Origin of the sequence: Stutzerimonas stutzeri (genome assembly GCF_000590475.1) — a bacterium.
Taxonomy (GTDB): domain Bacteria; phylum Pseudomonadota; class Gammaproteobacteria; order Pseudomonadales; family Pseudomonadaceae; genus Stutzerimonas; species Stutzerimonas stutzeri_D.
This window is the reverse complement of the sequence record NZ_CP007441.1, coordinates 399,843-861,215: the sequence shown is the minus strand read 5'-3', so window position 1 is coordinate 861,215 and position 461,373 is coordinate 399,843. Positions and strand designations below refer to the sequence as shown.

General features: G+C 60.5%; 410 protein-coding genes, 9 tRNA genes, 6 rRNA genes and 7 pseudogenes (2 of these 432 running past the window's edge). 209 read left to right on the top strand and 223 right to left on the bottom strand.

Features of this window, described 5'->3' with window-relative positions; translation table 11 throughout:
- The 3 genes from CH92_RS04015 to CH92_RS04005 form a co-directional block, all read left to right on the top strand.
- Positions 1–461: the 3' portion of an NAD(P)/FAD-dependent oxidoreductase gene (locus CH92_RS04015; RefSeq protein WP_200869639.1), read on the top strand. Its footprint begins 490 nt before the window's first position; only the last 461 of its 951 coding nucleotides appear in the window; the start codon falls outside the window, past its left edge; its stop codon occupies positions 459–461.
- Positions 462–560: 99 nt separating this feature from the next.
- Entirely contained in the window at positions 561–1,937 is a 1,377-nt protein-coding gene (locus CH92_RS04010) for an L-serine ammonia-lyase (RefSeq protein WP_025240488.1), read from the top strand.
- Positions 1,938–2,100: 163 nt separating this feature from the next.
- On the top strand, positions 2,101–6,273 hold the full coding sequence (locus tag CH92_RS04005) for a CheR family methyltransferase (RefSeq protein WP_025240487.1): 4,173 nt from the start codon (positions 2,101–2,103) through the stop codon (positions 6,271–6,273).
- Between the two features lie 316 nt (positions 6,274–6,589).
- Here the strand turns inward: CH92_RS04005 and CH92_RS04000 are convergent, their stop codons facing one another.
- Entirely contained in the window at positions 6,590–8,146 is a 1,557-nt protein-coding gene (locus CH92_RS04000; protein ID WP_025240486.1) for a sigma-54-dependent phenylalanine hydroxylase transcriptional regulator PhhR, read from the bottom strand.
- A gap of 261 nt (positions 8,147–8,407) precedes the next feature.
- Between CH92_RS04000 and phhA the strand changes: the two genes are divergently transcribed.
- From phhA to CH92_RS03985, 3 genes are all read left to right on the top strand, one after another.
- Positions 8,408–9,193: a phenylalanine 4-monooxygenase gene (gene phhA / locus CH92_RS03995; protein ID WP_025240485.1), complete on the top strand. Its 786-nt coding sequence runs from the start codon at positions 8,408–8,410 to the stop codon at positions 9,191–9,193.
- A gap of 196 nt (positions 9,194–9,389) precedes the next feature.
- Positions 9,390–9,746, top strand: a complete 357-nt coding sequence (locus CH92_RS03990; protein WP_025240484.1) for a 4a-hydroxytetrahydrobiopterin dehydratase — start codon at positions 9,390–9,392, stop codon at positions 9,744–9,746.
- On the top strand, positions 9,743–10,939 hold the full coding sequence (locus tag CH92_RS03985; protein ID WP_025240483.1) for an amino acid aminotransferase: 1,197 nt from the start codon (positions 9,743–9,745) through the stop codon (positions 10,937–10,939). Before CH92_RS03990 ends, CH92_RS03985 begins: the two co-directional genes overlap by 4 nt.
- A 99-nt stretch (positions 10,940–11,038) precedes the next feature.
- Here the strand turns inward: CH92_RS03985 and CH92_RS03980 are convergent, their stop codons facing one another.
- Entirely contained in the window at positions 11,039–11,779 is a 741-nt protein-coding gene (locus CH92_RS03980; protein ID WP_025240482.1) for an SDR family oxidoreductase, read from the bottom strand.
- A 390-nt stretch (positions 11,780–12,169) separates the two neighbouring features.
- Here CH92_RS03980 and CH92_RS03975 point away from each other — a divergent pair, with 390 nt between their 5' ends.
- On the top strand, positions 12,170–12,994 hold the full coding sequence (locus tag CH92_RS03975) for an EAL domain-containing protein (RefSeq protein ID WP_025240481.1): 825 nt from the start codon (positions 12,170–12,172) through the stop codon (positions 12,992–12,994).
- A 6-nt stretch (positions 12,995–13,000) separates the two neighbouring features.
- On the opposite strand, the gene CH92_RS03970 is transcribed toward CH92_RS03975, so the two are convergent.
- The 8 genes from CH92_RS03970 to CH92_RS03935 form a co-directional block, all read right to left on the bottom strand.
- A complete protein-coding gene (locus tag CH92_RS03970) occupies positions 13,001–13,684 on the bottom strand; it encodes a type 1 glutamine amidotransferase domain-containing protein (RefSeq protein ID WP_025240480.1) in 684 nt (227 codons plus the stop codon).
- 1,056 nt (positions 13,685–14,740) lie between these two features.
- Positions 14,741–16,630 carry a methyl-accepting chemotaxis protein gene (locus tag CH92_RS03965; RefSeq protein WP_025240479.1) on the bottom strand — a complete coding sequence of 630 codons (1,890 nt, stop codon included), beginning with the start codon at positions 16,628–16,630 and terminating at the stop codon, positions 14,741–14,743.
- 273 nt (positions 16,631–16,903) lie between these two features.
- Positions 16,904–18,364 (bottom strand): sodium-dependent transporter, encoded by a 1,461-nt coding sequence (locus tag CH92_RS03960; RefSeq protein ID WP_025240478.1) that lies wholly within the window; start codon positions 18,362–18,364, stop codon positions 16,904–16,906.
- Positions 18,365–18,451: 87 nt separating this feature from the next.
- Entirely contained in the window at positions 18,452–19,132 is a 681-nt protein-coding gene (gene maiA, locus CH92_RS03955) for a maleylacetoacetate isomerase (RefSeq protein WP_051517545.1), read from the bottom strand.
- A 133-nt stretch (positions 19,133–19,265) separates the two neighbouring features.
- Positions 19,266–20,363, bottom strand: a complete 1,098-nt coding sequence (gene hppD, locus CH92_RS03950) for a 4-hydroxyphenylpyruvate dioxygenase (RefSeq protein ID WP_025240476.1) — start codon at positions 20,361–20,363, stop codon at positions 19,266–19,268.
- A 335-nt stretch (positions 20,364–20,698) separates the two neighbouring features.
- Positions 20,699–22,108, bottom strand: a complete 1,410-nt coding sequence (locus CH92_RS03945) for a sodium-dependent transporter (protein WP_025240475.1) — start codon at positions 22,106–22,108, stop codon at positions 20,699–20,701.
- Between the two features lie 221 nt (positions 22,109–22,329).
- Entirely contained in the window at positions 22,330–23,424 is a 1,095-nt protein-coding gene (locus CH92_RS03940) for a Glu/Leu/Phe/Val dehydrogenase dimerization domain-containing protein (RefSeq protein ID WP_025240474.1), read from the bottom strand.
- A gap of 250 nt (positions 23,425–23,674) precedes the next feature.
- Complete coding sequence (locus CH92_RS03935; protein WP_025240473.1) at positions 23,675–27,145, bottom strand: indolepyruvate ferredoxin oxidoreductase family protein; 3,471 nt, start codon at positions 27,143–27,145, stop codon at positions 23,675–23,677.
- A gap of 239 nt (positions 27,146–27,384) precedes the next feature.
- Here CH92_RS03935 and CH92_RS03930 point away from each other — a divergent pair, with 239 nt between their 5' ends.
- A complete protein-coding gene (locus tag CH92_RS03930; protein WP_025240472.1) occupies positions 27,385–27,852 on the top strand; it encodes an Lrp/AsnC family transcriptional regulator in 468 nt (155 codons plus the stop codon).
- A gap of 178 nt (positions 27,853–28,030) precedes the next feature.
- Here the strand turns inward: CH92_RS03930 and phnN are convergent, their stop codons facing one another.
- The 6 genes from phnN to thiO all read right to left on the bottom strand — a co-directional run bounded on the left by phnN (position 28,031) and on the right by thiO (position 34,155).
- The gene (gene phnN / locus CH92_RS03925; protein ID WP_025240471.1) at positions 28,031–28,591 is read right to left on the bottom strand and encodes a phosphonate metabolism protein/1,5-bisphosphokinase (PRPP-forming) PhnN; all 561 of its coding nucleotides are present in this window, start codon (positions 28,589–28,591) and stop codon (positions 28,031–28,033) included.
- Between the two features lie 55 nt (positions 28,592–28,646).
- On the bottom strand, positions 28,647–29,078 hold the full coding sequence (locus CH92_RS03920; protein WP_025240470.1) for a DUF192 domain-containing protein: 432 nt from the start codon (positions 29,076–29,078) through the stop codon (positions 28,647–28,649).
- 83 nt (positions 29,079–29,161) lie between these two features.
- On the bottom strand, positions 29,162–29,938 hold the full coding sequence (locus tag CH92_RS03915; protein ID WP_025240469.1) for a DNA-formamidopyrimidine glycosylase family protein: 777 nt from the start codon (positions 29,936–29,938) through the stop codon (positions 29,162–29,164).
- 267 nt (positions 29,939–30,205) lie between these two features.
- Positions 30,206–32,119, bottom strand: coding sequence for an arginine decarboxylase (gene speA / locus CH92_RS03910; RefSeq protein WP_025240468.1), 1,914 nt, complete (start codon positions 32,117–32,119; stop codon positions 30,206–30,208).
- 118 nt (positions 32,120–32,237) lie between these two features.
- Positions 32,238–32,609, bottom strand: coding sequence for a translation initiation factor Sui1 (locus CH92_RS03905; RefSeq protein ID WP_025240467.1), 372 nt, complete (start codon positions 32,607–32,609; stop codon positions 32,238–32,240).
- Positions 32,610–33,060: 451 nt separating this feature from the next.
- Positions 33,061–34,155 (bottom strand): glycine oxidase ThiO, encoded by a 1,095-nt coding sequence (gene thiO, locus CH92_RS03900; RefSeq protein WP_025240466.1) that lies wholly within the window; start codon positions 34,153–34,155, stop codon positions 33,061–33,063.
- 154 nt (positions 34,156–34,309) lie between these two features.
- On the opposite strand from thiO, the gene CH92_RS03895 reads away from it, so the two are divergent.
- The 7 genes from CH92_RS03895 to CH92_RS03865 all read left to right on the top strand — a co-directional run bounded on the left by CH92_RS03895 (position 34,310) and on the right by CH92_RS03865 (position 41,700).
- Positions 34,310–34,810, top strand: a complete 501-nt coding sequence (locus CH92_RS03895; RefSeq protein ID WP_025240465.1) for a GspH/FimT family pseudopilin — start codon at positions 34,310–34,312, stop codon at positions 34,808–34,810.
- 169 nt (positions 34,811–34,979) lie between these two features.
- Positions 34,980–35,477, top strand: coding sequence for a GspH/FimT family pseudopilin (locus tag CH92_RS03890; protein ID WP_025240464.1), 498 nt, complete (start codon positions 34,980–34,982; stop codon positions 35,475–35,477).
- An 8-nt stretch (positions 35,478–35,485) separates the two neighbouring features.
- Positions 35,486–36,043 (top strand): type IV pilus modification protein PilV, encoded by a 558-nt coding sequence (gene pilV / locus CH92_RS03885; protein WP_025240463.1) that lies wholly within the window; start codon positions 35,486–35,488, stop codon positions 36,041–36,043.
- The gene (locus CH92_RS03880) at positions 36,040–36,903 is read left to right on the top strand and encodes a prepilin-type N-terminal cleavage/methylation domain-containing protein (protein WP_025240462.1); all 864 of its coding nucleotides are present in this window, start codon (positions 36,040–36,042) and stop codon (positions 36,901–36,903) included. The genes pilV and CH92_RS03880 overlap by 4 nt, the downstream gene beginning before the upstream one ends.
- Positions 36,900–37,517, top strand: coding sequence for a PilX N-terminal domain-containing pilus assembly protein (locus CH92_RS03875; RefSeq protein ID WP_025240461.1), 618 nt, complete (start codon positions 36,900–36,902; stop codon positions 37,515–37,517). The genes CH92_RS03880 and CH92_RS03875 overlap by 4 nt, the downstream gene beginning before the upstream one ends.
- A gap of 11 nt (positions 37,518–37,528) precedes the next feature.
- A complete protein-coding gene (locus CH92_RS03870) occupies positions 37,529–41,233 on the top strand; it encodes a pilus assembly protein (protein WP_025240460.1) in 3,705 nt (1,234 codons plus the stop codon).
- Positions 41,234–41,274: 41 nt separating this feature from the next.
- A complete protein-coding gene (locus CH92_RS03865; RefSeq protein WP_025240459.1) occupies positions 41,275–41,700 on the top strand; it encodes a type IV pilin protein in 426 nt (141 codons plus the stop codon).
- 161 nt (positions 41,701–41,861) lie between these two features.
- On the opposite strand, the gene ispH is transcribed toward CH92_RS03865, so the two are convergent.
- The 6 genes from ispH to murJ all read right to left on the bottom strand — a co-directional run bounded on the left by ispH (position 41,862) and on the right by murJ (position 49,515).
- Positions 41,862–42,806 carry a 4-hydroxy-3-methylbut-2-enyl diphosphate reductase gene (ispH, locus tag CH92_RS03860; protein WP_025240458.1) on the bottom strand — a complete coding sequence of 315 codons (945 nt, stop codon included), beginning with the start codon at positions 42,804–42,806 and terminating at the stop codon, positions 41,862–41,864.
- A gap of 170 nt (positions 42,807–42,976) precedes the next feature.
- Positions 42,977–43,414 (bottom strand): FKBP-type peptidyl-prolyl cis-trans isomerase, encoded by a 438-nt coding sequence (gene fkpB, locus CH92_RS03855; protein ID WP_025240457.1) that lies wholly within the window; start codon positions 43,412–43,414, stop codon positions 42,977–42,979.
- Entirely contained in the window at positions 43,407–43,910 is a 504-nt protein-coding gene (gene lspA / locus CH92_RS03850; RefSeq protein ID WP_025240456.1) for a signal peptidase II, read from the bottom strand. Before lspA ends, fkpB begins: the two co-directional genes overlap by 8 nt.
- A 189-nt stretch (positions 43,911–44,099) precedes the next feature.
- Positions 44,100–46,931, bottom strand: coding sequence for an isoleucine--tRNA ligase (ileS, locus tag CH92_RS03845; protein ID WP_025240455.1), 2,832 nt, complete (start codon positions 46,929–46,931; stop codon positions 44,100–44,102).
- A 1-nt stretch (position 46,932) separates the two neighbouring features.
- Positions 46,933–47,883: a bifunctional riboflavin kinase/FAD synthetase gene (gene ribF, locus CH92_RS03840; protein WP_025240454.1), complete on the bottom strand. Its 951-nt coding sequence runs from the start codon at positions 47,881–47,883 to the stop codon at positions 46,933–46,935.
- Between the two features lie 84 nt (positions 47,884–47,967).
- Positions 47,968–49,515 carry a murein biosynthesis integral membrane protein MurJ gene (gene murJ, locus CH92_RS03835; protein ID WP_025240453.1) on the bottom strand — a complete coding sequence of 516 codons (1,548 nt, stop codon included), beginning with the start codon at positions 49,513–49,515 and terminating at the stop codon, positions 47,968–47,970.
- Between the two features lie 216 nt (positions 49,516–49,731).
- On the opposite strand from murJ, the gene rpsT reads away from it, so the two are divergent.
- Positions 49,732–50,007 (top strand): 30S ribosomal protein S20, encoded by a 276-nt coding sequence (gene rpsT / locus CH92_RS03830; protein ID WP_025240452.1) that lies wholly within the window; start codon positions 49,732–49,734, stop codon positions 50,005–50,007.
- Positions 50,008–50,104: 97 nt separating this feature from the next.
- On the opposite strand, the gene CH92_RS03825 is transcribed toward rpsT, so the two are convergent.
- The 5 genes from CH92_RS03825 to rplU form a co-directional block, all read right to left on the bottom strand.
- Positions 50,105–50,563 carry a CreA family protein gene (locus tag CH92_RS03825; RefSeq protein ID WP_025240451.1) on the bottom strand — a complete coding sequence of 153 codons (459 nt, stop codon included), beginning with the start codon at positions 50,561–50,563 and terminating at the stop codon, positions 50,105–50,107.
- 8 nt (positions 50,564–50,571) lie between these two features.
- A complete protein-coding gene (gene proB, locus CH92_RS03820) occupies positions 50,572–51,690 on the bottom strand; it encodes a glutamate 5-kinase (protein ID WP_025240450.1) in 1,119 nt (372 codons plus the stop codon).
- A gap of 99 nt (positions 51,691–51,789) precedes the next feature.
- Positions 51,790–53,007, bottom strand: a complete 1,218-nt coding sequence (cgtA, locus tag CH92_RS03815; protein WP_025240449.1) for an Obg family GTPase CgtA — start codon at positions 53,005–53,007, stop codon at positions 51,790–51,792.
- A 162-nt stretch (positions 53,008–53,169) separates the two neighbouring features.
- A complete protein-coding gene (rpmA, locus tag CH92_RS03810; protein ID WP_025240448.1) occupies positions 53,170–53,427 on the bottom strand; it encodes a 50S ribosomal protein L27 in 258 nt (85 codons plus the stop codon).
- A 35-nt stretch (positions 53,428–53,462) separates the two neighbouring features.
- Positions 53,463–53,774: a 50S ribosomal protein L21 gene (rplU, locus tag CH92_RS03805; protein ID WP_003302133.1), complete on the bottom strand. Its 312-nt coding sequence runs from the start codon at positions 53,772–53,774 to the stop codon at positions 53,463–53,465.
- A gap of 248 nt (positions 53,775–54,022) precedes the next feature.
- Here rplU and CH92_RS03800 point away from each other — a divergent pair, with 248 nt between their 5' ends.
- A complete protein-coding gene (locus tag CH92_RS03800; protein ID WP_025240447.1) occupies positions 54,023–54,991 on the top strand; it encodes a polyprenyl synthetase family protein in 969 nt (322 codons plus the stop codon).
- 157 nt (positions 54,992–55,148) lie between these two features.
- A complete protein-coding gene (locus CH92_RS03795) occupies positions 55,149–55,376 on the top strand; it encodes a hypothetical protein (RefSeq protein WP_025240446.1) in 228 nt (75 codons plus the stop codon).
- 9 nt (positions 55,377–55,385) lie between these two features.
- Here the strand turns inward: CH92_RS03795 and CH92_RS03790 are convergent, their stop codons facing one another.
- The 5 genes from CH92_RS03790 to mscL all read right to left on the bottom strand — a co-directional run bounded on the left by CH92_RS03790 (position 55,386) and on the right by mscL (position 60,414).
- Complete coding sequence (locus CH92_RS03790) at positions 55,386–56,003, bottom strand: FKBP-type peptidyl-prolyl cis-trans isomerase (protein WP_025240445.1); 618 nt, start codon at positions 56,001–56,003, stop codon at positions 55,386–55,388.
- Positions 56,004–56,145: 142 nt separating this feature from the next.
- The gene (locus CH92_RS03785) at positions 56,146–56,634 is read right to left on the bottom strand and encodes a TIGR00645 family protein (protein ID WP_025240444.1); all 489 of its coding nucleotides are present in this window, start codon (positions 56,632–56,634) and stop codon (positions 56,146–56,148) included.
- A 162-nt stretch (positions 56,635–56,796) separates the two neighbouring features.
- Positions 56,797–57,132, bottom strand: a complete 336-nt coding sequence (locus CH92_RS03780) for a hypothetical protein (RefSeq protein WP_025240443.1) — start codon at positions 57,130–57,132, stop codon at positions 56,797–56,799.
- 152 nt (positions 57,133–57,284) lie between these two features.
- Positions 57,285–59,756, bottom strand: coding sequence for a Lon protease family protein (locus CH92_RS03775; protein ID WP_025240442.1), 2,472 nt, complete (start codon positions 59,754–59,756; stop codon positions 57,285–57,287).
- Between the two features lie 247 nt (positions 59,757–60,003).
- Complete coding sequence (gene mscL / locus CH92_RS03770) at positions 60,004–60,414, bottom strand: large-conductance mechanosensitive channel protein MscL (RefSeq protein ID WP_025240441.1); 411 nt, start codon at positions 60,412–60,414, stop codon at positions 60,004–60,006.
- 211 nt (positions 60,415–60,625) lie between these two features.
- Between mscL and CH92_RS03765 the strand changes: the two genes are divergently transcribed.
- Entirely contained in the window at positions 60,626–60,895 is a 270-nt protein-coding gene (locus tag CH92_RS03765; protein ID WP_025240440.1) for a YdcH family protein, read from the top strand.
- A gap of 140 nt (positions 60,896–61,035) precedes the next feature.
- Here CH92_RS03765 and CH92_RS03760 read toward each other — a convergent pair whose 3' ends face one another.
- Complete coding sequence (locus tag CH92_RS03760; protein ID WP_025240439.1) at positions 61,036–61,470, bottom strand: CopD family protein; 435 nt, start codon at positions 61,468–61,470, stop codon at positions 61,036–61,038.
- 116 nt (positions 61,471–61,586) lie between these two features.
- On the opposite strand from CH92_RS03760, the gene radA reads away from it, so the two are divergent.
- Positions 61,587–62,948 carry a DNA repair protein RadA gene (radA, locus tag CH92_RS03755; protein WP_025240438.1) on the top strand — a complete coding sequence of 454 codons (1,362 nt, stop codon included), beginning with the start codon at positions 61,587–61,589 and terminating at the stop codon, positions 62,946–62,948.
- Positions 62,949–62,966: 18 nt separating this feature from the next.
- On the opposite strand, the gene CH92_RS03750 is transcribed toward radA, so the two are convergent.
- From CH92_RS03750 to CH92_RS03725, 6 genes are all read right to left on the bottom strand, one after another.
- Positions 62,967–63,335: a PilZ domain-containing protein gene (locus CH92_RS03750; RefSeq protein ID WP_025240437.1), complete on the bottom strand. Its 369-nt coding sequence runs from the start codon at positions 63,333–63,335 to the stop codon at positions 62,967–62,969.
- 62 nt (positions 63,336–63,397) lie between these two features.
- Positions 63,398–63,859, bottom strand: a complete 462-nt coding sequence (locus CH92_RS03745) for a methyltransferase family protein (protein ID WP_025240436.1) — start codon at positions 63,857–63,859, stop codon at positions 63,398–63,400.
- A gap of 122 nt (positions 63,860–63,981) precedes the next feature.
- Positions 63,982–64,620, bottom strand: coding sequence for a response regulator (locus CH92_RS03740; RefSeq protein WP_025240435.1), 639 nt, complete (start codon positions 64,618–64,620; stop codon positions 63,982–63,984).
- A 25-nt stretch (positions 64,621–64,645) separates the two neighbouring features.
- Entirely contained in the window at positions 64,646–65,998 is a 1,353-nt protein-coding gene (locus tag CH92_RS03735) for a cache domain-containing protein (protein ID WP_025240434.1), read from the bottom strand.
- Between the two features lie 169 nt (positions 65,999–66,167).
- Positions 66,168–67,421, bottom strand: a complete 1,254-nt coding sequence (glyA, locus tag CH92_RS03730) for a serine hydroxymethyltransferase (RefSeq protein ID WP_025240433.1) — start codon at positions 67,419–67,421, stop codon at positions 66,168–66,170.
- A 128-nt stretch (positions 67,422–67,549) separates the two neighbouring features.
- Complete coding sequence (locus CH92_RS03725) at positions 67,550–70,288, bottom strand: sensor domain-containing protein (RefSeq protein WP_423833157.1); 2,739 nt, start codon at positions 70,286–70,288, stop codon at positions 67,550–67,552.
- 439 nt (positions 70,289–70,727) lie between these two features.
- On the opposite strand from CH92_RS03725, the gene ettA reads away from it, so the two are divergent.
- From ettA to siaD, 5 genes are all read left to right on the top strand, one after another.
- On the top strand, positions 70,728–72,395 hold the full coding sequence (gene ettA, locus CH92_RS03720) for an energy-dependent translational throttle protein EttA (RefSeq protein ID WP_025240431.1): 1,668 nt from the start codon (positions 70,728–70,730) through the stop codon (positions 72,393–72,395).
- A gap of 156 nt (positions 72,396–72,551) precedes the next feature.
- Positions 72,552–74,543, top strand: coding sequence for a biofilm regulation protein phosphatase SiaA (gene siaA, locus CH92_RS03715; RefSeq protein ID WP_025240430.1), 1,992 nt, complete (start codon positions 72,552–72,554; stop codon positions 74,541–74,543).
- A 28-nt stretch (positions 74,544–74,571) separates the two neighbouring features.
- Complete coding sequence (gene siaB / locus CH92_RS03710) at positions 74,572–75,117, top strand: biofilm regulation protein kinase SiaB (protein WP_025240429.1); 546 nt, start codon at positions 74,572–74,574, stop codon at positions 75,115–75,117.
- A gap of 20 nt (positions 75,118–75,137) precedes the next feature.
- Positions 75,138–75,515 (top strand): biofilm regulation phosphoprotein SiaC, encoded by a 378-nt coding sequence (siaC, locus tag CH92_RS03705; protein ID WP_025240428.1) that lies wholly within the window; start codon positions 75,138–75,140, stop codon positions 75,513–75,515.
- Between the two features lie 11 nt (positions 75,516–75,526).
- On the top strand, positions 75,527–76,315 hold the full coding sequence (siaD, locus tag CH92_RS03700) for a biofilm regulation diguanylate cyclase SiaD (protein ID WP_025240427.1): 789 nt from the start codon (positions 75,527–75,529) through the stop codon (positions 76,313–76,315).
- 12 nt (positions 76,316–76,327) lie between these two features.
- Here siaD and CH92_RS03695 read toward each other — a convergent pair whose 3' ends face one another.
- Positions 76,328–76,834: a gluconokinase gene (locus CH92_RS03695; RefSeq protein WP_025240426.1), complete on the bottom strand. Its 507-nt coding sequence runs from the start codon at positions 76,832–76,834 to the stop codon at positions 76,328–76,330.
- A 243-nt stretch (positions 76,835–77,077) separates the two neighbouring features.
- A complete protein-coding gene (gene gbcA, locus CH92_RS03690) occupies positions 77,078–78,367 on the bottom strand; it encodes a glycine-betaine demethylase subunit GbcA (RefSeq protein WP_025240425.1) in 1,290 nt (429 codons plus the stop codon).
- Between the two features lie 396 nt (positions 78,368–78,763).
- Between gbcA and gbcB the strand changes: the two genes are divergently transcribed.
- The 8 genes from gbcB to fdhA all read left to right on the top strand — a co-directional run bounded on the left by gbcB (position 78,764) and on the right by fdhA (position 89,510).
- Positions 78,764–79,864: a glycine-betaine demethylase subunit GbcB gene (gene gbcB, locus CH92_RS03680; RefSeq protein WP_025240423.1), complete on the top strand. Its 1,101-nt coding sequence runs from the start codon at positions 78,764–78,766 to the stop codon at positions 79,862–79,864.
- Positions 79,865–80,409: 545 nt separating this feature from the next.
- A complete protein-coding gene (glyA, locus tag CH92_RS03675; RefSeq protein WP_025240422.1) occupies positions 80,410–81,663 on the top strand; it encodes a serine hydroxymethyltransferase in 1,254 nt (417 codons plus the stop codon).
- A gap of 122 nt (positions 81,664–81,785) precedes the next feature.
- Positions 81,786–83,036: a sarcosine oxidase subunit beta gene (locus CH92_RS03670; protein ID WP_025240421.1), complete on the top strand. Its 1,251-nt coding sequence runs from the start codon at positions 81,786–81,788 to the stop codon at positions 83,034–83,036.
- 54 nt (positions 83,037–83,090) lie between these two features.
- Positions 83,091–83,417 (top strand): sarcosine oxidase subunit delta, encoded by a 327-nt coding sequence (locus CH92_RS03665; RefSeq protein ID WP_025240420.1) that lies wholly within the window; start codon positions 83,091–83,093, stop codon positions 83,415–83,417.
- Positions 83,414–86,446, top strand: a complete 3,033-nt coding sequence (locus CH92_RS03660; protein ID WP_025240419.1) for a sarcosine oxidase subunit alpha — start codon at positions 83,414–83,416, stop codon at positions 86,444–86,446. Before CH92_RS03665 ends, CH92_RS03660 begins: the two co-directional genes overlap by 4 nt.
- Before the next feature lie 83 nt (positions 86,447–86,529).
- Positions 86,530–87,159, top strand: a complete 630-nt coding sequence (locus tag CH92_RS03655; RefSeq protein WP_025240418.1) for a sarcosine oxidase subunit gamma — start codon at positions 86,530–86,532, stop codon at positions 87,157–87,159.
- 110 nt (positions 87,160–87,269) lie between these two features.
- Positions 87,270–88,127, top strand: coding sequence for a formyltetrahydrofolate deformylase (purU, locus tag CH92_RS03650; RefSeq protein WP_025240417.1), 858 nt, complete (start codon positions 87,270–87,272; stop codon positions 88,125–88,127).
- Positions 88,128–88,310: 183 nt separating this feature from the next.
- Complete coding sequence (gene fdhA, locus CH92_RS03645; RefSeq protein ID WP_025240416.1) at positions 88,311–89,510, top strand: formaldehyde dehydrogenase, glutathione-independent; 1,200 nt, start codon at positions 88,311–88,313, stop codon at positions 89,508–89,510.
- A gap of 137 nt (positions 89,511–89,647) precedes the next feature.
- Here fdhA and CH92_RS03640 read toward each other — a convergent pair whose 3' ends face one another.
- The 4 genes from CH92_RS03640 to choX (CH92_RS03625) form a co-directional block, all read right to left on the bottom strand.
- Positions 89,648–90,115 (bottom strand): thioesterase family protein, encoded by a 468-nt coding sequence (locus CH92_RS03640; RefSeq protein ID WP_025240415.1) that lies wholly within the window; start codon positions 90,113–90,115, stop codon positions 89,648–89,650.
- A 151-nt stretch (positions 90,116–90,266) separates the two neighbouring features.
- Positions 90,267–91,232, bottom strand: coding sequence for an L-carnitine dehydrogenase (locus tag CH92_RS03635; RefSeq protein WP_025240414.1), 966 nt, complete (start codon positions 91,230–91,232; stop codon positions 90,267–90,269).
- A 130-nt stretch (positions 91,233–91,362) separates the two neighbouring features.
- The gene (locus CH92_RS03630; protein WP_025240413.1) at positions 91,363–92,250 is read right to left on the bottom strand and encodes a 3-keto-5-aminohexanoate cleavage protein; all 888 of its coding nucleotides are present in this window, start codon (positions 92,248–92,250) and stop codon (positions 91,363–91,365) included.
- Between the two features lie 81 nt (positions 92,251–92,331).
- Positions 92,332–93,270, bottom strand: a complete 939-nt coding sequence (choX, locus tag CH92_RS03625; protein WP_025240412.1) for a choline ABC transporter substrate-binding protein — start codon at positions 93,268–93,270, stop codon at positions 92,332–92,334.
- A 270-nt stretch (positions 93,271–93,540) separates the two neighbouring features.
- On the opposite strand from choX (CH92_RS03625), the gene CH92_RS03620 reads away from it, so the two are divergent.
- The 8 genes from CH92_RS03620 (at position 93,541) to CH92_RS03585 (ending at position 103,114) form a co-directional block, all read left to right on the top strand.
- On the top strand, positions 93,541–94,494 hold the full coding sequence (locus CH92_RS03620; RefSeq protein WP_025240411.1) for a GlxA family transcriptional regulator: 954 nt from the start codon (positions 93,541–93,543) through the stop codon (positions 94,492–94,494).
- Between the two features lie 190 nt (positions 94,495–94,684).
- Entirely contained in the window at positions 94,685–95,662 is a 978-nt protein-coding gene (locus CH92_RS03615; protein ID WP_025240410.1) for a dipeptidase, read from the top strand.
- Between the two features lie 206 nt (positions 95,663–95,868).
- Positions 95,869–96,399 (top strand): 4-vinyl reductase, encoded by a 531-nt coding sequence (locus CH92_RS03610; RefSeq protein WP_025240409.1) that lies wholly within the window; start codon positions 95,869–95,871, stop codon positions 96,397–96,399.
- A 157-nt stretch (positions 96,400–96,556) separates the two neighbouring features.
- Positions 96,557–98,617: a dimethylglycine demethylation protein DgcA gene (dgcA, locus tag CH92_RS03605; RefSeq protein ID WP_025240408.1), complete on the top strand. Its 2,061-nt coding sequence runs from the start codon at positions 96,557–96,559 to the stop codon at positions 98,615–98,617.
- Between the two features lie 102 nt (positions 98,618–98,719).
- Positions 98,720–100,714, top strand: a complete 1,995-nt coding sequence (gene dgcB / locus CH92_RS03600; protein ID WP_025240407.1) for a dimethylglycine demethylation protein DgcB — start codon at positions 98,720–98,722, stop codon at positions 100,712–100,714.
- On the top strand, positions 100,714–101,937 hold the full coding sequence (locus tag CH92_RS03595) for an electron transfer flavoprotein subunit alpha/FixB family protein (protein ID WP_025240406.1): 1,224 nt from the start codon (positions 100,714–100,716) through the stop codon (positions 101,935–101,937). The genes dgcB and CH92_RS03595 overlap by 1 nt, the downstream gene beginning before the upstream one ends.
- Before the next feature lie 113 nt (positions 101,938–102,050).
- Positions 102,051–102,824, top strand: a complete 774-nt coding sequence (locus CH92_RS03590; protein WP_025240405.1) for an electron transfer flavoprotein subunit beta — start codon at positions 102,051–102,053, stop codon at positions 102,822–102,824.
- A 44-nt stretch (positions 102,825–102,868) separates the two neighbouring features.
- A complete protein-coding gene (locus CH92_RS03585; RefSeq protein ID WP_025240404.1) occupies positions 102,869–103,114 on the top strand; it encodes a hypothetical protein in 246 nt (81 codons plus the stop codon).
- A 176-nt stretch (positions 103,115–103,290) separates the two neighbouring features.
- Here the strand turns inward: CH92_RS03585 and CH92_RS03580 are convergent, their stop codons facing one another.
- Together CH92_RS03580 and CH92_RS03575 are read right to left on the bottom strand one after the other, a co-directional pair.
- A complete protein-coding gene (locus tag CH92_RS03580; protein ID WP_025240403.1) occupies positions 103,291–104,388 on the bottom strand; it encodes a GlxA family transcriptional regulator in 1,098 nt (365 codons plus the stop codon).
- Positions 104,389–104,801: 413 nt separating this feature from the next.
- Positions 104,802–106,178, bottom strand: a complete 1,377-nt coding sequence (locus CH92_RS03575; RefSeq protein WP_025240402.1) for an L-serine ammonia-lyase — start codon at positions 106,176–106,178, stop codon at positions 104,802–104,804.
- A 992-nt stretch (positions 106,179–107,170) separates the two neighbouring features.
- Here CH92_RS03575 and CH92_RS03565 point away from each other — a divergent pair.
- The 8 genes from CH92_RS03565 to betA all read left to right on the top strand — a co-directional run bounded on the left by CH92_RS03565 (position 107,171) and on the right by betA (position 116,926).
- Positions 107,171–108,367 carry a quaternary amine ABC transporter ATP-binding protein gene (locus CH92_RS03565; RefSeq protein WP_025240400.1) on the top strand — a complete coding sequence of 399 codons (1,197 nt, stop codon included), beginning with the start codon at positions 107,171–107,173 and terminating at the stop codon, positions 108,365–108,367.
- A 2-nt stretch (positions 108,368–108,369) separates the two neighbouring features.
- Entirely contained in the window at positions 108,370–109,257 is an 888-nt protein-coding gene (locus tag CH92_RS03560; RefSeq protein ID WP_025240399.1) for an ABC transporter permease, read from the top strand.
- Between the two features lie 32 nt (positions 109,258–109,289).
- Complete coding sequence (locus tag CH92_RS03555; protein WP_025240398.1) at positions 109,290–110,234, top strand: choline ABC transporter substrate-binding protein; 945 nt, start codon at positions 109,290–109,292, stop codon at positions 110,232–110,234.
- A gap of 263 nt (positions 110,235–110,497) precedes the next feature.
- Positions 110,498–111,352 (top strand): glycine betaine ABC transporter substrate-binding protein, encoded by an 855-nt coding sequence (locus CH92_RS03550; RefSeq protein WP_025240397.1) that lies wholly within the window; start codon positions 110,498–110,500, stop codon positions 111,350–111,352.
- Between the two features lie 75 nt (positions 111,353–111,427).
- The gene (locus CH92_RS03545; RefSeq protein WP_025240396.1) at positions 111,428–112,738 is read left to right on the top strand and encodes an OprD family porin; all 1,311 of its coding nucleotides are present in this window, start codon (positions 111,428–111,430) and stop codon (positions 112,736–112,738) included.
- A gap of 279 nt (positions 112,739–113,017) precedes the next feature.
- On the top strand, positions 113,018–113,611 hold the full coding sequence (betI, locus tag CH92_RS03540) for a transcriptional regulator BetI (protein ID WP_025240395.1): 594 nt from the start codon (positions 113,018–113,020) through the stop codon (positions 113,609–113,611).
- A gap of 33 nt (positions 113,612–113,644) precedes the next feature.
- The gene (gene betB / locus CH92_RS03535; protein WP_025240394.1) at positions 113,645–115,117 is read left to right on the top strand and encodes a betaine-aldehyde dehydrogenase; all 1,473 of its coding nucleotides are present in this window, start codon (positions 113,645–113,647) and stop codon (positions 115,115–115,117) included.
- Positions 115,118–115,210: 93 nt separating this feature from the next.
- On the top strand, positions 115,211–116,926 hold the full coding sequence (gene betA, locus CH92_RS03530; RefSeq protein WP_025240393.1) for a choline dehydrogenase: 1,716 nt from the start codon (positions 115,211–115,213) through the stop codon (positions 116,924–116,926).
- 123 nt (positions 116,927–117,049) lie between these two features.
- Here the strand turns inward: betA and choX (CH92_RS03525) are convergent, their stop codons facing one another.
- Both choX (CH92_RS03525) and betC read right to left on the bottom strand, forming a co-directional pair.
- Positions 117,050–117,985 carry a choline ABC transporter substrate-binding protein gene (choX, locus tag CH92_RS03525; protein ID WP_200869638.1) on the bottom strand — a complete coding sequence of 312 codons (936 nt, stop codon included), beginning with the start codon at positions 117,983–117,985 and terminating at the stop codon, positions 117,050–117,052.
- Positions 117,986–118,050: 65 nt separating this feature from the next.
- A complete protein-coding gene (betC, locus tag CH92_RS03520) occupies positions 118,051–119,556 on the bottom strand; it encodes a choline-sulfatase (RefSeq protein ID WP_025240391.1) in 1,506 nt (501 codons plus the stop codon).
- 112 nt (positions 119,557–119,668) lie between these two features.
- Here betC and CH92_RS03515 point away from each other — a divergent pair, with 112 nt between their 5' ends.
- The gene (locus CH92_RS03515; protein ID WP_025240390.1) at positions 119,669–120,595 is read left to right on the top strand and encodes a choline sulfate utilization transcriptional regulator; all 927 of its coding nucleotides are present in this window, start codon (positions 119,669–119,671) and stop codon (positions 120,593–120,595) included.
- 13 nt (positions 120,596–120,608) lie between these two features.
- Here CH92_RS03515 and CH92_RS03510 read toward each other — a convergent pair whose 3' ends face one another.
- Entirely contained in the window at positions 120,609–121,385 is a 777-nt protein-coding gene (locus tag CH92_RS03510; RefSeq protein ID WP_025240389.1) for a ferredoxin--NADP reductase, read from the bottom strand.
- Between the two features lie 238 nt (positions 121,386–121,623).
- Between CH92_RS03510 and CH92_RS03505 the strand changes: the two genes are divergently transcribed.
- The 4 genes from CH92_RS03505 (at position 121,624) to CH92_RS03490 (ending at position 125,072) form a co-directional block, all read left to right on the top strand.
- Positions 121,624–122,751, top strand: a complete 1,128-nt coding sequence (locus tag CH92_RS03505; protein WP_025240388.1) for a methyltransferase — start codon at positions 121,624–121,626, stop codon at positions 122,749–122,751.
- Positions 122,748–123,125 (top strand): MerR family transcriptional regulator, encoded by a 378-nt coding sequence (locus tag CH92_RS03500; protein ID WP_080689964.1) that lies wholly within the window; start codon positions 122,748–122,750, stop codon positions 123,123–123,125. The genes CH92_RS03505 and CH92_RS03500 overlap by 4 nt, the downstream gene beginning before the upstream one ends.
- A gap of 58 nt (positions 123,126–123,183) precedes the next feature.
- The gene (locus CH92_RS03495; protein WP_025240386.1) at positions 123,184–123,588 is read left to right on the top strand and encodes a carboxymuconolactone decarboxylase family protein; all 405 of its coding nucleotides are present in this window, start codon (positions 123,184–123,186) and stop codon (positions 123,586–123,588) included.
- Between the two features lie 257 nt (positions 123,589–123,845).
- On the top strand, positions 123,846–125,072 hold the full coding sequence (locus CH92_RS03490) for an MFS transporter (protein WP_038622775.1): 1,227 nt from the start codon (positions 123,846–123,848) through the stop codon (positions 125,070–125,072).
- A gap of 149 nt (positions 125,073–125,221) precedes the next feature.
- Here the strand turns inward: CH92_RS03490 and CH92_RS03485 are convergent, their stop codons facing one another.
- The 4 genes from CH92_RS03485 to CH92_RS03470 all read right to left on the bottom strand — a co-directional run bounded on the left by CH92_RS03485 (position 125,222) and on the right by CH92_RS03470 (position 129,815).
- On the bottom strand, positions 125,222–127,426 hold the full coding sequence (locus tag CH92_RS03485; RefSeq protein WP_025240385.1) for a xanthine dehydrogenase family protein molybdopterin-binding subunit: 2,205 nt from the start codon (positions 127,424–127,426) through the stop codon (positions 125,222–125,224).
- A complete protein-coding gene (locus CH92_RS03480; RefSeq protein WP_025240384.1) occupies positions 127,423–128,409 on the bottom strand; it encodes an FAD binding domain-containing protein in 987 nt (328 codons plus the stop codon). The genes CH92_RS03485 and CH92_RS03480 overlap by 4 nt, the downstream gene beginning before the upstream one ends.
- Positions 128,406–128,939, bottom strand: a complete 534-nt coding sequence (locus CH92_RS03475; protein ID WP_025240383.1) for a (2Fe-2S)-binding protein — start codon at positions 128,937–128,939, stop codon at positions 128,406–128,408. Before CH92_RS03475 ends, CH92_RS03480 begins: the two co-directional genes overlap by 4 nt.
- Before the next feature lie 234 nt (positions 128,940–129,173).
- Positions 129,174–129,815 carry an NTP transferase domain-containing protein gene (locus tag CH92_RS03470; protein ID WP_051517544.1) on the bottom strand — a complete coding sequence of 214 codons (642 nt, stop codon included), beginning with the start codon at positions 129,813–129,815 and terminating at the stop codon, positions 129,174–129,176.
- A gap of 330 nt (positions 129,816–130,145) precedes the next feature.
- Between CH92_RS03470 and CH92_RS03465 the strand changes: the two genes are divergently transcribed.
- The gene (locus CH92_RS03465; protein ID WP_025240381.1) at positions 130,146–131,441 is read left to right on the top strand and encodes an NCS2 family permease; all 1,296 of its coding nucleotides are present in this window, start codon (positions 130,146–130,148) and stop codon (positions 131,439–131,441) included.
- A gap of 119 nt (positions 131,442–131,560) precedes the next feature.
- Positions 131,561–132,649, top strand: a complete 1,089-nt coding sequence (gene trmA / locus CH92_RS03460; protein ID WP_025240380.1) for a tRNA (uridine(54)-C5)-methyltransferase TrmA — start codon at positions 131,561–131,563, stop codon at positions 132,647–132,649.
- Positions 132,650–132,815: 166 nt separating this feature from the next.
- Here trmA and CH92_RS03455 read toward each other — a convergent pair whose 3' ends face one another.
- The 7 genes and pseudogenes from CH92_RS03455 to CH92_RS03430 all read right to left on the bottom strand — a co-directional run bounded on the left by CH92_RS03455 (position 132,816) and on the right by CH92_RS03430 (position 139,767).
- The gene (locus CH92_RS03455) at positions 132,816–134,975 is read right to left on the bottom strand and encodes an LTA synthase family protein (RefSeq protein WP_025240379.1); all 2,160 of its coding nucleotides are present in this window, start codon (positions 134,973–134,975) and stop codon (positions 132,816–132,818) included.
- 25 nt (positions 134,976–135,000) lie between these two features.
- On the bottom strand, positions 135,001–135,354 hold the full coding sequence (locus CH92_RS03450) for a diacylglycerol kinase (RefSeq protein WP_025240378.1): 354 nt from the start codon (positions 135,352–135,354) through the stop codon (positions 135,001–135,003).
- A gap of 20 nt (positions 135,355–135,374) precedes the next feature.
- Positions 135,375–136,110: pseudogene (locus CH92_RS21565) on the bottom strand (lipopolysaccharide kinase InaA family protein).
- Between the two features lie 2 nt (positions 136,111–136,112).
- A complete protein-coding gene (locus CH92_RS03445; protein ID WP_025240377.1) occupies positions 136,113–136,790 on the bottom strand; it encodes a class I SAM-dependent methyltransferase in 678 nt (225 codons plus the stop codon).
- Positions 136,791–136,872: 82 nt separating this feature from the next.
- Positions 136,873–138,146: pseudogene (locus tag CH92_RS03440) on the bottom strand (sensor histidine kinase).
- On the bottom strand, positions 138,136–138,819 hold the full coding sequence (locus CH92_RS03435; RefSeq protein WP_025240376.1) for a response regulator transcription factor: 684 nt from the start codon (positions 138,817–138,819) through the stop codon (positions 138,136–138,138). Before CH92_RS03435 ends, CH92_RS03440 begins: the two are co-directional and overlap by 11 nt.
- Positions 138,820–139,224: 405 nt before the next feature.
- Entirely contained in the window at positions 139,225–139,767 is a 543-nt protein-coding gene (locus tag CH92_RS03430) for a DUF4345 domain-containing protein (protein WP_025240375.1), read from the bottom strand.
- A 193-nt stretch (positions 139,768–139,960) separates the two neighbouring features.
- Between CH92_RS03430 and ypfJ the strand changes: the two genes are divergently transcribed.
- A complete protein-coding gene (gene ypfJ / locus CH92_RS03425) occupies positions 139,961–140,821 on the top strand; it encodes a KPN_02809 family neutral zinc metallopeptidase (RefSeq protein ID WP_025240374.1) in 861 nt (286 codons plus the stop codon).
- A 19-nt stretch (positions 140,822–140,840) separates the two neighbouring features.
- Here ypfJ and CH92_RS03420 read toward each other — a convergent pair whose 3' ends face one another.
- Positions 140,841–141,182, bottom strand: a complete 342-nt coding sequence (locus tag CH92_RS03420) for a hypothetical protein (protein ID WP_025240373.1) — start codon at positions 141,180–141,182, stop codon at positions 140,841–140,843.
- A 115-nt stretch (positions 141,183–141,297) separates the two neighbouring features.
- On the opposite strand from CH92_RS03420, the gene CH92_RS03415 reads away from it, so the two are divergent.
- From CH92_RS03415 to CH92_RS03400, 4 genes are all read left to right on the top strand, one after another.
- On the top strand, positions 141,298–141,885 hold the full coding sequence (locus CH92_RS03415; protein WP_025240372.1) for a DUF2796 domain-containing protein: 588 nt from the start codon (positions 141,298–141,300) through the stop codon (positions 141,883–141,885).
- Positions 141,886–141,953: 68 nt separating this feature from the next.
- Positions 141,954–142,661, top strand: coding sequence for an ABC transporter ATP-binding protein (locus tag CH92_RS03410; protein WP_025240371.1), 708 nt, complete (start codon positions 141,954–141,956; stop codon positions 142,659–142,661).
- 3 nt (positions 142,662–142,664) lie between these two features.
- Positions 142,665–143,930 carry an ABC transporter permease gene (locus CH92_RS03405; RefSeq protein WP_025240370.1) on the top strand — a complete coding sequence of 422 codons (1,266 nt, stop codon included), beginning with the start codon at positions 142,665–142,667 and terminating at the stop codon, positions 143,928–143,930.
- Between the two features lie 8 nt (positions 143,931–143,938).
- Positions 143,939–144,451, top strand: a complete 513-nt coding sequence (locus tag CH92_RS03400) for a DUF3299 domain-containing protein (protein WP_025240369.1) — start codon at positions 143,939–143,941, stop codon at positions 144,449–144,451.
- Between the two features lie 145 nt (positions 144,452–144,596).
- Here CH92_RS03400 and CH92_RS03395 read toward each other — a convergent pair whose 3' ends face one another.
- Genes CH92_RS03395 through CH92_RS03370 form a run of 6 tightly spaced genes read right to left on the bottom strand, consistent with a single transcriptional unit; the run spans position 144,597 to position 149,475 of the window.
- Positions 144,597–145,688, bottom strand: coding sequence for a tetratricopeptide repeat protein (locus tag CH92_RS03395; RefSeq protein WP_025240368.1), 1,092 nt, complete (start codon positions 145,686–145,688; stop codon positions 144,597–144,599).
- Position 145,689: 1 nt separating this feature from the next.
- The gene (locus CH92_RS03390; protein ID WP_025240367.1) at positions 145,690–146,400 is read right to left on the bottom strand and encodes an energy transducer TonB; all 711 of its coding nucleotides are present in this window, start codon (positions 146,398–146,400) and stop codon (positions 145,690–145,692) included.
- Positions 146,400–146,813: an ExbD/TolR family protein gene (locus CH92_RS03385; RefSeq protein ID WP_025240366.1), complete on the bottom strand. Its 414-nt coding sequence runs from the start codon at positions 146,811–146,813 to the stop codon at positions 146,400–146,402. Before CH92_RS03385 ends, CH92_RS03390 begins: the two co-directional genes overlap by 1 nt.
- A gap of 10 nt (positions 146,814–146,823) precedes the next feature.
- A complete protein-coding gene (locus CH92_RS03380) occupies positions 146,824–147,369 on the bottom strand; it encodes a MotA/TolQ/ExbB proton channel family protein (protein ID WP_025240365.1) in 546 nt (181 codons plus the stop codon).
- Positions 147,362–148,708, bottom strand: coding sequence for a MotA/TolQ/ExbB proton channel family protein (locus CH92_RS03375; RefSeq protein ID WP_025240364.1), 1,347 nt, complete (start codon positions 148,706–148,708; stop codon positions 147,362–147,364). The genes CH92_RS03380 and CH92_RS03375 overlap by 8 nt, the downstream gene beginning before the upstream one ends.
- Positions 148,705–149,475, bottom strand: a complete 771-nt coding sequence (locus CH92_RS03370; RefSeq protein WP_025240363.1) for a DUF3450 domain-containing protein — start codon at positions 149,473–149,475, stop codon at positions 148,705–148,707. Before CH92_RS03370 ends, CH92_RS03375 begins: the two co-directional genes overlap by 4 nt.
- A 272-nt stretch (positions 149,476–149,747) precedes the next feature.
- Here CH92_RS03370 and CH92_RS03365 point away from each other — a divergent pair, with 272 nt between their 5' ends.
- Positions 149,748–150,434 (top strand): OmpW/AlkL family protein, encoded by a 687-nt coding sequence (locus tag CH92_RS03365; RefSeq protein ID WP_025240362.1) that lies wholly within the window; start codon positions 149,748–149,750, stop codon positions 150,432–150,434.
- 59 nt (positions 150,435–150,493) lie between these two features.
- Here CH92_RS03365 and CH92_RS03360 read toward each other — a convergent pair whose 3' ends face one another.
- The 4 genes from CH92_RS03360 to CH92_RS03345 form a co-directional block, all read right to left on the bottom strand.
- Positions 150,494–151,432 (bottom strand): NAD-dependent epimerase/dehydratase family protein, encoded by a 939-nt coding sequence (locus CH92_RS03360; protein WP_025240361.1) that lies wholly within the window; start codon positions 151,430–151,432, stop codon positions 150,494–150,496.
- Positions 151,425–152,309 carry a sugar nucleotide-binding protein gene (locus tag CH92_RS03355; RefSeq protein WP_025240360.1) on the bottom strand — a complete coding sequence of 295 codons (885 nt, stop codon included), beginning with the start codon at positions 152,307–152,309 and terminating at the stop codon, positions 151,425–151,427. Before CH92_RS03355 ends, CH92_RS03360 begins: the two co-directional genes overlap by 8 nt.
- Positions 152,310–152,319: 10 nt before the next feature.
- A complete protein-coding gene (locus CH92_RS03350) occupies positions 152,320–152,814 on the bottom strand; it encodes a single-stranded DNA-binding protein (protein WP_025240359.1) in 495 nt (164 codons plus the stop codon).
- 177 nt (positions 152,815–152,991) lie between these two features.
- Positions 152,992–154,359 (bottom strand): MFS transporter, encoded by a 1,368-nt coding sequence (locus CH92_RS03345; protein ID WP_025240358.1) that lies wholly within the window; start codon positions 154,357–154,359, stop codon positions 152,992–152,994.
- 131 nt (positions 154,360–154,490) lie between these two features.
- On the opposite strand from CH92_RS03345, the gene uvrA reads away from it, so the two are divergent.
- A complete protein-coding gene (gene uvrA / locus CH92_RS03340; RefSeq protein ID WP_025240357.1) occupies positions 154,491–157,328 on the top strand; it encodes an excinuclease ABC subunit UvrA in 2,838 nt (945 codons plus the stop codon).
- 52 nt (positions 157,329–157,380) lie between these two features.
- On the opposite strand, the gene CH92_RS03335 is transcribed toward uvrA, so the two are convergent.
- From CH92_RS03335 to CH92_RS03070, 54 genes are all read right to left on the bottom strand, one after another.
- On the bottom strand, positions 157,381–158,838 hold the full coding sequence (locus tag CH92_RS03335) for a catalase (protein WP_025240356.1): 1,458 nt from the start codon (positions 158,836–158,838) through the stop codon (positions 157,381–157,383).
- Between the two features lie 162 nt (positions 158,839–159,000).
- Positions 159,001–159,387, bottom strand: a complete 387-nt coding sequence (rplQ, locus tag CH92_RS03330) for a 50S ribosomal protein L17 (RefSeq protein WP_025240355.1) — start codon at positions 159,385–159,387, stop codon at positions 159,001–159,003.
- A gap of 45 nt (positions 159,388–159,432) precedes the next feature.
- Positions 159,433–160,434, bottom strand: coding sequence for a DNA-directed RNA polymerase subunit alpha (locus tag CH92_RS03325; protein WP_019339960.1), 1,002 nt, complete (start codon positions 160,432–160,434; stop codon positions 159,433–159,435).
- 22 nt (positions 160,435–160,456) lie between these two features.
- A complete protein-coding gene (gene rpsD, locus CH92_RS03320; RefSeq protein WP_025240354.1) occupies positions 160,457–161,077 on the bottom strand; it encodes a 30S ribosomal protein S4 in 621 nt (206 codons plus the stop codon).
- A 17-nt stretch (positions 161,078–161,094) separates the two neighbouring features.
- Positions 161,095–161,484: a 30S ribosomal protein S11 gene (gene rpsK / locus CH92_RS03315; RefSeq protein WP_014854207.1), complete on the bottom strand. Its 390-nt coding sequence runs from the start codon at positions 161,482–161,484 to the stop codon at positions 161,095–161,097.
- A gap of 30 nt (positions 161,485–161,514) precedes the next feature.
- Positions 161,515–161,871: a 30S ribosomal protein S13 gene (gene rpsM / locus CH92_RS03310; RefSeq protein WP_014854208.1), complete on the bottom strand. Its 357-nt coding sequence runs from the start codon at positions 161,869–161,871 to the stop codon at positions 161,515–161,517.
- A gap of 131 nt (positions 161,872–162,002) precedes the next feature.
- Positions 162,003–162,119 (bottom strand): 50S ribosomal protein L36, encoded by a 117-nt coding sequence (gene rpmJ / locus CH92_RS03305; protein WP_014854209.1) that lies wholly within the window; start codon positions 162,117–162,119, stop codon positions 162,003–162,005.
- 30 nt (positions 162,120–162,149) lie between these two features.
- A complete protein-coding gene (gene secY, locus CH92_RS03300) occupies positions 162,150–163,478 on the bottom strand; it encodes a preprotein translocase subunit SecY (RefSeq protein WP_025240353.1) in 1,329 nt (442 codons plus the stop codon).
- The gene (gene rplO / locus CH92_RS03295; protein ID WP_025240352.1) at positions 163,479–163,913 is read right to left on the bottom strand and encodes a 50S ribosomal protein L15; all 435 of its coding nucleotides are present in this window, start codon (positions 163,911–163,913) and stop codon (positions 163,479–163,481) included. It abuts the gene before it with no gap.
- A 3-nt stretch (positions 163,914–163,916) separates the two neighbouring features.
- Positions 163,917–164,096 (bottom strand): 50S ribosomal protein L30, encoded by a 180-nt coding sequence (gene rpmD / locus CH92_RS03290; protein ID WP_003281818.1) that lies wholly within the window; start codon positions 164,094–164,096, stop codon positions 163,917–163,919.
- A 2-nt stretch (positions 164,097–164,098) separates the two neighbouring features.
- Positions 164,099–164,599 carry a 30S ribosomal protein S5 gene (gene rpsE, locus CH92_RS03285; RefSeq protein WP_019339966.1) on the bottom strand — a complete coding sequence of 167 codons (501 nt, stop codon included), beginning with the start codon at positions 164,597–164,599 and terminating at the stop codon, positions 164,099–164,101.
- 3 nt (positions 164,600–164,602) lie between these two features.
- The gene (gene rplR, locus CH92_RS03280) at positions 164,603–164,953 is read right to left on the bottom strand and encodes a 50S ribosomal protein L18 (RefSeq protein WP_025240351.1); all 351 of its coding nucleotides are present in this window, start codon (positions 164,951–164,953) and stop codon (positions 164,603–164,605) included.
- A 10-nt stretch (positions 164,954–164,963) separates the two neighbouring features.
- Entirely contained in the window at positions 164,964–165,497 is a 534-nt protein-coding gene (rplF, locus tag CH92_RS03275; protein ID WP_025240350.1) for a 50S ribosomal protein L6, read from the bottom strand.
- 12 nt (positions 165,498–165,509) lie between these two features.
- Positions 165,510–165,902: a 30S ribosomal protein S8 gene (gene rpsH / locus CH92_RS03270; RefSeq protein ID WP_003281824.1), complete on the bottom strand. Its 393-nt coding sequence runs from the start codon at positions 165,900–165,902 to the stop codon at positions 165,510–165,512.
- Positions 165,903–166,093: 191 nt separating this feature from the next.
- Complete coding sequence (gene rpsN / locus CH92_RS03265; RefSeq protein WP_025240349.1) at positions 166,094–166,399, bottom strand: 30S ribosomal protein S14; 306 nt, start codon at positions 166,397–166,399, stop codon at positions 166,094–166,096.
- A 13-nt stretch (positions 166,400–166,412) separates the two neighbouring features.
- On the bottom strand, positions 166,413–166,952 hold the full coding sequence (gene rplE / locus CH92_RS03260; protein ID WP_019339970.1) for a 50S ribosomal protein L5: 540 nt from the start codon (positions 166,950–166,952) through the stop codon (positions 166,413–166,415).
- A gap of 19 nt (positions 166,953–166,971) precedes the next feature.
- Positions 166,972–167,286 carry a 50S ribosomal protein L24 gene (rplX, locus tag CH92_RS03255; protein ID WP_025240348.1) on the bottom strand — a complete coding sequence of 105 codons (315 nt, stop codon included), beginning with the start codon at positions 167,284–167,286 and terminating at the stop codon, positions 166,972–166,974.
- Positions 167,287–167,297: 11 nt separating this feature from the next.
- A complete protein-coding gene (gene rplN / locus CH92_RS03250) occupies positions 167,298–167,666 on the bottom strand; it encodes a 50S ribosomal protein L14 (protein WP_003289207.1) in 369 nt (122 codons plus the stop codon).
- A 23-nt stretch (positions 167,667–167,689) separates the two neighbouring features.
- On the bottom strand, positions 167,690–167,956 hold the full coding sequence (rpsQ, locus tag CH92_RS03245; RefSeq protein WP_025240347.1) for a 30S ribosomal protein S17: 267 nt from the start codon (positions 167,954–167,956) through the stop codon (positions 167,690–167,692).
- 2 nt (positions 167,957–167,958) lie between these two features.
- A complete protein-coding gene (rpmC, locus tag CH92_RS03240; RefSeq protein WP_003289209.1) occupies positions 167,959–168,150 on the bottom strand; it encodes a 50S ribosomal protein L29 in 192 nt (63 codons plus the stop codon).
- A complete protein-coding gene (gene rplP / locus CH92_RS03235; protein WP_003176421.1) occupies positions 168,150–168,563 on the bottom strand; it encodes a 50S ribosomal protein L16 in 414 nt (137 codons plus the stop codon). Before rplP ends, rpmC begins: the two co-directional genes overlap by 1 nt.
- Positions 168,564–168,575: 12 nt before the next feature.
- Complete coding sequence (gene rpsC, locus CH92_RS03230) at positions 168,576–169,262, bottom strand: 30S ribosomal protein S3 (protein ID WP_021209375.1); 687 nt, start codon at positions 169,260–169,262, stop codon at positions 168,576–168,578.
- A gap of 13 nt (positions 169,263–169,275) precedes the next feature.
- Complete coding sequence (gene rplV / locus CH92_RS03225) at positions 169,276–169,608, bottom strand: 50S ribosomal protein L22 (RefSeq protein ID WP_003103908.1); 333 nt, start codon at positions 169,606–169,608, stop codon at positions 169,276–169,278.
- Between the two features lie 13 nt (positions 169,609–169,621).
- Positions 169,622–169,897, bottom strand: a complete 276-nt coding sequence (gene rpsS, locus CH92_RS03220; RefSeq protein WP_021209376.1) for a 30S ribosomal protein S19 — start codon at positions 169,895–169,897, stop codon at positions 169,622–169,624.
- A gap of 16 nt (positions 169,898–169,913) precedes the next feature.
- A complete protein-coding gene (gene rplB / locus CH92_RS03215) occupies positions 169,914–170,735 on the bottom strand; it encodes a 50S ribosomal protein L2 (protein ID WP_019339975.1) in 822 nt (273 codons plus the stop codon).
- A gap of 14 nt (positions 170,736–170,749) precedes the next feature.
- Entirely contained in the window at positions 170,750–171,049 is a 300-nt protein-coding gene (rplW, locus tag CH92_RS03210; RefSeq protein ID WP_025240346.1) for a 50S ribosomal protein L23, read from the bottom strand.
- Positions 171,046–171,648, bottom strand: coding sequence for a 50S ribosomal protein L4 (gene rplD / locus CH92_RS03205; RefSeq protein WP_025240345.1), 603 nt, complete (start codon positions 171,646–171,648; stop codon positions 171,046–171,048). The genes rplW and rplD overlap by 4 nt, the downstream gene beginning before the upstream one ends.
- A gap of 12 nt (positions 171,649–171,660) precedes the next feature.
- Complete coding sequence (gene rplC, locus CH92_RS03200) at positions 171,661–172,296, bottom strand: 50S ribosomal protein L3 (RefSeq protein WP_025240344.1); 636 nt, start codon at positions 172,294–172,296, stop codon at positions 171,661–171,663.
- Positions 172,297–172,377: 81 nt separating this feature from the next.
- The gene (gene rpsJ, locus CH92_RS03195; RefSeq protein ID WP_003186070.1) at positions 172,378–172,689 is read right to left on the bottom strand and encodes a 30S ribosomal protein S10; all 312 of its coding nucleotides are present in this window, start codon (positions 172,687–172,689) and stop codon (positions 172,378–172,380) included.
- Positions 172,690–172,838: 149 nt separating this feature from the next.
- Complete coding sequence (gene tuf, locus CH92_RS03190) at positions 172,839–174,032, bottom strand: elongation factor Tu (protein ID WP_025240334.1); 1,194 nt, start codon at positions 174,030–174,032, stop codon at positions 172,839–172,841.
- A gap of 30 nt (positions 174,033–174,062) precedes the next feature.
- Positions 174,063–176,165 carry an elongation factor G gene (fusA, locus tag CH92_RS03185; protein WP_025240343.1) on the bottom strand — a complete coding sequence of 701 codons (2,103 nt, stop codon included), beginning with the start codon at positions 176,163–176,165 and terminating at the stop codon, positions 174,063–174,065.
- Positions 176,166–176,195: 30 nt separating this feature from the next.
- Positions 176,196–176,666: a 30S ribosomal protein S7 gene (gene rpsG, locus CH92_RS03180; RefSeq protein ID WP_019342051.1), complete on the bottom strand. Its 471-nt coding sequence runs from the start codon at positions 176,664–176,666 to the stop codon at positions 176,196–176,198.
- A 98-nt stretch (positions 176,667–176,764) separates the two neighbouring features.
- Complete coding sequence (gene rpsL, locus CH92_RS03175; protein ID WP_025240342.1) at positions 176,765–177,136, bottom strand: 30S ribosomal protein S12; 372 nt, start codon at positions 177,134–177,136, stop codon at positions 176,765–176,767.
- A 140-nt stretch (positions 177,137–177,276) separates the two neighbouring features.
- Positions 177,277–181,476: a DNA-directed RNA polymerase subunit beta' gene (gene rpoC / locus CH92_RS03170; protein ID WP_025240341.1), complete on the bottom strand. Its 4,200-nt coding sequence runs from the start codon at positions 181,474–181,476 to the stop codon at positions 177,277–177,279.
- Positions 181,477–181,541: 65 nt separating this feature from the next.
- Positions 181,542–185,612 carry a DNA-directed RNA polymerase subunit beta gene (rpoB, locus tag CH92_RS03165; RefSeq protein ID WP_025240340.1) on the bottom strand — a complete coding sequence of 1,357 codons (4,071 nt, stop codon included), beginning with the start codon at positions 185,610–185,612 and terminating at the stop codon, positions 181,542–181,544.
- 221 nt (positions 185,613–185,833) lie between these two features.
- Positions 185,834–186,202 carry a 50S ribosomal protein L7/L12 gene (gene rplL / locus CH92_RS03160; RefSeq protein ID WP_025240339.1) on the bottom strand — a complete coding sequence of 123 codons (369 nt, stop codon included), beginning with the start codon at positions 186,200–186,202 and terminating at the stop codon, positions 185,834–185,836.
- 73 nt (positions 186,203–186,275) lie between these two features.
- Positions 186,276–186,776: a 50S ribosomal protein L10 gene (rplJ, locus tag CH92_RS03155; RefSeq protein WP_025240338.1), complete on the bottom strand. Its 501-nt coding sequence runs from the start codon at positions 186,774–186,776 to the stop codon at positions 186,276–186,278.
- A gap of 208 nt (positions 186,777–186,984) precedes the next feature.
- A complete protein-coding gene (gene rplA / locus CH92_RS03150; RefSeq protein WP_025240337.1) occupies positions 186,985–187,680 on the bottom strand; it encodes a 50S ribosomal protein L1 in 696 nt (231 codons plus the stop codon).
- On the bottom strand, positions 187,680–188,111 hold the full coding sequence (rplK, locus tag CH92_RS03145; protein ID WP_025240336.1) for a 50S ribosomal protein L11: 432 nt from the start codon (positions 188,109–188,111) through the stop codon (positions 187,680–187,682). Before rplK ends, rplA begins: the two co-directional genes overlap by 1 nt.
- Positions 188,112–188,223: 112 nt before the next feature.
- A complete protein-coding gene (gene nusG, locus CH92_RS03140) occupies positions 188,224–188,757 on the bottom strand; it encodes a transcription termination/antitermination protein NusG (RefSeq protein WP_019342058.1) in 534 nt (177 codons plus the stop codon).
- A 9-nt stretch (positions 188,758–188,766) separates the two neighbouring features.
- The gene (secE, locus tag CH92_RS03135) at positions 188,767–189,135 is read right to left on the bottom strand and encodes a preprotein translocase subunit SecE (RefSeq protein WP_025240335.1); all 369 of its coding nucleotides are present in this window, start codon (positions 189,133–189,135) and stop codon (positions 188,767–188,769) included.
- A 44-nt stretch (positions 189,136–189,179) separates the two neighbouring features.
- Positions 189,180–189,255 (bottom strand) — tRNA-Trp (locus CH92_RS03130).
- A gap of 52 nt (positions 189,256–189,307) precedes the next feature.
- Positions 189,308–190,501, bottom strand: coding sequence for an elongation factor Tu (gene tuf, locus CH92_RS03125; RefSeq protein WP_025240334.1), 1,194 nt, complete (start codon positions 190,499–190,501; stop codon positions 189,308–189,310).
- Positions 190,502–190,585: 84 nt separating this feature from the next.
- Positions 190,586–190,661 (bottom strand) — tRNA-Thr (locus CH92_RS03120).
- A gap of 28 nt (positions 190,662–190,689) precedes the next feature.
- Positions 190,690–190,763, bottom strand: a tRNA-Gly gene (locus CH92_RS03115).
- A gap of 25 nt (positions 190,764–190,788) precedes the next feature.
- Positions 190,789–190,873: transfer RNA gene (locus CH92_RS03110), tRNA-Tyr, on the bottom strand.
- Between the two features lie 133 nt (positions 190,874–191,006).
- On the bottom strand, positions 191,007–191,669 hold the full coding sequence (locus CH92_RS03105; RefSeq protein ID WP_025240333.1) for an SPOR domain-containing protein: 663 nt from the start codon (positions 191,667–191,669) through the stop codon (positions 191,007–191,009).
- Positions 191,670–191,679: 10 nt separating this feature from the next.
- A complete protein-coding gene (locus CH92_RS03100; protein WP_025240332.1) occupies positions 191,680–192,420 on the bottom strand; it encodes a type III pantothenate kinase in 741 nt (246 codons plus the stop codon).
- Positions 192,410–193,375: a bifunctional biotin--[acetyl-CoA-carboxylase] ligase/biotin operon repressor BirA gene (gene birA / locus CH92_RS03095; protein ID WP_025240331.1), complete on the bottom strand. Its 966-nt coding sequence runs from the start codon at positions 193,373–193,375 to the stop codon at positions 192,410–192,412. The genes CH92_RS03100 and birA overlap by 11 nt, the downstream gene beginning before the upstream one ends.
- 117 nt (positions 193,376–193,492) lie before the next feature.
- Positions 193,493–193,608 (bottom strand): 5S ribosomal RNA (gene rrf, locus CH92_RS03090).
- A 155-nt stretch (positions 193,609–193,763) separates the two neighbouring features.
- A 23S ribosomal RNA gene (locus tag CH92_RS03085) occupies positions 193,764–196,654 on the bottom strand.
- Between the two features lie 253 nt (positions 196,655–196,907).
- A tRNA-Ala gene (locus CH92_RS03080) sits at positions 196,908–196,983 on the bottom strand.
- Positions 196,984–197,013: 30 nt separating this feature from the next.
- Positions 197,014–197,090 (bottom strand) — tRNA-Ile (locus CH92_RS03075).
- Between the two features lie 91 nt (positions 197,091–197,181).
- Positions 197,182–198,718 (bottom strand): 16S ribosomal RNA (locus CH92_RS03070).
- The 16S, 23S and 5S rRNA genes sit together here with 2 tRNA genes alongside, the layout of an rRNA operon.
- 898 nt (positions 198,719–199,616) lie before the next feature.
- Here CH92_RS03070 and tssA point away from each other — a divergent pair.
- The 29 genes and pseudogenes from tssA to CH92_RS22470 all read left to right on the top strand — a co-directional run.
- The gene (gene tssA, locus CH92_RS03065; RefSeq protein ID WP_025240330.1) at positions 199,617–201,179 is read left to right on the top strand and encodes a type VI secretion system protein TssA; all 1,563 of its coding nucleotides are present in this window, start codon (positions 199,617–199,619) and stop codon (positions 201,177–201,179) included.
- Positions 201,180–201,212: 33 nt separating this feature from the next.
- Positions 201,213–201,719, top strand: coding sequence for a type VI secretion system contractile sheath small subunit (gene tssB, locus CH92_RS03060; RefSeq protein WP_025240329.1), 507 nt, complete (start codon positions 201,213–201,215; stop codon positions 201,717–201,719).
- Positions 201,720–201,746: 27 nt separating this feature from the next.
- Positions 201,747–203,225, top strand: coding sequence for a type VI secretion system contractile sheath large subunit (tssC, locus tag CH92_RS03055; protein ID WP_025240328.1), 1,479 nt, complete (start codon positions 201,747–201,749; stop codon positions 203,223–203,225).
- A 6-nt stretch (positions 203,226–203,231) separates the two neighbouring features.
- A complete protein-coding gene (tssE, locus tag CH92_RS03050; RefSeq protein WP_025240327.1) occupies positions 203,232–203,636 on the top strand; it encodes a type VI secretion system baseplate subunit TssE in 405 nt (134 codons plus the stop codon).
- 10 nt (positions 203,637–203,646) lie between these two features.
- Entirely contained in the window at positions 203,647–205,179 is a 1,533-nt protein-coding gene (locus tag CH92_RS03045; protein ID WP_025240326.1) for a PAAR domain-containing protein, read from the top strand.
- Positions 205,172–205,558: a hypothetical protein gene (locus CH92_RS03040; RefSeq protein ID WP_025240325.1), complete on the top strand. Its 387-nt coding sequence runs from the start codon at positions 205,172–205,174 to the stop codon at positions 205,556–205,558. The genes CH92_RS03045 and CH92_RS03040 overlap by 8 nt, the downstream gene beginning before the upstream one ends.
- Positions 205,559–205,585: 27 nt before the next feature.
- Positions 205,586–207,376 (top strand): type VI secretion system baseplate subunit TssF, encoded by a 1,791-nt coding sequence (gene tssF, locus CH92_RS03035; RefSeq protein WP_025240324.1) that lies wholly within the window; start codon positions 205,586–205,588, stop codon positions 207,374–207,376.
- A gap of 91 nt (positions 207,377–207,467) precedes the next feature.
- Positions 207,468–208,505, top strand: coding sequence for a type VI secretion system baseplate subunit TssG (tssG, locus tag CH92_RS03030; RefSeq protein ID WP_025240323.1), 1,038 nt, complete (start codon positions 207,468–207,470; stop codon positions 208,503–208,505).
- Between the two features lie 11 nt (positions 208,506–208,516).
- Complete coding sequence (tssH, locus tag CH92_RS03025; RefSeq protein WP_025240322.1) at positions 208,517–211,114, top strand: type VI secretion system ATPase TssH; 2,598 nt, start codon at positions 208,517–208,519, stop codon at positions 211,112–211,114.
- A complete protein-coding gene (locus CH92_RS03020) occupies positions 211,101–212,633 on the top strand; it encodes a sigma-54 interaction domain-containing protein (RefSeq protein ID WP_423832885.1) in 1,533 nt (510 codons plus the stop codon). Before tssH ends, CH92_RS03020 begins: the two co-directional genes overlap by 14 nt.
- Before the next feature lie 16 nt (positions 212,634–212,649).
- A complete protein-coding gene (locus CH92_RS03015) occupies positions 212,650–214,725 on the top strand; it encodes a type VI secretion system tip protein VgrG (RefSeq protein WP_025240320.1) in 2,076 nt (691 codons plus the stop codon).
- Complete coding sequence (locus tag CH92_RS03010; RefSeq protein WP_025240319.1) at positions 214,722–215,573, top strand: DUF4123 domain-containing protein; 852 nt, start codon at positions 214,722–214,724, stop codon at positions 215,571–215,573. Before CH92_RS03015 ends, CH92_RS03010 begins: the two co-directional genes overlap by 4 nt.
- On the top strand, positions 215,570–216,322 hold the full coding sequence (locus CH92_RS03005) for a hypothetical protein (protein WP_025240318.1): 753 nt from the start codon (positions 215,570–215,572) through the stop codon (positions 216,320–216,322). The genes CH92_RS03010 and CH92_RS03005 overlap by 4 nt, the downstream gene beginning before the upstream one ends.
- 7 nt (positions 216,323–216,329) lie before the next feature.
- Complete coding sequence (locus tag CH92_RS03000) at positions 216,330–218,468, top strand: lipase family protein (RefSeq protein ID WP_235206187.1); 2,139 nt, start codon at positions 216,330–216,332, stop codon at positions 218,466–218,468.
- Positions 218,469–218,662: 194 nt separating this feature from the next.
- A complete protein-coding gene (locus CH92_RS02995) occupies positions 218,663–218,797 on the top strand; it encodes a hypothetical protein (protein WP_025240316.1) in 135 nt (44 codons plus the stop codon).
- Between the two features lie 20 nt (positions 218,798–218,817).
- On the top strand, positions 218,818–220,011 hold the full coding sequence (gene tagH, locus CH92_RS02990; protein ID WP_025240315.1) for a type VI secretion system-associated FHA domain protein TagH: 1,194 nt from the start codon (positions 218,818–218,820) through the stop codon (positions 220,009–220,011).
- 5 nt (positions 220,012–220,016) lie between these two features.
- Positions 220,017–220,496, top strand: a complete 480-nt coding sequence (tssJ, locus tag CH92_RS02985; RefSeq protein ID WP_025240314.1) for a type VI secretion system lipoprotein TssJ — start codon at positions 220,017–220,019, stop codon at positions 220,494–220,496.
- Positions 220,497–220,499: 3 nt separating this feature from the next.
- Positions 220,500–221,831, top strand: a complete 1,332-nt coding sequence (gene tssK, locus CH92_RS02980; protein ID WP_025240313.1) for a type VI secretion system baseplate subunit TssK — start codon at positions 220,500–220,502, stop codon at positions 221,829–221,831.
- 5 nt (positions 221,832–221,836) lie between these two features.
- Positions 221,837–222,709 (top strand): type IVB secretion system protein IcmH/DotU, encoded by an 873-nt coding sequence (gene icmH / locus CH92_RS02975; RefSeq protein WP_025240312.1) that lies wholly within the window; start codon positions 221,837–221,839, stop codon positions 222,707–222,709.
- A gap of 15 nt (positions 222,710–222,724) precedes the next feature.
- The gene (gene tssM, locus CH92_RS02970) at positions 222,725–226,264 is read left to right on the top strand and encodes a type VI secretion system membrane subunit TssM (protein WP_025240311.1); all 3,540 of its coding nucleotides are present in this window, start codon (positions 222,725–222,727) and stop codon (positions 226,262–226,264) included.
- Positions 226,264–226,998, top strand: coding sequence for a PP2C family protein-serine/threonine phosphatase (locus CH92_RS02965; RefSeq protein WP_025240310.1), 735 nt, complete (start codon positions 226,264–226,266; stop codon positions 226,996–226,998). Before tssM ends, CH92_RS02965 begins: the two co-directional genes overlap by 1 nt.
- The gene (locus CH92_RS02960) at positions 226,995–227,978 is read left to right on the top strand and encodes a serine/threonine-protein kinase (protein ID WP_025240309.1); all 984 of its coding nucleotides are present in this window, start codon (positions 226,995–226,997) and stop codon (positions 227,976–227,978) included. The genes CH92_RS02965 and CH92_RS02960 overlap by 4 nt, the downstream gene beginning before the upstream one ends.
- Positions 227,979–227,999: 21 nt before the next feature.
- Positions 228,000–230,489, top strand: a complete 2,490-nt coding sequence (tssI, locus tag CH92_RS02955; RefSeq protein ID WP_025240308.1) for a type VI secretion system tip protein TssI/VgrG — start codon at positions 228,000–228,002, stop codon at positions 230,487–230,489.
- Between the two features lie 12 nt (positions 230,490–230,501).
- Complete coding sequence (locus CH92_RS21555; RefSeq protein ID WP_080689961.1) at positions 230,502–232,259, top strand: peptidoglycan-binding domain-containing protein; 1,758 nt, start codon at positions 230,502–230,504, stop codon at positions 232,257–232,259.
- A 2-nt stretch (positions 232,260–232,261) separates the two neighbouring features.
- The gene (locus CH92_RS02945; RefSeq protein WP_025240306.1) at positions 232,262–232,762 is read left to right on the top strand and encodes a hypothetical protein; all 501 of its coding nucleotides are present in this window, start codon (positions 232,262–232,264) and stop codon (positions 232,760–232,762) included.
- Between the two features lie 46 nt (positions 232,763–232,808).
- A pseudogene (locus CH92_RS22080) lies at positions 232,809–233,297 on the top strand (bacteriophage T4 gp5 trimerisation domain-containing protein); the annotation flags it as partial.
- A gap of 134 nt (positions 233,298–233,431) precedes the next feature.
- A complete protein-coding gene (locus tag CH92_RS02935; RefSeq protein ID WP_025240304.1) occupies positions 233,432–233,983 on the top strand; it encodes a hypothetical protein in 552 nt (183 codons plus the stop codon).
- Positions 233,984–234,070: 87 nt separating this feature from the next.
- Positions 234,071–235,624, top strand: a pseudogene (locus CH92_RS02930) (di-heme-cytochrome C peroxidase); the annotation flags it as partial.
- Positions 235,623–235,856 (top strand): annotated as a pseudogene (locus tag CH92_RS22470) (hypothetical protein); the annotation flags it as partial. The pseudogenes CH92_RS02930 and CH92_RS22470, both read left to right, overlap by 2 nt.
- A 425-nt stretch (positions 235,857–236,281) precedes the next feature.
- Here the strand turns inward: CH92_RS22470 and rrf (CH92_RS02925) are convergent.
- The 6 genes from rrf (CH92_RS02925) to tyrS form a co-directional block, all read right to left on the bottom strand.
- Positions 236,282–236,397, bottom strand: a 5S ribosomal RNA gene (rrf, locus tag CH92_RS02925).
- A gap of 155 nt (positions 236,398–236,552) precedes the next feature.
- Positions 236,553–239,443: ribosomal RNA gene (locus CH92_RS02920) — 23S ribosomal RNA — on the bottom strand.
- 253 nt (positions 239,444–239,696) lie between these two features.
- Positions 239,697–239,772, bottom strand: a tRNA-Ala gene (locus CH92_RS02915).
- A 30-nt stretch (positions 239,773–239,802) separates the two neighbouring features.
- Positions 239,803–239,879, bottom strand: a tRNA-Ile gene (locus tag CH92_RS02910).
- 91 nt (positions 239,880–239,970) lie between these two features.
- A 16S ribosomal RNA gene (locus tag CH92_RS02905) occupies positions 239,971–241,507 on the bottom strand.
- Between the two features lie 563 nt (positions 241,508–242,070).
- Positions 242,071–243,276, bottom strand: coding sequence for a tyrosine--tRNA ligase (tyrS, locus tag CH92_RS02900; protein ID WP_025240300.1), 1,206 nt, complete (start codon positions 243,274–243,276; stop codon positions 242,071–242,073).
- Positions 243,277–243,460: 184 nt separating this feature from the next.
- Here tyrS and CH92_RS02895 point away from each other — a divergent pair, with 184 nt between their 5' ends.
- Positions 243,461–244,867, top strand: coding sequence for an OapA family protein (locus tag CH92_RS02895; RefSeq protein ID WP_025240299.1), 1,407 nt, complete (start codon positions 243,461–243,463; stop codon positions 244,865–244,867).
- Positions 244,867–245,958, top strand: a complete 1,092-nt coding sequence (locus CH92_RS02890) for an anhydro-N-acetylmuramic acid kinase (protein ID WP_025240298.1) — start codon at positions 244,867–244,869, stop codon at positions 245,956–245,958. The genes CH92_RS02895 and CH92_RS02890 overlap by 1 nt, the downstream gene beginning before the upstream one ends.
- A 73-nt stretch (positions 245,959–246,031) precedes the next feature.
- On the opposite strand, the gene erpA is transcribed toward CH92_RS02890, so the two are convergent.
- Both erpA and argC read right to left on the bottom strand, forming a co-directional pair.
- Positions 246,032–246,382 carry an iron-sulfur cluster insertion protein ErpA gene (erpA, locus tag CH92_RS02885; protein ID WP_014851496.1) on the bottom strand — a complete coding sequence of 117 codons (351 nt, stop codon included), beginning with the start codon at positions 246,380–246,382 and terminating at the stop codon, positions 246,032–246,034.
- A gap of 140 nt (positions 246,383–246,522) precedes the next feature.
- A complete protein-coding gene (gene argC, locus CH92_RS02880) occupies positions 246,523–247,557 on the bottom strand; it encodes an N-acetyl-gamma-glutamyl-phosphate reductase (RefSeq protein WP_025240297.1) in 1,035 nt (344 codons plus the stop codon).
- Positions 247,558–247,692: 135 nt separating this feature from the next.
- On the opposite strand from argC, the gene hemJ reads away from it, so the two are divergent.
- The 3 genes from hemJ to CH92_RS02865 all read left to right on the top strand — a co-directional run bounded on the left by hemJ (position 247,693) and on the right by CH92_RS02865 (position 250,163).
- Complete coding sequence (hemJ, locus tag CH92_RS02875) at positions 247,693–248,121, top strand: protoporphyrinogen oxidase HemJ (protein WP_025240296.1); 429 nt, start codon at positions 247,693–247,695, stop codon at positions 248,119–248,121.
- 20 nt (positions 248,122–248,141) lie between these two features.
- Positions 248,142–249,116, top strand: a complete 975-nt coding sequence (locus CH92_RS02870; RefSeq protein ID WP_025240295.1) for an NAD(P)H-dependent flavin oxidoreductase — start codon at positions 248,142–248,144, stop codon at positions 249,114–249,116.
- 108 nt (positions 249,117–249,224) lie between these two features.
- Positions 249,225–250,163, top strand: coding sequence for a DUF805 domain-containing protein (locus CH92_RS02865; RefSeq protein WP_025240294.1), 939 nt, complete (start codon positions 249,225–249,227; stop codon positions 250,161–250,163).
- 27 nt (positions 250,164–250,190) lie between these two features.
- On the opposite strand, the gene CH92_RS02860 is transcribed toward CH92_RS02865, so the two are convergent.
- Positions 250,191–251,666 carry an AAA family ATPase gene (locus tag CH92_RS02860; RefSeq protein WP_025240293.1) on the bottom strand — a complete coding sequence of 492 codons (1,476 nt, stop codon included), beginning with the start codon at positions 251,664–251,666 and terminating at the stop codon, positions 250,191–250,193.
- A gap of 81 nt (positions 251,667–251,747) precedes the next feature.
- Between CH92_RS02860 and CH92_RS02855 the strand changes: the two genes are divergently transcribed.
- Positions 251,748–252,089 (top strand): histidine triad nucleotide-binding protein, encoded by a 342-nt coding sequence (locus tag CH92_RS02855; protein ID WP_025240292.1) that lies wholly within the window; start codon positions 251,748–251,750, stop codon positions 252,087–252,089.
- Between the two features lie 64 nt (positions 252,090–252,153).
- The gene (coq7, locus tag CH92_RS02850) at positions 252,154–252,801 is read left to right on the top strand and encodes a 2-polyprenyl-3-methyl-6-methoxy-1,4-benzoquinone monooxygenase (RefSeq protein ID WP_025240291.1); all 648 of its coding nucleotides are present in this window, start codon (positions 252,154–252,156) and stop codon (positions 252,799–252,801) included.
- Positions 252,802–252,856: 55 nt separating this feature from the next.
- Here the strand turns inward: coq7 and speD are convergent, their stop codons facing one another.
- Positions 252,857–253,651 (bottom strand): adenosylmethionine decarboxylase, encoded by a 795-nt coding sequence (gene speD, locus CH92_RS02845; RefSeq protein ID WP_025240290.1) that lies wholly within the window; start codon positions 253,649–253,651, stop codon positions 252,857–252,859.
- A gap of 264 nt (positions 253,652–253,915) precedes the next feature.
- The gene (locus tag CH92_RS02840; RefSeq protein WP_025240289.1) at positions 253,916–254,338 is read right to left on the bottom strand and encodes an OsmC family protein; all 423 of its coding nucleotides are present in this window, start codon (positions 254,336–254,338) and stop codon (positions 253,916–253,918) included.
- 216 nt (positions 254,339–254,554) lie between these two features.
- Between CH92_RS02840 and crp the strand changes: the two genes are divergently transcribed.
- Entirely contained in the window at positions 254,555–255,199 is a 645-nt protein-coding gene (gene crp, locus CH92_RS02835; RefSeq protein ID WP_025240288.1) for a cAMP-activated global transcriptional regulator CRP, read from the top strand.
- Positions 255,200–255,257: 58 nt separating this feature from the next.
- Here crp and trpC read toward each other — a convergent pair whose 3' ends face one another.
- The 13 genes from trpC to CH92_RS02770 all read right to left on the bottom strand — a co-directional run bounded on the left by trpC (position 255,258) and on the right by CH92_RS02770 (position 270,012).
- Positions 255,258–256,091, bottom strand: coding sequence for an indole-3-glycerol phosphate synthase TrpC (trpC, locus tag CH92_RS02830; protein ID WP_025240287.1), 834 nt, complete (start codon positions 256,089–256,091; stop codon positions 255,258–255,260).
- Positions 256,088–257,134, bottom strand: coding sequence for an anthranilate phosphoribosyltransferase (trpD, locus tag CH92_RS02825; protein ID WP_025240286.1), 1,047 nt, complete (start codon positions 257,132–257,134; stop codon positions 256,088–256,090). Before trpD ends, trpC begins: the two co-directional genes overlap by 4 nt.
- Positions 257,134–257,727, bottom strand: a complete 594-nt coding sequence (locus CH92_RS02820; protein WP_025240285.1) for an aminodeoxychorismate/anthranilate synthase component II — start codon at positions 257,725–257,727, stop codon at positions 257,134–257,136. Before CH92_RS02820 ends, trpD begins: the two co-directional genes overlap by 1 nt.
- 2 nt (positions 257,728–257,729) lie before the next feature.
- Positions 257,730–259,214, bottom strand: a complete 1,485-nt coding sequence (trpE, locus tag CH92_RS02815) for an anthranilate synthase component I (RefSeq protein ID WP_025240284.1) — start codon at positions 259,212–259,214, stop codon at positions 257,730–257,732.
- Positions 259,215–259,396: 182 nt separating this feature from the next.
- The gene (locus tag CH92_RS02810; RefSeq protein ID WP_025240283.1) at positions 259,397–260,098 is read right to left on the bottom strand and encodes a phosphoglycolate phosphatase; all 702 of its coding nucleotides are present in this window, start codon (positions 260,096–260,098) and stop codon (positions 259,397–259,399) included.
- On the bottom strand, positions 260,095–260,769 hold the full coding sequence (rpe, locus tag CH92_RS02805) for a ribulose-phosphate 3-epimerase (RefSeq protein WP_025240282.1): 675 nt from the start codon (positions 260,767–260,769) through the stop codon (positions 260,095–260,097). Before rpe ends, CH92_RS02810 begins: the two co-directional genes overlap by 4 nt.
- Positions 260,770–260,872: 103 nt before the next feature.
- Positions 260,873–262,153 carry a 4-aminobutyrate--2-oxoglutarate transaminase gene (gene gabT / locus CH92_RS02800; protein ID WP_025240281.1) on the bottom strand — a complete coding sequence of 427 codons (1,281 nt, stop codon included), beginning with the start codon at positions 262,151–262,153 and terminating at the stop codon, positions 260,873–260,875.
- A gap of 182 nt (positions 262,154–262,335) precedes the next feature.
- Complete coding sequence (locus tag CH92_RS02795) at positions 262,336–263,163, bottom strand: ABC transporter permease (RefSeq protein WP_025240280.1); 828 nt, start codon at positions 263,161–263,163, stop codon at positions 262,336–262,338.
- A gap of 63 nt (positions 263,164–263,226) precedes the next feature.
- On the bottom strand, positions 263,227–264,480 hold the full coding sequence (locus tag CH92_RS02790) for an ABC transporter permease (protein ID WP_025240279.1): 1,254 nt from the start codon (positions 264,478–264,480) through the stop codon (positions 263,227–263,229).
- A gap of 75 nt (positions 264,481–264,555) precedes the next feature.
- A complete protein-coding gene (locus CH92_RS02785) occupies positions 264,556–265,587 on the bottom strand; it encodes an ABC transporter substrate-binding protein (RefSeq protein ID WP_025240278.1) in 1,032 nt (343 codons plus the stop codon).
- A gap of 51 nt (positions 265,588–265,638) precedes the next feature.
- Complete coding sequence (locus tag CH92_RS02780) at positions 265,639–266,748, bottom strand: ABC transporter ATP-binding protein (protein WP_025240277.1); 1,110 nt, start codon at positions 266,746–266,748, stop codon at positions 265,639–265,641.
- Positions 266,749–266,957: 209 nt separating this feature from the next.
- Positions 266,958–267,587 carry a response regulator gene (locus tag CH92_RS02775; protein ID WP_025240276.1) on the bottom strand — a complete coding sequence of 210 codons (630 nt, stop codon included), beginning with the start codon at positions 267,585–267,587 and terminating at the stop codon, positions 266,958–266,960.
- 4 nt (positions 267,588–267,591) lie between these two features.
- Positions 267,592–270,012 (bottom strand): PAS domain-containing sensor histidine kinase, encoded by a 2,421-nt coding sequence (locus tag CH92_RS02770; protein WP_038622737.1) that lies wholly within the window; start codon positions 270,010–270,012, stop codon positions 267,592–267,594.
- 105 nt (positions 270,013–270,117) lie between these two features.
- Here CH92_RS02770 and CH92_RS02765 point away from each other — a divergent pair, with 105 nt between their 5' ends.
- Positions 270,118–271,131: an alpha/beta hydrolase family protein gene (locus CH92_RS02765; protein ID WP_025240274.1), complete on the top strand. Its 1,014-nt coding sequence runs from the start codon at positions 270,118–270,120 to the stop codon at positions 271,129–271,131.
- 30 nt (positions 271,132–271,161) lie between these two features.
- On the opposite strand, the gene CH92_RS02760 is transcribed toward CH92_RS02765, so the two are convergent.
- Genes CH92_RS02760 through CH92_RS02750 form a run of 3 tightly spaced genes read right to left on the bottom strand, consistent with a single transcriptional unit; the run spans position 271,162 to position 273,626 of the window.
- Complete coding sequence (locus tag CH92_RS02760) at positions 271,162–271,932, bottom strand: DnaJ domain-containing protein (RefSeq protein ID WP_025240273.1); 771 nt, start codon at positions 271,930–271,932, stop codon at positions 271,162–271,164.
- Entirely contained in the window at positions 271,933–272,604 is a 672-nt protein-coding gene (gene murU, locus CH92_RS02755) for an N-acetylmuramate alpha-1-phosphate uridylyltransferase MurU (RefSeq protein ID WP_025240272.1), read from the bottom strand. It lies immediately after the preceding gene.
- Positions 272,601–273,626, bottom strand: coding sequence for an aminoglycoside phosphotransferase family protein (locus CH92_RS02750; RefSeq protein ID WP_025240271.1), 1,026 nt, complete (start codon positions 273,624–273,626; stop codon positions 272,601–272,603). Before CH92_RS02750 ends, murU begins: the two co-directional genes overlap by 4 nt.
- Positions 273,627–273,758: 132 nt before the next feature.
- Here CH92_RS02750 and CH92_RS02745 point away from each other — a divergent pair, with 132 nt between their 5' ends.
- The 11 genes from CH92_RS02745 (at position 273,759) to CH92_RS02695 (ending at position 287,952) form a co-directional block, all read left to right on the top strand.
- Positions 273,759–276,515 (top strand): LPS-assembly protein LptD, encoded by a 2,757-nt coding sequence (locus tag CH92_RS02745; RefSeq protein WP_025240270.1) that lies wholly within the window; start codon positions 273,759–273,761, stop codon positions 276,513–276,515.
- Positions 276,496–277,803: a peptidylprolyl isomerase gene (locus tag CH92_RS02740; RefSeq protein ID WP_025240269.1), complete on the top strand. Its 1,308-nt coding sequence runs from the start codon at positions 276,496–276,498 to the stop codon at positions 277,801–277,803. Before CH92_RS02745 ends, CH92_RS02740 begins: the two co-directional genes overlap by 20 nt.
- 76 nt (positions 277,804–277,879) lie before the next feature.
- Complete coding sequence (gene pdxA / locus CH92_RS02735; RefSeq protein WP_025240268.1) at positions 277,880–278,860, top strand: 4-hydroxythreonine-4-phosphate dehydrogenase PdxA; 981 nt, start codon at positions 277,880–277,882, stop codon at positions 278,858–278,860.
- Positions 278,861–279,106: 246 nt separating this feature from the next.
- Positions 279,107–279,949 (top strand): 16S rRNA (adenine(1518)-N(6)/adenine(1519)-N(6))-dimethyltransferase RsmA, encoded by an 843-nt coding sequence (gene rsmA / locus CH92_RS02730; RefSeq protein ID WP_025240267.1) that lies wholly within the window; start codon positions 279,107–279,109, stop codon positions 279,947–279,949.
- Positions 279,942–280,325, top strand: a complete 384-nt coding sequence (gene apaG, locus CH92_RS02725) for a Co2+/Mg2+ efflux protein ApaG (protein WP_025240266.1) — start codon at positions 279,942–279,944, stop codon at positions 280,323–280,325. The genes rsmA and apaG overlap by 8 nt, the downstream gene beginning before the upstream one ends.
- Positions 280,322–281,146 carry a symmetrical bis(5'-nucleosyl)-tetraphosphatase gene (locus CH92_RS02720; protein WP_025240265.1) on the top strand — a complete coding sequence of 275 codons (825 nt, stop codon included), beginning with the start codon at positions 280,322–280,324 and terminating at the stop codon, positions 281,144–281,146. The genes apaG and CH92_RS02720 overlap by 4 nt, the downstream gene beginning before the upstream one ends.
- Positions 281,139–281,468 carry a thiosulfate sulfurtransferase GlpE gene (gene glpE / locus CH92_RS02715; RefSeq protein WP_025240264.1) on the top strand — a complete coding sequence of 110 codons (330 nt, stop codon included), beginning with the start codon at positions 281,139–281,141 and terminating at the stop codon, positions 281,466–281,468. The genes CH92_RS02720 and glpE overlap by 8 nt, the downstream gene beginning before the upstream one ends.
- Positions 281,469–281,739: 271 nt before the next feature.
- The gene (locus CH92_RS02710) at positions 281,740–283,662 is read left to right on the top strand and encodes a PrkA family serine protein kinase (protein ID WP_025240263.1); all 1,923 of its coding nucleotides are present in this window, start codon (positions 281,740–281,742) and stop codon (positions 283,660–283,662) included.
- A 91-nt stretch (positions 283,663–283,753) separates the two neighbouring features.
- On the top strand, positions 283,754–285,025 hold the full coding sequence (locus CH92_RS02705; RefSeq protein ID WP_025240262.1) for a YeaH/YhbH family protein: 1,272 nt from the start codon (positions 283,754–283,756) through the stop codon (positions 285,023–285,025).
- 10 nt (positions 285,026–285,035) lie between these two features.
- Complete coding sequence (locus CH92_RS02700; protein ID WP_025240261.1) at positions 285,036–286,592, top strand: SpoVR family protein; 1,557 nt, start codon at positions 285,036–285,038, stop codon at positions 286,590–286,592.
- 85 nt (positions 286,593–286,677) lie between these two features.
- Entirely contained in the window at positions 286,678–287,952 is a 1,275-nt protein-coding gene (locus CH92_RS02695) for a multifunctional CCA addition/repair protein (protein WP_025240260.1), read from the top strand.
- 16 nt (positions 287,953–287,968) lie between these two features.
- Here the strand turns inward: CH92_RS02695 and folK are convergent, their stop codons facing one another.
- A complete protein-coding gene (folK, locus tag CH92_RS02690) occupies positions 287,969–288,511 on the bottom strand; it encodes a 2-amino-4-hydroxy-6-hydroxymethyldihydropteridine diphosphokinase (RefSeq protein WP_025240259.1) in 543 nt (180 codons plus the stop codon).
- Positions 288,502–288,855 (bottom strand): dihydroneopterin aldolase, encoded by a 354-nt coding sequence (gene folB / locus CH92_RS02685; protein WP_025240258.1) that lies wholly within the window; start codon positions 288,853–288,855, stop codon positions 288,502–288,504. The genes folK and folB overlap by 10 nt, the downstream gene beginning before the upstream one ends.
- Positions 288,856–288,930: 75 nt before the next feature.
- Between folB and plsY the strand changes: the two genes are divergently transcribed.
- The gene (gene plsY, locus CH92_RS02680) at positions 288,931–289,500 is read left to right on the top strand and encodes a glycerol-3-phosphate 1-O-acyltransferase PlsY (RefSeq protein ID WP_025240257.1); all 570 of its coding nucleotides are present in this window, start codon (positions 288,931–288,933) and stop codon (positions 289,498–289,500) included.
- Positions 289,501–289,513: 13 nt separating this feature from the next.
- Here plsY and tsaD read toward each other — a convergent pair whose 3' ends face one another.
- Entirely contained in the window at positions 289,514–290,539 is a 1,026-nt protein-coding gene (tsaD, locus tag CH92_RS02675; RefSeq protein WP_025240256.1) for a tRNA (adenosine(37)-N6)-threonylcarbamoyltransferase complex transferase subunit TsaD, read from the bottom strand.
- 196 nt (positions 290,540–290,735) lie between these two features.
- On the opposite strand from tsaD, the gene rpsU reads away from it, so the two are divergent.
- The 13 genes and pseudogenes from rpsU (at position 290,736) to gapS6b (ending at position 304,295) form a co-directional block, all read left to right on the top strand.
- Positions 290,736–290,951, top strand: a complete 216-nt coding sequence (rpsU, locus tag CH92_RS02670) for a 30S ribosomal protein S21 (RefSeq protein ID WP_003283508.1) — start codon at positions 290,736–290,738, stop codon at positions 290,949–290,951.
- 137 nt (positions 290,952–291,088) lie between these two features.
- Positions 291,089–293,020 carry a DNA primase gene (gene dnaG, locus CH92_RS02665; RefSeq protein ID WP_025240255.1) on the top strand — a complete coding sequence of 644 codons (1,932 nt, stop codon included), beginning with the start codon at positions 291,089–291,091 and terminating at the stop codon, positions 293,018–293,020.
- A gap of 67 nt (positions 293,021–293,087) precedes the next feature.
- Complete coding sequence (rpoD, locus tag CH92_RS02660) at positions 293,088–294,944, top strand: RNA polymerase sigma factor RpoD (protein ID WP_025240254.1); 1,857 nt, start codon at positions 293,088–293,090, stop codon at positions 294,942–294,944.
- A 119-nt stretch (positions 294,945–295,063) separates the two neighbouring features.
- Positions 295,064–295,140 (top strand) — tRNA-Ile (locus CH92_RS02655).
- 352 nt (positions 295,141–295,492) lie between these two features.
- Positions 295,493–295,753: a helix-turn-helix transcriptional regulator gene (locus tag CH92_RS02650; protein ID WP_025240253.1), complete on the top strand. Its 261-nt coding sequence runs from the start codon at positions 295,493–295,495 to the stop codon at positions 295,751–295,753.
- A 2-nt stretch (positions 295,754–295,755) separates the two neighbouring features.
- Positions 295,756–297,090 carry a type II toxin-antitoxin system HipA family toxin gene (locus tag CH92_RS02645; RefSeq protein ID WP_025240252.1) on the top strand — a complete coding sequence of 445 codons (1,335 nt, stop codon included), beginning with the start codon at positions 295,756–295,758 and terminating at the stop codon, positions 297,088–297,090.
- 193 nt (positions 297,091–297,283) lie between these two features.
- Positions 297,284–297,595: pseudogene (locus tag CH92_RS22235) on the top strand (PAAR domain-containing protein); the annotation flags it as partial.
- A 1,012-nt stretch (positions 297,596–298,607) separates the two neighbouring features.
- A complete protein-coding gene (locus CH92_RS02630) occupies positions 298,608–299,003 on the top strand; it encodes a putative Ig domain-containing protein (protein WP_025240250.1) in 396 nt (131 codons plus the stop codon).
- Positions 299,004–299,011: 8 nt separating this feature from the next.
- Entirely contained in the window at positions 299,012–299,662 is a 651-nt protein-coding gene (locus tag CH92_RS02625) for a CHAP domain-containing protein (protein ID WP_051517543.1), read from the top strand.
- A 29-nt stretch (positions 299,663–299,691) separates the two neighbouring features.
- Positions 299,692–300,081, top strand: a complete 390-nt coding sequence (locus CH92_RS02620) for a DUF7079 family protein (RefSeq protein WP_235206186.1) — start codon at positions 299,692–299,694, stop codon at positions 300,079–300,081.
- 68 nt (positions 300,082–300,149) lie between these two features.
- On the top strand, positions 300,150–300,920 hold the full coding sequence (locus CH92_RS02615; protein WP_025240248.1) for a nuclease-related domain-containing protein: 771 nt from the start codon (positions 300,150–300,152) through the stop codon (positions 300,918–300,920).
- 155 nt (positions 300,921–301,075) lie between these two features.
- Entirely contained in the window at positions 301,076–301,417 is a 342-nt protein-coding gene (gene gapS6a, locus CH92_RS02610; RefSeq protein WP_025240247.1) for a GapS6a family protein, read from the top strand.
- 19 nt (positions 301,418–301,436) lie between these two features.
- Positions 301,437–304,295, top strand: a complete 2,859-nt coding sequence (gene gapS6b / locus CH92_RS02605; RefSeq protein ID WP_025240246.1) for a GapS6b family protein — start codon at positions 301,437–301,439, stop codon at positions 304,293–304,295.
- 111 nt (positions 304,296–304,406) lie between these two features.
- Here gapS6b and CH92_RS02600 read toward each other — a convergent pair whose 3' ends face one another.
- Together CH92_RS02600 and CH92_RS02595 are read right to left on the bottom strand one after the other, a co-directional pair.
- Positions 304,407–304,595: a hypothetical protein gene (locus CH92_RS02600; protein ID WP_025240245.1), complete on the bottom strand. Its 189-nt coding sequence runs from the start codon at positions 304,593–304,595 to the stop codon at positions 304,407–304,409.
- A gap of 602 nt (positions 304,596–305,197) precedes the next feature.
- Positions 305,198–306,415, bottom strand: coding sequence for an MFS transporter (locus CH92_RS02595; protein ID WP_025240244.1), 1,218 nt, complete (start codon positions 306,413–306,415; stop codon positions 305,198–305,200).
- Between the two features lie 95 nt (positions 306,416–306,510).
- Here CH92_RS02595 and CH92_RS02590 point away from each other — a divergent pair, with 95 nt between their 5' ends.
- Positions 306,511–307,458, top strand: coding sequence for a LysR family transcriptional regulator (locus CH92_RS02590; protein WP_025240243.1), 948 nt, complete (start codon positions 306,511–306,513; stop codon positions 307,456–307,458).
- A 47-nt stretch (positions 307,459–307,505) separates the two neighbouring features.
- On the opposite strand, the pseudogene CH92_RS22465 reads toward CH92_RS02590, so the two are convergent.
- A pseudogene (locus CH92_RS22465) lies at positions 307,506–307,586 on the bottom strand (hypothetical protein); the annotation flags it as partial.
- A gap of 174 nt (positions 307,587–307,760) precedes the next feature.
- On the opposite strand from CH92_RS22465, the gene trxC reads away from it, so the two are divergent.
- The 21 genes from trxC to CH92_RS02485 all read left to right on the top strand — a co-directional run bounded on the left by trxC (position 307,761) and on the right by CH92_RS02485 (position 325,890).
- The gene (trxC, locus tag CH92_RS02585) at positions 307,761–308,192 is read left to right on the top strand and encodes a thioredoxin TrxC (protein WP_025240242.1); all 432 of its coding nucleotides are present in this window, start codon (positions 307,761–307,763) and stop codon (positions 308,190–308,192) included.
- Between the two features lie 273 nt (positions 308,193–308,465).
- A complete protein-coding gene (locus CH92_RS02580; RefSeq protein WP_025240241.1) occupies positions 308,466–309,185 on the top strand; it encodes a beta-ketoacyl synthase chain length factor in 720 nt (239 codons plus the stop codon).
- Positions 309,161–309,970 carry a 1-acyl-sn-glycerol-3-phosphate acyltransferase gene (locus CH92_RS02575; protein WP_025240240.1) on the top strand — a complete coding sequence of 270 codons (810 nt, stop codon included), beginning with the start codon at positions 309,161–309,163 and terminating at the stop codon, positions 309,968–309,970. The genes CH92_RS02580 and CH92_RS02575 overlap by 25 nt, the downstream gene beginning before the upstream one ends.
- A complete protein-coding gene (locus tag CH92_RS02570) occupies positions 309,951–310,214 on the top strand; it encodes a phosphopantetheine-binding protein (RefSeq protein ID WP_025240239.1) in 264 nt (87 codons plus the stop codon). Before CH92_RS02575 ends, CH92_RS02570 begins: the two co-directional genes overlap by 20 nt.
- Positions 310,215–310,226: 12 nt before the next feature.
- Positions 310,227–310,484: an acyl carrier protein gene (locus CH92_RS02565; RefSeq protein WP_021207071.1), complete on the top strand. Its 258-nt coding sequence runs from the start codon at positions 310,227–310,229 to the stop codon at positions 310,482–310,484.
- Between the two features lie 77 nt (positions 310,485–310,561).
- Positions 310,562–311,140 (top strand): membrane protein, encoded by a 579-nt coding sequence (locus CH92_RS02560; protein ID WP_025240238.1) that lies wholly within the window; start codon positions 310,562–310,564, stop codon positions 311,138–311,140.
- Entirely contained in the window at positions 311,137–312,816 is a 1,680-nt protein-coding gene (locus CH92_RS02555; RefSeq protein ID WP_025240237.1) for an AMP-binding protein, read from the top strand. The genes CH92_RS02560 and CH92_RS02555 overlap by 4 nt, the downstream gene beginning before the upstream one ends.
- Positions 312,817–312,893: 77 nt before the next feature.
- Positions 312,894–313,640 carry a glycosyltransferase family 2 protein gene (locus tag CH92_RS02550; protein WP_025240236.1) on the top strand — a complete coding sequence of 249 codons (747 nt, stop codon included), beginning with the start codon at positions 312,894–312,896 and terminating at the stop codon, positions 313,638–313,640.
- Positions 313,637–314,578 (top strand): glycosyl transferase, encoded by a 942-nt coding sequence (locus CH92_RS02545; protein WP_025240235.1) that lies wholly within the window; start codon positions 313,637–313,639, stop codon positions 314,576–314,578. Before CH92_RS02550 ends, CH92_RS02545 begins: the two co-directional genes overlap by 4 nt.
- Complete coding sequence (locus CH92_RS02540; RefSeq protein ID WP_025240234.1) at positions 314,565–316,103, top strand: HAL/PAL/TAL family ammonia-lyase; 1,539 nt, start codon at positions 314,565–314,567, stop codon at positions 316,101–316,103. The genes CH92_RS02545 and CH92_RS02540 overlap by 14 nt, the downstream gene beginning before the upstream one ends.
- The gene (locus tag CH92_RS02535) at positions 316,096–316,521 is read left to right on the top strand and encodes an acyl-CoA thioesterase (RefSeq protein ID WP_025240233.1); all 426 of its coding nucleotides are present in this window, start codon (positions 316,096–316,098) and stop codon (positions 316,519–316,521) included. Before CH92_RS02540 ends, CH92_RS02535 begins: the two co-directional genes overlap by 8 nt.
- A complete protein-coding gene (locus tag CH92_RS02530; protein ID WP_025240232.1) occupies positions 316,518–317,138 on the top strand; it encodes an outer membrane lipoprotein carrier protein LolA in 621 nt (206 codons plus the stop codon). The genes CH92_RS02535 and CH92_RS02530 overlap by 4 nt, the downstream gene beginning before the upstream one ends.
- Positions 317,122–319,461 (top strand): MMPL family transporter, encoded by a 2,340-nt coding sequence (locus CH92_RS02525; protein ID WP_025240231.1) that lies wholly within the window; start codon positions 317,122–317,124, stop codon positions 319,459–319,461. The genes CH92_RS02530 and CH92_RS02525 overlap by 17 nt, the downstream gene beginning before the upstream one ends.
- 154 nt (positions 319,462–319,615) lie before the next feature.
- Positions 319,616–320,857 carry an NAD(P)/FAD-dependent oxidoreductase gene (locus tag CH92_RS02520; protein ID WP_025240230.1) on the top strand — a complete coding sequence of 414 codons (1,242 nt, stop codon included), beginning with the start codon at positions 319,616–319,618 and terminating at the stop codon, positions 320,855–320,857.
- Between the two features lie 25 nt (positions 320,858–320,882).
- Positions 320,883–321,389: a hypothetical protein gene (locus CH92_RS02515; RefSeq protein ID WP_025240229.1), complete on the top strand. Its 507-nt coding sequence runs from the start codon at positions 320,883–320,885 to the stop codon at positions 321,387–321,389.
- Positions 321,386–322,573: a beta-ketoacyl-[acyl-carrier-protein] synthase family protein gene (locus CH92_RS02510; RefSeq protein ID WP_025240228.1), complete on the top strand. Its 1,188-nt coding sequence runs from the start codon at positions 321,386–321,388 to the stop codon at positions 322,571–322,573. The genes CH92_RS02515 and CH92_RS02510 overlap by 4 nt, the downstream gene beginning before the upstream one ends.
- On the top strand, positions 322,570–323,022 hold the full coding sequence (locus CH92_RS02505) for a hotdog family protein (RefSeq protein WP_025240227.1): 453 nt from the start codon (positions 322,570–322,572) through the stop codon (positions 323,020–323,022). Before CH92_RS02510 ends, CH92_RS02505 begins: the two co-directional genes overlap by 4 nt.
- Positions 323,019–323,747: a 3-oxoacyl-ACP reductase FabG gene (fabG, locus tag CH92_RS02500; protein WP_025240226.1), complete on the top strand. Its 729-nt coding sequence runs from the start codon at positions 323,019–323,021 to the stop codon at positions 323,745–323,747. The genes CH92_RS02505 and fabG overlap by 4 nt, the downstream gene beginning before the upstream one ends.
- The gene (locus CH92_RS02495) at positions 323,747–324,973 is read left to right on the top strand and encodes a beta-ketoacyl-ACP synthase (RefSeq protein ID WP_025240225.1); all 1,227 of its coding nucleotides are present in this window, start codon (positions 323,747–323,749) and stop codon (positions 324,971–324,973) included. The genes fabG and CH92_RS02495 overlap by 1 nt, the downstream gene beginning before the upstream one ends.
- 31 nt (positions 324,974–325,004) lie before the next feature.
- Complete coding sequence (locus CH92_RS02490) at positions 325,005–325,445, top strand: hypothetical protein (protein ID WP_025240224.1); 441 nt, start codon at positions 325,005–325,007, stop codon at positions 325,443–325,445.
- Positions 325,446–325,596: 151 nt separating this feature from the next.
- Positions 325,597–325,890, top strand: coding sequence for a hypothetical protein (locus CH92_RS02485; protein WP_025240223.1), 294 nt, complete (start codon positions 325,597–325,599; stop codon positions 325,888–325,890).
- 61 nt (positions 325,891–325,951) lie between these two features.
- Here CH92_RS02485 and hemE read toward each other — a convergent pair whose 3' ends face one another.
- From hemE to CH92_RS02430, 11 genes are all read right to left on the bottom strand, one after another.
- Entirely contained in the window at positions 325,952–327,016 is a 1,065-nt protein-coding gene (gene hemE / locus CH92_RS02480; RefSeq protein ID WP_025240222.1) for a uroporphyrinogen decarboxylase, read from the bottom strand.
- 197 nt (positions 327,017–327,213) lie between these two features.
- On the bottom strand, positions 327,214–328,632 hold the full coding sequence (locus CH92_RS02475; protein ID WP_025240221.1) for an FAD-dependent oxidoreductase: 1,419 nt from the start codon (positions 328,630–328,632) through the stop codon (positions 327,214–327,216).
- A gap of 111 nt (positions 328,633–328,743) precedes the next feature.
- A complete protein-coding gene (gene gltB / locus CH92_RS02470; RefSeq protein ID WP_025240220.1) occupies positions 328,744–333,192 on the bottom strand; it encodes a glutamate synthase large subunit in 4,449 nt (1,482 codons plus the stop codon).
- A gap of 174 nt (positions 333,193–333,366) precedes the next feature.
- Positions 333,367–334,884: an AAA family ATPase gene (locus CH92_RS02465; protein WP_025240219.1), complete on the bottom strand. Its 1,518-nt coding sequence runs from the start codon at positions 334,882–334,884 to the stop codon at positions 333,367–333,369.
- A 9-nt stretch (positions 334,885–334,893) separates the two neighbouring features.
- Positions 334,894–335,997: a 3-dehydroquinate synthase gene (gene aroB, locus CH92_RS02460; protein ID WP_025240218.1), complete on the bottom strand. Its 1,104-nt coding sequence runs from the start codon at positions 335,995–335,997 to the stop codon at positions 334,894–334,896.
- 23 nt (positions 335,998–336,020) lie between these two features.
- Entirely contained in the window at positions 336,021–336,566 is a 546-nt protein-coding gene (gene aroK / locus CH92_RS02455) for a shikimate kinase AroK (protein ID WP_025240217.1), read from the bottom strand.
- A gap of 4 nt (positions 336,567–336,570) precedes the next feature.
- Positions 336,571–338,682, bottom strand: a complete 2,112-nt coding sequence (pilQ, locus tag CH92_RS02450) for a type IV pilus secretin PilQ (RefSeq protein WP_025240216.1) — start codon at positions 338,680–338,682, stop codon at positions 336,571–336,573.
- Between the two features lie 51 nt (positions 338,683–338,733).
- The gene (gene pilP, locus CH92_RS02445; protein WP_025240215.1) at positions 338,734–339,261 is read right to left on the bottom strand and encodes a type 4a pilus biogenesis lipoprotein PilP; all 528 of its coding nucleotides are present in this window, start codon (positions 339,259–339,261) and stop codon (positions 338,734–338,736) included.
- Entirely contained in the window at positions 339,258–339,881 is a 624-nt protein-coding gene (gene pilO / locus CH92_RS02440) for a type 4a pilus biogenesis protein PilO (protein ID WP_025240214.1), read from the bottom strand. Before pilO ends, pilP begins: the two co-directional genes overlap by 4 nt.
- Complete coding sequence (pilN, locus tag CH92_RS02435) at positions 339,878–340,450, bottom strand: type 4a pilus biogenesis protein PilN (RefSeq protein WP_025240213.1); 573 nt, start codon at positions 340,448–340,450, stop codon at positions 339,878–339,880. Before pilN ends, pilO begins: the two co-directional genes overlap by 4 nt.
- Positions 340,450–341,514: a pilus assembly protein PilM gene (locus CH92_RS02430; RefSeq protein ID WP_025240212.1), complete on the bottom strand. Its 1,065-nt coding sequence runs from the start codon at positions 341,512–341,514 to the stop codon at positions 340,450–340,452. The genes pilN and CH92_RS02430 overlap by 1 nt, the downstream gene beginning before the upstream one ends.
- A gap of 184 nt (positions 341,515–341,698) precedes the next feature.
- On the opposite strand from CH92_RS02430, the gene CH92_RS02425 reads away from it, so the two are divergent.
- Positions 341,699–344,140: a penicillin-binding protein 1A gene (locus tag CH92_RS02425; protein ID WP_025240211.1), complete on the top strand. Its 2,442-nt coding sequence runs from the start codon at positions 341,699–341,701 to the stop codon at positions 344,138–344,140.
- A 176-nt stretch (positions 344,141–344,316) separates the two neighbouring features.
- Here the strand turns inward: CH92_RS02425 and CH92_RS02420 are convergent, their stop codons facing one another.
- The 3 genes from CH92_RS02420 to rpmE all read right to left on the bottom strand — a co-directional run bounded on the left by CH92_RS02420 (position 344,317) and on the right by rpmE (position 346,780).
- On the bottom strand, positions 344,317–345,585 hold the full coding sequence (locus CH92_RS02420) for a malic enzyme-like NAD(P)-binding protein (protein ID WP_025240210.1): 1,269 nt from the start codon (positions 345,583–345,585) through the stop codon (positions 344,317–344,319).
- Between the two features lie 165 nt (positions 345,586–345,750).
- On the bottom strand, positions 345,751–346,545 hold the full coding sequence (locus tag CH92_RS02415) for a thermonuclease family protein (RefSeq protein ID WP_025240209.1): 795 nt from the start codon (positions 346,543–346,545) through the stop codon (positions 345,751–345,753).
- Positions 346,546–346,567: 22 nt separating this feature from the next.
- Positions 346,568–346,780 (bottom strand): 50S ribosomal protein L31, encoded by a 213-nt coding sequence (rpmE, locus tag CH92_RS02410; protein ID WP_003283472.1) that lies wholly within the window; start codon positions 346,778–346,780, stop codon positions 346,568–346,570.
- 228 nt (positions 346,781–347,008) lie between these two features.
- Between rpmE and CH92_RS02405 the strand changes: the two genes are divergently transcribed.
- From CH92_RS02405 to CH92_RS02395, 3 genes are all read left to right on the top strand, one after another.
- Positions 347,009–349,231 (top strand): primosomal protein N', encoded by a 2,223-nt coding sequence (locus tag CH92_RS02405; RefSeq protein WP_025240208.1) that lies wholly within the window; start codon positions 347,009–347,011, stop codon positions 349,229–349,231.
- 114 nt (positions 349,232–349,345) lie between these two features.
- Positions 349,346–351,085 carry an arginine--tRNA ligase gene (gene argS / locus CH92_RS02400; protein WP_025240207.1) on the top strand — a complete coding sequence of 580 codons (1,740 nt, stop codon included), beginning with the start codon at positions 349,346–349,348 and terminating at the stop codon, positions 351,083–351,085.
- Complete coding sequence (locus CH92_RS02395; protein WP_025240206.1) at positions 351,086–351,745, top strand: SPOR domain-containing protein; 660 nt, start codon at positions 351,086–351,088, stop codon at positions 351,743–351,745. It abuts the gene before it with no gap.
- Between the two features lie 134 nt (positions 351,746–351,879).
- Here the strand turns inward: CH92_RS02395 and CH92_RS02390 are convergent, their stop codons facing one another.
- From CH92_RS02390 to trxA, 4 genes are all read right to left on the bottom strand, one after another.
- Positions 351,880–352,851, bottom strand: a complete 972-nt coding sequence (locus tag CH92_RS02390; RefSeq protein ID WP_025240205.1) for a CDP-6-deoxy-delta-3,4-glucoseen reductase — start codon at positions 352,849–352,851, stop codon at positions 351,880–351,882.
- A 34-nt stretch (positions 352,852–352,885) separates the two neighbouring features.
- Entirely contained in the window at positions 352,886–354,352 is a 1,467-nt protein-coding gene (gene ubiD, locus CH92_RS02385) for a 4-hydroxy-3-polyprenylbenzoate decarboxylase (RefSeq protein ID WP_025240204.1), read from the bottom strand.
- 123 nt (positions 354,353–354,475) lie between these two features.
- On the bottom strand, positions 354,476–355,735 hold the full coding sequence (gene rho, locus CH92_RS02380; RefSeq protein WP_025240203.1) for a transcription termination factor Rho: 1,260 nt from the start codon (positions 355,733–355,735) through the stop codon (positions 354,476–354,478).
- A 229-nt stretch (positions 355,736–355,964) separates the two neighbouring features.
- The gene (gene trxA, locus CH92_RS02375) at positions 355,965–356,291 is read right to left on the bottom strand and encodes a thioredoxin TrxA (protein ID WP_019341284.1); all 327 of its coding nucleotides are present in this window, start codon (positions 356,289–356,291) and stop codon (positions 355,965–355,967) included.
- A 210-nt stretch (positions 356,292–356,501) separates the two neighbouring features.
- Here trxA and ppx point away from each other — a divergent pair, with 210 nt between their 5' ends.
- On the top strand, positions 356,502–358,004 hold the full coding sequence (gene ppx / locus CH92_RS02370; protein WP_025240202.1) for an exopolyphosphatase: 1,503 nt from the start codon (positions 356,502–356,504) through the stop codon (positions 358,002–358,004).
- A 51-nt stretch (positions 358,005–358,055) separates the two neighbouring features.
- On the opposite strand, the gene ppk1 is transcribed toward ppx, so the two are convergent.
- Positions 358,056–360,260, bottom strand: a complete 2,205-nt coding sequence (gene ppk1, locus CH92_RS02365; RefSeq protein WP_025240201.1) for a polyphosphate kinase 1 — start codon at positions 360,258–360,260, stop codon at positions 358,056–358,058.
- 19 nt (positions 360,261–360,279) lie between these two features.
- On the bottom strand, positions 360,280–361,293 hold the full coding sequence (gene hemB, locus CH92_RS02360) for a porphobilinogen synthase (protein ID WP_025240200.1): 1,014 nt from the start codon (positions 361,291–361,293) through the stop codon (positions 360,280–360,282).
- Between the two features lie 314 nt (positions 361,294–361,607).
- On the opposite strand from hemB, the gene elbB reads away from it, so the two are divergent.
- Positions 361,608–362,270, top strand: coding sequence for an isoprenoid biosynthesis glyoxalase ElbB (elbB, locus tag CH92_RS02355; RefSeq protein WP_025240199.1), 663 nt, complete (start codon positions 361,608–361,610; stop codon positions 362,268–362,270).
- 153 nt (positions 362,271–362,423) lie between these two features.
- Entirely contained in the window at positions 362,424–362,894 is a 471-nt protein-coding gene (locus tag CH92_RS02350; RefSeq protein WP_025240198.1) for a thioesterase family protein, read from the top strand.
- A 62-nt stretch (positions 362,895–362,956) separates the two neighbouring features.
- Here CH92_RS02350 and CH92_RS02345 read toward each other — a convergent pair whose 3' ends face one another.
- Genes CH92_RS02345 through CH92_RS02325 form a run of 5 tightly spaced genes read right to left on the bottom strand, consistent with a single transcriptional unit; the run spans position 362,957 to position 367,373 of the window.
- A complete protein-coding gene (locus tag CH92_RS02345; RefSeq protein ID WP_025240197.1) occupies positions 362,957–363,418 on the bottom strand; it encodes a YaiI/YqxD family protein in 462 nt (153 codons plus the stop codon).
- Positions 363,419–363,432: 14 nt separating this feature from the next.
- The gene (locus CH92_RS02340; RefSeq protein ID WP_025240196.1) at positions 363,433–364,065 is read right to left on the bottom strand and encodes a LysE family transporter; all 633 of its coding nucleotides are present in this window, start codon (positions 364,063–364,065) and stop codon (positions 363,433–363,435) included.
- A 52-nt stretch (positions 364,066–364,117) separates the two neighbouring features.
- A complete protein-coding gene (locus CH92_RS02335) occupies positions 364,118–364,879 on the bottom strand; it encodes a TerC family protein (protein WP_025240195.1) in 762 nt (253 codons plus the stop codon).
- A gap of 5 nt (positions 364,880–364,884) precedes the next feature.
- A complete protein-coding gene (locus tag CH92_RS02330; RefSeq protein WP_025240194.1) occupies positions 364,885–365,466 on the bottom strand; it encodes a mechanosensitive ion channel family protein in 582 nt (193 codons plus the stop codon).
- A complete protein-coding gene (locus tag CH92_RS02325) occupies positions 365,463–367,373 on the bottom strand; it encodes an ATP-binding cassette domain-containing protein (protein ID WP_025240193.1) in 1,911 nt (636 codons plus the stop codon). The genes CH92_RS02330 and CH92_RS02325 overlap by 4 nt, the downstream gene beginning before the upstream one ends.
- A gap of 66 nt (positions 367,374–367,439) precedes the next feature.
- Here CH92_RS02325 and CH92_RS02320 point away from each other — a divergent pair, with 66 nt between their 5' ends.
- Positions 367,440–367,919 (top strand): TIGR02444 family protein, encoded by a 480-nt coding sequence (locus tag CH92_RS02320; protein ID WP_025240192.1) that lies wholly within the window; start codon positions 367,440–367,442, stop codon positions 367,917–367,919.
- Here the strand turns inward: CH92_RS02320 and CH92_RS02315 are convergent.
- The 9 genes from CH92_RS02315 to CH92_RS02275 form a co-directional block, all read right to left on the bottom strand.
- On the bottom strand, positions 367,895–368,665 hold the full coding sequence (locus CH92_RS02315) for an AlgP family protein (protein ID WP_025240191.1): 771 nt from the start codon (positions 368,663–368,665) through the stop codon (positions 367,895–367,897). The two genes, CH92_RS02320 and CH92_RS02315, sit on opposite strands and share 25 nt — an antisense overlap.
- A 114-nt stretch (positions 368,666–368,779) precedes the next feature.
- Positions 368,780–369,244 (bottom strand): Rsd/AlgQ family anti-sigma factor, encoded by a 465-nt coding sequence (locus tag CH92_RS02310; protein WP_025240190.1) that lies wholly within the window; start codon positions 369,242–369,244, stop codon positions 368,780–368,782.
- Between the two features lie 249 nt (positions 369,245–369,493).
- Positions 369,494–369,985: a disulfide bond formation protein B gene (locus CH92_RS02305; RefSeq protein ID WP_025240189.1), complete on the bottom strand. Its 492-nt coding sequence runs from the start codon at positions 369,983–369,985 to the stop codon at positions 369,494–369,496.
- Positions 369,986–370,103: 118 nt separating this feature from the next.
- On the bottom strand, positions 370,104–371,342 hold the full coding sequence (locus tag CH92_RS02300; RefSeq protein ID WP_025240188.1) for a heme biosynthesis HemY N-terminal domain-containing protein: 1,239 nt from the start codon (positions 371,340–371,342) through the stop codon (positions 370,104–370,106).
- A complete protein-coding gene (locus CH92_RS02295) occupies positions 371,339–372,571 on the bottom strand; it encodes a uroporphyrinogen-III C-methyltransferase (RefSeq protein WP_025240187.1) in 1,233 nt (410 codons plus the stop codon). The genes CH92_RS02300 and CH92_RS02295 overlap by 4 nt, the downstream gene beginning before the upstream one ends.
- Before the next feature lie 16 nt (positions 372,572–372,587).
- Positions 372,588–373,358, bottom strand: coding sequence for a uroporphyrinogen-III synthase (locus CH92_RS02290; protein WP_025240186.1), 771 nt, complete (start codon positions 373,356–373,358; stop codon positions 372,588–372,590).
- A complete protein-coding gene (gene hemC / locus CH92_RS02285) occupies positions 373,355–374,293 on the bottom strand; it encodes a hydroxymethylbilane synthase (RefSeq protein ID WP_025240185.1) in 939 nt (312 codons plus the stop codon). The genes CH92_RS02290 and hemC overlap by 4 nt, the downstream gene beginning before the upstream one ends.
- A 225-nt stretch (positions 374,294–374,518) precedes the next feature.
- Positions 374,519–375,265, bottom strand: a complete 747-nt coding sequence (locus CH92_RS02280; RefSeq protein WP_025240184.1) for a LytR/AlgR family response regulator transcription factor — start codon at positions 375,263–375,265, stop codon at positions 374,519–374,521.
- A gap of 20 nt (positions 375,266–375,285) precedes the next feature.
- Positions 375,286–376,344: a sensor histidine kinase gene (locus CH92_RS02275; RefSeq protein ID WP_038622705.1), complete on the bottom strand. Its 1,059-nt coding sequence runs from the start codon at positions 376,342–376,344 to the stop codon at positions 375,286–375,288.
- Positions 376,345–376,611: 267 nt separating this feature from the next.
- Here CH92_RS02275 and CH92_RS02270 point away from each other — a divergent pair, with 267 nt between their 5' ends.
- The 5 genes from CH92_RS02270 to CH92_RS02250 all read left to right on the top strand — a co-directional run bounded on the left by CH92_RS02270 (position 376,612) and on the right by CH92_RS02250 (position 381,779).
- Entirely contained in the window at positions 376,612–378,543 is a 1,932-nt protein-coding gene (locus CH92_RS02270; RefSeq protein WP_025240183.1) for a methyl-accepting chemotaxis protein, read from the top strand.
- 176 nt (positions 378,544–378,719) lie between these two features.
- A complete protein-coding gene (gene argH, locus CH92_RS02265) occupies positions 378,720–380,114 on the top strand; it encodes an argininosuccinate lyase (protein ID WP_025240182.1) in 1,395 nt (464 codons plus the stop codon).
- 6 nt (positions 380,115–380,120) lie between these two features.
- Positions 380,121–380,645 (top strand): AAA family ATPase, encoded by a 525-nt coding sequence (locus CH92_RS02260; protein WP_235206185.1) that lies wholly within the window; start codon positions 380,121–380,123, stop codon positions 380,643–380,645.
- A 48-nt stretch (positions 380,646–380,693) separates the two neighbouring features.
- Positions 380,694–381,176 carry a GNAT family N-acetyltransferase gene (locus tag CH92_RS02255; protein ID WP_025240181.1) on the top strand — a complete coding sequence of 161 codons (483 nt, stop codon included), beginning with the start codon at positions 380,694–380,696 and terminating at the stop codon, positions 381,174–381,176.
- A 75-nt stretch (positions 381,177–381,251) separates the two neighbouring features.
- Positions 381,252–381,779 carry a hypothetical protein gene (locus CH92_RS02250; protein ID WP_025240180.1) on the top strand — a complete coding sequence of 176 codons (528 nt, stop codon included), beginning with the start codon at positions 381,252–381,254 and terminating at the stop codon, positions 381,777–381,779.
- On the opposite strand, the gene CH92_RS02245 is transcribed toward CH92_RS02250, so the two are convergent.
- Positions 381,780–382,745 carry a magnesium transporter CorA family protein gene (locus CH92_RS02245; RefSeq protein ID WP_025240179.1) on the bottom strand — a complete coding sequence of 322 codons (966 nt, stop codon included), beginning with the start codon at positions 382,743–382,745 and terminating at the stop codon, positions 381,780–381,782.
- Between the two features lie 140 nt (positions 382,746–382,885).
- Between CH92_RS02245 and CH92_RS02240 the strand changes: the two genes are divergently transcribed.
- The 3 genes from CH92_RS02240 to CH92_RS02230 all read left to right on the top strand — a co-directional run bounded on the left by CH92_RS02240 (position 382,886) and on the right by CH92_RS02230 (position 386,490).
- Positions 382,886–383,155 (top strand): hypothetical protein, encoded by a 270-nt coding sequence (locus CH92_RS02240; RefSeq protein WP_025240178.1) that lies wholly within the window; start codon positions 382,886–382,888, stop codon positions 383,153–383,155.
- A gap of 77 nt (positions 383,156–383,232) precedes the next feature.
- Positions 383,233–383,478: a TIGR02647 family protein gene (locus CH92_RS02235; RefSeq protein ID WP_025240177.1), complete on the top strand. Its 246-nt coding sequence runs from the start codon at positions 383,233–383,235 to the stop codon at positions 383,476–383,478.
- Positions 383,479–383,658: 180 nt separating this feature from the next.
- The gene (locus CH92_RS02230; RefSeq protein WP_025240176.1) at positions 383,659–386,490 is read left to right on the top strand and encodes a class I adenylate cyclase; all 2,832 of its coding nucleotides are present in this window, start codon (positions 383,659–383,661) and stop codon (positions 386,488–386,490) included.
- A gap of 39 nt (positions 386,491–386,529) precedes the next feature.
- On the opposite strand, the gene rnk is transcribed toward CH92_RS02230, so the two are convergent.
- The gene (gene rnk / locus CH92_RS02225) at positions 386,530–386,940 is read right to left on the bottom strand and encodes a nucleoside diphosphate kinase regulator (RefSeq protein ID WP_025240175.1); all 411 of its coding nucleotides are present in this window, start codon (positions 386,938–386,940) and stop codon (positions 386,530–386,532) included.
- A 163-nt stretch (positions 386,941–387,103) separates the two neighbouring features.
- Positions 387,104–387,436 (bottom strand): iron donor protein CyaY, encoded by a 333-nt coding sequence (gene cyaY / locus CH92_RS02220; RefSeq protein WP_025240174.1) that lies wholly within the window; start codon positions 387,434–387,436, stop codon positions 387,104–387,106.
- Between the two features lie 199 nt (positions 387,437–387,635).
- On the opposite strand from cyaY, the gene lptM reads away from it, so the two are divergent.
- The 6 genes from lptM to CH92_RS02190 all read left to right on the top strand — a co-directional run bounded on the left by lptM (position 387,636) and on the right by CH92_RS02190 (position 392,265).
- Complete coding sequence (gene lptM / locus CH92_RS02215) at positions 387,636–387,776, top strand: LPS translocon maturation chaperone LptM (protein ID WP_025240173.1); 141 nt, start codon at positions 387,636–387,638, stop codon at positions 387,774–387,776.
- A gap of 12 nt (positions 387,777–387,788) precedes the next feature.
- Positions 387,789–389,036 (top strand): diaminopimelate decarboxylase, encoded by a 1,248-nt coding sequence (gene lysA / locus CH92_RS02210; protein ID WP_025240172.1) that lies wholly within the window; start codon positions 387,789–387,791, stop codon positions 389,034–389,036.
- 10 nt (positions 389,037–389,046) lie between these two features.
- The gene (gene dapF / locus CH92_RS02205) at positions 389,047–389,877 is read left to right on the top strand and encodes a diaminopimelate epimerase (protein WP_025240171.1); all 831 of its coding nucleotides are present in this window, start codon (positions 389,047–389,049) and stop codon (positions 389,875–389,877) included.
- Positions 389,874–390,569 (top strand): DUF484 family protein, encoded by a 696-nt coding sequence (locus tag CH92_RS02200; protein ID WP_025240170.1) that lies wholly within the window; start codon positions 389,874–389,876, stop codon positions 390,567–390,569. Before dapF ends, CH92_RS02200 begins: the two co-directional genes overlap by 4 nt.
- A gap of 104 nt (positions 390,570–390,673) precedes the next feature.
- Positions 390,674–391,573, top strand: a complete 900-nt coding sequence (gene xerC, locus CH92_RS02195) for a tyrosine recombinase XerC (protein WP_025240169.1) — start codon at positions 390,674–390,676, stop codon at positions 391,571–391,573.
- The gene (locus tag CH92_RS02190) at positions 391,570–392,265 is read left to right on the top strand and encodes an HAD family hydrolase (protein WP_025240168.1); all 696 of its coding nucleotides are present in this window, start codon (positions 391,570–391,572) and stop codon (positions 392,263–392,265) included. The genes xerC and CH92_RS02190 overlap by 4 nt, the downstream gene beginning before the upstream one ends.
- A gap of 82 nt (positions 392,266–392,347) precedes the next feature.
- On the opposite strand, the gene sutA is transcribed toward CH92_RS02190, so the two are convergent.
- From sutA to glnK, 5 genes are all read right to left on the bottom strand, one after another.
- The gene (sutA, locus tag CH92_RS02185; protein WP_025240167.1) at positions 392,348–392,677 is read right to left on the bottom strand and encodes a transcriptional regulator SutA; all 330 of its coding nucleotides are present in this window, start codon (positions 392,675–392,677) and stop codon (positions 392,348–392,350) included.
- Between the two features lie 74 nt (positions 392,678–392,751).
- Complete coding sequence (locus CH92_RS02180; protein WP_025240166.1) at positions 392,752–393,177, bottom strand: secondary thiamine-phosphate synthase enzyme YjbQ; 426 nt, start codon at positions 393,175–393,177, stop codon at positions 392,752–392,754.
- Positions 393,178–393,274: 97 nt separating this feature from the next.
- Positions 393,275–394,528 (bottom strand): ammonium transporter, encoded by a 1,254-nt coding sequence (locus tag CH92_RS02175; RefSeq protein WP_025240165.1) that lies wholly within the window; start codon positions 394,526–394,528, stop codon positions 393,275–393,277.
- Positions 394,529–394,608: 80 nt separating this feature from the next.
- Positions 394,609–395,925 carry an ammonium transporter gene (locus CH92_RS02170; protein WP_025240164.1) on the bottom strand — a complete coding sequence of 439 codons (1,317 nt, stop codon included), beginning with the start codon at positions 395,923–395,925 and terminating at the stop codon, positions 394,609–394,611.
- 123 nt (positions 395,926–396,048) lie between these two features.
- A complete protein-coding gene (glnK, locus tag CH92_RS02165; RefSeq protein ID WP_003096476.1) occupies positions 396,049–396,387 on the bottom strand; it encodes a P-II family nitrogen regulator in 339 nt (112 codons plus the stop codon).
- A gap of 391 nt (positions 396,388–396,778) precedes the next feature.
- On the opposite strand from glnK, the gene CH92_RS02160 reads away from it, so the two are divergent.
- The 3 genes from CH92_RS02160 to CH92_RS02150 all read left to right on the top strand — a co-directional run bounded on the left by CH92_RS02160 (position 396,779) and on the right by CH92_RS02150 (position 400,755).
- Positions 396,779–397,042 (top strand): accessory factor UbiK family protein, encoded by a 264-nt coding sequence (locus CH92_RS02160; protein WP_025240163.1) that lies wholly within the window; start codon positions 396,779–396,781, stop codon positions 397,040–397,042.
- A gap of 33 nt (positions 397,043–397,075) precedes the next feature.
- Positions 397,076–398,575 (top strand): YifB family Mg chelatase-like AAA ATPase, encoded by a 1,500-nt coding sequence (locus CH92_RS02155; RefSeq protein WP_025240162.1) that lies wholly within the window; start codon positions 397,076–397,078, stop codon positions 398,573–398,575.
- Between the two features lie 215 nt (positions 398,576–398,790).
- The gene (locus tag CH92_RS02150; RefSeq protein ID WP_025240161.1) at positions 398,791–400,755 is read left to right on the top strand and encodes a BCCT family transporter; all 1,965 of its coding nucleotides are present in this window, start codon (positions 398,791–398,793) and stop codon (positions 400,753–400,755) included.
- A 42-nt stretch (positions 400,756–400,797) separates the two neighbouring features.
- Here the strand turns inward: CH92_RS02150 and CH92_RS02145 are convergent, their stop codons facing one another.
- Positions 400,798–402,435, bottom strand: a complete 1,638-nt coding sequence (locus CH92_RS02145; RefSeq protein ID WP_025240160.1) for a putative bifunctional diguanylate cyclase/phosphodiesterase — start codon at positions 402,433–402,435, stop codon at positions 400,798–400,800.
- Positions 402,436–402,697: 262 nt separating this feature from the next.
- Here CH92_RS02145 and rep point away from each other — a divergent pair, with 262 nt between their 5' ends.
- Positions 402,698–404,707: a DNA helicase Rep gene (gene rep / locus CH92_RS02140; protein WP_025240159.1), complete on the top strand. Its 2,010-nt coding sequence runs from the start codon at positions 402,698–402,700 to the stop codon at positions 404,705–404,707.
- 404 nt (positions 404,708–405,111) lie between these two features.
- Here rep and CH92_RS02135 read toward each other — a convergent pair whose 3' ends face one another.
- From CH92_RS02135 to gap, 5 genes are all read right to left on the bottom strand, one after another.
- Positions 405,112–405,876 carry an IclR family transcriptional regulator gene (locus CH92_RS02135; RefSeq protein WP_025240158.1) on the bottom strand — a complete coding sequence of 255 codons (765 nt, stop codon included), beginning with the start codon at positions 405,874–405,876 and terminating at the stop codon, positions 405,112–405,114.
- 419 nt (positions 405,877–406,295) lie between these two features.
- Positions 406,296–407,795: a CoA-acylating methylmalonate-semialdehyde dehydrogenase gene (locus CH92_RS02130; RefSeq protein WP_025240157.1), complete on the bottom strand. Its 1,500-nt coding sequence runs from the start codon at positions 407,793–407,795 to the stop codon at positions 406,296–406,298.
- A gap of 5 nt (positions 407,796–407,800) precedes the next feature.
- Positions 407,801–408,967, bottom strand: a complete 1,167-nt coding sequence (locus CH92_RS02125) for an iron-containing alcohol dehydrogenase (RefSeq protein ID WP_025240156.1) — start codon at positions 408,965–408,967, stop codon at positions 407,801–407,803.
- Positions 408,968–409,273: 306 nt separating this feature from the next.
- Positions 409,274–409,885, bottom strand: coding sequence for a cyclodeaminase/cyclohydrolase family protein (locus CH92_RS02120; RefSeq protein WP_025240155.1), 612 nt, complete (start codon positions 409,883–409,885; stop codon positions 409,274–409,276).
- Positions 409,886–409,897: 12 nt separating this feature from the next.
- The gene (gap, locus tag CH92_RS02115) at positions 409,898–410,917 is read right to left on the bottom strand and encodes a type I glyceraldehyde-3-phosphate dehydrogenase (protein ID WP_025240154.1); all 1,020 of its coding nucleotides are present in this window, start codon (positions 410,915–410,917) and stop codon (positions 409,898–409,900) included.
- A gap of 176 nt (positions 410,918–411,093) precedes the next feature.
- Here gap and CH92_RS02110 point away from each other — a divergent pair, with 176 nt between their 5' ends.
- The 4 genes from CH92_RS02110 to xpt all read left to right on the top strand — a co-directional run bounded on the left by CH92_RS02110 (position 411,094) and on the right by xpt (position 415,615).
- A complete protein-coding gene (locus tag CH92_RS02110; protein ID WP_025240153.1) occupies positions 411,094–412,629 on the top strand; it encodes an alpha-amylase family glycosyl hydrolase in 1,536 nt (511 codons plus the stop codon).
- Between the two features lie 2 nt (positions 412,630–412,631).
- On the top strand, positions 412,632–414,257 hold the full coding sequence (locus tag CH92_RS02105; protein ID WP_025240152.1) for an alpha-amylase family protein: 1,626 nt from the start codon (positions 412,632–412,634) through the stop codon (positions 414,255–414,257).
- A 4-nt stretch (positions 414,258–414,261) separates the two neighbouring features.
- Entirely contained in the window at positions 414,262–414,852 is a 591-nt protein-coding gene (locus CH92_RS02100; RefSeq protein WP_025240151.1) for a 3-keto-disaccharide hydrolase, read from the top strand.
- Between the two features lie 190 nt (positions 414,853–415,042).
- Entirely contained in the window at positions 415,043–415,615 is a 573-nt protein-coding gene (gene xpt / locus CH92_RS02095; RefSeq protein WP_025240150.1) for a xanthine phosphoribosyltransferase, read from the top strand.
- A gap of 24 nt (positions 415,616–415,639) precedes the next feature.
- Here xpt and CH92_RS02090 read toward each other — a convergent pair whose 3' ends face one another.
- The 5 genes from CH92_RS02090 to dadA form a co-directional block, all read right to left on the bottom strand.
- Positions 415,640–416,158: a cupin domain-containing protein gene (locus tag CH92_RS02090; protein WP_025240149.1), complete on the bottom strand. Its 519-nt coding sequence runs from the start codon at positions 416,156–416,158 to the stop codon at positions 415,640–415,642.
- A 144-nt stretch (positions 416,159–416,302) separates the two neighbouring features.
- Positions 416,303–416,725, bottom strand: coding sequence for a c-type cytochrome (locus CH92_RS02085; protein WP_025240148.1), 423 nt, complete (start codon positions 416,723–416,725; stop codon positions 416,303–416,305).
- 163 nt (positions 416,726–416,888) lie between these two features.
- Positions 416,889–417,437: a cupin domain-containing protein gene (locus CH92_RS02080; RefSeq protein ID WP_025240147.1), complete on the bottom strand. Its 549-nt coding sequence runs from the start codon at positions 417,435–417,437 to the stop codon at positions 416,889–416,891.
- Positions 417,438–417,546: 109 nt separating this feature from the next.
- Positions 417,547–417,903 (bottom strand): RidA family protein, encoded by a 357-nt coding sequence (locus CH92_RS02075; RefSeq protein ID WP_025240146.1) that lies wholly within the window; start codon positions 417,901–417,903, stop codon positions 417,547–417,549.
- Entirely contained in the window at positions 417,878–419,176 is a 1,299-nt protein-coding gene (dadA, locus tag CH92_RS02070) for a D-amino acid dehydrogenase (RefSeq protein WP_025240145.1), read from the bottom strand. The genes CH92_RS02075 and dadA overlap by 26 nt, the downstream gene beginning before the upstream one ends.
- Before the next feature lie 148 nt (positions 419,177–419,324).
- Between dadA and CH92_RS02065 the strand changes: the two genes are divergently transcribed.
- The 4 genes from CH92_RS02065 (at position 419,325) to CH92_RS02050 (ending at position 423,747) form a co-directional block, all read left to right on the top strand.
- Positions 419,325–419,813: an Lrp/AsnC ligand binding domain-containing protein gene (locus CH92_RS02065; protein WP_025240144.1), complete on the top strand. Its 489-nt coding sequence runs from the start codon at positions 419,325–419,327 to the stop codon at positions 419,811–419,813.
- A 77-nt stretch (positions 419,814–419,890) separates the two neighbouring features.
- A complete protein-coding gene (locus tag CH92_RS02060; protein ID WP_025240143.1) occupies positions 419,891–421,201 on the top strand; it encodes an NAD(P)/FAD-dependent oxidoreductase in 1,311 nt (436 codons plus the stop codon).
- A 61-nt stretch (positions 421,202–421,262) separates the two neighbouring features.
- Positions 421,263–422,810 carry a phospholipase D family protein gene (locus tag CH92_RS02055; RefSeq protein ID WP_025240142.1) on the top strand — a complete coding sequence of 516 codons (1,548 nt, stop codon included), beginning with the start codon at positions 421,263–421,265 and terminating at the stop codon, positions 422,808–422,810.
- A 187-nt stretch (positions 422,811–422,997) separates the two neighbouring features.
- Positions 422,998–423,747 (top strand): hypothetical protein, encoded by a 750-nt coding sequence (locus CH92_RS02050; protein ID WP_025240141.1) that lies wholly within the window; start codon positions 422,998–423,000, stop codon positions 423,745–423,747.
- 18 nt (positions 423,748–423,765) lie between these two features.
- Here CH92_RS02050 and CH92_RS02045 read toward each other — a convergent pair whose 3' ends face one another.
- From CH92_RS02045 to CH92_RS02035, 3 genes are all read right to left on the bottom strand, one after another.
- Positions 423,766–424,290 carry a DUF962 domain-containing protein gene (locus CH92_RS02045; protein ID WP_025240140.1) on the bottom strand — a complete coding sequence of 175 codons (525 nt, stop codon included), beginning with the start codon at positions 424,288–424,290 and terminating at the stop codon, positions 423,766–423,768.
- 119 nt (positions 424,291–424,409) lie between these two features.
- On the bottom strand, positions 424,410–425,978 hold the full coding sequence (locus CH92_RS02040) for a methyl-accepting chemotaxis protein (RefSeq protein ID WP_025240139.1): 1,569 nt from the start codon (positions 425,976–425,978) through the stop codon (positions 424,410–424,412).
- A gap of 217 nt (positions 425,979–426,195) precedes the next feature.
- The gene (locus tag CH92_RS02035; RefSeq protein WP_025240138.1) at positions 426,196–427,713 is read right to left on the bottom strand and encodes a 3-hydroxyacyl-CoA dehydrogenase; all 1,518 of its coding nucleotides are present in this window, start codon (positions 427,711–427,713) and stop codon (positions 426,196–426,198) included.
- Between the two features lie 139 nt (positions 427,714–427,852).
- Between CH92_RS02035 and CH92_RS02030 the strand changes: the two genes are divergently transcribed.
- Both CH92_RS02030 and CH92_RS02025 read left to right on the top strand, forming a co-directional pair.
- A complete protein-coding gene (locus CH92_RS02030) occupies positions 427,853–428,299 on the top strand; it encodes a PaaI family thioesterase (protein ID WP_025240137.1) in 447 nt (148 codons plus the stop codon).
- Positions 428,300–429,643: a hypothetical protein gene (locus CH92_RS02025; protein ID WP_025240136.1), complete on the top strand. Its 1,344-nt coding sequence runs from the start codon at positions 428,300–428,302 to the stop codon at positions 429,641–429,643. It abuts the gene before it with no gap.
- 11 nt (positions 429,644–429,654) lie between these two features.
- Here CH92_RS02025 and radC read toward each other — a convergent pair whose 3' ends face one another.
- Positions 429,655–430,329 carry a RadC family protein gene (gene radC, locus CH92_RS02020; protein ID WP_025240135.1) on the bottom strand — a complete coding sequence of 225 codons (675 nt, stop codon included), beginning with the start codon at positions 430,327–430,329 and terminating at the stop codon, positions 429,655–429,657.
- A gap of 120 nt (positions 430,330–430,449) precedes the next feature.
- On the opposite strand from radC, the gene coaBC reads away from it, so the two are divergent.
- The 4 genes from coaBC (at position 430,450) to argB (ending at position 435,653) form a co-directional block, all read left to right on the top strand.
- Positions 430,450–431,658, top strand: a complete 1,209-nt coding sequence (gene coaBC / locus CH92_RS02015; protein WP_025240134.1) for a bifunctional phosphopantothenoylcysteine decarboxylase/phosphopantothenate--cysteine ligase CoaBC — start codon at positions 430,450–430,452, stop codon at positions 431,656–431,658.
- Positions 431,659–431,660: 2 nt separating this feature from the next.
- Entirely contained in the window at positions 431,661–432,116 is a 456-nt protein-coding gene (dut, locus tag CH92_RS02010; protein WP_025240133.1) for a dUTP diphosphatase, read from the top strand.
- 1,230 nt (positions 432,117–433,346) lie between these two features.
- Positions 433,347–434,738: a phosphomannomutase/phosphoglucomutase gene (algC, locus tag CH92_RS22175; protein WP_200869657.1), complete on the top strand. Its 1,392-nt coding sequence runs from the start codon at positions 433,347–433,349 to the stop codon at positions 434,736–434,738.
- Between the two features lie 15 nt (positions 434,739–434,753).
- Positions 434,754–435,653, top strand: coding sequence for an acetylglutamate kinase (gene argB, locus CH92_RS02000; protein ID WP_025240131.1), 900 nt, complete (start codon positions 434,754–434,756; stop codon positions 435,651–435,653).
- A gap of 68 nt (positions 435,654–435,721) precedes the next feature.
- Here argB and CH92_RS01995 read toward each other — a convergent pair whose 3' ends face one another.
- Both CH92_RS01995 and pyrE read right to left on the bottom strand, forming a co-directional pair.
- Positions 435,722–436,306, bottom strand: coding sequence for a DUF4124 domain-containing protein (locus tag CH92_RS01995; RefSeq protein WP_025240130.1), 585 nt, complete (start codon positions 436,304–436,306; stop codon positions 435,722–435,724).
- A 387-nt stretch (positions 436,307–436,693) separates the two neighbouring features.
- A complete protein-coding gene (gene pyrE / locus CH92_RS01990) occupies positions 436,694–437,335 on the bottom strand; it encodes an orotate phosphoribosyltransferase (protein ID WP_025240129.1) in 642 nt (213 codons plus the stop codon).
- A gap of 84 nt (positions 437,336–437,419) precedes the next feature.
- Between pyrE and CH92_RS01985 the strand changes: the two genes are divergently transcribed.
- Positions 437,420–438,199, top strand: a complete 780-nt coding sequence (locus tag CH92_RS01985; RefSeq protein ID WP_025240128.1) for an exodeoxyribonuclease III — start codon at positions 437,420–437,422, stop codon at positions 438,197–438,199.
- A gap of 48 nt (positions 438,200–438,247) precedes the next feature.
- Here CH92_RS01985 and CH92_RS01980 read toward each other — a convergent pair whose 3' ends face one another.
- Positions 438,248–438,616: a DUF4870 domain-containing protein gene (locus CH92_RS01980; RefSeq protein WP_025240127.1), complete on the bottom strand. Its 369-nt coding sequence runs from the start codon at positions 438,614–438,616 to the stop codon at positions 438,248–438,250.
- Between the two features lie 16 nt (positions 438,617–438,632).
- A complete protein-coding gene (rph, locus tag CH92_RS01975; protein WP_025240126.1) occupies positions 438,633–439,355 on the bottom strand; it encodes a ribonuclease PH in 723 nt (240 codons plus the stop codon).
- 214 nt (positions 439,356–439,569) lie between these two features.
- Here rph and CH92_RS01970 point away from each other — a divergent pair, with 214 nt between their 5' ends.
- The 6 genes from CH92_RS01970 (at position 439,570) to CH92_RS01945 (ending at position 446,355) form a co-directional block, all read left to right on the top strand.
- Positions 439,570–440,433, top strand: a complete 864-nt coding sequence (locus CH92_RS01970; protein WP_025240125.1) for a YicC/YloC family endoribonuclease — start codon at positions 439,570–439,572, stop codon at positions 440,431–440,433.
- A 68-nt stretch (positions 440,434–440,501) separates the two neighbouring features.
- Positions 440,502–441,122 carry a guanylate kinase gene (gene gmk / locus CH92_RS01965; RefSeq protein WP_025240124.1) on the top strand — a complete coding sequence of 207 codons (621 nt, stop codon included), beginning with the start codon at positions 440,502–440,504 and terminating at the stop codon, positions 441,120–441,122.
- Positions 441,123–441,297: 175 nt separating this feature from the next.
- Entirely contained in the window at positions 441,298–441,561 is a 264-nt protein-coding gene (gene rpoZ / locus CH92_RS01960; RefSeq protein ID WP_025240123.1) for a DNA-directed RNA polymerase subunit omega, read from the top strand.
- 59 nt (positions 441,562–441,620) lie between these two features.
- The gene (gene spoT, locus CH92_RS01955) at positions 441,621–443,729 is read left to right on the top strand and encodes a bifunctional GTP diphosphokinase/guanosine-3',5'-bis pyrophosphate 3'-pyrophosphohydrolase (protein ID WP_025240122.1); all 2,109 of its coding nucleotides are present in this window, start codon (positions 441,621–441,623) and stop codon (positions 443,727–443,729) included.
- A gap of 92 nt (positions 443,730–443,821) precedes the next feature.
- Positions 443,822–444,202 (top strand): RidA family protein, encoded by a 381-nt coding sequence (locus CH92_RS01950; protein ID WP_025240121.1) that lies wholly within the window; start codon positions 443,822–443,824, stop codon positions 444,200–444,202.
- A gap of 50 nt (positions 444,203–444,252) precedes the next feature.
- The gene (locus tag CH92_RS01945; protein ID WP_025240120.1) at positions 444,253–446,355 is read left to right on the top strand and encodes a CHASE2 domain-containing protein; all 2,103 of its coding nucleotides are present in this window, start codon (positions 444,253–444,255) and stop codon (positions 446,353–446,355) included.
- A gap of 6 nt (positions 446,356–446,361) precedes the next feature.
- Here the strand turns inward: CH92_RS01945 and CH92_RS01940 are convergent, their stop codons facing one another.
- Both CH92_RS01940 and CH92_RS01935 read right to left on the bottom strand, forming a co-directional pair.
- Positions 446,362–446,961 (bottom strand): OmpA family protein, encoded by a 600-nt coding sequence (locus tag CH92_RS01940; protein WP_025240119.1) that lies wholly within the window; start codon positions 446,959–446,961, stop codon positions 446,362–446,364.
- Entirely contained in the window at positions 446,962–447,435 is a 474-nt protein-coding gene (locus tag CH92_RS01935) for a FecR family protein (protein WP_235206241.1), read from the bottom strand. It lies immediately after the preceding gene.
- A 118-nt stretch (positions 447,436–447,553) separates the two neighbouring features.
- Here CH92_RS01935 and CH92_RS01930 point away from each other — a divergent pair, with 118 nt between their 5' ends.
- Positions 447,554–449,647, top strand: a complete 2,094-nt coding sequence (locus tag CH92_RS01930; RefSeq protein ID WP_025240117.1) for an HD family phosphohydrolase — start codon at positions 447,554–447,556, stop codon at positions 449,645–449,647.
- 16 nt (positions 449,648–449,663) lie between these two features.
- On the opposite strand, the gene CH92_RS01925 is transcribed toward CH92_RS01930, so the two are convergent.
- Positions 449,664–449,861 carry a hypothetical protein gene (locus CH92_RS01925; protein WP_025240116.1) on the bottom strand — a complete coding sequence of 66 codons (198 nt, stop codon included), beginning with the start codon at positions 449,859–449,861 and terminating at the stop codon, positions 449,664–449,666.
- 454 nt (positions 449,862–450,315) lie between these two features.
- Between CH92_RS01925 and CH92_RS01920 the strand changes: the two genes are divergently transcribed.
- From CH92_RS01920 to apbC, 13 genes are all read left to right on the top strand, one after another.
- Positions 450,316–451,686 carry an ABC transporter substrate-binding protein gene (locus CH92_RS01920; RefSeq protein ID WP_025240115.1) on the top strand — a complete coding sequence of 457 codons (1,371 nt, stop codon included), beginning with the start codon at positions 450,316–450,318 and terminating at the stop codon, positions 451,684–451,686.
- A 54-nt stretch (positions 451,687–451,740) separates the two neighbouring features.
- Positions 451,741–452,661 carry an ABC transporter permease gene (locus CH92_RS01915; protein ID WP_080689959.1) on the top strand — a complete coding sequence of 307 codons (921 nt, stop codon included), beginning with the start codon at positions 451,741–451,743 and terminating at the stop codon, positions 452,659–452,661.
- On the top strand, positions 452,658–453,530 hold the full coding sequence (locus tag CH92_RS01910; protein WP_025240113.1) for an ABC transporter ATP-binding protein: 873 nt from the start codon (positions 452,658–452,660) through the stop codon (positions 453,528–453,530). Before CH92_RS01915 ends, CH92_RS01910 begins: the two co-directional genes overlap by 4 nt.
- A 70-nt stretch (positions 453,531–453,600) precedes the next feature.
- Complete coding sequence (locus CH92_RS01905) at positions 453,601–454,344, top strand: GntR family transcriptional regulator (RefSeq protein WP_025240112.1); 744 nt, start codon at positions 453,601–453,603, stop codon at positions 454,342–454,344.
- Positions 454,345–454,352: 8 nt separating this feature from the next.
- Positions 454,353–456,089 carry a fumarate reductase/succinate dehydrogenase flavoprotein subunit gene (locus CH92_RS01900; protein WP_025240111.1) on the top strand — a complete coding sequence of 579 codons (1,737 nt, stop codon included), beginning with the start codon at positions 454,353–454,355 and terminating at the stop codon, positions 456,087–456,089.
- A gap of 114 nt (positions 456,090–456,203) precedes the next feature.
- Entirely contained in the window at positions 456,204–456,437 is a 234-nt protein-coding gene (locus CH92_RS01895) for a 4Fe-4S dicluster domain-containing protein (RefSeq protein ID WP_025240110.1), read from the top strand.
- Positions 456,438–456,447: 10 nt separating this feature from the next.
- Positions 456,448–457,407, top strand: a complete 960-nt coding sequence (locus CH92_RS01890; protein ID WP_025240109.1) for a HEAT repeat domain-containing protein — start codon at positions 456,448–456,450, stop codon at positions 457,405–457,407.
- Positions 457,408–457,646: 239 nt separating this feature from the next.
- Entirely contained in the window at positions 457,647–457,970 is a 324-nt protein-coding gene (gene fdxA / locus CH92_RS01885) for a ferredoxin FdxA (protein WP_025240108.1), read from the top strand.
- 3 nt (positions 457,971–457,973) lie between these two features.
- The gene (locus CH92_RS01880) at positions 457,974–458,159 is read left to right on the top strand and encodes a hypothetical protein (protein ID WP_025240107.1); all 186 of its coding nucleotides are present in this window, start codon (positions 457,974–457,976) and stop codon (positions 458,157–458,159) included.
- Between the two features lie 18 nt (positions 458,160–458,177).
- Complete coding sequence (locus CH92_RS01875) at positions 458,178–458,489, top strand: gamma-butyrobetaine hydroxylase-like domain-containing protein (protein ID WP_025240106.1); 312 nt, start codon at positions 458,178–458,180, stop codon at positions 458,487–458,489.
- Positions 458,486–459,493, top strand: coding sequence for a YeiH family protein (locus CH92_RS01870; protein WP_025240105.1), 1,008 nt, complete (start codon positions 458,486–458,488; stop codon positions 459,491–459,493). Before CH92_RS01875 ends, CH92_RS01870 begins: the two co-directional genes overlap by 4 nt.
- A 46-nt stretch (positions 459,494–459,539) precedes the next feature.
- Positions 459,540–460,316: a ferredoxin--NADP reductase gene (locus tag CH92_RS01865; RefSeq protein ID WP_025240104.1), complete on the top strand. Its 777-nt coding sequence runs from the start codon at positions 459,540–459,542 to the stop codon at positions 460,314–460,316.
- A gap of 95 nt (positions 460,317–460,411) precedes the next feature.
- On the top strand, positions 460,412–461,373 hold the 5' portion of the coding sequence (apbC, locus tag CH92_RS01860) for an iron-sulfur cluster carrier protein ApbC (protein WP_025240103.1). The gene runs 139 nt beyond the window's last position; the window shows 962 of its 1,101 coding nt (coding positions 1–962); the start codon lies at positions 460,412–460,414; its stop codon lies off the right edge, out of view.

Here is a 461,373-nt window from a genome sequence, read left to right as displayed (position 1 = left end):
GCGCCATCGGCCATGCGGTGTTTCTGCGTACCTTCAGTGATAGGGTCACTGTGGTGGTGCATGGCGAACAGGACGCTTGCGACCAGGCCATCGCCCTGGCCGAGCATTACGACGTGCAGCTGATCAGCGATCGCGTCGAAGCGCTGCGCCCTTGCGCAACCGGTATCGAGATGATCACCTGCCGCGGCGACACCTATCATTTCGACATCATCTACCCCTGCCTGGGCGCGCGCTTTCGTTCGGAACTCGCCCGGCAACTGGACGTGGGTTGCGATGACGACGGCGGCATACGCGTGGATGAGCACATGCAAACCTCGGTGCGCGGGCTTTATGCCATCGGCGATGTGACCCTGGGCCTGAAACAGATGAGTGTCGCCGTTGGTCAGGCCGCGCAGGCTGCCACCGCGGTTCACAACAGCCTGGAAGCCAAGCCCTGGGGCGGCTCGGCGGCCACGCGCTGAAGATTCACGTCCCTTGGCCGCCGCAGTGGTGCGATTGCAACAGCTGAGCGGCGCCAAGGGTCTAGGCTCAAGGTAAGCCTGTTCGCCCCGGAGCCTGTCATGTCACTCAGCGTATTCGACCTGTTCAAGATCGGTATCGGACCGTCCAGTTCGCACACCGTGGGCCCGATGCGCGCAGCGCTGCGGTTTGCCGAAGGCCTGCGCGATGACGACCTGCTGAGCGCGACCGAGCGCATCAGGGTCGAGCTGTACGGTTCCCTCGGCGCCACCGGCAAGGGCCACGGCAGCGACAAGGCGGTGATACTCGGGCTTGAAGGCGAGCTGCCGGAGGACGTCGATACCGGAGGCATCCCGCAACGCATGGCAGCCATCCGTGAATCACACGAATTGCGCCTGCTGGGCGACAAACCCATTCGATTCGAAGTCAGCAACGACCTGCAATTCATCCGCAAGCCGCTGGCCTTCCACCCCAACGGTATGATCCTGCGTGCCTTCGATGGCGCCGGGCTGCAACTGCGCAGCCGCGAGTACTATTCGGTCGGCGGAGGATTCGTGGTCGACGAACAGGCGGCCGGCAGCGACCGCATCGTCGAAGACCGCACGCCTCTGCCCTACCCTTTCCATAGCGCTGACGAGTTACTGGCGCTGTGCAGCGAGCACGGGTTGTGTATCAGCCAACTGATGCTGGCCAACGAAGTCGCCTGGCGCCCCGAAGCCGAGACCCGTGCCGGCCTGCTGAAAATCTGGCAAGTCATGCAGGATTGCGTCAAGGCCGGTTGCCGCACCGAAGGCGTGATGCCCGGTGGACTCAAGGTGCAACGGCGCGCGGCAGGCCTGTATCGCCAGCTCAGCGAACATCCGGAAGCCAGCCTGCGCGACTCGCTCAGCGTGCTCGACTGGGTCGACCTATACGCGCTGGCGGTAAACGAGGAGAACGCCGCCGGCGGTCGCGTCGTCACCGCGCCGACCAATGGTGCGGCGGGGATCATCCCGGCGCTGCTTCATTACTATGTGCATTTCATCCGCGGCGCCAACGAAGACGGGGTCGTGCGGTTTCTGCTCACCGCAGCGGCGATCGGCATCCTATATAAGGAGAACGCCTCGATTTCCGGCGCCGAAGTCGGTTGCCAGGGCGAGGTCGGCGTCGCCTGTTCGATGGGTGCGGGCGCGCTCTGCGAAGTGCTGGGCGGCAACCCGCGACAGGTCGAGAATGCCGCCGAAATCGGCATGGAGCACAACCTCGGACTGACCTGCGATCCGGTCGGCGGGCTGGTGCAGGTGCCCTGCATCGAGCGCAACGCGATGGGTGCGGTCAAGGCGATCAACGCGGCGCGAATGGCCCTGCGTGGTGACGGTAGCCACTTCATTTCGCTGGACAAGGTGATCCGCACCATGCGCCAGACCGGCGCGGACATGAAGAGCAAATACAAGGAAACCGCCCGTGGCGGGCTGGCGGTCAACGTTATCGAGTGCTGAATCGGCGCACCTACTGCCCTAAGCAGCGAGGCAGTAATCGCCAACACAAACCTTTATCATCCGTTCGGCAGCGCGTCGTTAAATTACTGAATCCCCTATCGGCTGCGAGGTCATCCCTTAGCTGCTATCGAAAAAAATCTATTATCGCAATGTTGAGAATTCGATGACTACAAGCCTAGAGCCGTCAACGCCTAAGAACTACAACGCGACGCGGAGCACCTTGCAGTTTCCGGTAGTGGGCATTGGCGCCTCGGCGGGCGGCCTCAAAGCATTAATCACGTTCTTCGAAAACATGCCCAACGATTGCGGCATGGCTTTTGTCGTAATCATGCACCTCTCGCCCAAGCATGAGAGCAGCGCCGACAAGATTCTGCAGAACGTCACCAAGATGCCAGTCTTGCAGATCACCGAACCGACACCCATAGAGCGCAACCACGTCTATGTGATCCCGCCGGCGATGGATCTGTCGATGAATGACGGCTATCTGCGCCTGCTTAAGCCCGCGCGCGAACGCGGCCCCCAAGTAGCCATTGACCTGTTCTTCCGAGCGTTGGCGGACGTACATCACAGCCACGCCGTGGGTATCGTTCTCTCGGGCACGGGATCGGATGGCTCAGTCGGTCTGTCACGCATCAAGGAGCAGGGTGGCGTTACGCTGGCTCAAACGCCGGAAGACGCCGAATACGACTCGATGCCGCGCAGCGCCATTGAAACTGACATGGTCGATATCGTGCTGCCGGTTGCGGATATGCCGCAAAAGCTGGTGGAGCTGCGCCAGAATCTGGAAGCGCTCCTGGCACGGCAGGATCCGATCATGTCAGCAGGCGATAGCGAGCAAGCCGGAGATGCACAGGGCGAGCTCGAATCTGCTCAGGCTCACGCCCAATCCAAACCCAACGAGCTAGCGCTGCGCGAAATTCTCGCCGCGCTCCGCTCCCGCACCGGCCACGACTTCAGACACTACAAGCAAGCCACGGTATTGCGCCGCATTGAGCGGCGTATGCAGGTCAATGCCTTGCGTGATATGCCCAGTTATGCCCGCTTTTTGCAAAGTAGCCCGGAAGAAACCCCGGCTCTGCTTGCTGACATGCTCATCGGCGTAACCAATTTTTTTCGCGACCGTGAAGCCTTCGAGGCCTTGGAGCGCGACATCATCCCGTCGTTGTTCGAGCAGAAAGCCGACACTGAAGATAAATTTCTGCGCGTCTGGGCGGCAGCATGCTCGACCGGGGAAGAAGCCTATTCGCTGGCAATGCTGTTGGCAGACCAAGCCGAAATCAGCGGTTTAAAAGGTGAAATCCAGTCACAGGTTTTTGCCACCGATATCGACGACCGTGCGCTCGAAACTGCACGCGCCGGCGTTTACCCGGAAGCCATCCTGACGGACGTGCCGCCGAGCCGGCTGCGGCAGTATTTCGTCAAGGAACAGAATCACTACCGCATGCAAAAGGAGCTGCGCGAGACGATCCTGTTCGCCCGGCACAATATCTTGCGCGACCCACCTTTTTCTCGACTCGACCTGATTTCGTGTCGAAATTTAATGATCTACCTGGACAGGGACATCCAGCTCGAAGTGCTGCGCATGTTTCATTTTGCCCTCAACCCCGGCGGCTACCTGTTCCTGGGCAGTTCGGAAACCGCTGACGCCTGCAGTCACCTGTTTGCCCCGGTAGACAAGAAAAACCGTATCTACCGAGCCAGGGAGGTAGGCGCCGCCCTGCGTCGCGCGCCTACGGGGCCGTATCACGGCTTCTCGCTTACAGCCCCAAGTCGTCCACCCTTCAGCGAACCGTCCAAGCGCAACCGGAAGTTTTCCTTTGCCGACGTGCACCAGCGCGCGCTCGAGCAGTACGCACCGCCCAGCGTTATCGTCAATCACGATGGTGAGATCGTGCACATGTCCGACCGGGCCGGGAATTTCCTGCGCTATGTCGGTGGCGAACCCTCGCTGAACCTGACGACGCTGGTGCATCCGCAACTGCGGCTCGAACTTCGTACCGCGCTCTATCAGGCGACCCACACCGGCAAAAGTGTGGAAGCGCGACGGGTCCGGCTGGAACGCGATGGCCGCAGCTTCTACGTGAATATGGTGGTCCGCCCGTTCCGCGATAACGAAGCTGGCAGCGACTACATGCTGGTGCTCTTCGATGAAGTCGAAGACTGCATGGACAGCAACACCCTGGAGGACCCCGAAACTAAGGACAGCGTACTGACCCAGCTGGAAGCCGAGCTGCAGCAAACCAAGGAACGGTTGCAGGTCACCATGGAGCATTCGGAGACCTCCACCGAAGAATTGCGCGCTTCCAACGAGGAGTTGCAGGCGATCAACGAAGAATTGCGCTCGGCCACTGAAGAACTGGAAACCAGCAAGGAAGAGCTGCAGTCGATCAACGAAGAGCTCACCACGGTCAACTTCGAGCTCAAAACCAAGGTCGACGAAACCAGCAAGATCAACGATGACCTGCAGAACCTGATTTCCTCCACCGACATCGCCACGGTCTTCGTCGACCGCAAGATGCGCATTAAATGGTTTACCCCGCGCGCCAAGGACATCTTCAACGTGATCGGCAACGACGCCGGCCGATCGCTGTTCGACATTACCCATCGTCTCGACTATCCACAGCTGCATGCGGATGCCGCCAAGGCGTTCGAAGAGCTTCATCTGGTCGAACGCGAGATCGGGTCCAAAGGTGATAACCGCTGGTATATGGCGCGGTTTCTACCCTACCGCACGCTGGATGACCGCATTCAGGGCGCCGTGCTGACCTTTATCGATATCACGGATCGACGCCGGGCCGAGGAGCAGCTACGCGTCGGTGAGGCCCATATGAAGCTCCTGGCGCAAAGCACCAAGGGCTACGCCATCATTACCCTGGACTGCGATGGCCATATAACGACTTGGAACCGTGGCGCCGAATTCATTTTTGGTTACACCGAAAAGGAGGCGATCGGCCAGCACATCGACATCCTTTACAGCGAGGAAGACCGCCGAGCGGGAGTGCCGGAAGCCGAACGTAAACGGGCCCAACAGCAGGGCCAAGCCACGGATGAACGTTGGCATGTTCGCAAAAATGGCTCGCAGTGCTTCTTCAGCGGCTTGGTCAATCCGCTCGTCGATAACAATGGTAAGGTGATCGGCTTTGCAAAGATCGCCCGCGACTTGACCGAAGACCGCGAGCGCAACTCAGCACAACAGGACGAACTGGCGAACATCCAGGCTGCCAACATGCAGAAGGACCAATTCTTCGCGGTGCTTTCGCATGAACTCAAGCATCCGTTGAACCTGATTCAGCTCAATACCGATCTGGTCGCGCGCTCGCAGGCTGCCAAGAACTTTCCGGCTTTGCGCAAGGCAACCCAGTCGATCCAGAACGCCGTCCGCAGCCAGTCGCGCATCATCGACGACCTGATGGACGTATCGCGCATTCGTACCGGCAAACTGAAACTGCAGTTCTCGACACTGCAATATCAGGAGGTCCTGCGTGGTATCGAGGCCGTGTTCGCTCCGTTGGCACAGGCCGAGAACGTGACGTTCGAGGCATTCAAACCAGAGCAGCCGCTTTACGTTCATGCCGACCCTACGCGTCTGGACCAGATTATCTGGAATCTGTTGAACAACGCCTGGAAGTTCACCAAAGGCGGAGAGCGCATCTGTCTCCAACTCGAGCGCGAAGGCGACCAGGCCCGCCTGGACGTCATCGATACCGGTGAAGGTATCTCGGCAGATTTTCTGCCCAAGGTATTCGACATGTTCGGACAGGCCGAGATGCAGCACGCGCAACGCTCCAAACATGGATTGGGCATCGGGCTGGCGCTGGTCAAGCAACTGATCGAGGCCCACCACGGCCGTATCGAAGCCTTCTCCGAAGGGCCCGGTCGAGGTGCACGGTTCAGTGTCTGGTTACCGATCCATCTGCAAACTGAAATTGAACTCAGCGAATCGGCCAATAGTGAAGAGATTGGCGGGCTAGCTGGCATCAAGATTCTGCTGGTGGATGATTCGCCCGATATTCTCGAGACCATGTGTGAACTGCTGGAAAGCGAAGGCGCCATCGTAATCACGGCTGATGGCGGCGCCGCCGGCATCCAGTTGGCCGAGCAGCGTGAATTCGACGTGATCGTCTCGGACATTGGCATGCCGGAGATCGACGGCCACAAGATGATGACGGCCATCCGGAGTAACGGGCAGAACGCGAGTACTCCGAGTATCGCCCTGACGGGTTACGGCACCATGCGCGATGTCGAAAAAGCCAAGGCAGCGGGATTCACCCTGCACTTGCGCAAGCCGATCGACCTGCAGGCATTGATCGACGCCGTGACCCAGGCGGTGCGATAAGAAAGGTCCCGCCGACTTGCAGATGTTTGTCGGCGCGCAGAGTAAGCGCCAGATCACGCTGGCGATCCGGGTCCGTGCGGCATCGGATCGCCAGCAACCTGGCTCTACGATGGGTGATCTAGAGCTAACGAGCCTAAAGATGTAATTAGAAGACTTTAAGAGCCGGTACGTGCCTGGCACTCGCGTTCAACGGCGCAGCACACCTCGACTCCAAGATAGATTCGCGCCAGTGCGCTCCACGCCCCAGCGTCTTACAACGTAGCAAGCTGCGCACCGGCCAAGCTGTTCAGCTCGCTCGAGTTGGGGTTCGGCCACTTCAGCCATCTTTACCGATCCCGTAGTCGCGCAGTTTGTTGGCAATGGTGGTGTGCGAAACGCCCAGCCGCTTGCCCAGCAGACGACTGCTCGGATGCTGCTGATAAAGCGCCTCCAGCACCGCCTTCTCGAAACGCCCGACGATGCTGTTCAGGCCACCCTCCAGGGAGAATTCGCCCAACGGCTGCGGCGTGCCGTAATCCGGCAGGCGAATGTGCTCGGGCTTGATCAACCCGCCTTCGCACAGCGAAACCGCTTGAAACAGCGTGTTCTCCAACTGCCGCACATTGCCCGGCCAGTGATAGGCGGCCAGCCGCTCCAGCGCCTGCGCTGACAGACTCGGCAGCGCGCAACCGATCTGCCGGCTGGCCTGGTCGAGAAAGTGCTGCACCAGCGGTTCCAGGCCGTCGAGGCATTCGCGCAGCGGGGGAATATGCAGCGACAGCACGTTGAGGCGGTGATAGAGATCCTGGCGAAATTCGCCCTTGGCGCAGAGTTCGGACAGATCCAGCTGCGTCGCGCAGATCACCCGCACGTCCAGGTAAACCTCCTCGTCGCTGCCGACCCGACGGAAACACCCGTCCTGCAGAAAGCGCACCAGCTTGGCCTGCAGCCGAGTGCTCATTTCCCCGACGCCATCGAGAAAAAGCGTCCCGCCCGAGGTCAGCTCCAGCAGGCCGAGCTTGCCTTCGGGTCGCGCGCCCTCGAAGGCACCTGGGCCGTAGCCGAACAGCTCGGTCTCGGCCATGGATTCCGGCAAGCCGGCGCAGTTCAGCGCCATGAACGGCGATTGCCCGCGCGGGCTCGACAGGTGGCAAGCGCGCGCCAGCAGCTCCTTGCCGGTGCCGGTTTCGCCTTCGATCAGCAACGGCGCGTCCAGCGGGGCCATGCGGCGCGCTTCACGGACCACCGCGGCCATCACTTTCGAACTCTGGAAGATGCTGTCGAAACCGCGCAGCTCCTGCTTGCGCACGTTGTAGATGCGCTCGCCGACACGATCGGCGCGATGCAGCGTCAACACTGCGCCAGCCAACGCCTCACTGTCGTCGTGTTCCGATTGGAGCGGGGCGATGTCGGCGAGGAAAACGTCACCTTTGATGGTCACCCGCAGCCCATTGATCCGCGCCTTGTTGGCCCGCACCAGCTCCGGCAGATCGAAATCCTCGGCGTAGCGCGACAGGCTCATGCCCGGCACTTCATCCACCCGCACGCCAAGCAGCTGCGCCGCGGCACGGTTAGCGGCCACGATGGCACCCGTCATGTCGATCGACAGCACCGGAAACTCCAGCGCACCGAGCAGTGCATTGAGTTCCAGCGAATGCCGCTCGCTGGGCATCAGCCCGACCTTGCGTACCTCGAACACGCCCTGCAGGGCTTCGATCTTGGGACGCAGGGCTTGCAGTTGCAGGTTCATCAGATTGGGGCAATGCAGGTAGACCGCGTTACCGTGCTCGCCGCCGACTTCGCCGCGGGCGACGTTGATGCCGTAGTCCACTAGCAGCTCGAGCATGTCCCGCAGAATGCCGATGCGGTTCTGGCAGAGAATTCTGATACGCATGCAAGAAAGCCTCTGTGGGAACGACGAAGCGGCAATTTTCTCAAAGCTGCCGTTGATTATCGTCAAGATTATTTGACACCTGTCTGGCTGAGCAAGGCGATTATCACGCCGACACGCTCGATCGTAATTTTTTCGTTACAAGACAGAGGGAAGACGGCAGCCCCAACGCCCTTCCGAACCCTACCCAGCCCTCTCCTGTCGCGGTCAGATGAGGCATCCATAACAACAAGATTCACGCGGCCATCCCGCTCAGGAGGTCAGATGAAAGCTACGAAATACGTCGCCCGCGAACCGGATGCGCAAGGCTGGATTCATTACCCGGACGCCGAACATGCGGTCTGGCAGACGCTGATCGAACGCCAGCTGAAACTGCTCGACGGTCGTGCCTGCCAGGAATACCTGGACGGGATCGAGCAGCTGGCCCTGCCCCACGACCGTATCCCGCAGCTGGGCGAAATCAACCGTGTGCTGGATGCGTCCACCGGATGGCAGGTGGCACGAGTGCCGGCGCTGATTCCCTTCCAAACCTTTTTCGAACTACTGGCCAGCAAGCGCTTCCCGGTCGCCACCTTCATCCGCACCCCCGAGGAGCTGGATTACCTGCAGGAGCCGGACATCTTTCACGAGATCTTCGGCCACTGCCCACTGCTGACCAATCCCTGGTTCGCCGAATTCACCCACACCTACGGCCAGCTCGGCCTCAAGGCCAGCAAGGAAGAGCGCGTCTATCTTGCGCGGCTGTACTGGATGACCATCGAGTTCGGCCTGGTAGACACGCCGTCCGGACGGCGCATCTACGGCGGCGGCGTCCTCTCCTCGCCGAAGGAAACGCGCTACTGCCTCTCGGACGAACCGGAGCACCAGCCATTCGACATGGTCGAAGCGATGCGCACGCCGTATCGCATCGACATCCTGCAACCGGTGTACTTCGTCCTGCCCGAGCTCAAGCGGCTGTTCGACGTTGCCCACGAAGACATCATGGCCTGCGTGCGCACCGCCATGCAGCTGGGCCTGCACCAGCCGAAGTTTCCGCCAAAAGCGGCGTAGGGTGGAAAACTGCGAAGCCTTTTCCACGCGTCGGTTTCGGCCATGACGACGTCTCGCGGCGGCGCCAGTCGCTTTAGCCCGTTGGTGGATGAGCCCTCGTCAACGTGGCGGACCGAACCCCACGCGTGGACAAGCCTGCGGCGTTGTCCACGCTACGCTGCTTAACTCTTATGACCCTCACCACTAGGACCCGATCATGACCGCTCTGACCCAAGCCCACTGCGAAGCCTGCCGCGCCGACGCGCCCAAGGTTTCCGACGACGAACTGGCCGAACTCATCAAGCAGATCCCGGACTGGAACATCGAGACCCGCGACGGCCACATGGAGCTGGAGAAGGTCTTCGCGTTCAAGAACTTCCGCCACGCCCTGGCCTTCACCAATGCGGTCGGCGAGATTGCCGAAGCCGAGGGTCACCACCCTGGGCTGCTCACCGAATGGGGCAAGGTCACCGTCACCTGGTGGAGCCATTCGATCAAGGGCCTGCACCGCAACGATTTCATCATGGCCGCGCGCACCGATGAGGTGGCCAAGACTGCCGAGGGCCGCAAGTGAAGCATTTCGCTGAAGTGGCGCGGGTTCCGGGCGATCCGATTCTCGGCCTGCTCGATGCCTATCGCGCCGACCCCAACCCGGCCAAGCTCGACCTGGGCGTCGGCGTCTACAAAGACGCCCTGGGCCTGACACCGATCCCCAAGGCGGTGAAGCTAGCCGAGCAACGGCTGATCGACAGCGAGCAGACCAAGAGTTACATCGGCGGCCACGGTGATCCGCTCTTCGGCGAGCAGCTGCTGCGCCTGGTACTGGGCGAAGGCTCGCCAGCGCTGGTCGAGAACCGCGCCGGATGCACCCAGACGCCGGGCGGCACCGGTGCGCTGCGACTGGCAGGCGATTTCATCGCCAAGTGTCTGCCGGGCCGCCGCCTCTGGCTCAGCGACCCGACCTGGCCGATCCACGAGACGCTGTTCGCCGCGGCCCGGCTTACCGTCGAGCATTATCCTTACGTCAATGCGCAGAACCAGCTGGACGTGCCGGCAATGCTCGCCGCGCTGGAGCGAATTCCGGCCGGTGACGTGGTGTTGCTGCACGCCTGTTGCCACAACCCCACAGGCTACGACCTGAGCCGGGATGACTGGCACCAGGTGCTGGAGATCGTTCGTCAGCGCGAACTGCTGCCGCTGTTCGACTTCGCCTATCAGGGCTTCGGCGACGGCCTGGACGAAGACGCCTGGGCGGTGCGGTTGTTCGTCGACGTGCTGCCCGAGGTGCTGATCACCAGCTCCTGCTCGAAGAACTTCGGCTTGTATCGCGAACGCACCGGTGCGCTGATCGCGGTTACCGCCAATGGCGATTCGCTGATCGACGTGCGCAGCCAGTTCGCTTCGGTGGCACGCGGCCTTTGGTCAACGCCGCCGTCCCATGGCGCTGCCGTGGTTGCGACGATCCTCGCGAACCAGGAACTGCGCCAGCTCTGGAAGCAGGAGGTCGCGGCCAAGCGCGAGCGCATTGCCGGGCTGCGTCAGGGGCTGGTCGAAGCCCTCGCGCCGTACGGGCTTGCCGAGCGTTTCGCGCATATCGCACAGCAACGCGGGATGTTCTCCTACACCGGTCTGACCGCCGAGCAGGTACTGCGCCTGCGAGCCGAAGACTCGGTCTATATGGTGGAGAGCGGGCGCGCCAATATCGCGGGTCTGGATGCCGAGCGCCTGGATGACCTGGCGCGAGCCGTTGCTCGCGTGACTGCATAACCCGAACGCACGGCTACACCCGTGAAAAAGCCGGTTTGCCTGGCTCTGGCAAGCCGGCTTCAGCGAAGCGGCGCCACCGTGGGCTGACTCATGGCCGGCTCATGCGAGGCCGCCATTGGCGCGCAGCACTTGGCCATTGACCCAACCCGCATCCGGCCCGACGAGAAAGGCGACGACACCGGCGATATCCTCCGGCTGGCCGAGGCGCTCGAGCGGCGGCATCTTCGCGAACTGCTGGACCTGTTCCTCGGTCTTGCCGTTGAGGAACAGCTCAGTGGCGACCGGGCCAGGCGCCACCACATTGACCGTAATATTGCGGCCACGCAGCTCCTTGGCGAACACCTGGGTCAGGGCTTCGACCGCCGCCTTGCTGGCGTTGTATACCGCGTAACCGGGCAGCTTCAGCGCAATGGCGGTACTCGACAGATTGACGATACGCCCACCGTCGTTGAGCCGTGCCGCTGCCTCGCGCAACGTGTTGAAGGTGCCGCGCGTATTGATCCCGAATGTCTGCTCGTAGAGTTCATCGCTGGTTTGCGCCAGCGGCATGGTTTTCAGCACACCGGCGTTATTGACCAGTACGTCGACCTTGCCCAATTGCTGCTCGGTCTGCTCGAACAATCTCGTCACCTCGGCGGAGTCGGCAACGTTCGCCTGGATCGCCTTCGCTTCGCAGCCGGCCTCGCGCAACTGCGCCACCAGCGCCTCGGCATCACCAGCACTGTTGGCATAGTTGATTGCCACGGCGAAACCATTGGCCGCCAGACGGCGGGTGATCTCGGCACCGATACCGCGGGATGCGCCCGTAATGATCGCTACTTTGCGGGTGGTCGTAGACATGGACTCTCCGAATGGGTCTTGAATGAGTCTGACAGCATGGCTCAACTTCATGCATCCCGCTCAGGCCAGCTCAACGCGCGCCAGCTTCGGCGGCGCTCAACATCCAGAACCGGCTCGCTGCAGTGGCGAATTCGTCGTTGGAAGAAAGCAGCAAGGTGATAACCGCTGCAGGTCCGCATCCGACAGTGAGAATCCTTCAAGCCCGCCCCCGCAGCCAAACATTCGCCTCAGGCCGTAATGCTGTGGCACTTGGCCATCACCTGTAAGACTGCTAGCCTGACATGGCGTTTGCCGTTCGCCCCGGATGCTGATTGCTTGGTGACGAACGGACTCCAGCGCCGGCCAGAGCGGCCGCTACCTTCCAGCAACTGGTTTCGAACGAGCTCGCCCATGACCCATAGCAACACCGCTGGCAACCCAGCTCCAGATCAATACGCCTGTCATTCGGCCAGCGAGCACGGGGCCTGCCCCAGCTGTGCCAGCGGCGAACGTTTGGGCTTTCGCTTCAGCTACGCCTATCAGCCCATCGTCGACCTGAGCGCACGGACGATCTTTGCCCACGAAGCGCTGGTGCGCGGCGTCAATGGCGAGCCGGCACCCAGCGTGCTGTCACAGGTAACCCCGGACAATCGCTTCCGTTTCGACCAGGCCTGCCGGGTCAAAGCGATCAAGACTGCAGCCAAGCTCGAAATGCAGAGCAGGCTGTCGATCAACTTCATGCCCAACGCCATCTACCGGCCGGAGCTGTGCATTCGCTCGACACTGGAAGCGGCCCGCGCGCATGATTTTCCTGTCGAGCGGATCATCTTCGAGACGGTCGAAGGAGAGCGCATCAGCGATGCCAAGTGGCTGGCCGAAGTGCTGCGCGAATACCAGCGCATCGGATTTCTCACCGCCATCGACGATTTCGGTGCCGGCTTTGCCGGCCTCAACCTGCTCGCCGACTTCCAGCCGGACATCATCAAGCTGGACATGGATCTGGTCCGCGGCATCGACCAGAGCCGCCCCCGGCAGGCCATCGTCCGGGCAACGGTTGCCATGTGCCAGGAGCTGGACATCCAGGTGATCGGCGAAGGCGTGGAAACCCTGGATGAATGCAGCGCCCTGCACGATCTGGGGATCTCCCTGATGCAGGGCTATCTGTTCAGCAAACCGCTGTTCGAAGCCTGCGGTCAGTCCGAGACCCTGGCCTGGCCGAGCGGATTGCCGAGCTGACGATACTCAGCCGGCTTTCAGCAGTTTGAGCAATGCCCGTGCGGCCTCTGCGGAGGACGCCGGGTTCTGGCCGGTAACCAGTAAGCCATCGACCACCACGTAAGATGACCAGTCCGGGCCTTTGCTGTAGTCGCCACCGAGCGCCTTGAGCTTGTCTTCCAGCAGGAAAGGCACCACATCGGTGAGCTGCACGGCCTCTTCCTCGGCGTTGGTGAAACCGGTCACGCGCTTGCCCTTGACCAGGTATTCGCCATCCACTCCGCGCACGTCGACCAACGCGGCCGGGGCGTGACAAACCGCAGCCACCGGCTTGCGCGTTTGGATAAAGGATTCGATCAGCGCAATCGAGGTGGCATTACCGGCGAGGTCCCATAGCGGTCCGTGGCCACCGGGATAAAACACCGTATCGAAGTCTGCAGCCGCTACCTCATCCAGCTTGCGGGTGTTGGCCAACAGCGCTTGCGCCTCGTCATCCTCCTTGAAACGTTTGGTCATTTCGGTCTGGGCATCCGGTGCGTCGCTCTTGGGGTCAAGCGGGGGCTGACCGCCCTTGGGTGAAGCCAGGGTGATTTCGGCGCCGGCGTCCTTGAAGACGTAATAGGGCGCGGCGAATTCTTCGAGCCAGAAGCCGGTTGGCTTGCCGGTGTCGCCGAGTTTGTCGTGGGACGTAAGTACGATGAGGACTTTCATGGAGTCTCCTGTGGTCGGGTGGCCCGAGATTGGCGGGGCCTTGGTCTATCTGGACCGTGGGAGTAGGAAATGGGTCAACGGGTGGGCGTGGCGCCGAGGCCGCGGTCGCCCGCTGCCACGAACTCGCCACCGTGACGAGCCGTAATGCCGGGCTACGACGAGACTGTTGCAAGTTCGAGAGCTCTGCACAGTGCGCTGTTAGAGGAGTGGCCTTGGCTGCGAAGATTTAGTGGGCTGGAGTCATCTGGTTTAAACCTGTTGGCCGGGATGGCTGGGGCATTGGTTTCGCCCTGCTGGGCGACTCACTTTTTCCAAACGCGGAAAAAGTAAGCAAAAACGCTTGCCCCTGCATCCGGACTAGGCGTCCCCGGTTCGCTGCGCTCGACTTCCCTCATTCCATCGCTGCTCCGAGGGTCGCCGCGCAAGGGCCATCCATGGCCCTTCACGGCTCTCGCGGCATCCATGCCGCTCGCCCCTCTACACAGCGATTCCATTCGGCCCCCTGATGGGGCATTCGGTGTCGCCTGCTGGTCCGAGCGTCTGGAAACAAGCAAAGCGCATTTGTTTCGCTGTTCAAACTTGCAGACGGCTTGGACCCGATCCCCCTTCAGAAGGCCGAGCGCAGGTGCTGCGCAGGGGGACGCGAGGCATGGATGCCGAGCGAGGCGCGATGGGACGTGGATGTCCCTTCGCGCCGCCCCCCGGAGCGGCGCCGGAGGGAGGGAAGTTTTGCGAAGCAAAACCCGGATGCAGGGGGTGGCCTTCTTTTTGGTTACTTTTTCTTGGCCACTCAAGAAAAAGTGACTCGCCCAGCAGGGCGAAACCAATGCCTCAGCCACCCGGCCAATCGGGGTAACCCACGAACCCGAATCCTTGCCCACCGAACTACCAGACAACGCCGAATGCCCGATTCAGCAGGCCGAATGGAATCGCTGCGCAGCGGGCGAGCGGCATGGATACCGTGAGAGGACTAGGCATCCCACGGATGTAGGGCAGCGGATGGCAAACTCAGCTAAACAAAAAGGGCGCCGAAGCGCCCTTGTCATCAACCCCGCATCAGATCCGAAAACTCCCCACCAACTGCTTCAACCGCGCAGCCTGCTGCTCCAGATCCCCGCAGGCACGCAACGTCGAATGCAGGTTCTCCACCCCTTCCTGATTCAGCGTGTTGATCTCCGTGATGTCCATGTTCAGCGACTCGATCACCGAGGTCTGCTCTTCCGTAGCGGCGGCTACCGACTGGTTCATTGCATCGATCTCGCCGATGCTCTGGGTCACGCTGCCGAGGCGCTCACCGGCCTGATTGGCGATACCTACGCTGGCCTCGCTGCGTCGCTGGCTCTCGGTCATGGTGCTGACCGAATCACGCGCGCCGACCTGCAGCTTCTCGATCATCCCGTGGATCTCCTGCGCCGAGGTCTGGGTGCGATGCGCCAGGCTGCGCACCTCATCGGCCACGACCGCGAAACCACGCCCGGCCTCCCCGGCGCGAGCCGCTTCGATGGCGGCGTTGAGCGCCAGCAGATTGGTCTGCTCGGAGATGCCCTTGATCACGTCGAGGATCTGCCCGATGCCGACGGTCTGGCTGTTGAGCTCCTCGATCTGCGCACAGGACGCGCTGATGTTGTTCGACAGTTGCTTCATCGCCTCGATATTCTGTTCGACCACCTTGCGCCCGTCTTCGGCCTGATGGCTGGCACCGCTGGCCTGCTGCGAGGCGTCGGCGGCGTTGCGGGCGATTTCCTGCGCAGCAGCGCCGAGTTCATTGATCGCCGCGGCGACGCTGTTGGTGCGGCTGGCCTGCTCGTCGGAATTGACCATCGACGAGTTGGAGGCGGCGAGTACGCGCTGCGCCACTTCATTGACCTGTTCGGTGGCCGACGACACGTCCCGGATCGACCCGTGAATACGTTCGACGAATCGATTGAACGCCGTGGCCAAGGTGCCGAATTCATCGTTCGATTCGACTTTCAGTCGCCGCGTGAGGTCGCCCTCGCCCGCCGCGATGTTCTCCATCGCCTGACCCATTTCGGTCAGCGGGCGCATCAGTACGCGAATCAGCATGCCCAGCAGCACCATGATGAACACCACGGCAATCACGGCAGCAACCAGCGCAGAGGTACGGAAGCTGGACAGCGCGGCGTAGGCCTTTTCCTTGTCCACCGAAATGCCCACGTACCAAGTCACCGATGGCAGGCCGGCTACAGGACTGAAGCTGAGGATGCGCGCCTGCCCATCGAGCTCGGCCTCGGTAAAGCCGCTGGTCAGCGACGGCGTGTTCTTCGGATAGAGCTCGCCGAGGGTCTTCATCACCTTGTTCTGGTCCGGGTGGACCAGCACCTTGCCGTCGCCGCTGACGAGAAACGCATAGCCCATGCCGTCGAAGTTGAGGGCATTGATGATGTCCACCAGCACCTTGAGGCTGAGGTCGCCGCCCACCACACCCAGGTTCTGGCCGCCGGCCCTGGCCGGGGTCGCCGCGGTGATGATCAGCTCGTTGGTCGCCGCATCCTGATAGGGTTCGGTCAGCGTGGTCTTGCCGGCACTGATCGCGTCCTTGTACCAGGGACGCTGACGCGGATCGTAACCGGCCGGCAACTCGAAGCGCGGATGCACGATGAATTCACCATCGTTGCGCCCCAGGTAGGTGAAGGCGAAGGTGGAGCTGAGCGCCGGCTGCTGCACCAGCGCCTCGACGGCCGATCCGGAACTGTCGCGGGCGATGGTCTGCGCTGTGTTTTCCAGCAGCACGAGGCGGCCGGACAACCAGTTCTGGATGTTGTGCGCAGTGACTTTGCCCATCTCGTCCAGATAGCTTTCCAGCTTCGCCTGGATGGCGTTGCGCTGCAGATAATCGTTGTAGAGCGTGAACAGGGCGAAGGTGGCGATCACTACGAGTGACGCGGCCAGCAAAATCTTGTGGCTGAACTTGAGACGGCTGGGCATGGGCGCGTGTCCGGATGGGTCTGGATCGAGTCGGCAATCCCTGGCCTGGAATAAGCATCCGTTGCGTTGGTCATTCTGTCGGCCAACACCCGAGGTTCTTTACGCCAGTCATCGCCTCGAGGCGCCGCAAAGCCTCGTCAGCCTGCCGTTTCGATACACCGTAAGAGATGTTCAGCACACCGCAAAAGCGGCGATAGGCGGTCGACCACAAACGAAAACGGCACACCTTTTAGGGTGTGCCGTTGCGTTGTCGCATCGGATAGATAGCTGAACTCAGCGTCCGGCCAATGCCGGCATCACCCGGGGTCGCAGACCCTCGCCGAGGATGGTCAGCGCGCCGATGGCACCGGCGATCCAGTACCAGCGCACGAGCGGATCGAAGCCCAGCCAGCCGAGGGCGTGCAGGAACACCATGGTGATCAGCACCGGGCAGACGTAACGCACCATGAACAACCAGAGCGCATAACCCAGCGGCGGCAGGTCGAGCTCCTCCCGCATGATCTCGCTGCGCAGCACGTAGCCGGCGAAGACCACGATGAAGATGCCACCCAACGGCATCATCCAGCGCGAGGTCAGGTAGTCCAGCCAGTCGAAGAAGTTCTTGCCCAGCGGCGTCCAGCCAGCCATCAGGTTGAACGAGAGCATGGCCAGCAAGCTGATCACCAGCAGCACCGCACCGGCGCCGACGGCGGCTTTAAGGCGACTGATGCCGTGCTTCTCGTTGAGGTAGGCGACCGTCGCCTCGATCATCGAGATGGCCGAGGTCAGTGCCGCGATCGAGACCATGGCGAAGAACAAGGTGCCGAACAGGGTGCCGAACGGCATCTGCTGGAAGGCCAGCGGCAGGCTCATGAAGATCAAGCCGGGGCCGGCGGTCGGATCCATGCCGTTGGCAAAAATGATCGGGAAGATCGCCAGACCCGCCAGCAGCGCGACCGCGGTATCGGCGATGGCGACCATGAAGGTGGTGCGGGTGATGGATTGGCCGTCGGGGATGTAGGAACCGTAGGTGAGGATCGCCCCGGAGGCCAGGCTGAGGGTAAAGAAGGCGTGGCCGAGCGCAGCCAGCAGCGCTTCACCGGTGAGCTTGGAGGTGTCGAAGCTGAACAGGAAAGAGAAGCCCTCGTCGAAACCGCCGCTGGTGAAGGCGTAACCCACCAGGATCAGCAGCATCACGGCCAGCCCTGGCATCATCCAGCGCACCGAGTTTTCGATGCCCTGTTGCACGCCCTTGGCGACGATCCACAACGTTAGCAACGCCACCAGCACGCTCCAGCCACCGAGCTGCCAGGGGTTGGCGTTATGCGCCTCGAATACCTGCGCCAGGCTATCGACGGAGCTGGCGGCGAGCGAGCCATCGAGCATCTTCACCGTATAGGCGAAGGCCCAGCCGGCTACTACCACGTAGAAGCACAGAATCAGGAAACCGGCCGCCATCGCCATGCCGCCGACGCCCTTCCACAGGGTGCTGCTGCCGTTCTCACGCACGGCGCGGCCGATCGCATCGATGGGGCTGCCACGGCCGCGGCGGCCGATGGCGATCTCGGTCATCATCACCGGAATGCCGATGGCCAGGATGCACGCCAGGTACATCAGTACGAAGGCGCCACCGCCGTACTGCCCGGTGATGTAAGGGAATTTCCAGATATTGCCCAGGCCCACGGCGGAGCCGGTGGCGGCGAGGATGAAACCCCAGCGGGAGAGCCAGAGGTTCTTGGGTGTTTCACGGGTCATGCGTCACCTGTTTGTTGTTATCTGTGACGGAATCGAACCCGCCGCGCTTGTGACGCGACGGAGTGGCAAGGCGGATCGACCTTTATTTCATTGAGCGTCGGGCTGCACCTCCGGAGCGGCATTGGCAAATGCTTCGAGGGTTTCGCACTGCTCGGTCATCTGCAAAATGCGCGGGTAGGCGCCGAGGTCACAGGAAAAACGGCGCGCATTGTATACCTGTGGAACCAGGCATGCCTCCAGATAACCCGGCCGTCTGCCGAGTGACAGCTTGCCGTCGAACGCGGCGAGCCCCTGCTCGACGCCGGCCAGACCCGTGGCGATCCAGTGACGGATCCACTGTTGCTTCGCCTCATCCGCGATGCCCAGCGGGCCGCTGAGGTATTGCAGCACCCGCAGGTTGTTCAGCGGATGCAGGTCGCAGGCGATGTGCAGCGCCAGTGCCCGCACCCGCGCACGATCGACCGGGTCGTGCGGCAGCAGGGCCGGAAGCGGAAAGACTTCCTCCAGGTATTCGAGGATCGCCAGCGATTGGCTGATGCGCTCGTTGCCATCGACCAGCAAAGGCACCAGTTCCTGCGGGTTGAGCGTCTTGTAATCGACCGAATGCTGCTGGCCGCCATCCTTGACCAGATGCACGGGCAGATTGTCGAAGGCGAGCCCTTTGAGGTTCAGCGCGATGCGCACCCGGTAGGCGGCGCTGGAGCGCCAATAACCGTAGAGCTTCAGCGTGGGTGAGCCGGCTTTTTGGTTCGTCTCGTTGCTATTCATGGAGTTCTCTGGTTGTTGCCTGCTCGTAGGGTGGATGACGCTTTTTTCATCCGCCATTGGCCGCTGCGGTGCGCTCGACTCGCCTGGTGGATCGGTGAAGCGTGATCCACCCTACATTCGGCGTTCCGAACGCCTACTCCCCGCTGATCACACCACGACGGACCTGATCTTCCTCGATCGACTCGAACAGCGCCTTGAAGTTGCCTTCGCCAAAACCCTGGTTGCCTTTGCGCTGGATGATCTCGAAGAAGATCGGGCCGATCACCGTGTCGGTGAAGATCTGCAGCAGGATGCCGTCGTCACCTGATTTGCCAGTGCCCGGAGCACCATCGATCAACAGGTTCAGCTCGCGCAGCACATCGGTGGGCTCGCCGTGGCCAGCGACACGGGTGTCGACTTTCTCGTAGTAGGTGTCCGGCGTGCGCATGAAATCCACGCCATTGGCACGCAGGCGACGCACCGTGGCGTAGATGTCGTCGGTGGACAGCGCGATGTGCTGGATACCCTCGCCGTGGTACTCGCGGATGAACTCTTCGATCTGCGACTTATCGTCGGCCGACTCGTTGATCGGGATACGGATCTTGCCGCACGGCGCGGTCATGGCGCGGGAGAACAGGCCGGTGAGCTTGCCCTCGATATCGAAATAACGGATCTCGCGAAAGTTGGCGATGCGCTCGTAGAACCCGGACCAGACGTCCATCTGCCCACGCATGACGTTGTGGGTCAGATGATCGATGCACATCAGGCCAACGGCGTTGTCATTCGGCGTACGGCCCTCGATGAACTCGAAGTCCACGTCATAGATGCTCTTGTCGCCGTAGCGGTCGACGAGATACAGCAAGGAACCGCCAATGCCCTCAACGCAGGGAATGTTCAACTCCCCGAAATTGGCGTGGCTGCCGACCAGCTTGGCGCCCTGGGACTCGACATAGGCGGCGGCCTGAGTGGCATTCTTTACCCGGAACGCCATGGCACAGGCACTCGGCCCGTGCTTCTCGGCGAACGCATGGACATGCCCGGTGGGACTGCCGTTGAGGACGACGTTGATGTCATTCTGCTGGAACAGCCAGACCTCCTTGGAGCGGTGCTTGGCCGTTTCGGTGAAGCCCATCTGGTTGAACAGCTGACGCAGCTGCTCGATACCCTCGGCATTCGGCGCAGTGAATTCGACGAACTCGAAGCCGTCGGTACCGATAGGGTTGTGCTGTTCGATCTTGGTCACGGCGTTCATATCGCCTCCTGATTCTTGTTTTGGTGCCGCTGCACGGTTTGGCTGCGCCCATCACAAACCAGCGGGAAGAGCTCCACAAGCCCGCATTCAGCACCGTGCGCAGCTTTGCGAGGGCCGCGCTGGAAGCTTTTCTTTACAACCCGGCGCAAGGTCCGGAGGACGGGGTTGCAAGTCATTATCCGTAACGAAAAGCTGACAACCGAGCTGCCAGCCACTGCACTTTCTTAGTTAGCTCTGGCTGGCTTAGTTAGCTCTGGCTGGGGCTGGTGGGCTTTAGCCCACCGAGACCGGGGCAAGGCGCTGGCCTGTCATACGACAGAGATCGCCAATGACTGCTAAATCAACCCGCTCAGATTGAGAAACACCAGCACGATGGCCAGCGGAGTGCCGAACCTCAGCAGCACCCACCAGGCGCGGAACAGCCCATCCCGACGAATACCGATGGCGTCACGCACCACCTTCTCCTGCAATACCCAGCCGGCGAATAGCACCGTGGCCAGCCCGCCCAGTGGCATCAGCCAATTGGTGGTCAGGTAATCCAGGCCGTCGAAGAAAGTCTTGCCGAACAGCTGGTAATCCGCCCAGAGATTGAAGGAAAACACGCTGCCCAGGCTCAGCAACCACAACAACGCACCGCTGGTCAGCACCGCCTTCAAGCGGGTCATGCCGAAGCGCTCGGTCATCCAGGCGATGCTCGGTTCGCTCAATGAAATCGCCGAGGTCAACGCAGCGATCACCAGCATGATGAAGAACAGCCCGCCGACCAACTGACCCAGCGGCATCTGGCCAAAGGCGATTGGCAGGGTGACGAAGATCAGGCCTGGGCCTGCGCCCGGTTCCAGGCCATTACCGAATACCAGAGGGAAGATCGCCAAGCCGGCCAGCAGCGCCACGGCCGTGTCCGCAAGGGCCACCAGAATCGAGGTTTTGGCGATCGAGGTGCCTTCGGGTAAGTAAGAGCCATAGACCATCATCGCGCCGCAGCCGAGGCTGAGGGTGAAAAAGGCATGCCCCAGCGCCACCAGTACGCTGGTCGCGGTCAGCTTGGAGAAGTCCGGCACGAAGAGAAATTCCACGCCGCGGGCAAATTCGCCATTTACCGCCGCGTAGCCGACCAGCGCCAGCAACAGAACGAACAAGCCCGGCATGAGGAAGCGCAATGAGCGCTCCAAGCCGCCGCGTACACCGAGGCCGACGATCAGCATGGTCGCCGCCAGCACCAGGCTGCCACAGACGATCAGCCGCAGCGGATCGGCCAACAGGGCACCGAACATGTTGCCACTGGCTTCGCCACTGACACCGTTGAAGCCGCCGCTGAGGGTAGCCGGCACGTACGCCAGCGCCCATCCGGCCACCACCAGATAGAAGCTCAGAATGAGAAATCCGGTCAGCCCTCCGAGCCAGCCGGCGACGCGCCAGCGCGAGCTGGCGCCTGCTTCACGGGCCAGGCGCGCCACTGCGCCGTCGGGATTCTGCCGACCGCGGCGGCCAATCATCACCTCGGCCATCAGCAAGGGGATACCGATCAATAAGATGCAGGCGAGATACACCAGCACGAAGGCACCGCCACCGTTCTGGCCGGTGATATAGGGGAATTTCCAGATATTGCCGAGGCCGACCGCCGACCCGGTAGCGGCCAGGAAGAACACCCAGCGTGAGGACCAGAGACCCCGCACCGCGCTTTGCTGAGTACCAACGGAGGCGCCACCGAGCGTGCCGGCGACAAGGCTGCTTTTGTCTGTCATTGCGGATTCCTGCTTGTTGTTTTTGTCAGGGCTGTACAACGGAACGCCGGCGGCGAGCCAGGACCGTCACTTTGCGAGCACAGGCCGTCGAGGCACCAGGTACCTCGGCACGCCACGCCGTGCTGCGCTTGGGCTGACCGGGTCAACGCTTCCGTAAATGGCTCGGCAGTACGGCTGGGCTGCCGAAAGAAACCGGGCGGCAAAGGCCGCCCGAAGGATCGCTAGGCGTGCAGTCGCTGCTTGCTCGGCTCTGCGGTGGGGTCACCAATATGCAGCCGCTCGAGCGCCAGACGGTCAGCGATGATCGAGGTCGGCTCGCCACTGGCGGCGGCGCGATTGAAGATCTCGCGCAGGGTGTCGGCGATGCCTTTGACATGCGTATCGGTCTGCGCCGCGCTGCCACCGATGCGCTGGTAATAGACGTCGATGATGCCGCCGGCGTTGATCGCGTAGTCCGGCGCGTAAAGATGATTGCGCCGCTGCAGCTCGACGCCGATTTCCGGACTCGCCAGCTGGTTGTTTGCCGCGCCGGCGATCACCGGCGCGCGCAGGGTTTGCAGGGTTTCGGCATTGAGGATGCCGCCCATGGCGCACGGCGCGAACACATCTACGTCGAGGCTGCTGATGTCATGTGGACGCACGGCATGGGCGCCGAGCTCGTCCACCGCTTGCTGCACGTTGGCCTCGAAGATGTCACTCACCCAAAGCTCGGCACCGGCTGCCTTGAGGTGCCGCGCGAGTCCCATGCCCACGTGCCCGACACCCTGGATCGCCACTTTCAGCCCTTGCAGGTTGTCCCGGCCGAGCCGCTGGCGCACCGCCTCGCGCAGGCCGACGAATACGCCGAGCGCGGTGGACGGGGATGGGTCACCACTGGCGATGCTGCCGTCGAGCGTGGCGCGTGGCGTCGCACCGATGACATGGCGCGTGCGCTGGGCGAAGGCCTGCATTTCCGGCTCGCCGGTGCCGGAATCGGCGGCAGTAATGTAGCGCCCGCCGAGGCTGTCGACGAAATCGCCCATGGCGTGCAGCAACGCCTGGCTCTTGCCGGTATGCGGGTCGCCAATGATCACCGCCTTGCCCCCGCCGAGCTTGAGACCGGCCAGCGAGGATTTCAGCGTCATGCCGCGCGACAGACGCAGCACGTCACGCACGGCATCGTCATCGCTAGCATAGGGAAACATGCGGCAGCCGCCCAGCGCCGGACCGAGCGTGGTGTCATGGATGGCGATGATGGCGCGCAGACCCGATGCCTTGTCATGGCAGAACACCACCTGTTCGTGGTGATCAAAATCGGCGTGGGTGAAAACGGACATTGCGGATTCCTCTGTTGTTGTTCTGTTCAAGCGCTCTGATCTCCGGCCCTTCAGATGTTTTGTGCTGCATAAGCGTTTGGTTTGTAGGCTGGCCGACGCCCGTACGACCCGGGAATCGTGGGCTGAAGCCCACCAGTGCTCTCGGCCCTGGCGGTGGGCTGAAGCAAAACGCCGCGCGCCCCACCGGGGAACGGTCGGCTAAAGCCCACCCTACGGCAGCGTCGCTCGTGGTACTGCTGAGGTCCACGGGTCACGCCGCAGGCTCGAACAACCGCACGGTCTGCACCTCGTCGCCGCGGTTCATCTGCTCCTTGAGCAACTTCTCCTGCTGGCGCGCCTTGGCGATGGAGCGCTCCTTCACCGGGCCATAACCGCGGATCAGCTCAGGCAGCGCAGCGATCGCCACAGCGGTGCGGTAGTTGCTCGGCTTCAGTTGAGCCAGCAATTGATCAAGATTGCGCTCGTACTCGGTGATCAGTTCGCGTTCGACACGGCGGTCATGGCCGTAGCCGAACACGTCCAATGGCGTGCCGCGCACGAACTTCAGCTTGGCCAGCACGTTGAAGGCGCTCAGTACCCAAGGGCCGAGCTCGCGCTTGCGTGGCTCGCCAGTGGTGCTGTCGCGCTTGGCCAGCCAGGCCGGTGCCAGATGGAACTGCAGCTTGTAGTCGCCTTCGAACTGCGCCTCGAGCTGCTGGCGGAACTCCGGCTCGCTGTACAGCCGCGCCACTTCGTACTCGTCTTTGTAGGCAAGCAGTTTGAAGTAGTAGCGCGCCACGGCCTTCGAAAGCGCCAGGTCGTCAGCACTATCCACCGCACGCACGCGCTCGACGATCGAGCGATAGCGCTTGGCATAGCCCGCGTTCTGGTATTTGGTCAGGAAGTCCAGCCGCCAGTCGACGATCTCTTCCAGCGTTTGGCAGATTGGTTCGGCCATCTCGACCGGACGTGCGAGCTTTTCGACCGCTTCACGCTCCAGCACCGCCCGCCGGCCCCAGCGGAACGCCTGCTGGTTCAGCTCTGCGGCAACACCGTTGATGCTGATGGCTTTCTCGATGGCTTCGGCAGACAGCGGCAACAACCCTTGCTGATAGGCGAAACCCAGCAGAAACAGGTTGGTGGCGATGCTATCGCCCAGCAGTCGAGTGGCCAGGTAGCTCGCATCGATGAAATGGGTCTTCTCGGCACCCACCGCATCCATCAAGGCTTCGCGCATGGCCTTGCCCGGTACCTGAGCATCGGGGTTGCGGGTGAATTCGGCGGTCGCCGATTCGTGGCTGTTAATCACCGCATGGCTGATCTGATCGTTTAGGCGGGTCAGCGAATCTTCGCCGGCAGCCACCACCAGATCGCAACCCAGCAGCAAGTCGGTTTCGCCTGCCGCGATGCGTACGGCATAGATATCGTCCTGCTTGGCGGCGATACGCACGTGAGTGACCACCGGGCCGAACTTCTGCGCAAGGCCAGCCTGATCGAGCACCGTGCAGCCCTTGCCTTCCAGGTGCGCGGCCATGCCCAAGAGCGCGCCAAGCGTCGTGACGCCACTGCCACCGACACCGGGGATCAGCACGTTCCAGGGCCGATCCAGCGTCGGATGCTGCGGTTCGGGCAGCTGGTCGCCCGCGATGCCACCGGCCATGGCCTCCGGCTTGCGCAATCCGCCGCCGTGCACGGTGACAAAGCTCGGGCAGAAGCCTTCGACGCAGGAAAAGTCCTTGTTGCAGGCGTTCTGATCGATCTCGCGCTTGCGCCCCAGTTCGGTTTCCAGCGGCATCACCGCCAGGCAGTTGGACTTCTCGCCGCAGTCGCCGCAGCCCTCGCATACGGCGGGGTTGATGAAAGCGCGCTTTGCCGGATCTTCCAGCTTGCCGCGCTTGCGCCGACGACGTTTCTCAGTGGCGCAGGTCTGGTCATAGATGATCACCGAGACACCCTTGAACTCGCGCAACTCACGCTGCACGGCGTCCAGATCGCGGCGGTGGTGGAAGCTGGTGATCGGCGCGAAGGAGTCACGAGTCGGGTACTTGTCCGGCTCGTCGCTGACCAAAGCGATGCGTTTCACGCCCTCGTCGGCAATCTGCCGACTGAGCTGATCGACCCGCAGCTCACCGTCGATGGGCTGGCCACCGGTCATGGCCACCGCATCGTTGTAGAGGATCTTGAAGGTGATGTTCACCCCGGCCGCTACCGCGGCGCGCACGGCCAGGCTGCCGGAGTGGAAGTAGGTGCCGTCGCCGAGGTTCTGGAACATGTGCGGCGTTTCGGTGAACGGCGCCTGGCCGATCCAGTTGACGCCCTCGCCGCCCATCTGGGTGAAGGTCTCGGTGCGCCGGTCCATCCACTGAACCATGTAATGGCAACCGATACCGGCCGAGGCACGGCTGCCTTCCGGCACCTTGGTCGAGCTGTTATGCGGGCAGCCGGAGCAGTAATGCGGCGTACGCACGGTGTCGTAGCTGCGTGCGGCCAGGGCTTTTTCCTTGGCGGAGAGGAACGCCAGACGCGCCTGGATGCTGTCGCTGGAGTAGATCGGCGCGAGGCGCTTGGCGATTACCCGGGCGATCATCGCGGGCGTCAGTTCGCTGAGGTTCGGCAGCAACGAGGTGCCGTGCTCGTCGAACTCGCCGACCACGCGAGGCCGCTTGTCCAGCGGCCAGTTGTAGAGCTGCCCGGTGAGCTGGTCTTCAACGATGCTGCGCTTTTCCTCGACCACCAGAATTTCGTCCAGGCCCTGGGCAAACTCATGCACCGAGACCGGCTCCAGCGGCCAGCTCATGCCAACCTTGAGCACGCGCAGACCGACCGAGGCGCACAGCGCTTCGTCCAGACCGAGATCGTCCAGCGCCTGACGAACGTCAAGATACGACTTGCCAGTGGTGATGATGCCGAGGCGCGGGTTCGGCGAATCGAGCATCACCCGGTTGAGGTTGTTGGCCCGTGCGAAGGCGCGCGCCGCGTAAATCTTGTACAGGTTGAGGCGTTTTTCCTGCGCCAATGGCGGGTCCGGCCAGCGGATGTGCACGCCGTCTTTGGGCAGTTCGAAGTCATCGGGGATGCGCGTCTGCACCCGCAGCGGATCGACCTCGACCACGGCTGACGAATCGACGTTCTCGGCGATGGTCTTGAGCGCCACCCAGCAGCCGGAATAGCGCGACAGCTCCCAGCCGATGATGCCGTAGTCGAGGATTTCTTGGACGTTGGACGGGTTGAGTACCGGAATCGAGGCAGCAATGAAGGCGTGCTCGCTCTGGTGCGGCAGTGTCGAGGATTTGCAGCCGTGGTCGTCACCGGCTAGCAGCAACACACCGCCATGGGGCGAGACGCCCGCGGCGTTGCCGTGCTTGAAGACGTCACCGGAACGGTCGACGCCCGGCCCCTTGCCGTACCACATGGCGAACACGCCGTCATACTTGGCACCGGGGAACAGGTTGGTCTGCTGACTGCCCCACACCGCCGTCGCCGCCAGTTCCTCGTTGAGGCCCGGCTGGAAATGAATGGCGTGCTGCTTGAGGTAGTCGCGCGCTTCCCAGAGGCTCTTGTCCAGCATGCCAAGCGGCGAGCCGCGGTAGCCGGAGATAAAGCAACCGGTGTTCAGGTTCTGGGCCTGGTCGCGTTGGTGCTGCAGCATCGGCAGGCGGGTCAGCGCCTGGGTGCCGGTGAGGTACAGATGTCCGGTTGCGAGCCGGTACTTGTCATCCAGGCGAATCTCGGCCAATGACATGTGGCGCTCCTGTTTGTTTTTATCGGAGTCTGGGATGTGTGTTTCACATCCCGCCTAACAGGTCGTGGGCAGCCGCACGGAAAGCTTTCCCACGCCAGCGACCGGCAGGGGATAACCCCACCGTTGCGCGTTGGTAAAGAGTTTGGCCGTGACGGCTAGCGATTTTCTTTCTACTTTTGCGGTAGAAGCGCAATCGCGTGCATGATCCATCCACTAACAACAACAAAAAGAGCACAACCATGCAGACCCTGCTGAGCAGCATCGATCGCAAGATTCTCCTGCTGCTGCAACATAACGCTGACCTCTCCGCTGCCGAGATCGCGGAAAAGGTCGAACTGTCGCAATCACCCTGCTGGCGCCGCATCAACCGCATGCAGGAAGAAGGGTTGATCGAGCGCAAGGTCGCCCTGCTCAACCCGAAGAAGCTCGGGCTGAACATGACGGTGTTCGTCAACATCAAGCTCTCTGCCCACGGCCGCAGCAACCTCGATGAATTCGAGCGTGCGGTGGTCGGTTATCCCGAAGTGCTGGAGTGCCACACCATGGCCGGCGAGTCGGATTATCTGCTCAAGGTGGTGGCCAAGGACATCGACAGTTACGAACGCTTTTTGCGCGACCAGCTGCTGCAACGGCCGCATGTACAGGAGGCGCATTCACACATCGCGATGAGTGAGGTGAAAAGGACGACAGAGCTGCCACTGGACTAGCGTGGCGAAGGTCGGCCTGAGGCGCGCACCGGTCATCCAGTGCAGAGGTACAGTCCCATGCCGCGCCGCGGTGACGTCTCGCACGACACGCTCGAAAAATCAGTACGCGAGGATGAGGTAGAAATGGGCAACGATGCCGGCATTCATCAGCACGTGAGGAGCGTTGTCGCTGGAGCTGTCAGTCGTACGCATGGTTTTGGTCGATCAACTGGAGCAAGCGCTGCAGGGTCTGCTCGAGTGGGCCGGAGTTATCCAGCAGCTGCGTCCCGCCTTGCTCCGCCGTTGATTGAAATAGCTCGTTGCGGGCCAGCCGTGCCTCTATTTCCTCGAGCGACTCACGCCCGCGTGCCAGCAAACGCTCACGCAGAATCGGCAGCGCCACTGTAAGCAGCACCGGTTGCAGCTGCGGATAACGTTGACGCGCTTCGGCCAGATAGCCTCTCGAACCGTTGATCAAGACATGCTCGCCTGCCGCCAGCCAATCATCGATCTTCCGGGATATTCCGTAGTGCAGGCCGTTTGCGTGCCAAGCCAATGCGAAGGCACCGCTACCGCGCAACTGCTCGAACTCTGACTCGCTAACCGCTATGGCATCCTCCCCCACGGCTTCGGCAGAGCGGGTAATGACGCGCCGGGCGACCCGGCAACCGCGCGCCCGCAGCGGCTCGCGAGCGGCCTGCAGCAGACTGTCCTTGCCGGCGCCGGAAGGGCCTATCAGGTAGATCAATCGTCCCGTCATACCAACACCCTTCTGCCTCGATACCAGACCGATCGGCTCAGCGAACGGCTGTCTGTCAATCGACCTCGGGAATGCCCTTTACGTGGTCATTAGTCCCGAGTCGGTGCTGACGATACCACCCCTGGTTTACCTCCAACGCATAGCGCGCGGGTTCTTGCGAACAGCGGATCGCCTTGTCCAGCGGTTCCAGGTCGATGATATCGACGATGCGCCCCTGCTCGTCCATGAAGGCAGCGGAAAGCGGCAGCGGCGTGTCTTTCATCCAGAGGCAGTGACGGCGCACGTCATCGAAGCGAAACAGCATGCCGCGATCAGCTGGCAGTTCGGTGCGCTCCATCAGCCCGCGAGCTCGTTCGTCCGGCGAGCGCGCGTACTCCGCCTGCAAGCTCGCCTCGCCGACCCGCAAATCGAGCAACGACTCGGAGGCGGAAACCGGTGGAATCCAGACGACTGCGGCAGCAGCCAGCAACAAGGAAGCGATACGCATGAAGGAATATCTCGGTATGGGAAAAGCCGGGGCAGCCCCTACGGCGGAGCGTGGATCATAATCAAAGGGTACGCCACCTCGCGCTACTGCTCTGTTTCCGGCGCCTCGACCGACACCTGATCACTGTCGCCGTAGCGCTTCTGACAACGCTCGCAGAAGAAGCTGCGGCGCTTGCTGCGGCCGAGAGACTTGGCTTTGACGAACGGGATCCTGCAGCGCGGACAGGTGGTCTTGGTATGTGCCAGCCAGTTCGCCTTGAGCTTGCCCTCGCGCTTCCACTGCAAGAAATCGAAGCTGTAATTACGCACCTCACGCGCCAACTCACGCAGCTTGGCCGCAGGTAATTCGCCGATCAGTGACAGCGGATGGATGCGCGTCCGGAACAACACTTCGTTCTTGATGATATTGCCGGAGCCGGAAAACAGCGTCTGATCCAGCAGCGCGTCGCAGGCCAGCAGCCGCGGCCTGGCGCGCAGCTTCTTCAGCGCGGCGCGATTATCCCAGGCGTCGCTCATGACATCCGCGCTCCACTCGTAGGCCTCTTCCAACGGACCTTCGATGAATTGCACCGAGCAGCCGTAGAAATTCAGCTCGCCGTTGGCAAAGCCCAGGCTCAGGCGCGGCGTGGAATCCTTGCGCTCGTTTATCCGGTAACTGCCGAACAGGAGCAGGTGAATGCGCAGCGACACATCGTCCAGCTCGATCAGGAAGTGCTTGCCCCAGCTGCGAAACGATCGCACCGACTGACCGATCAATCGTGCTATGTCGAGCTTGGCACTGCCCTCCGCGCGGTCGATGATCTTGCCTTCAAATTCGGCGACTTCTTCTCGAAGAATGACAATGGACGGGCCTTCTGGCATGGCGATATCGCTTCGGCTGGGCGTTACCGATATCGACTGGGGACGGGCGCGAAGGTGCGGCTGGAGCGACCAGGGGCGGGCTCGACAATCAGTAAGATCAACGCGGGGTCTGCCCGACCGGAAGGCACGATGGACCCCGCGCTCCTGCAAGACGCCCCGCAGCAGGACGCTCGCGTATCCAGCGAGCAGAGCGTTGGCACCTCCCGCACGTGCGGGAACGATCATTGCGGCTGGAAACGCCATCCGCTTGCTGGCGAAGCCGCCCGATCAGGGCGTGAGATATGAAGAGCGAGTCAGGCCCAGCCGCAACGCGTCGATGTATTGGGTGCGTTCTTTGGCGCTGAGCCGCGCACTGGACACCTTATCGCGGTAGTAGGTCATCAGCTCCTCGGGTGACAGGTGCACGTAGCGCAACATGTCTTCGATGGTGTCGTGCGTTTCGATGCCGGCGTGATAGAAGCTGCCGTCCTCACGTTGGTAGACGTTCACCGAATCGGTATCGCCGAACAGGTTATGCATGTCGCCAAGGATCTCCTGGTAGGCGCCCACCAGGAACACGCCGAGGAAATACTCCTCCCCCGCCTGAATCTCGTGCACAGGCATGCTGTTCTCGATGCTCTGCTCGTCGACGTAGTGCTTGATCTTGCCGTCGGAGTCGCAGGTCAGATCCTGCAGCACGGCGCGACGCACCGGCTCTTCGGTCAGGCGCTGCAGCGGCACGATCGGCAGGATCTGGTCGATCGCCCAGGTATCCGGCAGGCTCTGGAACACCGAGAAATTGCAGATGTATTTGTCCGCGAGCTTGTCGTTGAGTTCGTCGAGCACCGCGCGATGCGAGCGCTGGCGCGCCTTGAGCTGGTTGTACAGGCGCCGGCAGATGGCGAAATAGCTTTGTTCGGCCAGCGCTTTCTGCGCCAGCGACAGCTTGCCCGATGCGTATTGCGCGGCGGCCTCGCTCATATAGTGGGTGGCGCGCCAATAGGTTTCGGTAACCATCTCCGGGTCCGTCGGGCCGAGCAGATCGGCCAGCGCCTGGACGATTTCGGGCAACTCGTCGTAATTCTCGATGGTCGGCGCCTCGTCGTTGTGGCGCTCGAAATCGGTGACCTGCATCACCAGCACCGCATGGTGCGCAGTCATGGCTCGGCCGCTCTCGGAGAAAATGTGCGGGTGCGGCAGCTCCTGGCGATCGCAGAACTCCTTGAGCATGCCCACCACGGTGCCGGCGTACTCATCGATGTCGTAGTTGATCGAACTGGCATTGCGCGAATGCGTGCCGTCGTAGTCAACACCCAGTCCACCGCCCACATCGATGTGATCAACCGGCAAACCGAGCGCGCGCAATTCGGCGTAATAACGGATGGCTTCACGAAAGCCGTCGCGGTAGTCAGCCAGATTGGCGATCTGCGACCCCATGTGGAAGTGCAGCAGCCGCACGCCCTGCTCCACTCCGGCCGCGCGGAAGCGCTCGATGACCGTGAGCAGCTGCGCGGCAGACAGGCCGAACTTGGATTTCTCGCCACCAGTGTCGGCCCACTTGCTCGACGCCAAGGAAGACAGCCGTACACGTAGTCCAACCTGCGGAAGGATCTTCAGCTCCGCGGCTTCTTCGATGACCATGCCCACTTCGGACATTTTCTCGATGACGATGAAAACGTTATGCCCGAGCTTCTGCCCCATCAGTGCCAGGCGGATGAATTCACGATCCTTATAGCCGTTGCAGACGATGGTGCCGCCCTTCGGCGCCAGTGCCAGCACCGCCATCAGTTCAGGCTTGGAGCCGGCCTCCAGGCCAATGGCGACGTTCTTCGTGGCGATGATGTTTTCCACCACCGCTTCCTGTTGATTGACCTTGATCGGGTACAGCGCGGTGTACTTGCTCTGGTACTCGAGGCGCTCGATGTTGGCGTCGAACGCGCCGGTCAGGTGACGCACACGGTCCTGCAGGATGTCTGGGAAGCGCACCAACAAAGGCAGGGTCAGCCCCGCGTCGCGCAATTGCTCGATCAGCCCTGTGAACTCGATGGCCTCGCCAGCAGGCCCCTGAGGGCGCACCTCGACATGGCCGCCGTCGCTGATCGAAAAGTAGCCGGCGCCCCAGTGACGAATGCCGTAGACGCTACGGCTGTCCGCTGCGGTCCATTGGCTGCCGTCGTCTTTACGTGTGCGTCGTACGGGCATCTAAGCCTCCTGAAAATGAATTGTCTGCCGAGCCTAGAACACGACAGAAAGGCTATCGCGCTTGGACAGCCGGTACGCCAAGAAGTAAGCGAAAAATGTGATGGGGTAAGTACTGACCTCAACCGCCGGATTTTTTTGCCTTGAATCCACGCTTGGTCAGTTCATCCAGAAGAAGCTGAACATGATCGCCCTGAATTTCGATGATCCCATCCTTGAGCGCACCGCCCGTCCCGCAACGACGCTTGAGCGCACTGGCCAGCTCCTTGAGTTCAGCTTCGGCAAGCGGTACGCCAGCGATGGTGGTCACGGTCTTACCGCCACGGCCCTTGCTTTCCCGGCGGACCCGAGCGATGCCGTCACCTTCCGGAATGAACGACTGCTTGCAGATACAGGCGTCCAGCGGCTGGCTGCAATCGGGGCAGTGCCGCCCTGCATCGGTGGAAAACACCAGTCCACCAAGGCCGGACAACGAGGTGGTTTTCTTGGCCACACGAACCTCTTGAGCAAAGAAATCGGCGCGGCTATTCCGAGCGCCACAAAGCCGAGCAATTTAACAGCAAAACCGGCTCACTCGAAGCGCTGAACCGTCATTGCCGCGAACAGGCTGAAAAGCCTCGCCCCGAGGCGGGCCTCCTACAAGGGCAACGCGTGGATACCGAGCCCTGTGAAAAAACACGAACTGTGGCAAATAATGTGGACTCACTCCACACCGAAGCGCTGGGTTCAGCTCACTGACGAGCCAGAAGCCTCGCCCACCGCTGGCCAAAGTCCATACCGATACCTTGTGAGAGGCGCGACCCGCGGCGAAAACTGACCCGCGGCCGGCAAGGGAGTCGGCTCGAACACTACCGCTCGTTAAACCATCCCGCCTTAACAACAAAACCCCACTAAACCGCGGGACTCGCTATCATTCCGAAGCGCTTATCAAATCCGGGCAAACATCAGAGCCGACCGACCGGGGCGTACGGTTCGGGATCGATGCAGGGCGGCCGACCCAGCATCAGATCCGTGAGCAACTGGCAGGACGCCGGAGCCAGCACCAGACCGTTACGAAAGTGTCCGCAGTTGAGCCAGAGGCCGTCGTGACCCAGTACTGGCCCAATATACGGAATGCCCTCGGGTGAAGCCGGACGCAACCCGGCCCAGTGCTTGATTACGGTCGCATCAGCCAGCGCCGGTAGCAGTTCGATAGCGCTGGCCCTGAGGCTTTCAAGCGCATCTTCGGTCGGCGTCTTGTCAAAGCCTGCGTCTTCAAGCGTGCTGCCCACCAGGATATGGCCGTCTCGCCGAGGAATCGCATAGCGCCGCTTGGCCAGCACCATGCTCGGCAGAAAGTCTTCGGCGCACTTGAACAGAATCATCTGTCCCTTCATCGGTTTGACCGGCAGCTCAAGCCCCAGGGTCGCCAGCAAGTTGCCGCTCCAAGCGCCCGCGGCGACAACTACACGCTCGGCTCGCATCTCGCCCTGTGCGGTCTGCACGCCTACGACTCGCGCACCTTCGCGAACGAAGCCGGTCACCGGGCAGTGCTCGATCACCCTTACGCTCAGCATCCTGGCGAGCGCTTCCCGCAGGGCGCGCAAAAGCTGCGGGTTGCGCACGTTGGCGACTCCCGGCATGAATATCGCCCGAGAAAATCCTTCGCCAAGCTCGGGTACTGCGGCGTGCACTTGCTCCAGCGGAACTCGTCCCAGAGCGCGCCCCTGACGCTCAGCCCAGGCCAACGCCTCGTCTTCATCCTCCAAATCCAGCCAGTAGAGTCCGGTCTCGTACACCTCGGGATCGATCTCGGTCTGCTCGAGCAGCCGTCCCCCCAGCTGCGGATAGAACGCCTGCGACCAATGCGCCAGCGCCGTCACCGCCGGGCTGTAGCGCCACGGGTAAAGCGGAGAAACGATACCGCCGCCAGCCCAGGAGGCTTCGGTGCCCGTCTCACCTGATTCGAGCAAAACGACTTCCTGGCCTGCGCTCGCCAGTAGGTAGGCCGAAAGCAGCCCGATGACGCCCCCGCCGACGATGATCAATCTTTGTTCCAAGCTCTCCTCCGACACGCTGGTTCACATTTTTAGCTTCCGATCCTTGGACTGGCTGCCGTGTTGGTCTAAAAGCTCTCTTCGCCGACTCGGGTCGGTCGAAGCTAGACGGGGTCGCCAGGAAGGCGGCACATGATACGTGCAAAGGAACCGCACCATGTCGAACAGAGAACAAGGCTTCACGCTCATCGAATTACTGATCACCCTAGTGCTACTAGCTATCGCCGCGAACATTGCCTTGCCGGCCTTCGATGGTCTGATCGCCCGCAGTCGTCAGCAAACGCTCATGGAGCAGGTTGAATCCATCCTGAATAATGCCCGCGCCGAGGCGGTCCTGCGGCGCCGCACAATTGAGATATGCGGCAGCAGCAATGGCCAAACCTGCTCGGCCAATTGGGTCAGCGGCTGGCTCGTTCGCACATCAGATAATCAAATACTACAGCTCACCCAACTCCCCACCCATGACGACCTGCGCTGGAGCGGTTTCCAGCAGAGCATCCGCTATCGTGACAACGGCTCCAGCCCTACCGGCAATGGACGTTTCTACCAGTGCCACAAACAACAAGTGGCTTGGCAATTGATCCTCAACCGTCAAGGGCGGCTGCGCCACGGCACCCCAGCCGAGAACAGCGGCAGCGCAGACCTGTGCAGTTCCTAGACCCGCGTCTCAAGTGGTGGTGCGAACCTTGGTGTGGATCACACCGTCCGCCGCGGGCAAAACGGATAATCCGACCGTTCATCCCTGCAAACATGCCAACCATCCTTACCTCCGGGACAAGGCACAAGCACGTTTGCATCATCCGCTCACGTTTTCCATGGAGCACACCATGTCACGCCGAACCGACATGCACGGATTTACTCTGGTCGAGCTGATGATCACCTTGGTGCTTTTGAGCATATTCGCGGCCATCGCCGTCCCCAACTTCAGCATGCTAATCCGCAACAACCAACTGCAAAGTAAGGCAGATGAATTGGTTGCCTTTCTGCAGCACGCACGAGGGCAAGCAGTCGTCAACCACGCCGCTTATGAAATTCAGACAAAGAACAACGCACCCTGGGAAATCCGCGAAACTGGCGGCGATGATGTCGAGCGCATCATGGAGCACAACCCCGAACAGGTGGAAATCCTCAGCACAGCCCTGCACGACGACAAACTGCTCTATCGCCCCAACGGCACCGCTACGGCAGCTAAATTCACTCTCTGTCGCGATGACGACCCTAGCACCGGTTATCTGCTCGAAGTACAGCCCAGCGGCGGCACCCTTCTCTATCCACGCGGCAAGCAAGACGCCACTGGCACCAACCTCGCCAGTTGCACCCCATGAGGAACGCGATGACGACCAACAAAGGCTTCAGCCTGATCGAAGTGCTTGTGGCATTGCTGCTGACCACCATCGGAGTACTCGGCATGGTGGCCTTACAAGGACGCAGCATCCAGTACACCCAAGATTCCGTGCAGCGCAACACTGCAGTTATGTTGGCAGGCGACCTGATCGAGATCATGCGAACCAACCCCAATGAGCTCTTTGACATGGTGCCCCCGCGCTTCCCGGTGAACAGCGGAATGAAAACCAGCTCTTTGTTCTTCAAGGATGAAGGCGAAGACTTCACAGAGCGCGCCGCCTGCGTGGCGAGCCCGACCCAGATCGCCGCAACGGCGCAGGAACTACGCGATTGTTGGGCTGACAGAGTCGAGGCTTTACTGCCTGGTGGTGCGGATCTGTTCGACAGCCACGTATATATCTGCCGCAGTTCTGCTCCCGGTGACTGCGATAACCAGGGTTCGATGATTGAAGTCCGCCTGGCCTGGCAAGTTCGAGAAGGCGCCTGTCTGGATGCAAGCGACTCGGACGCTACCGTTTGTACTTACACCCTTCGGATAGAGCCATGAACAACATGAAACGCCAATTTGGCCTATCGATGATTGAGCTATTGATTGCGCTCGCCATCAGCAGCTTTTTGATGCTCGGGATTACCCAGGTCTATATCGACAACAAGCGCAATTACGTCTTTCAACAGAACCAAGCCGGCAATTTAGAGAACAGCCGCTTCGCTGCGCTGATGATCGGCGAGTACCTAGGCAAGGCGGGCTATCGGCGGAACCCATCGATGTTGCTGGAAACGATCTTTCCCGAGCAGCCAGCCGCAGGCGGATGCCTAGCCTTCGACACAGGTCATGCCATTACCGGGCTTAATCCCAATGATCCCGACGGTGGCGGCACCGGCTTCTGCGTTCGTTATCAGCCGCAGGCCAGCGGAGAGCTGGACTGCCAGGGCGCCGCCAGCTCCGTCGAATATGACGAAGCCTTTCCCTCGGATCCCCCTGATGAGAACGAGCTGACAGTGCTGGCGCTCAAGTACGAACCCAGCACTGGTGGCGAGCTGCAGAATGGCCGGCTGCTGTGCAAAAACCTAAATGCCACCAGCCCACAATATGGCGAACTGCTTCGCGGAATCGCCGATGTTCGCTTGGATTTCGGTGTAGGCAACACAGATGTACTGAACAAGGAAGTCACCACTTTTATTCCTCAGGCGGACTGGATCCCATCCAGCGGTGCGATCCGCAGCGTGCGATATGCCTTGTTGCTCGCCAGCCGCACGGGTCAGCGCGACAGCGATGATTCCAAGGTCTTCTCTGACTGGTTGAACGAGGCCTCGGCCGAGGCCAAAGCCAGACTACAGGAGGCAGACAGCAAGCGTATCTATCAGATTGCAGGTAGCAGCCAGACCCTCAGGAATCTCATGCCATGACCCCACCCTTTCGTAAAACCCAAAAGGGAGCGGTATTGCTCGTTTCCCTCGTCATGCTGCTGGTGCTGACTCTTCTGGCGGTTAGCAGCATGCGCGGCGTTACCCTCGAATCACGTATTACCGCAAGCCGCGCTCACGACATGCAACTCAAGAGCGTTGCCGACGCTGCGTTACGCGAAGCTGAGTTCCGCTTTTACGGCCCGGGAAATCTGGTCGAAAAGCTCGAAGCCCAGGCAGACAATTGCGCCGTATCGAACACACTGAAAACCACCGGCCTCAACAAGCCCTGCCTGCTCGCGATCAAAACCGACCATCTGCTGGCCTTCGTCGATCAGCCCGAGTCGATCGACGGAGATTTTCTCGAAGCATCCTCCAATATTTGGATGCCCTATCGCGGTACCGATCCGACAGCTGAAACCGAAGCTAACACTCAATACGATGCGGCTTGGCACAGCATCCTGGCAGTGGAAACCGGAAACGCGGCAGTCAACGCTGAGTACGGCATGGTCGCGGAAGGCCAAGGTACCTATTTCTACCTCAACAATGGCAAAGCTGCCGATGCCCTGTATTTGCAGTCGACACACGCCAATATCTACCTTGGCCTTAACAATTGAGAGCCGCCAATATGCTTCGTTTTCGCATCCATTCTCGCGTCAAGATGCTGTCATATGCGGCCTTGGGCGTAGTTTTGCTCAATTCCGCCAACGCCTATGCGACCGTATCACAGAGCCCCCTTAGCCTGACGGTTGGCGTACCTCCTAATATGCTACTGACGCTCGACGACTCGGGCAGCATGCGCTGGGCCTTCGCTCCGGATAATAAGAATGGATACTCGGCAACACGTCGCGCCAAGTCGAGCACATTTAACCCGATTTATTACAACCCTGAAGCAAATTACAGGGCGCCGATCACCTTCGATGCGTCAGGCGAAGAGAATCAGCTTTCTACTAGTTTTACCTCAGCGCTGGTCAATGGTTACAACAGCGCTCGCGGCAATCTAGATCTGTCCGATGATTACAAAGTATCTTGGACATATGTGCTGGAAGAGAACTTGCCCACCAGCTATGGCTATAGCAGCACGAGCAATCGACTGGCGGAAAACCCATCCAGCGACTTTTCATGCTCCGTCACTAATCTTAGCAATCGACAGGAAAAAACCTGCGAAACCGACGCCGGTGAAATCATAACTATCCGCCGGAATAACTCGGGGAGAGGCTGTACAGCGAGCACCGATGGCTGGGCGGACGGAGACTGTACGTACAGCAATAATACTGGTCGCTATACCGGTAGCTGGACCCGTAGTGGAGTACCGGCTTACTACTACGTCTACAACTCAGCCAAAGACGCGAACTGCAAACTTGACGAGGACGATTGCTACACTCTCAAGTTCGTCGACAACGACGAACAGCAAAACTTCGCGAATTGGTATTCCTTCTATCGCAATCGCGCCCTAGCTACCGTCTCCGCTGCAGCTCTTGCCTTCTATGATCTTTCTCCTGCCATACGCCTTAGTTGGCAGGGTCTGGGGCGGTGCACCAAATTCGACGGTACCGACAGCAACTGCAGGGATAATGCCTTCAAGGCTTACTCTCCCGAACATAAAGGTCAGCTGTACGCTTGGCTACAAAATATTAATTTCAACCAGAGCACCTATTTGCCAGCGGCCATGAAGCGCGCGGGCGAGTTCTTCACAACCACAACTCCGTGGCAGAAGAACCCTAACGGCACCGATAACACGACGCAGAATACCTACGCTTGCCGCGCCAGCTACCACATCATGATGACCGACGGCCTATGGAACGAATCGGTCAGCGCACCTGGCAGCTTTCGTCATGACGCTGCCAAATTCAACTTACCCGATGGCCAACGCAGCTACACCAGCCAGACGCCGTATCATGACAGCCAGAGCAACACGCTAGCCGACTTGGCCATGCACTATTGGGCCACCGACCTGAACCCGAACCTCGATGATGAATTGCCACCTTTCCTCCCATTCAAAAGCGGTGATTCCACAACCGATTATTGGGACCCACGCAACGATCCAGCCACCTGGCAACATATGACCAATTTCATGATGGGTCTGGGCCTCACCGAAGCCATGGATCGCTCCGACATTCCTTGGGAGGGGAGCACACATAGAGGATTCGGTTACGAGTCACTGGTAGCCGGCACCGCCACTTGGCCTGCAGCTAGTTCCGATGGAGGCAACAACAACGTCTATGATCTCTGGCATGCCGCGATTAACTCGCGCGGCGAATTTTTCAGCGTTGACAGCCCAGAAACCATGGTCCAGGCCTTCGATGACATTCTTTCGCGCATTGCCGATCGCAAGGCCACCGCAGCCCGACCAGCCATCAATTCCGGTCAGATCAGTGCGGACGAAAATAACAACGGCACGGTCAAGACCGTTTCGTACCAGACGTCCTACGCCAGTGACGACAACTGGTCCGGAGATGTCAAACGCTTCGAGAAGGCCTGGGATTCCGAAAGCGGCACGTTTGAAACCAGAGAGATATGGAGCGCCAAAAGCCAAGTGCCAGGCTGGCAAACCCGCACGATCAAAATTGCCGGCGACACCAACAGCGGATTGGTGGATTTCAGCTGGGACAATGCAGGCGCATCCAATACCACCGGCACGCTGGCCAAGCTGCTCAGCCGCGACCCGGAAAACGGTAACTCTGCCGATGCCCTAGGCGAGCAGCGCTTACAGTATTTGCGAGGCAATCGCAACGGCGAAGGAACGACCTTCCGCCAACGCAGCGGACTGCTGGGCGATTTCTATTCGTCCAGCCCAGCCGTCGTATCCGGCCCACGCTACTTGATCAATTTCACTAACAAACTCGAAGGTAATAACGCCTACTCAACTTTCGCCGAAGACATTGCCGGGCGCCCTTCGCGTCTTTATGTCGGCGGCAACGACGGCATGCTTCATGGGTTCAACGCCCAGACCGGCGTCGAGGAGTTCGCGTTCATCCCCAGTGCCGTCTTTCCTAAATTGAACAAGTTGACCGGCTCCAACTATAGCCATGAGTTCTACGTCGAAGGCACCCCAGTTGTGGCTGACGTATTCAACGGTACCGAATGGCGCACCATTCTGGTCGGCACACTTAAAGCCGGCGGTAGGTCGATATTTGCCCTAGATATCACCAGCCCAGGTAGCGAGAAGCTGCTTTGGGAATTCGACGACAACAGCCTGCCCGACGACGCCGAAGTCAAAATGGGCTACAGCTTCTCGCAACCCACCGTTGCCCGTCTGCACACCGGGGAATGGACCGTGGTGTTCGGCAATGGTTATGAGAGCGCCAATAACACTAATGGCAAGGCGGCGCTATTTATCGTCGACGCAATGGAAGGCACCCTGCTCAAGAGCTTGGAGGTGGAAGGCCTGGACGGGACAGCCAACGGCCTGTCCACTCCAAAACTTGGCGACTACAACGCCGATGGCGTTGCCGACTACGCCTACGCTGGCGACCTGCAGGGCAATGTTTGGCGTTTCGATCTGCTACGCAATGGACGCAGCGACAGCGCGCCCTTCACCACCGAAGACGACGGCGAAAATGTCATCAATGACTTCGAGGTAGCCTTTGGCGGCGAACCGCTATTTAGTGCGGTGGATGATGACGGCGACATTCGCCAACCTATTACTTCCGCTCCCAGCCTGGTCCGCCACCCGACAGGGTTTGGCTACTTAGTCGTTTTCGGCACCGGTAAATTCTTTGAAACCGGCGACAAGGCAGGCGACAAGAATTTCGCGCAAACCGTCTACGGTATCTGGGACAAGCAGACTCTGGGCGAGGAGGCCAGCGATCCAAACATCAACCGCAGCAGTCTACAAGAACAAGAGATCGTAACCCAGACGACCGTCGAAGCTGATGGTTCGACTCGCCAAGGCCGCGTGGTTAGTGATAACTCCGTGCGCTGGAATTCAGGCCCGGAGGGCTCGCCAGCCGCCCAGAATGGCTGGTATCTAAACCTGAAGCAAAGCGACGGTGAAATGGTGGTTGAAAACATGTCGCAACTGGGTCGCACAGTGTTCTTCCAGTCGCTAGTGCCTAACGACGACCCCTGCGGCGATGGCGCCACCAACTGGACCTACGCCATCAACCCGTTCACCGGCGGCAGAACATTTCACCAAGCGTTCGACTACAAGCCCACCACAGATATGGACGAGCCTATCTCCGCGATCCGCCAGGACGGCGAAGGGGGTGGCACTCTGTCGCAAGACTCCGACAGCTCATATCAATATTGCACGGGCCAGGAATGCCTAAACATCTACCCGGACCCCGCCAGCCTAGGCCGCCAGACCTGGCGTCGTGTCGAAGAGGAATGACGAATGAAAGCTGGAAATTCGCAGTACCAAAGGTGCCGACCATGAAGCGCGACCAGAGCGGTTTTACCTTGATTGAGATCATGATTGTTGTGGCGATCATCGGAATTCTTGCGGCGATTGCCTATCCTTCCTATCAAGAGTACGTGCTCCGCGGCAATCGCACAGAAGGCCAAGCGCTGCTTAGTGAGGCCGCGGCACGACAAGAGCGCTACTTCGCCCAGAACAATAGATACATTACAGATGCAGCTGATGTTGCCAAGCTTAACCTGCGTTCATCAACAAGCAGCGGTGTAACGTCCGATACTGGCAAGTACACCCTGACTGTTGGGGCTGAAGACGGAGACGGCGGTTATACTCTAAGCGCCGACCAGCAATTCAGCGACACCGCGTGTGGAAATCTGACGTTGAATGCGGTCGGAATTAAGGGCAATACCGGCTCCAGAGCATGGTCGGAATGCTGGCGGTAGCCTAAAACTAGGGATAGCGGAGGGAGGCCAAATTCCGGCCTCCGCTCTGTCAGATTATTCCTAAAGCGCTATCGCGAGGCCCCAGTTCGGTAGCTGGGGTTGGGCACGACCGGGGATTCGTTGCAGACGCTATCTGGTACATCGCAATCTATAGGCAACAGCTATAGAGCCTTCAACCGCAACTCCTTCGGCATCGAAAACGTCACGTTCTCCGGGCGGCCATCCAGCTCATCCATCCCCGTCGCGCCCCAGTCCTTCAGCCGCTCGATTACTCCCCGCACCAGCACCTCGGGGGCGGAGGCTCCAGCAGTAATGCCGATGCGCTCAATGTTCTCAAACCATTCGCGCTTGAGGTCTTCAGCTCCATCGATCAGATACGCTGGGGTATCCATGCGCTCAGCCAGTTCGCGCAGGCGGTTGGAATTGGAGCTGTTGGGGCTGCCGACCACCAGTACCACATCGCACTCCCCGGCCAACTGCTTGACCGCGTCCTGACGATTCTGGGTGGCGTAGCAGATGTCGTCCTTGCGCGGGCCGCCGATGCTGGGGAAGCGAGTACGTAGCGCGTCGATCACCCGGCTGGTGTCGTCCATGGACAGCGTGGTCTGTGTGACGAACGCTAGGGCCTCGGGGTTGCGCACCTGCAACTCAGCCACGTCTTTTTCATCTTCGACAAGGTAGATCGAGCCGCCGTTGGCGGTGTCGTACTGGCCCATGGTGCCTTCGACTTCGGGATGGCCTGCATGCCCGATGAGGATGCACTCACGCCCTTCACGGCTGTATTTGGTCACTTCAAGATGAACCTTGGTCACCAAAGGGCAGGTGGCGTCGAACACCTTGAGGCCGCGCCTTTCCCCTTCCATCCGCACGGCTTGGGACACGCCGTGGGCGCTGAAGATAACGATGAAGCCGTCTGGCACTTGATCCAGCTCATCGACGAATATTGCACCCCGCTCGCGCAGGTCTTCGACTACGAACTTGTTGTGCACGACTTCGTGACGCACATAGATGGGCGGCCCGAACACTTCCAGGGCACGGTTGACGATTTCGATGGCGCGGTCGACACCGGCACAAAAGCCGCGCGGATTGGCGAGTTTGATTTGCATGGCGGTATCTCAATGTGCGCGCGGCACGCGTGATGGATGGGCAGATTATGACCCGTAGGGTGGATGGCGCTTTTACATCCACCATTGCGGCCTGCGGTGGATCGGTGAAGCGTGATCCACCCTACGATCTGGCGCCTACAAAAAAGCAGCTATCTACGTGAGCAGGTTGCTCAGACCGGCTTGACCTCGAATATCTCGACGTCGAAGGTCAGCGCCTTGCCTGCCAGCGGATGATTAAAGTCCACGGTTACCTGGCGATCATCGAAGTTTTTGACGACCCCCGGCAACTCAGTCTTGGCGGCGTCGTTGAAGATCACCAGCAACCCTTCGGACAACTCCATACCTTCAAACTGATTACGCGGCATGACTTGCACATTTTGCTGGTTATGTTGCCCGAACCCCTGCTCCGGCGCGATCTGGAAGGTGCGCTTGTCTCCCGCCTTGAGCCCGAACAACTGCTGCTCAAAACCTGGAAGCAGATTGCCGTCGCCCACTTTGAACGTCGCCGGTTGCTTATCGAAGGTCGTGTCGACCTGCTCGCCGTTTTCCAGACTGAGCGCGAAGTGCAGAGTGACCTGCGTGTCCGGCCCGATGCGTTGTTCACTCATTTGCCGTTTCTCCCGTTTTACTGCTACGGAACATGTCCAGCGCCAGCATCACGGCGCCGATCGTAATGGCGCTGTCGGCAATGTTGAATGCCGGGAAGTACCAGCGGTTCTGCCAATGCACCAGAATGAAGTCCACGACATGGCCCAGCACCATACGATCATAGAGATTACCGAGCGCACCTCCCAGAACCAGCGCAAGCGCAACGGCTAGCCAGGTTTCACCGGGCTTCAGACGCTTCATCCAGACCACCAGCACGGCACTGACGCCGATGGCGATCAGCGCAAATAGCCAGCGTTGCCATCCGGAATGATCGGCAAGAAAGCTGAAGGCTGCGCCCGTGTTATAGGCGAGGGTCCAGGCGAAGTAGTCGGGGATCACCTCGACCTTCTGATAGAGGCTGAAGTTGGCCTCGAAATAGTGCTTGGTCGCCTGATCGAACGCGATGATCAACACACTGAGCCAGAGCCAGGATAGTTTGCCGAACCGCGCGGTCATGCTGCGTTCCTCGAAAGACGGAAGCAGGCTGTGCCTGCCCCATGGTTTCGGGGGCGCCATAGGGTGGGCCTGGTGGCGCTCCGCGTTAGCCCACAAAAAACAGGCCCGTGATGCCAACGGTGGGCTGAAGCCCACCCTACGAGTACGGGCCGATCATGCGAAGACGCGGGCGGGTTCGGGCACTGCCGGTCACGCATAGTGGCGAACCTCGCCAGCGCCTTCGATGTTCTCAACGCAGCGACCACAGATTTCCGGATGCGCTGCATGAGTCCCGACGTCGGGCAGATGATGCCAGCACCGGCCGCATTTGACGTAGCCGGTCTTGCTGATCCTCAGTTTCAGACCGGAGAGCTCGCTTTGCACGGCATCGGCCGGCGCAGCAGCGAGAGGCGCGACCGTAACCGCGGAGGTGATCAGCACGAAGCGCAGCTCGCTGCCCAGCTCGGTGAGATCAGCCACGAGCTCATCTTCCGCGTAGAGCACCACCTCGGCCTGCAGGTTGCCACCGATCGTCTTGGCGGCGCGCTGGGTTTCCAGTTCTTTGTTCACAGCAGCCTTGACCGACATGACCTTGGCCCAGAATTCGCGTCCCAGCTCTACATCAGCAGGCAGTTCGGCCAGGCCCTGATACCAGGTATTGAGCATCACCGATTCGTTGCGCTCGCCCGGAAGGTACTGCCAGATCTCATCAGCGGTGAACGAGAGGATCGGCGCGATCCAGCGCACCAGCGCCTCGGCGATGTGGTACAGCGCCGTCTGGCAGGAGCGTCGGGGCAGGCTGTCAGCGCCGGTGGTGTACTGACGGTCCTTGATGATGTCGAGGTAGAAACCGCCCAGCTCCTGCACGCAGAAGTTGTGCACTTTCTGGTAGACGTTCCAGAACTTGTAGGTGCCGTAGGCCTCCTCGATTTCCCGCTGCAACAGCAAAGCGCGGTCGATGGCCCAGCGGTCGAGCGCGATCAGCTGATCAGCCGGAACCTGATGCTGCGCAGGGTCGAAACCGTCGAGGTTGGAAAGCAGGAAGCGCGCGGTATTGCGGATACGGCGATAGGAGTCTGCGCTGCGCTGCAAGATCACTTTGGATACAGCCATTTCGCCGGAGTAGTCGGTGGATGCGACCCACAGGCGCAGGATATCGGCGCCCAGGGTATCCGTAACTTCCTGCGGCGCGACAACGTTGCCCAGTGACTTAGACATTTTGCGGCCGTTCTCATCGACCACGAAACCATGCGTTAGCAGCCCCTTGTAAGGCGCATGGCCGTCGATGGCCGAACCGGTCAGAAGCGATGAATGGAACCAGCCACGGTGCTGATCGGAGCCTTCCAGATACAGATCAGCACGTGGACCGTGGTCATGACCCATCGGGTGCGAGCCGCGCATCACGTGCCAATGCGTGGTGCCGGAATCGAACCAGACGTCCAGGGTGTCGCTGATCTTCTCGTACTGCCCCGCTTCGTCACCCAGTAGTTCGACGGCGTCCAGCTTCGACCAGGCCTCGATGCCGCCCTGCTCGATACGTTGCGCCACAGCTTCCATCAGCTCGACGGTGCGCGGGTGCAGCTCGCCGCTTTCCTTGTGCAGGAAGAACGGGATCGGCACGCCCCAGGTACGCTGACGTGAGATGCACCAGTCCGGACGCCCGGCGATCATGCCGTGCAGTCGCGCCTGGCCCCAGGCAGGGACGAACTCGGTCTGCTCGATGGCATCCAGCGCGCGCCGGCGCAGCGAGCTGCCGTCGTGTGCCACCTTGTCCATGCCGACGAACCACTGCGCTGTAGCGCGGTAGATCAGCGGCGTCTTGTGCCGCCAGCAGTGCATGTAGCTGTGCTGGATCGACTCGTGCTTGAGCAGCGCGCCGACCTCGCGCAATTTCTCAACGATTGCCGGGTTGGCCTTCCAGATGAACTGACCGCCAAAGAACGGCAGGTCCGAGACGTAGACGCCATGGCTCTGCACCGGGCTGAGAATGTCGTCGTTCTCCATGCCGTAATGCTTGCAGGAACGGAAGTCGTCTTCACCGTAAGCGGGGGCCGAATGGACGATGCCTGTACCTGCACCGGTCTCCACGTAGTCGGCCAGATAGACCGGCGCGAAACGCTCGTAGAACGGGTGGCGGAAGCGGATGAGTTCCAGCGCCTTGCCCTCGCAGCGAGCAATGATCTCGCCCTGCAGCTCGTATCGCTGAAGGGACGATTCGACCAGCTCTTCGGCCAGCACCAGCAGCTTGTCGCCGGTGTCGACCAACGCATAGACGAAGTCAGGGTGTACGTTGAGCGCCTGGTTAGCCGGAATGGTCCAGGGCGTGGTGGTCCAGATGACAATGCTGGCCGGTTTGGCCAGTGCACCCACGCCAAACGCAGCCGCTAGCTTGTCGGCATCCTCGACCTGAAAAGCAACGTCGATGGCATCGGACTTCTTATCCTGATATTCGACTTCCGCCTCGGCCAACGCCGAGCCGCAATCGAAGCACCAATTTACTGGTTTCAAACCCTTGAAGACGAAGCCGCCTTCGACCATTTTTGCCAGCGCACGGACTTCGCCGGCCTCGTTGGCGAAATCCATGGTGCGGTACGGGTTGTCCCACTCACCGAGCACGCCGAGACGGATGAAGTCGGACTTCTGCCCCTCGATCTGCTCACCGGCATAGGCCCGGCAGCGCTCGCGGGTCAGGTCGGCCGGCTGGTTCTTGCCATAGGTGATTTCGACCTTGTGCTCAATCGGCAGGCCATGGCAATCCCAACCCGGCACGTAGGGCGCGTCGAACCCGGCCAGGGTCTTGGAGCGAACAATGAAATCCTTGATGACTTTGTTCACCGCATGACCGATGTGAATGCTGCCGTTGGCGTATGGCGGGCCGTCATGCAGAACGAACTTCGGGCGACCCTCGCCGATTTGCCGCAGCTTTCCGTACAGATCAATGCTGTTCCAGCGCTGCAGGATCTCCGGCTCGCGCTGTGGCAGACCGGCCTTCATCGGAAATGCCGTGGACGGCAGATTGAGGGTCGCTTTGTAATCGGTCATTTCAGTCCTGACTCGTGGTAAAGGGTGAAGCCCGCCAGTATTCGCGAGCCGCGGCGATATCGGCTTCGATCGCCGTCTTAAGCGCCTCCAGCGAGGCGAAGCGCTGCTCATCACGCAGCTTGTGGTGAAAAATCACGCGCAGCAGACGACCATAGAGGTCGCCTTGATAATTGAGCAAGTGCACTTCCAGATGGGGCTGGCCGTCGCTTTTGACTGACGGGCGAGTGCCAATATTGGCCACTGCCGGCTGCATCACGCCGTCGACTTCTGTGCTCACCATGAACACGCCGCTAAGGGGTGTGCTCTTGCGCTTGAGCTGGATGTTAGCCGTCGGCGCACCAAGCTGACGCCCCAGCGCTTGCCCATGCATAACCCGCCCGGTGATGCTGAACGGCCGACCGAGCAGCTTCTGCGCCAGTACCAGATTGCCATCTGCGAGCACCTGACGCAGCCGCGTGCTGCTGACACGCTCATCGTCTACTTCAATGGTGGTCGCGGCCTCAACCGAGAACGCTTCCGCGGCGCCAGCTTTCAGCAGAAAGTTGAAATCTCCCGCTCGGTCGCAACCGAAACGGAAGTCATCGCCCACCTCCAGGTGCCGGACGCCAAGGCCCTCGACCAGCGTCGCGTGAACGAACTCAGCGGCACTCAATTCGCGTAAACGGCGATTGAAAGCCAGACAAAGCACCAGATCGACGCCATATTCATCCAGCAACTGGAGCTTTTCACGCAGCCGGGTCAGCCGCGCGGGCGCCTTGTCTGGAGCAAAGTATTCCCGCGGCTGTGGCTCGAAGATCACCACGCAGCTGGGCAACCCGAGCTCAGCGGCCCGCTCGCGCAGACGCGCCAGGATGGCTTGGTGCCCCCGGTGAACTCCGTCGAAATTGCCGATGGTGGCGACACAGCCCCGATGCCGGGGCCGCAGGTTATGTAGACCTCGAACCAGCTGCATACCGCACTTCTTGCTTGAAAAGTCGTCGATTATACGCATGAGCCGGCGGCCCCGGACAGGTTTGCGGTGTATGCGAACTGCTGATCAATGACGCAGATGGCGCGGCCGTAAACCGAGCAGCACCAGCCCGGCCGCGAATGCGCCCAGTCCAGCCGCCACCAGTAGCCCCAGCTGTAATGCGCGCTGCTGCCAACTCCAGGCGAACCACTCGACCGACGGCGCGTTGAGCCACCAAACCGTTGCCACCATGGCGGCGCAACCGCCGGCCAAACGCAGCAGGAACAGCCCCCAGCCCGGCGCCAGCTGGAACACGCCGACCCGGTAAAGCCCCCAGAACAGCAGACCGGCGTTGAGCATCGATGACAGCGAGGTCGCCAGCGCCAGCCCGACATGCTTGAGCGGCCAGATGAGTATCAGATTCATCACCATGTTGGCGATCATGCAGATGATTGCGACCCGTACTGGCGTCTTCAAATCCTGCCGGGCAAAGAAGCCCGGCGCCAGCACCTTGATCAGCATGAAGGCCAGCACACCCAGCGAATAGGCTTCGAGCGCACTGGCCGACTGCACCACCGCCTCCTCGCTCATCGCGCCGTAAAAGAACAGGCTGGCAATCAGCGGCTCAGCCAGAATGCCCAAGGCCAGCGCTGCAGGCACCCCGACCAGCAGCACCATCCGTAGCGCCCAGTTGAGCGTATTGGAAAAGGCCTTGGGGTCATCGCCGGCATGCTGACGCGACAGACTTGGAAGAATCACTGTACCAATGGCGATGCCGAACGCCCCGAGCGGTAATTCCGAAAGCCGATCCGCATAGTAGAGCCACGAGACACTACCAGTCTGGAGAAACGAAGCGAGCACCGTATCGAGCAGGAGATTGATCTGACTGACCGACACGCCGAATAGGGCGGGAACCATCAGCAGCATGATCCGTCGCACGCCCTCGTCACCGAATTTAACCCTCGGCCGCGGCAGCAACCCCAGCTTGGCAACATAGGGAAGCTGGAAGGCCAACTGAGCGAAGCCAGCGATGAACACGCCCCAGGCCAGGGCCATGATCGGCTGATCGAAATAGGCCGTAAGAAAAATCGCCGATGTGATCATGCAGACATTCAGCAGGACCGGCGTGAAGCCCGGCACCGCGAAGTGGCCATAGGTATTCAGTACGCCGGAGGTGAAAGCCGTCAGTGAAATCAACAGCAGATACGGGAAGGTGATGCGCAGCAACTCGCCAGCCAGCTGCATTTTTGCAGGCTCATCATGAAAGCCCGGTGCAAACAACATCACTACATAAGGTGAAGCCAACACTCCAATGGCGGTGATGCCCGTCAGAATCAACCCAAGCATGCCGGCCGTGCGGTCGACAAGCAGTTTTACCTCGATCAATGTTCGCTTGGTTCGATACTCCGACAGCACCGGCACGAACGCCTGGGCGAAGGCACCTTCGGCAAACAGGCGGCGCAGAAAGTTAGGGATTTTGAAGGCAATGAAAAAGGCGTCAGCCGACGCGCCGGAGCCGAAGTAGCTCGCCACCACCATATCGCGTACCATTCCCAGCACGCGGGACAGCAGCGTCATGACGCTGACCACCGCGCTGGAGCGCAACAATCCGCCTTTACCGGATGTCTCGGACATTTGTTTTCCTAGAAGTTGCTGCAGAGGTTCCGGTCAGGCACTGGCCAACGGAATCGGCGGGCAGTTACGACAGATAAAGAGGCCGCGAGTTTAGCGGCAGCCCATCTGTCCGGCCAGCATCATCAATCTACAAGCAGGCTTGACAAGCCCGCGCCGCTTCGGCATGATTCGCGGCCTTATTTGCTTTGTAATCCCACGTTTTCGAGGAGTTCGACGGTGGCCAACAGCCCTTCCGCCAAAAAACGCGCAATTCAGGCTGAGAAGCGTCGCAGCCACAACGCCAGCTTGCGCTCCATGGTTCGTACCTACATCAAGAATGTGGTCAAAGCCATCGACGCAAAAGATCTGGATAAAGCTCGTACTGCTTACACCGCAGCCGTGCCTGTAATCGACCGCATGGCCGACAAAGGCATCATCCACAAGAACAAAGCCGCTCGTCACAAGAGCCGCCTGAACGGCCATATCAAGGCCCTCGGTGCTGTTGCTGCCTGAGCTGCACGTTCTTGAAAAAACCGGCCTTGGGCCGGTTTTTTTATGCCTGCAATTTGCCGATGCGAATGACAAGTTCAATGAGCACAGCCGCCGCCGACTACGGCTGCGCCCATGGCAGGACTGGAATAGCCGTCACTGCATTCTGCGGACTGCCTTCGATCACGCGGTCGCTATACACCAGATAGACGAGGGTATTGCGCGCCTCATCGAAAAAGCGCACCACCTGCATGGTCTTGAAAACCAGAGACGTACGCTCTTTGAAGACAACCTCACCATCTTTGAGCTTGTCACTCATACGTATAGGCCCGACCTGGCGGCAGGCAATCGATGCCTCGGCCCGGTCTTCCGCCAGACCGAGCCCACCCTTGATCCCGCCAGTCTTGGCCCTCGACAGATAACAGGTCACGCCCTCGACTTTAGGATCATCGAACGCCTCCACCACAATCTTGTGGTTCGGCCCGAGCCACTTGAAGACGGTGTCGACCTCGCCCACTTCACGCGCCATGCCAATTGTCGGGCAGGCCAGCAGCACCATCAGCGCTTGCGCCAATCGCATCGAATACCTCATACAAGAATCATGTTGTCGCGATGAATGAGTTCGGGCTCGTCGACGTAGCCGAGGAGCTTTTCGATTTCATCGGACGATCGCCCAAGGATCCGCTGAGTTTCAGCAACGCTGTAATTGACCAGACCGCGCGCTACCTCCTGCCCCTCCGGCCCGACGCAAACCACCATCTCGCCACGCCGAAAACCGCCTTGGGCCGCCTTGACGCCAACAGGCAGCAAGCTGCGATTGCCCTGCTTCAACGCATGCACCGCGCCCGCATCCAATGTGACCGAGCCTCGTGTCTGCAGGTGTCCGGCGAGCCACTGCTTGCGCGCGGCGTGCCGACTGCGCTCAGGCGCCAACAAGGTACCCAACTGCTCACCCGCTTTCAAACGAGCCAGAACCTGCTCGATGCGCCCACCAATGATTACCGTATGCGCCCCGGAGCGCGCTGCCAGACGCGCCGCACGCAGCTTGGTCTGCATGCCGCCACGACCCAGCGCACCACCTGTCGCGCCCGCAACGGCATCCAGCGCAGGATCGTCAGCACGCGCCTCGCTGATTAGATTGGCGCTGGGATTGTTACGAGGATCCGCATCGAACATGCCATCGCGATCAGTAAGGATCACCAGCAAGTCGGCTTCAACCAGGTTCGCCACCAGCGCCGCAAGGGTATCGTTGTCACCGAATCGGATCTCATCGGTGACAACGGTGTCGTTTTCATTGATAACCGGCACGACGCCCAGATCGACCAACGTGCGCAGCGTGCTTCGCGCATTGAGATAACGCTTGCGGTCAGACAGGTCGTCATGGGTCACCAGAATCTGTGCGGTCTGCTGATCGCAGCGACCAAAGCTGGCTTCCCAAGCACGGATAAGCCCCATCTGACCCACCGCAGCGGCGGCTTGCAGCTCATGAACAGCCTTCGGTCGAACCACCCAGCCGAGGCGACTCATACCTGCGGCAACCGCACCGGAGGACACCAACACCAGCTCGACTCCGGCCTGCCGCAGCGCCACCATCTGATCGACCCAAACCGCCATGGCGGCCTGATCAAGGCCGCGCCCATCAGCCGTCAATAAGGCGCTGCCAATCTTTATCACCCAGCGCCGCGCGCCGCTCACCTTGTCCCGCATCGATCCCGCCTTCTATCCAATATCCGGCCAAACCATTCGTGAGCTGCAAGAGACAGCCCGACGACCAACCTATTGATGCGCAACTACACGAAGCAAAGCTCAGCGCACGTAGAAGATTTCCGCACCACCCTCATCATCGTCGTCATCATCGAAGTCGTCATCATCCGCATCGGCTGCAGCCTTGACGCCAGCACGCCGCAAAGCGCGCTGATCATCAAGCTCCTGCAGACGCGCGCGCGCTTCGTCCTCGATCTGCTGATCCAACTCAGCAAGCGCTTCGGCGTAGGCAGGCTCTTCGGCAATGCGCACCGTGCGCTCATCCAGATAACGCATAATGGCCTGGCTCAGCGCCTCGGTGCCCTCGCTTTCCAGCGCAGAGATAACGAACACCGGCCCAGTCCACTCAAGACGCTCGACTACTTGACGAACCCGCTCCTCGCGATCCTCCTCAAGCAACTGATCTGCCTTGTTCAGCACCAGCCAGCGATCACGCTGAGCCAGCGCGGGGCTGAATTTCTCCAGCTCGTTCAGAATGATTTCGGCCGCATCGGCAGGGTCGCTCTCGTCGAGCGGCGCCATGTCGACCAGATGCAGCAACAGACGCGTACGCGCCAGGTGCTTGAGAAAGCGAATCCCCAGACCCGCACCCTCGGACGCACCCTCGATCAAACCCGGAATATCGGCGATTACAAAGCTCTTGTAACGGCCGACACTGACCACACCCAGGTTCGGTACCAGCGTCGTGAACGGATAATCGGCGACCTTCGGCTTGGCCGCAGAGACCGAGCGAATAAAGGTGCTCTTGCCAGCATTCGGCAACCCCAGCAGACCGACGTCAGCCAGCACCTTCAGCTCCAACTTCAAATCACGCGCATCACCTGGCTTGCCTGGTGTCGTCTGCCGTGGCGCGCGATTGGTGCTCGACTTGAAGCGGGTATTACCCAGGCCATGCCAGCCGCCCTGGGCAACCAGCAGCCGCTGCCCCGCCTTGGTCAGGTCACCAATGACATCCTGAGTAGCGGCGTCGATCACCGTGGTACCGACCGGTACCGGCAGGATCAGATCCTCACCCTTGGCACCAGTACACTCGGTACTGCCACCCTTCTGGCCATTCGGCGCATTGAAGCGGCGGGTATAGCGGTAATCGACGAGCGTATTGAGGTTCTCGTCAGCTTCCAGATAAACAGAGCCGCCATCACCACCATCGCCGCCGTTAGGGCCGCCTTTTTCGATGAACTTCTCACGACGGAAGCTCATCATGCCGTTACCGCCGTCGCCGGCCTTTACAAAAATCGATACTTCATCGACGAATTTCATGGGAACGCCTCCCGCCGCAAGGACGGGCTAGAAAACAGGAATATAAGGGTCTTGCGAAACCCAGCGAAACTAGAGCAAAGCAGTGTTTTGCAAGAGCCCTACAGAGAATACAGAAACAAAAAAGCCCCGTCGCATGACAGGGCTTTTCCAGCAACGCCGCGATCAGGCCGCGACGACGCTCACGTAGCGACGGCCGAAAGCGCCCTTCACTTCGAATTTGATCACGCCTTCCACTTTCGCAAACAGGGTGTGATCCTTGCCCATGCCTACGCCATAGCCGGCGTGGAACTGGGTACCGCGCTGACGCACGATGATGTTACCGGCCTTGATGACCTGGCCGCCGTACATCTTCACGCCAAGGCGTTTGGCTTCTGAGTCGCGACCGTTGCGGGTGGAACCGCCAGCTTTTTTGTGTGCCATGAGTTCAATACTCCTATAAGGGGATTCAGGCCCGATTAGCCCTGAATACCGGTGATTTTGACCTCAGTGAACCACTGACGGTGGCCCTGACGCTTCATGTGGTGCTTACGACGGCGGAATTTGATGATGGTGACCTTGTCATGACGACCTTGGGCGATCACTTCAGCAGTGACCTTGGCACCATCAACCACCGGAGCGCCGATCTTGACATCGTCGCCGTTGCCAATCAGCAGAACGCGGTCAAAAGTGACGGCTTCGCCAGTGGCAACTTCGAGTTTTTCAATCTTGAGGTATTCGCCTTCGGCGACCTTGTATTGCTTGCCGCCGGTAACGATAACTGCGTACATCTGTGTATCTCCGTTGATCCTGCTCACCCAGCGCTTAAGTGAAATAGTTAGTGGCTGGCATGGCTGCTTGGGGCCGGAAGGGACGCCCTTGCAATTGCGTAAGGCAGGGAAATGCCCAGGGGGAAAGTTCAGGGTCCGCGATTGTACGCATCCACCCATGTCGGCGCAATAGCCGCCTGGCCTTGCCTTGACAGTGCCTGACCCGCCCCATAGCATGCCGCGCAACCTCCGAGGAGTACTGGTCCCCGATGCAACCCCAGGCCTTTTACCAAGTAGTGGCTGAAGATTTTGCCGCCGTTGACGGCATTATCCGCAACCAGCTGACTTCCCGCGTACCGCTGGTGGAAAAGATCGGGGATTACATCACCTCGGCTGGCGGCAAGCGCCTGCGCCCGCTACTGGTCCTACTCAGCGGCAACGCACTGGGACTCAAAGGCGAGCAGTTGCGCCTGCTGGCCGCCATTATCGAATTCCTGCACACCTCGACACTGCTGCATGACGACGTGGTCGACATGTCGGGCATGCGTCGCGGCCGTTCCACGGCCAACGCCCTGTGGGGTAACGCGCCTAGCGTGCTGGTCGGCGATTTTCTTTATGCGCGCTCGTTCGAAATGATGGTCGACCTGGGCTCGATGCCGGTCATGCGCATCATCTCCCAGGCCACTCGAGTCATTGCCGAGGGCGAAGTGCTGCAGCTGTCCAAGGTGCGCGATGCCAGCACCACGGAAGCGGTCTACATGGAAGTCATCCGTGGGAAAACCGCGATGCTCTTCGAAGCATCCACCCACAGCGCCGCCACGCTCGCCGGCGCCAATGATGAGCAGCGCGAGGCTCTCCGCACTTTCGGCGACTATCTAGGCATCGCCTTTCAGCTGGTCGATGATCTGCTGGATTACCAGGGTGACGCCGAAACCCTGGGCAAGAACGTCGGTGACGATCTGGCCGAAGGCAAGCCGACCCTGCCGTTGATCTACACCATGCGCGAGGGCACAGCCGACCAGGCTGCACTGGTGCGCAAGGCTATCCAGAAGGGCGGCATCGAAGATCTCGAAAGCATTCGCAACGCAGTAGAAGCGTCTGGCGCTCTTGAATACACCGCCCGCCTGGCACGCGACTACGCCGATCGGGCCATCGCTTGCCTCGAACTCATTCCGAGCAATAGCTATCGGGACGCCCTAGTGGAACTCAGCCGTTTCGCTGTCGCTCGCACACACTAACCTTTCAGTCAAAGGGTGCGCTTAAGCACCCTCATTTCAACGTCCACCCTATCTGCCCACATCGGTCCGACCACCATTGATCGGCACTGAGAATTTTGGCGCTTGCATGTTTGCAAATAACAATTATTCTCATTAAGCAAATCAACTGGAGGCGAACATGACTTATCTGATCGATGCCTGGCTGGACCGACCACACCCCTACCTGAGGATCCTTGATCGCAATACGGGTGCGATATGCGTTTCGCTAGAGGGAGACGCCTTGGACGAGCTTCGTGACCTGGGCGATTTGGACCTGCAGGAACTGAGCACCAGCGAACCCTGTGTGCTCAAGGAACAGGTGCGCAACCTGTTCCTGTTCTCCTACGCCCGGGCGTTGCGCCCGTAGCGTTGTTATTTACAGAACGGCCAGCAATTCGACGTCGAACACCAGCACGCTGTGTGGAGGGATGCTGCCGACACCCTGGGCGCCGTAAGCCAGCTCGCTCGGCACATAGAGACGCCATTTGCTGCCCACACCCATCAGTTGCAGTGCTTCGGTCCAACCGGCAATCACACCGCCCACCGGAAACTCGGCCGGCTGACCGCGCTGGTAGGAACTATCGAATACCGTGCCGTCGATCAGCGTGCCGTGGTAATGAGTACGAACCTGATCGTCGGCACTGGGCGTGGCGCCTTCGCCCGCAGTCAGCACTTCGTACTGTAGGCCCGACGCCAGCGTAGTAACGCCGTCGCGTTTGCCATTCTCGATTAGGAAAGCCTTACCTTCACCCGCGGCGGCTTCTGCCTTGCGTTGTGCTTCAGCCTGCATGCGCTCGCGAATCACAGCAAAGCTGGCGTTGAGATCTCCCGGACTGACCTGACTGGCGGCACCGCCAAAAGCATCGCGAATGCCAGCGATCACGGCATCCAGGCTGATGCCTGGCGGTGGGTTTTCGCGCAGCTGGTCGCCCAGCTGACGACCGATGCCGTAGCTCACGCGCGTTTCGTCGGTGGATAGGTTGAGGTCGGTCATGCCTGGACTCCGCTGGAAAAAAGGGCCGACAGCCTAGCACAGCTCGCAGACGGGATTCGTCTCGGCCCCGCTAGCGGCCTCACGGCGCTTGACGCCGGGCATGAAAGCCAAAGCGCATCGCCCGGCCGCGGAGCCGTGTGCTTCAGTGTTTGGTGAGCTTATCCAGGTAACCCATGGCGAAGGCGGAGAAGACGAACGTCAGGTGAATGATCACGTACCACATCAACTGCTCGCTCTCGAGCTGCTGAGCGTCCATGAACATGCGCAACAGGTGAATCGACGAAATTGCCACGATCGAGGCGGCAACCTTCATCTTCAGCGAGCCGGAGTCCATCTTGCCCAACCAGTCGAGCTTTTCCTTGCCTTCGTCGACATTCAGCTGCGAGACGAAATTCTCGTAGCCGGAAAGCATCACCATCACGAGCAGGCCACCGACCAGCGCCATATCGATCAGCGAGAGCAGCTTGAGGATCAGCTCGCCTTCGCTCAGCGAAAGCACGGCCGGGAGGATGTGCCAGATCTCTTGAAAGAATTTGATCGCCAAGGCCAGTAAGGCGAACGCCAAGCCAAAGTAGATAGGCGCCAGCAACCATCGGGCGGCATACATGGTGTTCTCGATCAAGCGTTCCATCTGTTCTCACTGCGAGCGGATACCGGCAGGCGAGTATACGCAGCGCCACGGAGTCTTCAAGACGGCTCTGTGAGGCGGGTTTTTTCATGTGGATAAAAAATACAGGGCAGTGGCGTCCGATGGGAAATGCCGCCTAGCAGCGCGAGCCGGCCGGAGCGGCAATCAGGTCCTGGATTCCCATCCGCCCAGGTAACGGGCTTGATTGGCGTTTATCTTGCGCAGCTCCGCCTGCATATGCAGCTGCCAGATCGAGGGCGAATCGGATTCGCTATAACCCTGCCCATGGAGATTACTTGCAATCGCCTTAAGCACCGACTCAGCCTCGCGAGAGCCATGGAATGGGCCTTGCGCCTTGATGGCGGTAGGTTGACCTCCATTGATGCCAGCCGCACAAAGCAAAGTCCACAAGCCATTGCCTCCGGCCAATGGACGGATGATGCATTCAATACGCGTAACCAGGCCCAGGCACTGGCGGTTCAGACAGAGCGTGTGAGACATGACGGCGATCCTCGCGCTAGGTTGCGCACCGCCATCCTGGACGAATGGGCGGCCAACCTGTTTATCCCCAAAATTTGTGGATAACCATGTGGACAGAGAGTGGGACCTCTCCTCCTCTGCAGACCTGCCGCCGCTCGTATCGTTCCGTTCAGTTAGTGGTCAATGTGGAGGCTACTCGCTCTGCTCAGCCCCTTTGCCTGTGTCGTTGCCAGCGCCACCTCGGGAGAGGTCGCATCGCCCTTGTTGTCGTCTTCCAGCTCAATCTCGGCAATATCGCGCAAACGCTCCACCACCCGGGCGTTGACACTGCCTTTGGGAAACTGCCCGTCCTTGTCCGCGGCGCCTACCGGCTCGCCCACCAGCAGCGAAAGCGCTTCATCCACATGACGGACCGCGTAGATATGGAACCGGTCCTGACGCACGGCATCGAGTACGCGTTCGTCGAGCATCAGCGTCGTGACGTTGGCAAAGGGAATGATCGCGCCCTGCTCACCAGTCAATCCACGTGCTTCGCAAAGACGGAAGAAGCCCTCGATCTTCTCATTGACGCCGCCGACCGCCTGCACTTCGCCGAACTGATTGATTGAACCAGTGATGGCGAAGCACTGCTTGAGTGGCGTGCGCGAAATGGCCGAAATCAGCGCACAGCACTCGCCGAGCGAGGCGCTATCGCCATCGACATAGCCATAGGATTGTTCCAGGGCGATGCTGGCGGAAATCTCCAACGGAAATTCCTGCGCATAGCGGCTGCCGAGAAAACCGGTCAGGATCATCACACCCTTTGAGTGAATAGGCTGGCCGAGATTGACCTCTCGCTCGATGTCGACGATACCCGAACCACCCGGATAGACGGTGGCGGAAATGCGCGCCGGCATGCCGAACGCCGAGTCGCCGACTTCCAGCACGGTCAGGCCGTTGCACTTGCCGATCGCCGCGCCTTCGCTGTCTATGAGAATGACGCCTGCGAGTATGTCTTCGAGAATACGCGCCGAGACACGTCCGGTGCGAGTGGCCTTAGCCTTCAGAGCACGCTCGATGTGACCGACGTCGGTCACCTCATCCTTGGCCAGCTGGCGGATGAAATCCGCTTCGCTGACCAGCTGGAACAGATCACCAATTCGCGCCGACAGCCGTCCCTGATGCTCGGCCAACCGTGCGCTGTAGGTCGCCAGCCGCGCCACCGCCGCAGCGGTCAACGGCGCCATGCCCTCTTCCGAAGTACGCGTCTTCATTAACTGCGCGAACTGCTCGAGACTGTCCTCGGCTAAAGGAATCTCCTCGTCGAAGTCCACCAGTACGCGGAACATCTCCTGGAAGTCCGGATCGAGATCCTGCAGCGTGTAGTACAGCTGCCTTGAACCGATGATCACCACCTTGACATTGAGCGGGATGACCGCTGGATTCAATGTCACCGTGGCCAGACGCCCGAGTTCGGCCAGTGGCGACTCCATCTTCAGCTTGCGCGACTGCAAGGCCCGCTTGAGCGCTTCCCAGACGAAGGGCTCGCTGAGCATCTTTTCCGCTTCAAGCATCAGGAAGCCCCCATTGGCACGGTGCAGCGCGCCGGGCCGCAGCTGGCGATAGCTGGTGTAGAGCGCGCCCTGATCAGTGCTGTACTCGATCCGACCGAACAGGTTGTCGTAGGTCGGGTGCGGCTCGAACACCACCGGTGCGCCGCCGTCCAGCGGATGCCCGACCACCAGGCTCGGGCTGTACTGTTCTTCTAGCAACTGACGGGTCTGCGCGTCGGGACGGTTCTCGTCGACCAGCTGCTCGACTACAGTTTTCAGCAGGTTGACCTGCACGGCCTGCAGATAGGATTCGATGCCGGCGTTTTCGCCGTACTTCTCCGACAGCGGTGCCAATAGCGGTTGCAGGGCCTGACTGATGGTTTCGTCATTGAGCTGACGTAACTGATTGCTCGATTCACGCTTCCACTGCGGCAGGCTGGCGAGACCTTCGTTCAGATGAACTTCCAGCGCGGAAATGTCTTCGTGGTAGCGCTCGCGCTCCGCTTCCGGCAATTGGGCGAACTCCGCCTCGTCCATCGATTTGCCGTCTTTCATCGGTGTAAAGGCGATGTTGCTGCTGTCGCGGTAGAGCGCGATTTCCTTTTCCAGCGCGAGCTTCTCAATGACGTCCAGCGCCTTGTCGTAGCGCTGATTGAAGGCACGATCGATGGCGCTCTTCTTTTGCTGAAAGCTCGGGTGCTCGAACACCGCCGGAAAGGTCGCCATCAGATTGTCGATCAACTGCCCGATGTCGGCGATGAACTCCGCGGCACCGCCCTGTGGCAGCTCCACCACACGCGGTTCACGTGGCTCATCGAAATTGTTCACATAGACCCAGTCCGACGGCGTATCCAGGCGCTTGCCCTCGGCCTTGAGATAACGCCGCACGAACGAAAACCGCCCCGTGCCCGGCTCGCCCATCACATAGACGTTGTAGCCAGGACGCGGCATCGCCACCCCAAATTGCAGGGCCTCGACCGCACGCTCCTGGCCGAGCACGCCGAGAAAAGGCTCCAGCTCATCGGTGGTCTTGAAGTCGAATTGGCTGGGTTCGAAGGGACGGGTCAGCGCTTCGGGCGCCAGGCGCAGGCCGGCAGCGACAGTTTCGGGCATTGGGAATCCTTGCTGGGGGGCGACCTGACGGCCACGATTGATGCCACCATTCTGGCGATGCCTCCGGCTGGCCGCAAGGTTCAGCAGCGCTTGTTACGTGATGTCCGCCCGCTAGCGCATGCCCCGCATGTGCACCTCAGCCCCAGGGCGACCTTTTCACTTCGCCACTGGCTCCAATCCGCCCCAGCCGGCACCCTCGACCGGTACGCCGCAGCCCGGGTGAACGGCCATCTGCTGGCTTCCTTGTTCAGGTACGGTTCTGCGCACGCAACGCATCGCGAATTTCGGTCAGCAAGACCTCTTCCTTACTCGGCGCTGGCGGGGCTGACGGCGCTTCCGCTTCCTTGCGCTTGAGATGGTTGATGCCCTTGACCGCCAAGAAAATCGCGAAGGCCACGATGGTGAAATCGAACACCGTCTGGATGAAACGCCCGTAGCTCAAGGTAACCGCTGGCGTATCGCCTACGGCCTGCTTGAGCACGATCGCCAAATCGGAGAAATCCACACCGCCAATCAACATGCCCAGTGGCGGCGTCACCACATCGGCGACGAACGACGAGACGATCTTGGTAAATGCCGCGCCGATAATGATGCCCACCGCCATGTCGATGACGTTGCCCCTGACTGCAAACGCTTTGAATTCGCTGATCATGCCCATCTGAATGCTGTCCCGTTCGATTGAAGATATGCCGCCGGTACGACCGCCGTAGCGCTTCGACCCTCTGCAGCATAGGTTGGGTTCAACCGCCGGGCCAGACAGTTTCATGACATACGGAAACGCGGAACTGGCCTCGTCTTGATCGTCGTCAAAGCGATGCGAAGAGATACAGCTAACGTACGAGCCCTCAGACACGACCCGGAGCGGCACCATGTACGTCGAACATCACCCATTGATCAACGATTTCCCCGAAAAGCGCGAGCAGCTGCACAAGTTGCGCCAGCAAGACCCGGCGTTTCCCCGCAAGGCAGACACCTACGAGGCCCTGGACAAGCAGATCTGCCGCGTGGAAGAGGGTGTTGAAACCCTGGATGACGAGCCGCTCAGCGCACTGAAGCAGGAACGCGTAGCGCTCAAGAACGATATCGTCCGCGACCTGAAGCGTGCCAGCGGCAGTTGCTGTGGCCGCTGCTGCGGCTGAGCATGCCTCTCGCTACCGCACCCATGCGCTCAGACCCGCCTGACGCGACGGGTGCGAGTACGAAATACCGCGCCGCTCGGAATTGCCGGCTGCCTTCCGTTCGCCCTGCACCATGCCCGCCCAGCCAATCACTCGTGGTGCTAGAAAAGGCCGCCGAACCTGAACCCTGACCCTACCCACACAAATGCTACGGCCGTGAGCGTGATGAGGACGATATGTACGCCCAGTTGCGGCAGGCGCTGCGCATCCAGCTTGGGAATCAACGCCAGCCGTGCATGTACACCCAGCGCTGCAGTGAAGCCCAGCAGCACCAGCTTGGCCTGAACCAGATGAGCAATGGGCGAGTCGCCCAACCACTGCGAGTGCGGCAACCACTGCCCGGCCAGCCAGATCCCGGTAGCGATCTGCAACAGCAAGGCCGGAACCCCGACCCGCTCGTAGAGCTGCTCGAATGCGCGTACCGGCTGAACGTCGCGTGCCCGCACCGCGCCGGGCAACACGCTGAACAACAGCACCAGATGCCCACCGACCCAGACGCTGGCGCCAAGAAGATGCAGAAACAACATGTAGCGCATGGGTCGACTCCTGTTCGATTTGTTTACAGTCTGGCGACTTGCTGCGTGCTTGTGGCTGATGGAGATCAAGCCAGCCGCTATCATGCGACTCCATTTCGTCCGACACGGAGTACCCCATGGCCAAGGCCAAGCGCATGTATGGCTGCACCGAATGCGGCTCGACCTTCCCCAAATGGGCCGGCCAGTGCGGTGACTGTGGCGCCTGGAATACCTTGGTGGAAACCGTCATCGACGGCGCCGCGCCACCCTCGGGCCGAGCTGGCTGGGCGGGTGATCAGGCGAACATCAAGACCCTGGCCGAAGTCAGCGTCGAGGAAGTGCCGCGCTTCTCCACGGCTTCCGGCGAATTGGACCGCGTGCTCGGCGGCGGCCTGGTCGATGGCTCGGTGGTGCTGATTGGCGGCGACCCCGGCATTGGCAAGTCGACCATCTTGCTGCAAACGCTGTGCAATGTGGCTCGGCAGTTTCCGGCGCTCTATGTCACGGGTGAGGAATCCCAGCAGCAGGTGGCCATGCGCGCGCGCCGACTGGATCTGCCGCAGGACAAGCTCAAAGTGATGACCGAAACCTGCATCGAATCGATCATCGCCACCGCACGGCTGGAAAAACCCAAGGTGATGGTCATCGACTCGATCCAGACCATCTTCACCGAGCAATTGCAATCGGCACCGGGCGGCGTCGCCCAGGTGCGCGAAAGCGCGGCGTTGCTGGTGCGTTTCGCCAAGCAAAGCGGCACGGCGATCTTCCTGGTCGGCCATGTCACCAAGGAAGGAGCGCTGGCCGGGCCGCGCGTACTGGAGCACATGGTCGATACCGTGCTGTATTTCGAGGGAGAATCGGATGGGCGGCTGCGGCTGTTGCGTGCGGTGAAAAACCGCTTCGGCGCGATCAACGAACTGGGCGTGTTCGGCATGACCGACAAGGGGCTCAAGGAAGTCACCAACCCTTCGGCGATCTTCCTCACCCGCGCTCAGGAAGCGGTGCCCGGAAGCGTGGTCATGGCAACCTGGGAAGGAACGCGGCCGATGCTGGTCGAAGTACAGGCGCTGGTCGATACCAGCCACATGGCCAACCCGCGCCGCGTCACCCTGGGCCTCGACCAGAATCGCCTGGCCATGCTACTGGCGGTGTTGCACCGCCACGGCGGCATTCCCACCTACGACCAGGACGTGTTCATCAATGTGGTGGGCGGCGTCAAGGTGCTGGAAACAGCATCGGATCTGGCGCTGATGGCCGCGGTGATTTCCAGCCTGCGCAACCGGCCGTTGGACACCGACCTGCTGGTATTCGGTGAGGTAGGACTATCCGGCGAGATCAGGCCGGTGCCGAGCGGCCAGGAGCGGTTGAAGGAGGCCGCCAAGCACGGGTTCAAGCGCGCCATCGTGCCCAAGGGCAACGCGCCGAAGGAGGCACCCGCCGGGCTACAGGTCATCGCCGTGACGCGGCTCGAACAGGCGTTGGACGCCTTGTTCGAATAAGGCCAGGCGGGAGGTAGCTCAGGACTCGCCGAGCGCCGCCAGCTCACGCTCCAGCAGGGCCTCGTCGCCCAGATTGAGCTCCACCAGCCGCCGCAGATGACTGATGGAGTCGACGTCGATGTGCCGACAGACCATGCCGATCAGCGCGCCTTCATCACGGGTCGTCTCCACCTCCATGCGCACCTCGGCGTCATCGGCGAGCCGTATCCGTGCCTCGAACGGCTGGGAGGGATCGGCATCCCAATCCGCTGGACGATGCACCAGCAAGCCCTTCAGCGAAAGATCATGCAACTCGACCGACCAGCGGCGCTGCCCCTGCACCAGCTCCGTTTCGGCATCGAAGGCGAAGCGCTGGAAGCGCCGACGGTCGCTGCTTGTTTCATTCATCAAAACTACTCCCGGAAATTCTCGTTTAACTATAGGCCAGGCTCACGGCGTCGAGGCCATGCTCAGAGCCAACGCCGCACGCGCCGCCGATAGGTCCGGTATTCGTCGTCGAACAACCGTGTCAGCAAGCGCTCCTCATGGACGATCACAGTGCGCTGCATGCAGTAGATCAGCAAGGGCAGCAGCAACCAGGGCCATAGGCTCTCGAGCAATAGCCCTATACCGCAATAGATCAGCGTGTCGGCCAGATAAATAGGATTGCGTGAGAAGCAAAACGGTCCTGCCTGCAACAGGCTGCTCGGTTTGCCGTAGGGATTGATAGTCGTGCGGTGACGAAACATCAGCAATGCCGCCCAGAGCATCAATACGATGCCGAGTGCAATCGAAACCCAACCGGCGTAACGCGACAGCTCATGCTCCGGCAGATCGAGCGGCATCCACTGCGCCAGTCCCCAGGCGCACGCGATGAAAGCCAGGTAGACCAAAGGGGGTGGCAGAATCACGCCAGAAGGTATGACAGACATAGGGCATGGCATCCGCAGGCGATTCGATTGAGGCAATCCTACAGGCGCCAATGACGATGCGTCTGCTCTGTTCAACGATAGCGGCCAAACGGCCCAGCGACCGACATTCCGTAAAAAAAACGCTAGTGCTGGCCCGGAAGCCAGCCATGCACCATGGCGTGTTTCATAAGGTCCGCCGGCCGATCTATATCGAGCTTGCGGCGAATGCTCAGTCGATGGGTTTCCACCGTCCGCACGCTGATCTGCAGGGCGCGCGCCATGGTCTTGTTGTTATGTCCCTGAGCCAGCATCAGCAGCACTTCCCGCTCGCGTGGGGTGAGCTCACGCTCCTCGGCGCCGCGGCTGGCCAGCTTCTGGGCAACACCTTCGCTGTAGTAGGTCCCGCCGGCGGCAATCGCCTCGATGGCGACGATGATCTCCCGTGACGGCGCGTCCTTGAGCACATAGCCGCGGGCACCGACTTTCACCGAGGTGTTCACGTACTCCTGGTTGTCGTACATGCTCAGCATCAGCACGCGGATATCAGGAAACTCGTTGCGTAGCGATTGAGTCAGCTCGAGCCCGTTGATGTCCTTCAGGCCGATATCCATCAACACCACATCCGCCGGTACCTGGCGCAGCAGTTCAATCGCCTCGTTGCCAGAGCCTGCTTCACCGACGACATCCAGTTCGGGCACGGCCATCAGCAACGCGCGGATGCCGTCCCGAACTAGGACATGGTCGTCGATCAGTACCACCTTGATGCAAGCTTGCGGGTTCATTGAGCGAGCCTCTTATTATTGGGGTTCAACCGGCACGAGCCGGCAAGGTCACGTCCAACTCGGTGCCACCGGCCGCCGATAGCAGGCTGAAACGCCCACCGAAGTGCTCCACCCTTTCACGGATGTTGCGCAAACCGATGCCGCCGCCCTTGATGCTGTCGAGCCGACGCGGATTGAAGCCAACGCCGTCGTCCCGCACCCGCAGGCGCACTGACGCATCGTCGCCGTCCAGGCTGATATGCACGGACTGCGCCGCAGCATGCCGTTCGATATTGGTCAGCGCCTCCTGCAGCACCCTGAACAACGCGACCGCCACCGAATCATCGGGATCGCTGTCGCCGAGGCCGTTGTTGTATAGCATCTTCAGCCCACTGCGCTGTTCGAACTCTGCCACAAGCTGGCCAACTGCCGCTGGCAGGCCCAGGGTATCCAGCAGTGACGGGTGCAGATCGTGAGAGATGCGCCGTACTTCACCGATCGCTCCAGCCAGCCGCTCGACGCCGGTATCCAGCGTGCCCAGCGCCTTGGGGCTGCCGGTGGAGAGCTCATGGCTGGCCAGTTCGAACTGGAATTTGATCGATACCAGTAACTGACTGATGCCGTCGTGCAATTCACGAGATACCCGGGAGCGCTCCTCTTCCTGCAGGCTGACGATGCGCTGAGTCAGTACCTGCAGCTTGCGATCCGCCAGTCGACGCTCGCTGACATTGAGTGTCAGTCCGCTGGCAAAGACCAGCAGCACCGCAACCAGCGCGACACCGGCGATCGCCAGCATGGTGGTATGGATCCCGCCGGAAACCTCCTTTCGCACCTTCAGGATGGCTTGATCGACGTCTTCGAGATAGATGCCGGTACCGAGCATCCAGCCCCAACGGTCGAGCATCACTACATAGGCGAGCTTCGCCGCGAACTGTCCGGTGGAGGGCTTTTGCCAGGCATAGCGCTGGAAGCCCTTGCCGCTCTCGGCACTGTGCATCAGCGCCTGGATCACCGGCAGGCCGTTCGGATCGGTCATGTTCCACAAGTTCTGCCCCACCAGCTCGCTCTGCCGTGGATGCATCAGGTTGCGGCCGCTATGGTCGTAGACGAAAAAATAACCATCGCTGCCAAAACTGAAGCGGCCCAGCGCCGCGAGCACCTTCTGTTTCGTCTCGTCATCATCCAGGCCGCTGTCGTAGAGCGGCGCGATAGTGCTGATGGCCATCTCCACATAGTTCTTCAGCTCAGCCTGTTTGCTCGCCAGGATGCTGGCCTCGATCAGTTGCGCCTGCTGCTCGCCGAGGCGCTGGTTTTGAACGAAAACCAGCGCGCAGACGACCGCCACGGCCAGCAGCAGTGGCAGGATGCTCAGCGCGGCGATCTTGTGTTTGAGCTGCATGAGCCACTCCGAATGGCACGAACCCTGGCGGAACGCTGATGAAAACTAACCCAGACGGTGAGCCGCGCCCAGTGCCCACCGCCCTGTCCTGACCACAGGCCCGCCAAGCAGCGCGGCGCAAATACAAGAAAGCCCGGCATGGCCGGGCTTTCCTTGCTGCAACGAGGCGTTAGTTACCGTAGACCGGGAACTTGGCGCAAACGGCCTCGACCTTGCCGCGCACGGCCTCGATCACCGACTCGTCGCCCATCTTGTCGAGAATGTCGCAAATCCAGCCGGCCAAGTCGCGGCACTCGGTTTCGCCGAAACCGCGAGTGGTCACGGCTGGGGTGCCGATCCGCAGACCGGAGGTGACAAAGGGTGAGCGCGGATCGTTCGGCACGCTGTTCTTGTTCACGGTGATATGGGCACGACCCAGAGCGGCGTCGGCGTCTTTACCGGTGATGTCCTGTTTGATCAGGCTGAGCAGGAACAGGTGATTCTGAGTGCCGCCGGATACCACGTCGAAGCCGCGCTGAATGAATACCTCAGCCATGGCCTGGGCATTGTTCACCACCTGCTGCTGATATGCCTTGAATTCAGGCTGCAACGCTTCCTTGAAGCACACCGCTTTGGCTGCGATGACATGCTCCAACGGGCCACCCTGAGCACCCGGGAACACCGCGGAATTGAGCTTTTTCTCGATCTCGGCGTTGGCGCGCGCCAGGATCAGGCCGCCGCGCGGGCCGCGCAGGGTCTTGTGAGTAGTGGTGGTCACCACGTCGGCAAACGGCACCGGGTTCGGGTAGACACCGGCGGCGACCAGACCAGCCACGTGGGCCATGTCGACGAACAGGTAGGCACCGACCTTGTCGGCGATCTCACGGAAGCGGGCGAAATCGAGTTTCTGCGAGTAGGCGGAGAAGCCGGCGACGACCATCTTCGGCTTGTGTTCGAGGGCCAGACGCTCGACTTCGTCGTAGTCAATCAGGCCCTGGTCGTTAATGCCGTACTGCACGGCGTTGTACAGTTTGCCGGAGGAGGAAACGCTGGCGCCGTGGGTCAGGTGACCGCCGTGGGCCAGGCTCATTCCGAGGATGGTGTCGCCGGCGTTGAGCAGGGCCAGGTAGACGGCGCTGTTGGCTTGCGAACCAGCATGCGGCTGGACGTTGGCGTAATCGGCGCCGAACAGCTCCTTGGCGCGATCGATGGCCAGTTGCTCGACCACATCGACATGCTCGCAACCGCCGTAGTAACGCTTGCCCGGGTAGCCTTCAGCGTACTTGTTGGTCAGCACCGAACCCTGGGCTTCCATCACCGCTGGGCTGGTGTAGTTCTCCGAGGCGATCAGCTCGATGTGGTCTTCCTGACGCTTGGCTTCCTGCTCCATGGCAGCGAAGAGATCGGCGTCGAAACGGGCGAGTGTCAAATCACGGCTGAACATGGCAGTCCTCTGAGAATCAGCTGGCGGTATAAAAGAGAGGCGCGGATTCTACCCCATCCGCCGGAGCGCGGGTATGAGGCTTGATCATGTGCAACATGAACCCAACGCCTCTGCGAAACACGGCGAGCCTAGCCAAGCAGCGCCTGCAGCTCGCTGGCGGGCATTGGCTGGCCGAGGTAGAAGCCTTGCACCTCATCGCAGCCATGTTCTCGGAGGAAATCCAGCTGCGCCTGGTTTTCCACGCCTTCAGCGATGACCGACAGGCTGAGGCTGTGCGCCATGGCAATGATTGCCCGGGCTATCTGCCCGTCCTGTTCGCCCATCGGCAAGCCGTCGACGAAGCTGTGGTCAATCTTCAACACGTCGATGGGGAATGCCTTTAGGTAGTTGAGTGACGAATAGCCGGTGCCGAAATCATCGATGGCGATCGAGGGTCCGAGCTCCTTGAGCGAGCCGAGGGTGCGCATCGCCTCAGCGACATCCTGCATCAGGATGCTCTCGGTCAGCTCCAGCTCCAAGCAACTCGGCGGAATACCGCTGGACGCCAGGATCGCGGCGATGCGCTGACCAAGGCGGCCGTCCGCGAACTGCCGAGCCGAAAGATTCACCGCCACCTTCGGCACGGTCAGCCCCTGCGCCTGCCAGGCGGCGATTTGTCGGCAAGCTTCGCCGAGCACCCAGTTGCCCGCTTCGACCACCAGGCCGAGCTCTTCCAGCGCCGGAATGAACTCACCAGGCGGCACTAGACCACGGGCCGGATGCCGCCAGCGCAACAGCGCTTCCACGCCGGTCAGGGTACGGCCATCGGCGAGAAACTGCGGTTGATAATGCAGCACGAACTGCTGCTGTTCGAGGGCATGGCGCAGGTCGCTTTCCAGCTCGAGGCGCTCCAGCGCGCTGGCATTCATCTCGGCCTGATAGAACTGGAAGTTGTTCTTGCCGCGCTCCTTGGCGTGGTACATCGCGGTATCGGCGTTCTTCATCAACTGGCTGATGTCGTCGCCATCCTGCGGACTGAGCGCAATGCCGATGCTGGCCGTGACGAAAAATTCGCGACCCGACAGCACGAACGGTTCGGTCAGGCTGGCGAGGATGCGTTCACCAACATGGATTGCGCGGTTCAACGCCTCGTCGCGATCGGCGCCGTGATGCAGCAGGAAAGTGAACTCGTCGCCTCCCATGCGCGCCACCGTATCGTCTTCATCGACACAGGAGGCCAGACGCATGGCCACTTCCTTGAGCATTCGATCACCCGCCGCATGACCGAGCGAGTCGTTAATCGGTTTGAAGCGATCCAGATCGAGAAACATCAGCACCACCCAACCGCCGCGGCGCGCGGCCAATTGCAGGCTGCTGTGCAAACGATCCTGGAACAGCGTCCGGTTGGGCAACTGGGTCAGGCTGTCGTAGTAAGCCAGACGATGAATGCGCTTCTCGCTGGCTTTACGTTCGCTCATATCGCTGAAGAAACAGACGTAGCTGACCAGATCGTTCTCGGCGTCGCGCGCCGCGGTGATGCCGACCCAGCACGGATAGGTTTCGCCATCCTTGCGTTTGAGCCAGAACTCGCCCTCCCAGGTGCCGGCCTGGAGAATCTGGTCGCGTACGAAGGCCATCTGATTGGCTTGCTGGCGATCGGCGCTGAGCGCCATTGGCAGCTTGCCCAGCATTTCATCGCTGCCATAACCGGTGATGCGCTGGAACGCCGCGTTGACCTGTACGATCCGGCCCGCCGGATCGGTGACTACGATGGCAGCGGTGGAGTGGTCGAAGACCGTCGCCGCACGGCGCAGCTCCTTTTCCGCCTGGCGCTGCTGGCTGATGTCACGACCGATGCACAGGGCACCGTCGAAGCGATTGTTCTCATTCCTGATCAACATGATGCGCAGCTCGATCGTCACCGCCCGACCATCCGCGGCGAGACAGTCGAAATGCAGCGTCTGGCCCTGCAGACTCTGGCCGAGTTCGGCGAGCGCGACCGGATTGGCCGAGGCATTGCGCACCCGGCGCATCAGGTCGAAGAACCGCGCAACCTGGCGCGGCTTGGTTACCAGCCGATCGAGTCCATGGCGGGCCACCCACCCCGGGCTGTAGCCAAGCATGGTTTCCACCGACGGGCTGATGTAGTCGATGCGAACCGAGCTGTCGGTGGTGAAGATCAGATCCTGCAGGCTGTCGGCAAGCATGCGATAACGGCGCTCACTGTCGCGCAGCGAATGACTGTGCTCGATATTTGCGGTCACATCGCGGGCCACACCGATCAGGCGCCAGATCCGACCCTGGTCGTCACGCGAAAGCACTTGCTCGCGAATGCTGAACCAGCGCCAGCTGCCATCGCGATGTCGCCAACGCAGCAGCGCCTCCTGGCCGGCCTCCTCGGTGATCGAGTTGCGCAGAGCCAACAGTCGCCAGACGTACTCCTGATCGTCTGGATGACTGATGCGACGCCAGAACGCATTGCCATCCTCGCCACGTTCCTCTTCGCTGTAGCCCAGCCGCGAAGCCAGGTTGCTGTTGCTGAACAGCAATTTGCCGCTTCGGATGTCTTGCACGTAGAGCGTGTCAGGCACGGCCCGCAGCACTTCCGACCAGAAGCGCTCGCGCTCTTCCAGCGCCGTCTGAGCCTGCTGCTCGCGGGTGATGTCGCGCATGACCCAAACGAAACCGGAGGGTTGAGCGTCGGCTTCCAGGCGCAGTGCCCGGCGGGTAACGGAAAAGAGCTGGGGCTCCCCGTTCTGCAGCAGGCGTACGGGCTTCAGGCAGATATCGGCATGGACGTTGCTGGCATCGAAGGCCTGCGAGTCGAGCATGGGCAGCAGCTTCTGCAGCGAATAACGCGACATCTCTCGATTGCTCAGGCCGAACATCGTCGCAGCCTGACTATTGAGATACTGCAACCGACCGGAGAAATCACTGATCAGGATGCGCTCTTCGATGGCGTCCAGTGCGATGATCGAATAGCGCAGCGCCTGCCAGCGAGGCGCAAAACGCCGAGGCACCAGAAAACGGCCGCATGCCCGGGCCAAGCGCAGGCCAAATGCAGCAAACCACTCGGGGCGGGACGCCAGCGACTGAGAGCGATCGGTGTCGGTCACACGTATCGAACCTATCTGAGGAAGCAGCAATAGCCATACAACGGGTGCGGAATGCGAAGAATGCCTTGCTATAAGGCAAAACGCCATCACTCAAAAGGATTTGCTGCTGGTTTGCCCTGTCTGGAGCATTCCGGTAGCTTTGCCGAACTGTTTTGCCCGTCCGCCACGACGGGTTTTCATCCTTCTTTTCCTGTCACGGGCATTCGTCTCCATGGCTCAATACGTCTACACCATGCATCGGCTGAGTAAAGTCGTCCCGCCGAAGCGTGAAATTCTCAAGAATATTTCCCTGTCCTTCTTCCCCGGCGCCAAGATCGGCGTGCTCGGCCTCAACGGCGCGGGTAAGTCCACGCTGTTGAGAATCATGGCTGGCGTCGACCAGGAGTTCGATGGCGAAGCCCGCGCGATGCCCGAACTGAACGTCGGCTATCTGCCGCAGGAGCCGCAGCTCGATCCGAACAAGACCGTGCGCGAGGTCGTCGAAGAGGCGGTCAGCAGTATCAAGGACGCCCAGGCCCGTCTCGATGAGGTCTACGCCGCCTATGCCGAGCCGGATGCGGATTTCGACAAGCTGGCCGCTGAACAGGCCAAGCTCGAAGCCATCCTGCAGGCCAGCGACGGCCACAACCTCGAGCGCCAGCTGGAAGTCGCGGCTGACGCCCTGCGCCTGCCGCCTTGGGATGCAACCGTCGAACACCTGTCCGGTGGCGAAAAGCGCCGCGTCGCACTCTGCCGCCTGCTGCTGTCGGCACCTGACATGCTGCTGCTGGACGAACCGACCAACCACCTGGACGCCGATTCGGTGGCCTGGCTGGAACACTTCCTCCATGACTTCCCCGGCACCGTGGTGGCGATCACGCACGACCGCTACTTCCTGGATAACGTCGCTGGCTGGATTCTCGAACTCGACCGTGGCGCAGGCATCCCTTACGAGGGCAACTATTCCGGCTGGCTGGAAGCCAAATCCAACCGCCTGGCGCAGGAATCCAAGCAGCAGTCGGCCCATGAAAAAGCCATGAAGGAAGAGCTGGAGTGGGTGCGCAAGGGCGCCAAGGCCCGCCAGTCCAAGTCCAAGGCACGCCTGCAGCGCTTCGAGGAACTGCAATCGCAGGAATTCCAGAAACGCAGCGAAACCAACGAAATTTATATCCCGGCCGGTCCGCGCCTGGGCGACAAGGTCATCGATTTCAACAACGTGACCAAGGGCTACGGCGACCGCGTCCTCATCGACAACCTCTCGTTCAGCATGCCCAAGGGCGCCATCGTCGGCGTGATCGGCGGCAACGGCGCGGGCAAGTCGACCCTGTTCCGCATGATCATGAGCAAGGAACAGCCGGACTCGGGCAGCATTGAGCTCGGCGATACCGTGCAGGTCGCCTGCGTCGACCAGAGCCGCGAGGACCTGGACGGCAGCAAGACCGTATGGGAAGCGGTGTCCAATGGTTCCGACATGATCCGCATCGGCAACTACGAAGTCCCTTCGCGTACCTATGTGGGCCGTTTCAACTTCAAAGGCGGCGACCAGCAGAAATTCGTCAAGGATCTTTCTGGTGGTGAGCGTGGCCGCCTGCATCTGGCGTTGACGCTGAAGGAAGGCGCCAACGTGCTGCTACTCGACGAACCGTCCAACGACCTCGACGTGGAAACCCTGCGTTCATTGGAAGAGGCGCTGCTGGACTTCCCCGGCGCAGCCATCGTGATCTCCCACGATCGCTGGTTCCTCGACCGGGTCGCCACCCACATCCTCTCCTACGAGGACAACGGCGACATCGTATTCTTCGAAGGCAACTACACCGAGTACGAAGCCGACCGCAAGAAGCGCCTGGGCGACGCGGCGGCCCAGCCGCATCGGGTCAAGTACAAGAAGCTGGCGCAGTAGCGAAAAAAAGAACGGAGTCGAAAGACTCCGTTTTTGCGTGGCGAACCGCCACTGGTGGCGACCAGCCCTATGCCTGATAATCGCCGCCTTATGCCACCCGGGATGGTGCGTGCGACGCCGGGTTCACCAGCAATCGCGAAGGAAGACGGGGTCAACATGGCGGCACTGGGATTACGCGGCAAATCGCTGCTGGCGCTATTGCTGACCTTCCTGCTCGCGATCGGCGTGGCCGCGCTGGTCGGCCGTGAAGCGCTCAAAGGCGTGCAGAACCGTTTCGGCGAAGCCTATGCGCGCAACGCGGTACAGCTCAACCGCGAACGGCTATTCGCCCCGGTCACTCGTGAACTGGCCTTGGCGCAACGCCTGGCCGAATCGCAAATCACCCGTGCCTGGTTGCTCGATGAAGAGGATGCCGACAAGCGCGCCCTGTTCTTCACCGAAGCGGCCGGTTATCAGCAGGCACTGAGCGACCACGCCTACTTCGCCGCGTCGGCGAGCAGCAATAGCTACTATTCCAACAGCGACAAGCTGAGCCCTAGCGAAGCCCCTCGCTATCAAATGCGTCCCGATGCTGACGAGGACGAGTGGTTCTATACCACGCTGCGCTCGGACGCACCCTACCACCTCAACGTAGACCGCTCAGCCGTTACCCGGGACCTCAAGATATGGTTCAACATTGTCGTGCGGGACGGCGACAGGCCATTGGGGGTGGTCGGTTCGGGCATCAGCCTGAATGCCTTCATCAGCGAATTTATCGAGGTCGACAGGACCGGCGTTGAAGCCATGGTGCTCGACGGCTATGGCTCGATCCTGATCCACCCCAACCAAAACCTGGTGACGCTCAATGCCGACACCTCGCAAGGCCGCTCGCTGGCGACCAACGTGCTGGGGTTGCTGGACAATATCGAGCAGGCCACCGCACTGCGAGAGGCCATGGCTTTCAGCCGGGAACACCCCGGTGATACCGCCACTCTGCAGGTCACGCTGGACGGCGAGCCGCGCCTGCTGGCGATGACCTGGGTACCCGAGCTGAACTGGTTCGTCGCCAGTGCGGTCGACCTGCGCACCGCCCAGGTCATCGAGATCAAACCGCTACTGCCTGCGATCGGCGCCGTGCTGACGCTGTTCCTGCTGTTAATCGTCAGCGGCGCCTGGCTGGTCGACAAGCGCTTGCTACGTCCCCTTCGGCAACTGCGCAAAAGCGCCCAGGCGATCGCGGCCGGGCAGTATGACGCTCCCCTGCCAAGCCATCGCGACGACGAAATCGGCGAGCTGAGCGCCGCGTTCGCCAGCATGGCGCAGAAGGTTCGCAGCCATACCAGCGAGCTCGAAAGCCGGGTTCAGGAGCGTACCCGAGCGTTGGAACAGGCCAATCGCGAGATGGCCGCCGCGCACAAGAAAATCGACGACTCCATCGACTACGCCAGCCTGATCCAGCACGCCATTCTGCCCAAGCGCCAATTGATTGCCGACCTCGATGAGCGTCATGCGGTGCTCTGGCATCCACGCGATGTTGTCGGCGGCGACTTCTATGTCTATCGCGCCACCGCCCAGGGATGCCTGCTCGGCGTGGTCGACTGCGCCGGCCACGGCGTGCCCGGCGCGCTGATGACCATGCTCGCCCACGCCGCGATCGAGCAGGCCATCGCTGACGCCGGCCTGCACGATCCGGCCGCCATCCTCGCGCGGACCGACAGCATCGTGCGCAGAATGCTGCGCGACGACAGTACACAACATGCCCTGGCAACCAATATGGACGTGGGCCTTGCCTATGCCGATTTCGACCGCCGCCAGGTGACCTATGCGGGTGCCAAGATCGCGCTTTACTACAGCGATGGGAAAACCCTCGACGAACTGCCGGCCGGCCGCCGTGCGATCGGTGACCGACGCCTCGGTGAGTACCAGAATGCCGAAATCGAACTGACACCTGGGCGCACCTTCTACCTCGCCACCGATGGCTTCCTTGATCAGGCGGGTGGTGAGCTAGGCTATGGCTTCGGTAACAGTCGCTTCGCCGAGATGATCCTGCGTCACGCCCGCTTGCCCTTGGCCGAGCAAGGCGCCGCGTTCAAAGCGACCCTGGCGGAGTACCAGGGCGATTATCCGCAGCGTGACGACATCACGATGCTGTGTTTCCGTTTCGATTGAGCGCCATCCACCGGAGTCGAGTTGCCCCATGGAAACCCTTGACCTGTTCGCCATGCGCGAAAGCTATAACAGACAGCAGATCATGCTGTGCTTCAACGGCCCGATCTCGCGTAGCCTGATCGAGGAAATCGGCAACGCGCTGCGCAACTATCTGGCTGCCGATCACGCCAACGCGTCCTCGGCCATGGACGTATTCGCCGTGTATATCGAGATGACCCAGAACATTCGTCACTACGCCAAAGTGCGTAATTGGGCGGACCAGGAAGCAGGGGCCACAGTAGTGGTTGCGCGCAACGATAGCGACGGCCGCTATGTCGTTTCCGCAGGCAACCTGATCGAGACGGCCGATGGCGAAGCATTGCTCGCCACCATTGAAGATCTGGCGAGCCTGGACAAGGCCCAGCTCAAGGTCCGCTACAAGGAACAGTTGCGCAAACCGCGTGAAGACAACACCGCCAGCGGCGCCGGACTGGGCCTGATCGACATCGCCCGCAAATCCAGCGAACCACTGAAAGCATCGCTGCAAACCGTTGCCAACGGCCGCTCGTTCATCAGCCTGAGCGCGGTCATCTGACCTACAAGAGCAAAATGCACATGAATGATTTCTCCATCGCTGGCAGCCAGTCATCGCCTGCCATTCAGTCCGACTGGGAAAATGGCGTGCTCGCCATGCAAGGCGACTCCTACCCGGAAAACTCCTATGAGCTTTTCCACCAAGTCATCGAGTGGATCGAGCGCTATCTGGCCGAAGCCGGACGGCCGCTGCGGCTGGAACTGCACTTGTTGTATCTGAACACCAGCAGCATCAAGGCGGTGATGGATATCTTCGATCTGCTGGAAGCCGCCCACCAGGAAGGCAAGCCGGTTGCGGTCAATTGGCACTACGATCGACGCAACGAACGTGTGGTAGAGCTGGCGGAAGAGTTCAAGGAAGACTGCACCTTTCCGTTCATGATCCTCAGCGACGAATAGAAGGCTTTTACATGCGTGGGCAAAGTCCGCTGGAAACCCAGATCGTGGAATCGCTCGCCGATCCGCAGAATCAGGATCATCCGTTGCGCGAAACGCTGAGCCAGCTGTGGGAGGCGCACCACAACCTGCTCAACCGCATCGAACGGATCGCCCGCGTCTCCGACGGCTATCAGAACATCGTCCGGGACCGCGAGATGAGCCTCTCCGCACGCTTCGACAAGCAGCTACGGCAGCTGGAAAAGGTCGCACGCATCTCTGATCGCTACCAGATGATGATGCGCGATCTGAACATTGCGCTGAAGGAGGCCTCGACACACGATGCGTTGACCGGAATCGCCAATCGCCGCCTACTCACCGAGCGGCTGCGCGACGAAACCGAACGAGCCAAACGCTATAGCCGTCCGCTGTGCATCGTCATGATCGATATCGACCGCTTTAAGGTCATCAACGATGAATACGGCCACGAAGTGGGCGATCACGTGCTGATGGATGTGGTGCGGGTGATGGAAGCGGAAATCCGCGAGCACGATCTGTGCGGCCGCTGGGGTGGCGAAGAGTTCCTGGTAATGATGCCGGAAACCACGAGCGAGCAGGCCGTTGGGGTGATGGAACGCCTGCGCCAAGCAGTCGCCAACCTGCGCGTTCGCGTCAATGACGACTCGCTATCGGTCACCGTAAGCTTGGGTCTGGCGCAACTGCGCGCCGACGAGAATTATTCCAGCACCATCAACCGCGCCGACATAGCGCTGCTAAGAGCCAAGCGCAATGGCCGCGATCGTTACGAGCTGGCCGACGACTGAACCTGGTCTCTGCTAGCCGCTCGCCTCGGCGCGCGACAGGCGCTTCATAAGCGTCTCGACAATCTCTTCGGGCGAAGGTGTGATATCCACCCGTATCGCCTCATCCTCGCGGGGAGCTTCCAGCGTCTGCAACTGGCTGCGCAGCAGGCGGGGGTCAAAGAAGTGCCCGGCGCGCTTGGTTAGACGCTCCAGCAGCAAATCCTCCGATCCATCCAGATAGACCCACATGACCTGCTCGTCGCCTCCGCTGAGTAGCTGGCGGTAGCGGCGCTTGAGTGCGGAGCAGGCGAAAACCCAGTCATGGCCCTGCTTACGCTGCGCCTTGATCGCGTCACGCATCGCCTCCAGCCATGGCTGACGATCCTCATCATCCAGCGCGATGCCGCGGGCCATCTTTTGCTTGTTGGCCTCGCTGTGAAACTCGTCGGCGTCGGAGAAGCCGCATCCCAGACGGGCAGCCAATTGCTTGCCAATGGTCGTTTTGCCGCTGCCGGCCACGCCCATGATGATGACGATCATGTGCCCCTCTTCACTGCAGTAGGTGGAAACCGGGGAGTGGCGCGCGACCCAGCGACGGCGCCATCGCCTCAACGCGGAAGCCCCGCGCCTTCACTCTTCGGTCATAGGGGCGTACCGAAGTTCCTCGTCTCGAACGGTCGGCTTGCCGCAGCCTTTGCGGCCGTGGGCAGCGGAACCGCGTGTGGCGCACCCACCGGTTACGAGGGGTGCGCCGCACGCGCGGCGCGTCGAACGCTTACCGGATCACTGGTTGATCTGCCGCAGATAGTTCGCAGGCGCGGCACCGAGGTTGTTCAGCATGCGCTCGCTGTACCAGTCGATGAAGTTGACCACGCCGAACTCGAAGGTTTTCGAATAGGGCCCGGGTTGATAGGCCGTCGAGTTGATCCCGCGCTGGTTTTCCTCGGCGAGGCGGCGGTCCTGGTCGTTGGTTGCATCCCAGACCTTGCGCAGGTGTTCAACCGAATAGTCGACGCCCTCCACCGCATCCTTGTGCACCAACCATTTGGTGGTGACCCGGGTTTCCTGAGCACTGATCGGCCACACGGTGAAGACGATGATGTGATCGCCCATGCAGTGGTTCCAGGAGTGCGGCAGGTGGAGGATACGCATCGAGCCGAGCTCGGGGTTCTTGATTCGCCCCATGAGCTTCTGGCAACCCTGTTTGCCATCCATGGTCATCGACACGGTGCCTTTGAGCAGCGGCATGCGCACGATGCGGTTGCGCAGCCCGAAGCTGGCATGGGCATAGGGAATCTTCTCGGCATCCCAGGCAGCGGCCGATGCAGCCACATGATCCTTGAACGCCTGACTGGCGCGCGGATCGGTGACATCGTCCCATTCCAGCAACGACTTGAGCAGCTCAGGATGCGCGCCGTTGCAGTGGTAGCACTCGCGATTGTTCTCCAGCACCAGCTTCCAGTTGGCCTTTTCCACCAGGGTGCTCTGTATCGCCACCTTGGTGTTCTCCATGTCGTACGGTTCCATGTAGTGCGTCAGGGTGGCGAGGAAGTCGTCGATGGCCGGCGGGTTCTCAGCCAGCGAGATGAAGATATAGCCGCCAGCCGTCTTGCACTGCACCGGTTTGAGGCCGTATTGGTTCATGTCGAAGTCGGTGCCCATTTCGGTGCCCGCGAACAGCAGGCGGCCGTCCAGCTCGTAGGTCCACTGATGGTAGGGGCACACCAGCTTGGCGACTTTTCCCTTGTCGCTGGTGCACAGCCGCGAACCGCGATGGCGACAGACGTTGTGGAATGCATGCACAGCGCCTTCGGCGCCGCGGATGACCAGGATGGGGTTATCGCCGATCTGCAATGTCAGGAAGTTGCCCTTCGCTGGAATCTCGCAGGTCATGCCCGCGATCAACCATTCCTTGTGAAAGATTTCCTGCATGTCGAGCTGGAACAGCCGTTCATCGCTATAGAACGGCTGCGGTAGAGAAAACATCGGCTCACGCGTCTGCAGCATTTCGGCAGTCGCCTTACGCGCGGCTTCGAGCGGATCGCCCAAGCTCAGGGTGAAAGTGGCATCCATCGGTTACTCCTCAAGCCGGCCGCGCCCTGGCGGGCATCTCTGGCTGGCGACAAAATGGCTATACGGGTGCTACACAAGGGGTACCGGATGACCTCCCTGTCACCGGGAGGAAAACCGACTCCAGCCGGATTCCTCCCTCGATCGGCTGCGACCGAGTGTGTCCCGGCGCAAGTGGAAAACCTTATCCATGGGCGACAGCCGCGCATCCGTTACCGACGCCGGAACGCCCCTGTGGCTGGACTGGTCGCGATGAGCATGTCGATGTCGCGGATAGGTAAGTGGGCCTCAGGTGCGTTGCGCACAATTCTGCGCCATAAGGGCCATGCGTTATTACCGTCGCGGCCCTGCAGACGGGCCTGGAAGGGCCGTAGTAGCCAGCGCGCAATCGAGGTGAGCATGTCCAGCAATTTCCTCAACCCGGTCAATACCCAGACATGGACCAACGGCCGTCATCTGGTGCGTTGCGTAAAGGTGATCCAGGAGACATGGGATGTGCGCACCTTCTGTTTCATGTCTGATCAGCCGATCATGTTCTTCTTCAAACCGGGACAGTTCGTCACGCTGGAACTTGAAATAGACGGCCAGCAGGTGATGCGCTCGTACACCATCGCCAGCTCGCCCTCGGTGCCCTACAGCTTCTCGCTGACGATCAAGCGCATCCCCGGCGGCAAGGTTTCCAACTGGCTGCATGACAACCTCAGCGAAGGCGATCTGCTGCCAGTGCACGGTCCGGTCGGGCTGTTCAATACCATCGATTTCCCCACCGACAGGGTCCTGTTTCTATCCGGCGGCGTCGGCATCACGCCGGTCATGTCGATGGCCCGCTGGTTCTTCGACACCAACGCCAACGTCGACATGGTGTTCGTCCACAGCGCCCGCTCGCCCAAGGACATCATCTTCCATCGCGAGCTGGAACACATGGCCTCGCGGGTCAGCAACTTCAGCCTGCATATCATCTGTGAACGGCATGGCATGGGTGAGGCCTGGGCCGGTTATCGCGGCTACCTCGACCAGCGCATGCTGGAGCTGATTGCGCCGGACTTTTCCGACCGAGAGATTTTCTGCTGCGGGCCAACCCCGTACATGAGCGCAGTCAAGCGACTGCTGACCGTCAATGGCTTCGACATGCAGCGCTATCACGAGGAATCTTTCGGCGCGACACCGGCAGGTGTGCGTGAAGACGTCAAAGAACTGGCCGACCAGGCCGCCGAGGCGCCCGATTTGCCGCTCGCCGATCTCAATCAAGTGGAATTCACCGCGACCGGCAAGAGCATCCGCGTCGGCCCGCACGAAACGGTTCACTCCGCCGCGGCACAGCTCGGCCTGCATATTCCCAAGGCGTGCGGTATGGGTATCTGCGGCACCTGCAAGGTGATGAAAACCGCTGGCGAGGTAGCCATGGAGCACAACGGCGGCATTACCGATGAAGACGTAGCGGAGGGCTATATCCTGTCCTGCTGCAGCGTGCCCAAGGGCGACGTGGTCATCGATTACTGAGTCAGCCTCAGCGGTGGCCATAACCCGTCCGCTGATCGCTCGCCTGGCAGCGCCTGCCAGGCGAGCGCCTTGCCGTCCGGCGCAGCCCCGCCTCGCGCGGACCGTCGCCTCCTTACGCGTGCTGGCTTAAGAAGCCGCCCACCTCCGGTCCGACGCCTTGGGCGCGATCGAGGCCGAGCCGGCCTCACACATTCGTTCTCGCGCCATACGCCATACGCCATACGCCATACGCCATACGCCAGCTGCTTAGTGCTCAATGCCAGTTCAAGCGTTTCCGAAGCCATTCGGCTGCTCGTATTTCCGCTCGCACCGCCCTGCTTGCAGTGCTTGGCAGATGGCGTTTGCGGCAGGCGAGACTGCTCCGATTCCGGCGTGACAGGTGGGCACGTGCAAAAGGTTCCGAGAGCGACGAAGCATGTCGCAAACGAACTCCCACGAGGCGCACGCAGGCATCTTCCCGGAAAGGCCCGGCCATACCATCGCATCCAGACAGACCAAGGCCTTCACCGAGGCGAGTGGCGCATCCGCGCCTTTAGGAGATCGAGATGTTCAGCAAGCACGACCAAATCCAAGGCTACGACGATGAACTGCTGGCTGCGATGAATGCCGAGGAGGCTCGTCAGGAGCATCATATCGAGCTGATCGCCTCGGAGAACTACACCAGCAAGCGCGTGATGCAGGCTCAGGGTAGCGGGCTGACCAACAAGTACGCCGAAGGCTATCCGGGCAAGCGCTACTACGGTGGCTGCGAACATGTCGATGTGGTCGAGCAACTGGCGATCGACCGCGCCAAGCAGCTGTTCGGCGCCGATTACGCCAACGTCCAGCCGCATTCGGGCTCCTCGGCCAACAGCGCGGTGTATCTGGCGCTGCTGCAGCCTGGCGACACCATTCTTGGGATGAGCCTGGCCCACGGCGGCCACCTGACCCACGGCGCCAAGGTCAGCAGCTCCGGCAAGCTCTATAACGCCGTGCAGTACGGGATCGACACCAAAACCGGCCTTATCGACTATGACGAGGTCGAGCGCCTGGCCATCGAAAGCAAGCCGAAGATGATCGTCGCCGGCTTCTCGGCCTACTCGAAGACCCTCGATTTCCCGCGCTTCCGCGCCATCGCCGACAAGGTCGGTGCACTGCTCTTCGTCGACATGGCTCACGTCGCCGGGCTGGTCGCCGCCGGCCTCTATCCCAACCCGATCCCGTTCGCCGACGTGGTCACCACCACGACGCACAAGACCCTGCGCGGTCCACGTGGCGGCCTGATCCTGGCGCGCGCCAACGCCGATATCGAGAAGAAGCTCAATGCCGCGGTGTTCCCCGGTGCCCAAGGCGGCCCGTTGATGCATGTCATCGCCGGCAAGGCGGTGTGCTTCAAGGAGGCCCTGGAGCCTGACTTCAAGGATTACCAGCAGCAGGTGATCAAGAACGCCCAGGCCATGGCTGGCGTGTTCATCGAGCGCGGCTTCGACGTGGTCTCCGGTGGCACCGACAACCATCTGTTCCTGGTCAGCCTGATCAAGCAGGGCATCACCGGCAAGGACGCTGACGCCGCTCTCGGGCGCGCCGGCATCACGGTCAACAAGAACGCTGTGCCCAACGATCCGCAGTCGCCCTTCGTCACCTCCGGCTTGCGCATCGGCACGCCGGCTATCACCACCCGCGGTTTCAAGGAAGCCCAGAGCGTCGAGCTCGCCGGCTGGATCTGCGACATCCTCGACCACCTCGGCGATGACGACGTGGAAGCACAGGTTGCCCGACAGGCCGCTGGATTGTGCGCGGATTATCCGGTGTACCGCTGATTCGCAGGGTGGAAGGCGCTGTGTCCTTCCACCGTAAATCGGTGGATCGATAACCGGCGTTCCACCTCGCGAATCGCATTGCGTCACCGCTTCGAGGCGGTCGTTTTTCAGGAGCATTCGACATGCAACGTTATTCCGGCTTCGGCCTGCTCAAGCACTCCTTCAGCCATCACGAAAACTGGCAGCGCATGTGGCGCAATCCCACGCCCAAACCGGTGTACGACGTCATCATCGTCGGCGCTGGCGGCCATGGCTTGGCCACTGCCTATTACCTGGCAAAAGAGTTCGGCGTGAAGAACGTCGCGGTGATCGAGAAGGGCTGGCTGGGCGGCGGTAATACCGCGCGCAATACCACCATCGTGCGTTCCAACTATCTGTGGGATGAAGCGGCGCAGCTCTACGAGCATGCGATGAAGCTGTGGGAAGGCCTGTCCCAGGACATCAACTACAACGTCATGTTCTCCCAGCGCGGTGTGTTCAACCTCGGCCACACCCTGCAGGACATGCGCGACATCGAGCGCCGGGTCAGCGCCAACCGGCTCAACGGAGTGGACGGTGAAGTGGTGAACGCCGAGCAGGTGGCGGAAATGATCCCCTACCTGGACTGCTCCAAGAACACCCGCTACCCGGTTCTCGGCGCCTCGCTACAGCGTCGCGGCGGCGTCGCCCGTCACGATGCGGTGGCCTGGGGTTATGCCCGCGCCGCCGATGCCCTGGGCGTCGACCTGATCCAGCAGACCGAAGTGACCGGCTTCCGCAAGGAAAACGGCGTGTGCATCGGCGTGGAGACCAACAAGGGCTTCATCGGCGGCAAGCGTGTCGGCGTGGTCACCGCTGGTAACTCCGGGCATATGGCCAAGCTCGCTGGCTTCCGCCTGCCACTCGAATCCCACCCGCTGCAGGCGCTGGTGTCCGAGCCGATCAAGCCGATCATCGACACCGTGATCATGTCCAACGCGGTGCATGGCTACATCAGCCAGTCGGACAAGGGCGACCTGGTCATCGGCGCCGGCATCGACAGCTACAACGGCTACGGCCAGCGCGGCTCCTACCCCACCATCGAACACACCCTGCAGGCCATCGTCGAGATGTTCCCGGTGCTCTCGCGGGTACGTATGAACCGACAGTGGGGCGGCATCGTCGACACCACCCCGGACGCCTGCCCGATCATCGCCAAGACCCCGGTGAAGAACCTGTTCTTCAACTGCGGCTGGGGCACCGGCGGCTTCAAAGCCACCCCGGGTTCGGGCCATGTGTTCGCCGCCAGCCTGGCCAAGGGCGAGATGCACCCGCTGGCCAAAGCGTTCTCGATCGAGCGTTTCCACAACGGCGCGCTGATCGACGAACACGGTGCGGCTGGGGTCGCACACTGATTTTGGCCCCCTCCGCCGCGGCGGGGGGAGGAAGGTTTTCCGGAGGTACCGACCATGCTGCACATCTTCTGCCCTCACTGTGGCGAACTGCGTTCCGAAGAAGAATTCCACGCCGGCGGCCAGGCGCACATTCCGCGTCCGCTGGACCCGAACGCCTGCACCGACGAGGAGTGGGGCGAGTACCTGTTCTTTCGCGACAACCCGCGCGGCATTCACCATGAGCTGTGGATTCACGCATCGGGCTGCCGCCAGTACTTCAATGTCACCCGCCACACGGTGAGCTACGAAATTCTCGAAACCTACAAGATCGGCGAGCAGCCCAGCGTGACTGAGGCTTCGCTCACTGCGAAGAAGGCTGTCGACCAAGGAGTAACGGCATGAGCCAGGTCAATCGTCTTTCCCAAGGCGGCCGCGTCGACCGCAGCCAGCCCCTGACCTTCCGATTCAACGGCGAAACCTATCAGGGCTTTGCCGGTGACACCCTGGCCGCCGCGCTGCTGGCCAACGGTGTCGATGTGGTCGGCCGCAGCTTCAAGTACTCGCGCCCACGCGGCATCGTCGCCGCCGGTGCCGAAGAGCCGAACGCGGTACTGCAGATCGGCTCGACCGAAGCCGCGCAGATCCCCAACGTGCGCGCGACCCAGCAAGCGCTTTACGCCGGTTTGACCGCTAACAGCGTGAACGGCTGGCCGAGCGTCAATACCGACCTGATGGGCATTCTCGGCAAGGTCGGCGGTGGCATGATGCCGCCCGGCTTCTACTACAAGACTTTCATGTATCCACAGAACCTGTGGCTGACTTACGAAAAGTACATTCGTAAGGCCGCAGGTCTCGGACGCGCGCCCAAAGAAAACGACCCGGACAGCTACGACCACCTGAACCAGCACTGCGACGTCCTGGTGGTCGGCGCCGGCCCGGCCGGTCTGTCCGCAGCCCTGGCCGCCGCTCGCAGTGGTGCACGGGTGATCCTTGCCGACGAACAGGAAGAGTTCGGTGGCAGCCTGCTCGCCACCCGCGAGACGCTCGATGGCAAGCCTGCCGCCGACTGGGCCGCCAAGGCCATCGCCGAACTGGAAAACATACCGGAAGTGACCCTGTTGCCGCGCGCGACCGTGAACGGCTACCACGACCACAACTTCCTCACCATTCACCAGCGCCTGACCGACCACCTCGGCGAAGTCGCGCCCATGGGTGCGTTCGGACAGAGAGCCGTGCGTCAGCGCATGCACCGCGTGCGGGCCAAGCGTGTGGTGCTGGCTACCGGCGCCCACGAGCGCCCGCTGGTCTATTCGAACAACGACGTGCCGGGCAACATGCTCGCCGATGCGGTATCCACGTACGTGCGCCGCTACGGCGTGGCACCGGGCCGTCAGTTGGTATTGTCGACCAACAACGATTACGCCTACCGGGTGGTGCTCGACTGGCTCGACATCGGCCATGAAGTGATCGCCGTCGCCGATGCGCGCAGCAATCCACGCGGTGCCTGGGTCGAGGAAGCGCGGCGGCGTGGTGTGCGCATTCTGGCCAGCAGCGCGGTGGTCGAAGCGCGCGGCAGCAAGCGGGTCACGGGGGCCCGCATCTGCGCCATCGATATCGCCAGCCATAAAGTCACCAGCCCCGGCGAAATGCTCGACTGCGACCTGATCGTCAGCTCCGGCGGCTACAGCCCGGTGGTCCACCTGGCCTCGCACCTTGGCGGCCGTCCGACCTGGCGCGAAGACATCCTCGCCTTCGTCCCCGGCGAAGGCTTCCAGAAGCGCCTCTGCGCGGGCGCGGTGAATGGCGTATTCGCCCTTGGCGACGCCCTCGCCGACGGTTTCGAGGCCGGTGCCATGGCCGCCGCCGAGACTGGTTACAAGGCGATCTCTGGCACCCTGCCGAAGGCCGAGCAGCGCGTCGAGGAAGCCACTGTCGCGCTGTTCCAGGTCCCCCACGACAAGCCCACTGAGCGAGCGCCCAAGCAGTTCGTCGACCTGCAGAACGACGTCACAGCCGCCGGCATCAAGCTGGCTACCCGTGAGGGCTTCGAGTCGGTCGAGCACGTCAAGCGCTATACCGCGCTGGGCTTCGGCACCGATCAGGGCAAGCTGGGCAATATCAACGGCCTGGCCATCGCCGCCCATTCGATGGGTATCAGCATCGCGGAGATGGGCACCACCATGTTCCGCCCGAGCTACACGCCGGTGACCTTCGGCGCACTGGCCGGCCGCCATTGCCGAGAGCTGTTCGAGGCCAAACGCTATACCGCGATGCAAAAGTGGCATCTGGAAAACGGCGCCGAGTTCGAGGACGTCGGCCAGTGGAAGCGTCCCTGGTACTTCCCCAAGAAGGGTGAAGACCTGCATGCCGCCGTGGCGCGCGAATGCCTGGCCGTGCGCAACGCGGTGGGCATCCTCGATGCTTCGACCCTGGGCAAGATCGACATCCAGGGTCCGGATGCACGCGAATTCCTCAACCGCGTCTACACCAATGCCTGGACCAAGCTCGACGTGGGCAAGGCGCGCTACGGACTGATGTGCAAGGAAGACGGCATGGTCTTCGACGACGGCGTGACCGCTTGCCTCGCCGATAACCACTTCGTGATGACCACCACCACCGGCGGAGCCGCACGGGTGATGGAATGGCTGGAGATCTACCACCAGACCGAGTGGCCGGAACTGAAGGTGTATTTCACCTCGGTCACCGATCACTGGGCGACCATGACCCTGACCGGTCCCAACAGCCGCAAGCTGCTGGCCGAGGTCACCGATATCGACCTGGACAAGGACGCCTTTCCGTTCATGAGCTGGAAGGAAGGCCAAGTCGGTGGCGTGCCGGCACGGGTGTTCCGCATCTCCTTTACTGGCGAGCTGAGCTATGAAGTCAACGTCCAGGCCGACTACGCCCTGGGTGTGTGGGAGCAGATCATCGAAGCCGGCAAGAAGCACGGTCTGACGCCTTATGGCACCGAGACCATGCACGTGCTGCGCGCCGAGAAGGGCTTCATCATCGTCGGCCAGGACACAGACGGCTCGATGACCCCGGACGACCTGAACATGGGCTGGTGTGTCGGCCGCACCAAACCCTTCTCCTGGATCGGCTGGSGCGGCATGAACCGCGAGGACTGCCTCAAGGAAAACCGCAAGCAGCTGGTCGGCCTCAAGCCGGTGGATCCGGCCAAGGTGCTGCCAGAAGGCGCGCAGCTGGTATTCGATCCGAAACAGGCGATTCCGATGACCATGGTCGGTCACGTCACCTCCAGCTACATGAGTGCGTCGATGGGTTACAGCTTCGCCATGGCCGTGGTCAAGGGCGGCCTCAAGCGTATCGGCGAGCGCGTTTTCGCGCCGCTGGTGGACGGCAGCGTGATAGAGGCTGAAATCGTCAGCTCGGTGTTCTACGACCCGAAGGGCGAGCGGCAGAACGTTTGAGGTGGGCGTGAGGCTGGCACGCCCTCCTCACGCTCGATACACCCAGAATTCTACGGCGCCTTGCGGCGCCAGGCAGGTGAACCATGACCGCAGTGAACGTTTACAAACAACGCCCGGATAATCTCGAGGGGCAATCACCGCTGCACCACGCCGGTTTCGCCGAGCTGGTCGGCAAGGGTCGCGGCGGCGCCGGCATACGCCTGCGTGAAAAGAAGCTGCGCGGTCATCTGACCCTGCGCGGCGACGCTCACGATCCGGCCTTTGCCGGGGGCGTCCAGGAAGCCCTCGGCCTGCCATTGCCGGTCGCGCTGACGCTGGTGGCCGAGGGCGAGACCTCCCTGCAATGGATGGGCCCAGACGAATGGCTGCTGATCGTGCCGCGGGGCGAGGAATTCGCCACTGAACAGCGCCTGCGCGACGCCTTGGCGGGGCAGCACATTCAGGTGGTCAATGTCAGCGGCGGGCAGACCCTGCTCGAACTCAGCGGGGAGAAGGTCCGCGAGCTGCTGATGAAGTCGACGCCTTATGACGTGCATCCGAGCAACTTCCCGGTGGGCAAGGCGGTGGGCACCCATTTCGCCAAAAGCCAGCTGGTGATCCGTCACACCGCCGAAGAGGTCTGGGAACTGGTGGTGCGACGCAGCTTCGCCGATTACATCTGGCTCTGGCTGCAGGATGCCAGCGCCGAGTATGGGCTGGCGATCGAGGCGTGAAGCCGTAGGGTGGACGACGCCTCGTTCGTCCACCGCAACAAACCATAAATAGATGGATGAAGCGTGAGCTACGCGCCCCACCCTGCGCCCGCCCAGCTTGGGAGATAAACATGAGTCGCACGCCCGATACCTGGATCCTCACCGCGCACAGTCCGAGCCTGCTCGGCACGGTCGATGTGGTGACACGCTATCTCTTCGAACAGGGCTGCTATGTCACCGAGCATCACAGCTTCGATGACCGCCTGGTTAATCGCTTTTTCATTCGAGTGGAATTTCGCGCGCCAGACGGTTTCGACGAAACGGACTTCCGTTCCGGTCTGATCGACCGCGCCGCGCCGTTCGAAATGCATACCGAACTGACGCCACCGGGCTACCGGCCCAAGGTGGTGATCATGGTGTCCAAGTCAGACCACTGCCTGAATGATTTGCTCTATCGCCAGCGTATCGGCCAGTTGCCGATGGACATCGCCGCGGTGGTTTCCAACCATCCGGATCTGGAGCCCCTGGCGCGCTGGCATGCCATCCCCTATCACCACTTCCCGCTCGACCCGCACGACAAGCCGGCCCAGGAGCGTCGGGTGCTGCAGGTGATCGAGGACAGCGGCGCGGAACTGGTGGTGCTTGCTCGCTACATGCAAGTGCTCTCGCCCGAGCTCTGCCGTACCCTCGACGGCCGTGCCATCAACATCCACCACTCGTTGCTGCCCGGTTTCAAGGGCGCCAAGCCCTATCACCAGGCATACCAGAAAGGCGTCAAGCTGGTCGGTGCCACCGCGCACTTCATCAACAACGACCTCGACGAGGGGCCGATCATCGCCCAGGGCGTCGAGCCGGTGGACCATACCCATTACCCAGAAGACCTGATCGCCAAGGGCCGTGACATCGAATGCCTGACCCTGGCCAAGGCAGTCGGCTATTTCATCGAGCGTCGGGTCTTCCTCCACGCCAACCGTACGGTGGTGTTGTAAACCCAGAAAACCTCGGTCGGGGCGCTACGGGCGCCACTGACGTCGAATCAGCTCCAGAACACCAAGGCCGCTCAGCCGCTCGCAAGCCTTACGGCGAGCCGACCCGGCAACTGACAGCTCCACTACAAGCCCGCGCGGCTTCCCGTCGCGCCTTGTATTCACAAAAACAAAGGAGAAAGGCAGATGGCTGACAATCGTGGCGTTGTTTACCTAGGCGCAGGCAAGGTCGAAGTGCAGAGCATCGACTACCCCAAGATGCAGGATCCACGCGGGCGCAAGATCGAGCACGGCGTGATCCTGCGCGTCGTTTCCACCAACATCTGCGGCTCGGACCAGCACATGGTTCGCGGCCGCACCACCGCGCAGACAGGCCTGGTACTGGGCCATGAAATCACCGGTGAAGTGATCGAGAAAGGCAACGATGTCGAGAACCTGCAGCTTGGCGACCTGGTCTCGGTGCCCTTCAACGTGGCCTGCGGTCGCTGCCGTTCGTGCAAGGAAATGCATACCGGCGTCTGCCTGACCGTCAACCCGGCCCGCCCGGGCGGTGCCTACGGCTATGTCGACATGGGTGACTGGACCGGCGGCCAGGCCGAATACGTGCTGGTCCCCTACGCTGACTTCAACCTGCTCAAGCTGCCCAACCGCGACAAGGCGATGGAGAAGATCCGCGACCTGACCTGCCTGTCCGACATCCTGCCCACCGGCTATCACGGCGCGGTGACTGCCGGTGTCGGCCCGGGCAGCACGGTCTATATCGCTGGTGCCGGCCCGGTCGGGCTTGCCGCCGCTGCGTCCGCGCGCTTGCTCGGTGCTGCGGTGGTCATCGTCGGCGACGTCAATCCGGTGCGTTTGCAGCACGCGAAAGCACAGGGTTTCGAGATTGCCGACCTGTCCCAGGACACGCCGCTGCATGAGCAAATCGCCAATCTGTTGGGCGAGCCGGAAGTGGACTGCGCGGTGGATGCGGTGGGCTTCGAAGCCCGCGGTCACGGCCATGCCGGGGTACAGCACGAAGCGCCAGCAACGGTGCTTAACTCACTGATGGGCGTGGTGCGCGTCGCCGGCAAGATCGGTATTCCCGGCCTCTACGTTACCGAGGATCCCGGCGCAGTGGACGCTGCGGCGAAGATGGGCAGCCTGAGCATCCGCTTTGGCCTGGGCTGGGCCAAGTCGCACAGTTTCCATACCGGCCAGACCCCGGTAATGAAGTACAACCGCGCCCTGATGCAAGCGATCATGTGGGACCGCATCAACATCGCCGAAGTGGTCGGCGTGCAGGTGATCAGCCTGGACGAAGCGCCAAAGGGCTACGGCGAGTTCGATGCCGGCGTGCCGAAGAAATTCGTCATCGACCCGCACAAGATGTTCAGCGCCGCCTGATCGGCCCGCCTGCTCCCCGCGGGCAGGCATCTCGCCTTGCGGATCGGCGCCCGCAAGGTCCTGACATGAAGCACCTTGGGGAGCCTTGCGGCTCCTCTTTTTTATGCGCCGCGATCACACTGGCACCTTGTCCACACTCAGCCTGGCAGACCGATGACCCGCCCGATGTGAATGGGCCTGGGCAAGTCCCGCTGCGTCTCGTACAACCCCTGCACCTGCGCCAGCACCGCCTCGTCGAAGGGTGCCGAACGCCCGACGCGGCGATCGATGTTCATCAGCATCTGCTCGCTGGCCGCCAGCAACTGCTCCTCATCGGGGCGATAAAGGCCTAGATGAACGTGCAGCCGCTTACGATCGTACGCCAGCAAATGGGTACGCACCTCGACCTCGCTGCCGCGCTTTACCTCGTTCAGATAATTGATGTGGCACTCGAGGGTGTAGAGCGTATGCCCGGTGCGGGTTCGACCCGGCTCATCCAGGCCGATTCGATCCATCAGCGCATCCGTGGCGTAGCTGAAGATCAGCAGGTAGAAGGCATCGCGCAGATGGTCGTTGTAGTCGACCCATTCGGCGGGGACGGCGGTGCGGTAGCTGGTCAGGAGCATGGTCATTCTCGGGAGCGAGAGTCGAGTGGCATGAGCCCATGCAGCAGGCCCGAAGAGGTCACGGCCAAATCTAGCAGCGAACGGCGTACGGCTTCACCCCTACACCGCTGCGGCTCTGGCTGCGACATGAAGCGTCGAAGTTGTAGCGTGGTCACTCGGCAAAATCGAAGCCGTGGTGTGCCTTGGTTTGCCTGATCGCCGCCACCACGGCCAGCAGGCAGTCGTCACGATAGCGCTCCAGGTCGGCAATGCTGCGCGTGCCCTGCTGCTCGGCGGTGCCTTCGACCACCTTGTCGATCAACGCGTCGGTCAGCTCCGGCGCCTCCAGATGGGTCCACGGCAACTGCAGAGCCGGTCCGAACTGGGCCATGAAATGGCGCATGCCGGCGTCACCGCCTGCCAGGGTGTAGGTGAGAAATGTCCCCATGAACGACCAGCGCAGGCCAGCGCCGAAGCGAATCGCGTCATCGATTTCGCCAGTGGTGGCGACCCCGTCGTTGACCAGATGCAGGGCTTCGCGCCAGAGCGCTTCGAGCAAGCGGTCGGCAATAAATCCCGGCACCTCCTTGCGCACGTGCAGCGGGCGCATTCCCAGAGATTCATAGACGCCCATGGCGGTTTGGACTGCCTCTGGCGCGGTCTTCTCGCCGCCAACCACTTCCACCAGCGGCAGCAGATAAACCGGGTTGAAGGGATGGCCGACCAGGCAACGTTCAGGGTTCACGGCGTCGGCGAAGAATTCGCTGGGTAACAAACCCGAGGTGCTGGACGCAATCAGTACGTTCGGACGGGCCGCGGCGCTGATGTTCGCATGCAGCTCACATTTGAGTTCGAGACGCTCCGGCGCGCTTTCCTGGATAAAATCGACGTCTGCCACACACGCCTCGATGGTTTCGACCAGGCGCAGCCGGGTCTGACTGGCACCCGGAGCCAGGCCTTGCGCTTCGAGGGCCGGCCAGGCATTGGCAATGCGGGCGCGCAAAGCCGCTTCGGCACCCGGCGCCGGGTCCCAGGCGAGCACATCGAGGCCATGGGCCAGCGCTCGGGCAATCCATCCGGCGCCGATCACGCCGGTTCCGATGGCGGCGAAGGTTTTGATTTCGGTTACAAACGCCATGAAGGCTCCTGCTTGTGTGTCCCGGCAATCCCGGGCTTGTTGATAGGTTGCAGAGACGCGCAAGTCGCGCGAGACATCCAACCCGAAGGTGCGACACCCCGCCCGCTACGCTCGGCACCGACCTGTATTTTCAACGGCGTTTCTTGAGGTTCATCCTGGCGCGGCCTTCGGCGGGGGTCAGGGCTCGCCCGCCCATGCGCTCGATGATTTCGATGGCCCGCTCGACCAACTGACCGTTGCTGGCGTGTACGCCCCGGTCCAGCCATATGTTGTCTTCCAGGCCGACCCGTACGTTGCCGCCCAGCAGCACGGCCTGGGCCACCATCGGCATCTGCGAGCGGCCGATACCGAAGCCTGCCCAGGTCGCGCCTGCCGGAAGGTTGTCGGCCATGGCTTTCATCGTGGTGGTATCGGCGGGTGCGCCCCAGGGAATGCCCAGACAGATCTGGAACAGGGGATCGTCGAGCAGGCCCTCCTTGAGCATCTGCTTGGCAAACCACAGGTGCCCGGTGTCGAAGATCTCCAGCTCGGCCTTCACGCCCAGCTCGGTGATGCGTTTGGCACCCGCGCGTAGCTGTGACGGGGTGGAGACGTAGATGAAGTCGCCATCGCCGAAATTCAGCGTGCCGCAATCCAACGTGCAGATCTCCGGCAGCAGCTCTTGCACATGCTTGAGGCGCTCCAGCGGACCCACCAGATCGGTACCGGCACCGAACTCCAGCGGCTGCTCGCCACGCCCGATCTCCAGGTCGCCGCCCATGCCGGCGGTCAGGTTGATGATCACATCGGTATCACTTTCGCGGATGCGCTCGACCAGCTCGCGGTACAGCGCCACATCACGGCTCGGCTTGCCGGTCTGCGGGTCGCGCACATGGCAGTGCGCGACCGTAGCGCCGGCTTTGGCCGCCTCGATGGCGGCGGCGGCGATCTCTTTGGGGCTGACGGGGATGGCCGGATGCTTGCCGACTGTGTCGCCGGCACCGGTCACCGCACAGGTGACGATGACTTCGTAGTTCACGGTTATGTCCTTGTTTCAGGCGATGGAAAGCCGTACGCGGTAAACCGCGCACGGGTGCAACGTTGCATTAGGGAAAGCGGGCTACTGGAGCGAAGCGATCACCGCATCAGCATCGTTCTTGCCATCGAAGCTGGTGACGCCGGCCAGCCAGGCCTTGACCGCCTCGGGGTTGGCCTTGATCCATGCGCGGGCCACCTGATCTGGCGCTTGGCGGTCCATGATCGGCGCCATCAGCTCGGCCTCCTGGGCACTGGTGAAGCGCAAGCCTGTGAGCAGCCGATCGGCATTCGGGCAACGCTGAGCGAAGTCTGGCGCCGTGACGGTGGAAACCGTGGCAGCACCATCATCGGGGCCGAACACATCCTCACTCCCGGTCAGGTAGGTAATCGGCATCTGGATATTCATCGGGTGCGGCTTCCAGCCGAAGAACAGCACTGGTTTGTTCGCCCTCACGGCTCGGTTGACCGCCGTCAGCATGGCGCCCTCGCTGGATTCGACCAAGGTGAACTCACCCAGGCCGAACTGATTGTCATCGATCATTTTCTGAATCGCGGTATTGGCACCGGAGCCGGACTCGATACCGTATATCTTGCCATCCAGCTGCTCCTTGAATTGAGCAATGTCGGCGAAGGTTTTCAGACCCGCCTCGGCGGTATAAGTCGGCACGGCGAGTATCGCGACGGCGTCATTCAACGATGGATCGGGAGCAACCTTGACTGCGCCTTTGGCCAGAAACGGCTCAATGTTGTCATCCATGATCGGCTTCCAGTAACCGAGAAAAGCGTCGATCTGCTTTTTCTGAATGCCGGCGAATATGATCTGCTGCGAGGCTTGAGTCTGGGTGGTTTCATAGCCAAGACGCCCCAGCAGCTCACTGGCCACCGCCGTGGTGGCGACGACGTCGGTCCAGCCGACCGCGCCCAGGCGAATCTTCTGGCAACTGGCGTCATCGGCAGCCAGCAGGGATGAACTGAACAGGCTGAGTAAACAGCAACCGGCGACTGTGCTAAGACCTTTCATTGGCGCTCCCCTACGGAGGTACGATTTATCAGGACGCTTACGCCCTGTTTGTTTTTGTGCAGAGCCTCTCTTCCATGTCGGGTCGGGATGTCTGCTCACGGGCCGAGTTGCCAGCGAAACAGGCATGTATTGCGCCCGATGTGGCCACATTACGCAGCGGCGCAGGCCGAAAAACGAACTAAAGCGACCAGCTGTTGAACGGCAGCGACCAATCGGCTTGCAGCGTCGTCCGACCTGCCCTTTAGTAACGGCGATAGAACAGGATTTCTCATGCCTCAGTCCCTATGGTTTCTTCTGCTCCCGGGCTTTTCCATGATGGGCCTGATGTCGGCTATCGAGCCGCTGCGCGTGGCCAATCGCTTTCGCGGCGAGCTGTATCGCTGGCGGCTGCTCAGCCAGGATGGCGCAGCCGTCGCCAGCAGCAATGGCATGTCGCTCAATGTAGACGGTGCTCTAGAGGTGATGGGCGAATGCCACACACTATTCGTGGTGGCCGGTTTTGACCCGCTGGTCACCTTCGATACGCGCCTGGCCCACTGGCTGCGTCGAATCGAACGCGAAGGGGCAATACTCGGCGGCATCGACACCGGCAGCTTCGTCCTGGCACAAGCCGAACTGTTCGGCACGCAGCGCCTGACCCTGCACTGGGAAGCCACTGGCGCCTTTCAGGAGCGCTACCCACGCCTGAACGTGACCCAGGAACTGTTCGAGGTCGACGGCAAGCGCATCACCAGTGCGGGCGGGACGGCCAGCCTGGACCTGATGTTGACGCTGATCGGCCGTGATCATGGCGAAGCATTGGCCGTGGCCGTCTCGGAACAGTTCGTGGTCGGCCGCATCCGCTCGCGCCGGGACCACCAACGAATGCAGATCGCCAGCCGCTACGACGTACACAACAAGAAGCTGGTGCAGGTGATCAGCGAGATGGAGCGGCACAGCGAACAACCGCTCTGCTCCCAGGAGCTCGCCGAGCTGGTCAACGTCACGCCGCGGCAGCTGGAACGCCTGTTTCGCCAGCACCTCAACGAAACGCCGTCGGCCTTCTATCTCGCCCTGCGCCTGGACAAAGCTCGACAGTTGCTGCGCCAGACCGACATGAGCGTACTGGAGGTCGGCGTGGCCTGTGGTTTCGAATCGCCCTCTTATTTCTCCCGTTGCTATCGTTCGCGCTTTGCCACCAGTCCCAGCCAGGATCGCCACGAGCTACCCGCGACGGTGCGCTGAGCGATTCCCACAAGCGCGCGCCGGCTCCCGGCCAGACGTCCACGGTCGGACCTGCCCATTCACGACCGCGCTGTGACGTTTTCGGCAATACCCCAGTCGCTTTTGCATCGGGTCGCCCTGCCCCCCAGGGATATGCTCACCCCAAAGCGCCGACAAACGATTCGCTGCGCCACACTGGGGAAGTGACCTGATGAGCCCAACCGAACTGCACGCCGACAGCATCGTCATCGATGGCCTGATTATCGCCAAATGGAGCCGCGAGCTCTTCGAGGATATGCGCAAGGGCGGTTTGACCGCGGCCAACTGCACCGTTTCGGTGTGGGAAGGCTTCCAGGGCACGATGAGCAACATCGCCGCCAGCCAGAAGCTGATTCGCGAGAGCAGCGATTTGGTCATCCAGGTCCGTACGACCGCAGACATTCGTAAAGCCAAGGAATTGGGCAAGACCGGCATTCTTCTCGGCTTCCAGAATGCGCACGCGTATGAAGACCAGATCGGCTATGTCGAGATCTTCAAGCAGCTCGGCGTAGGCATCGTGCAGCTCTGCTACAACACCCAGAACCTGGTCGGCACCGGCTGTTACGAGCGCGACGGCGGATTGTCCGGGTTTGGTCATGAGATCGTTGCCGAGATGAACCGCGTCGGTGTGATGTGCGACCTTTCCCATGTCGGTAGCAAGACCAGCGAGGAAGTCATCCTGGCGTCGAACAAGCCGGTCTGCTACTCGCACTGTCTGCCGTCCGGCCTCAAGGAACATCCCCGCAACAAGTCCGACGAAGAGCTGAAGTTCATTGCCGACCACGGCGGTTTCGTCGGCGTGACCATGTTCACGCCCTTCCTGGCCAAGGGCGTCGACGCGACGGTCGATGATTACGCCGAGGCCATCGAATACGTGATGAATATCGTCGGAGAGGATTCCATCGGCATCGGCACTGATTTCACCCAAGGCCACGACCAAAGCTTCTTCGAGACGCTGACCCATGACAAGGGTTACGCCCGCCGCCTCACCAGCTTCGGCAAGATCATCAATCCGCTGGGCATTCGCACCGTGGGTGAATTCCCCAACCTCACCGAAACCCTGCTCAAGCGCGGAATGCCCGAGCGCACGGTACGCAAAGTGATGGGCGAGAACTGGGTGAGGGTGCTGAAAGACGTCTGGGGCGAGTGATGAATACCTCCGGAGCCTACTGCGCCAATCGGTAGCTGCGTCGCGTCCTCGCGACAAGCTCACCGTACTGCTCTCGCTTGTCGCTGCGGGTCTCCTTGCTCTCGGCGCGCTCGCTACGGCTCCACAGGCATTCATTGGCACTTTTCATATGTCCGGGCGCTGCCCGGCCAAAAAACGCAAAACACGAATTCTGGAGTACCGAACACATGGCTACACACGCCCCCGAGATGCCTATCCAGGTCGACGATGAAACCGGCGTCTGGACTACCGATGCCCTGCCGATGCTGTATGTGCCGCGCCATTTCTTCGTGAACAATCACATCGGCATTGAGGACGTGCTCGGGGCCGAGGCCTATGCCGAAATTCTCTACAAGGCCGGCTACAAATCGGCCTGGCACTGGTGCGAGCAAGAAGCCGAATGCCACGGCCTGGTCGGCGTGGAAGTCTTCGAGCATTACATGAAGCGCCTGTCGCAGCGCGGCTGGGGCCTGTTCAAGATCCAGGCCATCGACCTGGACGCCGGCACCTGCGAAGTACGCCTGGACCACTCGGCCTTCGTGTACGTCTACGGCAAATGCGGCCGCCCGGTGGACTACATGTTCACCGGCTGGTTCGCCGGTGCCATGGACCAGATCCTGGCCGCCAAGGGCAGCACTCTGCGCACCGTGGCCGAGCAGGTCTACGGCGCCTCCCAGGACGGCCACGACTATGGCCTGTTCCGGGTGCAGCCACTCTAAGAAACCCAATTCAACCGTGATTGAAAACGTAGCGAGCGAAGGGTAGGCAAGGCGGAGGCAGAAGCGAAAAGCGGAGTTTACGAGTAGTAAATGAGCATTTTCGCTTCTGCCTCCAACGCCGCATAACCGAGCGCAGTAGTTTTCAGAGGGTGCCGCAATGGCTTTCGAAGCAATGTTCCAGCCGATACAAATCGGCAAGCTGACCATCCGCAACCGTGTGTGCAGCACCGCCCACGCAGAGGTCTATGCCACCGACGGCGGCATGACCACCGAGCGTTACGTGCAGTATTACGAAGAGAAGGCCAAGGGCGGCATCGGCCTGGCGATCTGCGGCGGCTCCTCGGTGGTCGCCATCGACAGCCCGCAGGAATGGTGGTCTTCGGTGAATCTGTCCACCGACCGGATCATTCCGCATTTCCAGAATCTGGCCGACGCCATGCACAAGCATGGTGCCAAGATCATGATCCAGATTACCCACATGGGACGTCGCTCGCGCTGGGACGGCTTCAACTGGCCAACCCTGATGTCGCCGTCGGGTGTCCGCGAACCGGTACACCGTGCGACCTGCAAGACCATCGAGCCGGAAGAGATCTGGCGGGTGATCGGCAATTATGCCCAGGCCGCACGCCGCGCCAAGGAAGGTGGCCTGGATGGCGTCGAGCTGTCCGCCGTGCACCAGCACCTGATCGACCAGTTCTGGTCGCCGCGGGTGAACAAGCGTACCGACGAATGGGGCGGCACCTTCGAGGGGCGCATGAAGTTCGGCCTGGAAGTGCTCAAGGCCGTGCGTGCCGAGGTGGGCGACGACTTCTGCGTTGGCATGCGCATCACCGGCGACGAGTTTCACCCGGACGGCCTCACCCATGAGGACATGAAAGAGATCGCCAAGTACTACGATGCCACCGGCATGGTCGACTTCTTCGGCGTGATCGGCTCGGGCTGCGATACTCACAACACCCTGGCCAACGTCATTCCGAACATGAGCTACCCGCCGGAGCCGTTCCTGCACTTGGCCGCCGGGATCAAGGAAGTGGTTAATGTCCCCGTGCTGCATGCGCAGAACATCAAGGACCCGAACCAGGCCCAGCGCATCCTCGAAGGCGGTTACGTGGACATGGTCGGCATGACCCGCGCGCACATCGCCGACCCGCACCTGATCGCCAAGATCAAGATGGGCCAGGTGGACCAGATCAAGCAGTGCGTCGGCGCCAACTACTGCATCGACCGCCAGTATCAAGGCCTGGACGTGCTCTGCATCCAGAACGCGGCCACCAGCCGCGAATACATGGGCTTGCCGCACATCATCGAAAAGACCACCGGCGTGAAGCGCAAGGTGGTGATCGTCGGCGGCGGCCCGGCAGGCATGGAGGCGGCACGCGTCGCGGCCGAGCGCGGCCATGATGTGACCCTGTTCGAGAAGAAGGACAGCCTCGGCGGGCAGATCAGCCTGGCCGCCAAGGCGCCGCAACGTGACCAGATGGCCGGCATCACCCGCTGGTTCCAAATGGAGATCGCCCGCCTCGGCGTCGATCTGCGCCTGGGCACCGGCGCGGACGTCGAAACCATCCTCGACCTGCGTCCGGACATCGTGGTGTTGGCCAACGGCGGCCACCCGTTCATCGAGCAAAACGAACACTGGGGCGCGGAAGAAGGCCTGGTGGTCAGCAGCTGGGACATCCTCGACGGCAAGGTGGCGCCCGGCAACAACGTGCTGGTCTACGACACCATCTGTGAGTTCACCGGCATGTCGGTGGCCGACTTCATCGCCGAGAAAGGCGCCAAGGTGGAGATCGTCACCGATGACATCAAGCCCGGCGTGGCGATTGGTGGCACCAGCTTCCCGACCTACTACCGCAGCCTGTACCCGAAGGAAGTGATCATGACCGGCGACCTGATGCTGGAAAAGGTCTACCGCGAGGGCGACAAGCTGGTGGCGGTGCTGGAGAACGAATACACCGGCGCGAAGGAAGAGCGGGTGGTCGATCAGGTGGTGGTGGAGAACGGCGTGCGGCCTGACGAGAGCCTGTACTACGCACTCAAGGAAGGCTCGCGCAACAAGGGCCAGATCGACGTCGAGGCGCTGTTTGCCATCCAACCGCAGCCTTGCCTGTCGCAGAGCGGCGACGGCTATTTGCTGTTCCGTATCGGCGACTGCGTGGCCCAGCGCAATACCCACGCGGCGATCTACGACGCGCTGCGGTTGTGCAAAGACTTCTAAAAAAAGCTTGAAGCTGGAAGCCAGAAGCTAGAAGTAAAAAGCGGCCCGAACCGCTTCCAGCTTCTTGCTTGCTGCTTCCAGCTCCCCACAGGGTGAGCTGCAATGCTGAATACTATTCTTCCCATCCTGCTGTTCGCCGCCCTCGGGCTTGCCGTACTCGGCGCAGGCAGGCGCTTCGCCATGTGGCGCCGCGGTCGCCCTTCGAAGGTCGATTGGCTCAGTGGTCTCATGGCCATGCCGCGGCGCTACCTGGTGGATCTGCACCACGTGGTCGAGCGTGACAAATACATGTCCAAGACCCACGTCGCCACGGCTGGCGGCTTTGTCCTGGCGGCGTTGCTGGCCATCGTCGTGCACGGCTTCGGCCTGCAGAGCCGGATTCTCGGCTTCGCCCTGCTGGCTGCCTGCGTACTGATGTTCGTCGGTGCGCTGTTCGTCGCCAAACGCCGCCGCAACCCGCCGGCACGGCTGTCGAAAGGCCCATGGATGCGCCTTCCGAAGAGCTTGCTGATGTTCTCGTTCAGCTTCTTCATCGCCACCCTGCCGGTGGCCGGCATCCTGCCGGCAGATTTTGGCGGCTGGATCCTCGCCGCCGTCCTGGCGCTCGGTGTGGCCTGGGGCGTGTCCGAGATGTTCTTCGGCATGACCTGGGGCGGGCCGATGAAGCATGCCTTCGCCGGCGCCCTGCACCTGGCCTGGCACCGTCGCCCTGAGCGTTTCCGCACTCCGCACAATGCCAGTGCGGCCCGCTCCAGCGGCCTGAAGGCACTGGATCTGACCGACCCGAACGCACCGCTGGGCGTGGAAAAACCCAAGGATTTCACCTGGAACCAGCTGCTCGGCTTCGATGCCTGCGTGCAGTGCGGGCGATGCGAAGCGGCTTGCCCAGCCTTCGCCGCCGGCCAGCCGCTGAACCCGAAGAAGCTGATCCAGGACATGGTCGTCGGCCTTGCCGGCGGCAGTGACAAGGGCTATTTCGGCAGTCCCTACCCGGGCATTCCGGTGGGCGAGCACGGCGGCAATCCACACCAGCCCATCGTGTTCGCCGCGGGCAAGGGCCTGGTCGAAGCGGAAACGCTGTGGTCCTGCACCACCTGCCGCGCCTGCGTCGAGGAGTGCCCGATGATGATCGAGCACGTAGATGCCATCGTCGACATGCGCCGCCACCTCACGCTGGAAAAGGGTGCCACGCCGAACAAGGGCGCCGAGGTGCTGGACAACCTCATCGCCACCGATAATCCGGGCGGCTTCGCCCCCGGTGGTCGTCTCAACTGGGCCGCCGACCTGAACCTGCCGCTGATGAGCGAGAAGCAACAGGCCGACGTGCTGTTCTGGGTCGGCGACGGCGCCTTCGACATGCGCAACCAGCGCACCCTGCGCGCCTTCGTCAAGGTACTCAAAGCGGCGGACGTCGACTTCGCCGTGCTCGGCCTGGAAGAGCGCGACAGCGGTGACGTGGCACGCCGCCTCGGTGACGAGGCGACCTTCCAGACCCTGGCCAAACGCAACATCGAGACCCTGGCCAAGTACCGCTTCAACAAGATCGTCAGCTGCGATCCGCACAGCTTCCACGTACTGAAGAACGAGTACGGGGCACTGGGCGGCGAGTACCTAGTGCTGCACCACAGCACCTACATGGAAGAGCTGATCAGCGGACAGAAACTCAGCCTGGGCCAGCACCCCTTGTCTCAACAGAATGGCGGCAGCGTGACCTATCACGACCCCTGCTATCTGGGCCGCTACAACGGTGAGTACGAAGCCCCGCGCAGCGTACTCAAGGCCATCGGCATCGAAGTCAAGGAAATGGAACGCTCGGGCTTCCGCTCACGCTGCTGCGGCGGTGGCGGCGGTGCGCCGATCACAGACATTCCCGGCAAGCAGCGGATTCCCGACATGCGCATGGCCGACATCAAGGAAACCGGCGCCGAACTGGTGGCCGTCGGCTGCCCACAGTGCACCGCGATGCTTGAAGGCGTGGTCGAGCCGCGGCCGCAGATCAAGGACATCGCCGAGCTGGTGGCGGATGCACTGCTAGAAGCACCCGCCCCGGCAAAAAAGCCCGCAGTGGCCAAGCCTGAAGTTCTGGAGGTGCACTGATGAGCGACATCATCCGCCGCGACCCACGCGCCGAGTGGATCGCCCGTAACCGCCTGCATCCGCTCCATGCGGCCATGCAGACGGCCGAAACCAGCTGGATGGGCCCGCACGGTGTCATTCGCAAGAACGTCCACGCGGTCGGCTTCATCGGTCCCAACGGGATCAAGCGCATCGACCGCAGCGGTGCCCAGCAAGGTGGCAGCGCCAAACGCAATGCCGTAAGCGCCGTGGTTCAGCTGCCGCTGCATGTGGTCGAACAGCCGGACTTCTATATCGCTGTGGTGCCGGACATGGTCGGCGGTCGCCTGAGCAGCCACGACAAGGACTTGCTCGGCCTGGCCAACAAGCTGGCCGGTGAAACAGGCGCAGTGGTTGCCGTGGTCTTCGGCGACTACAAGGAGATCGCCTTTGACACCACTGGCGTCGACCGCCTGTTGCACATCGAGGGCGAGGCGTTCGACGGCTACGCGCCGGAAGCACGGGTGTTGGCCCTCAGCGCGGTGGAAAGCCAGCTGGCGCCACGCCACTGGCTGCTACCGGACAGCCGCACCGGCGGTGGCGAGCTCGGTCGGCGCCTTGGTGCCAAGCTCGGCGAGCGCCCCGCCACCCGCGTCTGGCAGGTCGCCGACGGACAGTGCATCGGCCGCGCCGGCGCCGGCCAGCAGGATTTGGTACGCAAGGCGCCGCGCCTGATCTTGGCCGCCGTCGAGTGTGCCGATCCGGTCAGCGAAACCCGCCACGAAGTGCGCGCGCTGCCGCTCGAAGACAAGATCACCCGTTGCCTGCCGCGCATCGAAGACCTCGGCGCGGTGGCGGTCGACCCGGCCCTGATCCCCATGGCCGAGGCCGAGTTCATTCTCTCCGGGGGCAATGGGGTCAAGGACTGGGCCCAGTTCCACCAAGCCGCCGAGGCACTCGGCGCCACCGAGGGCGCTTCGCGGGTGGCGGTCGACGACGGTTTCATGCCGCGCGACCGTCAGGTCGGCGCCACCGGCACCTGGGTCACCGCGCGGGTCTACCTGGCCATCGGGATTTCCGGTGCCATCCAGCACCTGCAGGGCATCGGTGCCTGCGACAAGGTCGTGGCCGTGAACAGGGATCCTGGCTGCGACATGATCAAACGCGCCGACCTATCGGTGATCGGCAATTCCACCGAGATCCTCGCTGCGCTGATCGAGCTGGTCACGCAGTACCGCCAAGGAGGCGCTCGCGATGCGGCATAAACAGCGGGCTCACGAAAGAACCGTAGGGTGGATGACGCTTCTCCCATCCACCGGGAAAGACCGCACATTGATGGTGGAAGAAAAAGGCGTCTTCTACCCTACGGAGTCGCGCCATGACTGACCTGAACATCATCACCCTGGTCTCGGTCGGCGCCCATCCGACTTCTGGCCGTGCCCGTCGCGCCGAGCAGGACGCCCGCGCCGTCGAGCTCGGCCTGCGCCTGGCCGGCGACCGGCTGCAGGTGCTGCACGCCGGAGATCCGCAAGAGCAGGCCCTGCGCGCCTACCTGGGCATGGGGCTGAGCGGAATGACCGTGCTCGAACAACCCAGCCACTGCGATGCGCTGCCGCTGTTGAACAACTACCTGCAGGATGCTGGCGCCCACTTGGTGCTGACCGGCAGCCAGGCGGAAACCGGCGAAGGTTCAGGGCTCTTGCCCTATCTGCTGGCCGAACGTCTGGGCTGGCCCCTGGTGGTCGGTCTGGCGGAGGTGGAGAAAGTCGACAACGGCGTGGCGCAGGTGCTGCAGTCCTTGCCGCGCGGCCAGCGGCGCCGACTAAAGGTGCGATTGCCATTTGTCGCCAGCGTCGACAACGCTGCGCCGACGGCGCGCCAGTACGCCTTCGGTCCGGCCCGCCGTGGCGAGCTGCGGGCTGAGGACGTCGTGGTAATCGAAGACAGCCTGCTGTCCGAGGCGCAGCTGCAACCGGCGCGACCGCGGCCCAAACGGCTCAAGGTGATCAAGGCCAAGACCGGCGCCGAACGGATGAAGGCGGCCACCGCCAAGGCCTCCGGTGGCGGCGGCCAGCTACTCCAGGACGTGTCGCCGCAAGCCGGCGCCGAGGCTATTTTCAAATTATTACTGGACGAAGGTGTGCTGCGCTAAGCGCAGCGCCGCCTCGCCATATTGAAATCAAAGGAGCGAACACGATGATGTATGCCGATCTGATCGACCAGGACGATTTTCGCGATCGCCTCGTGGCACTGGGCTTTGAAATTCCCAGCGGCGCCACCGCTGAACAAGCCTGCGAACGCGCCGTTATCGGCCTGTCCAAAGAGCGCGCGCAGGCGCTACGCCGATTGGTCGAGGACCTGCTCGGCGGCTCCGCGACCTTGCTGCCTGCGGTGCGTGAGGCCATCAGCCGGAATCTGCTTCCAGCTTTGGTGCGCACGTAGAAGAAAACAGAGGCTGCTTCCGCAAAGGACCTTTCATGGCCATCCAACATACTGACGTTGGATGGCAATGTCCCAGCTACGCTGGTCACGTCCGCAAATTTAAGCAAAGCGATACGCGACTGCTGGCGAAAGAGCGGGTGACGCCGCACCCACCCTTTTAAAAGGTGGGAGTTACGTCAGATGCGCACGCTGGCGAAGGTCGACTCGCCCTGGGCGCGTTGCAACGCAGCCATGGTGGCGGGATTTCTGTTGCCATCATCGGGGCGAGGTATCAGCGCGACCACCTGCGCCGATTGCTGGCCCGAGCGCTCGTCACGCGGCGGAATACCGAAGAACTCTCGGTAGCACTTGGAAAAATGCGGGGTCGAGACGAAGCCGCAAACCGAGGCCACCTCGATGATCGACATGGGCGTCTGCTTGAGCAGCTGGCGGGCACGTATCAGCCGCAACTTGAGGTAATAGCGCGACGGCGAGCAATGCAGGTATTTCTGGAACAGCCGCTCGAGCTGGCGCCGGGACACGTTGACGTAGCAGGCCAGTTCGTCCAGGTCGATCAGCTCCTCCAGGTTGGCTTCCATCAGAGCCACGATCTCCAGCAGTTTCGGCTGGTTAGTGCCCAGCATGTGCTTGAGCGGCACGCGCTGGAGGTCCTGTTCGCTGCGAATACGCTCGTACATGAACATATCGGAGATTGCCGCAGCCAGTTCACGCCCATGCTGGGCGCCGATCAGTTGCAGCATCAGATCCATCGGTGCGGTACCGCCTGAAGCGGTATGCCGATTGCGATCGATGGAAAACAGCCTGGGCGTGACCGTCGTGCGCGGAAAGGCTTCCTGCATCGAGGCCAGGCATTCCCAATGCACGCTGCAATCGTAGCCATCGAGCAATCCGGCTTTGGCCAGCGCCCAACTACCGGTGCACACCGCACCGAGCTGACGTCCGTGGCGGGCTTGAGCCTGCAACCAGTGCAGATGCTCGCGATTCACGCTGTGCTGGATATCCACCCCGCCGCAGACGATCACCGAATCGAGGCTGGGCGCCGTCGCGAAGCCCGCATCCGGACTGATCTGCAAGCCGTCACTGGCGGTCACCGGCTGTCCGGCTTGGGTAACGGTGAACCAGCGATAGAGCTCTTTGCCGGACAGCTGGTTGGCCATTCGCAATGGTTCCACGGCCGAGGCCAGGGAGATCAGTGTGAAGTTGTCCAGCAGCAAGAAGCCGATGGTCTGTGGGAGCCGGTTTGGGGGCTGCGACCCGGAATTGATCTGTGACAAAGGCGGACCCTCACGCTAGGCGTTTGAACCTTCGACGAGGTTCTTCTTTTTGTGTTCCGACTCGTAACGATGTCGGATCTTGCATATCTCAAGGCAAACCGCATGCCTATATTGATTGAGCGTTCAATAAAAAAGTCGATCCTGCCGAAACGCCCACGGCACATGGCTCGCCAGAAGCAAAGGAGGCGACATGAAGTCGCCTGGCAGCCTTGCTTTCCGCGGGTTTGAGCACTTTCGTAGCAGTGCCTGGGACGGTTGGTGCTCCTATCTGGAATTTCGAATCGGCGGTAACAGAAGACGGTAACGAGGAGCGGTGCCAGAGCAGACGAACCGGACCACGACACCTGACCCTGGCCCGCCAGCTCAACGCACCGCCAGCAAGCATCGGAGCGGTGCCGATGCACACATTCGGGTCAGCATTCGATGGCGTTGACCGCCAGGCCGCCACGGGAGGTTTCCTTGTATTTGTCATGCATGTCAGCGCCCGTATCGCGCATCGTGCGGATGACCCGATCAAGGGAAATGAAATGCTCGCCGTCGCCACGCAGCGCCATCTGCGCGGCATTGATCGCCTTCATCGCGGCGATGGCGTTGCGCTCGATGCATGGCACCTGCACCAGACCGCCGACCGGATCGCAGGTCAGCCCCAGATTGTGCTCCAGGCCGATCTCGGCGGCATTTTCAAGCTGCTCGGGCGTGGCGCCCAGGAGCTCTGCCAGGCCAGCCGCCGCCATGGCGCAAGCGGAACCGACCTCACCTTGGCACCCCACCTCGGCGCCGGAAATCGACGCATTTTTCTTGCACAGAATGCCAATCGCCGCGGCGGCGAGGAGGTAATCGACCACGTCGTCGTCGCTGGCTTGCGGGTGGAACTTCATGTAGTAGTGCAGCACCGCCGGGATGATCCCAGCCGCTCCGTTGGTCGGCGCCGTCACCATCCGCCCGCCCGCCGCGTTCTCCTCGTTCACCGCCAGCGCGAACAGGTTCACCCACTCCATCGCGCTCATGGTCGAGCCGATAACGTTCGGCTTAGTTAGCTCCAGCAGGTTGCGGTGCAACCTGGCGGCGCGCCGGCGCACATTCAAGCCGCCAGGCAGCACGCCTTCGTGGCGTAGTCCGTTGGTTACGCACAGCTGCATCGCTTCCCACAGGCGCAGCAGACCGCCGCGAACTTCTGCCTCGCTGCGCCAGGCCATTTCGTTGGCCATCATCAATTGGCTGACGCGCAGTCCGTGGCGCTTGCACAGCTGCAGGAGTTCGACGGCGCTGGAAAAGTCATAGGGCAGCGCGGTGTGGTCTTGATCCAGCTGCCCGGCAGCCGCCTGCTCGGCATTGACCACGAAACCGCCACCAACGGAATAGTAAGTGTCCTGATACAGCTCGCCAGAGTGCCCTTGCGCAATGAAGGTCATGGCATTGGGGTGGTAAGGCAGGCTTTCCTCAAGGAGCAACAGATCTTCAGTCCAGTCGAATGCAACCGGCCAGTGCCCATCGAGCTGCAGCTGCCCACAGGATCGAAGCGCAGCGATACGAGGCGCGATCTGTTCCGGATCGATAAGGTCCGGCCGCTCGCCCATCAGGCCCATCAGCACGGCGTTATCGGTGCCATGTCCGACCCCGGTGGCCGACAGCGAGCCGTACAGCCGTACTTCGACACGGCCTACCCGCTCCAGCAGTTTGCGTTCGCGCAGGGCGCCGACAAACAACGCCCCAGCGAGCATGGGGCCAACGGTATGCGAGCTGGACGGCCCAATGCCGATTTTAAAAAGATCGAATACGCTGATCGCCACACTGAACGCTCCACAGGATGCTCCAAGACAAGGCTCATCATCGGGGTTTTGCCGATAGGCAGGCGTCTGACACCGACGCGGCCATGCTCAAATCCGCCACGACTTGCTGGGCCGGTTAGTGGCTACCGCGCGGAAAATCTTCGACGCCATTCCATTACCGGCGGACCCGCGAACCACCCCCGGCACGAGGGCATTAGCACATTCATTTGTCGGGTTCATGAACGAAGTGTGCGGCGCAACGTCGCATGCGCAGACATCGGCTGCAGATCGTCATTCTGCGCGTCAGTCCTGGGCAACATCACGATGCCGTCCCGCGCTGGCAGGTCCCGTTCAATGGAGCAAAACCTCTTGCCGAGGTTGATACGGAAGAAAAGCACATCGGCTCCGTGAGTTTTTTTCATGTTTAAGCTGATGGCGCCAGGCCACGGCATGACCGGTCTCCAAGCAAATCGCGCCTTGCAGGTCGACCCCGCATGAACACCGCAGCGGTGCCATGATGAATTTTTTTCTGTTATGGTTTTTTTAGCGGTGCATGTCGCCGTTCAGTACGTAAGCGTCGTAACCCGACAATTGCCGCCGCCAGAGGGGAATATCGTTAAACCATATTCCTCAGCCTCCAGCCGGACAGCGTCGGCAACTGAGAGCTTTGTGGACATAGCTACAGCCGTCCCAAGCGGGTGTGCGCATAACAATAACGGGTACCGGTTCCGCTCCGTACGGAGCGTACGAATCACGATGAGCTTACTAGCACTGCCAAAGGATGGAAGCGGTTACGACACTACGGTGAATACGCAACGATGCCGAGCCAGCCGATGCCGAGATGAGCACTCATCTCGCCTGCACAGCTGCGGCCCGTCGAGCACCGCGACGCCGCTTCCGTCCAAGAACATGTCAACCCAAAAGCCATAGCAGTTGGCACCAGCCGACAGCGTCGCAAGGCGCTTTCGGCCTCCGTTTAGCTGATCTGGATGTCTACTGAGGGGAACCATCCCATGCAGTCTGGAAAAATCGTCGTCGAGAACCTGTACAAGGTATTCGGCTCACAGGAACAGGAAGCCATCGCCTTGCTCAAGCAAGGCTGGAGCAAGGACAAGATCCTTGCCGAACGCGGTGCGGTCATCGGCGTGAGCGATGTTTCGTTCAGTGTCGAGGAAGGCGAGATCTTCGTCCTGATGGGCCTGTCCGGCTCCGGCAAATCCACGCTGATACGCCTGATCAATCGCTTGATCGAGCCCAGCGCCGGAGACGTCTTCATCGATGGGCAGAACGTCGCGAAACTGCCCCACGCCCAACTCATCGATTTGCGCCGCCGCGACATGAGCATGGTCTTTCAGTCCTTTGCGCTGATGCCTTCGCGCTCGGTTCTGGACAACGCGGCCTTCGGCCTGGAGGTCGCTGGTGTTGGGCGCAAAGAGCGCGAGGAGCGCGCCATGGCGGTGCTCACGCAGGTCGGCCTCGACACCTTTGCGCAAAAGTATCCGCACGAATTGTCCGGCGGCATGCAACAGCGGGTCGGCCTCGCCCGAGCACTGGCGGTAAACCCCTCGATGATCATCATGGACGAAGCCTTTTCCGCCCTCGACCCGCTCAAGCGGCGGGAAATGCAGGACGTATTGCTGGAGCTGCAAAAGACCCATCGACGCACCATCATCTTCGTCTCCCATGACATCGAGGAGGCCATGCGCATCGGCAACCGCATCGGCATCATGGAAGGCGGCAAGCTGATTCAGGTCGGCACGCCGCAGGAGCTGATCGACAACCCCGCCAACAGCTACGTGCGCAATTTCTTCGACACCGTCAACACCAGTCGCTACCTCACCGCCGGCCAGCTCAAGTCCGATAGCGTTCCGCTCTACGTGCACAACGGCAAGGCGCCGGACGCCCAGCAGGTCTGCCAGGAACTGCAGGCGATGGACAAGCACTACGCCTTCGTAGTCGACGAAGACAACAAGTTCCGTGGCTCGATCAGCCTGGAACGGATCGCCCTGCTGGTCGAAAACGGCCAGACCTGCAGCCTCGATGCGCAGGTGTTGAAACAGATTGACCCTTTGACCGAGGACCAGCCGCTCGACCAAGTGATCGAACGCCTGGTGGATAACGAAGGACCCATGCCAGTGGTGGACAGCCAAGGGTTCTACGCGGGCGCCATCAGTAAAGGCCGCCTTCTGACTCGCCTGCAGGAGGATTGATCATGGATAAAGAACTCGATCTGGGAAGCTGGGTGAACGACGTCGTCCAGCATCTGCTGGAAAACTACAGCGGCGCCTTCGACAGCCTCGGCGGCGTGGTCAGTGGGTTTTCCGAGGGTATCGAAGCGCTGCTGATGTTGCCGCCGGCCTGGCTGCTCATTGCCATCTTCGTCGGCCTTGGCCTATGGCGCATTGGTGTCCGGTTCGCCGTCTTCACCGCCGTTGCCTTCATTCTCATCGTGCTCACCGGCTTCTGGGAGCAAACCGTGGTGACCCTCGGCCTGACCTTCTCCGCCACGTTGATCAGCCTGGTGCTGGGTGTTCCGTTGGGCATCTGGTCGGCACGCAGTGAACGAGTCGCCACCATCACCCGGCCGATCCTGGACTTCATGCAGACCATGCCGGCATTCGTCTATCTGATTCCGGCAGCGATGCTGTTCGGCCTCGGCCGCGTGCCCGGCATCATCGCCACGGTGATATTCGCCATGCCGCCGGCAGTTCGCTTGACCAACCTCGGCATCCGTCAGGTCAACAAGGAAATCGTCGAAGCCGGACAGTCCTTCGGCTGCAACGGTCGGCAGCTGCTGTTCAAGGTGCAATTGCCCAACGCCATGCCCTCGATCATGGCCGGGGTCAACCAGACCATCATGATGGCGCTGTCGATGGTGATCATCGCCTCGATGGTCGGTGCCGGCGGCCTGGGCAACGACGTATTGGCCAGTATTCAGCGACTGGACATCGGCCTCGGCTTCGAAAGCGGCATGGCCGTGGTACTGCTGGCAATCATCCTCGATCGCATCACCGAGAGCTTCGGCACCGCCAAGCGGGCCACGCAGAAAGCCACCTGGTACACCTGGGTAGCTACCAAGCTCAGGCCGCAGGGCCAGTAATCGTTACGAACCCGCAGACATAGGAAATCAGGATGACTAGATTCAAGACGATAACGGGTATCGGCCTGCTCTCCTGCGCCCTTTTGCAGAGTGCGTGGGCGAAAGAGCCCGCGAGCTGCGAGAAGGTGCGCTTCGCTGAAATTGGCTGGGCAGACATCGCCGCCACCACTGGTGTGGCGATGGTGCTGACCGAAGGCCTGGGCTACGACCCGAGCAAGGTGATGGCCTCGGTGCCGATCGCTTTCACTGGCGTAAAAAACAAGCAGATCGACGCTTTTCTCGGTTACTGGTCGCCGTCGATGGACGCGGTCATCGAACCCTTCTCCAAGGACGGCGGCGTCAAGGTGCTCGAGTCGCCCAATCTGGAAGGTGCCAAGTACACCCTGGCGGTACCGACCTACGCGGCTGACGCTGGGCTTAAAAGCTTCCAGGACATTGCCAAGTTCAAGGAACAGTTGGGCGGCCGAATCTACGCGATCGAACCGGGCAACGACGGCAACCTGCTGATCGAGAAGATGATCAAGAGCGACCAGTTCGGCCTCGGCGACTTCCGCATGATCGAGTCCAGCGAAGCCGGCATGCTGGTCCAGGTACAACGTGCGATTCGCAAGAAAGAGCCCGTGGTCTTCCTCGGCTGGGCGCCCCACCCGATGAACACCCAGTACGACCTGACCTACCTGGCGGGCGGTGACGAGGTGTTCGGCCCGGATTTCGGTGCGGCCAAGGTGTTCACCGTCGTGCCGCCGGATTATATGGAGCGTTGCGCGAACGTAGGGAAGCTGCTGCAGAACCTGCAGTTCACCGTCCCCATCGAGAGCGAGCTGATGGAAATGGCGCTCGAAAGGGACGATCCGCAGACCGTGGCGAAGAACTGGATCAAGGCCAACCCGGACGCGCTCGATCAGTGGCTGGCCGGCGTAACCACTTATGACGGCCAGGATGCGGTCGCGGCGGTGAAGCAATTCGTCGGTCTCTGACTGGCTGAACGCTATCGCGCAGAACAGGGCCAGGCCAGAGTAGCCAGCAGGCCCGTCTCGGCCCACACGCCGCGACGCGCCTGCCCTGCAACCACAACACAACCGATCACGTTTCATTCCGCCGGTGCGCAAGCAGAACCAGCGCGCCGAACCGTGCACGGGAGCTCGCTTAACCGCTGAGATCCCTGCAACAAACCGCAGTCCTCGCAGAACGGGACCACGGTCGGCATCACTGCCATATTCCTGACATGGAGCTAAAACGCATGAGTCTATTCAAGCACCTTCTTTGTGGTCTCGGCGCCGCCAGCATGGCGCTCGGCATGGCCACCAGCATGGCGGCGGACAAGCCCGAACTGAAAATCGGCTACGTCAACGGCTGGGACGACAGCGTCGCCACCTCCCACCTGGCCGCTGAAGTTCTTCAGAGCAAACTGAACTACCCGGTGAAGCTGCAACCGGTCGAGCCGGCCATCATGTGGCAGGGCGTCGCGCGTGGAGACCTCGATTTGACCCTTACCGCCTGGCTGCCCGCCACGCATGGTGAGTACTTCGAAAAGATGAAGGACAAGGTCGTAGTGCTTGGCACCAATTATCAGGGCGCCAAGATCGGTCTGGTCGTGCCTGAATATGTCGAGGCCAAAAGCATCGAGGACCTCAATCAGTACAGCGATGCGTTCGACGGCAAAATTACCGGTATCGATGCCGGTGCCGGCATCATGCGCCGCACAGAAGACGCCATTAAGCAGTACGAGCTGAACCTCCGACTGATGCCAAGCTCCGGTCCTGCCATGACCACCGCCCTCACCCGCGCCGAAAAATCGAAAGAACCCATCGTCGTCACCGGGTGGATCCCGCACTGGATGTTCGCCAAATGGAAACTGCGCTTCCTGGAAGACCCGAAGAAGGTCTTCGGTGATGAAGAGCACGTCGACACCGTCGCCAATCCTGCGCTTGCGGACAAAGCGCCAGAAGCGGTGGCATTCCTGAAGAAATTCAACTGGGACGCGGAAGAAGTCGGTGAAGTGATGCTGGCGATCCGCGACGGCGCCAAGCCGGACGCTGCCGCTCGCGACTGGGTCAAGAACAACCCGGAACGCGTCGCCGGCTGGCTCGAATAACCCCAACCGCCCTACCAAACCTCATCCCGACCGGCGCCTTCAACGGGCGTCGCTCGAAGCAACGGAGCCGTGTATATGCACGCGATCAAATGGACCACCCTGGCGCTGGCCGTCACCGCTGCTGCCAGTCAGTCGGCCGTGGCCAGCGAACAGTCCGAAGCCACCGGTTTCGTCGATGGCAGTGACCTGACACTGTTGAACAAGAACTACTATTTCGCCCGCGACAACCACGCCTCGGCAGCCAACCCGAGCCGCATCGAAGAGTGGGCCCACGGCATGCTGCTAACGTATGAGTCCGGCTTCACCCAGGGCACAGTCGGCTTTGGCGTCGACCTCCATGCCGGTGGCGCGATCAAGCTCGACAGCGGTCGAGGCACCAGCGGCACTGGCCTGCTGCCAGTGGACAGCGATGGCCGCGCCGCCGACGAGCTCGGGTTCGCCGGCGGCGCAGTCAAACTGCGTATATCCAACACCACCCTGAAGTATGGTGACCTGACCCCGGTCGCCCCGGTCTTCTCCCCGGGCACCGGACGCATCTTTGCCAGCACCGCCAACGGCTTTCAACTGACGTCCAGCGAGCTCGAGCGACTCACCGTTGACGCGGGTTACTTCACTTCGCTCCGTGATCGCAACCGCTCACTCAACCGCGACGGAGATATCTCGTTGGTCTATGCCGGCGGCATCGATGCGGAAACCGTCGGGTACTTGGGCGGCACCTACCAATTGACCGACAGCCTCAGCGCCACTCTCTATGGTTCTAAGTACGACGATGTCTGGACCCAGTACTACGGCAATCTGAACTATGCGTTACCGCTCTCGGAAGACCAGGCGCTGTCGTTCGACTTCAACGTCTACGATACCCGTGACGAAGGCTCCGCCCAGGCTGGCGACATCAACACCACGGCCTGGTCGCTGGCCGCGGGCTATTCGATCGGCGCCCATACCTTCAGCCTCGCCCATCAGCAGGTGAACGGTAACGCGCCGATGGATTACATCAGCATGGACGGCACCAACGCCGGCGACTCCATCTACCTGGCCAACTCTTCGCAGTGGTCGGACTTCAACGCGCCCGGCGAGAAGTCGGTACAGGCCCGCTACGATCTCAACATGGCGACCTACGGCGTGCCGGGGCTGAGCCTGATGGCCCGGTACATAAAGGGCGACATCGATGGCGCGAGCGTCGATCCCGATGGTGCGTACGCGTACTACGCCGGAGACGCCGGCAAAGGCAAGGAGTGGGAGCGCGACCTCGAAGCCAAGTACGTGGTCCAGGACGGCGACCTCAAAGACCTCTCCTTTCGCGTGCGTTACGCCACGGCGCGCGGGTTCGCCGGTGATATCGATGAACTGCGCGTGATCACCGAGTACCCGCTGGACATCCTGTAAGCACCTGCGGACGGGCATTCATACGCCCGCTCCGTATTGGCCGAAGGCCGCCGCGGCAATGCCCGGCGGCCTTCGGTTGGTCCGGCGGTGGAACGGAACACGGGCACAGCAAAGGCTTGCAGGCTGCCCCGGCCCGCCTTCGGGCTCGCACACCTCTTCCGCGCCGCCGGTCGCACGACATTTCCATACCCATTCCCGACAGCGTTCTCTTTATTGATTGATCGTTCAATCAATAAAAATTAGGGTGTACAGCATTCACTACTGTCCCGGAGCTCCTCAATGCCCAAGGTTGGAATGCAACCCATCCGACGCAAGCAGTTGATCCACGCCACCCTCGAGGCCGTGGACCAGGTCGGCATGAGTGACGCCAGCATCGCCATGATCGCGCGCCTGGCGGGTGTCTCGAACGGGATCATCGCGCACTACTTCCAGGACAAGAACGGCCTGCTCGAAGCCACCATGCGGCACCTGATGAAAGCCCTCAACCAGGCCGTTCGTGCACGCCGCGAGGCACTTGGCGATGACAGCCCGCGCGCGCATCTGAAGGCGATCATCGACGGCAACTTCGACGATAGCCAGGTGAACGGCCCCGCGATGAAAACCTGGCTGGCGTTCTGGGCGTTCAGCATGCATCAGCCTGCCCTGCACCGGCTGCAACGGGTCAACGACCACCGCCTGTATTCCAACCTCTGCTGCGAGTTTCGCCGAGCCCTGCCGCAGGAGCAGGCACGGTCGGCGGCGCGAGGGATGGCGGCGCTGATTGACGGCCTTTGGCTGCGCGGCGCGCTGATCGGCGATGATTTCGACATCGAACAGGCGCTGCAGCTGGCCTACGAGTATCTGGATCAGTTACTGGCCAAGCAGCCGAGCTGATCGTCTTTTTTTCAACCGCGCACGAGGATGACCATGCCCCGTTTCGAACAGCAAAAACTCTATATCGATGGCCGCTATGTCGAGGCTACCAGCGGCGACACGTTCGAGACTGTCAACCCGGCGACTGGGGAGGTGCTCGCCGAGCTCCAGCGCGCATCGCAAGGCGATGTCGATAAAGCCGTCGCCAGCGCCACCGCCGGACAAAAGCTCTGGGCTGCGCTGACTGCCATGCAGCGTTCGCGCATCCTGCGCCGCGCGGTGGATATCCTGCGCGAGCGCAACGACGAGCTGGCCGAGTTGGAAACCCTCGATACCGGCAAGCCGCTGGCGGAAACCCGCGCAGTGGACATCGTGACCGGTGCCGATGTGCTCGAGTACTACGCCGGGCTGATCCCCGCCATCGAAGGCGAGCAGATCCCCTTGCGTGACACCAGCTTCGTCTATACCCGCCGCGAGCCGCTGGGTGTGGTGGCGGGTATCGGTGCCTGGAACTACCCGATCCAGATCGCCCTGTGGAAATCCGCGCCGGCATTGGCGGCTGGCAATGCGATGATCTTCAAGCCCAGCGAGATGACGTCCCTGAGCGCCCTGAAGCTGGCCGAGATCTATACCGAAGCAGGCGTACCGGACGGCGTGTTCAACGTACTCACCGGCAGCGGTCGGGAAGTCGGCACCTGGCTCACCGAACACCCAGGCATCGCAAAGATTTCCTTCACCGGCGGCACCAGTACCGGTAAGAAGGTCATGGCCAGCGCGTCCAGCTCGTCGCTCAAGGATGTCACCATGGAGCTGGGCGGCAAGTCGCCGTTGATCATCTTCGAGGACGCGAACCTCAACCGTGCTGCGGACATCGCGGTCATGGCCAATTTCTTCAGCTCGGGCCAGGTCTGCACCAACGGCACCCGCATATTCATCCATCGCTCGCTGCAGGCGCGGTTCGAAGCCAAGGTGCTCGAACGCGTCAAGCGCATCCGTCTGGGCGACCCGCTGGACGAGCAAACCAACTTCGGCCCGTTGGTGGGCTATGCGCACATGGACAGCGTGCTCTCCTACATCGAATCGGGCCGGGCCGAAGGCGCGCGCCTGCTCTGTGGCGGGACGCGGGTGACCGAGGGTGCATACGCCAAAGGCGCCTATGTGGCGCCGACCGTGTTCAGCGACTGCCGTGACGACATGCGCATCGTGCGCGAGGAAATCTTCGGCCCGGTGATGAGCATCCTGGTCTTCGATGACGAAGCGGAAGTCGTCCGCCGTGCCAACGACACCGATTACGGGCTCGCCGCTGGCGTGGTAACCAACGACCTGGCCCGTGCCCACCGCGTGATTCACAGCCTGGAAGCGGGCATTTGCTGGATCAATACCTGGGGCGAATCGCCAGCCGAAATGCCGGTCGGCGGCTACAAGCAGTCCGGTGTGGGCCGCGAGAACGGGCTGATGACCCTGACGCATTACACCCGCACCAAATCGATTCAGGTCGAGCTGGGCGATTTCGCCTCCGTGTTTTAGAACGGCCTCGAGCGTTAAGTCACCGCTGCAAGCCGAAAGCGCCACGTACTTGCAGCTTGAGGCTCAAAGCCCCCATCCGAAGGATGCTGCTTTATGGAATTCGACTACATCATCATCGGCGCGGGCTCGGCCGGTAATGTTTTGGCGACTCGCCTGACCGAGGACGCTGATGTCAGCGTGCTGCTGCTCGAAGCCGGAGGTCCCGACTACCGGATGGACTTCCGCACCCAGATGCCCGCCGCGCTCGCCTTCCCGCTGCAGGGCCGACGCTATAACTGGGCCTACGAGACCGATCCCGAACCGCATATGAATAACCGCCGCATGGAATGCGGTCGCGGCAAGGGCCTGGGTGGTTCCTCGCTGATCAACGGCATGTGCTATATCCGCGGCAACGCCATGGACTATGACGGCTGGGCCAAGGCGCCTGGCCTGGAGGACTGGAGTTACCTAGACTGCCTGCCCTACTTCCGCAAGGCAGAAACCCGCGACATCGGCCCCAACGACTACCATGGCGGCGAGGGCCCGGTGAGCGTGACCACGCCCAAGCCCGGTAACAACCCGTTGTTCCGCGCCATGATCGAGGCCGGTGTGCAGGCCGGATATCCAGAAACCGACGACCTCAACGGTTATCGGCAGGAAGGCTTCGGCCCGATGGATCGCACGGTCACGCCCAAGGGGCGTCGCGCCAGCACCGCGCGCGGCTATCTGGACATGGCCCGCAGCCGACCCAACCTGACCATCGTGACCCATGCACTGACCGATCGCATCCTGTTCAGCGGCAAGCGAGCCATCGGTGCGGCTTACCTGCAGGGTAACAGCGACACGCCGGTGATCGTCCATGCCCGGCGCGAGGTGCTGTTGTGCAGCGGTGCCATTGCTTCGCCGCAAATTCTGCAGCGCTCGGGCGTCGGTCACGGCGCGTTGCTCCGCGACCTCGACATTCCGATCGTGCATGAGCTACCTGGGGTCGGTGCCAATCTGCAGGATCATCTGGAGATGTACCTGCAGTACGCCTGCAAACAACCCGTCTCGCTCTACCCAGCCCTGCAGATACACAATCAGCCGAAGATAGGCGCCGAATGGCTACTTCTCGGTTCAGGCGTCGGTGCCAGCAACCAGTTCGAGGCCGGCGGATTCATTCGCAGCCGCGCCGGGTTCGAGTGGCCGAATATCCAGTACCACTTCCTGCCGGTGGCGATCAATTACAACGGCAGCAACGCGGTGAAGGAACACGGCTTTCAGGCCCATGTCGGCTCCATGCGCTCGCCCAGCCGTGGCCGCGTGAATACCCGCTCGAAGGACCCGCGCCAGCATCCCAGCATCCTGTTCAATTACATGTCCTGCGAGCAGGATTGGCAGGAATTCCGCGATGGAATCAGGATCACTCGGGAAATCATGGCGCAGCCTGCTCTAAACGCTTATCGCGGCCGCGAGCTGAGCCCCGGCGTCAACATCAACAGCGATGCCGAGCTGGATGCGTTTGTCCGCCAGCACGCCGAAACCGCTTTCCATCCGTCCTGCTCCTGCAAAATGGGCGAGGACGACATGGCCGTGGTCGACGGCCAGGGACGGGTGCACGGCCTGGACGGGCTACGGGTGATCGATGCGTCGATCATGCCGCTGATCACCACCGGCAACCTCAACGCACCGACCATCATGATGGCCGAGAAGCTCGCCGATCGGATTCGCGGCCGCGCGCCCCTGCCACGCAGCACGGCACCTTACTACGTCGCAGGGACCGATCCAGTTCGCAAGGCGGCGCAGACACAGCCGGTTGCCGCGCATAAGGCGCCAAGCGTTCAGGTCTAGGGGGTCGATGTAGGGTGGATGACGCTCTTTTCATCCACCGTTGCCTTCGCTCGATGGAGCGCCATCCGGTGGGCCGCCACCCGGTGGATCGGTGAAGCGTGATCCACCCTACGGAGCTAAACCTCAGAGCGAGGCTTTCACGGCTGCCAAGCCGTCTTTACCATCTTGGGTCGTGACGCCTTGCAACCAGCCTTCGAGCACCTCGGGATGGGCCTGCACCCAGGCCTTCACCGCCGCGTCGTTGCTGGCGTTTCTGGCCAACACCTCGTCCATGATGGCGTTCTCCATGTCCTGGGTGAATTTAAGATTGCTCAGCAGCTTGCCGACATTCGGACATTGCGCGGCATAGCCCTTGCGCACCAGCGTATTGACCGTCCCGCTCTCGCCGAAATAGGCCTCGCCACCCTTGAGGTACTTGATATCGTGCTGCACGTTCATCGGGTGCGGCGTCCAGCCGAGAAAGACCACGCCCTTGTCACGCTTCACCGCACGCCCGACCTGCACGAGCATCGCCTGCTCGCTGGACTCAACCAGCCGCCAGTCGCCCAGCCCGAACTCGTCCTGGTCGATCATCTTCTGGATCGACAGATTCGCCGGCGCACCGGCGGCTATCCCATAGATGGTCTTATCGAACTTCTCAGCATTGGCATCGAGGTCTTCGAAACGCTTTACGCCGGCATTCCAGACCGAAGCCGGCACCGCCAGTGTGTATTCGGTGCCGGTCAGGTTGACGCTGTGCTCGTCAATTTCACCGGTCGCCACGAACTTGTCGTAGTTGTCCTGTTGTGCAGGCATCCAGTTGCCGAGAAAAACATCGAGCTGATTCTTGGTCAGCCCGGCGAAGATGATGGGCACGCCCAGCGTCATGACCTGCGGCTTGTAGCCGAGGCCCTCAAGCAGCAGGCTGGCGATGCCGTTGGTGACGGCGATATCGCTCCAGCCCGGATCACCCAGGCGTACCGTGGCGCATTGTTTGTCTTCGACCAGGCCTTCAGCATGGAGGCTCGTGGCGGCTAACAGCACGCTACCAGCAACAACCGCGTTCATTGTTCTTCTCATATCCGTCTACCTTCCTCTGTGGAAAAGATTCCTTGGTTACGGCTGGCTCGCCGCCTCGTTAAGTCTCAAGGCCTAGGGTAACGTGCCTTACGCTCGAGATCGTCCAAGTCGATGTGGTTACGCATGTATTGCTGACTGGCATCGACCCAGGGCTGATGGTCCCAGCTGGTCAGCTTGCCCAGGCTCAACGCTTCGCTGACCAACCGCCGGCGCCGCTGGCTGGCAAGCACTTGATCATGGATGACGGGGATGTCCCAACGCTGCCGCGCCTCGGCCATAAACGCTTCGGCGAGCGTCCGATGGTCTGCGCTGTTCATCAGGTTTTCGCTTTCCGATGGGTCGTTAACCAGGTCGAACAACATGCACGGATCCTGCTCCGAATAGATGAACTTGTAGGCTCCGCGGCGAATCATCATCAAGGGGCTGGTGGTGCCTTCGGCCATGTATTCGCCGATCACTTCGTCATGGCCCTCATGGCCGGTCAGGTGCGGCAGCAGCGAGCGCCCATCGAGCGGCAGGTTGGCCTCCAGCGTGCCGCCCGCCAATTCGACCAGGGTCGGCAGCAGGTCGGCCGTCGACACCGAAGCGCCGACCCGTGCCGGATCGATTCCCGGAGCACGGATGATCAGGGGCACGCGAGCGGCCATCTCGAACCAGTGCATCTTGTACCAGAGGCCACGCTCGCCTAGCTGATCGCCATGATCACCGGAGAACACCACGATGGTGTCCTCGGCCAGGCCGCACGCCTCAAGTGTTTTCAGCAGCTTGCCGACGTTGTCGTCGATGTAACTGCAGGCGCCGAAATAGGCACGGCGGGCATCGCGAATTTTCGCTTCGGGCAATGATTTACCCCACAGATCGACGACCTTGAGCAGGCGCTGCGAGTGAGGGTCCTGATCGTCCTGGGCGATATTCTGGCGCGGCAGCGGGATGTCCTCTTCCTGATAGCGGTTCCAGTACTCCTCGGGAATGGTGTAGGGATCGTGAGGATGGGTCATCGATACGGTCAGGCAGAACGGCTGACCATCGTCCGCTCGAACGAAGTCGTAGAGGTACTGCTGCGCCTTGAACACCACCTCCTCATCGAAATCCATCTGGTTGGTACGTACGCTGGGCCCGGCCTGCAGCACCGAGGACATGTTGTGGTACCAGCTCAAGCGCACCTCCGGCTCGTCCCAGTTCACCGCCCAGCCATAGTCGGCCGGGTAGATGTCGCTGGTCAGCCGCTCCTCGTAGCCATGCAACTGGTCAGGGCCGCAGAAGTGCATCTTGCCGGACAGCGCCGTGCGATAACCGAGCCGCCGCAAATAGTGAGCATAGGTCGGCACGTCGGCAGGAAAGTCGGCGGCATTGTCGTAAGCACCGATCTTGCTGGGCAGCTGGCCGCTAACCAGAGTGAAGCGCGACGGCGCGCAGAGCGGGCTGTTGCAATAAGCCGAATCGAACACCACGCCTTCAGCGGCCAGGCGCGCCAGGTTCGGTACCTTGATCGGGGACGCCGGGTCATGCATCGGCAGGATGGGCGCGGCCATTTGGTCGGCCATGATGAACAGAATGTTGGGGCGTTTCATAATGCGATTGGTCCATTCCGTGTTTTTATGCGAGATTGCTTGGAACACAGTCTGAACCCTGTAACGCTGCGGTAAACCCGGCTGCAACATATGCCTAGGATAAGAAAAGCTAATGCCAAACCGGATCGATCAGATTCCTCTTGATGCGCTACGGGTATTCGAATCCGCCGCACGTCAACAAAGCTTTACCGCAGCCGCTCTGGAGCTGGGTAGCACTCAGCCGGCGATCAGTCAGCAGATCAAACGCCTGGAGCAGCAGTTGGCGGTCCGCCTGTTCGACCGCGTCTACCGCGGCATCGTCCTTACCGAGGCCGGCGAAATGCTATTGGGTTATGTGCAGCAGGGCCTGGGTGCGCTGGACGCTGGCCTCGCCGCGGTGACCGCGAAGCAGCAGCACGAGGTGCTCCAGGTCGCCACCGATTTCGCCTTCGCCGCGTACTGGCTGATGCCGCGCCTGGAGCGTTTCCATCAGCTTCACCCCGAGGTAGATGTCAGTCTGGTCACCAGCGAACGCGGCCTGGGAGTGCTGCCATCGGAAACCGACGTGGCCATCGTCTTCGGCGACGGGCGCTCCAAACATGGCGAGGCGCACCTGCTGTTTCACGAAGAGGTCTATCCCGTCTGCAGTCCGCTGCTGCTCAAAGAGCAAGAGCGGACCGCATCCCTGCCGCCAGCAGCGCTGGCGCGGCTGCCGTTGCTGCATCTGCGACCAGAAAGCCGCTCGCGCTGGCTCGACTGGAGCAGCCTGTTCCGTGCACTCGGTATCACCGAGACACCCAGCTCGGGCATGCTGCGCTTCGACAACTACACCTTGCTGATCCAGGCGGCGATTGCCGGCCAGGGCGTCGCCATCGGCTGGCGTCATTTGGTCGATGAGCTCCTGGCTCAGGGGCTGCTCTGCCGGGTCGGCAGCGAAAGCGTGCTAACGAAATTCGGCTATTTCGTCGTGCTGCCCGAGCGCAAGCGCCGACAGCGGCTGATCGGCAGCTTCGTGGACTGGCTACAGGCCGAACTGACCGAAGACGGCCTGGAGAACTGATCCCGCCAGGCTGTTACCAATAATTTTCCACCGCCACTTGCCCGGGTCGCCGGGTCAGGCTGAGATTGAGATCACGTGCCTTCAGCATGGCGCGGGTGTCCTCGATCATTTGTGGGTTGCCACACAGCATCAGCCGCGAATGCTCGGGTTCCAGTTCCAGCTCGGCGGCACGTTCCAGTTCGCCGCTCTCGATCAGAGTGGTGATACGCCCACGCAATGCGCCAGATGCGTCTTCACGGGTGATCACGGGCAGGTACGTCAGCTTGCCGCCCAGCCCTTCCAGATAGTCGCGCTGCGGCAGCTCGCGAATCAGATCCTGATAGGCCAGCTCGGATGCCGTACGGGCGCTATAGACGAGAATGATCCGCTCGAAGCGCTGCCAGACCTCGAAGTCCTGGAGAATCGAAAGAAACGGCGCGATACCGGTGCCGGTGCCCAACAGCCACAGGTCGCGGCCATCGATGAAGCGATCCAGGGTGAGAAAGCCGAACGCCTGTTTGTCCACCAACAATTCGTCGCCGGGCTTCAGCCGGCTCAGTTCGCTGGTGAACTCACCGTCCGGCACCACGATAGAGAAGAAATCGAGAAACTCGTCATGGGGCGCCGACACCATCGAATAAGCGCGCCAGACGATGCTGCCGCTGGATTTTCGCACGCCCAAGCGAGCGAACTGCCCGGCGGCAAAGCGAAAGCCGGGATCGCGGCTGGTGCGCAGCGTGAACAGATTGGGGGTTAATGTCTGCACCTCGAGCAGACGCTGGCGGGTGAACTTCTCTTCGCTGACGGTCATACTTCGCTCCTTCCGAACATCGGTGGACACCAGCGTGTCCGGGCCGCGGAAAACGTAGGCGAGGCAGGCAAGACAAGGCAGAAACAGCGAAGAAGCGGACCGGGCTCGCGTGCGAGTTTAGGCGTTCTAAATGAGCATTCTGAGGCTGTTTCTAACGCAGTATTGCCAACGCAGGTAGTTTTCCGCGGCCTGGACCCTTGATACTCCTTTCTGACGCATGTAAACACCGCCAGTTCTTATGCCTATTCTCGAATCGCCCTATGCCCGCCTCGATCTGATCCGCCAGCCGGAACAGCCCAACGAACCCTTGCAGGCCTTCGATGCGGCCGATGAATACTTGCTGACTTACCTGCACGATCAAGGCTTGCCGGCCGGCAGCCGGGTGCTGGTCCTCAACGACAGCTTCGGAGCACTGGCCTGCTCGCAGGCGGAAAAGGCGCAGGTGACCAGCAGCGGCGATTCGCACCTGGCGCACCTCGCCCTTGAGAAAAACCTTCAACGCAACGGGCTGGCGGCCGACAGGGTGACCTTCGTCCCGGCCAGCGAAGTCGCCCAGGGCCCCTTCGATCGAGTGCTGATTCGCGTGCCCAAGACCCTGGCGCTGCTGGAGGAACAACTGATCCGCCTGCACGGCCAGCTAGCCCCGGGCGCGCAGGTGATCGCCGGAGCGATGATCAAACACCTGCCACGTGCGGCGGGCGATCTGCTAGAAAAATACATTGGCCCGGTGCAGGCTTCGCTGGCCGTGAAGAAGGCGCGCCTGTTGATCGCCACACCGAGCGAAAAGCCAGCACCCGCGTCGCCCTACCCGACCCGCTACCGCCTCGATCAGCCGGCCGTTGAATTGATCAACCATGCCAACCTGTTCTGCCGTGAAGACCTGGACATCGGTACGCGCGCCTTTCTGCCGCACCTTCCGAAGGCGCTCGGTAATCTGCGCGTCGCGGACCTCGGATGCGGCAACGGTGTGCTCGGCATCGTCTATGCGCTGAGCAATCCCCAAGCGCAGCTGACGCTGGTGGACGAAAGCTACATGGCGGTGCATTCAGCACAGGAAAACTGGCAGGCGATTCTTGGTGAGCGTCCGGCCGAGATCCGCGCTGGCGACGGGCTCGCCGAACAGGCGCCGGCCTCGCTCGATCTGGTGCTGTGCAATCCGCCCTTTCATCAACAGCAGGTGGTCGGCGATTTCCTCGCCTGGCGCATGTTCACTCAGGCCAAGTCGGCGCTCGGCAAGGGCGGCGAGCTGTGGATCGTCGGCAACCGTCACCTGGGTTATCACCTCAAGCTCAAGCGACTGTTTGGCAAGGCCGAGCAGGTGGCCGCGACGCCTAAGTTCGTCATCCTGCGGGCGATCAAGGCATGAGCGAGCCGCGCGAAGTGATGAGCATCCGGCAGTTCGCCGCACGCACCGGCCTGTCGGCGCATACGCTGCGCTATTACGAGAAGCTCGGGCTGCTACGCCATGTCGCGCGCGACGCCAGCGGCTTCCGGGTGTTCGGCCCGCGCGATCTGGAATGGGTCGGGTTCATCCTGCGTCTGAAGGAAACGGGCATGGCGCTGGAAGACATCATCGCCTACGCCGACCTACGCGAGCGCGGCGAATCGACGCTGGCGGCGCGCAAGGCGCTGCTCGAACATCACGCGGCCACCCTTCAAGCCCGCCTGGAACGCGACCGGGCGCACCTACAGGCGCTACAGACCAAGATCGCGTTCTACCAGCAGCAACTGCCTGCTTGACTTAGAGTTCACTCAAACCCGCAGGCTCTTTCCTCCACCCAATCGAGAGGACAGATTCATGCCCGCATCAACCCGCTATACCAATGGCCTCGCCGCGCTCGAGCGGATCGACGGCGAAGCCGGCCGCAAGGTCATCGAAAGCCTGCAAGCCATCGCCCCGGACCTGGCGCGCTACGTCATCGAGTTTCCCTTCGGCGATATCTACCAACGCCCAGGCCTTGACCTGCCGCAGCGTGAACTCGCCACGGTCGCAGCACTGGCGGCCCTCGGACACTGCCAACCGCAGCTGGCCGTGCACATCCACGGGGCGCTGAATGTGGGCTGCACGCCGGAGCAAGTGGTCGAGGTGATCATTCAAATGGCCGTCTACGCCGGTTTTCCCGCCGCGCTGAACGCTATGGCGACCGCCAAAACGGTGTTCACCGAGCGCGGGCTGCTGCCTGGCTCACCGGGCGATAGCTGAACGGGGCGCGGGGAGGCTCGGCCAGCGCTCAGAGTTAGCGCATCAGCAATTTTCAGCATCACGCCATCGTGGTGGGCTACAGCCCACCAGAGACACTAAGGTTCGCCCCACCGGTGGCATGAAGCGGAACGTTGTTCGGCCTACCGCAGGGATTGCTCCGGCAGCGAGTTGAATCGGTGCGAACAGCGAACACTGCCGTGGGGCGTGCCCCGGCGGCGTGCTAATCTGGCCGGCCCTGCCGTTTTTGCGCCTGCCTGATGTCCACTCACGCCAAACTTCTGCTTCGCCACCAACGTCCCTTTATCAAGTTCTGGTTCGCCCGAGTGTTCACCGCCAGCGGATTCCAGATGCTCGCCGTGGCGATCGGCTGGCACATGTACGAACTGACCGGCAGCGTGCTCGACCTCGGCCTGGTGGGGCTGGCGGAGTTCTTTCCGCGTTTGCTGTTCGTGCTCTGGACCGGGCATGTCGCTGATCGTTTCGATCGGCGCCAGGTCGCGGCGTTGTGTCAGGGCTTGCAGGGGTTGATTGCCCTGTCGCTGGTGCTCGGCGCCGGCGGGCTCGGGGTGACGCGCGAGATGATATTCGTGTTGGCTTTTCTGCTCGGTACGGCCCGGGCCTTCGAAGGCCCGGCGACCCAAGCGTTGCTGCCAAGTCTGGTGCCCACACAGCTGTTTCCGGCCGCGGTCGCGGCCTCGTCGTCGGCGATGCAGACGGCGACCATCGTTGCGCCGGCCCTCGGCGGTTTGCTCTTCGCCATCGGCCCGCTGTGGGTCTATGGCCCAGTGGCGCTGCTGTTCGCCCTCGCCTGCAGCCTGATGCTGAGCCTGCCGAAACGCCCTGCGCCACCCAAACAGACCGGCCCGGCCATGGACAACCTGCTCGCCGGGATACGTTTTATCCGCAGCCGCCCAGACATCTTCGGTGCTATCTCGCTGGACATGTTCGCCGTGCTGCTGGGTGGCGCCACGGCGCTGCTTCCGGTATTCGCCAAGGACATCCTGCTCACCGGTCCCTGGGGCCTCGGGCTGCTGCGCTCGGCGCCAGCAGTGGGCGCACTGCTGATGTCACTGTGGTTGGCGCGCTATCCGATCAACAGGCAGGTAGGCCGGGTCATGTTCGCGGCTGTCGGGGTGTTCGGCCTGGCGACCATCGCCTTCGGCTTGTCGACGTCGTTCTGGCTATCGATGGGCGTGCTGGTGGTACTCGGCGCGGCCGACATGATCAGCATGGTGATCCGCGGCGCTTTCGTGCAACTGGAAACGCCCGACGCGATGCGTGGCCGTGTCAGCGCCGTGAACGGGTTGTTCATCGGCGCATCGAATCAGCTCGGCGAGTTCGAATCAGGCCTGACCGCGCACTGGTTCGGCACCGTGCCGGCAGTGGTGATCGGCGGCATTGGCACACTAATCATCACCGGCACCTGGATGAAGCTGTTCCCAACCCTGACCAACCGCGATCAGCTGCACCGGGATCTGGACTGAAGCTGCAAGCCCGTAGAGTGGGCCGGACGGCGCTCCGCTTCAGCCGACCATCGCCAATTGGTGGGCTGAAGCCCACCCTACATTGACAGGCCGCAAGCCAATCAGCCGTAGGGTGGAAAACGGCGAAGCCTTTGCCACGCGTCACTCCCTTACAACAGCTTGTCCAAGGTAATCGGCAGGTCTCTGATGCGTTTGCCGGTGGCGTGGTAGATCGCGTTGGCGACTGCGGCGGCAACACCGACGATGCCGATCTCGCCGACGCCCTTCGAGCCCAGCGCATTGACGATCTCGTCTTTCTCCTCGACGAAGATGACGTCGATCTCACCGATATCCGCATTCACCGGCACGTGATACTCGGCCAGGTTGTGGTTCATGTAGCGACCAAGGTTGTGGTCGATCATGGTTTCCTCGTGCAAAGCTTGGCCGATGCCCCACACCACGCCGCCCACGACCTGGTTACCGGCAGTCTTGGGATTGACCACCCGCCCAGCCGCCACGGCACTGACCGCCCGGCGCACCTTGACCGTACCCAGCGCTTCGTCCACCCGTACTTCGACGAACACGGCCGAATGCGTAGCGGTTGAATACTCATCGCGCTTCTCATCAGGTTTGGCGCTCGCCTCGGCTTCAACTACACCGCCGACTGCAACAATCTGCGCTATCTCGATGCTATGTGCAGGCGATGCCTTCAAGCGCATCTGGCCGTCGACAAACTCCACATCGTCGAGCTTGGCTCCGGTGAAAGGCGACACTGGCGACTGTTGGGCCGTATCCAACAATTTTTGCTGCAACGCGTCGCAGGCCTGCTGCACGGCAGTACCGACAGACGAGACCGTGAACGAGCCGCCTTCCAGCGGTGCCTGGGATAGATTGGAGTCACCCAGCCGGAACTCGACCTGCTCCATCGGCAAGCCCATGGCCGCCGCTGCAATCTGGGTCATCACCGTGTAGGTGCCAGTGCCGATGTCTGACGTGGCGCTGCTGACAACCAGGCGCCCGTCGGGCTCCAGACAGGCCTTGGCGGCGGCGGGCATCTGCATGGCTTCCCATACACCAGTGGCCATGCCCCAGCCGATCAGATGGTTGCCGTCGCGCATGGAACGCGGCTCCATCGTGCGACGCGACCAGCCGAAACGTTCGGCACCTTGCTCATAACACTGCCGCAGCTCCTTGCTGGAATACGGCTTGCCTTCGTTGGCGTTGCGCTCGGCAAAGTTGGTCAGACGCAGCTGCACCGGATCGACGCCCGCTGCGTAGGCCAGTTCATCCATCGCACTTTCCAATGCATAGACGCCAATAGTCGCGCCGGGCGCGCGCATGTCGAGTGGGGTGTACACGTCTAGCGGCACCAATTGGTAGTCCAGCCGAACATTTGGGCATTTGTACAACATGCCGGACCACTCCACCTCGTGTTCGGTGAAGTCTTCGAAGCGGGAGGTCTGGCCAATCGCCTGATGAGTGATTGCCTCCAACTGACCATTGGCCCCTGCGGCAATGGCGAGGCGCTGCACCGTCCGCGGGCGGTAGCCGAAGGTGAACATCTGCTGCCGTTTGAGCGCGACACGCACCGAGCGCTTGAGCTTGAGTGCAGCCATCACCGCCAGGGTCAGCTGATACTGAGGCCGTAAACCGGAGCCGAAGGCGCCCCCGACAAAGGGCGAGAGGATGCGGATTTTGCCCTCCATGTCGAAGACACCTTCCAGATAGCGCATGCAGTTTTGTACGCCCTGGGTCTTGTCGTGGATCTCCAGATTGCCTTCCGGGAAGTAGTGGACGGTGGAGGCATGCGGCTCCATCGGGTTGTGGTGCTCGACCGGCGTGCTGTACTCCACGTCCACCTTGAACCGGGCGCGCGCCAATGCGCCATCCGCATCACCGCGCGGATCAGGCAGCTCGGCCGGCGCCTTGTGCATGGTTTCCAGCTCGCTGATCAGGTCGGTCCGATGCGGCTCGCGTTCATATTCGACACGGACCAGACTGCCGGCGTAACGGGCCAGTTCGAGGTTGTCCGCAACCACCAGCGCGATCGGCTGGCCGCTGTAGAGAATGCGATCGTTGTACAAGGGGCGAAACGGCGAGCCCTCAGCGGCATCGTCATCTTCGTAGGGCTCGTCGTAACTGGCGATCGGCGGGCGGTTCTGGTGAGTCAGCACCAGCACCACGCCCGGCACCGCCTCCGCCGCGCTGGAATCGATGCGGACGATCCGGCCACGGGCGATGCTGCTGTTGACCACGCTGCCATAGAGCAGTCCAGGCAGCGGGAATTCCGCCGCGTACTGTGCCTGGCCGGTGACTTTGAGCGGGCCGTCGACGCGATCGAGCGGCTGGCCGAACGGGGAAGATACAGGTTTCATCGGGCGACTCCTGTGGCGGCGTCGGTCAGGGCGCGGACGATGGCGCGCCGGCCGAGTTCGATCTTGAAGGCGTTGTGCTCGAAGCCACGGGCGCCTTCGAGCAGGATGTCCGCAGCGGCAGCAAACGCGGCTTCGTCGGCCGGCTTGCCGACCAATGCCGCCTCCGCTTCGGCTTTTCGCCAAGGTTTGTGCGCCACCCCGCCCATGGCGATGCGGGCGTTGCGGATGCCGGCACCATCCATCTCCAGCGCTGCCGCCACCGACACCAGGGCGAAGGCATAGGACGCGCGGTCGCGCACCTTGAGGTAGTTGCTGTGCGCGGCGAAACCTTGCGGCGGCAGCTCGACTGCGGTGATCAGTTCGCCATCGACCAAGATGTTGTCGCGCTCAGGCGCGTCGCCAGGCAAGCGATGAAAATCGGCAAAGTCGATCCTCCGCTCGCCCTGAGGGCCTTGTACGTGCACCACCGCTTCCAGGGCCGCCAGCGCCACGCACATGTCCGATGGATGGACGGCGATGCACGCCTGGCTGTGACCCAGAATCGCGTGAATACGGTTGAGCCCCTCGCGCGCCGGGCAGCCGCTGCCGGGCTCGCGCTTGTTGCACGGCGTGGTGCTGTCGTAGAAGTAGTAGCAACGGGTGCGCTGCAGCAGGTTGCCGCCAGTGCTGGCCATGTTGCGTAGCTGGGGCGAGGCACCGGCGAGGATCGCCTGGGACAGCAGCGGATAGCGTTGCTGCACCAGCGGATGCCAGGCCAGATCAGCATTGCTGACCAGCGCACCGATGCGCAGGCCGCCTTCGGCCGTCTCCTCGACATCGGTCATCGGCAGGCGGGTGATGTCGATCAGTTGCTCTGGCCGGGTGACGTTTTCCTTCATCAGGTCGAGCAGATTGGTCCCCCCGGCGATGTAGCGACTGTTGGGCCGGAACAGGCCAACCGCTTCGTCGATTGCAGCCGGACGCGCATAGCTGAACGGATTCACGGCTTCACCTCCCGCACGGCAGTGAGGCGATCGCGGGTCTTCGGCATAGCCTCTTCGATCGCCGCGAGGATGTTCGGGTAAGCGCCGCAGCGGCAGAGGTTGCCGCTCATCTGTTCGCGCAGCTCGTCGCGGGTCTGCGCTCGCCCTTCGGCGACCATGCCGACCGCCGAACAGATTTGCCCCGGCGTGCAATAGCCGCACTGAAACGCGTCGTGGCTGACGAAGGCGGCCTGCATTGGATGCAGCTCTTCATTCTGCGCCAGCCCTTCGATAGTGGTCAGCTCGGCACCATCGTGCATCACCGCCAGGGTCAGGCAGCTATTGATCCGTTTGCCGTTGAGCAGCACCGTACAGGCCCCGCATTGGCCGTGGTCGCAGCCCTTCTTGGTTCCAGTCAACCCCAGCTGTTCACGCAACAGATCGAGCAATGTGGTCCAGGGGTAGACCTCGAGTTCGCGGCTTTGGCCGTTCAATTCAAGGGTGATCGAACAGGCGGCAATCCCACCTGCAGGAGAAGATGTTTCGCTCATGGCAGCCTCACGGTTGGGGGCCGTCCGGTACCTGTTCTACGCAGGTTCGCCGAAGACCTCAGGCATTGGGTGCGCTGTCCGTGCGTCTAGGGGTACGACTGCCACGGGCGAAAGAATGTTCAGCGGAGGTTACAAGCGGGGGCGGCGAAGCGGAGAAAAGCTAAGCATCGTTGGGGTATTGATTGACCGAGGGATTCCCCCATAGCCCACCGGGCTGCGGGCTTCGGGGACGCATCAACGGATACGGCGGTCTTCCGGGCGATCGATGTCCTGCAGCACGCCAGGATCGTCCACCTCAATCTCCTCCACCGCCGTACTTGCGAACAATTCCTGCGCTCCTCGATCACCCTCCAGAGCGAGCAACCGATCGAGATAATCGGCACCGATCCCCCGTGGATTACCCCGGCGACCTTGATATGTCGGCACCATCAGCCGTTGTGGCTGGATGGCAGCGACGAGGCGGGCAATGCTGTCGCGTTCCACGTAGGGCATGTCGCCCAGCGCCACCAACCAGCCGCGGCGAGCCGACCGGTGCGCCACCGCCTGCGCCAGGCTGTGGCCGAGGCCATTGGTCCGCACCGCCAGAATTTCCGCGTTGAATCTCCCAGCCTGCCGTTCGAGCCAGGCCAGCAGCTGGAGGTTGTCGTCCCGGGTGACCACCAGCAGCCGTTCGGTCATGCCAGTCAGCGCGCTCAGCGTCTCGGCCAGCACAGGAGGCGCGCCAATGGCGCCGCTGCTGGAGACGAGCAGCTTGTCCTCGTCGCGACGCTCGCGATACCGACGGCCCTCTCCGGCGGCCAGTACGATGGCGCATACGCCCTGGATCGAGTCAGGCACAACGGTGCCCCGCTGCAAACTGCCGGAGGCGCGTGCCATGTTCAGACACGTGCAGGCAGGTCAGCGGAGCGGTTTCATCACAATCGCCAGATGGCGGCTGCAGCGCCAGATTCATGCTGTTCATCTTCATCTCTTTCAGTCGATGCGCGCCAATGACTGATCTGCATCGGTGCGCAGACCATAGCGCAGCAGCCAAGCAGGCGAAACCCGCCAGTCACGCAACGGGAAATTCAACCCAGTGCAGGGGCGGTGTAAGATGCGCGGCCTTTGCGAGCAAGGCCTCGATAGGCTTTGCTATAGCGAATGAACTGCCCCGAGAGGCAGACAGACCAACCGCCAGCCCCTGACCGGCACACACGAGGATTGACCATGCTGGAGAAGCTGTTTCAACTCAAGGCGCACAACACCACGCTGCGCACCGAGATCCTCGCCGGTCTCACCACCTTCCTGACGATGGCCTACATCCTCTTCGTCAACCCGAGCATCCTTGCCGAAACCGGCATGGACCACGGCGCGGTGTTTGTTGCGACCTGCCTGGCTGCCGCCATCGGCTCGGCGATCATGGGCCTGGTCGCCAACTACCCGATCGCCCTGGCACCGGGCATGGGGCTGAACGCCTTCTTCACCTACACCGTGGTGCTGACCATGGGCTACACCTGGCAGACGGCGCTGGGCGCGGTGTTTCTCTCCGGCGCGATCTTCTTCCTGCTGTCGATCTTCAAGATCCGTGAATGGATCATCCACAGCATCCCGATGGCGCTGCGTTCGGGCATTGCGGCGGGTATCGGCCTTTTCCTGGCAATCATTGCGCTGAAAAACGCCGGTATCGTCGTGGATAATCCAGCCACGCTGGTGGGCCTGGGTGATCTGACCGCTGGCGGCCCGCTGCTGGCCTGTCTGGGGTTCTTCCTGATCGCTGCGCTGGCCTATCGCAAGGTCACAGGGGCGGTGATGATCGGCATCCTAGTGGTCACTGCCCTATCGCTCCTGTTCGGCCTCTCCGAACTCAACGGCGTGGTGTCGATGCCGCCTTCGCTGATGCCGACCCTGTTGCAGCTGGACATCGCGGGCGCGCTGGACATCGGTCTGCTCAGCGTAATTTTCGCGTTCCTCTTCGTCGACCTGTTCGACACTTCCGGCACCCTGATCGGCGTAGCGCAGAAGGCCGATCTGCTGGACAGGGACGGCCGCATGCCGCGCCTGGGCCGCGCGCTACTGGCGGACAGCACCGCGACCATGGCAGGCGCCGCGTTGGGGACCTCGACCACCACCAGCTACATCGAATCGGCGGCTGGCATCAGTGCCGGTGGGCGTACCGGCCTGACCGCCTGCGTGGTGGCGCTGCTGTTCCTGCTCAGCCTGTTCTTCGCGCCACTGGCCGGGGCCGTGCCGGCCTACGCCACCGCGCCGGCATTGTTATTCGTCGCGGTATTGATGATGAGCAGTCTGGCCAATATCGACTGGGACGATCTGACCGTCGCTGCGCCGGTGGCCATCGCTGCACTGGCTATGCCGCTGACCTTTTCCATCGCCAACGGGATCGCCTTCGGTTTCGTCGCCTGGACTGCGATCAAGCTGCTCGCCGGCCGCTGGCGCGACCTGAGCCCTGCGATGTGGGTTTTGTCGATTCTGTTCGTGATCAAGCTGGGCTTCTTTAACGGCTAACTTTGCAGGGTGGATGACGCTTTTTTCATCCACCTTCGGTCTGGCAATGGTGGATGGATGAAGCGTCAGCCGCGCGCCCCGATCCACCCTACGACTTACATACCCTTCTAAGAGATTCCATGAGCCGTCCGCAATTCGATCCAGCTACCTACGATGCCCAACTCGCCGAGAAATCCGCCCGGCTGGTCGAGCTGCTGGCGCCTTTCGACGCGCCGGATCCAGAAGTCTTCGACTCACCGCGCGAGCATTACCGGCTGCGTACCGAGTTCCGCCTGTGGCGCGAAGACGGCCAGCGGCATTACGCGATGTTCGAGCCCGGCGACAAGCACACACCGATTCTGATCGATGAATTTCCCATCGCCAGCCGCCGCATCAACGAACTGATGCCGCAGCTCAAGGCTGCCTGGCAAGCCAGCGAGGCCTTGAGCTTCAAGCTGTTCCAGGTCGAATTCCTGACCACGCTCTCCGGCGATGCGCTGATCACTCTTGCCTATCACCGCCCGCTGGACGCCGCCTGGCAGGCCGAAGCCGAACAGATGGCAGCCAGCCTCGGCGTGAGCATCGTTGGCCGCTCCAAGGGCAAGCGCATCGTCATCGGCCGAGACTACGTGACCGAGCAACTGACCGTTGCGGGCCGCGTCTTCCGCTATCGCCAACCCGAAGGCGCCTTTACCCAGCCCAACGGCGAGGTCTGCCAGAAGATGCTCGGCTGGGCCTATGACGTCCTTGGCGAGCGCAGCGACGATCTGCTCGAACTCTATTGCGGCAACGGCAATTTCACCCTGCCGCTGGCAACTCGCGTACCCAAGGTGCTGGCCACCGAGATCAGCAAATCCTCGGTGAACGCCGCGTTGGCCAACCTCGAGGGCAACGGTATCTACAACGTCAGCCTGGTGCGTCTGTCCGCCGAGGAGCTGACTCAAGCCTTGAACGAGGTGCGCCCGTTCCGCCGCCTGGCCGGCATCGACCTGAAGAGCTACAACTTCGGCAGCGTCTTCGTCGACCCACCGCGCGCCGGCATGGACCCGGACACCTGCGAGCTGACCCGCCGTTTCGAGCGCATCCTCTATATTTCCTGCAACCCGGAAACCCTGGCCGCCAACATCACCCAGCTGCAGGACACCCACCGCATCGAGCGCTGCGCCCTGTTCGATCAGTTTCCGTATACCCACCACATGGAAGCGGGGGTGCTGCTGGTCAGGAAATAATCGGGCGAACGCCGTTGGCCGAACTCTCCAACGATCCCAGGCAATGCCGTACCGCCTGGATAGATCGCATCGCTGACGCGATGGTTCACCTCTCCATCCGCTCTCGATCGTTAATGAGGCAGAACCTATAACTAGCCTTGGCAGGCTCGTTATAGGTCGTCGGAGATCAGCCCTTGGTTGCTGACGGCGGCTTCACCGGCGCGGCGTGTGGCTTCAGTTTTTCTGGCGTTGCCCCCACCGTACCGCGTGCCTTGATCACTCGCTCGCGGTCGCCCAGTGTGTTCGCCAGTAGACCTAGAGTAGCGGCTTGCAGATAGGCTTGTAGTTGCTCGCCCATGACCTTCCTGGCATCAGGCGAGTCCAGCCGTTCAGCCTTAAAGTTGTGGCCAAGGCTATAGCGGTAGAGGCGCGGGTCGAGCCCATCGGGCTGCACCAGTATCTTGTCGTCTCGGATCATCGCTACGGTCTGGTCGCTCCCTGACGGTTTGATGAAGCCGAAGCCCCGGTCATCCGCGTCCAGTGCGAGCAAGTCGCGGCCCCAGCATTGGTGACGGACTTCATTGCCCAGCCGGCCCATGATGGTCGGCACCATGTCGACCTGGGTACCGACCACATCACGACGAGCCCCGAAGGCTCCCTGGGCGCCGGGTGCGATCAACAGCATCGGCACATGGAAGCGGAACAGGTCCATTTCGGTCAGCTCCTCGGGCGCACCAAAACCATGATCACCGAGTATCACGAACAGGGTTTTGTTGAACCAAGGCATTTGCCGTGCCTTGTCGAAGAACTGCCCCAACGCCCAGTCTGAATAGCGCATGGCAGTCAGGTGCTGATCCAACGACCCATGGCCAGCGACGGGCTCGACCGGCAGCTCTTTGGGCAGTGCGTAAGGCGTGTGGTTAGACAGCGTCTGAAGCAGCGCATAGAAAGGTTGCTCACCGTCGAGCTGCTGGAGCTCCGTGAGCGCGCGGCCAAACATGTCCTGGTCGGAAACGCCCCATGTCGGGTCCTGCACCACCGGATCGACATAGTCGCCGCGTCCGATGAAGCGGGTCATGCCCTGGTTGCTGAAGAAGCCCAGCTGATTGTCCCAGGCGAAATCACCGTTGTAGACGTACACATCCTTGAACTGGCGGGCACTGAGCAACTGCGGCAGGCCGGAAAAACGGTTTCCGCCTTCAGGCGTCTGCATCAAGTACTCGAACCCCGGCACGTTCGGGAAGCACGCCATGCTGGCGAACATCCCCTGGTGAGTATGGGTCCCGTTGGAGAAAAAGCGATCGAACAGTACGCCTTGCTCGGCCAGACGGTCGAAATTCGGCGTAATGCCATCCTGACTCCCGAGCGCGCCAACGAAGCGTCCGGCGAAGCTCTCCATGAGGATGACCACCACGTTCTTCACCGGCAGTCGACCCTCGGCGGGGGGCTGGTAATCACGGCGTACCGGTGCGAGGTCGGCATCGACCAGATGCTCGTGGCTGCCCAGCAGCAAGCTGCGAGTGACGTCACGGGCGTGCTCCGCTGGCATGCTGGCCTTAAATGCGTTGTCCCGATCGCTGGATAAACGGTGCTTGGCCGCATCATAAAGGCTCAGCGATGCGTTCAAGCCAAGGTGGTTGGCGAACATCGAATCGGTGGTAAAGGCATCGCCCCAGCGTAGCGGCGGGCCCTGGCGCAACGTGCCGCGCACAGCAATCACCGAGATCAGCACCAGCGACAGCAACACCGCCCCGCGCCAATGCCAGGCCAGCTTGGCTGCACGCACCGGCCTGGCAGTGTTCATGCTTGGGCATGTCAGGCGGTCCAACCACCTGAACAGCAGATACATAAGCCCGCTCATCAATCCCCAGGCGCCCAACAGTCTGAGTACCGGAAAGCCATGCCAGAGCATGCTCAGGACGGTGACGGGATCTTCCTGAAGGTACTGAAACACCAGGCTGTTGAGGCGTTGGTGGAACTCGGCATAGAAATTCAGCTCGATCAGGCCAAGCAGGATCGCCACGCTGGACAGGGCAGTCAGCCAGACGCGAAGGACCCGCCGGGCCGCCATCACACGCATGCTCAGCGGTGCCAGCAGCAACGGCAGCAACATGAACACCACGGCACGCAAGTCGAAGCGCATACCGTTGACGAGTGCCTCGGCAAAGGTCGGCATGGGTGTGCTGCCGATTAGCTCGCGGTTGTACCCGAGCAAGCCCAAGCGCAACAGGGTGAACATCAGCAAGAGCGACAAGGCGACGGCCGCGGTGAAGAGCAAATGATGGCCGATGCCGATGGGCGCGCCCGGCGTCCCACGATGGCCGTGAGACGTTTGGAAAGTATTCATGGATGGTCCTTGAAGCCAAGCGAAGTCAGAGCAGGATTACGCCCCAGGTGATGACGGTCAGGGTCAGCGCCAGCATTTGCGCGGCGCTGCCCATGTCCTTGGCCTGCTTGGAAAGCGGGTGCAATTCGAGGGAAATGCGATCGACTGTCGCCTCGATCGCCGAGTTGAGTAGCTCGACGATCAGGCCCAGAAAAACCACGGCGATCAGCACGGCGCGCTCGACGCGACTGACGTTGAGCATCATTGCTACCGGTATCAGTAGAAGATTGAGGCCCACCAACTGTCTGAACGCGGCCTCACCTATGTAGGCGGCCTTGAGCCCAGCTGCCGAGTGGCCGGAGGCATACCAAATCCTGGAAAGCCCGGTACGTCCTTTCATTAATTGTTCATCTTTTGGTGTTAAGGAGTGAGCGCGCCATTCTGCGTGGGTTTGCCTAGATCGGTAAAGCATTGCCTGTGCGCCTCCTGAAAGCGACACCAGTCCTCATCCGACATGCCGTCTCGATGGCGGTTGAGCTGACGCAGGTCGTGCCTTGCGGCATCCGCCTGGCGGAATCGGCGGCGGCTTTTTTCCAGATCGAGCACAGCCACTTCGATTCGGCAGTTTTGATTCGGGTGTACCTTGATGAACAGGTGCTTGGGTAGCAGCAGCCGTGTTGCCAGCGCGCTCGGTGAAAACGCGCCAGCGTCGCCGCAACATTTCCGAGCATCCGCCGATGGACCGCCTCGCCCCACTGCTGCCGACAATCGTCTTGATACCACTGATCGAGACTGATAAAGCCTTGCAAGGCTTCGGTGATTAACAGTGCACGCCACTGACCGGCGTCCCGCTGAGCGGCGCAATAGATTAGCCGCGGCACCCTTAGGCCAAGGGCGGCGAATGCATTCAATGCCTGTTGCTCTCGCAACACGGTAGGACGGCCGAAGGGGTATCTCAGCGAACGATAGAGGTGCCCGACCTGGCGCTTGCTATAGAGCATCCCTAGCGCCGAGTCATGACGTAGCAAGCGCTGCACGCCACTTTCACCCTCGCGACGCTGGTTGGCGCCTCGACCCACTCGCCGCGGGAATCCCACCAACGCTGAAAAGTGGTGGTCTGGATATCACCGCGCGGTAGAACAAGCGATAAGCCCATGCTTAGCTCCCCTTGCGCAACACGTAAACCCGCCACATCGCGTAGCCGGGCAAAAAATCGCTGTGTCCGACGATATCGAATCCGGCCTCACCGAACTCGGCTTCGATCTGCGGACGCGCAACGACAAACCTATTCTTATTTTCCTTGGCCGGACGCCGGCGCTCGAGGCGCCTGCGCTTCCAGGCTTTATAGTTGCCATCGACCCAGAGCGAGAGGATCACAGTGTCACGGCTGACCCGGTGGAACTCGCGCAACATTACCAGACGATGCACCGGATCGGCGATGTGGTGCAGCAGGCGCATGCAGAAGATGCAGTCCACCGCGTTGGCGCTCATGTCGATGGCAAACGCCGAAGCCTGGAAAGTTTCCACTCGTTTGACCACCTCCAGCGGCTGCGCGGCCTCGGCGATCGCCAGCATGTCGATGGAGTTATCCGCGGCGAAGATCATTCGGCTCGGATGCTCGGCCAGCAGCGGCCAGAAACGTCCGGCGCCACAAGGCAGGTCGAGGACCAGATCGGGATCGCCGGCCAACTTCAGCGCGTGACGAGCCAGCTGCTCGTCACGCCAATGAGACAGACGCCGGGCGAGGCCGTCGTGATGCTTGTTGAAATATTGGCGGGCGTGCTCGCGGTCGTACTTGCGCGAGAACTCCAGTTCGATCGGGCTTGAATCGCTCATGGCGGGCGCTCCTTCTGGAAAGCAGAGCGCCACACTAGCCAGACGCGCATCAAGCGGACGTCAAAACCATGTGAAAAAAACGTCAAAGGGTCTCGGGATGGAAGCGCACCTGAAAACAGCTTCCCTGTGGCGAGCGTTGCTGCAGACTCACCGACCAGCCCTGATGCGCACAGATCCGCCGCACCAGTGACAGACCGAGGCCGAGCCCCTCGCCACGAGTTGCAGGCCCTCGCACGAATGGCTGAAATATGCGCTCTTGCTCCTCCGGTGGCACGCCGACGCCGGTGTCTTCGACACGAAAGCCGCCGTTCTCGATCACCAGCCGGACCGTACCGCTCTCGGTGTAATGCAGTGCGTTGCGCAGCAGGGTGGACATCACCGAGCCGAGCAGCGTGAGGTTGTATTCACCGTTGTCGCTACCCTCTTCGACCATGGAAAAGCTCAGGCCCTTTTCCCGAAACAACGATTCCCAACGTTCGGCCTGCTCCTGTGCGACGCAGGCCAGGCGGGTTGTTCCGAGAAAGGCAGTTTGCTCCGGGCGGGCGCGCGCAAGCGTCAGGAAAGTCTGCACCAGCTCGTTCATCTCCTGCGCGGCACGCTCGATGCGTTGCGCCTGAGTGCGGGACTTGGCCGGCAGCTCCGTCTGCTCAAGCAGCTCGCAGGCCCCAATGATGACCATCAGTGGGGCACGCAGCTCATGGCTGACATCGCTGGTGAATAGCCGCTCGCGCTCCAGACTTTGGCGCAGCTGGCCGAGGTACTGTCGAACGCCGCGGCGAGATGACCCACCTCGTCGTCGGGGTATTGCATTGCCAGTGGCGGTGCCAGCGGATGCAGCTGATCGCGGTGGCGTACCTGCTGGGCCAATCGCGATACCGGCGCCATCACTTTGTCAGCCATCAGCCGACCCAGGCCCCAGGCGCCGACGATGCTCAGCAGGAAGCCAGCAAAAACCACACCGAACAGCGCCGTTTCGCGGGCCTCGAATTCCTGCTGCTCTTCGATCAGCATGTATTGCTCGCCGTCGATCTCTCGCAGGTAGACGTAGTAGGCGTCATCGTCGCTCACGACTTCGGTGAAACCTTTCTCCATTCCTCGAAACGCTTCAGGAATGAGATATCCGGGCATGTCCGAGGCGAAGAAGCGAGTGGCGGCATCGAGCCGCGGCGTAGTCCCCAGTACCAGTACATCGTTGAGCACGGTGTCCAGTTCGCCGCTCAGTTCCTGCGTGACCAGGTGTTCTTCGATGAAATGCACCACCGCCACGATACTCAGCGAAAACACCCCACTGACCACCAGCGTCATGAGCGTGAAAGCGATGACGATGCGCCGAGCGAACGGCTGCTTAGCCAGCATGGTCGATCTCCGCAAGCCGGAAACCAACGCCGTGCACGGTGTGCAGCAGTGGTTTGTCGAAAGGTTTGTCGAGTACCTGACGCAATTGATGAATGTGACTGCGCAGGCTGTCACTGTCGGGAATATCCTCACCCCAGAGGGCTTCTTCGAGTTGCTCGCGGCGCACCACCGCCGGGCTCCTTTGCATGAGGATTGTCAGTAATTTGTGGCCGATGGGGTTCAGCCGCAGCGATTGGCCGGCGCGAGCAGCTTGCAGCGTGTCGAGGTCGTATTGCAGATCGCCTACCTGCAGCTTGTTTTTGCGCGAACCCTGGCTGCGTCGCAGGATCGCCTCGATGCGCGCAACCAGCTCCGACAGTGCGAAGGGCTTGATTAGATAATCGTCGGCGCCTGCACCCAGCCCCTGCAGTCGATCGGCGAGCGCATCCCGCGCGGTGAGCATGATGATGGGGGTGTCGCGCCCCGCGTCGTCGCGCAGACGCTTGCAGACCTGATAGCCATCGATGCCCGGCAGCATGGTGTCCAGCACGATCAGGTCATAGTGCTCGGTGGCGGCCAAATGTAGGCCGCTGAGGCCATCCTGGGCGCAATCGACCACGAAACCCTTGAGCTCGAGGTAATCCAGGACGTTAGCCAGAATGTCTCGGTTGTCTTCGATGACGAGGATGCGCATATCGGCTCGCTAGCAGCACTATGACGGGATTTTCACGGCTTCTTTGAAAGGGCTCACAGGCGGTATGAAGGCCCCAGCGCGTTCATCTTGCCCGCGGATCATACGATGACATTCTTCCGCCGTGCTCAACTTGATATCCGTCGCCGTCGCTTGCGGCCCAGGGTTATAGGCATGCCTTGCTGAGGTATAAATTTTGTCTGGGCGGCTACCGTTTGGTGCTGTACCGGCGAGCCCTGCTGCTGGACGCTCTGACAACCCGACAGCTGAGGCCGGCCAGCACCAACATTAGCAACGCATGAGGCGACTAACCGCTCTTCGTCGCAGGGCTTGCGCGCTGTGCTTCGCTTAAGTTACATCCCTTAGATCGCCTGTTTGAAGTGACCTTCCTCGTCCACCGACACGCTATCAGGGTGCTGGATCGTCGGGGCGGAACGGCTGCGGCATCGGCCCGAACGACGTGTCCGGCTCCGGTTGAGCATCGCCCCGACGGAACGGCTGCGGCGGTTCGTCCACTAGCCTACGGGTCGGCGGCTCGACCCGTTCCGCCAGCGCCTCGGGCGCCACCCGCTCGCGCATGACCAGCAGCGCAACCGCGGCAAGTAGTGCGGCACAGATCCGATAGATCAGCGAGGCCAGATCGAAACCGATCAGTTCGCCGCCATCGAGCCACAATGACCCTAGCCGTCCAGCGGCCAGTGCTAGCATGGTGATTACCAGCATGACCAGCGCCGCCCTTGCACGCTCCGGCCCGCGGATAGCCCAAAGCAGGAACAGCGCCAGGCCCAACTGCAACCCGCCGTAATAGACGCGCATATGGCTGACCGAGGCGGTCTCCATCAACAGCATCCCGTTCAGATTGGCCATCTCATAAGGGCGCAGCCAGTAGGCGAGGCTGAAACCGATCATGATCACGGCCTGGACAACCAGAACGAAACGAGCAAAACGCATCGAAAACTCCCCTGATAGCGGCTGCGCACCACGATAGATATCCGACCGAAGCGGGAGGCGTTGGTTCGACCGGCTGGCACGTAGCATTGCCCGGCGAACCGACTGAAAAATAGACGAAACGCTAAGCAACGGGATGAATTAGCGGACGGCATAACGGGTCTACCGGCGGCAGACATCGATAAAGGACACGGATATGCGTTGGAAGAAGGCGCGTCGCAGCGACAACGTGGTGGATGCCAGAGGTCGCAGCGGCGGCATCGGTGGCGGGCGCCTGAGCCTGGCGGGCGTCGCGATCGTGGTGGTGATCGGGTTGTTGTCCGGCCAGGACCCCATGCAGATCCTCGGCCAGCTGGCCAATCAGACCGGCTCGGCACCGACCCAGCAAAGCAGCACACCAGCGCGCGGCGACGCCCCGCAAGTGGCCTTCGTCCAGGCGATTCTGGGCGATACCGAGGATACCTGGCAGGCATTGTTTCAGCAGTCCGGCGAGCAGTACCGCGACCCGACACTGGTACTCTTCCGCGGCGGTGTCAGTTCCGCCTGCGGGTTCGCAAGTTCCGCAGGCGGCCCTTTCTATTGCCCGGGCGATCAGCAGGTGTACCTCGATCTGCAGTTCTTCGATGAAATGGCCTCGCGCTTCTCCGTCGCCGGGGATTTCGCCCAGGCCTATGTCATCGCGCACGAGGTCGGCCATCACGTCCAGACGTTGCTAGGGGTCTCGCAGCAGATGCAGGCCGCACGTCAGCGCGGGGCCCGTATGGAAGGGGATAATGGCTTACTGGTTCGCCAGGAATTGCAGGCCGATTGCTTCGCCGGCGTCTGGGCATACCATGCCCAACAGCGTCATGAATGGCTTGAGGAAGGGGACCTGGAGGAGGCGCTGAATGCCGCCAACGCTATCGGCGATGACCGGTTGCAAAAGCAGAGTCAGGGCCGCGTGGTGCCGGATGCGTTCACCCACGGTACGTCTGCGCAACGGGTGAAATGGTTCCGCACCGGATTCGACAACGGCGACCCGACCCGCTGCGATACTTTCCAGACGCAGCGCCTGTAATCCGGGTGCCGTCGATGGCTCAGTCGACCCAACGGTAGACTGGCGCATCCGCCCCGCTGTCAATCTTGACCTGCGTGCTGTGGCGCAGGCGCACCAGCAACCGCTTGCCCGCCTGGGCGCTGCCCGCCAGCGCTTGCAGCTCCGCCAACAGCTGCGGACCATCCACTCGCCCTGCCTCACGCAACAGTTGTTGCGCCGCCTGCCAATGAGTATCAGCCGTCGCTTGGCCAACCGCTTGCGCCTGCGGTTGAGCAGCCTGAACAACCGGCAACTGGCGCGCCAGCTGTTCCCAGTCGTGATCGTCCATCTCAATGCTGAGGTCCACCGGCAGCTCACCGACATGGCCACGAATTCGAATCATCGTCACTCTCCTAAACATCTGGCCGGCATCCTCCCACGCTCCAAGCAGGCTGGCCAGCCGCGCCCAATGTTTGTTATAACGTAACCATATCTTACCAAGCCCACTGGAGTCCGTTATGCGCCGTCTGCTGCTCGCCCTGCCCTTTGCTCTGCTGCCCGGTTTCGTTCTGGCCGCCGAGCAGCATGATCATGATCACCACCACCATGACAGCCTAGGCGCCCATGAGCACGGCGCTGCCGAGCTGGACGCCGCGCTGGATGGCTCGATGCTGGACATAGAACTCCGTAGCCCGGCGATGAACCTGGTGGGCTTCGAACACGCACCGAGCAGCGAAACGGACAAGCGTACGATCGCCGCCGCCCGCAAGCGCCTGGAGCAACCTGGCACCCTGTTTGGTCTGCCAGCCGCGGCAGACTGCAAGCTGGCCGAAACCGAGCTGGAAAGCCCACTGTTCGAAGGCGCGACTCATGACGACGCGCATGAGCATGAGCATGAGCATGACGGCGACCATGAAAGCCAGCACAGCGACATCCACGCTCATTACCACTTTGATTGCACCACGCCCCAAATGCTGCAAGCGCTTGATCTGCAGGAGCTGTTCAAGGCATTCCCCGGCACTAAAAAAATCCAGGCACAGCTGATCGGCCCGAACGGTCAACGCGGTGCGCAACTCGACTCCAGCCAGCCACGCGCGACGTTCTGACCCCGCTGTCTGCCGCCACCCGGCCCGACGCAGTAAACTTACCGGCTCGCCTGAAACGGATCATTTCGATGACCGCACCGTTGCTCGATCTCCACCAACTGGGTTTTGCCTGGCCCGGCCAGGCAGAACTGCTCGACATCCCCAGCTTCAAGCTGGAACGAAACCAGAGCCTGTTTCTCAAAGGCCCGTCCGGTAGCGGCAAGACCACCTTGCTCGGCCTGATCGGCGGTGTGCATAAAGCGCAGCGTGGGACGGTTCGCCTGCTCGGCAGCGATCTCGCGTCGCTCTCGGCCGGCGCGCGAGACTGTTTTCGCGTCGACCACACCGGCTATATCTTCCAGCAATTCAACCTGCTGCCCTTTCTCTCGGTGGCCGAGAATGTAGGCCTGCCCTGTCACTTCTCGAAGGCTCGCGCCGAGCGCGCGCGTCAGCGGCATGGCAGCGTTGCGCAGGCAACGGCAAGCCTGCTCCAGCATCTCGGACTGCCCAGGAACCTGCTCGATCGACGTGCCGAAGCATTGTCGATCGGACAGCAACAGCGCGTCGCTGCGGCACGCGCGCTGATCGGTCAGCCGGAGCTGGTGATCGCCGACGAGCCCACCTCGGCGCTCGATGCCGACAGTCGAGAAGCCTTCCTGCAGCTGCTCTTCGCCGAATGCCGGGAGGCCGGTTCGAGCCTGTTGTTTGTCAGCCACGACCAGAGCCTGGCGCCGTTGTTCGACCGCAGCCTTTCATTGACAGACCTCAATCGCGCCGCTCGCGCCCCGGAGATATAGGCCATGTACCTGCTGCGCCTGGCCTTGGCGAGCCTGAACAACCGCCGCTTCACCGCCCTGCTCACCGTCTTCGCCATTGCCCTCTCGGTATGCCTGCTGTTGGCCGTCGAGCGCGTGCGCACCGAAGCCCGTGCCAGTTTCGCCAGTACCATCAGCGGCACGGATCTGATCGTCGGTGCCCGTTCCGGCTCGGTGAATCTGTTGCTGTATTCGGTGTTCCGCATCGGCAACGCCACCAACAACATCCGCTGGGACAGTTTCGAGCACTTCGCCCAGCATCCCCAGGTCAGCTGGGCCATTCCCATATCGCTGGGTGACTCCCATCGCGGCTATCGAGTCATGGGCACCAGCAGCGCCTACTTCGAGCACTATCGCTACTGGCGTAAGCAACCGCTGCAACTCGCGCAAGGTCGGCCGTTCGGCGAGGATCCGTTCGAAGTGGTGCTGGGCGCCGAAGTGGCCGAGGCATTGAAATACAAGCTGGACGACCAATTGGTGCTGGCGCACGGCGTCGCCACGGTCAGCCTGGTCAAGCATGACGACAAGCCGTTTCGCGTGGTCGGCATCCTCCGGCGCACCGGCACACCGGTGGATCGCACGTTGCATATCAATCTGGCCGGTATGGAAGCGCTGCACATCGACTGGCAGAACGGCATGCCGGCCCGCGGCGCGGCGCGCATCGACGCCGAACAGGCGCGTCATATGGATTTGCAACCCAAGCAGATCACCGCCTTTATGCTCGGCCTCAACAGCAAGATCGCCACCTTCAGCCTGCAGCGCGAAATCAACCAGTATCGCAGCGAGCCGCTGCTGGCAATTCTCCCGGGCGTCGCCCTGCAAGAGCTCTGGAGCCTGATGGGCACAGCGGAAAAGGCCCTGTTCGTGGTATCGCTGTTCGTCGTACTGACCGGATTGATCGGCATGCTCACGGCAATCCTGACCAGCCTCAACGAGCGGCGTCGGGAAATGGCGATTCTGCGCTCGGTGGGAGCCCGACCCTGGCATATCGCAAGCCTACTAATGCTCGAGGCATTCAGCCTGGCGCTGGCAGGCGTGCTGTCCGGACTGCTGTTGTTGTACATCGCGATTGCGGCCGCGCAAGGTCCGCTGCAGAGTCACTACGGACTCTATCTGCCGCTGGCCCTACCCAGCGCCTATGAGTGGTCATTGCTTGCCGGCATACTGCTCGCCGGGCTGCTGATGGGTGGCGTGCCGGCCTGGCGCGCCTACCGACAGTCCCTGGCCGACGGCCTGTCGATCAGACTATGAGGAGCGCCATGTCTCGCCTGTTATTCGCCACCCTGCTCAGCCTTGCGGTTCCCTTCGCCGCCGCCGATGTCCGTGAGCTGCAGTGGTCGGACCTGATTCCGGCAGACGCCCCACCACCTCCGCCACCGATGGCGATGCACGATATGTCGCAGCTGGCCGATGCGCTCGCCGCCGAAGCGGGCCCAGCAGCGGCTCAGCAGTCACCTGTCGAGCCGGTCGTGGAAGAACTCGATGGCGTGCAGGTCAAGCTGCCGGGGTATATCGTGCCGCTGGACATCGGCGAGGACGGGCGGGTGACCGAGTTTTTACTGGTGCCCTACTTCGGCGCCTGCATCCACGTGCCACCGCCGCCGTCGAACCAGATCGTCCACGCCACCAGCGAGCTGGGGGTCAAGGTGGATGAGTTGTATCAGCCGTTCTGGATCGAAGGCCCGCTGAAAGTCGAGCACGCCAGCAGCGAACTGGCCGAAGCGGGCTATCGCATGGAAGCCCAGAAGATCTATCTCTACGAGCTGGAGTGAGCCATGGGCTGACAGGCCCGGCGTCGCCGGTCAGGAACCCTCGACGGAACGCATCACCGGAGCAGGAGCAGTATCAGGCGGATCTGTCAGATGGATCCGCACCGTCGACGATGCGGGCCCAATCAGACGCGCCCATGCATCGAGCTTAGCGAACACTGGCAATTTGGCGCTGCCGTTCGAAGCTCAGTTCACCTTCGGCCCAGTCCCGCCAGGCCCGCACCTTGCGCCGCTCGGCGCCGGCGCGCTCAGCCTGTTTCAGCGCATCAAGGCCTGCCTGCCAGCGGGCTTGCTCCAGCTCCAGCTGGGCAACATTCAGCCAGAACTTGGCGCTGCCGGACTGGCTCGCCAGGTCGCGGTAGATCTGCGCCGCTTCCGAGCGCTCGCGTGCCTGCCACCAGAGCATACCCAAGCGCTCGCGCCGCTTGGCATCGCTGGATAGAAGGCGCGACTCAAGCATACCTTGCAGCAACTTTGCGCCCTGCCAGGGCTGGCCGGCCGCACCTGCCAGAAGCACCAGGTTGTCCAGCTCAGCTTCGCTGAAACGCAGTCCCTTGGCGTGGGCGGCACGCAGGGTCGCGAGCGCCTTGTCCTCGTCACCCGCCATCTGCTGCAAGCCCGCCAACTGGCGCCAGCTCTTGACCTGATCCGGATGCCGCGCAAGCAGCCGGCTTTGCCAGCGCTCGGCGGTCTCGTAGCGCTTCAGCTCGGCGTTGCCCGCCACCAGGAACTGCAACCAGGTATCGGCCGCGTTGGGGTTCGCCTGAACATAGCGCTCTGCCAACGGCAGCGCCTTGGCGTGCTGCCCGAGCCCCTGATAGGCCTGGACCAGCATTTGCAGAACTTCTTCGCTTGCCTGGGCAGGCGAACCCAGCAGGCTGATCACCTTGGCATAGCGGCGTTCGATCAGATTGAGTTTCGCCAGGTTGAGCCGCTCGTTCGGCAACATCGTCTCGTCCAGCTTGCCGCTGGCGATCGCCCTGTCGAGCAGTTCGAGCGCTTGTCGGTTGTTGCCTTCAGCCCAGGCCAGATAGGCCTCACTGCGCCATAGCAATGCTTGCTCCGCGCTGCGTGGCTTGGCCTCGGCCTGTTGGAGGGCACGACGTGCAGCGACGTAGTCGCCCTTCTCCTGCGCGCTCTGGGCACGTTCCAGCGCCTTGAAAACCGCTGGATCGATGCTCTGGGCGGCTTGAACCGATACAGCGAACAACAATGAGATCAGTAACAGCAAACGGGGCATGTCAGCGTTCTCCTTGCAGGCGGAAATGCAAAGTTTTGACGGCTTCGCGCGATACCGCGGAGCCATTTTCGGTACGCGGCGCAAAGCGCCAGCGAGCGGCGGCACGACGTGCCTCGCGGTCGAAAACATTCGGCGGCGAGGCGTCCAATACCCGGATATTTTCGACCTTGCCCGCTGCCGTGATGGTGAAGGCGAGCTTGATATGGCCTTCGATGCCGCGCTGACGTGCCCGATAAGGGTACTCGGGACGGACGTCGTTAAGCGGCATGACTTCCTGCTCGGGGCCGGACTGGCCTGCCGTCTCGGCGGCCGAAGGGGCCGCTGGTGCCGGGGGCGCTGCCGGGGCAGATGCGGCCGTCAAACCCGCAAGGCTGGGCGCTGGCGCGCTGGCGACCGACACGCCGGTATCGATGTTCGGCAGCGGCAGATCGAGCTTGGGCAGATTGGCACTCGGACTGGTCATGCTCGGTGTCGGCGGCGTGGGTGTCTGCGGTGACTTCGGCTGCGGTGGTTGCGGAGCCTGCTGCCGCGAGCGCGTCGCGGCGCTTTCGTTGCGGTTGTCCATGCGCACGAAGTTGGCGATGGCCACTGGATCGTCCGTTACCTCGCTACGGGGCGGACTGACCATGTTCAACATCAGCGCAAACAGCAGCAACGCCACCACGCAGGCGGCGATGAAGGACAACCCGACGCGGGTCAGTCCGCGAACCATCACGGCGTTCCCGACGTGGCGGCAAGGGCCACATCCTGAACCCCGGCCAGACGCGCCTGATCCATGACCTGAACCACCAGGCCGGTTCGGGCATCCTGATCGGCCTGCACCACCACGGCGCCTTCGGGCTGGTCGACGCGCATACGTTCTACGCGCGCGCGCACGCTGCGCACATCCACAGCCTGCTTGTCGATCCAGACCTGACCCTCGGCAGTCACCGCGATCAGAATGTTGCCCTTGTCCTGGGCGCTTGCGGTGTCGGCCTGCGGCCGCTGAACCTCGACACCGGATTCCTTGATAAAGGAGCTGGTGACGATGAAGAAAATCAGCATGATGAAGACCACGTCGAGCATCGGCGTCAAGTCGATGCCGGTGTCTTCTTCCTGCTGGTAATGATGGCGACGCATACGCATCCGGTAATCCTCAATCGTGACGCAGCTGGTCGGCCAGCCGGTCGAGAGCCTGGCGCGAAATACGTTCGAGACGCGCCAAGCTGAACAGTCCAGTGATGGCCAGCACCATGCCGGCCATGGTCGGCAGGGTCGCCTGCCAGACGCCCGCGGCCATGCCGCGAGGATTGCCGGTGCCGTTGAGCGCCAGCACATCGAAAACCGCGATCATGCCGCTGACGGTACCGAGCAGTCCGAGCAGTGGGTACATAGCCACCAGGGTCTTGCTCATTCGCAAGGGCCCGGCGAGTTGCTGCTGGGCTTGGGCCAGCCAGGCGCTGCGCACCGCACGCTGCCAGTTGCCGGACTCGTCGCCCAGTTGCGCCCAGGCCTGGCGTCGGGCTTCGACCCAGCGTGGGAATACCCGGCGCATGAACCACAGGCGTTCGAACACCAGCGTCCAATAGAGCACGCACAAGGCTGCCAGCGCCCACATCACCGCGCCGCCCGCCGCCATGAAATCGAGCAGCGTATAAGCGCTGTCGACCATGCGCAGCCAATGACCGTGCAGATCAGTCACGACGTGCGGTCCCCGACAGATGCAGCGCGATCAAGCCAGCACTCTGCTGCTCGAGCAGTTGGATCAGCGCCTTGCTGCGGCTGGCCAGCAGGCTGTGCAGGAACAGCAGCGGGATCGCCACTACCAGCCCGAGAACCGTAGTCACCAGCGCCTGGGAAATACCGTCGGCCATCAGGCGTGAATCGCCACCACCACTCTGGGTGATCGCCTGGAAGGTCACGATCATCCCGGTCACGGTGCCCAGCAGACCGAGCAGTGGTGCGACGGCGCTGAGCAGTTTGAGCAGTGGCTGACCGCGCTCGAGGGGCGGTGTTTCTTGAAGGATCGCCTCGTCGAGCTTGAGCTCGAGAGTCTCGAGGTCCGACAGCTGTGGCTTGGGCCCCAGCACGCCAATGATGCGGCCTAGCGGATTGTCATCGCGCGGCTGGTGGAGCTCACGGGTCTGACGGTTCACCGCTCTTCCCACGCCCGCCAGATAAATCATGCGCCAGACAGCGAGGATCAGGCCGATAGCGCCCAGGACCAATATGACCCAGCCCACCAGCCCGCCTTGCTGAATGCGATCCCACAGCTGTGGCTGACGCTGCAACTGAGCCAGCAGCGAGCCGCGGCTCGGATCGATCGGCAGAGTCGCCAGCGTGTCATTGCTGCTCAGGTAGTCATTGACCAGCCCCATGCCGGCCGGTTGGCGACTGGGCGTCAGCAACTCGCGAGCGTCACTGTCGTAGCGCAGGAAGTTGTCTTCTGTAAAAGCCGAGAAGTTGCCGACACGCAGTACCGATTGCTCGCTGCGCTGCCCGTCGACGCCCACAACCGGCAGTTCTACCCGCTCGATCTGGCCGCTGGCCGTGAGGTCTTCAAGCAGGGTCATCCAGAAGCTGTCCAGATCCTCCGCAGATGGCAGCGTGCGGCTTTCAGCCAGCGCCTTGAGCCGCTTGAGTCGCTCCGGGTATTGCGCGTTGAGTAAGCTGTCCTGCCACTGTCCGGCAATATCGCCAGCACTCTGTCTAACCACTCCGAACAGTTCGCCAAGGTGGCCAACCCGCTGCGCCAGCAGCTTTTCCTGTTCGGCCAGCTCGACTTCCTGGCGATCGAATTCAGCTTTTAAGCGCTCGGCTTCGGCCTTCTGCTTTTCAAGCGCGGCATTGGCTCGCGCTAGCAGTTGCGCTTGCTCGCCGCGGTTCTGGATGAAAGCCTGCTCCCGCGCTTGCATGGCATCGACTTCCGCAGCGCGCTCGCTGCGAATGCGCTGCAGCAGCTGATCAGGGCTCAAGGGCTCGGCTGCCTGAACCATTGCCGGCAACAGGCCGATGAGCAACAACGTCAGCAAACGGCTCATTGCGCAGCCTCCTTGGCCAGGGTCTTGATGGGCAGTTCGAGCCAGCTAGGGGCTTGCTGTTGACGGGCGACGGCGATGGCCTTGGTGATTGGCCGGCGCGCGTTGCCATCAAGCACTTCCCAAGCCCTGGATTGCGGATTCCACCAACCGCTCTCATGGGCATCCAGCGTCTGGTAATACAGCATGCTCCGCCCCAGGCGCAGGAACTCGACGCTGCGGCTCCCGCCCTCGACCGGCAGCTCGCCCCGCCAGGCCTCCAGCGTTCTGCCGTAATCACTCTCGATCTGATAGGCCTCGAGGATCCGCCGGTATTTCTCAGCCAGGCTGATATCGGCCCGGCCTTGCATGTCCTGCAGGCTGGCCAGGCGATCAGCGCGCTCGTCGGGCAGGAACGGTAAATCCGCTGCGATGAATTCTTCGAGCACCTCGATCATCCGCCCCATCTGCGGCGCAACGGCTTCCTGGGTGCGTTCGATGCTGTTCAGTTGGCGCTGGAAGCCATCAAGCTCCTTACGCTGCCCCGCGGTGAGTTCAGCCAGCTGTTCGTTATAGGCTTTCAGGGCCTCGGCTTGCTGCACGGCGCTGCGATAGTCGTTGAGCATCTGCCGGGTCGCATCATCGAGCTGCTCGATACGCGCTTGCGATGCCTTGGCTTCAGCAGCGAGTTGCTGACTTTCTTCCAGCGCAGCGTCCAGCGAAGCCGCATTAAGCGGCAGGCATAACGACAACAGCACGCTTGCGAGCAAGCGAGTCGGGTACTGATTCATGCGGAGCGGGTCCTCGGTTCACGGCGGCTCAAAAGCGTTATGTTATAACGCTTAGCAAGAGTCTCGCAGCTTATCCTTCAACTGCGATACCTACCTGACACCACCGCGGTTCAGAAAGAGAAACATTATCATCCGCAAACAGAGCACAAAGCAACCTGATCAAACAGGTGAAACATAGGCGGAGGCTTTGTTGAGCTAGATCAAAATGGACCCGAGGGAGAGCTCTAACATGGGCGCCAACGCAACACACCATGTCTCGATGGAGTCCCATTATGCGCAACATCCTGTTTACCGCGCCTGTGCTGGCCGTGGTCCTCTTCGCCCCCTTCGCCCAGGCCCATCAGTCTGGTGATGTCATCGTTCGTGCCGGTGCGATTACTGTTGATCCGCGAGAAGAAAGCGGTGACATCTATGTAGGCGCGCTGTCCACCAGCGTTCCGGGAACCAAGGCTACGCTCGATAGCGACACCCAGCTGGGTCTGAACTTCGCGTACATGCTGACTGACAAGGTCGGCATCGAACTGCTCGCCGCAAGCCCTTTCAGCCATGACGTGGGTGTGGCGGGCATGCCCGGCGGTTTTGCATCACTGAATGGCAAGCTGGGCGAGCTCAAGCACCTGCCACCGACCCTCAGCGTCGTGTACTACCCGCTCGACAGCAAGTCAGCGTTTCAACCCTATGTGGGCGCCGGCATCAACTACACCTGGTTCTTCGATGACAAGCTCAGCAGCGAAGCCGAGGGCAAGGGATTCAGCGGCTTGGACATGAAGGATTCATGGGGTCTGGCTGCCCAGGTGGGCATGGACTACATGCTGACCGACAACGTGATGGTCAACGCCCAGGTCCGCTATATCGACATCGATACCACTGGCACCACCAGCTTTGGCGGAGCCAAGGTGAAGGTCGATGTGGACGTCGATCCGATGATCTATATGGTCGGCCTCGGCTACAAGTTCTGACGAATCCGGACAATAGCCGGACCGCAGAGACGACAAAGGCGCTCATGGCGCCTTTGTTTTTACCTTCCGCTAGCGCCTAGCAACTTCGCCAGCCCAGCGCGCATGTCGGTTGCTGGCTCCGGCAGACGAAAGCGCTGTAACAAGCGCGCATTTTCAGCCCGTGAATGGCGGATATCTCCACCACGGGCCGCTTGATAACTGACTGGCGGCAACTGCCCCAATACATCACCGATCGCGGCTAACAACTGGTTCAGGCTAGTAGCGCGATTCAGCCCAACGTTGACCGCGCCGACCTCAACAGCCGGGCGCTCCAAAGCCTGCAGCAGTATCTCAACCAGGTCGCCCACATAGAGAAAGTCGCGAGTCTGCTCGCCATCGCCAAAAACGGCGATCGGCAGCCCCTGTTGCGCGCGCTCGGTGAAGATGCTGATCACCCCCGAATAGGGCGAAGAGGGATCCTGGCGCGGCCCATAAATATTGAAGAAGCGGAACACCACAGGCTCCAGCCCATGCTGGCGCCGATAGAAGTCGAGATAGTGCTCACTGGCCAGCTTGTCCGCTGCATAAGGCGTCAGTGGCGCCTTCGGCGTTTCTTCGTCGATGGGCTGGCCTTCGCCGTTGTTGCCATAGATGGCCGCACTCGAAGCGAAGACGACACGACGCACGTCAGCCTCGCGCATCGCCTCGCACAGGTTCAGCGTGCCCACCAGATTACTCTGGTGCGTCCCGACCGGATCATCGACCGATGCCTGCACTGATGCCACCGCAGCCAGATGCACCACGGCTCGACACCCTTGGACAGCGCGCCGCACAAGCTGCGCATCGGCCACGTCGCCTTCGATCAGCTCCACATTGGCGCTATCCGGTAGGTTGCTGCGCTTGCCGGTGGATAGATTGTCCAGTACCCGCACCGCATAGCCGCGAGCAACAAGCAAATCGACCAGATTCGAGCCGATAAAACCGGCACCTCCAGTAACCAGAATGGGTGAATCAGCCATGACGGTAGTAGCGCTCCAGTAGGCTCGGCAGCCCGGTGCGCCAGGCACGCGGCTTGATACCGAAGGTGTTGAAGATTTTCTTGCAGGCCAGTACGCCATGCTGCGGCTCGTCTGCTGCGTCCGGACAGGCCGCGTGTGCGACGGGCGTTAAGCTGCTGACTTTTAGCTGCCGATGGTGAGCCGCTTCGGCAAGTAGCGCTTGACCGACCACCAGAGGAGTCGACGCCTCATGCCCACCATAGTGGTAGGTCCCCCACAGCGGTGCTTGACAGTCCAGCTGCTTCAGCACGGCCAGAATGACCCGTGCGGCGTCTTCGACCGGTGTCGGATTGCCACGGCGGTCATCGGCGAGACACAGCTCATCACTCTGCTCGAGTCGCTGAAGAAACCGCCCCAGCAAACCGTCCGAGCTGTCATCGAGCAACCAGCCGAACCGCAGCAGAACATGGCGCGGGCAGAGCGCGCGAACGCTCTGCTCGACACGCCAGAGCGCGCGGCTTCGCGCGTCCAGCGGTGCGACTTCGTCCTTCTCGCTATAAGCGGTGGTGCGGGCACCATCAAACACGCGGTAGCTGGAGGGCTGCATCAGGACGAACTGATGGTGCTGGCACAGCTCGGCCAAGCGCTCTACCGCCCGCTCCTGACTGGCTAGCACGGCGTCCTCGACATGACCGCTCTGAAACCAGTCGAAATAGTAGGCAAGATTGATCACGACATCCGGGCGATTGTCGTCGAGCAGATCGGTCAGGCTGGGCGCATCCCATCCCTGATCGGGCGGTCGCGGTGCGAGAAAGCCAATGTCTTCCTCGGCACCCAGGCGGATCAGCGCCTGACCCAGGGCATTACCGCCGCCCAACAGCATCAGGCGCATTCGCATGGAGTGGACTCTAGAACGGGATATCGTCGTCGAAGCTGTCGTAGTCCGGAGCGGGCTGCTGGGCAGGCTGCGGCTGAGACTGTGGGCGCGACTGCTGCTGTGGCTGCGATTCACGCTGAGGACGCGGCTGGGACTGACGCGGTGCATCGTCGGAGCTGCCACCGCGGCCGCCGAGCAGCTGCATGGTACCGCCCATGTCCACTACTATCTCGGTGGTGTAACGCTTAACGCCATCCTTCTCCCATTCACGGGTCTGCAGGCGGCCCTCGATGTAGCACTGCGAGCCCTTGCGCAGGTACTCGCCAGCAATCTCGGCAACCTTGCCGAACAGCACGACACGGTGCCACTCGGTGCGCTCCTGCTGCTGGCCGGTCTGCTTGTCCTTCCAGCTGTCGGTGGTGGCCAGCGTGATGTTGGTCACCGCATTGCCATTGGGCATGTAGCGGGTTTCCGGGTCGCCGCCGACATTGCCGATCAAGATGACTTTATTCACCCCTCTGGCCATGAGGTAACTCCTTAGTTTGAACGTGAATTTGGATAGGCTCACTGTAGAGAACCCCGCAACCGGGGCAAACCAATGACCGTGAATCTTACCTTACCACCCCAGGTCGGCCAACCGGCGCGAGCTCGGGCGCAGGGGCACTGAGCAGCCCGAGACAGTGCGACCCTAGAAAAAACCTCGTCAGGCGACCAGACGATCGAGCGCTGCCCGATCCAGCACCTGCATGTCGACCTTGACGTAGGCGGCCGACTCCTCGGCGATCACCACCGCATCCGAGACACCCGGGACCGCCAGCATCTGCTCGGCGAGAACCGGATTACGCGCAGCTTCCACCGAAAGCGGCAGGCGCAGCCCGGTCACATAAGGTGGCTCCCGCATGCTCCAAGTCACCAGCAGCCAGAGCATGCACAGCGCAGCACAACCGACAAAAACCAGCCCCAGACCGCCCAGCTGATAAAACCAGCCACCGAGAACGCCCCCCAAGCCGGAACCGAGAAACTGACTCGTGGAATAAACTCCCATCGCCGTCCCTTTGCCACCTGCGGGTGCCACCTTGCTGATCAGCGAAGGCAGCGAGGCTTCCAGCAGGTTGAACGCGATGAAGAAAGCGATCATCCCGGCGACCAGCGACCAAAGGCGGTCCCCGAACAGCCAGAAGAACAACTCCGTCAGGAACAGTACACCAACGGCCCCCAGCACGACGCGCTTCATCTGGCGTTTCTTCTCGCCATAGATGATGAAAGGAACCATGCCGAAGAAGCCAACCACCAGCGCAGTGAGGTAGACCCACCAATGCTCATCCTTGGGAAGGCCCGCGTTATTGACCAATGCCAACGGCAGTGCAACGAAACTCGCCATCAGGATGGCGTGCAGCGCGAAAATACTGAAATCGAGGCGCAGTAAATCGGGATGACGTACGGTAACGCCGAGCGCCTGCTTCGCGACGCCAGATTCGCGATGGCGCAAATGTCGGTGGGCACGTGGCAGCGTCGCAACAATCAGCGCACCCAACAGAGCCATACCAGCCGTGGTCCAGAACAAGCCTGACAACCCGTACGCTCGAGTCAGCAACGGGCCGACGACCATGGCAACGGCGAACGAAATACCGATGCTCATGCCGATCAGCGCCATCGCCTTGGTGCGATGCTGCTCTCGGGTGAGATCCGATAGCAAAGCCATCACCGCAGCCGAAATCGCCCCGGCACCTTGCAGAATGCGGCCGGCGATGACCCCCCAGATGGAATCAGCCGACGCCGCCAGCACCGCTCCCGCAGCGAAGATCAGCAACCCGAAGTAGATCACTGGTAGCCGGCCGATCCGATCGGAAAGCATGCCGAACGGAATTTGTAGCACAGCCTGGGTCAAACCATAGGCACCGATAGCGAGGCCGATCAATGCCGGTGTGGCCCCCCGCAGCTCCATGCCGTAGGTCGCCAGGACTGGCAGCACCATGAACATGCCGAGCATACGAAACGCGAAAACCAGGGCCAGCCCGGATGCTGCGCGGGTTTCTCTGGCGCTCATGCGCTCGCCATAGGGATCGTGCATTGGGGGTCTCGCTTGAATGAACCGGCGGCGATTCTAGCAGCCATCCTTGGCTCGGCACAGGCTCGCAACTTTGCCGCGATGTCGCCCCTGGCCGTATACTTTCGGGTTTTCGCCCGCCACGCGAGGCTGCTTTGGACAAGATTCTGATTCGTGGGGCTCGCACCCACAACCTGAAGAACATCGACCTCACTCTGCCGCGCGACAAGTTGATCGTGATCACCGGCCTGTCCGGCTCCGGCAAATCTTCGCTGGCCTTTGATACGCTTTATGCCGAAGGGCAGCGTCGCTATGTCGAATCCCTTTCGACATACGCCCGGCAATTCCTCTCGATGATGGAAAAGCCCGACGTCGATACCATCGAAGGCCTCTCCCCTGCCATTTCCATCGAGCAGAAATCGACCTCGCACAACCCGCGCTCGACCGTCGGCACCATCACCGAAATCTACGACTACCTGCGCCTGCTCTATGCACGCGTAGGCACGCCGCGCTGCCCTGACCACGATGCGCCACTCGAAGCCCAGACGGTCAGCCAGATGGTCGACCAGGTATTGGCGTTGCCGGAAGGCCGCAAGCTGATGCTCCTCGCCCCGGTCATTCGCGAACGCAAAGGGGAGCACCTGGCGGTATTCGACGAGTTACGCGCCCAAGGCTTCGTACGCGCCCGGGTCAATGGACGGCTTTATGAGCTCGACGAACTGCCAAAACTGGATAAGCAGAAGAAGCACTCTATCGACGTCGTGGTGGATCGCTTCAAGGTGCGCGGCGACTTGCAGCAGCGCCTCGCCGAATCCTTCGAAACCGCACTGAAACTCGCCGACGGCATCGCGCTGGTCGCCTCAATGGAAGAGGATGACGACGGCGAAGAGATGATTTTCTCCGCCCGCTTCGCCTGCCCGATCTGCGGACACTCGATCAGCGAACTCGAGCCCAAACTGTTTTCCTTCAACAATCCGGCCGGCGCCTGCCCGACGTGTGACGGCCTGGGTGTTAAACAATTTTTCGATGCCAAGCGCCTGGTCAATGGCGAGCTGACCCTGGCCGAGGGCGCCATCCGCGGCTGGGATCGGCGCAACGTCTATTATTTTCAGATGCTCGGCTCGCTCGCCTCGCATTACGGGTTCAGCCTCGATAAGCCATTCGACTCTTTGCCGGCGGATCAACAGAAGGTGGTTCTGCGCGGCAGCGGCAAGGAAAACGTAGACTTCCGCTACTTGAACGACCGCGGCGATATCGTCAAACGCTCGCACCCCTTCGAAGGCATCATCCCCAACCTCGAGCGCCGTTACCGGGAAACTGAATCCAATTCGGTACGCGAAGAGCTGGCCAAGTATCTGAGCACCCAACCCTGCCCGGAGTGCCGCGGCACCCGACTGCGTCGCGAAGCCCGCCATGTTTGGGTAGGTGACAAAACCCTGCCGGCGGTGACCGGGCTACCGATTGGCGACGCCACCGAGTATTTCGGGGGCCTTTCGCTCACCGGCCGCCGTGGCGAAATCGCCGACAAGATCCTCAAGGAGATTTGCGAGAGGCTGCAGTTCTTGGTCAATGTCGGACTCGACTACCTGACCCTCGACCGCAGCGCCGATACACTATCCGGCGGAGAAGCGCAGCGAATTCGCCTGGCCAGCCAGATCGGTGCGGGCCTAGTCGGGGTGATGTACATCCTAGACGAACCCTCTATCGGCCTTCACCAACGCGACAACGAGCGATTGCTGGGAACCCTGCGCCACCTGCGCGACATCGGCAATACGGTAATAGTCGTTGAACACGATGAAGATGCCATACGCCTCGCGGACTATGTGGTCGACATCGGCCCTGGCGCTGGCGTGCACGGTGGCCAGATCGTCGCGGAAGGGACGCCTGACGAGGTTATGAATAACCCCGCGTCCGTGACCGGTGGCTATCTCTCCGGCCGGGTGAAGATCCTATACCCGGAACAGCGCACTCCCCCTGATGCAACCAAGCTGCTCAAACTCAAAGGCGCTCGCGGCAACAACCTGCGCAATGTCGATTTGGAGATACCTGTCGGGCTACTGACTTGCATCACCGGTGTGTCGGGTTCCGGCAAATCGACGTTGATCAACAACACACTCTTCCCAATCACCGCCACAGCCCTGAACGGAGCGACCACGCTTGAAGTAGCGCCCCATGATTCGTTCGACGGTCTGCAGCACCTGGACAAGGTGGTGGATATCGACCAGAGCCCGATTGGTCGTACGCCGCGCTCCAACCCAGCCACCTACACTGGGCTATTCACGCCCATTCGCGAACTCTTCGCCGGCGTGCCAGAGGCCCGCTCGCGTGGCTACGGCCCCGGCCGCTTCTCCTTCAACGTCAAGGGTGGCCGCTGCGAGGCCTGCCAGGGCGATGGCGTGATCAAGGTAGAAATGCACTTTTTGCCGGACATCTATGTGCCCTGCGACGTCTGCAAGGGCAAACGCTATAACCGTGAAACGCTGGAAGTGAAGTACAAGGGCAAGAGCATCACCGAAGTGCTGGACATGACCATTGAGGAGGCGCGAGAGTTTTTCGATCCGGTGCCGGCCGTTGCCCGCAAACTCCAGACATTAATGGATGTGGGACTGTCCTATATCAAGCTCGGCCAGAGCGCGACCACGCTTTCAGGTGGCGAGGCGCAGCGAGTCAAGCTGTCGCGCGAACTGTCCAAACGCGATACCGGCAAGACGCTATACATCCTCGACGAGCCGACCACCGGCCTGCATTTCGCAGATATCCAGCAACTGCTCGACGTGCTGCACCGATTGCGTGATCACGGCAACACGGTGGTGGTCATCGAACACAACCTGGACGTGATCAAAACCGCCGACTGGCTCGTGGACCTTGGTCCCGAGGGTGGATCAAAAGGCGGGCAGATCATCGCGACGGGCACGCCGGAACAGGTCGCCGACATGCCGCACTCCCATACCGGTTACTTCCTCAAACCCCTGCTAGCACGGGACAGGGCCTGAGCTGCTGGCATAAAAAAGCCGGGCCCAAGGCCCGGCTTTAATGTTTCGACGATCAGCCGATTTCGCTCGGTTCGATTCCCAAACCCCTGGCGATACACGCACCATACGCAGGGTCGGCCATGAAGAAATAACCGAGCTGGCGCAACTGCACGTCACGGGTCACCGGCGTCATGGCGCCGACGATGTTAGCCACCAACAAAGCCTGCTGCTCGGCGCTCATCAGGCGGAACAGCGCCCCGGCCTGACTGAAATAGTCATCGTCCCTGCGGTGATCGTGACGATCCGCAGCCCCAGCCAGCGCCAGTGCGGGCTCAGCGTACTCCGGTGCCTGCTTGGGCGCTTCGGCATAGCTATTTGGCTCGTAGTTGGGCCCCGAGCCACCGTTGCCATCGAAGCGCATCGCGCCATCACGCTGGTAATTCTGATAGGGGCAGCGCGGCGCGTTCACCGGGAGCTGCTGATGGTTGGTGCCGATTCGGTAACGATGTGCGTCGGCATAAGCAAAAACGCGGCCCTGCAGCATACGGTCTGGCGAAAGCCCAACGCCTGGCACCACATTGCTCGGAGCGAACGCCGCCTGCTCAACCTCGGCGAAATAGTTCTGCGGGTTACGGTTGAGCTCCAGCAGACCAACCTCAATCAACGGGAACTCTGTCTGCGACCAGGTCTTGGTGACATCGAACGGGTTCTCCGTACGACTAGCCGCCTGTTCGTCGCTCATCACTTGGATGCACATGCACCACTTCGGAAAGTCACCCCGGTCAATGGCGCTGAACAGGTCCCTTTGCGCATAGTCAGGGTCGGTACCGGCAAGGCGCCCTGCTTCCTCAGGCGTCAGGTTCTTGATGCCCTGCATACTCTTGAAATGGAACTTCACCCAACTACGCACGCCTTCGGCATTGACCAGACTGAAGGTATGGCTTCCGAAACCATGCATGAACCGATAACCGTCCGGAATACCGCGATCCGAAAAAAGTATCGTGACCTGATGCAATGCTTCAGGTGAGTGCGACCAGAAATCCCACATTGCCTGCGGACTCTTCAGATTGTTCCAGGGGTCGCGTTTTTGAGTGTGGATGAAATCCGGGAACTTGAGTGGGTCTCGAATGAAGAAGACAGGCGTGTTGTTACCCACGATGTCCCAATTACCTTCCTCGGTGTAAAACTTCACAGCGAAGCCACGAGGGTCACGCTCGGTATCGGCCGACCCGCGCTCGCCGCCCACTGTTGAGAAACGCAGAAACAGGGGAGTCTGCTTGCCCACCGTGTCGAACAATTTGGCTTTGGTGTATCGAGAGATATCGCCGGTGATCGTCAGCGTGCCATAGGCACCGGATCCTTTGGCATGCACGCGCCGCTCGGGAATGACCTCGCGATTGAAATGCGCGAGTTTTTCAACCAGATGAAAGTCGTCCAACAGAAGCGGCCCCCGAGGCCCAGCGGAACGAGAGTTCTGGTTGTCGGCAACCGGTGCACCAGATGCGCTAGTAAGGACCTGTTTATCGCTCATGCTGTCTCTCCTTCAAATGCCATGTGTTTGGCTTGGAGACGATTCTAGCGAGACGACAGCGACAATCTAATTTATTAAGCGGACCAGCCTGATAGACCATTTCTAATCAGCTGGCGAAAAAAAACCGAGCTGGCGCTCGGCTTTTTTTCAAGTAAGCGACGCTTACTCCGCAGCTTCCACTTCACCGGTAACCGGACGGTCAACCAGCTCGACGTAAGCCATTGGGGCGTTGTCACCAGCGCGGAAACCGCACTTGAGGATACGCAGATACCCACCCTGACGGGCGGCGTAACGCGGGCCCAAATCGTTGAACAACTTGCCAACGATCGCCTTCGAGCGAGTACGGTCGAAAGCCAGACGACGGTTGGCGACGCTGTCTTCCTTGGCCAGAGTGATCAGCGGCTCGGCTACGCGACGCAGTTCCTTGGCCTTGGGCAGGGTTGTTTTGATCAGTTCGTGCTCGAACAGCGACACCGCCATGTTCTGAAACATGGCCTTGCGGTGAGCGCTTGTGCGGCTGAGATGACGGCCACTTTTACGATGACGCATGATTGAAATTCCTTACCAAACGATCAGTTCGGTGACTATGGTCGATCAGGCCGTAGCCTTATCGTCCTTCTTGAGACTGGCCGGCGGCCAATTGTCGAGGCGCATGCCGAGGGACAGACCACGAGAAGCCAGAACATCTTTGATTTCGGTCAGAGATTTCTTGCCCAGGTTCGGCGTTTTCAACAGCTCAACTTCGGTGCGCTGGATCAGATCACCGATGTAGTAGATGTTTTCTGCCTTGAGGCAGTTGGCCGAACGTACGGTCAGTTCCAAGTCGTCAACTGGACGCAACAGGATCGGATCGATTTCGTCTTCCTGCTCGACCACAACCGGCTCGCTGTCACCCTTGAGGTCAACGAACGCGGCCAACTGCTGCTGCAGAATGGTCGCGGCACGACGGATCGCCTCTTCGGGATCCAGGGTTCCATTGGTTTCCAGGTCGATGACCAGCTTGTCCAAGTTGGTGCGCTGCTCAACACGAGCGTTTTCGACAACATAGGCTACGCGACGAACCGGGCTGAACGTCGCGTCGAGCTGAAGACGGCCAATGCTACGGCTCTCGTCTTCGTCGCTCTGACGTGCGTCAGCCGGCTCGTAACCACGGCCGCGAGCGACCTTGAGCTTCATGTTGATCGAGCCATTAGCCGCCAAATTGGCGATCAGGTGATCGCCATTGACGATTTCGACATCGTGATCCAGCTGGATATCGGCAGCGGTCACAGCGCCCGCGCCCTTCTTCACCAGGCTCAAGGTCACTTCATCACGGCCGTGCAGCTTGATGGCGATACCTTTGAGGTTCAACAGGATTTCGATGACATCTTCCTGCACGCCCTCGATAGCGCTGTACTCGTGGAGCACACCGTCGATCTCAGCCTCGACCACAGCGCAGCCGGGCATGGAGGACAACAGAATACGACGCAGCGCGTTGCCCAGGGTATGGCCGAAACCACGCTCGAGAGGCTCGAGTGTGATCTTGGCACGGGTCGGACTGACCACCTGCACATCGATATGGCGGGGGGTCAGGAACTCATTTACCGAAATCTGCATGGATACACCTATTTTCTAGCCCTTACTTGGAGTAGAGCTCGACAATCAGGTTTTCGTTGATGTCGGCGGACAGATCACTGCGAGCCGGAACACTCTTGAAAACACCAGATTTCTTGTCGGCGTCTACTTCGACCCACTCAACGCGACCGCGCTGTACGCACAGTTCCAGGGCTTGGGCGATGCGCAGCTGGTTACGGCACTTTTCACGAACTGCTACCACGTCACCAGCCTTTACCTGAAAGGATGGAACGTTCACGGTTTTGCCGTTAACGCTGATAGCCTTGTGGGATACAAGCTGACGCGACTCGGCACGAGTAGAGCCGAAGCCCATGCGGTAAACCACGTTATCCAGACGGCATTCCAGCAGTTGCAGCAGGTTTTCGCCGGTAGCGCCCTTACGGCTGGCAGCTTCTTTGTAGTAGCCGCTGAACTGACGCTCAAGTACGCCGTAGATACGACGAACTTTCTGCTTTTCACGCAGCTGCGTGCCGTAGTCAGAGAGACGACCACGACGCTGACCATGAACACCCGGTGGGGTTTCGATGTTGCACTTCGATTCGAGCGCGCGCGCACCACTCTTCAAGAAGAGATCGGTGCCTTCACGACGAGACAGTTTGCACTTGGGACCAATATAACGAGCCATTTCTCACTGTCTCCTGATTACACGCGGCGCTTCTTCGGCGGACGGCACCCGTTGTGCGGGATTGGCGTCACGTCGGTGATGCTGGCGATTTTATAACCACAGCCGTTCAATGCACGAACGGCAGATTCGCGGCCCGGACCAGGACCCTTGACGTTGACGTCGAGGTTCTTGAGGCCATATTCCAGTGCCGCTTGACCAGCACGCTCGGCAGCCACCTGGGCAGCGAACGGAGTGCTCTTACGGGAGCCGCGGAAACCGGAACCACCGGAAGTTGCCCAGGACAATGCATTGCCTTGGCGATCGGTGATAGTGATGATGGTGTTGTTGAAAGAGGCGTGGATATGGGCGATGCCATCAACCACCGTCTTTTTGACTTTCTTACGAGGACGAGCAGCAGGTTTTGCCATGATTAGATTCCTGTCGATGCGCTAACGCGATTACTTGCGGATCGGCTTACGCGGACCCTTGCGGGTACGAGCGTTGGTCTTGGTGCGCTGACCGCGTACCGGCAGACCACGACGATGACGCAGGCCGCGATAGCAACCCAGGTCCATCAAGCGCTTGATCTTCATGTTGACTTCGCGACGAAGGTCACCTTCAACGATGAACTTAGCCACTTCACCACGCAGCAGTTCGACCTGCTCGTCGGAAAGATCCTTAATTTTCGCTGCCGGATTCACACCGGTAGCAGCGCAGATAGTCTGCGCACGAGTGCGACCGACACCATAGATGTAGGTCAGCGAGATAACAGTGTGCTTGTTATCCGGAATGTTTACGCCTGCAATACGGGCCATTCAGTGAAACTCCAATTGACAGCTACCCAACGCCCCGGAAGCCAAGAAAAGGGCGCGAGATACTAACGCTGTAATAACAAATAATCAACCCGGCAGCGCACTAGCTGCCGGGCTCGAGCCTTAGCTCACAATCAGCCTTGGCGCTGCTTGTGACGCGGTTCTGCGCTGCAGATCACCCGAACGACGCCTTCGCGACGGACGATTTTGCAGTTGCGGCACAGCTTTTTGACCGATGCACGAACTTTCATGACCAACTCCTGGAACCTTACGGGCTGACCTCAGCGGAGCATTCCGCTGCCATAGCCCTTCAGGTTGGCTTTTTTCATCAGGGAATCGTACTGGTGAGACATGAGGTGCGATTGAACCTGGGACATGAAGTCCATTACAACCACAACCACAATCAGCAACGATGTCCCGCCAAGGTAGAACGGCACGTTCGCCGCCACCACAAGGAACTGCGGCAACAGGCAGACAGCCGTCATGTACAGGGCACCGAACATGGTCAAGCGAGTCAGCACACCATCGATATAGCGTGCTGACTGCTCACCAGGCCGAATCCCCGGGATAAACGCACCGGACTTCTTCAGGTTTTCTGCAACGTCCTTCGGATTGAACATCAATGCCGTGTAGAAGAAGCAGAAGAAGATGATGCCGGCGCTGAACAACAGAATATTCAACGGCTGACCAGGGGCGATCGACTGAGAAATATCAGCCAGCCAACCCATGTTCTCCGACTGTCCAAACCACTGCCCCAAGGAAGCCGGAAACAGCAGGATACTACTGGCGAAGATTGCTGGGATGACACCCGCCATGTTCACCTTCAACGGAAGGTGGCTCGTTTGTGCAGCGAAGACCTTGCGGCCCTGCTGACGCTTGGCGTAGTGCACGGCAATTCGCCGCTGGCCACGTTCAATGAACACCACGAATCCGATGATGGCGACGGCCAGCAGACCAACAGCGAGCAGCGCAATGATATTGACATCACCCTGCCGAGCCGACTCGAACGACTGCCCCAGAGCGCCAGGGAGGCCGGCGACAATACCTGCAAAGATCAGCATTGAGATACCGTTACCGACACCCCGCTCGGTGATCTGCTCCCCCAGCCACATCATGAACATCGCACCCGCCACGAAAGTAGTGACAGCAACGAAGTAAAAGCCGAAGTCAGTGCTGAATGCGACACCCTGGCCAGCGAGACCGACCGACATACCAATGGCCTGCACGATAGCCAACACCAAAGCGCCGTAGCGCGTGTACTGGCTGATCTTGCGACGACCGGACTCGCCCTCTTTTTTCAACTGTTCCAGCTGGGGACTGACAGCCGTCATGAGCTGCATGATGATCGACGCCGAGATGTACGGCATGATCCCCAAAGCAAAGATACTCATGCGCTCCAGCGCACCACCGGAAAACATGTTGAACAAGCTAAGGATGGTCCCTTCGTTCTGACGGAACAGCTCGGCCAACCTGTCGGGATTGATTCCCGGCACCGGGATGTGTGCGCCAACACGATAGACGATAATCGCCATCAGCAGAAAGCGCAGACGAGCCCAGAGTTCAGAAAGCCCGCCACTATTCAGCGCGGAGAGAGCACCTTGCTTAGCCATTTATTCCTCGAACTTGCCGCCAGCTGCTTCGATAGCCGCGCGCGCACCCTTGGTGGCGGCGATGCCCTTCAGAGTTACCGCACGACCAACCTCACCCGACAGCATAACTTTTACGCGCTGTACGTTCTGATTGATGATATCGGCATCCTTGAGGCTCTGCAGAGTTACGACATCGCCTTCAACCTTTGCCAGCTCGGAGGTACGCACTTCAGCACGATCCATAGCCTTCAACGAGACGAAACCGAACTTGGGCAGACGGCGATGCAAAGGCTGTTGGCCGCCTTCAAAACCGGGAGCGATCTTACCGCCGGAGCGGGAAGTCTGACCCTTGTGACCACGACCACCGGTTTTGCCGAGGCCGCTACCGATACCGCGACCCGGACGCAGCTTTTCGCGACGGGCGCCCGGCGCAGAACGCAGATCGTTCAGTTGCATGGCTTAGCCCTCCACACGGAGCATGTAGTAAGCCTTGTTGATCATGCCGCGATTTTCAGGAGTGTCCTGAACTTCGACGGTGTGACCAATGCGACGCAGGCCGAGGCCCTTGACGCACAGCTTGTGATTGGGGATACGACCGCTGACGCTTTTGATCAGCGTGACCTTGACGGTGTTAGCCATGATCAGGAAATCTCCTCAACGCTCTTGCCACGCTTTGCAGCGATCGACTCAGGCGACTGCATGGCCTTCAAACCCTTGAAGGTGGCATGAACCACGTTCACCGGATTGGTAGAGCCGTAGCACTTGGCCAGGACGTTCTGTACGCCAGCTACTTCCAGAATGGCGCGCATCGCACCACCGGCAATAACACCGGTACCTTCCGAAGCAGGCTGCATGTAAACCTTGGAAGCGCCATGCGCCGCCTTGGTAGCGTACTGCAGCGTGGTGCCGTTCAGATCGACCTGGATCATGTTGCGGCGAGCCGCCTCCATGGCCTTCTGAATGGCAGCTGGCACTTCGCGGGACTTACCACGACCGAACCCTACTCGACCCTTACCATCACCCACTACGGTCAACGCAGTGAACGTGAAGATACGGCCACCTTTTACTGTCTTGGCGACGCGGTTAACTTGAACCAGCTTCTCAATGTAGCCTTCGTCGCGCTTTTGCTCGTTATATGCCATAACTTAGAACTCCAGCCCGCCTTCACGAGCAGCATCAGCCAGTGCCTTGACACGACCGTGGTACTTGAAGCCAGAACGGTCGAACGCCACCTGGGTGACACCTGCGGCCTTAGCACGCTCAGCGACCAGCTGACCAACTTTCTTGGCAGCGTCGACGTTGCCGGTGGCTCCGTCGCGCAGTTCTTTGTCGAGAGTCGAGGCACTGGCCAGGACCTTGCCGCCGTCGGCCGAAAGGACCTGGGCGTAGATGTGCTGGGAAGAGCGGTACACACAAAGGCGTACGGTTTCCAGCTCGCGCATCTTCAGGCGTGCCTTGCGAGCGCGACGCAGACGAGTAACTTTCTTTACGCTCATTTGCTATGCCCTACTTCTTCTTAGCTTCTTTACGACGGACCACTTCGTCCGAGTAACGCACGCCTTTGCCCTTGTAAGGCTCAGGGCGACGGAAGTCACGGATTTCAGCAGCCACCTGACCGACCAGTTGCTTATCGACACCCTTGATCAGGATATCGGTCTGGCTGGGGGTCTCAGCGGTAACGCCTTGCGGCAGTTCATATTCCACCGGGTGCGAGAAGCCGAGAGCCAGGGACAGCACTTGACCTTTGGCTTGCGCCTTGTAACCAACACCAACCAGCTGGAGCTTGCGCTCGAAGCCCTGGCTGACGCCGATCACCATGTTGTTAACCAGCGCACGGGTGGTACCGGCCATGGCACGGTTCTGCTGATCGCCATTACGCGCAGCAAAACGGAGCTCACCGGCCTCGTGGATCACTTCCACAGACGAGTGCACGTTCAGTTCGAGAGTACCCTTGGCACCCTTCACCGAAAGCTGCTGGCCGGCCATGTTGAACTCAACACCAGCGGGCAGCTTGACGGGGTTCTTAGCAACGCGAGACATGCTTATCCCCCCTTAGAACACTGTGCAGAGCACTTCGCCGCCAACGCCAGCAGCGCGAGCAGCCCGATCAGTCATCACACCTTTGTTGGTGGACACGATCGAAACACCCAGACCGCCGCGAACTTTCGGCAACTGATCAACGGATTTGTACTGGCGAAGGCCAGGACGACTTACGCGCTTCAGCTCTTCGATGACCGGACGGCCTTCGAAGTACTTGAGCTCGATAGACAGCTGCGGCTTGGCGTCGCTGCTGACGTTGTATCCTGCGATATAGCCTTCACCCTGAAGAACGTTGGCTACAGCCACCTTCAAAGTGGAAGACGGCATGCTTACGACGGACTTTTCGGCCATCTGGGCATTACGGATACGAGTTAGCATGTCCGCTAACGGGTCCTGCATACTCATGGGCGCTTGGCTCCTAATTCAAAAAAATAAGCCCGCTAGGGCTCGTATCGCCATTTACCAGAAGAGCAGACACCTAAAAGGCGCGACTCGGGCGAGCCGAGCATTCTAGAGACTGTTCAGAAACGAATCAAGCCCCATAAGGGGCTTGATTCGACAACCGCGGTTCCGACATCGCGTGCCGGAGCGGCTAATTACCAGCTGGCCTTGACCAGACCTGGAACATCACCACGCATGGCGGCCTGACGCAGCATGTTCCGCGCAAGACCAAACTTGCGATAAACACCATGCGGGCGGCCAGTCAGGCGGCAGCGATTACGCAAGCGAGAAGCGCTTGCATCACGCGGCTGCTTCTGCAGAGCCACCTGGGCCTCCCAACGCGCTTCCGGAGAAGACTCCGGATTGGCGATGACCGCTTTCAGCGCGGCACGCTTCTGGGCGTACTTGGCAACCGTTTGCTGACGCTTCAGCTCGCGGTTCTTCATGCTTTGCTTAGCCATGTGCCTACTCCAATCAGTTACGGAACGGGAAGTTGAAGGCACGCAGCAGTGCGCGACCCTCTTCGTCCGTCCGAGCAGTAGTGGTCAGCGTAATGTCCAGACCACGGAGGGCGTCGATCTTGTCGTAATCGATTTCCGGGAAAATGATCTGCTCCTTCACGCCCATGCTGTAGTTGCCGCGACCATCGAAGGACTTGGCATTGAGGCCGCGGAAGTCGCGAACCCGAGGCAGGGAGATAGACAGCAGACGATCCAGGAATTCGTACATACGATCGCTGCGCAGGGTCACCTTGACACCGATCGGCCAACCTTCGCGAACCTTGAAGCCAGCGATGGATTTCCGAGCATGAGTCACGACGACCTTCTGGCCGGTGATTTTTTCAAGGTCGGCAACTGCATTGTCGATGATTTTCTTATCACCGATCGCTTCGCCGATACCCATGTTCAGGGTGATCTTGGTGATGCGCGGAACTTCCATCACATTGCCAAGCTGAAGTTCTTCCTTCAGCTTGGGAGCGATTTGCTTCCGATAAACTTCTTTTAGTCGTGCCATGGTTATCTACCTAGCAGTCTCAAGCTTCAACCGGCTTTTGGGTCGACTTGAAGACACGAATTTTCTTGCCGTCTTCGACTTTGAAACCAACGCGGTCAGCCTTGTTGGTTTCGCCGTTGAAGATAGCGACGTTAGAGGCGTGCAGAGGCGCCTCTTTTTCGACGATACCGCCCTGAACGCCTGACATAGGGTTCGGCTTGGTATGACGCTTCACCAGGTTGATACCACCGACAACCAGACGGTCGTCAGCGAGAACCCGGAGCACCTTACCGCGCTTGCCCTTGTCTTTGCCGGCGATGACGATGATCTCGTCGTTGCGACGAATCTTTTCCATGCGGCTTCTCCTTACAGCACTTCAGGCGCGAGCGAGACGATCTTCATGAACTTCTCAGAACGAAGTTCACGCGTCACCGGCCCGAAAATACGAGTGCCAATAGGCTCCTGCTTGTTGTTCAACAAAACAGCAGCATTGCCATCGAAGCGGATGATGGAGCCGTCCGGACGACGAACACCGTGACGGGTACGGACTACGACCGCAGTCATTACCTGGCCTTTCTTGACCTTGCCACGAGGAATCGCTTCCTTGACGGTAACCTTGATGATATCGCCGATGCCGGCGTAACGGCGGTGCGAACCACCGAGGACCTTGATACACATGACGCGACGAGCGCCACTGTTATCAGCCACATCGAGCATTGATTGAGTCTGAATCATATAATTTCTCCGACCCTTAGCCCTTAGACTTCGACGGCACGTTCGACGACATCAACCAACATCCAGCACTTGGTCTTCGCCATAGGACGAGTCTCGCGAATCGTGACCTTGTCACCGATACGGCACTGGTTGGTTTCGTCGTGGGCGTGCAGTTTGGTCGAACGCTTCACGTATTTACCGTAGATCGGGTGCTTGACGCGACGCTCGATCAGAACGGTGATGCTTTTGTCCATCTTGTCGCTGACGACGCGGCCAGTCAGCGTGCGGACAGTTTTTTCAACTTCAGCCATGATCACTTACCTGCCTGCTGGTTGAGCACAGTCTTGACACGAGCAATGTCGCGCTTGACTTGCGAGAGCAGGTGAGACTGCCCCAACTGGCCAGTTGCTTTCTGCATACGCAGATTGAACTGGTCGCGCAGCAGCTCGAGCAATTGCTCGTTCAGCTGCTGAGCGGATTTTTCACGAAGTTCATTCGCTTTCATCACATCACCGTCCGCTTAACAAAGGAGGTGGCGAGAGGCAGCTTTGCAGCAGCCAGGGCGAATGCCTCACGCGCCAGCTCTTCGGAAACACCCTCGATCTCGTACAGCACCTTGCCCGGTTGAATTTGGGCTACCCAGTACTCGACGTTGCCCTTACCTTTACCCATCCGAACTTCAAGCGGCTTCTTGGAGATAGGCTTGTCGGGGAAAACGCGGATCCAGATCTTGCCGCCACGCTTAACGTGACGAGTCAACGCACGACGTGCGGACTCGATCTGGCGCGCAGTGAGACGACCACGAGCAACAGACTTGAGAGCGAACTCGCCGAAGCTGACTTTGCTACCGCGCTGAGCCAAGCCACGGTTGTGACCCGTCATCTGCTTGCGGAATTTTGTACGCTTTGGTTGCAACATTTGGCGTACTCCTTACTTGGCAGCTTTTTTACGAGGCGCAGGCGCTTGCGGCTTCAGTTCTTCATGGCGACCACCAATTACTTCGCCTTTGAAGATCCAAACCTTGACGCCGATCACACCGTATGTGGTGTGTGCTTCGTAGGTGTTGTAGTCGATATCGGCACGCAGGGTGTGCAGTGGCACACGACCTTCCCGATACCATTCCGTACGGGCGATTTCAGCCCCACCCAGACGACCGCTCACCTGGATCTTGATGCCCTTGGCACCAATGCGGATCGCGTTCTGTACGGCGCGCTTCATGGCGCGACGGAACATCACGCGACGCTCCAGCTGCTGAGCGACGTTCTGTGCTACCAGCATTGCATCGAGTTCCGGCTTGCGGATTTCTTCGATGTTGATGTGCACAGGCACACCCATTTTTTTGGTCAGGTCCTGACGCAGCTTCTCAACATCCTCACCCTTCTTGCCGATCACGATACCGGGACGAGCAGTGTGGATGGTGATGCGTGCTGTCTGAGCCGGACGATGAATATCGATACGGCTTACGGACGCGCTTTTTAATTTGTCTTGGAGGTATTCACGCACGTTCAGATCTGCAAGCAGATAATCGGCGTACGTACGTCCGTCTGCATACCAGACGGAAGTGTGCTCCTTGACGATTCCCAGGCGAATGCCAGTGGGATGTACTTTCTGACCCATCTGATCGACTCCGTTACTTGTCCGCAACCTTGACAGTGATATGGCAAGACCGCTTGACGATGCGATCAGCGCGGCCTTTGGCACGCGGCATGATGCGCTTAAGCGAACGCCCTTCGTTGACGAAGACAGTGGAAACCTTCAGGTCATCCACGTCAGCGCCTTCGTTGTGCTCGGCGTTGGCCACGGCCGACTCCAGCACTTTCTTCATGATCTCGGCGGCTTTCTTACTGCTGAAAGCCAGCAGGTTGAGCGCTTCGCCCACCTTCTTCCCGCGGATCTGGTCGGCGACCAGGCGGGCTTTCTGGGCGGAGATGCGAGCGCCCGACAACTTAGCGGCTACTTCCATCTTTCCTTACCCCTTAGCGCTTGCCTTTCTTGTCCGCTACGTGCCCGCGATAAGTGCGGGTACCAGCGAACTCGCCGAGTTTGTGGCCGACCATATCTTCGCTCACGAGAACGGGAACATGTTGACGACCGTTATGCACAGCGATGGTCAAACCGACCATTTGCGGCAGGATCATGGAACGACGCGACCAGGTTTTAACCGGCTTACGATCGTTCTTTTCCATCGCCACTTCGACCTTCTTCAATAGGTGAAGATCGATAAAAGGACCTTTTTTCAGAGAACGCGGCACTGTCGTATCCCTCTAGTTACTTGCGACGACGGACGATCATGTTATCGGTGCGCTTGTTAGAGCGAGTCTTCGCGCCCTTGGTTGGGAAGCCCCATGGCGACACCGGATGACGACCACCGGAGGTACGACCCTCACCACCACCGTGGGGGTGATCGACCGGGTTCATTGCCACACCGCGAACGGTCGGGCGAACACCGCGCCAGCGCTTCGCACCCGCTTTACCAAGCGAACGCAGGCTGTGCTCGGAGTTCGAGACTTCGCCCAGGGTCGCACGGCACTCGGCCAGCACTTTGCGCATCTCGCCGGAGCGAAGACGCAGTGTTACGTAAGCACCTTCACGCGCGACCAACTGAGCCGAAGCACCAGCGGAACGAGCAATCTGGGCGCCCTTGCCCGGCTTCAGTTCAACACCGTGAACGGTGGAACCCAGCGGGATGTTGCGCAGCGGCAGGCTATTACCAGCCTTGATCGGCGCGTTCACGCCGGAGAGCAGCTGATCGCCAGCACTCACGCCTTTGGGGGCGATGATGTAACGACGCTCGCCGTCCGCGTACTTCAGCAGCGCGATGTGCGCAGTACGGTTCGGATCGTACTCGACGCGCTCAACGACAGCTGGAATGCCATCCTTGTTGCGACGAAAATCGACCAGTCGGTAATGCTGCTTGTGACCACCACCGATGTGACGCGTGGTGATGCGACCGTTGTTGTTACGACCGCCGGACTTCGACTTCTTCTCGAGCAGCGGAGCATAAGGAGCGCCTTTGTGCAGCTCCTGACCGACCACCTTGACCACAAAACGGCGGCCTGCGGAAGTCGGTTTGCATTTAACGATTGCCATGATGCACCCCCTCCTTACTCAGCGTTGCCGGCGAAATCGAGATCCTGGCCCGGCTGAAGTGCGATATACGCCTTCTTCCAGTCGTTGCGCTTGCCCAAACCGCGAGCGGTGCGCTTGGTCTTGCCCTGAACATTCAGGGTGCTGACCTTGGCAACTTTCACGTTGAACAGGCTTTCGACGGCCTTCTTGATTTCCAGCTTGGTTGCATCAGTAGCAACCTTGAAAACGAACTGGCTCTTGCTGTCGGCCAGCATGGTTGCCTTCTCGGAGACGTGCGGACCAAGCAGGACTTTGAATACGCGTTCCTGGTTCATCCCAGCAGCTCCTCGAACTTCTTCACAGCCGACACAGTAATCAACACTTTGTCATAGGCGATCAGGCTGACAGGATCCGAACCTTGCACATCGCGTACATCGACGTGCGGCAGGTTGCGAGCCGCCAGATAAAGATTCTGATCAACAGCATCGGAAACGATCAATACATCGCTCAGCCCCATACCCGACAGCTTGTTAGCAAGCAGCTTGGTTTTTGGACTGTCGACAGCGAAATCTTCTACGATGACCAGACGCTCGGAACGCACCAGCTCAGAGAGGATGGAGCGCAACGCAGCGCGGTACATCTTCTTGTTCAGCTTCTGCTCGTGATTCTGCGGACGAGCCGCGAAAGTCACACCACCGCCACGCCAGATCGGACCGCGTGAAGTACCAGCACGCGCACGGCCAGTACCCTTCTGACGCCAAGGTCGCTTGCCGCCACCGGACACATCGGAGCGAGTCTTCTGCTGCTTGCTACCCTGACGACCGCCAGCCATATAGGCGACGACCGCCTGGTGCACCAGCGTCTCATTAAACTCACCACCAAAGGTTTGCTCGGAGACTTCGATGGCTTGTGCGCCATTAACATTCAATTGCATGTGAACTCCCCCTTACCCGCGAGCCTTGGCAGCCGGACGCACAACTACGTCACCACCAGTGGCGCCGGGCACAGCGCCCTTGACCAACAGCAGATTACGCTCGGCATCGACACGCACGATTTCCAGGGACTGCACGGTTACGCGCTCGGCGCCCATGTGCCCGGACATCTTCTTGCCCTTGAAAACACGGCCTGGAGTCTGGCATTGGCCAATCGAACCCGGGACGCGGTGGGATACGGAGTTACCGTGGGTATTGTCCTGACCACGGAAATTCCAGCGCTTGATGGTACCGGCAAAGCCTTTACCCTTGGACTGACCGGTGACATCCACCATCTGTCCAGCCTGGAAAATCTCAGCGTTGATCTGGTCACCAACCTGGAACTCCTCACCATCAAGGCGAAATTCCCAGACGCCACGACCAGCTGCTACGTTCGCCTTGGCGAAGTGACCGGCCTGAGCCTTGGTAACACGGGACGCGCGACGCTCGCCTACAGTTACCTGTACAGCGCGATAGCCATCGCTTTCTTCGTTTTTAAACTGAGTGACGCGATTCGGCTCGATCTCAATGACCGTAACCGGAATAGAGACACCATCTTCGGTGAAAACGCGGGTCATGCCGCTTTTACGACCGACTACACCAATAGTCATGTTGTAACCTCATGAGTGTACGGGGCTTTCACCCGCTATGGCCGCCCATTTCAGAGCGTTACACGACTAAAACTCAACGTTTTAGCCGAGGCTGATCTGCACTTCCACGCCAGCCGCAAGATCAAGCTTCATCAGCGCATCGACGGTCTTGTCGGTCGGCTGGACAATATCCAGCACACGCTTATGAGTACGGATCTCATACTGGTCGCGCGCATCTTTGTTGACGTGCGGGGAAACCAGAACAGTGAACCGCTCTTTGCGGGTCGGCAGTGGAATCGGACCACGCACCTGAGCACCAGTACGTTTCGCGGTTTCCACGATTTCCTGGGTTGATTGATCGATCAGGCGATGGTCAAAAGCCTTCAACCGAATACGGATTTGTTGGTTTTGCATTTTGACCTCAGACTCCAATTAGCCATCCCTACCAAACGCAATACGCCCGGTAAAAGGAGGCGCAATTGTACGGATGCGTCCAGGGGGTGTCAATAAATGATCAACAATAGAAAAAGGGCCCCGAGGGGCCCTTTCCGGCATCGAAAATATTATTCGATGATCTTGGCAACCACGCCGGCACCAACGGTACGACCGCCTTCGCGAATGGCGAAGCGCAGACCGTCTTCCATGGCGATCGGAGCGATCAGGGTGACAACCATCTTGATGTTGTCGCCCGGCATTACCATTTCAACGCCTTCCGGCAGCTCGCAGTTACCGGTCACGTCAGTAGTACGGAAGTAGAACTGTGGACGGTAGCCCTTGAAGAACGGCGTGTGACGACCGCCTTCTTCCTTGCTCAGTACGTAGACTTCGCCTTCGAACTTGGTGTGCGGCTTGATGGTGCCCGGCTTGGCCAGAACCTGGCCACGCTCGACGTCATCACGCTTGGTGCCGCGCAGCAGCACGCCAACGTTCTCGCCTGCACGACCTTCGTCGAGCAACTTACGGAACATTTCAACGCCGGTGCAGGTAGTCTTGGTCGTGGCACGGATACCGACGATCTCGATTTCTTCCTGAACCTTGACGATGCCGCGCTCGACACGACCGGTCACAACGGTACCGCGACCAGAGATCGAGAACACGTCTTCGATCGGCATCAGGAACGGCTTGTCGATGGCGCGCTCAGGCTCCGGAATGTAGCTATCCAGAGTCTCGACCAGCTTACGCACGGCCGATACGCCCATCTCGTTGTCGTCCTGGCCGTTGAGAGCCATCAGCGCGGAACCGATGATGATCGGCGTGTCGTCGCCTGGGAAGTCGTAGGTCGACAGCAGGTCACGCACTTCCATCTCAACCAGCTCAAGCAGCTCAGCGTCGTCCACCATGTCTGCCTTGTTCAGGAAGACTACGATGTAGGGAACGCCAACCTGACGGGACAGCAGGATGTGCTCACGGGTCTGCGGCATCGGGCCGTCAGCAGCAGAGCAAACCAGGATCGCGCCGTCCATCTGCGCAGCACCGGTGATCATGTTCTTTACATAGTCAGCGTGGCCCGGGCAGTCAACGTGTGCGTAGTGACGGATCGAGGAATCATATTCAACGTGAGACGTGTTGATGGTGATACCACGAGCCTTCTCTTCCGGCGCGTTGTCGATCTGCGAGAAGTCACGCGCAGAGCCGCCCCAAGTTTCAGCACAGACCTTGGTCAGCGCTGCGGTGAGCGTGGTTTTGCCATGGTCGACGTGACCAATGGTACCAACGTTCAGGTGCGGTTTGTTACGTTCGAATTTTTCTTTAGCCACGACAGTAAACCTCTTACTTAAAGGGCTGAATCAACCTTGTTTTTTAACGATAGCTTCGACGATGTTCGACGGAGCCTCGGAGTATTTCGAGAATTCCATGGAGTAGCTAGCGCGACCCTGAGACATGGAGCGGACGTCGGTCGCATAACCGAACATCTCACCCAGCGGAACCTCGGCACGAATGACCTTGCCGGATACCGTATCCTCCATACCCTGGATCAGACCGCGACGACGGTTAAGGTCGCCCATCACGTCACCCATGTAGTCCTCAGGCGTCACCACCTCGACCTTCATGATCGGCTCAAGCACTACGGCGCCGCCCTTTTGGGACAGCTGCTTGGTCGCCATGGAAGCCGCAACCTTGAACGCCATCTCGTTGGAGTCGACGTCATGGTAGGAGCCATCGAACACAGTCGCCTTCAGGCCGATCAGCGGATAACCGGCGACCACGCCGTTCTTCATCTGCTCTTCGATGCCCTTTTGAATAGCGGGGATGTATTCCTTCGGAATGACACCACCAACTACCTCGTTGACGAACTGCAGGCCTTCTTGACCCTCATCTGCCGGCGCAAAGCGCACCCAGCAATGACCGAACTGACCACGACCACCGGACTGGCGAACGAATTTACCTTCGATCTCGCACGACTTGGTGATCTTCTCGCGATAAGACACCTGCGGCTTGCCGATGTTGGCTTCGACGTTGAACTCACGACGCATACGGTCGACGAGAATATCGAGGTGCAACTCGCCCATACCCGAGATAATCGTCTGGCCGGTCTCTTCGTCAGTCTTGACGCGGAACGAGGGATCTTCCTGGGCAAGCTTGCCCAGCGCGATACCCATCTTCTCCTGGTCATCCTTGGTCTTCGGCTCAACCGCCACCGAAATAACCGGCTCAGGGAAGTCCATACGCACCAGAATGATCGGCTTGTCCAGAGCACAGAGCGTGTCACCAGTAGTGACATCCTTCATGCCGATCAGGGCAGCGATGTCACCGGCGCGAACTTCCTTGATCTCTTCGCGGCTGTTCGCATGCATCTGCACCATACGACCAACACGCTCTTTTTTGCCTTTCACCGAGTTCAGAACACCGTCACCGGAGTTCAGGACACCCGAATAAACGCGAGCGAAGGTCAGCGTACCAACAAAGGGGTCGGTCGCGATCTTGAACGCCAGCGCCGAGAACGGCTCAGCGTCATCCGCGTGACGCTCCATCTCAATGGTTTCGTCATCGATATCGGTACCCTTGATCGCCGGAATGTCAGCTGGCGCGGGGAGATAATCGATAACCGCGTCGAGAACTAGAGGAACACCCTTGTTCTTGAACGACGAACCACAGACAGCCAGAACGATTTCGCCAGCGATTGTGCGCTGACGCAGAGCGGCCTTGATTTCCTCGGTGGTGAGCTCTTCACCCTCGAGGTACTTGTTCATCAGCTCCTCGGTCGCTTCGGCAGCAGCCTCGACCATGTTGCTGCGCCACTCTTCAGCCAGATCCTGAAGCTCAGCTGGGATCTCTTCCTCACGGAAGGTCATGCCCTTGTCATCGTCGTTCCAGTAGATGGCTTTCATCTTGACCAGATCAATCTGACCCTGGAAGTTATCTTCTGCACCGATGGCAAGCTGAATCGGAACAGGGGTATGACCCAGACGCTGCTTGATCTGCGCGACCACACGCAAGAAGTTGGCGCCTGCACGGTCCATCTTATTGACATAGACCAGGCGCGGAACACCGTACTTATTAGCCTGACGCCAAACGGTTTCCGATTGCGGCTCAACACCCGAAGTACCACAGAACACTACGACCGCACCATCGAGCACGCGCAGCGAGCGCTCAACTTCGATGGTAAAGTCAACGTGACCGGGAGTATCGATGATATTGAAACGATGCTTATCGAACTGCTTCTCGGATCCAGCCCAGAAAGCGGTAGTGGCAGCAGAGGTGATGGTAATACCACGCTCCTGCTCCTGCACCATCCAATCCATGGTCGCGGCGCCGTCGTGCACCTCGCCCATTTTATGGTTTACGCCGGTGTAAAAAAGGACGCGCTCAGTGGTGGTGGTTTTACCAGCATCCACGTGAGCGACGATACCAATGTTACGGTAGCGGTTAATCGGGGTAGTACGAGCCATAAAGCCCTCGCAAGTTGATGACGCTGAAAATTAGAAGCGGTAGTGCGAGAAGGCCTTGTTGGCTTCAGCCATACGGTGCACGTCTTCACGCTTCTTCACAGCAGCGCCTTTACCTTCAAATGCATCCGACAGCTCACCCGCCAAGCGCAGGGCCATGGATTTCTCACCACGCTTACGCGCAGCATCTACCAGCCAGCGCATGGCCAGCGCGTTACGACGGGACGGACGAACTTCGACCGGAACCTGGTAAGTCGCACCACCTACACGGCGGGACTTCACTTCGACCAGCGGAGCGATGGCGTCGAGTGCTTTTTCGAAGATTTCCAGGGGATCGGTGTTCTTGCGCTCCTTGACCTTTTCCAAGGCCCCATAAACGATACGCTCAGCTACGGCCTTCTTGCCGCTTTCCATCACGTGGTTCATGAACTTGGCGAGAATCAGACTTCCGTACTTCGGATCGTCAAGGATTTCGCGCTTGGCTGCTACACGACGTCTTGGCATTGATAAGCCCTCAAACGGTCTTCAGGTTAGCCCGGGACGATAACAACGAGGTTACGCCCGACCTTACTCTTATCGACTCAAATAAATAAAAATACTGATTACTTCGGACGCTTGGTGCCGTACTTGGAACGGCCCTGCTTACGATCCTTGACACCGGAGGTATCCAGCGAACCGCGCACGGTGTGATAGCGCACACCCGGAAGGTCTTTTACACGACCGCCACGGATCAGCACGACACTGTGCTCCTGCAGGTTGTGACCTTCACCACCGATGTAGGAGGCGACTTCAAAACCGTTGGTCAGGCGAACACGACATACTTTACGCAGTGCAGAGTTCGGTTTCTTTGGCGTGGTGGTGTACACACGAGTGCACACGCCACGGCGTTGCGGGCAGTTCTGCAGCGCAGGGACGTCGCTTTTCTCGACGACGCGCTTGCGCGGCTGGCGTACCAGCTGGTTGATCGTTGCCATCTACTAGCTCCACTGTTGTCTTTCGACACAAACGAAAAATGGCAGGGCGCAAAGCCCCGCCAAATTAGGGGTACAAGAGTCTAAAGAGCTTCTTGCACACCGTCAAGGTGCGCCCCGGCATGAACCGGGGCTGCCTCCAATCAGTTGCCGCTGGAATTCAGCGCCTCCGTCAACGCCGCTTCGACCTCATCGGCACTCACACGAACCGGTTTTTCGGCATCACGCTTGCGCTTGCGCTCGCTGTGATACTGCAGACCGGTACCGGCCGGAATCAGACGACCGACCACGACGTTTTCCTTCAGGCCGCGCAGGTAGTCGCGCTTGCCGGTAACCGCCGCCTCGGTAAGGACGCGAGTAGTTTCCTGGAACGACGCCGCCGAAATGAACGACTCGGTGGACAACGAGGCCTTGGTGATACCCAGCAGCACACGCACGTACTTGGAGCCGAACTTGTCGTCCAGGGACAGGCGCTCATTCTCTTCCAGCACCTGGGTCAGCTCCATCTGGTCGCCCTTGATGAAGCTGGAATCACCCGACTCGGCCACTTCTACCTTGCGCAGCATCTGCCGCAGGATGGTCTCGATGTGCTTGTCGTTGATCTTCACGCCCTGCAGGCGGTAGACGTCCTGGATCTCGTTGACGATGTACTTGGCCAGCGCACTGACGCCCAGCAGGCGAAGAATGTCGTGCGGGTTGCTCGGCCCGTCGGAGATCACTTCGCCCTTGTTTACCTGTTCGCCTTCGAAGACGTTGAGGTGGCGCCACTTCGGAATCAGCTCCTCGTAAGGATCGGTTCCATCGGTAGGCGTGATGACCAGACGGCGCTTGCCCTTGGTTTCCTTGCCGAAGGAGATCGTTCCGCTGATTTCCGCCAGGATCGACGGCTCTTTCGGACGACGCGCCTCGAACAAGTCGGCAACGCGCGGCAGACCACCGGTGATGTCGCGGGTCTTGGACGTTTCCTGCGGGATACGCGCGATAACGTCACCGACGTTGATCTCGGCACCATCGGCCACGCCAACCAGCGCGTTCGCCGGCAGGAAGTACTGGGCAGGCACGTCGGTACCCGGCAACAGCAGTTCCTTACCGTTGGTATCGACCATCTTAATCGCCGGACGAATGTCCTTGCCGGACGCCGGACGATCTTTCGGATCCATCACCTCGATGTTGGTCAGACCGGTGAGCTCATCGGTCTGACGCTTGATGGTGATGTTCTCCTCCATGCCCGCGAAGGTCACGACACCCTTCATCTCGGTCACGATCGGGTGCGTGTGCGGATCCCATTTCGCAACGACGGTGCCGGCATCGACCTTGTCGCCTTCCTTGATCGAAATCACCGCACCGTACGGCAGCTTGTAGCGCTCGCGCTCGCGGCCGTAATCGTCCGCCACTGCCAGTTCACCGGAACGCGAAACCGCGACCAGGGCCCCATCGGCACGCTCGACGTACTTGAGATTATGTAGGCGAATGGTACCGCCGTTCTTGACCATTACGTTGTCGACAGCCGAAGTCCGGCTGGCCGCACCACCGATGTGGAACGTACGCATGGTCAGCTGTGTGCCCGGCTCACCGATGGACTGTGCGGCGATAACACCGACGGCCTCACCTATGTTCACCTGGTGACCACGGGCCAGATCGCGACCGTAGCATTTGGCACAGATGCCATAGCGGGTTTCGCAGCTGATCGGCGAACGCACGATCACTTCGTCGATGCTGTTCAGCTCGATGAAGTCGACCCACTGCTCATCGATCAACGTACCGGCCGGAACCAGCACGTCGTCGCTGCCAGGCTTGAGAACGTCACGCGCAATCACACGGCCCAATACACGCTCACCCAACGGCTCGACCACGTCGCCGCCTTCGATGTGCGGCGTCATGTGCAGGCCCTGCTCGGTGCCACAATCGATCTCGGTCACCACCAGATCCTGCGCCACGTCGACCAAGCGACGGGTTAGGTAACCGGAGTTCGCGGTCTTCAGGGCGGTATCCGCAAGACCCTTACGAGCACCGTGAGTGGAGATGAAGTACTGCAGTACGTTCAGTCCCTCGCGGAAGTTCGCAGTAATCGGCGTCTCGATGATCGAGCCGTCCGGCTTGGCCATCAGGCCACGCATACCGGCCAGCTGGCGAATCTGGGCAGCGGAACCCCGCGCCCCGGAGTCAGCCATCATGTACATCGAGTTGAACGAGTCCTGCTCGGCTTCGTTCCCGTCACGGTCGATGACCTTCTCTTTCGAGAGGTTGGCCATCATCGCCTTGGAAACTTCGTCGTTTGCCTTCGACCAGAGGTCGATCACCTTGTTGTACTTCTCGCCCTGGGTCACCAGGCCGGAGGCGTACTGCGACTCGATTTCCTTCACTTCCTCGGTCGCGGCGTCGATGATCCGCGCCTTCTCGTCCGGGATGACGAAGTCGTTCACACCGATCGAGACACCGGAGATGGTCGAATAGGCGAAACCGGTGTACATCAACTGGTCCGCAAAGATGACGGTATCCTTCAGGCCAACGGTGCGATAGCACAAGTTGATCAGCTTGGAGATCGCCTTCTTCTTCATCGGCTGGTTGACTACGTCAAACGGCAGACCTGCCGGAACCACCTGGAATAGCAGCGCGCGACCGACAGTGGTGTCGACGATGCGGGTATTCTTGGTGATCGAGCCGTCGCGATCCTTGATGGTCTCGTTGATGCGCACCTTGACGCGGGCATGCAGCGACGCTTCGCCGGCGCGGAATACGCGGTCGACTTCCTGCAGGTCAGCGAACACACGACCCTCGCCCCTGGCATTGATCGCTTCGCGAGTCATGTAGTACAGACCCAGGACCACGTCCTGCGACGGCACGATGATCGGCTCGCCGTTGGCCGGCGACAGGATGTTGTTGGTCGACATCATCAGCGCGCGCGCTTCGAGCTGAGCTTCCAGCGTCAGCGGCACGTGAACGGCCATCTGATCACCGTCGAAGTCAGCGTTGTACGCGGCGCAGACCAACGGGTGAAGCTGAATCGCCTTGCCTTCGATCAGGACCGGCTCGAACGCCTGGATACCCAGACGGTGCAGTGTCGGCGCCCGGTTGAGCAACACGGGATGTTCGCGGATGACTTCGGCCAAGACGTCCCAGACCTCCGGCAGCTCGCGCTCGACCATCTTCTTGGCGGCCTTGATGGTGGTCGCCATACCACGCATTTCCAGCTTGCCAAAAATGAACGGCTTAAACAGCTCGAGGGCCATCTTCTTCGGCAGACCGCACTGATGCAGGCGCAGGGTCGGGCCGACGGTAATGACCGAACGACCGGAGTAGTCAACACGCTTGCCGAGCAGGTTCTGACGGAAACGACCCTGCTTGCCCTTGATCATGTCGGCCAAAGACTTGAGAGGACGCTTGTTCGAGCCAGTGATGGCGCGACCACGACGACCGTTGTCGAGCAGCGCGTCAACGGCCTCCTGCAGCATGCGCTTTTCGTTGCGCACGATGATGTCCGGCGCCGACAGATCGAGCAGGCGCTTGAGACGGTTGTTACGGTTTATCACCCGGCGATACAGATCGTTGAGATCCGATGTCGCGAAGCGGCCACCATCGAGCGGGACCAACGGACGCAGATCCGGCGGCAACACCGGCAGAACGGTCAGTACCATCCATTCCGGTAGGTTGCCCGAACCATGGAAAGCTTCCATCAGCTTCAGGCGCTTGGACAGCTTCTTGATCTTGGTTTCCGAGTTGGTCTGCGGAATCTCTTCACGCAGGCGACCAATCTCGTGCTCAAGGTCGATTTCGTGCAGCAGCTCGCGCACGGCCTCGGCACCCATGCGAGCGTCGAAATCGTCACCGAACTCTTCCAGTGCTTCGAAGTACTGCTCGTCATTGAGCAGCTGACCCTTCTCGAGCGTGGTCATGCCCGGATCGATCACCACGTAGCTCTCGAAGTAGAGCACGCGCTCGATATCACGCAGGGTCATGTCCAGGAGCAGGCCGATACGGCTCGGCAGCGACTTCAAGAACCAAATGTGGGCAACCGGCGAAGCCAGTTCGATATGCGCCATGCGCTCGCGGCGAACCTTGGCCAGCGCAACCTCGACGCCACATTTCTCACAGATCACGCCCCGATGCTTGAGGCGCTTGTACTTGCCGCACAGGCACTCGTAATCCTTGACCGGGCCAAAGATCTTGGCGCAGAACAGGCCATCACGCTCGGGCTTGAACGTACGATAGTTGATGGTCTCTGGCTTTTTAACCTCGCCAAAGGACCAGGAACGGATCATCTCGGGCGAAGCCAATGCAATCTTGATGGCATCGAACTCTTCGATTTGACCCTGGTTTTTCAACAGATTCAGCAAGTCTTTCAAGGCCTTTCCTCCTCACGGACCGGCGACGACCGGCTGATGCCGGGCGCCGCTTAGGCGGTGCGTGGTTATTCGGTTTCCAGATCGATGTCGATACCGAGCGAGCGGATCTCTTTGATCAACACGTTGAAGGATTCCGGCATGCCGGGCTCCATACGGTGATCGCCGTCCACGATGTTCTTGTACATCTTGGTCCGCCCGTTCACGTCGTCCGACTTGACCGTGAGCATTTCCTGCAGGGTGTAGGCGGCACCGTACGCCTCCAGGGCCCAGACCTCCATCTCCCCGAAACGCTGACCACCGAACTGCGCCTTACCACCCAGCGGCTGCTGGGTGACCAGACTGTAGGAACCGGTGGAACGCGCGTGCATCTTGTCATCAACCAGGTGGTTGAGCTTGAGCATGTACATGTAGCCGACCGTGGTCGTACGCTCGAACTTGTTCCCCGTCCGGCCATCGAACAACTGCATCTGGCCGCTCTCTGGCAAATCCGCCAGCTTAAGCATGGCCTTGATTTCGCGCTCCTTGGCACCGTCGAAGACCGGGGTAGCCATCGGCACCCCACCACGCAGATTCTTGGCCAGATCCAGCACTTCCTGATCGCTGAACTCATCCAGGTTTTCCTGGCGCCCACCGATCTCGTTATAGATTTCGGTCAGGAACTTGCGCAGCTCTGCAACCTTACGCTGCTCATCGAGCATACGATTGATCTTCTCGCCCAGCCCTTTGGCCGCAAGGCCAAGGTGAGTTTCGAGGATCTGACCGACGTTCATACGCGACGGCACACCGAGCGGGTTGAGAACGATGTCCACCGGGGTCCCGTTAGCATCGTGTGGCATGTCTTCAACCGGCATGATCACGGAGACCACACCTTTGTTACCGTGGCGGCCGGCCATCTTGTCGCCCGGCTGAATGCGACGCTTGATCGCCAGGTAGACTTTGACAATCTTCAGCACGCCAGGCGCCAGGTCATCGCCCTGCTGCAGCTTGCGCTTCTTGTCCTCGAACTTGTCGTCGAGCAGCTGACGGCGGTCAAAAATATAGGCTTGGGCCTTCTCCAACTGCTCGTTCAGAGCATCTTCGGCCATGCGCAGCTTGAACCACTGACCGTGCTCGAGCCCATCAAGAACCTCGTCTGTAATGACGGTCCCTTTCTTTAGGCCGGCGCCGCCTTCGGCGGACGCGCCAACCAGCGCGGAGCGCAGACGCTCAAACGTCGCACCTTCAACGATACGGAACTCTTCATTGAGATCCTTGCGAATCTCGTCGAGCTGCATCTTTTCGATCGCCAGAGCACGAGAGTCTCGCTCAACGCCATCACGGATGAAGACCTGCACGTCAATGACCGTGCCCTTGGTGCCGGTCGGCACGCGCAGGGAGGTATCCTTAACATCGGATGCCTTCTCACCGAAGATCGCACGCAGTAGCTTTTCTTCCGGGGTCAGCTGGGTTTCGCCCTTCGGCGTGACCTTACCTACCAGAATGTCGCCCGCGCCCACTTCAGCACCCACATAGACGATGCCCGCTTCGTCCAGCTTATTCAGCGCAGCCTCACCCACGTTAGGGATGTCCGCAGTGATTTCTTCTGGGCCGAGCTTGGTATCACGGGATACGCAGGTCAGCTCCTGAATGTGAATCGTGGTGAAACGATCTTCTTGGACCACACGCTCCGACAGGAGGATGGAGTCTTCGAAGTTGTAGCCGTTCCACGGCATGAACGCGACACGCATGTTCTGCCCGAGGGCCAGCTCACCCATATCAGTGGACGGACCGTCTGCCATGATGTCACCACGCTCGACCACGTCACCCTTACTCACCAGCGGACGCTGGTTGATGCAGGTGTTCTGGTTGGAACGGGTGTACTTGGTCAGGTTGTAGATGTCGACGCCCGCTTCACCAGTTTCGACTTCCGCATCATGTACACGCACGACCACACGGCTGGCGTCGACCGAATCGATTACACCACCACGACGAGCAACGACGCAGACACCCGAATCGCGCGCCACGTTGCGCTCCATCCCGGTACCCACCAATGGCTTGTCCGAGCGCAACGTCGGTACGGCCTGACGCTGCATGTTCGAACCCATCAGCGCGCGGTTGGCGTCGTCGTGCTCGAGGAACGGGATCAACGAAGCGGCAACGGAAACAACCTGCTTCGGCGACACGTCCATCAGTGTCACGTCTTCCGGTGCTTTGACCGTGAATTCGTTCTGATGGCGAACGGCAACCAGCTCGTCGACCAGCTTGCGGTCATCCAGCTTGGCACTCGCCTGGGCAATCACGTGGTCGGCTTCTTCGATAGCCGACAGGAATACGATCTCGTCGGTAACCTCGCCTTCCTTGACCACGCGATACGGGCTTTCCAGGAAGCCGTATTGATTGGTGCGCGCGTAGGCGGCCAGCGAGTTGATCAGACCGATGTTTGGACCTTCCGGCGTCTCGATCGGGCAGACACGACCGTAATGGGTCGGATGTACGTCGCGGACCTCGAAGCCCGCACGCTCACGGGTCAGACCGCCCGGGCCGAGCGCGGAGACACGACGCTTGTGGGTGATCTCGGAGAGCGGGTTGTTCTGGTCCATGAACAGCGACAGCTGGCTGGAGCCAAAGAACTCCTTCACCGCTGCGGCAACCGGCTTGGCGTTGATCAAGTCCTGCGGCATCAGGCCTTCGCTTTCGGCCATCGACAGGCGTTCCTTGACCGCTCGCTCGACACGTACCAGGCCTACACGGAACTGGTTCTCGGCCATTTCACCAACGCAACGTACGCGACGGTTGCCCAGGTGATCGATGTCATCGACTACGCCCTTGCCGTTACGGATATCGACCAGTGTCTTCAGCACCGCGACGATATCCTCACGGCTGAGCACGCCGGAACCTTCGATCTCTGTACGACCGATACGGCGGTTGAATTTCATCCGCCCCACGGCTGACAGATCGTAGCGCTCGGAGGCGAAGAACAGATTGTTGAACAGCGTTTCGGCGGCGTCCTTGGTTGGCGGCTCGCCAGGACGCATCATGCGATAGATTTCGACCAACGCCTCGAGCTGATTGGTCGTCGAATCGATCTTCAGCGTGTCCGAAATGAACGGACCGCAATCGATGTCGTTGGTATACAACGTCTCGAAACGCACCACCTGACCCTTGACCAGCTTGGCCAGGACTTCAACGGTGAGTTCGGTGTTGCACTCGGCAATGATCTCGCCGGTGGCAGGATGCACGATGGCCTTGGCAGTGGTACGCCCAAGCACGTAGTCCATCGGCATATCTAGCGCTTTGATGCCGGACTTGTCGAGCTGGTTGATATGACGTGCAGTAATGCGACGGCCTTGCTCGACGATGACTTTACCGTTTTCATCCTTGATATCGAACGATGCGATTTCGCCGCGCAGACGCTGCGGAACAAGCTCAAGGCTCAACGCTTCACCTTTAACGTGGAACACGTTGGTGTCGTAGAACGCATCGAGGATTTCTTCAGTGCTGTAGTTCAGCGCGCGCAGCAGCACCGAGGCCGGCAGCTTGCGGCGACGGTCGATACGCACGAAGACGGCATCCTTCGGATCGAACTCGAAGTCCAGCCAGGAGCCGCGGTACGGGATGATGCGAGCGGAATACAGCAGTTTGCCCGAGCTATGGGTCTTGCCGCGATCGTGATCGAAGAAGACACCTGGCGAGCGGTGCAGCTGAGACACGATAACGCGCTCGGTACCGTTGATGATGAAGGTACCGTTCTCGGTCATCAGGGGGATCTCCCCCATGTAGACTTCTTGCTCTTTGATGTCCTTGATCGCCTTGCTCGACGATTCCTTATCGAAAATGATCAGGCGGACTTTTACCCGCAGCGGTACCGCGAAGGTTACGCCGCGCAGAACGCATTCCTTGACATCAAAAGCCGGGTCGCCCAGGCGATAGCCAACGTATTCCAGCGCTGCATTGCCGGAATAGCTGATTATCGGAAAAACGGATTTGAAGGCTGCATGCAAGCCAATATCGCGGAACTGATCTTTGGTCGCTCCCGCCTGCAGGAATTCGCGATACGAATCCAGCTGGATGGCCAAAAGATACGGCACGTCCATCACGTGCGGTAACTTGCTAAAGTCCTTGCGGATTCGTTTTTTCTCAGTGTATGAGTAAGCCATCAGCGTTCCCCAGCTTGGTCACCTGCTTGTTTGGCTTCTCCCGACGGGAGCAGCCAGAAAATCTTGCGAATCCCTTGATTCGCACCGCCCATCGGAGCGGTCTTTCCCGTTCCAGCCACGCGATAAACATCGTGCGGCTATAACGGAAAAAGGCCGGTGGCAAAAGCCACCAGCCATCAGCCTTACGCGAGTCGCTTCGGCTGTAGACGCAAGGTCGGCGCTTACTTGAGCTCGACTTTGGCGCCAGCCTCTTCCAAGGACTTCTTGGCAGCTTCGGCTTCGTCTTTCGACACACCTTCTTTGACGATGCCAGGGGCGCCGTCAACAACAGCCTTGGCCTCTTTGAGTCCCAGACCAGTCAGCTCGCGAACCGCCTTGATCACGTTGACTTTCTTTTCGCCAGCTTCAAGCAGCATGACGTTGAATTCGGTCTGTTCTTCAGCAGCGGCAGCAGCCGGGCCAGCCGCAGCAACGGTAGCGGCAGCAGCAGTAACACCGAACTTCTCTTCCATTGCCTTGATCAGTTCTACAACCTGCATCACGGACATTTCGGAAACGGCGTTGATGATGTCTTCGTTGGTCAGAGCCATGACTCTAGTTCCTGTATATAGATGACGACCTACGGCCGTCTAATTCAAAAGAGATTCGAAAGTTGCTGTGCGCTTAGGCTGCTGCAGCTTCTTTCTGGTCACGAACGGCCGCCAAAGTACGAGCCAGCTTGCTGGTAGCGCCTTGAATCACGCTCATCAGCTGCGAAATAGCTTCGTCATAGGTCGGCAGGGTTGCCAAAGCGTCGATCTGGTTGGCTGCGATGAACTGACCCTCGAACGCAGCAGCCTTGATCTCGAACTTGTCCTGACCCTTGGCGAACTCTTTGAAAATACGGGCAGCAGCGCCCGGATGTTCATTGGAGAAAGCAATAAGGGTCGGGCCTTTGAACACGTCGTTGAGCACGTCGTACGGAGTGCCTTCAACGGCGCGACGCAGCAGAGTATTACGTACGACACGCACGTAGACACCTGCTTCGCGGGCCTCTTTACGGAGTCCGGTCATGGCTCCCACGGTCACGCCACGGGCATCAGCCACGACAGCGGACAGGGCAGCTTTGGCAGCCTCGTTGACTTCAGCGACGATGGCTTTCTTGTCTTCGAGTTTGATTGCCACGGGTTTTTACTCCTGGATGTTACCGGTTCGCCCAGCCGAAGCCGGACGGGTTTTGGTGTCTGATTCGGTACGAATCGGGAGCACCTCTGCGTAGGCCTGAAGAAGCGAACTCCAACGGTTTAAGGCTTGCGCCGCCTACGGTCTTGGATAGCCCCCGCCAGGCAGGGACCCCAATTTTGCGCCGCCCCGGCAGCCGGAGCGGCTCGTGTTACGCGTCGAGCGTAGCCTGATCGATGATCAGTCCTGGACCCATGGTGGTGCTCAGGGTTACACGCTTGACATAGATACCTTTGGAAGTGGACGGCTTCAGGCGCTTGAGGTCAGACAGCAGCGCTTCGACGTTCTGCTTCAGCTGACCAGCTTCGAAACCGACCTTGCCCACGGAACTGTGAATGATGCCGTTTTTGTCAGTACGGAAACGAACCTGACCGGCCTTGGCGTTCTTGACCGCGGTCGCAACGTCTGGCGTCACGGTGCCCACTTTCGGGTTTGGCATCAGGCCGCGAGGACCAAGAATCTGGCCCAGCTGACCAACTACGCGCATCGCATCCGGGGAAGCGATAACCACGTCATAGTTCAGATCGCCGCCCTTCATTTCGGCAGCCAGTTCATCCATACCAACGCGATCGGCGCCTGCAGCCAGAGCCGCCTCGGCAGCCGGGCCCTGCGTGAACACAGCAACACGGACGGTCTTGCCGGTGCCGTTCGGTAGAACGGTAGCGCCGCGCACGACCTGGTCGGATTTACGCGGATCCACGCCCAGGTTAATGGCGATATCGAACGATTCGGTGAACTTCACCGCCGACAGCTGAGCCAGCAGGGTTGCGGCGTCTTCGAACGAGTACTGCTTGCCAGCTTCGATTTTCTCGGCGAAAGCCTTCTGGCGCTTGGTCAATTTAGCCATTACACACCCTCCACATTCAGGCCCATGCTGCGAGCGGAGCCGGCGATGGTGCGCACGGCCGCATCAAGATCAGCGGCGGTAAGATCAGCGTTCTTGGTCTTCGCGATCTCTTCCAGCTGAGCACGAGTAACGGTGCCGACCTTCTGGGTGTTCGGACGAGCAGAACCACTAGTGATGCCCGCAGCTTTCTTCAGCAGAACAGCAGCTGGCGTGCTCTTGGTCTCGAAGGTGAAGCTTCGATCGCTATAAACGGTGATAATCACCGGCGTCGGCAGACCCGCTTCCTGGCCTTGAGTACGGGCATTGAATGCCTTGCAGAATTCCATGATATTGACGCCGTGCTGGCCCAGTGCGGGACCTACAGGCGGCGACGGGTTGGCCTGACCGGCCTTTACCTGAAGCTTGATATAAGCTTGAATCTTTTTAGCCATAACTACTCCGTTCTGGGTGCTAGCGCCTCGCGGCTCCCCTACTTACTTGAATATCCCAGTGACGACAAAACCCCGCAGCCAGCAGCTGCGGGGTGTGGGATGCTTTCTTCAGCTAGACCTTCTCGACCTGACTGAACTCCAACTCTACCGGCGTTGAACGACCAAATATAAGGACAGCCACCTGAATGCGGCTCTTCTCGTAATTGACCTCTTCAACCACGCCATTGAAATCAGCAAAAGGACCATCCGCCACTCGGACAACCTCGCCCGGCTCAAACAGAGTCTTTGGCTTCGGCTTGTCGCTACCATCCGCAACACGCCGCAAAATTGCCTCGGCCTCCTTATCGGTGATCGGAGCCGGCTTATCAGCAGTACCACCGATAAAACCCATCACACGAGGCGTATCTTTCACCAAGTGCCAGGCACCTTCAGCCATATCCATCTGGACAAGTACGTAACCCGGGAAGAACTTGCGCTCACTCTTGCGCTTCTGCCCATTACGCATCTCGACCACTTCTTCAGTGGGAACGAGGATCTCGCCGAAATGATCTTCCATCCCAGCAAGCTTGATACGCTCAATTAGCGAGCGCATGACGTGCTTCTCGTAACCCGAGTAAGCATGAACCACATACCAGCGCTTAGCCACGAGACACCCTTAACCTACAACCATGGAAACCAGCCAACCGAGCAGGGAATCAAGCCCCCACAACAGCAGCGCCATAACAAGCACAACAGCCACAACTATCAGCGTGGTCTGAGTGGTTTCTTGACGAGTCGGCCAAACGACCTTGCGAATCTCGACCCGCGCCTCTTTCAACAAAACAAAAAAGGAGCGGCCTTTTGACGTCTGCAGCGCCACAAAAGCAGCAACCACAGCGAAAGCGAGTAACGCGAGAACTCTATACAGAATCGGCTCTGCGGAGTAATACTGATTACCAACCACCGCCACAACCACCAAAGCAGCCACAACAAACCACTTCACCAGATCGAAGCGCGTGTCTTTGGCTTCTGCTTTGATATTCATCTGCTAGAGAACCCTGTAAAAACTGCCAAATTCGATATTGAAGTTGGCAGGCCAGGAGGGAATCGAACCCCCAACCTGCGGTTTTGGAGACCGCCGCTCTGCCAATTGAGCTACTGGCCTAACAAGAGTCAGGCCGACTATTATGCCGGCCCGAATAGATCAGATCAATCGTTTATTCGATGATCTTGGCAACCACGCCGGCACCAACGGTACGGCCGCCTTCGCGAATCGCGAAGCGCAGACCGTCTTCCATGGCGATCGGAGCGATCAGGGTGACAACCATCTTGATGTTGTCGCCCGGCATTACCATTTCAACGCCTTCCGGCAGCTCACAGTTACCGGTCACGTCAGTAGTACGGAAGTAGAACTGTGGACGGTAGCCCTTGAAGAACGGCGTGTGACGACCGCCTTCTTCCTTGCTCAGTACGTAGACTTCGCCTTCGAACTTGGTGTGCGGCTTGATGGTGCCCGGCTTGGCCAGAACCTGGCCACGCTCGACGTCATCACGCTTGGTGCCGCGCAGCAGCACGCCAACGTTCTCGCCTGCACGACCTTCGTCGAGCAACTTACGGAACATTTCAACGCCGGTGCAGGTAGTCTTGGTCGTGGCACGGATACCGACGATCTCGATTTCTTCCTGAACCTTGACGATGCCGCGCTCGACACGACCGGTCACAACGGTACCGCGACCAGAGATCGAGAACACGTCTTCGATCGGCATCAGGAACGGCTTGTCGATGGCGCGCTCAGGCTCCGGAATGTAGCTATCCAGAGTCTCGACCAGCTTACGCACGGCCGATACGCCCATCTCGTTGTCGTCCTGGCCGTTGAGAGCCATCAGCGCGGAACCGATGATGATCGGCGTGTCGTCGCCCGGGAAGTCGTAGGTCGACAGCAGGTCACGCACTTCCATCTCAACCAGCTCAAGCAGCTCAGCGTCGTCCACCATGTCTGCCTTGTTCAGGAAGACTACGATGTAGGGAACGCCAACCTGACGGGACAGCAGGATGTGCTCACGGGTCTGCGGCATCGGGCCGTCAGCAGCAGAGCAAACCAGGATCGCGCCGTCCATCTGCGCAGCACCGGTGATCATGTTCTTTACATAGTCAGCGTGGCCCGGGCAGTCAACGTGTGCGTAGTGACGGATCGAGGAATCATATTCAACGTGAGACGTGTTGATGGTGATACCACGAGCCTTCTCTTCCGGCGCGTTGTCGATCTGCGAGAAGTCACGCGCAGAGCCGCCCCAAGTTTCAGCACAGACCTTGGTCAGCGCTGCGGTGAGCGTGGTTTTGCCATGGTCGACGTGACCAATGGTACCGACGTTCAGGTGCGGTTTGTTACGTTCGAATTTTTCTTTAGCCATCGAGACCGTCTCCCATCGTTGAATTGAGCTAGTCACGCCACCATTAAAACAAAGGCAGATATTCACATATCTGCCTTTGGGTTTTGGAGCTCATGAGCGGATTTGAACCGCTGACCTCACCCTTACCAAGGGTGTGCTCTACCAGCTGAGCTACATGAGCAAATCGTGTCGCGTAAACGCTTAAAACTTGGAGCGGGTAGCGGGAATCGAACCCGCATCATCAGCTTGGAAGGCTGAGGTTCTACCACTAAACTATACCCGCGATAGCCTAGGCCTACGCTAAAATCTGGTGGAGGGGGAAGGATTCGAACCTTCGAAGTCGATGACGTCAGATTTACAGTCTGATCCCTTTGGCCGCTCGGGAACCCCTCCAAAACGAGGCGGCATTTTCATTGCCAACCTCCTGACTGTCAAGCATTTTCTCATTAAAAACGTGAGGTTAGCTGACAGCGCTTAGCGGTATCCCCGAGGGCTATCCTGCTAAGCGGGCGCCATTCTATGTAAACTATTCCGAAGTTGCAATGCTTGAACACGGCATTTGTCGATGTTCGAGCTCAGGAAAGTCTCTCATGAGCGCAGCAAGCAGCGACCCGCTCAACAAGTGCTGCCGAGCGCCTACTACTCGCACCCAATAACGACGATGCGTCCTGGGTAACTCACGAATCAACGCCTTATAGTCAACGCCCTGCAGACGATTGACGACGCTTTCAGCAGAATCCTTACGTGAAAATATCCCGAGAGATATTCCATTAGACAGATCACCAACAGTGATTATGTAACTATCGATATTGCGAGATTGCAGTTCTCGCAGCTGGCGCAGCGATGCTTGCCGAGACACAAGCGGAGGCAGGAATACCCAGTAGTCGACGCCAGCAGCCTCATCGACAGGTGCGACCTCGGAATCGATGTCTAGGCTCAGCAAGCGCTGCTCAATTGCCAAGGCCGTCGACTCCTCATCAAAGCCTCCTAAAAACAGGCAAGCGTTAGCCGTATTTTGCACAGACTCGCGGCGCGCCAAAGGCTTCGTCTCGCTCAGCAGCTTGATGCCGGCCTCTCTTGATAGCGTACGCTGCCCTGCAGCCTCACTTACAACCGGCGGAGCTTGGTTTAGGTGATACAGGTAAAGCAGCAGATTTAGTATCACTAGCAGCATTAAAAGCCAACGCATCGATACCTCTTTAGGGACAGGCTATCGCCAGGCCTCTGAAAACTAAATCCGGCATATATCTTACCCCAGGGAGGTCTGCTGCTATTGCTGCATCGCCCCCGGTGACATAGACAGCAAAGTCGTTACCTAACTGTCTTCTGGCGGAGGAAATCTGACTGGAGAGATAACTACGCACCATGATCAAACAGCCTCGCTCCACGGCTTCGGCGGTACTCCTGCCTGGAGCGACGTCGCTCAACGCAAGCGCAGCTTCTGCCTCGTCGTATCGGATGCGGCGAGTGTGATCGACCAACTGCCCTCGCAGCAGGGCGATTCCAGGCGTTATGTAGCCGCCGAGGTGCACCCCGTCGTCAGCCACTAGATCTACGGTAATAGCCGTGCCTAGATCGATAATTAAACAGGCCGCCTTGCGCAAATCATAGGCAGCAAGGATAGCAAGCCAGCGATCCAACCCTAAACGTTGTTGGTTACGGTATCCATTAACAACCCCAGCAAAACGCTCGACTGGACGCGCTGTGGCTACGCTCACTTTCAGCGACTCAGAGAGCACGCCTACTATTGACGCAGTTTCGGTGTCGCTTCTAACACTAACCAGACGACAGCGTGTGATTTTCCCAATGTTCCTATCGAGCAAATCCTGAATAAGATCAATCGCCTGAGTCGCAATGCCTTCAGATGCCACCAAGCCATCGCCGGTAGAAATAACGCGCCATTTGACGAAGCTGTTACCGCAATCGAGCTCAAGAATCATGATCGAGCCTCAAGCTTAGTTCTCCTCCACTGAAGCGTTGCTCCCCCAGGCCATCAACCAAAAGCCGTAGAGCACCCTGCTCGTCTATGCCAACCATCAAGCCTTTAACCTGCTGGGTGCCGCTGCTTAAGGTGCAGCGCTTGCCCTGCCAGATATTATTTGCCTCCCATTCGCCACGCAGCGAGGAGAACCCTTCCCGCGCATGCATAGCCAAATAATGATGCAGTGACTCACTGACAAAATTCGCCAGCTCACTTCGGTCCGCCAAGACTCCCGTCTGAGCCCTTACTGACGTCCAAGGCTGACCTATGTCCAGACCACCCGAGATCATATTTACATTTATTCCAATGCCGATAATAACGTGACATACATCGGCTGGGTCGCCGGTTAATTCCAACAGGATGCCAGCTATTTTTTTGCCGCCAACGTAAAGATCGTTGGGCCACTTAAGCCCAGCGCCTGTAACTCCGGCTCGACGCAACGCACGGAGAACCGCCAAGCCTACCACCAAGCTCAAACCTGACAGCCCCCCAGACCCATTCACGATTTTCAGAGCTAAAGAATAGTAGAGGTTTTGCGCAGGCGGACTCGCCCATACCCGCCCCCTACGACCTCGCCCATTGGTTTGCCTCTCAGCCAACACAACGAAGGGCGCAACAACGTCTGATCGCAGCAACCTCAACGCTTCGGCATTAGTAGAATCCACCGTCTCGCGGAGACAAAGCTCCCAACGCAGGCGAGCCAATACAACAGAGCAATCCTCGTAGCTCAAGAGCGAGAGCGGCTCCGCTAGCCGATAACCTCTTCCCGGCACTTTGAATAGTTCAATATCGTACTCGCCTTCAAAACTCCGCAGATATTTCCACACAGCACTCCGGCTAACACCTAAAGCAGCACCCAGCTCTTCGCCGGAATGAAAGCGACCATCACTAAGTAGCCGTAATAAGGTATCCATAACTCCCTCAGACCAGCAGCCAGGCATGATAGCGACAGATCCAGAGCCCAGCGAGATTTCTCGCGCCCAAAGACAAACCCCCGGCCATCTTACGATGATCGGGGGTTTGGTGTAGAAGCTTGACGATGACCTACTCTCACATGGGGAGACCCCACACTACCATCGGCGATGCGTCGTTTCACTTCTGAGTTCGGGATGGGATCAGGTGGTTCCAACGCTCTATGGTCGTCAAGCAATTCGGTTGGGGAGTCGGTGTTGAGTCGCTTCCCCTAATTGGGTATGTGATGGTGCTTCGATGTGGCTTTCGCTTTGCGAGCGATGCGTCTTTTCGGTTTGTTTGTCGACTTCAACCGTCTGACACGCAAACATCAAATTGTTTGGGTGTTATATGGTCAAGCCTCACGGGCAATTAGTATGGGTTAGCTCAACGCCTCACAGCGCTTACACACCCCACCTATCAACGTCGTAGTCTTCGACGGCCCTTCAGGGAGCTCAAGGCTCCAGTGAGATCTCATCTTGAGGCAAGTTTCCCGCTTAGATGCTTTCAGCGGTTATCTCTTCCGAACATAGCTACCCGGCAATGCCACTGGCGTGACAACCGGAACACCAGAGGTTCGTCCACTCCGGTCCTCTCGTACTAGGAGCAGCCCCTCTCAAATCTCAAACGTCCACGGCAGATAGGGACCGAACTGTCTCACGACGTTCTAAACCCAGCTCGCGTACCACTTTAAATGGCGAACAGCCATACCCTTGGGACCGGCTTCAGCCCCAGGATGTGATGAGCCGACATCGAGGTGCCAAACACCGCCGTCGATATGAACTCTTGGGCGGTATCAGCCTGTTATCCCCGGAGTACCTTTTATCCGTTGAGCGATGGCCCTTCCATACAGAACCACCGGATCACTAAGACCTACTTTCGTACCTGCTCGACGTGTCTGTCTCGCAGTCAAGCGCGCTTTTGCCTTTATACTCTACGACCGATTTCCGACCGGTCTGAGCGCACCTTCGTACTCCTCCGTTACTCTTTAGGAGGAGACCGCCCCAGTCAAACTACCCACCATACACTGTCCTCGATCCGGATAACGGACCAGAGTTAGAACCTCAAAGTTGCCAGGGTGGTATTTCAAGGTTGGCTCCACGCGAACTGGCGTCCACGCTTCAAAGCCTCCCACCTATCCTACACAAGCAAATTCAAAGTCCAGTGCAAAGCTATAGTAAAGGTTCACGGGGTCTTTCCGTCTAGCCGCGGATACACTGCATCTTCACAGCGATTTCAATTTCACTGAGTCTCGGGTGGAGACAGCGCCGCCATCGTTACGCCATTCGTGCAGGTCGGAACTTACCCGACAAGGAATTTCGCTACCTTAGGACCGTTATAGTTACGGCCGCCGTTTACCGGGGCTTCGATCAAGAGCTTCGCTTGCGCTAACCCCATCAATTAACCTTCCGGCACCGGGCAGGCGTCACACCCTATACGTCCACTTTCGTGTTTGCAGAGTGCTGTGTTTTTAATAAACAGTCGCAGCGGCCTGGTATCTTCGACCGGCATGAGCTTACGGGGTAAACCCTTCACCCTCACCGGCGCACCTTCTCCCGAAGTTACGGTGCCATTTTGCCTAGTTCCTTCACCCGAGTTCTCTCAAGCGCCTTGGTATTCTCTACCCAACCACCTGTGTCGGTTTGGGGTACGGTTCCTAGTTACCTGAAGCTTAGAGGCTTTTCCTGGAAGCATGGCATCAACCACTTCTCCTTCTAAAAGAAGGATCGTCATCAGTTCTCGGCATTAAGATCCCGGATTTACCTAAGATCTCTGCCTACCACCTTAAACTTGGACAACCAACGCCAAGCTGGCCTAGCCTTCTCCGTCCCCCCATCGCAGTAACTAGAAGTACGGGAATATTAACCCGTTTCCCATCGACTACGCTCTTCAGCCTCGCCTTAGGGACCGACTCACCCTGCGTCGATTAACGTTGCGCAGGAACCCTTGGTCTTTCGGCGTGCGAGTTTTTCACTCGCATTGTCGTTACTCATGTCAGCATTCGCACTTCTGATACCTCCAGCAAGCTTCTCAACTCACCTTCACAGGCTTACAGAACGCTCCTCTACCGCTCAACTTACGTTGAACCCGTAGCTTCGGTACCTGGTTTGAGCCCCGTTACATCTTCCGCGCAGGCCGACTCGACTAGTGAGCTATTACGCTTTCTTTAAAGGGTGGCTGCTTCTAAGCCAACCTCCTAGCTGTCTGAGCCTTCCCACATCGTTTCCCACTTAACCAGGATTTTGGGACCTTAGCTGACGGTCTGGGTTGTTTCCCTTTTCACGACGGACGTTAGCACCCGCCGTGTGTCTCCCGTGCTGACACTTGCTGGTATTCGGAGTTTGCATCGGTTTGGTAAGTCGGGATGACCCCCTAGCCGAAACAGTGCTCTACCCCCAGCAGTGATACACGAGGCGCTACCTAAATAGCTTTCGAGGAGAACCAGCTATCTCCGAGCTTGATTAGCCTTTCACTCCGATCCACAGGTCATCCGCTAACTTTTCAACGGTAGTCGGTTCGGTCCTCCAGTTAGTGTTACCCAACCTTCAACCTGCCCATGGATAGATCGCCCGGTTTCGGGTCTATTCCCAGCGACTAGACGCCCTATTAAGACTCGCTTTCGCTACGCCTCCCCTATTCGGTTAAGCTCGCCACTGAAAATAAGTCGCTGACCCATTATACAAAAGGTACGCAGTCACCTAACAAAGTAGGCTCCCACTGCTTGTACGCATACGGTTTCAGGATCTATTTCACTCCCCTCTCCGGGGTTCTTTTCGCCTTTCCCTCACGGTACTAGTTCACTATCGGTCAGTCAGTAGTATTTAGCCTTGGAGGATGGTCCCCCCATATTCAGACAAAGTTTCTCGTGCTCCGTCCTACTCGATTTCACTTCTAAGACCTTTTCGCGTACAGGGCTATCACCCACTATGGCCGCACTTTCCAGAGCGTTCCGCTAAAATCAAAGAAGCTTAAGGGCTAGTCCCCGTTCGCTCGCCACTACTAAGGGAATCTCGGTTGATTTCTTTTCCTCAGGGTACTTAGATGTTTCAGTTCCCCTGGTTCGCCTCACACACCTATGTATTCAGTGTGTGATAACCATCTTATGATGGCTGGGTTCCCCCATTCAGACATCTCCGGATCACAGTCTGTTTGCCGACTCCCCGAAGCTTTTCGCAGGCTACCACGTCTTTCATCGCCTCTGACTGCCAAGGCATCCACCGTATGCGCTTCTTCACTTGACCATATAACCCCAAGCAATCTGGTTACTGTCTAATAACGTGAAGACGACATTCGCCGAAAATCCGCATTTCACTCTTTCGAGCAACTCGCAAATTTTACCTTGACTTGAATAACTACCAGTGAAAGTAATTACCCAAATCTACTTCTATCACATACCCAAATTTTTAAAGAACAGTTACTGGCGCAAAGACCAGAAATCAATACGCTCCATCCGGAACGGATTCATTTCTGTGCTTTCAGCGATTATCGAGTTAATGGTGGAGCCAAGCGGGATCGAACCGCTGACCTCCTGCGTGCAAAGCAGGCGCTCTCCCAGCTGAGCTATGGCCCCATCTACAGATCGGCCACATCCCATGACAATTGGTGGGTCTGGGCAGATTCGAACTGCCGACCTCACCCTTATCAGGGGTGCGCTCTAACCAACTGAGCTACAGACCCAATCGTCTCTCTCGGGTCGAAACCCAATCGCTTTTCGCTAGTGAATCAAGCAATTCGTGTGGGAACTTATGAAGAAGCTGAAGTCTTCGATTAAGGAGGTGATCCAGCCGCAGGTTCCCCTACGGCTACCTTGTTACGACTTCACCCCAGTCATGAATCACTCCGTGGTAACCGTCCTCCCGAAGGTTAGACTAGCTACTTCTGGAGCAACCCACTCCCATGGTGTGACGGGCGGTGTGTACAAGGCCCGGGAACGTATTCACCGTGACATTCTGATTCACGATTACTAGCGATTCCGACTTCACGCAGTCGAGTTGCAGACTGCGATCCGGACTACGATCGGTTTTATGGGATTAGCTCCACCTCGCGGCTTGGCAACCCTTTGTACCGACCATTGTAGCACGTGTGTAGCCCAGGCCGTAAGGGCCATGATGACTTGACGTCATCCCCACCTTCCTCCGGTTTGTCACCGGCAGTCTCCTTAGAGTGCCCACCATAACGTGCTGGTAACTAAGGACAAGGGTTGCGCTCGTTACGGGACTTAACCCAACATCTCACGACACGAGCTGACGACAGCCATGCAGCACCTGTGTCAGAGTTCCCGAAGGCACCCATCCATCTCTGGAAAGTTCTCTGCATGTCAAGGCCTGGTAAGGTTCTTCGCGTTGCTTCGAATTAAACCACATGCTCCACCGCTTGTGCGGGCCCCCGTCAATTCATTTGAGTTTTAACCTTGCGGCCGTACTCCCCAGGCGGTCGACTTAATGCGTTAGCTGCGCCACTAAGATCTCAAGGATCCCAACGGCTAGTCGACATCGTTTACGGCGTGGACTACCAGGGTATCTAATCCTGTTTGCTCCCCACGCTTTCGCACCTCAGTGTCAGTATTAGCCCAGGTGGTCGCCTTCGCCACTGGTGTTCCTTCCTATATCTACGCATTTCACCGCTACACAGGAAATTCCACCACCCTCTGCCATACTCTAGCTTGCCAGTTTTGGATGCAGTTCCCAGGTTGAGCCCGGGGCTTTCACATCCAACTTAACAAACCACCTACGCGCGCTTTACGCCCAGTAATTCCGATTAACGCTTGCACCCTTCGTATTACCGCGGCTGCTGGCACGAAGTTAGCCGGTGCTTATTCTGTCGGTAACGTCAAAACACTAACGTATTAGGTTAATGCCCTTCCTCCCAACTTAAAGTGCTTTACAATCCGAAGACCTTCTTCACACACGCGGCATGGCTGGATCAGGCTTTCGCCCATTGTCCAATATTCCCCACTGCTGCCTCCCGTAGGAGTCTGGACCGTGTCTCAGTTCCAGTGTGACTGATCATCCTCTCAGACCAGTTACGGATCGTCGCCTTGGTGAGCCATTACCTCACCAACTAGCTAATCCGACCTAGGCTCATCTGATAGCGCAAGGCCCGAAGGTCCCCTGCTTTCTCCCGTAGGACGTATGCGGTATTAGCGTTCCTTTCGAAACGTTGTCCCCCACTACCAGGCAGATTCCTAGGCATTACTCACCCGTCCGCCGCTGAATCAGGAAGCAAGCTCCCTTCATCCGCTCGACTTGCATGTGTTAGGCCTGCCGCCAGCGTTCAATCTGAGCCATGATCAAACTCTTCAGTTCAATACTGCTTGGGTTTTGAGAAAACCCTAAACTTGGCTCAGCAATCGCAATCTCTTCTCCTAAAAGAAGAGCACTCAATGATTTCTCGTTGAGTATTTGTGATGCTGATAATCTTGCTGACCACCAGTCTTACCTCACAAGCACCCACACGAATTGCTTGATTCAGTTGTTAAAGAGCGTTTCGATCAAGCCTTTCGTCTCAACCGAGGCCGCGCATTCTACAGCAGCCTTTTGTCTCGTCAAGCTGTTTTTGAAGAAGTTTTTCTTTCTTCTCAACCGCTTGCGCTTCCGATCAACCTAGCGTCTCTCGTCAGCGGGAGGCGAATCATACAGCGTCCAACACCGCTGTCAACCACCCCTTTCACCGCTTCCGATCAACCCGATCGAAGCTGCCAACAGGCCTCAACCACCACCCTGTCAGCCCGGCGCATTCTACTCGAATTTGCCGTCCGTGCAAGCCTTTTATTTAGCTAACTTCTTGATTTACAAGAGATTTTGCCAACAGCCTGCGCCGGAGAAGGTGCGCATTATAGGCACTCAGAATCTCACGTCAACGGTTGCTTCACGTTTCTTGGGAAGTTACTGCGCCTCTATATAGTGAAGACGCAGCCCACGCGGTAAACGCCAATCCTAGGCATACGAGAGCCAGACCAGAAATCGAGACCTAAGTTCACTGAGAGCTCGGCCAAGAAGCCAACTACTGCTCAGTTTGGATACCCATCCTGCCCCATCCGCCGTCGCAACGCCCCAGTTGTAAACTACTTCACAGTCGGCCTGCGCCTTGCTGCTTAGCATTCGCCCCTCGTTGGACGTGCCGGTATTGCACGCCGCAAGTCGTTGCGCATGAAGCGCCCCTGCCGCAGCAATGCATAAGAGCAGGTTTGAGTTGAGTCAGGGAATGACATTTTCTAGCAAGCTAGCCGCTCAAACTCTAGCGGCAGCAAAAGCTCCAATTACCGCGACCAGCTTCGCAGGCGATGATGTTCGCTACGTTGCCGAGTACGAACTCCTGGAGCATGAGTTAGGCAAGGCGGCTTCGGTGCACGCCGCCGGTACCGTTGACTGGGAAGCCGTGCGTGAGGGTAGCGAAAACCTGCTAAGCACCCAGACGAAGGATTTGCGAATCGCTGCCTGGTTGACCTGGAGTCTGTATCAACGCGATTCGTTCCTTGGCCTGCACGCCGGCCTCGCCATGATCGGCTTCCTCTGCCGTAATCACTGGAAAGAGATTCATCCACGCAAGGATCGCACTCGTGCAGCTGCGGTCAGCTGGTTGATCCCGCGCATGGAGCAGGTGTTGGCTGACCATGTGCCGATGGGGGAGCAGCTACCTCTGTTCGAGCAGATTACGCTCGAACTGCGCGGCCTCGAAAGTTGCCTAGCAACATACCTGGGGACACAAGCTCCGCTTCTTTTACCTCTATGCCGTCGACTGGAGGACATGGTCAAGCGAGCTGGCGCCGCCCATCCACAGCCCGGTGCCGTCGGCGCGGCCATTGCCCAAGTCAAGCAGGCAGCAGCGCAAGTGTTCACCGCCACCACACCGGTTGAGCACGAAAAGGACGCACAAAAGAGCTTGCGTAGCTTGCAGGATCAGGGCCGCCCTTTATGCAACTGGTGGCTTAAGCAGAAAGCCACCGATCTCAAGCCGTTGCGCTTGGCCCGTACGCTACTGTGGCTATCGATCGAGAGCCTACCGGAACGCAACGCCGAGCAGATCAGCGCCCTGCGCGGCGTTCCGGCAGATAAGCTTGCCAGCTATCGGGAGCGCTTCGCACAGGGTCTTTATGCCGACCTGTTAGCAGACCTGGAAGCCAGCATCGCGCGCGCTCCTTTCTGGCTCGATGGCCAGCGCCTGGCCTGGGAGTGCCTGAACGAACTCGACGCCAAACAGGCGATGCGCGAGGTCGAAATCCAGCTCGCACTGTTCCTGCAGCGCATGCCGGGCCTCGAGGAGTTGCGTTTCCATGATGGGACCCCTTTCGCCGACGCTGAAACCCGCGCATGGATCAGCGCCAGGGTGATTCCACACCTACAACCGGCACAGCCGCCAAGCGAATCGGCCAGCAACCTGAGCGGCGCCACGCCCGCCTGGGAAGAAGCGCTTCAGGAAGTCCTGCCACATCTGCGCAAAGACGGCCTTAAAAGCGCCGTGCAAAAGCTCAAGCTCGGCCTGAACCAGGCTCGGGGTGGGCGTGAGCGCTTCTTCTGGCAATTGACCTTGGCCCGGCTGTGCTTCCAGGCCAAGAAGTACGACTTGGCCAAGACCCAGCTCGAATCCCTCGATCAGACGCTGCAGGCCAACGGCCTCTGCGACTGGGAACCCGATCTCGCCCTCGAAGTGCTGCGTCTGTTGCATAGCTGCTGTGAGCTGCTACCGCAAAACCACGCCGTGCGTGAAAGCAAGGACGAGATTTACCGCAGGCTGTGCCACCTCGATCTTGAAGTGGTACTCGATTAGGCCCCCGGGCCGTAAACGCAAAAGAGAAGAACCATGGCCAAAGAAGGCTCGGTAGCCCCTAAAGAACGCATCAATGTCACCTTCAAGCCGTCCACCGGCGGCGCTCAAGAAGAGCTCGAACTGCCACTGAAGCTGATGGTACTCGGCGACTTCACCCAGCGCGCCGACGATCGAAAGATCGAGGACCGCAAGCCGATCGCCATCGACAAGAACAGCTTCGACGAGGTCCTGGCCAAACAAGAGCTGAACCTCACGTTCTCGGTCCCAAACCGCCTGCAGGACGAGCCCACCGACGAAGAGCTGGCCGTGCAGCTGAACATCAACTCCATGAAGGACTTCAACCCAGCCAATCTGGTCGAGCAGGTTCCCGAACTTAAAAAGCTGATGGAACTGCGCGACGCCCTGGTCGCCCTGAAAGGCCCGCTGGGCAATGCCCCAGCTTTCCGCAAAGCGATCGAAAGTGTCCTGGCCGACGACGTCTCGCGAGACCGTGTACTCGGTGAGCTGGGTCTCGCCGCGAAAGAACAACTGGACGCCTGATTACTCCCGACAAGGAACGCCAACACCATGAGCACTAGCGCAGCAGCCGTCGAAAGCGGCAAGAACCTCGCCGAACTCGGCATTCTCGATCGCATCATCGCCGAGACCAAACTGACTCCCGATGACGAAGCCTACGACATCGCCAAGCGCGGCGTATCGGCCTTCATCGAAGAACTCCTCAAGCCACAGAACGAGCACGAGCCGGTCAAGAAGGCCATGGTCGATCGCATGATCGCCGAGATCGACGCCAAGCTCAGCCGTCAGATGGACGAGATCCTCCACCATCAGCAGTTCCAGGCGCTGGAGTCGTCCTGGCGCGGCCTCAAGCTGCTGGTCGATCGCACCAACTTCCGCGAGAACATCAAGCTTGAAGTGCTCAACGCGTCCAAGCAGGACTTGCTCGACGACTTCGAGGACAGTCCAGAAGTGGTCCAGTCCGGACTCTACAAGCACATCTATACCGCTGAGTACGGCCAGTTCGGCGGCCAGCCGGTCGGTGCCCTAATTGCCAACTACTTCTTCGACCCGAGCGCGCCGGACATCAAGACGATGCAATACGTCGCATCGGTCGCCAGCATGTCCCACGCGCCCTTCATCGCCGCGGCCGGTCCGAAGTTCTTCGGCCTGGAAAGTTTCACCGGCCTGCCAGATCTCAAGGATCTGAAAGACCACTTCGAAGGCCCTCAGTTCGCCAAGTGGCAAAGCTTCCGCGAGCAGGAAGATGCCCGTTACGTCGGCCTGACCGTTCCACGTTTCCTGTTGCGCAACCCCTACGACCCGGAAGACAACCCGGTCAAATCCTTCGTCTACAAGGAAAACGTCGCCAACAGCCACGAGCATTACCTGTGGGGCAACACCGCGTACACCTTCGCCAGCCGTCTGACCGACAGCTTCGCCAAGTTCCGCTGGTGCCCGAACATCATCGGCCCGCAAAGCGGTGGCGCAGTTGAAGACCTGCCGCTACACCACTTCGAGAGCATGGGGGAGATCGAAACCAAGATCCCGACCGAAGTACTTGTATCCGACCGTCGTGAATACGAACTGGCTGAAGAAGGCTTCATCGCCCTGACCATGCGCAAGGGCAGCGACAACGCCGCGTTCTTCTCGGCCAATTCGGCGCAAAAACCCAAGTTCTTCGGCAACAGCGAAGAAGGCAAGAACGCCGAGCTGAACTACAAACTCGGCACCCAGCTGCCCTATCTGTTCATCGTCAACCGCCTGGCTCACTACCTCAAGGTGCTGCAGCGCGAGCAGATCGGCGCCTGGAAAGAGCGCACCGACCTGGAGCTGGAACTGAACAAGTGGATTCGCCAGTACGTGGCTGATCAGGAGAACCCAAGCTCCGAAGTCCGTAGCCGTCGTCCGCTGCGCGCCGCGCAAGTCGTCGTCAGCGACGTAGATGGTGAGCCGGGCTGGTATCGCGTCAGCCTGAACGTGCGTCCGCACTTCAAGTACATGGGTGCCGATTTCACCCTGTCGCTGGTTGGCAAGCTGGACAAGGAATAAGCATCCATGGCCTACGGCAGCCTTTTCGAACGCCTCGGCGGTGATGCCGACAAGCGCGCCGGCTGGAGTCGCGAAGTCGCAGCGATGGCTTCGGTGGCTGCCCATCTGGCCAAAATGCTCAGCACCCGGGCGGGCAGCGTGCAGACGTTGCCTGACTATGGGTTGCCCGATTTGAACGATATGCGCCTGTCTCTGCACGACTCGTTGCAGCAAGCGCGTATGGCCATCGAACGCTTCATCGAAGCGTTCGAACCACGATTGAGCCAGGTCAGGGTGATATCCCTGCCCCGCGACCACGATCCACTGAGCCTGTCTTTCGCTATCGAAGGCCTGTTGGAAGTCGACGGTTTCAAGCGTCACGTAAGTTTTTCCGCGAGCCTGGATGGCAGCGGACAAGTGAAAGTCCACTAAGGAGAGCCTGATGTCCGGTAAACCCGCAGCCCGCCTAGGCGACCCCACCGCGTGCCCGAAAACGGGCCACGGCACCAACCCGATCGCGGCCGGCTCTCCTGACGTGCTGTTCGACGGCATGCCCGCCGCGCGCATGGGCGATCCCACCTCCTGCGGCAGTGCCTTGGCCAGCGCGGTCATCCCAACGGTGCTGATCAATGGCAGACCGGCGACCACAGTGGGCACAGTTGGTAGTCATGGCAATACGGTAGTGGCGGGGKCGGGTACGGTGATAATTGGGGCGAGTGGGGGCGGGGCGGCGTTTAGCGCGCCTTCTGCCATGCCCGCGACTGCAGTAGCGGCAGCTGCGACGTCCAAAGCTTCGGCTTCGGCTGAAACTTCGAGTACGGCAACAGCAGCAACGGCGGTGGCAACGGCCTTGGTCGGCGCCTTGGTTCCAGCGGCGCAAGCGGCGGAGACAACAACCGAAGAGCTGGACTACCGACTCAGTCTGAAACGCGGCGGTAATCGCATCCTGACGCCTCTACAAATTCCTGATTTCAAGGAATTGAAAGATGGTTCAACGGAGAACAGCGAAACCATCGATTTTCTGGTGACCAATCGCAAGCAACCTGCGGATAGCCTGACGCTTGAAGTGCTCGATGGCAGCACCCTGTTATATGCAGAACCCAACACCGCCACACTGCTGCCCGCTGGCGAGCATTTTTGGCAATGGGACGGTTACAACCAGGCTGGAGTGCTCGATACCAAGGTGCTAAAGAGCCCCAACCTGAAGGTGCGTTTGACGGCAGTAACGGGTGGTCAGCAACAGATCGAAGAACTCGCGCTCAGCAACGACGCCGAAGAGATTGAGTGGGTCGATGCTCGAATCGATCGCTCGGCCCAGTTGGTTGAAATTACCCTGCGGCCAAGTTTTTCCGATGGAGGCGTATCGGGAAAGGACCACAACCTGACGGCAAAAACCTTCACCGAGTTGCAGGCCATGGCCAAGGCGGGTATCGAACGTTACTGGTCGCGCGACGGCAGTCGCGCACAAGGCGTAGGCGCACCTATCCAGACGGCAAAAGGTGTTTACAAGGTTAAGGTGGTGGCTGATGTGAACGCCGAACCAAGCGCCAAGAATTTCCCGCTGATTTCCTCACTGAGCGCCGATTTTGGTCGCTCAACCAGTTTTGCCATGTTCAAGAAGATCTATCACAACCAGGGTTTTTGGAGCGCCGCCAATTATCCCGCGAGCTTCGCAGATGGCGATTTCGAACACACTGCCGCTCACGAAGTAGGTCACTTGATTCTCAACGAGTACGGCGATGGCGGACTGGCTCCTGAGTACTCTTGGAGTCACAAAGAAACATCTACCGTCCTAACCCAATCCCCGGTAGCTAACCACCCTGTTCCGGGCAGTGGTGAAGTAGACGTGATGCACTATCACTCAGATTCTCCGAGGGGCCCGCGAGGCTATCAGGATTACTGGAACCGCGCAGTCGCCTCGGAACAAGATGTCAAAGGCCTGCTTTGGCTATCACGGGTGCAATTCGATGACTAAGCACCTCGTCCTGCTTTCCCTGTTCGTCCTCGGAGGTTGCACAGCGCAATCGAAAACGGTGTTTATCGCCGACCTGGAAAATCTCTGCAGCTATCCGGTCGATATCACCGCTTATGAATATTCCAACGCCAAAGAGCCGTTCGTATTGAACAAGCGCGTCGCAGTTGGCGAAGTCATCGAAGTGCTGTCCTACATATCCTTCGATGATGAGTTGGAAAATAGCGTTCCTGATACCTATCGCCTCGATATCACCGCGAATGGCAATTCGCTTTCGCTCGACAAACCTGGGCTTCTTGCGCAGCTCGGACGCTCGCATCACGAACGCAGAGGCAACTCCATACACGCCTGGAAAATTCGTGACACCGCCCTGTGTCCATGACACTACGCCCAAGGAAGAGCGCTTCGAATGTCTTTTAACCATTACTACCAGAGCGAACTCACAGCCCTGCGCCAGCTCGGCAAGCGCTTTGCCGAGCGTAGCCCGGCGTTGGCGCCGTTTCTCGGTCAGGCCGGGCGCGACCCGGATGTTGAGCGGCTGCTCGAAGGCTTCGCCTTTCTCACCGGGCGGCTGCGCCAGAAGCTCGATGACGAGCTGCCGGAGCTGACGCATTCCTTGATGCACCTCTTGTGGCCGAACTACATGCGCCCGCTGCCGGCGTTCAGCATGTTGCAGTTCGATCCGGTCAAGCGGCCGGGCCCTGCATTGATGGTGCCGCGCAACACACCGGTCGAATCCAAGCCAATCCAGGGCGCAACCTGCCGCTTTCGCACCGCCTACGCCACCGAGGTGCTGCCGTTGGCGCTCGACGCGTTGGACTATTCGGTCAAAGGCGGTGGTGCTCTGCTGAGTCTGCGTCTGCAGATGACGGCCGATGGGCATCTGGGCGAGTTGAACCTCAAGCAGCTGCGCTTGCACCTGGCCGGCGAGCGCTACATCAGCCAGATGCTCTACCTGAGCCTGCTGCGCAATGTCGCAGGCGTGCAGCTGGTCGCGCTGGATGCCAATGGCAAACCATTCACCGACGGTTTCGGCGTTGCGCTGCCCGCACTCCATATCGATCCGTCGAAGCTGCAGCCGGTGGGCTTTGCAGAAGACCAGGCGCTGATTCCCTACCCGCTCAATACCTTCCGGGGCTATCGCTACCTACAGGAGTACTTTGCCTTTCAGGAGAAATTCCTGTTCGTCGACCTCCAGGGTCTCGACGCGCTCAAGCGTCTGCCGCAAGAAGTCCTGGAGCAGGCTCGTGGCTTCGAGCTGCGCTTCGACATCCACAAGGCGGGCGTGCAGCGCATCCGTCCGACGCTGGAAAACGTGCGCTTGTACTGCACCCCGGTAGTCAATCTGTTCGAGCACGACGCCATCCCGATCCGTCTCGACGGCAAGCAGGACCAATACCTGCTGATGCCGTCCGAGCTCGATAGCAATCAGTGCGGCGTCTTTTCGGTTGACCGCGTCACCGGATGGAAACCGGGCGGCATGGGTTATGAAGAATATGTCCCGTTCGAGTCCTTCGAGCACGACCCCAGCTTTGACGTGCCAGTGGCGCGCCCGCACTACAGCGTGCGCCAGCAACCCTCAATGCTCGGCGACGGCCTTGAGACCTACCTCAGCTTTGGCCTGCGCAACCTCGACCAACACGAGACGCTGTCCATTGAGTTGACCTGTACCAACCAGAATCTGCCGCGCCAGCTGCGCCTGGGCGACATCTGTCTGCCCAGCGAAGACACTCCGGAGTTTCTGACCTTTCGCAACATCAGCGCCGTGACGCCGAGCTACGCGCCGCCGCTGCACCGCGACTTCCTCTGGAAGCTGATCAGCAACATGTCGCTCAACTACCTGTCGCTGGCCAACGTCGAAGCGCTCAAAGTCATCCTCGAGACCTACGACCTACCGCGCTATTACGACCAGCATGCCGAGAAGGTCAGCAAGCGACTGCTCGGCGGACTCAAGCAAATCGGCCATCAGCACGTCGATCGGTTGCACCGCGGCCTGCCGGTGCGCGGCGTGCGCACGGAACTGGTAATGGACACCGAGGGCTATCTGGGCGAGGGAGACCTGTTCCTCTTTGCTTCGATACTCAATGAATTCTTTGCGCTGTACGCCAGCCTCAACTCGTATCACGAGCTTCGCGTCAAGAGCACACAGGGAGAGGTGTACCAATGGACGCCACGTATGGGGCAGCAGCCTCTGCTCTAAGATCGGATGCAAAGGCATGCGAGCTAGAGTCAGGCAAGGCGAAGACGAACGAAGAAGCGCTTGGGGTCGCACCCGACTTTACGAGGTGTAAATGAGCATTCTGGGTTCGACTTCAACGCAGCCTGACCGAAGCGCAGCTGGCTTTGCGCTGGGTCTAAACCGGATCAGCCGGGGCATCCGCGAGTACAGCCTGTTCCAGGGTGTGCTCCTGGTGATGGACCGTCTGAAAGCCGCACATCCGGATCTGGACGACGAGGAGCTCTATGAGCACCTTGAGTTCCAGGCCAATCCAAGCCTGGGTTTCCCCGGCAGCGACGTTGATCGCGTGCACTTCTTCGAAGAGCATGGGCAACTGCGCGCGCAACTGCGCATCAACTTGGTCAGTCTCTTCGGGGCCGGCTCACCGCTGCCTGCCTTCTATGGCGAACAAGCCCTCGGCGATACCGCCGAGGGCAACCCAACACGCGAACTTCTGGACCTGTTCAACAACCGTTTGCAGCGCCTGATGCTGCCAATCTGGCAAAAGTACCGTTACCGTGCGCGCTTCACCAGTGGCGCACGCGACCCGCTCTCCGAGCAGCTGTTCGCCCTCATAGGGCTCGGCGGTGAGCAGATCCGCGCCGCGTCGGAACTGAACTGGAAACGTCTGCTGCCTTATCTCGGCCTGCTCAGCCTGCGCGCCCACTCGGCCGCGTTAATCGAGTCGGTACTGCGCTACTACTTCAAGCACGCCGACTTGCGCATCGAGCAGTGCCTCGAGCGTCAGGTCGAGATTCTCGCCGAGCAGCAGAACCGCCTGGGCCGTGCCAACAGTCAGCTCGGCGAGAGCTTGGTACTGGGCGAGCGGGTGCGCGACCGCGGGGGCAAGTTCCGCATCCTCATCCGGCAGCTCAGTTGGGACCGCTTTCACGAATTCTTGCCCGTCGGCACCGGCTACCAACCGCTCTGTGCACTGGTTCGTTTCACGTTGCGCGATCCGCTGGACTATGACATCCGTTTGGAACTGCGTCAGGACGACATCCGGGACCTGCGTATCGGGGCTGAAAATACCTGCCGCCTCGGCTGGACCAGCTGGCTCGGCAGCGAGCGCGCCGACGGCATGGTCACTTTGGGCAGCCAGACTCATTAAGGAAGATGAACATGATTAACGTAGACCTCCAACAACTGGTCCAGGCCCTGGATGCCCAGACCAAGCATGACCTGGAAACCGCAGCTGAGCGCTGTGTGGTGCGTGGCGGCAGCAAAATCCTTGTCGAAGACCTGCTGCTCGGCCTGCTGGAGCGCACGGATGGGCTACTGACGCGCGCCCTGCAGGATGCCGACGTCGATCCCGGCACACTGGCCCAGGCGCTGCAACCGCGTGGCGAGCACAGCGAGTCGCGCAATCCAGTGTTCTCCGCGGAACTGGTGCAGTGGCTGCAGGACGCCCTGCTGGTCGGCAACCTCGAACTCGGCCAGAGCCAGATCGACCAGGCCGCGCTGATTCTGGCCCTGCTGCGCAACCCGATGCGCTATGCCGGCAGCCATTACCAGCCGCTACTGGCGCGCCTGGACGCCGAACGCCTGCGCGAGTTCGCTCTGGCCCAGCAACCGGAGTCCGCGCCTGGCAAGCCCGCGCCTACCGGCGAATCCATTCTGGTGCGTTTCACGCACAACTTCACCCAGCAGGCCCGTGACGGCAAGCTCGACCCCGTCCTGTGTCGCGACGACGCTATCCGTCAGATGATCGACATTCTTGCCCGCCGTCGCAAAAGCAACCCGATCGTTGTCGGCGAGGCTGGCGTCGGCAAGACCGCCATCGTCGAAGGCCTGGCGCTGCGCATTGCGGCCGGCGAAGTCCCGGACGTACTCAAGGGCGTCGAGCTCATGGCCCTGGACCTGGGTCTGCTACAGGCCGGCGCCAGCGTCAAAGGAGAATTCGAGCGCCGCCTGCAGGGCGTGATCGATGAAGTCAAAGGCTCGCCCAAGCCAATCATCCTGTTCATCGACGAAGCCCACACGCTGATCGGCGCCGGTGGCCAGGCGGGCAGCGGCGATGCGGCCAACCTGCTCAAACCAGCATTGGCGCGGGGCGAGCTGCGCACCATCGCCGCCACGACCTGGACTGAATACAAGAAGTACTTCGAGAAGGACCCGGCCCTCGCACGTCGCTTTCAACCCGTGCAATTGCACGAACCCACCGTAGACGAAGCGGTAACCATCTTGCGTGGCTTGGCGCCGGTCTACGAAAAGAGCCATGGCATCTACCTACGTGACGACGCGGTGGTGGCCGCCGCCGAACTATCAGCCCGCTACTTGGCTGGTCGACAGCTACCCGACAAGGCCGTCGACGTGTTGGACATCGCCTGCGCCCGGGTGCGCATCAGCCTTGCGGCCGCACCGGAAGCACTGGAGCGCCTGCGTGGCGAAATTGCCGAAGGTGAACGCCAGTGCGAAGCGGTACGCCGGGATCTCGATGCCGGATTACAAGTAGATCGCGAAGGGCTTGAAACGCTGAATGTGCGCCTGAGCGAAGCACGTGCTGAACTCGAACAAGTCGAGACCCGTTGGTCTTTCCAGCGCGAGCTCGCCGAGCGCTTGCTGGAGCTACGCAAGGCCTGCGCGAACGCCCGCAAGGCACCAGCAGAAGCCTGCGAGCAACTGCCGCAGGATATCGAAGCGCTGGAGCTCGAGCTGCAAGACGTGCAAGTCCAACTGGCCAGCGCCCAGGCTCATGAGCGTCTGGTCAGTTTCGAGGTGTGCCCACGCCTGGTGGCCGAAGTGATCAGCCATTGGACTGGCGTGCCGCTTTCGCAACTGGCACGCGAGCACAACAGCAAAGTGCTAACTTTCGCCAGCGACCTGCGCCAGCGAGTGCGTGGCCAGGCGCAAGCTGTCGAGGCACTGGACCGTTCGATGCGCGCGACCGCCGCCGGCCTCAACCGCGCCGACGCGCCGGTAGGCGTGTTCCTACTGGTCGGCCCCAGCGGGGTCGGCAAGACCGAGACCGCCCTGGCGCTGGCCGATCTGCTCTACGGCGGTGAGCGCTTTCTCACCACCATCAACATGTCCGAATTCCAGGAAAAACACAGTGTGTCCCGACTGATCGGCGCGCCCCCAGGCTATGTGGGCTACGGCGAAGGCGGCATGCTTACCGAGGCCGTGCGGCAGAAACCCTACTCGGTGGTGCTGCTCGATGAAGTCGAGAAAGCCGATCCGGACGTGATGAACGTGTTCTATCAGATCTTCGACAAGGGCGTGGCCAACGACGGCGAAGGGCGCGAGATCAACTTCCGCAACACCTTGATCCTGATGACCAGCAACCTGGCCAGTGACCGCATCGCCAGCCTCTGCGCCAACGGCCAGCGTCCCGCAGCAGAGGATCTGGAGCAGGCCATTCGCCCGCAACTGACGCAGCATTTCAAGCCGGCGCTGCTCGGCCGGATGCGCGTAGTGCCCTATTACCCAATCGAGGGTGAGGTGCTGAATGAACTGGTGGAGCTCAAGCTTGCTCGCTTCGGCGAGCGCCTAGCGCGGCGTCAGCTGCAGTTCAGCCACTGCCCGGCGCTGCTGGCGCATCTGACCGAGCGCTGCACCCACAGCGAAAGCGGGGCTCGGCTGATCGACCATCTCATCGACCAGCACGTGCAACCGCTGGTAGTCGATCGGCTGCTCGACGCCATGGCTGGCGGCGAAATTCTGCAGCGCGTGCATGCAACCCTCGACGGCAACGGGGCGGTGGTCTGTGAGTTCGCTTGAGATTTTGCCAGTGAGCTGGGGCTGCTCACGGAGCTTCGAGGCCAGTGCACTGCTGGGCCACTTCGCGCAGCTGACCGGCGCGGCGGATGTTGATACCTGGCTGAACGGCCTAGTGGAGATGGCCGCCCGGTTCACGGGCTGTCCGCTGACTCAGCTGTATGTGCTGGATGCCACGCACACTCGTCTGACGCGGACCTCCCAATGGTTAGACGGCACCCTGCAGCAGGAGCCAGCCTGCATGCCCAGCGACTACGACGGCGAACAGCTTCTTCAATACTGCCTCAGCCAAAACCGAATGCTCAGCCTTGCGCCGCTCGATACCAGCCTGCACCAGACAGGGTTTCTGCCGAGTCCGGTGGAGGCCTGGCGCAGCCTGTTGTGCCTCCCCTTGCAGGACGCTCAGGGCCACGCAATAGGCGTTCTAGTTGCCGCCAATACAGGGAATCACGAATTTTCCGGGATGACGGAAAGCCTGTCCGACCTCGGACGCTTCGTGATGGGCCAAGTGCAACTGCTGCAACGGCTTCGCGGCGCGGTGAGACCCACTCCAGTCGAGACGCCCGTATCGCGCCCCTGCGCCCGTGACTATGGTCTGATTGGTGACAGTCCGCGCATGCGTGCCGTGTACGGGTTGATTGGCAAGGTGCTGCACAACCCGGTCAGCGTACTGCTCACTGGGGAGACGGGTACCGGCAAGGAACTGGTTGCCCGAGCTATCCATGACTGCGGGGCGCGCCGCAGCCAGGCCTTTATCGTCCAGAACTGCGCCGCACTGCCGGAGCATCTGCTGGAAAGCGAGCTGTTCGGCTATCGCAAAGGCGCTTTTACCGGCGCCGAGCGCAATCACGAAGGCCTGTTCGATGCGGCCAATGGCGGCACGCTGTTTCTCGACGAGATCGGTGACATGCCTCTGACCTTGCAGGCCAAGCTATTGCGGGTCCTGCAGGAAGGCGAGGTGCGGCCACTGGGCAACACCCGCACCCACAGAGTCGATGTCCGGATCGTTGCCGCAACCCACCAGGACTTGCACAAGCGCGTCGAGCAAGGCCGCTTTCGTGAAGATCTTTATTACCGGCTTTCCATCTTCCCGATAGAACTGCCGCCCCTGCGCGAACGTGACCAGGACATCCTGCGGCTGGCGCGGCATTTTGCCGACAACGCCTGTGGCTTCCTGCAACGTAACACCGTGCGCTGGTCCGACGCCGCGCTGGAGCAGCTCGCCAGTTATGGCTTTCCGGGCAACGTGCGGGAGCTGAAGGGTTTGGTCGAACGTGCCGTGCTGCTCTGCGAGTCCGGCGAGTTGCTGCCGATGCATTTCAATCTACGCAAGCTGGATGACGAACTCGACAGCACGATGAACCTGCGCGAGCGGCTCGATCGTGTCGAACGCAACCTGTTGGTCGACTGCCTGCGCAAGAACGGCGGCAACCAGAGCCAGGCCGCCCGCGAGCTGGGCTTGCCCCGGCGCACCCTGCTCTATCGCATGGAACGGCTGAACATCAGCCCCGCAGAAATCTAAAGACGGACCCGAGACCATGTTCAACCCGGCCAACGACACCCACTTCAGCCTAAGCATCGAGGGCGCCAAGCATGACTTGCACGTACTCGAATTCACGGGTCGCGAGGCGCTTTCGAAGCCGTTCGCCTTCGAACTCGAACTGGTCAGCGAGCGACCTGATCTGGATCTGGAAAGCCTGCTGCATCAGCCAGCCTTTCTCACACTCTCGCCGGCCGGCAACGGTATCCACGGCGTGATCTACCGCGTAGCCCAAGGTGACACCGGCAAGCGCCTGACCCGTTACCACATCACCCTACGCCCGCAGCTGGCTTATCTGGCCCACCGCACCAACCAGCGTATTTTCCAGCACCTTACGGTTGAGAAGATCATCAGCCAAGTGCTCGAAGAACACGGCATCCAGTCCGACGCCTTTCGCTTCGGGCTGAGCGCGATCTATCCCGAGCGCGGCTACTGCGTGCAGTACGATGAGAGCGACCTGCATTTCATCCAGCGCCTATGCGAGGAAGAAGGCATTCACTACCACATCCAGCACAGCGCCGCCGGCCATGTGCTGGTATTCGGTGATGACCAGACGGGCTTCCCCAAGCTTGCGCCGGTGGCTTATCAGCTGGACTCCGGCCTCGTCGCCGACGAGCCGGTGGTCAAGCGCTTCGGCCTGCGGGTCGAGACCCGCACCAGCCGCGTCACCCGTCGTGACTACGACTTCGAGAAACCGCGCCTGACCATGGAGGGCGCCTTCCAAAGCGAGTTCCAGCCGGACCTGGAAGACTACGACTACCCCGGCCGCTTCACCGAACGCACCCGCGGCAAGCACTTTTCCCAGCGCGCGCTGGAACGCCACCGCAGCGACTTTGAGCTGGCCGAAGGCGAAAGCGACCAGCCGCAGCTGGTCACCGGCCACTTCCTCACCCTAACCGAACACCCGCACGGCGACTGGAACCAGCTCTGGCTGCTGAACGAAATCCTCCACGAAGGCAAACAGCCGCAGGTGCTGGAAGAGTCGGTGACGAGTGATAGCGTCGCCCATGATGGATTCACTCAGGGTTACCGTAACCACTTCACTGCCACGCCCTGGGATATCCCCTTCCGCCCCGCGCTGAAGCATCCCAAGCCCAAGGTGCTCGGCAGCCAGACCGCCGTGGTCACCGGCCCGGCCGGTGAAGAGATCCACTGCGACGAGTACGGCCGCGTGAAGGTCCAGTTCCACTGGGACCGTGAGGGCCAGGCTGACGACAAGACCAGCTGCTGGCTGCGTGTCAGCTCAAGCTGGGCCGGAGACCGCTACGGCGGCATCGCTATCCCCCGCGTTGGGATGGAGGTGCTGGTGACCTTCCTCGAAGGCGACCCTGATCAGCCGGTGGTCACCGGCTGCCTGTACCACAAGGAACATGTTGTCCCCTACGTCCTGCCGGCCAACAAGACTCGCAGCGTCTTTAAGACCCTCAGCTCGCCCGGCGGTGACGGCTACAACGAACTGCGCATCGAAGACCGCAAAGGCGCCGAGCAGATCTACGTCCATGCCCAGCGAGACTGGGACGAGAACATCGAGCAAGACCAGAAGATCCGTGTTGGCCATGAACGCCACGACACGGTGGTAGGGAACAGCTACAGCGAGTTCAAGGCGGAGGAACACCGCACCACCCATGCCGACCGCAAGACGGAGGTCCGCACCAACGATCACCTCTCCGTGGGCAACACTCAGCACATGAAGATCGGCACCGGCCAGTTCGTCGAGGCCGGCAACGAGATTCACTGTTATGCCGGCAGTAAAGTCGTCATCGACGCTGGCATGGAACTCACCGCGTCAGGCGGCGGCAGCTTTCTCAAGCTCGACCCGAGCGGGGTGACGCTGAACGGCGCGACCATCAAAATGAATTCCGGTGGAGCACCGGGTAAGGGCTCGGGGCTGAGCATTCTGGCGCCAGCGGTTCCCTGGGCAGCAGATCAGGACAAGGCCGGCGCCCAGCCAAAGCTGGCACTGGCCAATACTCAACTGCAAATCGCGCGTAAGGCCAGACAGATTGGCGCAAGTCGCTGCCCGATTTGTGAAGCGTGCAGGGATGGATTGTGCCAAGCGGAAGCTTCTCGATGAACGATTCAGTCCATGATTGGTTCGACGAGCAACAGGCTGAGCAGCGGCAGCTGCTCCTCGTTCTCGACAGTCTGGCAGAGCCCAACCCGGTCCAAGGTCTATTCGCGTCTGATCTGATGCAGCAATACGTCAACCTTTATCAGAACACCGCAGTTGCGGAGATGGCGGAAGTCGGGCCCTGGCTGGTGCTGTTAAGCGAATCGAATCCATCGCAGATACAGTCGCTGCTCGATTCACCCGAACAGAACTGGGGTTGGCTTGCAAGCGCTAAGCATCTCGACCTGACGCTGTTAGCCCAGCACTGGCGGGACCGGATGTTGATCGAAGAACAGGGGCAGCGGTCGCTTTACCGCTTTCAAGACGGCCGCGTCATTGCACACCATCTACGCAAGATGGATGAATCCCAGCGCCCGCTTCTGCTTGGTCCTCTAAGCAGTGCGCTGTGCTGGGATGGTCAATGCTGGCAGTGCTTCGATAATCCGCGGCCCGACCAGTGCCCCGCACCATTCGAGACGCCATGGCTGGCGATAGCCGAACCGGAAACGGTGCAGCACCATATCAGCCGACACAATCTTGAGCTCTGGCTGTGGCAGAACCATTCAAAGGCCACCGCGGATCTCGCCGAAACTCGTGTGCTAACGGACTGGCTGGATCAGCAACTCGATAAAGCCCGACGCTGGAATTGGCTTGCTGAACAACAGCTTCATTTCTTGCTGCTCCACCAACTTGACCCTGCGCTTGCTGAGCACTCGGCTTGGGCGCCCGCCGAGCATGAAACAGCAGAAGCCCATTTCGCCCGTGTCAGCACGGTGCTTTCAAGTCCCAATGCACGGAAACCTTTCTTATGAATCCGACCAAGAAATGTCGCACCGGTGCTTTTCTGTGTCCAGCGCTGCTAGCCCTTGCACTTAATGCTTGCAGCACGGTGGGCCGGCTAGGCGGCGAGTCCTTCACGCTAGAAGGTGAGCTGCCCGCCGATTTCGCCTTCAAAGCACAGGCTCACTACGGAGCAGCGGGAAACTGCGACGGCCGGAGCCAGACGAAGACATTCAAAGCAGATTTTGACAGCCAACCTCATGAATACCGATTCCGTATTCCAGTGAACTACCGCGACGGTATGTGCGATATGCAGCTGGCCCGGGTCGGGCTGTTCATCAATGCCCGTTACGGCGACAAGGACTGGCAACAAACTTATGACAACGGTGGGTTGACCATAGTCGACCAACTACCCGAGGGTGCTCCAGCATTTCAACCAGACGGGACGCTATTCAAAACAGCGGAATGTTCATGGTTGTTTCAAATCAGCAAGGCAAATTCGCGGGATGGCGAGCTAAGCAAGCTACTCAGCTGTAAAGGTGCTGGAGCTCATATAACGCATGAGCAATTGCCAGGCAAGACTGTACGTTTGGTATTCAAACTGAGCGGGGAAGACCGTCCATACCTCAATGGGTACTGGCTGAATACAGAGGCAGGCTGGAAGCCATGCACGGGGCGCTGGGGAACAAGATTTGAAGAACTCTGCACAGACCCGCCGCAACACCGCACCTTCAACATGGATGGCCAAGAATGCACGGTTTATCCAAACTGCACAGAGTGATCCAAGGATGAATGACTCATATTCCCCAACTGCGCTCCAATGTCCTATTCGGTTCGATTGGATAAGCTTCCGCTTGGTAGACGAGCACGGTAATGGCAGGCCGTACGCTGGACTAAAATTCCTGTTAACGGACAGCCAAGGGCAAACATCTTCCGATGTGCTAGATAGTGATGGATATGCGCGAGTAGAAAGCCTTTATGGCGGGCCGATTGTTCTGTCACTTCCCGACCAATATTCCGGCAACGATCCCTGGTACGTAGGGATTTCTCGCAGGGAGAAATTCACCATTCCCCTAACCGAGCTACAAGTGGCCGCTGAGCAGTCACCCGCCGGCCCTCGCCGTGCAGATGAGCAAACTTATCTGGCGGAAGAACGCGCAGCGCAGTTACAGGCTCGTTTGATAAGGACCGAAGTTAGCTACTTCACCGAGGTTAATGGCCATCTTCCAGAACCAGACGAGTCGTGGGCAACTCCACCTCCCAAATTAAAGTTAAATGCCGGGTTAGCGAAGGAGCAAACCGGGATCGCTCTCGGTTGTAGCCAGAGCTATGTGATAGAAATCAAAGCGCTCCGCGCTTTTAGCCCGCTACTGTCCCGAGAGCCAGACTTCTGCGCACTGAACGCCTATCACCTCGCGCTGATGAGCACGTTCGTTTACGCCCCGTTTAGTACCGACAAGAAGCCCTACACATCGTCACCCCCTCCCTACGACTCGATCGGGAGCATTGGTCATGTGCTTCAGAACCAGCTGGCCCGTCGAGTAAAACCAACACAGTTCGACGGTGCTGGCCCGTACCATATGATCTGTGAAGAGGTGCCTTATTCGAAGCGTCTAGAAATCATGCCCTACGATCCACTGCGCTACGAAAAAGAGTCGCAAGAGGGTTGGAGAAATCCAGAGGACGTGCATTTTCTTTACGACACGGAGTCGGGCACTAACACCCAGGCTTTCATCACTCATAACGACAAAGTGGTGCTGATTTCGGTACGCGGTACTCAGGAAATACTGGCAGACGCCAGCCGCGACGCTGATGCGCGCCAAGTGCGTTTTAAAGAAGGCCAAGGTCAAGCGCATCGCGGTTTCTATGGAGCCTTCCAAGCAGCGAAACCCTTCGTTGAGCGTTATCTCAATGCTTTTTACACTGGCAAGCAAACATTGATTGTCTGCGGCCACAGTCTCGGCGGGGCGATCGCCCTCCTTTTGGCAGACTGGCTGCGCCGGGAATGGTCCGACAATACCCAGCTCTACACCTATGGCGCACCCCGCGCTGGCGACGCTGCTTTCGTTAAAGCCGCCCAGCCGCTTACCCATCACCGTATCGTCAACCATAACGATCCAGTTCCTGCCGTGCCTTTGCCTTGGATGGATGCGGAGTGGAGACTGGCTCTCCCCGGTACAGCTCTGCTTTTCAGTTCGCCAGTAACCGGCATCGCATTGTTGCTTGCAGGGCTCGTTAATCTTCAGGGCGACGCCTACGAGCACCACGGCGAGCAGTGGCATTTCATGCCTCGGAAACCGGGGGGCGGAAGCGAGGCCGCAGTTCTCTGGCAGCCGGGTTGCGCACTGATCGACGAGCAAATCTGCGCACGCTACATCGGGGAAATAGGACTGGATGGTGATATGCCGAATCGCCTTGCAGTTGCGGGTACTCACCATGCCAGCGATAGCGGCTATGCACGGGCAGCGCTCACTAATCTGCTGCGCTGGAACGCCAGCGTCGAAGAGCGCAACGGAAAGCTCTTCAGCGAGGCCGAAATGCGTGACATCTACGCCCAGCTCCTGAGTACCGCCCAGCTACTGGATAGTTGGCAAGCGCGCTCATTCAATGAATTCCGCTGGGAAATCAGGCGCAGGGGTGAAATGCGCTTCTACGGCAAGAGTGATCTGGAGCTGCGTGCTATTTACGCCGATGCGGTGCGGCAGGCAGAACGCATCCGATCTGAACAAAGTCCGGCGCTTACCCGAGCTCAGCAGCGTCTGTTGGCGCAGGCGGAACGCCAAGTAACGCCACGCAGCGTCTTCGGCGAACACGTCGAGCGAGCAGATCTCGTGGACCTGGTAGCGCAATGGCGGGAAATTAAAGACAACCAGATCGCGGAGCGTCTGGCGGCAGCCCAGAAGGCAAGCGTGCAGGCCTTCGCGTAGCGGCAGCGTCACGCTGGATCGGGGGCCCTGTTTAGAGTCTCAGCTCTCGTTTCAGCCCCGACCCAGCCGATTTTCGTGACCCCGTTCACCCACGCGCATACCTGGGTGAACTTCAATACTCAGCCTGAGTCTCGCTTCGCCGTTTTTTCGGCGGATGGGATCGTCTGCCCACACGCTTTCAAGGAGGAAGTCGCGTGCTAGCCCGCTATTGCGCCCTCGTTTTATTCGCTGCATCCCTCGCCCTTGCCGGCTGCTCCGGCAACTACAAGTTCAACGACGACGAATATCGCCCGCTGGGTGATCCGCAGGCGTCTACTCGCGGCAACTGACTCATCAGGAGAAAAAGGCCATGGAATTGGTTTTCGATATGGTCAGTGCGCAGCAATTCGCGCCAGGCCTCATCAGCAGCAAGACCTTCAAGCAGGCCGGCGGAATCATTGGCCGCGCCGAGGATTGCGACTGGGTGATCCCGGACCGCAAGCGCGTGTTGTCCAGCCGCCACGCCGAAGTGAGCTACCGGGACGGGGCATTCTTTCTCACCGACACCAGCAGCAACGGCATCCAGCTCAAGGACACCGGCGCCAGCCTGGACAAGGGCCGGGCGCAGCGCATCGACCACGGCAGCGTCTATTGCCTGGGCGATTTCGAAATTCGCGCGAGGCTGATTCAGGACCCCGCTTCTTTCGAAGGCGATATCGGCCGTCCGCAGCCAGCCGGCAGCATCATTCCCGATGATGCCTTCCTGGATCTCGATCCACTGACCGCACTCGACCAGCAGGAGCGCGTCTACGCCGAAGTCGACGACCTGACTGCGGTACTGGCTCCGCCACGCGCTCAGGCACAGCAGCGCGATTACGCGCAGATCGACGAGGAGAGCCTGCAAGTTCCCGAATTAGTTGTGCCCAAGGTGGCTGCGCAACCCAAAGCCGCCCCTGAACCCGAGCGCCTTGCGCCCGATTTCTGGACGCGCTTCAGCGAGGCGCTCGGCATTAGCCTGGACGACCTAGACGAGAAGGCCCGCCAGGCCCTGGCGCTCAAGGCCGCAATCCTGCTCAAGCAAAGCGTCGGCGGATTGCAGCAGACACTGCGCACCCGTGGCGAACTGAAAAACGAGATGCGCCTGTCGCTTACTACCGTACAGAGCGCCGGCAACAACCCCCTCAAGCACAGTATCGACAGTGGCGAAGCGCTGAAGCTATTGCTACGCGGCGGCAAAGCGGGTCAGCTGCCAGCCGAGCAGGCCGTGGGGCGCGCCTATCGCGACTTGCAGGCACACCAGGTGGCAATGTTGGCCGCCAGCCGCGTCGCCATCAAAAGCATGCTCGAGCAATTCTCCCCAGACCAGTTGGCATTGCGCTTCGAGCGTGACAACAAGCCACTGATTTCCACCGCAGGAAATCGCTGGCGCGCCTACAAGCGCCTGCACCTGGCCATGCAGCGCGATGAAGATTGGAGCGAACGGCTATTCGCCCGCGATTTCGCCCAGACGTACGAGGAACAGGTACGCCTGATCGCCACGCTCAACACCGACCTTCAAGGATGATGCTCATGTCTCGCTTTCTCCCCGCCGCGCTGATCGCGGCGCTGGCTCTGCTCGGCGGATGTTCGGCGTTCTCGCCCAACTCCGATCTGACCAAGCTGGACCTGTCGCTACAAGGTAGCGACAGACTCAACCCCGACCTCAACGGCCGCCCCTCGCCCATCGTGATCCGGCTAATCGAGCTCAAGCACCCCGTAGCCTTCGAGAACGCCGATTTCTTCTCGCTCTACCAACGCCCCAAGGAGTCCCTGTCCCCTGACCTGGTAATTCAGGAAGAGATGGAACTGCGTCCAGGCGAGCAGCGTGACCTGAAGCTGTTCGTTCAGGAAGGCAGCCGCTACGTCGGCGTGCTGGCCGCCTACCGAGACTTGCCCGAATCCAATTGGCGTTTCGTTATTCCCCTGGAGCACAAGGCGCAGAACCGCATCGAGCTGGGTCTCGACGAGCACGGCATTCAAGCCATCGATCCGCTCGCAAAGAGGAATTGATCGATGAGCATGAACAAAGTGATCTGGCAGGAGGGCATGCTGCTACGTCCGCAGCACTTCCAGCAGAGCGACCGCTATTACGACGCGCAGCTCAAGCTGCGGACCCAAAAATTGGGCCACTACGCTTGGGGTTTTTTTGGGCTGGAGATTGACCGCCAGTTCCTCAACATGGGCAAGCTGGTACTTAGTCAGGCCAGCGGTCTGCTTCCTGATGGCAGCCTGTTCGAGATCGGCACCGAGCGTGATCCACTGGCGCTGGACGTACCGCCCAACACCGGCAACACCCCGGTGTACCTGGCGCTGCCATTGGTAACCGGTAACCACATCGAAAGCCGACGCCCGGAGCAAAAGGATGTGTTGGCGCGCTACACCGCATTCGATGAAGATGTCACCGATTCCAACGCAGGCGACAGCAGCAGCAGCCAGGTGAGCACCGGCCGGCCGGACTTTCGGCTGTTGCTGGGTGAGCAGCAGAGCGATCAGGCCTATGTGAAGCTCAAGCTATGCGACATCCTCGACACCACGCCGGACGGGGTGATCAGCCTCGACCCCGAGTACATTCCGACCTTCGTCGACTTTCAGGCGTCTGGCTATCTGCTGTCCTGCCTGAAGGAAGTAATCAGCATGCTCGGCCATCGCGGCGACATCCTGGCCGAGCGGATTCGCGCGACCGGAAAGGTGGGCGGCGCCGAAGTCGGCGACTTCATGATGCTGCAGCTGATCAACCGCTACGAACCCGTGCTGCGCCACACCATGGGTATTGATCGGGTGCATCCCGAGCATATCTACCGTGAGCTGCTGGGATTGCTCGGCGAACTCGCGACATTTTCCAGCGAGACCAAACGCCCGCGGCTGGATGGCCGCTATCTGCACAACGACCAGGGGCTGTCGTTCCGCAAACTGATGGATGCGATCCGCCAGGTATTGTCGATGGTGCTTGAGCAACACGCCATCGAGCTGTTGCTGCAACAGCGTCAATACGGCATCCAGGTTTCGCCGCTGCACGACCACAAGCTGCTCGGCAGCGCCTCGTTCGTGCTCGCTGCTAGCGCTCAATGCGACTCCGAAGAGCTGCGCACGCGCCTGCCGGCTCACCTCAAGGTCGGTCCCGTCGAACGCATCCGCCAACTGGTCAACCTGCACCTGCCTGGGATCAAGGTCAAACCGCTGCCGGTGGCGCCGCGGCAGATTCCGTTCCATTCCGGCAAGACTTATTTCGCCTTGGAGCTCAACTCCGAGGAACTGGCGCAACTGGAGCGTTCCGGTGGCTTCGCATTCCATGTGTCCGGCGAATTCACCGGGCTTGAGTTGAAATTCTGGGCGATCAGGAACTGACCGGCATGATCAGAGAAATGGACTACGCACAGGACGACAAGACGGTCATCCTCAACCGCCACGGTGACGCCCCGGCACAGAGCCCGCTGACCGACTTCAGCGCGCCACCCAAATTCGAGCAGCTCGAGGAGCGGATGATCTATGCCGCGCGCTTGCGCCCGGCCGAAACCTTCAACATCAGCCTCAACCCACTGGTCGCGGCCGCTTCCTCGCTGCTCTCGGAAGTGGTGCGGCTCAAGCACAGCTTTGAAGGCGAAGACCTGCGCGCCCTCAACCAGCGCCTGTCCGGCGAACTCAAACTATTTGAGCACCGCGCCCTGCACGACGGCGCCGAGAGCAGCCAGGTGATGGCCGCCCGTTACGTGCTGTGCACGGCGATCGACGAGGCCGTGGTGACCACGCCCTGGGGCAACGAGAGCGAATGGTCGCAGATGAGCCTGCTGTCCTCATTTCACAACGAGACCTTCGGAGGCGAGAAGTTCTTCCAGCTGCTCGAGCGCCTCTCGCGCAACCCGGTCAAGCACCTGCCGATGCTGGAACTGATGTATCTCTGCCTGTCACTCGGTTTCGAAGGCAAGTACCGGGTCATGCCACGCGGCATGCTCGAGCTCGAAGCGGTGCGCGACAGCCTCTACCGGCAGATTCGCCAACTGCGCGGCGACGTACCGCGGGAGGTCTCGCCGCACTGGCAGGGCCTGCGCGACACGCGTCGTCGTCTGGTGCGCATCGTGCCGTGGTGGATGGTCGCGCTGTTCACGCTAATTTGCCTAGGGATGCTGTACGCAGGCTTCGCCTGGGTACTGGGCGAGCACCGCGATAGCGTGCTGCAGCCGTACCAATCCGTTGATCCGACCGTTCAGGTCGAGCCCAAGCCGTAACAAGGACGTAATGCCATGAAGGTTTTTTTCGGCAAGCTTGCCGCGTTTTTCCGCAAGACCTGGGTATGGAGCCTTTGCGTCTTGCTGGTGTTGGCTCTACTGGTGTGGTTCGTCGGGCCGCTGCTGGCGGTGGACGACTACAAGTTCTGGGAGTCATCCACCAGCCGCCTGCTGACCATTGCCGGCCTGTGCCTGCTCTGGGGTCTTTTCATTGTGTTCGCCAGCTGGCGTAGCACTCGCCGCAAGCAGGCCGAAGCCAGCGACGATGAGGCGCAGGAGCGCCTGCGCCGCGAGGGCCTGGTCAGCGAAGAGCAAGGCATACTGCGCCAGCGCTACCGGGACGCCATGCGTACGCTCAAGAGTTCGAGCCTGTATCGTGGGCGCAGTGAGAAATGGCGAAACGACCTGCCCTGGTATCTATTGCTCGGCCCGCATGGCAGCGGCAAAACCTCACTGCTGGACTTTTCCGGCTTGGACTTCCCGCTCAACCGCGGTGAAAATCAGCGCCTGACCAAGGATGTTGCAGGTACGCGCTACGCTGACTGGTACTTCGCCGACCACGCCGTGCTGATCGATACCGCCGGCCGATACCTGACTCAGCCGGACTCGGGGGTCGACGGCAAAGCCTGGAATACATTGCTTGGCCTGCTGCGCCGCCGCCGTGCACGGCCACTCAATGGCGTACTGATAAATATCCCAGTCGAGCAGCTGCTGCACGCGAGCGAACTGGAGCTCGAGACGCTGGCACGCCAGAGCCGTCAACGTTTACATGAAATTCACCAGCGCCTGGGCGCCGACGTACCGGTTTATCTGGTACTAAGTAAAGCGGACAAGGTGCTTGGCTTCGACGAGTTCTTCGATCAGCTCTCGCGCGAGGAAAGCGATCAGGTGCTGGGCGCCAGCTTCCGCAGGGAGCAGGACGGCACAGACGTCACCGTGGTACGGAGCGAATTCGAGGAACTGCTGCGCCGGCTCAATAGCCAGGTCATCCTGCGCATGCATCAGGAACGCGATACCCAGCGCCGTGGCCGCATCCTCGACTTCCCTCACCAGCTTGGCCAGATCGGCGAGCGCCTTTGCCTGTTCGTCGAGCTGGCGTTCTCCGGCAATCGCTATCAGCGGGCCAGCCAGCTGCGCGGTTTCTACCTGACCAGCGCGCCACAGCTGCAGGGTGACCTCGATCCGCTGACCAGCAGCATCGGCCGCAACCTGGGCCTTTCCAGCAGCGCGCTGCCAACCTTCCGCAGCGGTCGGGCACGCTTCATCAATCACCTGCTAAGCCGCGTGATCTTCCCCGAAGCCGACCTTGCCGGGTTAGACCAGAAGGAAGTGCGCCGCATCGACTGGGGCCAACGTGCCCTGTACGCCGCAAGCTTCGCCTGTCTCGCGCTGTTCGGGACGCTCTGGGCCAACGGTTTCTCGGGCAATCACGAACGACTCGAGCAACTGCGCTACCTCGCTGACCAGCTGGGCCGCCAACATCAGGACATCAGCACCGAAGACGAAGCACTGCGCACGCTCAAAGCACTGGACACAAGCTTCGCCGCCACACAGGTGTTCCCGGACAAAGCCAAGGTGCCCTATCTGCAGCGCGGCGGGCTCTATCAGGGCGAGCAGGTCGATCCAACCCTACATCAGGCCTATCGCGGCGAACTGGAAAGCTTGCTGCTGCCCCGCGTCGCTCGCCAGCTAGAAGCCCAGATCCGTGCCAACCTCAGCGACCGCGAGCGCCTGCTCGGCAGCCTGCGCGCCTATCTCATGCTCAACCTGGAACAACGCCGCGATACTGGCTTCCTCAAAGAATGGCTGGCAGCGGACTGGTCGCTGCGCTATGCGGGTAACGCTGTGGCGCAGAACGGGCTGCTAACGCATTTCGACCGGCTGCTCAATGAACACTTCACGCCCTACCCGCTCAACGAGCGGCTGGTCGCCGAAGCGCGCCAGGTGCTGCGCAGCGAGTCTCTGGCCAACGTGGTCTACCGGATGCTGCGCGACCAGGCCCGCAGCTTGCCCAACTACCGATTCAGCCAACGTCTCGGACCTCAGGGTGCGTTGTTCAACGGCAGCGACTACGCCATCCCCGGCCTCTACACTCAAGATGGCTATCAGAAGTTCTACGTTGCGCAGGGCAGCGACCTGGTGCGCGACATCCTGCGCGATAACTGGGTGCTCGGCGAGGGCGACAGCCTGAGCCTCAAGGACCTGAGCCACCTGATGGTCGAGATGGAACAGCTCTATTTCCGTGACTATGCCAACTATTGGAGCGAAGCGGTTACCCAACTGACGCTGGAGCCGATTGCCGACGCCGCCCAGGGCGCGATCCTCCTCAGTGGGCTGAGCGCTGCCAATTCGCCGCTGCTGCAATTGCTGGTCGAAGTACGCGACAACACCCGCTTTGCCGGTGTAGCCGACGCCGCTGGCGACGCCGCGAAGGGCGCCGAGACGCTAAAAGGTGCCAATGGAAAACTGGGCAAGGCCGCCAAGTTGGCCTCCTCCGCTGCGGAGCAGGCCCAGGCTGCACTGGCCAATAGCCTGCCGGACACAGCGCGCAAGGCTTTGGAGCGTCGCTTCGAATCCTTGCACCGGCTGCTCGACGACAACGCCGGTGCCAGCGCCGAGTTGGTTCCGACGCTGCAAGCTCTCGATGCGCTGCAACTGCAATTGGCCGGCCTGGCCCACGCCAGCGCACCGGATCAAGCGGCCTTCGAGTTGGCCAAGGCGCGCATGGGTGGCCAGCGGGATGCGATCAATCAGCTTCGCGCCAGCGCCGCCCGCCTGCCGCAGCCGATCGGTAACTGGCTCGGACTGCTCGCAGAAGACAGCTGGACGGTGGTTCTGAACGACGCCTACCACTATCTCAACCAGCGCTATCGGAGCGAGTTGTACGCGTTCTACAAAGGCTCGCTTCGCCAACGCTATCCGTTCAGCGCCCATAGCGAAAGTGATGTTGCCATTGCTGACTTCCGCGAGTTCTTCAAGGCGCAGGGTGTTGCCGACGGCTTCTTCGATCATTACCTCAAACCTTTCGTCAGCGGCAGCGCTGATCGATACCAGCTACGTCGTGTCGATGGCCGTGGCTTGCCGCTGTCGCGCGAGTTCTTAGCCCAGATGGGCCATGCGCAAACGATCCGTCGCAGCTTCTTCGCCGAGAACCCGAACGAGCCTCAGATCCGCTTCAAGCTAGAGCCCTACTCGCTGGATTCGAGCCTGGGCCGCGCCGACTTCCGCTTCGGCAATCAGCAAATGGAATACCGCCACGGCCCGATCGTCCAGACCGCCTTCAGCTGGCCTACCGACGCCGAGGACGGTCGCACCAGTCTAGTGGTCGAAGAGCTCGGCGGGCATCGTGTCGGGATCGAGAAGAACACCGGCCCTTGGTCACTGTTCCGCCTGCTGGATCTGATGCAGGTGGACTACCACAGCGGCCGCGACGTGCTCATGCTCAAGGCCAATCTGGGCGGACGTCACGCCAACTACCTGTTGCACAGCCAGCGCTCGCCCAACCCGTTCGACATCGCCTTGCTGCGTGACTTCAAGCTGCCGGCAAGCCTGTGATGAGCACTGCAAGCCTGACCCACGGCTGGTGTAGCGCCGCGCGAACCGACACCGGGAAGGTTCGCGCACGCAATGAAGACGCCTTTCTCGACCTCCCCGAGCAAGGCTTGTGGGTGGTCGCCGATGGTATGGGTGGCCACCACAACGGCGCTCTGGCTAGCCGGTTGATCGTCGAGCAGTTGGCCGAGCTGCCGAAAGGTAACCTGACCGAACGCCTGGCCAACCTGCGTCGCTGCCTGCACGACCTCAACCGCAGACTCAGCCAAGAACTGACGATCACTGCCGACCGCCCCGACCCGGTGATCGGCAGTACGGTGGTTGCGTTGTTGATGGAAGGCAATCGAGCCGCGTGCGTCTGGGCCGGCGACAGCCGCTGCTACCTATGGCGTGGCGGTCGTCTTTACCAGCTCTCACGTGACCATTCGCTGCTGCAGCAACTGATCGACAAACAGAACCTAAGCCCGTGGGAGGCCGCACGTCGCCCCGCGGCCCATGCGCTCACTCGCGCTATCGGTGCAAATGAGCAACTGGTGCTGGATATTCTCGAGTTCGAGGTCTATTCAGGCGATACCCTGCTGCTGTGCAGCGACGGGCTCTACCAAAGCCTGTCGCCGGACGCACTGGGTGCAGCGCTCAACTCGACATCGACGACGCTTGCGCTGCAACGGCTGTTCGACCTGGCCATGGACGGTCCGGCGCGGGACAACCTCAGCGCAGTGGTGGTACGCCGATGAAGGCGTTTCTATTTGCCGAACCGGCTTCGGACCTGACCTACTTCGCCTTCGCCTCCACGACTGCCGCGCCAGGCGCTTCGTCGTCTTCGACCATCCATACCGGCGAGTTGCCGCAGGTATTAGGCGGTCGCTATCGAATTGAACGGCTGCTCGGCGTCGGCGGCATGGGCGCCGTCTACCGCGCCCGGGACCTGTTACGTGAACAGTTCGGCGACCCGGAACCCTACGTCGCGCTCAAAACTCTGAACGATGATTTCGCCGAGTACCCCGACGCCCATGCGCTGCTCTACACCGAGTTCGCCCTAACCGCACGGCTGAACCATCGCCATGTCGTACGGCTGTTCGGCTTCGATGTGGACACGGCCAGCCACCGTGCCTTTATCACCCTCGAATTGCTCAAGGGGCCGACCCTCGACCAGTTGCTCAGCGAGCGCCCTGATGGCCTCGCCTGGGACGAGCTGCGCGGAATCGCCCTGCCGCTGATCGAAGCGTTGGCCTACTCCCATAGTCACGGCGTGATCCACGGCGACATCAAACCAAGCAACGTGATACTGGCAGAGGACGGGTTGCGCTTGTTCGACTACGGCCTCGGCCAGCCACTCGAGGACGTTTTGAAGAAGCTGCCGCGCCTCTCTCGTAATCGTTTCAAGGCATGGACGACCCGCTACGCGGCACCAGAACTGCTGGAAGGCGCCGAGCCTTCCTCAGTCAGCGACATTTACGCCCTTGCGTGTCTGCTATTCGAACTTGCGAGCGGCATGCACCCGTTCCGCCGGCTGAGCGCCAAGCAGGCCAAAGCTATGGCCCTGGAGAAAGAGCTGCGGTGTCCACCGAATCTGATGCATGGCTGGCCAGTGCTGCGCTCGGCGCTGGCATTCGATATCGCTGACCGCACGGCGAGCTTGACTCAACTATTGGAAATTTTCCGCCGCCCCGCACCTCGCCGCCTGCAGCGCTGGTTCGGGCGCACCCATGGATGACATAGGAAACAAGGAAGCGCCATGTTCAACGCGGCCAACGACACCCACTTCAGCCTCACCATCGAAGGCGTGGAGCACGACCTGCAGGTACTTGCGTTTACCGGTTGCGAAGCCATCAGCCAGGCCTATCGCTTCGACCTTGAGTTGATCAGCGAACGCCCTGATTGGGACTTGCAGAGCCTGTTGCACAGGCCAGCATTCCTGACGTTCTCTCCAGCAGGCAATGGCATTCACGGATTGATTCATCGCGTCGCTCAGGGCGAATCCGGTAAGCGCCTAACCCGTTACCGATTGACCATCGTCCCGCAGCTAGCCTATCTGGCGCACCGTACCGATCAGCGCATCTTCCAACATCTAAGCGTGCCGCAAATCATCGTCCAGGTGCTTGAGGGGCACGGCATTCAGGCCAATGCCTATCGGTTTCAGTTGGGCCCGCTGGTCTATCCGGAACGCAACTACTGCGTGCAGTACAGCGAGACCGATCTGCATTTCGTTCAGCGCCTGTGCGAAGAAGAGGGTATCCACTATCACTTCGAGCACAGTGAGCGCGGCCACGTGCTGGTGTTTGGGGACGACCAGACGAGCTTTCCCAAACTCGGCCAACCCACCGCGTACCTACAGGACAGCGGGCTGATCGCCGACGAGCCGGTAATCAAGCGCTTTGCCGTGCGCCTGGAGACCCGCACCAATCGCGTCAGCCGGCGTGACTACGACTTCGAGCAGCCGCGTCTGGTGATGGAGGCCGGCCACAAGGGCTCCGAACAGCAGAGCGCATCAGGATCTGAGCTAGAAGATTACGATTACCCAGGGCGCTTCACGGATCGCACCCGCGGCAAGCATCTATCTCAGCGTGCCTTAGAACGCCACCGTTTCGATTATCGGCGGGCTGAAGGCCGAAGCGACCAGTCCACGCTGGCCAGCGGTCATCTGCTGGAAATTTCCGACCATCCTCGACGGGAATGGAACGACCTCTGGCTGCTGACTGAGGTATTTCACGAGGGTAAACAGCCGCAGGTGTTGGAGGAGTCGATTGCCAATAGTTCAAATCAGCACGGGCACACCCACACGACTCAACCGGAAGAAGGACTGAGCTCTACGGAAAATCGTTTCACTCAAGGCTACCGCAACCGTTTTTTCGCAACCCCATGGGACGTTCCGTTCCGGCCCGCTTTGAGCCACCCCAAGCCCCGCGTACTCGGTGCCCAGACCGCAGTCGTCACCGGCCCCGCCGGCGAGGAGATCCACTGCGATGAGTACGGTCGAATCAAGGTGCAGTTTTTTTGGGACCGCGACGGCCAAGCGGATGACAAGACCAGTTGCTGGCTACGCGTATCCAACAGCTGGGCCGGAGATGGCTACGGCGGTATCGCCATTCCACGCGTCGGCATGGAAGTATTGGTCACCTTTCTGGAAGCTGACCCGGACCGACCCTTGGTGACCGGCTGTCTCTATCATGCCGAGCATCAGGTCCCTTACGACCTGCCGGCGAACAAAACCCGGAGCGTCTTCAAAACCCTGAGCTCACCGGGCGGTAGCGGCTATAACGAGCTGCGCATTGAGGACCGCAAAGGCGCCGAGCAGATTTACATCCACGCCCAGCGCGACTGGGACGAAAACGTCCAGCACGACCAGAAAATCCGTGTCGGCCACGAACGCCACGATACCGTCGAGGCCAACAGCTTCACCGAGCTGCACGCCGAAGAACACCTGATCGTCAGAACTGACCGCAAGGTGGAAATCAAACCCGACGACCACCTCACCATCGGCCAGACCCAACACATCAAGCTCGGCACCGCCCAACTGGCCAAAGCCGGCCGTGAGATACACCTCAAGTCCGGCCAGAAAATGGTCATCGAAGCCGGCATCGAACTCACCCTCCACGCCGGCGGCAGCTTCATCAAGCTCGACCCCAGCGGCATTACCATTTCCGGCCCGCTGGTCAAGATCAACGCCGGCGGTGCACTAGGTAAGGGCTCAGGAACCAAGATCAAACCGCCAGTGCTGCCTGGCGCGGCGGAAAAGGACGAGGCGGGAGACGTGCTCAAGCAGGCAGCCGGCAACTTGGCTGCCTCCGAACCTACCAGCGAGCTAGGCAACCGATTGCGAGTACAGCTCAAGCGGCCATTTGAGAAGGAAGGCATAGCTGGTCAGCCATACGTATTGAACGTGGACGGGATTGAACACAGAGGAACCACTGCCGAGGGCGGATATGTTGATCAACCGCTTCCGGATGGAGCCAAAAAAGCCACTATGACGTTCTATCCGTTCGGGCCTGAGCATCAGACATGGACATGGGAACTCGACATAAATAAGCAAGCCCCTGCTAATGACGTTCTTGGCAGGCAGTCTCGATTGAAGAATTTGGGTTTCTACAGTGGTGTATTAGACGGAATTGATGGTCCAAAGACTCAGTATGCAATACGTTGTTTTCAACGAGCTTGTCAATTAGCTGACAAGGATCACTTAACCGCATCTGAGCAGAACCTTTTAATTAAGCAACACAATGTGTAGGAAAGCAGCAGTATGAAATATGGAAATTTCGATCTTCGTCGAGGGGACCACGATGGGAAATCTCAGCAGAATACGCCTCCACGTTGGGGGGGTATAGACAATCCCGCTATACAGCAGGAGACTGCAGAAACAGGGTGGGCCGGCACCTCCGGCAGTACCGTATCACTCACGATTCCAGAGCACGTAAGGCAACTGCAAGAAGACTTGCAAACACTCGGTTTCGCTATTGTTGGCACCCCCGATGGGAGCTTTGGTAAATCGAGTGAGTGGGCAGTCAGGGAATTTCAGATCTACGCCAGAATGGCTCATGTGGCACGAGTTAAAGAAACAAAAATTGGTCAATTGTTATTGACCTCAACTGGCGCCTCGAAAATAGTAAATAACAGCGAGATCTACTATGATAGCTCTGCTCACGTTGTTGTTCAGGCCGGGCAGGCGCCTAATACTCCTGGGCCAAATGATGAGCTGAAATCATATTATGTGGATTCTCTAGAGCAAGTAGCCAATGACTATTTCTATACTGGCCCAGTAAGTGGAGTGGTTGATTCAGTTACTAGGGCGACTATTGAGTGCTGGCTAGAGAATCATTACAGATGTCCAGTTGTGATTGAGGCTTGGTCGGTCAACCAGTCAGGCGCGCGGACTGCTTTGTCCGACGGTGGTTCAAATTTATGGAAGCATGATAGTTTTACAAGTAGTGCTCCGCGAATTTTTGCTCGGGATTTTACCCAATATTATACCTACCCTGCCACGAGGCCCACATTCCAGTATCACGCTATAGGTTACTATGATACTCAAGGTGGCCCCAATGCGACCCAAAAACATAGTTGGGCTCCAGAAGCGGAAATGACGGTCGAGAATATGCTCGGCGCTCCAGCAGATCCGCAGCAGGTGAATACGGCGCCACTCTCGACATATCGCGTAGTAAGAGTCGTTGCCGAGGCTGAATGCTATGGAAGGTTTGATGTAATCAATGCCTGGGACAATTCCTTAGTTTCTGCTGGCCCATGCCATTGGACAATGGGGGCTTCTAACGGAAACGAATACGATAAGGCGGAGTTTCCAGCATTCATCGCATACTTGGCCGATCGTAGCGAGGCTGGTTTTAGCCAGGCATTCAAGCATTTTGGTCTTTACCCTGAGTATGAATGGGGTCACGAGGATATTCATTCGTCCAGCACGAGGACATATAACTCCTGGCTCAAGTTGACTAACGAAACTCATGTATCCTCGCAACCAACTCACGCCGAAACTGAATTCAATCCCGTTTTGAAGGCAAAGACAGAGGCCGCCTATTTAAAGGGTTGGCACTGGATTTACAGAATTAGCATGGCTGGTAGGACTATTCCCGAATATCGACAGGCGATGTGGGAAATGGCCAAACAGAGAATTCGGGATATTCGCAGCAGAAGTGTTAGCTTTCAAGTTGATATAGATACGATAAATAGCACTTTGGGAGAGATTTTTACTTCTGAGAAGGCTGTAGCTATACTTCTTCGCTGGCATGTGTTTAGGCCGTCCCATGTCGTGAACCCGGCCTATGATCGGGTTACTGCAGCAATTCAAGATGCGATAAATAGCAATCCCTCGATTGATTGGCAATTGCAAATTTCGAACTGGGCGGATGCTCATGAGTCTGCGTTGACGGAGCGTCTGCTTACTGCAGCGTCAGCTGTGAACAATACCGTGTCGACAAGTATTCTGTTTGGTGCTGGCCAGCCGCAAGGATCGGTACGTACCGGCAGAGGCACATTCTTAATGGATACCTGATAATGAAACTACCGATAGTCCTATTGATGCTCGCTAGCTTCAATTCGGTGGCTGGGGAAGCTGAAGTTTGCAAGGGAAACAAAGGGGTCAGAAGTTTCCTTTCCGAGTGGAGGGAGGGTGGCAGCGTTACTGATGTTTTGACTACCATCCAGGGTTCTGAGATGTTACGGGAGCGAGGACGTGTTGCCTATCAAGCGGACCTTAATGGTGATGGTAATCAGGACTACATATTTGAGTCATTTGATAGTCAGGGGTCTGCCAAAGATAGAACTTTTGGGATTTTCATTCAATGCTGGGGCTTTCTTCAATTTATTGGGGGGGATTATTTCGCGGGCGTGGAGGAAATCGGCTCGAAAAACAATGGTTACAATGATGTGATATTTCTCTCTTATCAGCGAGATGAGTGGGATGAGGTCATATATGCAGAAGGTCAGACACTTACCAGATCACACGTTTGGAGTTTTAATCCGGGCTCTGGTAGGTATGAAAGTGGTATGGACTAGCCGCTGTCAGGCAATTCGAATGCTGTGAATAAGTCATTAGCTGGGCGGTGATCGCTACGGCGCCATCACCATCCCGCGCATCGGTATTGAAGTACTGGTCGCCTTCCTCGAAGACGACCCCGACCAGCCATTGGTGAGCGGTTGCCTCTACCACGCGGAACACCAAGTGCCCTATGACCTGCCTGCGGACCTGACCCGCAGCGTCTTCAAGACGCTGAGCACCCGCGGCGGTGGTGGCTATAACGAACTGCGCATCGAAGACCGCAAAGGCGCCGAACAGATCTACATCCACGCCCAGCGCGACTGGGACGAGAATATCGAGCACGACCAGAAGGTCCGCGTCGGCCATGAACGCCACGACACCGTCGAGGCCAACAGCTTCACCGAGTTCAAGGCCGAAGAACACCAGACCGTCGTAGGCCACCGCAAAGTGCAAGTCAAACCCGACGACCACCTCACCATCGGCCAGACCCAACACATCAAGCTCGGTACCGCCCAACTGACTAAGGCCGGCCGGGAGATCCACCCCAGAGCGCCGCCAGACTGGGGTGTCAATCATACCGAATATGAGATTTCGATTTTGTATGATTATGGAAACGCAAGAAGAATGGCAATAGTTAACGGCAAAAGCGTTGCGCCAGGCAGATACCAGCACCTTAAGGATCAGTTGTGAAAACGATGAAAGCGAAAACTCTGTTAGCATTATTGATTTATTTTACGGCAGCCCAATCTATAGCCTGGGCTGGAGCTCAATCGATCCACCTCAAGGCGCACGGTGGTAAAGTATTCTTTGCAGACCCCGAACAAGGTAATTGGCGCAGCGTATATTATTCGAAAGGTAACAGCCACCATGAACTATTCCCAAAACAGCGCGCCTATTTTGATGAAAGCCTTCCTTCTGATTTCTCCAAGAGCAGCAGATATCTGAAAATTCACAAGATTATTCGCGTGAGCATTGAGGGAGACGCTATGGGGAACGACTGTGAGCGCGCTTATTGCGCATTCGTTGAAATGGCAAGCGGGTGCATCGTACGGCAGGAAACAGGATCGTTCTGTGGCGGACAGTGGGCGGACACTGATGATCAGTGGCTGTGGGCTGGCGAAGAGATAGTCGTTGATCAGCGCGATCCAAACAATATGTCAAACAGTTCTATCGTGGAAGAACTGGTAGAAATCAATGGAGATGTGAATCTGCCCCTTTGCCGCCCGACAAACCCATGAAGTGAGGTCAACGAACACGCATATTCCTATCATCCTCAGACCCTACCATCAACCCGCATTCGCCATTACCGCTACAAGAATTTGCCGATGCGATTGCTGCAACGCGCCCTGCTGGTTTTTTTGTTTTTGGCTGCGCTGGTAGCCGGGGCTGGGTTGTATTTAGTGGCCTATCCCAACCTGCCGGCCTATGAGGCGCCTTAAGGTGCTTCGCTACCTCGACCAATGGAGCGAGGCAGACTGGCAAACCTATTACTACACGCCACAAGGCACCCAGATTAAAGGCCTGGAATACGACTGGTTCGGAGCGCTGGAACTACCGCTCAGTAGAGCCAAATTCGCGGCGCCCAACTACCTGGCCCGCTTCGGATTTCTGATCGATCCCGCACAGAAGGCCACTGCACGGAACCCTGGCAATCTCCCGGTCGGATTTGCCCGGCATGAGGATGACGAGACCGGAAAAGCCTACCTGGACGTCAGCTGTGCGGCGTGACACACCGGCGAGCTGCGCTATAACGGTCAGGCCATACGCATCGATGGCGGCGCAGCGATGCACTCGCTGGCATCGACCGTACCGACCTTGTGCGGCGGCTCCTTTGGCCAGGCGCTCGGCATGAGCATGGCCTTTACCTACTACAACCCGCTGAAGTTCCGCCGTTTCGCCCGTGAGGTGCTCGCCGAGAACTACGAGCGTGACCGTGGCCAGCTGCGCCTGGACTTCAAGCAGATGCTTGATCGACTGCTCAGCATGGCCTACAACGACTGGCACCGTGGGCTCTACTCGACCTGCCTTCGGACGCATCGCCAACACGACCTTCGGTGACGCCATTGACCCGGTCAACTACCGCGTCGCCAACGCCCCGGTTAGCTATCCACAGCTCTGGGATATCTGGAACTTCGACTGGGTTCAGTGGAACGGTTCGGCCATGCAGCCGATGTCGCGCAACATTGGAGAGACACTGAGGGTTGGTGCGCGGCTGCAATTGCTGCAATAAGATGGCCGGCCGGTTCCCGAGGCCGAGCGTTATGCGTCCGGCGTGCGTGTGCGAGACCTGCATGGAGTTGAAACCACCATGATGCAGCTGAGCCCGCCACGCTGGCCGTAAGTAGGGTTGGGCCAGGTCAATCTCCAGCAGGCGAGCCAGGGATGCGCGCTGTACCGGAAAAACTGCGCGCACTGTCACGACGCCAAGCCCAAACCGGTCGACAAGCGCTTCGCTCAAAGCCGTGATCCATACTGGCGCATGCCAGTCTTTGCGAGGTCTTTCGTCAGTACCGATCCGACCACGGCCGACAATATTGCCGACCATCGCTCCGATCTCACCCGCCTGGGCTGGAGGCTGGAAGAGCTGAATCGGCTGGACGTCCGTCTGTTCGGCAAATCAGCTGGTGCTTTAGGCCTGAGGAAGGTTCTGGCGCAAAGGGACTGGCCTATATCACCGATGTCGGCGACCGGGCATACCGCGACGCGGGCATCACGCCGGAGGAGCGGGCCGAGTTCGACGGCTTCGGACTGCCGATCGGGGTGCAGGAGGTCCGCGGTTATAAGGTGCGCCCGCTAGACGGCATCCGCCGCCTCCTTTCCTGCATAACGGCTCGGTGCCAACCCTGTTCCAGCTGTTGTCGCCCGTCGCCGAGCGGCAAAGACCAGCAAGCTCTCATCGAAACCAGCCTGCAACTCGGCTTCGTGCCGATTCTAGCCTCGGTGAAGCCGCAGGCGCACATGTGGCTATCGACCTGGAAGGCGGTAGCGGGTCGGCCGGCCGGACTATTCGATGAGGCGGATTGGAGGTTCATTAAGCGCCGTGAGCAGGCCGAGGCATCGATCGTCGCAGCTGACCCAAAAGCTTTGAAAGAGGTCGAACCGGTTAGCTAAACATAGTGGTCGAGAGCTGACCCAGTCTGCTGCCGATGGCGCTGACTCGTTCCAGCCGAAACGGCTTTCTCTATCGCCGCTAGCCCAAGCTATCTCATACGTAACTGTGCGGTTTAACCGTAGCCATGAGTCTCCTCCCAACGGCGTGACGATCCGCATTGATTGTCGCTCCGCCACGCATCGATGGTCTTCGAGGGCGTCTATCTTTCTTCTAGCCTGCCAGTTCCTCGGCATTGGTCATTTGGAGAGCCAGATAGGTCGATGCATGAGCGTTTTGCTGTATCGCAGCCAGCCTGACCGAATCCAAAGCCGGAACTCTTCTCGCTAGGCTAATACTACCGGAGCCCCAGAGCCCAGCGAGATTTTTCGGCTGCCCAAAGACAAACCCCCGGCCATCTTACGATGATCGGGGGTTTGGTGTAGAAGCTTGACGATGACCTACTCTCACATGGGGAGACCCCACACTACCATCGGCGATGCGTCGTTTCACTTCTGAGTTCGGGATGGGATCAGGTGGTTCCAACGCTCTATGGTCGTCAAGCAATTCGGTTGGGGAGTCGGTGTTGAGTCGCTTCCCCTAATTGGGTATGTGATGGTGCTTCGATGTGGCTTTCGCTTTGCGAGCGATGCGTCTTTTCGGTTTGTTTGTCGACTTCAACCGTCTGACACGCAAACATCAAATTGTTTGGGTGTTATATGGTCAAGCCTCACGGGCAATTAGTATGGGTTAGCTCAACGCCTCACAGCGCTTACACACCCCACCTATCAACGTCGTAGTCTTCGACGGCCCTTCAGGGAGCTCAAGGCTCCAGTGAGATCTCATCTTGAGGCAAGTTTCCCGCTTAGATGCTTTCAGCGGTTATCTCTTCCGAACATAGCTACCCGGCAATGCCACTGGCGTGACAACCGGAACACCAGAGGTTCGTCCACTCCGGTCCTCTCGTACTAGGAGCAGCCCCTCTCAAATCTCAAACGTCCACGGCAGATAGGGACCGAACTGTCTCACGACGTTCTAAACCCAGCTCGCGTACCACTTTAAATGGCGAACAGCCATACCCTTGGGACCGGCTTCAGCCCCAGGATGTGATGAGCCGACATCGAGGTGCCAAACACCGCCGTCGATATGAACTCTTGGGCGGTATCAGCCTGTTATCCCCGGAGTACCTTTTATCCGTTGAGCGATGGCCCTTCCATACAGAACCACCGGATCACTAAGACCTACTTTCGTACCTGCTCGACGTGTCTGTCTCGCAGTCAAGCGCGCTTTTGCCTTTATACTCTACGACCGATTTCCGACCGGTCTGAGCGCACCTTCGTACTCCTCCGTTACTCTTTAGGAGGAGACCGCCCCAGTCAAACTACCCACCATACACTGTCCTCGATCCGGATAACGGACCAGAGTTAGAACCTCAAAGTTGCCAGGGTGGTATTTCAAGGTTGGCTCCACGCGAACTGGCGTCCACGCTTCAAAGCCTCCCACCTATCCTACACAAGCAAATTCAAAGTCCAGTGCAAAGCTATAGTAAAGGTTCACGGGGTCTTTCCGTCTAGCCGCGGATACACTGCATCTTCACAGCGATTTCAATTTCACTGAGTCTCGGGTGGAGACAGCGCCGCCATCGTTACGCCATTCGTGCAGGTCGGAACTTACCCGACAAGGAATTTCGCTACCTTAGGACCGTTATAGTTACGGCCGCCGTTTACCGGGGCTTCGATCAAGAGCTTCGCTTGCGCTAACCCCATCAATTAACCTTCCGGCACCGGGCAGGCGTCACACCCTATACGTCCACTTTCGTGTTTGCAGAGTGCTGTGTTTTTAATAAACAGTCGCAGCGGCCTGGTATCTTCGACCGGCATGAGCTTACGGGGTAAACCCTTCACCCTCACCGGCGCACCTTCTCCCGAAGTTACGGTGCCATTTTGCCTAGTTCCTTCACCCGAGTTCTCTCAAGCGCCTTGGTATTCTCTACCCAACCACCTGTGTCGGTTTGGGGTACGGTTCCTAGTTACCTGAAGCTTAGAGGCTTTTCCTGGAAGCATGGCATCAACCACTTCTCCTTCTAAAAGAAGGATCGTCATCAGTTCTCGGCATTAAGATCCCGGATTTACCTAAGATCTCTGCCTACCACCTTAAACTTGGACAACCAACGCCAAGCTGGCCTAGCCTTCTCCGTCCCCCCATCGCAGTAACTAGAAGTACGGGAATATTAACCCGTTTCCCATCGACTACGCTCTTCAGCCTCGCCTTAGGGACCGACTCACCCTGCGTCGATTAACGTTGCGCAGGAACCCTTGGTCTTTCGGCGTGCGAGTTTTTCACTCGCATTGTCGTTACTCATGTCAGCATTCGCACTTCTGATACCTCCAGCAAGCTTCTCAACTCACCTTCACAGGCTTACAGAACGCTCCTCTACCGCTCAACTTACGTTGAACCCGTAGCTTCGGTACCTGGTTTGAGCCCCGTTACATCTTCCGCGCAGGCCGACTCGACTAGTGAGCTATTACGCTTTCTTTAAAGGGTGGCTGCTTCTAAGCCAACCTCCTAGCTGTCTGAGCCTTCCCACATCGTTTCCCACTTAACCAGGATTTTGGGACCTTAGCTGACGGTCTGGGTTGTTTCCCTTTTCACGACGGACGTTAGCACCCGCCGTGTGTCTCCCGTGCTGACACTTGCTGGTATTCGGAGTTTGCATCGGTTTGGTAAGTCGGGATGACCCCCTAGCCGAAACAGTGCTCTACCCCCAGCAGTGATACACGAGGCGCTACCTAAATAGCTTTCGAGGAGAACCAGCTATCTCCGAGCTTGATTAGCCTTTCACTCCGATCCACAGGTCATCCGCTAACTTTTCAACGGTAGTCGGTTCGGTCCTCCAGTTAGTGTTACCCAACCTTCAACCTGCCCATGGATAGATCGCCCGGTTTCGGGTCTATTCCCAGCGACTAGACGCCCTATTAAGACTCGCTTTCGCTACGCCTCCCCTATTCGGTTAAGCTCGCCACTGAAAATAAGTCGCTGACCCATTATACAAAAGGTACGCAGTCACCTAACAAAGTAGGCTCCCACTGCTTGTACGCATACGGTTTCAGGATCTATTTCACTCCCCTCTCCGGGGTTCTTTTCGCCTTTCCCTCACGGTACTAGTTCACTATCGGTCAGTCAGTAGTATTTAGCCTTGGAGGATGGTCCCCCCATATTCAGACAAAGTTTCTCGTGCTCCGTCCTACTCGATTTCACTTCTAAGACCTTTTCGCGTACAGGGCTATCACCCACTATGGCCGCACTTTCCAGAGCGTTCCGCTAAAATCAAAGAAGCTTAAGGGCTAGTCCCCGTTCGCTCGCCACTACTAAGGGAATCTCGGTTGATTTCTTTTCCTCAGGGTACTTAGATGTTTCAGTTCCCCTGGTTCGCCTCACACACCTATGTATTCAGTGTGTGATAACCATCTTATGATGGCTGGGTTCCCCCATTCAGACATCTCCGGATCACAGTCTGTTTGCCGACTCCCCGAAGCTTTTCGCAGGCTACCACGTCTTTCATCGCCTCTGACTGCCAAGGCATCCACCGTATGCGCTTCTTCACTTGACCATATAACCCCAAGCAATCTGGTTACTGTCTAATAACGTGAAGACGACATTCGCCGAAAATCCGCATTTCACTCTTTCGAGCAACTCGCAAATTTTACCTTGACTTGAATAACTACCAGTGAAAGTAATTACCCAAATCTACTTCTATCACATACCCAAATTTTTAAAGAACAGTTACTGGCGCAAAGACCAGAAATCAATACGCTCCATCCGGAACGGATTCATTTCTGTGCTTTCAGCGATTATCGAGTTAATGGTGGAGCCAAGCGGGATCGAACCGCTGACCTCCTGCGTGCAAAGCAGGCGCTCTCCCAGCTGAGCTATGGCCCCATCTACAGATCGGCCACATCCCATGACAATTGGTGGGTCTGGGCAGATTCGAACTGCCGACCTCACCCTTATCAGGGGTGCGCTCTAACCAACTGAGCTACAGACCCAATCGTCTCTCTCGGGTCGAAACCCAATCGCTTTTCGCTAGTGAATCAAGCAATTCGTGTGGGAACTTATGAAGAAGCTGAAGTCTTCGATTAAGGAGGTGATCCAGCCGCAGGTTCCCCTACGGCTACCTTGTTACGACTTCACCCCAGTCATGAATCACTCCGTGGTAACCGTCCTCCCGAAGGTTAGACTAGCTACTTCTGGAGCAACCCACTCCCATGGTGTGACGGGCGGTGTGTACAAGGCCCGGGAACGTATTCACCGTGACATTCTGATTCACGATTACTAGCGATTCCGACTTCACGCAGTCGAGTTGCAGACTGCGATCCGGACTACGATCGGTTTTATGGGATTAGCTCCACCTCGCGGCTTGGCAACCCTTTGTACCGACCATTGTAGCACGTGTGTAGCCCAGGCCGTAAGGGCCATGATGACTTGACGTCATCCCCACCTTCCTCCGGTTTGTCACCGGCAGTCTCCTTAGAGTGCCCACCATAACGTGCTGGTAACTAAGGACAAGGGTTGCGCTCGTTACGGGACTTAACCCAACATCTCACGACACGAGCTGACGACAGCCATGCAGCACCTGTGTCAGAGTTCCCGAAGGCACCCATCCATCTCTGGAAAGTTCTCTGCATGTCAAGGCCTGGTAAGGTTCTTCGCGTTGCTTCGAATTAAACCACATGCTCCACCGCTTGTGCGGGCCCCCGTCAATTCATTTGAGTTTTAACCTTGCGGCCGTACTCCCCAGGCGGTCGACTTAATGCGTTAGCTGCGCCACTAAGATCTCAAGGATCCCAACGGCTAGTCGACATCGTTTACGGCGTGGACTACCAGGGTATCTAATCCTGTTTGCTCCCCACGCTTTCGCACCTCAGTGTCAGTATTAGCCCAGGTGGTCGCCTTCGCCACTGGTGTTCCTTCCTATATCTACGCATTTCACCGCTACACAGGAAATTCCACCACCCTCTGCCATACTCTAGCTTGCCAGTTTTGGATGCAGTTCCCAGGTTGAGCCCGGGGCTTTCACATCCAACTTAACAAACCACCTACGCGCGCTTTACGCCCAGTAATTCCGATTAACGCTTGCACCCTTCGTATTACCGCGGCTGCTGGCACGAAGTTAGCCGGTGCTTATTCTGTCGGTAACGTCAAAACACTAACGTATTAGGTTAATGCCCTTCCTCCCAACTTAAAGTGCTTTACAATCCGAAGACCTTCTTCACACACGCGGCATGGCTGGATCAGGCTTTCGCCCATTGTCCAATATTCCCCACTGCTGCCTCCCGTAGGAGTCTGGACCGTGTCTCAGTTCCAGTGTGACTGATCATCCTCTCAGACCAGTTACGGATCGTCGCCTTGGTGAGCCATTACCTCACCAACTAGCTAATCCGACCTAGGCTCATCTGATAGCGCAAGGCCCGAAGGTCCCCTGCTTTCTCCCGTAGGACGTATGCGGTATTAGCGTTCCTTTCGAAACGTTGTCCCCCACTACCAGGCAGATTCCTAGGCATTACTCACCCGTCCGCCGCTGAATCAGGGAGCAAGCTCCCTTCATCCGCTCGACTTGCATGTGTTAGGCCTGCCGCCAGCGTTCAATCTGAGCCATGATCAAACTCTTCAGTTCAATACTGCTTGGGTTTTGAGAAAACCCTAAACTTGGCTCAGCAATCGCAATCTCTTCTCCTAAAAGAAGAGCACTCAATGATTTCTCGTTGAGTATTTGTGATGCTGATAATCTTGCTGACCACCAGTCTTACCTCACAAGCACCCACACGAATTGCTTGATTCAGTTGTTAAAGAGCGTTTCGATCAAGCCTTTCGTCTCAACCGAGGCCGCGCATTCTACAGCAGCCTTGTGTCTCGTCAAGCTGTTTTTGAAGAAGTTTTTCTTTCTTCTCAACCGCTTGCGCTTCCGATCAACCTAGCGTCTCTCGTCAGCGGGAGGCGAATCATACAGCGTCCAACACCGCTGTCAACCACCCCTTTCACCGCTTCCGATCAACCCGATCGAAGCTGCCAACAGGCCTCAACCACCACCCTGTCAGCCCGGCGCATTCTACTCGAATTTGCCGTCCGTGCAAGCCTTTTATTTAGCTAACTTCTTGATTTACAAGAGATTTTGCCAACAGCCTGCGCCGGAGAAGGTGCGCATTATAGGCACTCAGAATCTCACGTCAACGGTTGTTTTCAGTTTTGTTCAGCCTTCAGCGAAACCCGCCCAAAGGACTTCTTGCCCGCCTGGTAAACATGGGTACTACCAAGCCTGACGATAAAGGCTCGATCAACGACATCGCCATCCACCCGAATCCCGCCCGAGGCCAGCAGATCACGCGCAACTGCTGCATTCTTCACCAGACCCGCCCGATTCAACACCGCGGAGATAGGCATATCTTCGGGAGATTGCAGCTCGATCTCAGGAATATCCTCAGGAAGCTCGCCCTCTTTCATTCTATTACCCGCCGATCGGTGAGCTGTTGCGGCGGCCTCCTCGCCATGGAAGCGAGCCACGATCTCCTCGGCGAGCTTGATCTTGATGTCGCGCGGATTCGCGCCACGTGCCACGTCCGCCTGAAATTCTTCGATTTCAGCCAAATCGCGGAAACTCAACAACTCGAAGTAACGCCACATAAGCATATCCGGGATTGATACCAGCTTGCTGTACATGACGCCCGGCGCCTCTTGTATCCCAACATAATTGCCAAGCGACTTGGACATCTTCTTCACACCGTCCAACCCTTCGAGAAGAGGCATGGTGACAATGCATTGAGACTCTTGCCCATAAGAACGCTGCAGATCACGCCCCATCAGTAGGTTGAATTTCTGGTCCGTCCCCCCAAGCTCCACGTCCGCCCGCAGCGCAACGGAGTCATACCCTTGAACCAGTGGATAGAGGAATTCGTGAATCGCTATAGGTTGATTGGCCGAGTAACGCTTACTGAAATCATCTCGCTCCAGCATACGCGCTACGGTGTACTGCGAGGCGAGACGAATGAAGTCCGACGGGGTCAGCTGATCCATCCAGGACGAGTTGAACACGACTTCAGTCTTGGCCGGATCAAGGATTTTGAATACTTGGTTCTTATAGGTTTCTGCGTTCTCCAATACCTGCTCACGCGTCAAAGGAGGGCGTGTTGCGCTCTTTCCGCTCGGGTCACCGATCATCCCGGTGAAGTCTCCTATAAGGAAGACCACCTGATGCCCTAGATCCTGGAACTGACGCAGCTTATTAATAAGCACCGTGTGCCCAAGATGAAGATCCGGAGCCGTTGGGTCGAAACCTGCCTTGATTCGAAGCGGAAGGCCACGATTAAGCTTGTTAACAAACTCTGACTCGACGAGCACTTCGTCAGCGCCCCGCCTGATCACTGACAGCTGCTCTTGAACCGACTTCATTGGAGGCCCCACACCAGGAAACAAAGGGGTCAACCTTACAAGAATGTCGGGAAAATTCAACGGCGGCGAATGTGAACCAACAGGTGGAGACAGGAATTCAGGGTTGCCTCAACAGCACTTTGATTATATTTTAGACAGATATTTTCCCTGTACAAAATATCGCCAGACATTCTCTAGATATCTAATGACCTATTCAAAATCGAAAGCCCCTCTCTACCCGAAGAGCCATCTCCTGGCTGCAAGCGGTGTAGCTGCGCTTCTGAGCCTGGCACTCCTTGTATTTCCATCCCGAGAAGTCGAAGCGAAGAAGACCTTTCTGGATCTTCGCCTCGACACCGCCGCAGAGCTTGCGACCGTAAGCGAAGAGCCTCTCGTAAGCGATGTTTCGGAAACGCCGTTTTCTTCGAGCGAAAACGCTGGCGATCCTGAGTCTCAGGTTTCCCTTCCCACACTGGAACAGGGCGAAGAAGATGCCGTCAAAGCAAAGCCTCTCTCGAAAGAAGTGGTCGTTGCCAATGGAGATACGCTATCGACCGTATTCGCAAAAGTAGGCCTGCCGCAATCTACCGTTCATGAGGTATTGACCAGCAGCAAGGAAGCGAAGCAGCTTGCACGCCTCAAGGTTGGCCAGCGGCTTGAGATCGAGCTCGATGAGCAAGGCAACCTGGCACAGCTTCGCAGCCCACTGAATAAACTGGAGAGCGTGCATCTAGAGAGGTCTGACACAGGCTATGTGTTCAAGAAAGAACAGCTCAAGCCGGACGTCAGCACCGCCTATGCCTTTGGCCAGATAGAAAGCAGCCTTTTTCTGGCCGCCAAACGCGCGGGGCTTAGCCATAACCTCACGATGGATTTGGCCAACGTGTTCGGTTACGACATCGACTTCGCCATGGATATCCGCAAAGGCGACTCGTTCGAAGTCATCTACGAACAGAAAACCGTTGCCGGTGAGAAAGTCGGAACAGGGAACATCCTCGCGGCCCGTTTTATCAACCGGGGCAAAAGCTATACCGCTGTTCGCTATACCAGCAAGCAAGGCAATAGCAGCTACTACACCGCCGACGGCAAAAGCATGCGCAAGGCGTTCATTCGCACGCCAGTGGATTTCGCCCGCATCAGCTCCCGCTTTTCAAACGGTCGCAAGCACCCAATCCTGAACAAGATCCGCGCTCATAAGGGTGTGGACTATGCCGCGCCACGGGGCACGCCTATCAAGGCCGCCGGTGACGGTAAAGTTCTCCTAGCGGGCCGCAAGGGTGGATACGGGAACACTGTGGTGCTTCAGCACGGTAACCGCTACCGTACCCTCTATGCTCATATGCAGGGCTTCGCCAAAGGCGTGCGCAACGGCTCATCGGTCAAGCAAGGTCAGATTATCGGCTATATCGGTACGACAGGCCTGTCGACCGGCCCGCACCTGCACTACGAATTTCAGGTCGACGGCGTGCACGTCGACCCACTGGGGCTGAAACTTCCCATGGCGGACCCCATTGCGAAAAACGAACAACAGCGTTTCATGCAGTTAAGCAAGCCCCTGATGGCGCGCATGGACGAAGAACACGCGACCATGCTGGCCATGAAGGGCGAGTAATGCCGCTCTATATCGGGGTCATGTCAGGTACCAGTCTGGATGGCCTGGATTTCGCCCTGATCGAGCAGAACTCGCGGACGACCCTGCTCAGCACCCATTACGAGCCGATGCCTTCGCAGTTAAAGCAAGACTTGCTTGACCTGTGCTCTACCGGCCCGGACGAACTAGCCCGCGCGGCGATGGCAGAACACGCCTGGGCTGAGCTGGCAAGCGATGGGATACACGCATTGCTTGGCAAGACGCAGACCGATGCAACAGCCATTCGCGCCATAGGCAGCCACGGGCAGACGGTACGACATGAACCACAACGCAGCTTCACAATCCAGATCGGGCACCCTTCGCTACTGGCAGAGTTGACCAACATCAGCGTAGTGACTGATTTTCGGCGGCGCGACATGGCCGCTGGCGGTCAAGGAGCGCCCCTAGTACCGGCGTTCCATGAGGCGATGTTCAGCGATGCAGCTCGCGCCAGAGCGGTGCTCAATATCGGCGGATTCAGCAACCTCAGCCTGATTTACCCCGGTAAAGCGACGCGTGGTTTCGATTGTGGCCCGGGCAATGTGCTGCTCGACGCCTGGACTCAGCGCCATCAGAATCGTGCATACGATCGAAACGGAGATTGGGCCTCAAGCGGCCACTTCAACTCCCAGCTGCTCACAGCGCTGCTCAGCGACAACTTCTTTGCCACCCTGGGGCCGAAGAGTACGGGGCGAGAACTATTCAACCTATCCTGGCTGGACGCCCATCTCGCCTCGTTTCCCAATATAAACCCGGAAAACGTACAGGCTACCTTGCTGGAGCTGACAGCCCGCAGCATCTGCGATTCGCTGCTTGCTACTCAGCCGGAAACCCAAGACGTGCTGGTTTGCGGAGGCGGCGCGCACAACTCTGCCCTGATGTACAGACTGCAAGCTCTGATGCCGGCTTGCCGAGTGACCAGCACCGCGAATTTCGGAGTAGAGCCAGACTGGATAGAAGCCATGGCGTTTGCCTGGCTAGCGCATTGTTGCATCGAAGGTGTCGCCGCCAATCGACCTAGCGTGACAGGGGCTCGAGGCCCTCGCGTGCTGGGCGCGATCTACCCCGCCTGAGTTCCCACCGCTGCGCGCTTGATGACAGACAAAACACCGTGCCTGGGAACGGTGTTTTTCTACAACGAAAGCCTTAGATCGAGAAGGACTGGCCGCAACCACAAGTCGTCGTGGCATTCGGATTCTTAATGACGAATCGAGATCCTTCCAGCCCCTCCTGATAGTCGACTTCAGCTCCAGCCAAGTACTGGTAGCTCATCGGGTCCACCACAAGACTCACACCCTCGCGCTCAATGATGGTGTCATCTTCGGCCAGATCCTCATCGAAGGTGAAACCGTACTGAAAACCAGAGCAACCGCCACCCGTGACGAAGACGCGCAGCTTCAGCCGCGGGTTTCCCTCTTCATCGACCAGACTCTTCACCTTGCTCGCGGCACCCTGACTGAACTGAATCGCGGTGGGCGTGAAGGACTCGACACTCATTTGGTTCTCCTGGCGCGGGAGCGCACATAACGCGTTGACGCCGCATTATCGGCTTCTCCTACGAAATTGGTCAACTATTCATCAGGTACGGACCGCATCGAAACGGTGCCGCTCCCGAGCGGCGAGCCTGCGTTTCTCACTCAGGGCAGCAACGCCGCGTTCCCCAGGCCTAGCCGCTCATCCAGGCCGAAGGCAATGTTCATGTTCTGCAGCGCTTGACCGGACGCACCTTTGACGAGGTTATCAATGACCGACAGCACCACAACCAGATCGCCGCCTTGCGGACGATGAACTGCGATGCGACACATATTGGCGCCACGCACGCTACGCGTCTCTGGGTGACTACCTGCCGGCATGACATCGACGAACGGCTCGTTGGCGTAACGCTGCTCGTAAAGCGACTGCAGGTCTACAGCCGTATCGGTCACCGTCGCATACAGCGTGGCGTGAATGCCGCGAATCATCGGCGTCAGGTGCGGAACGAAAGTCAGCCCGACGTTTCCTCCGGCTGCACGGCGCAGCCCCTGGCTGATCTCAGGGAGGTGGCGATGCCCTTTGACGGCATAGGCCATCATGCTTTCACCCGCCTCGGTGAACAACGATCCTATCTTCGCCGCACGACCGGCGCCGCTGACGCCTGACTTGCAGTCGGCGATCAGTCGCGACGTATCGGCCAAGCCGTTTTCCAGCAGCGGCAGGTAGCCAAGCTGGGTTGCGGTTGGATAACACCCAGGCACGGCAATCAGCCGGGCGGCCTTGATCTGCTCGCGGTTGACCTCCGGCAGGCCATAGACGGCTTCTGGCAGAAGCGCTGGGGCGCCATGCGGCTGCCCGTACCACTTAGCCCACTCATCAGCATCCTGCAGACGGAAGTCCGCGGACAGATCAATGACCCGAGTCCCCGCTTCCAGCAGCTCTGCCGCCAATGCATGAGCAACGCCATGGGGGGTCGCAAAGAAGACCACATCGCAGGCGCCTAGCGTCGCGCTGTCCGGCACGCTGAAGGCAAGCTCGTCATAGTGGCCGCGCAGGTTCGGGAACATATCCGTCACCTTGACCCCATTCTCGGAACGAGAGGTGATCACCGCGACTTCGGCCTGGGGGTGTTGTGCCAACAGACGCAGCAATTCAACTCCGGTGTAGCCTGTCCCGCCAACGATTCCGACCTTGACCATGAGCTGCCTCGCGCATTGAAACGATAAAGAGCGCCGATGATAAAGGTGCCTGCCTCCAGGGCCAACCACCTAGATGACGCGCGGGGGCCCAAGCCTCTACTATCAGTCGGATTCTGAAAACCAAGGAAGCCACGAATGCTCTATCTTTGGCTGAAAGCCCTGCACATCGTTGCGATCGTCTGCTGGTTCGCCGGGCTGTTCTATTTGCCGCGGTTGTTCGTGTATCACGCCATGAGCGACGACGCGACCAGTCGCGAGCGATTCCGGGTCATGGAGCGCAAGCTCTATCGTGGAATCATGATGCCCTCGATGATCGCCACGCTGCTTTTCGGGATAGGCATGATCGCATTGAACCCCGCACTGTTCAGCAGCGGTGGTTGGCTGCACGCCAAACTGGCGCTGGTCGTCCTGCTGATCGGTTATCACCACGTTTGCGGCGCGCAACTGAAGCGCTTCGCGCGCGATGAAAACACCCGCAGCCACGTGTTCTATCGCTGGTTCAACGAATTTCCGGTGTTGCTGCTGCTGGCCATCGTCATTCTGGTGGTCGTCAAACCGTTCTGAACACATTGAAGGAACCTGCCATGTCACTGCCTGCCCTGCTCGAACAACGCCTGCGCCTGCCTTTGGTCGCCGCCCCGATGTTTCTGGTGTCAAACCCGACGCTGGTCACCGCATGTTGCCGCAGCGGCATCGTGGGCAGCTTCCCCGCTCTGAATCAGCGGGAAAGTAGTGGATTTCGAGATTGGCTGCTGGAGATAGGCCAGCAGCTGTCGGGGGTGCACGAAGCCGCGCCATATGCTGTCAATCTGATCGTGCACCACAGCAATCCTCGCCTGCAGGCAGATCTTGCAATCTGCGTTGAGCAGCAGGTCCCGATCGTGATCACCAGTCTCGGCGCCGTGAAGGAAGTGGTAGACGCGGTCCATAGCTATGGTGGCCTGGTATTTCACGATGTCACCACCCGCCGGCACGCAGAAAAGGCTGCCGAAGCCGGAGTCGACGGTCTGATTGCGGTGGCGGCAGGCGCGGGTGGCCATGCCGGTACCTGGAGTCCGTTTGCCCTGATTGCCGAGATCCGTCAGTTCTTCGACAAGACACTGATCCTGTCGGGCTGCCTCAACCATGGCCATGAAATACTCGCGGCGCAGCTGTTGGGCGCGGATCTGGCCTATATGGGCACCCGCTTCATCGCCACCCGCGAGAGCCAGGCTTCGGATGACTACAAGCAAATGCTACTGCAGGCCCGTGCCGCGGATATCGTACACACCGCCGCCGTTTCGGGCGTCCCGGCGAGCTTTCTGCGGCAAAGCCTGCAACAGGCCGGCTACGACGAAGCGCGCCTGAACGGCACGGGAGAAATGAACTATGCCGAAAAGCTCAAACCTATCAGTGATGAGGCAAAGGCATGGAAAACCGTCTGGTCCGCTGGACAGGGCGTAGGCGAGATACGCGATCTACCGAGCGCCGAAGAGCTGATCGCCCGCCTGGATCGCGAATACCGGGCAGCCCTTGGTCAAGCGGCACAGCTCTCGCAACGCTGGCTACGGCAACCGTGACGAGCATCTCATTTCGCATCACAGCCAAGCCCTGCTCTCGGCTGCAACTTGTTGGCGGCACGGCAGCGCTTTAGGCTTTAGCGAATCCCCTGGGAACAAGGATGTTGCATGAGCGCCGAGCATTACAGAATCGTCTTCGACGGCGAGCTCGTACCAGGAATGTCAGCCGACACCGTCAGGAACAATCTGGCCAGGCTGTTCAAGAGCGATGCCGACAAGGTCGAACGCCTCTTCAGTCACGGCCCGGTCAATATTAAGCGAGACCTGAGCGCGCTCGAAGCCGATCGATACCTGCAGGCGTTACTACGTGCCGGAGCGCGGGCCCGCAAGGAGCCGGAGGCAAGCAGAGGTTTAACGCTGAGCCTCATTGACTACGCCTCGACATCGCCAAGCCAGGCCTCAGCGACTGCCGATCAGATGGAATGCCCCAAATGCGGGCATTCGCAGCCGACCGCCATCCAATGCGAAAGCTGCGGCATCGTTATTCAGAAGTATCTGGCGCGTCAGGCGCAGCAGGCCGAAGCGTCCAAACAGAGCGAAATACAGGCGGCTGCACAGCCCTACGCTCCGCCCCTTGCACAGATCGGCGAGCCAGCACCGCAATACGGCGAGCTCAAGGTCTTTACCATACAGGGCAGGATTGGTCGCTTACGCTATCTAGCCTGGTCCATGTCATTGATGTCTGCCGCGCTTGGATTGCTCCTTGTTGCAAGTATGGCCTTTGCTGTCTCCGCAGTACTCGGATCCATTCTCTCGGGAATTCTCTGCCTGGGACTGCTGTTTGTCAGCATGCAGATCTGCGTACAGCGTCTGCACGATATCGGGTGGTCCGGCTGGCTCATGCTGCTCAATCTGGTACCGATAGCCGGCAATCTCTTTTCGCTGGCAATGCTGCTGATGCCAGGCAATGACGGCATGAACCGCTTCGGCCCGCCGCAACCGCCAAACAGTCGGGCCGTGAAAATTCTAGCGTCGCTCTGGCTGCTCGTACCTGTCATCGGCATCGTGGCTGCCATTGCCCTGCCGGCGTATTTGCAAAGGGGATAGAAGCAAGCGCATATGAGCCACCTTTAATCAGGCCAGCACTGCGCGGCCCGAAGCCCAGCTTCGCAAATCATCCAATTTTTCAGCCATCACTACCGAAAGCGGCGAAGTCGCTCTGATGCACTCCAACAGCATCGTTTGGTCCGGTTCACGCAGCTGAGCTTGTCCGGCATAGACTGCCGCCACCACCACCTGTTCGATCTCCGCGCCGGAGAAGCCATCGCATGCGCCAGCCAACTGTGGCAGATCGAAGCGATCGGCTTTCAACTCACGCCGAGCCAAGTGGATGCGGAAGATTTCGGCCCGGGTCGATCCGTCGGGCAAGTCGACAAAGAACAGCTCGTCGAAACGGCCCTTGCGCACCAGCTCCGGCGGGAGACGATCGACCGCGTTGGCGGTTGCCACCATGAATACCGGCGCATCACGCTCGGCCATCCAGGTGAGCAAAGTTCCCAATACACGCTGACTGACACCACCATCCATTTCGCCCGTCGCGAGCCCCTTTTCCAGCTCGTCCATCCACAGCACACACGGCGCCATCTGTTCGGCCAGCTTCAGGGCTTCGCGCAGGTTACGCTCGGTCTCTCCGAAGAACTTGTTGTACAGGCAGGCAAAATCCAGACGTAGCAATGGCAAACCCCACAGCCCGGCCACCGCCTTGGCAGCCATGCTCTTGCCGCCGCCCTGCACGCCGACGAGCATCACTCCGCGTGGCATATCCGACTGGCTGCCGGCAAGAAAGGCGCTCTGCCGCTCGCCCAGCCATCGCTTGAAATTCGATAAGCCCCCCACGTCGGCGAAGCGCGCTGTGTCGTACTCGAATCCAAGCACGCCCTCCATATCCAACAGCTCGAACTTCTTGCGGTTGAGCTCCGGTAAATCGTCCTGAGTGATCGCTCCGTCGTCGCAGATCAGACTATGCGCCAGGCTGCGGGCTTCGGCATGGCTGAGGCCGCGTAAATTCTTCACGACCTGTTGTAGCGTTCGATTGTCAGTACGCACCCGGGCGCCGCGATTGCGCTCACTCCAACGGGTCGCTTCATCGCGCACGATGCCCAGCAATTCTTCCTCGGACGGCAGCGTCAGGCTGAACCGTGCCGCATACCGCTGGACTTCTGCCGGCAGCTTGAGCGCATGCGATACCAGGACTAGCGTCGGTGCCGATGGCCCTTGCGCCATCGCGATCTCCTTCAACAGCCGCACCAGACGTGGCTCATCGAGAAACGGATGCAGGTCACAGAAAACATAGAGATTGCCAAGTGGGTCATGCTTCACCTTCTTCAGCGCAACCTCAGCCACGCAGCTCTCGCCCGCATCCAGCGCTTCGCCGCCAAACGCCAGGTGCCTGAGTCCTTCGGTCGTGGACCAGACGTGCATCACCAGGCCACGACTGACGGCCAATCCGGTCAAGGTTTCCAGTACCCGCCGTTCGTCCCAGGACTCGATCACTATCAATCTGAGCCTTGATTCAAGTACCAACACCAGATCACGGATATCGTTCTTCATTCGCTACCTCCCTGTGCAGGCTGACCAGGCCCAAAATGGCCTGATACACTGCTTAATCTTTCCCCTTGCTGGAGAAACGCCATGGATTGTCTGTTCTGCAAGATCGTGGCCGGGGACATCCCTGCGCAAAAGATATATGAAGACGATCAAGTCATCGCATTCAACGACATCGCGCCCCAGGCGCCGGTGCACTTTCTAGTCATTCCGAAGAAGCATATCGCGACGCTCCACGACCTGAGCGAAGAGGATGACAAGGCGCTTGCGGGCCACATCCTCTTCACCGCTCAGCGCCTCGCCGAACAGCAGGGCTGCCAAGAAGGCTTCCGGGTCGTCATGAATTGCAACGACCTGGGTGGCCAGACGGTCTATCACATCCACATGCATGTGCTCGGCCAGCGCCAAATGCACTGGCCACCGGGCTGACCGGCAGCCTTCCCGAGAACCACCCAGCGCAGCCCCAAAGCTACTCCGAAACACTGGAGGCGACATGCCCAACCGACGCGAATACACCCCTGCCGATCGCCTGCTGATGCAGGCCGATTCCGCCTTAAGGACCCTGCTGCCGTTCAGCGGCCAACCCCAACGACCAACACCCGCGGTATTGAAGAACGAGACCGAGCTGAGCGACAGCGAAGCGCGTCGCGTAGCGGGCCTGATGCGCATCAATCATACCGGGGAGGTCTGCGCGCAGGCGCTTTATCAGGGGCAGGCACTGACGGCACGCTTGCCTAAGGTTCGCGAGGCGATGGAGCGAGCCGCCGACGAGGAGATCGACCATCTGGCTTGGTGCGAACAACGCATCCACCAACTGGGCAGCCATACCAGCGTACTCAACCCGCTCTTCTACGGATTGTCGTTTGGCATCGGTGCTTCTGCCGGCCTGATCAGCGACCGGATCAGCCTAGGCTTCGTTGCCGCGACCGAGGACCAGGTCTGCAAACATCTGGATGAGCACCTGCAGCAGATTCCGCCGAGCGACGAGAAGTCCCGGGCCATTCTCGAGCAGATGCGCACCGACGAGGCTCAGCATTCGACCGCAGCCCTCGACGCCGGCGGCGTGCGCTTCCCGGCACCAATTAAATTTGGCATGAGCCTGATGGCCAAGGTGATGACGAAAACTACCTATCGGATTTAACGAGCAGAACGAAAAAGGGCGCCAGATAGGCGCCCTTTTTTTCATTTACTACGCTTTAACCCGGCATGTTGCGGGCGTAGAAGATCTCCAGCATTTCGTGACGCAAACGATCTTCCACCTGCTCGCGCTGTTCCGGAGAGAGATTGCTGGTGGCGTCACCAAACAGATAATTCTCCAATTCGAAGTCCTTCAATAGCATCTTGGTGTGAAAGAGGTTCTCCTGATAAACGTTTACATCGGTCATCTGGTAGGCCGACCGGGTGTCATCGGAGAGATAGTTCTGAATGGAATTGATTTCGTGATCGATGAAATGCTTCTTGCCTTCCACATCACGGGTGAAACCGCGAACGCGATAATCGACGGTGACAATATCCGAATCGAACTGATGAATCAGATAATTGAGCGCCTTCAGCGGTGAAATAACGCCGCAAGTCGATACGTCAATATCTACGCGGAAGGTTGCGATGCCTTCAACGGGATGAATTTCGGGATAGGTGTGAACCGTGATATGGCTCTTGTCCAAGTGCGCCAAGATAGTATCGGGCAGTGGGCCAGGAGACTCTTCGATCTGGCTATCGGTCGGCGTAACAGGCTGCTCCGAAATGAGGATGGTGACGCTTGCACCCTGCGGTTCGTAATCCTGCCGCGCAATATTGAGAATATTCGCACCAATGATATCCACAACATCGGTCAGAATCTGCGTCAGCCGCTCCGCGTCATACTGTTCGTCGATGTACTCTACGTACGCCTGCTGGTCTTCCTGAGTTTCGGCATAGCAGATGTCATAGATATTGAAGCTCAAGGACTTCGTCAGGTTGTTGAACCCGTGGAGCTTGAGTTTGCTTTTCACCATTGGAGACTCTCTTTGATGCGGCTCACCGCGTGATTGAGCATGCCCGTCAGATACCTGTACCTGCGTAGGACCGTATACACCTCTTCGCATTTGCGACTGTGGCTGTGCTGTTCTAAAGAAACGCCCCGTTAAAAACGGGGCGCGCATTATGCAGATTGATGGCGCCAGGTTCCAGTGTTGCGCGCGTTGATCAGCGGCTTGGGTGCCTGCATCATTTCGCGGCGTGCCCACCCAGAGCGCTCGCAGTTACACACACGCGAGTCAGCCCAGCTCGACAATCTCATAGTCATGGGTGATTTCCACGCCTGCACGTCCAAGCATGATCGAGGCGGAGCAGTACTTCTCGGCTGAAAGCTCCACGGCCCGCTTGACCTGAGCGTCCTTCAAGGCGCGTCCCTTGACGACAAAGTGCAGATGGATCTTGGTGAAGACCTTTGGATCCTCATCGGCACGCTCCGCCTCAAGGAAGGCTTCGCAGCTTTCCACCGCCTGACGGGACTTCTTCAGGATGCTTACCACATCGAAGTTGCTGCAGCCACCGAGCCCCAGCAATAGCATTTCCATTGGACGAACACCGAGATTGCGCCCGCCGTTTTCCGGCGGACCGTCCATCACTACGACATGACCGCTGCCAGACTCGCCAAGAAACATCGCTTCGCCGGCCCACTGAATGCGCGCTTTCATCGATAGACTCCGGTAAAAAGGAGCGAAGCTTAGCATGACCATCGCGCGCGACTGGAGGGAGCAATCCGACGAAATGAATGCTTTGAAGTTGATATTCGTGTCGCAGTTTTGTTGTCGACACGAACCGGTCTGTTAAGCTCCCTTGGCCTGATAACAGAACTCAGTCATACATAATAAGAACTGCCTTCTATTGGACACATCTTCCGGGACTACAGCATGGTCGCTATTACACTCACGCCCAAGATTAAGAACATCGACAAACTCCTCGCGCATTGCCATCGCCGGCGCTATACAGCCAAGAGCACGATCATCTATGCAGGCGATCGCTGCGAAACGCTCTTCTTTATCGTCAAAGGATCGGTCACGATTCTGATCGAAGATGATGACGGCAGGGAAATGATCATTGCCTATCTCAACTCCGGAGACTTCTTCGGTGAGATGGGATTGTTCGAAAAGGAAGGCTCAGAGAAGGAGCGTAGTGCCTGGGTCCGCGCCAAGACCGAATGCGAAGTCGCCGAACTGAGCTACGCCAAGTTCCGCGAGCTGACACAGCAGGATCCCGACATTCTCTATGCCCTCGGCAGTCAGATGGCCGAGCGTCTGCGCAATACCACGCGCAAGGTTGGTGACCTGGCATTCCTCGATGTGACCGGTCGGGTGGCCCGCACCCTGCTCGACCTTTGTAAGCAACCGGATGCGATGACCCATCCCGATGGCATGCAGATCAAGATCACCCGCCAGGAGATCGGTCGCATCGTCGGGTGCTCGAGAGAGATGGTCGGCCGCGTGCTCAAGAGCCTGGAGGCCCAGGGCCTGGTGCATGTAAAAGGCAAAACGATGGTGGTGTTCGGTACTCGCTGAAATATCGAATCAGCACCATTGAAAAAGCCGGCAAATTGCCGGCTTTTTCAATTTCGACTCAGTCCGGATCGCCAGCCAGCCGCGGACGGGCGCGCGCCGGGAAAAACAAGCGCTGCAGCTCGACCCCGGGTTGCTCGGCACGCATAAAGGCTTCACCTACCAGAAACGCGTAGACCTGGTTGATCTCCATCAACTCCACATCGGCGCGATGGAGGATTCCGCTCTCGGTCACCACCAGGCGATCGCGGGGAATGCGTGGCAGCAGATCCAGGGTAGTTTCCAGGCTGAGTTCGAAGGTGTGCAGGTTACGGTTGTTGATTCCGAGCAAGGGCGTCTCCAGCCGCAAGGCCCGCTCCAGCTCCGCGCCGTCATGCACTTCTACCAGCACATCAAGCCCCTGGGCCTTGGCCACGTCGGCCAACTCGGCCATTTGCGCATCCTCCAGCGCAGCGACGATCAGCAAAATGCAATCGGCGCCCAGCGCCCTCGCTTCGATAACCTGGTAGGGATCGATCATGAAATCCTTACGGATCACCGGCAGCTTGCAGGCAGCGCGGGCCTGCTGCAGGTACTCATCAGCGCCCTGGAAGAAATCGATGTCGGTCAGTACCGACAGACAGGTCGCGCCGCCCGCCTCGTAGCTTCTGGCGATGTCCGAGGGCACGAAGTCTTCGCACAGCACGCCCTTGCTTGGCGAGGCTTTTTTCACCTCGGCGATGACCGCCGGCTGCTTGTTGCTTACCTGCTCCTGCAAGCTGCGGGCGAAACCACGGACCGGATCCGCCGCAGCCGCCCTCTGTTCCAGCTCGGCCAGGCCGATACGGCCACGGCGCTCGCTGACTTCCTCGCGCTTACGCGTGATGATCTTTTCCAGAACCGTCGGCACGCTCATTGCGCCTTCTCCTGCTTGAACACCACGGTAAAGGAGACCAGCTCCTCGAACTTGTCTCGTGCCAAGCCGGTGTGCAACGCGTCATGGGCAATCTCGACACCCTGCTTCAGGCTGCTGGCGATATCGGCGGCGTAAAGCGCGGCGCCCGCATTCAGTACGATCATGTCTGCAGCTTTCTGGCCATTTTCCGACTTGCGGCGCCCCAACGCATCACGAATCAATGCCAGCGAGCCCTGCGCATCTTCAACGTCGAGGCCGATCAGGCTCTGGCTCTTGATGCCAAAGTCCTCCGGCTGGACGCGGTACTCGCTGATCTCGCCCTTGTTCAGCTCGGCGACAAAGGTCGGTGCCGCCAGGCTGATTTCGTCGAGGCCGTCCTGCGCATGCACCACCAATACATGCTGGCTACCCAGGCGCGCTAAGACTTCGGCCATGGGCCGGCAAAGCTCCTTGCTGAACACGCCGAGCACCTGATGCTTGACGCCCGCTGGATTGGACATCGGCCCGAGGATATTGAACAGCGTGCGCAAACCCAGCTCGCGGCGGGGGGCTGCGGCATACTTCATCGCACCGTGATGGGCGGGGGCGAACATAAAGCCAACGCCGACCGCATCCACGCTGCGCGCCACCTGCTCGGGAGTGAGATCCAGATAAACCCCCGCAGCCTCGAGCAGATCGGCGCTACCGCTCTTGCCCGATACAGCGCGATTGCCATGCTTGGCGACCTTGCCACCGGCAGCAGCCACTACGAAGGCCGCAGCGGTGGACACGTTGAAGATATTCATCCCGTCGCCGCCGGTGCCGCAGGTGTCTACTAGGCGATGGGTATCGAACTGCACAGGGGCTGCCAGTTCGCGCATAACCTGCACGGCACCGACGATCTCGTCGATGGTTTCGCTCTTCATACGCATTCCCATAAGGAACGCGCCGATCTGCGCATCAGTACATTGGCCGGTCATGATCTGGCGCATGACTGCCTTCATTTCCTCGGTGCTCAGATCCAGCTGGCCGACGATGCGGTTGAGGGCTTCCTTGATATCCATCAGCGCACGCCTCCGGTCTGCTTCAAAAAGTTGGCGAACAGCTCATGGCCCTGTTCAGTGAGGATCGACTCGGGGTGGAACTGCACGCCTTCGACGTTCAGGGTTTTGTGTCGCAGCCCCATGATTTCGTCGACGCTGCCGTCATCCTTGATCGTCCACGCCGTGGCCTCGAGGCACTCGGGTAGGGTTTCACATTTGACCACCAGAGAGTGATAGCGGGTGACCGTGAGCGGATTGTTCAGACCGGCAAACACGCCGTCATTCTCATGAACCACCGGGCTGGTCTTGCCATGCATGACCTGGCGGGCACGCACCACATCGCCACCGAACGCCTGACCGATACTCTGATGACCCAGGCAGACGCCAAGAATCGGGAGCTTGCCGGCGAAATGGCGAATCAGCTCCAGCGAGACGCCCGCCTCGTTCGGCGTGCACGGGCCGGGCGAGACGACAATGCGTTCGGGATGGAGGGCTTCGATTTCGACCACGCTCAGTTCATCGTTGCGCACCACTTTGACGTCCGCGCCCAGCTCGCCAAGATACTGCACGACGTTGTAGGTGAAAGAGTCGTAGTTATCGAGCATCAACAGCATGATCAGTTCTCCTGCTGGTCGCATTCGGCCAGGGCGACCGCGCGGAACATGGCGCGGCGTTTGTTGAGCGTTTCTTCCCACTCCAGTGCCGGCTGCGAGTCGGCAACGATACCGGCGCCTGCTTGAACATGAAGCTCGCCGTCCTTGATGACTGCGGTGCGGATGGCGATCGCAGTGTCCATGTTGCCGTTCCAGGCCAGGTAGCCGACCGCGCCGCCATACACGCCGCGTTTTACCGGCTCCAGCTCGTCGATGATTTCCATGGCGCGAATCTTCGGCGCACCGGACAGCGTGCCGGCCGGCAGGATCGCGCGCAGTGCATCCATCGCCGTCAGCGGCGCCTTGAGCTGGCCGATAACATTGGACACGATGTGCATGACGTTGGAGTAGCGCTCGATGACCATCTTTTCAGTCAGCCGTACCGAGCCAGTTTCGGCCACCCGCCCGACGTCGTTGCGCCCCAGGTCGATGAGCATCAGGTGTTCGGCCAGCTCCTTGGCGTCACTGAGCAGGTCCTTCTCCAGCGCCAGATCGGCTTCTTCATTCGCACCGCGCGGGCGGGTGCCGGCGATGGGCCGCACCGTAACAAGGCCTTCCTCAACGCGCACCAATACTTCCGGTGACGAACCCACCACGTGGAAATCGCCGAAATTGAAGAAGTACATGTAGGGAGTCGGGTTGAAGCAGCGCAAGGCGCGGTAAAGATCGATCGGCGCGGCCTTGAAGGGAATCGACATGCGCTGGGAAATCACCACCTGCATGCAATCCCCGGCGAGGATGTACTCCTTGATGCGGTTGACCGCCTGCTCGTAATCCTCGCGACTGAAGCTGGAGCGGAACGTCGGCTCGTGGCCGCCGCCTTTTTCGAAATCCAGCCCGAGCCGAGGTGTGATCGACTGGCGTAGCTTTTCGCGAAGCGCTTGCAGCTTCGCCTGCCCCGCCTCGTAAGCATCGGGCTGCGCCGGATCGACCAGCACGATGCAGTGCAACTTGCCGGCCAGGTTGTCGAACACCACCACGGCGTCGGAAACCATCAGCAGGATATCCGGCGTACCCAGCGGATCGGGATTGGGGCAGTTCGCCAGCTTGCGTTCGACATAGCGCACGCTGTCGTATCCGAAATAGCCCACCAAACCACCGTTGAACCGCGGCAGCCCTTGGACCGGCGCGACGCGGTAGCGCTGCAGGAACGCCTCGACGAAGGCCAGCGGATCCTCGACCTCGCAGGCCTCGGTCTCGGCGCCATCGGTGGTGACGCTGATGCGGTGGTCATGCACGCGCAGCACGGTGCGGCACGGCAGGCCGATGATCGAATAACGGCCCCACTTCTCTCCGCCCTGCACGGATTCGAGCAGGTAGGAATTGGGTGCGTCCGCAAGCTTGAGATAGAGCGTCAGGGGCGTATCGAAATCGGCGAGCGTTTCGAACGACAGGGGAATGCGGTTGTAGCCTTCGGCGGCCAAACGCAGGAATTCTTCGCGGGTCATGTCAGCCTCGTGGTCGGAGGGAGCTACTTAAGTCATGTACAGCAAACGTACCGGACGAGCCGGCAGAAAATGTCAGGCGCGCCAGCGCCAACGGGCCAGGGCCTTGATGACATTCATCCATTGTTTGCGGGTGACCACCACGATCTGATCTCGTTTGCGGGGTTCAGGGGACAGAGGCCACACTAGCGCAGCCCCGGAGCCGAAGCAACCAGCTCGCGCAGGTCGTCGAGCACCAGCGCTGGCTGTTCATTGGCGATTGGTTCGCCGTGGTTGTAGCCATAGCTGAGCGCGACACAGGGAACGGCCGCCGCTTTCGCCGCCCGCACATCGTTGCGCGAGTCACCGACAAACAACGAAGCGCCCGGTTCGACCTCGGCCTGATCCATGACCCACAAAAGCGCAGCCGGGTCGGGCTTCTGCTGAGGCAGGGTGTCACCACCAACCAGCCACTGGAAGTAGCCAGCGAGGCCCTTCTCCTGCAGCAGCGGCTCGATGAACTGCGCCGGCTTGTTAGTGACGATTGCCAGCTTTACATCACGCTCACGCAACCAGTCCAGGCACTCACGAACGCCAGAGTAGACGGTTGTCAGCTCGTGGTTGCCAGAATAGGCCTGCATGAAAAGCGCCAGTGCTTCATCGGCTAGCTCGTCGGCCACGCCGTCATGTTGCAACTGGCCGGCCAGGGCGCGGCGCACCAGCACCCGAGAGCCATTGCCGACCCAGTCGCGCACCTGCGCCACGCCGGCAGGCTGACGACCCAGCAGCATCAGCATCTTGTCCACCGCGGCGGCCAGGTCCGGCACCGAGTCCATCAAGGTGCCGTCCAGATCGAACATTGCCAAACGCGGTAGTTTGCCGTCGAACAGCTGTTCCAGGCGAGTCATGAGCGGACCATCGCCAGCTCGGCGCGCATCTGGTCGATGACTACCTTGTAGTCAGGCTGGTTGAAGATGGCCGAGCCTGCTACGAAGGTGTCGGCACCGGCTGCAGCGATCTCGCGGATATTTTTAGGATTGACGCCGCCGTCGATCTCCAGCCGAATCTCACGGCCGCTGGCATCGATCAGTGCACGTGCTTCGCGCAACTTGTCCAGCGTGTTGGGGATGAACTTCTGCCCGCCGAAACCTGGGTTGACGCTCATCAGCAGGACCATATCGACTTTGTCCATCACGTACTTGAGCACCTCCAGCGGCGTGGCCGGATTGAACACCAGACCGGCTTTGGCGCCACCATCCTTGATCAGCTGCAGCGATCGATCGATGTGATCCGAAGCCTCGGGGTGGAAGGTGATGTAGCTCGCTCCGGCCTCGAGAAAGTCACCGATCATGCGGTCCACCGGGCGGACCATCAGGTGCACGTCGATGGGCGCGGTCACGCCGTGCTTGCGCAGCGCCGAGCAGACCATCGGGCCAATCGTGAGGTTGGGTACGTAATGGTTGTCCATCACATCGAAGTGAACGATGTCCGCGCCCGCGGCGAGCACGTTGTCCACTTCCTCACCCAGGCGGGCGAAATTGGCGGAGAGGATGGAGGGGGCGATGGCGAACGGCTGCATGACGACCTCGGGTAGCACGGCGGAATGCCGCGCATTGTACCCGAGGGCCGGGGTGGCGGCGCGCCTGACATCCGTTGTGGATGCCGACGCGCCGCGGGCGGGATCAGGTCAGCTCGTCGAAGCACTCGCCGATGATTGCCAAGCCGCGATCAAGCACCTCGTCCTCGACCGTCAAGGGCACCAGCACGCGCAGCACGTTGTAGTAGGTGCCGCAGGAAAGAAGAATCAGACCCTTCTCCCTCGCCTTGGCTACGATCTGCGAGGTGAGCGCTGCTGCTGGTCGCGCATGGTCGCCGTTCTCGAACAGCTCGATGGCGATCATTGCGCCAAGCCCGCGGACTTCGCCAACTTCCTTGTGTTTCGCCCGAATGGCCTCCAGGCCAGCAGTGAGCTTTTCGGCTACGGCCTTGCAGCGATCAAGCAGTTTCTCTTCTTCGAATATCTCGAGGACTGCCAGCGCAGCTGCGCAGGAAAGCGGGTTACCCGCATAAGTACCGCCAAGCCCACCCGGCGCGATGGCGTCCATGATTTCCGCTTTGCCGCACACTCCGGCAATCGGAAAACCGCCACCGACGGACTTGGCGAAAGTCGTGAGATCCGCCGCGACGCCCATCTGCTCCATGGCGAAAAAGGTGCCAGTACGGCCAGCACCGGTTTGCACCTCGTCGGCAATCAAGAGGATGCCGTTCTCGTCGCACAGCGCGCGCAGGCGGGTCATGAATTCTTTCGGCGCGACGTTGAAGCCACCCTCGCCTTGCACCGGCTCGATGATGATCGCAGCGATATCGCGCGGCTCGGCGTCATTCTTGAAGATGCGTTCGATACTTGCCAGCGACTCATCGATGCTGACGCCATGGATCGCGCAGGGATACAGCGCACGGAAGATGCCGCCAGGCATCAGGCCCATACCTGACGAATAAGGCGCGACCTTGCCGGTCAGGCCAAGGGTCATCATGGTGCGGCCGTGATAGGCGCCTGTGAAGGCAATGACCCCGGCGCGACCGGTGGCGGCGCGGGCGATCTTCACCGCGTTTTCCACCGCCTCGGAGCCCGTAGTGACCAACAGCGTCTTCTTGGCGAAATCGCCCGGCACCCGCGCGTTGATCTTCTCGCAAAGCTCGACATAGGGCTCGTACGCCAGCACCTGAAAGCAGGTGTGGGTCAGCTTGTGCAGCTGCTGCTCGACCGCCTTGATAATTTTAGGGTGCAGGTGACCGGTATTCAGCACAGCGATGCCGCCGGCGAAATCAATGAACTCGCGGCCCTCTACGTCGACCACGCTGCTGTTCTTGGCATGGTCAGCAAAGATGGGATGGATCTGCCCGACACCCCGGGGAACAGCGGCGACACGGCGTTGCATCAGGGATTCGTTGGTATTGCTCATAAGCTCCTCGGTAGCCGCTCATCATCGGCACGGATCGGAATGAACGTCAGGAACCAAGCGCCGCAGCATACGATGATCGACTGCGCACCCTCCAGGCGTTCGGATTACAGTAAATGGCTGTTCGTTATTTTGCACGCTCAATTTGAACCGCTGGTCAATCCCTGCGTTGACGCAAAGAACGGTCAGGCAGGCTGGTGGGTGCGCATCTTCTCGGCGCGGCCGCGCAGCCATTCCAGGGTCAGCAGCAGGGCGATGGAAAAACCGATCAACAAGGTTGCAGCAGCAGCGATGGTCGGGCTCAGATTCTCGCGGATGCCACTGAACATCTGTCGCGGCAAGGTGATTTGCTCCGGCCCCGCGAGAAACAGCGTCACCACGACCTCGTCGAAGGAGGTGGCGAAGGCGAACAGCGCACCGGAAATCACCCCCGGCGCGATCAACGGCAGGGTCACCCGGAAAAAGGCGGTCAGCGGCGAGGCACCCAGGCTGGCGGCGGCGCGCACCAGGTTGTAGTTGAAGCCTTGCAGCGTGGCCGAGACGGTGATGATCACGAAGGGCACGCCCAGCACGGCATGCACCAGGATCAGCGACAGGTAGCTGTTGCCCATGCCCAGCGGCGCGAAGAACAGGTAACTGGCCACGCCGACGATTACTACCGGCACCACCATCGGCGAGATCAGCAAGGTCATCACCAGTGCCTTGCCGCGGAATTCACCGCGGGTCAGGCCGATCGCAGCCAGGGTGCCGAAGACCATCGCCAGCACCGTGGCGGCGGGCGCGATGAGCAACGAGTTTTTCAGCGAACGCATCCAGTCGGCAGACGTAAACAACGCCTCGTACCACCGCAGCGAGACGCCCTGCAGCGGATACACCAGAAACGAGCCGGAGTTGAACGACAACGGCACGATCACCAGCACCGGCACGATCAGAAACAGCAGCACCAGGGCGCAGAGGATGCGCAAGGTGTAGAACCAGACGCGCTCGATGGGCGACATGTAGGGGCTCAGCATGTAGAGGTCTCCTGCCCGGATAAACGAAGGGTTGGCCGTGTTTGCCGTCGCTGCGCCGTCATCTCAACCCAACCGCAGCCGACTAGCGCCGACCAGCCAGCTGTAGACGATGTAGAGCAGCATGGTGGCGAGCAGCAGCAGGCCGCCCAATGCCGTGGCCATGCCCCAGTTGATGGTGGTGTTGGTATAGAAGGCCACGAAGTAGCTGACCATCTGGTCGTTCGGGCTGCCGAGCAGCGCCGGGGTGATGTAGTAGCCGATGGAAATGATGAATACCAGCAGGCAGCCCGCACCGACGCCGGCAAGGGTCTGTGGGAAGTACACCCGCCAGAAGCTGGCGAAGGGATGGCAGCCCAGCGAGATCGCTGCGCGCATATAGCTCGGCGAGATGTTCTTCATCACGCTGTAGATCGGCAGAATCATGAACGGCAGCAGGATATGCACCATGGCGATGTAGACACCGGCGCGGTTGAACACCAGCTGCAGCGGCTCGTCGATCAGCCCCATCTTCAACAGCGCACCGTTGATCAGTCCGCTCGATTGCAGCAGCACGATCCACGCCGCCACCCGCACCAGAATCGAGGTCCAGAACGGCAGCAGCACCATGATCATCAGCAGGTTGCTCTTGCGCGCCGGCAGATTGGCCAGCAGGTAAGCCAATGGGTAAGCCAGCACCAGACAAATCGCCGTGATCACCAGCCCCATCCAGAAGGTACGGGCGAAGATATCCAGGTACACCGCCTGGTCAGGCGAGACCGGCGCCAGCTCGCCCATATCGTCAATCCGATGGTCGAGCGCGGCCAGCAGGTAATACGGCGTGACGGCACTGTCGTTACGGCGGATGACCTGCCAGTAGGCTGGATCGCCCCAGCGTTCATCGAGCGCCTCCAGCGCGTCCTTGTAGGACGAAGGTTGCTCCTTGAACGGCAACGCTCGCGCGCTCTTGGTCAACAGGCTGCGGTAACCGGCCTGCTCCATGTTGAGCCGTTTGGACAGATCGCCCAGGGACTGATTGCGCCGCGCCTCGAGCAGATCTTCGGACAGCGCGTGGTATACCGGTTCGGCCGGGAGCCCGCGCCCGTCCCAGGATGAAATCGCTTCCACTGTGCGGGGCAGGCTGGTTACCACCTCGGGGTTGTCGACGCTACGCCAGAGCAGCGAGGCGATCGGCAACACGAAGGTCAGCAGCAAAAACACCAGCAGCGGCAGTATCAGCGCCTTGGACTTGAGGCGATTCATGCGTTCGGCGCGTGCCAATCGCCGCTTCAGCGTTGGCTCGGCGAGCGCGGGAACAGGCAGGGTGATGGCAGTCGCCATGGCGGACTCCGCGAGATGAGAGGGTTCCGGCGCCGCACGGCCGGCGGATCGACTCGCCGGTCGTGCGGCTGACGCTTAGCGCGCGGCCCAGGCGTTGAAACGCTGTTCCAGCTGCTCGCCGTAATCGGCCCAGAAGGTGACATTCATGGCCACCTGGTTGCCGATGTTTTCCGGCGTGGTCGGCATGTTCTTCAGCAGCTTCTGATCAAGCAGTTCGACGGCCTTCTTATTAGCCGGACCATAGGCGATGTTTTCCGAGTAAGTCTTCTGCTGTTCCGGTTGCACGGTGAAGGCAACGAAGTCGAGCGCTTCCTTCTGATTCTTCGCGCCTTTCGGAATGGCCCAGGAATCGAAGTCGTAGATACCGCCGTCCCAGACGATCTGCAGGTTGCTCTCGTCCTGTACCGCGGCGATGCGACCGTTGTAGGCGCTGCTCATGACCACGTCACCGGAGGCCAGGAACTGCGGCGGCTGAGCACCGGCTTCCCACCACTGGATGCTGGACTTGATCTGATCGAGCTTCTTGAACGCGCGGTCCTGGCCTTCTTTGGTGGCCAGCACTTCATACACCTCTTTCGGGGCGACACCGTCGGCCATCAGCGCGAACTCGAGCGTGTACTTGGCGCCCTTGCGCAGGCCGCGTTTGCCTGGGAATTTCTCGGTGTTCCAAAAATCCGCCCAGCCGGTCGGCGCGCTGGCGAGCTTGTCGGCGTTATAGGCCAGCACCGTCGACCAGACGAAGAATCCGACCCCACAAGGCTGCACGGCACCCTCGACGAAGTCGTCCGGATTACCCACCACCGACGGATCGATTTCCTCGAACAGCCCCTCGTCGCAACCGCGCGACAGTTCCGGCGACTCGACTTCCACCAGGTGCCAGGACACGCTGTTGGTATCGACCATGGCTTTTACCTTGGCCATCTCACCGTTGTATTCGCCAGCGATGATCTTGTGGCCGGTCTTGGCCTCGAACGGCTGGTTGAAGGCTTTGATCTGTGCCTGCTTGTTCGCCCCACCGAAGGTGACTGCCGTGAGGTTTTCCGCCGAGGCCTGCGCGGCGCAAACCAGGCCGAGGCTCAAGGCGGTCAGTTTCAGAGATTTCAGCATTGTTATTCGCTCCATGATGCGGTTGAAAACAGCTTTCTTGCTTGTCCCTGCTCAAGCCGCTTGCAGCGGATCCAGTGCACGGACGTGCTCCACCTGCCAGCCGATCGGCACCACGTCGCCAACCGTCAGGGCGGGATCGAATTCGGCGATCGGCTGCTTGACGAAGAAGTCACTGATGCCGCACACCTCAAGGCGAATGCGAATGTGATCGCCGAGATAAACGAACTCGGCGACGCGCCCGGAGAAACGATTCGGGCAGCTGGCACTGGCGTCATTCAAGCGAACCCGCTCGGGGCGAATGGACAGGTTGACCGGTGCGCCGGGCTCGCCGACCTTGACCGCCAGCGCCTCGACCCTTTCACCACGGCCAAGCTCGACGGTGCAGTTGTCGCCGTTGCGGCTGACCAGCCGCGCCGGCAGGCGGTTGTTCTCGCCGAGGAAATTGGCGACGAAGGTATTGGCGGGTTTCTCATACAGTGCGCGCGGTTCGTCGATCTGCTGGATCTCGCCCTGATGGAACACCGCCACCCGGTCGGACATGGTCAGCGCCTCGCCTTGGTCGTGGGTGACATACACCACGGTGACGCCCAGGCTCTGGTGCAGATGCTTGATTTCCATCTGCATCTGCTCGCGCAGTTGCTTGTCCAGTGCACCCAGCGGCTCGTCCATCAAAACCAACTGCGGCTCGAACACCAGTGCGCGGGCCAATGCGACACGCTGCTGCTGGCCGCCGGAGAGTTGTGCCGGGTAGCGATTGCGAAAACCCTCGAGCTGCACCATCGCCAGGGCGCGCTTGACCCGCTCCTTGACGTCGAGCTTGGCCATGCCGCGCACGCTTAACGGGAATGCGAGGTTTTCAGACACCGTCATGTGGGGGAACAGTGCGTAGTTCTGGAACACCATGCCCATGTCACGCTTGTGCGGCGGCAGCTTGTTGATCGAGCGCCCGCCGAGCAGGATTTCGCCGGCGGTCGGCGTCTCGAAACCGGCGAGCATCATCAGGCTGGTGGTCTTGCCGGAGCCAGACGGGCCGAGCAACGTGAGGAATTCGCCCTTGCGGATGTCCAGGTTGAGATCTTTGACGATCAGCGCTTCGCCGTCATAGCTCTTCTGGATGCCACGAAAGCTGACCAGTACATTGTTCGTTTGAGAATCGAGCATGCCGCACCTGTGTTCCGTCGTTCCTTCGCCACAGGTTAGGAGCCTGGAAAAACGTCGCACATCGGTGCAGCGGAGTGATTGGGCTCAGCATAAAGGAGAGACTGTTGTAGGGATCGCCCTACAACATGCCGATTCGCTGGTGGCGTCCAGATCCAGCTAACGACTTTAAAGGTCGGTTACAGAGCCATTAGCCAATCGCAACGGTCTCTTCAGACCAGCTTGTGCTCCATGGCATAGCGCACCAGGTCTGCCACCGAGTGGGCCGCGAGCTTTTGCAACAGCCGCGCCTTGTGGGTGCTGATGGTCTTGCTGCTGAGCGCCAGTTTGGTGGCGATGTCATTGACCGAGTCGCCATGCACCAGGCGCTCGAACACCGAATACTCACGCTCGGACAGCAGCGCATGGGGTGGTCGAGAGTCGGTGAGACCGACCTCGAAAACCATCCGGTCTGCCAGCTCCGGATCGATATAACGGCCACCGGCGGCGACTTTGCGTACCGCAGTCAGCAGCAGCGCCGGATCGCTGTCCTTGGTGGCATAGCCGGCCGCGCCGATCTTCAGCGCCCGCGCCGCCATCTGCGCCTCGTCATGCATCGACAAAACAAGAATCGCCGGCGGCTCGCTCAACGCACGGATTCGCGGGATGGCTTCCAAGCCATTGACACCAGGCATGGAAATGTCCAGCAAGACGACATCGCAGGGCGTCTGTCGCAACAGGTCGAGCAGTTGCTGGCCGTTGCCGGCCTCGCCGATCACCTGCATATCTTTGGCCAATCCGATCAGTTGCTTGATGCCTTCGCGGACGATGGTGTGGTCTTCAGCGACGATTACCCGAATCATGGCGTTAGCTCTCCAGTGTGCTGATCAGCGTCGCGGATTCGGCCGGCGCATCCACCGGCACCGAGACATGAATCGAAGTGCCCTCGCCCGGCTGGCTTTCCACCAGCAGCGTGCCGCCGAGCATCTGCGCCCGTTCCTGCATGCCGACCAGACCGAACGAGGGCCCATGACGGCCCGGCAGGGCGGCGAAGCCTTGGCCATCATCGCTGATGCACAAGCACAGCATATTCCCCTGCCGCTCGAGGCGGAGGCTCACCGTTTGCGCATTGGCGTGACGCATGACATTGGTCAGCGCTTCCTGGAGGATGCGGAACAGGCCGACGGCCTTGGCATCGCTCAGCTGCGGCGGACATTCCGGTACTTCCACCAGGCATGCAATGCCCGTGCGCTCCTCGAAGCGCCGTGCCTGCCAGTCGATGGCCGAGGCGATGCCGGCGTCGAGAATCGGCGGGCGCAACGCGGTTGCCACGTCGCGTACCTGCTGGAACAGCTGGGCAATTAGTCGTTTCATGCCCTGCAGCCGTGCCGCCAGGCCGGGGTCGAGTTGGGCGAAGCTGATCTCGCACATGGAGATTTCCAGCTTCAGTACCGTGAGCATCTGCCCCAGCTCGTCATGCACTTCTCGGGCGATATGGGCCTTCTCTTCTTCGCGCACGGTTTCGACGTGCGCCGCCAGTTTGCGCAGTTGCGCGCGCGAGGCATCCAGCTCCAGCTCGATTCGCTTGTTGTCGGTGATGTCCCAGACGATGCCGTCCCAGACCTGCCGGCCCTGCAACTGGCCGCGCACCGAGGCCCGGATATCGGCCCAGCGGATCTCCCCGGACCGCGTAAGGATGCGCCCCTGCCAGCGCCAGTCACTCATGCTTTGCAGCGCCTGTTGTTGGCTGCTCCAGTAGCCTGGCTCATCATCGGGATGGACCAGGCTGCGGATGCCGCGGCCGGGCTGCAACAACAGCTCCGCGGAATAGCCGACCAGGCGCTGGCTGGCCTCGCTGATGTAGGCGATGCTGACCGGCCCGCCAGCGTCCTGACGCTCGAGGCGGAACACCAGCCCGGGCACGTTACCCGCCATGGCCTTGAGCCGCGCCTCGCTCTCCTGCAGCGCGGCACTGGCGCGGCGGCGCTCGGTGATGTCGGCGAGAAACACCACCAGGTATTCCTTGCTGCCCAGGCGCAGAAAGCTCAGGGTCACCGCAGCCGGAAACCGGCTCCCGTCGGCACGCTGCCACTCACACTCATGCACCCGGAGGTCATCGACGCCGCTACGCGCGTCGCGCCAGAGCTGCAGCCAGTCGTCCAGTCCCAGACCCGGTTCCAGTGCCTGTAAGGGCTGATCGAGCAACCGTTCAGTGGCGTATCCCAGGAGTTCTTCTGCGGCCTGGTTGGCGTAGCGCACACGGCTGTCCCAGTTCAGCCAGAGGATGCCCACGGTGCTGTGATCGAGACAGAATTGCGTCAGGCGCTGCGCCTCTTCGGCGGCCTCGCGCAGCTCGATATCTCGCCGTGCCGACTTCAGCCGAGCTTCGAGCAATCCCTGCTGACGCCGCTGCCAGACCAACATGACCACCGTTGCCGCCAGCAACAGGGCCAACAGCAGGCTGAGACTGCGCCAGTAACTGATGCGTCGCGACTGATCGATGCTGCGTGATTTCAACCACTGCTCCTGCAACCGACCGAACTCCTGCGCGGGAAAGTTGCGTAGCCCCTGGTCGATGATGGCGCTCATGATCGGGCTGTCGCGCCGCGAGCCGATACGCAGGAGCTGTGGATTGCCGAGATCGCCCACCACGTCCAGCGAGGCGTACTCGGCTTTTTGCGAGAGCAGGCCAAACAACGGCTCGTCGACGATGGCGAAACGCACCCGCGCCTCGAGCAGCTGACGCAGCGCTTCCATCTGGCTGTCTACCTCCAGCACCGGTTGGCTCGGGTAGTTGCTGTTCATGTAATCGGCGACCGTTCCGGGCCCTTCCAATGCAATCAGGTCACTGCTGTTCAGCCGCTCGAGATCAATCGCACGCGGGCCGTTGACGTCGCCGATGATCAACCGCGCCACGCGCAGGAAGGGGTCACTGTAGCGCCAGACATGCAAGCCGTTGGCGGTCTGCCGCAGGCCGGGCGCGAGGTCGATCTCACCGGATTGGATGGCCTGTTCCAACGCGGCTTCGTTGGTGTAGCGATGCCACTGCAACGCCACCCCGAGGGTGACGGCGAGCTTCTCCATGAACTGCACACTGAACCCGGACAGTCGCCGCTGACGTTGGTCATACTCGGCATAGGGCGCGATCATTACCACGCCCACACGCCATAGCCGATGCTCGTCCAGCCAGGCCAGCTGCGCGTCGCTCAGCGGAACGCTCGCGGCCAGCGCTGGTAGCTGAACCAGTGCAAGTAACAGGCAGCAATAACGCAGCAGAGATGACAACATAAACCTCACCTAATCGGCGGGTATGCCGAAAGCGTTTTGTAGTGCATCTGCACCGCCCGCGCCAGCCATCGTTACGGCCTGCCAGCCAGACACCCGGGAGATCCAATGCCTCGTTTTCGCGATTCACTGCGGTGGGTTGCCATCCTGTCCTCGACCTTGACGGTGCTGACGGTCGCCGCTGCGGATGAGCCGGCCACGACCGCACCCGCTTCCGTGCCGGTTCCAGCCGAGCGGCCCGAACTGCCGTCACGCAGCGACACGATGGCAGCGGACCTGCTACGTCAGCTGCCCAGCAGCGAGTTCGTCAGCCTGAAGGCAGGCACCAAGGATTTCGTCGCACTCTGGCGGCCGGCCAACGTTGGCGACCCCAAGGGGATCATCATCCTGTTGCCCGGAGAGGGAGAAACGGCCGATTGGCCGCGTGGCATCGGCCCTCTGCGCCGTGGTCTGCCCGATTACGGTTGGCACACCCTGAGCCTCAGCCTACCGGACTCGCCTAGCCTGAACCCACTGGCGGGCCCGGAAGAGCCGACGGAGCCGCCAGCCGATCCCGCCGAAGCAGAACCACAGCCGCCCGTGGACGAAAGCGCACCCAGTGAGGCCGGGTATCTGCCAGAAGAAACGGCAGCACTGCCGGATGAAACGCCTATTGACGGCGCAGCGGCAGAAGAGTCCACCGCGGCGCCACCCGCTGAAGTTGCCCAGGCCGAGCAGATCGCTGAGCGTATCGAGGCAGCCCTCGCCTTCGCGCGCAGCAAGCAACCAGGGGCCATCGTGCTCCTCGGCCAGGGCACTGGGGGCTACTGGGCCGCACGCTATATTCAGCAGTTGGCACCGACCGATGTCCGGCACCTGTTGATTATCCAGCCGCGCCAACCCGAAGGGCAGGAAGAGCCGCTTGCACGCCTGATCCCGACGCTCAAGCTGGCAACGGGCGATTTCTATTACCAGGACAGTAACAGTCAGCGTTCGGCAGCGCGCGAGCGGCTCAACGCGAGCCGTCGAAACAAGCATCCGGCCTACAAGCAAGTTGGGTTACAACCACCCACTGGCGACCGTGAAGCCGCGCAGGAACAACTTCTGCGCCGGGTTCGCGGCTGGCTGGCCAAGCAGACGTAACGGCCCACAGCCCAGCGCATCGATGCCGCGTCAGCGAAAGCCGCGCCGCTCGCGGATCAAGGTGTATGCGTTGTGTAACTCTCGGGTTCGCTCGGTCGCTTCGCGGACTTGCGACGCCGTCGCGCCAGCGCCGGCCTGCTTGTCCGGGTGATGTTTGCTGAGCAACCGTCGATAGGCACGCTTGATCGCCTGAGGCTCGCTGTCGGCGCGCACGCCAAGTAGTCGCAGGGCTTGTTCATAGGCGCCACCGAGGTTGCTCGGCGCCCCCTGGCGCCGCCCACCGCTTGGATCCAGCGCCGCGATGGCTGCTGAATCCCAGCCCATCCATCGTCCCCATAGCATCACCAACTCGTGCTCACGCGCGTCGATCTGCCCCTGCGCCCGGGCCATCCGCCAGCAGGCCTGAAGCACTCCCTTGGCCTCGTCGTGACGCCCTCTCAAGCGCTGCAGTGGACCGCGTAATCCCTCACCGCTGGACTTACCCCGGTAGAACGCATCAATGGCGAGACGCTGAGCCGTCGGGTTCAGATGTCGCCGCTGCATCTCTTGGCGTGCAATCTGGATATGCGCCTCGCTGATTCGCCCGCTGCTCTTGGCCAGGCGGCCGAGCAGGAAAAATAGCAATTCGTCGCCCTGCATCAGGGCCTTGTCGCCGCCCATCCGCTCGCGCAGCCTGGTCCACGAGTGCAGCCCGAGGTGGCGATCGAGCACCTGCCCGAGCAGTGCGCCAAGCAGCGCTCCCGGAATACTCGCGATCAGCCAGCCGATCAGTGCCCCCAACAGCGTAATGGGCCAGAACATTCAGCGCTGCGCCTCCAGGATTCGCTCGACCTCGGCCAGGCGTTCGTGGGTACCGACATCGACCCAGCGCCCGCTGTAATGCTCGCCACTCACCTGTCCGGTCGCCATCGCTTGACGCAGCAAGGGTGCAAGCTTGAATGCGCCGGCGCTGCAGCCTTCGAACAATCGAGGGTGCAGCACGGCGATGCCACTGTAGGTGAAAGTTGCAGCCGAAGCACCGGCTTCGATGACCTGGTCACCAATCAGCGCGAAGTCGCCGGCCGGATGATGTGGCGGATTGCTCACCAGCACCAGATGCGCAAGCCCACCGAGCGGCTGCGCCAGGGCGGCGAAGTCGTAATCGGTCCAGATGTCGCCATTGACCACCATAAACGGTTGATCGCCCAGCAGCGGCAGCGCGCGATGGATACCGCCGCCGGTCTCGAGCGGCTCGCCCTCCGCCGAGTAATCGATGCGCACGCCGAACCGACCGCCCGTTCCCAGGTACGCCTCGATCTGTTCGCCTAGCCAGGCATGATTGATCACCAGCTCGGTGATGCCCGCCCTGGCCAGCGCACGCACGTGATATTCGATCAGCGGCGTGCCGCCCGCCTCTACCAGCGGTTTGGGCGTGTGCAAGGTCAATGGGCGCAGGCGCTCGCCCTTGCCCGCCGCAAGGATCATGGCCTTCATGGCTGCACCACCGGTCCCGACGGCAGGCCTTGCAGCAACGCGCTCAGCTCAGCCAGTTCCGGGCGGCGCGCGGAAACCGTCTCGATGTACGCGAAGAAGCGTGGCACGTCGGCCAGATAGCGTGGTTTGCCGTCGCGGTGGCAGATCCGCCCGAAGATGCCAATGACCTTCAGGTGCCGCTGCAGTCCCATAAGGTCACTGGCGCGCTGGAATTCGTCGAAGCTGGGCTGGACCGGAACGCCCGCAACGCGCGCGGCGTCCCAGTAGCCCTGCAGCCAACTCTGTACTCGCTCCTCCGGCCAGCTGAGGAAGGCATCCTTGAACAATGAGGTGATGTCGTAAGTCACCGGGCCGATGACGGCATCCTGGAAATCCAGGACACCAGGGTTCGGTTTGCTGATCATCAAATTGCGTGGCATGTAATCGCGATGCACCAGGACCTTTGGCTGCGCCAAAGCCGAGTCGATCAGCAGCCGGCAGGCCCGTTCCCAGACCTCCAGCTCGGCCGCACTGAAGCGATGCCCTAAGTGGCGCAGCACATACCATTCTGGAAACAGTTGCAGCTCACGGCGCAGCAGAGCTTCGTCATAGCTCGGCAGCGAGGTTTCCAGCGGTTGGGTCTGAAAGGCTAGCAAGGCCTGGATGGCGTCGGTGAACAGGTCGTCGGCGTTGGTTTCGTCGATGACATCGAGGTAGGTTTGCCGCCCCAAGTCGCTCAACAGTAGAAAGCCGCGCTCCAGATCCTGGGCGAGAATCGCCGGTACGTTGACGCCCGCCTTGGCCAGCAACTCCGCCATCGCAACGAACGGCTGGCAGTTTTCCTGTGGCGGCGGTGCGTCCATCAAGATGAAGCTTCGCCCCTGCGCCTCCCAGCGAAAATAGCGGCGGAAACTGGCGTCGCTGCTGGCCGGAACCAGTGCCACCTCCGGTACGCTGCCCCAGCCTTCGCGCTCGAAAAGCGCGCTCAGCTGGGGTTTCAGCCAAGCGCGCAGGTCCTGTAGACGTTGATCGTGTTGCGGCATATTCAGTGCTCTCCACGGCGCTAGCCGATAGGCGGGTCATGCTTTATTATCCAGCATCTTTTTCAGCCCATCGAGAGGCGTGCGGCCCAGCCCGGCCGATGGCTCGCCGCAAGCACGGACCCAAAAAACAAGATGGCAGTCAAATATCCCGCTTTTCGTAAAAAATTCCCCCTACTGGTTACCGGCGGTCTCCTCGCATTGCAACCTGTAGCGACTCCTCTTGTCATCGCAGCCGAGCAGTTTGCCTGTCAGCCCGGCGCGGGTGGAAGCTGGAGCTGCGCATCCGACGCCGCCAGCCCCGACCTGCCGCCCCGCCCCGTCCATCGTGGCAGTGCTGCCAGCGACGCCACCGCCGCCGCACAACCGCGCGCCAGCAAGGCCGAACGCCAGACAGCCACCACCAAACTGGTGACTGAGAGCAAGGGTCTCGCGCTGGCATCGCGCAGCGCCGACTACAGCCACCTGGACTGGGTGCCGCGTGATCAACTGACCAATGCGCAACTGGCCGAGACGGGCCCCTATTGCGCTGGTACCTATGTTGAACCGAGCCGTCCCGGTCGGTTCGACGAAACCCCGATGAGCGACGCACCGACGTACGTCTCGGCGAAAGCCACGCGGTACGAGCAGCAACAGGAAGTCGCGACGCTGGCCGGCGATGTGGTGTTGCGCCAAGGCAGCATCCAGGCCGAGGCCGACGAAGCCAGTCTGTATCAATTGGAGAACCGCGGCGAGCTGAAAGGCAACGTTCGCCTGCGTGATCGCGGCGCTCTCATGGTCGGCGACCGCGCCGAACTCTTCCTCGATACCGGTGAAGCCCAGGTCGAGAACGCCGAATATGTGGTCCATGAAGGCAAGGTCCGCGGCAGCGCGCAGTATGCCAAGCGCACCGAAGACGCCATCATTCGCCTCAAGGACGGGACCTATACCCGTTGTGAGCCGGGTGACAACGACTGGTATCTGCAAGGCAACAACGTCACTCTGAACCCAGCGACCGGCTTTGGCTCGGCGACGAACGTGACGCTTCGGGTCAAGGGCGTCCCGGTGTTCTACACGCCTTATATCTATTTCCCGATCGACGATCGCCGCCAATCCGGGTTCCTCGCGCCCAGCATCAGTTCCTCCAGCGATACCGGGTTGTCACTGATCACACCTTACTATTTCAACCTGGCACCGAATTTCGACGCCACGCTCTACCCGAACTACATGACCGACCGCGGTCTGCTGATGGAAGGCGAGTTCCGCTACCTGACCCGCAGCAGTGAAGGGCAGTTCGGCGCGGCTTATCTGGATGACAGTAACGACGACCGCAAGCTGCAGTCCGAGTACGAAGACCAGCGCTGGATGTACAGCTGGCAGCACCGGACCGGCCTGGACAATCGCTGGCTGGCAGAGGTCGACTACACCGACATCAGCGACCCCTATTACTTCCAGGACCTGGACACCCAGCTGGGCATTGACCAACCGGACCATCTCGACCAGCGCGGCACGCTGAGCTATCGCGGCGAAACTTACACCGCGCGCCTGAATGTGCATGCGTACGAACGCGCCACCATCGCCGACGTCACGCCTTATGAACGCCTGCCTCAACTGACGCTCAATGGCGCGCTGCCGTTCCAGCCGGGCGGTTTGCGTTTCGCCTACAACACCGAATTCGTGAGTTTCCAGCGCAGCTTGCGCAGCGGTAACTTCATCAATGATGACGGTAATCCCGAGCGGTGGTATGACGATCGTTTGAGCGGCCTGACTCGTGCCGAAGGCGAGCGTTTGCATCTTGAGCCCGGCGTCAGCCTGCCGCTCAATTGGAGTTGGGGCTTCGTCAAGCCGTCGCTTAAATACGCCTATACCAAGTACGACCTGACGCTGGACAATACCGGCCGTGGCCAGGTAACCGACTTCAACGACTCGCCCGATCGCAGCGTGCCGATCTTCAGCGTCGACAGCGGCCTGTATTTCGATCGCGACACCCAGTGGTTCGGCAAGGATTATCGCCAGACCCTCGAGCCCCGGATGTTCTATCTGTATGTGCCGGAAGAGGACCAGGACGACATCCCCATATTCGACACTGGCGAAAGCACTTTCAGCTACTCCTCACTGTGGCGTGAAAATCGGTTCTCCGGCAAAGACCGCATCGGCGACGCCAACCAGCTATCGCTCGGCGTGACCAACCGTTGGATCGAGCCGAATGGGCTGGAGCGCCAACGGTTCAGCATCGGCCAGATCATGTATTTCCGTGACCGGGAAGTGCAGTTGCCGAATCTCGAGGACCGTCCGGGTTCGACTTCAGATGTGTCGCCATATGCGCTCGAATACATGTATCGCTACAACCGCGACTGGCGCTTCACGTCGACCTTCAACTGGGATCCGGATGCCGGCAGCACGCGCTCAGGCAGCGCCATGTTCCATTACCAGCCAGCTGACAATCCACGGAAGATCGTCAACTTCGGCTATCGCTATCGCAACGATACCGTCCGCTTCGACCAGGCGACCGGCCAATGGACCTATGGCGGCGACTACGGCACGCCGGGCACCGCCGAGTACATCAAGGACTACTACAAGATTAACCAGCACGACATCTCCACTATCTGGCCGATTCTGCCGCAGTGGAGCGTGATCGCACGCTGGCAGCATGACTACAGCCGCAACCGTACCTTGGAAGCCTTTGGTGGTTTCGAATACGACAGCTGCTGCTGGAAGGTGCGCCTGATCAACCGCTACTGGATCGATTACGACGAAACCAGTCTCAACCCATCGCAGAACGACGAGCCGGATAACGGCATCTTCCTGCAAATCGTCCTCAAGGGACTCGGCGGCGCATTCGGCAGCACGACCGAGACATTCCTCGACGAAGGCATACAAGGTTACCGTGAACGTGAAGATCAAGCTTTCTGATTACCTGCGCCCACTGCTGGTGGGCGCGTTCTTGCTGGGCAACGCCACGCTCGTCGCTTCGGCCGGCGCCGAAGTGCGTGCGCTCGACCGTATCGCCGCTATCGTCGATAACGACGTCATCATGCAAAGCCAATTGGACCAGCGTATTCGCGAGGTCGAGCAGACCATCGAGAAGCGCGGCGCCGAAATGCCGCCGCGAGATGTCATGCAGCAGCAGGTGCTAGAGCGCCTGATCACCGAGAATCTCCAGTTGCAGATCGGTGAGCGCTCAGGCATCCGCATCTCGGATGAAGAGCTCAACCAGGCCATGGCCACCATCGCTCAGCGTAACAACATGAGCCTCGACCAGTTCCGCGCTGCCCTCGAGCACGACGGTCTGAGCCTGGATACCGCCCGCGAGCAGATCCGCCGAGAAATGGTCATCAGCCGCGTGCGCCAACGGCGCATTGCCGAGCGCGTTCAGGTGTCGAACCAGGAAGTCGAGAATTTCCTCGCCTCCGACCTTGGCAAACTGCAACTATCCGAAGAATACCGGCTGGCCAATATCCTGATTCCAGTGTCCGAATCAGCCGACTCGGCTGCCATCCAGACGGCAGAGAAAACCGCACAGGATACTTACGAACAACTGCAAAATGGGGCGGACTTCGCCAAACTGGCTGTCTCTCGCTCAGCCAGCGAAAACGCACTGGAAGGCGGTGACATGGGTTGGCGTAAAGCCGCTCAGCTACCTCCGCCGTTCGACACCGAAGTGAGCACCATGAATGTCGGCGACTTCACCCAGCCGGTCCGTACACCGCCAGGCTTCATCCTGCTCAAAGTGCTGGACAAGCGCGGCGGTGATACCCAGGTGCGCGACGAGATCCATGTCCGCCATATCCTGATCAAACCGAGCCAGATCCGCAGCGAAGAGGAAAGCCATCGCCTGGTGGAGCGCCTGCGCGACCGCATCCTAGCCGGCGAAGACTTTGCCGAGCTGGCTAAGAATTTTTCCGAAGACCCGGGCTCGGCGCTCAACGGTGGCGATCTCAACTGGATCGATCCGAGTTCACTGGTACCGGAATTCCGCGAAGTCATGGCCAACACTCCGAATGGCCAGCTGTCCGAAGCCTTCAAGACCCAGTACGGCTGGCATATCCTCGAAGTATTGGGACGCCGCGCTACCGACTCCAGCGAAGAGTTCCGCGAGCAACAGGCGCTGGCGCTACTGCGCAACCGCAAATATGAAGAAGAACTGCAAGCCTGGCTGCGTCAGATACGCGACGAGGCGTACGTCGAAATCAAGATCTGATATCGACGTAGCACGCCACCAGCGGGCCCGCCAGTTTGGCTGGCCCGTTTTTTTTACCCGCTTGAGGCTGATCGACATGACCGTCCAACGCTTCGCCCTGACCCCCGGCGAGCCCGCCGGCATCGGTCCCGACCTATGTCTGTTGCTCGCGCGCGACAGCCAGCCTCACGCCTTGATCGCCATCGCCAGCCTCGAGCTGCTGCAAGCCCGCTCAGCCGAGCTGGGGTTGAACACCACGCTGATTGAGGTAACTCCGGCACGTTGGCCGGACCAGCCGGCACCGGCGGGCAGCCTGTATGTCTGGGATACCGCGCTCGCCTCACCGGTAACAAGTGGCCGGCTCAGCCCGGCAAACGCCCGCTACGTCCTCACTACTCTGCAACGCGCCGGTAAAGGCTGCCTCGATGGCAGTTTCGCCGGGATGATCACTGCGCCAGTGCACAAGGGGGTTATCAACGAGGCGGGCATCCCGTTCTCTGGGCACACCGAGTTTCTGGCGGAGCTGACAGACACCGAGCAGGTGGTGATGATGCTCGCCACCCACGGCCTGCGGGTTGCACTGGTGACCACACATCTCCCGCTCAAGGAGGTCGCGGCCGCCATCACTTCCGAGCGCCTGCAGCGTGTGACACGCATTCTGCACAGCGATCTGGTGGAGAAGTTCGGCATTGCCCATCCCCGTATTCTGGTCTGTGGGCTCAACCCTCACGCCGGCGAAGGCGGTCACCTGGGTCGCGAGGAAGTCGAGATCATCGAACCGACCCTGGAAGCGCTTCGTCGCGAGGGGCTCGACCTGATCGGCCCGCTGCCCGCCGACACCCTGTTCACCCCCAAGCACCTCGATCACTGCGATGCAGTGTTGGCGATGTATCACGATCAGGGATTACCAGTGCTGAAATACAAAGGCTTCGGTGCGGCCGTCAATGTCACCCTGGGTCTGCCGATCGTGCGCACCTCGGTCGACCACGGCACCGCGCTCGATCTGGCCGGCACCGGCCAGATCGATACCGGCAGCCTGCAGGTGGCGCTGGAAACGGCGTATCAGATGGCTAGATAGCTGGAAGCTGGAAGCTGGAAGCTGGAAGCTGATCGATGTTGGTTGGCGTATGGCCCCCCGGCAGCGTCGATGGATGTAAAAAGCGGAATCTACTTCCCCCTCGGCTAACGCAGGGTAGCTCTTGTCCGCCGATCGCAGGTTTGCTCGATGCAAAAAGCGACATCCACCCCAGCCTGTTAAACTGCGTACCTTTTCGCTTCCAGCTTCAGGCTTCCTGCTTCAAGCTGCTTCTGGGTACTGCTGTCCATGTCCGAGAACTATCAACACCGCGCGCGAAAGCGCTTCGGTCAGAACTTCCTTCACGATGCCGGCGTGATTCATCGCATCTTGCGCGCCATCCATGCCAAGCAGGGTGAACGCATGGTCGAGATCGGACCGGGTCAGGGCGCCCTGACCGAAGGCCTGCTCGACAGCGGAGCGCACCTGGACGTGGTCGAACTGGACCTGGACCTTATCCCGATCCTCCAGCAGAAATTCGCCGACCGAGACAATTTCTCACTGCATCAGGGCGATGCTTTGAAGTTCGATTTCGCCCAGCTGAGCCGGGAATCCGCGAGCTTGCGCATCGTCGGCAACCTGCCGTACAACATCTCTACGCCGTTGATCTTCCATCTGCTCGACCACGCCGCGCTAATCCGCGACATGCATTTCATGCTGCAGAAAGAAGTGGTCGAACGGCTCGCCGCGCAGCCAGGCGGCGGCGATTGGGGACGCCTGTCGATCATGGTGCAGTACCACTGTCGCGTCGAACACCTGTTCAATGTCGGCCCCGGTGCCTTCAACCCGGCGCCCAAGGTCGAATCCGCCATCGTTCGCCTCGTGCCGCACGAAGTGCTGCCCCATCCAGCGCGCGACCATCGCCAGTTGGAAACCGTCGTTCGCCAGGCCTTTAATCAGCGCCGCAAGACACTGCGCAATACGCTAAAGGGCCTGCTCGATGCAGACGCGATCGCCGCGGCCAATGTCGACGGCAGCCTTCGCCCGGAACAGCTGGACCTGGCCGCGTTCGTAAGATTGTCAGATCAACTTTCCGCCCGCAGCTGCGCCGCGTCTGAAGGCGAGCCCACCAGCAGGAGTTCCCATGCCTGAAGACCAGCGCTACCGGATCGATGTCAGCGTCAGCCCGACCTACCTGGCCGACCAGTCGCAGCCGGAACAAAACCGCTATGCCTTTGCCTACAAGGTAACGATCGAAAACAAGGGCCAGCTCATTGCACAACTGCTGTCTCGTCACTGGATCATCACCGATGGCGACGGCAAGGTGCAGGAGGTGAGCGGCGCCGGTGTCGTTGGCGAACAGCCAGTGATCGCACCGGGTCAGCGGCACGTCTATACCAGCGGTACGCTCATGGCATCACGCGTCGGCACCATGCAAGGCAGCTACCAGATGCTTGCCGAAGACGGACACCGCTTCGACGCCGAGATTGCCCCCTTCCGGCTGGCCGTACCCGGAGCCTTGCATTGACTACCTATGCTGTCGGCGACCTGCAAGGTTGCCTCGAACCCCTCAGATGTCTGCTGCAGCGGGTCGATTTCAGCTCCTCTCGCGACTGTCTATGGCTCGCCGGGGATCTGGTCAACCGCGGCCCACAGTCGCTGGAAGCGCTGCGCTTCGTACGCGATCTGGGCAGTTCTGGCGTCACAGTGTTGGGCAATCATGATCTGCATCTTCTGGCCGTTGCGCATAATGTCGAGCGGCTGAAAAAATCCGACACGCTCCAGGCGATCCTCGATGCGCCCGACCGAGCCGACCTGATCGACTGGCTGCGTCAGCAGAAGCTGATCCATCACGACACCGAACGAGAAACGACCATGGTCCATGCTGGCATCCCGCCGCAATGGACGCTGACCAAGGCCCTGAGGCGAGCTGCCGAGGTCGAACAGGCATTGCGCGACGACGCCATGCTGCCGCCCTTTCTTGACGGCATGTACGGCAACCAGCCCGCCAAATGGAACAAGGAGCTGCACGGCATACCGCGGCTGCGCCTGATCACCAACTATTTCACCCGCATGCGCTTCTGCAAGGCCGACGGTACGCTCGATCTGCAGGCCAAGGAAGGGCTCGACTCGGCACCGCCGGGCTTCGCGCCCTGGTTCAGCCATCCCAGCCGCAAAACCCGCGGCTGCAAGATCATCTTCGGCCATTGGGCTGCACTGGAAGGTCACTGCAACGAGCCTAATGTGTATGCACTGGATACCGGTTGCGTATGGGGCAACACCATGACTCTGATGAATCTCGACAGCGGAGAACTCCACCGCTGCGATTGCGAGGCCAACCATGACTGACTTCAAACGTATCTCGCCAGACCAGGCCCAGGCGCTGCGCGGCAGTGGCGGTGTAATCGTCGATATTCGCGATGCGAACAGCTACGCCAGTGGCCATATCACCGGTTCGACACATCTCGACAATCAATCCTTACCGGATTTCATCGCGGCTGCGGACCTCGACCACCCGCTCGTCGTCACTTGCTACCACGGCCACTCCAGCCAGAGCGCGGCCGCCTACCTGATCAACCAGGGCTTCTCCGATGTCTACAGCCTCGACGGCGGCTTCGAGCTGTGGCGCCAGACCTTTCCTCAGGACGTCGAGCAAGGCGATCCCCGCTAAAAAATATCCGCCCCCAAAGGCCGCGTATTGCGCGGCCTTGCGCCTGCGATCCGACGAAACGCAGCGGTAAAAGCAGCTCTGTTCCCTTGAATTTGCTGAATCCGAACTATCCTTCAGTTCAGGCCATCCAAACAGGTGAAAGCCGTGTACCGGCTACCGGGCCTCAGGTTTTCGACCATTAGGTGTTCGGGGGGACTCCAGGGCCGACATGTCGGCCGCACCTGAATGCCTGATGACAACACCGGCTCCGAGCATCGTCCGAGGTGAAGTCATGAGCATTTTCAGCCATTTCCAGCAACGATTCGAAGCAACCCGCCAGGAGGAGTATTCGCTTCAGGAATACCTCGATCTGTGTAAGGAAGACCGGGGTACCTACGCTACCGCAGCCGAGCGCCTGTTGATGGCGATCGGCGAGCCCGAACTGATCGACACGTCGACTGATTCCCGACTGTCGCGGATCTTTTCCAACAAGGTGATCCGACGCTATCCCGCATTCGAAGACTTCCACGGCATGGAAGACTGCATCGATCAAATCGTTTCCTACTTCCGGCATGCCGCACAGGGGCTGGAAGAGAAGAAACAGATCCTCTACCTCCTCGGCCCGGTAGGCGGCGGCAAATCGTCTCTTGCCGAAAAACTCAAGCAGTTGATGGAACGGGTGCCTTTCTACGCCATCAAGGGTTCGCCGGTGTTTGAATCGCCACTGGGACTGTTCAATCCGGCCGAAGATGCGCAGATTCTCGAAGAGGACTACGGCATCCCGCGCCGCTACCTGAATTCGATAATGTCGCCTTGGGCCACCAAGCGCTTGCAGGAGTTCGGCGGCGACATCAGCCAGTTCCGGGTGGTCAAGCTGTACCCCTCGATCCTCAACCAGATCGCGATCGCCAAGACCGAGCCGGGCGACGAGAACAACCAGGACATCTCCGCGCTGGTGGGCAAGGTGGATATCCGCAAGCTCGAGGAATACCCCCAAAACGACGCTGATGCCTATAGCTATTCGGGCGCACTCTGCCGCGCGAACCAGGGCATGATGGAATTCGTCGAGATGTTCAAAGCGCCGATCAAGGTGCTGCACCCGCTGCTGACCGCTACCCAGGAAGGCAACTACAACAGCACCGAGGGCCTAGGCGCGATCCCCTACAATGGCATCCTGCTGGCTCACTCCAACGAGTCGGAATGGCACACCTTCCGCAACAACAAGAACAACGAAGCCTTCATCGACCGTATTTACATCGTCAAGGTGCCGTACTGCCTGCGGGTAACCGATGAGATCAAGATCTACGACAAGCTGCTGTTCAACAGCTCCTTGTCCAAAGCGCACTGTGCGCCCGACACGCTGAAAATGCTGGCGCAGTTCTCCGTCTTGAGCCGCCTGAAAGAGCCGGAAAACTCCAACATTTATTCGAAGATGCGGGTCTATGACGGCGAAAACCTCAAGGACACCGACCCCAAAGCCAAATCGATCCAGGAATACCGCGATACGGCCGGCGTCGACGAAGGCATGAATGGTCTGTCGACCCGCTTCGCCTTTAAGATCCTGTCCAAGGTGTTCAACTTCGATCCGCACGAGATCGCCGCCAACCCGGTGCACTTGCTCTATGTACTGGAACAGCAGATTGAGCAGGAGCAGTTCCCCGCCGAGGTCCGAGAACGCTACCTGCGATTTATCAAGGAGTACTTGGCGCCGCGTTACGTCGACTTCATTGGCAAGGAGATCCAGACCGCATATCTCGAGTCCTACAGCGAATACGGTCAGAACATCTTCGACCGCTACGTGCTCTACGCAGACTTCTGGATTCAGGATCAGGAATACCGCGACCCGGAAACCGGAGAGATCCTCAACCGCGCCGCACTCAACGAAGAACTGGAAAAAATCGAGAAGCCGGCCGGCATCAGTAATCCGAAGGATTTCCGCAACGAGATCGTCAACTTCGTGCTGCGTGCCCGCGCCAACAACAACGGCAAGAATCCGTCCTGGCTCAGCTACGAGAAGCTGCGGGTGGTGATCGAGAAGAAGATGTTCTCCAACACCGAGGACTTGCTACCGGTCATCAGCTTCAACGCCAAAGCCAGCAAGGAGGATCAGAAGAAGCACAACGATTTCGTCGTGCGCATGGTCGAGCGCGGCTATACCGAGAAGCAGGTACGCCTGTTGTCGGAATGGTACCTGCGGGTCCGTAAATCGCAGTAACAGCAGCTTGAAGTCTGAAGTTTGAAGCTGGAACCCAAGCAGCACGCGTCCAGCTTCAAGCTACCAGCTCCCGGCTGCCCCGGAGGGGCCTATGAGTTACGTGATCGACCGCCGTCTGAACGGCAAAAACAAGAGCACGGTGAATCGCCAACGATTCCTGCAGCGCTACCGAGGACACATCAAGAAGGCCGTCGAAGAGGCTGTGGGTCGCCGTTCCATCACCGATATGGAGCACGGCGAGCAGATCAGTATTCCCGGCCGTGATATCGACGAACCGATTCTGCACCATGGTCGCGGCGGGAAGCAGACCATCGTGCATCCTGGCAATAAGGATTTCATCGCGGGGGAGCGCATTCCCCGACCTCAGGGTGGCGGTGGGGGCCAGGGCGCCGGCAAGGCCAGTAATAGCGGCGATGGCATGGACGACTTTGTCTTTCAGATCACTCAGGAGGAATTCCTCGACTTCATGTTCGAGGACCTTGAGCTGCCCAACCTGGTCAAGCGCCATCTGGCCGGGACCGACACCTTCAAGACGGTACGCGCCGGCATCAGTAATGAAGGCAACCCATCGCGCATCAATATCATCCGCACCCTTCGTTCGGCCCATGCGCGCCGAATCGCACTGTCGGGCAGCAGCCGCGCCAAGCTGCGTGAGATCAAGGCCGAACTAGCCCGACTGAAGCTTGAGGAGCCCGCCAATTTCACTGACATCCAGGCCGCTGAAGAGGAAATCGAGCGTCTCAGCGCCCGCATTCATCGGGTTCCTTTTCTGGATACCTTCGACCTGAAATACAACCTGCTGGTGAAGCATCCCAACCCCAGCTCCAAGGCTGTGATGTTCTGCCTGATGGACGTGTCCGGCTCCATGACTCAATCCACCAAGGACATCGCCAAGCGCTTTTTCATTCTTCTTTACCTGTTCCTCAAACGGAACTACGACAAGATAGACGTGGTGTTCATCCGCCATCACACCAGCGCCAAAGAGGTCGATGAAGAGGAGTTCTTCTATTCGCGGGAAACCGGCGGGACCATCGTATCCAGTGCGTTGAAAATGATGCAGGAGATCATGGCCGAGCGTTACCCGGCCAATGAATGGAACATCTATGCGGCGCAGGCTTCGGATGGCGATAACTGGAACGACGATTCGCCGATCTGCCGGGACATTCTGATCAACCAGATCATGCCGTTCGTCCAGTATTTCACCTATGTGGAAATCACTCCTCGCGAACATCAGGCGCTGTGGTACGAATACAATCAGGTGGCCGAAGCCTTCGGTGAATCGTTCGCGCAGCAGCAGCTGGTGACCGCGGGAGACATCTATCCGGTGTTCCGCGAGCTCTTCCAGCGGCGCATGGCTAGCTGAGGTAAGCAGCATGAAACGACAGCCCATTTCAACCGGTTCGGAATGGACCTTCGAGCTGATCCGCACCTATGACCGGGAGATCGGGCGTATTGCCGAACGTTACGCGCTGGACACCTACCCCAACCAGATCGAGGTCATCACTGCCGAGCAGATGATGGATGCTTACGCATCGGTGGGCATGCCGCTGGGCTATCACCATTGGTCCTATGGCAAGCACTTCCTCAGCACTGAGAAATCCTATACCCGCGGGCAGATGGGTCTGGCCTATGAGATCGTGATCAATTCCGATCCATGCATCGCCTATCTGATGGAGGAGAACACCATCACCATGCAGGCGCTGGTGATCGCCCACGCCAGCTACGGCCACAACAGCTTCTTCAAGGGCAACTATCTTTTCCGCACCTGGACCGATGCCAGCTCGATCATCGACTATCTGGTGTTCGCCAAGCAGTACATCATGCAATGTGAGGAACGCCACGGCATCGATGCGGTGGAAGACCTGCTGGATTCCTGTCATGCACTGATGAACTACGGTGTTGATCGGTACAAGCGCCCCTACCCCATTTCTGCCGAAGAGGAGCGGCGGCGGCAGAAGGATCGCGAAGAGCACCTGCAGAAGCAGATCAACGATCTGTGGCGAACCATTCCAAAGTTCGGCGAAAAAGAGGATGAACGTCAGCGCGACCAGCGCTTCCCAGCCGAACCGCAGGAAAACATCCTTTATTTCATCGAGAAACATGCGCCGCTGCTCGAACCGTGGCAGCGCGAGATCGTTCGGATCGTGCGCAAGATCGCCCAATATTTCTATCCGCAGCGCCAGACCCAGGTGATGAACGAAGGTTGGGCGACCTTCTGGCACTACACGTTGCTCAACGATCTTTATGACGAAGGGCTGGTGACCGACGGCTTCATGATGGAGTTTCTCCAGTCTCACACCAGCGTGATCTATCAACCCGGTTTCGACAGTCCGTACTACAGCGGTATCAACCCCTATACCCTGGGGTTTGCCATGTATCAAGACATCCGCCGGATCTGTGAACACCCCACCGAAGAAGACAAGCGCTGGTTCCCTGACATAGCGGGCAGCGACTGGCTGACGACGGTGAAGTTCGCGATGAATAACTTCAAGGACGAGAGCTTCATCCTGCAGTTCCTTTCACCCAAGGTCATTCGTGACCTGAAGCTGTTCAGCATCCTCGACGACGATCACAAGGACGAGCTACTGGTCCCGGCCATCCATGACGAGAACGGCTATCACGCCATCCGCGAGCTGCTGGCGGCGCAATACAACCTGGGCAACCGCGAGCCCAACGTGCAAGTCTGGAGCGTCGATCGCCGCGGTGATCGCTCCTTGACCCTGCGTCATCAGCAACACGACCGCAAACCTCTGGGGGGGTCTACTGACGAAGTTCTCAAGCATCTGCACCGGCTTTGGGGATTCGATGTGCATCTGCAATCCATGCAGGATGACAAGCTGGTAACCACGCACCACATGCCGCCAAGGGCCGTCGAACCGGAGTCCGAAGGCAAATTCCCCGGTATGAGTCTGGCGCTGCCACCGATCTGATCGGCTCGGCGCTGCGCCTTTCGTAAGCCCCGCGGCTTGCTGCTGCGGGGCTTTCGTTTATCCTCCGCCGGAACGGAGGAAATACATGCAGATCTACAAAGTCGGCGGAGCAGTACGTGATCGGATGCTGGGGCGGCCCGTCACCGAGGTGGACTGGGTGGTGGTCGGCTCCAGCGCCGAGGAGATGCAGGCCAAGGGCTTCCGTCCGGTGGGTGCCGACTTTCCGGTGTTCCTGCATCCGGCTACCAGCGAGGAATACGCGCTTGCCCGCACCGAACGCAAGAGCGGCCGGGGCTACGGCGGCTTTACCTTCTATGCCAGCCCTGACGTCACCCTCGAAGAAGATCTGGTCCGTCGCGATCTGACCATCAATGCCATGGCCGAGGACGAGCAGGGTCATCTGATCGATCCCTACGACGGCCAGGCCGATCTGGCCGCGCGCCAGCTCAGACACGTGTCCCCGGCCTTTGCTGAAGATCCCTTGCGAGTGCTACGTGTGGCCCGCTTTGCCGCGCGCTATGCCGAACTGAGTTTCAGCGTTGCCGCTGAAACTCTGGCGCTGATGCGCCAGCTCGCCGAATCGGGTGAGCTCCAGGCGCTGACACCGGAACGCAGCTGGAAGGAAATCTCGCGGGCTCTGATGGAACCCCGCCCCGACGTATTCGTGCAGGTGCTGCGCGATTGCGGCGCTCTGAAGGAGCTATTTCCGGAAATCGACCGATTATTCAGCGTGTCGCAACCGCGCCCAGGCAATTCTGAAGCCACCCTCGGTGATCACGTACTCGAGGTGCTGCGGCAGAATGCAATGCACGCACAACCGCTAGCGGTACGCTGGGCCTGCCTGCTGCAGCATTTGGGTGAGACGCCGGCGGATGCCCAGGTTCCGCCGGCTGACAAGGCGGGACTGCCGCTGATCGCAGCGCTCAGCGTTCGATACAAGGTTCCCCGCGATTGTCAGGATTTGGCCATGCTGGTCGGAGAGTTTTGCCCCTGCGCGCATCGGGCGCCGGAGCTGTCCGCCCAGGCACTGTTCGAAATGCTTCAGCACTTCGACATCTATCGCCGTCCGGAGCGCTTCGAGCAGTTCATTGCCGCCTGCGAGATGGATGCGCGTGGCCGCGCCGCCCCCAAGCCCACCGACTACATCCAGGCCGAGTACTTGCGCGGTGCCGCCGAGGCGGCTCGCGGCGTACAGGCGAAAGCGCTTATCGAGCAGGGTTACCAGGCGGCGGAACTGGGCGAGGCGCTCAAACGCGCACGCCTGCTGGCCGTGCAGGCCTATCAGTGGCAGCAGCAGGGCAGCGCCGGCGAAGTCGATCACCCCGGGGATGACGCACCGAGCGACCCGCGCAACGCCTAGCTGACCACTGCCGCCCTCAGGTATCTGCGCGCGGCGTTTCCGCCATCAGTGCGGCCGGCGTCAGCTGCGCGCCCCTCCACTGGAACGGCACCGGCCAGAGCTGCTGCTCGATGTTCGAATCGCGCCACAGCTCGGCGAAGCTCCGCCCCGCTCGCGGATGCATCACATCTGGCACCAGTAGGGCCAATGGCCAGAGCACGAAGGCATTTTTCAGCGTTTCTGGACGCGGCAGTTCCAACCCATTGAAATTGCCAGTCAGGTCGCCATAAATCAATACATCGATGTCCAGCGGCAAGCCCTTGCGATCCGGCGCGTAGCGGCCGTTGTCCGCCTCGATGAACTTGAGTCTGCGGTCCAGCTCAATCAACGGCAGTTCGGCGGTTCCGGACACGACCAGATTGTAGAAATTGTCGCCTTTGTAGCCCACCGCGAGGCTTTCAAAGACGGGCGAACAGCGCATGTCGCCAAGCAGCTGCTCCAGCGCATCGAGACCGGCAGTCAGATTCTGTTCGCGGCGGTTATTGCTGCCGAGCCCCAGCAGTACGCGAGTCAGCGGCATCCGCGTTCGATCTCCACACCCAGCGCCGACGCGCGCGTATTGACGCCCGGTTTGGTAACCCGCAACCGTAGCCAGGGAATGCTGAACTGACTCATCAAACCGGCAGCCAGGCGCTCTGCAAAGGTTTCGACCAGCTCGAAGCGTGAAGACTGCGAAAACCGATCGATGGCGGCGGTCACCTCGGCATAATCCAGCGCCTTGCCCAACTCATCATTTTCCGCAGCGGGACGAATGTCCCACCCCAAAGTCAAATCCAGGCGCAAGCACTGCCGAATGCCGCGCTCCCAATCATAGGCGCCGATCAGCGTATCCACTTCCAGCCCTTCGATGAAAACTGTGTCCATGCAACTTTCTCCCGCGGCACGACAACGCCGGTGTACGCCGTTAGACTCAGGAGCTCCCTGCCCCGGATGGATGCCATGTTTTGGCAATTGACACTGCTCGCCTATCTGATCGGTTCTTTGTCGTTCGCCATTCTACTCAGTCGTCTGACCGGCGCACCTGATCCACGTGCCAGTGGTTCCGGCAATCCCGGCGCGACCAACATGCTGCGGCTCGCTGGCAGACGCCTGGCCATCAGCACGCTGTTCGGCGACCTGCTCAAGGGCCTGTTGCCGGTCCTGCTCGCCGCCGCGCTGGGCCTGTCTATTCAGCAACAGGCCTGGATCGCATTGGCGGCGGTGCTGGGCCATCTCTATCCTTTGTACTTCCGCTTCCGCGGCGGTAAAGGCGTGGCCACGGCTGCGGGCGCCCTGCTCGGCCTGCACCCACCGACGGCTCTGCTAGCCCTGGCCATCTGGCTGGTGGTATTCAAGCTGACCCGTACCAGCTCCATTGCCGCTCTTGCCGCGTTACCGCTATGCCTGCCATTTCTGGCCTGGCAACAGCCTGACGCGCTTTGGCCTATTGCACTACTGGCTGGGCTGGTCGTCTGGCGTCACCGAAACAACTTACGCGACCTTTTCGCGGGCACAGAGCGGCACTTCTAGCTGGCGAGCCAACTCATACCGCTACGAGCGTCTCCATCGGCCAACGCGCCTGAACCGAAATCTCCGGCCCGTCCTGCTGGCCGGCAAGCAAGCGCTGGCAACCGGCGTAAGCGATCATCGCACCATTGTCGGTACAGAAACGGGGCCGCGCATAAAACACCTGCCCCTTCACTTCGCCGAGCATCGCTTCGAGGTTCCGACGCAATGCCAAATTGGCGCTTACGCCACCGGCGATTACCAGATTGTTCAAACCTGTCTGCTTCAGAGCGCGCCGGCATTTTATGGTCAGCGTCTCGACAACGGCCTGCTGAAACGCCAGCGCGATATCGCAGCGGGTCTGCTCGCCGTCGTCGCCAGCGCTACGGCATTGCTGCCAAGTCGTGAGGGTCGACGTCTTGAGGCCGCTGAAACTGAAATCCAGCCCGGGTCGATCGGTCATGGGACGCGGAAAGGTGAATCGACCCGGTGTCCCGCGCTCGGCAAGGGCTGCGATCTCCGGGCCGCCGGGATAACGCAACTCCATCAGCTTCGCCGTCTTGTCGAAAGCTTCGCCCGCGGCATCGTCGACCGACTCGCCCAGCAATTCGTAGCGGCCAATCCCGTCAACCCGAACCAGCTGCGTGTGCCCGCCGGATACCAGTAGCGCGACGAACGGAAACGCCGGCGGCTGCTCTTCGAGCATTGGCGCTAAAAGGTGGCCTTCCATATGATGCACGCCGACCGCCGGCACGCCCCAGGCAAACGCCATCGCCTGAGCACAGGAAGCGCCCACCAGCAACGCACCGACCAGACCAGGACCGGCGGTGTAGGCCACCGCATCGATCTGGCTCGACTCGCGTCCGGCTTCGGCTAGCACCTGGCGGATCAGCGGCAGCATACGCTTGACGTGGTCACGCGAAGCCAGCTCCGGCACCACCCCGCCATAGACGCGATGCAGATCGATCTGGCTGAACAGGGCATCGGCCAGCAAGCCGTGCTCGCTGTCGTACAGCGCGACACCGGTTTCGTCGCATGACGTTTCCAACCCCAGCACCAGCATGGGTATGACCTTCCAGAGAAGCGAATGAAGCCGCCCATATTAATCGCCGGGGCCAGCGACCGACCAGCGCTTTTCGATCAGGGGGCTTTGCATTCCTCTCGGCAAGGCGTTAACATCCGCAACCCTTAAAACCAGCGTGCTCGCGATATTTGCCGAAGCGCGTTGTAACCGGTAAACAAGTGAAGGTACGTCCTGGATGCCCAACGTTAAAGTTAAAGAGAACGAACCATTCGACGTAGCTCTGCGTCGCTTCAAGCGTTCTTGCGAAAAGGCCGGTGTTCTGGCTGAAGTCCGCAGCCGCGAGTTCTACGAGAAGCCCACTGCCGAGCGCAAGCGTAAAGCTGCTGCCGCAGTCAAGCGTCACGCCAAGAAAGTGCAGCGCGAACAGCGCCGCAGCGTTCGCCTGTACTGATCCAGTACAGCTGAAGCTGCATCAAGCCCGGCATATGCCGGGCTTTGCATTGAAATAGACTCCGCTTCGCCAACCGGCGAATGGCCGGAGTTTTTTTCATTCCGGCCTGAACACCGCGAGCGTATTCTTATACCCCTATGGCCGGCTTGATCCCGCAATCATTCATTGATGACCTGCTCAACCGCTCCGACATTGTCGAGGTGGTGAGTTCGCGCATCCAATTGAAAAAGGCGGGCAAGAACTACACCGCTTGCTGCCCGTTCCACAAAGAAAAGACCCCGTCGTTCAGCGTCAGCCCTGACAAGCAGTTCTACTACTGCTTCGGCTGCGGCGCGGGCGGCAACGCGCTCGGCTTCATCATGGACCACGACAGCCTGGAGTTCCCCCAGGCCGTCGAAGAACTGGCCAAGCGCGCCGGCATGGAAGTGCCGCGAGAGGAAAGCGGACCGGGGCGCAAGCCGCGCCAGCCGGTGGATTCGCCGCTCTACCCGCTGCTTGAGTCCGCCGCCGAATACTACCGCCAGGCGCTCAAAGGACACCCGGCCCGCAAGGCTGCAGTGGAATACCTCAAAGGCCGCGGCCTGTCCGGGGTTATCGCCCGGGATTTCGGCCTGGGCTTTGCCCCGCCCGGCTGGGACAACCTGATGAAGCACCTGGGCGGCGACGCCCTGCAGCAGAAAGCGATGATTGATGCGGGCCTGCTGATAGAAAACACCGAAACAGGCAGAAGCTATGATCGCTTTCGCGACCGGGTAATGTTTCCGATCCGCGACAGCCGCGGGCGCGTCATCGCCTTTGGCGGTCGGGTGCTCGGCGACGACAAACCCAAATATCTGAACTCACCGGAAACACCGGTCTTCCACAAAGGCCAAGAGCTGTACGGCCTTTACGAAGCGCGCAAGGCCAACCGCGACCTGGATGAGATCATGGTCGTCGAAGGCTATATGGACGTCATCGCACTGGCTCAACAGGGCCTGCGCAACGCCGTCGCCACCCTTGGCACGGCCACCAGCGACGAACACCTCAAGCGCCTGTTTCGCATCGTACCCAGCGTACTGTTCTGCTTCGACGGCGACGCGGCCGGCCGTAAGGCAGCGTGGCGTGCCCTGGAGTCGGCGCTGCCAAACCTGCAGGATGGCCGTCGCGCACGCTTTTTGTTTCTACCCGAAGGCGAAGACCCGGACACTCTGGTGCGCAGCGAAGGCACCGACGCCTTCATGGCACGCATACAGCAACAAGCTCAACCATTGGCTGAGTACTTCTTCCAACAACTCAGCGAAGAAGCAGATCCGCGCTCACTCGAGGGTAAGGCCCATCTGGCCACGCTTGCAGCGCCGCTCATCGAAAAGATACCCGGCGCCAACCTGCGCGCCCTGATGCGCCAGCGCCTCGGCGAAATCACCGGCCTGCACAGCGAAGCGCTGCAGCAAATGAGCGCCGCCGCGCCGAGCGCACCCTCGGAATACGACGACAGCATTTATTACGACACCGGCCCGGGACACGATGAAAACGACTACTACGTACCGCCGGAGCCGGCCCAGCCAAAGCGCAGCGGCAAGAAAGAATGGAAAAAGGACTGGAAAAAGCCCGGTCAGCGTCCAGACTTTAAAGCAAGCGCACCAAGAACGCCTGCCTCGGTAGAGCCGCCGGCGCTGACTACGCTGCGCACCTTGCTGCATCACCCGGAACTCGCTCAGAAGGTAGAAGATGCTAGCCATTTTGCCGCTGAAGACGACACGTATGCACAATTGCTCGTCGCTCTTCTCGGCACGCTGCAAAAAAATCCCAAGCTGCGCAGCCTGCAATTGATCGCACGCTGGCATGGAACCGACCAAGGGCGCCTTTTACGTGCGCTTGCCGAGAAAGAATGGCTGATCTCTGCCGATAACCTTGAACAACAGTTTTTCGACACCATAACTACCCTGGCCGCCAGGCAACGCGAGCGCAGCCTCGAAACACTGCTCCGCAAGGCTCGCCAGGGAGAACTCAGCGCAGAGGAGAAAGAACAGCTGCGCAACCTGCTAAATCGCAACTCAACACCCGCTATATCGACCTCAACTGGCGCGTGAGGTCCTTGCTCGGCTATAATGGTCAGCTTGTTTTCAACCCGCCAGAACCGTCAGTGGATAGGGTTATATGTCCGGAAAAGCGCAACAGCAGTCCCGTCTCAAAGAATTGATCCAGCGTGGCCGTGAGCAGGGGTACCTGACTTACGCCGAGGTCAATGACCACCTACCGGAGGATATTTCCGATCCGGAGCAGGTGGAAGACATCATTCGCATGATCAACGACATGGGTATCAATGTATTCGAGGTCGCCCCGGATGCCGATGCCCTGTTGCTGGCCGAAGCCGATACCGATGAAGCCGCAGCCGAAGAAGCCGCCGCGGCGCTTGCCGCTGTCGAAACCGACATCGGCCGCACTACAGATCCCGTGCGCATGTATATGCGCGAAATGGGCACCGTCGAACTGCTGACCCGCGAAGGCGAGATAGAAATCGCCAAACGCATCGAGGAAGGCATTCGCGAGGTGATGAGTGCGATCGCCCACTTCCCGGGCACCGTAGATGGCATTCTCGCTGACTACGAGCGCGTCACCACCGAAGGCGGCCGTCTGTCCGATATCCTCAGTGGCTATATCGACCCTGACGACGACGGCGCTGCCGGCCCGCAGCAGGAAGTCGAACCCGCCACTCCGCAGACGGCGGCAAAGCCGGCTGCAGACGACAAGGACGACGACGAAGAGGACGACTCCGACAGCGAGGAAGAAGAAGGCGATGGCGGTCCGGATCCGGAAGTCGCTCGCGTTCGCTTCGGCGCGGTTGCTGAGCAGCTGGAAGCCGCCAAGAAAGCGCTGAAGAAACACGGCCGCGGCAGTCAGCAAGCGACCGACGCGCTGCAGGAGCTGGCCACGCTGTTCATGCCGATCAAGCTCATCCCCAAGCAATACGATGCGCTCGTCGAACGCGTGCGCAGTGCCCTGGGTCAGGTTCGCGCCCAGGAGCGCGCCATCATGCAGATCTGCGTGCGTGACGCGCGCATGCCTCGCGCCGACTTCCTACGTCAGTTCCCGAACAACGAAACTGACCTCGGCTGGGCTGATCAGCTGGCCGGTGGCAAGAGCAAGTACGCCGAAGCCATCGCAGCACGCAAGGAAGACATCCAGCGCTGCCAGGAGAAGCTGCTCGCACTCGAAGAAGAATGTGCACTGCTAATCACGGACATCAAGGACATCAACCGTCGCATGTCCATCGGTGAGGCCAAGGCACGCCGGGCGAAGAAAGAGATGGTCGAGGCCAACCTGCGCCTGGTGATCTCGATTGCCAAGAAGTACACCAACCGCGGTCTGCAATTCCTCGACCTGATCCAGGAAGGCAACATCGGCCTGATGAAGGCGGTGGACAAGTTCGAATACCGTCGCGGTTACAAGTTCTCGACCTACGCCACCTGGTGGATTCGCCAGGCGATCACTCGCTCCATTGCGGACCAGGCGCGGACCATCCGTATCCCGGTGCATATGATCGAGACGATCAACAAGCTCAACCGCATCTCCCGTCAGATGCTGCAGGAGATGGGCCGCGAGCCCACACCTGAAGAGCTTGGCGAGCGCATGGAAATGCCCGAGGACAAGATCCGCAAGGTACTGAAGATCGCCAAAGAGCCGATCTCCATGGAAACCCCGATCGGTGATGACGAAGACTCGCACCTGGGCGACTTCATCGAAGATTCTGCCATGCAATCGCCGATCGACGTGGCGACCGTGGAGAGCCTCAAGGAAGCCACCCGCGAAGTCCTTTCCGGCCTCACTGCCCGTGAAGCCAAGGTACTGCGCATGCGCTTCGGCATCGACATGAACACCGACCACACCCTTGAGGAAGTCGGCAAACAGTTCGATGTCACCCGCGAGCGGATCCGTCAGATAGAAGCCAAGGCGCTACGCAAGCTGCGCCATCCGACGAGAAGCGAGCATTTGCGCTCCTTCCTCGACGAGTAAAACCAGAACCCCCGGCCCGCGCCGGGGGTTTTGCATTCAAGGACAGAGAAAACAATAACGTACGCTCAGCTTCGCTTGGCGCACCAGCAACACCACCGGTATAATCCGCCGGCCTCTGAGGGCCTATAGCTCAGTTGGTTAGAGCAGAGGACTCATAATCCTTTGGTCCACGGTTCGAGTCCGTGTGGGCCCACCAATAAAGTTAAGGATTTAGGCCAGCTTTCGAGCTGGCCTTTTCTTTTCTGGTCCGAAAATATTGTACGGGTACCGCTTTCTTAGCCAGGCATAGGCCACCGTTGGCGGCTATATCAGCTGGCGGCGTACCGTCTGACCAGCTAATACAGAGAGCTTCAGCACCTCCAACCGGAAACCGATCCAGGCAATAGGCCACGCCTGCCAGTTTGTAGCCCCACAGCTACATATAAGCTCAGATTTACCCATTTTGTAGCCCGTGAGCCGCAAATCAAAGCTGACGACACTTGTACTAATGTAGCCCAAGAGCTACATTTTTCGGGATTACATCTATTTCTGATGCCCGAGGGCTACGAGTGACCTCCCTATACGATGTGTCCGAGATGTTGAAACAGGCGCGTGGTGACGCGAAGCTCAGCCAAGAAGCGCTGGCCAGCCGTGCCGGTGTATCGCGCACCACGGTGGCGCGCATGGAAACACTGGCCAAAGGCGACATGAGCGTTTCTGCGCTGGTTCGGCTGCTGGAAGCGGCAGGCTATGACCTGAAGCTGGTTAAGGCCGGACACGAACGCACGGTTGAAGACGTCCTCAACGAGCAGCGGTCAGGGAGCGCTTGAGCATGACCCTCGACGTCCACGTCAGCTCAAGGCTGGTGGCCAAGCTTTATCGGGAGCGTGATGAGTACGTGCTGAAGTATCTTCCAGGCACAGCACCTGAAGACTTTGTCAGCCTGACAATGCCGGTTCGCGAAGGAGCATGGCGATGGCCTCGCGACCTGTTCCCGTTTTTTCGGCAGAACCTGCCCGAGGGGTATTTGCTGGGCGTCATCCGCGAAGAGTTTGGCCCGCTGCTCGATGGTACCGACCTGTCGCTGCTGGGCGTGGTGGGAAGCACCGGCATCGGTAGAGTCTCGGTCACGCCTGAAGGCGTTCAGCCTGGCGTCGAGATGGCACCGTTAGAGATAGAACACCTGCTCAAAGCGGAAAACACCAGCGAAAGGTTCGCCGCACTGGTGCGGCAATACGCTCGGGTAGCCGTCTCGGGGGTCGTCCCAAAGTTCATTGCCACCGACGCAGCCAAATCTCGGGAGCCACTAGGCAAACCGACCCTGCGCACCGGCCTTCACATCATCAAAGGCTCCGACGACACGACCCCTTTTCTAGGCTTCAACGAGTTCTACACCATGCGCGTACTGGCGCGGCTTAATGTCGTGCCAGTAGCTGCCTGTCGCATGTCCGAGGACGGCAAGGTCCTGGTAGTGGATCGCTTCGATGTGGACGAGCAAGGCGTCCCCCGCTGCGGCGTCGAAGACGCCTGTGGGCTACTGGGATTGCCGCCCCATGAAAAGTACGTTCCCACCACCGAGCGGGTGTGGAATGCCACACGGCCCTACATCCCTGCTGAGCGTCTGCAAGCACAACGCGAGCACCTAGGCTGGCAGCTGCTGACCAACTACGTGGTGCGCAATGCTGACTGCCACTCGAAGAACATCGCGCTGTATTACACCTCGCGTGAAGACGTGGCCTTTACTCCGGTCTATGACCTGGTGACCACTCAGGCCTACCCGCGCTTCGCCAGCAACCCGCCTGGTTTGTCCGTAGGCGGAAGACAAACCTGGACACCGGGTCGATCACTGGAAACCTTTTTCAAGGGCGTGCTCAGCATCCCGCCGAGCAAGTACGCTGCAATGGTCGAGCAACTATGCGAATCCGCGGTAGAGGTCGGAAACGAGGTGATCGGAGCATCGAAAAATGAGCCCGCCTGGCGTGATGTGGCCAAACACATGGTGCATGCCTGGAACGAAGGGATGGAAACATTGCGCAGCCCCAAAGCTGCCCCACACTTTCGCGGCTTGGATACCGCTATTGAAAACGCCGGCCTCTCAGGGCCGCGAAAACCGGAGCGCAGCCGAGAGGTGATTGGTCGCTCGGAACTGCTGGCAAAGAAGCGCTGAAGCCATAATGCGGGGCTAATCGGCAAGATCTCCCGCAGTTGTGGGAGAAATGGCACCGTGATCTGCCGCGACTACTCCCCGCTCTGCCAGATGCCTACAGCAGACAGTGACCATCGCCACAATTTAGCGAAGGCGACAAAAGCTGGCCGCACGACACGCGTAGGATTCGCGTACGTAAACAGGGAGCAACACCATGAGCGGAAAACCGGCGGCTCGCCAAACTGATCCCACCTCTTGCCCATTGCCAGGCCATGGCACCAACCCCATAGCAACGGGCTCTCCGAACGTCTACTTCGATAACCTTCCGGCTGCGCGGATGGGCGATACGTCAGCCTGTGGAAGCGCCATTGAGGGGGCCGTATCCACCAGTGTTTTCATCAACGGTCTACCGGCAGCTACTGTCGGTAGCACTGGCGGTCATGGGAACGTCATCATCGGTGGGTCAGCAAGCGTAATTATTGGGGCCACTCCTGTAGCGGCAGCTTTTGCTGCCCCGGCGCCACTAGAGTCGAGAGCTACCACCGCGCCGGCAATCTTGACAGCTGAGAGCCAAGCAAAAAAGGCCATCACCGATACAGCGGCACCGCCGGCTAGCTTTATGTCGCCGTCTTCGTCAGTGAATGATCGACTGGCTACGGCTGAGAAAATCCTGGAAGACTTCGAAAGTACCGAACCCAAGACGCGCGTTTTCAACGATCGAGGCTATCCCATAGGAAGTACAGGTGATCCCTTCGAGAAGCGGCAGATCCTTGAGCAACTTCAGCTGCGAATCGCACGAGCGCATGGGAAAAAAATTGATAGCGGGATACGTCTACCGGCCTATCCAGATCAAGACCGAACCTCGTTGTGTGGTCCCGCAGCGTTCTTCTACGCGTTGTTGATGGACAGGCCTGACCTGTACGCGCGCTCCATCATCGAGCTGTGGGAGACAGGCGAAACGACGATTGGCGAACTTCACATCAAACCCAGCCATGCCTGCCGCAACCCTAAGAACTTCAGCAGATTTGCTCCAGGCGACCGTATCCCCCCGATAGACTGGATCTCTCTTGCAAGCCTACGCGATAGCGAAAACGGACTGTTCAGCTATGACTCGCCTGACGATCAAGTTGCAGGAATCACCTTGCCCAACGCCCTCGAATCTTGGTTCGTAAAAGCCGGAGCGGCAGTGGTATTCGACAATATCCAGCTAAGCAGCATCAGTCTGGATCGTTTAAACGAACTGTTTGGTTTCTTAGCCCCCACTCACCATGTTGTATCGCTAGTCAATGCGGCCATGGTTGATGGTGGCGTTGGCGTTGGAAAAAATCACTGGATCGTGTGGGAAGGTGCCCCTGAAACGTCATCGGGCGTTATCACCACCACGACTCCGGCAGGGCAGCGAATCACTCACTCTAAGTTCTTCTCTTGGGGAATGGTTGGGCATTTGGTAACCCGTGGCGATACGCTCGGCCAGTTGCTCAGCAACAGCTTTGGTGGCTGTGTATTCACCAGAATTCCGTGATGTAAAGGAAATGCAAATGACGCTCAAGTCACTCGCTATCGCTGGACTGATAATCACATTGTCGGGTTGCGAAGCGTTAATGCTTGGCAATGTTCTGGTCTACTGCGCCACCAGGGAAGAGCCCGAGCTAGCGGTAAAAGAGCTACCAATCGCCCAGGTAGGCAGGCCTTACAGCGTTCGCATTGACGTAGCCCACGCTAGCACAGGTGTCAGCAAGCTCCTAGTAGCTCCAGCCAAGCCTCTGCCCGAGGGATTGGAGCTGAGCCATCAAGCAAGGGATAAGCATGGCGTCATTAACGGAACTCCTCTGAAAACCGGCACTTATGACGTGCTGGTTTACGGGAGCACGTTCGGCACCCAATGCGCCGGCCAGGACGTGGAGCAGTTCTACAAGATAAAAGTGACGAACTAGCAGAGCCCATGAATAACCTCCGACGCACCTTTCTCATAGGCCTGGCCGCTCTGCCACTGGTCACCCTGGGACTTTATTCCGCCGTTACCCGAATAGATCCCAATCCCCGGCATGTCGTCGGCGAGCAGCTTGATGAGCTAAACGGCGTAGCCATTTACTACAACGGTGGGGTCAACACGGTGCAAGGTCGTAACCTGACTCAGGACGGATACAACCTTGGCCTTCGCTACCAGTGCGTTGAGTTCGTCAAACGCTACTACTTCGAACGCCACGGCCACCGCATGCCCGATACCTACGGGCATGCCAAAGACTTCTTTGACCGTCGCGTCGGTGATGGCGGCATGAATGCCAAGCGCGGCATGTTGCAGTTCACCAACGGCAGCACTACGCCGCCGCAAGCGGACGATCTGTTGGTGTTCGCCCCATCACTAGTCAACCGCTACGGGCACGTTGCGATCATCGCCGGCGTCGGCAGCGACACACTGGAGATAGCTCAACAAAACCCAGGGCCCTTTGGCCGTTCTAGGGAAAGTCTGGCCCTAGCCCACCGTGACGGTCGCTGGTATCTCGGAAATGACAAGGTGCAAGGTTGGCTCCGGCTGCCTGCTGCGAATGAGCAAAACCCAACGTTCGATCAAAGCGTCGGGTTGATTCACTAACCACGCTGTAGGGTTTGCAGGAGCGATAAATGACAAATTCGTGCCTTCTTATGGGAGGCCTTTCGACAAGGCAGGACCAAATCAGGCTTTGGGCAGCGCTCTCGGACGTATTCGTAGATAACGCCGTCGACTACGCCAGCGTTGCTAGAAACCTTAAAGGCTATGAACGCTCAGCCATCGAGACGGCGTTCTTCGTAGCCGTCGCCCCCGCTTGCTACTCGAACCTGCAGGCGCCCGTTCCTCCCATCTGGACAGCGTTCGACTCCGCCTGGCTTGCTGAAAGGATCGACTGCATCCGTGAAGCCCGAAGGTCGTCTTCCCTCAGGCGTCTGCTCGATAGAGCCTTCATCGCCAATCTTCGCTATCGACTAAAGCCCGAATGGCAGCGCATCGAAATGGCTCTAGATCAACAGAAATAAAGGTTCGTTCAACTACACTCGCTTTCGGTAAGATCCGGCAAGTTGCTGGAATTAATCGAGGCTGAGAAATGGACTTCACTCCCGTCATCACGCAGGTTTGGGGCACCCTGGGTTGGTTTATCCCGCTGTTCCTGCTGATCGGCCTGCTCAAATCGCCTTGGGCCAAGGGTCATATTGGCGAACTCCTGGTGCGGCTGTTTGCCCATTGGCAGCTGGATAAACAGACCTATCGCCGTCTGCACAACGTCACGCTGAACACGCCAGACGGCACCACGCAGATCGACCACGTATTCCTCTCGCCCTACGGCATCTTCGTGCTGGAAACGAAGAACATGAGCGGCTGGATATTTGGCAGCGAGAAACAGCCACAGTGGACGCAGAAGCTCTACAAGCGCACCTTCAAATTCCAGAACCCGCTGCGGCAGAACCACAAACACCTCAAGGCGCTGGAAGCCACCCTTGGCGTTAACCCCGAGCACCTGCACTCGGTCATCACTTTTGTCGGCGGCAGCATCTTCAAAACCGAAGTGCCGACCAACGTGACCCAGGGCATCGGCTTTATCCGCTACATAAAGTCATTCCAGCAGCCGGTATTCAGCGAGGCTGAAGTCGATGCCATGCTGCACGCCCTGCAAACCGGCCGCCGCGCACCGACCCTCGCCACCCACCGCGAGCATGTGCAAAACGTCAAGCAACATAGTGACCCAACAGCCGAGCGACAATGTCCGAAATGCGGCAACGCGTTACTGATTCGTACAGTGAAATCGGGACCGAAGGCAGGACAGCAGTTCTGGGGATGTTCGGAGTTTCCAAAGTGTCGGACGATGCAGAGTCTTTGAAATGCAGAAGGGCTTGAAAATCGTAGCTTGCCCCCAACGACCCTTTTTGGAATGCCCGGCTTTCGCTGACGATTTTGGTATCAGAGCCTCATTTGCTCCAACGCCTCCCCCTCCGCCCAACCGGCTAGAAGCCACCACATAAAGGAGTTTCCGAAATGGACTTCATTACCACCGGAGTCATTGCAAGTACTGTTTACGACCTCCTGAAGAACGGCCTGAAGCTCAGTGCTGGCGCATTGAAGGATCGCCTGGGCCAATGGATCAAAGAAGACGTAGTCGCCGAAGCAGTTGCTGGCGAGCTTTCCAAGCTTGATCTTCACGACGGGCTGAGTGAAAAGGCGATATCCCAGCAACTCGATCAGTCTCAGACAATCTCCACGCTGATTCGCGACATCAACGCGATGGCCGCTCTGGTTGCACCGTCCACTATAACCACCGTCAACCAGACGCACAGCGGCAGCGGCGACAACGTAGGCGGCAACAAAATAGTTAATTGAATAGCGGGGATAAGCGCGAGTGACCTCTCTTGAGCAACACCACAGCGGTGATGGGGACAATATCGGCCGCGACAAGATCATCAATGAGATCAAGTCGCTTGCCCCGGCAGACCTCGTCGCTCCCATGGAGTTGGTGTTTGAAAGTCTTCGGCAAAAGAACAAGACAACTGCCAAGACCCAGATAGTCATGCTCAAGGCGATCGCGCAGCGAGAGCCCGAATCTGCTGCGCTGGTAGAGGTCATTTCTATCTACGGGGGACTCGTCGAAGCTCAAGATCAGGACGCTGCCTGGACGACCATTGCAAGGATCGTTTCACGCGCCATAAATCCTATCATCAGGGACGTTTGCCAGGCCGCTCTGCTGCAACTGTCCTACCGCACCGCACGTGAGGGAGAGGCGAAAGATCTTTATTTGTCTGAGCCCTCACCGGGTGCTTACTCCCAGGAAGCGTATCTGCGTTGTTACGCGAACGGAGAGCAAATACGGACGGCCGTAAAAAGCTTTCCCACGGAGGGCTTACTGACCGGTGCTGTTGAAGGGGCTATTCGGCTGTCCGCAACAAATCTGGCGCTTGAGCTGGCAACACGCCTGAACTCACTCTATGGCACTTACAACGCCAGAGTACTCTTGGCGATAGCTACAGGCGTTGCACTCAATCCAGACCTTGCTGGACACCACTTGTGGCTGAACCGCCCGGAGGTGAAGGAGCGGGTAGACCAGCTCAGAGATATGGCCATTCGACTCCTTGATGAGTCGGGTACCGACGGGCGAATTCATGACCTTAGCTGCTCGATTCTCAACATATATCAATACCAATCCACCGAGTTGCTCGACGCGCTGAAAAAGCATGTTCAGCACTTAGACCCAAATAGATCCGAGGTGATTGCTAGGTGCAAGGCGTTGGCCGGCGACGATACGTGCCTTCCGCAGGCTGAGAGGGAGTTACAAGCAGCGTATGGAGACCCGCAAATGAGGCGGGCATGGTGCCGGCAATTTCTTGAGGCGAGTACGCACCAGCTAGAAGAAGTAGGTCCATTTCTCAATCTGGCCAATCCGTCCGAGCTTGGTGAATGGCTGAGTCGCGAGCGAATATTGACCGGGGCCTCCGAAATGGAAGAGGCCTATATCAGGCTCGTTGCGGATATATTTCGACGTCCGGATCAAGACGATAACCCAGTCCATCGGCGTGAAGTAAGTGAACATGTAGGCCGGTTCACCACCGAGTGGGAGGGTGCACTCCACACCATCGCACCAACCGGCCTCTTCGAAATCGCTGAGAAACTATTCGCCCTCAAGCTGCCACATATGGCGCTCAAACTCACGACGCACGCGATACCTAGCCATGAGCTATGGCCTTCACCCTATGTTTTGACTCACCTCCACTGCTTGCAGGAAGCCGGGCAGAACAAGACCTTTGACGAAGTTATCGCTCGGGTCAAAGGTGCCGATCAATCAGTAGCACTGCTCAGCTTCCAATCGGTGCAAGCTGAACGTGGCGGCGATATCGACGTAGCGATCAAGTTCAGTGAGTCGATGATCGAACTTGCACCTGCGCGACCTTATCCCTGGTACCGGTGCTGCTACCTCCTTGGCCGCTATCGTAGCCTGGAAGAGCAACGGCTATTCCACGAGCGAATTCCGGATTCGGTGTTGCTGAACCCCTCACGCGAAGTGAAGGGCATCCTCTTTTTTTTTGCACTCGCTGGTAGCTTCAAACGAGCAGAATCCCGGTGGGTTAAATGGATGATTGAGGACCCCCGCGGTCATGCGATGGATCTAGTTAATTTCCATTTCGGCCTTAATAACCGGAAAACTGAGCCCATGCAGGTTTCGCCTTCTGTAGAGCGATGCCTGGCGGCTGTCCAGTACACCCATGAGGGTGACACCTTGGTTCGGCTGATTATCGACGATGAACTGGAGGGTAGTGAGTGCACCCTGAAGGCGTCCAGTCAGGTAGGGCAGTTGTTACAGAAGCTGTCGCCGGGCGATAGCGAAAACTTGAACATGGCTACCTACAAGATGGAAGAGCGTCTTCCACCTTATGTGGCCTGTGTTCGGATCGCATTGACGTTGCGTCACGTCCACAACGACGGCAGTGATTGCTTCGTGATGATGCACATGCCGTCTGATCCTGACGAGCTCATTCCCTTCTTAGAAGAAAAAATGGCAAAGGGTGCGGAGAGGCACGAAAACCTGCAGACGATGGAGGCTATTCCGTTGTACCTGCGGGGTCATGCGCTGTATCCATCAGATGCCTTCAAGGCAGCTATGAACTGCTGGACTGACCAACGAGTCCCTAAGTCGCCACTATGCGATATAGGAGACACAGAACCGACTGCAGTAGTGCTTGATGCCTACAGCATCAGTTATCTAGCGGTCACAAATATTGCCGGGTACTTACTAGATACTGGTATTTCGCTCGTCGTCCCTGCGACTACGAAAGAGACACTTGAGGCGTTTCTCACTGAAATCTCTGACGAGCATTTTATGCTCCTGGGCGTTACAGATGGCGGGAGACTTTTCCGAACGACAGCATCGGACTTACGTGAGCGGGATGCTCACGTCCTTGAAAACTTACGCCTGATCCTGGACAACATTACCGTTGTGCGGCCAGCCATGCATGATGAAGAGCTTGATGCATTCACGGTCAAAGATGCCGTCGACGCTTCAGTTTATGACGCGATGCAGCTCTCGATAGCCAACAAGATTCCATGGCTCTGTATGGATGGGACTTTTGGTGCTCTTCACAATGTGAAAGGCTGCGCTAACCTACGCACGATTTCACTGGGCTTACAGCGTTTCCAGGCAACTCATAATCCTTTGGTCCACGGTTCGAGTCCGTGTGGGCCCACCAACTCCAAAGCCGCGCATAGATGAGTCGAATTGAGGAAAACTAAAGCCCCTGACAGCCGCATGAAGTAAATGGCGACTGTGTACAGGGCCTTGGCGAGCACGCCTGTTAGTAAACACAGGCTTGAGCTGTTTTCGCTATGGAGCTGAACGGGCGTTGCCGGGGTTGGCGTCCCGCCCGTTACGGATCGGCGATGCCTGTAACGGCTCAGCATTGCGCTTGAGCTGTTGGCCATTCAGTACGGTGAATGCGCGACGCAGCAAGAACGCCGCGACACAGGCTATTGCCAGGAAAGCGATCAACACCGGTATAGCCTGTTCGTTCATTGCGTCTGTCTCAGTCGAGTGGGTAGCTTTTCGGCCATCGATGGCGAAGTGATACTACAGACTATATGTTCTGATACCAACGCTGCGGATGCACGTTCGCCAAGGTCCAGACGAATGAAGAAACAGGAAATATCGGTTTGCACGCCAACGAATCGGTTCTTTGTTTGTCCTAATTCGCGGGCCACCGATTTAGGGCATAGCTGCGGAGGGCTACATGGACCGGGACTACACCAGGCAATATCACCAGTTGCGCACTCACATTGATCGCATGCTCGGTAGCGGCGCGGTGATTGCGGGCAGGCGGCCGCTTACGATCAGGCGAGGGGATCAGCTTTTCCGGGTCTCGTGCGGAATGTTGATCAGCGAGCTGGCTCTGGCAGATAGCTAGAGCCAACAAGCCGATCGTGCAGGCAACCCACGCGGTCGTTCTACCTCGCTCACCTCCCTGCCGTGCATGGCTCAGGTGGCTTGTGGTAAAGGCCCGAGCGCCCATACCGTACCGATCAGTGACTTCTTGTTGGAGAGCAGCCTGGATGGCACCGACATCAACAAGAAGTCCTGCTGTGGAGGCTGCCGAGACACGCCGCCCTTCCCCTCGCCGACTAACGGTTGTGCAGGTTCTTACCAGCCCTCAGCCGTACGACCAGCGCGCCAACCGACGCCAAGGTCGCCATCACCATCACTGCCGACCATCCCCACCGAGCCAACACGAGGCTACCAAGCCCCGCGCCTAGCGCCATACCAATGAATACGCCGGTAAACAGCAGCGCATTCAGGCGGCTACGGGCGGCCGGTTCGATTCCGTAGACCATCGTTTGGTGAGCCACGAGTGTTGCCTGAATACCGAAATCGAAACCGATGGCTGCCAGCACGATCAGGCCCAACTGCGCGTCGACCGGTAGTGCTCCCGCCAATCCCATTACCGCGAACGACGCGGCAGACAGGCCCGCTCCCAGACGGGTGACGCGCTCCGGACCACGGCGATCGGCTAACCGTCCGGCCAGCGGTGCGGCCAGGGCACCAGCCGCGCCGGCCAGACCGAAAGCGCCAGCCGCCGCGCTGCCCAACCCAAAGCTGCCATGCAGCATCACCGCCAGGGTCGACCAGAACGCGCTGAATGCAACCGAAAGCAAGCCCTGGGCAAAGGCGGCGCGCCGCAGCGCCGGGTGGCGCAGCCAAAGCTGAACCATCGACCCTAACAGGGCGCCATAGCCCAGCGATGTGGTCGGGGCAAAACGCGGCAGGCTGCGCCAGGCACCGAAGCAGACCAGCGAGATCGAAACGGCGGCAAGCCCATAGACCGTGCGCCAGCCGAACTGCTCAGCCACCAATCCGCTCATCACCCGGGACAGCAGAATGCCCAGCAACAGTCCCGTCATCACCGTGCCCACCACTTTGCCGCGCTGGGTTTCGGGCGCCAGGGTGGCTGCCGCCGGAACGATGTCCTGTGCGACCGTTGCCGACAATCCGATGGCGAGACTGCCGGCCAGCAGCCAGCCGACCCCTGGCGCGAAACCGCTGAGCAGCAGAGCCAGCGTCAGTACCACTGCCTTAAGCAGAATGATTCGCCGCCGATCATAGCGATCGCCTAGCGGAGCCAGCAGCAGGATGCCCAACGCATAGCCCAGCTGGGTAAGCATCGGCACCATGCCAATCGCGCTTTCGCTGGCATGTATGTCCGGCCCCAGCACGCCAAGCATCGGCTGACTGTAATAAAGGGTGGCGACGCTTAGCCCGGCACCGGTGGCTAAAAGCGCGACCATCGCGCGAGACGGTCCGTTGGCGTGGTCACGCGTATACGTGTTCTGCATGGATGTCATGGCAAAGTCCGTTCTGTTTGCGGTGCTGCCATTGTCTTAGCCAGACTCAGTGGCCTGTAGTAGGCTGCAGGGTAAATCGGATATACGCCACGCGCATGACAAAGACCACTACACTCGACCGCCTCGAACTGCTCCGTACCTTTGTTCGTATCGTCGAGGCTGGCAGCCTCTCGGCCGCCGCCGAACAGCTCAAGACGACCCAGCCGACAATCAGCCGCCGCCTCCAGGCGCTGGAACGATCGCTGGGGTTGCAGCTGCTGCAGCGCTCCACCCACAGCATGCAGCTGACCGGCGACGGCGAGCGCTGCTATGGCTACGGCAAGGCGCTGCTGGAGAACTGGCAGGAGATGGAGGCCGAATTGCAGGGCGCCCGAGACGAGCCGCGTGGCACGCTGCGCGTCCAGGTGCCGCACGCCTTTGGGCAGGACCAACTTATCACGCCGTTAAGCGAGTACCTGAGCCGCCACTCGAAAGTGGCCGTCGAATGGCTGCTCCACGACCGACGACCGGACTTTGTCGCCGAAGCCATCGATTGCGCGATACAGGTCGGGGTGGTGGATGACCCGGCGGTCGTCGCCATTCCTCTCGGCGAAGTTCAACGGATCGTGGTCGCCTCGCCGACGCTGCTTGGTGACAAGCCTTTGCCGAGGTCGACCGAGGAACTCGCGCGATTGCCCTGGCTGGCCTTGCGTACTTACTACCACGACGAGGTCGCCCTGACCTGCTTGTCTGACGGTCGCCACCATCGTTTCAACATCCAGCCCCGCCTGAGCACCGATAGCCTCTATGCCTTGCGCAACTCGGCATTGGCGGGTCTCGGCGCCTGTGTCTGCTCGGCCTGGATCGTGACCCAGGACATCGCTGAAGGCCGCTTGGTACAACTGGTTCCGCAATGGCAGGCGGCGCCGTTGCCGGTATACCTGATATACCCCTATGCGCCCCGCTACCCGGCAAAATTGCGGTTGTTCAGCGAGCTGATTCGCCAGCGCATGCCGCTACTGACCGGGATGCACCGCGCGTCATCGGTAGAGCCCGGCGCCTGAGCATGCGGGCGGTGGATCGGAGCGGCTACGCAATGGCGCGCTCGGCCAAGGTTCATGGACAGCGAGCGGGTAAACGCCGTGACGGCGCCCTTGCTCGCCGAATAGTCGAGCAGTCGTGGGCTACCTTTTTAACCTACCACCCGAAACGCGCCGGACTGCCAGGGCAACGCCGCAACGAATATGGGTCCGACCATGCAGCCACAGGCGAAAACGCACCCAGCCACCTGGGCGTCGGCAGCAGGCTTGATATCTCACCGCCCGCCTCCACATAAAGAGTCGGCACGCCACCGTGGAGATTTCCTATGAGCGCCCTCGTCGTACCCTGCGCGCACTGCGCCGGGCTCAACCGCATCCCAGCCGACCGATTGGCCGAGGGCCCGCGCTGCGGCCGTTGTAAATCCGCGGTACTGACCGACGCCCCGTTCGAACTGAACCAGGCGAGCTTCAGTAATCAGATCAAGGGCGATCTGCCGTTACTGGTGGACGTATGGGCGAGCTGGTGCGGGCCGTGCCGCAGCTTTGCGCCGATCTTCGAGCAGGCGGCTGCGCAGCTGAAGGGGCGTTGTCGCCTGGCCAAGCTGGACAGCGAGGCCAATCCGCAACTATCGACCCAACTCGGCATTCGCTCGATTCCAAGCCTGATCCTGTTCAAGCAAGGGCGGGAAGTCTCACGCCAAAGCGGTGCGTTGCCGTTGCCGCAACTCCTTGAATGGCTCAAGCAGCAAGGCGTGTGATGAGATACGGGCACCCTACCCGGTAGCGGCGCAAATCCGCAGCGTCCTGCGTAACGGCGCAAGCGCATAAAACCAGCTACAGACCACACGCTTCGCTTCAGGTTCCGATAAAGCCCCCTACCTCTTATCTGGATATTTCAAGCAACGTTTGCCTCAGCCGGATCACGATCGGATAATGCCGCCATTTTCACGGCAGACATTTAGCGATAGTCGCTTTACAGGGACGTCGACACGCCAATAACAAGGCTCGCGGACGAGCCGGTGAGTTCACGCGTGATTCAATTCGATATCGATCAATGGCAGGCCTGGGCTCCGGGCCTGGCACTCGCTGATGACTGGGCGATTTGGGCTCGGGATTCATACGACCTGGCAACCAGTGACGCACAGCCGGACGTCAGCTTTCTGCCAGCCATGCAACGCCGGCGGCTCAGCCGACTGGCACGCATGGTGTTCGCCGTGGCTGCGCCGTTGGCTGCCGGACAGCCGCCGATGCCCATGGTGTATGCCTCGCGTCACGGAGAAACCGCACGCACCTTTGCCATCCTTAATGATCTGGCCAGCGGCGAGCCCCTTTCACCGACTCAATTCAGCCTGTCGGTGCACAACGCGATCATCGGCCTCTGGTCGATTCAGCAGCAAGACACCAGCGAGATGACTGCTCTGGCCGCCGAAGGTGACGGCCTGGAGCATGCCGTGCTCGAAGCGTCCATGCTGCTCGGCGAAGGCGCGCCGGCCGTGCTGGTGGTGATTGCCGAAGACCAGACCCCCGACGTCTATGCGCCCTGGATCAGTGACGTCAGCTTTCCCTATGCCGTGGCGCTGTTGCTCAAGCCGGGCCACTCCTGGCAACTGAGCCTCGAAGCCGCCGATGAAGACGCCGCCCCACCACCGCGGCCGCACGCGATCGAGCTGGTCTGCGCGCTGCTCAACGGCACATCCACCTGTCAACATCAATGGAAGAGACGCCAATGGAACTGGCAGCAGACTCATTGAACAATCGGCCCAGCGCGCCGTGGCTGTGGCGCCTGATCGCGACCGGTCTGTCGTTCACCTTGTTCGGTCTCGGCGGGCTCTGCCTGCGGCTGATCGTCTTTCCCCTGCTTGGCCTGCTGCCCGGTAATACCGCCACGCGCCGTCACCGGGCACGGCAAACCGTGAGCCGGCTGTTCTGGCTGTTCGTCCAGTTCATGTATCGCAGCGGTGTGTTGACCTACGAGGTCGAAGGTGCCGAACGCCTCGGCCGTCCTGGGCAGTTGGTGATCGCCAACCATCCTTCGCTGATCGACGTGGTCGTGCTGATCGCGCTGATCCGCGACACCAACTGCGTGGTCAAGCAGAGTTTGTGGGACAACCCCTTCACTCGAGGGCCGATCCGCGCGGCGCAATACATCAGCAACAACGGCAGCGCCGAAATGCTCGATGACGCTGCCCAAGCGCTGCAGCAGGGCCAGACATTGATCGTCTTTCCCGAAGGCACGCGCACCACGCCCGGCCAGGCACCGCAGTTCCATCGCGGCGCGGCGGCCATTGCCCTTCGCGGTGCGAGCCTGGTGACACCGGTAGTGATCAGCGTGACGCCGACCACCCTGACCAAGGCCGAGCCCTGGTATCGCATACCGGCAAGACGTTTTCATTTTCATCTGCGCGTTGGTGAGGATATCGACCCGCAAGTGTTCGCCGCACGGGGAGCGGCGCCCATCGCCTCGCGGCGACTCAACGACCATCTGCACCGACACTTCATAAAGGAGCTCGCACTCGATGAGCCAACTGCAGCTTGAAATCAAGCAACTGATCATCGACGCCCTGGGTCTGGAAGACCTCGGCCCGAATGACATCGCGGCCGATCAGCCGCTCTTCGGCGAAGGGCTCGGGCTGGACTCGGTCGACGCCCTGGAATTGGGCCTGGCGATTCAGAAGCACTTCGGCATCAAGATCGATGCCGACGCCAAGGACACTCGCAAGCATTTCGCCAGTGTTGACAGCCTGGCCGCCTACGTTAGCGCCAATCGCGCCATCGCCTGAGGAGGACCCCACGTGAACAGTCGCAACGAGATCTTCCAGACCCTGCGCGATGCGCTGGTCGAACTCTTCGAACTCGACCCCGAGCGCATCAGCCTCGAAGCCAACCTGTATCAGGACCTGGAAATCGACAGCATCGACGCCGTCGACCTGATCGATCACATCAAGCGCCAGACCGGCAAGAAGATCGCCGCCGAGGAGTTCAAGTCGGTACGCACCGTGGGCGATGTCGTCGAGGCGGTGTATCGCCTGGTGAACCCGCAAACGGCTTGAGCCGCACGGTCGAGGAAGCCAGCCGTCGCCCTGCAACGGCTGCCATTCCGCCCATACGCGCAAACGGATAGCACGCGATGCAAGCACCCGCACGAACAGGCAAGGCGAACGCCAGCCGGCTGATTGCACTCGGCCTGTTACTGGCTGGTCTCGCCTATCCGTTCGCCGTGTACCTGGGTCTTGAACATCTGTCGCCGCGACTGTTCGCCCTGCTGCTTGGCGCGCTATGGCTGGCACGGATATTCAGCGGCAAGCAAACGCCGCTCAGCCGCACGGTAGCGACGGTCGCTCTGCTGTTCTGCCTGTTGCTGGGGTTGGCCGGTGAGCCTGCGCTGCTGCGCTGGTACCCGGTGCTGATCAGCCTGGCGCTGCTCGGCCTGTTCGCCTGCAGTTTATGGTCCGGCATGCCGATCATCGAGCGTCTCGCGCGGCTGAGCGAGCCTGAACTTCCTCCCGCAGCGGTGCGTTACACGCGACAGGTGACCTGGGTCTGGGTGGGTTACTTCATCGTCAATGCCAGCATCGCCAGCGGCCTCGCCCTCTGGGCACCGCTGAGCTGGTGGACGCTGTACACCGGACTGATCGCCTATCTGCTGATGGGATTGCTCTTTGCCGGTGAGTGGCTGGTACGCCAGCGCATCAGGAATGCTAAATGAACTGGATTTCCCTTGAACACCTGCTCGATCAGACGCCCAAGTCGCGCCCGATTGCGCTTGCTCCCGAGCTGGACCATGCCGAGCTGCGCCAGCAAGCGCTGCGCCTGGCGGCCGGGCTGCGTAACCGCGGTGTCGCCCGGATCGCGATTCATCTGGAAGATGCGGGTGAGCTGGCCATTGCCCTGCTGGGCGCCTGGCGAGCCGGCGTCACGGTGTTGCTACCGGCCGATCTGCAGCCCGCGAACCGCGCGCGGCTGGCCCATCAGGCCGATCTCTGGCTGACGGATCAGGACGGCGACGCGCGAATCGCCGACCTCATGGCCGAGCCGCTCGAAGGGGCGAAGCTGGATCTGGACCAGTGTCGACTGCTGCTCTGCACCTCGGGCTCCAGCGGCGAACCGAAACTGATCGAAAAGCGCCTGCGTCAGCTGGCGAACGAAGTGGAAACGCTCGAAGCCTGCTGGGGGGCCGATCTCGGCGATGCCTGCATGATCGCCAGTGTCGCCGCCCAGCACATCTACGGACTGCTGTTCCGTGTGCTCTGGCCGCTGTGCGCCGGCCGCCCCTTTCTGCGCCGTGCCCAGCCATTCTCCGAAGACATCCAACTGGCCAGTCGTCAGCATCCGAGCTTCTGCTGGGTGGCCAGCCCCGCGCTGCTCAAGCGGATGGGCGACAACCTCGACTGGCCTGCGCTGCGCAGCGTGCAACGAATTTTCTCCTCCGGCGGGCCACTCGACACGCAGGCCGCACAGCGACTGGAACAGCGCCTCGGTCAAGCACCGACGGAAATCTACGGCAGCTCGGAAACCGGCGGCATCGCCTGGCGCCAGGGCGGCAGCCTGTGGCAGCCATTCCCCGCCGTGCAGCTGAGCCTGGACGAGCAAGGCGCGCTGCGTATCGCCTCTCCGTGTCTGCCGCCTGGCCACGTCGAGCAGACGGCCGATGCGGCGCGAATCGAGGCCGACGGGCGCTTCGAGCTGCTCGGCCGGCTCGACCGCATCGTCAAGTTGGAAGAGAAACGCATATCCCTGCCGATGCTGGAAGCGGCCCTGGCCACGCACCCCTTCGTCAGCGAAGCACGCCTCGGCGTGATCGTCGACAACCGCGCCTACCTCGCAGCACTGGTTGCTCTCAGCGAGGTCGGGCTGCATGCGCTGCGCAACGGTGGCCGCCGCGCCTTGACCGAGGCATTGCGCGGGCACCTGGCGAGTCACTGCGAGGCGCTGGCCTTGCCGCGTCGCTGGCGGCTGGTGCCACAGCTGCCTCACAACACCCAGGGCAAGCTGCCCCAGGCGCAGCTTGAAATGTTGCTACAGGCACCACGCCCGCTGCAGCCCGAGCGCATCAGTACAACCGACCAGGACGCTCAATGGCAGCTGGAACTGGGCGTGCCGTTGGATCTCGCGCATTTCACCGGTCACTTCCCGCATACACCTGTGCTGCCAGGCGTTGTGCAGATCGATTGGGCGATCGCGCTGGCCCGGGAGCTGATCGACGATCTGCCGCCGTGCTTTCGCGGCATGGAAGTCCTCAAGTTCCAGCAACTCGCCCGCCCGGGCGATCAGCTGCAGCTGACCCTGCGTTTCGACCGCGAGCGCAGCAAGTTGCACTTCGCTTACCGCAACGGCGATGCACCCTGCTCGTCCGGCCGTATTCTGCTGGGAGAACACCCGTGACCACCCTTACCCCGATCGCCCCCGCCATCGACGCCTCGCCCACGCAGCCAGGCGTCCATCAGCAGCTGACGCTGGCCATCGATGAAGACTGGTTCAAACCCTGCGCGGTGGTGCCGGTCTACAACCACGAGCGCAGCCTGCCGTCAGTGGTTCGCGCACTGCTCACCGAAGATCTGCACTGCGTGCTCGTCGACGACGCTTCCCACCCCGCTGCGGCGCGGGTCATCGATGAGCTGGCGCAGCATCCGTCGGTGCACCTGCTGCGGCACGGCGAAAATCTGGGCAAAGGCGCGGCGGTGGCCTCAGGGCTGCGCGAAGCATCCCGCCTGGGCTTCAGCCATGCGCTGCAGGTCGACGCCGATGGCCAGCACGACCTGGGGAGTGTGGCGCTGTTTCTCGACCGCGCCAGCCAGGCGCCGGACGCGCTGGTCTGCGGCTACCCCGAGTACGATTCGAGCGTACCGAAAAGCCGTCTCTACGGGCGCTACCTGACCCATGTGTGGGTCTGGATCAACACCCTGTCGCTGTCGATTCGCGACTCCATGTGCGGCTTTCGCGTCTACCCACTGCAGCCAACCCTGGCCCTGCTGGATTCGACGACGCTGGGCCAGCGGATGGATTTCGACACTGAAATCCTGGTGCGCCTGCACTGGCGTGAGCAACCGATGGTCTGGATGCCAACGCGTGTGCATTACCCGGCCGATGGCGTATCGCACTTTCGTCTCTGGCGCGACAACCTGCTGATCTCTTCCATGCATGCCCGGCTGTTCGGCGGCATGCTGCTGCGGGCGCCCGCCCTGCTCTGGCGCCGGTGGCGCGGATGAGCGAGAAAGCCGCGCCCGGCTCACACTGGGCAGCGCACCGCGAGCGCGGCAGCTTCGCCTTGATGAAGCTCACCGCGGCGGCCGTGCGCCTGCTCGGCCGGCGCGTCATGTCGCCGTTGCTGTACCTGATCGTGCTGTATTTCTACCTGTTCGGCCGCAGCGCGCGGCAGAGTGCCTGGACCTATCAACGCCACCTCAGTGAGTGGAGCGGGCGCCGCGATCTGGCGCCCAACTGGCGCACCGTCTACCGCCAATTCACCTCGTTCGCCGACGCCTTGCTGGACAAGCTCGACGCCTGGGGCGGACGCCTCGCTCTCGACAGGCTGGTCCTGCACGACCGGATGAACCTGCACGCCGAACTCGAAGCCCCCCGCGGTCAGCTGCTGGTCGGTTCGCACCTGGGCAATCTGGAAATCTGCCGAGCGCTGGCCGAGATGGGCCGCAAGGTGAAAATGAACGTGCTGGTGCACACGCGCCACGCCGAACGCTTCAACCGGCTGCTCGACCAGTCCGGCGCGAACCACCTGCGGCTGATTCAGGTCAGCGAGCTGGACCCGGCGATCATGATGGAACTGTCGCGGCGGCTGGATGCCGGTGAATGGCTGGCGATCGCCGGTGATCGCGTGCCGCTGCACGGTGCGCGCATCGCGACTGCCGACTTTCTTGGCCAACCGGCCCATTTCCCTCAGGGCCCGTGGCTGCTGGCCGGGTTGCTGCAATGCCCGGCCAATCTGCTGTTCTGCCTGAAACATGGCCAGCAGTTCCATGTCCACCTGGAGCCCTTCGCCGACTGTATCCAATGGCGCCGCGGCGAGCGCGACGCGGTGGTGCAGCAGTGTGTGCAACGCTATGCCGACCGCCTGGCGGCCCGCTGCCTGGACGCCCCTTTGCAATGGTTCAACTTCTACCCTTTCTGGAACACCCATGACCAACGCTGAGCCCGTGATCTTTGGCGAAAGCCACCTGCGCATCGAAGACCTGCTGGCTGTAGCCCAACGCCGTGCGCCGGCGCGGCTGCAGGCCGATGCGGCCTTTCGTGAACGCATCGCACGCGGCGCGCAATTTCTCGACACCTTGCTCGATCGAGAAGGCGTGATCTACGGCGTGACCACCGGTTATGGCGATTCGTGCGTGGTAGCGGTACCGCTGCACCAGGTCGAAGCGCTGCCGCAACACCTGTTCAGCTTTCATGGCTGCGGCCTCGGCAAACTGCTCGACGCCGAAGCCACTCGCGCAGTGCTGGCCGCCCGCTTGCGTTCGCTGACGCATGGGGTGTCCGGAGTACGCATCGAGCTGCTCGATCGCCTGCAGGCATTTCTCGAGCACGACGTCCTACCGCTGATTCCGGAGGAAGGCTCGGTCGGCGCCAGCGGCGACCTGACGCCACTGTCATACGTCGCCGCGGCGCTGGCTGGCGAGCGCGAAGTCATGTTCCGCGGTGAACGCCGCAGCGCCGCCGAGGTGCATCGTCAGCTCGGCTGGACGCCGTTGACCCTGCGACCCAAGGAAGCCCTGGCGCTGATGAACGGCACTGCGGTGATGACCGGCCTGGCCTGCCTCGCCTATGCCCGTGCCGATTACCTGCTGAAACTGGCCACCCGCATCACCGCGCTCAATGTCGTCGCGCTGGAAGGTAATCCCGAGCATTTCGATGAGCGTTTGTTCGCCGCCAAGCCGCACCCGGGGCAGATGCAGGTGGCCGCCTGGATTCGTCAGGATCTGGCCATCGAAGCACCGACCGCGCCGCTGCATCGCCTGCAGGATCGCTACTCAATCCGCTGCGCGCCACATGTGTTGGGCGTTCTGGCCGACAGCCTGGGCCTGCTGCGGCAGTTCATCGAAACCGAACTGAACAGCGCCAATGACAACCCGATCATCGACGCCGAAAACGAGCGCGTACTGCATGGCGGACATTTTTACGGCGGTCATATCGCCTTCGCCATGGACAGCCTGAAGAACCTCGTCGCCAACGTCGCCGATCTGCTCGATCGTCAGCTCGCCTTGTTGGTCGATAGCCGCTACAACCACGGCCTGCCAAGCAATCTGTCTGGCGCGCCGGCCGCCACGGCGATGATCAATCACGGTTTCAAGGCGGTGCAGATCGGCACCAGCGCCTGGGCCGCCGAAGCCCTGAAGAACAGCATGCCGGCCAGCGTATTTTCACGTTCCACCGAATGCCATAACCAAGACAAGGTGAGCATGGGCACTATCGCCGCGCGCGACGCGCTGCGCAGCCTGGAGCTGACCGAACAGGTCGCCGCCGCCACGCTGATCGCCGCCAATCAAGGTGTCTGGCTGCGCCAACGGGGTCAGGCCGCGCGCCCCTTGCCCGCGCCACTGCAGACCATGCACGCCGCGCTGGGTGAAGACTTCCCACCAGTGATCGAGGACCGCGCGCTGGAAGGCGAGCTGCGCCTGTGTCTGCAACGCATCCGCGCGCAACATTGGGGGCTTTATGCGTAAGGGCGGCGTGCTGCAAGCAGAGGTGGAGGTTCTGGTGCCCTTCTTCGACGTCGACTCCATGGACGTGGTGTGGCACGGCCATTACATCAAGTACTTCGAGGTCGCCCGCTGTGCCCTGCTGGAGCGGATCGGGCACAACTACACGCAGATGCGCGATGCCGGTTACGCATGGCCAATCATCGATGTGCAACTGCGCTACATACGCGGCGCCCGCTTCAACCAACGCATCGTCGTTCGTGCCGATCTGGTGGAATGGGAAAACCGTCTGAAGATCAATTACCTGATCAGCGATGCCGAGACCGGCGAGCGCATGACCCGCGGCAGCACTGTGCAGGTCGCGGTCGAGATCGCCAGTCGCGAGATGCTGCTGGCGTCGCCCAGCGTCTTTGTCGACGCCGTAGAGCGAGTCCTATCGTGATCCGACTGTCCAAGCGCCTAGCGCAACAGACGCTGCTGGCGCTGAGCCTGCTGCTGACGACAGTCGCGCGCGCCGACAGCTTCGATCTGGCACAACTCAGCCGCCAGTTGAGTGAGCCCGAGGTCATCCGCGGCAACTTCACCCAGGAAAAGTACCTGCGCGCACTGCCTCAGCCGCTCGTCAGTACAGGCGCCTTCGTCCTGGCTCGCGACCGCGGCCTGCTCTGGTTCCTACGGGAGCCGCTGCAGCAGGACTACCGCATCAGCGCTTCGGGAATTGCCCGGCGCGACGCCAGCAACTGGCACCCGGCCCATCAACAGGGTGCCGCAGCGCGTCAGAACGACCTGTTTCTGGCCGTGCTGCGCGGCGACACCGAGGCCCTGCAACGTGATTTCGAGCTGGAGCTCAGCGGAACCGCGGACACCTGGGCGTTGACACTGACCCCACGCTCGAAACTGCTCGGGCAGATATTCACCCGCATTCTCATTCAGGGCGGCTCGACGGCCGAGCGCATCGAGCTGCTCGAAACCCAGGGCGACAGCACCTTGCTATCGCTGACCGACAGCCAGATCGACGAACAGCTGAGCCCCGCCGAACGCCATGATTTCGCCGACTGACAAAGCGCTCAGGCTGCCGGCCTGGCTTTCCTCGCTGTTCTTCGTGGCACTGCTCGGGCTGGTGGTGCTGACCGCATGGCAATGGCGCGACGGGCCTCCTGTCAGCGCCAACTTGCTGAAATTACTACCCAGCGGCACACCGGGCGAGCTGGAGCAACTCGCCGAGCAACGGGTACAGGAACCGCTGAACCGCGATCTGATGCTGCTGATTCATCACGAGGATGAAGCGGCGGCCTTCGCGCTGGCCGATGAACTCGCCGACAACCTGCGGGCCAGCGGCCTGTTCGCCCAGGTTCGCCGCTCGGTGCAAGCCGACCTGCCGGCGGTGCGTCAGCAGTTGCTCGATCAGCGGCTGGTGCTGCTCGATCGGGCGAGTCGAGAAGCCTTGATCGCCTCGCCCGAGGACTTCGTTCAACAGCGCCTGCAACGCCTTTACAGTCCGTTTGAAAGCACCAGCCTGGTGCCGGTCGAACAGGACTGGTTCGGTTTCGCTGATCTGGCGCAGCGACAGCTGCCGCAACCGGGCCATATCCATCCGCGTCTCGATGGCCTGCTGGTAGCCGACCATGACGGCCAGCGCTGGGCGGTCATTCATGCGCAAACCCACGGCGACGCCTTCGACGATCAATTGCCGCTGCTGGTGGCCGATCAAATTCGCGCTGCGCGCCACCGGGTAGAGGCCGAACAGGGCGAACTGCTCGCCGCTGGCGGCATGCTGCATGCCGCCTATGGGCAGCGTCAGGCGCGAGAGGAAGCCAGCCTGATCGGTAGCATTTCTCTCGTTGCAACCCTGGCGTTGCTGCATCTGCTGTTTCGTACGCCGCGTGTCCTGCTGGTCGCGCTGCCCGTGGTGGTCGGCGCACTGAGCGGCGCCGCTGCCTGTATCGCATTGTTCGGTCAGATCCACGTACTGACGCTGGTGCTCGGCGCGAGCCTGGTCGGGGTCAGCATCGATTTTCCGCTGCACTACCTTTCCAAGAGCTGGACCTTGCAGCCATGGCACGCCTATCGGGCCCTGCGCTTGACGCTTCCGGGCCTGGCGCTGGCACTGGCAACCAATGTCATCGGCTATCTGGCCATGGGCTTCACCCCGTTTCCGGCGCTGAGTCAGGTGGCAGTCTTTTCCGCGGCGGGCCTGCTTGGCGCCTTCGCCTGCGCCACCTGCCTGTTGCCCTCGCTGCTGAGCGCGCCGCTGCAACCCTGGCCCGCGCCGCTGGGCTGGGCCCAGCGTGTATTGACGCTGCGCAGTGCATTGCTGCGCCGGGTCCGCTCGATCTGGTTGCTGATCGGCTTCGTGCTGTTCTGCATCGCCGGCATCAGCCAGCTGTCCTTCAAGGACGATTTGCGCCAGTGGGTCGCCCGCACGCCGGCCTTGCAGCAGCAGGCCGAGCGCATCGGCGAGATCACCGGTTTCGAGCCGACCAGCCAGTATTTCCTGGTTCGCGCAGCGACGCCCGATGAGTTGCTGGAGCGCCAAGACGAACTCGCCGCGCGCCTCGATGATCTGGTGGCGGAGCAGAAGCTGCACGGCTATCTCGCGCTGAGCCAGCTGATCACCCCGGCTGCCGCACAAGAGAGTTTGCACCTCGCGCTGCCTCGTTTGCTGGAAGCCAGCCAGCCCCTGCTGAAACTCGGCGTCACCGCCGACCGGCTGGAAGGGGAACTCGCCGACCTGCTGGCACAACCCGTGATCGGTGTCGAGGATGTATTGGCCGGACCACTTGCCGAACCCTGGCGCCCCTTGTGGCTGGGCACCCGAAGCGACGGCTCGGTCGCCGGCCTCGTCAGTTTGCAAGGGCTTCGCGACAGTTCGGCGCTGCACGGCCTGGCCGAAGGTATCGGCGGGGTCAGCCTCGTCGACCGACCGGCAGAGCTGAACCGCCTGTTTGCCGAGACCCAGCGCCAGGCTGCGTTGCTCAAACTCTGCGCCGCTGTGCTCATTTTCGCCCTGCTGTGTCTGCCGTTCGGCTGGCGCGGCGCGTTGCGCTGCCTGGCCGTGCCGCTGCTGGCTGCGCTCGGCAGCTTGGCCTGTCTGGGGTGGCTAGGCCAGCCGTTGACCCTGTTCGGCCTGTTCGGCTTGTTGCTGGTCACCGCGATCGGTGTGGACTACGCCATCCTCATGCGTGAGCGAATCGGCGGCGCCGCAGTGAGTCTGGTCGGTACCCTACTGGCCGCGGTAACCACCTGGCTGTCGTTCGGTCTGCTGGCCCTGTCGAGCACGCCGGCGGTAAGCAACTTCGGTCTGGCCGTGGGGCTCGGCCTGGTATTCGCCTTCGTTTTAGCACCCTGGGCCGCCGAGCCGGACGCAGAGGCCAAATGCTGATCGAACAACAACTAGCGCTGGCACAGCTTCCGCGAATTGCCGCGTCGATGCCTGAGCGGCCTGGCCCAAACCTATTGGTCAAAGATGTTCCGTCCTGGCTAGCGGGCACGCCTGCTAACAATCAACCTGGTCAAGTCGTACAAGGAAGGTGCAAGTGAACGCAGAACACCATAGCGTCGTCATCATCGGCGCGGGGCCTTCCGGCGCTATCGCTGCCGCCCTGCTCAAACGCAAGGGCCATGACGTCTTGATCATCGAGCGGCAGCGGTTTCCGCGCTTTTCCATCGGCGAAAGCCTGTTGTCGCATTGTCTGGATTTCATCGAAGAAGCCGGCATGCTCGAGGCGGTACAGGCCGCCGGGTTTCAAACCAAGCATGGCGCGGCCTTCGGCTGGGGTGAGCGCTACACCGAGTTCGACTTCCGCGACAAATTCACCCAAGGCCACAGCAGCACCTATCAGGTTCAGCGCGCCGACTTCGACAAGTTGCTGGCCGATCAGGCTGAATCGCAGGGTGTCGAGATTCGCTACGAGGAGGAAATCACCGCCGCGGACTTCGACGGCTCACGTCCGCGTCTGCAGGTGCGCCGGCTGGACGGCAGCGAATATGCCATCGAGGCGGACTTCGTCCTCGACGCTAGCGGCTACGGCCGCGTGCTGCCGCGTCTGCTCGATCTTGAGGCACCGTCGAGTTTTCCGCTGCGTCGTGCCGTGTTCACTCACATCCAGGACAACATCGACGATCCGCGCTTCGATCGGGAAAAAATCCTCATTACCACGCATCCCGAACTGCGCGATGTCTGGTACTGGACCATCCCGTTCAGCAATGGCCGCTGTTCGCTAGGCGTTGTCGCCAGCGCCGAACGCTACGAGGGACGACCGCTGGATCTGGATGCTTGTCTCAAGGCGTTCGTGGATGAGGCACCCAACCTTCGGTGCATCCTCGCGAACGCCGAGTGGGACACCCCGGCGCGGCTGATCGGTGGCTATTCGGCGAACGTCAAGGCACTGCACGGCCCGGGCTTCGCCCTGCTGGGCAATGCGGCGGAATTCCTCGACCCGGTGTTCTCCTCCGGTGTCACCATTGCAATGCGCTCGGCGAGCATGGCGGCGGCCGTTCTGCATCGCCAACTGGCGGGCGAAGCAGTGGACTGGGAGACCGAGTTCGCCGCACCGCTCAAGCGTGGCGTGGACACTTTCCGAACCTACGTCGAGGGCTGGTACGACGGCAGTTTCCAGAACGTGATCTATTACGAACACGCCCAGCCGGAGATTCGCCGGATGATCAGCTCGATCCTTGCCGGCTACGCCTGGGATACCGCCAATCCCTATGTTGCCGAGCCCAAACGCCGCTTGCGGGTGCTGGCCGAGCTATGCGCACCCTCGGAGCCGGCATGAGTCGCCCGGCATGATTGCACGCCACATACCACGCCTGGTCTGGCTCACGCTGCTGCTGATGCTCGGCGCCTGCGCCCAGCAACCGCCGTTGCCGACACAAACACCGCGGCTGGCGTTGCCGATGCAGTTGCATATCCAGCGCCGCAGCGCGGACGAGACACGTGACTGGCTGTTGGTCATCCAGCAGGAAGGTGTCGCCTTGCGCTGGTCGCTGCTCGATCCGCTGGGCGTCCCGCTGGCGCGCCAATTGCTGCGCGATGGCCGCTGGCTGGCGGACGGCCTGCTGCCACCTAATCCCGAAGCACGCGAGCTGTTCGCTGCATTGCTGTTCGCGCTGAGCCCAGCCGAGCAGCTGGAGGAATTCTATGTCGATGCGCGCTGGACGCAGCAGCCAGGCGGGCGGTCACTGACAGCCGACGCGTCCTCCTGGCACGTTCGCTATCGGGAGAACGGTCGTTTCGAACTCGACGTCGGGCCGACGCTGACCTATGGTGTCGCCCCCATCGCGCCTGCCGGAGCCCACCAGAGATGACCGCCTATCTGAATGCCCTCGGGTTGATCTGCGCGCTGGGTCGCGGCAAGGCTGAAGTCGCCCAGCGCCTGCTGGACGGTGACGGCTCTGGCATGCTGCCCTATCCGCAAGCGGTTGTCGGACGCCAGCTGCCGGTCGGCGCCGTCACTGCCGAATTGCCCACCCTCGTCGATACTCCGCTGCGCCACGCTACGCGCAACAACCAGCTGTTGCTGGCCGCGGTCGAGCAGATCGAGGCCGAGCTGCATGAGGCCATTGCCCGCTTCGGCCCGTCCCGCATCGGAGTGGTCATGGGCACCAGCACCACCGGTATCCAGGAAGCCACTCAAGGCATCACCGACCTGGTGCGTGATGGGCAGCTACCGGCCAGCTATCACTACGGTCATCAGGAGCTTTGCGCGCCCGCCAGCTTTCTCAGCGAGCGGCTAGCGCTCAGCGGTCCAAGCTATTCGATTTCCACCGCCTGCACGTCGAGCGCCCGCGCCCTGCTCAGCGCCAAGCGTCTGCTGGAGGCAGGTATTTGCGACGCGGTGATCTGTGGCGGCGTTGATAGCCTCTGCGATCTGACACTGCAAGGATTCAGCGCCCTGGAGGCTACTAGCGAGCGCGTTTGCAATCCGTTTTCGGTCAATCGCGACGGTATCAATATCGGCGAGGCGGCCGCGCTGTTTCTGATGACCCGCGACCAGGCGCCGATCGCACTGTACGGCGGTGGCGCCAGTTCCGATGCACACCATATTTCTGCGCCTGACCCGCAGGGCCTGGGCGCCATGGAGGCGATGCGCAAGGCGCTCTCCGCGGCGGCAACCAGGGCGGAGCAAATCAGCTACCTGAACCTTCACGGCACCGCCACCTGGCACAACGACGCCATGGAAAGCCAGGCGGTCGCCGCGGTGTTTCCGGCTGGCGTCGCCTGTTCGTCGAGCAAGCCGCTGACCGGGCATACCCTGGGCGCCGCCGGTGCGTTGGAAGCCGCGTTCTGCTGGCTGGCCCTGTCTGAGCACAACCCTGCCCAACGACTGCCACCGCATCGCTGGGACGGTCAACAGGATGTCGAGCTGCCGCGCCTGGATCTGATCGCAGCCGGCACGACGATGGCCGCCGCAGGTCCACGCCGCATGATGACCAATTCCTTCGCCTTCGGCGGCAACAACATCAGCTTGATTCTGGGAGACGCGCCATGATCGATTGGCCTGTAGCCGAACTGGTGCCCCATGCGGGCGACATGATCCTGCTCGATGCGGTCGAGGCATTCGATGCGGACAGCATCGATGCTCACGTGAGGGTGAAGCCTGGCGGGTTGTTCAACCTGCCCGACGGCGGCCTGCCCGCCTGGGTCGGTGTCGAAATCATGGCGCAGACGGTCGCCGCGTTCGCCGGCTGCCAGGCACGCCAGGCCGGGTTGCCGGTAGAGCTGGGGTTTCTCCTCGGCACCCGCAACTTTCAGTGCGATGTCGAGCGATTCCCCGTTGGCACCGCGCTACGTATCCGCGCGCTGCGCTCGCTGCAAGACGACAACGGCATGGGCGTGTTCGAATGCCATCTTGACGGGCCCGGCATACATGCCGAGGCGCGTCTCAATGTTTTCCGCCCGCCTGAAGTGGCGAACTATCTTCAAGAGCCCAGCCCATGACTAACAGCATTCTCGTCACCGGCTCCAGCCGTGGCATTGGCCGCGCCATCGCTTTGCGCCTGGCCCGCAGCGGTCACGATATCGTTCTGCATTGCCGCGCTCGGCGGGAAGAGGCAGAGGCCGTCCAAACCCAAATCCACGACCTGGGCCGCCAGGCGCGCATCCTGCAGTTCGATGTGGCTGATCGCGCCGAATGCCGGGCACAGGTGGAGGCCGATATCGAAGCGCACGGCGCCTATTACGGCGTCGTCTGTAATGCCGGCCTCACCCGCGACGGTGCGTTTCCGGCGTTGACCGAGGACGACTGGGATCTGGTCATGCGCACCAACCTGGATGGTTTCTACAATGTCCTGCAGCCGCTGACCATGCCGATGATTCGCCGCCGCCAACCAGGGCGAATCGTCTGCATCACCTCGGTGTCGGGGCTGATCGGCAATCGCGGCCAGGTCAACTACAGCGCCTCCAAGGCCGGCGTGATCGGCGCCGCCAAGGCCCTGGCCGTCGAACTGGGCAAGCGACGTATCACCGTCAATTGCGTCGCACCGGGCCTGATCGATACCGCGATGCTCGATGACGACCTGCCTATCGAGGAGATGCTCAAGATGATTCCCGCTCAACGCATGGGCACGCCCGAAGAAGTCGCCGGCGCGGTGAATTTCCTCATGTCGGAAGAAGCCAGCTACATCACCCGTCAGGTTCTGGCGGTCAACGGCGGGCTGTGCTGATGAAACGCGTCGTCGTCACCGGCATGGCCGGCATTACATCTTTGGGAAGCGACTGGGCGACCATCGAAGCCAACTTCAGCGGCAACCGCAGTGGCATCCGCTACATGCACGAGTGGGATCGTTTCACCGAACTCAACACCCGCCTGGCCGGGCCGGTGGATGATTTCGTCGTCCCCGGCCATTGGACACGCAAGCAACTGCGCAGCATGGGCCGGGTCTCGCGGCTGTCGGTAAAGGCCGCCGAGCAGGCACTCGAACACGCCGGCCTGCTTGATGATTCCTCGATCCTCGACGGTCGCATGGGCGTGGCCTGCGGTTCGTCCACCGGCAGCACCGAGGAGATCAAGGCGTTTGGCAACATGCTGCTCAACTCCGTAGCCGACGGACTGAACGCCAACTCTTACATCCGCATGATGCCGCATACCACTGCGGCCAATATCAGCATCTTCTTCCGCCTCACCGGCCGGGTAATCCCCACCTCCAGCGCCTGCACCAGCGGCAGCCAGGGCATCGGCTATGCCTACGAGGCGATCAAGTTCGGCCGTCTGCCGATGATGCTCGCCGGCGGCGCCGAGGAGCTGTGCGCAACCGAGGCCATGGTGTTCGACGCGCTCTATGCGACCAGCCTTAAGAATGATGCACCGCATACCACACCGCGCCCTTATGACGCCGGCCGCGACGGCCTGGTGATTGGCGAGGGCGCTGGCATGCTGGTGCTCGAAGAGCTCGAACACGCGCTCGCCCGCGGTGCCACCATTCATGCCGAACTGGTCGGCTTCGGCAGTAACGCCGATGGTCAGCACGCCACCAAACCCGAACAGGCCACGATGCGTCGCGCCATGGAGCTGGCCCTGGAAGATGCCAGCTTGCAGCCCGAAGCCATTGGCTACGTCAACGGTCATGGCACCGCGACTGAACAGGGCGACATCGCCGAGACCCTGGCCACGCAAGCCTTGTTTGGTTCAGCTATGCCGATCAGCTCGCAAAAGAGTTTCTTCGGGCACACGCTGGGCGCCTGTGGCGCGCTGGAGTCCTGGTTCAGCATCGAAATGATGAACCGCGACCGCTATATCCATACGCTCAATCTGGATAGCATCGATCCGCGCTGCGGCGAGCTGGATTACCTCGTCGGGGCGCCGCGATCGATGCAGCACGAATTCGTGATGAACAACAACTTTGCCTTTGGCGGGATCAACACCTCGTTGATATTCCGCCGCTGGGCCTGAATCCCCCCGAAAACACCGCAAGGAGAATGCAATGAAGAAAACCATATGGATCGGTGCAGCACTCATGCTTTGTGCTTTGCCCGGAATCAGCCAGGCCCGCGATACCACTCATTACCTGCCGTTCGATCAGGTGGTGGCCGAAGCCACCGCTTCCGGCAAGCTGGACGGCAGCGTGAAGTTCTACCTCGCGGGCAAGACGCCCAAGGGCGCGCAGATCATTCGCAGCGGCGTAACCACCAGCAAGAAGACAAACGCCTTCAACAAAACTGACGAAGGCGCATGCAGCTGGGCACTGCAATCGGCGCTGATCGGCATGCAGCAGGCCGCCAAGGCGGCCGGCGCCAACGCCGTGGTGGATATCGCCAGCAACTACAAGCACGTCGAGTACAAGGACAGCCAAAAATACGAATGTCACGCCGGCGCGATCATGGCGGGCGTGGCCATCAAGGGCAATCTCGCCAAGCTCAGGTAGTTCCTGTAGCGCCCGTGCCGTTGCGACGGCACTGGGCGCTATGACCCAGACTGAGCATTCCCGACTGTCGCCCGGCGCCGATGCCTGCCGAACGAATAACTGGACCCGCGAGTCAACAGAACAGACCCTTTAACCATTCAAGGAGCTGTCCATGTTCGACAAGTCGTCGCACAAGTTCGAAATCAACTACATCTTCCAGAACGACCCGCGCGTTCAAATCATCGAGTCCGACGAAGAGCGCATGTCGCAGGGCAGCGCCGCTCGGCACCTGATCGAGCTGCATAACGGCGATGCCGAGAACAGCCTGGTGATGCCCGAGGCGGGCGCCGATGAAGGCAAGCTGCTGGAGCAGGCCGAGGTCATCGGCATTACCGACATCCGCGTTACCAAGCTGGTCCATGAGCATAAGCCAGGTACCACGCCCGGACATTATCAGCAGCCCTGAACGGGCAGCCCAAACGAAAAGAGCCGCAACAAGCGGCTCTTTTCTTTGCTGGAGGACGCTATCAGCCGTGATAGCGAGCCGACAGTTCGTGCACAGACTCGATGAAGGCGCCGGCATGGGCCGGATCGACCTCCGGCGTGATGCCGTGGCCCAGATTGAACACATGGCCTTCGCCCGGGCCAAAGCTCGCGAGGATGCGCCCAACCTCGGCACGGATCGCCTCCGGCTTGGCGAACAGCACACTGGGATCCATGTTGCCCTGTAGCGCGACCTTGTCACCGACGCGAGCACGTGCGGCACCGATGTCGCATGTCCAATCGAGCCCCAGGGCCTCGGCGCCGCTCTCGGCCATCGACTCGAGCCAGAGCCCGCCGCCCTTGGTGAAGAGGATCACCGGCACGCGGCGACCGTCGTGCTCGCGGATCAGCCCATCGACGATCTTCTGCATATAGGCCAGGGAGAACTCCTGGTACGCCGCCGCCGACAGGCTGCCACCCCAGGAATCGAAAATCTGCACCGCCTGGGCTCCGGCCAGGATCTGCCCGTTGAGGTAGCCGATCACCGACTGCGCCAGCTTGTCGAGCAGCATATGCATGGCCTGCGGATTCTCGTAGAGCATCGCCTTGGACTTGCGGAAATCTTTCGAAGAGCCGCCCTCGACCATATAGGTCGCCAGGGTCCAGGGGCTGCCGGAAAAGCCGATCAGCGGCACGCGGCCGTTCAGTTCACGGCGGATGGTACGCACCGCGTTCATCACGTAGCCCAGATCCTTTTCCGGGTCTGGTATCGGTAGCGCCTCGATGTCAGCCATGTTGCTGACGACCTTTTTGAAGCGCGGCCCCTCGCCGGTCTCGAAATACAGCCCCAGGCCCATGGCATCGGGCACGGTAAGGATGTCGGAAAACAGGATGGCAGCATCCAGCGGATAACGCTCCAGCGGCTGCAGGGTGACTTCGCACGCCAGCTCCGGATTCCTGCACAGGCTCATGAAATCGCCCGCCTTGCTGCGGCTGGCCCGGTATTCCGGAAGGTAGCGTCCGGCCTGACGCATCATCCACACCGGGGTGACGTCGACAGGTTGCTTGAGCAGGGCGCGAAGGAAGCGATCGTTCTTCAAGGCAGTCATGTCTGGGTTCCAGCAAAAGAGTGGCGGCATTGTCGCAAAGCAGAAAACAAAAGGCACGGCGAGCGCCGTGCCTTTTATCTATGGGCCTCATTCTTGTCAGGCGGGCTTGGTACTGCAAACCGACGCAGGGTGGACGTCGTTTGTACCATCCACCATGAGACCGGTCGGTGGCTGCACAAGCGCGGTCATCCGACGAATCAGACCTCCAGGTAGTCCAGAATCCCCTCAGCCGCCTGACGACCTTCGAAGATGGCCGTCACCACCAGATCGGAACCGCGCACCATATCGCCGCCCGCGAAGATTTTCGGATTGCTGGTCTGGTGCTTGAACTGACCGATCTCAGGCGCCACGACACGACCCTGATTGTCGGTCTGGATGTTCTGGCCTTCGAACCAGTCGGCCGGGCTCGGCCGGAAACCGAAGGCGATGACCACGGCATCGGCCGGCAGCACTTCCTCGGAGCCCGGAATCGGCTCGGGGCTGCGGCGACCGCGCGCATCTGGCGCGCCGAGACGGGTCTCGACGACCTTGACGCCCTCGACCTTGCCTTCGCCGACAATGGCAATGGGCTGGCGATTGAAGAGGAACTTGACGCCCTCTTCCTTGGCGTTCTTCACTTCCTTGCGCGAACCCGGCATGTTCGCCGCGTCACGCCGGTAAGCACAGGTAACGCTCTTTGCGCCCTGACGGATGGACGTGCGGTTACAGTCCATGGCCGTGTCGCCACCACCGAGTACCACGACCTTCTTGCCCTTCATGTCGACGAAGTCTTCCGGCGACTTTTCGAAGCCGAGGTTGCGATTGACGTTGGCGATCAGGAAATCCAGCGCATCGTGGACGCCTGGCAGGTCCTCACCGGGGAAGCCGCCCTTCATGTAGGTGTAAGTCCCCATGCCCATAAACACCGCATCGTAGTCGGCCAGCAGCTGTTCGATGCTGATGTCCTTGCCCACTTCGGTATTCAGGCGGAACTCGATTCCCATCCCGCCGAAGATTTCACGGCGGCGACTAAGGACGCTTTTTTCCAACTTGAACTCGGGAATACCGAAGGTCAGCAAGCCGCCGATTTCCGGATTCTTGTCGAAGACCACCGGGGTCACCCCACTTCGCACCAACACGTCGGCACAACCGAGACCGGCCGGGCCGGCACCGATAATGGCGACCTTCTTGCCGGTCGGCTTGACCTTGGACATGTCGGGGCGCCAGCCCATGGCGAACGCAGTGTCAGCGATGTATTTCTCCACCGAGCCGATGGTGACGGCGCCGAAGCCGTCATTGAGCGTGCAGGCGCCCTCGCACAGACGATCCTGCGGGCATACACGTCCACAGACTTCCGGCAGGGTGTTGGTCTGATGCGCCAATTCGGCGGCAGCGAGAATATTGCCCTCGGAGACCAGCTTGAGCCAGTTGGGAATGTAGTTGTGAACCGGGCACTTCCACTCGCAATAAGGGTTGCCACAACCCAGGCAGCGATGGGCCTGCTCGCAAGCCTGCTGCGGCTTGAAGGGTTCGTAGATTTCGACGAACTCCTTCTTGCGCTGGCGCAGCAGCTTCTTCTTTGGATCCTTGCGCCCGACTTCGATGAACTGGAAGTCGTTATTCAGACGTTCAGTCATTTCCAAAACCTCTTAGCGGCAGCCGCAAGCCCAAGGCTGCAAGCTGCGTGACAATCACGGAGCGGGGCTGGCCTCGAACTCATGTCGAGGCTTGCCGCTTGAATCTGCTTTTTATTGGGGGTTGGCCCGAGTGGTCGACAGCAACGACGCCAGGTTGGCCGCCTTCGGCTTGACCAGCCAGAAGCGACGCAGGTAATCGTCGAGGTTCTCCAGGAGTTTCTCGCCCCATGCGCTGCCGGTTTCGGCGACGTACTCGCGCAGCACTTCTTGCAGATGGCTACGGTGGGCTTCCATCGCCTCACCCGTGATGCGCTGCAGGTTTACCAGCTCGTTGTTCACCCGATCGACGAAGCTGTTATCCATGTCGAGCACATAGGCGAAACCACCGGTCATGCCCGAACCGAAGTTGTAGCCGGTCTTGCCGAGCACGCAGACGAAGCCACCGGTCATGTACTCGCAGCAATGATCGCCGGTACCTTCAACGACCGCGTGCGCACCTGAGTTACGGACGGCGAAGCGCTCCCCTGCGGTACCACCAGCGAACAGCTTGCCGCCAGTGGCGCCATACAGACAGGTATTGCCGACAATCGCCGAATCCTGCGACTCAAATCCGCTGTTCTTCGGCTGAGTAACGACCAGCTTGCCGCCGGTCATACCCTTGCCGACATAGTCGTTGGCATCCCCTTCCAGATACAGGTGCAAGCCGCCAGCGTTCCAGACGCCGAAGCTCTGACCTGCCGTGCCCTTGAAGCGGAAGGTAATCGGTGCGTCCTTCATGCCCTGATTGCCGTGCACTCGCGCGATCTCGCCGGAAACGCGAGCACCAATGGAGCGGTCGCAGTTGCAGATATCCAACTCGAATTCGCCACCGCTCTTGGCGTCGATCGACGAACGCGCGAGCTTGACCATTTCTTCGGCCAGCAGGCCCTGGTCGAACGGCGGATTTTTCTCCACTTCGCAGAACTGCGGCTTATCGGCAGGAATGTAATCGCTGCCGAGCAGAGGCGTCAGATCCAGATGGTTCTGTTTGGCGGTCTCGCCTGGCAGCATTTCAAGCAGATCGGTACGCCCAATCAGGTCCTGCAGGCTGCGCACGCCCAGCTTGGCCAGCCATTCACGGGTTTCCTCAGCGACGAAGCTGAAGAAGTTGACCACCATGTCGACAGTCCCGATGAAATGGTCCTTGCGCAGCTGGTCATTTTGCGTGGCGATGCCCGTGGCGCAATTGTTCAGATGGCAAATACGCAGATATTTACAGCCCAGCGCGATCATCGGCGCCGTACCAAAGCCGAAGCTCTCAGCGCCCAGGATGGCCGCTTTGACCACGTCGAGACCGGTCTTCAGGCCACCATCGGTCTGTACCCGGACCTTTCCACGCAGGTCATTGCCGCGCAGGGTCTGGTGTGTTTCGGCCAGGCCGAGCTCCCAGGGCGAGCCGGCATAGCGAATAGAGGTCAGCGGTGAAGCACCGGTGCCGCCGTCGTAGCCGGAAATAGTGATCAGATCCGCATAAGCCTTAGCGACCCCGGCGGCAATGGTGCCGACGCCAGGTTCAGCCACCAGCTTGACCGATACCAGTGCCTTGGGATTGACCTGCTTGAGATCGAAAATCAGCTGAGCCAGGTCTTCGATCGAGTAGATGTCATGATGCGGCGGCGGTGAAATCAATGTAACGCCGGGCACGGCATAACGCAGCTTGGCAATCAGGCCGTTGACCTTGCCACCGGGCAGTTGGCCGCCCTCGCCGGGCTTGGCGCCCTGGGCAACCTTGATCTGCAACACCTCGGCATTCACCAGATATTCCGGCGTCACGCCGAAACGGCCAGTCGCCACCTGCTTGATCTTCGAGCTGCGGTTGGTGCCGTAACGCGACGGGTCTTCCCCACCCTCTCCCGAGTTGGAACGCGCGCCGATGCGATTCATCGCCGCCGCGATGGCTTCGTGGGCCTCCGGCGACAGCGCGCCGAGCGAGATGCCGGCCGAGTCGAAGCGTTTGAGGATCTGCTCCAGCGGCTCGACCTCTTCGAGCGCCAGCGGCTGGTCCGATACTTTAAGCTTGAGCAGGTCACGCAGCATCGCCACGGGACGCTGGTCGACGAGCGCGGTGTATTCCTTGAAGCGGTTGTAGTCACCCTCCTGCACCGCGACCTGCAGTGCGGCCACCACGTCGGGGTTGTAGGCGTGATACTCGCCGCCATAGACGAACTTCAGCAGGCCGCCTTGCTGGATCGGCTTGCGTGTACTCCAGGCTTCTGTCGCGAGCGCTTTCTGTTCGGCTTCCAGATCAGCGAAACGCGCACCCTTGATACGGCTGGCGACACCGCGGAAGCTGACGTCGACGACCTCATCGGCCAGCCCGACGGCTTCGAACAGCTGCGCACCGCGGTATGAGGTGATGGTCGAGATGCCCATCTTCGAGATGATCTTCAGCAGGCCCTTGGAGATGCCCTTGCGGTAGTGCTTGAACACTTCGTAGAGATCGCCCAGCACCTCACCGGTGCGGATCAGATCGCCGAGCACTTCGAACGCGAGGAAGGGATAGACCGCCGTCGCACCGAAGCCGATCAACACGGCGAAGTGATGCGGATCACGTGCAGTCGCCGTCTCAACCAGAATGTTGCAATCGCAGCGCAGGCCGGTCTCGATCAGACGATGATGCACGGCACCTACGGCCAGCGATGCATGCACCGGTAGCTTGCCTGGCTGGATTGCGCGGTCGCTGAGAATCAGCATGACCTTGCCGCTGCGCACGGCTTCCTCGGCCTGATCAGCAATATTGCGAACCGCGGCCTGGAGGCCCAGGGACTCGTCGTAATTGAGGTCGATCAGATGCCGCTCGAAGCCCGGACGGTCGAGTTCCATGATCGTCCGCCATTTTGCAGGGGAGATCACCGGCGTGGTCAGGATCGCGCGGTTGGCGTGATCGGCGGTTTCTTCGAAGAGGTTACGCTCGGCACCCAGGCAGGTTTCCAGCGACATCACGATGGATTCGCGCAACGGGTCGATCGGCGGATTGGTCACCTGCGCGAACTGCTGACGGAAGTAGTCGTACGGCGAGCGCACCCGGCGCGATAGCACGGCCATGGGCGTGTCGTCGCCCATCGAGCCCACCGCTTCCTGGCCCTGTTCGGCCAGCGGGCGCAGCACCTGGTCACGCTCTTCGAAGGTGACCTGATACATTTTCATGTATTGCTTGAGCTGGTCGGCGTCGTAGAAGGCCGAGCCGTGATCATTATCGTCCAGGGTCGACTGGATACGCAGCGCATTCTGGCGCAGCCACTTCTTATACGGATGCTGCGACTTCAGACGGTTGTCGATGTCATCGGTATGCAGGACCTGCCCCGTTTCGGTATCCACCGCGAGGATCTGCCCCGGACCCACACGTCCCTTGGCGATAACGTCTTCCGGCTTGTAATCCCATACACCGACTTCGGACGCAAGGGTGATGTAACCATTGGTCGTGGTCACCCAACGCGCCGGACGCAGACCGTTTCGGTCGAGCAGGCAGACCGCATGGCGACCATCGGTGAGCACCACGCCAGCCGGACCATCCCACGGCTCCATATGCATGGAGTTGAATTCGTAGAAGGCTCGCAGGTCGGGATCCATGGTTTCGACGTTCTGCCAGGCCGGCGGAATGATCATGCGCAGACCACGGAACAAATCCATCCCGCCGGAGACCAACAGCTCCAACATGTTATCCATGCTCGAGGAGTCGGAGCCGGTGCGGTTGACCAGTGGATCGAGGCTTTCCAGGTCCGGCAGCAGCTCGTTAGCGAATTTCAGCCGACGCGCCTGGGCCCAGTTGCGGTTACCGGTAATGGTGTTGATTTCGCCGTTGTGGGCGAGAAAGCGGAACGGCTGCGCCAAGGGCCATTGCGGCATCGTGTTGGTGGAGAAACGCTGATGGAATACGCAGATGGCGGTCGCCAGACGCTCGTCGCCGAGATCAGGATAGAACTGCGCCAGATCGGCCGGCATCATCAGGCCTTTGTAGATGATGTCCTTGTCGGAAAAGCTGCAAACATAGAATTCCTTGTCGCCAGCCAGCGCAACTTCGGCACGGCGGCGCGCAAAAAACAGCTTGATACCGAACTCGCGCTCAGACAGCCCTTCAGCCGAGACGAACACCTGTTCAATGCGTGGCAGGCGCTCCAGTGCCAGACGACCCAACACGGCGGTATCGACCGGAACCTCGCGCCAGCCGACCAGCGTCAGCCCTTGGGCGGCTATCTGGTCGTTGAGCTGTGCCCTGGCCGCTTCCGCCTTGGTCGCGTCCTGGCTGAGAAAAATCATGCCGACGGCGTATAACGCAGGGAGCTGGACATCGAAATGCTGCTTGGCCATGGCACGCAGGAACGCGTCGGGCTTCTGCATCAGCAGACCACAGCCATCGCCCGTTTTGCCGTCGGCGTTGATGCCGCCGCGGTGAGTCATGCAGGTGAGGGATTGAATAGCGGTCTGAAGCAGGTGATGGCTTGCCTCGCCCTGCATGTGGGCGATCAGACCGAAGCCGCAGTTATCCTTGAACTCTTCAGGACGAAACAGACCTGCTCTCATAGGCACTCCACCAGCTAAATGCGTTGTAAATCAACCCCTTATTGACGGCGCACGGAACCGCCCCGTCATACACGTGGGCAAAAGGGGGAGCAGTTTACAAAGCCCGGTAGAACGACACAATTTTATTTTCACAAGCCCCAAAAAGGTGCATTGCGCACCTTTTTGGGGCAGGAATTAGCGCGCCTGCGAGATTTCCTGTTGAACACTCGCGAAACTCCGAGCCCAAGGCTTGCCTGCCTTCAGCGAGGCCGGCAGCGCCTTGATGGCTTCCAACGCAGCATTTCGGCTGGGGAAACTGCCATGAGTGACAACATACAGCGGCTTACCCTCATGCTGCTTGACGAAATACCTGAAGCTATTGCCGCGTTGTTTCACCAACGCCTCAGCATTACTCCGGGTACGCGTTCCCAGCACTTGAACCAAGTAGTTGGTTTTAGGCTGACTGGCGTACCAATCTGCCGCAGGCGCAACCGCAGCGGGCTTCGCGACAACTTGCCGCGCCGGCTCTCGCGACACTTCGGACGGCAGGACCGGTTCGGTTGCCGAATTCTGCACAGGGGCGGGACTCCCAGCTTCAGCAGGTGCCTGGCTTTCGTCGCGCGCCGGGTCGCCGTTCACTGCCGACTCTTCTATCAGCGCACCCGACGAATCATCCGTCTCCGCACTACCGGCTGCAGCAAGGGGTTCGCGAATAAGCGGCTGCTCCGGCTGGGGCGGAACGAGATCAAGCGCCGAACCCTCACGCTCGCCGAGCTCAATGGATGACGGTTCCTGTGACGGTGAAGCAGATCTTCCCGCATCCAGCGGCAAGCTGGCGGTGGTAGGCGCCATAGATTGATCGCTCGAGTCACGCATGAGCAGCGCAATCACGACGACACAAACGACCGCAGCCAAGGCCAACACGTGCTTCATCGGCAGCGGCAAGCGCCATCCAGCCGACTTTCGATGCGCCTTGGAATGCTGCATAGCATCGAGAAGCTCATCGCGGGCCGCTTGATTGATAGCACCAGGCCAGCCACCAGAATTTTCGTGGATGTGGACAATCTGCTCTTCGCTGAAGCAGTCCAGCCCACCCCCGGCACCTTCAAGGCGCAACGCCAGATATTCACGGGTCTCGTCTTCCTCGTAGGGCTGAAGCGCGATCACATGGAAGCGCTCCTCCCCCTCAACCAGCGCCTCCAGACGATCTACCAACGCATGCTCACCGAACAGAAACACATGCGGTCGGCCTTGTGGGCTGCCCTGAGCCAATCGCAACAATGTTTCGACAGCAGCACCAGTAAGCCGCTCGGCATCGTCGACCAGCACGTAGACCTCTTGGCCGGTCAGTGCCAATTGGATGATCTGCGCCATAATCGATTCGAAGTCGGCGTCTTGGCTGCCAAGCGCCTGTGCGATTTGCTGCAAGACGGCATTCGAATCAACGGTTTCCTGCGGCGAAACAACCACGCTCTGAACAGCCTGTTTGTTGCTGCTCGCAACAAGCGCTTGGCGCACGAGTGTCTTGCCGCTCCCTTCGGGCCCGGTTACTACCAACAGCAACTGACTGTAGCGAGCAAGATGGTGCAATTGCCCCAGCACCGGCTTGCGCTGAGCCGGGAAGAACTTGAAGCCAGGCACGCGAGCAGCGAAAGGATCATGACTGAACCCGTAGTGGTTCAGATACGAATCGTCGGCGGACAAACTGGTCATGGAAATCTCTTAGGTTCTTGACTCTTGCGTAAGCGCGTCGTAATTGACGTTCAATGTGGCTTCCAGCATCTCGCGTGGGAAGTCGCTGGTGACCACGGCCTCGCCCAGTCGTTTGAGCAGCACCAGCCTCAGCTGCCCGTCCAGGACCTTCTTGTCGACTGCCATATGCTGGAGAAAATCCTCGGCGCGCATGTTGATCGGAGGCACAACTGGCAAACCGGCTCGCGACAGGAGGCGCACGGCACGGTCTCGCTCACCGACAGTGATCCAGCCCAGCTGTCGAGACATCTCAAGCGCCATGACGGTGCCGGCCGATACCGCCTCACCATGCAACCAGGCACCGTATCCCTGGTGGGTCTCGATGGCATGACCGAACGTATGCCCAAGATTGAGCGTTGCGCGAATACCCGACTCTCGCTCATCTGCACCGACCACACGCGCCTTGGCCGCGCAGGAGCGCCGTATCGCTTCGGTAAGCGCCGCTTGGTCCAGCCCGCGGAGCTTGTCGATATTCTCCTCGAGCCACCCCAGGAACGGCTCGTCGCAGATCAGACCGTATTTGATGACCTCAGCCAGGCCAGCCGACAGCTCTCGCGCCGGCAGCGTTGCCAGCGTAGAGGTGTCAATCAGTACTGCTTGCGGCTGGTAGAAGGCACCGACCATATTCTTGCCGAGCGGATGATTGATCCCTGTCTTGCCACCGACCGAGGAATCGACCTGGGACAGGAGCGTTGTCGGTACCTGGATGAAATCGACGCCACGCTGATAGCTAGCGGCCGCAAAACCGGCCATATCGCCAATCACTCCGCCACCCAGCGCGATAATTGTTGTGTTGCGGGCGTGCCTGGCTGTCAACAGCGCGTCGAAGATCGACTGCAGCGTCTGCCAGTTCTTATATGACTCCCCATCAGGAAGCACGATCGGAGTGATGACGTATTCGGCGAGACTGCGTGAAAGACGCTCAAGGTAGAGCGGCGCGACGGTTTCGTTGGTGACGATGGCGACTTGCTTGCCACGGATATGGCGGGACAACAGCTCACCGCGATCGATGAGCTGCTCGCCAATAAGGATCGGATAGCTACGCTCGCCGAGATCGACATGTAGAGTCTGCATAGGGCCCCCACGCTTAAAGGGAGCTAGGATAGCGCAGAACGCCCCAGGCTTTCACGAGGCGTAAAGGATTGAAGCTGATCGAGAATTTCGACCACCACCAGACGCGGGGGACGCTCATCCGTTTGGATGATTATGTCCGCGACCTCTCGGTACAGAGGATCCCGTACAGCCATCAGACTCGTAAGCGTCTCGCGAGGATTGGGTTTTTGCAGTAACGGACGATTACGGTCGCGAGAGGTGCGGTCGAGCTGTTGCTCGACCGAGGTGCAAAGATAGATCACCCGACCACCAGCGCGTAGTTCGTCGCGATTGTCCTTCCGCAACACCGCACCACCACCGGTTGCCAGCACGACGCTCTGCATCTGACACAGGTCCATGATGACAGCGTGTTCTCTTTCGCGAAAACCCTGCTCACCCTCGACATCGAATATCAGCGGAATGCTGGCACCGGTGCGCTGCTCGATCTCCTTGTCGGAATCCCGAAACGGAAGACGAAGCTCCTTGGCGAGCAAGCGCCCGATAGTGCTCTTGCCAGCACCCATCGGGCCCACGAGAATGATGTTTTTCACCGAGTTAGCGATTCACTGCAATGGCCTGGTGATTCAGGATACGCGGTGTGAGGAAAATCAGCAGCTCAGATTTGGCGTCCGACACAACGTCGCGCCGGAACAGCCGCCCTACGTAAGGCAAGTCACCTAGGAACGGAACCTTGTCGACAGACTGGGTTTGCGTATTGGAGAACACACCACCAATAACTACGGTCTCGCCATCAGCAACCAACACCTTGGCGTTGACCTCGTTCTTGTTGATTGGCGGCACGCCGTTTACGGCACGACTGAAATCCGCCGCGTCCTTGGTCACCTTCACCTCAAGAATCACGCGATTATCTGGCGTGATAAGCGGCGTGACTTCCAGCGAAAGAGCAGCCTCTTTGAACGAAGTAGATGTCGCACCGCTGGAGCTGGCTTCTTGATATGGAATCTCTGAGCCACGAAGGATCTTGGCGGTCTCTTTATCGGCAGTCATTACTTTCGGCTGCGACACGATTTCCCCGTTCCCAGTCTTTTCCATTGCCGAAAGCTGCAGATCTAAGATGAGATTATTAGTGATGAAACCAATGCCGAGGCCAGAGGTGCTGTTCGCGACACCCAAGTCAACGAAGGGCACCGGCGCAACGCCGTCACTAGCGGTAAAGTTCCCGATAGTGTCGGTTCCTGGCAAATAAGCACGACCCGTATCTGAATCAAAGGTGGTAGCGCCGTCCTTACCATAAACCGCTGCGTTGCCTGAGGTGAAACTCCCCCCCCAACGCACGCCTAACGCTTTGTCATAATCGACATTGGCCTCCACAATCCGGGCCTCGATCATTACTTGGCGGACCGGAATATCCAATTGAGTGACGATGCGACGTAGCTCGTCAAGGCGCTCTTGAGTCTGATAGGCAATTATATTATTTGTGCGATCGTCAACAGCGATAGAGCCTCGATCATCTGCCTGCCCCGAACTGTTGGTAACCGTTTGGAATAGCTTGGCAATGTCGGACGCCTTGGCATAGTTCACCTGAACTACCTCGCGACGTAGCGGCGCAAGTTCAGCAATTTGGCGCTTCGACTCCAATTCTTGCCTTTCACGTGCCGCGATCTCATCGGCTGGCGCAACAAGCAAGACGTTTCCAACTTGCCGCTTATCGAGCCCCTTAGTTTTCAGCACCAGATCAAGCGCTTGATCCCACGGTACGTTTTGTAAGCGCAGAGTGATATTGCCTTGGACAGTATCACTGGCAACAAGATTTAGATCAGTGAAGTCGGCAATTAGCTGCAGCACGGAGCGTACGTCGATGTCCTGGAAGTTCAGTGACAGCTTCTCACCCGAATAAACAAAGCGCTCTGCTTTACGCTTTTCGATATCAGCCTCGCTTAGTGGCTTGACGCTGACGGTCAGCTTGTCATCAGCCTGATAAGCTAGATAGTCATAGCGCCCGCTCGGCTCGATAGAGATACTTGCATCGCCCGACTTGCTGGTTGCGTCAACGAACTTGACTGGGGTTGCGAAGTCCTGAACGTCCAGACGGACACGCAAGGAGTCGGGCAACTGCGTTTTGGCAAACGTGACCCGAATCTTCCCACCCTGCTCTTCGATGCTCGGACTGATGGATGGATCAGACAGGCTTATGACTATATTGCCTGCGCCATCCTCGCCGCGCCTGAAGTCGATGTTGTCGATAGCGTTCGCCCGGGCCAGCTTTTCCTTCGTCATAGGAATGACTGGCGCCGACGAAGCTGCGGACACGGGCTCTGTAGCAGAAGCGCTTTCGCCAAGCACGACAAATACATTACTCCCGTCGACTCGGGTCGAATAAGGGACCAGAGACGTGAGGTTGACGATAAGCCTCGTGCGCCCCTGGGCCTCGACTACCGTCACACTCCGTGCATTACCAACGCCGAGCTCGCGATTTTTGGACGTCAGCTTGCTGGAAACACCTGGCAGATCTAGAGCGATGCGAGCTGGCTGGTCGAGCGTATATCCGCGCGGGGCAGGCACCGGCTCGTCGAACGTCATCTTCAGCTCAACGCGGTCTCCGGGTAGCGATGCGACATCGAGGGAATTAAGATTTGCGGCCAGTAGCGCGGGCGAAACAATCGCCGCCAGCAAAGACAAGCCGAGACGAGAGAGAGTGGTATTCATAAAAGGCTTCCGTTGTGCAGACCGGTATAGGTTTTCCATTTTTGCCATGACTCAGGAGCGCTCTTTCAAGGTCAGGCTACGCGGGCGCTCAAGCCACCCACCCTCTCCGTCCGGAACGATTTCAAGCACATCCACCTCGGCCTCGCTGATTTCAACGATACGGCCATGGTTGCGCCCCAGATAGTCACCGACCTTGACTCGGTGAACCCCGTCGCCGCCTTTGATCAAAGCGTACTTACCCGCATCGTTGGTCAGTGTGCCGACCATGACGAAGTTTTCGATATTGAATTGTTCGAGGAACTGCTTGATGCGCGTTTCGTCAGGGCGGATATCTTTCGAGCCCTTCTGCCGCTGGGCCAAATCAATCTTCATCGGGGGCTGAAATGGATGTCGCAGTGATGACGCGCTATAGGTAAAGGCCTCGTACGGCAAAAATGCGGGCAACGGCTCAATCGAGCCTTTCGGCTTGGCGCGCACCTCGTCCATGTACGAACGCAGATCGTCAAAATCTCCGCTGTCGCCACATCCGGTCAACAACGCCAAGCCCATGCTCAGCGCGATAAGTCGGGCTCCATTCATTTCTGCAGCCCCTTGTCGTTATAGCGATAGGTCTTGGCCAGGATGCTCATGTGCAGCTTGGAGGAGGAATCCTTGCTCTGAGGCTTTATCTCAAAATCATGCAGGGTAACGATCCGTGGCAAACTCGATACGCCGCTGACGAACGTTGCAAGATCGTGATATCCACCGACCACCTTGATCTGTATCGGCAGCTCGATATAGAACTGCTGGGTCACTTCCGGCTGCAATTTGATCTCTTCGAATTCCAGCCCACTGCCCAGGCCAGTGCGCGTGATGTCTTCGAGCAAACCCGGTACTTCGGTGTCGCTCGGCAACTGACGCAGCAAGGCACCAAACGACGCCTCCATCTCCACCATTTGCGCCTTGTACGCGTCCAAATTCGCCGCCTGAAACGCCTTCGTGGAGAATTGCTGTTTTAGCGTTTCTTCCTGCGCTTGCTGTTGCTCCAAACTGACCTGCATGTCGCTGAGGTAGAAGTAGTAGCCAGCTCCGAGCACCAGCATCATCAGCAGTATGGCGGCGATCATCTTTACCGCAGCGGGCCAAGAGCCCAGGTTGTTCATGTCCAGGTCGCTCAGGTCGACGCTACGTAGACTCTCCAGGGAGTTCGCCAGACTCATGGCTTATCTCCTTCGACTGCCGCAGTCGGCTGCGTCTGCTGGACCGTTAGCTGAAACACGTTTTCTTGGTCGACCGCACCCGCCGTGATGGCCTTCACTTCGTTCAGGTTTGGCGCTTCCAGCCATTCAGATCCATCCAAGTTGCGCATCAGGTTAGAGACCCGGTTGTTGGATTCCGCGCCACCGATGATGGCGATGTTCTTGCCCGTCATTTTCAATCCGGTGAAATACACGCCATCGGGAAGCGTTCGTACCAGCTGATCGAAAACCCTCCCGATAATGGGTCGGTTGCCCTGCAGGTCCTGGATGATCTTCATACGCTCAAGCAACTGCTGCCGGCGCTCACGCAGTTCTTTGATTTCCGCGATGCGTGTATCCAGCACGGCGATTTCTTTTCGGATGAAGTCATTTCGCGCGTTCTGCCGCTCGATAGCATGAGTGAAATACTGATCCGCGAGGAACAGCAGGCCCACCGCCAAGACAGCCACACCTGCGAGCGACACCAGAAAGCGCTGCTTACGCTCCTCGCGGAGCTGCTCGCGCCAAGGTAATAGGTTGATCCGGGCCATCAGTCGAAACTCCTCAAGGCCAACCCGCAGGCAATCATCAGGGACGGCGCATCACTGGCGAGCGCGCCAGCGTTGACCTTGCTACTCAAAGCCATATCGGCAAACGGATTGGCGACTAAAGTCTGGGTTCCGATTTTCTGCTGAATCAATCGGTCCAGCCCCGGGATCGAGGCCGTTCCGCCAGCCAAGAGGATGTAGTCCACGTCATGAAACTGCCCGGCCGCAAAGAAGAACTGCAGCGAGCGCGACACCTGCTGAACGACTGCCTCTTTGAACGGCTGCAATACTTCGCTGTCATAGTCGTCCGGGAGGCCTCCCTGCTTTTTAGCCAGGCCAGCCTCTTCCATCGACAGTCCATAGCGACGCTGAATTTCCTCGGTCAGCTGACGCCCACCGAACAGCTGCTCTCGGGTATAGATCGTGCGACCGTTATGCAACACGCTTAGCGTGGTCATGGTCGCACCGATATCGACTAGCGCGACGGTCAGCTCATCGTGGCCAACACCCAATTGGGGCGCCAGCAAACCGAATGAACGTTCCAGCGCATACGCTTCGACATCGACAACCTTGGCCGTCAATCCTGCCAAGGCCAGAGCCGCCTCGCGGATCTCTACGTTTTCCTTGCGGCATGCCGCCAGCAACACCTCGTCGCGACCCGGAGAACGTGCGGCGGATCCCTGAACCTCGAAGTCGATAGCAACCTCTTCCAGCGGGTAAGGGATGTACTGATCCGCTTCGATCTTCAGTTGATTTTCCAGCTCATCGTCGCTCAGCCCGGCATCCATTTCGATGCTCTTGGTGATGACCGCCGAACCGGAAACCGCAACTGCGGCGGACTTGACTCCGGTTTTCGCTTTAGCCAACAACCGAGACAGAGCCTGCCCCACACCCTCCAGCTCAGCGATGTTCTTTTCCACCACAGCGTTGGGCGGAAGCGGCTCGACCGCAAACGACTCAACCCGATATCGAGAGCCTGAGCGGCTTAATTCGAGCAGCTTAACGGACGTCGAACTGATGTCGATCCCAAGCAGCGTATTCGCTTTCTTAGTGAAGAGCCCTAGCACGGCCGATTTCCTATCTTTATCCGCTACTTACGGATTAATTATGTTTGTCCGCATTAAATAACAGCCTTGACAGAAGCGCAAATGGCTCCCCAGCAAAAAAACCGCTTATAATGTGAACGGTTTTCCTTTTCAGCACTGTCTGCGGCTTACACCTCATTTCCCACCCTGGATTCAATAAACCCCGATGCGTTTTCTGAAGTTTTTCCTATGGTCGTGCTTGGCTGTTTTCTGTGGACTTTTGCTCAGTCTCAGTGGCGCGTTTCTTTACCTCAGCCCCAACCTGCCATCGGTCGACTCGCTACGCAGCATACAGCTCCAGATTCCGCTTCGCGTTTATAGCGATGACGACAAGCTGATAGCCGAGTATGGCGAAATGCGCCGTTCCCCCATCGGCTTTGACGAAATACCCAAGGATTTCATCGCCGCATTGCTGGCGGCCGAGGACGACAACTTCGCGAATCATTATGGCGTCGATGTTTCCAGTCTGATGCGCGCTGCCACGCAATTATTGAAAACCGGCCATATTCAGACCGGCGGCAGCACCATCACTATGCAGGTGGCAAAGAATTACTTCCTGACCAGCGAGCGGAGCTTTTCGCGGAAGATCAACGAGATCCTTTTAGCCCTTCAGATCGAAAGGGAAATGCGCAAGGATGAAATCCTCGAGCTGTACGTCAACAAAATTTATCTGGGCAACAGAGCTTACGGCATCGAGGCGGCATCACAGGTCTACTACGGCAAATCCATCGGCGAGCTGAGCCTCGCGCAAATGGCCATGATCGCAGGCTTACCGAAAGCGCCGTCTGCATTCAACCCACTGGCCAACCCCGAGCGTGCCAAGGAGCGACGTGACTGGATTCTTGGACGAATGTACCGGCTCGGAAAAATAGACGAGACCCGCTATCAGCAAGCACTGACAGAGGTTGTCGATGCGTCCTATCACGGCTCATCGCCGGAACTTGACGCACCTTATATAGCGGAAATGGCACGTGCCGAGCTGGTCGGTCGTTTCGGCAGCGCGGCTTACACCGATGGATTCCGCGTTTACACCACCGCCACCAGTGAGCGTCAGCTCGCTGCCAACCAGGCGCTTGTCCAGGGATTGATCGAGTACGACCAGCGTCACGGCTATCGCGGCCCGGAAGCTCGGCTGCCCGGCACCGACCGGGAGAGCTGGCTGAAGGAATTGAGCAACTACCGCAGCCAGGCCGGGGTGCTCGCTGCTGCCGTAAGTGCCGTCTCCAAAGACTCGATCAAGGTCCTCCTTCGTGACGGCAGCGAGCGCAACATCAGCTGGGAAAGCATGAAATGGGCCCGTCCGTTTATTAATACCAACAGCCTGGGCCCCCAACCCAGGACACCATCGGAAGTCGTCAAGCTAGGAGATGTCATCCGCGTTCAGATCCGGGATGACGAAGTGCTGTTCAGCCAGATACCTCAGGCTCAAGGCGCACTGGTATCCCTTGATCCGCTTGACGGCTCCATCGAAGCGTTGACCGGTGGTTTTTCCTTTGGGCAAAGTAACTACAACCGCGCTATCCAGGCCAAGCGTCAGCCCGGCTCAAGCTTCAAGCCTTTTATCTATAGCGCCGCATTGGATGCCGGATTCACCCCTGCGACTCTGGTCAACGACTCCCCTATCGTCTTCGTCGAGGAAGGCCTGGATCGCGTTTGGCGCCCCAAGAATGACAACAACACCTTCCTCGGCCCGATCCGGCTACGCGAGGCCCTTTACAAGTCACGCAACCTTGTCTCGATTCGCCTGCTGCAGACCCTTGGCCTTCCGTACACCATCGACTATATCAAGCGCTTTGGATTCAAGACCGAAGATCTGCCTGCCAACCTGTCGCTGGCGCTTGGCACGGCGACCCTGACGCCAATGGAAATCGCTACCGGCTGGACGGCATTTTCGAATGGGGGCTACAAGATTGAGCCCTATCTGATCGAGCGCATCGAGGACCGAGACGGAAAGATCATTTTCGAGGCAAATCCGGTGCGCGTACCGGAGCACAGCGCCGCCAAAGCAGCGAAGGGCGAAGCGGCTATCACCTACGCACAGCACGAGGCACCGTTGACAAGTGATTCGCAGCAGCTGACCAGCCAGCAGCCCGCCTATGCCGAGCAAATCATCGACGAGCGCACCGCCTACATCATGACCAGCATGCTGCAGGACGTCATCAAACGCGGTACGGGCAGAAGGGCATTGGCGATGGGCCGTGGTGATCTTGCAGGCAAGACCGGTACGACAAACGAGTCCAAGGACAGCTGGTTCTCTGGCTACAACGCCGACATCGTGACAACTGTCTGGACTGGCTTCGATCAGCCTCAGAGCCTAGGCCGCCGAGAATATGGAGGAACGGTGGCGCTGCCTATCTGGATGAAATACATGAGCGCAGTGCTGGAAGGCGCTCCCGAGCATGCACCCGCCGAACCCGAAGGCATTCTGACGCTACGAATCGATCCCAAAAGCGGCCGCGCGGCGGCCCCCGGCACACCCGATGCCTATTTTGAAATCTTTCGAAGCGAAGACTCACCGCCAGACATGAATGACGAGACGACTCCAGGGTCCATGTTGCCCGATAGCCCGCTACCGGCTTCCGAAGCAGCACCAATCGACCTGTTTTAAGCTATGAGTGATTCTGCGATCGCCATCTGGCTGCGGTCGCAGAGGATCTTGAGACTAGGGAAAGTCCCCTTCTTGCACGGCCCAGCTACCCCGTCAGCATCCAAACAAAAACCCAGCCGAAGCTGGGTTTTGTTTGAGATCACTAGGCCAGCCGAAGCAGGACCAATGAGCCTTAATCAGCCATTGAATACATCATCGACCGATTTGAGCGGGTAGTTCGACGGATACGGTAGTGTCGCGACCCCGCTTTCGATCGCCGCTTTAGCCACCGCATCCGAGACGAGTGTAATCAAGCGAGGATCCATTGGTTTCGGAATGATGTACTCACGCCCAAACTGAAGCTGGTCAACGCCATAAGCGGCTGCCACCTCAGCAGGAACCGGCAGCTTGGCCAGCTCACGCAGAGCCTCTGCCGCCGCGATTTTCATTTCTTCATTGATGCGCGACGCACGAACATCCAGCGCCCCGCGGAAAATGAAGGGGAAACCCAGCACATTATTGACTTGGTTCGGATAATCCGAGCGGCCAGTGGCCATGATTACATCGGAGCGGGTCGCGTGAGCGAGCTCTGGACTGATCTCCGGATCGGGGTTCGAGCACGCGAACACTACCGGGTTTGCCGCCATCAGCTTGAGGCCTTCGGCGCTCAGCAGATTGGGGCCGGACAGGCCTACAAAGACATCAGCGCCATCGAGCGCGTCATCCAGGGTGCGCTTGTCTGTCTCGTGAGCAAACACTGCCTTGTACTGATTCAGATCGTCGCGGCCAGCGTGGACGACACCCTTGCGGTCGATCATGAAAATATTCTCGACCTTCGCCCCCATGCTGACCAGCAATTTCATGCAGGAGGTCGCCGCAGCACCAGCGCCGAGACAGACGATTTTAGCCTGCTCCAGCGTCTTGCCAGCGATTTCCAGCGCATTGATCATGCCCGCCGCCGTGACGATAGCGGTGCCATGCTGGTCGTCGTGGAATACCGGAATATCGCATTGCTCGATCAGCGCCCGCTCGATCTCGAAGCACTCAGGTGCCTTGATGTCTTCCAGGTTGATTCCACCGAAAGTGATGGAAATACGCTTGACCGTATCGATGAAGGCCTGAGGACTTTCCGCATCGACTTCGATGTCGAACACGTCAACGCCGGCAAATCGCTTGAACAGAACTCCCTTGCCTTCCATGACCGGCTTGGATGCCAGCGGCCCCAGATTGCCCAGGCCAAGAATCGCGGTGCCATCGGAGATCACCGCGACCAGATTGCCTTTACCGGTGTATCGGTAAGCCAGCTCCGGATCACGAGCGATTTCTCGAACCGGCTCCGCTACGCCAGGGCTGTACGCCAGCGATAAATCACGAGCGGTGGAGGTGGGCTTGGTCAGCTCGACACTCAGCTTTCCCGGACGAGGCTGGGAATGGTAGTCGAGAGCGGCAGTTTTCAGGTCAGTCATGAGGCATTCCGCTTATTTTTACTGGGGGACAGACAGGAGGCCGAGCATACGCCAAGAGCGAGCGCCGTCACAAGCCAAGGGAAAGCTGACTGTCAAGTGCTGGCTCTACGACTTTCAGTTGACAGACGAGATTAATTTCCTCAGCCCTGACGGACGAGAGGCAAGTCACGGCAGCGGAACAAGCATCGACGGATGGCTTATTTTCAACATCCAGCGAGCCTGACGCGACACGTCCACTCGACCTTTGCGATCGATTACCCAACCTCTCGCCTCGACCTGCTTTCCCGGCAGCTCTGCCAGCGAATCGGCGAATGCCGCAACGACCTCATGCGGAACCTGCAGCACCAGCGAGCCATCCAGCTCTAACCAGACACCACCCCGATTGGTCACCAGCCGATCGACACGCGCCCTGACCAGCGCAAAACCGCCTCGGCGCACGCGTTCAGTCGAGATGATCGGTGACTCATGCCAGACACCCTTGCCGGCGAGCCGTGCCTGCTGCTCCACCGCCCGATGGCAATCGACCAACAAGGTGTTTGGCGCGATAGCGACAAAAAATCCCAGCCCATCGGCAAGCAGGACAGCTTCCAGATTCTCGCCATGTTCATCGAAAGCATGAGCCAAGATCCGGCCATAATGGTCCTTGGATGCCTCCCCGAGGCGCAAACTTATGCGTCCGCCGCTGGCCTTCACCACCGCCTGCAACCGCCGCTTGGCCGCCTCCGCGAAAGGCTCGGCACTGCGCCCCTTACGGCCTACCTCAGGCGCGTTCAGGCCAATGAGCCGCACGCGGCGCCCGTCGGTCAGGCGCAGAGTGTCGCCATCAATGACCGTCGCCACCTTCACCAACGATAGCGGTCCGCTGGCGGGACAAAGCGCCTGCGCCTGCAGGCTGGAAACGACGAAAACAAAAAAGGCGCCCACCAGGGACGCCTTTTTCAGATGCTCGGAAAACCTCATGGATTCCCGCTGCGGCGATAGCTTACTTAGCGCCGAACACACCGAAACGCTGCTTGAAGCGGTCGATACGGCCGCCGGTATCCAGCACTTTCTGCTTGCCGGTGTAGAACGGATGGCACTCGGAGCAAACGTCGATGCTCAGGTTCTTAGCCAGTGTGGAGCGCGTCTTGATGACATTGCCGCAGCTGCAAGTGGCTTCGATTTCAACGTAATTAGGATGGATATCGGCTTTCATGGAAAAATCCTCTAGGACTTGTGCCGCCACCCGACCCTATGTCGAGTACCGCACGGAAGGGCGCGAATGATACCAGAGAGCGGTAGTGATGCAAGGGCAGCTGATCGGCTGGCGAAAGGCCCGCTCGCACGACAACCTGATCGTAGATGAGCCGGATCCTTGAGCGCATCCAGGCCTGCAGCCGCGCTGGATCGTTTAACATCGGCATTCGCCGCCAAGGACTTCCGTGTGCTCCAGCCCATACTTCGCCTCGCGCTGCCCTCGCCACTGCGCAGGCTCTTCGATTATCTGCCGCCCGCCGGCATCCCACATGCGTCGCTGCAGCCAGGCATGCGGTTGCGGGTACCCTTCGGTCGGCGCGAGATCGTCGGAATTCTGGCGGAAGTCGTCAACCACAGCGAGGTTCCCGAGGCGAAGCTCAAACCAGCGCTGGAGCTGCTGGATGCGCGCCCTTCCCTACCGTCGTCGCTGTTCAAGCTTTGCCTGTGGACCGCTCAGTACTACCAGCACAGTTTAGGCGACACGCTCAGTTGGGCGCTGCCGGTCCTACTGCGTCAGGGCGAGCCCGCCGAGGCCAGGCAGGAACGTTACTGGCATGTTGCCAATGGAGCGCGTCCGGAGGATCCGCGCCTCTCTCGGGCGCCACGTCAGCGCAATGCGCTTAAGACCATCGGCCAACATCCACACGGGGTGGCGCACTCGTTATTGACCCAACTGCAATTGAGCAAGGACAGCCTCGATCTGTTGCTGCAGAAGGGATTGCTGCGCGTCGAGACCCGGCGCAGCCATCAGGCTCGACGACACCAAGGTAGCTGGCTGCTGCAACCGGAACTTCCGTTGAATCAAGAACAACGCGCCGCGTTCGAAGCCATTCGTACCGGCCTGGGCGGTTTCCAGACATTCCTCCTGGCCGGCGTTACCGGCAGCGGCAAGACCGAAGTCTACCTACAGCTGATCCACCAAGTACTCGAATCCGGTAAGCAGGCGCTGGTGTTGATTCCAGAAATCAACCTCGGCCCGCAAACCCTGGCGCGCTTCGAAAAGCGCTTCAATGCCCGTATCGCCCTGCTGCACTCCAATGTCAACGATCGCGAACGCCTGGACGCCTGGCTGGCAGCCCGCGATGGCGAGGCGGACATCATCATCGGCACCCGGTCGGCGCTGTTCACCCCGATGAAAAACCCAGGGCTTATCATTCTCGACGAGGAGCACGACGCCTCTTATAAACAGCAGGAAGGCCTGCGCTATCACGCCCGCGACCTGGCGGTGGTCAGGGCACGTCAGGAGAGCCTGCCGATCTTGCTGGGATCGGCGACGCCGTCGCTGGAAAGTCTGCACAATGCGCACATTGGCCGCTACGCGCTGTTGAAGCTGACCCAGCGTGCTGGTGGTGCCCAGGCGCCCCGGTTCCTGCGCCTGGATGTGAAAAGCCGTCCGCTGGATTCGGGGATCTCCGGCCCACTGCAGCAAGCCATGGCACAGACGCTGGCAGCCGGGCAGCAGGTGTTGGTCTTTCTGAACCGCCGCGGCTTCGCCCCTTCGCTGCTCTGCCATGATTGCGGCTGGCTCAGCCAGTGCCCGCGTTGCGACGCCCGGATGACCCTCCATCAGCGCCACAACGAGCTGCGCTGCCACCATTGCGGTCATGCCGAGCGCCCGCCGCGCAGTTGTCCGGAGTGCAGCAAGCTCGACCTGCGCCCGGTAGGCGCCGGTACCGAGCGCGCGGAAGAGCGGCTGGGCATCATCTTCCCGGAATATCCGGTGCTGCGCATCGACCGCGACAGCACCTCACGCAAGGGTTCGATGGAGCAATTGCTGACCGTCATCAACCGTGGCGAACCTTGCGTGCTGGTGGGCACCCAGATGCTCGCCAAGGGCCATCACTTCCCTCGAGTTACTTTGGTCGCGATCCTTGATGCGGACGGCGGCCTGTTCTCGGCAGACTTTCGTGCCAGCGAACGAATGGCCCAATTGATCGTACAGGTGGCGGGGCGCGCAGGCCGAGCCGAAGAGCCCGGCAAGGTCATCATCCAGACTCACCTGGCCGACCATCCGTTGTTGGTCCAATTGACCGAACAAGGCTACTTCGCTTTCGCCGACCAGGCGTTGAGCGAGCGCCGCGCCGCCGGCTTGCCGCCGTTCAGTCATCTCGCGCTGCTACGTGCCGAAGCGGCAAAACCCGGCCACGCCGAAGAATTTCTCGACCAGGCCTGCCACCAGGCCGAACAGCTAATAACGCAGCTCGGCTTAGGTGGCGTCGAATTACTGGGCCCGGTGCCCGCTCCGATGGAGCGTCGTGCGGGGCGCTTTCGTGCGCAGCTGCTGCTTCAGGCCAACGCCCGTGCACCCTTGCACAGGCTGATGAGCGCGTGGCTGCCCCTGGTGGAAGCGCTGCCGGGCAGTCGCACGGTACGTTGGTCACTGGATGTAGATCCGATCGATCTGTTCTAACGGAGCAAACCAACCCGTAACCAGCAACTAAGCGCCTTAAGCCTTGAAGGTTCGCCCCCCGGACACCGATAATGCCCAGTTTCGACCAAAGCCTTTGGGCCGACCGAGCAAACAATGAAAGACAGCATTCGCCACCTGATCCAGCAAGCCCTGACTCGCCTCACCGCTGACGGCGTGCTGCCCGACGGATTGAGTCCGACCATCCAGGTGGAGAACACTCGTGACAAGACACACGGTGATTTCGCCAGCAACATCGCGATGATGCTGGCCAAGCCTGCCGGGATGAAACCTCGCGATCTCGCTCAAAAGCTCATCGAAGCACTGCCGGCGGACCCTGGCGTCAGCAGGGTAGAAATCGCGGGTCCAGGCTTTCTCAATTTCTTCCAAAACAGCGCCGCACTGGCCCAGCGCCTCGACGCCGCGCTCGACGATTCGCATCTGGGCGTCAGCAAGGCAAGCCCACCCCAGCGGGTCGTGGTCGACCTTTCCTCGCCGAACCTGGCCAAGGAAATGCACGTGGGTCACCTGCGCTCCACCATCATCGGCGACGCCGTGGCGCGGGTGCTGGAATACCTCGGCGATGAGGTGATCCGGCAGAATCATGTCGGCGACTGGGGCACCCAGTTCGGCATGCTGCTGGCCTACCTGGAGGAAAATCCCGCCGCAGCCGAAAGCGAGCTGTCCGACCTCGAGCAGTTCTATCGCGCGGCCAAACAGCGCTTCGACGACTCTGCCGAGTTCGCCGATCGGGCCCGTGAGTTAGTGGTGAAGCTGCAAGCAGGTGATGCCGACTGCCTGCGCCTGTGGACCCGCTTCAACGAGATATCTTTGTCGCACTGCCAGAAGGTCTACGACCGCCTCAACGTCAAGCTGACGCCGGACGACGTCAAAGGCGAGAGTGCCTACAACGCCGAACTGGGCGACATTGTCGAGTCGCTCAAGGCCAATGGCCTGCTGAGCGAAAGCAACGGCGCCCAGTGCGTCTTTCTCGACGAGTTCAAGAATGCCGAAGGCAACCCCTTGCCGGTAATCGTCCAGAAAGCCGGTGGCGGCTACCTATACGCGACCACCGACCTGGCCTCCATGCGCTACCGCAGTCAGCAGCTCAAAGCCGACCGTGCGCTGTATTTCGTCGACCAGCGTCAAGCACTGCATTTCCAAATGGCTTTCGAGGTTGCACGCCGCGCCGGCTTCGTCCACGACGACATGCAACTCGAGCACATGGGCTTCGGCACCATGAACGGTGCCGACGGCCGCCCCTTCAAGACCCGCGACGGTGGCACCGTGAAGCTCGTCGACCTGCTCAACGAAGCCGAGCAGCGCGCCTACAGCTTGGTACAGGACAAGAATCCGGAGCTGGATGAAGCAGAATTACGTCAGATCGCTCACGCCGTCGGGATCGGCGCCGTGAAATATGCGGATCTGTCGAAGCACCGCACCAGCGATTACAGCTTCAATTTCGAGCAAATGCTCAGCTTCGAAGGCAACACCGCCCCCTACCTGCTTTACGCCTATACCCGTGTGGCCAGCGTATTCCGCAAATTGGGCACTGGCATGAGCGGACTTGGCGGCCAGATACAACTGGACGCCGAACAGGAACAGGCATTAGGCGCGAAACTCGCTCAGTTCACCGAGGTGCTGAACGGCGTCGGTGAAAAGGGCGTTCCGCATCTGCTGTGCAGCTACCTGTACGACCTGGCCGGGCTGTTCTCCAGTTTCTACGAGCACTGCCCCATACTCGCCGCAGAGAGCGAGGCCCTGAAAGAAAGCCGCCTGCGCCTCGCCGCGCTGACCGGCAAGACGCTCAAGCAGGGCTTGGAACTGCTTGGCCTCGAAACGCTGGAGCGAATGTAAGTGGCAGCCAGGAAGAAACCCGCGCCGAAACGCGGAGCGAGCCGCTACCAAGCGCCCGCCAAGAAGCCTGTTCCCGGCTGGATTTGGCTGGTCTGTGGGCTGGTCATTGGTGGGTTCATCATGTTTCTGATGAACCTCGAGCCCGGCGGAGATGAGATCAAGCGCGCCAAAGACACGCCCAAACCTAAAGAGCCGCCAAAGCGCTCCACGCAGGCAAGCGGCCAGCCGGTGAAGCCGAAATACGACTTCTATACGTTACTGCCTGAGTCGGAAGTGATCCTGCCGCCAGAAGAGCCGAAGCCGGAGCAGCCAAAACCGGTCACACCCGAAGAGGCCGCCAAGATCGACGCCGCCCGCGCGGAAGCTGCACTGAGCGGTCAAGTGCCGCCACCGCCTCCCATGGTCGCCAAGGCGCCGGTTACCCAGTTCTTTCTGCAAGCCGGATCGTTTCGCAAGAAACCCGACGCGGAGAAAGTCAGGGCGCAGATCATTCTGCTGGGTCAGGATGTGCGGGTCGAGAATGTCACCGTGCGCGACGAAGACTGGTACCGTGTGCTGGTCGGCCCCTTCGCCAATCGGGAGCTGCTTGGCCAAGCGCAGAAAACCCTGGCGGCAAGCGGTTACAACAACCTGTTGCTACAGCAACGGCAGGTACGTTAAGCCGGGGCGGCACTCGAAAAACACTGCGCGCCGGTAACGGCGCTGCGGGCGGCTTTCGGTCAATCGTCAAGCCTGCCGAGGACCCTACGGAGAAGGCCCTCAAAGTCTACCGGCTCCACTAACCAAGCAGCCCGCTAGGGCTCCCTTGGCGCATACGCGAACACGTCGGCACGCATCTGCGCTGCATCCATTCCCGCTTCAACCAGCGCGTCCAGCGTGCCGTAGATCATTGCCGGAGAGCCGCTGGCATAGACGTGAACCGGCTTCAGATCGGTGAAATCTTCGCAGACGGCTTCATGCAGCATGCCGCAACGCCCCTGCCAGCCGCAGACGTCGCTGACGACCTGATGGAGCGAAAGATTCGGCATGCGCCGCCACTCCTCCCAATGTGGAAGCTGATAAAAATCTTCCGGCCGACGCACTCCCCAATACAGATGCACCGGATGCGCGAACCCTTCGCCCCGGCAATATTCGATCAAACTGTGCATCTGCGCCATGCCGGTTCCCGCCGCGATCAGCACCAGCGGACCGTCCGGTAGCTCGGCCAGATGCGTGTCACCGAACGGCATCTGGATCTTGGCCATGCCCTTGCGCCTGATGAAATCGAGCAGTCCAATCGACGACGGCTCGCGCGCCAGCACGTGCAACTCCAGTTCACGCCCGCGTGCGGGCGCGGACGCCAGCGAAAAAGCGCTGAATTCGCCATCTTCTCGCTCCAGCAGTAGGTACTGGCCGGCGTGATAGCGTAGCGGCTTGCCCGCAGGTGCGCGAAGCAGTAGCCGAAACACGTCGCCGCCCACCGCTTCGCAACTGATTAATTGGCAGCTGAGCGTGCGTACCGGCAATTCACCTGGAGCAAGCACGCCGTCCCACAGCAGAACGCAATCTTCTTCCGGTTCGGCCAGGCACGTAAAGATTTCGCCATGATCGTGGCTTTCTCCACGCTGGCGCACCCGGCCGCTCACCAACAATGCCGCGCAGATCAGGCAATTACCGTTGCGACAGGCCTGCGGGCAGTCGTAGCCCAGGCGCCGGGCAGCGTCGAGTATTCGCTCGCCACGTTGGACGTCGAGTACCGCGCCGGAAGGTTGCAGCGTAACTTTCATCTATTCAAAAACCTGAAATAACGACTACCAGTCATCAATCGATGCCCAGCTCGGTCCAGAGTTCGTCGACCCGGCGCTTGACTGCCTCGTCCTGAACGATGGCACGGCCCCATTCACGACTAGTCTCGCCCGGCCATTTGTGCGTGGCATCGAGCCCCATCTTGCTGCCTAGGCCAGATACCGGGGAGGCGAAATCGAGGTAGTCGATAGGGGTGTTTTCGATCAGCACGGTATCGCGCTTAGGGTCCATGCGCGTGGTGATCGCCCAGATGACATCGTTCCAGTCGCGCGCATTGATGTCGTCATCGGTGACGATCACGAATTTGGTGTACATGAACTGCCGCAGGAAACTCCAGACACCCAGCATCACGCGCTTGGCATGACCAGGGTACTGCTTTTTCATAGTCACCACCGCCATGCGATAGGAACAGCCTTCGGGTGGCAGATAGAAGTCGGTGATCTCAGGGAACTGCTTCTGCAGAATCGGCACGAAGACTTCGTTGAGCGCTACGCCGAGTATGGCCGGCTCGTCGGGCGGTCGCCCGGTGTAAGTGCTGTGATAAATCGCATCGCGACGCTTGGTGATGCGCTCGACGGTGAACACCGGGAAGCGATCAACCTCGTTGTAGTAGCCGGTATGGTCGCCATAGGGCCCTTCGTCGGCCATCTCGCCGGGCTGGATATAGCCCTCGAGCACGATCTCGGCGCCGGCCGGCACTTGCAGATCACTGCCTCGGCATTTGATCAGCTCGGTGCGGCTGCCGCGCAACAGGCCGGCAAAGGCATACTCGGACAGCGAATCGGGCACCGGCGTGACCGCGCCGAGAATGGTCGCAGGATCGGCGCCCAACGCTACCGCGACGGGATACGGGCGGTCGGGGTACTTGTCGCACCATTCACGAAAATCCAGCGCGCCGCCGCGATGGCTGAGCCAGCGCATGATCACCTTGTTGCGGCCGATTACCTGTTGCCGGTAGATCCCCAGGTTCTGCCGTTCCTTGTTCGGCCCCTTGGTGATGGTCAGGCCCCAGGTGATCAGCGGCCCAGCATCGCCAGGCCAGCAGGTCTGCACTGGCAACTTGGACAGGTCGACATCGTCGCCCTCCAGCACCACTTCCTGGCAAGGCGCGTCCTTGAGCACCTTGGGCGCCATGCTGATGACTTTCTTGTAAATCGGCAGCTTGCTCCAGGCATCCTTGAGCCCCTTCGGCGGCTCCGGTTCCTTGAGAAAGGCCAGCAGCTTGCCGATCTCGCGCAACTCCGACACCTCCTCGGCGCCCATTCCCAATGCGACTCGCTTGGGCGTGCCAAAAAGATTGCCGAGAACCGGCATGTCGAAGCCGGTCGGGTTCTCGAACAGCAACGCGGGACCCTGCTTGCGCAGCGTGCGATCGCAAATCTCGGTCATTTCCAGAATAGGAGAGACGGCTGTCGAAACGCGCTTGAGTTCACCGCGCTGTTCCAGGCCGCTGATAAAGTCGCGCAAATCGCGGTACTGCATGCTTGAGCCTCGCATGGCCAGCAGGTTTCGGGGCGCAGAGTTTAGCCTTCGCGCCGACGATTCCGAAACCTGCAGACAGACAAAGGCCGGGTTTCCCCGGCCTCGGCGGTAACGACCGGACGCTTACTTGCGCTTCATGGACATGAAGAATTCATCGTTGGTCTTGGTGTCCTTGAGCTTGTCGAGCAGGAACTCGATGGCAGCGCTTTCGTCCATCGGGTGCAGCAGCTTGCGCAGGATCCAGATGCGCTGAAGCTCTTCCTCACTGGTCAGCAACTCTTCGCGACGGGTGCCGGAACGGTTGATGTTGATTGCCGGGAACACACGCTTCTCGGCGATGCGGCGATCCAGCTGCAACTCGAGGTTACCGGTGCCCTTGAATTCCTCGTAGATCACCTCGTCCATCTTCGAGCCGGTTTCAACCAGCGCGGTCGCGAGGATGGTCAGGCTGCCGCCTTCCTCGATGTTGCGCGCCGCACCGAAGAAACGCTTGGGCTTCTCCAGGGCATGGGCATCGACACCACCGGTCAGCACTTTGCCGGAGCTCGGGATCACGGTGTTGTAGGCGCGCGCCAGACGAGTGATGGAATCCAGCAGGATGACCACGTCCTTCTTGTGCTCGACCAGGCGCTTGGCCTTCTCGATCACCATTTCGGCGACCTGCACGTGGCGGGTCGGCGGCTCGTCGAAGGTGGAGGCAACCACTTCACCGCGCACGGTACGCTGCATCTCGGTCACTTCTTCCGGGCGCTCGTCGATCAGCAGGACGATCAGATGGCACTCGGGGTTATTGCGGGTGATATTGCTGGCGATGTTCTGCAGCATGATGGTCTTGCCCGCTTTCGGCGGCGCGACGATGAGGCCGCGCTGACCCTTGCCGATCGGCGCGCAGAGGTCGATCACCCGTCCAGTCAGGTCTTCGGTGGAGCCGTTACCGGCTTCCATCGTCAACCGCTTGTTGGCGAAAAGAGGCGTCAGGTTCTCGAACAAAATCTTGTTCTTGGCGTTTTCCGGCCGATCAAAGTTGATCGTGTCGACCTTGAGCAGCGCGAAGTAGCGCTCGCCCTCTTTCGGTGGCCGGATCTTGCCGACAATGGTGTCGCCGGTACGCAGGTTGAAGCGGCGAATCTGGCTCGGCGAGACATAAATGTCGTCTGGTCCGGCGAGATAGGAAGAATCCGCGGAGCGCAGGAAGCCGAAGCCATCCTGGAGAATCTCCAGCACGCCATCACCGGAGATTTCCTCACCGCTTTTGGCGTGCTTTTTCAGCAGCGAGAAAATCACGTCCTGCTTGCGCGAACGGGCCATGTTGTCGATGCCCATCTCTTCGGCCATTTCCAGCAGTTCGGTGATGGGCTTTTGCTTAAGTTCGGTCAGATTCATAGAAAGAGTCAGAAGGGATGAAGAAAGCGATTAGCTTGAGAAGCCGCGCAGCAAGAGACGAACGGAGTTCGTTGTGCTTTATGAGGCGGAAGTGCGTCGGCGACGGCATGCAGAGGGCGACGGAAGAAGCGTCGCGAATCCGAATTTAGCACTGCTCAGACGAAGCGTCCACTCTGCAGTTAAAAAAAGCCCCCGCATTAGCGAGGGCTTTTTAAAACGGAGCGTTGACTCAGATATTGCTGTCGAGAAATGCAGCCAGCTGCGACTTCGATAGAGCGCCTACCTTGGTGGCTTCGACATTACCGTTCTTGAACAGCATCAGAGTAGGAATGCCGCGAACGCCATACTTCGGCGGAGTTTCCTGGTTCTCGTCAATGTTCAGTTTGCAGACTTTGAGCTTACCCTCATATTCCTTGGCAATCTCGTCGAGCACAGGAGCGATCATCTTGCACGGGCCACACCACTCAGCCCAGTAATCGACCAGCACAGGACCATCTGCCTGGAGCACGTCCTGCTCGAAACTGCTGTCGCTGACATTATTGATGTATTCGCTCATGGATTTTCTCCAGGGTCAAAACAGAAAGTGATGCCATCATAGCCCGGCTTGGTGCGGACCGAAAGCCGCAGCCTGTCACTTGGACAATCGCCGAATGGCAACGGGTCGCAAGCTGTGGGACCGATAACCGGACGCTTCGTATGGACGTTGTGCGTTGGCGAATGTCGATGATCATGTCAGGATGTCGGGGTTTTGCACAGAGACTGCCCCATGCGCCCACCAGCCGCCGAACCTTCTCCGATGATCGCCGCCCTCGATCTCGGATCGAACAGCTTTCACATGGTGCTGGCCCGCACTAGCAACGGCGAAATGCGCATCATCGAGCGGCTCGGTGAGAAGGTCCAGCTGGCCGCAGGCATCGATGAAAACCGGATGCTCGACGATGACGCCATGCAGCGTGGTCTCGACTGTTTGCGCCGTTTCGCGCAGTTGGTCAATCACCTGCCTCAGGGAACGGTACGTGTGGTGGGCACCAATGCCCTGCGGGAAGCCCGCAATCGTGCGCAATTCATCCGTCAGGCCGAGGCGATCCTCGATCATCAGGTGGAAGTGATTTCCGGCCGCGAGGAGGCACGCCTGATCTATCTTGGCGTATCGCACACCTTCCCGTCGGCCGCCGGCAAGCGGTTGGTGGTCGACATCGGCGGCGGCAGCACCGAGTACATTGTCGGCCAGGGATTTGACTCGCTGCTACGCGAAAGCCTGCAGATGGGCTGCGTGAGTTTCACTCAGCGCTTCTTCCGTGATGGCAAGATTACCGCCGCGCGCTACGCCCAGGCCTATACGGCAGCACGGCTGGAGCTGATGAGTATCGAGCACGGTTTGCGCCGGCTCGGCTGGCAGGATGCGGTGGGTGCGTCCGGCACCATCCGCGCTATCGGTCTCGCAATCAAGGGCGCCGGGCTGAGCAGTGGCCAAGTCACCAGCGAAGGGCTTGGCTGGCTCAAGCGCAAACTCTTCAAGCTGGGCGAGGTGGACAAGCTCGACATGGACGGCATCAAGCCGGATCGTCGAGCCATCTTTCCGGCAGGCCTGGCCATCCTCGAAGCGATCTTCGATGCGCTGGAGCTCACCAGCATGGCTCATTCCGAAGGCGCACTGCGTGAAGGCGTGCTCTACGACCTCATCGGCCGTCATCACCATGAAGATATCCGCGATCGTACCCTTAGTTTTCTCATGGAGCGTTATCACGTCGATATCGAGCAGGCGGCGCGGGTCGAAAGCAAGGCGCTGGAAGCGCTCGACCAAGTGTCGTCCGACTGGGGCCTGGACGAGGACTGGCACCGTGAGTTGCTGCGCTGGGCTGCGCGGATTCACGAAGTGGGTCTGGATATCGCGCACTATCACTACCACAAGCACGGCGCCTACCTGATCGAGCACTCCGATCTTCCAGGCTTTTCTCGTCAGGACCAGCAAATGCTCGCCCTACTCGTGCGCGGCCATCGCCGCAACATACCGAGCCAGAAGTTCGAAGAGCTGAGCGAAGACGGCGTGAAGCTTACCCGGCTCTGCGTGCTGCTGCGCTTCGCTATCCTGTTCCATCACATCCGCGGGCCGCAGCAGGCGCCAGCGTTCACGCTCAAAGCCGGCGACAACAGTCTCGACGTGGCTTTCCCTGAAGGCTGGCTGGAAAACAATCCGCTGACCCAGGCCGACTTCGCCTTGGAGGCTGAGTGGCTGAATCGGATCGACTTCACCCTAACGGTGCGCTGAGTGCGCCTTGCAGGCCGAACCGCACGCAGCCGGCAAGCGCACCGTGACTGGTCAGCGTGCGGTAGGGCTGCCTAGGCGCTCCAACAGCGCGTTCTGAACGTTACGCGGGTTCTGGTTGCCACTCGGGCTGTTGCGCAGGTAACCGCCATCGGACTGCAGCACCCAGCTCTGCGTATTATCGGTGAGGAAGCCTTCCAACTCCTTTTTCACCCGCGTGATCAGCTTCTTGCCCTCTACTGGAAAGCACGTTTCTACCCGACGGTCCAGATTACGCTCCATCCAGTCGGCGCTGGACAGATAGAGCTTTTCGTCGCCACCGTTGAGAAAGTAGAAGACTCGGCTGTGCTCGAGGAAGCGACCTATGATCGAACGCACTTGAATGTTGTGCGAAACACCAACCACGCCCGGACGTAAGCAGCACATTCCTCGCACGATCAGGTCGATCCGCACGCCGGTCTGACTGGCCTTGTACAAGGCACGAATCATCTTCGCGTCGGTCAGCGAGTTGATCTTGAGGATGATATGCGCCGGCTTGCCTTCGCTGGCCTGCTGGGTTTCCTGGGCGATCATATCGAGCAGCGCTTTCTTCAGGGTGAACGGCGCATGCAGCAGTTTCTTCATGCGCATGGTCTTGCCCATGCCGATTAACTGACTGAACAGTTTGGACACGTCTTCACAGAGCGCATCATCCGAGGTCAGCAGACTGTAATCGGTGTACAGCCGGGCATTGCCGGCGTGGTAGTTGCCGGTCCCGAGATGCGCATAGCGCCGCAATTCGCCATTTTCGCGGCGCAGGATCAGCATCATCTTGGCGTGGGTCTTGTAGCCGACCACGCCGTAGATCACCACAGCACCGGCCTGCTGGAGTCGGCTCGCCAGCTGCAGGTTGGACTCCTCGTCGAAGCGCGCCCGCAGCTCGATCACCGCCGTGACTTCTTTGCCGTTACGCGCCGCTTCAACCAGCGCGTCGACGATTTCCGAGTTGGCGCCGGAGCGATACAGCGTCTGTTTGACCGCCAGCACACAAGGATCCTTGGCGGCCTCGCGCAGAAGGTCGACCACAGGCGTGAACGACTCGTAAGGATGCAGCAGCAGAATGTCCTGCTTGCCGACAACGCTGAAAATATTCTCACTGTTTTGCAGCAGCTTGGGGATCGCCGGCGTGAACGGCGTGTATTGCAATTCCGGGTGGCTATCCAGCCCGGTGATGCCGAACAGTCGGGTCAGGTTGACCGGACCGTTGACCCGATAGAGTTCGCTTTCGCTCAGGCTGAACTGCTTGAGCAGGAAATCGGCCAGGTGCGACGGGCAGGTGTCCACCACCTCCAGCCGCACCGCATCGCCATATCGCCGGGAGATCAGCTCGCCCCGCAGCGCCCGTGCCAGATCCTCGACATCCTCTGTGTCGACCGATAGGTCAGCGTTTCGCGTCAGACGGAACTGATAGCAGCCCTTGACCTTCATGCCATGGAACAGGTCGTCCGCATGGGCATGGATCATAGATGACAGGAACACGTAATTGGCACCTGGACCGCCTACCTCTTCGGGGACGCGTATCACTCGTGGCAGCAGCCGCGGAGCCGGAATGATCGCCAGCCCCGAGTCGCGTCCAAAGGCATCGATGCCCTCCAGCTCGACGATGAAGTTCAGGCTCTTGTTCACCAGCAACGGGAACGGATGAGTCGGATCCAGGCCGATCGGGGTGATAATCGGCGCGATTTCGTCACGGAAATAGCGACGCACCCAAGTCTTGATCTTCGTCGTCCAGTGCCGTCGACGGATAAAGCGCACTTGGTGCTTGGCCAGTTCCGGCAGCAACACCTCATTGAGTATCGAATACTGTCGATTGACCTGCTCATGGACCAGATCAGAGATCCGCGCCAGGGCTTGGTGCGGCTGCAGGCCATCGGCCCCTGCCTGTTCGCGAGCGAAGGTGACCTGCTTCTTCAACCCCGCGACCCGAATCTCGAAGAACTCGTCGAGGTTGCTGGAGAAGATCAGCAGGAACTTCAGCCGCTCCAGAAGCGGGTAGGACTCATCCAACGCCTGCTCCAGCACGCGGATATTGAATTGCAGCTGCGACAGCTCCCGATGGATATAGAGACTGTTGTCGTCCAGGTTCGGCACCGGTTGCACCGGCGGCGGCGCTGGCACGTCTTCCACCTTCTCCGCTTCTTGCGAAAGCTCCGGCGGCAACGGCGCCTCACCGGCGGAGGCAAGCTGCAATTCGCTCTCGCTGAGTCCTTGAGTAGTCATCAATCTGCCTCGGAAGGGCTTATCGCCCCTGTTTCAATTGTTGTGCCGCCTGCTTGGCGAAATAAGTCAGGATGCCATCGGCGCCAGCGCGTTTGAAGGCTGTCAGCGATTCGAGGATCACCGCATCGCTCAGCCAGCCGTTCTGAATGGCCGCCATATGCATCGCATATTCACCGCTGACCTGATAGACGAACGTAGGCACGCGAAAGGCATCTTTGACGCGCCACAAAATATCCAGATAGGGCATCCCGGGCTTGACCATGACCATGTCGGCGCCTTCGGCCAAATCGGCACCCACTTCATGCAGCGCCTCGTCCCCATTGGCTGGGTCCATCTGATAGGTGTTCTTGCTACCTTTGCCCAGGTTTCCAGCTGAGCCGACCGCATCGCGGAACGGGCCGTAATAGGCGCTGGCGTACTTGGCCGAGTAGGCCATGATGCGCACGTTGTGGTGATCGGCGACTTCGAGCGCTTCACGAATCGCCTGGATACGCCCGTCCATCATGTCTGATGGTGCCACCACCTGGGCGCCCGCCTCCGCATGGGACAACGCCTGCCGGACCAGCGCATCGACGGTGACGTCGTTTTGCACGTAGCCGTGCTCGTCCAGTATCCCGTCTTGACCATGCGTAGTGAACGGGTCGAGAGCTACATCAGTGATGACGCCGAGTTCCGGGAAGCGTTCACGCAGTGCACGCGTCGCTCGCTGGGCGATGCCATCCGGGTTCCACGCTTCAGAGGCATCGAGCGATTTCTTCTCCAACGGGGTAACCGGGAATAGAGCCAGCGCAGGAATGCCCAACGCCACCCACTCTTCAGCCTCCCTCAACAGCAGGTCGACGGACAGTCGCTCCACACCTGGCATCGACGGCACCTGCTCGCGGCGGTTTTCACCGTCGAGCACGAACACCGGCAGAATCAGATCGTCCACGCTCAGCACGTTCTCGCGAACCAGCCGACGAGAAAACTCATCGCGACGGTTACGGCGCAAGCGAGTAGCGGGAAACAATCGATTGGCAGGAATGAAACTCACGACGGACTCCTGGCCCGCAAGGCGGGCGAATATGACGTTTATAGGCCGACTAAGTGACCAGATGATGACAGCGTCATCCACGGGCCACCGATTGCCGTCATTGTCGCCACCCAAGGCAGGCACTGCCAGTGCTTTGATCGACCAACCTTTGGATTAAAGCCTGTCGGCCGGCGTCTGCGCCGAATGAACACTCGTCACAATGGCGCATCCAACCATGCAAGGCACGGGCTTACCTTCAATCTCGTCAGGGATTAGCATCGAGAGCCTTCGCCCAGCTCTGTTGCTGGGCCGCTGACTTTGACCAGGAGTATCCAATGAACAGAAAAGTCGCCGTGATTCTTTCCGGCTGTGGCGTGTACGACGGCTCGGAAATCTACGAGAGCGTGATTACCTTGCTACGCCTGGATCAACGGGGCGCCACGGTCCAATGCTTCGCCCCCAACATCGAACAGATGCATGTGATTAATCACCTGACCGGCGATGAAATGCCGGAGAGCCGCAACGTGCTGATCGAGTCCGCGCGTCTGGCTCGAGGCGAGATCAAGGAACTGAGCGAAGCGAACGCCGATGACTTCGATGCGCTGATCATGCCGGGCGGGTTTGGCGCAGCGAAGAACCTCTCCGACTTCGCCACTCAAGGAGCCGGCTGCACGATTCTTCCTGAGGTGCTATCGGTTGCGCAAGCTTTCGCCACAGCCCGCAAACCGGTCGGCATGATGTGCATAGCACCCACCATGGCCGCACAGATCTTCGGACCCGGCGTGGTCTGCACGCTGGGGAATGATGACGATCCAGCCGCCGCTGCATCACGGGAAATGGGTGCCGAACACCAGGCATGCGAAGTCACGGAAATCGTCGAAGACTCCAAGTACAAGCTGGTAACGACGCCTGCTTATATGCTCGCGCAATCGATCAGCGAGGCGGCGTCAGGCATCTACAAAATGGTCGACCGAGTGCTTGAGCTTACCGGCAAATAGCTACCTTCCGCGTCGGCCTCCATTCCCGCGCCCAGACCTGGGCTGGAGGCCGTCCATGGCTATACGGCCAATCGTACCGGCGCACCCGCCGCGCCACTGGTCAAGCCGATCGCTCTCCGGCAGTTTGGCCTGATCTGCCAGGAAGCCATGCTCATGCCTCAGCACCCAATCGATACCATCGAAGAGCAACAACACGCCGTGCGTCAGCTCTTCGAGCGCATCCCATTCAATGAATACCTGGGCATCGAGCTGGACGAAGTGTCTCGCCAGCGCGTGGTGATGCATTTGCCGATGAAACAGGAGCTGGTCGGCAATTTCTTCCATGGCATTCTTCATGGCGGCGTTATCGCCTCGTTGCTCGATGTCGTCGGCGGTGCCATGGCAATGGTCGGAGCCTTCGAGAAGCATCAGCACCTGAGCACCGAGGAGCGCGCCTTGCGCCTCTCCCGCCTCGGCACTATCGACTTGCGAATCGACTACCTGCGTCCAGGACGAGGCAAGCGTTTCAGCGCCAGTGCAACCCTGTTGCGTTCCGGCAACAAGGTAGCGGTGGTTCGCTCCGAGCTGCACAACGAGGAAGGCGTGTTGGTCGCAGTGGGCACCGGCACTTATCTCTGCGGCTAAGCCCTGCTGGATGTCGGCCGCGCGCAGATGCCGAGCGTCGCATCGTCACCGCCCACGCTCGTCTAGCGAGCTCTGGCTCGCATCAGCTGAGTCAGCAGGCGATCCAACGCATTGGCGAACGCCTGGCGATCCCGCTCGCCATAGGCCGCCTGACCGCCACTGGCCTGGCCCTGTTCACGCAGGTCGGTGAACAGGTTGCGCACTGCCAAACGATCGCCCATGTTGCGCTCATCGAATTCGCGACCGCGTGGATCGAGCACAGCAACCCCCTTTTTGACCAGGCGATCAGCCAGCGGGACGTCGCTGCAAATCACCAGCTCGCCCGGCTGGGCATGATCGACCAGATAGTCGTCCGCCGCGTCCGGGCCACTCGGCACGACAATCAGCCGCACACAGGCGAAGGCCGGCTTGATCTGGCTCTGCCCCGCCACCAGTAGCACTTCGAATTTGCGTTTGAGCGCAAACTTGATCAGTTGCTCCTTCGCCGCCTTGGGGCATGCATCGGCATCGACCCATACCCGCAGCGGCTCGACCGCCGTCATACCACCGCCCGCCGTACCGTCGCCAGCAACGCCGCCGCGCCGGCGAACATGGCGGCGAAGCTGCGATTGACCAAACGCTGCTGGCGAGGCGTGCGTAGCAGTCGCAGCACCTTCGCCGCCAACCCGGTATAGCCGGCCATGACGATCAGATCGACCAGAACCATGGTGGCGCCCATGTGCAGGTATTGCAGCACCAGGTCTCGCTGCGGGTCTAGAAACTGCGGCAGCACCGCAAGAATGAACACGATGGCCTTGGGGTTGCTGGCATTGACCAGAAAACCGCGCAACACCAGCGTCAGCGGTCGGCCAATCGGCCTCGGCGCGGCACTGTCGTCGAGCATCGATGGCAGCGCCCTCCACTGCTTCAGAGCGAGCCACAGCAGATAGGCGACACCGAACCACTTGATCAGGCTAAAGGCCAGCGAGGAGGTCGCCAGCACCGCACCGACACCCGCTGCCACAACCGCGATCTGCAACGCCAGCGCAATCTGTAGACCGATGGCATTCCAGTAGCCACGCCAGAAGCCGTACTGCAAACCGCAAGACATCGAGGCGATCGCCCCGGCCCCCGGCGACAGGCTGATGATCCAACAGGCGACAAAGAAGGCAAGCCAGGTTTCAAGCGTCATGGTTGATCCTCCAGTAACCGCTGCGCCGGGTAGGCGCAGCGGACATACCGCCTCAGTCCGGCAGGTCCTTGCCGAGTTTGAGCGGGTCTTTCAGCTTGCGCTTCATCGCTTTGCGCATACGAATGTTGAGCGCTTCGACCCCTAGCGAGAACGCCATGGCGAAGTAAACGTATCCCTTGGGCACATGTGCACCGAAAGCCTCGGCCACCAGCAAGGTGCCCACCACGATCAGGAACGACAACGCAAGAATCTTCAGCGTCGGATGCTTCTCGATGAAGTCGCTGATGGTGCCCGCAGCGAGCATCATTACGCCGACGGCAATGATGATCGCCGCAACCATGACCGCGACGTTGTCCACCAGGCCAACGGCGGTGATCACCGAGTCGAGCGAAAACACAATGTCGATCACGGCAATCTGCAGAATGATGCCGATGAAGCCCGCCTTCACGGCGCCACCGGCTGAGCTTTCCGCTTCCTCTTCGCCCTCGACGCTGTGCCAGATTTCCATGGTGCTCTTGAACAGCAGGAACAGGCCGCCAAAGAACAGAATCAGATCGCGCCCGGATACACCATGTTCGAAGACAGAAAACAGCTCATTGGTCAGGCGCATCACCCAGGCGATCGACAGCAACAAGAGAATCCGCGTCACCATCGCCAGCGCCAGTCCGAAGAAGCGAGCCTTCGGCTGCTGTTCCTTGGGCAGCCGTCCGACGAGGATGGAAATGAAAATAATGTTGTCGATACCGAGGACGATCTCCAGGGCGGTCAGGGTCAGAAACGCGATCCATATTTCTGGATTGCTAAGCCATTCCATATTGTTTACTCGTGGGTGCTGTGAATGTGTGCCTGAATATCGGTTCCGCGCCAGCGACGCAGCACCTTCTGGAAGAACAAACTGTTGGGCACCTGGACAATCGCCGTGGTTCCACCCTCGCTGCTCTCTTCAAGCGTGGTGTACAACAGATTGATATCGATGACGCGGCCCTTGACGATGGGCTTGTCGGCGCTTTCCACCAATTCCACCAGATCGCCCAATCGAAACGGCCCGACGGCCATGATCAGCACGGCGCAAAGCAGGTTGGACAAAACGCTCCAGATAGCGAAGAAGGCGACCGCCGCCACGGCAACGAACCCGGACAAGGCGGTCCACAGCACGGTCGCTGACACGCCGAAGCGCTCAAGCACCATGATCAGCGCGCCACCGATGATCAACCAGCGAATACCGCCACGCAGGGGCAGAAGCAATTCAGGCGGAAGCGGATAATGACTACCGAGCCTTGTCAGCCCCCGAACCACCAGCCGCTGCAGCACAAAAGCGATCAACAGGATCAGCAGGACCTGCAGCCCAAGCAGCAAAGGGGCCCGCCATTGCTGGGAAAGAAACAGCAATGACTCGTTCATACGCTGCCCTCAAGCTGAACTTGCAAGGTTTCGAGCGCTTCCAGCGCAATCAGCCAGGCCTCTTCCAACTCGCCCTCACGCACCTTCAGCTCCGCCTGCGCGGCCAGCAATTCGCGCAATTCGTCCTTGCGCGCCGCCTCGTAGAGGGCGGTGTCCCCGAGGCGTTGCTCCACCACGGCAAGCTTTTCCTGGATCCCGGCCAGATCCTTTTCGAGTTTGTCTGCCTGCCGTTTGACCGGCGCCAGTTGCTGCCGCAGCGCAGCCGCCGCCTGACGCACGGCGCGCTTGTCGGTTTTGTCGCCGACCGGCTCGGCAGCATTCGCCGGCTGCTGACGGGCACGATAGTCCACCAGCCAGCGCGCATAGTCTTCGAGATCCCCGTCAAATGTGGCGACCCGCCCTTCTGCCACCAATAGAAACTCGTCGGTGGTGCTCTTGAGCAGGTGACGGTCATGCGACACCACCAGCACAGCTCCCTCGAAGTCCTGCAACGCCAACGTCAGCGCCAGGCGCATCTCCAGATCGAGGTGGTTGGTCGGCTCGTCGAGCAGCAACAGGTTGGGCTTGCCCCAGGCGATCAACGCCAGCGCCAGACGCGCCTTTTCACCACCGGAGAAGTTCAGGACCGGCTCGTCACAGCGATTGCCGCGAAAATCGAAACCACCCAGAAAATCGCGCAGAACCTGCTCGCGCTCACCCGGCGCGATGCGCTGCAAGTGCAACAGCGGGCTAGCCTTGGCATCCAGCGCGTCGAGTTGATGCTGCGCGAAATAGCCGATCACCAGATTTTCACCGCGCTGCAGACGACCGCTCAGGGGTTGCAGTTCGTTGGCCAGCGTCTTGATCAGCGTCGACTTGCCCGCACCGTTGGGACCGAGCAGCCCGATCCGCGCGCCGGGAACCAGCTGCAGCTTGACCTTGTCCAGCACCAGCTTGTCGCCATAGCCGAGACGGCCCTCGGCCAGATCCAGCAACGGGCTGGAGACTTTGTCTGCCTCACGGAACACGAAGTCGAACGGCGAATCGATATGCGCCGGGGCCAGCTCCTCCAGCCGCTCGAGCGCCTTGATCCGGCTCTGAGCCTGGCGCGCCTTGCTCGCCTTGGCCTTGAAGCGCCGAATAAAATCCTCCATGTGCTCGCGCTGCGCCTGCTGCTTTTCGAACGCCTGCTGCTGCTGAGCCAGGCGCTCGGCACGGGCTCGTTCGAATGCCGAATAACCACCGCGATAGAGGGTCAGCTTGCGTTGTTCGACATGCACCACGTTGCCGACCACCTCGTCGAGAAAGTCGCGGTCATGAGAGATGAGCATGAGGGTGCCTGGATAACTCTTGAGCCAGGCCTCCAGCCAGAGAATGGCATCCAGATCGAGGTGGTTGGTGGGCTCGTCGAGCAACAGCAGATCCGAAGGGCACATCAATGCCTGCGCCAGGTTCAGGCGCATCCGCCAACCGCCGGAAAAGCTGCTGACCGGAAGATCCATCTGCTCGTTGGCGAACCCCAGACCAGCGAGCAGCTTGCGCGCTCGAGCGTCGGCGGTATAACCGTCGGCATTGTCGAGTTCGGTATGCAGACGCGCCAATGCGGTGCCGTCGTGTGCAGCCTCGGCGGTCACCAGTGCGGCCTGAACACGGCGCAATTCGGTGTCGCCATCGAGGACATAATCGACGGCCAGGCGATCGAGCGTGTCGACCTCCTGGCGCATGTGGGCGATACGCCAGTCCGGCGGCAGTTGGCAGTTGCCGCCGTCAGCCGTGAATTCGCCGCGCAGTAGGGCAAACAGGCTGGATTTGCCGGCGCCATTGGCGCCTACCAGCCCGACCTTCTGGCCAGGATGCAGGGTCAGCTCGGCGCCTTCCAGCAGACGCTGGGGCCCGCGCTGTAGAGTCAGGTTCTGAAGTCGGATCATAATGGCGGCGGAGTTTATCAGGTCGCTCGGAAATCCATCCGGCTCTTACGAAAAAAACCGACGCTCATGACACGTAACGATCTATGGACGTTTGCCCTCGCCTGCTATGCGCAGCCTGATGTGGAGACGGCTTGCCTCGGACTGCAAACCGCGGGGGCAGATGTCTGCTTGCTATTGGCTGGCGCCTGGCTGGAGTGCCGCGGCATTGGCTGTAACGAGGCGCGGCTTGCGCAGCTGAAGGATATCAGCGATGACTGGCGGACTCAGGTCGTCGCGCCGCTGCGTAATCTGCGCCAGTGCTGGCGCGAGGCGGCCACTGCCGACAACGATCTGGCAGGTTTGCGCGCGCAGGTGAAGAAGCTGGAACTGCACGCAGAGAAAATCCAACTCAAGCGTTTGCAGGACGTTGCGCAGCATTGGCCGACGGCCCGAGAATCAACCGGCTGGCTAGAGCGACTCTGCGCCAACCTGGGCGGTGATACGCGCAGGCCGGTGGAGATACTGCGATGCGCGGCAGCGGCTCAGCTCGCAATCGGCGAGGACTGATCGGCTGTTTCGCGCCTGGAAGTGGCCGGCTTGCGCGCTGCCGGTTTCTTCGCTGCCGCGGGCTTGGCGGCTGTCGAAGCTGGTTTGGCGGGGGCAGGCTTGCCAGCCGTGCTGGCCGGACGCGCAGCACTCGGCGCTTTAGTCGCAGGCGTCTTGGCCTCGGCTGGCTTCTCCGCGGCGCTGGCTTTCGCGGCATCCGGTCTGGCGCGGCGGGCAGGCGAGCGCGCCGCACGTACAGGCGCCTTGCCTGAAGCTATGTTGCTACCTGCTGAAACATCGGCGGCAGGTTTGGCTGTATTGGAACCTGCTTTGGCTTTGCTTGCAGCTCGCGGGGTGGCAGGCTTTTCTCGTGACGCCAGGGCTTGAGCGGCGGCCTTTTCGACTTGGGTAACACCCTGGGCCAATTTCAGGCTTTGCTCCGCGTCGCGTTTTAGTTCAGCCAGATAACTCAGTGTTTCACTCTGCCGCGCCTGCAGCACGGCGAGGACGTCGTCCAGCTCAGCCAGTTTGGCGCGAGCCTTGGTCTGCGCCTTCGATTTGCCCGCATTACCGGCGTCATCAAGCTTGGCGCGCGCCTTGACGATCTTCTCCTGCGTCTTGCCCCGCTGTTTTTCGAGCTGGGCCAGCAGGACTTCGGCGTCCCTCTGTGCCTCGCCGCATGCCTTCTGCAGATGCACTACCAAGCTGTGCGAAAGCTGCTGCAGCAAGTGCAATGGAGTGCTTACGGGATTTTTCTTTGCAGGCATGAAGACGCCTCCTGGCGAGATGGATACTGCCATTACCGAACGATCCCCTGGCCTCTCTACAGACCACTTCCGAGGCTGCATGCGGTCACACACAACCGGACACTGGGGCCAGTGTCAGGCAGTAGCGGCGGTTTGCTTGTGCGCGGTATGGAGGACTTCGATCAGGCAATCCTCCAACTCGAAGCGCTCGTGTAATAACGGTCCCAGTCGCTTCAATTCGTCGGGCAAGCCTGGGCTGTTCAGACAATCGCCTTTATCACAGCGGTCATTGAAGGCCACCGCTACTTCGGTAATGGCTTCGATTCGAGGATAAATCTGGCGGGCAAGCTCGAGGCCGCGCTCATCACCAAACGCCTCGGCTTCGTTGAGCAGTTGCTCGTAGATTTCGAAATGACCGGCCGACACGTAGTCGAGCAGAATTTCGCAGAATTTCTGCAAGGCGGAACGGCTGGCAACAGCCTCACCGACATGCAATCCATCGAATGCGTTGATCAATGCATGGCGTTCTTGCAGCCAGCGGTCGATCAGCAGGTGCACACCTCCCCAGCGTTCCTGGGCGTTCCGACAGCTCTCGAGCATGATGACCTCACTTCCCTAATCGATGATGCCTGTTGCGCCTTCCGAGACGGTTATTGTCTTGGGATATCGGCCTTGGGTGAGTGGCAACGACGGACGGATACCGACGCTGCCAGAGCAGACTAAGCTGCGGCGGTCGAAGCATCAAGCAGCACAGATCAAAATTACTCCGCGCAATCGAACGTCCATCGCTTTGCCCAGGATCATTGACCGCCAAGCGCAGCGATCATTCGCTCACCCGAACAAAAAGCCTCAATCGCGTCGCAGCAGCTGCCAGAGGCAGAAAAATACCATTGCGATGAAGGCCAACAAGGTCCATTCAGGAATGCTCATGCCCAGCAATGTCCAGCTGACTTCGGCGCATTCGGCCGTGCCGTGGAGCACCAGCCGGGCAATCTCTTGGAACGGCAGCGCGTCCATCATGTACTCGAGACTGGGCAGGCAGCTCGGCAATTGGTCGGCAGGCATGTTCTGCAACCAGATCTGGCGAATGGCGGTTGCACCGCCTGCCACCGCGAACAGCAGCGCCAGAACCGAATATACGCGACGACCGGTTTTGTGCGGCCCGTGCAGCGCGCCGATCAGGCAGACCAGGCCGAAGCCGATCACGCAAATACGCTGGACGATGCATAGGGGGCATGGCGCGAGGCCGACCACATGCTCGAGATACAGTGCAGCGATCATCATCAGCACGCAGCCGATGAAGGCCAGAAGAAACAGCGAACGTGGGCTGGCCAGGTTCATGGTGACTCCGCAGACAGGAAAAGTTCGCTACGGTAGTGCTGCGCGCGGCGAGCTGCAAGCCATACGGAAATTGGCGCAACGGCACGGGATGGCCGTCACGCCACGTGCTCACTAATTGCTAGCCGCCGCTGACCGTCTGCAACTGGTTGCTGCTGGACTGATCGAGAAGCCCGAGCCCTTCCTGAAATAGGCGATTGCTACGCTCTTTGTCACCCAGTTGGGCCAACAAGCGCGCCAACTCGGCGCAGGTTTGCGGACGATGCTCGAGCTGCAGGCTCGCTTCCAGATAGTCGCGCGCCTTGCCCCAGAACTCGTTGCGAAGGCTCAGGCGGCCAAGCGCTAGCAGCAATTCTGGATTTCCCGGATGCGCCTTCAGCCAGGTCTCCGCGTGAGCTAATTGACGCGACGGCTCGCGTCCGCGAACGCGACCGTAACGCTCGATCAAAAGATTATCGAATTCGCGCTTGAGAGCGGCATACAGCACTTCCTCCGCCTTTTCCTCCGCGCCCAACCGGCTCAAGCCATCCGTATAGGCACGCACCAGCAGCGGCTCGCTACGCAACTTGTTCGGAACGGTCTGCCAGCATTGATTCAGCGCCTGCTGCGCAGCTTCAGCAGTTGCGGCTTGCACCTGCCCCACCTGTTCCAGGGCAGCGGTCCAGGCCAGCCGCTCCAGCTCATCCAACCGAGCGGGAGACAGCACGCGATGCTTGCGCAACTCTGGCAGCAGCCGGCAAAGGGCGCTCCAGTCCTGCAGCTGCACGTAGAGTTGCTGAAGCAAGGTCAGGACATAGGGATGCCGAGGATGATCGCTGTGCAATGCGTTCAGAGACTCACGCGCCGCATCGTACTGGCCCCGAGCAATCTGTAACTGGGCTTGTGTCAGACCAACAGCCAGGCCGGCTTCGGGTTCGCGCTCGCGCGCTTTGCGCAGCAACTCGTCACTTTGCTCATATTCGCCCAGCTCGCTCGCGGCCCGGGCCGCACCAAGATAATGCACCAGTGGCTGGCGATCATGCTCGGCGGCGATACGCAGGTGTCCGAGCGCATGCCCCCACTGACCCTCGGCCAGCTCCCGCAAGCCCGCGCGCGAGGCCTTGGCGACACGACGGGCCCGATGGCGCCGGGACCAGGGATTGACCAGCGCGCCGGACGTATGAAGCAATCCGATCACCCAGTGAACCACCATTGCCAGCAGCCAGAGACAGGCGATCAAGCCCAGGAATATCCAGAAACTCGACTCGTAGCGAAAGCGGTCATAGCTGATCAGCACGTAGCCGGAGTCCTGGTAAATGGCCCAGCCGAAAAAGCCGGCCACCGCCAGCAGGATAAGAACAACAAAGGCGAGTCGCTTCATGTGCGCAGATCCCCTTCGGCCGCCTGTTCGGCCTCGCCGGCCGGCTCATTGCGTTCAGCAGGCGCGGCAGGTTCGCTGTTCTGGGACGACTCACGCTTTTGCACATAGGCCTGCATGGCCTGCAGCGCCGGCGCCAGATCCGGCAGGTTGACCGCAACCTGCCGCTTTGCAAGCTGCTCGATGCGATCACGCAGACCGCGGCTCTGGCCGTTCTCCTCGCTGAAGTGATCTTCGATCAACCGGGCAGCCTGATCCAGCGATTGTCGATAGACCTGTTCGTTGCCATTGAGCACCGCCCACTGCGCCTGTTCGATGGCCAATGATAGGGCGAGCCGGACCTGCGCCAGGCTCTGGCCGGCCAGCAGTGGTTTGACATCGGTACCCGCATTGAAATCGATCCGCACGTAGCGCGTCAGCTCATCCAGCCATTGCCGCCAGCGACTTTCGCCCTGCATATCTGGCTCGCCTGGGCCGTTTTCGAATTCTGGGGCCAGGCCGCTGAGCTGATTGGCTTGACCACGCAATGCGCCTAATTGCATGAACAAGCCAGTCCTGTCCAGATCCGGGAGACTGCGCAACGCTTCGAGCCCCTCCAGCAGTTTCTGCCGGGCGCCGTACGCCCCCGGATCGTCCTGCTTGCGCAGAATCAGGTCAGCTTCGGCAATCAGCAATTGCGCACTGTTCACGTCCTGCATCGCCGACAGGCGCAACATCGCCATACGCAACAGGTGCTCGGCCTCGGCCAGGCGCCATTGTTCACGGCTGGCCCCGAGAACCTGCTCCACCCGCCCCGAGAGCCGCTGCTGATCGCTTTGCAACTCGGACAACAAGCGCCGCCGGTCTTCAAGCTGCTCCGCCGAAGGCAGCTGTTCCAGCCGCCCGAGGCGGCTGTCCAGTTGTTGACTGCGCGCGTCCAGCTGACTCGCCTGGTCACGCGCCGCCTGCGCCGTATCGAGCTGCTGGCGCCCCTGCTCGGCCATCTGCTGAGTCTGCCAGACGCTGTAGCCTCCAGCAGCCAGGCCGGCCAGGCCGACCAATAAAGCCAAGCCGGCCAGCGCCTTGCCGCCGCCGCGGGAGTCGGACGTAGCAACAGGGGACGTTTTGGGCGGCGGAGCCTTGGGGGGCTCTTTCGAATCTCTCTTATTCTCTTTCTCGACGGGCTTCGGTGGGGTGACGGGATCGCTGCCCGTGGGTTGTTTCGCTGCCTTATCGGAATCTGCTTCGCTCACGTTTCCATCCTTTGCATCAGGAGGCGGGCTCAGGATTGTCCCGTAGCGCCGCCAGCAAAGCCGCGGTTCCGGCACCACGGCAGTCCACTATTATTTTGGCGCCCAAGGCTGCGGCCATTTCGGCCACCCGAGGGCTCGGTACGAACAAGGGTAGCTCACGCAGCACGGGCCAGTCGGACCCAGCCAGGGCGTACAACGACTCCAAGCCCTGCCCACTGCTGACCACCAAGGCATTCAGCCGTTCCGAACGAAGGATTTCGATCAGCGCCCCTGGTGGGTATTCAGGCAAGCAACGCCGGTACAACTCAAGGGTGTCGACCTGGGCGCCGCGCAGGCGAAGCGTTTCGGCGATATGCTCGCGACCACCCTCGCCGCGCAGGATCAATACCTTCGGGTCCGCCTCTTCGAGCGCCTCTGCCAGGCGCGGCAGCGCCAGCAGAGCCTCGCTGTCGTCGCCACGGTCGGGCCAGCTGGCATCCACACCATTGTTTTTCAGGATGGCGCCTGTCGCCGCACCGACGCTGAACCAGGCTTGACCAGGCGGCGGCTGCTGCCCGTAGCGACCGAGCAGCTCCAGGCCCAGCCTCGCGGCTGGCTTGCTTACCACCACCACCGCGCAGTAGCGTTCCAGCTCGCGTATCGTGGCGCGCTGCTCGGCGGTCTCGTCCAATGGCTCGATCGCAAGCAGCGGCAGGCTCGCGCTGTGGATACCCGCCTCGGACAGCGCTGCAGCCAAGGCGGCGCATTCTTCAGCCGGACGCGTCAGCAGCAGACGCCAGCCGCTCACGCCTTGCCGGCCTCACCGTAAACGTCCTGCAGGATCTTGGCGGCGCCTTGTGCGAGCAGCGCTTCGGCAACGCGTACGCCGAGAGCCTGCGCTTCAGCAATGGGCGCGCGGTCTTCGGCGCGCAACAGCAAGGTGCCATCCGGCTGACCGACCAGGCCGCGCAACCACAGCTGATCGCCTTCGAGCACCGCATAACAGGCAATCGGCACTTGGCAACCGCCATTCAGATGGCGATTCAGTGCGCGCTCGGCGCTGACACGCAGCGCCGTCTGCGGATCGTTCATGCATTGCAGCAACTGGTGCAGTTCCTTATCGCCGGTCCGGCATTCGATACCGACCGCACCTTGGCCACCTGCGGGCAGGCTGTCTTCGACACCGATGCTGGAGCGGATGCGTTCACCGAAACCAAGGCGGATGAGACCGGCCGCGGCGAGGATGATGGCGTCGTACTCGCCCGCATCAAGCTTGGCCAGACGGGTGTTGACGTTGCCGCGCAGAAACTGAATCTTCAGATCGGGGCGTCGCGCCAGCAGTTGCGCCTGACGCCGCAGACTGGATGTGCCAACGACCGCTCCCGACGGCAATGCGTCGAGATCCTGGTAATGATTGGAGACGAACGCATCGCGGGGGTCTTCACGCTCGCAGATGCAGTACAAGCCGAGCCCCTCGGGAAATTCCATCGGCACGTCCTTCATGGAATGCACCGCAATATCCGCCTGGTTCTCCATCATCGCCGTTTCCAGTTCCTTGACGAACAGGCCCTTGCCACCGATCTTCGCCAGCGGCGCATCGAGCAGCTTGTCACCGCGACTGACCATCGGCACCAGGCTGACGGTCACATCGGGATGAGCGGCCTCAAGGCGCGCTTTGACATACTCGGCCTGCCACAGGGCCAAGGCACTCTTGCGGGTGGCGATGCGAATTTCGCGAGACATGGGCAATTCCAGACAAATGAACTGCCGCCGATGATAACAGCCCGGGCCAGGCTGCTGGGTTGGCGCGGATCAAGAAGGGCCGGTTCAAGGCACGCTTATGCCTGATCTTCGCCGCGATACCTCGCACGAGCGGCCCGGCGGAATAAGCCTACAAGTCAAGCTCGCCTGGGGGCTCGCGTCCTGCAACCGCTGCCCAGGTTTTTGCTACTAGCTTTCCGCTGCTTCTCAAAGGTGCTGCATTAGCTTGCGCACACCGGCGACATGTCGCCGACTGACTGTCAGCGGCTCACCTTCGAGGCCCTTGAGGAACAATTGGAAATGGCCAAGCGGCGTACGCTGCAGCCGCTCGATGCGATCCCGGTACACCAGGGCGTTGCGATGAATGCGTACGAAACGGTCACCGAACTCGTCCTCGAGCGCCTTAAGTGGTTCATCCAACAGCACCTCGCCGCCCTCGTGACGCAGGGTCACGTATTTGTGGTCGGCAATGAAATAAATCACCTTGGGCAGCGGAATCAGCTCGATGCCCTTGCGAGTCCGGGCGCTGATATGGCTGCGGGGCCCGGTGCCGGAAACCGCCGCAGGGCGGGTGAGCGCAGCGAGCTGGACCCGGTTCGGACGCTCGGCCTTTTTCAGCGCCTCGGCCAGATGCTCCGGGCGTACCGGCTTGACCAGATAGCCAACCGCGCTGACCTGGAAAGCATCCAGCGCGAACTCGTCATGGGCCGTACAGAAAATTACAGCTGGGGGGGCATCGCGCTCGCAAAGCTTGGCCGCGACCTGAAGACCATCGAGGCCTGGCATACGGATATCCAGCAACACGACATCGGGGCGCAGTTCCTCGATCAGGGACAGCGCCTCCTCGCCGTTGGCGGCGGAAGGTTCCAGGACACGATAGCCGTCAAGATCACCTACCAGTCGGGCAAGGCGCTCGCGGGCTAGAGGTTCGTCATCGACAATCAGCACATTCATATGGATCTGGCTTCCTGCTTTTATGTCGCACACGGATAGCGTAGACAGGTGTAGTAACGGGCGTTATGCCGCTTCACGCTGAGACTCGCTGCGGGACCGAAAAGTGCCGTTAGTCGTGCGTCTATATTGCGCAGGGCCTGCTGAGTACCCCGAGATGGCGGCGCTTGGGCGGCTTCGTCGAACGGATTGCTGACCTCCAAATGAAACACGCCATCGGCATAATGCGCCGCCACGCTGACCATTCCACCCTCGACCCGAGGCTGAATACCGTGAATCAGCGCGTTTTCCAGCAGCGGCTGCAATGTCAACTGAGGAATCGGCAGATCATCCGGAACGCCATCGACCTGCCACTCGACCTGCAGCCGCTCGCCCAGCCGGTATTGCTCGATCGACAGGTAGCGACGCGACAGCTCCAGTTCCTCACGCCAGGGCACCAGCGTGCCGGGGCGTGCCAGGCTGGCACGGAACAGGTCGGACAGGTCCAGCACCGCCTGCTCGGCCTTGCCCGGATCCGTCGCCACCAGACTGGCAATGCTGTTCAGGCTGTTGAACAGAAAATGCGGACGGACACGCGCTTGCAGCGACTCGATGCGTGCCTTGAGCTCGGCCTGCTCCTGTCGCCGCCACTGGCTTTGCAGGTAGAAATAGCGCAATAGCAGGCCCGACATGATCAGGCTGATCAAAGCATGTCGCAGATACAGATTGACCTCACCGACACGAGTCAGCGGCCCACCCAGCTGGTAGATATCAGCCACCGCCGTACAGGCCAGCGTCAACCCGACCACCAAGGCGCAGCAGACCAGGCCTGCGAGCCAGGGCGACAATCGCGCCAATAACGGCCTCAACTGGCAGGTCAGACCGGCCGATAGCAGCATCACCCATTGCACGAACAGCGACGTCAGCGCCAAGCGCATCCAGTTGAAGCCGGGTTGCATCGGCTCGGCCAGCACCAAGACCAGCACCAGCAGCTCGGCGAGCAGAACCAGCCCGAGTAGTGCCTCTGGCTCGCACAGTTCCGGCACGAAAAAGTCGTCGGGCTGGGGAGCTGAGCGCGACCGGCTGGGATTTTTTATTTGCATGGAATGAATGTCCGCGCGGCAAGGGCGCAAAGCAATGAGCAGACAGAGGGGCTAAGTAGCCGTCATCGCGCCTGTGAGCGTTTAGTCTATCGGTGCCTAGCAAACGGGATGTACTAAGCCTTCGCAAGTTGCGCACGGTATCGAATCGGCAACGGTTCATCAGGACGATTAAAGACGCGAATGAGCTGGCCGACACCGGAATAATGGCTTAATGATTGCATTGCGCCTACCGTCTATTGGCCGCTCGAGGCGGCAGGAGTAAGAGCCGTGCTGCTGTTTTCTTCATTGCGTAGCCGTTTGCTGCGTCCGGTATTTCTCACGTTGTGTGCAGCGGTGGTGGTGCAGGTCGTGGTCGCCCTCGCACTGACACGGGGCACGATCGGAGCGCTGGAGCAGGAAATTCGAAAAAACCTGGGCCAGGACGCCGCGCGCCTGCTCGGCGAGCTGCAATCCGCTGATGTGGAAGTACGGAGTGGTCTGTCCAGCCTGTCTGAACGCTTGAAAGACGATCTCGCCCAAGGCCTGACACAGCGCCTCACCGACGAGCAGGGGCAGCTGCAGGACGTGCTCAAACGTCATCTCAAGCAATCCGGCGATGACTTGGCTGTTCTGCTGGCTGGCGTCGCGCCCGCGGCGATTTGGGACAACGACGTTCCCGCATTGACCGAATTCGTCAGGATGGCTCACCGAAACCCGGCCGTCCTGTTCGTCGTTTACTTCGATTCCGATGGCAATCAACTCACCCGCCATCTGAATCGCAAGGATCCGAGGATCAAGGCGCTGCTCGACAAGGGCAACGGCCGATCCGCTTTCGACAAGGTTCTGTCCGCGGCCGAAAACGACCCGGCGCTGTATCTCGCCAAAGCCCCCATCAACCCCAAGGGCGCCGTCATTGGCCAGGTCGTCCTCGGTTTGTCTACATCGGCGGTTAACACCGAACTCGCCGCCTTCGACAGCCGCTTCCAGACGCTGATCGACGGCACCGCGAAGCTGGTCGAAACCGGCCTTGCCGCCACCGCCAGCGACAGCGCACAGGTACTGGCGGCGCGCCTGGCGGCGGCCGCGGAAGTGGCACAAGCGCTCGACGCGAACAGCCAAAAGGCCGTGAAACAGTCGGCGACCAGCCTGCTCTGGAAAATCAGCCTCGGCCTCGCGATAACTGGCGCGCTGCTGCTGATTGCCGTGACGCTGGTTTTGGGCCGTCGGGTCCTGCGGCGCCTGGGTTTGTTGGTGACAGCCTTGCGTGACCTGTCGGCCGGCCACGGCGACCTCACCCAACGCGTGAAGATTCACAGCACGGATGAAGTGGGCGACATGGCCGATGCCGTCAACCTGTTCCTGGCCAAGCTTCAGCCCATCGTCCAGGAAGCGCGCGCTATCGCCGTGCAGACAGGCACTGAAATCGCTGCGCTGAGCAGCCGCAGCACTGCCGCAGCGACCGCTGCCGAGCGCCAGCGCGACGAGGTGGCTGGCAGCCTTCAGGCGCTTGCGGACATGACGCACCGCGCCCAGGAAGAAAGCCTGGCCATGCAAGCTGCGCTGGAGCAAGTAATTTCAATCCGCAAAGCGGCTCTCGACAACGAGGCCATCTCGGATCAGGTCGGAAGAACCATTGCAGCACTCGGCGAAGGCGTACGCAGCAGCACCGAGGTGATCGAGAAGCTGGCCAAGCAGAGCGAACAGGTCGAAGTCGTGCTGACGGTGATCCAGGGCATCGCCGAGCAGACCAACCTGCTCGCGTTGAATGCCGCCATCGAGGCAGCTCGTGCCGGCGAAAGCGGTCGCGGCTTTGCCGTGGTAGCCGACGAAGTGCGTGCGCTGGCCAGCAAGACCCAACAATCCACTGGCGACATCCGGGCGCATATCGAAAGCCTGCAGCAAGGCGCGCGAGCTGCCGTCTCGACCATCAGCAGTACCGGCGAGCAGGCCGACAGCGGCTTGGCTTCGCTCACCACCAGCCGAGAGTTGCAGCGCACGCTCCAGCTCGCCGTGGCGCAGGTGCATGACACCGTACAGGAAGCGACAAAGGGCGCCGAACGGCAAGCCCATACCGCGTCCAGCGTCCGGGAGCGCGTGCAGGTGATTCTGACCGAGGCCGAACGATCCGCCGAGGCGGTTACCGCCACCGCCACCAGTGGTCGAGCGCTGGGCAATCTGGCTGACCGGCTCGAAGCGAGCCTGGGCCAGTTCAGGGCGTGACCATGACGGAAACTCGCGCTGGGCAGACCGTCACGTCTGAGCGCGCCCCTGGCGCGCACATTGCTTCCGGGCGGCGCGCCATTACGGACGGTGATCCCGCCCACGCATGAGGGGCCACTGAACCCTGTTATTATTCGGCCTTTCTTTTCGCCCACCCGATTTCTGCGAGCGCATTCATGAGCACCGACAAGACCAACCAGTCCTGGGGCGGCCGCTTCAGCGAGCCCGTCGACGCCTTCGTCGCCCGATTCACCGCCTCCGTCGAGTTCGACAAGCGCCTCTACCGTCACGACATCATGGGCTCCATCGCCCACGCCACCATGCTGGCCAAGGCCGGAGTGCTGAGCGATGCCGAACGTGACGAGATCATCGCCAATCTGAAGGACATCCAGGGCGAAATCGAGGCCGGCACCTTCGACTGGCGCGTCGATCTGGAAGATGTGCACATGAACATCGAAGCGCGCCTGACCGACCGTATCGGTGTGACCGGCAAAAAACTGCACACCGGACGCTCACGCAACGATCAGGTCGCTACCGACATCCGCCTCTGGCTGCGCGATGAAATCGACCTGATCCTCGGCGAAATCACGCGACTTCAAGAAGGTCTGCTGGGGCTGGCCGAAGCGCAAGCCGATACGATCATGCCCGGCTTCACGCACCTGCAGACAGCCCAGCCGGTGACCTTCGGCCATCACCTGTTGGCCTGGTTCGAGATGTTGTCGCGCGACTACGAGCGCCTGGTCGACTGCCGCAAGCGCACCAACCGCATGCCGCTGGGCTCGGCCGCGCTAGCCGGCACGACTTATCCCATTCAGCGCGAAATTACCTGCGAACTGCTGGGTTTCGAGGCCATCTCCGGTAACTCGCTGGACGGCGTCTCGGATCGCGACTTCGCCATCGAATTCTGCGCCGCCGCCTCGGTGGCGATGATGCACCTGTCGCGCTTCTCCGAAGAGCTGGTGCTCTGGACCAGCGCACAGTTCCAGTTCATCGACCTGCCCGACCGCTTCTGCACCGGCAGCTCGATCATGCCGCAGAAGAAGAACCCCGACGTACCGGAGCTGGTGCGCGGCAAGACTGGTCGTGTATTCGGCGCACTCGCAGGTCTCTTGGTGCTGATGAAGGGCCAGCCACTGGCTTACAACAAGGACAACCAGGAAGACAAAGAGCCGTTGTTCGACGCCGCCGACACCCTGCGCGACTCGTTGCGCGCCTTTGCCGACATGGTGCCGGCGATCAAGCCCAAGCGCGAAGTCATGCGCGAGGCCGCGCTGCGCGGCTTCTCCACCGCGACCGACCTGGCCGATTATCTGGTGCGCAAAGGCCTGCCTTTCCGCGACTGTCACGAGATCGTCGGTCATGCGGTGAAATACGGCGTCGAGACCGGCAAGGACCTGGCCGAGATGAGCCTCGACGAGCTGCGCCAGTTCAGCGACCAGATCGGTGACGATGTATTCGCCGTATTGACGCTGGAAGGTTCGGTGAACGCCCGTGACCATATCGGCGGCACCGCCCCGGCACAGGTCCGGGCGGCCGTCCAGCGCGGGCGCGAGTTGCTGGCGATGCGCTGAATCAGCGTGCGCGCCGCGCAGTGCCAGCGTATCTCCGTGGTCGGTTGTTCGGGCTCAGGCAAAACTACCCTGGCGCGGCAGCTGGCTAGCCGCCTGGGTTATCGCCACGTTGAACTCGATGCGCTGTTCCATCAGCCGAACTGGCAACCGTTGCCCGACGATCAGTTCATACAGATTGTTGAACAGGCGTTGCAAGGAGACGGCTGGATTGTCGAAGGTTCCTATTCTGCGGTGCGCCCGCTGGTGCGCGAACAGTCGGATATGGTGATCTGGCTGGACTTGCCCAGAGCAGCGGTGATGCGCCAGCTAATTCCAAGGACACTTCGGCGCCTGGTGCTCCGCAAAACCCAATGGAACGGAAATCGCGAACGTTGGGAAAACTTTCAAGCTCAGCGCCAGGCAATCCATCTTGGCCTGGGCCTGGACCAAGTAGGTCATCTATCGGCAACGCTACGGGGTCGAGATGGCAGCGTCGCCCCTCTCAACGTTATGTGCGGCTGGACTCGCGTCATGCCGTCGACTGTTTTCTGAAGAGCCTGCCAAACGGGCTCGCACCTCTGTCGGAGTGAGAACGCTATCGTGCCCTTGAACATCCGCCCCGCTACACATACCGACGCTGCGCTGATTCTGCGTTTCATCACTGAACTGGCAATCTACGAGCGCGCCGAGCAGGAAGTGAAAACCGATGTTGCCGGAATCGAAACCAGCCTGTTCGCCGATGACTCAAGCGCTCGTGCGCTGATCTGCGAGCGCGATGGCCAACCCATCGGTTATGCCGTCTATTTCTTCAACTACTCCACCTGGCTCGGCCGCAACGGCCTCTATCTTGAAGACCTATACGTCACGCCTGAAGCGCGCGGCATCGGCGCAGGTAAGGCACTGTTAAAACATCTCGCCCGTATCGCAGTGTCTCGCGACTGCGGTCGCTTCGAGTGGTCGGTGCTGGACTGGAACGAACCGGCAATTCAGTTCTATGAATCGCTCGGCGCAAGGCCGCAGGAGGAGTGGACCACCTACCGCCTGACGGGCGCCGCGCTGCAGGCGTTGGCGGAACAATCTTGAGGGCGGCCACAGGCTGGGAACTCATGGCTACGGACGGCGCCGAAAGCTAGACGTAATGAATGGCTCCTACCCACCATGGCTGATCTGAAAACGTTACTCCTCAATCAGGACACCCAGGGTGCCGAGGTTTTTGGCTCGGCCAAGGAGCGTCTGAATTTTTACCGTTCTGAGATCCACTTTGAATCGACGCTACTGGCCAGCCGCACCAGCGGATACCTGTCGTCGCAGTCGTTCCTGATGATCGCGTTTGCCTCATCAATGGCCAATACCAATCCTGACTGGGGCAGCCTGTTTCGACTGGTCGTTCCAAGCGTGCTGGCGATGCTCGGTCTGCTGACGTCGCTGCACGCGATACCTGGGATTCGCGCAAGCTTCGACGTAATCGAACGGTGGCACCGCAAGCAGTCCGAACTGCTGCAGACCGAGGGTAACGTCGGCCTGCTGCCCAATCATGACTCGGCGCTTTTTGGCGAAGGCAACAGCCCGGCAGGCGGGAAGCGCTACAAGCGCACCCTGTTATTCTCCCTGCGTACGCCCATCATCTTCGGCAGTGTATGGATGCTGCTCGGTGCCTTCTGCATCATCCTGTATTTCTTTGGTTGATCAGAGCCAATCGCGGAACTTGAACCAGGCATAGGGAATAATCGCCGAGATCACCATCATCCCCAGCGCCATCGGGTAACCGAGCGGCCAGCCGAGTTCGGGCATGCGCTCGAAGTTCATGCCGTAAACCGTGCCCACCAGTGTCGGAGGCAGGAACAGCACCGCAGCGATCGAGAACACCTTGATGATGCTGTTCTGCTCGATGTTGATCAGGCCGAGGGTGGCATCGAGCAGGAACGCGATATCGCCGAGCAGGCGCGCCTGATGTTCGCCCAGCGACCGCACGTCCCGTTCCAATGCTTTCAGCAGGCCCTTGGCGACGCCCTGCTTGGGCTCGCCGGCATGCAGACGGTAGAACGCGATCAATCGACTCGAGCTGAACAGGCTTTCGCCCAGCTGCGACAACAGCGAGCGGTGTTGCCCAAGCTGTTGAATGATCTGCTGGAGATCTCTGCGATGCTCCTTTCGCTCATCGAAAATGCGCCTCGACAAGGCCTGCAATTCAACCTGCACGCTTTCCAGCACATCTGCGATGCGATCGACCACTGCGTCGGCTAGAGCAAGAAAGATTTGATGACTGGTGGCGTAGTTGGACGGTTGCCGTGAACTCTTGGACTCGAACTGGCGAAACGCGCTGAGTTCGCTGTACCGCACCGTCACCAGGCGGCGCTTGGTCAGAACGAAGGTCACCTCGGCATTTTCCGGGCGCCGATCGGCGATCCCCATCACCACCGTCGTGGTCATGAAGATGGCGCCGTCCTCGTCGTAAAACCGCGACGAATCCTCGATTTCCGCCAACTCCTCACGGGTCGGGATATCCAGCCCCAGTTCCGACTCGACGAAGCGCTCTTCTTGCTGATCAGGCGACAGCAAGTCGACCCACAGTACGTTGTCGGGCAGCGTTTGCAGGTTTTCGGCAACGCGACGCACCAGCGCGCCATTTTCAAGGCAGTACAGAGTGATCATTGCTGCAGTCGTGCTCCTTGATGGTCCATAGTAGAAATAGAGACCGACCCAAGCGAAGCGTTCAGGCGTTCGCGGCTGGCGCCAGCTTGCCGGGACTCGCCGAAACGCGCTATCGAGATTTTCCTGACGAGAATTGCGACATGAACGATGCCACGTCCGACGAAGATGAAAGCTTCGCCGAAGAAACCCTGATCCAGGCGATCGAAAACCAGCTTGACGCCGGCGAGCCCGCCGCCGCGCAGGCTACGCTGAACAAACTGACTCTGGTCGGCTACGAACGCGACGAGATTCTCAAGCTGATGGCGCTCGTCCTTGCCCGCGAGATTCGACAGATGCTCGAGCAAGACCGCGCATTCGACGTCGACAGCTACGAATCGCAGCTGCGCAACCTGCCCGACCTGGCCGAATAGCTAAGAGTGCGGCACGCCTGCCCACAGCATCTACACTTCGCAAACAGGGTCCATGCCCACCACCCGAAGGAGCACTCATGTCCTATACCCCCGAACTGGTAGCCGAGCTGGAAATCCTCAGCCTGTTCAACCTCGACAACACACTCGAAGGGCTGAAAGTGCATCAGGATGCCGGTCAGGCAGCCATCGCTGCCGCCCAGCGCCTGCATACCAAAGGTCTTACGACGCAGCCCGACGGAGGCTACCTGACCAGCCTCGGCCGTGACGCGGCAGAGAATGCTCAGGTGCTGTTGACGATCCTGGCGGAGACCGCGCCAGCATAAGCGGCGCCCGGCAAAGTCCTGCTCGTCTATGTACCGCTCAGGATTTGCCGGATCAGCTCGATCAGACGGGCGGCAGGGGTGCCGTTGCGACTTTTCCCTCGAGCTTCGGCCCGTGTTATTTTCCGCCCTCTGCCTCGATCTACAGCTTGGACAACGTCGATTGCCTGAACGAACTGCCTCATGACGCGCCATCAGGAAATACGCCCTATTCTTGAAGATGGAATCGATCGCTCCGTGCTCGCGGCGCTCCGTGCTCGCTTTCTTTCGCTGAACGCTGCACGCCTGGAACGCACCAAACCGGTTATGTCGTCTCGCCAACAGGCAGTGCTGACGCTGTTGCCGCTACTGTTCCACGTCAACCATCCGATTCTTCCAGGGTATGTTTCCAACGCTACGCCTGCCGGGCTATCGGGCTACGAGCCCGATGCCGACACATTGGCGGAAGCACAGGCCTTGAGCCGCTCGTTCTCGTACAAACCGTTACGCGGCAAGCAGTCCCAACCCATTCATGGGCTATTTCTCATGGGGAGCCTGGGCACCGTTGCCCAGGACGATCAGAGCGACCTCGATGTTTGGGTTTGCCATGACCCTACTTTGTCGACGCAGCAACTCGAAGAGCTTCAGCGCAAGTGTGATCATCTGCAGGCGTGGGCCGCGACACAAGGCAGTGAGGCGCATTTCTTCCTGATCGACCCGGTGCGCTTCACCCAGGGCGATCGCGAGGCAAAACTGACCTCCGATGATTGCGGCACAACGCAGCACTACCTTCTACTCGATGAGTTCTACCGCACCGCGATCTGGCTCGGCGGCCGGACGCCGCTCTGGTGGTTGGTACCCGATTACGAAGAGCATCGTTATAGCGAGTACGCCCGAACCCTGTTGGACAAGCGTTTCGTGCGCAGTGACGAGGTGCTGGATCTTGGGAGTCTCGCCACCATTCCATCCGGCGAATACCTCGGCGCAGGGTTATGGCAGCTGTACAAGGCCATCGAGTCGCCATACAAGTCCCTGTTCAAGCTGCTACTGGTCGAGGTGTATGCCAGCGGGCATCCTCAAGCGCGCTGCCTGAGCCTTGACTTCAAACAGGCGGTATACGCCAACCGCATGGAATTGGACGAGCTTGATCCATATATCGTCGCTTATCGCAGAATCGAAAATTATCTAGCCAAGCGGGATGACCAGGAACGGTTAGCGCTGCTGCGTCGCTGCCTCTATCTGAAAGTGAACAAGCCGCTCAGCCGCCCCCCAACCGGACGCAGCAAAAGCTGGAAGCGGCGGCTGCTCGAGCGTCTGACGGCTGACTGGGGATGGGACGAACGACAGTTTGCCCAGCTCGATGCACGCGGTCAGTGGAAGGTCCGACGCGTTGTGGAGGAGCGCCGGGCGCTGGTCAACGAACTGACCTACGGTTACCGGTTCCTCAGTGAACTTGCCCGCCGGCTGCAGATCACCAGTTGTATCAACGGTCGCGACTTCGGCGTATTGGGCCGCCGCCTGCACGCGGCGATCGAACGCAAGGCCGGCAAGATCGAAGCGATAAACCTCGGTATCGCACCGGACCTGGCCGAGCACAGCCTGACCCTCGTACAAGGCTACGATGCGGCAGACGACGTATTCTGGGCGCTTTACGAGGGCAACCTGAACGCCAGGCAAGTCAGCAATTTCTCCCCGCTGAAGCGCTCCCGCGAAGTGATTCCTCTCCTGGGATGGTGCCATCGCAACGGCGTAGTCGACGCCGCGACTCACGTCGCCTTGCATCCGGGCGACAGCGGCCTGACGGAAGCGGAGCTGTTTGCCCTGCTGACCGACTTGCGACAGGCCCTTCCGATGCCGCCTCAACCCGTCGCCGACGACGCGCTACTCAGCGCAGCGGCTCCCGTCAACGTGCTGCTGTTGTTGAACGTCGGGCTCGATCCGCTCAGTCCCGCTCACCCGTTATCGTTCGATGAACTGACCGACTCGCTCGGGCATGGCATTGCTCGGGAGAACCTGGTGCTGAGCATCGACCAGCTCACACAGAACAGCTGGGGCGAACTGATCGCCACCCGCTATGAGAGTCCCGCCCCGTTGGCCGAATGTCTACGCGACTACCTACAGGCGCTACCGACCCAAGGCGAGCGGCCGAGCCTGCAGGTTCGGTGCTTCAGCCGAAACGCCGGAATGGCGCTTTCGCGGCGGGTCGAAGCAGTCTTCATGGATGCCCAGGCGGTGCTCGATGAGCCGGCGCAAACTCGTTACCTGCTGCAGGTCCGGCACCATTTCCATATGCTCGACCTGGTCACTGGCAATGTTCGCCACACTCCGCTGAGCGACATGCCCGCACTGCTGGAGCACCTCGGGGAAGCCCATCAGGAGATGCGCCCGATACGGGTGGACCGTTATGCTTTGGAAGGCACGGATCTTTCGTTGATTCTCGGTCACGCAAGGCCGCATTGCCTACAGGTGTTCTATCGCGTCCGGGACGACATGGCAGAAGTGACCGTCATGGACGAATTCAACGCGCTGTGGCGGCAACAGCAGCCTTACAGGGACGAGCAAAGCCTGTTGACGCCGCTGCTGCGCTTTCTGCAATCGGTAAGTTATCGCCGCATTACGCAACTGCCGTTCGAAGAAAGCCGTCTGGCGGCGATCGATATCCTTTTCTACCGGCTATTCACGCCCTCGACGGGGCGTCTCCCGGACATCGAGCGCAGACCTGCACCGCTCGAAGAACCCAGTGATCCGTTCTACGACATTCAGGCCATCGTCGAACCCAGTGAACGCGGCCGCTCGCAGGTCACGCTGTACTGCAATCATCAGGAGTTCTCAAGCCTGGAATACGGTGCAGAGCTATTCGCCGCGGTGGCGCATTATATCCTCGCGCAGCGTCGCGAAGGCGAACGCTATCCCTGCTATATCACCGACCTCGACCTTTCCGGGCTGCACCGCCAAGGTCGCGCCCAGACCGTGCAGCATCTGCGCTACAAGGCACACCTAGAAACGGCACTCAATCAGGCATTGCAAACGGTTTGATGGTAGGGATGATGCTGCCCACATGCGTAACGCAGCGACTCATTTCACACCGACATCACCCGCCGCTTCGGGCTGATACTCAACGGCCAGCAAGGTCAATTTAAGCACTTTGCCGCCCGGCGTCGGCCAGTCGATATGCTGACCTACGCTCAACCCCAGCAGCGCGCTGCCAACCGGCGCCAGAACCGAGACGGTACCGTCCTTTCCAGCGTCCTGTGGGAAGACCAATGTCAGATGGTAATCCTTGCCGCTGCCCTCCTCGCGACAGTGGACGCGCGAATTCATCGACACCACGCCGGCAGGCAGCTCGCTGCGCTCGACCACCTGGGCGCGCGACAACTCTTCCTCAAGCGCCTCGGCGGCCGGACCGTAGTCAGCCAGGCTATCAAGCACTCGCTCGAGCCGCTGCAGATCGGGTTGGGTGATGATGATGGGCGGTACACTGGCCATGGGTCCGAGTGAGCTCCTGTAAAAAAGTGGGTGGGTAAAAAAAGCAAAACCCCGCCCGAAGGCGGGGTTTTTTAACCTGCACTCGACCCTATCACAGCTCATTAAATAAGCAAGGGTGCCTGAGGGCTCAGGCGCGCCGATCCGGTTCAGACGGCACTTCGCCTCACAGGTCCTCGAACTCGAGCGTCTCGCCCCCTTGCTCCTGCGTGACCCGAGCCAGCAGCTCGCCGAGACGCTCGTCATTAGCGTCGCAGATCCACAGCGACAAGGCTTCGTCATAGTCGAAGTGGAAGCCGCCCGAGCGCGCAGCCACCCAGAGCTGGCGTAGCGGCGGCTGCCGGCTGAAAATCAGCTGCGTGCCGTTCTCGAAACGCACGGTGAGCACGCCACCGGAGTTTTCCAGATCGACATCCATGCCGCTGTGATCGAAGACATCCTCGATTTCTTCCTGCACGGCGTCGACAAGATCGTGAAAGCGGGCTTCGCTCAGGCTCATGAATCGTATTCCTCGGTACGGGTTGTGCGGCGGCGACACGACCGCCGACGATGCCGGCGAGCTTAGCAGGCCACCGCCGCGTCTAGCGAGCGGCTGTCCGGTCCGTCGCCCGATATGGCTGCCGGCGAGCGCGGCCACATAGGCAATCCGCTGGGTGCTGGGTATACTCCGGCCCATCGATTTTCAAGGATTGTCTCCAATGAAGCGTCTATTGCTTCCACTCATCGCTCTCGCGGTTCTCGCTTCCGCACTCAGCGGCTGCGGCCAGAAAGGCCCGCTGTATCATCCGGACGACGAGGCAGCCGCCAGCGAGCGTTCCAAAGACCGTTTCGAACTGTAAAGGAGGCATTCCATGGAGGCCTTCTCGTACCGCGACGGTCAACTGTTCGCGGAGGGCGTGGCGCTGCCCGCTCTTGCGCAACGCTTCGGCACCCCCACCTACGTCTACTCGCGCGCGCATATCGAGGCACAGTACCGCGCCTATGCCGATGCGCTGCAGGGCATGCCACATCTGGTCTGTTTTGCCGTGAAGGCGAATTCGAACATTGGCGTACTCAATGTGCTGGCCCGCCTCGGTGCCGGCTTCGACATCGTCTCGATCGGCGAGCTAGAGCGCGTTCTGACGGCCGGCGGGCAGCCGGAACGCATCGTGTTCTCCGGCGTCGGCAAGAGCCGTGACGACATGCGTCGTGCGTTGGAAGTCGGCGTGCACTGCTTCAACGTCGAGTCCACCGAGGAGCTCGAACGCCTGCAGCAGGTCGCCGCCGAGCTCGGTGTGATGGCGCCGGTGTCGCTGCGGGTCAACCCCGATGTGGACGCCGGCACCCATCCGTACATCTCCACCGGCCTCAAGGAAAACAAGTTCGGCATCGCCATTGCCAACGCCGACGCGGTTTACGGCCGTGCTCACGAGCTGGACAACATCGAAGTGATCGGCGTCGATTGCCACATCGGCTCGCAGCTCACCACGCTGCCGCCGTTTCTCGACGCGCTAGACCGCTTGCTGGCACTCATCGACCGCTTGGCCGTTCGCGGTATTCGCATTCAGCACCTGGATCTGGGTGGTGGGCTCGGAGTGCGCTATCGCGAAGAGCAACCGCCATTGGCCGGCGATTACATCCAGGCAGTGCGCAAGCGCATCGACGGACGCGATTTGGCGCTGGTATTCGAACCCGGTCGTTCGATCGTGGCCAACGCCGGACTGCTGCTGACGCGCGTGGAGTACCTCAAGCACACCGATCACAAGGACTTCGCCATCGTCGATGCGGCAATGAACGACCTGATCCGCCCGGCGCTGTATCAGGCCTGGATGGATGTCGTGCCGGTGCAGCCGCGTGAAGGCGAGGCGCGCCACTACGACATCGTTGGCCCGATCTGCGAAACCGGCGATTTTCTCGCCAAGGAACGCCCGCTGGTCCTGGCCGAAGGCGACCTGCTGGCTGTGCGTTCGGCTGGTGCCTACGGTTTTGTCATGAGTTCCAACTACAACACCCGCGGCCGAGCCGCCGAAGTGCTGGTGGATGGCGACGAAGCCTACGAAGTGCGCCGCCGCGAAAGCGTGCAGGAGCTATATGCCGGCGAAAGCCTGCTGCCTGCCTGAGGCCACGACGATGCTTTTGCGTTTTACCAAGATGCACGGCCTGGGCAACGATTTCATGGTCATTGACCTGATCAGCCAGCACGCGCATATCCAGCCGAAACACGCCAAGCAATGGGGTGATCGGCATACCGGCGTCGGCTTCGATCAGCTATTGCTGGTCGAGCCGCCGCACGATCCCGATGTGGATTTCCGCTACCGCATCTTCAACTCAGACGGTTCTGAAGTAGAGCAATGCGGCAACGGCGCGCGCTGCTTCGCACGTTTCGTGCTCGACAAGCGCCTGACCATGAAGCGGCAGATTCGCGTCGAGACCAAGGGCGGGATCATCGAACTGGACATCCGTCCCGACGGGCAGATCAGTGTCGATATGGGCCCACCACGCCTGGTCCCAGCCGAGATTCCGTTCCAGGCCGATGGCGAAGCCCTGACCTATCCGCTGAACGTCGATGGGCAGCAGTTGGAGATCGCCGCGCTGTCCATGGGCAATCCGCACGCCGTGTTACGCGTGGACGACGTCACCACCGCGCCGGTGCATGAACTGGGGCCGAAGATCGAGCATCACCCGCGCTTCCCGCAGCGAGTCAATGCCGGTTTTCTGCAGGTCATCGACCGCCAGCACGCGAGACTGCGGGTATGGGAACGTGGCGCCGGCGAAACCCAAGCCTGCGGCACTGGTGCCTGCGCCGCCGCGGTCGCTGCGATTCGCCAAGGCTGGATGGATTCTCCCGTACAACTCGATCTGCCGGGTGGCCGTCTGTCCATCGAATGGGCAGGTCCGGGGCAGCCAGTTATGATGACTGGCCCCGCCGTTCGCGTTTTCGAAGGACAAGTTCGCCTATGACCGAGCAAAACCAGGACAAGCCGCACGTGCCGGACGCAGAAGCCGTCGCGGCCTATCTGCGTGCCCACCCGGAATTCTTTGTCGATCACGATGAGCTGATACCCGAACTGCGTATCCCGCACTTGCCCGGCGGTGCTGTGTCGCTGGTCGAGCGGCAGGTCAAGTTGCTTAGAGAACGCAATATCGAGATGCGCCATCGCCTGTCGCAGCTGATGGATGTGGCTCGCGATAACGACAGGTTGTTTGACAAGACCCGTCGACTTGTCCTTGACCTGTTGGATGCCAATAGCCTGGAAGAGATCATCGGTGCGGTGGATGAAAGTCTGCGGCACGAGTTCCAGGTGCCCTACGTCAGCCTCATCCTGTTCAGCGATTCGCCGCTGCCGGTTGGCCGCAGCGTGGCCGCCGCCGAGGCGCAACAGGCCATCGGCGGCCTGCTCGGCACCGGCAAAACCGTCTGCGGCGTGCTGCGCCCACATGAGCTGGCGTTTCTGTTTGGCGAAGAGGAAAGCAGCGGTATCGGCTCGGCCGCGGTGGTCGCCCTCAACCAGCAGCAAGGCATCCTGGCGATCGGCAGCCAGGACCCGCAGCATTACAAGAGCTCGCTGGGCACACTGTTTCTTGGCTATATCGCAGAAGTGCTGACGCGAGTCCTACCGCATTACTCCACACCGCTGCGCTCGGTACGTTAGAAGTGATCGGACGCTGGAAGCCAATGTACGGGCCACGAGCGATTCGTCCAGCTTCTACGTCCAGTTTCTACACCGATGGCTGCCTCATATCGAAGTGAGCGCTGATGCAAACCGATCTGGACGCCTATTTCGAACACCTGCGCAGCGAGCGGCAGATGTCGCCCCACACGCTCGATGGCTATCGTCGCGACCTGATCAAGGTGATGAACTTCTGCCACAAGCAGCACCTTGAGCAATGGGCCGACCTGAAGAGCCCCCACGTTCGCCAGCTGATCGCCGAACAGCATCGCCAGGGTCAATCCGGCCGCAGCCTGGCACGGCTGCTATCGTCGCTGCGCGGCCTTTATCGCTATCTCAACGAGGAAAAGCGCTGCGCCCATGACCCGGCCGCCGGCATCTCTGCGCCGAAAGGCGAGAAGCGCCTGCCGCGCCTGCTCGATACCGACAGAGCGATGCAACTGCTCGATGGAGGGGTCGAGGACGACTTCATCGGCCATCGCGATCAAGCCATGCTCGAACTGTTCTATTCGTCCGGCCTGCGCCTGGCCGAGCTGGTCGGCCTGAATCTCGACCAGCTCGACCTGCCGGCCGGCCTGGTTCAAGTCCATGGCAAGGGCAACAAGGAACGCGTGCTGCCGATCGGTCGCAAAGCCCGCGAAGCCCTGCAGGCTTGGTTGCCGCTGCGGGCACTGAGCAAGCCGGCCGATGGCGCCGTCTTCGTCAGCCAGCAAGGCCGACGCCTCGGTGCCCGCGCGGTACAGCTGCGGGTGCGTCAGGCCGGTGTACGCGAGCTAGGCCAGCATCTTCACCCGCACATGCTCAGGCACAGCTTCGCCAGCCATATCCTCGAATCCTCCCAGGACTTGCGCTCAGTTCAAGAGCTGCTCGGTCATGCTGACATTGGCACCACGCAGATCTATACCCACCTGGACTTTCAGCACCTGGCGAAGGTCTATGACCAGGCGCACCCGCGCGCTAAACGCAAACAGGGCAGTGACCAATGAGCATCCAGCTGATCACCTTCGACCTCGATGACACGCTATGGGATGTCGCGCCCGTCATTCGCGGCGCCGAAGCGACCCTGCGCGATTGGCTGGGACGCAACGCGCCACGCCTGGGCGACTTCACCACCGAAGCGCTGTGGGCGATCCGTGAACGGCTGCTGCAGGCCGACCCGGCGCTCAAGCACCGCCTCAGCGAGCTGCGCCGACAAATCCTGTTCAACGCACTGGAGCAGGCTGGCTATCCGGCAGGCGAAGCCAAAGCGCTGGCCGAGACAGGTTTCGGCGTATTCCTCGAAGCGCGGCATGCTGTCGAACTGTTCCCCGAAGTGCACCCGACGCTGGAGCTGCTCGCCAATCGCTACATGCTCGGCGTGCTGACCAACGGCAACGCCGACGTCAGCCGACTGGGACTGGCCGACTACTTTCGCTTCGCCCTTTGTGCCGAGGAGCTCGGGGTCGGCAAACCCGACCCACATCCGTTCCGCGAAGCGCTCAAGCGGGGCGGCGTGGAGGCGGCTCACGCGGTGCATATCGGCGACCACCCCAGCGATGATATCGGCGGCGCCCAGCGCGCCGGCATGCGCGCGATCTGGTTCAATCCCGGCGGCGGTGAATGGCAGCATGCGGGCAGGCCCGACGCCGAAATTGGCACCTTGTCCGAGTTGCCGCCGTTGCTCGATCGCTGGCACTGAGCGCAGCGCGATCGAAACACCACATCCTGGCTCACAAAAAAAAAGCCCGCGGTAGCGCGGGCTTTTTTCACAGGCGGTCGGCTCAGATAGGCCGGCTGCCGTATTTGCTGTCCGGTTTTTTCGGCGGATCGGCGACCACGTTGGGTTCAACTTCCTGCACGCGGCCTCCCCGCGCAAGGAATTCTTCCATGGCTCGCGCCAACTCGTCGCGTTCGCGCTGCTTGGCTTCCAGGCTCGGCAACTCTTCGACAACAACCGCCTTGGCCTTCGCCTTCTTGGGGGTCGGAGTGGCTCGTTCGCTGTCGGTCCCCTCATCGTCGGCGAGTTCGTCACCGTCATCGGCAGTGGCCAGCTCTTCTTCATCTTCCTCGTCGTTAACGTCCAGATCTTGTTCTAATTCTTCGTCGCTCATGTTCAACCTCGTACCTTGCCAAAGCGGAAGTTATAGCCCAGCGATGTGCTTTGTTCGCCATCGCCAAAAAAAATTCAACTTGCCATCCCATGTAGCGTCGCAATGACCTGCCTGGCACCACCCTGATCGCGGTGCTCGCCCAGATAGATGCCCTGCCACGTCCCCAATGCCAATCGCCCGTCACTGACCGGCAAACTCACCTGGCACCCGAGCAGGCTCGCCTTGAAGTGTGCCGGCAAATCGTCCGGCCCTTCGTAATCGTGTTCGTAACCATCCTGACCCTGCGGCACCAGGCGGTTGAAGAACCGCTCGAAGTCGCGCCGCACCGCGCCGTCGGCATTCTCGTTGATGGTCAGCGAGGCCGATGTATGACGCAGCCACAGGTGTAACAGACCGACCGGGCATTGTTGCAGTTCCGGCAGTTGTGCAAGCAGCTCGTCGGTAATCAGGTGGAAACCTCGCGGCTTCGGACGCAGCGTGATCATCGTCTGTTGCCACATGCCTGAACCCTCTGCGATCACCTGAACGGGCGCATTCTAGCGCGGCGCCAGAAAAAACAAAGGGCGCCAAGAGGCGCCCTCGTCACAAGCCAGCAGGTCAACGCTTGCTGGTGAACTCCGGGTAGGCTTCGAGGCCGCATTCGACCACGTCGACACCCTCGTATTCCTCCTCTTCGCTGACGCGCAGGCCGAACACCGCCTTGATAATGCCCCAAACGATCAGGCTGGCAATGAACACCCAGGCGAAGATCGAAACCAGTCCCAGCAGCTGCGCACCGAAGGTCGCCTCGGCATTGGTCAGCGGCACCGCCAGGAGACCCCACATGCCGACCACACCGTGCACCGAAATGGCGCCAACCGGGTCATCAAGCTTGAGCTTGTCCAGACCAAGAATGCTGAACACCACCAGCACACCACCGACACCTCCGATCAGCACGGACTGCAAGGCGCTCGGCGTCAGCGGCTCGGCGGTAATCGCCACCAGGCCGGCCAATGCTCCGTTGAGCACCATAGTGAGGTCGGATTTGCCAAACAGCAGGCGGGCGGTGATCAGTGCCGCGACGAGGCCGCCGGCGGCCGCCATGTTGGTATTGGTGAACACCTGAGCGACGGCGTTGGCGTCTTCGATGGTGCTCATCTTCAATTGCGAACCGCCATTAAAGCCGAACCAGCCCATCCACAGGATGAACGCACCGAGGGTTGCCAGCGGCAGGTTGGCGCCGGGGATCGCGTTGATCTGACCGTTCGGGCCGTATTTGCCCTTGCGCGGGCCGAGCAGCAGCACGCCCGCCAGGGCAGCGGAGGCGCCCGCCATGTGCACCAGACCGGAGCCGGCGAAATCGAGGAAACCAGCGGCGTCGAGGAAGCCACCGCCCCATTTCCAGAAGCCCTGCACCGGGTAGATGATGCCGGTCATCACCACCGCGAAGGCGATGAAGGCCCAGAGCTTCATCCGTTCGGCCACGGCACCGGAAACCACCGACATGCAGGTTGCGGCGAACACCACCTGGAAGAAGAAGTCAGCGCGTGTCGAGTAGTAAGGCGCGTCTTCGCCGCCGGCTGCGACCACGTCTACCGCGTTCTCGTCGCCGATCAGAAAGCCCAGGCTCGGCAGAATGCCGCCGTCCGGACTGGAATACATGATGTAGTAACCGATCAGCAAATACATGATCGACGCCACGGCGTAGAGCACGATGTTCTTGGTGAGGATTTCGGCGGTGTTCTTCGCCCGGACCAAACCGGCTTCGAGCATCGAAAAACCGGCCGCCATCCACATCACCAGCGCGCCGCAGATGAGGAAGTAGAAGGTATCGAGTCCGTACTGAACGGGTATCAGTGCTGTGCTATCCATTTGTTATCACCTTTTCCGTCGCGCCTTGTGACGCAGTTCGGTTAAGGCGCCCGGGTTGGCTCCGGGCGCACTCCGTGTGCTTACAGGTTGTAGCCGCGCTCGTTGTGCAGGCTGAGGTCGAGGCCGATGGTTTCTTCTTCTTCGCTGACCCGCAGGCCCATCACCATGTCGATCACCTTGAGAATCACGAAGGTGACGATGGCGGTGTACACGACGGTGAAGACCACGCCCTTGAACTGGATCCACAGCTGCAGCGCGATGTTGTCCACCTCACCGAAGCCGCCCAGTGCCGGGGCCGCGAACACACCAGTGAGGAGCGCACCGACGATGCCGCCAACGCCATGCACGCCAAAGGCGTCCAGGGAATCGTCGTAACCGAGCTTGCGTTTCAGGCTGGTGGCGCAGAAGAAACAGATGACGCCCGAGGCCAGACCGATAATCAGCGCGCCCATCGGCCCCACGGTGCCAGCAGCCGGAGTGATGGCAACCAGACCGGCAACCACGCCCGATGCAATGCCCAGTGCGCTGGGTTTGCCGTGAGTCAGCCACTCGGCGAACATCCAGGCCAGTGCCGCGGCAGCCGTCGCGATCTGGGTGACCAGCATGGCCATGCCGGCAGTGCCGTTGGACGCTAGCGAGGAACCGGCGTTGAAGCCGAACCAGCCGATCCAGAGCATGGCCGCACCCACCAGGGTCAGCCCCAGGTTGTGTGGCGCCATCGGCGTAGTCGGGAAGCCCTTGCGTTTGCCCAGTACTAGGCACGCCACCAGCCCGGCAACCCCGGCGTTGATGTGCACCACGGTGCCGCCAGCGAAGTCGAGCACGCCCCAGTCCCACAGCAAACCGCCGTCGCCGCCCCAGACCATATGCGCGATCGGCGCGTACACCAGGGTGAACCAGACGCCCATGAACACCAGCATCGCGGAGAACTTCATACGCTCGGCGAAGGCACCGACGATCAGCGCCGGGGTGATGATCGCAAAGGTCATCTGGAAGGTGATAAAGACGCTCTCCGGAACGGTGCCGGTGAGACTGTCAGGCGTCAGGCCGCTAAGGAAAGCGCGACCCAGACCGCCGACGAAGGAGTTGAGGTTGGTAACGCCTGCTTCCATGCCCGCCGTGTCGAATGCCAGGCTGTAGCCGTAGACCATCCAGAGGATGCTCATCAGGCCGGTGATGGCGAAGCACTGCATCATGACCGACAGAATGTTCTTCGAACGGACCATGCCGCCGTAGAACAGCGCCAGACCCGGAATCGTCATGAACAGCACCAGCGCAGTGGCGGTTAGCATCCATGCCGTGTCACCTGAATCAAGCGTTGCCTCCTGCGCCATGGCGATGCCGGGGCTGATTAGAGACAAAAGGGCTCCTAGCCCTGCGAACTTTCGCAGAGTCATGGTTTTACTCCTGGGGCGTGGGGTTCGTAAGCCTGCTAAGCAGGCAATCGCAAAAGCTCGGAAATCGCGTGGCTACAGTTCGGGCGTTGCCGTCCGCTCACACACTCGCTACGCGTCATGCCGTCAGATTGCGTCTGTATCGGTTTCGCCTGTCCGGATGCGGATAGCCTGTTCCAGATTCACGACAAAGATCTTGCCGTCGCCGATCTTGCCCGTGTTAGCCGCCTTGGTAATGGCCTCGATCACGCGATCGAGTTGATCGTCGGCAATCGCCACATCGATCTTCACTTTCGGTAGAAAATCCACCACGTACTCAGCACCGCGATACAGCTCGGTATGGCCTTTCTGGCGCCCGAAACCCTTGACCTCGGTGACTGTGATGCCCTGAACGCCGATCTCGGACAGCGACTCGCGTACGTCGTCCAGCTTGAACGGCTTGATGATGGCAGTGACTAGTTTCATGAAACTCTCCCGTTTAGGTGGACTTGCCCCAGAAGTACGAACCCGGCTCAAGTCTAAGCTCAGTGTCTGGCTCTTGTAACGCGCCGGCGTGGCCGAGCGACTCCCGACACCATCAACCGATCCGACGAAACGTCCCGAATCGCCTGCGCACCGCAACGCTCTGGTGCATCGTCAAGGCCATCCAAGCAGAATTGGTGCCAGCTTGCTCAAAAGCACCGTCTGGTGCGGTCCACGCTGCGGGAGGCAGAGGTGTTCATAGAGAACCAGCGGAACCGCGCACCAATACCGCGCACAACCGCACGGGCGTTTGCCCATAATCGTGCATGCCTATGAAAAATTGATCTCAGACGGCCGTGTTACACTGCCTGCTGCTCAGAAACAGGTGATGCTCATGTTTCCACCCAAAGCTTTTCTCGATGCCATCGGTTCCCAGGCTTCGCGCCTGTTCAACGGTGAAACGCCACTGCCCCGCCCTGAAATCGAAGCCCAGCTGAAAGGGATCGTGCAGGGTGCACTGAGCAAGCTGGATGTCGTCAGCCGTGACGAATTCGACAGCCAGATGGTCGTCCTGGCCCGCACCCGGGCGCGTCTCGAAGCGCTCGAAGCCAAGGTCGCCGAGCTGGAAGAAAGACTGGTGCCCCCCGCCGCCGAATAAACCCGGTGGCGACACGATCAAAGGAGTGATCGAATGTCCCTTGCCATAGTTCATAGCCGCGCCCAGGTTGGCGTGGAAGCGCCCACCGTCACGGTGGAGGCGCACCTCGCCAATGGCCTGCCTTCCTTGGCATTGGTCGGTCTCCCGGAAACCGCCGTGAAGGAGAGCAAGGACCGCGTACGCAGCGCGATCCTGACCTCCGGCTTCGATTTTCCCGCTCGCCGCATCACCTTGAACCTTGCGCCTGCCGATTTACCAAAAGACGGTGGCCGCTTCGATCTGGCCATCGCGTTGGGCATTCTTGCGGCAAGCGGCCAGATACCGGCAGACCGCCTCGATAGCCTGGAATGCCTAGGGGAACTCGCGTTGTCTGGAGCGTTACGCCCGGTCCAGGGCGTCTTGCCTGCCGCATTGGCGGCGCGGCATGCCGGGCGCGCTCTGCTGGTGCCACGAGCCAATGCCGAGGAAGCCAGCCTGGCTTCAGGGTTGGTGGTCTACGCCGCCGACCACCTGCTGGAAGTTGCGGCACACTTCAATGGCGTCACACCACTCGAGCCCTTTCAGGCTCAAGGGCTGTTGCGCCAGGTACTGCCCTATCCGGATCTCGCCGATGTTCAGGGCCAAGCAGCGGCCAAACGAGGCCTTCTGGTGGCTGCAGCGGGTGCTCATAATCTGTTGTTCTCCGGTCCACCCGGCACCGGCAAAACCTTGCTCGCCAGCCGACTGCCCGGCTTGCTTCCGCCGCTCGAAGAGCAGGAAGCTCTCGAGGTGGCTGCAATTCAATCCGTCGCCAGCCAATCGCCGCTTGCACATTGGCCACAACGCCCGTTTCGACAGCCCCATCACAGTGCATCTGGCCCGGCACTGGTCGGCGGAGGGAGTCGGCCCAGGCCCGGCGAGATCACGTTGGCTCATCAGGGCGTCCTGTTCCTCGACGAGCTGCCGGAATTTGATCGCAAAGTATTGGAAGTGCTTCGCGAGCCGCTTGAGTCAGGTTGCATCGTCATTGCCCGAGCCCGAGACAAAGTACGTTTCCCTGCAAGGTTCCAGTTGGTTGCCGCGATGAATCCATGCCCCTGTGGATATCTGGGCGACCCCAGCGGGCGATGCCGCTGCTCACCTGATCAGATTCAGCGTTACCGGGGCAAGCTGTCCGGTCCACTGCTGGATCGCATCGATCTGCATCTGACGGTCGCCCGTGAAGCCACGGCGCTGAACGCACCAATAGCCAGCAATGAAACCACGCGACTGGTTGCCGAACAGGTGGCTGCGGCGCGACGCATCCAGCTGCGGCGCCAAGGTTGCGCCAATGCCTTCCTCGACCTTGCAGGACTGCGCGATCACTGCCAACTGCAACCGGACGATCAGCTGTGGCTAGAGCGTGCCTGTGAGCGCCTCGGTCTTTCGCTGCGAGCCGCGCACCGCCTTCTTAAGGTGGCTCGCACACTGGCGGATCTTCAGCAGGCGGCGTTCATTGGACGTCCACACCTGGCCGAGGCTCTGCAGTACCGCCCCGGCAGCCAAACCGGCTGAGCCTTTTCTAGCCGACGCCGGCGTCGACCTGTCCTGCCGAAAGGTCGCAAATTACCTCACGGCGTCTGCTGCAACCTTCACTTTCAAGGGGTCACACCTGTAAGCGACGACCCTGTCGTCGCGAAACGGGCCCGGTCAGAAGCTGACCAATATGTTAGATTGCGTCCTCTTCGCCACAGGCGGCCACTCCCTAATCTGTAATAAAGGAGCGCAGCATGGAGGCCAACAAGTCTTCTCCGTCCACTCTCAACCCCCCGGTTTTCTACGGCTCCGCCGTTATCATCCTGTTACTGGTGATCTACAGCGTCTCTGTCCCGGAGCACGCTCAAGGTGTGTTCAGTAACGTCCAGGCCTGGATCATCGCCAACGTCAGTTGGCTGTACATCCTTGCCGTAGCCATCATCCTGCTGATGGTCGTCCTGCTGGCGCTCAGCCGGTATGGCGAGATCAAACTGGGCCCTGATCATAGCGAGCCGGACTACAGTTACCTGACGTGGTTCTCGATGCTATTCTCCGCCGGCATGGGCATCGGCCTGATGTTCTTCGGCGTTGCCGAGCCGGTGATGCATTTTCTCTCGCCACCCGTTGGCGAAGGCGGCACCGTCGATGCCGCACGCGAAGCCATGAAGATCACCTTTTTCCACTGGGGTCTGCATGCCTGGGCCATCTACGCCATTGTTGCGATGATTCTGGCCTACTTCAGTTTTCGCCAGGGCCTGCCGCTGACGCTGCGCTCGGCCTTGTACCCATTGATTGGTGACCGAATCCACGGCCCTATTGGCCATGCGGTGGATATCTTCGCCATCATCGGTACCGTGCTCGGCGTCGCCACGTCATTGGGCCTGGGCGTCACCCAGATCAATACCGGCCTGAATCATCTGTATGGGCTACCCATCTCGGTGCCGGTGCAGATCGCGCTGATCGCCGGCACGACCGTCCTGGCCACCATCTCGGTGGTCACCGGACTGGACAAGGGCGTACGCCGGCTGTCCGAACTGAACCTGACGCTGGCAGCGCTGTTGCTGCTACTGGTCCTGATCGCCGGACCGACCGTGTTCATCCTGCAGACTTTCGTGCAGAACACCGGCAACTATTTCGCGCAGATCGTCACCGCCACGTTCAACCTCTACGCCTACGAGCCGAACGACTGGATCGGCGGCTGGACACTGTTCTACTGGGGCTGGTGGCTGGCCTGGTCGCCCTTCGTCGGCCTGTTCATCGCCCGGATCTCGCGTGGTCGTACCATCCGTGAATTCGTCACCGGCGTGTTGCTGGTGCCAACGGCATTCACCCTGCTGTGGATGACCGTGTTCGGCGATACCGCGATCCACATGATTCTCTGGGATCACGTCACCAGTCTGGGTGAAGCCATCGAGCGAGACAGTTCACTGGCATTGTTCGCATTCCTCGAGCATTTCCCCTTTGCGTCGTTGCTGTCACTGATCGCAATCATCATGGTGGTGGTGTTCTTCGTCACTTCAGCGGACTCCGGTGCGCTGGTGGTGGACATGCTCGCCTCCGGCGGCGAAGGCCAGACGCCGGTCTGGCAGCGCGTGTTCTGGGCCGGATCCATGGGCGCGGTAGCCATCGCGCTGCTGCTCGCCGACGGCCTGACGGCCTTGCAGACCGCCACGATTGCCAGTGCGCTGCCCTTCACCCTGGTGCTGCTCTGTGCCATGTGGGGTTTGCTCAAGGCGCTGCGCGTCGATGCCACCAAGCAAGGCCTGCGCTATCAAACAATCAGCACCACGCCTACAGCTCCCCAGGAGGGTGGATGGCGCCGGCGAGTGCAGAACCTGACCAAGTATCCGCGCCGTCATGACGTAGAGCGTTTCATCAGTGAAATTGCGAGCCCCGCTTGTGCAGCTGTAGCAGAAGAGTTGCGCAAGCAGGGGTACGGCGTTGAGCTGACTTCCGACGAGGACAACCGTACCGGGCTGCAGATCACCCACGAGGGCGCGCCCGATTTCATCTACCAGATTCGGCCACGCGGCTATCCAATGCCCAGTTTCGTCGCCACCGAAAGCGACGGCGACGAGCCCACCTATTACCGCGCTGAGGTTCACCTCAAAGAGGGCGGACAGAACTACGACGTAATGGGCTGGAGCCGTGACGGCGTCATCGGCGACATTCTGGACCAGTACGAGAAGCACATGCACTTTCTTCACATGGTGCGGTAAAGGGTGCGCTAGCCGCCGGGCGCCGGGCTTATGCCCGGTGCCTCAAACGCCGGCGTGGGCCTGGCGCCCTTGCGCCAGAAAGCTCTCCAGTTCCGCCAGTGGCAGGGGCTTGCTGATCAGATAACCCTGAATCTGGTTGGCGCCGAAGCGCTCCAGTAGCTTCAGCTGACCGATCCGTTCTACGCCTTCGGCAACCACTTCCAAGCCCAGGTCATGAGCCAGGCCGATCATGGCTTGCACCAGGCTGTTGTCCCCCTTGGCCGTTACGCCGTCGACGAAGCTCTTGTCGATCTTCAACAGGCTGATGGGTAGCCGGCTCAGGTGCACGAACGACGAAAACCCGGTGCCGAAGTCGTCCAGCGAAAAGCGCACACCCAGCTCCGCCAATGCACTCATGGTGCCGCTGACCTGATCGCTGCGGCGCATCACCGCGGTTTCGGTGAGTTCGAATTCGAGCCAGTGCGGGTCCACCCCGCGCTCTTCGATCAGCCGCTGCAGGGTGACCAGCAGTTGGCTGTCCTGAAACTGCCGGAACGACAGGTTGACCGCCATGTGCAGCTCGCCGGAGCCTTTTTCCCGCAGGCTCTGCATGTCGCGAAGCGCCCGCGAAATGACCCAATAGCCCAGCGGCACGATCAGCCCGCTCTCCTCCGCCATGGGGATGAACTCATCTGGCGCCAGCAGGCCGCGCGAGGCATGCGGCCAGCGCACGAGCGCTTCCAGCCCGACGATGCGGCCGGTCTCCGTGCACAACCGCGGCTGATAATGCAGCTCCAAGTCATCTCGACGTAGCGCACGGCGCAGCTCACCCTCCAGATCGGCCAAGCTGCTGGCGCTGCGGTTGATCCGCTCGTTGTAGAGATACCAAGTGCACCCTTGCCTCGCCTTGGCATGACGCATGGCAACCTGCGCCATCCACAACAGCTGATCGGCATCGGTGTCGGCCTTGGCATGGGCCAGCCCAAGGCTGCAGCCGAGCATCAGACTTTCGCCATCGAGCCAGTAAGGCTCGGCCAGGGCTTCCACCACTCGATCGGCTAGCTGCTCGGCGCGTCCGGCATGGCGTCCGGTATCGAGCAGCAGGCCGAACTCGTCACCACCCAGCCGGGCAATCCGATCACCGACTTCCAGCTGCGCCTTCAATCGCGCCACCACTTGCAGGATCAGCCCGTCACCAGCCTGATGCCCCAGCGTATCGTTGACCCGGCGAAAATTGTCCAGATCCAGAAGCCCCAGAGCCAACCCCTCACCGTCATGCTCAGCCAGTTCTCCCGCAAGCAGCGCTTGAAAACCCTGCCGGTTGACGATGCCTGTCAGCGGATCCTGCTCGGCCAGGCGCTGCAGGGCAGCATGCAGCGCGCACCGTTCACGTGCATAGCGCAGGCTGCGGCGCAACACATCGGCGCTGAACTGCGAACCGACCAGCCAGTCGACGACACCTTCGGGCGTCTCGTCCGGCTCTTCATCGAGCAAGAGAATGGTGACCCCGGGGAACCGGCCCGAAGCCGGACGGCGGCGTGGCGTGGTGAGCAGCACAACGTGGCCCGCCTCGGCCGGATGCGCAGCGGCGGTGGGCCAGTCGTCAGCGACCAGCAGCAGGTGTCGGCTGCGCAAAGCAACCAGCGCAGTGTGCAGGCGTTCGCCCCACTCGGGCTCGTCAGCCAGCAGAACCAGACGCATGGGTTGGATGGGCGCTGTCACGGTGTATCCCCGGTTCATGCAGAGCAAGAGGATGATTAGCCACCTCGACGGCACACCTCCTTGTGCGAAACGGAGCGGTGACTGAACAGCCTAAGGCGGTCACGACGCGCATAGACTAGAGCATTCCGGCCCATAACCGAGTGCGGCGGGCGACGACTGGTAGGTGCTACGCCCGGACAACGTCATCTCGCGAGGCATGCCCTGCTAAACTCTCGCCCCCGCTTCAACAGACCGAACGAGAATGTCCCGACTCAACCCCCGGCAGCAGGAAGCCGTGAACTACGTCGGCGGCCCCATGCTGGTGCTCGCCGGTGCCGGCTCCGGCAAGACCAGCGTGATCACCCGCAAGATCGCCTACCTGATCCAGCAGTGCGGTATCCGCGCGCAATACATCGTCGCCGTGACTTTCACCAACAAGGCCGCCCGCGAGATGAAGGAGCGCGTCAGCAGCCTGCTGCGCGGCGGCGAAGGGCGCGGCCTGACGGTCTCGACCTTTCACAACCTCGGCCTGAACATCATTCGCAAGGAATACGCCAAGCTCGGCTACAAGCCCGGCTTTTCGATCTTCGACGAGGGCGACATAAAGGCGCTGCTGACCGACATCATGCAAAAGGAATACGCCGGCGATGACGGCGTCGACGAGATCAAAGGTTATATCGGCAACTGGAAGAACGACCTGATCCTGCCGGAAGAGGCGCTGGAAAACGCGCGCAACCCGAAGGAACAGACGGCCGCCATCGTCTACACCCACTACCAGCGCACGCTCAAAGCGTACAACGCCGTGGACTTCGACGACCTCATCATGCAGCCGGTCAAGCTGTTCCAGAATCATCCCGAGGTGCTGGAAAAGTGGCGCAACAAGGTCCGCTACATGCTGGTGGACGAGTACCAGGACACCAACGCCAGCCAGTACCTGCTGGTCAAGCTGCTGGTGCAGGAGCGCGCGCACTTCACTGTGGTGGGAGATGACGACCAGTCGATCTACGCCTGGCGCGGCGCACGTCCGGAAAACCTGATGCAGCTGAAGGAGGACTTCCCCTCGCTGAAGGTGGTGATGCTCGAACAGAACTACCGCTCCACCAGCCGCATCCTCAAGTGCGCAAACGTGCTGATCGCCAACAACCCGCACGCCTTCGAGAAGCAGTTGTGGTCCGAAATGGGGCATGGCGACGCGATACGGGTGATCCGCTGTCGCAACGAGGAAGCCGAGGCCGAGCGCGTGGCGATGGAAATCCTCACGCTGCATCTCAAGACCGAGCGGCCCTACAGCGATTTCGCCATCCTCTACCGTGGCAACTACCAGGCCAAGCTGATCGAGCTGAAGCTGCAACACCACCAGATTCCCTATCGCCTCTCCGGCGGCACCAGCTTCTTTGCGCGGCAGGAAGTGAAGGACCTGATGAGCTACTTCCGCCTGCTGGTCAATCCGGACGATGACAACGCCTTCCTGCGCGTGATCAACGTGCCGCGCCGGGAGATCGGCTCGACAACCTTGGAAAAGCTCGGCAACTACGCCACCGAACGCAAGATCTCGATGTACAACGCCTGCGACGAAATGGGCCTCGGCGAGCATCTGGACAGCCGCTTCACCGATCGCCTGTCGCGCTTCAAGCGCTACATGGACAACCTGCGCCAGCAGTGCGCGCAGAACGACCCGATCGCCGCGCTGCGCAGCATGGTCATGGACATCGACTACGAGACCTGGGTGCGCGCTCAGACCTCCAGCGACAAGGCCGCGGACTTTCGAATGGGTAACGTCTGGTTTCTCATCGACGCCCTGAAAAACACCCTGGAGAAAGACGAAGAAGGCGGCATGACCATCGAGGAAGCCATCGCCAAACTGGTGCTGCGCGACATGCTCGAGCGCCAGCAGGAAGAGGAAGAAGGCGCCGAGGGCGTGCAAATGATGACCCTGCATGCGTCCAAGGGTCTGGAGTTTCCCTACGTGTTCATCCTCGGTATGGAGGAGGAAATCCTCCCGCACCGATCCAGCATCGAAGCCGACACCATCGAGGAAGAGCGCCGCCTGGCCTACGTGGGCATCACCCGTGCTCGGCAGAACCTGGCCATGACCTTTGCCGCGAAGCGCAAGCAGTACGGCGAGATCATCGAATGCATGCCCAGCCGCTTCCTCGACGAACTGCCGCAGGAAGACTTGGAATGGGAAGGTGGAGAAGACGCACCAGTGGAGGTCAAAGCCGCTCGCGGCAACGATGCGCTGGCCGCAATGCGGGCGATGTTGAAGAAATAGCAGCGCCCCCGCGGCTCAAGCAGACGTAGGGTGGATCACGTTTCATCGATCCACCGGGTGGCGCTCCACCGAGCGGCGCAAATCGAATCGTGGATGGCGATTCACCGAGCGAAATCATGGTGGATGAAAAGAGCGTCATCCACCCTACCTACTGGAGTGGGAAGGCCAGGGACGACTCAAAGCTGCCCGCAGTAACGATGCATTGGCCGCCATGCGGGCAATATTGAAGAAGTAGCGGCGCGTCCGCGGCTAAAGCATACGTAGGGTGGATCACGCCTCACCGATCCACCGGGTGGCGCTACACCGTGCGGCGATACCCCGGGTGGTGCTCCACCAATTCGTGGGGGGGCTATTCCACCGAGCGGAATCACGGTGGATGAAAAGAGCGTCATCCACCCTACTACTCAACCACTGACGATCGCCTCCAACTCCTTCGCCGCTGCGCGCAGGCGCGGCACGAAGCTGAGGAGTTGCGCCATGGTGCAACGAATCACCGGGGCGTGGGTGAACAGGCAGGCGCTCAGCTCCCCGCGGGCATCGCGCACGGGCACGGCGCAGGCAACCATGCCGTCGATGAACTCCTCCGAATCGATGGCGAGGTCTTCTTCGCGGATCCGTACCAAGTCATCACGCAGAGCGCTGAGGTCGGTCAGGGTGTTGCGCGCCAGCTGCCGGATCGGCAGGCGCGGCAGGATGCGCTCCAGCTGGTCGTCAGGCAGCGAGGCGAGATACAGTTTGCCGCTGGCGGTGCACCAGAGCGGCGTGTGGCTGCCGATGGGCAGGTTGATCTGCAGTGGCCAGTTGGTCTGCACACGATCGAAATAGAGCATGTCCAGGCCATCAGGCACCGACAGGCCGCAGGTTTCGCCGATCTCATCAGACAGCTGTCGCAGGACCGCCTGGCGCAGGGCCTTGTGCCGGCCGCTGCCCAGGATATTCACTGCCGTCGCGTGCAGCCGATCGCCCGGTAGCAGCCCGCCCCGCAGGCCGAACTGCAAAAAGCCTTCTTTCTCCAGCGTCTGCACCAGCCGGTGGGCGCTGGCCTTGGGAATATCCAGCTTGTCCGCCAGCACACTGGGCGTCAGCGGCTCCGTTGCGCCGGCTACGGCTTCAATGATTTCCAGCACGCGGGTGATGGATGAACCTTTTTCACGCGGGGTACTGCGCATCGCCAGCCCTGTTAGCAGAGAGAAATTGAGCGCGCTATGCGCGGACTGAATGTATCGACCGGTGCAAACTGAACGCGCGGTGGGCTGAAGCCCACCCTACCGTGCTTTTTCACGCAGGTACTGCGCATGGATCAATCCCGTTGCGGTAGTTGAAAGACGGCCTAAAGGAAAGATCGCGAACCGGGGCCAGGCGAGTTCCACTGCCTGCAATCGCATTACTTCGTGCGTGGCCGGCCTCGAGAAATCCGGACCGGCCCGCAGCCCGCAGCCTGCAGCGTAACCGGCAGGGTGGGCTTCAGCCCMCCCTGCCGCACCCACCATGCGAGTCGGCAAGCGAATCAGAACGAACGCTTCGCCAGCAGTTACGCCTTGCCGCTGCCGACCGGTGGGCTGAAGCCCACCCTACGACGCCGCGATGTCTACTTCATAGTCGGCATCGAGAAATCCACGCCCGCACGAATGCCGGTCGGCCAGCGCCGGGTCACGGTCTTCATCCGGGTGAAGAAGCGCACACCGTCCGGCCCGTGCATGTTAAGCGGGCCGAAGATCGAGCGCTTCCAGCCGCCGAAGCAATGGAAGGCCATCGGCACCGGAATCGGCACGTTGACACCAACCATGCCGACCCTGACCTCTTCCTCGAACTGCCGCGCCGTGTCACCGTCACGGGTGAAAATCGAGGTGCCGTTGCCGAACTCATGGTCGTTGACCAGCTTCAACGCCTCGTCGAATGAATCGACGCGCACCACTACCAGCACCGGACCGAAAATTTCCTCCTGGTAGATGCGCATCTGCGGCGTCACTCGATCGAACAGCGTTGGCCCAACGTAGAAACCGTTCTCGAAGCCCTCGACCTTCAGCCCACGCCCATCACAGACCAGCGTTGCACCTTCTTCCACGCCGAGATCGATGTAACCGGCGACCTTCTGCTGATGTTCGCGCGTGACCAGCGGTCCCATGTGCGGCTCGGGCTCGCCCGTACCCGGGCCGGTGCGCATCTGGCTGATTTCTCCCTTGAGCATCTCGACCAGGTTGTCCGCCACCTCATCACCGACACAGACCGCCACCGAAATTGCCATACAGCGCTCACCGGCCGAACCGTAGGCCGCGCCCATCAACGAGCCGACCACTTGCTGCGGATCGGCGTCGGGCATGATCACCATGTGGTTTTTCGCCCCACCCAGCGCCTGGCAGCGTTTGCCGTGGGCCGACGCGGTTGTATAGATGTATTCGGCGATTGGCGTAGAGCCGACGAAGCTCACCGACTGCACGCGCTCGTCGGTCAGCAGTACGTCCACCGCCTCCTTGTCGCCGTTGACGATATTTAGCACGCCTGCCGGCAGTCCGGCTTCGGCCAGCAACTCACCGAGCAGCATGGTCGCGCTCGGGTCCTTCTCCGACGGCTTGAGGACGAAGGTATTGCCGCAAGCGATGGCCACCGGCAGCATCCACAGCGGCACCATGGCCGGGAAGTTGAACGGCGTGATGCCAACGCACACGCCCAACGGCTGCATCAGCGAATTGGAATCGATGTCGCGCCCGACGTTTGGCGAGAACTCGCCCTTGAGCAGATGCGGGATGCCGCAGGCAAATTCCACCACTTCGAGGCCACGGGTAACTTCGCCCTGGGCATCGGAGAACACCTTGCCGTGCTCCAGCGAGATCAGTCGGGCGACGTCGTCGCGACGCGCTTCGAGCAGCGCCTTGAAGCGGAACATGACGCGGGCACGTACCAGCGGCGGTGTCTTCGACCAGCCTTCGAACGCGGCCTGCGCGGCGGCGATGGCTTCGCGTGTTTCGTCCGCTGAGGACAGCGACACATAAAGGCGCGGTTCGCCGGTGGCCGGGTTGTAGACGGTCGCGTGGCGTTCGGAGCGGCCAGCGACGGCCTCGTTGTTGATCAGGTTGCCGAGGGTCTGCATGGGACTCACTCCTGGTTCCAGACGGTTTCGTAGAGATCGATGATTTCCGCTTCGGTTGGCACGCGCGGGTTGTTACCCGGCGAGCCGGAGGCAAGCGCCTGCTTCGCCATGGTTTCGCGCAGTTCGAAGAAGCGCTCGCGGGTGATCCCGAACTGCTCGGGGCTGGGCACCTGCAGTTCCTTGTTGATGGCACGCAGCTCGTTCAGCAGCTTGTCGTTCGCCGTCTCGACGCTGTCGTCTTCACCCGCGACGCCCATGGCGCGCGCGCAATCGGCGTAGCGCTCGGGCGCTGCCGGAATCGAAAACGCGGTAATGGCCGGCAGCAACATGGCATTGGACAGTCCATGGGGCACATGGAAGAAGGCACCGATGGGCCGGCTCATGCCATGCACCAGCGCCACCGAGGCGTTGGAAAAAGCGATGCCGGCCAGCGTCGCGCCGAGCATCATCGCCTCGCGTGCCTGGCGATTGCCGGGCTCGTGATAAGCCGCGCGCAAATTGGGCGCCAGCAAGCGCATGGCTTGCAGGGCCTGCGCATCGCTGTAGAGGCTGGCTTTGCGGCTGACGTAGGCCTCGATGGCGTGAGTCAGCGCATCGATACCGGTGTCGGCCGTCACCCGCGGCGGCAGCGACAGGGTCAGCTCGTAGTCGATCAGCGCGGCGACCGGCATGAAACCGAGGCCGGCGCAGAGCATTTTCTCGTCGCTGGTTTCGTCGGTGATGATGGTGAAGCGCGTGGCTTCCGAGCCGGTGCCCGCTGTGGTCGGGATGGCGATCAGCGGCAGGCCGGCTTCGCTAACATCACGCGGGAAGCGGTAGTCGCGCATCTCGCCGCCGAACTTGCCGAGGATACCGATGGCCTTGGCCGAATCGATGGGGCTGCCACCACCCAAGGCGATGATCGAGTCGTAGCTGCCTTGGCGCACCATCTCGACGCCCGCTCGAATCGACGCCGCTGTCGGCTCCGGCAAGGTGTCGGCGAAACAGTCGCTGGGAATGTCGGCCTTGGCCAGCGTCTCACTGATCCGCGCGGCATAGCCCAACTCGACCATCATCCGGTCGGTGACGATCAGCGGCCGTTTGCAGCCCAGGTTGTGCAACACGGAGACGATCTGCTGGCTGGCGCCGGCGCCGACTTCCATCAGGCGCGGCAGGACAATGCGGTGGCTCATGGGACTCTCCGGTGGACGCTCGCTAAGTTGTCGGAGCCCGGCGATAGCTGCCAGACGAAGCGCATACGCGAGTGGTTTTCGTGAGGAGACCTCGGGGTCTCGTTTGTTATTTTGGGACAGTTCGTCTCATTTGGCATCGAGACTAGAAGCGATGCGATTAATCGTCAATTAAAACGAGACATTTTTTCTCGATATTGAAACAAGCAGGACCGAAGCCGCCACGGCAGATTGGAGTGTTGCCACGAGAGAGCATGGATCATCAGCGGGTCGGCGCTGACAGGATCTGCTATTGCCAACTCAAGCGTTTCAAACTGGCCCACGTTGGCCGGTTCCGGCCTGGGCGAGTAGTAACTGCAAAAGGCCGTCGCCTTCTGTCTGCAAGCGTTGGCGGCTCGACCCGGCCTGCTCCCGGCTCTGGATGTCATCAAGGCTTGCCATGTCGGCGTCGACATTGATCAGCGCGGCGCTGAGCCCGGCGTGGATGAGTACGGCTCCAGCCTGAATGTCGCTTTGAACGTTTTCCGCCGAGCACGGCCAGGCGGTGGCCGCCAGCTCGAGCGCCTGCAGGCAGCAATGAGCCAGCGCCAACGGTACCGCGCAGGCCTGACGGGCCGCCGCCTGCTGATCCTCGGGATCGCCGTCACGGGTGGCGCTCAGGTATTCGCTAAATGCCTGCATGTCGTCGTCGGCGAACGCCCCCGGGCGCCCCAGCAGCGCCTCAGCCGTGTGCGTCAATGCTCTACGGGACGGGACGGACTCGTGGGCCTCGCTGATACGCAGGCCTTTCACTACCAGCGCCAGGCCAATCTCTGCCGTGACGGCCGCCGCCGCACCGCAACCTGGTGTGGGCTGCCGCGCAGCCATGGCAGTCCGAAAATCTGCCAGCGGCTGGCTCCAGATGCTCGCGCTTTCACTCATGGTTCAAGCCCGTCAGCTCGCGCGCGCCGAGCCGTCGCCCCAGGCCAGCAGTACGTCGAGCATGCGATTGGAGAAGGCCCATTCGTTGTCGTACCAGGCCAGCACCTTGATCAGCTCGCCTTGCACCCGCGTATGGCTGAGGTCGGCCACGCAGGAGATCGGATAGCCGATAAAGTCACGCGAGACCAGCGGCAGGTCGTTGCACTCCATCACCCCGAGCGGCATCCGCTGCGCCCCTTCGCGCAATATTTGGTTCACCGCCTCGACACTCGCCGGCGGCCGCTCGGCGGTGAAGGTGAGGTCGACCAGCGACACATTTGGCGTCGGTACCCGCACGGACAACCCATCCAGGCGCCCGGCCAGTTCCGGCAATACCAGGCCGATGGCCTTGGCTGCACCGGTGGTCGAGGGAATCATCGACTCTGCCGCCGCACGAGCGCGGTAGAGATCCTTGTGCGCCTTGTCCAGCAGGTTCTGGTCGTTGGTGTAGGAGTGCACGGTGTTGAGCAGGCCTTGGCGAATCCCCACCGCTTCATGCAGCACTTTAGCCAGAGGTGCCAAGCAATTGGTGGTGCAGGATGCGTTGGAGATCACCCGCTGCTCGGCGTTGAGCAGTTGATGGTTAACGCCATAGACCACGGTGAGGTCGGCACCGTCCAGCGGATGCGAGGCGAACACCCGACCGGCACCGGCGTCCAGGTGCTGGTCGATCAAGGCGCGCTTCTTGAACTTGCCCGAGCACTCCAGCACCACATCGACCCCGAGCTGCTTCCACGGCAACTGGCTGGGGTCGCGTTCCTGCAGCAGGCGGATCGACTGGCTGCGGATCTGCATCACGTCATCCTGCAAATCAACCTGCTCGTGAAAACGCCCGAAGGTGCTATCGAAGCGCGTCAGGTGCGCCATCGCGTCCCGGTCGCTGAGGTCGTTGATGGCCTCGATGTGGATCTGATCGTCCAGGTTTCGCTCGAACAGGGCTCGCAGTACAGCTCGGCCGATACGGCCATAACCGTTGATGGCAATACGCAACATAGCGCTCTCCTGGGTGGTTGAGGCTGGTCCAGAGTTAGTCGGAGTATCCGCTGTGGCGTTCAGTACCGTCCGACGGAGATCAATGAACCTGGGAAACCCGAGCACCGCTCGTCAGTCGTACACCTCACAGGCCCGTTGCGCTGGGCCTGCCGCACACCGGAAAAAGGGCCACGAGCATGAGCGAGTCAACCCAGGCACCCTGGTGGAAAGGCGCCACGGTTTACCAGATCTATCCGCGATCCTTCGCCGACAGCAATGGCGATGGCATCGGCGACCTCAACGGCGTGCTGCGCCATCTAGACCATTTGCAGCAGCTCGGCGTCGACGCACTTTGGCTGTCGCCCATTTTTCGCTCGCCGATGGCCGACGCAGGCTACGACATCAGCGATTACTGCGATATTGACCCGCTGTTCGGGTCGCTGGCGGATATCGACCGGCTAATCGCCGAAGCCCACGCGCGCGGTATTAGGGTCCTGCTGGATTTCGTGCCCAATCACACTTCCGACGAGCACCCCTGGTTCGTCGAGTCGCGTAGCTCGCGGGACAACCCCAAGCGCGACTGGTACATCTGGCGTGACGAGCCCAATAACTGGCGAGCGGCACTGGGCGCAGGCAGCGCCTGGACTTGGGACGAACATACCCAGCAGTACTATCTGCACCTGTTCCTCGCCAAGCAGCCGGACCTCAACTGGCGCAATCGCGAAGTGGTCGAGGCGATGCACGACGTGCTGCGCTTCTGGCTCGACCGTGGCGTCGACGGCTTTCGCATCGACGTCATCCACTGCACCGGCAAAGATTTGAGCTTCGCCGATGATCCGCGCTGCCAAGCGGGTCAGCCGCTGTCAGACTTCAACGATCAGCCCTACAGCCATGAAGTGTTGCGAGGGTTACGGCGATTGGTCGACAGCTATCCGGGTGATCGCATGCTGGTCGGCGAAGTGAACATCCGCTCCACCGAACGCGTGCTTCAGTACTACGGCGCCGGCGACGAACTGCACCTGGCCTTCAACTTCAACCCACTCGACGCGCCCTGGGACCCTGTGCTGTTCCGCACGTGCGTCCGCGAGGTCGAGCACTGGCTGCAACCGGCCGGGGCCTGGCCGACGTGGGTGCTATCCAACCACGATAACGTGCGACAGCGCAGCCGTTACAAGGGCTCCGAGCGGGCCGCTCGCGCCGCTGCGGTGCTCTTGCTCACGCTTCGCGGCACGCCGTTCATCTACCAGGGCGAGGAGCTGGGACTGGAAGACGCGGTAATCAGCGCCGATACCCGCATCGATCCGGGCGGCCGCGACGGCTGTCGCGCGCCCATTCCCTGGCAAGCCGAGCCGCCCCATGGTTGGGAAGGCGACGAACCCTGGCTGCCCTTTCCGCCGGAGGCCGATGAGCTGGCAGCGGAGCGCCAGACGGGCGCGGCCAATTCGATGTTCTCTCTCTATCAACGACTGCTGATTGCCCGCAAAGCCAGCCCGGCGCTGCATCACGGTGATTTCGAAGAATTGCCGTCACATCCCGAGGTGCTGGCCTATCGCAGGCAGCTCGGCGATGACTGTCGGCTGATCTGCATCAATTTCGCCGAGCAGCCCCACGCTCACCCTCACGCGGGCACCTGGCACGTCGAGATTGCCAGTGACGGCGTCGGCGAAGGCGATCCCTACAGTGGCACCCTCAACCCAGGGCAGGCGGTTGTCCTGCGCCCAACGGAGAGCTGAGCATGCGTCCACTCTGGTACCGCAACGCGGTGATCTATCAAGTCGATCCCGCTCTGTTTCGCGACAGCAACGGCGATGGCTGCGGGGACCTGCGCGGCATCACCGAGCGGCTGGATTACATACGGGGGCTGGGTGCCACCGCCGTGTGGATCATGCCGTTCTACGATTCACCCTTCTGCGACGCCGGCTATGACGTCACCGATCATTTGCAGGTCGCGCCGCGCTTCGGCGATCTGGCGGACATGGTCGCGCTGCTGGAAAAGGCCGAGGAGCTGGGCTTGCACGTGATCGTAGAACTGCTGGTGCAGCACACCTCTATCGAGCACAAGTGGTTCCAGGAGGCGCGCCGCAATCGCGACTCGCCCTACCGCGACTATTACATCTGGGCGGACGAGCCGCAGCCGGACGAGTCAATGAAACCGATCTTCCCGACGGTCGAAGACAGCATCTGGACCTGGGACGAAGAAGCCGGCCAGTACTACCGCCACCTGTTCTACAAGCACGAGCCGGATCTGGACCTGGCCAACCCGCGGGTGATCCACGAGATCGAACGGATCATGTCGTTCTGGCTGCGCCTGGGCGTGTCGGGTTTCCGCATCGATGCGGCGGTACACATGGTGCGCCAGGCCGGCGGCGGTGATCTCAAGAAGGGTTACTGGCTACTCGAGCACATGCGTGACTTCGTCACCATGCGCCGGCCCGAAACCGTACTGCTCGGCGAGATCGATACCGATCCGGAAAAGTATGTCGAGTACTTCGGCGACGAGGCCGACCGCGTCACCCTGCTGCTGGATTTTTGGACCAACAACCATCTGTTTCTGGCACTGGCTCGGCAACAGGCCGAACCGCTGATCCGCGCGATAAACAGCCAACCGGTCCCGCCCAGCCACTCGCAATATGCATCATGGATTCGCAACCACGACGAGCTGAGCCTGGACCGTCTGGAAGAAAGCGAACGCAAGGAAGTGATGGACACCTTTGCCCCTGATCCGAAAATGCGCGCCTATAACCGCGGCATCCGACGGCGGCTCGCCCCCATGCTCGACGGCGATGAGCGACGCATCGCCGCCACCCATGCCCTGCTGTTCTCGCTGCCCGGCACGCCGATCATCCGCTACGGCGAAGAGATCGGCATGGGCGACGACATGGAGCGTCCCGAGCGCCAAGCCGTGCGCACACCGATGCAGTGGTCCAACGAGCCTAACGCCGGCTTCTCCTGCACCACAGGTGAGCTGGCCGCACCGCTGATTGACGAGGGTCCGTTCACCTACGAGAAGATCAACGTATTCGCCCAGACCCTGCGCAGTGATTCTCTGATGGCGCGCACCGGCAATATGATCCGAACTCGCATCGGGCTGCGCGAGATCGGCATTGGCGAGCGTCAGACCGTGGAAGTCGATGATCCGGCCGTGTTTGCCATCCGCCACGACAACGGCTCCACCGTGCTCATGCTGGTCAATCTGGCCGACAAGGAAACCACCGTCGAGATCACTGCTGATGACCTACAGGACATGGTCGATGTGCTCGCCGACTGCAACTACGACCAGCCCGAAGGCACGCCGCTGAAAATCCGGCTCGGGCCGTATGGCTACCGCTGGCTACGGCGTAAACAGCAGCTGTTTGGATGACCGTATGATCAAGCTACTCGATGCATCCCAATGGCGCGCCTGGCACGGCGCTGATTTCCCCCATGACTGCTGGCGGGAGGAGGACGATGAGCTTCAAGCCATCGCCGGTACGCAGCGGGTCGACTTGATCTCGCGGCAGCGTTATCGCGACTTCGTCTTGCGTCTGGAATTCGCGTTGCCAGCGGGCGGCAATTCCGGCCTGTTCTGTCGGGTTGAAGAGGATGCCGAACTGAGCTGGCACAGCGGCCCGGAAATGCAGCTGCTCGATGACCTGAATCATCCGGATGGCCGCGAGCCCACCACGCGCAACGGTGCGCTGTACGGGCTACTGCGGCCCGAGCTGGAAACGCCGATCGAGCCCGAGCAGTTCATCGAGGCGGCACTTTGCGTGCGTGACGGCGAGGTCGAGCATTGGCTGGGTGGGCGATGCGTTCTGCGCTATTGCCTCGATGATTCGGCCCTGCGCGAGCGCATCACCCACAGTAAATTCCGTCGCTATCCGCGTTTTGCCCAGGCCGCCGAGGGGCACGTCGTCCTGCAGCACCATGGCGAGGCGGCGCGCTTTCGCCGCCTGTCGATCGAAACACCGGACTGAACGGTCCACTTGGACCCGCGCATGAAATTGAGCGAGAATGCGCGGCTTTCCAGGCTGCGGAAGCCTTGACGAACGGACGCTGGATCGAAACGAGCTGGGCGCTCGCCTCTATTGGCGCAGCGCCCAGCTGGTTTTTCGGCAAACGATTCGTCCGGCGAACCCGGCCGCTCACGCTTGAGGTAGCGCGTCTGTGGAACAGCTGAAACAGAAGATTCGTAATGAAGGCATCGTACTTTCCGACCGTGTTCTCAAGGTCGATGCCTTTCTGAACCACCAGATCGACCCTGTGCTGATGCAGCAGATCGGCCAGGAATTTGCCCGGCTGTTCCGCGATGAGGGCATTACCAAGATCGTTACCATCGAAGCTTCCGGCATCGCTCCGGCGATCATGGCGGGGTTGGAGCTGGGCGTGCCGGTCATTTTCGCGCGCAAGCACCAGTCGCTGACGCTGACCGACCACCTGCTGACCGCCACGGTGTACTCCTTCACCAAGCAGGTCGAAAGTACCATTGCGATCTCGACCAATCACCTGTCACCCAACGACCGGGTGTTGATCATCGACGACTTCCTGGCCAATGGCAAAGCAGCCAAGGGCCTGATCTCGATCATTCAGCAGGCCGGCGCGAGCATCGCCGGGCTGGGCATCGTCATCGAGAAGTCGTTCCAGGCGGGTCGCCAAGAACTAGAAGCAGCCGGCTTTCGCGTCGAATCGCTGGCGCGCGTGGCGGCGCTCAGTGACGGTCAGGTGATGTTTGTCGAATAAGCACACCGCGCTTCTCGTTACGTCTTATTCCGCACGCCATAGCCCGACCAGGGCGCCCTGGGTGCCGGCAACCGGATCGCTTATCGGCACGCCGACCCGCTCGGCGCGCGCCCGCGCTTCGTCGTGGCTGGCTTCATCCGGGCGCAGCAGATCGTACTGCTGGTCGACGGGATAGCCACCCACTACTTCGAAGTCATCGCTGGCGCTCAACTGGCAATGACCAGTACCTGCCGGCAGCACCAGCGCATCGCCGGCGTGCACCTCGACTTCCTGCCCCTGCTCCCCACCGAGCATCAGCCGCGCCGAACCACGCGACACGCCAAGCACCTCATGGGTAGTGGAATGGTAATGGTGATAGTCGAACACGGCGGCGCGCCATTGCGCAGGCCATAAATGGCTGTTGAACAGGTTCTCGAACGCGCCGGCGTAGTCGCCATCAGCCAACGGCAGCTGACGGTAAACCAATACCGGATGCGAACTGTTCGGCGTGCGACCGTCACTGGCAAAGTGCAGTTGCTCGGGTTGCGGGGCGGAACTGGGCATAGGCACCTCAACTTCATGCCAAGGCAGGCAGGAGGCCAGCCCTGGGGAACAGGTTTGAAGTTTTGACCAGACGCCTCGCAGCTTTGCTCCGTCAGAAACGACAAAGCCGCCCGAAGGCGGCTTTGCTTGCTGACCGGCGGACGCTTACAGGCCGGACATGTGCTGGATGGCGGCCTTCAGCTCGTCGTCGGAGCAATCGGCGCATGTACCCTTGGGCGGCATGGCGTTGATACCGGAAATCGCTTTGGCCAGCAGGCCATCGAGACCGCCTTCTTTGTCAGCGCGAGCCTGCCAGGCAGCCGTATCGCCGACTTTCGGCGAGTTCAGCAAGCCGGTGCCATGGCAGGCGCCGCAGAACTTGCCGACCACCTGTTCGCCAGTGCGGGCAGCGCCGCCAGCGGCAGCAGCGGCCGGACCGGCTGCAGCGCATTCTTCGCCTTGGATACAGACTTCGCCCACCGGCTTGAGTCGCTCGGCGATGTCGTCGTTGGTCGCAGCCTGAGCGCTCACTGCCCACAGGGCCACTACGGCAGTCTGTGCTACCAGGATCTTCTTAATCAGGTTCACCTTTCACCCTCATGTGGCTAGACACGCCCGCGGCCACGGTTACGCGAGCGGCGGCTAGTATAGCGGCAAGCCATGCTTGCCGAAACAACCCATGTTGCGCAGGTATCGCCAGCGACGCTGTGTCGCACCGCGGAGCCGCTCTATGGTCGGATCCTGGCCCAGGTCAGAAGTTAGCCGGCGTCGTCGCGCTGATCAGCTTGGCAGGCGCATCGAAGGGATTGCGAAAACGGTGTGGCTTGCTGCTTTCGAAATAATAGCTATCGCCGGTTTCGAGCACATAGGTCTGGCCACTCACCGTTAGTTCCAGGCGCCCTTCGACCAGCATGCCGGCCTCTTCGCCCTGGTGCGCCAGCATGTCCGTGCCGGTATCGGCGCCTGGCGGATAGGTTTCCGCGAGAAAGGCGATGGCCCGCCCAGGGTGCGCCTTGCCGACGAGTCTCATGCTCACCGCGCCGTCGGAAATATCGATCAGCTCGCCCGCCTTGTAGACCACCTGGGTATCACTCTCCTGCTCGAAATCGGGCGAAAAGAACTCGACAAGCGACATTGGGATGCCGCTCAACACCTTTTTCAGCGAGCTGATGGAGGGGCTGACGCTATTCTTCTCGATCATCGAAATCGTGCTGTTGGTGACGCCTGCACGTTTGGCGAGTTCACGCTGGGACAGGCCCTTGAGTTTGCGGATGGTTTGCAGTCGAACGCCGACGTCCAATACGGGAGCCCCCAATCAAGCGCGATAAACAGAGGCGCTATGATGGCGAGGGCGTTCAGTATTTTCAACACGCCAGGACGAAATGCCTGACAGGTGTGGATCCATGGTGTTATTCCGGCAGCGCGGCGACCACCGAAAGTTCGACCAGGATCTCCGGCTCGCACAGCTTTGCTTCGACGGTAGCGCGGGCCGGCGCGGCCCCGTCCGGCAGCCAGGTGTCCCACACCGCGTTCATCCCGGCAAAATCGGCATCGATGTCCTTGAGGTAGATGGTTACCGAAAGAATGTGCTGCTTGTCGGTGCCCGCCTGACGTAGCAGTCGTTCGACGTTGTCGAGCGTATCGCGGGTCTGCTGCTCGATACCGGCGCTCATGTCTTCACCCACCTGGCCAGCCAGATAGACCGTGCCGCGATTGATGACGATCTGACTCATGCGTGAGTTAGTGTGCAGGCGCTGTATGGCCATGTTTGCGGGACTCCTTGGTCGTGCCGTAACGGGAAATGTCCAGCCCATCGGTGCTGATATGGGTACGTTTTTGCGCCAGCAGGTCGGCGAGCACACGCCCGGAACCACAGGCCATGGTCCAGCCAAGGGTACCGTGACCGGTGTTCAAATACAGGTTGCGATAGGCGGTGGCGCCAATAATCGGCGTGCCATCTGGCGTCGCCGGGCGTAATCCGGTCCACAGCTGCGCACTGCTCGGGTCGCCGCCCAGCGGGAAGAGATCACCGACAACCATCTCCAGGGTTTCGCGCCGGCGTGGATTCAGCGAGAGATCATGCCCCGCGATTTCGGCCATGCCGCCGACGCGAATCCGCTGGTCGAAGCGGGTGATGGCGACCTTGTAGGTTTCATCGAGCACCGTCGAAACCGGTGCCATGGCCGGATCGCTGATCGGTACGGTGAGCGAATAACCCTTGAGGGGATAAACCGGAGCATGAATGCCCAGTGGCTTGAGCATCTGCGGGCTATAGCTACCGAGCGCCAGCACGTAGCGATCGGACTTCTCCAGCTTGCCGCCGATCCAGACGCCATCGAGACGATCGCCGGAAAACTCCAGCCGCTGAATGTCCTGCTCGAAGCGAAATTCCACGCCGAGCGCACGCGCCATCTCGGCCAACCTGGTGGTAAACATGTGGCAGTCGCCGGTCTGGTCGTTGGGCAGGCGCAGCGCGCCACTGAGCTTGTCCGCTACTCGCCCCAACGCAGGTTCGACGCGAGTGATGCCGGCGCGATCCAGCAATTCGTAAGGCACGCCGGAGGCTTCCAGGACGGCAGTGTCCTTGGCGGCGTTATCCAGTTGCGCCTGGGTACGGAACAGTTGGGTCGTGCCGCACTGACGGCCTTCATAGTCGATGCCTGTCTCGGCGCGTAGCTCGTCGAGGCAGTCACGGCTGTATTCGGACAGCCGCACCATGCGCTCCTTGTTCACCGCGTAGCGCGCCGTCGTGCAATTGCGCAGCATCTGCGCCATCCACAGGTATTGCTGGATATCGCCGGTAAGTTTGATGGCCAGCGGGGCATGGCGCTGCATCAGCCATTTCATCGCCTTCAGCGGCACGCCGGGCGCGGCCCAGGGCGAGGCGTAACCGGGAGACACCTGGCCGGCGTTGGCGAAGCTCGTTTCCATCGCCACGGCGGGCTGACGGTCGACAACGACCACTTCGAATCCCGCACGCGCCAGATAATAGGCACTGGTGGTGCCGATTACGCCGCTACCCATCACCAGAACACGCATCCCCGCCTCCCGCCCGGCCTCGACCGGACTGTCCGAGTCACTATTAAAGCGGAGTATAAAAAGCTACCGGCAGTGGTATTCGCCATATAAAGCGCTATCTTTGCGTTTTATTCACGCCATAAACGGCTTATTTGGAGGCGATACACCTATGCGAACCAAGCATCAGACCCGCCGAGAATTGGATAAGCTCGACCGTCAGATCCTCCGCCTGCTACAGGCCGAAGGGCGTATGCCGTTCACTGAGCTGGGCGAGCGCATCGGCCTGTCCACAACGCCTTGCACCGAACGCGTCCGCCGCCTGGAACGCGAGGGCATCATCATGGGCTACACCGCCCGCCTGAATCCTCAGCATCTCAAGGGCGGGCTGCTGGTCTTCGTCGAAATCAGCCTGGCCTACAAATCCGGCGACATCTTCGAGGAGTTCCGCCGCGCCGTGCTCAAGCTGCCGCATGTGCTGGAGTGTCACCTTGTATCGGGGGACTTTGACTACCTGATCAAAGCGAGGATTTCCGAGATGGCTTCGTACCGCAAACTGCTGGGCGACATCCTGCTCAAGCTGCCACACGTGCGCGAGTCGAAGAGTTACATCGTCATGGAAGAGGTAAAGGAGTCGCTCGAACTGCCCGTACCGGATTGATCGAGAGACTGCGCTTTTTGCTCAGCGGACCCGGTCCGGTCTACCCTTCGACCAGGAAAATCGCTCAAGGCTCGACTATGACCACTCGGCAACCGGCCGCACCCGCACAGCTCCACGCCCCGTCCTACTATGCTGCCAGCGCCAACCGAACCCTCGAGTTCGCCCCCTTGCAGGGCGAGCAGCACGCCGATGTCTGCATCGTCGGCGGCGGCTTCAGCGGCTTGAATACGGCCATCGAGCTGGCTGAGCGCGGCATGTCGGTGGTGTTGCTGGAAGCACACCGGATTGGTTGGGGCGCCAGCGGCCGTAACGGCGGGCAGCTGATCCGTGGCGTCGGACATGACGTCGAGCAGTTCCAACCGGTGCTGGGCGATGACGGTGTGGACAGCCTCAAGCGTATGGGGTTCGAGGCGGTGGACATCGTTCGCCAGCGCATCGAGCGTTACGCCATCGAATGCGATCTGACCTGGGGCTATTGCGACCTGGCGACCAAGCAGCGCCATGTCGAGGGATTCGAAGCCGACTACGCCGATCTTCAACGTCTGGGCTATCCCCATCCGTTGCGGCGCGTGCCGAAAGACGCCATGCACGAGGTCATCGGCTCGGATCGTTACGTAGGTGGCTTGATCGACATGGGCTCCGGCCACCTGCACCCGCTGAATCTGGCGCTAGGGGAAGCGGCCGCAGCGCAATCGCTGGGCGTCCGATTGTTCGAGCAGTCGACGGTCGAGCGCATCGACTATGGCCCGCAGATCCAGGTGCATACAGCGCAGGGCAGCGTTCGTGCAGGGCAGCTGGTACTGGCCTGCAACGCTTATCTGGGCTCGCTGAACAAGGCGCTGTCTGGGAAGGTGTTGCCAGCCGGCAGCTACATCATCGCCACCGAGCCACTGCCCGAAGACACAGCCCGCGCGCTGCTGCCGCAAAACATGGCGGTCTGCGATCAGCGGGTGGCGCTGGACTATTTCCGGATGTCGGCTGACGGGCGCCTTCTGTTTGGTGGCGCCTGCCATTATTCAGGGCGGGACCCGAAAGACATCGCAGCCTACATGCGGCCCAAGATGCTCGAGGTGTTTCCGCAGTTGCAGGGCACCCGCATCGACTTCCAATGGGGCGGCATGATCGGCATAGGCGCCAATCGTCTGCCGCAAATCGGACGGCTACCCGATCAATCCAACGTGTATTTTGCGCAGGCCTATGCAGGGCATGGATTGAACGCCACTCACCTGGCCGGGCGGCTCCTGGCCGAGGCCATCACCGGGCAGGCCGAGGGCCGTTTCGACCTGTTTGCCCGCGTCCCGCACCCGACCTTTCCAGGCGGGCAACGCTTTCGTTCCCCCTTGCTGGCGCTGGGAATGCTCTGGCACAGGCTAAAAGACCAGTTCTGAATTCTGCCGTTTCGCTGACGTCCAAGCTGTCGGGATAACAATCGACAGGAGGACCCTGCACATGCGTCTGCTGTTTCTTGTAGTGGTGCTGTTCCTGGCCGGCTGCGCGGGCCAGGTCGTTCCCGCCCCGCCATCCTACGCCCTGCCCAGCCACGATTCCGAACTGGCCAAGCGAGTCGATGCGCTGGGGTCCGGACAGCCTGACGGCACTTCCGGATTTCGTCTTCTCTCCGACAGTGCCGAGGCCTTCACCGCACGCATGAAGATGATCCGCCATGCGCAGACGAGCCTCGACGTGCAGTACTACATCGTCCACGACGGGCTCAGCACCCGAGCATTGATCGACGAGATGCTGCGTGCGGCCGACCGTGGCGTCAGGGTCCGGCTGCTGCTCGACGACACCACCAGCGACGGCAGCGATTACCAGATCGCGACGTTGGCCGCGCACCCCAACATCCAGATTCGTGTGTTCAATCCGTTGCACCTAGGTCGTAGCAACGTCGTCACACGCTCACTGGGGCGCCTGTTTCACCTTTCCCAACAGCACCGGCGCATGCACAACAAATTGATGCTGGCCGACAGTAGCCTGGCCATCGTCGGAGGGCGCAATCTGGGCGATGAGTATTTCGACGCCGACCAGGGCTTCAATTTCACCGACATCGACCTGCTCGCTGCCGGCCCGGTCGCTGGCCAACTGGCCGGCAGCTTCGATGAATACTGGAACCATGAACTCAGCGTGCCGATCCAGCACTTCCTGCGTTATCCGCCGGACCAAGCCGAACTCGAGCAGGCGCGCAAAGCCGTCACGCACTATTTGCAGATCGAGCAGCGCAAAGACAATCGGCGCTATCAACACCTCATGGGCAATCTGGACGAACCGCTGCTCGATCATTGGTTAGCGGAGTTGATCTGGGCGCCAGGCGAGGCGCTCTGGGACAATCCCGACAAGATCGAAGCGCCCGGCACTCCGGACGAGAAACTGCTGCTGACTACCCGACTACAGCCAAGCATGGATGGCGTGAGCCGCTCGATGACGTTGATCTCCGCCTACTTCGTACCCACCGAGGAGGGCGTCGAATACCTTGCCGACCACGCTAGAAACGGGGTCGCCGTGCAGATTCTGACCAACGCGCTAGAGGCAACTGACGTGCCCGCGGTACATGGCGGCTACGCGCCCTACCGAGCCGACCTTCTCCAAGCAGGGGTGAGGTTATTCGAACTGCGCCGCCAACCGGACCAGGACACGAGCTATAGCCTTAGCGGCGATTCGGAGTCCAGCCTGCACAGCAAAGCGGCCATATTCGATCGGGAGCAAGTGTTCCTCGGTTCGTTCAATTTCGATCCTCGCTCGGTACTATGGAATACCGAGGTTGGCATTCTGGTGGACAGCCCTGCACTGGCCAGTGAGGTGCACCAGCTAACGCTGGAGGGCACTTCGCCCGCCGTGAGCTATGAGGTCCGGCTGATTGAGCACCAGGGCAAACAGCGCCTGGTCTGGATCGCTGAGGATCAGGATCAGCGCAAGGTGCTGCTGCACGAACCCGGCGGCGCCTGGCGGCGATTCAACGCTTGGATCAGCTGGATGATCGGGCTTGAGCGCATGCTGTAGGCGACCTTTGGAGCGCAAATCCGTTTCGTGACACTTCGGCCAATCTTACTGACGAAACGGTCGGGGTCTCGGAATTCATCCCTTGGTGTGATACCAGAGTGCTACCTCTTAGATAAGGCTAGCGAGCGGTTAATGCCGTTCCGAAATGGACGGCGCCTGCTTCTATAAAAATAAAAAGGAGCGCGACATGCATTCTCGCAAATGGCTATGGATGGTTATTGTGTTGGCGAGCTGGTTCCCAGCGCTGCTCAATTCCGCTCAAGCTCAAACGTTCACCGCGCTGGAAAGCATGCAGATTCATGCCAACCGCGCCACCAGCAGCCTACTTCTTTACCGTGGCGAAGGCTTTCAAAAAGCGCACCTGAAACGCCTGGATAGCGACCTCAAGGCGCTGGCCGACACGGTAGACAACTTCCCCGGCGCCAGCAATGAACTGCGCGAGCTGCATCAGGTGCTACAGGCCACATTGCGCGAGGGCGCAGGCTTCGGCTATGAGGAAGATGACGTGCCCTGGGGCTGGCCGCTGCACATGAGCAAGGCGCTGCGCGACTTCCTCACGGCGGTGCGTAGCCAGCAGGGCGCCGACGTCCGCGCCGAGCTGCCCGCCAAGGTGGAATACCTGACCGTCCAGTATTTGAGCCGTGCCTATGTCGGCTCCTTCGAAACCGCTCGGGAACAACCGGACACCTACCTTGGCCAGGATGAGCGGCTTCTGGTGCCTTCGATCGATAAGCAGCTCGACGCCCTGGACAGCCAATCAAATCCAGCCGTCGCCAAATTGAAGACCCGCTGGGGCTTTCTCAAGGTGGCGCTCGAAGACATGAACAGCGGCAACAACAGCTTTAACACAGCCTCAGGCCGCGCCTTCGCGCCGATCATGGTTGATCGCCATGCCCGCAGCCTCACTGATCAGTGGATGGCGCTCGCGCCTGATTGAAGGCCCTAACACCCGCGTTCAGGCATCAATCGGGCGCTGGCGTAGCCCTACCGGTCCGACCCGCGCCTCGATGGCCTGACGCAGCGGCTCACGCAGGCCGAGCATGAAACCCAGTTCGGCCGCGACGAACAGCGGCCCGATGATCAACCCGCTCAGATCATCGGCGAACGCGGGCTTGCGCCCTTCGAAGTAATGGCCGACGAACTGAAAGATCCAACCCACCACGAACAACCCGACTCCCGCGCTCAGCCAGAGCGCCGTCGACTGCTGCGCCAGGTGCGCGCCGATCCAGACGCAGAGCAACAGCAGCGCCCCCATGAGCACGCCAAAGCGTAGGTCCAGCCGCAGGTAGAACAACGTGGCGCCGACGGCGAGCGCGACAACCGGACTCAGCCAAAGCCCGGAAACCTCCACGCCGGGACGCGACAGCAGCACCGCGACGGCCAGCACGATCATCGGAATGCCGATGAAATGGGTAAGCAGATTGCGCGGATCACGGTGATAGGCCGCGTACTGCGCCAAGTGATCGGTCAGGGTTTTCATGGGTGAGCTCCGGATGGCCTGTGCTGCAAGCTTAGCCAGCCTGTCAGCTCGCAGGGTGGCAACCAATGGTAGATGACTGCCAAAGGCCAAGGCGCTTATGCCAACGCGCCATCAACCCGCTATGGCTCGGGGCGATAGCCCAATCGCAGGCCACCCCAATGACGGCCGGCCACCATGATCGGCACCGACAGGTCATGCATCAACTCGCCGGTGTCGCGGCTATAGGTCTGTAACAGCACCTTGCGCTGGTGGCTGCCACAGCGCCCACCGGTTCGATCGTTGAATAGGCGCTTGCTGCGACTCTTGATCTTGTCGATCTCCGGATCGCCAACCGGGGGCTGACTGAAGGCGCGGTTGTGGGTCGGTACGTAGCCGTCCGGTGTGGTCGCGATGGCATAGACCAGCGCATCGTTACGCTCGAGCAGTGGCTCCTGAATTGCCGGCAGGACTTCGTCGGCATAGCGGTCGAAGCGGGTGCTGTAGCGAACCGGATTGGTCCCCGCCTGCGCCTGGTAATTTCGATCGAAAAGGTCATCGAGCCTGAGCCGTCCGGCTTGCAGATCGGCCTCGAAACGCGCACCGATAGCGCCTGCGCCTTCACGCGCCAGGTCGAAGATGCTCTGGTGATAGTCATCCAGCTGCACTTCGGCGAGCTGCTCGCTGACGGCTTCTGCCTGGCTGACGAGCTTCTCTGCTGCCTGCTCCAACTGGCGAGTCTGCGTTTCGCTCTCCAACGCATCTCCGCGCAGTTGGTCCAGCGCCACGAACAGCTGTGCGAGCCGCTCGTGGTTATTGGCCGTGCCGGAGGTGATTTCCGCCACTTGGGTTTCGACGTTGCCGGCCAGGTCGGCGATACCGCTGAGCTGCGTCCCGGTACCGGCAATCTGCGCCGCGGCTTCGTCGAGTTCGCTTGCCTGTTTCTGGATGTGGTCGACTACCGCCCCACTCTGCTCGCGGATATCGCTGACCATCCGCCCGACTTCATCGGTGGCGCTGCTGGTCCGTCCGGCGAGGTTGCGCACCTCATCGGCGACCACCGCAAAGCCGCGCCCGGCCTCCCCGGCACGCGCCGCCTCGATCGCGGCATTGAGCGCAAGCAGGTTGGTCTGGCTGGCGATGGACTGGATCACATCGGTGATCCGCCGTATTTCTTCAGTGCGTGCCGAAAGCCCGTCGAGCAGCTCGCGACTGGCTTTGGTCTGCGCACTGAGCCCTTGCATGCGTTCGATTGCATGCTGCAGCTCGGCGCGCCCGCTGTCGCTGCTGCGGCGGACGGCTTCGGCGGCTTCCAGCGCCTGGCGTGCACGAGAGGCGCTGTCCTGCTCGGTCGCGGTCATTGCCTCGGCGCCATTGGCCACCTCACTGATCGCCACCAGCTGCGACTGCAGGCGTGCGGCCAATTGCTCGGCGCTGAACGACACTTGCGCGGCCGACAGCGCGTTGTGGCAGGTATGACGAGAAAGGCTCTTGCTCAGCGCGGCGGAGCTCTGCAGGCCAGTGTCGACCGAAACAGGGATGGCGCTGTCGGCACGCCACGGACCTAACCAGGGCCACAGAGCGAGCAGCATGATCGAAATCACGGTCAGATAGAACGGCAGTCCCATCCAGTCATGAAACAGCAACAGTCCCAGCAAGGCGGCTGCGTGCAGCAGACAGGCCTTGGGGCGAAGGCGGAAGGCAGGGCGCATCGGTGGCCTCTTGTTTTCATCCGGTAAAAAGCTGTTGTACCACCTCTGCCACCCATGGACATCGTTCCTTAGTGGCAAACAGCCTGTACCAGGCGGAAAAAAACGAGCAGTCGACCTTTCCTACCGCCTGGTATGGCCGGGGCTACCGGGTTAGCGGCAGCAAATCGCCAACCTTAAGCTACGCCTCGATCCTGCTGAATATCAGGCTCGCTTCGTCTCAGCGCGGCGCATCCGGCGCCGTCAATGGCAGACCGAGCTGCACCCGTCGCCGCAGCCAGGGACTTGGGCGATAACGGGGCTCATGACCGTAGCAGGCCTGCATGCCTTCCAGAATGCTTAGGATTCGGGCGGGGTTGTAGTAGTCGGCGAACCCCAGCGGCCCCTTCGGATAGCCGAGCGCAACAGTCACGGCGCGGTCGAGCGTGTCCGGCGAAGCAATGCCCTTCTGCGCGATCTCGCAGCCAAGGTTGACGATGCTGGCAATGACTCTCTGGCTGACGAAGCCCGGAGAATCATTGATCACTTCGACGGGTACGCCATCGGCTCCCAGCGCTTGGCGCGCCTGCGCCTCCAGCGCAGGATCCAGCGCTGGCTGGCGCATCAGCACGCGACGCTTGTCGAGATCACTGAACAGGTCCAGCGCAATGGTGCGCACTGCAGGCAGCCCCAGCCGCTCGATGCAACTGCTGGCATCCTCGCCCAGCGGCGTGATCAGGCAGATTGCCTGGCTCGATGGTTCGGCACCCTCTTCGAGTACGGCACCGGCCTGCTGCAGGACGGAATCGATATGACTGCGCAGCTCGGGCTCGATGCTGTCGAGCCAGAACGGCCGATTCACAGTCACTGGCTCGAAGTGGGGCTCCGGCGTGCGGATCTGCTGGCCATTCTCGTAACGGTAGAAACCCTGACCGGTCTTGCGTCCGAACAACCCTGCGGCCACCCGCTGCGCAGCGAGGTAGGACGGCGTGTAGCGTGGATCGTAATAGAACTGATCGTGCACCGACTCCATCACCGCATGGGAAATATCCAGGCCGGTCAGATCGAATAGCTCGAACGGACCCATGCGAAAGCCGGGGCCGTCACGCAGGATGCGGTCGATCTGTTCTGGCGCGGCGATGCCCTCGCTGAGGATCCGCTGGGCCTCGGTGCCATAGGCGCGGCCTGCGTGATTGACCAGAAAACCGGGGGTATCCGGGGTGACCGCGGGAAAATGCCCGGCGTGCTCGGCCAGTTGCACCAGCCGCTCGATGACCTCGGGGTCGGTACGCTCACCGCGGACCACCTCGACGAGCTTCATCAGCGCCACCGGGTTGAAGAAGTGATAGCCCGCTACCCGTTCGGGATGCTTGCAAGCACTGGCGATGCGGGTCACCGACAGCGACGAGGTGTTGGTCGCCAGCACCGCGTCGGCGGCGACCAGGCCTTCGAGCTCGACAAACAGGTTCTGCTTGGCCTCGAGATTTTCGACAATGGCTTCGATCAGCAACTCGCAGGTGGATAGCTCGGCCAGTTGATGAGCCGGCTGCATGCGCTCCATAACCGCGGTCAACTCATCGGCGCTCAAGCGCCCCTTGGCGACACTGCGTTCGAGTAGCCCGCGGTTGAACTGCAAGGCTTGCTCAATGGCCTCGGGCCGACTGTCGTACAGCCAGACCTGCTGACCGGCGCTGGCGAATAACTGCGCAATGCCGCGCCCCATGGCGCCGGCGCCGATGATGCCAATACGGGAAAACATGCGAACCTCCTGAATGGATGGCGTTGCGTCTGCCTGGATCTATATCTAAATTTCGCACTGCGGAATGGTATTCCACCTTTATTGACCAAGAGCCTAAAGACTGCCAGTCTCCTTAGCAAGCCATCCGCGATCGAACACCATGTCCACTTCAGACTATTCACTTGCCCAATTGCAGCTGGTGCACGCCTCCGTTACCGGCTTCTTTCAGGACATCGGCTGCGAGCTGCTGGCCTATGGCCCGGAGCACGCCACCCTGGCGCTGAATCTCCTGCCGCGGCATCTGAACAATGCTAGCAACATGCACGGTGGTGTCATGGCGACCCTGATGGATGTTGCCATGGGCCTGTGCGGCACATGGGAGGCGGACCCGGCAGAGCGCCGGGTAGCGCTGACGCTGTCGATGAACATCAATTTCAGCGCACCGGCGGCGGCAGGTAGCCGTATCAGAGCAGTGGCCCGGTGCCGGTCCGCCGGGCACAAGGTATTCATGGCCAGCTGCGATCTGCTGGATGACGGGGATCGGCTGATCGCCTTCGGCGAAGGCGTGTTCAAGCGCGGCGCCCGACGGCGCGAGCTGCCCGCCTAGATGACTGCGCTCCTGCCGCTGGCCCTGCTGTTCGAACTTCTGGCGCTGGTCACGCGGCTACAGCCGCTTAGCGTTATGAGCGGCGTCCTGCTGGCGCTGTTCTTCAGCTGGCACTGGCGCTCGCTGATGCCCTACCCGCGTCGGCTCGGGATGGTCACCCTCGCCGTGCTCGGTTATTGGTTGGTGACCGGCGAGGCGAACTGGCAGCAGGCCGCGCGAATGTTGTCGTCGGCCGCCTACTACGCCGCCTTTATCGGCGCGTTGGGCCTGATGCACTGCCTGGTCAAGCGTCTGAAGCAGCTCAGCGAGCTGCATCGCCTGTTGCTGTCCGGGCCTCGTGCGTGGCTCTATCCCGGCTATCTGATGAGTACCTTCGCGATCAGCTCGGTACTCAGCTTCGGCATGCTCAATCTGATCTGCGGATCGCTGGAGAGTCACCTTGGGCGCCGCCCGTATAGCGATAGCCAGTGCCGCGAGGGCCGGCGCGGTGTGATGGTCACCGCACTGCGTGGATTCGCGCTGGTGCCCTTGCTGGCACCGACCAGCGTCGCGGTGGCGATTCTGACCCGCGAACTTCCTGGCCTAACCTGGAGCACGCTATTACCGTTCGGCCTGCTTGGCGGCCTGATTCTGTTGCTGTTTGGCTGGCCAACCGAAAACCGTCGCCTGCAACAGTTGATCGACCATTCACCCGCCAAACCCGGCGCGGGTTCGCCACAGGCTAGCGGTAGCCTGCGTGGATTGCTCATTGGCAGTCTGATCGGTATCGCGCTGATCGCCCTGCTGGCAGCCCTGACCTGGCTGTCCGCCACCCAGGCCGCCATGCTGCTGGTGCCGATCGCCGTGATCGTGATCCTGCTCTGGCAACGGATCGCGCCACCACAGGTATTCAGCGAGGTCAGCGAAACGCTCATCGGGATGCGCAACGAGACCTTTATCTTCGCCAGCTCGGCGTTGCTCGCCGGCCTGGTCGCGGCAGTGTTGCCGGTGCATCACCTGGCGGATCAGCTCGGCAATACGCCGTTGGCACTGTTCGCGCTAGGGACGTTCGGCGCACTGGCGGTGATGGCGCTGGCGCTGCTCGGTGTCGCCCCGCTGATTTCGCTGAACCTGTGTGCGGCTCTGCTGGCGCAGCTGGCGAGCCAGGGCCTGCCAATCATGCAGCCAGCGGTGGCGCTGCTGTTCGGCTTTTCCCTGGCGATGCTGCTATCTCCCTACGGGCCCTCCGCCTTATTACTGGCTCGCCACGCCCAGCTGTCGCCCTGGCGTATCGCCGTTGGATGGAATGGCCGTTTCGTGCTCAGCGTGCTGCTCCCACTCTTGCTGGTACCGCTGCTGGCGTGAGGCACGGCGGCTTACATCCAGCCGTATTCGGCCATGGACAAAGGCTCGCCATCGCCGACGATGAAATGATCCAGCACCCGCACGTCGATCAGCGCCAGCGCATCGGTAAGTTTGCGGGTCAGTTGCCGGTCGGCCTGACTCGGTTCGGCAATACCGGAAGGATGATTGTGGGTCAGGATGACTGCCGCCGCATTCTGCGCCAACGCCCGCTTGACCACCTGCCGCGGGTAGACGCTGGCCCCGTCGATGGTGCCGTGAAACAGCACTTCGAACGCTAATACACGGTGCTTCGAATCGAGGAACAGACAGGCGAACAGCTCGTGCGGCTCGTGCCGCAACCGCGCCTTGAGGTAGTCACGCACCGCCTGTGGACTTTCCAGCGCCGAGTCGCGGCGAATGCGCTCGGCCAGATGCCGTCGGGCCATTTCCAGCACCGCCTGCAACTGGGCGAACTTGGCCGGGCCCAACCCCAGGTGACCGCTGAATTGCTCCAGATCGCTTTCGAGCAGCGCCCGCAGACTGCCGAACTCGCTCAGCAGGTACCTCGCCAGATCCACCGCGCTTTTGCCAGCCACCCCGGTGCGCAGAAAAATCGCCAGCAATTCTGCATCCGAGAGGACCGACGCACCCTGCTCGAGCAGTTTTTCCCGCGGTCGTTCCGCCGCAGGCCAATCACGAATGCTCATGTCACCTCCATGTCGAGCGTAGCCCTCGTCCGCTGAGGGCGCTGTGCTATCTTAGCGGCCTTTTATCGACGGTACCCGGCCCCTGCCGGAACCAGTTCTCACCCGTAACAAGGCAGGCCTATGCAGCGGCTTTATCGTAAACGCATCGTCCTGGGCGTCGGCGGCGGCATCGCCGCCTACAAGAGTGCCGAGCTGGTTCGCCGGCTCCGCGACCAGGGTGCCGAAGTCCGCGTCGTCATGACCAGCGGTGGTCGCGAATTCATCACCCCACTGACGCTCCAAGCCCTTTCCGGCCATCCGGTCCATCTGGATCTGCTCGATCCGGCCGCCGAAGCCGCCATGGGACATATCGAACTGGCGCGCTGGGCCGACCTGGTCCTGATCGCGCCTGCCACAGCGGACCTCATGGCGCGTCTGGCGCAGGGCGTCGCCAACGACCTGCTGACCACATTGGTGCTGGCCACCAATGCCCCTATCGTCCTGGCCCCGGCGATGAACCAGGCGATGTGGGCCGATCCCGCGACCCAAGCCAACCGCGTCCTGCTACAGCAGAGAGGTATCCGCCTGTTTGGCCCCGCATCCGGCAGCCAGGCCTGCGGCGATGTCGGGATGGGCCGCATGCTGGAAGCGGACGATCTGGCCCAGGCGGCTGCCGATTGCTTCGAACGCAATGTGTTGACCGGCCTGCATCTGCTGATCACCGCCGGGCCGACGCAGGAAAACATCGACCCGGTGCGCTACATCACCAATCACAGTTCCGGCAAGATGGGTTTCGCCCTGGCCGAAGCGGCCGCCGAAGCCGGTGCTCGCGTCACGCTGGTTGCCGGCCCGGTGTTCCTGCCAACACCTGATCGTGTGCAACGCATCGATGTGGTCAGCGCTCGCGACATGCTCGCTGCCTGCGAATCGGCGATGCCTTGCGACCTGTTCATTGCCGCTGCGGCCGTGGCGGACTATCGCCCGGAAGTAGTCGCACCGCACAAGCTGAAGAAAGACCCCACCAAAGGCGACGGATTGCTTCTGCAGATGGTCCGTAATCCCGATATTCTCGCCACCCTGGCCGGACGTGATGACCGCCCTTTCAGCGTCGGCTTTGCCGCTGAAACCGAGAATTTACTGGATTACGCCACACGCAAACTGCGTGACAAGAACCTCGATCTGATCGTGGCAAACGACGTGGCCAACCCCAGCATCGGTTTCAACAGCGAAGAAAATGCCGTGACGGTCATCGACCGTCAGCAGCACGAAACCCGCTTCAGCCAGGCCAGCAAGGGGCACATTGCCCGTCAGCTGATTGCCTTTATCGCCGACCGCTTTCATCAGGCCTGACCATGCATAAACTCCAAGCAAAAATTCTCGACCCACGCCTCGGGCGCGATTTCCCCCTGCCTGAATATGCCACCAGCGGCTCCGCAGGACTCGATCTGCGCGCGATGCTGAAGACCGAGACAACGCTCGAGCCGGGCCAAACCGTGCTGATTCCCACCGGCCTGTCGATTCATATCGCCGACCCGAACCTGGCGGCGCTGGTATTGCCGCGATCCGGGCTCGGGCACAAGCACGGCATCGTGCTCGGCAATCTGGTCGGCTTGATCGATTCGGACTACCAGGGCGAACTGATGGTGTCCTGCTGGAACCGCGGCCAGACGCCCTTCAATATCGCGGTAGGCGAACGCATCGCGCAGCTGATGTTGGTGCCGGTGATCCAGGCACAATTCGAACTGGTCAAAGAGTTCGACAGCAGTGAGCGTGGCGCCGGCGGCTTCGGCCACTCCGGTAGCCATTGATCCAGATTCGCTTTTTCAGGACGATCGAGGAGCTCCATGAAACTCTTCAAGCGCACCGCCAGGGACGCCGGCGTACTCAACCCCGCCGATACCACATCATCGCCGCGTCGCCGTAGAAACGGTCTAACGACGCTGCTGCCTGGCTTGCTTCCCGGCTTGCTGGGACTCGTCGTTGCTGGTGCGCTGCTCTGGATCGCTCATCAATCCAGCCAGAAACAACACACTACCGAACTGGCCGAGGCCTGGGGCCAGAGCCAGGCCTCGGCAGTCGAGCAGGCGCTGCAGCAGCTCGCAGAGGACACCCAGGCAGCCGCTCAGGACCCTCAATTGCTTGAGGCGCTACGCAGCGAGCAACCTGAACGGATACAAGCAGCCGAGCGTGAACTGGGCTATCGCGACGGCGTGATCGATGCACATATCAACCTCCGCGGCCGGGCCCAACAGAACAGCGGTCGCCCCGGCCCGCTGAACTTCGCCGCACTTGAGCTGTTGCAACGGGCGGAGAACGGCACCCTGCCGTCGCCCGAGGCGTTCAAGGTCGGCAAACAATGGTTGCTGTATAGCGCCGTGGCACTGCGCTCCGGCCCACAACAGCCGGCCGAGGGCACGTTGCTATTGGTGACCAGCCTGGACCGCTTCCTGGCCACACTGCCGAAGTTGCCCGCCAAGGCCGGCCAACTACGACTGGTTCAGCAATTCAGCAACAGCCCCCAACAACTCCTCGCCCAGCGCGGCGGTGCGGGCCTGGAAAGCGAGGCGATCAGCCTGCCTTCGGCCAATCCGAACTGGAAGCTTAGCTTTCTACACGGCGCCGCACTGAGCACCGCGGCGGTGCATCCGCTTATGCCGCTCGCCGCCGCACTGGCAGCGCTCGGCGGCCTTTTGCTGGGCCTGCAACTGGTATTGAGCGCACAGCAGCGGAGGCTTCGCGACGATGTCATGCATTTGGGCCGAATGGTCCAGGAACTCTCCGCCGGCAGAACCATCAAAACACCGACTTTGAGCCTGCCGGCGCTCGACGCGCTAGCCAAGAGCCTGGTCCGCCTGCCGCTGCGAACCGCCGGAACGGTGACAACCAAAGCATCTGCTGCACCGCAGCCTGCAGCTCAGCAACCCCAATCCACCGAGTACATCGACCCTCTGTATCAGGACACCGATATTCTCGACATCGACATTCTCGACGAGGACCAGGACTGGCTTGGCCTCGATCCCAAGGAGCGAGAAACCGCAATGAGTGCCCCTAAAGCCCCGCAACTGCCTGCCAGCATCTTTCGTGCGTACGATATCCGTGGCGTAGTCGGTGACACATTGACCAATGACACCGCCTACTGGATAGGCCGAGCGGTCGGTTCCGAGAGCCTGGCCCAAGGCGAGCCAAATGTGTCGGTCGGCCGCGATGGGCGGTTGTCCGGCCCAGAGCTTGTCCAGCACCTCATCCAGGGCCTTGTCGACAGCGGCTGCAGCGTCAGCGATGTCGGCATGGTGCCGACCCCTGTGCTCTATTACGCGGCCAACGTGCTGGCCGGTAAATCCGGTGTAATGCTCACCGGTAGTCACAACCCGCCGGATTACAACGGGTTCAAGATCGTCATCGCCGGCGACACCCTGGCCAACGAGCAGATCCAGGCCCTGCGCCAGCGCATCGAGACCAACGACCTGAGCGAAGGTGTCGGCCAGGCCGAGCAGGTCGACGTGCTGGAGAGCTATTTCAAGCGTATCCGCAACGACATCGCCTTGGCCAAGCCGCTCAGGGTGGTGGTTGATTGCGGTAATGGCGTCGCTGGCGTGATCGCTCCACAGCTGATCGAAGCCTTGGGTTGCTCGGTTATCCCGCTGTTCTGCGAGGTCGACGGCAACTTCCCCAACCATCACCCCGACCCGGGCAAGCTGGAAAATCTCGAAGACCTGATTGCCAAGGTCAAGTCCGAGAACGCCGACCTCGGCCTGGCCTTCGATGGCGACGGCGACCGTGTCGGCGTGGTGACAAATGCTGGCACCGTGGTCTTCCCTGATCGGCTGCTGATGCTGTTCGCCAAGGACGTAGTCTCACGCAACCCCGGCGCCGACATCATTTTCGACGTCAAGTGCACGCGCCGCCTGACGCCACTGATCAGCGGCTACGGTGGGCGTCCGGTGATGTGGAAAACCGGCCATTCGCTGATCAAGAAGAAAATGAAGGAAACCGGCGCCCTGCTCGCGGGCGAGATGAGCGGCCATATCTTCTTCAAGGAGCGCTGGTACGGCTTCGACGACGGTATCTACAGTGCCGTGCGCCTGCTGGAAATTCTCAGCCAGGACAAGCGCAGTGCTGAACAGGTGTTCTCGGCGTTCCCCAACGACCTGTCCACCCCGGAGATCAACATCACCGTCACCGAGGAAAGCAAGTTCACCATCATCGACGCGCTGCACCGCGACGCCCATTGGGGCGAAGCCAATATCACCACGCTCGACGGCGTGCGTGTCGACTATCCCAAAGGCTGGGGACTGGTTCGCGCCTCCAACACCACACCGGTGCTGGTGCTGCGTTTCGAGGCCGAAAACGAGGAGGAGCTCAAACGCATACAGGAAGTCTTCCGCGCCCAGCTTTATACTGTCGCGCCAGACCTCACCCTGCCGTTCTGACCCACGGAGCCCTGCATGACCCTCAGCCGTGAAGCCGCCACCCAATTCGCCCAGGTTCTATCCGAAGCATTGCCCTATATTCGCCGCTTCGTCGGCAAGACGCTGGTCATCAAGTACGGCGGCAATGCGATGGAAAGCGAGGAGCTGAAAACCGGCTTCGCCCGCGACATCGTGCTAATGAAGGCGGTGGGCATCAATCCAGTGGTGGTGCACGGCGGTGGACCACAGATCGGCGATCTGCTCAAGCGATTGGACATCGAAAGCCATTTCATCGACGGCATGCGGGTGACCGATAGCCAGACCATGGATGTGGTGGAGATGGTCCTGGGCGGGCAAGTCAACAAGAGTATCGTCAGCCTGATCAACCAGCATGGCGGCAGCGCCATCGGACTGACCGGTAAAGACGCCAAGCTGATCCGCGCGAAGAAACTCAAGGCCACGCGGCAGACACCAGAGATGACATCGCCGGAAATCATCGATATCGGTCACGTAGGCGAAGTCACCGGAGTCAACACCGAGCTGCTGGAGATGCTGGTTCATGGCAACTTCATTCCGGTGATCGCCCCGATCGGCGTCGGCCCCGATGGCGAGTCGTACAACATCAACGCCGACCTGGTAGCTGGCAAGGTGGCCGAAGCACTAAGAGCCGAAAAGCTAATGCTGCTGACCAACATCGCCGGCCTGATGGACAAGCAGGGCCACGTGCTGACCGGGCTGACTACGACACAAGTGGACGAACTGATCGCCGACGGCACCATTTATGGCGGCATGCTGCCCAAGATTCGCTGCGCTCTGGAAGCGGTTCAGGGCGGCGTACACAGCGCCCATATCATCGACGGCCGCGTACCCAACGCGGTGCTACTGGAGATCTTCACCGACATAGGTGTCGGCACACTGATCACCAACCGCAAGTAGCATTCGGACCCCCAATAAAAAACCCAGCCTTTTGAGACGCTGGGTTTTTAACCTTTACCGGCCGAGATTTACTCCGGCTGCCCGAGCAGCTCGCCGAGCCGCTGCCGTTCTTTGGCGAAGCTGACCTCAGCCTGTTTGCGGGCCTGCTTGTAGCGATCGATATCGCGCCGCAGACTAGCCTGCTCCTTGTTGAGGTTGTCAATTTGCGTCAGCAGCTGTTTAGGCAATTCCCGACCGGCGCGTTCGTGGTTCGCGGCCTGGCTCTGCAGGTTGGCCTGCTGGTCGCGCAATGACTGCAAATTGCCATGCGTTATACCGATTACGCTGTCGAGCTCCGACAGCTTTCGCGCCTTGGCACGCTCGACATCCTCGACACTGGCATACAGACGCAGCAGCTGAGCATCCGAGCTGGCACGCGCCTTTGCCTCAAGCAAGCGCTGACGTTCTTCAGGCGTAGGTGCAGGCGGTACCACCCTGGTCACACGGCCCTGGTCATTGAGCACCTCATAACCCTTGCCGATATGCTGGGGAGGAACGCCCTGACGATTGAGCACCACCACACCCTGGTCATCGACATAGCGATACAGGTCAGCTTGCGCAACCGCCGCTCCCAGCAAGCCCAACAGCAACAGTGCGCGGCTCCCTCTCTGCATACTCCAGCCTCTTCCGTACTCGGTGCGTTCGGCAAAGCCATTCGAAACGCCTGATTCTTTTTAATATCCGAAGGGCCTCAGCTTATACAAACCCCGTCACACTTGTGCAGCAATAAGCACACCAACTGAGCGCCCAACCTGTTTGGCGCGCCGTTCTGTCGAGGTTGCGCAATTCGCAACGGCGCGGATACGGAGACCAGAACGAAACGCTCTCCACAGGCTTCGAGCTAGAAGACCGAACGGGGAAGCGTCCGCATCAACACAACCTTGTGGGATACCGTCGCAATTCGTCAGTTGCTGACAAAAGCAGGCCAGCTGATTGGGTGTCAGCCCACAGAGATCACATGGCCGAAATTTTTCGCGGCCCATGGCTGATTGAGGCAGGGCTTAGATCCCGTACTGATCGCGATACGCCTCAACCGCCGGCAGATGCTGCTTGAGCTGTGCGTCCTGAGCCAGAAAGTCCAGCACCTGAGCCAACGAAACAATGCTCACCACAGGCATCCCATAGTCCTGTTCAACTTCTTGAATTGCCGACAACTCGCCCTGACCACGCTCCTGCCGATTGAGCGCGATCAGCACGCCAGCCGCTTCCGCACCTTGGGCACGAATGATCTGCATGACCTCACGGATCGCCGTGCCCGCGGTAATCACATCATCGACTATCAACACGCGACCAGTGAGCGGCGAGCCCACCAGGGTGCCGCCTTCGCCATGATCCTTGGCCTCCTTGCGGTTGAAGCACCAGGGTAGATCGCGCTGGTGATGCTCGGCCAGGGAGATCGCCGTTGCTGCCGCCAGTGGAATACCCTTATAGGCCGGGCCGAAGATCACGTCGAAATCGATGCCACTATCGACCACAGCGGCCGCATAAAAGCGACCCAGTTGAGCCAGCGCCGAACCGGTATTGAACAAACCGGCGTTGAAGAAATAGGGGCTGGTGCGCCCCGATTTTAAAGTGAACTCACCGAAGCGCAGAACCCCGCGTTCGATGGCGAAGCGAATGAAGTCGCGCTGGTACGCCTGCATGAAGAATATTCCCGAAAGACACTGGCTTAGCTAATTGCGAAGAGCTTGGGTTATCATACACGCACGTGTTTTTAGGGGCCATTTATGCGGATCATCAGCGTCAACGTGAATGGCATTCAAGCGGCGGCTCAGCGGGGTCTTCTCAGCTGGCTGCAAGCGCAGAATGCCGATGTCATCTGCCTGCAGGATACCCGCGCCTCCGTAGTAGAACTCGACGATCCGGCCTACCAGCTCGATGGATATTTTCTCTACACCGTAGACGCCGAGATCCCGGAACAGGGTGGCGTTGCGCTGTATTCCCGACTGCAGCCAAAGGCCGTAATCATGGGGCTCGGCTTCGAAACTGCCGACCGCTACGGCCGCTACCTCCAGGCCGACTTCGACAAGGTGAGCATCGCCAGCCTGCTGCTGCCAACCGGTCGCGGTGGCGATGAAGACCTGAACCAGAAATTCAAGTTCATGGACGATTTCGCCCACTACCTGGACAAACAACGCCGCAAGCGCCGCGAGTACATCTACTGCGGCTCGCTGTACGTGGCCCATCAAAAGTTGGACGTGAAGAACTGGCGCGACTGTCAGCAGGCCACCGGTTTCCTGGCTCCCGAGCGCGCTTGGCTTGATGAGATATTCGGCAACATGGGTTATATAGACGCCCTGCGTGAAGCCAGTCGGGAGGGCGACCTCTACAGCTGGTGGCCGGACACCGAGCAAGCGCAGATGCTCAATCTGGGCTGGCGCTTCGATTACCAGATACTCACCTCAGGTATGCGCCGCTTCGTGCGTAACGCCCGCCTACCCCGTCAGCCGCGCTTTTCCCAGCACGCTCCGCTGGTGGTGGATTACGACTGGACCCTGAGTCTTTAAGACAGGCCGCCCGCCCGACTTTCGTGACCTACAGCCAGACGCCAGCGATCATTTGACGATCCGCCAGCAAAACGGGTAGCGATAAGGTTTGCCTTCATTGGCACGGATGCCCGCGATCACCACCAGCACCAACGCCACCACACTGATCAATGCCATCAGCGGAAAACCGATCAAGATCCAGGCCAGCACGCCGCAAATCATCAGCAGAATGCTGAAGGTGATCTGGAAGTTCAGCGCTTCCTTACCTTGCTCGTCGACGAAGGGATCCAAGTCCTTCTTCAGTTGCCAGACGATCAGCGGCCCTAGCACGTTGCCGATCATCGGCACCAGAAACCAGAAGAACGCCGAGTAATGACAGAACATTGCCCATTGCCGCGCCTGCGATGACGGTTGGGGAATCAGTTCCTGATCAGACATGGCGTTCTCCTTCGGATCAATCGGCGAGCGCGGCCAGCTGCAGCGCGAACAACTCTTTCATGCCGTCTTGCGCGAGCGCGAGCATGGCGTTGAGCTCTTCCGGCTGGAACGGCGCGCCTTCAGCAGTGCCCTGCACCTCGATGAAACCACCGGCACTGGTCATCACCACGTTCAGGTCGGTTTCGGCTGCCGAATCCTCCAGATAATCCAGATCGAGCACTGGCTCGCCCTGGTAGATGCCCACCGAAACCGCGGCAACCATTTGTTTGAGCGGATCGCCGCCTTTCAGTCCACCACGTTTCTTCAAGAGTTTCAGCGCATCGACCAGCGCTACCATCGCGCCGGTAATCGAGGCGGTGCGGGTGCCGCCGTCAGCCTGTATCACATCGCAATCGATGTAGATCGTGTTCTCGCCCAACTTGCTCATATCCAACGATGCACGCAACGAGCGCCCGATCAGGCGTTGAATTTCCAGGGTACGGCCGCCCTGCTTGCCGCGACTGGCTTCCCGCTGGTTACGTTCGCCCGTGGCGCGGGGCAGCATGCCGTATTCGGCAGTCAACCAGCCCTGTCCCTGCCCCTTGAGAAAGCGCGGTACGCCATTTTCGATGCTGGCGGTGCAGATCACCTTGGTATCACCGAACTCCACCAGCACCGACCCCTCGGCATGCTTGGTGTAGTTGCGAGTGATGCGGATCGAACGCAGCTGGTCGGCGGCGCGGCCACTGGGTCGTTTCATGAGGCTTATCCTGCTTCTGGGGAATGAATAAGGGCCATTATAGAGCGCTCGACCAACAATAAGGGCCATCGCCGAGCCATTCCGCACCTCGCATTCACGCAGGAGCCCCTTACCCCATCGGGTCCGGCGACAACGGGAGACGATGTACGGACGCCAATATCCAGTTTTTCCTTTACAATCCTTCGCCTTTCGCACCGCACCGAGGGGTTACCCAATGATCCACAGCATGACCGCCTTCGCACGCGCCGAGCAGGCCGGCGACCACGGCACCCTCAGCTGGGAGATCCGCTCGGTGAACCACCGCTATCTGGAGCCGCATCTGCGCCTGCCAGAGGCCTTCCGGGACCTGGAGGGCCTGGTCCGCGAGGCATTGCGTAAAGGGTTATCGCGCGGCAAGGTCGAATGCACGCTGCGCTTTGCCGAGGATGCCGGGGGACGCTCGATGCAGGTGGACAGCCAGCGCGCCACTCAGTTGATAGCAGCGGCGGAGAGCATCGCGGCATTGATCAAACAGCCCGCGCCACTCAACCCGCTGGAAATAATGTCCTGGCCGGGCGTATTGGTCGGTGACTCGGCCGATCCTCAGGCACTCAACAGCGCCGCCCTACAGCTGTTCCACGCCACGCTGGCGGAGCTGAAGAACGGACGCCAGCGCGAGGGCGAAGAACTGGCCCGACTGATCAACGAGCGCCTCGACGCAATAACCGAAGACACCGCCACGCTACGCACACAAGTCCCACAGATGCTTGCCGCTCAGCGCCAAAAAATTCTCGATCGCTGCGCCGAAATGCGCGTCGAACTGGACCCGCAACGACTCGAGCAGGAACTGGTGCTGCTCGCACAGAAAAGTGACGTCGCCGAAGAGTTGGATCGCCTCAGCACGCACGTTAGCGAAGTGCGGCGAGTACTGAAATCCGGCGGCGCCGCCGGTCGGCGTCTGGACTTCCTCATGCAGGAACTCAACCGTGAGGCCAACACCCTTGGTTCCAAGGCGTTCGACACGCGCAGCACCCAAGCAGCGGTGAGCTTGAAAGTGCTTATCGAGCAGATGCGCGAGCAGGTCCAGAACATCGAATAGCAACTACGCTTGGCCTTGAGTGACGGATAGCCCGCCAGGCATACCTCAGCAATCGTACAGAGAACCCCATGTCAGCCTCCACCGGTACGCTCTACATCGTTTCCGCGCCTTCCGGGGCCGGCAAGACCAGCCTGGTCAAGGCCCTGCTCGATGCGCAACCGCAGGTCCGAGTCTCGGTTTCACACACCACTCGCCCCATGCGCCCGGGTGAGGTGGATGGCGTCAACTACCATTTCGTCAGCCGTGCAGATTTCCTAGAACGCTTGGAGCACGGCGAATTTCTCGAACACGCCGAAGTTTTCGGCAACCTCTACGGCACCTCGCAGCGCTGGCTCGAGCAGACGCTGAGTGAAGGTTACGATTTGATCTTGGAAATCGACTGGCAGGGCGCCCAGCAGGTCCGTCGACTGATGCCACAGGCCAAGTCGATCTTCATCCTTCCGCCTACCCAGGAAGCGCTGCGTCAGCGCCTGACCAACCGCGGCCAGGACAGCGACGAGGTGATCGAGAAACGCATGCGCGAGGCGGTCAGCGAAATGACCCATTACGTCGAGTACGACTACCTCGTGATCAATGACGACTTTGCTCACGCCCTGATAGATCTGCAGGCGATCTTCCGCGCCAATCAGCTGCGGCAAGCGCCGCAACAGCAGCGTTTTTGCGGCCTGCTGGAAGAATTACTGGCCTGAGGCAGGCGCAGTGGCCGGCCGCAATAGCCGGCTACGCGAGCGCTGGCGAGGGTTGGCTGCGCATCAGCTCGGGTGCGGAAACGTTTTACCACTTCCCTAATGGCTGGTGATTTTTTAGACTATCCCGTCCGCTCGCCCATTCGGGCATGCTTTACCGTTATTGATGAGGAACACCATGGCCCGCGTTACCGTTGAAGACTGTCTGGACAACGTAGATAACCGCTTCGAGCTGGTCATGCTCGCCACCAAGCGCTCGCGTCAGCTGGCTACTGGCGGCAAGGAGCCTAAAGTGGCTTGGGAAAATGACAAGCCGACCGTGGTCGCGCTACGTGAAATCGCTTCCGGTCTAGTGGATTACGACGTCATCGCCCAGGACGACATCGTCGACGACGAGCCATTGTTCGTGCAGTACGAGGAAGAGTCCAACGAGGCCCTCTGATTAATGCCAGGTCGAAGTCGAACCGCAAGCACAGCGCCCAGCCGGCAAGGAGCAATCCCTTGCCAGCCATAGACGCTCTTGCCGATCGCCTATCGACCTACCTCGGCGCAGACCAGGTCAACCAGGTGCGCCGAGCCTATTTTTACGCCGAGCAGGCCCACGATGGGCAGCGCCGGCGCAGCGGTGAAGCCTACGTCACCCACCCCCTCGCGGTAGCCAACATCCTCGCGGACATGCACATGGATCATCAGAGCCTGATGGCCGCGATGCTGCATGACGTCATCGAGGACACCGGCATTGCCAAGGAGGCGCTGACCGCGCAGTTTGGCGAGACTGTCGCCGAATTGGTGGACGGGGTCAGCAAGCTGACCCAGATGAAGTTCGAAACCAAGGCCGAGGCTCAAGCCGAGAACTTCCAGAAGATGGCCATGGCCATGGCGCGCGATATTCGCGTGATCCTGGTCAAACTCGCCGACCGCCTGCACAACATGCGCACCCTTGAGGTACTCGCCGGAGAGAAACGCCGCCGCATCGCCAAGGAAACCTTGGAAATCTACGCGCCCATCGCCAACCGGCTGGGGATGCACGCGATGCGTGTCGAGTTCGAAGACCTGGGTTTCAAGGCCATGCACCCGATGCGCTCCGAGCGCATTCGGGCTGCGGTCCGTCGCGCACGGGGCAACCGCAACGAGATCGTGGACAAGATCGAGCAGTCGCTCATTCACTGTCTCGAACGCGACGGCCTGCGAGGTGAAGTGGTCGGGCGCGAGAAGCACCTGTTCAGCATCTACAAAAAGATGCGCGGCAAGCGTAAGGCGTTTAACGAGATCATGGACGTCTACGCCTTCCGCATCGTTGTCGATAAGGTCGATACCTGCTACCGCGTACTCGGCGCGGTGCACAGCCTTTACAAGCCACTGCCCGGCCGGTTCAAGGACTACATCGCGATTCCCAAGGCCAACGGCTATCAGTCCCTGCATACCACGCTGTTCGGCATGCACGGCGTGCCCATCGAAATCCAGATCCGCACCCGCGAAATGGAAGAGATGGCCAATAACGGCATCGCCGCGCACTGGCTGTACAAATCCAACGACGAGGAAGCCCCCAAGGGCACCCATGCCCGCGCACGGCAATGGGTCAAGGGCGTGCTGGAACTGCAGGAGCGGGCCGGCAATTCGCTGGAGTTCATCGAAAGCGTGAAGATTGACCTGTTCCCGGACGAGGTTTATGTCTTCACACCCAAGGGCAGCATCATGGAGCTGCCCAAGGGCTCGACCGCGGTGGACTTCGCCTACGCGGTGCACACCGACGTCGGCAATACCTGCATCGCCTGTCGCGTCAATCGTCGCCTGGCCCCGCTGTCACAAGCTCTGGAGAGCGGCTGTACCGTAGAGATCGTGACCGCGCCGGGCGCACGCCCAAACCCGGCCTGGCTCAACTTCGTGGTCACTGGCAAGGCACGCACGCACATTCGTCACGCGCTCAAGCTGCAGCGCCGCTCTGAGTCGATCAACCTCGGCGAACGACTTTTGAACAAAGCGTTGACCGGCTTCGAAACCAGTCTGCAGAAGGTTTCGCCGGAACGTATCCAGGCCGTGCTCAATGAATACCACATGGATGTCGTCGAAGATCTTCTCGAAGACATTGGGCTGGGCAATCGCATGGCCTACGTCATCGCTCGCCGACTGCTCGCAAGCGAAGGCGAACAGGCGCCAAACGCCGAAGGCCCCCTCGCAATTCGCGGCACCGAAGGTCTGGTACTGAACTACGCCAAGTGTTGCACGCCGATTCCCGGCGACCCGATCGTCGGTCATCTGTCGGCTGGCAAGGGCATGGTGGTGCACCTGGATACTTGCCGGAACATTGCCGATGTTCGGCACAACCCGGACAAATGCATTCAGCTGTCCTGGTCCAAGGACGTCACGGGCGAGTTCAATGTCGAACTGCGCGTCGAGCTGGAGCACCAGCGCGGCCTGATCGCCCTGCTCGCCGGCAGCGTCAACGCTGCAGACGGAAACATCGAGAAGATCGGAATGGATGAGCGCGACGGCCGTATCAGTGTCGTTCAGCTGGTGGTCAGCGTGCATGATCGCGTCCATCTGGCCCGGGTGATTAGGAAGCTGCGGGCGATCAAGGGCGTCATGCGTATCACCCGGATGAAGGCCTAGCGACTCCGTCAGTTCCACGCTCGTCACGGGGCTTTTGCCCGCTCGCTTCAGCCCGTATGCTCTGGGGCCGCATACTTCTATCGGAGCAGCCCATGAGCAAGACCGTGATCAACACCGACAATGCACCCGCCGCGATCGGCACTTATTCCCAGGCGATCAAAGCCGGCAATACCGTCTACATGTCCGGACAGATCCCGCTGGATCCAAAAACCATGGAACTGGTGGAAGGCTTCGAAGCACAGACCGTTCAGGTGTTCGAGAACCTCAAGGCCGTGGCCGAAGCCGCTGGCGGTTCGCTGAAGGACATCGTCAAGCTGAACATATTTCTCACCGATCTCGGCAACTTCGCCACGGTCAACGAAGTCATGAGCCGCTACTTCCAACAGCCTTACCCCGCCCGTGCCGCCATCGGTATCGCTGCGCTGCCCAAGGCGGCCCAAGTCGAGATGGACGCCGTTCTGGTGCTGGAATGACATTGAGCCATTCGACCTAGCCAATCGGACGGGCGCAGGGAGCGCGACTGATGACTTTATCTGGCCGTCTGGTTCCGCGCCTGCTGCTCGCCTGCGCTGGCCTCGTGGCAGCTTGCGCGCTGTATATCGGCGAACCCGCGCTGCTGCAGACGCTACGGAATAATCTGTTCGACCAGTATCAGCGCTGGCAACCACGTCCGGCTCCCACACAGACCAATGTGCTGGTGTTGGATATCGATGAAGACAGCCTCTCGCGCCTCGGTCAGTGGCCCTGGCCACGCGATCTGATGGCGCAGTTGCTTGAACGGCTGCGCCAGGCCGGTGTTGCGGTCGTGGTCTTCGATGTACTGTTCGCCGAGCCGGATCGCAGTTCGCCCGCGCAATTGCGCGACCAGCTGCCTGCGGAACTGGCGGACCAGCTTGAACAATTGCCAGACCATGACCGGCAATTTGCCGCTGCCCTCCGGCGTCAGCCCAGCGTTCTTGGCTTCGCTGCAACCCGCATACCTTACAAAGCGACACCACAGAATCGCTTTGCCGTGCAGCTGCGAGCCGATGCGGGAATGCCAGGATTTCCCGATTACGCCGGTACTGCCACGGCGCTACCGGTGCTGGAGGCAGCCGCTGCAGGTAGCGGCGCGATGACATTCCAGCCGGACGGGGACGGCGTTGTTCGGCGGGTGCCGTTGATGATCCGGGTCGGCGAACATTTACTGCCTTCCCTCTCGGCCGAAGCCATGCGCGTTTACCTGCAGCAAGGTATTTACCGCGTCGACGCCGACGCGCGCGGCTCGATTGCTCAAGTCGGCATTGGCCGGGTCCAGCTGCCAACCAACCGTCGCGGCGAGTTGTGGGTGCACTACCGTGCCGAGATGAGTTCCCAGACGCTGCCTGCTTGGCAACTGCTCCAAGATGAGCCGGACGCCAGATTGCAAGGCGCCATAGTGCTGGTCGGCAGCTCGGCGCAAGGGCTGCAGGATCTGCGCTTCAGCCCGCTCGGGGGCATCATGCCCGGCGTAGAGGTGCATGCGCAGGCTATCGAGCAGGCCCTGTTCGGCACCCCGCTACAACGGCCCTACTGGGCCAGCCCACTCGAAGCGCTGACGCTTCTGCTTGCGGCGATCCTGCTCTGTATCGTCACGCTGGGCACCGGCGCGCTGACCGGGGCGCTGGTCTCTGCTGGGCTGCTGACTTCACTGAATCTGGCCGCCTGGTGGCTTTATTCGCGCCACGGATTTTTGTTCGACGCGCTCACCCCATCGTTGGGGCTGATCCTTGCCTATCTGGGCGCCAGCATTGCTCGCCATCGGGCCAGCGAGAGGCAGCAGCGTTGGGTTCGTGACGCCTTCTCGCGGTATATCTCGCCCAATCTCGTCGAATACCTGGTGCGTCACCCTGAGCAGCTGCAACTGGGAGGCGAGCGTAGAGCATGCAGTTTCGTCTTTACCGATCTCACAGGCTCCACCAACCTGATGGAAGAACAGTCGCCAGAGCGGCTGGTCAGTATGCTCAACGAGTACCTGGAAGGAATCATCCAGATTGCCTTTCGCCACCATGGGACGCTCGAGCGGATCATGGGCGATGGCCTGGCCATCCTCTTCTCTGCGCCGCTGGTGCAAGCGGATCATCAACGCCGCGCCCTCGCCTGCGCGCTAGAAATCCGTCAGTTCACTCGCCAGCACGCGGTCAACCAGCACGCCTCCGGAGTCGAGCTTGGTTGTACCCGCATTGGCGTGCACAGCGGCGAGGTAGTGGTAGGTAATTTCGGCGGTTCGACGCTGTTCGACTACCGGGCGCTGGGCGATGCCGTTAACGTCGCCGCTCGCCTTGAAGGGCTGAATCGTCACCTGGGCACCGAGCTTTGCGTGTCAGAGACGATACGCGACGCCAACCAGGAGGTTCCCATGCGGCCGATCGGCAATGTGCAGCTCAAGGGCAAGGGACAGCCGATACGCCTGTACGAGCCCGGTGAAATGCAGAACGATGATGCCTACGATGCTGCCTACGCACTGATAGCCAATGGCGACGAGGCAGCAGTCGAGGCGTTCGAAAGGCTGCATGCGCAACGCCCGGATGACGCGCTGGTGCGCTATCAACTGGAGCGTCTATGCGCGGGGCAGCTTGGCGAACATATCGTGATGAGCGAAAAGTGAAGCGCATCAGCGCACGCTGATTTCGACTCGACGGTTGCGTGGCTCGGACACGCCGTCCGGCGTCTTGATCAACAGGTTGCGCTCACCGTGGGACGACACCTTGAGATCGATCACGTCGATCTGGCGCTTGCGTAACATGGCGGCGACCGCCTGGGCTCTGATGAGTCCGAGTTGCTCGTTCCAACGCGGGCCACTGAGGGTGTCGGTATGACCGATGACCGATACCGCCGAGCGCCCGCGCAACCGTATCGTTTCGAAAACCTCTTCGATGGCCTGTTCCGATTCTTCGGTCAGCTCGGCACTGCCGATCTTGAAATAGAGTTCGAAACGTTGCGGCAGCAACGGCTGGGCAGCCAGTGCTGCGGAAAAATCATGGGATATGCGGAAGTCGCCAACATCGAAAGGCCCCGAGCCGAACCCTGTGGCGCCAATCTTCGCGCCCTGTTGCTTGCGATCGAGTCTTGTCTGTCCCTTCGCGTCGTCGATCACGACGGCGCCAGTAGTGCCATCAGGGCTTTCCAGCAGCACCACGTAATTACCTGTCGCGCATCCCGACATCAGGGCGAGACACAGCGGGGTGAGCAATCTCTGCAGCGTTGGCCTCATTCAACCGTCAACCTTCACCAGAAAATGCGTGCCGCGTACGCCGATGGTGCCGGTCGGCGTTTTCAGTTCAACAGCTTCAGGCTTGAGCTTGGCAATCACACCGGAGATGAAATTGAGTGTGCCTCCGCTGATTCGGGCACTCAACCGCAGCTCTTCATGGGCCGGTTCGAATTGATACTCGTCCAGCGTAAACTCGCTGTTCGGGCCAAAGGACATCACCGTATTGTCGGTCAGGGTCACACCCATTGAGCCGTCTGGGCCGGTGCGCAGGGTCGCACCAATGATCACTGCCTGACCGAGACGCGCATCGATGGTTTGCCCGCGGCTGGTCACTGACGCATCACCCTGCACCTTCATGACGTAACCGATCGGCTCGCTTATCTCCTCAGCCAAAGCACTCCCGAAGACTGTCAACAAGCCAAGGACGAGCACTGTTCGGGCAAATTTCGATACTGAATCCATCTTATAAACCATGATCAATGTACTCTCCCTAGCTGGCCATTTGCCTTCAACTCGGCGCGACCATCGATTTTGGCCTTGATCGCTCGAAGTTTTTCCAACATTTCATCAAGTATTCGCGGCAGGATGCAGTATGACCTCTAGCAAATACAAGCTCAGCTACGAGGCCTGGGCCTCAGCGCTGGTCACAATGTTCGTACTCGTGCCAACCATACCTGCACTTCTGCTGGTCGAGTTCGCCGGGTTCGATCTGCGTAGCGTGCTGCTTATCGAGCTGCTGATCATGTTCATCTGCCTGCCGCTATTGTTCGCAGGCCTGGCCAGCATTCGCCGCTCGCTCAGTGCGCTGGCAGAGGACACCCGCCGTATCCGCCAATTGGATTTTGGCATCCGCAACGGCCCAGGCTCGCTTATTCGTGAATTTGACGACCTGCATCGTCAGCACAACGCCATGCGGCGCTCTTTACAGGCACAAAACCTCGCACTGGAGGAGGCACAGGAAAAGCTGGCGAGCCTGGTCGAAAACGGCATGTTGCTTTCCTCCGAACGCGACAAGCATCGTCTGCTCCAGCACATCCTGATGCAGGGCAAGCGCATCTGTAACGCCGATGCCGCCACGCTTTACTTAATGACTGACCAGGACAGCTTGCGCTTCACCCTGCGCTCAAAAGCTGATCAGCTGCCAGCATTCGAACTTCCTCTACACGACCCGGAAACCGGCGTGCCCAACGAGCGGCACGTGTCGACTTACGTGGCTCTGCGCAAGGAAACCGTGGTCATCGACGACGTTTACCGTGAGACACGTTTCGACCTGTCCGGAACACGCCGCTTCGATATGGAATCCGGTTACCGCACGGTATCGATGCTCTGCGTGCCGCTGATCGCACATGGCGGCGAGGTGCTCGGCGTGCTGCAATTCATGAACGCCAAGGTTCCCGGCAGCGACGAGGTGGTCAGTTTTTCCCGGCAGAGTCTGGGCTTCGTCGAAGCCTTGGCGTCGCAGTCCGCCGTAGCGTTGGAAAACCATAACCTGATCGACTCGCAGACCGCGCTGATCGACTCGATGATTGAAATTCTTGCTGGCGCCATCGATGCCAAGAGCGCTTATACCGGAGGGCATTGCGCACGCGTTCCGGAGCTCGCGTTGATGCTGGCCGAAAAAGCCAGCGCCAGTGATGATGGACCCCTGGCGGACTTCCGCTTCGAAACCGAAGAGCAGTGGCGGGAATTCCGCATCGGTGCGTGGTTGCATGACTGCGGCAAGATCACCACTCCCGAACACATCGTCGACAAAGCGACCAAGCTGGAGACGGTCTACAACCGCATCCATGAAATTCGCATGCGCTTCGAAGTGCTGTTACGCGATGCCATGATCGAGCGCCACGAAGCCTTGGATGCCGGTGAGGCGCGTGAGACTGTCGATGCCCGACATGCCGCCACGGTGGCGCGTCTACAGGAGGAATTCGCCTTTGTGGCCGAGTGCAATATCGGCGGCGAGCTGATGGCGCCAGAGCGAATCGGGCGATTGCAACGGATTGGCGAGCAACGCTGGATGCGCTATTTCGATGACCGGCTGGGTATTTCCCACGAAGAAACCACGCGCCTGGAAGCGTTCCCGAGCCAGCAGCTCCCAGCTTCTGAAACGCTGCTTGCGGACAAACCTGAACATCTGATTCAGCGCTTGGCGAGCAAGGCACTCGACCCCAAGTACGGCTTCAAGATGACCGTGCCGGAGTACCAGTTCAATTTCGGCGAGCTGTACAACCTCAGCATCGATCGCGGAACCCTTACCGCCGAGGAGCGCTTCAAGGTCAACGAACACATCGTCCAGACCATTGTCATGCTGGAGAACCTGCCGTTTCCAAAGAACCTTCAGCGCGTCCCGGAATACGCCGGCACCCACCATGAAACCCTGCTCGGTACAGGTTATCCCCGCCAGCTGGGGCCCGATCAGCTGTCGATACCCGCCCGGATCATGGCCATCGCCGACATCTTCGAGGCGCTCACCGCCTGTGACCGACCGTACAAGAAGGCCAAGCCGTTGAGCGAATCGATCCGCATCCTGGCCCGCCTGCGGGATCGCGGCCACATCGATGCCGACCTTTTTGACCTGTTTCTGTCATCCGGGCTGCACCTGACCTACGGCGCCCGCCATCTCAGGCCAGAGCAACTCGATCAGGTCGATATCACCGAATTCCTGCTGCGCCCCGTCGCGACACCGACCTGAGTGCATTCCCTCGATTTCAACTGGCGACGCGGCGCTCCCACAGCGCCTTGTCGTCGAGCTGGCAGGTATCGACATAGCGCGGTAAGCCACTGATTTCTTCGAGCTCGGTCATGCCGGCCAGCTGGCTAACGATGCGGTAGCGCTTGCCAGCGGTTTTGTCTTGCAATGGATAAAGCGCAGCGATGTGCTGCGCCAGTTCAGTCAGGGTGGACATGGTGCGGTACTGCTCTGGGTGGAAAAAAGGCAGCCTATTTACTACGGATCACGGCCAAATGCGCGGCGCAGCCGACGCCTAGCAGGCCGCTCATCGGAACGGCTTGTTTATTCTCGGAAAGTTGCTTGCACGCTCAATTGCAAGGATGCACTTCGCCTTTTTTCCGGCCGCACGCAGCCATTCGAAAGGAGTGCGTACCCCCACTTGTTTCACTTGTTCTAGCCACCGTGAGATGCGCTGCGCCGCCATGGGACGGACACGGCGGTTTCGCACCATAGGTGAGCGCACCGGGCTGCACCGTTGCGTTGATCGAACAGTCAGCAACTCACAAAAAACCATTCCTAAAACAGGGAGATAGGTCCGAGCCACGGCGATCTGGCACAGCCGGTGCACCTTCAAACACAGGCGTTATGCCCTGTTAGTACAAGTTGCTCAACCGCCAAGGTGAAGACAAATGGACAACCGGAACAGCCTGATTGCAACCTCGATTCTCGGATCGCTCATGGTGCTGAGTGGCCCTGCGGCAGCGGAAACCATCCGCGTCGGCATTGGCCACCAGAGCATGGTCACTAACACCGTCTCCGGTGGCGTCGTGCTGGAAAAGCTCGGCCTGCTGGACCAGTACTTGCCCAAAACCGGCAAGTACAAGGATGCGGACTACCAGATCGAATTTCGCGATTACGATTCGGGGCCGCCGATTACCAATCAGATGCTCGCCGGCAAGCTCGACTTCGGTGTCATGGGCGACTACCCGTTGATCGTCAACGGTGCCAAATTCCAGGAAACCGGCAAACAGCAAACCCGGTTCATCGCGGTTACCGGCTATAACCTCAAGGGCACCGGCAACGGCATCGTGGTGCCGGCCGCCTCCTCGGTGCAGAGCCTGCAGGATCTGGCCGGCAAGAGTCTGTCCACGCCGGTCGGCAGTGCCGCATGGGGCATGACGTTGAAAGTCCTGCGCGATGCCGGGCTGTCGGACAAGGTCACATTGGTCAACCAGAGCCCGCCTGTCGGTGCAGCCAATATCGCCGCCGGCAAGATCGACGCTCATGCCGATTTCTGTCCGTGGTCGGAAATCATGGAGTTTCGCGGCACCGGGCGAAAGATCTATGACGGCAGCGAAGCCGGCATCCCGACATTCCACGGCATCGTGGTGCGCGAAGCCTTTGCGCAGAAATACCCTGAAGTGGTCGAAGGCGTACTCAAGGCGACCCTCGCCGCGCAGAAATGGATCAGCGAAGACCCGATGCGCGCCGCCACCCAGGTCGCCGAGTGGACTGGCGTCGATAAGGAAGTGCTCTACCTCTACTTCAGTGACGGCGGCATCTCGACCATGGAAGCGAGCATCAAGCCGCAGTGGGTCAAGGCGATGCAGTACGACCACGCGCTGCTGCAGAAGGAAATGCAGATTCCTGACCTCGATTTCGCCGCCTGGATCGACGACTCCTATCTGAAGAAGGCCTACGCCGCGTCAGACCTCGACTACGACGCGATGGTGCAGAACGTGGTCAGCCCCACCCCACGTGCGCCGGGCCGCAAGCCTGCGGAAATCTGGTTCGCTGAGAAGGGCATCGTCGCCTACGACGACACCGCCGCGATGCTCGCCGCCGAAGAAGCCGCCAAGGCCGACGGCACCGCCATCAACGCCACCTACGTCTACGACAACCTCACCGGACTGAAGCTGTTCGGCAAAGCCGCTTATTTGATCAAAGACCCCAGCGGTGAAGTGCTCGCCTTCATGAAAAAAGGCGACTCAGAGCGGCATATCGCCGCGAGCGGCGGCGTACCGCTGACCGCTTCGCAGCCGGTCGCAATGTTGCCCTGACCCGCGCACATGCGCCGCAGAGCGCAAAGCAAACCTGAGCCGAGGAGCGTAGCCATGAGTGTCAAGCCGAACCCGGTATTCGATCCAGCCTCGCCTGTGCCTGCCGTAGCGGCGGCACCCACGCTGGAAGTTGCCGCTGCGCCGAGCCCGCCAGCGCCATCTGATTCGCACACAGCCAACCAGCCCCGGGGGCGTCTGCCCGCCATGACCGGTCGCTACATGGTGCGTGTCGCCGCGCTGCTGATGGCGCTGGTGGTCTGGCATTTCGCGGCCAGCAGCGGCTTCAACTTCTTCATCAACTTCGAAAATGTGCCGACGCCGCTACTGGTAGGTGAGGCGCTGGTGACTCAGCTGTCCAGCTCGGAGTTCTACCTACACATAGCCCACAGCATGGAGCGGATCGCCATTGCGTACGCCTACGCGGTGGTGCTGGGCGTGCTGACCGGTGTGATGATGGGCCGCTCGCGCTGGGCCGAAGACATCATCCTGCCGTACATCGAGCTGTTCCGGCCGATTCCCGCGGTGGCCTGGATTCCCCTGGCAATCCTGATGCTGCCCACCGAGCAATCGAGCATCGTCTTCATCACCTTTCTAGGCGCCTTCTTTCCCATCGTGCTGAACACCGTGCACGGTGTGGAGCAGACGCCTGACGTGCTCGTGCGCGCCGCCCGCAGTCTCGGCGCCAGCAAGAAAGCCATTCTCTGGCACGTAGTGATCCCCGGCGCCATGCCGAGCATCGTCGCCGGGTTGGCGATCGGCATGGGCGTGGCCTGGTTCTCGCTGCTGGCCGGCGAAATCATCAGCGGCCAGTACGGCATCGGCTACTTCACCTGGACGTCATACACGCTGGTCAAGTACCCGGAAATCATCATCGGCATGCTGACCATTGGTGGCCTCGGAACGCTGTGCACCCTGCTCGTGCGCAAGGCCTGCAACCCGCTGCTGCACTGGCAGGCCAAAGGAGGTCGGCCATGAACAGCGCCGTACAGGACAACCGCCTCGCCGTCCTCGACCACAGCCGCCTACGGGCGAAGGCCAACGCCAAGGGCGACGGTCGTGGCCACATCAGCGTGCGCAACCTGCACATCGAGTTCAACCACAACGGCGGCAAGCGCGCCGCGGTACAAGACGCCCAACTGGAGATCCGTCCCGGCGAGTTCGTCTGCCTGCTCGGCCCATCCGGCTGCGGCAAGTCGACCCTGCTCAACGCCATGGCCGGTTTCGTCACACCGACTCGCGGTGACCTGACCATCGACGGCAAAGGCGTCGATGCACCCAGCCCGGACCGCGGCATGGTGTTCCAGCAGCACTCGCTGTTCCCCTGGAAAACCGTGCGCGACAACGTCGCCTTCGGCCCGCTGATGGCCGGCGCGTCACGCAACGAGGCGTGCAGCGTGGCCCGTACTTTTCTGTCGCTGGTTGGCCTGGCCGCGTTCGGGGATGCCTATCCCGGCACGTTGTCAGGCGGAATGCAGCAACGGGTCGGGATTGCCCGCGCGCTAGCCAACTATCCCAGCGTGCTGCTGATGGACGAGCCCTTCGGCGCGCTGGATGCGCAGACGCGAATCATGATGCAGGAGAACCTGCTGGAGATCTGGCGCGAGTTCAAGAACACCGTGGTGTTCGTCACCCACGACATCGACGAGGCGGTGTTCCTCTCCGACCGCATCGTGGTGATGAGTGCCAGCCCCGGGCGGATTATCGCTGACATCAAGGTCAGCCTGCCGCGGCCGCGCGAGCAGAGCCTGCTCACCAGCGCCGAGTTCATGGACCACAAGCGCCAGTGCCTGGATCTGATCCGTCAGGAAACCTTGCGCGCCTTCCAGCAGCAGAACGGAGGCTGAACATGCGCAACCCATTCCGTCAATCGCCTGCGCTCGACATGACCTGTCATGACAGGCTGGAGCCCAAGTAATGAAAGGAACCCAGCCACTCGCCCCGGGCCAGTCGCCGCTGCCGCTGTATGTGCAGATCCGCGATGACCTGCGGCGCAAGATCCTCGATGGCAGTTATGTGATTCATGAGCGTCTGCCTTCGGAAAACGAGTTGATGAATGCCTTTGGCGTCAGCCGCATCACCATTCGCCAGGCGCTGCGCGACCTGCACAACGAAGGGCTGGTGTTCAGCGCCCAAGGCAAGGGCACCTACGTCAGCAAGCCGAAGGCGGTGCAGAACGTGCAGCGTCTGCAGGGCTTCGGCGAAGCGATGGCGGCGCAAGGCTACGAAGCCACCGCGCGCCTGCTGTCGATTCATGAACGCAAGCCCCCCAAGGCCGTGGCCGCCGCGCTGCATCTGCTGGCAGGAGAGGATGTGGTCGAGGTCAAGCGCGTGCGCTACCTCAACCGCGAGGCCGTCTGCGTCGAGAACAGTTACTTCCCCCTCGACATCGGGCGACGAATGTTCGGCCTGGATCTGTCCGGCGACATCTTCCCGCTGCTCGAAAACGCGTTCGGCATGGCACTGGGACGCGCCGACATCAGCCTCGACGCCACCCTGGCCGATGAAGAACACCAGCAGTACCTGGCGCTCAAGCCCGGCGAACCCATCCTGCGCGTCGAGCGGCTGACACACGACCGCGCCGGCCGCCCCATCGACTTCGAATACCTCTGCTACCGCGGCGACGCATTCAAATACCAGTTCCGAGTGGATCGGAAATAGGAGGCAACATGACCACTATCAACGGCATCCCAGTCATCGACACCGACGTGCTGGTCATCGGCGGCGGCACGGCCGGCCCCATGGCCGCCGTGACCGTCAAAGAGCAGGACCCGAACCTCAAAGTCATCCTGCTGGAAAAGGCCAACGTCAAACGCTCCGGCGCCATCTCCATGGGCATGGACGGGCTGAACAATGCCGTCGTGCCCGGGCATGCGACGCCGGAGCAGTACGTCAAGGAAATCACCATCGCCAACGACGGCATCGTCCACCAGCCGGCGCTGATGGCCTACGCCACCCGCTCGTTTTCGATGATCGAGAAGCTCGACTCCTGGGGCGTGCATTTCCAGAAGGATGAAACCGGCGACTACGACATGAAAAAGGTGCACCACCTGGGCACCTATGTGCTGCCGATGCCGGAAGGCCATAACGTCAAGAAGATCCTCTACCGCCGCCTGCGCCGCGTGCGGGTGGAGATCGAGAACCGGTTCCAGGCCACCCGCCTGCTCAAGGATCCGGACGGCAATATTGCCGGCATGATCGGGGTCAACACCCGCACCGCCGAGCCCATCATCATCCGCGCCAAGGCGGTGATCATGGCCACTGGCGCTGCCGGGCGGATCGGCCTGCCCAACTCCGGTTACCTGTTCGGCACCTACGAAAACCCGGCCAACTGCGGCGACGGCCACTCCATGGCCTACCATGTCGGTGCCGATCTGGTGAATCTGGAGTGCTTCCAGGTCAACCCACTGCTCAAGGACTACAACGGTCCGGCCTGCGCCTACGTTACCGGCCCGCTCGGCGGCTTTACCGCCAATGCCTACGGCGAGCGCTTCATCGAATGCGATTACTGGTCCGGGCAGATGATGCTGGAGTTCTTCAAAGAGCTCGAATCCGGCACGGGTCCGGTGTTCCTCAAGCTTGATCACCTGGCCGAGGAAACCATCCAGGAAATCGAGACCGTACTGCACACTAACGAGCGACCGACTCGCGGACGCTTCCACGAAGGCCGTCAAGTCGACTACCGCCAGCGCATGGTGGAAATGCACATCTCCGAGATCGGCTTCTGCTCCGGCCACTCGGCTTCCGGGGTGTGGACAGACGAAACCGGTGCCACCACCGTGCCCGGCCTCTACGGCGCCGGCGACATGGCCTCGGTGGCGCACAACTACATGCTCGGCGCCTTCGTTTACGGGCAGATCTGCGGCGAGAGTGCCGCTGCGTTCGTCAAGGACCGCAGCGAGCCGGTGCTCGATGATGCCTTCATTGCCGCCGAGCTGGCACGCATCCAGGCACCGCTCATGGTCAAGGACGGCATTCCGCCCGAGCAAATGGAATACAAGGTGCGCCGCCTGGTGAACGACTACCTGCAGCCGCCGAAGGTGACCAAGAAGATGGAGATCGGGCTCGAGCGAATCATGGCTGTGCGCAACGACCTGCACCTGCTCAGCGCCGCCGACCCTCACGAACTGCTCCGTGCGCTGGAAGTGCAATCGATCATCGACTGCGCCGAGATGGCTGCGCGCGCCTCGCTGTACCGCACCGAATCGCGCTGGGGTCTGTACCACTACCGGGTCGACTTCCCCGAGCAGGACAACGTCGAGTGGTTCTACCACAGCCGCCTGTTCAAGGACTCCAACGGCCAGATGGCCCACGGCAAGCGCCCGGTCGCCGACTACGTCGTCCCGCTGGGCGAAGAGAAGGATGCCTACAGCAAGCTGCGGGTGAAAAAAGCGGCGAATGCCTGACCCCCATGGGCCGAATCCAAACGGCGCAAACCTGATGCCAAACGGGCGAACACATTCGCCCCAACAGCGAAGCGGACGGCCAAGTCCGCTCGACTGGAACCGAGGAGATAGACCATGCCCGTAGCCAACCACCGCTCTGCCGTCCCGGTTGTCGTGGATGAAGAGAAATGCATCGCCGAGAAAGGCTGCCGCGTCTGCATCGACGTCTGCCCGCTGGATGTCCTGTGGATCAACCCGGACACCGGCAAGGCGCACATGAAGTACGACGAATGCTGGTACTGCATGCCCTGCGAGACCGACTGCCCGACCGACGCGGTCAAGGTGAATATTCCGTATCTGCTGCGCTGAGGAGCCGCTGATGAAGACCTATGACGATCCCACGCTGCAGCAGATTGCCGACAACCTCGCCTCTGAAGACCCCGGTATACGCCGCGTCGCCGTACTGGAGCTGGTCGACTGCGGCGAGCCGGAAGCCGCCGAGCTGCTGATTCTGGCGCTCAATGACGCAGATCCTGCGGTGCGCCAGGAAGCCGCCAAAGTGGTCGACGAGTTCGATGCGGTGGACATTGCCGACGCGCTGATCGCCGCCCTGCAGGACAGCAACGAGGTGGTGCGCAACGCTGCCGCCCATGCGTTGGCCGATCTGAAAGACCCGGCCGCCGCCATGCCATTGCTCGAAGCGCTGGAAGGCACGGATGACCCCTTCGTCGTGGCGGGCATCCTGCGAGCAGTTAAACCGCTGCGCAACCCGGCGGCCCAGGCTCCGGCGCTGCAACGCATGCAGGCCGAAGACCCTGGCGTTCGTCGCGAGGCGGTGGCCGTGATCGGCTGGCTCAAACAGACCGAAAACCTGCCCGCGCTGATGGAACGCGCCGGGCACGACGAGGACGCTGAAGTCCGCCGTGCCGCCACCGGCGCGCTGGTGTACGCCACGCCCGAACAGGTCGGCCCGACGCTGGTCGGTCTGCTGCACGACGACCATTGGCAAGTGCGCGTCGAAGCCGCCGTGAGCATCGGCAAGCTGAACTACCAAGCCGCGCTGCAGCCGCTGGTCGACGCCACTCACGACAGCTTCTGGCAGGTCCGTGAGAAAGCCGTGGATTCGCTCGGCAAGCTCGGCTCCGTCGGCGCCATTCCGGCGCTCGGCATCTGTGCCCGCGACCCGATGAGCAATCTGCGTAAGGCGGCCATCGGTGCACTCGGCGCGATCGGCCACAGCGATGGCCGCCCCTTCGTCGAGGCAGCGATGGACGACCCGGATCCGGACGTTCGCAAGCTGGCGCGCTGGGCCATGTCCAAGCTCGACGCGGCAGCGTGACCATTCGGGGCCTGTGAGGCGGTGTGATCCGCCAATCGATGTTGCCGCCGAGCGGCTTCGGCGGGCTAAAGCCCGCCCTACATGTTCGCGCATTGAGCGATTAACAGACTCGACGCGGCGGTGCGGGCTTACCAAAAGGGCCGCCCTACACCGCTGCCGGGATCCGCGCAGCTTCCGCCCCCTCTCCTCTCTGGGGAGAGGGCTGGGGTGAGGGCGGGCGCACCAGAGGAGCCAAAGACATGACCTATGTAGTGACCGAAAACTGCATCCGCTGCAAATACACCGACTGTGTCGAAGTTTGCCCGGCGGACTGCTTCCACGAAGGGCCGAACTTTCTGGTGATCAACCCGGAGACCTGCATCGACTGCAGCCTCTGTGCACCGGAATGCCCGGCCGACGCGATCTTCGCCGACAACGCGTTGCCGGCCAACCAGAGCCACTTCATCGAACTCAACGCCGAACTGGCCGAGGTCTGGCCAGTAATCACCCAGACCAACAGCCCGCTGGCCGAAGCCGACACCTGGGTCGATCAGGGCGACAAGCTGCAGTTCCTGGAGCGTTGACCCATGCCTGAACTTGTCATGACGAGTTGGCTCGGCCGCGCCCTGCTGACGCTGGTGATCGGCAGCGCGGCCCTGACCGGCAGTGCTCGGCCGGTGGAGGACCCAAGCCGCTCCGTCAGAACGCCAGAAACGCCGGCCCTGATAGTGCCGGACGGTCATCCGCCGCGCCTGCCCTCCCCCTTTTTCTGATTGGTTAAGGAGTTGCCCGTGACTACCCAGATCCTGACCGCCCCACCCCAGGAAATCCGCCTGCGTAAGGCGCAGAAGATGCTCGAAGTGCTCTGGCCCGATGGCGTGCGCAGCCAGTTGAGCTGCCTCGCCTTGCGCAAGTCCTGCGCCTGCTCCATGTGCGCCCAGGCGCAGCAGCGCGGCATGCTGACGCTGATCGATGCCGATGTGGGCGTCGACCGACTGGAAGTTTCCGGTGTCGCCGGCGTCCAGCTCTACTTCAGTGACGGGCATTACCGGGGGCTTTACCCCTGGGCCTACCTGCGTGAACTGGGCGAGCGCCTGCAATGAGTACGCGCGCCCAGCAATTGCTGGCCCCGCCCTTCGCCACGCTTTGCCGGCTCTATCCCGGCGCGGCGTTGTGCGCAGTGCTGGCGCTGGCCGGGAGCTTTCTTGCCGAGCATTACGGCGCGCCCGCTCTCATGTTGGTGCTGCTGCTGGGATTCGGCTTCGCCAGCCAGGCAGCCGATGCACGCATGCAACCCGGCGTGACCTTCTGCAGCCGCCAGATCCTGCGCGTCGGCGTGGCCTTGCTCGGCGCGCGGATCGGCGTGGAGCAATTGCTTACCGTTGGCAGCTTGCCAATTGTGATGGTGCTGACCAGCGTGCCGCTGGTGATCGGCTGCGCGCTGCTGCTGGGACGCTGGCTGGGCCTGCCGGCCCTGCACAGCCTGGTTGCTGGCGTGGCGGTGGCAATCTGCGGCGTGTCGGCGGCGATCGCCGTGGCAGCGGTGATTCCTGCCGGCAGGCTGGAGGACAGGCGATTGCTGGGTGTGGTGGTCGGCGTCACCGCGTTAGGCACGCTCTCGATGCTGGTTTATCCGCCACTGCTCGCCTCGCTGGGTTACGACGAAATCGAAAGCGGCCTGTTGCTCGGCGCCAGCATTCACGACGTCGCCCAGGCCGCTGGCGCCGGGTATCTGGTTTCCGACAGCGCCGGCGATATCGCGACCCTGACCAAATTGTTGCGGGTGGCACTGCTGGCGCCACTGGTGTTGCTGCTCGGTTTCCTGCTGCGCCGGGGTGACTCCGGCACGGCCGAGTTCCCGCTGTTTCTCTTGGGTTTCCTCGCGCTGTTCGGCCTGAACAGCCTCGGCTGGCTGCCGGCCGGCCTGCGCGAAGGATTGATCGCCGCGTCCAATGCCTGCCTGCTGGTGACCATGGCGGCCCTCGGCATGCGCACCACTCTTGGCGCCCTGCTTGCCCAAGGCTGGCGCCCGATGTTGCTGCTCGTACTGCTCAGCGGCGGCCTGCTGCTCAGCGCAATGGCGATGCTGGCAATGGCCTCGCCCTGACCATTTCTACTGCCTCGTCTCCGTATCCACTGTTGGAGGTTTTGCCATGGCTACACTCGGTACCGAAAGCGTTCTCAGCGTCCGTCACTGGAACGACACGCTGTTCAGTTTCACCACCACGCGCGATCCAGCGCTGCGCTTCGAAAACGGGCACTTCGTGATGATCGGCCTCGAGGTGGCAAGCAAACCTCTCATGCGTGCCTACAGCATCGTCAGCGCCAACCATGACGAGCATCTTGAGTTTTTGAGTATCAAGGTGCCGGACGGCCCGCTGACTTCACGCCTGCAGCATCTGAAAGTCGGCGACCCGATCATCGTCAGCCGCAAGCCGGTCGGCACGCTGGTGATGCATGACCTGCGACACGGCAAGCACCTCTATCTGTTGGGCACCGGCACCGGCCTTGCGCCCTTCATGAGCATCGTTCGCGACCCGGAGGCCTATGAGCGCTTCGACAAGATCGTCCTGGTGCATTGCGTGCGCGAAGTAAGCGAACTGGCCTACCACGACTACCTGACCCACGAGCTCCCTCAGCACGAATTTCTCGGCGAAGAAGTGCGCGACAAGCTGATCTATTACCCCACCGTGACCCGCGAGCCGTTCCGCAACCAGGGGCGCATTACCACCTTGGTGGAAACCGGCAAGCTCGCCAGCGATATCGGTCTGCCGCAACTGAACAAGGACCACGATCGGGTGATGCTCTGCGGCAGCCCGGCGATGCTCGATGAGCTGACCGGCATGCTCGATGTCATGGGCTTCGAGGCGTCGGCGCAGCAAGGCGAGCCCGGCGACTACGTAATTGAACGCGCGTTTGTCGAGAAATAGCTGATCGGAACCCGTAGGCGCGAGCAAGGACCGACGCCTCCCTCGCTCCTACAAAAAGTCTGTGTCACATCGATCGAATTCGCCAGGAGCATGCCATGACCCTTCACCATTTTGCGCAGCCCGCCGGCGGGCTGCGCCAGCAAGCCGAGCACTCCCTGTCTCAGTGGATCGAACCCTGCCTGGGTTGCGACCTGCTCAGTGCCGGCGCGGTGCGTGAGCTACGCGCCGACGGCTCACAGTTGTATGTTGAGCTGGCCCTGGGCTTCCCGGCTGATGGCTATCGGGATGCGCTGAGCCGGGCGCTGAAAGCCCTTCTACTAGCGCATACCGACGCCACGGAAGTGGCGATCCAGATCGACTGGTCCATAGACCCGGCGTCGATCACCCGCAAGACCCTGCCGGGCGTCAAACACATGATCGCGGTGGCCTCGGGCAAGGGCGGCGTCGGCAAATCCACCACGGCGGTCAACCTGGCGCTGGCGCTGGCGGCCGACGGCGCACGCGTCGGCATGCTCGACGCCGATCTCTACGGCCCCAGCCAGCCTCGCCTGCTGTGCCTTACCGGCATGCCCGACAGCCGCGACGGCAAGCTTGAACCGATGCTCGGTCATGGATTGCAATGCATGTCCATCGGCTTTCTGGTTGACGAGGAAGCACCGGTGATCTGGCGCGGACCGATGATTACCCAGGCGTTGACCCGTCTGCTGCAGGAAACCCACTGGCAGGACCTCGACTATCTGATCGTCGACTTGCCACCGGGCACCGGCGATATTCACCTGACCCTGGCGCAACGCATGCCGGTTTCCGCCGCGCTGATCGTCACCACGCCGCAGGATCTGGCTCTGCTGGACGCACGCAAGGGGCTGCGCATGTTCGAGAAGGTCAACGTGCCGGTGTTGGGCATCATCGAGAATATGAGCCTGCACGTCTGCAGCCAGTGCGGGCATGAAGAGCACATTTTCGGGAGCGGCGGCGCGCGGCGCATGGCCGATCAATACGGTAGCGAGCTGCTGGGCGAATTACCGCTGGACATGCGCATCCGCGTTGGCGCCGATGA

Coding starts and splice junctions, on each gene's coding strand:
- CH92_RS03935 (WP_025240473.1), bottom strand. CDS start 27,145: ATGTCATTGGCCGAGATTCGCCTGGATGACAAGTACCGGCTCGCAACC.
- CH92_RS02600 (WP_025240245.1), bottom strand. CDS start 304,595: ATGAACGAACAGGCTATACCGGTGTTGATCGCTTTCCTGGCAATAGCC.
- ribF (WP_025240454.1), bottom strand. CDS start 47,883: ATGCAGCTGGTTCGAGGTCTACATAACCTGCGGCCCCGGCATCGGGGC.
- siaD (WP_025240427.1), top strand. CDS start 75,527: ATGCGTGGGCAAAGTCCGCTGGAAACCCAGATCGTGGAATCGCTCGCC.
- CH92_RS03400 (WP_025240369.1), top strand. CDS start 143,939: ATGTCTCGCCTGTTATTCGCCACCCTGCTCAGCCTTGCGGTTCCCTTC.
- CH92_RS03795 (WP_025240446.1), top strand. CDS start 55,149: ATGACTTATCTGATCGATGCCTGGCTGGACCGACCACACCCCTACCTG.
- CH92_RS03620 (WP_025240411.1), top strand. CDS start 93,541: ATGCCTCAGTCCCTATGGTTTCTTCTGCTCCCGGGCTTTTCCATGATG.
- CH92_RS03670 (WP_025240421.1), top strand. CDS start 81,786: ATGCAACGTTATTCCGGCTTCGGCCTGCTCAAGCACTCCTTCAGCCAT.
- CH92_RS03390 (WP_025240367.1), bottom strand. CDS start 146,400: ATGGTTCGCGGACTGACCCGCGTCGGGTTGTCCTTCATCGCCGCCTGC.
- CH92_RS02100 (WP_025240151.1), top strand. CDS start 414,262: ATGATCAAGCTACTCGATGCATCCCAATGGCGCGCCTGGCACGGCGCT.
- CH92_RS03790 (WP_025240445.1), bottom strand. CDS start 56,003: ATGACCGACCTCAACCTATCCACCGACGAAACGCGCGTGAGCTACGGC.
- fusA (WP_025240343.1), bottom strand. CDS start 176,165: ATGGCTCGTACTACCCCGATTAACCGCTACCGTAACATTGGTATCGTC.
- ettA (WP_025240431.1), top strand. CDS start 70,728: ATGGCTCAATACGTCTACACCATGCATCGGCTGAGTAAAGTCGTCCCG.
- murJ (WP_025240453.1), bottom strand. CDS start 49,515: ATGTCCGAGACATCCGGTAAAGGCGGATTGTTGCGCTCCAGCGCGGTG.
- rpsH (WP_003281824.1), bottom strand. CDS start 165,902: ATGAGTATGCAGGACCCGTTAGCGGACATGCTAACTCGTATCCGTAAT.
- choX (WP_025240412.1), bottom strand. CDS start 93,270: ATGAAAGGTCTTAGCACAGTCGCCGGTTGCTGTTTACTCAGCCTGTTC.
- CH92_RS03945 (WP_025240475.1), bottom strand. CDS start 22,108: ATGACAGACAAAAGCAGCCTTGTCGCCGGCACGCTCGGTGGCGCCTCC.
- phnN (WP_025240471.1), bottom strand. CDS start 28,591: ATGACGGGACGATTGATCTACCTGATAGGCCCTTCCGGCGCCGGCAAG.
- crp (WP_025240288.1), top strand. CDS start 254,555: ATGGTCGCTATTACACTCACGCCCAAGATTAAGAACATCGACAAACTC.
- CH92_RS02150 (WP_025240161.1), top strand. CDS start 398,791: ATGGAGGCCAACAAGTCTTCTCCGTCCACTCTCAACCCCCCGGTTTTC.
- plsY (WP_025240257.1), top strand. CDS start 288,931: ATGTTTTGGCAATTGACACTGCTCGCCTATCTGATCGGTTCTTTGTCG.
- secE (WP_025240335.1), bottom strand. CDS start 189,135: ATGAATATCAAAGCAGAAGCCAAAGACACGCGCTTCGATCTGGTGAAG.
- CH92_RS03725 (WP_423833157.1), bottom strand. CDS start 70,288: ATGTTCGGCCTGAGCAATCGAGAGATGTCGCGTTATTCGCTGCAGAAG.
- dadA (WP_025240145.1), bottom strand. CDS start 419,176: ATGCGTGTTCTGGTGATGGGTAGCGGCGTAATCGGCACCACCAGTGCC.
- CH92_RS02045 (WP_025240140.1), bottom strand. CDS start 424,290: ATGAAAACCCTGACCGATCACTTGGCGCAGTACGCGGCCTATCACCGT.
- elbB (WP_025240199.1), top strand. CDS start 361,608: ATGAACAGAAAAGTCGCCGTGATTCTTTCCGGCTGTGGCGTGTACGAC.
- ppk1 (WP_025240201.1), bottom strand. CDS start 360,260: ATGACTACTCAAGGACTCAGCGAGAGCGAATTGCAGCTTGCCTCCGCC.
- CH92_RS02965 (WP_025240310.1), top strand. CDS start 226,264: ATGAGCACTGCAAGCCTGACCCACGGCTGGTGTAGCGCCGCGCGAACC.
- CH92_RS02855 (WP_025240292.1), top strand. CDS start 251,748: ATGGATTGTCTGTTCTGCAAGATCGTGGCCGGGGACATCCCTGCGCAA.
- CH92_RS02705 (WP_025240262.1), top strand. CDS start 283,754: ATGAGTTACGTGATCGACCGCCGTCTGAACGGCAAAAACAAGAGCACG.
- CH92_RS02420 (WP_025240210.1), bottom strand. CDS start 345,585: ATGACTGACCTGAAAACTGCCGCTCTCGACTACCATTCCCAGCCTCGT.
- CH92_RS04005 (WP_025240487.1), top strand. CDS start 2,101: ATGACTACAAGCCTAGAGCCGTCAACGCCTAAGAACTACAACGCGACG.
- argH (WP_025240182.1), top strand. CDS start 378,720: ATGAGCACCGACAAGACCAACCAGTCCTGGGGCGGCCGCTTCAGCGAG.
- CH92_RS03415 (WP_025240372.1), top strand. CDS start 141,298: ATGCGCCGTCTGCTGCTCGCCCTGCCCTTTGCTCTGCTGCCCGGTTTC.
- glyA (WP_025240422.1), top strand. CDS start 80,410: ATGTTCAGCAAGCACGACCAAATCCAAGGCTACGACGATGAACTGCTG.
- CH92_RS03370 (WP_025240363.1), bottom strand. CDS start 149,475: ATGAATCAGTACCCGACTCGCTTGCTCGCAAGCGTGCTGTTGTCGTTA.
- CH92_RS03545 (WP_025240396.1), top strand. CDS start 111,428: ATGCACGCGATCAAATGGACCACCCTGGCGCTGGCCGTCACCGCTGCT.
- rsmA (WP_025240267.1), top strand. CDS start 279,107: ATGTCCGAGAACTATCAACACCGCGCGCGAAAGCGCTTCGGTCAGAAC.
- rpsE (WP_019339966.1), bottom strand. CDS start 164,599: ATGGCATATAACGAGCAAAAGCGCGACGAAGGCTACATTGAGAAGCTG.
- CH92_RS03470 (WP_051517544.1), bottom strand. CDS start 129,815: ATGGCACGCGCCTCCGGCAGTTTGCAGCGGGGCACCGTTGTGCCTGAC.
- rpsN (WP_025240349.1), bottom strand. CDS start 166,399: ATGGCTAAGCAAAGCATGAAGAACCGCGAGCTGAAGCGTCAGCAAACG.
- gap (WP_025240154.1), bottom strand. CDS start 410,917: ATGTTGCGTATTGCCATCAACGGTTATGGCCGTATCGGCCGAGCTGTA.
- purU (WP_025240417.1), top strand. CDS start 87,270: ATGAGTCGCACGCCCGATACCTGGATCCTCACCGCGCACAGTCCGAGC.
- rpsK (WP_014854207.1), bottom strand. CDS start 161,484: ATGGCAAAACCTGCTGCTCGTCCTCGTAAGAAAGTCAAAAAGACGGTG.
- rplN (WP_003289207.1), bottom strand. CDS start 167,666: ATGATTCAGACTCAATCAATGCTCGATGTGGCTGATAACAGTGGCGCT.
- CH92_RS02485 (WP_025240223.1), top strand. CDS start 325,597: ATGTTCGACAAGTCGTCGCACAAGTTCGAAATCAACTACATCTTCCAG.
- ubiD (WP_025240204.1), bottom strand. CDS start 354,352: ATGCAGTACCGCGATTTGCGCGACTTTATCAGCGGCCTGGAACAGCGC.
- rpsG (WP_019342051.1), bottom strand. CDS start 176,666: ATGCCAAGACGTCGTGTAGCAGCCAAGCGCGAAATCCTTGACGATCCG.
- CH92_RS03355 (WP_025240360.1), bottom strand. CDS start 152,309: ATGCGAATGCGCCTGATGCTGTTGGGCGGCGGTAATGCCCTGGGTCAG.
- CH92_RS02130 (WP_025240157.1), bottom strand. CDS start 407,795: ATGCAGACCCTCGGCAACCTGATCAACAACGAGGCCGTCGCTGGCCGC.
- fabG (WP_025240226.1), top strand. CDS start 323,019: ATGACTAACAGCATTCTCGTCACCGGCTCCAGCCGTGGCATTGGCCGC.
- rplE (WP_019339970.1), bottom strand. CDS start 166,952: ATGGCACGACTAAAAGAAGTTTATCGGAAGCAAATCGCTCCCAAGCTG.
- gmk (WP_025240124.1), top strand. CDS start 440,502: ATGTCAGCCTCCACCGGTACGCTCTACATCGTTTCCGCGCCTTCCGGG.
- tssK (WP_025240313.1), top strand. CDS start 220,500: ATGAGCATGAACAAAGTGATCTGGCAGGAGGGCATGCTGCTACGTCCG.
- ispH (WP_025240458.1), bottom strand. CDS start 42,806: ATGCAAATCAAACTCGCCAATCCGCGCGGCTTTTGTGCCGGTGTCGAC.
- CH92_RS02390 (WP_025240205.1), bottom strand. CDS start 352,851: ATGAAAGTTACGCTGCAACCTTCCGGCGCGGTACTCGACGTCCAACGT.
- CH92_RS03405 (WP_025240370.1), top strand. CDS start 142,665: ATGTACCTGCTGCGCCTGGCCTTGGCGAGCCTGAACAACCGCCGCTTC.
- CH92_RS02050 (WP_025240141.1), top strand. CDS start 422,998: ATGCATTCTCGCAAATGGCTATGGATGGTTATTGTGTTGGCGAGCTGG.
- CH92_RS03610 (WP_025240409.1), top strand. CDS start 95,869: ATGGCTACACACGCCCCCGAGATGCCTATCCAGGTCGACGATGAAACC.
- CH92_RS01910 (WP_025240113.1), top strand. CDS start 452,658: ATGAACAGCGCCGTACAGGACAACCGCCTCGCCGTCCTCGACCACAGC.
- CH92_RS02320 (WP_025240192.1), top strand. CDS start 367,440: ATGACACGTAACGATCTATGGACGTTTGCCCTCGCCTGCTATGCGCAG.
- CH92_RS02710 (WP_025240263.1), top strand. CDS start 281,740: ATGAGCATTTTCAGCCATTTCCAGCAACGATTCGAAGCAACCCGCCAG.
- rplX (WP_025240348.1), bottom strand. CDS start 167,286: ATGGAAAAGATTCGTCGCAACGACGAGATCATCGTCATCGCCGGCAAA.
- dut (WP_025240133.1), top strand. CDS start 431,661: ATGCATAAACTCCAAGCAAAAATTCTCGACCCACGCCTCGGGCGCGAT.
- CH92_RS03005 (WP_025240318.1), top strand. CDS start 215,570: ATGAATCCGACCAAGAAATGTCGCACCGGTGCTTTTCTGTGTCCAGCG.
- CH92_RS03915 (WP_025240469.1), bottom strand. CDS start 29,938: ATGCCAGAAGGCCCGTCCATTGTCATTCTTCGAGAAGAAGTCGCCGAA.
- coaBC (WP_025240134.1), top strand. CDS start 430,450: ATGCAGCGGCTTTATCGTAAACGCATCGTCCTGGGCGTCGGCGGCGGC.
- CH92_RS03395 (WP_025240368.1), bottom strand. CDS start 145,688: ATGCCCCGTTTGCTGTTACTGATCTCATTGTTGTTCGCTGTATCGGTT.
- CH92_RS01970 (WP_025240125.1), top strand. CDS start 439,570: ATGATCCACAGCATGACCGCCTTCGCACGCGCCGAGCAGGCCGGCGAC.
- CH92_RS02765 (WP_025240274.1), top strand. CDS start 270,118: ATGCCTCGTTTTCGCGATTCACTGCGGTGGGTTGCCATCCTGTCCTCG.
- CH92_RS04010 (WP_025240488.1), top strand. CDS start 561: ATGTCACTCAGCGTATTCGACCTGTTCAAGATCGGTATCGGACCGTCC.
- rpsC (WP_021209375.1), bottom strand. CDS start 169,262: ATGGGTCAGAAAGTACATCCCACTGGCATTCGCCTGGGAATCGTCAAG.
- CH92_RS03495 (WP_025240386.1), top strand. CDS start 123,184: ATGCCCGCATCAACCCGCTATACCAATGGCCTCGCCGCGCTCGAGCGG.
- trpC (WP_025240287.1), bottom strand. CDS start 256,091: ATGAGCGTGCCGACGGTTCTGGAAAAGATCATCACGCGTAAGCGCGAG.
- CH92_RS02025 (WP_025240136.1), top strand. CDS start 428,300: ATGACTGCGCTCCTGCCGCTGGCCCTGCTGTTCGAACTTCTGGCGCTG.
- CH92_RS01880 (WP_025240107.1), top strand. CDS start 457,974: ATGCCTGAACTTGTCATGACGAGTTGGCTCGGCCGCGCCCTGCTGACG.
- CH92_RS02510 (WP_025240228.1), top strand. CDS start 321,386: ATGACCGCCTATCTGAATGCCCTCGGGTTGATCTGCGCGCTGGGTCGC.
- rplL (WP_025240339.1), bottom strand. CDS start 186,202: ATGGCTCTGACCAACGAAGACATCATCAACGCCGTTTCCGAAATGTCC.
- CH92_RS03375 (WP_025240364.1), bottom strand. CDS start 148,708: ATGAGCCGTTTGCTGACGTTGTTGCTCATCGGCCTGTTGCCGGCAATG.
- rpoB (WP_025240340.1), bottom strand. CDS start 185,612: ATGGCTTACTCATACACTGAGAAAAAACGAATCCGCAAGGACTTTAGC.
- CH92_RS03510 (WP_025240389.1), bottom strand. CDS start 121,385: ATGACCGTCAGCGAAGAGAAGTTCACCCGCCAGCGTCTGCTCGAGGTG.
- CH92_RS03745 (WP_025240436.1), bottom strand. CDS start 63,859: ATGTCTGTCATACCTTCTGGCGTGATTCTGCCACCCCCTTTGGTCTAC.
- pyrE (WP_025240129.1), bottom strand. CDS start 437,335: ATGCAGGCGTACCAGCGCGACTTCATTCGCTTCGCCATCGAACGCGGG.
- CH92_RS02350 (WP_025240198.1), top strand. CDS start 362,424: ATGCCTCAGCACCCAATCGATACCATCGAAGAGCAACAACACGCCGTG.
- CH92_RS03410 (WP_025240371.1), top strand. CDS start 141,954: ATGACCGCACCGTTGCTCGATCTCCACCAACTGGGTTTTGCCTGGCCC.
- tuf (WP_025240334.1), bottom strand. CDS start 190,501: ATGGCTAAAGAAAAATTCGAACGTAACAAACCGCACCTGAACGTCGGT.
- dapF (WP_025240171.1), top strand. CDS start 389,047: ATGCTTTTGCGTTTTACCAAGATGCACGGCCTGGGCAACGATTTCATG.
- CH92_RS03735 (WP_025240434.1), bottom strand. CDS start 65,998: ATGCAGCTCAAACACAAGATCGCCGCGCTGAGCATCCTGCCACTGCTG.
- CH92_RS02055 (WP_025240142.1), top strand. CDS start 421,263: ATGCGTCTGCTGTTTCTTGTAGTGGTGCTGTTCCTGGCCGGCTGCGCG.
- betB (WP_025240394.1), top strand. CDS start 113,645: ATGCCCCGTTTCGAACAGCAAAAACTCTATATCGATGGCCGCTATGTC.
- CH92_RS02570 (WP_025240239.1), top strand. CDS start 309,951: ATGAGCCAACTGCAGCTTGAAATCAAGCAACTGATCATCGACGCCCTG.
- rpsD (WP_025240354.1), bottom strand. CDS start 161,077: ATGGCTCGTTATATTGGTCCCAAGTGCAAACTGTCTCGTCGTGAAGGC.
- CH92_RS02770 (WP_038622737.1), bottom strand. CDS start 270,012: ATGTTGTCATCTCTGCTGCGTTATTGCTGCCTGTTACTTGCACTGGTT.
- rho (WP_025240203.1), bottom strand. CDS start 355,735: ATGAATCTGACCGAACTTAAGCAAAAGCCCATCACCGAACTGCTGGAA.
- rpoZ (WP_025240123.1), top strand. CDS start 441,298: ATGGCCCGCGTTACCGTTGAAGACTGTCTGGACAACGTAGATAACCGC.
- CH92_RS02105 (WP_025240152.1), top strand. CDS start 412,632: ATGCGTCCACTCTGGTACCGCAACGCGGTGATCTATCAAGTCGATCCC.
- CH92_RS03345 (WP_025240358.1), bottom strand. CDS start 154,359: ATGCACGATCCCTATGGCGAGCGCATGAGCGCCAGAGAAACCCGCGCA.
- xerC (WP_025240169.1), top strand. CDS start 390,674: ATGCAAACCGATCTGGACGCCTATTTCGAACACCTGCGCAGCGAGCGG.
- fdxA (WP_025240108.1), top strand. CDS start 457,647: ATGACCTATGTAGTGACCGAAAACTGCATCCGCTGCAAATACACCGAC.
- CH92_RS02890 (WP_025240298.1), top strand. CDS start 244,867: ATGCCGCTCTATATCGGGGTCATGTCAGGTACCAGTCTGGATGGCCTG.
- CH92_RS02175 (WP_025240165.1), bottom strand. CDS start 394,528: ATGGATAGCACAGCACTGATACCCGTTCAGTACGGACTCGATACCTTC.
- CH92_RS01920 (WP_025240115.1), top strand. CDS start 450,316: ATGGACAACCGGAACAGCCTGATTGCAACCTCGATTCTCGGATCGCTC.
- CH92_RS02125 (WP_025240156.1), bottom strand. CDS start 408,967: ATGAGCCACCGCATTGTCCTGCCGCGCCTGATGGAAGTCGGCGCCGGC.
- tssI (WP_025240308.1), top strand. CDS start 228,000: ATGTTCAACGCGGCCAACGACACCCACTTCAGCCTCACCATCGAAGGC.
- CH92_RS02330 (WP_025240194.1), bottom strand. CDS start 365,466: ATGAACGAGTCATTGCTGTTTCTTTCCCAGCAATGGCGGGCCCCTTTG.
- CH92_RS02555 (WP_025240237.1), top strand. CDS start 311,137: ATGAACTGGATTTCCCTTGAACACCTGCTCGATCAGACGCCCAAGTCG.
- rplU (WP_003302133.1), bottom strand. CDS start 53,774: ATGTACGCAGTTATCGTTACCGGCGGCAAGCAATACAAGGTCGCCGAA.
- pilQ (WP_025240216.1), bottom strand. CDS start 338,682: ATGAATACCACTCTCTCTCGTCTCGGCTTGTCTTTGCTGGCGGCGATT.
- CH92_RS02840 (WP_025240289.1), bottom strand. CDS start 254,338: ATGAAAGCGCGCATTCAGTGGGCCGGCGAAGCGATGTTTCTTGGCGAG.
- CH92_RS03655 (WP_025240418.1), top strand. CDS start 86,530: ATGACCGCAGTGAACGTTTACAAACAACGCCCGGATAATCTCGAGGGG.
- CH92_RS03565 (WP_025240400.1), top strand. CDS start 107,171: ATGCAGTCTGGAAAAATCGTCGTCGAGAACCTGTACAAGGTATTCGGC.
- tssF (WP_025240324.1), top strand. CDS start 205,586: ATGTCTTTTAACCATTACTACCAGAGCGAACTCACAGCCCTGCGCCAG.
- CH92_RS03595 (WP_025240406.1), top strand. CDS start 100,714: ATGAGCGACATCATCCGCCGCGACCCACGCGCCGAGTGGATCGCCCGT.
- radA (WP_025240438.1), top strand. CDS start 61,587: ATGGCCAAGGCCAAGCGCATGTATGGCTGCACCGAATGCGGCTCGACC.
- CH92_RS02335 (WP_025240195.1), bottom strand. CDS start 364,879: ATGGAATGGCTTAGCAATCCAGAAATATGGATCGCGTTTCTGACCCTG.
- CH92_RS03000 (WP_235206187.1), top strand. CDS start 216,330: ATGAATGACTCATATTCCCCAACTGCGCTCCAATGTCCTATTCGGTTC.
- icmH (WP_025240312.1), top strand. CDS start 221,837: ATGATCAGAGAAATGGACTACGCACAGGACGACAAGACGGTCATCCTC.
- hppD (WP_025240476.1), bottom strand. CDS start 20,363: ATGAACGCCGTGACCAAGATCGAACAGCACAACCCTATCGGTACCGAC.
- betC (WP_025240391.1), bottom strand. CDS start 119,556: ATGAAACGCCCCAACATTCTGTTCATCATGGCCGACCAAATGGCCGCG.
- CH92_RS03740 (WP_025240435.1), bottom strand. CDS start 64,620: ATGAACCCGCAAGCTTGCATCAAGGTGGTACTGATCGACGACCATGTC.
- rplF (WP_025240350.1), bottom strand. CDS start 165,497: ATGTCTCGCGTTGCTAAGAACCCCGTCAAGCTGCCCGCTGGTGTTGAG.
- rpmA (WP_025240448.1), bottom strand. CDS start 53,427: ATGGCACACAAAAAAGCTGGCGGTTCCACCCGCAACGGTCGCGACTCA.
- CH92_RS02325 (WP_025240193.1), bottom strand. CDS start 367,373: ATGATCCGACTTCAGAACCTGACTCTACAGCGCGGGCCCCAGCGTCTG.
- CH92_RS01935 (WP_235206241.1), bottom strand. CDS start 447,435: ATGGTTTATAAGATGGATTCAGTATCGAAATTTGCCCGAACAGTGCTC.
- rplA (WP_025240337.1), bottom strand. CDS start 187,680: ATGGCTAAATTGACCAAGCGCCAGAAGGCTTTCGCCGAGAAAATCGAA.
- tagH (WP_025240315.1), top strand. CDS start 218,818: ATGGAATTGGTTTTCGATATGGTCAGTGCGCAGCAATTCGCGCCAGGC.
- CH92_RS03475 (WP_025240383.1), bottom strand. CDS start 128,939: ATGAGCGAAACATCTTCTCCTGCAGGTGGGATTGCCGCCTGTTCGATC.
- CH92_RS02695 (WP_025240260.1), top strand. CDS start 286,678: ATGCAGATCTACAAAGTCGGCGGAGCAGTACGTGATCGGATGCTGGGG.
- CH92_RS03890 (WP_025240464.1), top strand. CDS start 34,980: ATGTCACGCCGAACCGACATGCACGGATTTACTCTGGTCGAGCTGATG.
- rpsJ (WP_003186070.1), bottom strand. CDS start 172,689: ATGCAAAACCAACAAATCCGTATTCGGTTGAAGGCTTTTGACCATCGC.
- tssC (WP_025240328.1), top strand. CDS start 201,747: ATGAGCACTAGCGCAGCAGCCGTCGAAAGCGGCAAGAACCTCGCCGAA.
- gbcB (WP_025240423.1), top strand. CDS start 78,764: ATGTCCAGCAATTTCCTCAACCCGGTCAATACCCAGACATGGACCAAC.
- maiA (WP_051517545.1), bottom strand. CDS start 19,132: ATGAATAGCAACGAGACGAACCAAAAAGCCGGCTCACCCACGCTGAAG.
- CH92_RS03865 (WP_025240459.1), top strand. CDS start 41,275: ATGAAGCGCGACCAGAGCGGTTTTACCTTGATTGAGATCATGATTGTT.
- rpoD (WP_025240254.1), top strand. CDS start 293,088: ATGTCCGGAAAAGCGCAACAGCAGTCCCGTCTCAAAGAATTGATCCAG.
- trmA (WP_025240380.1), top strand. CDS start 131,561: ATGAGCCGTCCGCAATTCGATCCAGCTACCTACGATGCCCAACTCGCC.
- CH92_RS03445 (WP_025240377.1), bottom strand. CDS start 136,790: ATGAGCGATTCAAGCCCGATCGAACTGGAGTTCTCGCGCAAGTACGAC.
- CH92_RS02495 (WP_025240225.1), top strand. CDS start 323,747: ATGAAACGCGTCGTCGTCACCGGCATGGCCGGCATTACATCTTTGGGA.
- CH92_RS03335 (WP_025240356.1), bottom strand. CDS start 158,838: ATGAGCGATAAACAGGTCCTTACTAGCGCATCTGGTGCACCGGTTGCC.
- siaA (WP_025240430.1), top strand. CDS start 72,552: ATGGCGGCACTGGGATTACGCGGCAAATCGCTGCTGGCGCTATTGCTG.
- CH92_RS03455 (WP_025240379.1), bottom strand. CDS start 134,975: ATGAATACTTTCCAAACGTCTCACGGCCATCGTGGGACGCCGGGCGCG.
- erpA (WP_014851496.1), bottom strand. CDS start 246,382: ATGAGTGTCGAGTCCTTCACGCCCACCGCGATTCAGTTCAGTCAGGGT.
- sutA (WP_025240167.1), bottom strand. CDS start 392,677: ATGAGCGACGAAGAATTAGAACAAGATCTGGACGTTAACGACGAGGAA.
- rplK (WP_025240336.1), bottom strand. CDS start 188,111: ATGGCTAAAAAGATTCAAGCTTATATCAAGCTTCAGGTAAAGGCCGGT.
- tssE (WP_025240327.1), top strand. CDS start 203,232: ATGGCCTACGGCAGCCTTTTCGAACGCCTCGGCGGTGATGCCGACAAG.
- pilP (WP_025240215.1), bottom strand. CDS start 339,261: ATGAATGGAGCCCGACTTATCGCGCTGAGCATGGGCTTGGCGTTGTTG.
- CH92_RS03940 (WP_025240474.1), bottom strand. CDS start 23,424: ATGTCCGTTTTCACCCACGCCGATTTTGATCACCACGAACAGGTGGTG.
- CH92_RS03550 (WP_025240397.1), top strand. CDS start 110,498: ATGAGTCTATTCAAGCACCTTCTTTGTGGTCTCGGCGCCGCCAGCATG.
- glnK (WP_003096476.1), bottom strand. CDS start 396,387: ATGAAACTAGTCACTGCCATCATCAAGCCGTTCAAGCTGGACGACGTA.
- CH92_RS02145 (WP_025240160.1), bottom strand. CDS start 402,435: ATGCGTCTGGTTCTGCTGGCTGACGAGCCCGAGTGGGGCGAACGCCTG.
- CH92_RS03800 (WP_025240447.1), top strand. CDS start 54,023: ATGCAACCCCAGGCCTTTTACCAAGTAGTGGCTGAAGATTTTGCCGCC.
- CH92_RS03695 (WP_025240426.1), bottom strand. CDS start 76,834: ATGATCGTCATCATCATGGGCGTGGCCGGCAGCGGCAAAACGACCATT.
- CH92_RS01905 (WP_025240112.1), top strand. CDS start 453,601: ATGAAAGGAACCCAGCCACTCGCCCCGGGCCAGTCGCCGCTGCCGCTG.
- rplV (WP_003103908.1), bottom strand. CDS start 169,608: ATGGAAGTAGCCGCTAAGTTGTCGGGCGCTCGCATCTCCGCCCAGAAA.
- fkpB (WP_025240457.1), bottom strand. CDS start 43,414: ATGAGTGAACAACGCATCGGGCCGGACACGCAGGTCACTCTGCACTTC.
- tyrS (WP_025240300.1), bottom strand. CDS start 243,276: ATGAAGTCGGTTCAAGAGCAGCTGTCAGTGATCAGGCGGGGCGCTGAC.
- CH92_RS02945 (WP_025240306.1), top strand. CDS start 232,262: ATGAAACTACCGATAGTCCTATTGATGCTCGCTAGCTTCAATTCGGTG.
- CH92_RS03785 (WP_025240444.1), bottom strand. CDS start 56,634: ATGGAACGCTTGATCGAGAACACCATGTATGCCGCCCGATGGTTGCTG.
- CH92_RS03780 (WP_025240443.1), bottom strand. CDS start 57,132: ATGTCTCACACGCTCTGTCTGAACCGCCAGTGCCTGGGCCTGGTTACG.
- CH92_RS02745 (WP_025240270.1), top strand. CDS start 273,759: ATGGCAGTCAAATATCCCGCTTTTCGTAAAAAATTCCCCCTACTGGTT.
- CH92_RS02475 (WP_025240221.1), bottom strand. CDS start 328,632: ATGACTGAACGTCTGAATAACGACTTCCAGTTCATCGAAGTCGGGCGC.
- rpsU (WP_003283508.1), top strand. CDS start 290,736: ATGCCCAACGTTAAAGTTAAAGAGAACGAACCATTCGACGTAGCTCTG.
- CH92_RS01915 (WP_080689959.1), top strand. CDS start 451,741: ATGAGTGTCAAGCCGAACCCGGTATTCGATCCAGCCTCGCCTGTGCCT.
- CH92_RS02170 (WP_025240164.1), bottom strand. CDS start 395,925: ATGACTCTGCGAAAGTTCGCAGGGCTAGGAGCCCTTTTGTCTCTAATC.
- CH92_RS02870 (WP_025240295.1), top strand. CDS start 248,142: ATGTCACTGCCTGCCCTGCTCGAACAACGCCTGCGCCTGCCTTTGGTC.
- CH92_RS02595 (WP_025240244.1), bottom strand. CDS start 306,415: ATGACATCCATGCAGAACACGTATACGCGTGACCACGCCAACGGACCG.
- CH92_RS03825 (WP_025240451.1), bottom strand. CDS start 50,563: ATGCGATTGGCGCAAGCGCTGATGGTGCTGCTGGCCTGCCCGACAATT.
- gbcA (WP_025240425.1), bottom strand. CDS start 78,367: ATGGATGCCACTTTCACCCTGAGCTTGGGCGATCCGCTCGAAGCCGCG.
- CH92_RS03585 (WP_025240404.1), top strand. CDS start 102,869: ATGATGTATGCCGATCTGATCGACCAGGACGATTTTCGCGATCGCCTC.
- CH92_RS02790 (WP_025240279.1), bottom strand. CDS start 264,480: ATGGCGACTGCCATCACCCTGCCTGTTCCCGCGCTCGCCGAGCCAACG.
- CH92_RS03555 (WP_025240398.1), top strand. CDS start 109,290: ATGACTAGATTCAAGACGATAACGGGTATCGGCCTGCTCTCCTGCGCC.
- proB (WP_025240450.1), bottom strand. CDS start 51,690: ATGCGGGACAAGGTGAGCGGCGCGCGGCGCTGGGTGATAAAGATTGGC.
- speA (WP_025240468.1), bottom strand. CDS start 32,119: ATGCCCGTACGACGCACACGTAAAGACGACGGCAGCCAATGGACCGCA.
- CH92_RS02785 (WP_025240278.1), bottom strand. CDS start 265,587: ATGCTGAAATCTCTGAAACTGACCGCCTTGAGCCTCGGCCTGGTTTGC.
- CH92_RS03485 (WP_025240385.1), bottom strand. CDS start 127,426: ATGAAACCTGTATCTTCCCCGTTCGGCCAGCCGCTCGATCGCGTCGAC.
- CH92_RS03100 (WP_025240332.1), bottom strand. CDS start 192,420: ATGATTCTTGAGCTCGATTGCGGTAACAGCTTCGTCAAATGGCGCGTT.
- tssH (WP_025240322.1), top strand. CDS start 208,517: ATGATTAACGTAGACCTCCAACAACTGGTCCAGGCCCTGGATGCCCAG.
- CH92_RS02425 (WP_025240211.1), top strand. CDS start 341,699: ATGCGTTTTCTGAAGTTTTTCCTATGGTCGTGCTTGGCTGTTTTCTGT.
- CH92_RS03435 (WP_025240376.1), bottom strand. CDS start 138,819: ATGCGCATCCTCGTCATCGAAGACAACCGAGACATTCTGGCTAACGTC.
- pilN (WP_025240213.1), bottom strand. CDS start 340,450: ATGGCCCGGATCAACCTATTACCTTGGCGCGAGCAGCTCCGCGAGGAG.
- rpsL (WP_025240342.1), bottom strand. CDS start 177,136: ATGGCAACGATCAACCAGCTGGTACGCCAGCCGCGCAAGCGCGTCGTC.
- siaC (WP_025240428.1), top strand. CDS start 75,138: ATGAATGATTTCTCCATCGCTGGCAGCCAGTCATCGCCTGCCATTCAG.
- CH92_RS02575 (WP_025240240.1), top strand. CDS start 309,161: ATGGAACTGGCAGCAGACTCATTGAACAATCGGCCCAGCGCGCCGTGG.
- CH92_RS02810 (WP_025240283.1), bottom strand. CDS start 260,098: ATGACTCGCCTGGAACAGCTGTTCGACGGCAAACTACCGCGTTTGGCA.
- CH92_RS02625 (WP_051517543.1), top strand. CDS start 299,012: ATGAATAACCTCCGACGCACCTTTCTCATAGGCCTGGCCGCTCTGCCA.
- CH92_RS02525 (WP_025240231.1), top strand. CDS start 317,122: ATGATTTCGCCGACTGACAAAGCGCTCAGGCTGCCGGCCTGGCTTTCC.
- CH92_RS02300 (WP_025240188.1), bottom strand. CDS start 371,342: ATGAAGCGACTCGCCTTTGTTGTTCTTATCCTGCTGGCGGTGGCCGGC.
- CH92_RS03875 (WP_025240461.1), top strand. CDS start 36,900: ATGACCCCACCCTTTCGTAAAACCCAAAAGGGAGCGGTATTGCTCGTT.
- radC (WP_025240135.1), bottom strand. CDS start 430,329: ATGAGCATTCGTGATTGGCCTGCGGCGGAACGACCGCGGGAAAAACTG.
- CH92_RS02780 (WP_025240277.1), bottom strand. CDS start 266,748: ATGCTCGATTCTCAAACGAACAATGTACTGGTCAGCTTTCGTGGCATC.
- CH92_RS02630 (WP_025240250.1), top strand. CDS start 298,608: ATGACGCTCAAGTCACTCGCTATCGCTGGACTGATAATCACATTGTCG.
- ypfJ (WP_025240374.1), top strand. CDS start 139,961: ATGCGTTGGAAGAAGGCGCGTCGCAGCGACAACGTGGTGGATGCCAGA.
- CH92_RS02760 (WP_025240273.1), bottom strand. CDS start 271,932: ATGTTCTGGCCCATTACGCTGTTGGGGGCACTGATCGGCTGGCTGATC.
- rpmC (WP_003289209.1), bottom strand. CDS start 168,150: ATGAAAGCGAATGAACTTCGTGAAAAATCCGCTCAGCAGCTGAACGAG.
- hemE (WP_025240222.1), bottom strand. CDS start 327,016: ATGACTGCCTTGAAGAACGATCGCTTCCTTCGCGCCCTGCTCAAGCAA.
- CH92_RS02240 (WP_025240178.1), top strand. CDS start 382,886: ATGAACGATGCCACGTCCGACGAAGATGAAAGCTTCGCCGAAGAAACC.
- CH92_RS01890 (WP_025240109.1), top strand. CDS start 456,448: ATGAAGACCTATGACGATCCCACGCTGCAGCAGATTGCCGACAACCTC.
- rph (WP_025240126.1), bottom strand. CDS start 439,355: ATGAAACGACCCAGTGGCCGCGCCGCCGACCAGCTGCGTTCGATCCGC.
- CH92_RS02075 (WP_025240146.1), bottom strand. CDS start 417,903: ATGGCCATACAGCGCCTGCACACTAACTCACGCATGAGTCAGATCGTC.
- CH92_RS03960 (WP_025240478.1), bottom strand. CDS start 18,364: ATGACCCGTGAAACACCCAAGAACCTCTGGCTCTCCCGCTGGGGTTTC.
- CH92_RS03880 (WP_025240462.1), top strand. CDS start 36,040: ATGAACAACATGAAACGCCAATTTGGCCTATCGATGATTGAGCTATTG.
- CH92_RS03750 (WP_025240437.1), bottom strand. CDS start 63,335: ATGAATGAAACAAGCAGCGACCGTCGGCGCTTCCAGCGCTTCGCCTTC.
- rplB (WP_019339975.1), bottom strand. CDS start 170,735: ATGGCAATCGTTAAATGCAAACCGACTTCCGCAGGCCGCCGTTTTGTG.
- CH92_RS03930 (WP_025240472.1), top strand. CDS start 27,385: ATGCAGACCCTGCTGAGCAGCATCGATCGCAAGATTCTCCTGCTGCTG.
- CH92_RS02310 (WP_025240190.1), bottom strand. CDS start 369,244: ATGCTCGAGAGCTGTCGGAACGCCCAGGAACGCTGGGGAGGTGTGCAC.
- rplP (WP_003176421.1), bottom strand. CDS start 168,563: ATGTTGCAACCAAAGCGTACAAAATTCCGCAAGCAGATGACGGGTCAC.
- CH92_RS21555 (WP_080689961.1), top strand. CDS start 230,502: ATGAAATATGGAAATTTCGATCTTCGTCGAGGGGACCACGATGGGAAA.
- ileS (WP_025240455.1), bottom strand. CDS start 46,931: ATGACCGATTACAAAGCGACCCTCAATCTGCCGTCCACGGCATTTCCG.
- rplW (WP_025240346.1), bottom strand. CDS start 171,049: ATGAACCAGGAACGCGTATTCAAAGTCCTGCTTGGTCCGCACGTCTCC.
- CH92_RS03990 (WP_025240484.1), top strand. CDS start 9,390: ATGACCGCTCTGACCCAAGCCCACTGCGAAGCCTGCCGCGCCGACGCG.
- argB (WP_025240131.1), top strand. CDS start 434,754: ATGACCCTCAGCCGTGAAGCCGCCACCCAATTCGCCCAGGTTCTATCC.
- lysA (WP_025240172.1), top strand. CDS start 387,789: ATGGAGGCCTTCTCGTACCGCGACGGTCAACTGTTCGCGGAGGGCGTG.
- CH92_RS04000 (WP_025240486.1), bottom strand. CDS start 8,146: ATGCGTATCAGAATTCTCTGCCAGAACCGCATCGGCATTCTGCGGGAC.
- trxC (WP_025240242.1), top strand. CDS start 307,761: ATGAGCGCCCTCGTCGTACCCTGCGCGCACTGCGCCGGGCTCAACCGC.
- CH92_RS03975 (WP_025240481.1), top strand. CDS start 12,170: ATGACCCATAGCAACACCGCTGGCAACCCAGCTCCAGATCAATACGCC.
- CH92_RS03640 (WP_025240415.1), bottom strand. CDS start 90,115: ATGCTCCTGACCAGCTACCGCACCGCCGTCCCCGCCGAATGGGTCGAC.
- CH92_RS03980 (WP_025240482.1), bottom strand. CDS start 11,779: ATGTCTACGACCACCCGCAAAGTAGCGATCATTACGGGCGCATCCCGC.
- CH92_RS02545 (WP_025240235.1), top strand. CDS start 313,637: ATGAGCGAGAAAGCCGCGCCCGGCTCACACTGGGCAGCGCACCGCGAG.
- CH92_RS03615 (WP_025240410.1), top strand. CDS start 94,685: ATGAGCCCAACCGAACTGCACGCCGACAGCATCGTCATCGATGGCCTG.
- CH92_RS02155 (WP_025240162.1), top strand. CDS start 397,076: ATGTCCCTTGCCATAGTTCATAGCCGCGCCCAGGTTGGCGTGGAAGCG.
- CH92_RS02795 (WP_025240280.1), bottom strand. CDS start 263,163: ATGCTGAGCCCCTACATGTCGCCCATCGAGCGCGTCTGGTTCTACACC.
- folB (WP_025240258.1), bottom strand. CDS start 288,855: ATGGACACAGTTTTCATCGAAGGGCTGGAAGTGGATACGCTGATCGGC.
- rep (WP_025240159.1), top strand. CDS start 402,698: ATGTCCCGACTCAACCCCCGGCAGCAGGAAGCCGTGAACTACGTCGGC.
- rnk (WP_025240175.1), bottom strand. CDS start 386,940: ATGGCCAGTGTACCGCCCATCATCATCACCCAACCCGATCTGCAGCGG.
- apaG (WP_025240266.1), top strand. CDS start 279,942: ATGCCTGAAGACCAGCGCTACCGGATCGATGTCAGCGTCAGCCCGACC.
- CH92_RS01940 (WP_025240119.1), bottom strand. CDS start 446,961: ATGAGGCCAACGCTGCAGAGATTGCTCACCCCGCTGTGTCTCGCCCTG.
- gapS6a (WP_025240247.1), top strand. CDS start 301,076: ATGGACTTCATTACCACCGGAGTCATTGCAAGTACTGTTTACGACCTC.
- CH92_RS02110 (WP_025240153.1), top strand. CDS start 411,094: ATGAGCGAGTCAACCCAGGCACCCTGGTGGAAAGGCGCCACGGTTTAC.
- CH92_RS02415 (WP_025240209.1), bottom strand. CDS start 346,545: ATGAGGTTTTCCGAGCATCTGAAAAAGGCGTCCCTGGTGGGCGCCTTT.
- CH92_RS01925 (WP_025240116.1), bottom strand. CDS start 449,861: ATGTCCACCCTGACTGAACTGGCGCAGCACATCGCTGCGCTTTATCCA.
- CH92_RS02560 (WP_025240238.1), top strand. CDS start 310,562: ATGCAAGCACCCGCACGAACAGGCAAGGCGAACGCCAGCCGGCTGATT.
- CH92_RS03665 (WP_025240420.1), top strand. CDS start 83,091: ATGCTGCACATCTTCTGCCCTCACTGTGGCGAACTGCGTTCCGAAGAA.
- tssB (WP_025240329.1), top strand. CDS start 201,213: ATGGCCAAAGAAGGCTCGGTAGCCCCTAAAGAACGCATCAATGTCACC.
- CH92_RS02750 (WP_025240271.1), bottom strand. CDS start 273,626: ATGCCGCAACACGATCAACGTCTACAGGACCTGCGCGCTTGGCTGAAA.
- CH92_RS01895 (WP_025240110.1), top strand. CDS start 456,204: ATGCCCGTAGCCAACCACCGCTCTGCCGTCCCGGTTGTCGTGGATGAA.
- CH92_RS02860 (WP_025240293.1), bottom strand. CDS start 251,666: ATGAAGAACGATATCCGTGATCTGGTGTTGGTACTTGAATCAAGGCTC.
- CH92_RS02535 (WP_025240233.1), top strand. CDS start 316,096: ATGCGTAAGGGCGGCGTGCTGCAAGCAGAGGTGGAGGTTCTGGTGCCC.
- siaB (WP_025240429.1), top strand. CDS start 74,572: ATGGAAACCCTTGACCTGTTCGCCATGCGCGAAAGCTATAACAGACAG.
- CH92_RS02960 (WP_025240309.1), top strand. CDS start 226,995: ATGAAGGCGTTTCTATTTGCCGAACCGGCTTCGGACCTGACCTACTTC.
- CH92_RS03920 (WP_025240470.1), bottom strand. CDS start 29,078: ATGCGTATCGCTTCCTTGTTGCTGGCTGCTGCCGCAGTCGTCTGGATT.
- folK (WP_025240259.1), bottom strand. CDS start 288,511: ATGCCGCTGACTCGCGTACTGCTGGGGCTCGGCAGCAATAACCGCCGC.
- CH92_RS02060 (WP_025240143.1), top strand. CDS start 419,891: ATGACCACTCGGCAACCGGCCGCACCCGCACAGCTCCACGCCCCGTCC.
- trxA (WP_019341284.1), bottom strand. CDS start 356,291: ATGAGCGAATACATCAATAATGTCAGCGACAGCAGTTTCGAGCAGGAC.
- CH92_RS03420 (WP_025240373.1), bottom strand. CDS start 141,182: ATGATTCGAATTCGTGGCCATGTCGGTGAGCTGCCGGTGGACCTCAGC.
- rpmJ (WP_014854209.1), bottom strand. CDS start 162,119: ATGAAAGTTCGTGCATCGGTCAAAAAGCTGTGCCGCAACTGCAAAATC.
- CH92_RS03490 (WP_038622775.1), top strand. CDS start 123,846: ATGTCCACTCACGCCAAACTTCTGCTTCGCCACCAACGTCCCTTTATC.
- CH92_RS03500 (WP_080689964.1), top strand. CDS start 122,748: ATGAGCGAGCCGCGCGAAGTGATGAGCATCCGGCAGTTCGCCGCACGC.
- CH92_RS02865 (WP_025240294.1), top strand. CDS start 249,225: ATGAGCGCCGAGCATTACAGAATCGTCTTCGACGGCGAGCTCGTACCA.
- ppx (WP_025240202.1), top strand. CDS start 356,502: ATGCGCCCACCAGCCGCCGAACCTTCTCCGATGATCGCCGCCCTCGAT.
- lptM (WP_025240173.1), top strand. CDS start 387,636: ATGAAGCGTCTATTGCTTCCACTCATCGCTCTCGCGGTTCTCGCTTCC.
- argS (WP_025240207.1), top strand. CDS start 349,346: ATGAAAGACAGCATTCGCCACCTGATCCAGCAAGCCCTGACTCGCCTC.
- CH92_RS02180 (WP_025240166.1), bottom strand. CDS start 393,177: ATGTGGCAACAGACGATGATCACGCTGCGTCCGAAGCCGCGAGGTTTC.
- gltB (WP_025240220.1), bottom strand. CDS start 333,192: ATGAGAGCAGGTCTGTTTCGTCCTGAAGAGTTCAAGGATAACTGCGGC.
- aroB (WP_025240218.1), bottom strand. CDS start 335,997: ATGCAGACTCTACATGTCGATCTCGGCGAGCGTAGCTATCCGATCCTT.
- CH92_RS03040 (WP_025240325.1), top strand. CDS start 205,172: ATGACTAAGCACCTCGTCCTGCTTTCCCTGTTCGTCCTCGGAGGTTGC.
- rpmE (WP_003283472.1), bottom strand. CDS start 346,780: ATGAAAGCCGATATCCATCCTAATTACGTTGAAATCGAAGCCACTTGC.
- CH92_RS02035 (WP_025240138.1), bottom strand. CDS start 427,713: ATGTTTTCCCGTATTGGCATCATCGGCGCCGGCGCCATGGGGCGCGGC.
- CH92_RS02065 (WP_025240144.1), top strand. CDS start 419,325: ATGCGAACCAAGCATCAGACCCGCCGAGAATTGGATAAGCTCGACCGT.
- CH92_RS03360 (WP_025240361.1), bottom strand. CDS start 151,432: ATGGCTGATTCACCCATTCTGGTTACTGGAGGTGCCGGTTTTATCGGC.
- rplD (WP_025240345.1), bottom strand. CDS start 171,648: ATGCAATTGAATGTTAATGGCGCACAAGCCATCGAAGTCTCCGAGCAA.
- CH92_RS03870 (WP_025240460.1), top strand. CDS start 37,529: ATGCTTCGTTTTCGCATCCATTCTCGCGTCAAGATGCTGTCATATGCG.
- glyA (WP_025240433.1), bottom strand. CDS start 67,421: ATGTTCAGCCGTGATTTGACACTCGCCCGTTTCGACGCCGATCTCTTC.
- CH92_RS01870 (WP_025240105.1), top strand. CDS start 458,486: ATGAGTACGCGCGCCCAGCAATTGCTGGCCCCGCCCTTCGCCACGCTT.
- CH92_RS02490 (WP_025240224.1), top strand. CDS start 325,005: ATGAAGAAAACCATATGGATCGGTGCAGCACTCATGCTTTGTGCTTTG.
- CH92_RS02615 (WP_025240248.1), top strand. CDS start 300,150: ATGGACTTCACTCCCGTCATCACGCAGGTTTGGGGCACCCTGGGTTGG.
- rpsQ (WP_025240347.1), bottom strand. CDS start 167,956: ATGGCTGAAGTTGAAAAAACTGTCCGCACGCTGACTGGCCGCGTCGTC.
- CH92_RS03465 (WP_025240381.1), top strand. CDS start 130,146: ATGCTGGAGAAGCTGTTTCAACTCAAGGCGCACAACACCACGCTGCGC.
- CH92_RS02120 (WP_025240155.1), bottom strand. CDS start 409,885: ATGAGTGAAAGCGCGAGCATCTGGAGCCAGCCGCTGGCAGATTTTCGG.
- CH92_RS03765 (WP_025240440.1), top strand. CDS start 60,626: ATGTACGTCGAACATCACCCATTGATCAACGATTTCCCCGAAAAGCGC.
- secY (WP_025240353.1), bottom strand. CDS start 163,478: ATGGCTAAGCAAGGTGCTCTCTCCGCGCTGAATAGTGGCGGGCTTTCT.
- dgcA (WP_025240408.1), top strand. CDS start 96,557: ATGGCTTTCGAAGCAATGTTCCAGCCGATACAAATCGGCAAGCTGACC.
- tssM (WP_025240311.1), top strand. CDS start 222,725: ATGAAGGTTTTTTTCGGCAAGCTTGCCGCGTTTTTCCGCAAGACCTGG.
- CH92_RS02230 (WP_025240176.1), top strand. CDS start 383,659: ATGACGCGCCATCAGGAAATACGCCCTATTCTTGAAGATGGAATCGAT.
- trpD (WP_025240286.1), bottom strand. CDS start 257,134: ATGGATATCAAGGAAGCCCTCAACCGCATCGTCGGCCAGCTGGATCTG.
- CH92_RS02820 (WP_025240285.1), bottom strand. CDS start 257,727: ATGCTGTTGATGCTCGATAACTACGACTCTTTCACCTACAACGTCGTG.
- CH92_RS02190 (WP_025240168.1), top strand. CDS start 391,570: ATGAGCATCCAGCTGATCACCTTCGACCTCGATGACACGCTATGGGAT.
- tssG (WP_025240323.1), top strand. CDS start 207,468: ATGAGCATTCTGGGTTCGACTTCAACGCAGCCTGACCGAAGCGCAGCT.
- pilV (WP_025240463.1), top strand. CDS start 35,486: ATGACGACCAACAAAGGCTTCAGCCTGATCGAAGTGCTTGTGGCATTG.
- CH92_RS02700 (WP_025240261.1), top strand. CDS start 285,036: ATGAAACGACAGCCCATTTCAACCGGTTCGGAATGGACCTTCGAGCTG.
- CH92_RS02305 (WP_025240189.1), bottom strand. CDS start 369,985: ATGAACCTGGCCAGCCCACGTTCGCTGTTTCTTCTGGCCTTCATCGGC.
- gabT (WP_025240281.1), bottom strand. CDS start 262,153: ATGAGCAATACCAACGAATCCCTGATGCAACGCCGTGTCGCCGCTGTT.
- pilO (WP_025240214.1), bottom strand. CDS start 339,881: ATGAGTCTGGCGAACTCCCTGGAGAGTCTACGTAGCGTCGACCTGAGC.
- CH92_RS02200 (WP_025240170.1), top strand. CDS start 389,874: ATGACCGAGCAAAACCAGGACAAGCCGCACGTGCCGGACGCAGAAGCC.
- CH92_RS02030 (WP_025240137.1), top strand. CDS start 427,853: ATGTCCACTTCAGACTATTCACTTGCCCAATTGCAGCTGGTGCACGCC.
- rplQ (WP_025240355.1), bottom strand. CDS start 159,387: ATGCGTCATCGTAAAAGTGGCCGTCATCTCAGCCGCACAAGCGCTCAC.
- CH92_RS02275 (WP_038622705.1), bottom strand. CDS start 376,344: ATGCAAATAAAAAATCCCAGCCGGTCGCGCTCAGCTCCCCAGCCCGAC.
- CH92_RS03590 (WP_025240405.1), top strand. CDS start 102,051: ATGACTGACCTGAACATCATCACCCTGGTCTCGGTCGGCGCCCATCCG.
- CH92_RS03635 (WP_025240414.1), bottom strand. CDS start 91,232: ATGGCGTTTGTAACCGAAATCAAAACCTTCGCCGCCATCGGAACCGGC.
- CH92_RS02250 (WP_025240180.1), top strand. CDS start 381,252: ATGGCTGATCTGAAAACGTTACTCCTCAATCAGGACACCCAGGGTGCC.
- CH92_RS03560 (WP_025240399.1), top strand. CDS start 108,370: ATGGATAAAGAACTCGATCTGGGAAGCTGGGTGAACGACGTCGTCCAG.
- CH92_RS02090 (WP_025240149.1), bottom strand. CDS start 416,158: ATGCCCAGTTCCGCCCCGCAACCCGAGCAACTGCACTTTGCCAGTGAC.
- pdxA (WP_025240268.1), top strand. CDS start 277,880: ATGACCGTCCAACGCTTCGCCCTGACCCCCGGCGAGCCCGCCGGCATC.
- birA (WP_025240331.1), bottom strand. CDS start 193,375: ATGGATACCTTATTACGGCTACTTAGTGATGGTCGCTTTCATTCCGGC.
- CH92_RS02540 (WP_025240234.1), top strand. CDS start 314,565: ATGACCAACGCTGAGCCCGTGATCTTTGGCGAAAGCCACCTGCGCATC.
- CH92_RS02895 (WP_025240299.1), top strand. CDS start 243,461: ATGACCTATTCAAAATCGAAAGCCCCTCTCTACCCGAAGAGCCATCTC.
- CH92_RS02340 (WP_025240196.1), bottom strand. CDS start 364,065: ATGACGCTTGAAACCTGGCTTGCCTTCTTTGTCGCCTGTTGGATCATC.
- CH92_RS01930 (WP_025240117.1), top strand. CDS start 447,554: ATGACCTCTAGCAAATACAAGCTCAGCTACGAGGCCTGGGCCTCAGCG.
- CH92_RS02620 (WP_235206186.1), top strand. CDS start 299,692: ATGACAAATTCGTGCCTTCTTATGGGAGGCCTTTCGACAAGGCAGGAC.
- CH92_RS02280 (WP_025240184.1), bottom strand. CDS start 375,265: ATGAATGTGCTGATTGTCGATGACGAACCTCTAGCCCGCGAGCGCCTT.
- CH92_RS03010 (WP_025240319.1), top strand. CDS start 214,722: ATGAACGATTCAGTCCATGATTGGTTCGACGAGCAACAGGCTGAGCAG.
- CH92_RS02245 (WP_025240179.1), bottom strand. CDS start 382,745: ATGATCACTCTGTACTGCCTTGAAAATGGCGCGCTGGTGCGTCGCGTT.
- CH92_RS03015 (WP_025240320.1), top strand. CDS start 212,650: ATGTTCAACCCGGCCAACGACACCCACTTCAGCCTAAGCATCGAGGGC.
- CH92_RS02590 (WP_025240243.1), top strand. CDS start 306,511: ATGACAAAGACCACTACACTCGACCGCCTCGAACTGCTCCGTACCTTT.
- hemJ (WP_025240296.1), top strand. CDS start 247,693: ATGCTCTATCTTTGGCTGAAAGCCCTGCACATCGTTGCGATCGTCTGC.
- rpsM (WP_014854208.1), bottom strand. CDS start 161,871: ATGGCCCGTATTGCAGGCGTAAACATTCCGGATAACAAGCACACTGTT.
- trpE (WP_025240284.1), bottom strand. CDS start 259,214: ATGACCCGCGAAGAATTCCTGCGTTTGGCCGCCGAAGGCTACAACCGC.
- lspA (WP_025240456.1), bottom strand. CDS start 43,910: ATGACCGCGCGGTTCGGCAAACTATCCTGGCTCTGGCTCAGTGTGTTG.
- CH92_RS01945 (WP_025240120.1), top strand. CDS start 444,253: ATGACTTTATCTGGCCGTCTGGTTCCGCGCCTGCTGCTCGCCTGCGCT.
- CH92_RS03450 (WP_025240378.1), bottom strand. CDS start 135,354: ATGAAAGGACGTACCGGGCTTTCCAGGATTTGGTATGCCTCCGGCCAC.
- CH92_RS03760 (WP_025240439.1), bottom strand. CDS start 61,470: ATGCGCTACATGTTGTTTCTGCATCTTCTTGGCGCCAGCGTCTGGGTC.
- CH92_RS01980 (WP_025240127.1), bottom strand. CDS start 438,616: ATGTCTGATCAGGAACTGATTCCCCAACCGTCATCGCAGGCGCGGCAA.
- rpe (WP_025240282.1), bottom strand. CDS start 260,769: ATGCAGCCGTTCGCCATCGCCCCCTCCATCCTCTCCGCCAATTTCGCC.
- CH92_RS03965 (WP_025240479.1), bottom strand. CDS start 16,630: ATGCCCAGCCGTCTCAAGTTCAGCCACAAGATTTTGCTGGCCGCGTCA.
- betA (WP_025240393.1), top strand. CDS start 115,211: ATGGAATTCGACTACATCATCATCGGCGCGGGCTCGGCCGGTAATGTT.
- cgtA (WP_025240449.1), bottom strand. CDS start 53,007: ATGAAATTCGTCGATGAAGTATCGATTTTTGTAAAGGCCGGCGACGGC.
- CH92_RS03895 (WP_025240465.1), top strand. CDS start 34,310: ATGTCGAACAGAGAACAAGGCTTCACGCTCATCGAATTACTGATCACC.
- CH92_RS03505 (WP_025240388.1), top strand. CDS start 121,624: ATGCCTATTCTCGAATCGCCCTATGCCCGCCTCGATCTGATCCGCCAG.
- CH92_RS02235 (WP_025240177.1), top strand. CDS start 383,233: ATGTCCTATACCCCCGAACTGGTAGCCGAGCTGGAAATCCTCAGCCTG.
- CH92_RS03970 (WP_025240480.1), bottom strand. CDS start 13,684: ATGAAAGTCCTCATCGTACTTACGTCCCACGACAAACTCGGCGACACC.
- CH92_RS03515 (WP_025240390.1), top strand. CDS start 119,669: ATGCCAAACCGGATCGATCAGATTCCTCTTGATGCGCTACGGGTATTC.
- mscL (WP_025240441.1), bottom strand. CDS start 60,414: ATGGGCATGATCAGCGAATTCAAAGCGTTTGCAGTCAGGGGCAACGTC.
- choX (WP_200869638.1), bottom strand. CDS start 117,985: ATGAGAAGAACAATGAACGCGGTTGTTGCTGGTAGCGTGCTGTTAGCC.
- CH92_RS02160 (WP_025240163.1), top strand. CDS start 396,779: ATGTTTCCACCCAAAGCTTTTCTCGATGCCATCGGTTCCCAGGCTTCG.
- rplO (WP_025240352.1), bottom strand. CDS start 163,913: ATGCAACTGAACGATCTGCGTTCTGCGCCGGGCGCCCGTCGCGAAAAG.
- CH92_RS03105 (WP_025240333.1), bottom strand. CDS start 191,669: ATGCGTTGGCTTTTAATGCTGCTAGTGATACTAAATCTGCTGCTTTAC.
- fdhA (WP_025240416.1), top strand. CDS start 88,311: ATGGCTGACAATCGTGGCGTTGTTTACCTAGGCGCAGGCAAGGTCGAA.
- CH92_RS02135 (WP_025240158.1), bottom strand. CDS start 405,876: ATGCGCAGTACCCCGCGTGAAAAAGGTTCATCCATCACCCGCGTGCTG.
- hemC (WP_025240185.1), bottom strand. CDS start 374,293: ATGTCTCGCGAAATTCGCATCGCCACCCGCAAGAGTGCCTTGGCCCTG.
- tssA (WP_025240330.1), top strand. CDS start 199,617: ATGACATTTTCTAGCAAGCTAGCCGCTCAAACTCTAGCGGCAGCAAAA.
- CH92_RS03775 (WP_025240442.1), bottom strand. CDS start 59,756: ATGCCCGAAACTGTCGCTGCCGGCCTGCGCCTGGCGCCCGAAGCGCTG.
- CH92_RS01995 (WP_025240130.1), bottom strand. CDS start 436,306: ATGCAGAGAGGGAGCCGCGCACTGTTGCTGTTGGGCTTGCTGGGAGCG.
- CH92_RS02775 (WP_025240276.1), bottom strand. CDS start 267,587: ATGATTCGGGTAATCGTCGCTGAAGACCACACCATCGTCCGCGAAGGC.
- phhA (WP_025240485.1), top strand. CDS start 8,408: ATGAAAGCTACGAAATACGTCGCCCGCGAACCGGATGCGCAAGGCTGG.
- glpE (WP_025240264.1), top strand. CDS start 281,139: ATGACTGACTTCAAACGTATCTCGCCAGACCAGGCCCAGGCGCTGCGC.
- dnaG (WP_025240255.1), top strand. CDS start 291,089: ATGGCCGGCTTGATCCCGCAATCATTCATTGATGACCTGCTCAACCGC.
- algC (WP_200869657.1), top strand. CDS start 433,347: ATGAGTGCCCCTAAAGCCCCGCAACTGCCTGCCAGCATCTTTCGTGCG.
- CH92_RS03350 (WP_025240359.1), bottom strand. CDS start 152,814: ATGGCCAGAGGGGTGAATAAAGTCATCTTGATCGGCAATGTCGGCGGC.
- rplR (WP_025240351.1), bottom strand. CDS start 164,953: ATGAGCGTAAAGAAAGTTACTCGTCTGCGTCGCGCTCGCAAGGCACGC.
- CH92_RS02315 (WP_025240191.1), bottom strand. CDS start 368,665: ATGCCTGCAAAGAAAAATCCCGTAAGCACTCCATTGCACTTGCTGCAG.
- CH92_RS01865 (WP_025240104.1), top strand. CDS start 459,540: ATGGCTACACTCGGTACCGAAAGCGTTCTCAGCGTCCGTCACTGGAAC.
- CH92_RS03430 (WP_025240375.1), bottom strand. CDS start 139,767: ATGCGTTTTGCTCGTTTCGTTCTGGTTGTCCAGGCCGTGATCATGATC.
- tssJ (WP_025240314.1), top strand. CDS start 220,017: ATGTCTCGCTTTCTCCCCGCCGCGCTGATCGCGGCGCTGGCTCTGCTC.
- dgcB (WP_025240407.1), top strand. CDS start 98,720: ATGCTGAATACTATTCTTCCCATCCTGCTGTTCGCCGCCCTCGGGCTT.
- CH92_RS02505 (WP_025240227.1), top strand. CDS start 322,570: ATGATCGATTGGCCTGTAGCCGAACTGGTGCCCCATGCGGGCGACATG.
- rpmD (WP_003281818.1), bottom strand. CDS start 164,096: ATGGCTAACACCGTCAAGGTCACGCTGATCAAAAGCGTCAGCGGTCGT.
- argC (WP_025240297.1), bottom strand. CDS start 247,557: ATGGTCAAGGTCGGAATCGTTGGCGGGACAGGCTACACCGGAGTTGAA.
- CH92_RS01950 (WP_025240121.1), top strand. CDS start 443,822: ATGAGCAAGACCGTGATCAACACCGACAATGCACCCGCCGCGATCGGC.
- CH92_RS02465 (WP_025240219.1), bottom strand. CDS start 334,884: ATGACCAGTTTGTCCGCCGACGATTCGTATCTGAACCACTACGGGTTC.
- murU (WP_025240272.1), bottom strand. CDS start 272,604: ATGAAGGCCATGATCCTTGCGGCGGGCAAGGGCGAGCGCCTGCGCCCA.
- CH92_RS01900 (WP_025240111.1), top strand. CDS start 454,353: ATGACCACTATCAACGGCATCCCAGTCATCGACACCGACGTGCTGGTC.
- tsaD (WP_025240256.1), bottom strand. CDS start 290,539: ATGCTGGTGCTGGGGTTGGAAACGTCATGCGACGAAACCGGTGTCGCG.
- CH92_RS03365 (WP_025240362.1), top strand. CDS start 149,748: ATGCGCAACATCCTGTTTACCGCGCCTGTGCTGGCCGTGGTCCTCTTC.
- CH92_RS03385 (WP_025240366.1), bottom strand. CDS start 146,813: ATGCGTATGCGTCGCCATCATTACCAGCAGGAAGAAGACACCGGCATC.
- coq7 (WP_025240291.1), top strand. CDS start 252,154: ATGCCCAACCGACGCGAATACACCCCTGCCGATCGCCTGCTGATGCAG.
- CH92_RS03325 (WP_019339960.1), bottom strand. CDS start 160,434: ATGCAGATTTCGGTAAATGAGTTCCTGACCCCCCGCCATATCGATGTG.
- CH92_RS02645 (WP_025240252.1), top strand. CDS start 295,756: ATGACCCTCGACGTCCACGTCAGCTCAAGGCTGGTGGCCAAGCTTTAT.
- cyaY (WP_025240174.1), bottom strand. CDS start 387,436: ATGAGCCTGAGCGAAGCCCGCTTTCACGATCTTGTCGACGCCGTGCAG.
- CH92_RS02040 (WP_025240139.1), bottom strand. CDS start 425,978: ATGCGCCCTGCCTTCCGCCTTCGCCCCAAGGCCTGTCTGCTGCACGCA.
- betI (WP_025240395.1), top strand. CDS start 113,018: ATGCCCAAGGTTGGAATGCAACCCATCCGACGCAAGCAGTTGATCCAC.
- CH92_RS01985 (WP_025240128.1), top strand. CDS start 437,420: ATGCGGATCATCAGCGTCAACGTGAATGGCATTCAAGCGGCGGCTCAG.
- rplC (WP_025240344.1), bottom strand. CDS start 172,296: ATGACTATTGGTGTAGTCGGTCGTAAAAGCGGCATGACCCGCGTTTTC.